Source organism: Streptomyces sp. NPDC006516 (assembly GCF_040611875.1).
Taxonomy (GTDB): Bacteria; Actinomycetota; Actinomycetes; order Streptomycetales; family Streptomycetaceae; genus Streptomyces.
This window is the reverse complement of record NZ_JBEXPD010000007.1, coordinates 1-346,234: the sequence shown is the minus strand read 5'-3', so window position 1 is coordinate 346,234 and position 346,234 is coordinate 1. Positions and strand designations below refer to the sequence as shown.

Here is a 346,234-nt window from a genome sequence, read left to right as displayed (position 1 = left end):
ATCGACGGCCCTCCGCTGGTCGTGACCCAGGAGGGCGGAACCCTTACCGTCACCTACCCGGACCTCCCATGGCAGGGCTTTCTCGATCGGTGGCCGCACCCCTTGTCTGTCAGGCCCAGGTGATCAGGCGCTTCGGCTGCTCCAGGACCGCCGCGACGTCCGCGAGAACCTTGGATCCGAGCTCTCCGTCGACGAGCCGGTGGTCGAACGACAGCGCCAGCGTGGTGACCTGGCGGGGCTTCACCTTGCCCTTGTGCACCCACGGCTGGAGCTTGATCGCCCCGACGGCCAGGATCGCGGACTCCCCGGGGTTGAGGATCGGCGTACCCGTGTCGACGCCGAAGACGCCGACGTTGGTGATGGTCACCGTCCCGCCGGCCATGGCGGCCGGGGAGGTCCTGCCCTCACGCGCCGTGGAGACCAGCTCGCCCAGTGCCTCGCCCAGCTCGGGGAGGGTCTTGGCGTGCGCGTCCTTGATGTTCGGCACGATCAGACCGCGCGGGGTGGCGGCGGCGATGCCCAGGTTGACGTAGTGCTTCTGCACGATCTCCTGGTTGGCCTCGTCCCAGGCGGCGTTGATGCCCGGGTTCCGCCTGATCGCGACAAGGAGGGCCTTGGCGATGATCAGGAGCGGGTTGACCCGCACCCCCGCCATGTCCTTGTCCTCCTTGAGCTCCGCCACGAGCTTCATCGTGCGCGTCACGTCGACGGTGACGAACTCGGTGACGTGCGGAGCCGTGAAGGCACTGCCGACCATGGCCTGGGCGATGGCCTTGCGCACTCCCTTGACGGGGATGCGGGTCTCGCGCCCGTCCGTGCTCGCGGGCACGGCGACGGGCTCGGCGGTCGCGGCGGGCTGCGCCACGGCCTGCTCGCGGACCTCGGCGGGGGCCGGGGCCGCCGCCGCGTGGACGTCCTCACGGGTGATGACGCCGCCCTCGCCGGTCGGCGTGACCGTGGTGAGGTCGATGCCCAGGTCCTTGGCGAGCTTGCGCACCGGCGGCTTCGCGAGCGGACGGGCCTCCCGCGGAGCCGCGCTGTGGCCGTTCATCTCCGCCTGAATCGCCGCGGCGGCCGGGCCGGGGATCTCGACGCCCTTGCGGGCCCGGCGCTTGGTGGAGGCCTCGGCCACGCCGTAGCCCACCAGCACCGGCTGGCGGCCCTTGGGGGCCTCCGCCTCCGGCTCGGCTTCCGCCACGGGCTGCTGGACGGTCTCCGTAGTCGCGGCCGGAGCGTCACCGCTGCCGGGCGCCACGTCCACCGCGATGATCACCTGGCCCACGTCGACGGTGGTGCCCTCGGGGAAGCGCAGCTCGTGCACCACCCCGTCGAAGGGGATCGGCAGCTCCACGGCCGCCTTCGCGGTCTCGACCTCGCACACCACCTGACCGTCGGTGACGGTGTCGCCGGGCTGGACGAACCACTTGAGGATCTCCGCCTCGGTCAGTCCCTCGCCCACATCGGGCATCTTGAACTCGCGGAAACGAGCAGACGTCTCGGTCATCGTCGTCACGACCCCTCTCCTCAGAACGCCAGCGAGCGGTCGACGGCGTCGAGCACCCGGTCGAGACCCGGAAGGTACTCGTCCTCGAGCCGGGCGGGCGGGTAGGGGGCGTGATAGCCGCCGACCCTCAGCACCGGGGCTTCGAGGTGGTAGAAGCAGCGCTCGGTGATCCGGGCCGCGATCTCGGCGCCGGAGCCGTAGAACACCGGCGCCTCGTGGACCACGACGAGCCGGCCGGTCTTCTCCACCGAGGCCTGCACGGCGTCGAAGTCGATCGGGGACATCGACCGCAGGTCCAGGACCTCGATCGACTTGCCCTCCTCCTGCGCCGCGGCGGCGGCCTCCAGGCAGACCTTCACCATCGGGCCGTACGCGACGAGCGTGAGGTCGGTCCCCTCACGTGCGACGACGGCCTTGTGGAGCGGGAGGGGGATGGACTCGGTGTCCAGCTCCCCCTTGTCCCAGTACCGCCGCTTGGGCTCGAAGAAGATGATCGGATCGTCGCTCTGGACGGCCTGCTGCATCATCCAGTACGCGTCGCCCGCGTTGGACGGCGAGACGACCTTCAGGCCCGCCACGTGCGCGAACAGGGCCTCGGGCGACTCACTGTGGTGCTCGACGGCACCGATGCCACCGCCGTACGGGATGCGGATGACGACCGGCAGCTTGATCTTGCCGAGTGCGCGCGCGTGCATCTTCGCGAGCTGCGTGACGATCTGGTCGTACGCGGGGAAGACGAATCCGTCGAACTGGATCTCGACGACGGGCCGGTAGCCGCGCAGGGCCAGACCGATCGCCGTACCGACGATGCCGGACTCGGCCAGCGGGGTGTCGATGACCCGGCCTTCCCCGAAGTCCTTCTGGAGCCCGTCCGTGATGCGGAAGACCCCTCCGAGCTTGCCGACGTCCTCGCCCATGACGAGGACCTTCGGGTCGGTCTCCAGTGCCTTGCGGAGCGACTCGTTGAGCGCCTTCGCGATGGACATCTTCTCAACGGCCATGGCTAGTTGCCCTCCTCGGCGAACGATGCCTGGTAGGCGGCGAACTGGGCGCGCTCCTCGTCGACCAGCGGGTTGCCGTCGGCGTAGGCGTGGTCGAAGATCGCCAGCCGGTCCGGGTCGGGCATGGCCCGTACCGCTTCGCGTACCCGCTTGCCGAGGGCCTCGCTCTCCTCCTCCAGCTCGGTGAAGAAGGCCGCGTCGGCGAGGTCCTGCTTCTCCATGTACGCGCGCAGCCGCAGGATCGGGTCCTTGGCCTCCCAGGCCACCCGCTCCTCGTCCGCCCGGTACTTGGTCGGGTCGTCGGAGGTGGTGTGCGCACCCATGCGGTAGGTGAACGCCTCGACGAGGGTCGGCCCCTCACCACGGCGGGCACGCTCCAGCGCCGACCTGGTGACGGCCAGGCACGCCAGGACGTCGTTGCCGTCGACCCGGACGCCGGGGAAGCCGAAGCCCTGCGCACGCTGGTAGAGCGGCACGCGCATCTGCTTCTCGGTCGGTTCGGAGATCGCCCACTGGTTGTTCTGGCAGAAGAACACGACGGGCGCGTTGTAGACGGCGGAGAAGGTGAAGGCCTCCGCGACGTCGCCCTGGCTGGACGCGCCGTCACCGAAGTACGCGATCACGGCCGAGTCCGCGCCGTCCTTGGCGACGCCCATGGCGTAGCCGGCGGCGTGCAGGGTCTGCGAGCCGATGACGATCGTGTACAGGTGGAAGTTGTTGGTGTTCGGGTCCCAGCCGCCGTGGTTCACGCCGCGGAACATGCCGAGCAGATTGGTCGGGTCGACGCCCCGGCACCAGGCCACGCCGTGCTCCCGGTAGGTCGGGAAGACGTAGTCGTCGTCGCGCAGAGCACGGCCGGAGCCGATCTGCGCGGCCTCCTGGCCGAGCAGGGAAGCCCACAGGCCGAGCTCACCCTGCCGCTGCAACGCGGTCGCCTCGGCGTCGAAGCGCCGGGTCAGGACCATGTCCCGGTAGAGACCGCGGAGCTCGTCCGCGCTCAGGTCGATCTCGTAGTCCGGGTGCTCGACGCGGTCGCCCTCCGGCGTCAGCAGCTGCACCAGCTGGGGGTCAGAACCCTCCGTCGTCTTCGCGGGCGTCTTCGCGGCGCTGGTCCGCTTGCTGCTGCGTCGCGGTTTGCGCGCGGCAGTGCTCTCCACGGTCACGTGCGTGCTCCTCCGTCGGTCCGGCCCCCGGGATGGCCGGGAACCAGTGCGGCTCGCCTGTGTCCGGACCCGTGCACGGGGTGGGTGCCGCTCGGCCGGGAACAGGCGTGACAGGTGCCCCGGCGAGCGTCCTGCCATAAGCACGTTACCCAGTGCATCGCATAACTGCGAAACACCTTGTGACCTGCGATTTTGCTTGGATTTCCAAGTAAATCGCAAAATTCGTGAACTCCTGCTGGTCACAGCACTGGCAACGGCCTGGCAGGCGGCCGGAACAACGGCACGTTATCCCGGCCGACAGCCCCAGGGAAGGGCGGACGACAAGCGAGTGTGTGAGACTGCGAATGTGCGCGAAGAAGGAAAAATCACGGTATTCCTGCTCGATGATCACGAAGTCGTCCGGCGTGGCGTCCACGAGCTGCTCTCCGTCGAGGAGGACATCGAGGTCGTGGGCGAGGCTGGCACGGCGGCGGACGCGCTCGCGCGCATTCCCGCGACCCGGCCCGACGTCGCCGTCCTCGACGTACGCCTGCCGGACGGCAGCGGGGTGGAGGTCTGCCGCGAGGTGCGCTCGCGGGACGAGAACATCAAGTGCCTGATGCTCACCTCGTACGCCGACGACGAGGCCCTTTTCGACGCGATCATGGCCGGGGCCTCGGGATACGTCCTGAAGGCGATCCGCGGCAACGAACTGCTCAGTGCCGTACGGGACGTGGCGGCGGGAAAGTCCCTGCTGGACCCCGCGGCCACCGCCCGCGTACTGGAGCGGCTGCGTGAGGGCAAGGACGGCAAGGGCGACGAGCGGCTCGCCGGTCTGACCGACCAGGAGCGCAGGATCCTCGATCTGATCGGTGAGGGTCTGACGAACCGCGTGATCGGCGAGCGGCTGCATCTCGCGGAGAAGACCATCAAGAACTACGTCTCCAGTCTGCTCGCCAAGCTGGGCATGGAGCGGCGCTCGCAGGCGGCGGCGTACGTGGCGAGGCTTCAGGCCGAGAAGCGCTGACGGCACGGGCTCCGTCCGGGACCTTGGTCCCGGCCCGTCCGGGGCGGCGGACTCTTACTCGGCCCCTACACGTCGCCGAAAGTGGGAAGCATGCCTTCCTCCCGCCCCTCCTGCACCTCGGGCCGCACCGCCACCTCCGACACCGCGGGCACCGCCGCCGAGGCCGGTCCCGGTGTGTCAGGTGGTTCCCTCGGCGCCGGACCCGGCGTGTCGGGCCGCTCCCGCCACACGGGCCCCTCCGCGACCTCCAGCTCGGACACCTCCCGTGCCATGGAGCTGCTCGGGAGCGTCCGCTACGGCCGGCTGGCGATGAGCATGCGTGCCCTGCCGTTCCTGGCGGTGGCCCGGCACCTGGTGATCGAGGGCCGCGTCGTCCTGCGGATGCACCGGGGGCTCGGCTTCCACGAGTCCTGCGACGGAAGCGTCATCGCCTACGGGGCGGACAACTTCAACTCCCCGGCCTCCGGCGTCCAGGACCTCTGGTCGGTGCAGTTCACGGGGCCCGCCGAGATCGTCCGTCCCGCCGCCGACCAGCGCGAACGCTTCGGGACCGGCCCCGCCGACGTGAACGGGGAGCACTTCGATCCCGTGTACCTCAGGCTCGACCCGCACGTCGCGCACATGCACACTCTGGCCTTCGACGCAACTCCGTCAGGGCGGACACACAGCGTCACCTAACATGTGGCGAGTGCTGCGCTCATCTGTGACCCTCCCACCTGTTCCTCCGGTCGGCGAGGTCATGCGCCGCTACCCGGACGCCGGTGAACCCCTGGCCTGCGAGCCCCTCACCAAGGGCCTGCTCAACCACGGTTACCGCGTGTCCACCACCCGCGGGTCGTACTTCCTCAAGCACCACCTCGACAAGCACCACCTCGACGACGCCAGCGGCGACCACGCCACGATCGTCCGGCAGCACCGGGCCACCCAGCAGCTGCACTCCCTCGGCGTGCCGGTCGCCCCGCCCCTCGCGGACACACAGGGTCACACGGTGACGGTCATCGACGGGCAGCGCTATGCCCTGCACCGGTGGGTGGACGGCCTCCACCGGGACGGCACGCAGCTCACGACCGCCCAGTCGCGCCGGCTCGGGGCGCTCCTCGGGGCCGTACACATGGGCCTGGAACAGGTCATGGAGGCGGACTCGCCGCCTCCGGTACGGCGGGGGCAGAGCACCAGCCCCGACCCCGCCGAGACGTTCACGCTGATCGACGAACTGCTGACGGCAGCGCGGGGCATGGGGCCGCGGGACGCGTTCGACGAGCTCGCCGTGCACCGTCTCGTCGAGCGGCGCGCCCTGCTGGAGCGGCACGCGCACCGGCGCCCGCCCACACCGGGCGGGGCGGCCAGGGGCTGGGTGCACGGCGACTTCCACCCGCTCAATCTGCTCTACCGGGGCGCCGACCCCGTCGCGATCGTGGACTGGGACCGGCTCGACGTGCAGCCGCGCGCGGAGGAGGCCGTACGCGCCGCGGCCATCTTCTTCGTCCGGCCGGACGGGAAGCTGGCGCTGGAGAAAGTGCGGGCGTACGCCCGCGCGTACCGACGCTCCGCCGGCGCGGGCGCGGCGGAGATGGCGGCCGCCGTGCACCGGGTGTGGTGGGAACGCCTCAACGACTTCTGGATACTGAGCTGGCGCTACCGCTTCCACGACCGCAGGGCCGACCCGCAGTTCCCTGCGGTGTCGGCCCTGGCGGTGTGGTGGACGCGTGAGTACGAGGCGGTGGGCGAGGCCTTCACCGGGTGAGGGGCCCGGGTGAAAGGCGCCGGGTGCGAAGCGCCGGGTGCGAAGGGCGCCGGAGTGAGGGCGCCCTCGGTTCCCGGGGGTGGCCTCCCTCAGCCCGCGGTGGTGCCGGCAGCCCCGGCGGCGGATCCCGCCGCGGCTCCGGCCGAGGTACCGGTCGTGGTGCCCTCGGTCGTCGTGCCTCCCGTGTCGTCACCGGTGCCGCCGTCGTCGCCACCACCCTCGGTGGTCCCGCCGTCGTCGCCGGTTCCGCCGTCCGTCGTCGTGCCACCGTCGCTCGTGCCCGGGTCGGGCGACGTGGGAGTCTCCGACGGCTTCTCCGTGGGCTCGGTCGGCTGGTGCGTCGGCGTCCACGTCGGATCGCTGGTGGGCCACGTCTGGCCCCCCGTGGAACTGTCCGGCTCCTCGGTCTCCTCCGTCTCCTCGTCCGTCGGCTCCGCCGACGAAGGGGTCGGCGAGGGGCTCACCGAGGTGGAGGGCGCGGTCGGGGTCTTCTTTTTGCCGCCGTCGTCGTTCGCCGCCTGGACGGCGAACGCCACACCCGCGCCGATCGCGATCAGCGCCAGGAGCACGAACAGCCACATCTTGCCGCGGCCGCCCCCGTTGTGGTGACCGCCGGCGTACGCCCCGTCGTCGGGGTTCATGGGCGGCAGGATCGGCCCCTGCGAGGTGTCCCCGTGCATCGGGCGCCCCATGGCCGCCGTACCGCCGCCGATGTTCATCGCGGCCGTGCGGTCGCCGCCGTGCGTCTCGACCGGGCCGGTGTTCCACGTGCCCGTGTGGCCGCCCTGTACCTGGAGCATCTGCAGGCTGTACTGGACGAGCCCGCGCATCTCCTCCGCGCTCTGGAACCGGTCGTCCGGGTCCTTCGCGAGAGACCGCATGACCAGGCCGTCCAGCTCCGGCGGGACGGACCCCGCGACGTCCGAGGGCGGGACCGGCATGTCCTGGACGTGCTGATACACCACCGAGAGCGGGGTCTCACCGGTGAACGGGGGCCGCAGGGCGAGCAGTTCGTAGAGCAGGCAGCCGGTGGCGTACAGGTCGGAGCGGTGGTCGACCGCCTTGCCGAGGGCCTGCTCGGGGGAGAGGTACTGCGGCGTGCCCATGACCATGCCGGTCTGCGTCATCGTCGACTGCGCGCCGTGCAGGGCGCGGGCGATGCCGAAGTCCATCACCTTGACCGCGCCGGAGTGCGTGATGATCACGTTCGCCGGCTTGATGTCACGGTGCACGATGCCGTGCTGGTGGGAGTACGCCAGGGCTTCCAGGACGCCCGAGACGATGATCAGAGCCTGCTCGGGCGGCGGGGCCTCGGCCTCGAGGAGGAGGTCCCGGATGGTGTTGCCCTCGACGAGCTCCATCACGATGTAGGGCACGGTCGCCCCGCCGACGACGTCCTCGCCGGAGTCGTACACGGCGACGATCGCATGGTGGTTGAGCCCCGCGACCGACTGCGCCTCACGCGTGAAGCGCGCCTTGGAGACCGGGTCCTCGGCGAGATCGGAACGGAGCAGCTTCACCGCGACCGTGCGGCCCAGACGGACGTCCTCCGCGGCGTAGACCTCGGCCATGCCGCCGCGGCCGAGCCGGTGCGTCATGCGGTACCGGCCGTCCCCGACCACACCTCCGACGCCCCAGGAGTCGGTGCCATCCGAAACTCCGCCGCCGTTTGCTTCGGATTCGGGTGCCATCAGTCCTCGCCGTCGTTTCTGTCCGCGCGTCCGCGGGTTCTCACGGTGCCTTGCTGCATTGCCACGTCACGCTACAGCCTCCGTGCGACGCGCCGGTTCACAGAGTGACGGGCCATCCAATCGGCTCGCGCGCCGCTCGCGCAAATTCCATGCGGTTCCTGTAACGCTTCCGAGACGCTTCTTGTGCGTAGGGTCACGGAACGGGCACCTGGCTTGACGTGTCGTACCCCTCGGGCAGACTTGGCCCGTAATAAGGATGATCGCGTCCGTCGGGCGCCGAGGGGGAGCAAGTCATGAGCCACGACGGCGCACACGGCGCACAGGGGCGCTACGCGGGCGGTTCCGTGGCCGGCGGCCGCTACCAGCTGCGCGACCTGCTCGGCGAAGGCGGGATGGCATCCGTCTACCTCGCCTACGACACGGCCCTCGACCGCCAGGTCGCCATCAAGACGCTGCACACGGAGCTGGGGCGCGAGCAGTCCTTCCGCGAGCGGTTCCGGCGCGAGGCGCAGGCCGTCGCCAAGCTCCAGCACACCAACATCGTCTCGGTGTTCGACACGGGCGAGGACGAGCTCGGCGGCGCGCTGATGCCGTACATCGTCATGGAGTACGTCGAGGGGCAGCCGCTCGGCTCCGTGCTCCAGTCGGACATCCAGCAGTACGGCGCGATGCCCGCCGACAAGGCGCTCAAGGTGACGGCCGATGTGCTGGCCGCCCTGGAGACCAGCCACGAGATGGGCCTGGTCCACCGCGACATCAAGCCCGGCAACGTGATGATGACCAAGCGCGGCGTCGTCAAGGTGATGGACTTCGGCATCGCCCGCGCCATGCAGTCGGGCGTCACGTCGATGACCCAGACCGGCATGGTCGTCGGGACCCCGCAGTACCTCTCCCCCGAGCAGGCGCTCGGCCGCGGTGTCGACGCGCGCTCCGACCTGTACTCGGTCGGCATCATGCTCTTCCAGCTGCTCACGGGACGCATCCCGTTCGACGCGGACTCGCCTCTCGCCATCGCGTACGCGCATGTGCAGGAGGAGCCGGTCGCCCCGTCCAGCATCAACCGTTCGATCACTCCCGCGATGGACGCCCTCGTCGCCCGCGCGCTCAAAAAGAACCCGAACGAGCGCTTCCCCAGCGCCGCGGCGATGCAGGACGAGATCGCACGCGTGCTGAACGCGAGCGGCTCCACGGGCGCACCGGCGATCATCGGTGGCGGCAGCCCGGCGAACAGCGGGGCGGGTGTCGGCTCCGCCGTCTTCCCGCCCGTCGACCAGGGCACGCCAGCGCCGCAGAGCGTGCAGACGCCGTACGCGCCCCACCCCCACCAGCAGCACCAGCCGGGTCCGTACGGCGCGCCCACTCCGGCACCCACGCCGGGCTACGGCTACCCGCAGGCGCCCCAGCCGTACGGAACGCAGGGGCCCCTGGGGCACCAGACGCCGCCTCCGTACACGATGTCCCCCCAGACCACGGGCGGTGCGGGCAGCGGCGGCTCCAAGCGGAACATGCCGGTCCTGGTCGGTGCGATCGTCGTCGCCCTGCTCGCGATCGGCGGTCTGGTCACCTTCCTGAACATGGACGACGACCCGTCCGGCAAGAAGGACGACCCGAGCTCCGGCGAGACCACGGTGGCCGGCGAGCACAAGGCCCCCGAGCGGAACCGGACGATGGAGACGGAGGACTGCACCGACGCCACGGAGGACACGGACGACCCGGCGAAGGTCCAGGCGCCGAGCTTCCTCTACAAGGACATCCTCTCGGTGAAGGAGTGTGCCCTGGCCGCCGGTTGGACGATCAAGGAAGTCGAGGAGCCCGGAAACACGTACGCGGAGGGACAGGTCGTGGACCAGTTCCCGTCCTCCGGCACGGCGGTTTCCGAGGATGGCGCCCACTTCGAGCTGAGGGTCTCCACCGGCGATCCGGCCTGATCGGCAGGTCGGTTCGGGCGACGATCCGGCTTGACCGACGATCCCGTCCGACCGGCAGGCGGACGTGAGCGACGCCCCGGTCCGACCGGCGATCCCGTCTGACCGGCAGCGCGGCTCGGCAGGCAGCGCGGCTTCGGCAGGCAGTGCCGCTTCGGGCTGTGCGGCTTCGGCCGGCCGCTCCGGCCCCGCCGGTGATCCCGTCCGGAGCCGGCTCACCAGTCCGCTTGGTTCAGGACGGGGCGACCGGGCCCTGCGTGCCGCCTCGAAGCTGCTCGACGTCCAACGGTCGGCCGCACCCAGGATGCCGGACAAATTCGGGCATGTGACGCTGATCCCATGCCTCCAGGACTCCTGGCTTCACGGTCGTCACGGTGCGTGATCTGCCTGGTGACGGTGGCCGGAGTCGCGTTCGGCCCCGCCGCCTGGGCGCACGGCGAGGGCGCCAGGGCCGCCTCCCCGCATTCGGCACTGCCGGTGTCCACGCCACATGCCGGCTCACCCTCCCCCGACGCCAGCCCCTCCGCCGCAGGGAGCCCCTCCGCCGGGGAGCCGTCCATGGCCGGCCGACAGGCCGGGGAGGGCCGGGCACGGCCGGGCCGCTCACTGTCACCGCTGGAGCTCGCGCAGTCCGAGGCCGCGGCCGACGAGGTGCCCCCCGAGGCGGATCCCGGTGCGGTACCCCCCTTCACGCCCCCGCCGGGCGCCTTCCCCGAGCCGGGCGAGACCGCTCGGCAGCGGCAGGCACTGGACGAGCCCGCCGTACGACAGGTGCGCGACGTGTCGCTGGGTACCGGAATCACCTTGGTCGGCCTGGGGCTGGCGTTCCTCGCGTTCCGCGTGCGCCGCGCCGACTGACCCCGCGAGAGGGCCCGTAGCCGTTCACGGCCCGGGCCGGCGGAGCTTGCGTCCAACAACATACTGGGTATACATACTCAGTATGTCGATCCGCCACGGGCTGCTGGCCCTCCTGGAGCGAGGGCCTCGGTACGGCTCCCAGCTCCGTACCGAATTCGAGTCCCGCACCGGCTCCACCTGGCCTCTGAACGTCGGGCAGGTCTACACGACGCTCAGTCGCCTGGAACGCGACGGGCTGGTCGCCCAGGACGGCGAGGACGACGCCGGACACGCGCTCTACTCGATCACCGACGGCGGCCGCGACGAGCTGCGCAGCTGGTTCGAGACGCCCGTCGACCGCACCAGCCCTCCACGTGACGAGCTGGCGATCAAGCTCGCGATGGCGGTCGGGGCTCCCGGCGTCGACATCCGGGCCGTCATCCAGGCCCAGCGGAGTCACACACTGAAGGCGATGCAGGACTACACCCGGCTGAAGGCCCAGGCCCTGGCCGACGTACCCACCGACCGCGACGAGGTCGCCTGGCTGCTCGTAGTGGAACAGCTGATCTTCCAGGCCGAGGCCGAGGCCCGCTGGCTGGACCACTGCGAGTCCCGCCTCGTCCGCCTGGCCGCAGCCGCCGCCACCGAGCCGTCGTCCGGATCGGGGCCGGGCGCCGGGCCGGGCGACGGATCGAGCACGGCCTCCGGTCCGGGCGCCGGTCGCGGTGCCTCCCGTACCGGCCGGAGCCGGTCCCGGCTCCGGCGCTGACTCTCCTGGCCGCCCACAGGCTCCGCCTCTCTTCTGCCTCTGCCTCCGCCTCCCGTACGCCATGTCCCGCTCGCCGCCCGTCGTTCCTAGGGGGAACACGCCGCCATGCCCTCGTCCGTCTCCTCCCCGCCCGTCGCCGTGCCCGGGGGCACGCCCGTCCTGGAACTACGGGCGCTCACGCGCACCCACGGCTCCGGCATCGCCGAGGTGCACGCCCTGCGCGGCGTCAGCCTCTCCGTGCGCGCCGGGGAACTCGTGGCCGTCATGGGTCCGTCCGGATCCGGCAAGTCCACCCTCCTGACCCTGGCCGGCGGTCTCGACACCGCGAGCAGCGGCCAGGTCGTCATCGAGGGCCAGGACATCTCCGCGCTCGGCCACAAGGACGTCGCGGCCCTGCGCCGCCGCAGCGTCGGCTATGTGTTCCAGGACTACAACCTGATCCCGGCCCTCACCGCCGCGGAGAACATCGCCCTGCCGCGCGAGCTCGACGGCGTACCCGTGCGCAAGGCCCGCAAGGAGGCCCTCGCAGCGCTGGAGGAGATGCGGCTCTCCGAGATCGCCGACCGTTTCCCCGACGAGATGTCCGGCGGCCAGCAGCAGCGCGTCGCCATCGCACGCGCCCTCATCGGTGACCGGCGTCTGGTCCTGGCCGACGAGCCGACCGGCGCGCTCGACTCCGAGACCGGCGAGGCCGTCCTCGCCCTGCTTCGTGACCGCTGCGACCGGGGCGCGGCCGGAGTCATGGTGACCCACGAACCCCGGTACGCCGCATGGGCCGACCGGGTCGTCTTCCTCAGGGACGGCTCCATCGTCGACCAGACGCTGTCGTCGGGCGCCGACGCGCTGCTGACCGCCGAGGGTGCCCAGTGAGCGTCCTGACGGGGTGGCGGGCCGCCCTCCGGATCGCCCGGCGTGACGCCCTGCGCGCCAAGGGCCGCAGCGCGCTCGTCGTCGCGATGATCGCCCTGCCCGTGCTCGGGGTGACCGCGGCGGACGTCACGTACCGCAGCTCCACGTCCACGACCGCCGAGAAGCTGACGGCGGAGATGGGGGCGGCGGACGCGGTGTTCAGCGCTGCGGGGGCCGGGCGCGTACCGGTGGAGCAGCTGCCGGACCGCACGCTCTGGGAGACCGCGCCCGGGGGGCCGACGCCGCCGGACGGCACCCCGGAGCCTGTCAACATTCGGGGCGCGCTGCCCAAGGGCTCCACGTACCTCACCGAGCAGTCCGTGCCCGCCGCCGTCACCACCCGGCACGGCATCACCGACACCGAGATCGTCGAGCTGCGCACCTCCGACCCCGCCGTGCGCGGCAAGGTCGACCTGGTCGACGGCGCCTACCCGGCCCGCGACGACGAGGTCGTCGCCACCGAGCCCTTCCTGGCGTCCACGGGACTCCACATCGGATCGCGTACGACCCTGCGGGGTCCGGGTCTGACGTACACGATCACCGGCAGCGTGGAGCTGCCCGCCGATCTCGGCAAGAAGGCCCTCTACGCCGATCCGGGCACCGTCGTCGCGCCGTGGAAGAAGGCGGCCCAAGGTGACCCGGGGATCGCACCACCCCGCCCGGGCGAACCGAAGTGGCTGGTCGACGGGCCGGCCGGGTCCGGTATCCGCTGGTCGGAGGTCCTCGTGGCCAACCGGACGGGCCTCCTCGTGCTGTCCCGTCAGGTGGTCCTCGACCCGCCGCCGGACTCCGAGGTCCCCTACGCCACTCACTCCGCCCCGGCCTACGGCGACGGTTCGGCGGAACTCGGCGCCGCGGTCGTGACGGTCGTCGCCATGGCCGTCCTGGAGATCGTGCTGCTGGCCGGCCCGGCCTTCGCCGTCGGCGCCCGGCGCTCGCGTCGGCAACTCGGCCTCCTGGGGGTCTGCGGAGGCGACCGGAGCCAGGTACGCGCGGTGGTCCTGGCCGGAGGCGTGGTGCTCGGGGCCGCGGGTGCGGTGGCCGGTGTGGCCGCGGGCCTCGTGCTCACGGTCCTGTTCCGTCCGCTGATCGAGGGCTGGACCGGAAGCCGGTTCGGGGAGCTGGAGATCAGGCCGTGGGAGGTGCTGGCGATCGCCGTGATCGGCCTCGTCACGGGTGTCCTCGCGGCGCTGGCCCCGGCGGTCGTGGCCGGGCGCCAGTCCGTCCTGGAGTCGCTGACCGGCCGGCGGGGGACGCGGCGGAGCTCCCGTGTCCTGCCGGTCGTGGGCTGTGTGGTCATGGCGGGCGGGGTGGCCGTCGCCGTGTTCGGCGGCACCCAGGGCGATACCACGCTGGTCGCCGGTGGCTCGGTCGTAGCCGAGCTGGGGGTGCTCGCCTGCATCCCGGTCATCGTCGGCTTCCTCGGCCGGCTCGGGGCGCGGCTGCCGCTCTCCCCGCGAATGGCGCTGCGTGACGCCGCCCGCAACCGGGGGCGCACGGCGCCGGCCGTCGCCGCCGTGATGGCGGCGGTCGCGGGCACCGTCGCCATCGCGACGTACACGAGCAGCGTGATGGCTGAGCACACCTACGACCACATCCCCACGCTCACCCCCGGCACCGCCGCGCTCGTGGCCGGCAGTCCGGCGGCCGTCGACCAGCTGGCCCACGCGAGGGCGGCAGCACGACAGCACCTGCCGGTGAGCGGCGGGCGCGCCGATATCGCACGGGTCTGGGCCGGCTCCGACTGCGGGGTCTACTACGAGGAGGAGAACGGCTGCGGCACGCTCACCCTGGTCAAGCCCACCGGCGAGGGCCACAGCTGCCCGCTCCAGGGCACGGGCGCCGGAAGGCTCGCCGAAACGCTCTCCGCCGAGGCGCACCAGAAGCTGATGCGCACCCCCGCCTGCATCGACGAGTACATCAGCGCCGCGGCCTTCTACACGAGCGAGAGTCACATCGTCGTCGGCGACGCCTCATTGCTCGGTTCGTACGTGAAGCTCGACGATCCCTCGGCCGCCGAGGCGCTGGCAGCCGGGACTCCCGTGCTGCTCAACTCCGCCTACGCGCAGAACGGCCAGGTCACCCTGAAGGCCGTGCACAGATACAACCCCCGGGACAAGGAGAACCGGGAGCTGCACCCGGGCAAGGCCAGGACCACGACGGACCGGCTGAAGGTGTACGTCGCACCGGCGGAGTACGCCGCCACACCCGGGATCCGCATGATCCTTCCGCGGAGTACGGCGAAGCGCCTGGGCCTGCACACGGAGGACTACGGCAGCGTCTTCCCCGTGTCGCACACGCCCACGGAAGCGGAGCAGCAGGCGATGTCGGCCGCGTTCGCCCAGGCCGGGGACGGGGTGCACCTCCAGACAGCGGAAGGGCCCCGGTCACGGGACGAGGATGTGATCCTGCTGATCCTCGCCCTGTTCGCGGGAGTGGTGACGGTGGGTGCCGCCGCCATCACCACCGGGCTCGCCAAGGCCGACGCCGAGGCCGACCTCACCACGCTCAGCGCGGTGGGCGCGCCCCCGGGGGTGCGGCGCTCGCTCTCCGGATTCCAGTGCGTGGTGGTGGCGCTCACGGGCGTGCTGCTCGGCACGGCGGCCGGAATCGTACCCGCGGTGGCGCTGCGCCTGGTCGATCTGCGCGAGGCGATGGCTGCCATGCGGGAACAGCCCATGGATTCCGCGTACACCCCTGTCGTGCTGCCCTGGGAGACGATCGGGCTGCTGGCGGTGGTCGTCCCCCTCGTCGCCGGGTTGCTGGCCGCGGCGTTCGCCGGGTCGCGGCAGGCCCTGGCGCGGCGCACGGGGTGACCGGCTGCGGCTGATGGGGCAGCCTGGTCCCCCCGGTAAGGGGTGATCACCCCTTACCGGGGGCACCACCATGTGGTGAGGCCCGTGTGCGAGACAATGGCCTCATGGAGATGCCGAGGAATGAACGGTCGCAGGAGCACCCCCAAGTCCTCGTAGTGGGGCAGGACGGAATGGCTATCGGCGGCGGTGGCGGTGACGACGACTCGCGCGAGGTCCCGGTGACGGAGATGGTCGAACAGCCCGCGAAGGTCATGCGCATCGGCAGCATGATCAAGCAGCTTCTCGAGGAGGTCAGGGCGGCACCTCTCGACGAGGCGAGCCGCGTCCGCCTCAAGGAGATCCACGCGAGTTCGGTGAAGGAGCTGGAGGACGGCCTGGCTCCCGAGCTCGTGCAGGAGCTGGAGCGGCTCTCGCTGCCGTTCACCGAGGAGTCCGTACCCTCCGAGGCCGAGCTGAGGATCGCTCAGGCCCAGTTGGTCGGATGGCTGGAGGGGCTCTTCCACGGAATCCAGACGGCTCTCTTCGCCCAGCAGATGGCGGCCCGCGCACAGCTGGAGCAGATGCGCCGGGCCCTCCCTCCGGGCGTCGGCCATGAGGACGAGGAAGGTGCGGTGGATCCGCACGGACCGGCTCGCTCCGGCCCCTACCTGTAGGGCCTGAGCCACCGACCGCCGTCTCACCACAGGAGCCCGGCACACATCGCGTGTGCCGGGCCCCTGTGCGGTCGTGGGGACGGTCAGGCCTCGGCCGGGCGGGCGGGCTGCCCCTGCTGCTTCCGCCGCTCGGGCCACTCTGTTGCAAGCCTTCGGTGCCAGGCCGCCGGGTGTCAGGCCTTCGGGCGTCAGGCTTTTGTCAGGCCTCGGGCGTCAGGCCTTCGGCGCGATGAGGAGGATCTTGCCGATGTGGCTGCTGGACTCCATCACCCGGTGAGCTTCGCCCGCCTCCGCCATCGGCATCGTGCGGTCCACGATCGGCCGGACGACGCCACCGGCGATCAGCGGCCAGACGTGCTCCCGTACCGCTGCGATGATCGCGGTCTTCTCCGCGAGCGGGCGGGCGCGCAGCGACGTGGCCATGACCGCAGCGCGCTTGCTGAGCAGGGCGCTCAGATTCAGTTCGCCCTTCACTCCGCCCTGGAGTCCGATGATCGCCAGCCGGCCGTTCACGGCCAGGGCCCGCACGTTCCGGTCCAGATACTTGGCTCCGACGATGTCGAGGATGACGTCCGCACCGGCGCCGTCCGTCGCCTGGCGCAGCTCCTCCACGAAGTCCTGCTCGCGGTAGTCGATGAGGATGTCCGCGCCGAGTTCCTGGCAGCGCGCCAGCTTCTCCGGGCCACCCGCCGTCACCGCGACGCGGGCTCCGACGGCCTTGGCGAGCTGGATCGCCATCGTGCCGATGCCACTGGAACCGCCGTGGATGAGGACGGTCTCACCGGGGCGCAGATGGGCCACCATGAAGACGTTCGACCAGACCGTCGCCGCCACCTCGGGCAGCGCGGCGGCGTCCGCCAGATCCACACCCTCGGGTACGGGCAGGAGCTGGCCGGCCGGTACGGCGACCTTCTCCGCGTAGCCGCCACCTGCCAGCAGCCCGCACACCTCGTCGCCCACCGACCACCCGGTCACCCCGGGGCCGAGCCCGGTGATCCGGCCCGCGCACTCCAGACCCGGGTAGGGCGAGGCGCCGGGCGGCGGGTTGTAGAAGCCCTGCCGCTGGAGGACGTCGGCACGGTTGACCGCGCTGGACACGACCTCGACGAGGACTTCGCCCTCGCCTGGTACGGGATCGGGGACCTCGGCCCATACGAGCGCTTCGGGTCCGCCTGGTTCGGGGATCGTGATCGCATACATGGCCGCGAGGCTACTCCGTGCGGGCTCCAGGACGAGGGCGGACCTGCCCGCGCCACCGCTTCGCCCCTGAACCAGGGGCGCCGAAGGACCTGCACACGCCGCCGCCCGTCGCGGAACCGGGGCGCGAGACCCTAGTGGCGCTGATTGGGGCCCTGAGGGAGCCCTGTCGGCGACGGGTGGAACGGTGAGGCACGCACGATCGTGATCACCCGGTCCGTCAGCTGCAGGGGGCTGGCCGCCGGATCGTCGTAACCGAGCAGCCGGTGGCCACGCAACACGCTGACCACGAGATCGTCGGTCTCCCGGACGTTCTTGCCCACCTCGGCCTTTATGACCGGCCGTTCGACGAGGTCGAGCCCACTGCCCTGCTGGATCAGATCCTCCATCACCGTGCCCGCGCTCGGGCTGAGGACGGAGAGACCCAGGAGTCGGCCCGCCGCACTCGCACTGGTGATGACGGCGTCCGCTCCGGACTGCCGCAGCAGGGGCGCGTTCTCCTCCTCGCGTACGGCCGCCACGATCTTGGCGCCCTTGTTGAGCTGCCGCGCGGTCAGTGCCACCAGTACGGCGGTGTCGTCGCGTTGGGTGGCGATGATGATCTGACGGGCCTTCTGTACCTCGGCGCGCAACAGCACGTCACTGCGCGTCGCATCTCCCAGTACACCCACGAAGCCTTCGGCATTGGCTGCTTCGATCACTTTGCCGGCCGGATCGACGATGACGATCTGTTCCTTCTTCAGACCCGTCGCGCAGAGCGTCTGAATCGCCGAACGGCCCTTCGTGCCGAAGCCGACGACAACGGTGTGTTCACGCAAGTTGGTTCTCCAACGGTTCAGCCGGAAGTCCTCCCGGGTCCGTTCCGTCAGGACCTCGAGGGTGGTGCCGACCAGGATGATCAGGAAGAGCACGCGCAGTGGCGTCACCAGCACCACGTTGACGAGCCGGGCCGCGTCACTCTGCGGGACGATGTCGCCGTAACCGGTCGTCGAAAGGGTCACCGTCGCGTAGTAGACGGCGTCGAGGAAGTCGACCTTCTCGTCGGCGTTGTCGTGGTACCCGTCCCGGTCGGCCCAGACGATGAAGACCGTGGCGGCCAGCACCGTGAGAGCCATGACAAGTCGCTTGGCCACCTGGCGCAACGGTCTGTCGACCACCCTGCGCGGCAGCAGCACCCGGGTGGGTACGACGTTCTCGTCTGCGCGCCTGGCCATCGCATCGTGGCCGGGAAGTTTCACGTGAAACACCCTTCCGTCCACGGCGTCGCCGAGGCCCACGGTAGATCGAGGATCTCCACCTCGGTGCCGGACCGTACCCCGCCGGGCGGCACAACGGCCAGCCCGTCGGCGGCGGCGATCCCACGAAGCATTGCGGGGCCGTTGTAATGCAAGGGCACAACCTTGTCGTCTCGGTGGACTACAGGGACGAGTCGCGTGTCGTGCGGATGTCCGTGCACCTCTTCATGGACGGGCGTGCGATACGGGTTCTGGGCAGCCCGGCCTGCGAGCCCTCTGAGCAGAGGTTCCGCCAGCGTGAGCAGCCCGGAGACCGCGGCCAGCGGATTACCCGGCAGGCCCACCAGACAGGGGCCGCCCCCGGCGAGCCTGGCCAGGAGCATCGGGTGGCCGGGGCGTACGGCCACGCCGTCGACCAGCAGCTCGGCTCCGATCCTCGCCAGAACCGGGTGGACATGGTCCACCGGGCCGGCGGCGGTCCCGCCCGTGGTGAGGATGAGGTCGGCGTCGGAAGAGACCAGGGCGTCGTGGAGCGCACCGGCATCATCTCCGAGGCGCCTGGGTTCGGCGACCTCCGCACCCAGGGCCTGAAGCCAGGGGCCGAGCATGGGGCCGAGCGCATCGCGGATCAGCCCTTCGCGCGGCAGCCCCGCCGTGAGCAGCTCGTCCCCGAGAACGAAAATGTCCACGCGGGGGCGCGGGACGACGACGAGCCCGTCGTATCCCGCGGCAGCCGCCAGCCCGAGCACGGGCGGGGTCACCACCGTCCCGACGGGCAGCAACTCGTCACCGGAACGGCACTCCTGGGCCCGGGGTCGGATGTCCTGCCCCGGGAACACCTCACGCGTCGCGTGCAGCAACCCTCTGATCTCGTCGAAGTGCGCGTGCTCGCTGCGGAGCACGGCGGTCGCCTCCGCCGGGATGCGGGCACCCGTGGCGATCCGCAGCGCTTCCCCGTCCGGCAGCGGTTCCACGGCGCCACGCCCGGCGAGCAGGCCTTCGGCTTGCGCTACGGTCCATGGCCCCGGCCCGGCGACGACCCAGCCGTCCATGGCCGAGGTGTCGAAAGAGGGAAGGTCGGTGAGAGCTACGACCGCCTCAGCCAGCACATGCCCGAGGGAACGGTTCAGGGGAAGCCGATGGGCTGCGAGGGGCGCCTCGCGGCCGATGGCACCAGCCAGGACGCGCGCGCGGGCCCAGGGCGTGGCCGCGGTGCGATGGGAGTGCGTGGAGGAGGCAGAACCACCGGCCGGCGACGGCGGCTCGGGGGTGCGGTGGGCACGAGCGGGGCGGTGGGTACGGCGATTGTCGGGGGTGCCGGAGGTACCGAGCATGCCGGGATCACCGGGAGTGAGGGTGGGAGTGCCGGGGGCGCCGGGAGTGGGAGTGCCGGGGGCGCCGGAGGCCTCGCAGCCGTGAGCAGCAGGCTCAGGAGTCGCCGAGCCCTGGGGCGCAGAACCGGAAGCCCCGGGATCGGAAGACGCGGGGCTGGTCGGCGCGGGGCGTGAGGTCACGGGAGGACCCTGGGTTGCCGGGCCGGAGTAGTCGGGGCCAGGAGACGCGGGACCTGGTGTCCCCGCACCGGAGGACACGGGGCCTGGGGGAGTGCTCATGCGCACGCCCGAGTCCCGTGGCGTGGGCGAAGAGGCCGGACTTGCCGTTCCAGGCCGGTCCGGCATGGAACGAGCGGTCTGCGGCTGGCGCCCGACCAGAGCCAATGCCTGTTCGACTGCGCGCTCCTCCTCAGCCGCCCGCTCCGCCTCGGTGGCACGCCGAACCTCGGCCGCAGCTGCCGCTGCCTGGGCCTCGCCTCCGTGAGCCGTCATGGCGTTCCGGGTCCGCTGCCCGCCCCCGTTTCCTCCTCCCACCGGAGTGCGAGGGCCGTGGCCTTGCGAGAGGCGTCCGCCACTGCCTCGGCTGCGGCCTCCGGGCTCAGGCCGCTGCTTGCCTTCGCCGCGGCGTACCCCACCAGGAAAGTGGTCAGCGGCGCGGCAGGCCTGGCGACACCGTGGGCGGCATCACGGGCGAGGTCGAGCAGGACGCCGGTGTCGACGTCGAGTTCGATGCCCAGTTCGGTCTTGACTGCGGTGATCCATTCGTCCAGCACGGTCCCATGCTCCCTGATCCGCGCCCTGGCGGCACCAATGTCTTCCCAGGTGTCGCAGTCGAACGAAGCAAGTGGCCCCGCCTCGACCCGGGCCAGGTCCAGTTCGGCCGTGAGCAATCGCAGCGGAAGGCCGGCCAGGCTGCCGTGCTCGGTGGCCAGAAGGGCCAGCTCGCGGCGCAGCGGCTCGGCTCGGTACGCCGCCACCAGCGGTTGGTCCCGACCGTCCGGATCTACGCACAGGGCGCCTTCACGGCCTTCGGCCCGGCTCGCCTCCAGCAACGAGCGGACGGTCGCCTCGCCGAGGAACGGCAGATCCGCGGACAGCACCAGCACGCTCTCCGCACGCGTGTGCCGGACCCCGGCCCCGAGAGCGGCCAACGGGCCACCGCCCTGCGGCACTTCTCGCGTCCAGGAGACCGGCCGCGCCGTGGGTCTGCGCCCACCGACCACCACGGTGGATCCGGCGTCGGCACACACGGCGAGCACCCGGTCGAGCAGCGCCCGGCCACCCACCCGGAGCCCTGGCTTGTCGGCTCCCCCGAGGCGTTTCGCGGCCCCACCGGCCAGAACGATGGCGTCATACGCGGTCATGCCCCGAGTATGCGGGCCTTCCGCTCACGACGGTCCCCTGGGGACCGAAGTCACGGACCGGGCCCGTGCCCGTTCTGACCGGACGGAACTGCCGCCCGGGCCCCTGCCCGAGGCCGAGGGAACGGCCCTGCCCCGCATCCTTCGCCGCAGCGTTGCCCCCCGCGCCGGTCTCATTGGCCGTCGCCGCCCCGTGCCCAACGCCGACCCGCCTCCGTCACAGGGAGCGCAACAACACCGCCGGTTGCTCCACGCAGTCGGCCACGTACCGCAGGAAGCCACCCGCCGTGCCGCCGTCACAGACCCGGTGATCGAAGGTGAGCGAGAGCTGGACGACCTGGCGGACCGCCAGCTCGCCCTCGTGCACCCATGGCTTGGCCACGATCCGCCCGACGCCGAGCATGGCCGCCTCCGGGTGGTTGATGATCGGCGTCGAACCGTCCACGCCGAACACCCCGTAGTTGTTCAGCGTGAACGTCCCGCCCGTGAGCTGCGCCGGGGTCAGCTTCCCCTCGCGCGCCGCCTCGGTCAGCCGGGCGATCTCCGCACCGATCGACTCCGTACTGCGCGTATGCGCGTCCCTGACGACCGGGACGACCAGGCCTCGGTCCGTCTGCGCGGCAAATCCCAGATGCACCCCGGACAGCCGCACGATCTCCCGGGCCTCGGTGTCCACCCGGGAGTTGAGCTCGGGGAAGCGGGCGAGAGCGGCCGTGCAGATACGGGCCAGCAGGGCCAGCACCGACACCTTCGGCTCTGTGACCTTGCCGCCGACGGCGTTCATCGCGGCTCGTGCCGCCATCAGTTCGGTTGCGTCGGCGTCCACCCAGCAGGTGGCGTCCGGAATCTCCCGCCGGCTGCGCGCCAGCTTCTCCGCGACAGCCCCCCGCACCCCGCGCAGCGGGATGCGCTCCTCCGTCATGTCCCGCACCTGCCCGGCCACCGGTACCGCTTCGGCCGGTGCCGCCCCGGCCGTACGCTCCTCGTCCGTGGCACTGATCGCGGACTCCACGTCGGTACGCAGAATCAGCCCGTCCCGTCCCGTGCCGACGATCTGCCGGAGGTCGAGACCGTGTTGACGTGCCAGCTTCCGCACCAGCGGGGAGATGACGGCGACCGGACCCGGCGTCACCGCCGTGCCGGGAGCCGAGGCTTGCTCGGGAGCCGCAGTGGGGGCCGTCCTGCCGGACGGCGCGTCCGACGACGTCCCGCCCGGAGACGTCGCTTCACGGGAAGCCGTGCCCGGTGTCGACATCGGCGCGGGCCGTACCCGTCGGCGCCGGGCGACCGGCGCGCCCGTGCCGTACCCGACCAGCACGTTGCCGGACGTCCCGCTGCTCGTATCCGCGTCAGCGCGCGCTCCTGCGACCGTGTCCGCGTCAGAGCGCGCTCGGGTCTCCGGGTCTCCCCTCACCGGCTCGACCGACCCGACCGCCACCGTCAGCAGCGGTGCACCGACCGGCAGCTCCGTGCCCTCCGCCCCGAATCTGGCCGTCACCACGCCCCCGTACGGGCACGGCACCTCGACCATGGCCTTGGCCGTCTCCACCTCGACGACCGGCTGGTCGATCGCCACGACATCGCCGACCTCCACCAGCCAGCGCACGATCTCGGCCTCGGTCAGCCCTTCACCGAGGTCCGGCAGCTTGAATTCGAGCACCTGCGCCATCAGCTCTCGGCCTCCCACTGAAGACGGGCGACCGCGTCGAGCACCCGGTCCACACCCGGCAGATGGTGCCGCTCCTGCATGGGCGGCGGGTAAGGGATGTCGAATCCCGCGACGCGCAGGACCGGCGCCTCCAGATGGTGGAAGCACCGCTCGGTGACCCGTGCCGCGATCTCGCCGCCAGGGCCGCCGAATCCGGACGACTCGTGGACGACCACCGCGCGTCCTGTGCGCCGGACCGAGGCGGTCACTGTCTCGTCGTCGAAGGGCACCAGCGAACGCAGATCGATCACCTCGAGGTCCCAGCCCTCGGCCGTGGCCGCCTCGGCGGCTTCCAGGCACACCGGGAGGGAGGGACCGTAGGTGATGAGGGTCGCGCTGCGGCCGGCACGCCGGACCACGGCCCGTCCGATCGGCTCGACCGCGACCGGCGCGTCCGGCGACCAGTCGGCCTTGGACCAGTAGAGCCGCTTCGGCTCCAGGAAGACCACCGGATCGTCGGAGGCGATCGACTCCCTCAACAGACCGTAGGCGTCCTCGACCGTGGCCGGCATGACGACGTGCAGACCGGGAGTCGCCATGTAGTAGGCCTCCGAGGAGTCGCTGTGGTGCTCGACCCCGCCGATACCGCCGCCGTAGGGCACCCGCACCGTGATCGGCAACGGCATGGCGCCTCCGGTGCGGTTCCGCATCTTGGCGACATGACTGACCAGCTGCTCGAACGCCGGATAGGCGAAGGCGTCGAACTGCATCTCCACGACCGGCCGCAGGCCGTACATCGCCATGCCGACGGCCGCACCGAGGATCCCCGCCTCGGCCAGCGGGGTGTCCGTGCAGCGCTCGTCGCCGAACTCCTTCGCCAGCCCGTCGGTGACACGGAAGACTCCGCCGAGCGTGCCCACGTCCTCGCCGAGGACATGCACCGACGGGTCCTGCGCCATCGCGTCGCGCAAGGCGCGGCCGAGAGCCTGCGCCATCGTGGCGGGCCTGGCGCGGTCCGCCCGACTGCCGGGCGCCGCCGCAACCGTGCTCATCGGCCGCCCTCCGCACCGGTCTCGTCGTGCCCGGCAGCTTCCGCGTCGAGCTCCGTGCGCAGCCGCGCGGCCTGCTCACGAAGCTGCTCGGTCTGCTCTCCGTAGACATGGGTGAACAGGTCCATCGGGTCGAGTACCGGATCCGCGTTCATCTGCTCACGCAGGCCCGCCGCCATCCGCTCCGCCGCTTCCCGCACCTTCTCCACACCGTCCTCGTCCAGCAGCCCTCGCTCGGTCAGTTCCCGTTCGAGAAGGCCGATCGGGTCGTGGGCGCGCCACGTCTCCACCTCGCTGTCGACTCGGTACCGCGTGGCGTCGTCGGCGTTCGTATGGGCGTCCATGCGGTATGTGACCGCTTCGACGAGCGTTGGTCCTTCACCACGCCTGGCCCGCGCCACCGCCTCGCTCAGCACCTGGTGCGTCGCCGCCGCGTCGTTGCCGTCGACCAGCCGTCCCGGCATCCCGTACCCCACGGCCTTGTGCGCGAGGGACGGCGCAGCCGTCTGCTTGGCCAGCGGGACGGAGATCGCGAAGCCGTTGTTCTGCACGAGGAAGACGACCGGCGCCTTCCACACGGCCGCGAAATTCAGTGCTTCGTGGAAGTCGCCCTCACTGGTGCCGCCGTCACCGACCATCGCGAGTGCGACCACGTCGTCGCCCTTGATGCGAGCCGCGTGCGCCAGTCCCACGGCGTGCGGCAGCTGTGTGGCCAGCGGCGTGCAGAGCGGGGCGATGCGGTGTTCACGCGGGTCGTACCCGGTGTGCCGGTCCCCCCGCAGCAAGGTCAGCGCCTGGACCGGGTCCAGACCACGCGCCACCGCGGCAAGGGTGTCGCGATAGCTGGGGAAGAGCCAGTCACGGTCCTCCAGGACGAGCGCCGCCGCGATCTCGCACGCCTCCTGACCGGTGCTGGAGGGGTACACCGCGAGCCTGCCCTGCTTGGTCAGGGCGGTGGCCTGCGCGTTGTACCGTCGGCCGCGCACCAGCTCCGCGTAGAGCCGCAGAAGCAGCTCGGGATCGGCGTCGGCCGCGGCGTCCGTACCGAGCACGCGGTACGGCTCGGGGTCCGGGAGCAGCGGCGCGGGGTCGGTGAGCGGCTTCCAGGCCGGGGGCGGCGTGGGCCGGTAGGCGGCTGCGCCGGGCAGCTCTTGGACCGTCATGACAAGCACCTCCTGGCATCGGGTCGGAACGAGGGGTGTCGATATCTGCGGGGATGTCCGGACGTGGGCGGGCACCGGTGTGGCGTGCCTCACCTACCGATTGTTCGGTCGCGGGCGCAATTTGGCTACAGGCACCTTCAGCCTGTGGACAAACGGTTGTCCACAGCCTGAGATAGAGGCAGGTCGTCCACAACAGGGAGGCGCGGGCAGATGGCAGCTGAACAAATGGCTGACCGTGGCGGGGATCCGGTCCGCACTCCGCCTCCACGCCCGCTGGACTCCACCGACCGCGCGATCCTGCGCATCCTCCAGACGGATGGCCGGGCCTCGATACGGGCGGTCGCCGAACGCGTCCACGTGTCGAGGGCCAACGCCTACTCCAGGATCAACCGCCTCGTCGAGGACGGCGTCATCCGTGGTTTCAGCGCGCGCGTGAACCACGAACGGGCGGGGCAGGCCGCCTCCGCCTACATCACGCTCAAGATCGTCCAGAACTCCTGGCGCACCGTGCGCGAAGAGCTCCAGGCACTGCCGGGCGCCACCCACATCGCGCTGGTCAGCGGCGACTTCGACGTCCTGCTCCTTGTGCACACCCCTGACAACCAGGCGCTGCGCGAGCTGGTCCTGACCCGGATCCAGGCCATACCTGAAGTGCTCTCCACCCGCACCCTGCTGGTGTTCGAGGAGACCGACCTGGGCCCGCGCCCGGACCGCCCCTCCGAGCTCGCCTGAGGCGCCGGGATCAGCCGGCTCGCATGCCCTCGAAGGCGAGCTGCACGACCGTGTCGGCGAGCTGATCCGCCTCCGCGGACCCGCCTGGCTGCGGCCGGTACCACTCGACCAGGGAATTCACCATGCCGAAGAGCAGCCTGGTCGCCAGACGTATGTCCACATCAGCGCGAAGGTCCCCCTCCGCCACCGCCGCCTTGAGCAGATCGGACACCCTCTGGTCGAACTCACGCCGCCGTTCCAGGGCCCAGCGCTCCGTCTTCGTGTTGCCGCGTACGCGCAGCAGCAGCGTGACGTAGGGCAGCTCGTCCATGAGCACCTCGACCGTGCGGCGCGTGACGTACTCGACCCGGGCGATCGCCCGTCCCTGTATCGCCCCCGCCTCGTCGAGGATGCCGAACAGACCGTCGATGGCCCGGCTCACCGCACGCCTGAGCAGCTCCTCCTTGCCCGCCACGTGGTGGTAGATGGAGGACTTGGAGATGCCCGCCGCCTTGGAGAGGTGCTCCATGGACGTGCCGTCGTAACCGCGCTCGTTGAAGACACGGACGGCAACGCCGAGGAGTGTCTCCGGGGTGTACGTGTCCCGCTTGGCCGTGGTCATGAACGCGATCCTCCCCCATGAGTTGTCCACAGGTTCCTTGGGGCCCCTTGTCCCGACCGATCGTTCGGTTACTCTAACTCCGTCCGCACATCCCTGCCCAGCTCGACGAGGAGTTGGTCCGTCATGGCCGCCGCGCTTTCCCCAGAGAAGCTGTCCGACATCCATCGCCCGACGCTCGACCAAGCCCTCGACGCGATCCGCACACGCGCCTACTGGTCCCCCCATCCCGAGCACCCGAAGGCCTACGGCGAGGGCGGGCTGGCCGGCAGCCTCGGAGCCGCGGAGGGCAAGGCCGCGTTCGAGGCCGTCCTCGGAACCCGGCTGGATCTCGGCCAGCCCGGGACCGACGGCTGGACCGGCGGAGAGGTCTCGCCGTACGGGCCGGAGCTCGGCGTCGAGTATCCGCACTGCGATCCGGACGTCCTGCTGCCCGCGATGAGCGCCGGAATGGCGTCCTGGCGCGCGGCGGGGCCCGAGACGAGGGCGCTCGTCTGTCTGGAGATCCTCGCCCGGATCAGCGCCCGTACGCACGAGCTGGCCCACGCCGTGATGCACACGAGCGGGCAGGCGTTCGTCATGGCGTTCCAGGCGGGCGGCCCGCACGCCCAGGACCGTGGCCTGGAAGCGGTGGCGTACGCCTACCAGGAGCAGACCCGCACCCCGCAGTCCGCCGACTGGTCGAAGCCGCAGGGCAAGCGCGATCCACTCCAGCTGCGTAAGTCGTTCACGGCGGCAGGGCGGGGCATCTCGCTCCTGATCGGCTGCAACACCTTCCCCACGTGGAACGGCTACCCGGGGCTCTTCGCCTCGCTCGCGACCGGCAACCCCGTGCTGGTCAAGCCGCATCCCCGGGCGGTCCTGCCGCTGGCGCTCACCGTCCGGCTGGCCCGCGAGGTCCTCTCCGAGGCGGGCTTCGACCCGAATCTGGTCGCGCTGGCGGCCGAACAGCCCGGCGAGGGCATCGCCAAGACCCTTGCGGTACGGCCCGAGGTCAAGATCATCGACTACACGGGTTCCACCGCCTTCGGTGAGTGGCTGGAGGCCAACGCCCGCCAGGCCCAGGTCTACACGGAGAAGGCCGGCGTCAACACAGTCGTCCTCGACTCCACCGACGACTACCGGGGCATGCTCTCCAACCTGGCCTTCTCGCTCTCGCTCTACAGCGGCCAGATGTGCACGACCCCGCAGAACCTGCTCATCCCGCGCGACGGCATCACGACCGACGCGGGGCCCAGGTCCTACGAGGACGTGGTGACGGACATCGCGGAGGCGGTGAACGGCCTCCTCGGCGACGACGCCCGGGCCAACGGCCTGCTGGGTGCCCTGGTCAACCCGGACGTCAAGGCGCGCCTGGACGGGGCCGCGGCCCTCGGTGATGTCGCCCTCGCTTCACGCCCGGTGACGAACCCCGACTTTCCCGACGCCGTCGTGCGCACACCTGTCCTCGTCAAACTGGACGGCTCCAAGCCCGACGACGGCGCTCCCTACCTCTCGGAGTGCTTCGGCCCGGTCGCGTTCGCGGTCGCCGTCGACTCGACCGCCGACGCCCTCGGTCTGCTGCGCCGTACGGTCCGCGAGAAGGGCGCGATGACCGTCGGCGCGTACACCACATCCCCCGAGGTGGAACGCGCGGTCGAGGACGTCTGCTTCGACGAGTCGGCCCAGCTCTCGCTGAACCTCACCGGCGGCGTCTACGTCAACCAGACTGCGGCCTTCTCCGACTTCCACGGGTCCGGCGGCAACCCGGCGGCCAACGCCGCGCTCTGCGACGGGGCGTTCGTCTCCAACCGCTTCCGCGTGGTGGAGGTGCGCCGCCAGGCCTGAGGCGAAGGCTGCCGGCGGGCGGGGACAGACCCGGTGGAGCGGACTTCCGCTCCACCGGTGACCACGCCCGGGCTCCGTCGATCATCGTGCCCGGAGCCTCCGGTCACCGTGCCCGTCGGTCCCCGCCCGTCACGGTGTCCGGGGATCCGGGATGTCCGCGTACCGCTGCACCCAGGCATGCATCGCGATGGCGGCAGCCGCTCCCGCGTTGATCGACCGCGTCGAGCCGAACTGCGCGATCGAGCAAACCACGGCAGCGTGCTTGCGGGCTTCCTCCGTCAGCCCCGGCCCCTCCTGTCCGAACAGGAGCACACACCGGCGCGGCAGTTCCGTGCGCTCCAGAGGTACGGCACCGGGAAGGTTGTCGATCCCGATGATCGGCAGTCCCTCCGCTTCCGCCCAGGCCGTCAGATCAGCCGTGTCGGGGTGGTGACGCACATGCTGGTAGCGGTCGGTGACCATCGCACCGCGGCGGTTCCAGCGGCGGCGCCCCACGATGTGGATCTCCTTCGCGAGAAAGGCGTTGGCTGTGCGCACCACCGAGCCGATGTTGAAGTCGTGGCCCCAGTTCTCGACCGCCACGTGGAAGTCGTGCCGTCGCAGATCGAGGTCGGCGACGATGGCCTCCCGCGTCCAGTACCGGTAGGCGTCACCCACGTTGCGCCGGTCACCCGCCGCGAGGAGCTCGGGGTCGTAGCGCTCCCCCTCGGGCCAGGGCAGCGGGTGCGGCCCCACTCCGACCGGTTCGCCGTATCCGTCGTCGTACTGGACGGGTTCCGCGGACGGATCGGATGCCGCTGTCGCCCTGCGCTCTTCTGTACTGCCGGTCTCGCTGCTCACCTGACGAGCGTATGGCCACGGCCGTCACCGCTGCGCGGGGCCTCCTCCTCGCCGGCCTCCGCCCGCCGCCGGCCCGGGACACGCACCTTGCCCGCCGCACCCGGAAAAAGCCGCTGACGGCCGAGGGTCACCCTCCGTCCGAGCCACACCAGGAAGACCGTCGGCAGGAAGATGGCGTCCGCGGCGATCATCGCCATCGAGAAGAAGGGAAGCCCCAGCAGAACGGCGATCCCGGCGTGCTCACCGATCATGAGGACCAGCAGGACGTTCTTGACCCGCCGGTTGAACAGCGTGAACGGGAAGGCGACCTGCACGATCACCGTGGCATACGTCAGCACCAGGACCGCCAGCGCGCTGGACGCGAGAATGCCGGAGAGCTCAGGCCACGGCGTGAAGTAGTCCAGCTTGAGCGGGTAGTAGAGAGCTGTCCCGTCCTGCCAGCGGGAGCCCTGGATCTTGTACCAGCCGGCGGTCGCGTAGATCAGACAGACCTCGGCCATGATCACGAGCAGTGCGGCGTTGTGGGCGAGGTTGGCCACCACGTCGAAGAGCGCCCGCAGCTCACGGTCCGGCGCGTACCTGTTCACCGCCCACCAGGCTCCGTTCCCCATCCACAGGGCCCACAGGAGGGACGGCAGCCACCAGGTGCCGCCAAGGCCTCCCATCAGCGTGGCGGGCAGGAGGAACGCCCCGAGCACCACCCACAGGACCGGCCCCACGACGTCCCGGGGGCGTCCGACGCCCACGTCCCGGGGGCGTCCGACGCCGTCCGTGTGCCACGCGGCGTTCCGTGCGGCACGACGCGCGTCCAGGGACCACACGCGCGCGCAGCGCGTCAGCATCAGGTAGATCGCCATCAGGTGGATGACGTTGTCGCCACCGTCGCCCATGAAGATGCTGCGGTTCTGCAGGGAGAGCACACCGGCCATGAACAGCACGGAGGTCGCGCGGGTCCGCCAGCCGACCATCAGGAGCGCGGCCGAGATCAGCGTCAGCGCGTAGACGGTCTCGAACCAGATCGTGCTGTCCGACCACATGAGGGCGGTGAAGGCGTCGTTGTTGCTGATGAGCCGACGGGCCATGTCCCAGCGCCACGGGCTGTCGGGGCCGTACAACTCGTGCCGGTGCGGCAGCTCGCGCAGTAGGAACAGCAGATACGTGGCGGAGACACCGATCCGCACCACGGCGCTCTGGTGGGCACCGAGCGGCGAGGCGGTGATGTGCTGGACGGCCTCGGCGAGCGAGCGGCGGCGGGCTCCGGCCCTGTTCCGGAACTGTGTGGATGCGCTCATTTCCCGGCCGGCCCGTCCTGTGACGCGGCTGCTCGATCCGCGCCGGGCGTATCCGGGAGATCGGAGGGCGTGACGGTCCACCACGGGAGTACCCGGTAGTCCGGCCGGGTGCTGATCTTCTCGTCGCTCCACGCAGGAGCCCCGACGGACCGGACGGCGGACCGCACCTGGATGCGCTCGACCGTGCCGCCGTGATCGCCTTCGAGGAGGCGCAGCATCACGATGCGGCGGATGTAGCGCTCGGACAGCTCTCCGCGCAGGCCGTTGGGACGGTTCTCTCCGTCGTGCGAGCCCGTGTAGAAGTCCCAGGCGCGTCGGAGTGCGTTCTGGTCCACATGGCTGGGGAGCAGGTTCCCGCGTATCGCCTCGCCGTCCTGCTGCGACAGATTGATCCATCGAGTGGTGGTGCGACCCTCGGCCCCCCACACCTCGGCGCGGGCGTGGACGGCGATGTTCTGCTGAAGCGGATTGGGAGCGAAGAGCTTCCAGTTCTGCTCGAACTCGGGGTAGACCCAGTCGTCCACCACCTCGCCGTGCTGCTTCGTCAGCGTGTTGGACGGCGCGACGTGCAGAAAGATCACGGCCAGATGGCCTACGGCCAGGAGCCCTATGACGGACAGCGCCAGCGCCGCGACCACCTGGTACGGAAGCGACAGAGCCGCCATGCCGCCACCCGGGAGGAAGGCCGGGCCGTGCCCTTCCGCGGTGCCCGGCGGCGTCTCGGCGGCCGGAGGGCCCGGAGCGTCGGTCCGGGCATTCGGTATGCCTGCGGGCGCGGCCCTCCCGTCCTGATCGGCGTACGGGCTGCTCGTCACGCTTGGCCAGGCGGTTTTCTCGTTTTCGGTGCGCCCACCGCGGTCCGCGTCCATCCCGCCCCGATCGCCTTCGATCACCGCTCAGTTATCCACAGGGTTGACACCCTACGGGCCTGCGACCCACCATTGAAGTCAAGGAACCGAACGATCGGTCGGTAGGGAGCCCGGGATGGCGGCAGTGGCTGCGGACCAGACGACGCAGAGGACGGCAGGCACCGCGGATGCGGCGGATGCGGCGGATGCGGCACGCCTGGCGGTGTTCGACGCCGCGGTCGCCGCCGACGACCGGATCGAGCCACGGGACTGGATGCCCGACGCCTACAGGGCCTCACTGGTCCGCCAGATGGCGCAGCACGCCCATTCCGAGATCATCGGCATGCAGCCCGAAGCCAACTGGATCACGCGGGCGCCCTCGCTCCGCCGCAAGGCGATCCTGATGGCGAAGGTCCAGGACGAAGCGGGACACGGGCTGTATCTGTACAGCGCGGCGGAAACGCTGGGGACCAGCCGCGAGGAGATGCTCGACAAACTGCACGCCGGCCGCCAGCGCTACTCCTCGATCTTCAACTATCCGACGCTGACCTGGGCGGACGTCGGAGCGATCGGCTGGCTGGTGGACGGCGCCGCGATCACCAACCAGGTGCCGCTCTGCCGCTGCTCCTACGGCCCGTACGCCCGCGCGATGGTCCGGATCTGCAAGGAGGAGTCCTTCCACCAGCGCCAGGGGTACGAGCTGCTTCTCGCCCTCAGCCGGGGCACGCCCGCCCAGCACGAGATGGCACAGGACGCGGTGAACCGCTGGTGGTGGCCGTCGCTGATGATGTTCGGCCCGCCCGACGACGCGTCGGCGCACTCGGCGCAGTCGATGGCCTGGAAGATCAAGCGGCATTCCAACGACGAGCTGCGCCGTCGCTTCGTCGACATCTGCGTCCCCCAGGCACAGGCACTGGGACTCACGCTCCCCGATCCGGACATCCGGTGGAACGAGGAGCTCGGGCAGCACGACTACGGCGCGATCGACTGGACGGAGTTCCAGGAGGTCCTCAAGGGCAACGGCCCCTGCAACGAACAGCGGCTCGCCCAGCGACGCACGGCTCACGAAGAGGGCGCCTGGGTCCGCGAGGCGGCAGCGGCATACGCGGACAAGCACGCGGCACGGCCCGGCACAGCCGGACCGGCCGCCCAGCCAGTGGAGGCCACCGCATGACCAGCTCGACCGACTGGCCCCTGTGGGAGGTGTTCGTGCGCTCCCGGCGCGGTCTGTCCCACACCCACGCCGGCAGCCTGCACGCGCCGGATGCCGAGATGGCCCTGCGCAACGCACGCGACCTGTACACCCGGCGCTCGGAAGGTGTCTCCATCTGGGTGGTTCCCTCGACGGAGATCACCGCTTCCTCGCCCGACGAGAAGGACTCGTTCTTCGAGCCCGCCGGCGACAAGCCCTATCGCCACCCCACCTTCTACGAGATCCCGGAAGGGGTGAAGCACCTGTGAGCGCCGCCCTCGCCCTCGGCGACGACGCACTGGTGCTCTCGCACCGCCTGGGGGAGTGGGCCGGTCACGCTCCCGTCCTGGAGGAGGAGGTGGCTCTGGCCAACATCGCCCTGGATCTCCTTGGACAGGCCCGGATGCTGTTCTCGTTCGTGGGGGACGAGGACGAGCTGGCCTACCTGCGCGAGGAGCGCGCCTTCCGCAACGTGCAGTTGGTGGAGCAGCCGAACGGCGACTTCGCTCACACCATCGTCCGCCAGCTCTACTTCTCCGTGTACCAGCACCTGCTGTACGAGCGGTTGGCGGCCGGGGAGGGCGAGTTCGCGGACCTCGCGGCGAAGGCCGTCAAGGAAGTGGCCTACCACCGCGACCACGCGGAACAGTGGGTCCTGCGACTCGGTGACGGGACCGCGGAGAGCCATGAGCGCACACAGCGCGCTCTGGACGCACTCTGGAAGTTCACCGGCGAGCTGTTCGAGCCTGTAGAGGGCATCGACGTCGATCATCGCTCCCTGCGTGACGGTTGGCTGGCCGGGGTGACCTCCGTGGTGGAGCAGGCCACCCTGACCGTCCCGTCGGGTCCGCAGGCAGGCGCCTGGACAGCCGGAGCGGGGCGGCAGGGCCTGCACACGGAGCCGTTCGGGCGCATGCTCGCCGAGATGCAGCACCTGCACCGCAGCCACCCGGGGGCGTCATGGTGACCGAGACCCCACTTGAGGCGGAGCTCCACCGGCTGGCGGGATCCGTGCCCGATCCCGAGCTCCCGGTAATCACCCTCGACGAGCTCGGCGTGCTCCGTGGAGTGCGGGCGGACGGGCCGGACAGGGTCACTGTGCGGCTCACCCCCACCTACACCGGCTGCCCCGCCATCGAAGCCATGTCCAGCGACATCGAGCGTGTCCTGCGCGCCCACGGTGTCGAAGAGGTGTCCGTGGTCACCGTGCTCGCCCCGGCATGGTCGACGGACGACATCAGTGACGAAGGACGCCGCAAGCTGGCGGAGTTCGGGATAGCGCCGCCACGGCCCGGAGGCCGAGCGGGCGGGCCGGTTCCGCTCACGCTCTCGGTCCGCTGTCCCCACTGCGGCTCCACGGACACGGAGTTGCTGAGCCGCTTCTCCTCGACGGCGTGCAAGGCGCTGCGCCGCTGCGTGGCCTGCCGCGAACCCTTCGATCACTTCAAGGAGTTGTAGATGTTCCATCCGCTCCGGGTCAGCGCGATCGAACGGATCACGGACGACGCGGTGGCTGTCACCTTCGCCGTGCCCCCAGAGTTGCGCGAGACTTTCCGGCACAGGCCCGGCCAGCACCTGAATGTGCGATACCGGATCGATGGCGAGGAGATCCGGCGGTCGTACTCGATCTGTGCACCAGCCACGCGACAACCGGCCGATCCCACCCTGCGAGTGGGCATCCGCATGGTCGACGGTGGAGCGTTCTCCACTTATGCCCTCAAGGAGCTGGCCGTCGGAGACCAGGTGGAGGCGATGGCCCCGATGGGCCGATTCATCCTCGACCCACGTCCTGGGCACTTTGCCGCGATTGTCGGCGGCAGCGGAATCACACCGGTGCTGTCGATCGCGTCGACGCTTCTGGCGCGGGAGCCTCGGGCGCGCTTCTGCCTGATCCGCAGCGACCGTACGGCGGCCTCGACGATGTTCCTCGACGAGGTGGCAGAGCTCAAGGACCGGTATCCGGATCGGTTCCAGTTGGTCACCGCACTGTCCCGGGAGGAGCAGGCAGCCGGGCTCCCCTCCGGTCGGCTGGACCGCGGACGGCTCACCGGGTTGTTGCCCGCACTGCTGTCCGTGCCCGACGTGGACGGCTGGTTCCTGTGCGGGCCACTCGGTCTCGTCAAGGGGGCCGAGGGCGCGCTCCGTGAACTCGGCGCCGACCGGTCGCGCATCCACCAGGAGATCTTCCACGTCGCCGACGAGGGTGCGGCAGGGCCGCCTGCCGCCCGGGGGGACGCTCCGGCGGAGAGCACGCTGACGGCGACTCTCGACGGACGGTCGGGGAGCTGGCCGGTGGTGGCAGGCGAATCACTGCTGGACACCGTGCTGAGAAGCCGCGCGGACGCTCCGTACGCCTGCAAGGGGGGAGTGTGCGGAACCTGCCGGGCTTTCCTGGTCGCGGGCGAAGTCAGGATGGACCGCAATTTCGCGCTGGAACCGGAGGAGACGGGAGCCGGCTTCGTGCTCGCCTGCCAGTCGCACCCCGTCACACCGGAAGTGGAGATCGACTTCGACCGCTGACGGCTTCGCCCCCGCCGACCTTCACGGGCGGGGGCCCGGGCATGGCCCGTGCCTCACCGGCGGGGCCGGGGCATCGCCCGCGAGGCAGGCCTGGCAAGGACGAACCTCGCTGGCGGGCACGCCCTCCGACGCCCGAGACGCGGCCCGGGCGTCGGGGCCGCAGGACCGGCCTCGGCCCCGGCGTCGCGCGCCTGCGGCCGTCTCTGGTGTGCCTGCCGTCGGCGTCAGGAGGGCACCATCCACCCTCCTGACCGCCCGCCCATCGGTCCGTCAGAGCGGGTTCGTCCGGCCTTGGGCGTCTGGCCTTGAGCGTCTGGCCTTGAGCGTCTGGCCTTGAGCGTCTGGCCTTGAGCGTCTGGCCCCCCGTCAGAGGACGAAAGCCGAGTTCCCGGTGTCCGTGACCATGGGGCGGCCTGCACCGTCCCAGGCCAACATGCCGCCGTCGATGTTGACGGCATCGATGCCCTGCTGCACCAGATACTGGGTGACCTGTGCGGACCGACCCCCGACCCGGCACATCACGTGCACACGCCGACCGTCGTCGGCCGCCTCGGTCAGCTCGCCGAAGCGGTTCACGAAGTCGCTCATAGGAATGTGCAGCGCGCCCTCGACATGCCCGGCCGCCCACTCGTCGTTCTCCCGGACATCCAGCACGAAGCCGTCCGACGGAACCGCCGCGGCATCAACCGAGGGCAGCGGAGCGAAATTCATGGGTCATGCCTTCTCTCGTAGATACACGCCAGGACTGTCGCGGATACGCGCCAGAGCTGTCGGAAACGCTACTGCACCAGGCCCGCGAGCTCCGCCTCACGCTCGGCCACCGTCGCCAGAAGCTGCTCGCCGATGTCGTCCAGCAGCCGGTCGGGATCCTCAGGCGCCATCCGCAGCATCGAACCGATCGCACTCCCCTCCAGCTCCTGCGCCAGGACGGTGAGCAGTTCCTTACGCCGGGTGAGCCACTCCAGCCGCGCGTAGAGCTCCTCGCTCTCGCTCAACCTCAGCTCCGGCGCCACCGGCCCTGCCTCCCACTCGGCGGACAGTTCCTTCAGCAGGGCCACGTCGCCACGCCCGTAAGCCGCGTTGACACGAGCGATGAACTCGTCCCGCCGTGTCCGCTCCTTCTCGTCCGGCGCCAGGTCCGGATGGGCCTGGCGGGCCAGCTCCCGATAGAGCTTGCGCGCCTCCTCGCTCGGCCTGACCCTCTTCGGCGGCCGGACGGGCTGTTCGGTGAGCATGGCCGATGCCTCGGGCGAGAGCCCGTCCGAGTCCATCCAGTCGTGGAAGAGCTCGTCGACGCCCGGCATCGGCATCACGATCGCGCGCGCCTCCTGAGCCTTGCGCAGATCCTCCGGATCACCGGTCCTCGCGGCCCGCGCCTCGGCGATCTGCGCATCGAGCTCGTCCAGGCGGGCGTACATCGGGCCGAGCTTCTGGTGGTGCAGCCGGGAGAAGTTCTCCACCTCCACCCGGAAGGTCTCCACCGCGATCTCGAACTCGATCAGTGCCTGCTCGGCCACGCGGACAGCTTTCGCGAGCCGCTCCTCCGGCCGGGGCGCGCCCGCCTCACCCGTCGGCGCGCCACCACTCCCCGCCTCGCCGGCTGCGTCCGACTCCGGCTCGTCGGCCCCGTCACCCGCGGCAGGCCCTGCCCGCAGATCACCCTGGGGCGCCTCGGGCGCCTCCTGCGCGTGCTGCGGCTGTTCCTGCCGGTCCTGGTCCTGCCGGTCTTCGTCGTTCCGGGTGGTCGGCACCCCGGCGGCTTCGTGGGTCACCCGTCCAGCGTATGGCCATGCCCCGACCTGTGAGGACACGCGGCGGACGCGAAAACGCTCAGACGCCGAGCTCGGCGGCTATTCGTCCGTTTCGGACGGCCCGGACGAGCTCGGCATGGTCCGCCTCGGTCCTGTCCGCGTACGTCACGGCGAAATCGGCCACCGCTGAATCCAGCTCCGCGTTCTTCCCGCAGTAGCCGGCCAGCAGCCGGGGGTCGGCACTGTGCGCATGGGCCCGGGCCAGCAACGCCCCGGTCATCCGCCCGTAGTCGTCGACCTGGTCGGCCGAGAGTGCGGCCGGATCCACGCTCCCCTTGCGATTCCTGAACTGGCGCACCTGATACGGCCTGCCGTCGACCTCGGCCCAGCCGAGCAACATGTCACTGACGACCTGCATCCGCTTCTGCCCGAGCACCACCCGGCGCCCTTCGTGCACGACGTCGGGAACGTCGAAGCCGACCTGCGGAAGGTAGGGCGCCAAGGCTGAAGGACGGGCTTCCTTCACCTGCAGGACCAGCGGCTCGCCGCGGTGATCCAGGAGCAGCACCACATACGACCGGGTCCCCACGCTTCCCGTGCCGACCACCCGGAATGCGACGTCGTGGATCGCGTAGCGGGCCAGCAGCGGAACCCTGTCCTCCGAGATCGTCCCGAGGTAGCCCTCGAGTCCTGCCGCGACCGCTGCGGCCTCCGCGTCGGGCACCCTGCGCAGTACGGGCACCGCGTCCACGAAGCGACGGCCGCCGTCCTCGCAGAGCTCCGTCGACCTGGCCGCGAATCGGGCGCTCGTGTTGTTGCGCGCCTTGGCCGAGACCCGCTCCAGAGTCCCCAGCAGGTCACGCGCGTCCGTGTGTGAGACGAGTTCCTCGTCGGCGATCGCGTTCCAGGCGTCAAGCGCCGACAGCCCGGCCAGAAGACGCATCGTGCGCCTGTACGCGCCGACGGTGTCGTAGGCACCCTGCCGACACGTCGCCTCGTCCGCCCCCACCCCACGGCCCGCGAGGACCAGCGAGGTGGCGAGCCGCTTGAGGTCCCACTCCCATGGGCCGAAGACGGTTTCGTCGAAGTCGTTGAGATCGATGACCAGGCTGCCGCGCGCGTCGCCGTACAGACCGAAGTTGGCCGCGTGCGCGTCGCCGCAGAGCTGGGCACCGACGCCCGTGACCGGCGTGCCCACCAGGTCATGGGCCATCAGCCCGGCCGCTCCGCGCAGGAACGCGAACGGCGTCGCCGCCATGCGCCCCACCCGGATGGGTGTCAGACCGGGCACCCGGCCCCGGTTCGACTCCTCGACGGCCTGCACCGCGTCCGGCCGGCCGGCGGGCAGGACCAGTGAACTGTGGGAAGACCTGGGGACCTTACGCCGCAGGGCCTTGCCGGCTTCCTTGGGGGAGACCGGAACGGGTCCTGGCTGCCGCACCCCTGCGGGCACCCGCGGCGCGAAGCCCGGCACGACCGGGATGCGCCCGTCCCCCGCCGCCCTCTGTCCCGGCACCGTCGTCCTGACTTCGCCCATGGAGCGCCGCCTCCCCCGCCCTTGTCCAGCCGTTCCGTCCGACCGACATCAACTTCGGACGACCGTACAACTGTCCTGCCACAGCCGTCTTCCCCTGTGGACAACTACGGAGGCAGCCTGTGGACAACCAGGTGGAGCGACAGGAAGACCCTCGCGACCTGCGCCGCCCGGCGGGTCACACGCCGACTGTCTCCCTGCTGCGGTACGAGGCGGCCAACGAATGAATCCGGCCCTCGCCAGGGCCGTTCACCCACCGCGCGGTCATCCGGCCGCCGCTTGTCTGTCGCGACCGATCAGCAGCCGCCGCCCGGGTCCCTCAGGTACGAGTTCGCCCACTTGCCGAGCTCGGCGAGGGCGGGCCCCATGGCGGTACCGGCCTCGGTGAGGCTGTAGGACACACGCAGCGGGGGCCCTTCGTCCACCTCACGCAGCACGAGGCCTGCCGCACCCAGCTCGGTGAGACGGTCCGACAGCATGCGTTCGCTGATGCCTGGAATCGCCCGGCGCAGATCCGCGAAGTGGACGGGCTGCTGCATGAGCACCGACACGATCGGGCCGGTCCAGCGCTTCCCGAACAGCTCGAAGACGCGGGTGATGCCCACGTCGACCCGCCGACAGGCCTGCTCGCTGTGATCCGCCATGGCACCAGGGTACTGCGTCACAGTGAGGGGCTTATTTTTAGTAAGCTACTGTGTTATTAATAGCTACATACGAAAACCTGGCAGCCCATGCCACCTCTGACGGTTCCTGCGATCCGCTCCGGGCCGACAGTCCGATTCATCTGGAGATCACCATGGCCACGCTCCTTCACCTCGACTCCGCCGTATTTCCCCAGGGCTCCGCTTCCCGTGAGGTCACCGCCGCGTTCGTGGAGGCATGGCGCGAGCAGCACCCGGAGGGCCGTGTCGTGTATCGCGACCTCGCCGCCGATCCTCTGCCCCACCTGGACGCCTCCGCCGTGGCCGCCGGCGCCGACGACGCGCTGCGCGGGGAACTGGCCGCCGAGCTGACCGAGGCGGACGCAGTGCTCATCGGCGCACCGATGTACAACTTCTCGATCCCGTCCACCCTGAAGGCATGGCTGGATCAGGTGATCATCGTCGGCCACAACTCCGGCCCTGACGGCCCCGTCGCCGGCACGCCTGTCACGGTCGTGGCCAGCCGAGGCGGTTCGTACGCGCCTGGCACCCCGCGGGAGGACTTCGAGTTCGTCCAGAACTATCTGGAGAAGGTCCTGACGGGCATGCTGGGAGCCGAAGTCGACTTCATCGTGCCGGAGTTGACTCTGGCCCATTCGAAGCCCGAGATGGCCGAACTCATTCCGCTCGCAGACGCCTCCCGCGCCAAGGCGTTCAACGACGCGACGGAGAAGGCCAAGGCACTGGCCGCCCGCTTCGCCGCCTGACAGCTCCCCACACCGGCCGCGGGTACACCTGGGCACCCGGCAGCTCTCCCCGGCGCCCGAAGGGAGCATCCCGCGCCACCCGACAGCGGGGCAGCTCACTCCGCCGCCACGCCAGGCGCGCCGAGCGGCCCGCTGGGCCGAAGCGCCCCCTGGAACCCGCCATTCGCATCCGACGTTTCACGTGAAACAGAGGCAGCAGCTACCGCGGCCGGGCCCCCTCATCAAAGGACGCCCCCACCACGACCCGCCTCACAGCCACCCCCTCATGCACGCTCCCCCGGACGCAGGGCCGCGCAGGCCCGACGGCACCCGTCGGGCCTGCGGTGCTCCAGATTCACAGCACCCGGCCGGCCACGCGCCGACCTGGCGAATCCCCCAGGGACACGAGCCACGCCGACCGCACAGAGGACGCACAGACAAATGCACACAACGAAGAACCCCCGCACCGGATGAGATCCGGTGCGGGGGTTCTGTCGAACCAACCCGGCAGTTGCAGTCAACTGCCCGTTGTGCGCGAGGGGGGATTTGAACCCCCACGTCCCTAAGGACACTGGCACCTGAAGCCAGCGCGTCTGCCGTTCCGCCACTCGCGCAAGAGTGGTGCTTTCAAGCTCTCCCACCGTGTGGTGCGAGCGCCTGGCGACAAACGGAAGATTAGCACGCTGGACAGGGTGGATTCACATCCGTTGTTTCACGGGAACCACGGAGGGAACCGGGAACGCGGGAAGCCCGGCCCCACTCCTCCTGAGTGCACCCGGAGTGCGGGACACTGTCAGGAGGCCACCTCTACGATCCGTGTGAGAGGTGACACTCATCCACTGTGCAGACAAGGGGAACCAGCCGATTTCCCGACGCGTGGATACGATCAGTAAGCAGTACAGGGATGACGACACCGGAGGAGGTGCCCCATGGGAGTCATGAAGCGTTTCGAGCAGCGTCTCGAAGGTCTGGTCAACGGCACCTTCGCCAAGGTCTTCAAGTCCGAGGTGCAGCCGGTCGAGATCGCCGGAGCTCTCCAGCGCGAGTGCGACAACAACGCGACGATCTGGAACCGCGAGCGGACCGTGGTGCCGAACGACTTCATCGTCGAGCTCAGTACCCCCGACTTCGAGCGCCTCAGCCCGTACTCCGGACAGCTGGGCGATGAGCTGGCCGGCCTCGTACGCGACTACGCCAAGCAGCAGCGCTACACCTTCATGGGCCCTATCAAGGTCCACCTGGAGAAGGCGGACGACCTGGACACGGGTCTCTACCGTGTGCGCAGCCGGACCTTGGCGTCGAGTTCGTCACAGCAGCAGGGGCGCCCGAGCGGCCCCGCTCCTCACCCCCAGCCGAACCGGCCCGGCCCTCAGGGGCAGGGCGGGTACGGCTACCCCCCGACCTCCGCTCCTCCCATGCCCGCGGCACCGCCGCCGGGATCCGGGCGCCCCGGAGGCCCCTCCAGCGACTGGCGCCAGCCGGCCGCGTCCGGCCCCGTGCCGGACACACAGGTACGGCGCTGGATCGAGATCAACGGCACCCGCCATCAGATCTCCCGCCCGACGTTGGTGATGGGACGAAGCACCGACGCCGACGTGCGGATCGACGACCCCGGTGTATCCCGCCGGCACTGTGAGATCCGGACCGGAACGCCCTCGACGATCCAGGATCTCGGGTCCACCAACGGCATCGTGGTGGACGGGCAGCACACCACCCGCGCTACGCTCCGCGACGGCTCGCGGATCGTCGTGGGCAGCACCACCATCGTTTACCGGCAAGCCGAAGGGTGAAGCGGGGGCAATGTCAGAGCTGACCCTGACGGTCATGCGGCTAGGTTTCCTGGCTGTTCTGTGGCTATTCGTAATCGTGGCCGTCCAGGTCATCAGAAGCGACCTGTTCGGTACGCGTGTCACGCAGCGCGGCTCTCGCCGCACTGCCGGTGACGCCCGCCCGCAGCAGGCGCGCCAGCAGCAGGCGGCGCCGCCTCAGCAGCGCCAGCAGTCCGGGCGCCAGCGGCGCGGGGCGCCCACCAAGCTGGTCGTCTCCGAGGGCACACTCACGGGCACCACCGTCACGCTCCAGGGACAGACCATCACCCTGGGCCGGGCGCACGATTCAACGATCGTGCTGGATGACGACTACGCGTCCAGCAGGCATGCCAGGATCTACCCGGACCGTGACGGCCAGTGGATCGTCGAGGATCTCGGGTCCACCAACGGCACCTATCTCGACCGGACCCGGCTCACCACCCCGACACCTGTTCCGCTGGGAGCGCCGATCCGCATCGGCAAGACCGTCATCGAGCTGCGGAAGTAGTACGACAATGAGCGAGCGGAGCGAGCGAGCCTCGGCGGCCCTGACGAAGGACCCCGCCCGGCTCCCGACCGGAGGGTGGGCAGTGTGGCTCGAGACCGGCTGTACCCCGAACCGACGGGCGAGGTGCGCATGAGCTTGTCCCTGCGCTTCGCCGCCGGATCGCACAAGGGCATGATCCGGGAAGGCAACGAGGACTCCGGTTACGCCGGCCCCCGGCTTCTCGCCATCGCCGACGGCATGGGCGGCCAGGCGGCCGGCGAGGTCGCCAGCTCCGAGGTGATCTCCACCCTCGTCCAGCTCGACGACGACGTACCTGGCTCCGACATCCTCACCTCGCTCGGTACGGCGGTCCAGCGGGCCAACGACCAGCTGCGCGTCATGGTCGAGGAGGACCCCCAGCTGGAGGGCATGGGCACGACGCTCACCGCCCTGCTCTGGACCGGTCAGCGTCTCGGGCTCGTCCACGTCGGTGACTCCCGCGCCTACCTGCTGCGCGACGGCGTCCTGACGCAGATCACCCAGGACCACACCTGGGTCCAGCGCCTCGTCGACGAGGGCAGGATCACGGAGGAAGAGGCCACCACACACCCCCAGCGCTCCCTGCTGATGCGGGCCCTGGGCAGCGGTGACCACGTGGAGCCCGATCTCTCCATCCGCGAGGTCCGGGCCGGCGACCGCTACCTGATCTGCTCCGACGGCCTCTCGGGCGTGGTCTCCCACCAGACGATGGAAGAGACCCTGGCCAGCTACCAGGGCCCGCAGGAGACCATCCAGGACCTCATCCAGCTCGCCCTGCGCGGCGGCGGTCCCGACAACATCACCTGCATCGTCGCCGACGTCCTCGACGTCGACAGCAACGACACCCTGGCCGGGCAGCTCAACGACACCCCCGTCGTCGTCGGGGCGGTCGCCGAGAACCAGGCGGCTCAGGCGAACGACGGCCGAGCCATGGAGACCCCGGCGGGACGCGCGGCCGGCCTCGGCCGCCCCGTGCCTCCTCCGGCCGGAGGCTTCGGTCCTCCCGGCAGCGGTGACGACGTGGGTTACGGCTCAGGTCCGGACGGCGCCTTCAACTCGTACAGCGACGACGACTTCGTGAAGCCCCGCAACGGGCGTAAGTGGCTGAAGCGCTCGTTCTACATCGTGCTGGCGCTCGCCGTCATCGGCGGCGGCGTCTACGGCGGCTACCGCTGGACCCAGACGCAGTTCTACGTGGGCACGAAGGACGACAACGTCGCGCTGTTCCGTGGCATCAGCCAGGACCTCGCCTGGGTGTCTCTCTCGAAGGTCGAGGAGAACACCGAGATCGAACTCAAGTACCTCCCGCCTTACCAGCGGAAGAAGGTCGAAGCGACCATCGCCGAGGGCAACATCACCGACGCGCGCAAGAAGATCGGCGAGCTCGAAGCCCAGGCCTCCGCCTGCAAGAAGGACGCGCAGCGCCGCGCCGCCGAGGCGGACGCCGCCAAGGACCAGAACGAGACGGCCGACAGCAATTCCGCCAAGTCCCCTGCCGAGGGGACCAAGACGAACGCGACTCCCACTCCCGGCCCCAGCCTCTCGGAGGAAGAGAAGAAGCTGGCCCTGCAGTGCGGTAAGCAGTAAGCCGTAGGGGGCCTTCAGCACATGAGCGTTGTCACCAACACGACCACCATCGGCGCGATCGACGCACCGAGCCGCCGCAACACGGAACTGGCGCTGGTCGCCTTCGCCGTCCTCATCTCGGTGTTCGCGTACGCCAACGTGGGCCTCGCCATCAACGGGGAGCTGCCCTCCGGCATGCTCGGCTACGGGCTCGGCCTCGCCTTGCTCGGTGGCGTCGCGCACCTCGCCATCCGCAGATTCGCGCCGTACGCGGATCCGCTGCTGCTTCCGCTGGCCACCCTGCTGAACGGGCTCGGCCTGGCGATCATCTGGCGTCTGGACCAGTCCGTGCGCTTCCAGCAGACCGACAACTTCGTGGCAGCGGCCTCCAAGCAGCTGCTGTTCTCGGCGGCCGGTGTGGCCCTGCTGGTCGTGGTCCTGCTGGTCCTGAAGGACCACCGCATTCTCCAGCGCTACACCTACATCTCCATGCTGGTCGCGCTGTTCCTGCTGATCCTCCCGATGTTCTTCCCCGCCGTGAACGGCGCCAAGATCTGGATCAAGATCCCCGGAGTCGGCACGATCCAGCCGGGAGAGTTCGCGAAGATCATCATCGCGGTCTTCTTCGCCGGGTACCTCATGGTCAAGCGTGACGCACTGGCCCTGGCCAGCCGCCGCTTCATGGGGCTCTACCTGCCCCGTGGCCGTGACCTGGGACCGATCCTGATGGTCTGGGCCTTCTCGATCCTCATCCTCGTCTTCGAGACCGACCTCGGCTCCTCGCTGCTGTTCTTCGGCATGTTCGTCGTCATGCTGTACGTCGCCACCGAGCGCACCAGCTGGATCGTCTTCGGTCTGCTGATGTCCGCCGCGGGCGCCGTCGGCGTGGCCATGTTCGAGCCGCACGTCCAGCAGCGCGTCACCGCCTGGCTGGACCCCTTCGCAGGATGGGGCGAGCTGGCGGCCAGCGAGCAGATGGCCAAGTCCCTGATGGCGTTCGGCTCCGGCGGCACCCTCGGCACCGGCCTCGGGCAGGGCAACTCCGACCTCATCGGCTTCGCGGCCAACTCCGACTTCATCCTCGCCACCGTCGGCGAGGAGCTCGGACTGGCGGGAATGATGGCGGTCCTCCTCGCCTACGGCCTGATCGTCGAGCGCGGCGTCCGCACGGCGCTCGCCGCCCGCGACCCCTTCGGCAAGCTCCTGGCGATCGGGCTCTCCGGCTCCTTCGCCATCCAGGTGTTCGTCGTCGCCGGCGGCGTCATGGGGCTCATCCCGCTGACCGGTATGACCATGCCGTTCCTCGCGGCCGGTGGTTCCTCCGTCATCGCCAACTGGGCCCTCATCGGCATCCTGATCAGAATCAGCGACACCGCCCGCCGTCCCGCCCCGGCCCCCGCACCGTCCCCGGACGCCGAGATGACCCAGGTGGTCCGACCGTGAACAAGCCGCTCCGCAGGATCGCGATCTTCTGCGGGATCCTGGTCCTGGCCCTGCTGATCCGCACCAACTACATCCAGTACGTCCGCGCCGACGAGCTCAACTCGAACGAGCACAACCGCCGCGTCCAGATCGAGCGCTACGCCCACGAGCGCGGCAACATCATCGTCGACGGCGAACCCGTCACGGGCTCCGTGGAGACGACGGACAGCGACTTCAAGTACAAGCGGGTCTGGAAGAACGGGCCCATGTGGGCGCCGGTCACGGGCTACTCCTCGCAGGCCTTCGACTCCTCCCAGCTGGAGAGCATCGAGGACGGCATCCTCACCGGCAACAGCGACCAGCTGTTCTTCGACCGCACCCTGTCGATGTTCACCGGCGAGAAGAAGACCGGCGGGAACATCGTCACCACCCTCGACGGTGAGGCCCAGAAGGCCGCCTTCAAGGGCCTGGGCGACAAGAAGGGCGCCGTCGCCGCGCTCGACCCGCAGACCGGTGCGATCCTCGCGCTGGCCAGCACCCCCTCGTACGACCCCTCCGTCTTCGCGGGCAACTCCATGAAGGACTCCGACGCGCGGCAGAAGCTCCTGAAGGACGAGGACAAGCCGATGCTGAACCGGGCCCTGCGGGAGACCTACCCGCCCGGCTCGACGTTCAAGGTCGTCACGGCCGCGGCGGCTCTGGAGAACGGCCTCTACACCGACATCGACGCGAAGACGAACTCCCCGCTGCCCTGGAAGCTCCCGCAGTCGACCAACCTGCTGCAGAACGAGGGCAACATCCCCTGCAAGGACGCCTCGCTCCGCGAAGCTCTGCGCTGGTCCTGCAACACCGTCTTCGGCAAGATGAGCGACGACCTCGGTAACAAGAAGATGATCGAACAGGCCGACAAGTTCGGCTTCAACGAGGAAGTCTTCACTCCGGTCAGGGCCGACGCCAGCGTCTACCCCGAGGACAACCGCCCGCAGAACGCCATGGCGGGCATCGGGCAGGCCTCCAACCGCGCCACTCCGCTCCAGATGGCCATGGTGGCGTCCGCCATCGCCAACGACGGCAAGCTCATGCAGCCGTACATGGTCGCCGAGCGCCAGGCACCCAACCTGGACGTCATCTACACGCACGAGAAGGAGCAGCTCAGCCAGCCGCTCTCGGCGGAGAACGCCCAGAAGGTGCAGCAGATGATGGAGACCGTCGTCGCCGACGGCACGGGAACCAACGCGCAGATCGACGGCGTCACCGTGGGTGGCAAGACCGGCACCGCACAGCACGGCCTCAACAACAGCGAGAAGCCCTACGCGTGGTTCATCTCGTACGCCAAGACCGACAGCGGCTCCCCGGTCGCCGTGGCCGTGGTGGTCGAGGACGGGAACGCCAACCGGGACGACATCTCCGGCGGCGGTCTGGCGGCACCGATTGCCAAGAGCGTGATGAAGGCGGTACTCGACGGAAAGAAGTGACAACCGTCACAACTTCTGTCCACACCAGCACATTGGGATACCGGTCGGATATCAGCTGAAGGGTGCGGGCCGATCACGCCGGGCGTGCCCGGTAGCGTATGCGCGAACAGCGCACCGCCGGACCACACACGGGTGCGGTCGGGACTGACGGAGAGGGCTGGATCAGTTATGGAAGAGCCGCGTCGCCTCGGCGGCCGGTACGAGCTGGGCTCGGTGCTCGGCCGTGGTGGCATGGCCGAGGTCTACCTCGCGCACGACACCCGGCTCGGCCGCACCGTAGCTGTGAAGACGCTGCGGGCCGATCTCGCCCGTGACCCGTCCTTCCAGGCACGGTTCCGCCGTGAGGCCCAGTCCGCCGCCTCGCTCAACCACCCCGCGATCGTCGCCGTCTACGACACCGGCGAGGACTACGTCGACGGGGTCTCCATCCCGTACATCGTGATGGAGTACGTCGACGGGTCGACCCTCAGAGAGCTGCTGCACTCCGGCCGCAAGCTCCTGCCGGAGCGGACCCTCGAGATGACGGTCGGGATCCTCCAGGCGCTGGAGTACTCGCACAGAGCCCAGATCGTCCACCGCGACATCAAGCCGGCGAACGTCATGCTGACGCGCACCGGGCAGGTCAAGGTCATGGACTTCGGCATCGCCCGGGCCATGGGTGACTCCGGCATGACGATGACCCAGACCGCCGCCGTCATCGGCACCGCCCAGTACCTCTCCCCGGAGCAGGCCAAGGGCGAACAGGTGGACGCGCGCTCCGACCTGTACTCCACCGGTTGCCTGCTCTACGAACTGCTGGCCGTCCGGCCTCCGTTCGTCGGTGACTCTCCCGTCGCGGTCGCCTACCAGCACGTACGCGAGGAGCCGCAGCCTCCGAGCAACTTCGATCCCGAGATCACGCCCGAGATGGACGCGATCGTGTTGAAGGCGCTGACCAAGGACCCCGACTACCGCTACCAGTCGGCCGACGAGATGCGGGCCGACATCGAGGCCTGCCTCGACGGCCAGCCGGTCGCGGCCACGGCGGCGATGGGTGCGGTCGGCTACGGCGGCTACGACGGCTACAACAACGACCAGCCCACCACCGCTCTGCGGGCGGCCGACCCGGGTGGCGCGCAGACGTCCATGCTGCCCCCGGTCAACCCCGACGACGGCAGTTACGGCTACGACGACCGTCCGGACCGCCGGCGCCAGAAGAAGAGCAACACCTCGACGATCCTCCTCGTCGTCGCCGGCGTCCTGGTGCTGATCGGCGCGATCCTGATCGGCCGCGCGGTGTTCAGCGAGACGGACAGCGGCGGCGGCAAGTTCGACGTGCCGAACATGATCGGCTCCACGGTCGAAGAGGCCCAGAGGCTCGCGAAGAATTCCGACATCGTCCTGAAGGTCGGCCCCAGCGAGCCCTGCGAGACCCAGGAGAAGGACTCGATCTGCAGCCAGAGCCCGTCCCCGGACGAGCAGATGGAGGCGGGCGAGACCGTGACGGTCGTCGTCTCCTCCGGTGCCCCCAAGGTCGAGGTCCCGGACGTCCTGGAGAAGTCCGAGGACAGTGCCCGTAAGGCGCTGGAGGACAAGGGCTTCACGGTGAACGTGAAGACGGCCGAGTCCGACAAGACCCCGGACACCGTCATCGCGCAGGACCCCGAGGGCGGCTCGGAGGTGGAGAAGGACTCCGAGATCACGATCACGGTGGCCAAGGAAGCCACCCAGAACGTACCGGGCGTGGTCGGCCGGTCCTACGCGGACGCCGAGGCCCAGCTCAAGGGCGTCGGCTTCGCCAACGTCTCCAGGACCGACGTCGAGTCGGACCAGCCGGTGGACACGGTGATCGAGCAGACCCCCGAGGCGAACAGCAAGCAGGCCAAGGACGTCCAGATCGTTCTCAAGGTCTCGAAGGGGCCCGCTCAGCCGGAGCAGGTCACCATCCCGGGCGACATCCTCGGCAAGCGGTACCAGGACGCGAAGGCCGCGCTCGAAGGCCTGGGCCTTGTCGTGGCACTCGCCCCCAACTCGCCCGACAAGCCGAACGCCCTGGTGATGAAGGCCGAGCCGGGAGGCAACTCCCAGGTACCGAAGGGAAGTACCGTCACGCTCACCACGGTCGGGGGCGGGGACGCGAACCTCTTCGGTGGAGCGTCAGGCGACTGACCGCACGGCGTCGTACGGACGTGAACGCACTGGGCCCCGGTCACCGACGGTGACCGGGGCCCTTGCGTGCGTCCGTGGCTACCGCAGCTCCGCCGGCTTCGTGCGGTCCCTGTCCACCTTCTCGGTGCGGACCAGCTCGCCCCACACGATGTAGCGGTACTTCGACGTGTAGACGGGCGTGCACGTGGTCAGCGTGATGTAGCGGCCGGGCTTCTTGACTCCCGACTCCTTGGGCACGGCGGCGATCGCGTCGACGTTGAACTTGGAGGTCTCCGGCAGCTTCGCGTAGACCTTGTAGACGTACCAGGTGTCCTTGGTCTCGAAGACGACCGCGTCACCCTTCTTCAGCTTGTCGATGTTGTGGAACTTCGCGCCGTGGCCGTCCCGGTGGGCGGCGAGCGAGAAGTTTCCCTGCTCGTCCGAGGGAAGGGCCGACTTCACGGGATCCGTGTAGTAGCCGGCGATGCCGTTGTTGAGGGTCGTGGTGTCGGTGCCCTTCTTGACCAGCACCTCGCCGTTCTTCATCGCCGGGACGTGGAGGAAGCCGATACCGTCCCTGGTGTCCAGGTCGCCCGGCCCGCCGGCCCAACGGTCGCGGACGGTGTTGCCCTCCTTGTCGGCCGCGCGGTCGGCGAGGACGTTGGTCCACCACAGCGAATAGACGACGAAGAGCCCCAGCACCACACCGGCCGTGATCAACAGCTCACCGAAGAGACTCACCACGGTCGCCACGGGATGGCGCTTCTTGTACCTCGCCGGGGGTGCCGACTCGTCGACGCGCTCTTCGTGCTCGGTCCTCGCTGCCACCGCACCCGTCCCTGTCGTGATGATGTTCAGCCGACGAGCGCGTCGGGCTTCCCCTTGCTCCGCGGGCGTTCGTCGACCATTTTGCCCCACACGATCATTCGGTACGTACTCGTGAATTCCGGGGTGCAGGTGGTCAGCGTGATGTACCTGCCCGGCCCCGTGAAGCCCGAGCCCGGGGGCACTTCGTCGATCACGGCCACATTGGACGGCGACGTCTGCGGAAGGATGCTGGCCATCTCGTACGTGTAGTAGGCGTCCTGCGTCTCCACGACGATCGGGTCGCCCGGCTTCAGCTTGTTGATGTAGCGGAAGGGCTCACCGTGGGTGTTGCGGTGGCCCGCCACCGCGAAATTGCCCTGCTCCGCCGAAGGCATCGCCGTCTTCAGCTTGCCCTCGGCGTAGTGCCCGATCATGCCGCGGTCGAGGACCTTCTCCTTGCTGATGCCCTCGGCGATCGGCGCGACCACGTCCAGCTTCGGGATGTGCATGATGGCGAATCCCTGGCCGGGCTCGAAGGCTCCCGGGGAGCGTTCGCCGTTCGCCCAGTCGTCCTGGATCTTGTTCGTCTCTCGGCCGGCTATCTGATCGGCACGGACGTTGGTCCACCACAGCTGGTACGTGACGAAGAGGAGCATCAGCACACCGAAGGTGATGAACACTTCGCCGACGACGCGGCTTGCCACGACCGCGGGGCTGTCCTTGGCCGCGCGGGCCGCGCGCCGGGCCTCGAGCCGTGTCATCGGCACCGCAGCCTCCGCCGACTCCGACGCGTCCGTGGCCGGCCGCGGTTCCGGCCGCCGTCGTCCGCGCCCCTTGGCCGCCCGCCTGCGTTCCGCCCGGCCGCCCGTGGGCGAGGGCTCCGGCACGGGCTCCGGGACATCGGGGGTGGCCTGCCGCGAGGCCTCCCGGGCGTCGGCCGACCGCAGTGCGACCGTCTCGTCGTGCCGGACCGTCGGGGCACCGGGCACGGACCGTGCGTGGGCGGGATCGGATCCTTCGGGAACGGAGACGGGCATGACGGCCGTGACGTCAGGCGTGGGCACGGGCATCCCGGGCGGGTTCCCGGGCCGTGACGCCGGTTCGCGCACGGCCTCCGGACGCCGGGGCGCCGCCTGCGGGCCGGGCATCGTCGCCGTGCCCTGGACCGTGTTCGCCGTAGGGGCCTCTCCGGGCCCCTGCTGCCCGTACCAGTCCCGTTGATACCCCTCGGGGTCGTACCACTCGCCCGGGGGCTCCGCAGGGCCCTGAGCCGCCGGACGGGGCATCTGCTCGGCCCCGCCGTCGGCCGGAGCGCCCTCCGCCCGGAACCACGGCGAGGCATGCTGCCCCGGCAGCGGGTCGTTCAACGGGTCCGCGAGCCGCTCCACCGCCGCCGCGAACGTGCCGTCGGGCTCGTACGCACCCTGCGCGTACGGGCCTTCCTGCCCGGCGCCGGGGCGGAGTGAGGTCACGCCGCGGCCTTGCCCACCACCGGGGCGAGCCCCGCCGATCTCGCGACAGCGCCCGCGTCACCGCACTGCTCCAGCCAGTTGGCGAGCATCAAGTGACCGTGCTCCGTGAGCACCGACTCGGGGTGGAACTGCACGCCCTCCACAGCGTGTTCACGGTGCCGCAGCCCCATGATGATGCCGTCGGCGGTACGCGCGGTGACCTCGAGCTCGGGCGGGACCGTCGCAGGTTCCGCGGCGAGCGAGTGGTAGCGGGTCGCGGTGAACGGGGACGGCAGACCGGCGAACACGCCCTTGCTCTCGTGCAGGACGGGTGAGGTCTTTCCGTGCAGCAGCTCCGGCGCCCGGTCCACGACACCGCCGTAGGCGACCGCCATCGACTGCATGCCCAGGCAGACACCGAAGACCGGAACGCCACCGCGCGCGCAGTGGTGCACCATCTCGATGCAGACGCCCGCCTGTTCGGGGGTGCCGGGGCCGGGGGACAGCAGGACTCCGTCGAAACCGTCGTCGGCGTGGGCCGTGGTCACCTCGTCGTTGCGCACCACTTCGCACTCGGCGCCGAGCTGGTAGAGGTACTGGACGAGGTTGAAGACGAAGCTGTCGTAGTTGTCGACGACGAGAATGCGTGCGCTCACTGACCGGACCCCGCTCCGCTGGTGCTCTCGCCGTCCACCGTCACATCACCGAACGGGAGCAACGGCTCCGCCCAGGGGAAGACGTACTGGAAGAGCGCGTAGACAACGGCCAGGACCAGCACGAGCGAGATGAAGCCCCGCACCCATGCGTTGCCCGGCAGATGCCGCCAGATCCAGCCGTACATGCTGTTGCCTCCATTCGGTACGGCACCAGACTAAACGGCCGGGGCACGGGCGTGGGTCAGCTGTGGAAAGCCGCCGGGACGCGTCCCTCACGGAGCGGCGGACCTGTCGAAGCCACCGGTGTCGGCGTCCCGCGGACTACTCCACAGGCTGTGCGTAGTGAAGGTCGACGGTGCCCGAGTAGCCGGGGAGCGTCGTCCTGTCGTCCTCCTCGACCTTCCAGCCCAGGCCGTACGCCTTCACGTACAGCTGGTAGTTCTGGATCGCTGAGGATTCGTCGAGGGCCTGCCGCAGCTTCCCCTGGTCGCCGACGGCGGTGATCCTGTACGGAGGCGAGTAGACGCGCCCCTGGAGGATCAGGGTGTTTCCGACACAGCGCACAGCGCTGGTGGAGATCAGCCGCTGATCCATCACCTTGATGCCCTCCGCCCCGCCCTCCCAGAGGGCGTTGACGACGGCCTGCAGGTCCTGTTGGTGAATGACCAGGTCGTTGGGCTGCGGCTCGGGGTATCCGGGGTTCGCGGTGGCGTCCGGCGGGGCGTCGTTCAGCGTGACCGAGAGGGCCTCCCCGGTGACCGGCGTCGTGCCCGCGGCCTTCTCCAGCGCTTCGAGCTCGGCGTCCTCGGCGCGGGTGCTCCCGTCGTCCCGCCGGGCCAGGGTGTCGATGTCCGCTCGCACGGAAGCGGTCGACTCGTCCAGCTCCGCGTTCTTCTCGCTGCGCTGCTGGATGAGATCGGAGAGCTTGAGCAGCGAGGAGTCCGTGCGGATGTCGGTCCCTTTGGCCGTGTTCGCGCTGGTGACGAAGATCAGTCCGGCAAGGGCGAAAACGGCAGCGGTGAGGCTTTGGACCGGCCACCGGGACATGCGCCGGCCCGGACCTCGAGGAGAGTCGGCAGAATTGCTCAACGTACCCTTATCTCCTTAGGCGCCACGGAAGCACTACGCTAACGGACGCCCCGGGGAGGCAGCATTCCCCCTCGCGCCCCGGCGCCAGCCACAGATCCCTGCGCGGTCACGCAGCGCATCGACAGGAGAGTCCCTCGTGCCGAAGTCACGTATCCGCAAGAAGGCAGATTTCACGCCTCCGCCGGCCAAGCAGGCGACGAGCATAAAGCTGACCAACCGCAGTTGGGTGGCGCCGGTGATGCTGGCGCTCTTCCTGATCGGTCTGGCCTGGATCGTGGTCTTCTACGTCACCGAGGGCGACCTGCCGGTCAGCGCACTGGGCAACTGGAACATCGTCGTGGGCTTCGGCTTCATCGCGGGCGGCTTCGGCGTCTCCACACAGTGGAAGTAGCTCTGCCCTGAAGTTACCCACAGAGTTATCCACAGGTAGGGGAAAAGGTCAGACGATCTGTGGATAACTTCCCTCGATGTTGACGCCGGTGTGACTACACACTTGCGCATCGCGGGAGCCTACGCCCCTTGTCCTGGCTGGGAAAACCCGGTTCAGCGACAAGGGGCACACCTGTTCCACACGTCATGCACAAGATCCGGCACGCTCTGTGGACAACCACACCTCTGGAGCAACGCCTTCCGCTCAGGTGAGCGCCGCGCTCCTGGCGACGACGATGGCCACGACCACCACCAGGACCAGCGCGCACGCGCCGTACTGCACGAGCTTCCGGCGCTCCCGCGGGGCGTGGACCATGGCGATCGCGATCAGGGCGCCGGCGACCAGCCCGCCCACGTGAGCCTGCCAGGCGATCGCACCCCAGGGGTTGAAGGTGAAGATCAGGTTCACCACGAGGAGCGCGATCACCGGCCGCATGTCGTAGTTCATCCGGCGCATCAGTACGGCTGTCGCACCCAGCAGTCCGAAGACGGCGCCGGACGCTCCGAGCGATCCCTGCGCGGGGTCGGAGATCCAGTAGGTGAGTGCGCTGCCCGCGAGGCCCGAGAGCAGGTAGAGCGCGAGATAGCGGGCACGGCCCAGGGCGGCCTCCAACGGGCCGCCGAGCCACCACAGCCCGAGCATGTTGAACGCGATGTGCCACACCTCCTGGTGCAGGAACATCGAGGTGACCAGGCGGTACCACTGTCCCTCGGCCACCCCTTGCGCTCCGGCCGTGGGATCGCCCGTGTAGGCCCGGCCGAACAGCAGCAGATCATCGACGAGTGGCCGCCCTGCCACCGAGACCGCGATGAAGACGGCGATGTTGATGACCAGCAGGATCTTGGTGATCAGCCTCGGATCCTCCGCGACGCTGCCGCCCGTCAGGGTGCGCGGCCAGCTCGCCGCCGGGTGATGACCCGTGCCGGACCCCTCTCGCACGCATTCCGGGCACTGGAAGCCCACCGAAGCCTCGATCATGCAGTCCGTGCAGATCGGCCGTTCGCACCGCACGCAGCGGATCCCCGTCTCCCTGCCCGGATGCCGGTAGCACGTGGGAGGAACGCCCGCGGCCGCGGACCCGTCCTGGTCGTTCGGCGGCTGCTGCTCCATCGGTCACGGCCCCTTCGGTCCTCGTCCGTGGCGGTGGCACACATGCGTCCGCCCCGCACGCCCGTTATGTAACAGTACGGACGAGCAGGGCGGTTGGTTCCCCGCGCCGGTGACGCGCCTCTTCGGGTGGTGGCCGCACCCCTGTCCGGCGAGGGGTCAGCGGGTCTCGATGACGACCGACTCGAGCACCACGTCCTGCAACGGGCGGTTGGTGCGCGGGTTCGTGGGAGCCGCCGCGATGGCGTCCACGACCTTCCTGCTCGCGTCGCCGGCGACTTCCCCGAAGATCGTGTGCTTACCGGTCAGCCACGCGGTCGGCGACACAGTCACGAAGAACTGCGAGCCGTTGGTCCCCGGTCCCGCGTTGGCCATCGCCAGCAGGTACGGCCTGTCGAACGCGAGGTCCGGGTGGAACTCGTCCCCGAACTCGTAGCCGGGACCGCCCGTCCCGTTGCCCAACGGGTCGCCGCCCTGGATCATGAAGCCACCGATGACGCGGTGGAAGACCGTGCCGTCGTACAGCTTGTCCGAGGACTTCCTGCCGGTCTCGGGGTTGGTCCACTCGCGCTCACCCGTGGCGAGCTCGACGAAGTTCTTGACCGTCCTGGGAGCGTGGTTCGGCAGCAGCCGGATCTCGATGTCACCCCGGCTGGTCCTCAAAGTGGCGTAAAGCTCCTCGGCCACGGTCTGCCTTCCGTAAGTCCTCGCTGGTGGCCCCCGATCCTCGCACGGAGCACCTCTCGGACAGCCCGGTCGCAGCCCGGGACATGAGGCACTCACCTCGTTGCCCGCTTTCCTGCACCTTTCCCACACTTCCTGCGGGACGGATACGGCCAAGTGCCCGACGATGCGAAGCGCCCCGACACGAACCGTGGCATCGTCTGCGGCACGCTCCCCTTGCACTGTTATGCCCGAGAATGACGTTTATGACCCGGATGCCCGTCCCGCATGGCGCCCGATGCCTCAGCGGGCATGATTTTCAAATGGGTGGATAGGCGGAGTACCTACCCGCCACCAAGGAGGAGGATCCCGTGACCCGCATCGACAGCGTGCGCGCCGCAACCTACTCGGCGAAGGACAGTGCGCAGCACGCCGCGGAAGTGGTGGCGCCTTACGCCGACACGGCCAAGGAACAGGCCGCGCACTACGCGCAGGAGGCTCGTGCACTGCTCGCGCCCAAGGTGTCGAAGGCAGCCGCCCAGGCCCGCGTCCAGTACAGCGCGCATCTCGCACCGCGCATCGAACAGGCACTGACCCACGTACCCCCCAAGGTCGACCAGGCCGCGCACAAGGCCGCGACGCGGACGCGCAGCGCTGCCCGTACCGCGGCCGACTACACCGTGCCGCGCGTCGAGTACGCGGTGGCGGCGAGCCGGCCCATGGCAGAAGAGGCGACGGCCCGCAGCGCTGCCGCACTGGCCGCACTCCGTGGTCAGGTGACGGCCAAGGAGATCCAGAAGCTCGTCAGGAAGCACGAGCGACGGGCCAGGGCGGGCAAGCTGGCCAAGGGCATCATCGTCCTGGGAGCCCTGGCGGGCGGAGCCTTCGCCGCCTGGAAGTGGTGGGACAAGCAGGCCAACCCGGACTGGCTGGTCGAGCCGCCCGCCCCCACCGAGGTGGGCGACGACCGCTCTCCGCTGACTTCGGTCGACGGCAGCGGCCAGCCCGTGCTCGACCCGGAGGTCCGGGCCAAGCAGGACGATGCCGAGGCCGGGTCCGACCAGACAGACGGCGACGGGCGCGACGACCGCCACTAGGAACATCCACTGCCTTCTCGGGCAGGGCGTCTCGGAGGGGCGCCGGAGGACCTCACGGTCTCCGGCGCCCCTCCGTCGTTCCACGTGAAACAGAGGGCCCGGCAGAGGGGCCTCCGTGTTTCACGTGAAACGGGGACACCCGCACCCCGTGAGACCGGACATCACCGGGCCCCAGACACACGAAGAGCCCCCCGCACCCGCGCTGAAGCGGGTACGGGGGGCTCTCGGGCTGTGGAGCCTAGGAGATTCGAACTCCTGACATCTGCCTTGCAAAGGCAGCGCTCTACCAACTGAGCTAAGGCCCCGAAATGCGGACACCACGGGACACATTCATGCCGCGACATCCGTCGCAGAACAGAGTACCGGGTGACCCCCTGAATCCTCCAAAACGATTGGGACTCCCCGTCCGCAACGGCTCTCCGTAAGATGCACGACGAGGTTCGCAGCAGCGAAGCCGCAGCGAAGGGGAGACGCAATGGACGCAGCGCAGCAAGAGGCCACGGCTAGAGCCAGAGAGCTCCAGCGCAGCTGGTACGGGGAGCCGCTGGGGGCGCTCTTCCGCAGGCTGATCGACGACCTCGGCCTCAACCAGGCGCGCCTCGCCGCCGTGCTCGGGCTGTCCGCTCCCATGCTCTCCCAGCTGATGAGCGGCCAGCGGGCCAAGATCGGCAATCCTGCGGTCGTCCAGCGGGTCCAGGCCCTCCAGGAACTCGCCGGCCAGGTGGCGGACGGCAGCATCAGCGCGGGAGAGGCCACCGACCGGATGGAAGAGATCAAGAAGTCCCAGGGCGGGTCGGTCCTCACCAACACCGGTCAGACCACGACCACCGGCGGAGCCCCCACCGTGCGGCGTGTGGTCCGGGAGATCCAGTCCTTGCTGCGCTCGGTCGCCGCGGCCGGGGACATCATCGATGCCGCCGACTCCCTCGCCCCGGCCCACCCCGAACTGGCAGAGTTCCTCAGGGTCTACGGAGCGGGGCGCACCGCCGACGCGGTCGCACACTACGAGGGCCACCAGAGCTAGAGCAGAACCCGAGGCCGGGAGCCGCCCCGAGGCGGGGCGGCCGAGGCAGTATCCCGACAGCCGGGGCACGAACCGATACGTGAACGGAAGCGGGCGCAGCGCAATGGGTGAGGTCTTCGCTGGTCGGTACGAGCTGGTGGATCCCATCGGACGGGGTGGGGTCGGCGCCGTATGGCGTGCATGGGACCACAGACGCCGCAGGTATGTGGCGGCGAAGGTCCTCCAGCAGAGCGACGCGCACACGCTGCTGCGCTTCGTCCGCGAGCAGGCGCTGCGCATCGAGCATCCGCACGTTCTCGCACCGGCCAGTTGGGCGGCCGACGACGACAAGGTCCTCTTCACGATGGATCTGGTCAGCGGGGGATCGCTGGCCCATGTCATCGGCGACTACGGCCCGCTGCCCCCACGCTTCGTGTGCCTGCTGCTCGATCAGTTGCTCTCCGGGCTGTCCACCGTGCACGCCGAGGGGGTGGTGCACCGGGACATCAAGCCGGCCAACATCCTCATGGAGGCCACCGGCACGGGCCGGCCTCACCTGCGGCTCTCCGACTTCGGCATCTCGATGCGCAAGGGCGAGCCCCGGCTCACCGAGACCAACTACGTGGTCGGCACGCCGGGTTACTTCGCACCTGAGCAGATGATGGGTGCGGAGCCCGACTTCCCGGCGGACCTCTTCGCCGTGGGCCTCGTCGCGCTCTATCTGCTCCAGGGGCAGAAGCCCGACTCCCAGGCGCTGATCGAGTACTTCGCCGCGCACGGCACTCCCGGCGCCCCGCAGGGTGTGCCGGAGCCGCTGTGGCAAGTCCTCGCGGGTCTGCTGCAGCCGGACCCGCACGCCCGCTTCCGTACGGCCAACGGCGCGCGCAAGGCCCTGACCGCGGCAGTCGAGATGCTGCCGGAGGCGAGCGCTGAGGACGAACCGGTAGAGGTCTTCGATCAGATCGGCCCGCTGCCCGCCGGTTTCGGCCCCGAGGGCCCCGAGAATCCGGCGGGCCCTGCCGGCCCCGTCGGCTCGCTGAGCGGCCCTCAGACGCCCGCTCAGGCGGTCGGCCGCACACCAGTGCCCCAGCCATCGCCACAGCCGTCACAGCAGCCCCAAGACGCGGGACAGCAGCCGTACGCGCCGCATCCCGCGATGTCGGAGACGGGCAGCTTCCATCTCGCACCGCCCCCGCAACCGCAGGGGCCCCGGGGGGCGCCAGGGACGCAGCAACCTCCGCCGCCCGTTCCGCTCCAGGGTTCCCCCTACGCCGAGGCCCCTCCGGCGGATCTCGCCCACGCCGCCACGGCAGCCGTGCCGTACGGCTCGGCACCCACCCGGGCCTACACCGCTCAGCACCCCCAGGCTCCCCGGACGGTCGCGCCTCCCACGCCCCTCGCGCAGACGTCGAGGGTAAAGCGGCCGGGACCGCCCCCGAAGGTGGCGATCCCGGTTCTGCTGGTGGCTCTGATCTGCTTCGCGGTGGGCATCTGGGCTCTCACCCAGACCTGACCGGCTACCAGGCCTGCGGGGGCGGCCCTCCGAGCGGCTGGTGCCCACCACCCGTACCGGACGGCATGGCGGACGCCCTGCGCCTGGCCAGCAGCGTCCACACCCCGAGTCCGAGCACCAGCACGGAACCCGTGCCGATTCCGGCGGCGGCCACCAACTTCATGGTGGCGCTCTCACCGGCCTCGGGTGCGCTCTGACCGCTCTTGGCCATGTCCCTGTCGTCGTCGGTGACGCCGAAGATGCCGGCATCTCCCTGGTAGGGCGAGGGTTTGCTGTCGTTGACGACATTGACCTTGAGCGTCAGGCCGATGGGGTCCTGCCCGTAGCGCTCGGCAACCTTGGGGGAGAGCGTCACCGACAGGTAGTACCAACCGGCAAAACGCATCGCGCTCACGTCCGACGCCACGTCGTACCGGTTCTCGTACGCGACAGGAGGCAGCGGGCTCAGCGCCACCGAGGTCGGAGCCCCGGAGTACGACAGTGTCGCGTCCTCCACGTGACCCCGGACGGGATTGTCCAGCGCCACCGCAAGGGCGTTACCGAGGAACTCGGTCGACTTGCCGCTGTTGCTCAGCGCGGCCGTGGCGAAGATCTGCTGGCCCCAGTCCACGGGCACCCGGTAGAAGCGGGTCTGGCCGGGCGCGACGGCGTCCACCCACTCGCCGGCCTCGAGACTGGTCGCGTCGTAGTAACTGCTGCCGCCGGCCCGCTTCTGCTTCCCCGCGGCGGGAGCCGGTGACGAGGAGGGCCAGTTCTCCGGCGCCTCGGTCGGTGGCGTCTCACCTTCCTTCAGAGCGGGTTCGGTCTCGAAGCGCAACTCGAGGTCCCATGCGCCGGGCGACGAAGTCGCCTTGCTCGCACGCTCGATGAGGACGTTGTACGTACCGCCCGCCTTGCAGATGGTGCTGTCCTTCCGCACCGTCCGGTGGGCGTACGCGGCGATCGGGCGCGGGAACTCGGCCGACTCGAAGGCCGCGTCCCCGGAACTGCACCGGTTGTCGTCGAGGTCCCTGAGGCTGATCGTGATGCCGTCCCCGTAAGCGACCTTTCCGCCGGTCTTCGGTACGACCACCGCGGAGACGTACGCGTCGGTGGCGGCGTCGAGCTCCAGCCGGTAGTACAGCTTCTGGCCCGCCTGGATGGAGCTCTTGTAGACCGATCCCGGCTCCAGCTCCGCAGCCTCGGCGTTCGACTCCGCGCCCTGGACCGATGCCGCCGCCGGATCGAAGGTGTACGCCGCGGGGCCGTCGGCCGCGTGCGCCTGGCCCGGCAGCGCCACCACCGCGCACATCGCCGCGAGCGATGCCAGCGTCACCCGGCCCCTGTTGCGCTGCCTGTTCACGCGCTTCCCCTCGTCGTCTGCGTGCCTGCCTGCGCCGGCCGCGTACGAGCCCGGCGGCCGGGTGCGGCCCCGGCGCCCGCGCCGACAGCGGTCACGATGCCGGTCCATCCTGCACCGCCCGTACCACCGATGTCTGCCGCCGCCCCCGTTTTGCCGTCGCCGCCCGCGCCGAGAGTCAACGGGCTCTGCCGAAACCCTGTTTGGCCTTCCGCTCGACGGAGCCGAAGACCCGGCCGTCGGTACCGTCCCCATCAGGGCGGACAGGCCTGGTCCGCCACACTCGACGCACGGCGTCACTCCGCCCCACCCGTGCCGCCGCCGAGTCCCCCCTCGGCCCCGGCTCACCACGCAGCTTCGCTAAAGCAAGTCGATAATTTGCCGATGGGAACTCAAGGGCGCGGGGGCCATGGGCGCGCCACAGCCAACCCCGAGCAGCACAAAGCCCCGGCCGCTCAGCGACCGGGGCCTTTAGCAGACTGTTCCGTCTCACACACCCGAACCTGCGGGCACGGAGTCGGTCGCCTCCGTCCACAGATCCTGCTCGGCGCGATCCGCCTGGATCTGGCGGTACACGAGGAGCCCGCCGATGGCGGCCAGTGCGACCAGGAGAAGCTTCTTCACCGCGCGACCTCGTCTTTCCTTGACGTAAGGGACTTCTGCCGCCCGACTATACACACCGGCCGATACCGTTCGGTGACCTGCCCGGAAGCCTGTGGCCCCTTGTTCCCGGCCCCCTTCCGGACCCCCCACGACGCCTCGGAAGCAGTTTTTCGGGCCGGTTGAACCATACGAGTGGTGTTCATCAGAAGATCGGCGCACCGGGGGCGTCGGTCCAGGATTCCCCGGCCCGGATCCACATCATCGGAAAGGTAAGCAAACCGGACCACCTGAAAGCGAGGGGCCATGAGCACCTTCAGGGTCAAGAACATCTGGACCGCCTTCATCACCGCCTTCTTCGCGCTTCTCGCCTCCCTGGGCCTGGCCACCGCGCAGGCCACGGCCGCGGAGCCGGCGACCACGACCCACGAGCACACGGGTGCGACCGCGGCAACCGCGACCACCCCGTCCGTGCGATGGACCCTTCCGCGTGACAGGGCGCTGCCACCGACCATGAAGCAGCGCATCCGCGCCGAGGCTCACGGATCCTCCCCCGCCACGCGCCAGCTGTCCCCGGACGCCACGGACACCGCGCACGCGACGAACAGCACCCGCTCCACCCACGGCGCCGCCCCTGCCGGGGACTCGTCCCCGCTGCCACCCTGAGCGCGCCGCACACTCGCCCAGGCCCCTGGTCCGGTTCACACCGGCGGGGGCCTTTTCCGTGCGCCCGTACGGCGTGCGCCCGTACGGCGTGCGCCCCTACGGCGCCCTTGAACCGAGCCGGGGCCCACCCGGCCCGGCCTCGGCGCACCCCACCCACGCCCCCAGCAGGCGGACGAACCGCTCCCGACGACCGGGCAGCGCCGAGGCCACCGACCGGCAGCGCGGGTGAACTGGCTCACACCACGCTGTCCACAGCCGGTGAACAGCACCCACGGGCGGTGGGCCCTCGCAAGCAGACCTGGATACGCGAGAACCCCCCACCGTGATCGGTGAGGGGTTCTCGTGTCTGGTGGGGCTAACAGGATTTGAACCTGTGGCCTCATCCTTATCAGGGATGCGCTCTAACCAACTGAGCTATAGCCCCGCCGCGCTGCTGCGCTGACTTCTGAAGATTAGCGCACGTCGGGGCCAGTCCCAAAATCGATACCCGGTGGCCTACTCGTCCTCGGCGAGAGTGAGCTCCACGCCACCCACGAAGCCGGCCGACAGGTTGTAGATGAACGCGCCCAGCGTCGCCAGCGCGGTGGCCAGCACCACGTCGATCACCGCGATGACCGAGGTGAAGATGAGGACGCGCGGCAGCGAAAGGAACGACTGGAGATCGAAGCCGTTGCTCTCGTTCGAACCGGTGGCCTCGCTGATCGTGCCGCCCACGGTGGAGAAGACGCCCATGGCGTCCATCACCATCCACAGGACCGCGGCAGCGACCACCGTGCAGATGCCGAGCGCGATGGAGAGCAGGAAGCTGACCTTCATCACCGACCACGGATCGGCCTTGGCCACCCGCAGCCGCGCCTTACGCGTACGCGGAGTGGTCCGCGCGCCCGTCCGGGGCAGCCTGGTCGCCTGTACGCCGCCCACGCCCTGCGCTCCGCCCTGTGTGCCGCCGCCCTGCGTACCGCCCGCCGGGGACGGGTACGCCTGCGGCGGGTGGTAGGGCCCCGCCTGGCCCGGTGCGGGCTCACGCTCGCCGGGCAGCGGCCCGGTCGCGTACCCCTCGTACTGCGGCTGCGGTCCCCGAGTGTCCGTCACAGTGCCCCCTTGGGAGTCCGTGGCAGGACCACGGACGCCGTTCGCGCCTGCTCCGGAAGCGGCCGAACCGGCGCCCGTGGCTCCACTCACGCTCTACTCCTCGTGCTCCCCGGCCGAAGGCGCCGTGCCCTCGACTGTGCCCTCGACCACGTTCTCGGCATGGGCCTCGACCGTGGCGCCTTCGGCCTCATCGGTCCCGTCGACCTCTTCGGCCTCGCGACCGGCCTCGGCGTTGCGCGCGATGCCGACGACGGCATCACGCTTGCCCAGATTGATCAGTTGGACGCCCATGGTGTCACGGCCCGTCTCCCTGACTTCATTGACTCGCGTACGAATCACACCACCGCCGAGCGTGATGGCGAGGATCTCGTCCGCTTCCTCCACCACCAGCGCTCCGACCAGCGAACCCCGGTCCTCGACGATCTTGGCGGCCTTGATGCCCAGACCGCCACGGCCCTGGACGCGGTACTCGTCGACCGCGGTGCGCTTCGCGTACCCGCCGTCGGTGGCAGTGAACACGAACGTACCGGGCCGGACAACATTCATCGAGAGCAGTTCGTCGCCCTCACGGAAACTCATGCCCTTCACGCCCGACGTGGCACGGCCCATGGGCCGCAGCGCATCGTCCGTCGCGGTGAACCTGATCGACTGGGCCTTCTTGCTGATGAGCAGCAGGTCGTCCTCGGCGGAGACCAGCTCCGCACCGATCAGCTCGTCGTCGCTGCCGTCCTGCGTCTCGCGCAGGTTGATGGCGATGACACCGCCGGAGCGCGGGGAGTCGTAGTCCTTGAGCGCCGTCTTCTTCACCAGGCCACCCTTGGTGGCCAGGATCAGGTACGGCGCCGCCTCGTAGTCACGGATCGCCAGGATCTGCGCGATCTGCTCGTCCGGCTGGAACGCCAGCAGGTTCGCGACGTGCTGGCCACGCGCGTCCCGGCCGGCGTCCGGCAGTTCGTAGGCCTTGGCCCGGTAGACCCGGCCCTTGTTCGTGAAGAACAGCAGCCAGTGGTGCGTGGTGGACACGAAGAAGTGGTCGACGATGTCGTCTTCCCTGAGCTTCGTGCCGCGGACGCCCTTGCCGCCGCGCTTCTGCGAGCGGTAGTCGTCCGTCTTGGTGCGCTTGACGTAACCGCCGCGGGAGATCGTGACGACGATGTCCTCCTCGGCGATCAGGTCCTCGATGGACATGTCGCCGTCGAAGGGTACGAGCTTGGAGCGCCGGTCGTCGCCGAACTTGTCGACGATCGCGGCCAGTTCCTCGCTCACGATCTGCCGCTGCCTCGCGGGCGAGGCCAGGATCTCGTTGTACTCGTTGATCTTCGCCTGGAGTTCGTCGTGCTCCGCGGTGATCTTCTGGTGCTCCAGCGCGGCCAGGCGGCGCAGCTGCATCTCCAGGATCGCGTTCGCCTGGATCTCGTCGATCTCCAGGAGGCCCATCAGGCCCTCCCGCGCGATCTCCACGGTGTTGCTGCGGCGGATGAGCGCGATGACCTCTTCGATCGCGTTCAGCGCCTTGAGCAGGCCGCGCAGGATGTGCGCCCGCTCCTCGGCCTTGCGCAGGCGGAACTTCGTGCGCCGGACGATGACCTCGATCTGGTGCGTCACCCAGTGGCGGATGAACGCGTCGATGGAGAGCGTGCGCGGCACCCCGTCGACGAGCGCCAGCATGTTCGCGCCGAAGTTCGTCTGCAGATCGGTGTGCTTGTAGAGGTTGTTCAGCACGACCTTGGCGACCGCGTCACGCTTCAGCACGACGACCAGCCGCTGGCCCGTGCGCGAGGACGTCTCGTCACGGACGTCCGCGATGCCGCCGATCTTGCCGTCCTTCACCAGGTCGGCGATCTTCTGCGCGAGGTTGTCGGGGTTGGTCTGGTACGGGAGCTCCGTGACGACCAGGCACTGCCTGTTCTGGATCTCCTCGACCGCGACGACCGCCCGCATGGTGATCGAGCCACGGCCCGTGCGGTAGGCCTCCTCGATGCCCTTGCGGCCCACGACCAGCGCGCCGGTCGGGAAGTCCGGGCCCTTGATCCGCTCGATGAGGGCGTCCAGGAGCTCCTCGTGCGAGGCCTCCGGGTGCTCCAGGTACCACTGCGCGCCGGCGGCCACCTCACGGAGGTTGTGCGGCGGGATGTTGGTCGCCATACCGACCGCGATGCCCGCGGAACCGTTCACCAGGAGGTTCGGGAAGCGCGCCGGCAGAACCGTCGGCTCCTGGTTGCGGCCGTCGTAGTTGTCCTGGAAGTCGACGGTCTCCTCGTCGATGTCCCGGACCATCTCCATGGACAGCGGCATCATCTTGCACTCGGTGTACCGCATGGCCGCGGCCGGGTCGTTGCCCGGAGAACCGAAGTTGCCGTTGGAGTCCACCAGCGGCATGCGCATCGACCAGTGCTGCGCCAGTCGCACGAGCGCGTCGTAGATCGAGGAGTCGCCGTGCGGGTGGTACGTACCCATGACGTCGCCGACGACGCGGGCGCACTTGTAGAAGCCCTTCTCGGGCCGGTAGCCGCCGTCGTACATCGCGTACAGCACGCGGCGGTGGACGGGCTTGAGACCGTCCCGTACGTCGGGCAGCGCACGCGACACGATGACGGACATCGCGTAGTCGAGGTAGGAGCGCTGCATCTCCGTCTCGAGCCCCACGGGCTCGACACGCATGCCCACGCCCGGGACAACGGGCTCCTCTTCGGGCATCACAGGGGTGTTCTCGTCGGCCATTGCTGGTCAAAGTCCTTTCGCACTGCGGCTTGCTTGTACGGCCGACTCAGATGTCGAGGAAGCGGACGTCCTTGGCGTTGCGCTGGATGAACGAGCGCCGCGCCTCGACGTCCTCGCCCATCAGCACCGAGAACAGGTCGTCGGCCTGCGCCGCGTCGTCCAGCGTGACCTGGCCCAGCACACGGTGGTCGACGTCCATCGTGGTGACGCGCAGCTCCTCGGCGTTCATCTCACCGAGACCCTTGAAGCGCTGGATCGAGTCTTCCCTGATCCGCTTGCCGTTCTGCTTGCCGAGCTCCACCAGGGCGTCGCGCTCACGGTCCGAGTAGGCGTACTCGAAGTCGTCGCGGCCCCACTTGATCTTGTAGAGCGGGGGGCGCGAGAGATACACGTGCCCGGACTCCACCAGCGGCCGCATGAAGCGGAACAGGAACGTCAGCAGCAGGGTGTTGATGTGCTGGCCGTCGACGTCGGCGTCCGCCATGAGGATGATCTTGTGATAGCGGAGCTTCTCGATGTCGAAGTCCTCGTGGACCCCGGTACCGAAGGCCGAGATCAGCGCCTGCACCTCGGTGTTCTGCAGGATCTTGTCGATACGGGCCTTCTCGACGTTCAGGATCTTGCCGCGGATGGGCAGGATGGCCTGGTACATCGGGTTACGGCCGGACTTCGCCGAACCACCGGCGGAGTCACCCTCGACGATGAAGATCTCGCACTTCGTCGGGTCGTTGGACTGGCAGTCGCTCAGCTTGCCGGGCAGCGAGGCGCTCTCCAGCAGCCCCTTGCGCCGGGTGAGGTCCCGGGCCTTGCGGGCCGCGACACGGGCGGTGGAGGCCGCGATGCCCTTGCGGATGATGTCGGCGGCCTCGTTGGGGTTCCGGTCGAACCAGTCCGTCAGCTGCTCGTGGACGACCTTCTGGACAAAGGTCTTCGCCTCGGTGTTTCCCAGCTTCGTCTTCGTCTGGCCCTCGAACTGGGGCTCGCCCAGCTTCACCGAGATGATCGCCGTCAGGCCCTCGCGGACGTCCTCACCGGTGAGGTTGTCGTCCTTCTCGCGCAGCAGCTTCTTGTCGCGCGCGTAGCGGTTGACCAGCGAGGTCAGCGCCGCGCGGAAGCCCTCCTCGTGCGTGCCGCCCTCGTGCGTGTGGATCGCGTTGGCGAAGGAGTAGACACCCTCGGTGTACTGCGTGTTCCACTGCATGGCGATCTCGGCCGAGAGGAGTCGGTCCTTGTCCTCGGCCTCGATGTCGATCACCGACTGGTGAATGAGGTCGCCCTTGCGGGAGTTCAGGTACTTGACGAAGTCGACGATGCCGTTCTCGTAGTGGTACGTGACCGTCCGGTTCGGCTCCTCCTCGGAGACCTCGACCGCCTCGGCGCTGTCGGCGCCCGCCGTGGCCTTGGCCGACTCGCGCTCGTCGGTGAGCTTGAGGGTGAGCCCCTTGTTGAGGAACGCCATCTCCTGGAAGCGGCGCGAGAGCGTCTCGAAGGAGTAGTCGGTGGTCTCGAAGACGTCTCCGTCGGCCCAGAAGGTGACGCTCGTCCCCGTCTCCTCGGTGGCCTCGTGCTTGGCCAGCGGGGCGGTCGGGACACCGAGCTTGTAGTCCTGGGTCCAGCGGTAGCCGTCCGTCTTGACCTCGACGGAGACCCGGGTGGACAGGGCGTTGACGACGGAGACGCCGACGCCGTGCAGACCGCCGGAGACGGCGTAACCGCCGCCGCCGAACTTGCCGCCGGCGTGCAGGACTGTGAGGACGACCTCGACGGCCGGCTTGCCTTCGGACGGCACGATGCCGACGGGGATACCGCGACCGTTGTCGATCACGCGCACCCCGCCGTCGGCGAGGATCGTGACGTCGATGGTGTCCGCGTGCCCGGCCATGGCCTCGTCGACCGAGTTGTCGACAACCTCTTGCACGAGGTGGTGGAGACCGCGCTCACCGGTGGACCCGATGTACATACCGGGTCGCTTGCGGACCGCGTCCAGGCCTTCGAGCACGGTGATCGCGCTCGCGTCGTACGACGCGGTGACCTCGCCGGACTCACCGGCTGTGGACGGAATGTTCTCGTTGGGGTTGCCGGAATCGGCCACGAAGCGCCCTTTCTGGCACAGCACAGGCCGTTCTCCGGCAGGCGGGAGCGGCTGCGTCGTTCGGCTTGTATCGACGACTCCCGCGAGGAAGCGGGATTGTCCACCAGTCTACCGGTAGCGCCGACATGAATGGGGGTTTGCCGGTGCCTGAGTACGCATGTGCCGCCCTGAATGAGGCGCTGACGACTCCCCATATTCAGGAAGGGGCCCGGGGAGGCTCACGAGGGCTTTGTGCGCTTCGGGCTGTCAACCTCCCGCTACGGTGAGGGACACCTCGCGCTCCCCGTACGGAGCAGAAGCAGACATAGTCATACAGAACGGAATCACCGAGTCGTCGGCAAACCCGGACACAAGCAGACAGGCCGGCCGCCGGGATGCCCCGGACACGTACTGGGGCCCGGACCGGAGAGGCCGGAGCTCGGACCGCATCCCGACGGCCGCGGAGGGCCAAAAGGCCTGCTCAGCCGTAGGTGTCCCCGGGACCCTTGCTCCCAGGAGCGCGAAGAGGGCCGAAATTGCGCTGCGGGCCCCCGGGGCCGAGCACCTTGATCATCCGCACCGTCCCGTGCCCGAGATCCGTGTTCAGCCTCGCGACGAGCTGCGGTGCCAGCAGCCGCAGCTGCGTCGCCCACGCCGTCGAGTCGCACTGCACCGTCAGAACCCGCTCGGCCGGATCCTCGTCGTACCGCACGGGCACGCAGTGATTGGCCAGATCCTCACCGACGATCTGGGGCCACCGCCCCATCACGCCACCCACCGCGGCAGGCGTCTCCCACCCGCGCTCGGTGATCAGGCGGTTGATCGCCGATCCCAGCGGCAGCGGATCACGGCCGTCGGAGCGTGCTCCCGAACGGAGCCCGCCACCGCGTCTGGCCTGCTTCTTCTGCTGTGCCGCGGCGCCCCGCGCCCGGGCCTGCTCCTTCGCCGCCCGCAGCGCCACGCGCGCCAGGTCGACGCCCGACACCTCCGGCTGCTTCGCCGGACCCGGTGTGGCCTCGCCCTGTTCGCCGGAGCCGCTCACAGCCGCTCCACCACCCCGGCGGACACCGCGTAGCGTGCTCCCGCCAGTACTCCCGGGACGTCGTCGTCCACAGCCGCCGTCACCAGGACCTGTTCGCCCGGGGCCACCAGTTCCGCCAGCCGCTCACGGCGGCGTGCGTCGAGCTCCGCGAACACGTCGTCGAGCACCAGCACCGGCTCGTTCCCCTCGGTGCGCAGCAGGTCATAGGAGGCCAGCCGCAGCGCCAGGGCGTACGACCAGGACTCCCCATGGCTCGCGTACCCCTTGGCGGGCATGCCGCGCAGGCCGAGCACCAGGTCGTCCCGGTGGGGACCCACCAGCGTCACGCCCCGCTCGATCTCCTGCTTGCGGGCCTGGACCAGCGCCGCCATCACCTGTTCGTACAGCTCCTCGCGGGTGCGCGCGGGCTCGACATCGGCCCCGACGGAACTGCGGTACTCCAGGGTCACGGGACCCCCGCCGGGAGCGACGTCGGCGTACGCCTTGTCCGCGAGCGGCTGCAGGGTCGCGATCAGGTCCAGCCGCTGCGCCAGCAGCTCGGCGCCGACACGTCCCAGATGCTGGTCCCACACGTCCAGGGTGGACAGATCCATCGACCGGCCGCCGTGTCTGCGGGCCATGGCCGCGGACTTCAGCAGGGTGTTGCGCTGCTTGAGCACCCGTTCGTAGTCGGAGCGGACGCCCGCCATGCGCGGGGACCGGGCCGTGATCAGCTCGTCCAGGAAGCGACGGCGCTCACCGGGGTCGCCCTTCACCAGGGCAAGGTCCTCGGGGGCGAAGAGCACCGTCCTGACGATCCCCAGGACATCACGCGGTCTGACCTGCGACGACCTGTTGATACGTGCGCGATTGGCCCGGCCGGGGTTGAGTTCGAGCTCGATCAGCTGGGACCGCTCGCCCTGGGTGACCGCGGCGCGCACCACGGCGCGCTCGGCGCCCATCCGCACCAGTGGGGCATCCGACGACACCCGGTGGCTGCCGAGCGTCGCGAGATAGCCGACGGCCTCGACCAGATTGGTCTTGCCCTGTCCGTTGGCGCCCACGAACGCGGTGACGCCCGGGTCGAGAGGAACCTCGACCCGGGCGTACGAGCGGAAGTCGGCCAGCGAAAGATGCGTGACGTGCATGGTCGCCGACCCTTCCGACTGCGTGCTCTGCTGTGTGCTGCTGTGCCCGACGCCTTTCGGCGTCCGGCCTACTTCTTGTTCTCGACCGCGTGGCCGCCGAACTGGTTGCGCAGCGCGGCGATCATCTTCATCTGCGGCGAGTCGTCCTGCCGCGAGGCGAAGCGGGCGAACAGGGACGCGGTGATCGCGGGCAGCGGCACGGCGTTGTCGATGGCGGCCTCGACCGTCCACCGGCCCTCACCCGAGTCCGCGGCGAAGCCACGGAGCTGGTCGAGGTGCTCGTCGTCGTCCAGCGCGTTGACCGCCAGGTCGAGCAGCCAGGAACGGATGACCGTGCCCTCCTGCCAGGAGCGGAAGACCTCACGCACGTCCGTGACGGAGTCGACCTTCTCCAGGAGTTCCCAGCCCTCGGCGTACGCCTGCATCATGGCGTACTCGATGCCGTTGTGGACCATCTTGGCGAAGTGGCCGGCGCCGACCTTGCCCGCGTGGACCGAACCGAAGTCACCTTCCGGCTTCAGGGCGTCGAAGATCGGCTGGACCTTCTCGACGTTCGCGGTCTCGCCGCCGTACATCAGGGCGTAGCCGTTCTCCAGGCCCCAGACGCCGCCGGAGACGCCGCAGTCGACGAAGCCGATGCCCTTGATGCCCAGCTCGACGGCGTGCTTCTCGTCGTCGGTCCAGCGGGAGTTACCGCCGTCGACGACCACGTCGCCCGGGGAGAGCAGCTCGGCCAGCTCGTCGATGGTGGACTGCGTCGCGGCGCCCGCCGGGACCATCACCCACACGACGCGCGGGCCCTTGAGCTTGCCCACAAGCTCTTCGAGGCTGTGGACATCGGCGACGTCCGGGTTGCGGTCGTAACCGATGACCGTGTGCCCCGCGCGGCGGATGCGCTCGCGCATGTTGCCGCCCATCTTGCCGAGACCGACGAGACCGAGCTCCATCAGAGATTCCTTTAGCGTTGTGCCGATTCGTACCTGGGACCGAGCCTACGCCCGGTCGGCACGCACGGCGGGGTGCAGCCCGGCGGGCTCGCTCGGCGCTGAGCCTGTCCACCGGAAGCTGCCATGACAGGGACGACGGCCGGATCAGCCCGAGAGGCGGACCGGCATGATCAGGTACTTGTACGCGTCGTTCGCCTCGGCGTCGACGGCGGGACGGCCGCTGAGCAGGGCCGGCTTCGTCGACGTCGTGAAGGAGAGCTGGGCGACCGGGGAGTCGATCGCGCTCAGGCCGTCCAGCAGGAAGGTCGGGTTGAAGGCGATCGAGATGTCATCGCCTTCGAGCACGGCGTCGACCCGCTCCACAGCCTGTGCGTCGTCGCTGGAACCGGCCTCCAGGATCAGCACACCCTGCTCGAAGCTGAGACGCACCGGCGTGTTGCGCTCGGCGACGAGGGCGACGCGCTTGACGGCCTCGACGAACGGGGCGGTCTCGATGACGGCGACCGAGTTGAACTCGGTGGGGAACAGGGTGCGGTACTTCGGCAGGTCGCCCTCGAGGAGCCGCGTGGTCGTACGGCGGCCCGCGCCCTCGAAGCCGATGAGCCCCTCGCCGGCGCCGGACCCGGAGAGCGCCAGGGTCACCGTGTCACCGCTCGTGAGTGCCTTGGCGGTGTCCAGGAGCGTCTTGGCGGGCACCAGGGCCACGGCGGAGGCGTCGGGGTTCTCCGGCTTCCACAGGAACTCGCGGACCGCGAAGCGGTAGCGGTCGGTGGACGCGAGGGTGACGGTGTCGCCCTCGATCTCGATCCGCACGCCGGTCAGGACGGGCAGAGTGTCGTCGCGTCCGGCGGCGATCGCGACCTGGGCCGCCGCGGAGGCGAAGACCTCACCGGGAACGGTGCCCGTGGCGGTCGGCATCTGCGGCAGTGCCGGGTACTCCTCCACAGGAAGGGTGTGGAGTGTGAACCGCGAGGAACCGCAGACCACCGTGGCTCGTACACCGTCTGTGGAAATCTCCACCGGACGGTTGGGGAGAGCGCGGCAGATGTCGGCGAGGAGCCGGCCGGAGACGAGCACCGTGCCGTCCTCCTCGACCTCGGCGTCCACGGAGACCTTGGCCGAGACCTCGTAGTCGAAGCTCGAGAAGCTGAGGGCGCCGTCCTCAGCCTTCAGCAGAAGGCCCGCGAGAACGGGCGCCGGCGGACGGGCCGGGAGGCTGCGGGCCACCCAGGCCACCGCCTCCGCGAGTACATCGCGCTCCACCCGGATCTTCACCGGAACCGCCTCCTGCTGTTGCTCGCTCGCCCTGCTGGCCTTCGTCGTCTGACCGGGGCTCCCTGCCGAAGGGCTGGGGAGGCCGCCGGGGTCCAGTCTGACGTACGGCACCGACACTCGTTGCTGCTCGGGGTCAAGTCGCGCCAAGAGGTTCGCCGAGCTCGCCGCTCGAGTTGTGCACAGGTCCCACTTCGAAGCTGATTCCTGGCTAACTCTGAGTGGTAGTAGTAGTAGGCCCTGTGGAAACCGTGGATAACGTCATCTGCGCAGGTCAGAACCGGTTTTTTGTCCACCGGACCTGTGGGTGGCACCGGTGGACAACCAGGCGCTTCTGTGGACACGCGAAAGTTCTGCACACCCGATGCACAGGGCTGGGTGACTTCTCCCCAGGGCTGTCCCCAGCTTTACCCACGTTCCCCACAGCTCAACCGAGGCCCCTGGTGTGACGCCTTTCACTCTCGGCAGTGAAAGGCGGTGTCGCGTTGCCGAACAGTGGACAGGGGTGTGGAGAAGCTGGGGACAACGAGCCGCTGCCTGTGGGCTGCCGGTGGACAACATCGAAGAGGCCCTGTGGACGAAATTTCTGTCCACAGGCTGTGGATCACCGTTGACCACAAATCCCCAGGCGTGTGACCTGGTCTGATGGAGTATCGACAGCGGGCTCTGTGGACGCAATCTGAACAACTTCACAGTCCCCAGGCTGTGGACGCCAGATTTCCGCTTCATCTGTGGAGAAGGGCCGTATCCGCGCCCGTATTCGAACACTCCCTGTCGGCGAGGCCGTGCCAGGGGCGGTCCACCGGGAGCGGATCGGGTGCGCCACGCTGTATCCGGAGCTGTTCCCCGGCACGGGGCCGGTCATTCCTGGGTCCGCTCCCGGAGCTTGCCGAGCCTGGCGCCAGGGCCTCCACGCCAGGCTCCTGAGCCGCGCCTCTGGGCACAGCGCCAGGGCTGGTGCGAGCTTCAGCCCCGTACCGGGGACGGCGAAGGGCGCCTCGCGAGGACGTCGTACGGTCCTTGCGAGGCGCCCCGGGGCGCGGTCCGGCCGGTCAGCCGTTCTTGATGCGGTTGGTGAGCTCGGTGACCTGGTTGTAGATGGAGCGGCGCTCCGCCATCAGCGCGCGGATCTTCCGGTCGGCGTGCATCACCGTGGTGTGGTCCCGCCCTCCGAACTGGGCGCCGATCTTGGGTAGGGAGAGATCCGTCAGTTCGCGGCACAGGTACATCGCGATCTGGCGTGCCGTCACCAGGACACGGCTGCGCGACGATCCACAGAGGTCCTCGACCGTCAGACCGAAGTAGTCCGCAGTCGCCGCCATGATGGCCGGCGCGGTGATCTCAGGAGCGGAGTCCTCGCCGCCCGGGATCAGGTCCTTGAGCACGATCTCGGTCAGACCGAGATCGACGGGCTGCCGGTTGAGGCTCGCGAATGCGGTCACGCGGATGAGCGCGCCCTCCAGCTCGCGGATGTTGCGCGAGATGCGGGAGGCGATGAACTCGAGTACCTCCGGCGGGGCGTTGAGCTGCTCCTGCACCGCCTTCTTGCGGAGGATCGCGATACGCGTCTCCAGCTCGGGCGGCTGGACATCTGTGGTGAGGCCCCACTCGAAGCGGTTGCGCAGCCGGTCCTCGAGCGTCACCAACTGCTTGGGAGGACGGTCCGAGGACAGCACGATCTGCTTGTTCGCGTTGTGCAGCGTGTTGAAGGTGTGGAAGAACTCCTCCTGCGTCGACTCCTTGCTCGCCAGGAACTGGATGTCGTCGACGAGAAGGATGTCCACGTCGCGGTAACGCTTGCGGAAGGTGTCGCCCTTGCCGTCGCGAATCGAGTTGATGAACTCGTTGGTGAACTCCTCCGAGCTCACGTACCGCACGCGGGTGCCCGGGTAGAGACTCCGCGCGTAGTGCCCGATGGCGTGCAGCAGGTGGGTCTTGCCGAGCCCCGACTCCCCGTAGATGAAGAGGGGGTTGTACGCCTTCGCGGGGGCCTCGGCCACGGCGACCGCCGCCGCGTGCGCGAAGCGGTTGGACGCGCCGATGACGAAGGTGTCGAAGAGGTACTTCGGGTTCAGCCGCGCGTGCGGCTCGTTCGTGCCGGGCGGAGGCGCGGACTGGGTGCCCATGGGGCCGGCGCCGGTTCGCCCGGGTCCGGGCTGGCGGTGCTGCGGCTGCTGGTCCTGGAGATCATGACGGTCGCGGCCGTCACGCTGCTGTTCGTAGCCCTGGTGCTCGGGCTGCTGCGGCCGGTAGTCGTGCTGCGGCTGCTGCTGACGCGGACTCGCGTAGGGGTCGCGGTCCTGGTACCCGCCGTGCCGCGGCTGCCAGGACAGGTCCTCCTGGACCCGGGGCCAGGCTCCGGGCTCGGGGCGGTGCTGCTGGTAGTCCGGGTAGGCGGGCCGGGCCGTCGGCATGCCGTCGTCGGAAGACCTCGGGCCGTAGGCGTCGTAGCCGTCGATGTGCGGAGAGTCGTCGCGCTGTGGCCCCTGGTAGCGGTGGGACTGCTGGCCCTGGTGCGACGAATGCATGGGGGGTGCGGGAGGAGCGGGAGGCTCGTTCGCGGAGTCGTCGACGGTGATCGCGATCCGGATCGGGCGCCCGCACTCGCGGGTCAGCGTCTCGCTGATGAGCGGAGCGAGCCGGCCCTCCAGGACACGCTTGCCCCACTCGTTGGGTACGGCCAGCAGCGCTGTGTCCGCCACGAGAGCCAGAGGCTGGCAGCGTTCGATCCACTGCTTGTCCTTCGGCTCGATGCCCTGCTGGCCCTCCCCGAGGAGTTGTTCCAGCACTCGTGGCCACACTGCGGCAAGATCGGCAGGTACGTCAGCCACAAGGCACGCTCTCTCGCATGTCCCACGAATGTGTGCTTCTCGGGACGGGATGGGTCGGGTCGGGTGAGGCCCGGCAGTCAGGAAGGAAAAGAACCGGAGTTCAGCCACGGTAGTCAGGCCGACCCGCGTGGTTCAAGTTGTTGTCCACAGGCTGTGTACAGCACGGCCCCCTGAGGAGCCGGTTTGACCGGATGGCGTAGCCGCGCGTACCGTGACCAGGTCGAGTTGTCGATGGCTGCTGCCGCCTGCCTCCGATGGGCAAAGATCACGATCTGTGATTGTGAAGCGGTGCACTAAGGCGTTTACGCGAGTTCCTCGTGGGCGCACGGTGACAGCCAGGCGATGTCCCGCCAACACACGAATCATTTCTGGAGCCCCCGAGTGAGCAAGCGCACCTTCCAGCCGAACAATCGTCGTCGCGCCAAGACCCACGGCTTCCGGCTGCGTATGCGTACCCGTGCCGGCCGCGCGATTCTCGCGAACCGCCGTGGCAAGGGTCGCGCCAACCTGTCCGCCTGATCGCGGCCAGGTCATGACGTGCTGCCTTCCGAGAATCGGCTGAGGCGGCGCGAGGACTTCGCAGCCGCTGTACGTCGGGGACGTCGGGCCGGACGCCCGCTACTCGTCGTGCATCTACGCAGCGGTGTTACGGACCCGCACGTGACAGGGGAGAGTGCTCCCCCGCCGCGTGCGGGTTTCGTTGTCAGCAAAGCAGTGGGTGGAGCGGTCGTCCGGACCGCGGTGAAGCGCCGCCTTCGCCACCTGGTGCGCGAACGGCTGGCTCAGCTGCCCCCCGGTAGCCTTGTTGTCGTACGAGCGTTGCCCGGATCGGGTGACGCCGACCATGCACAGCTGGCCCGAGACCTGGATGCCGCACTTCAGCGGCTGCTGGGAGGGGGCGCGCGATGAAGTACCCGCTGCTGGCCCTTATCAAGCTGTATCAGTGGACGATCAGCCCGCTCCTCGGGCCTGTCTGCCGTTACTACCCGTCGTGTTCCCACTATGGATATACGGCGATCGACCGGCACGGTGCGATCAAGGGAACTGCGCTGACCGCTTGGCGCATCCTGCGGTGCAATCCGTGGTCACCCGGCGGCGTGGATCACGTACCGCCACGCAAACGTCCGCGTTGGCACGAACTGCTGCGCAACTGTGTGCGTGGCGGCAAGGGCGGAGACTCCGCCGCCGATGTGCCTTCCGGGGGGTCGGTCTCCGAACCCCTGAGCCCGGCCACAGAGACTTCGCCCAATGCTCAAGGAGCCTGATTAGTGGACACGATTGCCAGTCTGTTCAGCTTTATCACCACACCTGTCTCGTGGGTCATTGTCCAGTTCCACAAGCTGTACGGAGCCCTCTTCGGCGATGACACGGGCTGGGCCTGGGGCCTGTCCATCGTGTCCCTGGTGGTCCTGATCCGGATCTGCCTGATCCCGCTTTTCGTGAAGCAGATCAAGTCGACCAGGAACATGCAGGTGCTCCAGCCGAAGATGAAGGCGATCCAGGAGCGCTACAAGAACGACAAGCAGCGTCAGTCCGAAGAGATGATGAAGCTGTACAAGGAGACGGGTACCAACCCGCTCTCCTCGTGCCTTCCGATTCTGGCGCAGTCCCCGTTCTTCTTCGCCCTGTATCACGTGCTGTCGTCCATCGCTTCGGGCAAGACCATCGGCGTGATCGACCAGCCGCTGCTCGACAGCGCCCGCCAGGCGCACATCTTCGGCGCCCCGCTGGCCGCCAAGTTCATGGACAGCGAAGAGAAGGTCGCGGCGCTCGGCGCCTCGCTGACCGATGTCCGCGTGGTCACGGCGATCATGATCGTGATGATGTCGGCCTCGCAGTTCTTCACGCAGCGCCAGCTGATGACGAAGAACGTCGACCTGACGGTGAAGACGCCGTACATGCAGCAGCAGAAGATGCTGATGTACATCTTCCCCGTGATCTTCGCCGTCATGGGTATCAACTTCCCTGTCGGTGTCCTCGTGTACTGGCTGACCACCAACGTCTGGACCATGGGTCAGCAGATGTACGTGATCAACCAGAACCCGACTCCGGGCAGCAAGGCGCAGGACCAGTACCTGGGCCGTGTGCTGAAGAGCGTGACCTCTCACGGTCAGGTGCGGGGCAGGACGCGGCGTAACACCGTGAAGCGGATCGTGGCCAAGGGTCCGGACCGCAACGACATCGAGCGCAAGTTCATCACCGGTCTGGGCAAGCTGGGCCTCGCCGCCCAGGAGGACGGGACGGTGGCGAAGAGCGAAGCAGCCGTCGTCGAGGCCGAGGGTGGGGCCGCGCACAAGCGGCAGCAGCCCAAGCGTCAGACCAAGGCGAAGCGTCAGACTGCCGCCACGCACCCCGGCGCGGCGAAGGACTCCGACTCCACCGGCTCGGAGTCCAAGACCTCGCTGCAGAAGCAGGACGCATCGCAGGACGACAAGCCGACCACGGCGGGCAAGCCCACCGCGTCCGGCTCCTCACGCCAAGCCAAGTCCGGACCGCGCAAGGGCCCGCAGCGGCCCAAGCACCCGTCCAAGAAGTAAGAAGGAGTCCATCCGTGACGGAAGGCACCATCACCACGGCCGCTGAGGGCAGCGACACCCTGACCCGCCTCGAGCAGGAGGGGGAGATCGCGGCCGACTACCTCGAAGGCCTGCTCGACATCGCCGACCTCGACGGCGACATCGACATGGATGTGGAGGCGGACCGGGCTGCGGTCTCGATCATCAGCGAATCGGCGCGTGACCTGCAGAAGCTCGTGGGCCGCGACGGCGAGGTGCTGGAGGCGCTCCAGGAGCTGACGCGCCTGGCCGTGCACCGCGAGACCGGGGACCGAAGCCGCCTGATGCTGGACATCGCCGGCTTCCGGGCCAAGAAGCGCGAGGTCCTCGCCGCACTGGGTGCCAAGGCTGCGGACGAGGTGAAGAGCTCGGGCGAGCCGGTGAAGCTGGAGCCGATGACGCCGTTCGAGCGCAAGGTCGTGCACGACGCCGTAGCGGCAGCAGGTCTGCGCAGCGAGTCCGAGGGCGAGGAGCCGCAGCGCTTCGTCGTCGTCCTGCCGGCCTGACCGGATCCTTGTACTGTCGGCCCCGTCTGTTCGCAGGCGGGGCCGATCTTTGTCAGCCTGATAGTCAGCCACCCACAGTGCGCTAGTGCGGTACGGAAGGACGGTCCCCGTGACGGAGGCAGCAGCAGAGCTCCCTCAGGCGCCCAAGGAGGCGCAGGCGGTATTCGGTGAGTTCTTTCCAGAGGCTGTCAGGTACGCGGAGCTGTTGGCGGACGCGGGGGTCAAACGAGGACTCATCGGTCCTCGGGAGGTGCCGCGCCTCTGGGAGCGTCATCTGCTGAACTGTGCGGTTCTCTCCGAGGTGGTACCCGAGGGTGTCACGGTGTGCGACGTGGGTTCGGGGGCCGGGCTTCCTGGTATCCCGCTCGCGCTGGTGCGTCCCGACCTGAAGATCACTCTGCTCGAGCCGCTGCTGCGGCGCACGAATTTCCTTCAGGAAGTCGTCGAGCTGCTGGGCCTGGACCACGTGACGGTGGTCCGGGGCCGCGCTGAAGAGGTGCTCGGGACCCTGCAGCCGGTACATGTGGTGACCGCACGGGCCGTGGCTCCGCTCGACCGGCTCGCAGGATGGGGCGTACCCCTGCTCCGCCCGTACGGAGAGATGCTGGCCCTCAAGGGGGGTACCGCCGAAGAAGAGATCCAGGGCGCCCGCGCTGCCCTGAGCAAGCTGGGCGTGGTGGAGACAGAGGTGCTCCACGTCGGCGAAGGGCTGGTGGATCCGGCCTCGACGGTGGTGCGTGTGGTGGTCGGGGAGAGCCCGGGTGGTGTGAGGTTCGCCGCAAAGCGCGCCAAGGCTGCCAGGGTCGGCCGGACGCGTCGGCGCCGTTGAGAGCGGGTCGCCCTCGTTGATCAAGAGGGCGTTCAGTCCTATTCATGCAGTTGAAGCCTCTTTGCGCTGATGCTCCATGCAAGCAGCCATATGCGCTGGCTGCGGAGTGTCGGGAGCCCGCCGCTGGACGGCAGAGGCATCGTGTTTCACGTGAAACGTCGCTCTCTGCTGCAGGGAATCATCGGCCGCGGTCGTGCGGCTGCCGCGCCGCGCGACCGCAAGCCCGTAAGGGCTACAGAGTTGTCCACAGAAGCGGATTCATCCACAGAACAGTCGGCCTCGCTGGTTCGCAACCCCGAAAGCATGGCAGGCTCTGTTCATTGCGAGCCTGAAGTCGAGGAGAGTGAATCCTTGCGGTCCGACGCCAACATCGCGGGACCGATGACCGATCCGGTCCCCGGTCCCCGTACCGAGTCCCTGGGGGACGGTGTTTCACGTGAAACACCGCCACCGATGGACGACACACCCATTGGTCGTGCGGCTCAGCTGGCGGTCGAGGCCCTTGGCCGCGCCGGCGAGGGTCTGCCCCGACCAGACCGGACACGCGTCATGGTGGTTGCCAACCAGAAGGGCGGTGTCGGCAAGACGACCTCAACGGTCAACCTTGCCGCCTCGCTCGCGCTGCACGGGGCGCGCGTCCTGGTGGTGGACCTCGACCCGCAGGGGAATGCCTCCACGGCTCTGGGGATCGATCACCACGCGGAGGTCCCCTCCATCTACGACGTTCTTGTGGAGAGCATGCCGCTCTCCGAGGTGGTTCAGCCCGTTCCGGACGTCGAGGGCCTCTTCTGTGCTCCGGCCACCATCGATCTCGCCGGTGCGGAGATCGAGCTGGTCTCGCTGGTCGCGCGGGAGAGCAGACTCCAGCGGGCGATCCAGGCGTACGACCAGCCGCTGGACTACATCCTCATCGACTGCCCGCCCTCGCTCGGCCTACTCACGGTCAACGCTCTCGTGGCCGGTGCCGAAGTGCTCATCCCGATTCAGTGCGAGTACTACGCACTGGAGGGTCTCGGACAGTTGCTGCGCAACGTCGACCTGGTCCGGGGGCACCTGAACCCCGACCTTCATGTCTCCACCATCCTGCTCACCATGTATGACGGCAGGACCCGACTTGCGTCTCAGGTGGCGGAGGAGGTGCGCAGCCACTTCGGCAAGGAGGTGCTGAGGACCAGTATTCCGCGATCCGTGCGCATCTCGGAGGCACCGAGCTACGGGCAGACCGTTCTCACCTACGATCCGGGCTCCAGTGGCTCCCTCTCCTACCTCGAGGCCGCCCGCGAAATCGCCCTGCGGGGCGTGGGTGTGCACTACGAGGCCCAGCACGCCCCAGCGGGTGAGCCTGCCCACACGGGCATTCAGAACAGTCAGCAGAGCAACCCGGAGGGCATGCAGTGAGTGAACGTCGTAGAGGGCTGGGGCGTGGACTCGGTGCACTGATCCCCGCAGCTCCGCAGGAAAAGCAGGTCACGAGTCCCGCGACCGGTGGGAACGCGTCGGGCACGTCGCCCGTGCTTACCGCCGAGCGGGGAGTGGCCGCCGCAAAACTGGCAGGGCTTCCGTCCGGGGCAGTGGTCCCGGAACCGAGTTCGCCCGTCGCGGACCTGGAATCCGTTCCGGAGCAGACCGATTCCGCCGGTGCGTATTTTGCTGAGCTGCCCTTGGCCTCGATCACACCGAACCCCCGGCAGCCGCGTGAGGTCTTCGACGAGGACGCCCTGGCAGAGCTCGTCACCTCCATCAAGGAGGTCGGTCTCCTCCAGCCGGTGGTCGTCCGCAAGGTTGCCGACGACCGCTACGAGCTCATCATGGGTGAGCGCCGGTGGAGGGCTTGCGGCGAGGCAGGTCTGGAGCGTATTCCGGCCATCGTCCGGGCGACGGACGACGAGAAGCTGCTCCTCGACGCGCTCCTGGAGAACCTGCACCGGGCGCAGCTGAATCCCCTTGAAGAGGCGGCGGCGTACGACCAGCTGCTGAAGGACTTCAAGTGCACTCACGATCAGCTGGCGGACCGGATCGGCCGGTCCCGGCCGCAGGTGTCCAACACTCTCCGTCTGCTGCGACTTTCCGCGCCCGTACAGCGCCGGGTCGCCGCCGGTGTTCTTTCGGCCGGTCATGCAAGGGCGCTCCTGTCGGTGGACGACTCGGAGGAGCAGGACCGGCTTGCCCACCGCATCGTGGCTGAGGGGCTGTCGGTTCGCGCGGTGGAGGAGATCGTGAATCTTCTCGGCTCCGAGCCCGCGAGCTCTGCGAAACCTCGGGGCCCCCGGGCCGGTGGGAGGGTCTCACCGGCCCTCACCGACCTCGCTTCGCGTCTCTCGGACCGCTTCGAGACGCGGGTGAAGGTCGACCTGGGGCAGAAGAAGGGAAAGATCGTCGTCGAGTTCGCCTCGATGGAGGATCTGGACCGCATTCTCGGCAGCCTCGCTCCGGGTGAGGGTCGCGTGCTGGAGCGGACTGCCGAGGAAGAGCAGGCAGAGGGCGACGAGGCCTGAGTCCGTAGCTGAAGGGCGGCGGGGAGTCCTAGCCGAAGGGCGGGCCTAGTTCCGGGAAGTTCTCCGGAACTAGGCCCGCCCTTTGCTCTCTCTCGGTATCCCCATCACCTCTGGGTGGATACGATGCGTTCTGGTATGGCGTATCCACCACCGTGATCCACCTCAGAGGAGGCGGCGGCCGTGCGATCAGTGAATCGCAGCCACCTGGTGTCAGTCGGGTTGGGGCTTGGAGCTGTCGGGGGGTTCGTCGGCAGCCTGTTCCGAGAACGGAGTGCGCTGGCAGCCGCACGTGATGCGGCGGGCGAAGGAAGTGAGGAACCGCCTTCATGGGGCGTCGGCTCGTACCGCTCACATTGGACAACCTTCCGGATCTCCCCAGGCGCTGCCGCTCGTGTGTCTTCTGGGAACTTGATCCGGTCAGCGGAGAAGCTGCGGTAAAGGCGGGCCGGCCCGAGCTCGAGAAGGAGGCCTGGATCTCTGCCGTGCTCCTCGAATGGGGTTCGTGCGGGCGGGTCGTCTATGTGGATGATGTGGCGGCAGGCTTCGTTCTCTACGCGCCGCCCGCGTACGTTCCGCGCTCCACCGCGTTTCCCACCAGCCCCGTCTCCCCCGATGCCGTGCAGCTGATGACCGCGTTGATCACACCAGGTTTTCAAGGTCAGGGACTGGGCCGCGTGATGGTGCAGACGGTGGCCAAGGACTTGCTGCGACGAGGCTTCAAGGCGATCGAGGCCTTCGGTGACGCCCGGTGGAAGGAACCGGCGTGTGTACTGCCGGCCGACCATCTGCTGGCCGTCGGCTTCAAGACCGTGCGCCCCCATCCTGTTAACCCGCGGCTTCGGCTCGAACTGCGTACGACGCTCTCCTGGAAGGAAGACGTGGAGCTGGCCTTGGACCGGCTGCTCGGCGCTGTACAGAAGGAGCCGGCGCTGAGACCTCTGTGAGGGGTCGCGCATGACAGGCACGGAAAACGCGGAACGGGCCCACCCCGGGGGGTGGGCCCGTTTCACGTGAAACAGCGGTCGTTACTACTCGCCGATGAAGCTCTCCAGGTCGCGAAGAATCGCGGCCTTCGGCTTGGCGCCGACGATGGTCTTGGCGACCTCGCCGCCCTGGTACACGTTGAGCGTCGGGATCGACATCACGCCGTACTTGGCTGCGGTGGCCGGGTTCTCGTCGATGTTGAGCTTGACGATCTCGATCTGGTCACCGTGCTCTGCTGCGATGGCCTCCAGCGAAGGCGCGATCTGGCGGCACGGGCCGCACCAAGCGGCCCAGAAGTCCACGAGCACGGGCTTGTCGTTCTTCAGGACGTCCTCATCGAATGAGTCGTCGGTCACGTTCTTCAGGGCGCCGGCCACGGCGGCCTCCTTAACTTCGCGGGGGTGTGGGTCGAGGGGGATGCAGTCAGACTGCCGGGGTCTTCTCCGGCTCGGCGAGCTTCTCGTCGGAGAGTGCGGCCAGGAAGCGCTCGGCGTCGAGAGCTGCCGAGCAACCGGTACCGGCTGCGGTGATGGCCTGTCGGTAGGTGTGGTCGACGACGTCGCCCGCGCCGAACACACCCTTCAGGTTGGTACGCGTCGAGGGCGCCTGAACCTTGAGGTAACCCTCGTCGTCGAGGTCGAGCTGGCCCTTGAAGAGCTCCGTGCGCGGGTCGTGGCCGACGGCGATGAACAGGCCGGTCACCGGAAGCTCAGAGGTCTCACCGGTCTTGGTGTTGCGCAGGGTGAGGCTGGAGAGCTTCTGGTCCCCGTGGACCGTGGCGACCTCGCTGTCCCAGGCGAACTTGATCTTCGGGTCGGCGAAGGCACGCTCCTGCATGGCCTTGGAGGCCCGCAGCGAGTCACGACGGTGGACGATGGTGACGGACTTGGCGAACCTGGAGAGGAACGTCGCCTCCTCCATCGCGGTGTCGCCGCCGCCGACGACGGCGATGTCCTGGTCCTTGAAGAAGAAGCCGTCGCAGGTGGCACACCAGGAGACGCCGCGTCCGGAGAGGGCGTCCTCGTTGGGCAGGCCCAGCTTGCGGTGCTGGGAGCCCGTGGTGACGATGACAGCCTTGGCGCGGTGCACCGTGCCGGCGGTGTCCGTGACCGTCTTCACGTCTCCGGAGAGGTCGACGGAGACGACATCGTCAGGGATGAGCTCGGCGCCGAAACGCTCGGCCTGGGCCCGCATGTTGTCCATGAGCTCAGGACCCATGATTCCGTCCTGGAAACCCGGGAAGTTCTCCACGTCGGTGGTGTTCATCAGCGCACCACCGGCGGTCACGGCGCCCTCGAACACCAGCGGCTTCAGCGACGCGCGAGCGGTGTACAGGGCGGCGGTGTAACCTGCCGGCCCGGAACCGATGATGATCACATTACGGACGTCGCTCACGGGTCATTCCTCGTCTCTGCAGACTGCCTACTGCCTACTGGGGTCGGTTCCACGACTCTCACCCCACCCAACGGATCCTACGGGGCATGCATTCCCGAAGTCCCGGACCGGCTCTCGGCTCCGTCCTCAGGGGCGCGCGTAGGACTGGGTGAGCAGCAGCTGTCCCTTTGTCGCGGGGGTGGAGGTCACGCACGAGGCATCGACGACGTAGGCCTGCACACGGCTGGAGTCCGTGGAGTGGGGCAGTACGACAAGGAAGGCCTCAGTGCCCTGGTAGTGGCCCTCTTCGACTGCCAACGCGGGTGCGGTCCGGCCGGTGCCCTGCTGTACGCACGGGGGGACGTTCACGACCGGCGAGCGGAGAGGGGTGCGGGGCGATGCGGTGCCGGGGGGCAGGTGCTCGGGGGAGGACTTGGTGTCCATGGAAGGCTTGTCCAGGGCCTCAGGGAACTCGGATACCGCCATCCCGGCCAGGAGAGTGCGGACCTGGCCCTCCAGCGTGCGCTCCGAGAAGTCTCCTCCGCTCTTCTGGGCCGAGCTGGCTCCCTGATCAGCCATCGTGCCCGCTGAATCCTCCGAGAGCTGCGTCGACTGCAGAAGGAAGACGCTCATGCCGACGGCTGCCGCACCGAAGGCGGTTCCCAGGAGCACGGTGCGTCGACGACGCCGGGTGGAAGTCCTGCCGGGACCGGTGGTACCCCTGGGCCGCCCAGCGGGCCGGAGTACGGACGGGCCCTCCGCGGACGGCGTCTCGGATGTTTCACGTGAAACACGTGCGTCGGAGGCCGGCCCCTCGGAGGCCGAGGCCGCTTCCACGGCCAAGGCGACGTCGATCCGGTCGGCGACATCTTCGGGCATGGCTTCATGGACCGAGAGGGACCCGACGAGCGAGCGGATCTCCTCCAGCGAGGCGTGGAGCTCGGCGCACTGCTCACAGGTATCGAGGTGGCGGCGGAGTTCGGCCTCGCGCGCCGGCGGGAGGAGGCCCTCGGTGAGGTCCGAGATCTCCGAGACGTCTGGATGCTGAGCTGTGTCGGCTGTGGATGTCATGCGAGCCCACCTCCACCTTTCACAGCCGCAGGGTTGCCGTCGCCTGCATCTCTTGGTCCTGCCGCGGGTGGGACGGATGTCCCCCGTGTGCGGTTCCTTTCCATGGTGCCGTCCTCCCTGTCCCCTCTATCGACGCGTAGATGGGTGAGCAGGGGGAGCAGTCTGGCCCGGCCCCGAGCGCAGCGGCTCTTCACCGTCCCCGTGGGTACGTCGAGGATGCGTGCCGCCTCGGCGACGGGATACGCCTGCATGTCCACGAGGACGAGGGCGGCGCGCTGCTCGGCGGGCAGGGTGGCGAGTGCCGCCAGGAGTTCTCGGTGCAGATCCTGCCGTTCGGCGGGTGCCTCGGCGGACTCGTGCGGCTCCATGAGCTGGTCCAGGCGTTCGGCGTCATCGACCGGCGCGGTCTTGCGTGAGGCCGACTTGCGGGCGCGGTCGAGACAGGCGTTGACGGTGATCCTGTGAAGCCACGTGGTGACGGCGGACTGCCCCCGGAAGGTGTGGGCCGCTCTGAACGCGGATACGAGAGCGTCCTGCACCGCGTCGGCCGCTTCTTCGCGGTCTCCGAGCGTCCGCAAGGCCACGGCCCAGAGGCGATCACGATGCCGCCGAACGAGCTCACCGAACGCGTCGGGTTCGCCTGCGACGTGCTGAGCCAGGAGATCCTGGTCGCTGGTGTCGGCGAATCTGGCGTCGTCCAACGGTGAGCCCCCTCCCCTGGTGCGGTCAGCTGGTGACCTTGATGTCCGAGATCTTTCCTCGGTAGTTCCCGTCGTCACTCGGCGGGAGTTTGGTCAGCCAGACCAGAAGGTATCGCGCCTTCACCTGCTTGTCGGGCTTGAGGTGGACCTTTGTTCCAGATCCTTGGGCGACCTTGGTGAAGCCCTCGGGCATCTGCGGGACGGACGAGTCCTCGGTGGTCCGCAGCTCGACGGAGGTGGTGCCCCCGAGGAATGACACGTCGACCGTGCCCACCTGCTGGACTTCGCCGAGGTCGAGGACGACCCCGACGCCTTCCTTGAGCCTGCCGAAGTCGGCGCTGTAGTAGCCGTCGGTGTTCCAGTAGGAGCCCTTGTCCCCGTCGTAGACGTTCCTTATGGTGGCCGGCTTCTCCGACCCGTCAGCGCCCAGTGGATCGTAGTCCTGGGCTCCCACGACGGTGAGGGGCTTGCTCGGCGCGACGGCGTTGTTGTCGTCGCCTCCGTCGTCGTCGGTGGTCTGTGTGGGGGTCGGCTCTCCGGAGTCGTTGCCCCGGTCGAGGACGGTCTCCGCCAGCTGCCAGCTGCCGAGGCCCAGAGCGGCGATGAGCAGTGCGGAGACGGCCCACTTGAGTGCCTTCCCGGTGCGGCTCTGGAGAGGAGGCGGAGGAACCGCGATGACCGGTTGAGTGGCAGACGGCGGACGCGCCGAGGGACGTCCGTAGGTGCCCTGCTGATACGTCGTGCGCTGGTACTCGGGCGGTGCGGTGAAGGTCGGCTCCGGCGGCAGGATGCGCGGCATGGCCGCGACGGCCTTGGCCAGTTCGTCAGGCGTGGTGCACGGCTGCTCCTGGCGCGACGCGGTGGCGCCGTCGTTGGCGAGCGCACGCATGGCGAGCTCGGAGAGGCCGCGGTGCACGCCTGCCCTCACCTGGTCCGGAGGGATCAGGCCCAGGTCCTTGGGGAGCCCGGAAAGGCCGTACGCGTCGCTCTCGTAGGGCCAGCGCCGGGTCAGGGCGGCGTAGAGGAGTGCGCCGATGGCCTCGGTGTCCGTACGCAGAGGCTGGTCAGCGGTGATGCCACGCAACGCGGCGTTCACCGCGAGGCCGCGAATGCGGTACTGCCCGGTCGAGCTGCGCAGCACGGCACCGGGGGTGAGACGCAGATGCGCGAGCCCTTCGCGGTGGGCGGCGGCCATGGCTTGGGAGATCTGGCTCACGAGCTGGTAGGCGTCATGGGCTTCCATCGGCCCGGCCGCCAGCAGCGCGGTGAGCTCTGTGGCGTCGGGGAGCCATTCGTGGACGACGTAGACGAGATCGTCCTCCTCCACGGCGTCCAGGACCTGGACGAAGCGCGGGTCGCCGAGCAGCGCGGAGGAACGGGCTGCGGCCAGCACCGAGCGTGCGCGCGGATGGTCGGCGGGCAGAAGATGTACGCCGACCGCCCGGCGCAGCTTCTCGTCCACGGCCCGCCAGCTGCTGAAACCGTCCAGCCGGGTGACGCACTCTTCGAGGCGGTAACGCCTGGCCAGCTTGTGGCCGCTGTGCAGATCGGGCGACGCCGGCACGGCGGCCGAGCCGTCACGGCCGCTCTCCGCGTCCGTCGAGCTCGCGCCCTCTGCGTCCTGGGTTTGTGCCGTCCCGTCGGTCGTGGCCGCGTCCGCCTTGGCGGTCAGCGGCTCGTCGCCGCTGTTGTCGGCCACGTCGACAGCAGCCGTGCTACGTTCCGCCACCGTCGTTCCTGCCTCCCCATCCGTTGCGCGATGCCAGCCAGCTCTGCACAGTCACGCCAATTGTGCCCACACTCCGGCGCTATGCACGACACGCGGTGTCCAGCGATGGTTGTGCGCGGCCCGGAGTCCGTTCAGCGTCCGAGCCGTCCCCGGACCATGCCGACCATGCCGTTGAGCTCTTCGATCCGCATCTTCTTCGCCGCGACGAAGAAGATGCCCAGGAGTACGACGGTGCCGCAGACGAGGGCCACGACCGAGCCTCCCGCCCCCTCACCGAGCGTCCGGAGAAGGGCGAAGCCCACGCCGCCGCCCACGACTGCCGCAGGGACCGCCGCCAGGCAGAGACGGGCGTAGGTACGCACCACGCGGGCCCCGTCGAGGTCGCCGCCGAGCCGGTTGCTCAGCCGGCGCCATGCGATGCCCACGCCTACCGCGTAGGCCAGCCCGTAGGAGGCCGCCATTCCCACGACTGCCCACTGGGCCGGAAGAATCACGTAGCAGAGGGCGGAGGCCGCTGCGTTGACCGCTGCGACGATGACCGTGTTGTAGAACGGGGTCCGGGTGTCCTCGTACGCGTAGAAGCCGCGCAGGACGACGTACTGCACGGAGTACGGGATGAGGCCGAGGCCGAACGCCATGAGGATGAAGCCCATGGAGCGCGCCGCTTCGGTGCCGCTGGACGCGTAGAGCAGCGTGCACATCGGCAGACCGAGCGCCAGGAACGTGAAGGCGACCGGCACGATGGCCACCGCGGAGTTGCGCAGCCCTTGCGAGATGTCGTCGCGGACGGCACCGGGGTCGTTGTCATGGGCCGCACGGGAGATGCGCGGCAGCAGGGCCGCCATGACCGAGACGGTGATGATGGCCTGCGGCATGCCCCAGATCAGCTGCGCGTTGGAGTAGGCGAGGAAGCCCGAACCGTCCTTGTCCGCGAGCTTGCCCGCGGACGTGGCGAGCTGCGTGACGACCAGTACGCCCGCCTGGTTGGCCAGGACGAACAGAACCGTCCACTTCGCGAGCCTTATCGTCTTCCCGAGCCCGTGGCCCCGCCAGTCGAAGCGAGGGCGGAAACGGAATCCTGCTTCGCGGAGATACGGGATCATCGCCAGGGCCTGGACGACGAGACCGAGCAGCGTGCCGATGCCCAGAAGGCGGACGCCTTCCGCCGGGATCGTCTCCACGCCCATCCTGGACTCGGCCGAGGTGCCGTAGACCCAGATGAACAGGCCGAAGGTGAAGATCATGACGATGTTGTTCAGGACCGGGGTCCACATCATCGCGCCGAATCGTCCGCGGGCGTTGAGGATCTGGCCCATCACCACGTGGACGCCCATGAAGAAGATGGTCGGCAGGCAGTAGCGGGCGAAGGTGACGGCGACGGTGTCCGCGGCCGGCTCGTTCGCGATCGTGCTCGACATGAGGTGGACGAGCCACGGAGCGGCGAAGACCGCGATCGCGACGATCACGGCGAGGGCGACCATGACGAGTGTCAGCAACCGGTTGGCGTAGGCCTCGCCGCCGTCCTCGTCGTCCTTCATGGAGCGGACGAGCTGGGGGACGAAGACGGAGTTCAGCCCGCCGCCCACGGTGAGGATGTAGATCATCGTGGGCAGGGTGTACGCGATGGTGAAGCTGTCACCGAGCAGCGCCGCGCCCAGCGCCGCGGTGATCACCAGGCTCCGGATGAACCCGGTGAGGCGGGACACGAGGGTGCCGGCCGCCATCAGGGCGCTCGACTTCAGTATCCCCGCGGCCCGGCCCCCGGACTTCGACGGCACGGGGGCGGGAGCGGCCTGAGGCTCGGCAGGGGGGCCTGGAGGTCTGCCCGAGCCTTCCTGGTCGCGGAAGAGGTGGGCGAAGGCGTCCTGGTCCCCGCGGCCGTCGGACGCCTGGGTCACGAGGTCGTCGACCCCCACGTACTGCGTGGTGGCGGCATTGTCCCCGTAGGGAAGGTGGCGGGAAGGGCCTGCGGGCTCCGGTGGAGGCGTCTGCGCCCAGATGCGGGGGTCGGGGGCGTGCTGGGCGGCGGGAGGCTGCTGATAGAGCGCCTGTGGCTCCTGATAGGTGCCTGGCGGCGGCGGGGGGTGGGAGGCGCGGTCGTAGAGCGCCTCGGCCACCGGGTCCTGAGCGGCGAGGTCCTGAGCGCGGTACGGATCGTGGTCGTACGCGTGCTGGAGGTACGGGTCCGGCGTCTCTCCGGGCTGGAGGTACGGGTCGGGCTCTCCGGGCCGGCCGCCGCCCGGTGGCACCGGCGGACCGCCGGAAGATCCAGCTCCGCCCGCGCCCTGGCCGCGGTCACCGTCGTACGGCGCGTTCATCGAAACCCCACCTCATTGTCCCCGGCCGACCGGCCCCGACAGACATCGCTCAACGGTCCACTTTCTCACCCGGGCCCGACGGGGCCTCGCTCACCGGACCGGTGTCCGGGGTCGGGTCACTCGGCTGCTCGGGTTCACCGCCGTTGTTTCCGCCCGTGTCGCCTGTCCCGCCCGCGGCGGCGCGCTTGCGGTGGGTGTACATCCTGATTCCTGCCAGCACCAGCAGCAGCAGCCCGCCGGCGATGACCAGAAGCACCGTCGGTGTGACCTCCGAGACCTTCACCGTGAAGGTCATCTCCTCGCCGTACGGCGCCCCGTCCTCGGTGAAGAGCCGCGCGGTGACCTGCGCCTGTCCGTTCGCGTTGGCGGCGGCGTCGAACTTCACCGACTGGCTGTGGCCGCCCGCGATCGCGACCGGCTGCTCGGCGACGGCACCGCCGCCGTTGAGCTTGAGGCGGGTGGCGTTGCCCGACGTCAGCCGGAGCACGAGGTTGTCCACACCCTGGACCAGCTTGTTCTGCACGGTCACGGGGATCGTCGCGCTGCGCCCGGACAGGGTGACGTCCGACTTCGCGATCAGCTGGACCTCGTTGGTGAGGCCCTGCAGGTAGGTTCGGACCGCGTCGCGGTACTGCTGCGCCTCCAGCTGCCTGCCACGCCACGACGTGGACACGGAGCGGTTGATGGCGTTCCCGAAGGGGGTCACCACCCGGTCCGGCTGGGTGAGGATGACCTGGAAGCTGTCGAGCGAGTCCTGCGTGGTCCGGATGTCCTGGAACGCCTGGGTGGGCAGCTCCTGGCTGCGCAGCTTCTTCGGGTACTGGGATGCGCGCGGCACCTTGGTGGTCGCCTTCGTGTCCGGCTTCTGGTCGGCCGCCGCCGTCAGGTCGAGGGGCTGTGTCCAGCGCTCGCCGTCGAGGGCCCGGAGGGCTCGCGCCATGCTCTGTGCCTGCGCGGCCGTAGGCGTACGCTGCGGCGCCACGACGATGCTGCGCTCGTTGTCCGGGTCCTGTTCCGTCAGTGCCAGGGTCTGGGCGAGGAACCTCTGGACAGCGAGTGTGGAGTTGCCGGCCTTGGCCATCTCGCCCGTGAACGCCGTGGAGAGCCGGTAGTCGGAGACGACCGCGGTGGTGCCGCCACCGATCGGCCGGGCCGCGGTCGGCGTGTAGGGCAGCCCGCCGGTCTCCTCGAGGCTGTCGCTGCGTGCGATCACCTTGTGGGCGCCGGCCGAAGTCGCGACATCGACCACGGAGGGATCGATCGCGCCGTTCACCGGCCAGGCGAAGTCGGTCGACGGCTTCACGTGCAGGACGGTCTCCACCGTTGTGCTCGCCACCTCGGTGGCCGTCTGCAGGTGGCTGAGGGTCCCTGAGACGTTCTTCCCGCGATGGGCGATGGAGGCCAGATCGGGGTCGGCGAACGGCAGGGCCACCACCTTGCCGTCCTTGACGGCCGCTTCCAGAGCCGTGAGCCACTTCTTGGCGATGGCCTGGTTCGTCCCGGCGACGGTGGTGTCACCGACGCGGACGCGGTAGTTCTTCGTCATCGCGTCGACGGAGGCGAGCAGGTCCGGGTCGATCACCCAGGTCACCGGGAGCTGACGACCGAGCGCCACCAGCTGTTCCAGCCGGCCGCCGGGCGCGAGTTCGAGGGCGAGGTCGTCGCTGGCGAAGACGGGGGTCTGCTGTTCGTCGGACCCCGTCTCGGCGGTGACGTGTGCCGAGGCGATCAGCGGCCAGAGGAAGGTCAGCTTGGTCTTGGTCGCTGTGTCCTCGGGCTGCCAGGGAAGGAAGGTCCGCTGGATCCCGAGGACCTGGTCGTAGGCGTAGTCGGTGGTCCTGCCGGTGATCGAGACCCCGAGCTGGTAGACGCCCTCGTCGTCCAGACCCAGCTTGTCCACCGGGACGGCGAGCGTGAAGTCCTGGCTGACCCCTGAGGCGAGCTTGGCGATCTTCACCGTGTAGGAGCCGCCGAGCTTGGCCGGGTCACTGCCGGGCTGGTAGCCGGTGCGTCCGGCCGCCTCGTCGATCGCGGCCCTTCCGGACAGCCTCGGCCCGACGCGCAGGTCGACCTCGGCGTCCGTGACCGTCTTCCTGCCCTTGTTGGTCAGGGTCCCGGAGACGCTCAGGGTGTCGCCCTCGACGGGTGCGCTGGGGGAGAGCGTGTCCAGGGACACAGCGACGGTGCGCGAGCCGGTCGGGGCCTTCGCGGCCGCCTCGGCATGTGCGGAGGGAGCGGCGGGCCCTGCCAGGAGGCCGGCGAGCAGCGGCGCACCGACGATCAAGGAGGCTGTGCGCCGGAGCCACCGGCGGGCAGGGGAGGGAGTCATCCCCTGGAAGTCTGCCGCCTCGGCCACGCGTATCCGTCCCTCGTCGTCGTCAGCTGGTATCGGTCTTGCCGGTCTCTGCGTCCCCGCATGGTAACGATGTGCCTGAGTGCTGAGTGCCGGGGTCCGCGTCACATGATCGGGAGAGTCTCGCAGGGCGGCGAGAAACGATGACGCCCGGGCCGGTCCGTGCACGTACCCTTTTCTGTTGTGCCGAACGCCAACGAAGACAGCCCCCGCGCACTGAGCCAGGTGCAGCACCGCGCAGTCAGCGAACTGCTGCGGGTGTCCCCGGTCGCCGACGACCTCGCCCGCCGATTCCAGGAGGCCGGGTTCGGCCTCGCCCTGGTCGGTGGGTCGGTCCGCGATGCGTTGCTCGGCAGGCTCGGAAACGACCTCGACTTCACGACCGACGCCCGCCCGGAGGACGTTCTCAAGATCGTCCGCCCCTGGGCCGACTCGGTCTGGGAGGTCGGAATCGCCTTCGGCACCGTCGGTTCGCAGAAGGACGGCTACCAGATCGAGGTCACCACCTACCGGTCGGAGGCGTACGACAGAACCTCGCGCAAACCCGAGGTGTCCTACGGCGACTCGATCGAGGAAGACCTCGTACGCCGTGACTTCACGGTCAACGCCATGGCCGTCGCGCTGCCGCACAAGGAGTTCATCGACCCGCACGGTGGCCTCGACGACCTGGCGCAGCGTGTACTGCGCACTCCGGGCACGCCTGAGGAGTCCTTCTCCGACGACCCGCTGCGCATGCTGCGCGCGGCCCGCTTCGCCGCGCAGCTGGACTTCGAGGTCGCCCCGGACGTCGTCAAGGCGATGACGGACATGGCGGGACGCATCGAGATCGTCTCCGCCGAACGCGTCCGGGAGGAGCTCAACAAGCTGCTGCTCTCCGCGCACCCCCGCAAGGGTCTTGGGTTGCTCGTGGACACGGGCCTGGCCGATCAGGTGCTGCCGGAGCTTCCCGCGCTACGCCTGGAGAGTGACGAGCATCACCGTCACAAGGACGTCTACGAGCACTCCCTGACCGTCCTGGAGCAGGCCATCGACCTGGAGGAGGAAGGCCCGGACCTCGTGCTGCGCCTGGCCGCCCTGCTCCACGACATCGGGAAGCCCAGGACGCGTCGGTTCGAGAAGGACGGCCGCGTCTCCTTCCATCACCACGAAGTCGTGGGGGCGAAGATGGCCAAGAAGCGGATGACGGAGCTCAAGTACTCCAACGACATGGTCAAGGACGTCTCCAAGCTGGTGGAGCTCCATCTGCGCTTCCACGGATACGGTGACGGTGAATGGACCGACTCCGCCGTGCGCAGGTATGTGCGGGACGCGGGGCCGCTGCTGGAACGACTGCACAAGCTGACGCGCTCGGACTGCACGACGCGGAACAAGCGCAAGGCGAACGCCCTGTCGCGCACCTATGACGGGCTCGAGGAGCGCATCGCGCAGTTGCAGGAGCAGGAGGAACTGGACGCGATCCGGCCCGACCTGGACGGCAACGAGATCATGCGGATCCTCGGCGTGACACCGGGGCCTGTGATCGGTAGGGCCTACTCCTTCTTGCTGGAGCTGCGACTGGAGAACGGGCCCATGGAGCACGACGCCGCGGTGGCGGCCCTCAAGGAGTGGTGGGCCGCTCAGGACTGAGGCCGAACCGGTCGGCGGTCCGATCCAGGCGGTAGGCCCTGGCTCGCATGTTTCACGTGAAACATGGGGTGCGCTTCGGGGCTGGGAGCCGGACGGGCAGTGAGGGGCGTTGTTTCACGTGAAACGACGCCCCTCACTCATTCTTCGGTGCGGGCGTCCTGGAGCGTGGCACGCACCCGACGCCAACGGAGCAGGGCCACCGAGACGGCAGCGTAGAGAGTGGCCACGGCGAGGACGACGGCGGTGGACCGGCCGTCAGACGGAAGGACGAAAGCGGACATGGCTGCCGCCGCGACGAAGGCGACGTTGAACAGCACGTCATAGAGCGAGAAGACCCGGCCGCGGTAGGCGTCGTCCACGGAGGTCTGCACCTCGGTGTCTGTCGCGATCTTCGCTCCCTGGGTGACGAGCCCGAGGACGAACGCGGCCGCCAGCATCGGTACCGGCGCGAACGGCAGGCCCAGCGCCGGTTCCAGGACGGCAGCCGATCCGGCGCAGCCCGCCATCCAGCCGTAGCGCCCGAAGCGGCTCACGGCCCAGGGGGTGATCAGGGCGGCGACGAAATACCCGGCGGCCGAGGTGCCGAGCGCCAGGCCGAGCAGGGCCAGCCCGTCGGACTCGCTGTCGGACCAGGCGTAACGGCACAGCATCAGGACCATGACGGTGAGTGCCCCGTAGCAGAAGCGCATCACCGTCATGGCGGCCAGCGCATGGGCGGCGTCCCGGCGCTCGGCCAGATGGCTCAACCCCGCGACCAGCCCGCGCGCGGTCATGGCCAGCGCTTCTCGTAGGCGCACATGGTGCTCGCTCAGGTCGGGGCCCAGGAGCGTGCGCGGCAGAGACAGCGAGGCCAGCGCCGAGAGCAGGTAGAGGGCCGCTCCCAGCATGACCACGGCGGCATCTGATCCATCGGTCAGCAGCCGGATGCCCAGGGCCAGCCCTCCACCGGCCGTGGCCGCCAGCGTCCCGGCGGTCGGGGAGAGAGAGTTGGCGAGGACGAGCCGGTCGGCGTCGACCACGCGAGGGAGGGCGGCGGACAGTCCGGCCAGCACGAAGCGGTTCACGGCGGTGACGCAGAGGGCGGAGGCGTAGAAGAGCCAGTCCGGGACGGAGCTCAGGAGCAGCAGAGCCGTGCAGCAGGCCAGGGCGGCACGCAACAGGTTTCCGTACAGGAAGACCTGACGGCGCGGCCAGCGGTCGAGCAGGACTCCGGCGAACGGGCCGATCAGCGAATACGGGAGCAGCAGCACGGCCATGGCCGAGGCGATGGCCGCCGGCGTCGCCTGCTTCTCCGGGGAGAAGACGACGTAGGTGGCGAGCGCGACCTGGTAGACACCGTCGGCCGACTGGGAGAGAAGTCGTACGGCGAGCAGGCGACGGAAGTTCCGAAGGCGCAGGAGTACGCCCAGATCACGCACGACAGGCATGTGGGCAAGGGTCACACATGTGGGGGGTCCCGCGGCGCATTGCCCCGGGACCCCCCAGATGAAGAAGCGGTGAGCGGCTGGATCAGCGCTCGACGTCGCCGCTGATGAACTTCTCGACGTTCTCGCGGGCCTCGTCGTCGAAGTACTGGACCGGCGGGGACTTCATGAAGTACGAGGAAGCCGAGAGGATCGGGCCACCGATGCCGCGGTCCTTGGCGATCTTCGCGGCGCGCACGGCGTCGATGATGACACCGGCGGAGTTCGGGGAGTCCCAGACCTCGAGCTTGTACTCGAGGTTCAGCGGAACGTCACCGAAGGCGCGGCCCTCGAGGCGCACATACGCCCACTTACGGTCGTCCAGCCAGGCCACGTAGTCCGAGGGACCGATGTGGACGTTGTCCGCACCGAGCTCGCGGTCACGGATCTGCGAGGTGACGGCCTGCGTCTTCGAGATCTTCTTGGACTCCAGGCGCTCACGCTCGAGCATGTTCTTGAAGTCCATGTTGCCGCCGACGTTCAGCTGCATCGTGCGGTCCAGGATGACGCCCCGGTCCTCGAAGAGCTTCGCCATCACGCGGTGCGTGATGGTGGCGCCCACCTGGGACTTGATGTCGTCGCCGACGATCGGGACACCGGCCTCGGTGAACTTGTCCGCCCACTCCTTGGTGCCGGCGATGAATACCGGGAGGGCGTTGACGAAAGCGACCTTGGCGTCGATGGCGCACTGCGCGTAGAACTTCGCAGCGACCTCGGAACCGACGGGCAGGTAGCAGACGAGGACGTCGACCTGCTTGTCCTTGAGGACCTGGACGATGTCGACGGGGGTCTCGGCGGACTCCTCGATCGTCTCGCGGTAGTACTTGCCCAGGCCGTCGTGGGTGTGGCCGCGCTGAACGGTCACGCCCGTGTTCGGCACGTCGGCGATCTTGATGGTGTTGTTCTCGCTGGCGCCGATGGCGTCCGCGAGGTCGAGGCCGACCTTCTTCGCGTCGACGTCGAAGGCGGCGACGAACTCGACGTCGCTCACGTGGTATTCGCCGAACTGCACGTGCATCAGACCGGGCACCTTGCCGGCCGGATCGGCGTCCTTGTAGTACTCGACGCCCTGCACCAGTGAGGCGGCGCAGTTGCCCACGCCGACGATGGCTACGCGAACCGAACCCATGCCGATTGCTCCCTGTGTGTTCTCGGTGTTCCCCGATGACGCCTTGCGGGTCTGCGGGGGTTTCACTTGGTGTCGTCGGACGGATCCGGCCGGGTGTTGTCCCGGTGCCGGGGCAGGCCGCCCGTCTCTCCTGTTGTGTCTTCTTGAGAGGAGCTCTCGGGTGAGGATCGTCGCTGATCCCGCCCCGAACGCTCACTCTCGATGAGCTCGTTCAGCCAGCGCACTTCGCGCTCCACGGACTCCATGCCGTGTCGCTGCAGCTCAAGCGTGTAGTCGTCGAGTCGTTCACGGGTCCGGGCGAGAGAGGCGCGCATCTTCTCGAGGCGCTCCTCCAGCCTGCTGCGGCGGCCTTCGAGGACTCGCATCCGCACGTCGCGCTCCGTCTGGCCGAAGAAGGCGAAGCGAGCGGCGAAGTGCTCGTCCTCCCAGGCATCCGGGCCGGTGTGCGAGAGCAACTCCTCGAAGTGCTCCTTACCTTCCGCCGTCAGCCGGTAGACGATCTTGGCGCGTCGCCCGGCCAGCGAGGACGCGGGGGCGACCCCACGGCCCGCGGCGGGCGGCGATGCAGGAACGCTCCCCGGTTCCTCGATCAACCAGCCGCTGGCCACCAGCGTCTTGAGGCAGGGATAGAGAGTGCCGTAGCTGAAGGCGCGGAAGATCCCCAGCGAGGTGTTGAGGCGCTTGCGCAGCTCGTACCCGTGCATCGGGGACTCGCGGAGCAGGCCGAGTACGGCGAATTCGAGGATGCCGGAGCGTCTGCTCACCTTCGCTTCCTCCTTCGCCTGGCGCTTCCACGGGTCCGCTGGGTCGACCTTATGCCGTGCTGATGTATCGACTCGATACATCAGCACGATAGATCGGCTCGTGATGTTCGACAAGGGGCCGGTTCGTGAGCGGCGTCACATCAAGGATTCATAGGGAGTGACTTGCGTAATTTGGGGTGAAGTTCGGTCCCCGGAGGTTTTTGACCGTGCGTAGTCTGTGCGGCATGCAGACCACCGGGAACCGCGAGACGCCGCCGAGCGTCAGTCATCGCGGACTGCCGGATGTACTGCGGGTGAGCCTTCCGCAGGGCTTGTCCGTAATTCGGGGGGACCGGATCTCAACTGCCGCTTCCAGGCGCTCTCGCCTGCCCGAGGAGTAGTCGTTCCATGAGCGAGCACCGTCGCAAAGCGCCGCAACCGCAAGGTGGCGGGCGTGCAGCGGCCAGACGAGCCGCCCAACAGCCTGCTGGACGTCGCACCGACTCGTCACGCAGAGCAACATCTGCATCACCTTCCGAAGCGCACGGCGAGGAGCCGGCGTACGGAGGCCGTGCCGAGGCCCGCCGCGCCGCGCAGCGCGGCGGAGGCAGGCGGCGGGGGGCCGGGGACAGCACCGGTCACGAAGGCCGCGGCCGGGGCCGCGCAGACTCCGGCAAGAAGCGCTTCATCGACTACCCGAGAGCCGGAAAGTACGGCTTCCGGCGCTGGGTGCCCTCGTGGAGGCTGGTCTCCGGACTGTGCCTGGGCTTTCTGGGTCTCATGATGGGTGCGGCCGGCATCGCGTACGCGCTGGTGGTTCCGCCCGAGATCAACGACCTCGCCAAGGCCCAGAACAACGTCTACTACTGGGCCGACAACACCGAGATGGTCGCCACGGGCGGGTCCGTCAACCGCCAGGCGATCGAGTACGCCCAGATCCCCGAAGCGATGCGGAACGCCGTCATCTCGGCCGAGAACAAGACGTTCGAGACCGACCGGGGCATCGACCCCATGGGTATCGCCCGCGCGGTCTGGAACATGGCCAAGGGCGGTGAGACCCAGGGCGGTTCGACGATCACCCAGCAGTACGTGAAGAACTCGCGCCTGACCCAGGACCAGACCCTGAGCCGGAAGGTCAAGGAGCTCTTCATCACGCTCAAGGTCGGCGAGACGGTGGGCAAGAAGGAGGTCATGGAGGGATACCTCAACGTCTCCTACTACGGCCGGGGCGCTTCCGGACTTCAGGCCGCGGCGCGTACGTACTACAACAAGGACGCCCAGGACCTGGACGCGAGCGAGTGCGCCTTCCTGGCGACGCTGCTCAAGGGCGCGAGCTACTACGACCCCGCGGGTGCTCCCGATGTCGACCCGGTGCAGGCCACGAAGGAGAAGAACACCGCGCGGGCGAAGGCACGCTGGAAGTGGATCCTCGACGAGGAGGTCAAGGACGGCCGGCTGAGCGCCGCGGAGCGCGCCAAGTTCAAGACCTTCCCGATGCCCCAGCCCAAGAAGGCGGACGCCAAGCTGGGCGGCCAGACCGGTTACCTGGTCGACCTCGCCACGAAGTACTTCCTGGCGCACAACGACCAGAACGTCACCGAGAAGGAACTGGCCCTCGGCGGCTACGAGATCCACACGACCTTCGACAAGAACAAGGTCGAGCAGCTCGAGAAGTCGGTCGAGCGGGTGTACAAGGAGAAGATCGACGAGGAGAAGCGCCCCGACCTGGACTCGCACGTCGAGTTCGGCGGCGCGTCGGTGGACACCGAGACGGGCGCCATCGTCGCCACGTACGGCGGCCAGGACGCGACGGAGCACTACACCAACAACGCCGACGCGACCGGTGCGCAGGTCGGTTCGACCTTCAAGCCGTTCGTGCTGGCGGCCGCGATGCAGTACGGGAAGCGCAACCCCGCCGGCGGCGAGACGCAGAGTGAGTCGGAGCGCAAGATCGTCTCGCCGAAGAGTGTCTACAACGGCGACAACAAGCTGCAGATCAAGAAGTACAACGGCGAGGTCTGGCGCGACAAGGACCAGAACGACTGGCGCCAGACCAACGACGGAGACCACGACTACGGGCCGATCACCCTGCGGTACGCCATGCAGGAGTCCGCGAACTCCCCGTACGTCCAGCTCGGCATGGACGTCGGCACCGACAAGGTGAAGCAGGCCGCCCTCGACGCGGGACTGCGCGACGACCAGTACCTGGCGGACTCGAACTACCCCTCGTTCTCCATCGGCACCTCCTCGCCGAGTGCCATCCGGATGGCGGGCGCGTACGCCACCTTCGCCACCAGCGGCAAGCAGCGCGAGCCCTTCTCGGTCACCGAGGTGAAGCATGAGGGCACGGTCATCTACCAGCACAAGACGAAGACCGAGCCCGCGTTCTCGAGCGCGATCGCGGACAACGTCACCGACGTGCTGAAGAACGTCGTGGAGAACGGGACCGGTACGCCTGCCCAGCTGGAGGGGCGCGACGTAGCCGGGAAGACCGGCACCACCGACGGCAACAAGTCGGCGTGGTTCGTCGGCTACACCCCCCAGCTGTCCACGGCCGTCAGCATGTTCCGGCTGGACGACGACGAGACGAAGAAGAACCGCGAGTTCCTGGAGATGTTCGGGACGGGCGGCGAGGAGAAGATCCACGGTGCCTCGTTCCCCGCGCAGATCTGGCACGACTACATGGCCGAAGCGGTGAAGGGCACCAAGGTCGAGACCTTCCCGAAGCCGGAGCCCATCGGCGACCTGGTCTACGGAGGCGGCGCGGCCAGCCCCAGCCCGACGCCCAGCCCGACTCCTTCGCCCTCGGCGTCCAGCGAGATGCCCGAGAGCCCCTCGCCCACCCCGACCTCTCCGTCCCCCTCGCCGAGCGAGACGTGTGCGCCGCTCGACTGGGAGTGCAAGAACAACCAGAACGGCGGGACCACAGACGGATCCTCGGACGGCGGGACCTCGGACGGTGGTACCACTGACGGCGGTACCACCGACGGCGGGACCACCGACGGTGGTACCACGGACGGCGGGACCACCGAAGGCACGACGGAAGGCACGTCGAACGGCAACGGCAACGGCAACGGCGGGTTCCTCGGAGGCGGCGGATAGCGGTACGGAGGGCGGCGGCCGGCGCCACCGCCCTCCGGGACCCCGCTGAGGGCCCCGCACGCGCACGACGAGGGCCGTCGGCACCAGCCAGGTGCCGACGGCCCTCGTGTGTCCCGCACGCGGCCCACGCCCGTACACAGCGCCGTACGGCAGGATGTGCGGCATGCCAAGCGCAGAAGACACGAGCGTGCACCAGGAGCTGTCCGTCGTACCGCCCACGCGGCAGGACGAGATCGCCGCGGCGGGGAGCGAGCTGATCGGCGGGCCCGCGGGCCGCTGGGCGCGGTTCGGGACGGGGCCGCTCACGCCGGTGCGCGTCATCGTGCTCGTGATGATCGGGATGTTCGCACTCGGCATGGTGCAGAAGATCCCCTGCTACGACTGGGCGTGGTTCCGCGGCACCAGTTCGCAGTACACGCACGCCTGCTACTCCGACATCCCCCACCTCTTCGTCGGGCGCGGCTTCGCCGACGGCCTCGTGCCGTACGCCGACCGGCTCAGCGGCGACATGGCGTACCTGGAGTACCCGGTCCTGACCGGCCTCTTCATGCAGATCGCGTCCTGGCTGACGCTGACGTCCTCGTCGGATCCCGTCCAGCAGCGGGAGCAGATGTACTGGATGGTCAACGCGGGCCTGCTGATGATCTGCGCGGTGATCCTCGTCGTCTGTGTCGCCCGCACCCACCGGCGCCGGCCGTGGGACGCCCTGCTGGTCGCTCTCGCTCCGGCTCTCGCGCTCACCGCGACGATCAACTGGGACCTGCTGGCCGTCGCCCTGACGGCCGCCGCGATGCTCATGTGGTCCCGGGGCAGGAACCTCGCCTTCGGCATCCTCATCGGACTGGCGACCGCCGCGAAGCTCTACCCCGTGCTGCTCCTCGGCCCTCTGCTGGTCCTGTGCTGGCGGGCGGGGAAGTGGCGGGCGTACGGGGCCGCGCTCTTCGGGGCGGCGGCGGCCTGGCTGCTGGTGAACCTTCCTGTCATGGTCTACGCCCCCGAGGGGTGGAAGAAGTTCTACACGTTCAGCCAGGAGCGGCAGATCGACTACGGCTCGTTCTGGCTGGTCATCACCCAGCGCACCGGCAGGCCCATCGACATCGGCACGGTGAACACGGCTTCCGTCCTGCTGATGATCGTGCTCTGCGCGGGGATCGCCGGCCTCGCCCTCACGGCCCGGCACCGGCCGCGCTTCGCGCAGCTCGCGTTCCTGGTGGTGGCGGCCTTCATCCTGACGAACAAGGTCTACTCGCCGCAGTACGTGCTGTGGCTGATCCCGCTGGCAGCGCTGGCCAGGCCCCGCTGGCGGGACTTCCTCGTCTGGCAGGCCTGCGAGGTCATGTACTTCCTGGGGATCTGGTTCTACCTCGCGTACACGACCAGCGGCGACAAGCACCAGGGGCTGCCGCAGGAGGGCTACCAGGTCGCCGTCGCCCTGCACCTGCTGGGAACGCTCTACCTCTGCGCCCTCGTCGTCAGGGACATCCTGATGCCGGAGAAGGACCCGGTGCGGCGCGACGGGTCCGACGATCCGTCGGGCGGGGTGCTCGACGGCGCGCCGGACCGGGTCGCCCTGGCACAGGTGCACACCCACCCGGCCCCGCACGCCGAACCCGCGGTCGAAGGACCGCGGGTCGAGTGGGGGGCCTCCGGCCGGGAGGACTCCCGGTAGGGACCGTCTACCGGTCCACGAGGCGGTCGAACTGGGTGGTCGTGTGCCGCAGATGGGCCACCAGTTCGTCGCCGACCCTCGGCTCCTGCGCGTCCGAAGGCACGAAGAGGATGGACACCTGCATGTGCGGCGGCTCGGCGAACCAGCGCTGCTTGCCCGCCCAGACGAACGGGGACAGGTTGCGGTTGACCGTGGCCAGCCCGGCGCGCGCGACACCCTTGGCACGCGGCATCACGCCGTGCAGGGCCTTCGGGGCCTCCAGGCCGACGCCGTGGGAGGTCCCCCCGGCGACGACCACCAGCCAGCCGTCCGACGCCGCCTTCTGCTGGCGGTAGCCGAACCGGTCCCCCTTGACGACGCGCGTCACGTCGAGCACCGCGCCCCGGTACTCGGTCGCCTCGTGGTCACCGAGCCAGAGCCGTGTGCCGATGCGCGCGCGGAAGCGGGTCTGCGGGAACTGCTGCTGGAGCCTGGCCAGTTCCTCGGCCCGCAGATGGCTGACGAACATCGTGTGCAGCGGCAGCCGGGCGGCACGCAGCCGGTCCATCCACGTGATGACCTCCTCGACCGCGTCCGAACCGTCCGTGCGGTCGAGCGGCAGGTGCAGCGCGAAGCCTTCGAGGCGTACGTCCTCTATGGCGGCGTGCAGCTGGCCCAGTTCCTCCTCCTTCACGCCGTGCCGCTTCATCGAGCTCATGCACTCGATGACCACCCGCGCGCCCACCAGGGCGTGCACGCCGTCCACGGAGGAGACGGAGCGGATGACACGGTCGGGCAGCGGCACCGGCTCCTCGCCCCGGCGGAAGGGCGTGAGCACCAGGAGGTCGCCGCTGAACCAGTCCTTGATGCGGGCGGCCTCGTAGGTGGTCCCGACGGCCAGCGTGTCGGATCCGAAGCGGATCGCCTCGTCGGCCAGCCGTTCGTGTCCGAAGCCGTATCCGTTGCCCTTGCAGACCGGCACGAGCCCGGGGAACTGGTCGAGCACGGACTTCTGGTGCGCCCGCCAGCGCGCGGTGTCGACGTAGAGGGAGAGCGCCATGGCCGGCCCGGAACCTTTCTGGTGGCTGCGGTGTGAGAGAGAGGGGGAACTGATGGACGGGGGGTCGGGACGCGGTCAGCGTCGCGACATGTACATGTCGAGCGCCTTGTGCAGCAGCTTGTTCAGGGGGAAGTCCCACTCGCCGACGTACTCGACGGCTTCCCCGCCGGTGCCGACCTTGAACTGGATCAGACCGAAGAGATGGTCCGTCTCGTCCAGGGAGTCGCTGATCCCACGGAGGTCGTAGACGGTGGCGCCCATCGCGTACGAGTCGCGGAGCATGCGCCACTGCATGGCGTTGGAGGGGCGGACCTCGCGGCCGATGTTGTCCGACGCGCCGTACGAGTACCAGACGTGCCCCCCGACGACCAGCATCGTGGCGGCCGAGAGGTTCACGCCGTTGTGCCGCGCGAAGTACAGCCGCATGCGGTTGGGGTCCTCGGAGTTGAGTACCGTCCACATGCGCTGGAAGTACGAGAGCGGGCGCGGCCGGAAGTGGTCGCGCACGGCGGTGATCTCGTACAGCCGCTGCCACTCGGCGAGGTCCTCGTAACCGCCCTGGACGACCTCGACGCCGGCCTTGTCGGCCTTCTTGATGTTGCGGCGCCAGAGCTGGTTGAAGCCCTTGAGCACGTCCTCGAGCGAGCGGTTGGCCAGCGGGACCTGGAAGACGTAGCGGGGCTGTACGTCGCCGAATCCGGCGCCGCCGTCCTCGCCCTGCTGCCAGCCCATCTTCCGCAGCCGGTCCGAGACCTCGAAGGCACGGGGCTCGATGTGGCTGGCCTCGACGTCACGCAGGCGCTTCACGTCGGGATCCTGGATGCCCGACTTGATGGCGGCCGAGTCCCAGCGGCGGATGACCACGGGCGGGCCCATCTTCACCGAGAAGGCGCCCTGCTGCTTCAGGTGGGCGAGCATCGGCTGGAGCCACTCGTCCAGATTCGGGGCGTACCAGTTGATGACCGGGCCCTCGGGAAGATAGGCGAGGTAACGCTTGATCTTGGGCAACTGGCGGTAGAGCACCAGGCCGGCGCCGACCATCTCGCCGTTCTTGTCGAACCAGCCGAGGTTCTCCGAACGCCACTCGGTTTTCACGTCAGCCCACGCCGGGACCTGGCAGTGACTGGCCGAGGGCAGACTCTGGATGTAGGCCAGATGCTGTTCTCGGCTGATGGTCCTCAGGGTCAGGCTCATGCGGGGCGCTCCTCGGCAGGTGTGTCCCCATCGGTCAGGGGCTCCGGCTCTCGCGCCGAAGCCTACTGTGACCGACGGGCGCCCGGTCTGGCCCGTCTGGACCGGATCGGGCGCCACTCCCGCGGGACCGCCCCGTTGTGCGCTGCGTGGGGCGGTCGGCCTCGCCTGGTGCGGCTGTGCCGGTCAGGTGACGACGCCGCCGAAAAGGCCGCCGTGTGCCATGCCGAGATAGAAGCCGACCGCGGACGATCCGATCCCCATGATCAGACCGAACCGCTCCCAGGTGGTCCTGGAGATGTACTGCCCGTAGACACCGGTCAGGATGCCGATCAGCCCGGCCCACGAGCTGATCAGGTGCAGGCTGTGGAACATCGCCGTGACGAACGCGAGGATCCCGAGGACCCCGGTCACCACCATCAGCGTTTCCTGGAGCGGATGCGGCTTGCCATCCGTCGCGAAGAGCGATCCGGTGGCCGGACGGGTCGCCCGGCGAGGGACAGGGCTGCCGGCGGGTCGGAGTGTCTGTGCCATGGAGCACCTCCTGGCGGGAAGGGCGGTGCAATGTAGCGCCTCTCACACCGCATCTGTCTCGATTGTGCGCCCTGAACACCGGATTTCAACCGGAAGCCTGTCTGCGGGTACTCTGTACGGTCTGCACCGGTGTCTGCCCTGAGCCAGCACTGCGGCCCCCCTCGACTCTCGAAGACGGGCGTTGTCAGTGGCGGCTGTTTTACTCGGAGACACTGATGCTCACGCATCACGACCCTCCTGCCACGGAACGACCGTGGCCGCTGAGTCCAAAGGAGGTGGGTTCCACATGCGTCACTACGAAGTGATGGTCATCCTCGACCCCGATCTCGAGGAGCGAGCAGTCTCCCCGCTGATCGAGAACTTCCTCTCCGTCGTCCGTGAGGGCAACGGAAAGGTCGAGAAGGTCGACACCTGGGGCCGTCGTCGTCTCTCTTACGAGATCAAGAAGAAGCCTGAGGGCATCTACTCGGTCATCGACCTGCAGGCCGAGCCTGCGGTCGTCAAGGAGCTCGACCGACAGATGAACCTGAACGAGTCGGTCCTCCGGACCAAGGTCCTCCGTCCCGAGACCCACTGAGCATCTAGCTCAGCGGTCATCGGGTTCGAGTAGCAAGCAGCCAGAAGCAATCCCGCCGAGAGGTTCACCATGGCAGGCGAGACCGTCATCACGGTCGTCGGCAATCTCGTCGACGACCCCGAGCTGCGCTTCACCCCGTCCGGTGCGGCGGTCGCGAAGTTCCGTGTCGCGTCCACTCCCCGCATCTTCGACCGGCAGACCAACGAGTGGAAGGACGGCGAAGGCCTGTTCCTCACCTGCTCGGTCTGGCGTCAGGCGGCGGAGAACGTCGCGGAGTCGCTCCAGCGAGGCATGCGCGTCGTCGTGCAGGGCCGGCTGAAGCAGCGGTCCTACGAGGACCGTGAGGGCGTCAAGCGCACGGTCTACGAGCTGGACGTCGAGGAAGTCGGCCCCAGCCTGAAGAACGCCACGGCCAAGGTCACCAAGACCACCGGTCGAGGTGGCCAGGGCGGCGGCCAGGGTGGATACGGCGGCGGCCAGCAGGGCGGCGGCAACTGGGGCGGCGGTCCCGGTGGCGGCGCCCCGCAGGGCGGCGGCGGTGCTCCCGCTGACGACCCGTGGGCCACCGGCGCTCCGGCCGGCGGCCAGGGCGCGGGCCAGCAGGGCGGCGGGGGTGGCTGGGGCGGAAGCTCCGGCGGCTCCGGCGGTTCCGGCGGCGGCTACTCGGACGAGCCTCCCTTCTAGGGCTGCTCGTACCCCACTTCTTGATCACACAGGAGAAACACCATGGCGAAGCCGCCTGTGCGCAAGCCTAAGAAGAAGGTCTGCGCTTTCTGCAAGGACAAGACCCAGTACGTGGACTACAAGGACACGAACATGCTGCGGAAGTTCATTTCCGACCGTGGCAAGATCCGTGCCCGCCGCGTCACCGGCAACTGCACGCAGCACCAGCGTGACGTCGCCACGGCAGTCAAGAACAGCCGTGAGATGGCGCTGCTGCCCTACACGTCCACCGCGCGATAAGGGAAGGGTGACCGAATCATGAAGATCATCCTCACCCACGAGGTCACTGGCCTCGGTGCCGCCGGCGACGTCGTGGACGTCAAGGACGGGTACGCCCGTAACTACCTGGTTCCGCGTGGCTTCGCCATCCGCTGGACCAAGGGTGGCGAGAAGGACGTGGCGCAGATCCGCCGCGCCCGCAAGATCCACGAGATCGCGACGATCGAGCAGGCCAACGAGATCAAGGCCAAGCTCGAGGCCGTCAAGGTTCGTCTGGCTGTTCGCTCCGGCGACGCCGGCCGCCTCTTCGGCTCCGTCACCCCGGCCGACATCGCCTCGGCGATCAAGTCTGCCGGTGGTCCGGACGTCGACAAGCGTCGCGTCGAGCTCGGTTCGCCGATCAAGACGCTCGGTGGGCACCAGGTGTCCGTCCGTCTGCACCCCGAGGTTGCCGCGAAGCTCGGTATCGAGGTCGTTGCTGCCTAAGGGCACAGCTCAGCAGAGCTAGGTGAAGGGCCGCACCCTCTGGGTGCGGCCCTTCGTCGTGCTGCTCGTCGGGTTGTCCCGCGCTTCGGGGGCGTCGTTGCCTGAGGGCGCCTCGTTTCACGTGAAACGAGGCGCCGGGCGCCCGGGCGCCTACCGGAGACCGGCTGTCGAGGAGCGGCGGAGGGGCGATCAGCGGGTGGCGCCGGTCACGATCCAGCGCCCTGACCGCATGCGCAGCCAGAGCGTCAGCAGGCGGACCGCCATCATGAGGGCCATCGCCCACCACAGTGCGGTGAGGCCCCCTCCGAGGCTGGGGATGAGCAGAGCGACCGGGGCGAAGACCGCCAGAGTCAGGATCATGGCCCACGCGAGATACCGGCCGTCACCTGCCCCCATCAGCACTCCGTCCAGGACGAAGACCACCCCGGCGACTGGCTGGGAAAGGGCCACCACGAGCAGGGCGGGCAGCAGGGTGTCCCGTACGGAGGCATCGGCGGTGAACAGCGGGATGAACAGAGGTCTGGCGAGCACGATCAACAGCCCGAGGACCACACCGGAGGCGATGCCCCACTGGACCATGCGGCGACACGCCTCACGCGCCCCCTTGGCGTCTCCCGCCCCCAGGTAGCGGCCGATGATTGCCTGTCCCGCGATGGCGATCGCGTCCAACGCGAAGGCGGCGAGGCTCCAGAGCGACAGGATGATCTGGTGAGCGGCGATGTCCGTGTCGCCGAGCCGAGCGGCGACAGCGGTGGCGATCATCAGCACCGCGCGCAGAGAGAGCGTACGGATGAGCAGGGGGGCGCCGGCCTGGGCGCTGGCCCTGATACCCGCGACGTCGGGCCGCAGGGAGGCTCCGTGCCGACGTGCTCCCCGCACCACGACGATCAGATAGGCGACGGCCATGCCTGCCTGGGCGATGACCGTGCCCCACGCGGAGCCGGCGATGCCCAGCCCGGCGCCGTAGACGAGTACGGCGTTGAGAGCTCCGTTGGCGGCGAATCCGCCGATGGCGACGTACAGCGGTGTACGGGTGTCCTGAAGTCCACGCAGGACCCCGGTCGCCGCCAGCACCACGAGCATCGCGGGAATGCCGAGACTGGAGATCCGTAGATAAGTGATGGCATACGGGGCCGCGGTGTCGGACGCGCCGAAGACCTCGACCAGCCAGGGAGCCAGGGGAAGCGTGGCCGCGACGACGACGGCGCCGATCAGGAGCGCGAGCCAGATGCCGTCCATGCCCTGACGAATGGCGGATGCCAGATCTCCCGCCCCGACACGGCGGGCGACGGCGGCCGTCGTGGCGTACGCGAGAAACACGAAGATGCTCACGGCCGTGGTCAACAGGGCTGCGGCGACCCCGAGGCCGGCCAGTTGTGGAGTGCCGAGGTGGCCGATGATGGCGCTGTCCACGATGACGAAGAGCGGCTCCGCGACGAGCGCGCCGAAGGCCGGGACGGCGAGTGCGATGATCTCGCGGTCGTGTCGTCGGCGGGAGGGCGGCTGCGCTGTGGAGGCCTTGGTCATGGGTGTCAATCTAATCTTCCACAGGTAAGAGATGCAATGTGTCTGTGGCCCTTACTTCTGCCCGGGTTTCGGGTTCGGCCGGTGGTCGGTTCCGGTGATCTTGTGCCGGGGCCAAAAGTTTTTCTCCCCCACAGCCGGTGGACGGAGAAAGCCCAGGTCAAGCTGGTTATGGCCAGCCGCGTATGACTTTGTCCACAGTGCTGTCCCCCGGTCCGTGCACAGGATCGCGTGGGTTCTCCACAGCATCTGGTCCGTCGTCCACATGCCCTGTGGATAACCAGATTGGCTGACGGTGGAGACCGGCCTACCGTGGTGCGGCGCCCGCACTCCGTTCCGGCTTGGAAACCAGCAGAACTTGACGCGCCGGAACCGGAGTCGGGCGTCTTGTTTGTCGGTGCCGTGCCGTAAGAAAGAGTGGCACGGCTAGGTCCGCGAAGCGGACGGGAGGAGGTGGCCCGGTGAGCATTCCCGAGCCTTTGGACGATCCCTGGGCCGATGTCGGTCCCAGTGACCGTCTGCCCGTCTCCCGTCAGCGCCGCGGAGAGGGCAAGGGCCGCGACGAGCAGCACGAGCGAGGCCGGGAGAGCGGCTGGGACGGCGGTTCGTCCGGCTTCGAGCGAGTGCCTCCGCAGGATCTCGACGCCGAGCAGTCCGTCCTCGGCGGCATGCTGCTCTCCAAGGACGCCATCGCCGACGTCGTGGAGATCATCAAGGGCCACGACTTCTACCGCCCGGCACACGAGACGGTCTATACGGCGATCCTCGACCTGTACGCCAAGGGGGAGCCCGCCGACCCGATCACCGTGGCGGCCGAGCTGGTCAAGCGCGGCGAGATCACCAAGGTCGGCGGGGCGCCGTATCTGCACACGCTCGTGCAGTCGGTGCCGACCGCGGCCAACGCCTCGTACTACGCCGAGATCGTCCATGAGCGGGCCGTCCTGCGGCGCCTCGTGGAGGCCGGCACGAAGATCACCCAGATGGGATACGCGGCCGACGGTGACGTCGACGAGATCGTGAACTCGGCGCAGGCCGAGATCTACGCCGTCACCGAGCAGCGCACCAGCGAGGACTATCTGCCGCTCGGCGACATCATGGAGGGTGCTCTCGACGAGATCGAGGCCATCGGGTCCCGCAGCGGTGAGATGACCGGTGTGCCGACCGGCTTCACCGACCTCGACGCCCTCACCAACGGCCTGCACCCCGGCCAGATGATCGTCATCGCGGCCCGTCCCGCCATGGGTAAGTCGACCCTCGCCCTGGACTTCGCCCGAGCGTGCTCGATCAAGAGCAACCTCCCGAGCGTCATCTTCTCCCTGGAAATGGGGCGCAACGAGATCGCGATGCGCCTCCTGTCCGCCGAGGCCCGGGTCGCCCTGCACCACATGCGCTCCGGCACGATGACCGACGAGGACTGGACGAGGCTCGCCCGGCGCATGCCGGATGTATCGGCCGCTCCGCTCTACATCGACGACTCGCCGAACCTCTCCATGATGGAGATCAGGGCGAAATGCCGACGCCTCAAGCAGCGCAACGAGCTCAAGCTGGTGGTCATCGACTATCTGCAGCTGATGCAGTCGGGTGGTGCCAAGAGAGCCGAGAGCCGTCAGCAGGAAGTCTCGGACATGTCGCGAAACCTCAAGCTGCTCGCCAAGGAGCTGGAGCTTCCCGTCATCGCCCTCTCGCAGCTGAACCGTGGTCCCGAACAGCGCACGGACAAGAAGCCGATGGTCTCCGACCTGCGTGAGTCGGGTTCGATCGAGCAGGACGCCGACATGGTGATCCTGCTGCACCGGGAGGACGCGTACGAGAAGGAGTCCCCCCGCGCCGGCGAGGCGGACCTGATCGTGGCCAAGCACCGTAACGGCCCGACGGCGACGATCACGGTGGCGTTCCAGGGCCACTACTCCCGCTTCGTGGACATGGCCCAGACCTGAGTTTTCCGCTGCGGAGTCTCCGCATTCGTGGCCAGATCTCACGACCGATGGCCGAGCGACGGCATATCGGACACGAATCTGAGACCGGCAGGTCAAGCTGTCCACTCGTAGAGGTGACCGGGCTCCGAGCTGGTGCCTGCCCGGCGTCCGCCGCTCCGCTCAGGTGACCCAGATCCGCGGGAAGCTCTCACCGCCTTGTCTCGTATCTGGTCAGGACCACCCCGTCGGGAAACGTCCGCGTCTCCACCAGGTTCAGGTTCACCCAGCTGTCCAGCACGGTGAAGAACGGCGTGCCGCCGCCCACCAGGACCGGCGCGGTGGCCAGCACGTACTCGTCGATCAGTCCGGCCCGCATGGCCGCCCCGGCGAGTGTTGCGCCGCCGATGTCCATCGGGCCGCCGTCCTCGGCCTTGAGCCGGGCGATCTCGGCGACCGCGTCTCCGGTGACCAGGCGGGTGTTCCAGTCGGTCCTGTCGATCGTCGAGGAGAACACCACTTTGGACGTGTCCCGCCAGCGGCGGGCGAACTCGATCTCCGCCGGGGTGGCGTCGGGCTGCTGGTCACCGGTCGGCCAGTACGAGCTCATCGTCTGCCACAGCTTGCGCCCGTACAGCGTCAGGTCGGTCGCCCGCAACTGGTCGGACCAGAACTGGAACAGCTCGTCGCTCGGCACGCTCCAGCCGATGTCGTCGCCGGGTGCGGCGACGTAGCCGTCCAGACTCAAGTTCATGCCGTAACTCAATTTCCGCATGACGCCAGCCTTCCGTGAGTCGGTCTCACGCGTACAGACCGACACGGCGCGGGAAACTCATCGGAGATCGGCATGCCATCGGCTCATAGGCGGGGAGACCCTACGTCGGCGGCTCCGGGAAGCCGTGTGACCCCGGCCGCGGCCGTGGTGTCAGGACGACGGCGGCCTGACACCACCGCGCACGCCCTTACGGCATGCACTCCGCGAGCAGGGCGACGACGTCGTTCCAGGCCCGTCGAGCGTGCTGCGGGTGGTGGCCGACGCCGGGGAGCACGGTCTGCTCGACCGGCGGGTGGTGGAAGGCGTGCAGGGCGCCGCCGTAGACCATGAGGCGCCAGTCGACGCCCGCGGCCTGCATCTCGGCGGCGAACGCGTCGCGTTGTTCCGCCGGCATGATCGGGTCCTCGGATCCGACCCCGGCCCACACCGGGCAGCGGATGCGGGCGGCATCGCCGGGAGGGCCCGTCGTCAGTGCGTTGATCGTCGCGATGAGACGCAGGTCGACACCGTCGCGCCCGAGTTCCAGGGCGATCGCGCCTCCGGTGCCGTAGCCGACAGCGGCGATCCTGCGGGGGTCGGTCCGTGGTTCGGCGCGCAGCACGTCCAGAGCCGCGTGGCCGATGTTCCGCATCCTGCGGGGATCGGCCAGGAGCGGGTTCACACGGGCCAGCATCTCCTGGGGGTCGGTGAACCAGCGCCCGCCGTGGATGTCGAAGGCCAGCGCCACATAGCCCAGTTCGGCGAGGGCGTCCGCGCGTCGGCGCTGGAAGTCGTTCAGGCCCGGCCCCTCGGGCCCGATCAGTACGGCCTGCCGTCGGCCGGTGCCGGCCGGGAGCGCCAGATGCCCGATCATCGTCATGCCGTCGGCCGGATACTCGACCGTGCGTGTCGTCACCGTAGTCATGGACCGGACGGTAGTGAGGACCGGGGCCGGTTGGGGCGGACTTGCCCATCAGCAGAAACGGGGTCGGGCTCGGCGCAGACTGGGCAGGCTCGGCGCAGAAGGGGCAGGCTCGGCACAGACGAGGGCGGGCTCGGCACAGACGGGGGCGGGGGAATCGCGCTCTCCTGGCGCCTTTCTCCGGAGCGCCTCTCGTTGCACGCGTGCCTTCCCGGTCGCCCTGAATCACCTCACTGAGCCCGAACACCGTGCCCTGCCGGGCACGGGGTGCGGCTGATGCCGGGAGCAGCCGGCGGCGCCCGCGAAATGAGTTCGTCAGGCGGTGAAGGCCCGGGTCATCCTTGAGCATGACCTCATCCGATTCACTGCTTCCCAGTACCTGCCGAGCCCTGTTGCACCGCATCGCCAGGGCGCAGGCCGAAGGCCGGGCACCGTCCCTCGTCGCCGCCGTCCAGCGCGAGGGGCAGGTCGCCTGGAGTGGTGCCCGGAGCTGTGTGGACGGCCATGAACCCGACGGCGACACGCAGTACAGGATCGGTTCCATCACCAAGACGTTCACCGCGGTTCTCGTGATGCGTCTGCGTGACGAGGGACTGCTCGATCTGGACGACCAGTTGGAGAAGCATCTGCCCGGTACGGGGGCAGGGCAGGCGACCATCTTCCAACTCCTGGGACACAGCGCCGGGCTGGCGGCCGAGACGCCGTCCCCCTGGTGGGAGCGGACGCCGGGGACCACCCGCCCTGAGCTGGCGGATGTGCTCGGTGAGAGGCCGGTGCTCCACCCGGGGGGGGCACGGGCACCATTACTCGAATCCCGGTCCGCACGCGTCGGCTCCGCATGCGGGAGGATGGGCGGTTCACCCATGGGCGGATGTCATGCTGCCCGAGCCGGCCGAGGACCTGGGACTGATGGCGCCCGCGGGGCAGCTCTGGTCGACCACCACCGATCTTCTCCGCTTCGCCTCTTTCCTGGCGCGGGGTGATGAACGTGTGCTGAGCGCGTCCTCGGTCGAGGAGATGCGTGCCCCCGCCGCCCCGCCCGAGGCCGGCGACTGGACAGGGGCCTATGGGCTCGGCCTCCAGTCGGTACGGCGGCAGAGCCGCACATTCCTCGGCCACTCGGGCTCGCTGCCGGGCTTCCTTGCCACCCTGTGGTTCAGCGTCGAGGACGACGTGGCTGCCGTGGTGCTCGCCAATGCCACCTCGGGTCCGCTCACGGGCACGGTCGCGGGGGACCTGGTGGAGATCGTCGCCGAGGCGGAGCCGAGGATCCCGGAACCCTGGCGCCCCATGCCTGAGGTCGACGACGAGCTGCTGGCGCTGACCGGCCCCTGGTACTGGGGGACCTATGTGTACGGCCTGAAGCTTCTGGCGGACCGTGGCCTGGAGCTCCTCCCGTTGCGAGGCCCCGGTCGTTCTGCCCGTTTCAGGGCGTGCCCGGACGGGACGTGGACGGGCCTCAACGGTTACTACGCGGGAGAGACGCTCCGGGCCGTGAGAGCCGCCGACGGCTCGGTGGACCATCTCGATCTGGGTTCGTTCGTCTTCACCCGGGAGCCGTACGACCGGAGCGCCGCTGTCCCTGGCGGTGTGGACGACGGTGGCTGGCGAGGCCTCCCCGTCTGAGCCCGGCCGTCGTTTCACGTGAAACGACGGACCAGCCGGGCCGGGTGTGAGCCCTTCGCTCCGTGAGGACGGCTCAGGCGGTCAGCTCGCGCTCCAGAGGCGTGCGGAAGCGGGGAGTGATCCGGGCGTCGCCCACCCAGGCGGACAGTCGGGAGGCCTCCGCCTCGATGAGCTGTGCGGCTTCCCTGCCCACGTCGGAGAGCAGCCGCCAGACCGGCTCGCCGTCTGCCCGCTGGGCCCAGCCGCCGACGATCTCGCCGTTCCACCAGACTGTGGGCCCGATGTTGCCGGCGCGGTCGAAGAGCGCGGGACGATGGGCGGCGGGCAGGTGGAATCCGCGGTCCGCCCATCCCATCGCGCTCGGGTCCAGGCCGGGCAGCAGCGCAGCCCAGGGCTCAGGAGGGGGCTCCGCGGCGTGATCGCCCGGGGCCACCCAACCGGACGCTCCGCTGTCGAGCAGAACCTCTTCGGCACCGGTGGCGGCCAGAGCCGCACGCGTCTGGCGGGTGCCCCAGCCCGTCCACCACTTGAGGTCGGCCTCCGTCGCGGGACCGTACGAGCGGAGCCAGCGGCCGGCGACGTCGGCCCGTGCCCGGTCGGGGTCGGTGGCGGGCCAGGGCTCGGAGGCCGTCCAGCGGAACTGGCTGGAGGTCCAGGAGCCGCGCGGCCGATCCCGCCGGATGCGCCCGTCGGCGGCCAGAACACGGATCACGCGGGAGGCCACGCCCTGCACGGTCTCCTGCCTGGTGCCGGGAAAGACGGTGATCTTCGTCCGCAGCGCCGGTACGGCGGCTGAGAGCTCGCTTCCCGTGGCCCGGCCGAGGGAGGCCAGAGCGGCGACGGTGTCCCGCTCGGTGTCGCCGAGCCACCGATCGTCCAGCCCCTGCCCGTCCTCCCGTAGATGCTTGAGAAGCCGTCGACGCTCGTCGGCTGCCACGGAGCGGGCATTGGACGCGTCGACGGCGGGCGCGACCTCCGTGGACACCGTGAAGAGGGTGTTGCGCATGGACAGCAGCCGCACCAGGGAGACGTCCTCGTAGAGCGCCCGCTCCACCGCTGCGACCGAGGGATCGGCCAGTCTCGCGCACGCCGAGAGGTACACGGTGGCGGCATCGGTCGCGTGGAGGGCCACCACGGCGTCGGCCACCGTGACCACGGAGGCCGCCCGCACGGAGGGAGCCAGCAGATGGCGTCGGCCGAGCCTGGCCCGGCGTTGTGCGTCGTCGATGCGGTGCACGTGCTTCCTTCCGCAGTGCTGAGAGCCGCCGCCCGGAGTCACAGGGTCAGAGTGCGAGTTTGAACCCCACATGGCTCGGGGTGAACCCGAGCCGTTCATAGAAGCGGTGGGCGTCGGTGCGGCTCGCATCCGACGTCAACTGCACCAGCTGGCAGCCTTGGCGCCTGGACTCGTCCAGCGCCCACTGGATGAGCTGGGTACCGAGGCCGCTGCCCCGCTCGTCGGCGTGGACCCGGACGCCCTCGATGACCGACCGGGTCGCGCCGCGCCTGGACAGCCCGGGCACGATCGTGAGCTGGAGGGTCCCCACCACGCGGGTGCCCCGCACCGCCACCACCAGGTGCTGATTGGGATCGTCTGCCAGCCGCCGGAAGGCGGCGTCGTACGGGGCGAGGTCGTCCGGGGACTCGCGCTGTGCGCCGATGGGGTCGTCGGCAAGCATGGCCACGCAGGCCGGGATGTCGGTGAGTGCCGCGGGGCGTATGTCGAGATCGCTCATGATCGGCAGACTACGCAAACCGTCCGGTTCAGGCGGGGACCTTGAGTGCCTCGACCGTACGGACCAGAGGGGCGAGCTCCGGATTCTCGGCGGCTTCGTCGAGTGCCGCGCGCAGCGCGGTGTCGTTGGTCGGCCTGGCCTGGCTCAGCAGCTCGAGCCCCGCTTCGGTGACGTCCGTGTAGATGCCTCGCCGGTCCGTGTCGCACAGATACCGGGTGAGTAGGCCCCGGTCCTCGAGTCGTGTGACCAGCCGGGTGGTGGCGCTCTGGCTCAGCACCACGGCGTCCGCGACCTGCTTCATCTGCAGGTGGCCGCCCGTGCCGCTGTGCTGGCGGCTCAGGACGTCGAGCAGTGAGAACTCGCGCGCGCTGAGGTCGTGGTGAGACTGCAGCGCCCGTTCGATGCGGGCCTCGATCTTGCCGTGGAGCAGGGAGAGGGCGCACCAGCTCTGGGCGAGGGCCGTCAGTGCGGGGTCGGTCGCTGTCATGGGTCTCTCCTCCGGGCGGGAGCTGCTTGCCTCCAGGATAGGGCACGTACGCAATAGCCCGCGTTTGCAATTAAAAGGCGTCTGCAATTATTGTGGACGCTCGTAAGGTGCACGCGCAATCTTCAGGGAAGGTGAACCCATGCCGCTCGCGCTCCTCGCCCTCGCCATCGGGGCTTTCGGTATCGGAACCACCGAGTTCGTGATCATGGGGTTGCTCCCCGATGTCGCGGCGGACTTCCAGGTCTCGATCCCGACCGCAGGGTTTCTGGTGACCGGCTATGCGCTCGGGGTCGTACTCGGCGCTCCGCTGATGACGTTCCTGGGCACTCGGGTGACCCGCAAACGCATGCTGATGGTCCTGATGGGCCTCTTCATCGTCGGCAACGTGGTCTCCGCGCTCGCCCCGGCGTTCGGGGTCATGCTCGCCGGCCGGGTCATCGCCTCACTCGCCCACGGAGCCTTCTTCGGCATCGGTTCGGTCGTGGCCGCGGATCTGGTCGCTCCGGCGAAGAAGGCCGGCGCCATCGCCATGATGTTCACCGGGCTCACCGTCGCCAACGTCGTCGGAGTCCCCTTGGGGACGTACGTCGGCCAGAACTTCGGCTGGCGCATCACGTTTCTCGTCGTCGCCGCACTCGGCGTCCTGGGGCTCCTCGGTGTGGCGAAGCTGATTCCCGAGCAGCCCAAGCCCGAAGGCGTGCGCATCCGACATGAACTGGCCGCATTCCGGAACGTCCAGGTGCTGCTCGCCATGGCGATGACCGTGCTGGGCTTCGGTGGCGTCTTCGCGGCGATCACCTACATCACGCCGATGATGACGGAGACTGCCGGCTACGCGACGTCTTCCGTCACCTGGCTGCTGGTGCTCTTCGGGCTCGGCATGGTCGGCGGGAATCTGCTCGGAGGGAAGTTCGCCGACCGCCGTCTGATGCCGATGCTGTACGTGTCACTCGGTGCGCTTGCCACGGTCCTGGCCCTGTTCACCCTGACCGCACACAACAAGGTCGCCGCCGCGATCACCATCGTCCTCATCGGGGGACTGGGGTTCGCGACCGTGCCTCCGCTCCAGAAGCGCGTGCTCGACCAGGCCGCGGGCGCGCCCACTCTGGCATCGGCAGTCAATATCGGGGCCTTCAACCTCGGCAACGCGCTCTCCGCCTGGCTCGGCGGGATCGTCATCGCGGCAGGTCTCGGATACACCGCGCCCAACTGGGTCGGCGCGGCTCTCGCTGCCTCGGCGCTGCTTCTGGCGCTGCTCTCCGGTGCGCTCGAGCGCCGCACGGTCACCTCAGGCCGGCTGGTCGCGACGCATTCTCCCGAGTCTGCCGCAGCCGTCGGCCCCGGCGAGTCGGTCCCCGCGGCTTCAGCACCGATATCGCGGTGACGAAGAGGTAGGTGGCCGTGGCCACCGAGGGCGCGATGACGAGGTCGATGTCAGCAGCGCCCCGGGCCGCGGCCTCGTCGATCCCTGGGCGTAGCGCGAAGACCGAGAGGCCCGCTGTGATCAGCGTCAGCCAGAATTTCGTCCAGACCCACCTATGCCTTGCCAGGCCCCACGAGGTGCCGAGTGCCAGGGCCAGGCCGCTGACCAGGGACAGCAGGGAGACCGGCACGACGAGCCAGTCACTGAAGACCTTCATGGCACGGGTGGCTGCCTCGGCCGTTACGGCGTCACGGGTGAGGAACGCGGTGAGGCCCAGAGCGAGCAGCCCCACAGCGAGGCCCAGCCAGCCCACGGAGACGGCCACATGGGCGACGAGCATGCTTCGGCGAGCCGGACGCTTGAGTGGTTTCACGTGAAACACAGTGACAAGCACGCAGCGAGAGGTCATCTGACAGCGGGAGTATCCGCGGCTACCGGCCTGGGCGTACAAGAATCGCCAGGCGCCCGGCCCGGCCTCGCCCGGGTGCCGGGTCGCGCGCATCAGCCCGGGGGCCGGGTTCCAGGATCAGCCCAGGTCCGGTGCGTGCATCGCTCGCACGCCTTCGATGTTGCCGTCCAGGTAGTGCCGCAGGGACAGTGGCACGAGATGGACGGCCGCGATACCGACGCGGCTGAAGGGCACGCGCACGACCTCGTACTCCCCACACGGTTCGTCGATCTCCGGGCCGTGCCGGAGCGACAGATCCATGGACGCCAGGCGGCAGACGAAGAAGTGCTGCACCTTCACGCCGGTGACGCCGTCACCAGCGATGTGTTCGACGGTGTCGACGAAGCAGGGAACGACGTCGACGACCTTGGCGCCGAGTTCCTCGTCGAGCTCGCGGTGCAGCGCGTCGACGACGGTGGCGTCCTCCGGCTCGACGCCCCCACCAGGCGTGAGCCAGTAGGGGTCGACTCCCGGCTTTGTCCGTTTGATGAGGATGAGGTCATCGCCGTCGAGCAGGACGGCCCGTGCCGTGCGCTTGACCACTGGACGTTCGGTCATGGCAAGAGAGTGGCCCAGGAAACCCCGTCTGAAACTCCCCTGAGCCGACCGGTCACCAGTCCACGGCAGCGCGTACCAGCCACTCGTGCGCCCGCGCGATGTGTGGGAGACCGAGTGTGCCGGTGCGCGCGACGAGGAAATACGTGCGGAGCGGCGGCACCGGCGGGTCGAGCAGTGCCACGACCTCTCCCCGCTCAAGTGCGGCGGCGCAGAGATAACGCGGCAGGACGGCGAGGCCGGCGCCCGCTGCCGCGCATTCCAGCACGCCTCGGAGGTCCGGCGCGATCGCGGCGGCGGAAGCGGCGGGGCGGCTGTCGAACACGGCTGCCCAGTAGCGGGCGACCAAGGGGAGACTCTCGTGCACCTCCACGACCGGAAGCTGTTCCAGGATGACGGGCCCCTTGTGCCGCAAGGCCCCCGGCCCCAGGCGGCCGGCCCAGCGGGGCGCCGCTACCAGCACGTGTTCCTCGTCGCAGAGCGTGGTGGAGGTCAGCAGCCCGCCGCGCGGACGGGCTGTGGTGATGGCCAGATCATGGTGTCCTGCGGCCAGGCCCTCCAGCGCCTCCTCGGAATTGGCGAGGAAGCTGCTGCGCAGCGCGAGTCCTTGGGCGACCAGCGGGGTCAGGGCGGGCAGCGCCCGCATGGACGTGAATTCCGGGGGCCCGGCCAGGTGCAGGGTCCGTACCCCGGACTCCTCGTCGAGCCCTGCCTCGACGATGTCGACCAGCGCGTCCAGGTGGGGCGCGGCCCGGTGCGCGAGCTCGTCGCCGACCGTGGTGGGGGTGACTCCGCGGGCCCTGCGCAGGAACAGAGGGCGCCCCAGTTGGCGCTCCAGCGTCCGTATCTGCGAGGTCACGGCCGGCTGGGAGAGCCCGAGCAGCGCGGCCGCCCGGGTGAAGGAACCGGCTCGGTGCACGGTGACGAACGTGCGCAGCAGGGCCAGGTCCATGGTTCTCCCCCTCCGACGCTGCGCCGACCCGCACCGTCCGTCACGATCGCCCAACCATAAATTTGTCGATAGGCCGCTGTCGCTACCGTGATTGGACACTGACGCACAGTCAACTAGCCTTGTCCAGACGGTTCTCGGCGCTGGAACCGGGGCGGTCCGAGCCATGAGGGGGGAGGCTCGGACCGCCCGTCCCGAGCGGGGCCGGCCCGGTGGGCGGGGACGCCCGTCCCGGACCGGCCCTGCCAGGACCGGCCGTGCGCGGGGGGAGCGTGTCGCTCAGAGCGCGGCCTCGTCGAGCGCGCGCACGACGTCCGCCAGCAGGTCCTCGGGGTCCTCCGCTCCCACCGAGAAGCGGATGAAGCCCTCCGGCACGGCGTCTCCGCCCCAGCGCGCCCGGCGCTCGGCGGTGGAACGCAGTCCGCCGAAGCTCGTCGCGTCGTCGACCAGTCGCAGTGCGGCCAGGAAACGCTCAGCGGTGTCCGCGTCGGCCAGCACGAAGGAGACCACGGAGCCGAAGCGCCGCATCTGCCGGACCGCGGTCGGATACGAGGGGTCGCCGGGCAGACCTGGGTAGCGCACCCCCGATACGTCCGCCCGCTCGGCCAGCACCTCGGCCAGGGAGAGCGCGGTCGCGCACTGACGGTCGACGCGCAGCTGGAGGGTGGCCAGCGAACGGTGTGCGAGCCAGGCCTCCATGGGGCCGGGGATCGCCCCGACCACCTTGCGCCAGCGGCGCACTCCCGCAGCGAGCTGTGGATCCCGGCAGGTCACATGGCCGAGCAGGATGTCCCCGTGGCCCGTCATGCCCTTGGTGTCGCTGGCCACGGAGAAGTCCGCGCCCAGTTCGAGGGGACGCTGGCCCAGCGGGGTGGCCAGGGTGTTGTCGACGGCGACGAGCACACCCGCCGCACGGGCCGCCTCGACGAGCCTGCGGACGTCACAGACGTCGAGCCCGGGGTTGGAGGGCGTCTCGATCCAGAGGAGCTTCGCACCCTCCAGGAGCTCCAGCTGGGCATCGCCGCCGGTGGGCGCGGTCCGCACCTCGACGCCGTACGCCTCCAGCTGTTCACGCACCAGAGGCAGAGCCTGGTAGCCGTCGTCCGGGAGGACCACGACGTCGCCCGCGCGTGCCTGGGACAGCAGCACGGCGGAGATGGCCGCCATCCCTGAGGCGAAGACCGTCGTCTCGACCTGCTCCCCCGGTGCCTCCAGCTCGCCGATGGCCCGCTCCAGATGGGTCCAGGTCGGGTTGGACTCGCGGCCGTAGGTGTAGGGGCCGACAGGTTCTCCGGACAGGTGGAAGTGTGCCGCGAAGACCGGACCGGGAAGCGTGGGTTCGTACTGTTCCGGCGCCGGGAGGCCCGCTCGTACCGCCAGTGTTCCGTCGCCCGTGGTGCTCATTCTTGATTCCTCATCTCTCCCCGGCGTTCACCGGACCGCTCTGCACTGTGTCATCAGGGGACGGATCAGTCCTCGTCGGGGAGCACGACATTGAGGGCCCAGGACACGACCGAGATGATCAGACCGCCCAGCACAGCCGTCCAGAAGCCCTCGACGTGGAAGTTCAGATCGACGACGTCGGCCAGCCAGGAGGTCAGCAGCAGCATCAGCGCGTTGACCACGAGTGTGATCAGGCCGAGCGTCAGGATGAACAAGGGGAGTGTGAGCAGCTGCACGACCGGCTTGACGACGAAATTCACCAGGCCGAAGAGGAGCGCCACCAGGGCCAGGGTGAGCACCTTGCGCCCGGTGTTGTCACCGGTGAGCGTGATGTCCTGGAGCAGCCAGATGGCCACGGCCAGCGCACCCGCGTTGGCGATCGTCTTGACTACGAAATTCTTCATGTGTCTGATCGTGGCAGACACGATCGGTGGCGGACACCGGCACAGCAGACCGGCACGGACGCGAGGGGCGGACGGACGATGAAGGCATTCAGACTCGACGAGCTGGAGGCGGAACGCGCCGCCAACGACGGTGCGTATCTGCAGTTCATCCGGGAACGCAACATGTCGGTCGGCCTGTACGCTCTCGACGCCGGCGAGCTCGACCCTCAGCAGCCGCACAAGCAGGACGAGGTGTACTTCGTCGTCAGTGGCCGCGCGTCGATCACGGTCGGCATGGAAACCACTCAGGTGGGGCGGGGGAGCGTCGTCTACGTGCCGGCGGGGACGGCCCACAAGTTCCACCACATCACCGAGGACCTCCGGGTGATGGTGGTCTTCTCGCCGCCGGAGGGCTGAGCGACCCCGAGGTCTCCCGGTGCCAGGCGTTCGCGGACCCGGGCGTTCCCTAGGGGATCGCTCAGGGGACTTCAAGGGCTCCCGGCACCCCGCGGGCCCCCCTCGCGCCTCTAGCATCGAAGCAGGTACTCACAGAGACGAGGTAGCGGCGATGGCGGTGCGGGAGATTTTCGCGGGGATGCCCTGGTGGGTGAAGTGGGTCGCGGTGCCCCTCATCGCGATCGTGGTGTTCGGCGGACTGATCGCCAGTGTGGTCGGCTTCGTCATCGGCCTGCTGTTCAAGGTGCTGGTCTTCGTCGTCCTGGTCGGCGGTCTGGTCTTCGTGGTGCGGAAGTTCCTGTCCTCCTCCGAGCGCAGCGACTGGTAACGGAGCCGGTACGCGCACGGTCGCGGCCGACGAATCGGGCGCACGAGCGCGGCCGGGCACGTCCAGGGCCAGGTTCACGCTCGGGCCGAGTCCGGACGGACCGGGCGCACGACCGGCGCAGGCGCACGCACGGGGGCATGCGCACGACCGGCGCAGGCTCGCGACCGGGGGCATGTGCGCAGGGCCGGGGCAGCGCGCGGGCGCAGGCGCACGCCGGAGCGCGCGGGGCCTGCGGTCCGGTTATGGGGCCGGTTATGGGGCCGCGCATTCGGCGATTAGCCCAGCAGAGCTAAGTCCAGGACGAAACCTCACCCGTGACTGACTGTGCCGATACAGTGACGTAACGCTGCCGCCAGCTGGGAAATGACGGCCCGTCACCATCCTGCCCAGTGGTTTGTGCGACCGTCCGGTCTCCGGACCCCAGGCTCGCGGCGGGCCCGTGGGGGCGGCCCCCGCGGGAGGGCTGAGAGCCCGTCACCATGCCTGGGGGTGACCTGTGACCACGGCATCGAGTACTGCTGTCCCGACGTTGATCGGTTCGGTTCAGCGTGCGTTGAGACTTATGGAGGCTGTGGGCACCCATCGGGACGGGGCTCCGGCGAAGCAGCTCGCCCGCGAGGCGGGACTTCCCCTTCCCACCGCCTATCACCTGCTGCGCACCCTGACGCACGAGGGCTACCTCCGCAGGGAGAACGGCGTCTTCCTCTTCGGGGACGCCGCGGAGCGTCTGGGTGGCGGTCCCGCGACCCCGCGGCCCGGCGTGATCGTCGACTCGCTCGCGCACTGGGCGGACGTCATCGGCGCCCCCGTCTACTGCGCCCTGTACCGGGACGGCGAGATCGAGATGGTCGCGGTCGCCGACACCCCCTCGCTGCCCGCGGTGCGTGAGTGGGCCTCGTTCCGTGAGACGGGTCATGCCCACGCCCTCGGCCAGTGTCTTCTGAGTCAGCTCGACGAGCGGGCGCGGGAGGATCATCTGGACCGGCACCCCGTCCGCCAGTTGACTCGTTACTCCGTAAGGGACCGTCAGACGTTCCTGGCCAGGCTGAGATCGATGAAACGTACGGAACCTGTCATCGAACGACAGGAGTACGTGATGGGAACGGTCTGTGCCGCCATTCCGATCACCGTCGGCTCCGCTTTGGCGGCCATGGCTGTTTCTCTCCCCTTGCACCAAGAAGAACGGTTGCTCCCCGCAGTCGAACAACTACGCTGCGAAGTGACCACCCTCTTGCGCTCGTTCGTGTTCTCTATCAGTATCTGAAAAATCACTCCTTGTGATCTGCTATCGCTTGCACCACGATGGCGTCAATAGGGCCACGGGGGATCATTCCTGGCCAGTTTCATCTACTGCGGGGTTGAACGATGCGCGAGTCGGTTCAAGCAGAGGTCATGATGAGCTTCCTCGTTTCCGAGGAGCTCTCCTTCCGTATTCCGGTGGAACTCCGGTACGAAGTCAGCGATCCGTATGCGATCCGGATGACCTTCCACCTGCCCGGTGACGCCCCCGTCACCTGGGCGTTCGGCCGTGAGCTGTTGCTCGACGGCCTCAACAGCCCCAGCGGTGACGGTGATGTGCACATCGCCCCCACCGAGCCAGAAGGGCTCTCCGATGTGCACATCCGCCTGCAGGTCGGTGCCGACCGTGCGCTCTTCCGGGCCGGAACAGCACCTCTTGTGGCTTTTCTCGACCGGACGGACAAACTGGTGCCACTGGGTCAGGAGCACACGCTGGGTGACTTCGACGGCAATCTCGAAGAGGCTCTGGGGCGCATCCTCGCCAAGGAACAGAACGCCGGCTGAACACGAAGGTCCGACTGAACATCGAACACCGGAGGCCCGGCTCCATGTCTCCGGCCTCGCGGCTCACGCCTTGCGGCGTCGGCCCCTCCCGGTCCGTGCGGGTGCAGGAGCTCCGGCTTCCGCGCCGAGCCCCGTGCGGTCCGCGGAGACCACCAGGGCCGCGAGCACCGTCGTCACCGGCACCGAGGCGACCAGCCCGATCGATCCGACCAGTGTCCGGACGATCTCCTCCGCGACCAGTTCACTGTTGGCGACGGTCCCCACGCTGCTCTGGGCGATGGAGAAGAGCAGCAGCAGGGGAAGGGCGGCGCCCGCGTAGGCCAGGACGAGGGTGTTGACGACCGAGGCGATGTGGTCGCGCCCGATCCTGATGCCCGCCCGGTAGAGCCGTCGCACGCCCATCGTCGGATCGGCCTGGTGCAGTTCCCAGACCGCCGACGTCTGGGTGACGGTCACATCGTCGAGCACGCCCAGCGAACCGATGATCACACCGGCCAGGAGCAGGCCGCTCATGTCGATGTCCGGGTAGAGCCCGTGGATGAGACCGGTGTTGTCGTCCGTGTTGCCGGACAGACTGGCCCAGTCGATGAACAGGGAGCCCAGCAGCCCGATCAGCAGCAGTGAGATGAGGGTGCCGATGACGGCCACGGATGTGCGGGCCGTCAGACCGTGGCAGGTGTAGAGGGCGATCAGCATGATGGCGCTCGCCCCGATCACCGCGACGACGAGCGGATTCGAGCCCTGCAGGATGGCCGGCAGGATGAACAGGGTCAGTACCCCGAAGGAGACGGCGAGCGCGATCAGGGCCATGAGCCCGCGCATCCTCCCGACCACGACGACCGCGAGGGCGAAGATCCCGGCCAGGATGGCCATCGGCAGCGCGCGGTCCACGTCCGTCACCGAATACTGCAGGTCACGGGGTGCGTCGGGCGCGTACGCCACCACCACGCCCTGACCCTCGCGGAGTTGCCGGGGGGCGTCGGGCTGGACGACCTCGACGAACGTACGGCCCTTGTCCTTGCCGGTGGTCACCTCCACCGTCGCTTTCTTGCACTGGCCCGACTGCGCGTTGACGGCCTCCTGCCCCGAGGCGGTAGACGTGTCGCCGGTCGGCGGGACCTGCGACGCGTTGACGTCCGCGCAGTCGACCGACACGACCTTCGTCACCCGGCCTTCCTGGGTCTGCCGGTCGAAGCCGACCCCCGTGCGCTCGTGGGCGGGGGCGCCGCCGGGCCAGAACGCCACGAGACCCACCAGTACTGCCGTGGCGAAGGGGATGACCACGGCCGCGATGACCTTGCGCAGATGCTTGGACACGGGCGCGGCGGGGCCATGGGTGTGGCTGTGGGCGTGCACATGACTCTGCGTACTGCCTGTTGCGGGGCCGTGGGGTTCGGGGGCGCTTCCGGGAGACGTCACGGGGCGATCATCCCAAGAACCAGGGAGGCCCTCTGGCCAGCACGCCAGACGGGAGGTTAGCGTTGAGGCACATTTTGTACACGCGGGAGCTCGGAGCACCGGGCTGAGAGGGCGCTGACCTCCGTACATCCGTACGGAACACGCTGCGCCGACCGCCGAACCTGTTACCGGGTAATGCCGGCGTAGGGAGTAGGTCTCATGACCACAGCGGACGCACGCACGCCTGCCTCGGGGCGGATTGCGCAGAATGCGCAGGACGACGAGGCCGGGAAGTCCATCGGCTGGCACAAGGGATACGTCCAGGGCTCACGCCCGGACCTCCGGGTGCCGGTCCGTCAGGTGCACCTCACCAACGGCAAGGACGTGACGCTGTACGACACGTCGGGGCCGTACACCGATCCCGCCACCGACACCGACGTACGCCGCGGCCTCGCGCCCCTCCGGGAGAGCTGGATCATCGCCCGAGGGGACACCGAGGAGTACGCGGGCCGCCCCGCGCGCCCCGAGGACGACGGTCTCAAGCACACGTCGCCCCGTGGCGGGCTGCGCAACCTCGACGCGGTCTTCCCCGGCCGCCCGCGCCAGCCCCGGCGCAGCAGGGACGGCCGCCCGGTGACCCAGCTCGCCTATGCCCGGCGCGGCGAGATCACTCCGGAGATGGAGTACGTGGCGATCCGGGAGAGCGTCGCACCCGAGGTGGTGCGCGAGGAGATCGCGGCGGGCCGGGCGGTACTGCCGGCGAACGTCAACCACCCGGAGATCGAGCCGATGATCATCGGCAAGCGTTTCCTGGTGAAGGTCAACGCCAACATCGGCAACTCCGCGGTCACCTCCTCCATCGAGGAGGAGGTGGACAAGATGACCTGGGCCACCCGGTGGGGCGCCGACACGGTCATGGACCTCTCCACCGGCCGCAACATCCACACCACCCGCGAGTGGGTCCTGCGCAACTCCCCGGTGCCCATCGGCACCGTGCCCCTCTACCAGGCACTGGAGAAGGTCGACGGCCGCGCCGAGGAGCTGACCTGGGAGATCTACAAGGACACGGTGATCGAGCAGGCGGAGCAGGGCGTCGACTACATGACGGTGCACGCCGGGGTCCGCCTGCCGTACGTCCCGCTGACGGCCCGCCGCAAGACCGGAATCGTCTCCCGCGGGGGATCGATCATGGCGGCGTGGTGCCTGGCGCACCACAAGGAGTCCTTCCTCTACGAGCATTTCGAGGAGCTCTGCGAGATCCTCGCCGCCTACGACGTGACGTATTCGCTGGGCGACGGGCTGCGTCCGGGCTCCATCGCCGACGCCAACGACGAGGCGCAGTTCGCCGAGCTCCGTACGCTCGGCGAGCTCAACACGGTCGCCAAGCGGTTCGGTGTCCAGACGATGATCGAGGGCCCGGGCCATGTCCCGATGCACAAGATCAAGGAGAACATCGATCTCCAGCAGGAGATCTGTGAGGAGGCCCCGTTCTACACGCTGGGCCCCCTGACCACCGACGTCGCTCCCGCGTACGACCACATCACCTCGGGCATCGGCGCGGCGATGATCGCGTGGTGGGGGACCGCGATGCTCTGTTACGTCACCCCCAAGGAACACCTGGGTCTGCCCAACCGCGACGACGTCAAGACCGGCGTCATCACGTACAAGATCGCGGCCCATGCGGCTGACCTCGCCAAGGGGCACCCCGGGGCGCAGGAGTGGGACGACGCGCTGTCGGACGCCCGCTTCGAATTCCGCTGGGAGGACCAGTTCAACCTGGCGCTCGACCCGGACACGGCAAGGGAGTTCCACGACGAGACGCTGCCGGCAGAGCCGGCGAAGACGGCGCACTTCTGCTCGATGTGCGGCCCGAAGTTCTGCTCGATGAAGATCTCCCACGACATCCGGCGGGAGCACGGGGACGAACAGGCGGACATCGAGGCGGGGATGGCCGAGAAGTCCAGGGAGTTCGCGGCAGCCGGTAACAGGGTCTACCTGCCGATCGCGGACTGAGGCAGGGCCGGTGTCCCCCGGTGTGACCGGGGGCGTGACGGGGGGGGGGCATGGCCGGAGTGCCTGCCGCTGCCGGTGAACTGCGCGAACTCCCACGCGCGCTCACGGGCCGTGGCGGTCACTCCGGCTGGTGCTCGGGTCCACCGAAGTCCGGGCTGGTGAAGTCGGGACTGGTGAAGGTCGGGCGCGGCCCGGCCGAGGGGCCGTCCTGCGGTCCGGTGAAGTCCGGCCTGCTGTAGCCGATCTTCGGGATGCGATTGGCCGAGCGGTGCGGTGTGCGTGAGGCGGGCCCGGCGGTCGGGTCGGCGAGCGCGTCCCGCAGGAAGGGCAGGATGCCGCGTTCCAGCAGCGCGTGCCGCCAGGCTTCCCGGGCGCGCGCCACGTCCTCCGGAAGTTCCTCCTCCTCGTCCACGGCGGGCAGCGCGGTGGCGCCGTTGTGCAGCGCGGTGAGGAGGAGACCCACCGCCGCGACGAGGATGGCCGCGGCGGCGACAGCCGCGAAGAACCATCCAGCGGTGACCATGGTGCCGGCGAAGGCCGGGGCCGGGCTGACCGCCTTCAGCACATAGCCGACCAGCAGGAATATCAAGGCGGCCGCGCCCGCGAGGACGGGAGCGAGCACGGTGATCATCGCCAGGGTGCCGGCGCCCTCGGCGTCCGGTTCCTCGGTGGCGGGTTCGAGGACGGAGTCGTGGTCCGCCGGATCGTCGGGCCCGCGCAGCTCGCCCCGGACCTTCACGTAGTGCTGGTACTCGGTGGTGGCCGCCGCGGTGATCAGCGGTGTGGCTTCCAGCGCCATGGTCCGCAGCTGTTCCGCATTGAGTCGGTCACCGATTCCGGCCAGATCCGGTCGTTCGTGAGCATGACGCAGCGCGTCGGCAAGGATCCGCTCGTATTCGGGGCGGTCCTCGGCCAGCAGGTGCGGAGCGCTATTCATGTGCATCCCCCGATGCTCCGTAAGGCCTGACCGACCGCGTAGGGCCGGGCGATCGGGCGGAAACGGAGGAGAGCCTGCTACTGATAGGCCGATGGTAGAGCGCCTACGGCACGGCGTGACAGGGGGTTTCCGGAAATAGGCCCGGCAGCCCACGGTGTCAGGCCGCGATGCGTCTTCCCTCGCGAACGTCAGTCATGCAGGGGGAGTTGGACGACCAGCAGCTTTCCGGCCATGGTCACTCCGCCGTCCATGGCGATGGCCAGCCCCTCCGCGTAGACGTGCGGGCCGTCCACCACGGGGCGTGCCGCCTCCTCGCCGTCCTCCGAACCGACCTCGCCCAGCAGGTACGGAATGGGGCTGTGACCGTGGACGACGCGCTGTCCGCCGTACGTCGACATCAGTTCGCGGACGGCCTGCGCCCCGCCCTCGTCGCGGAAGGCGAACCGCTTGGTGAGCTTGCGGAAGAGGTCCCAGCACTCGTCGGCGTCGTTCCGCGTGAGGATGCCGTGCACGGTGTCGTTGACGTCCTCGATGGTGGATCCGTAGTCGAGGTAGGCCGTCGTGTCGGAGTGCATCAGCAGATGCCCGTCCTCCTCGACCACCGCGTCGAGCCGCGCCATCCACTGGAGGTGGACGTCCTGAAGCCGCTCCATGTCCGTCTTCTGGCCGCCGTTGAGCAGCCAGGCGGCCTGGAAGGTCGCGGTGCCCGCACCGGAGTTCACCGGAGTGTCGCCGAACTTCTTGGCGCCGATCAGCAGCAGCTCGTGGTTGCCCATGAGCGCCTTGCAGTACCCGCCCGCCGCCGCGGCCTCCGCGGAGAGGCGCATGACGAGATCGATGACGCCGATGCCGTCCGGGCCTCGGTCGGTGAAGTCGCCGAGGAACCAGAGCCTGGCGTTGCCTGCCGCCCAGCTGCCGTCCGCGTCGACGAGGCCCTGCTCGCCCAGGGCGGCCAGGAGCTCGTCCAGATAGCCGTGGACGTCCCCCACGACGTACAGCGGCCCGCGGCCCCGGGCGTCGGCTGGCCGGGACTCCGGCACGGCCTGGACCTGGACGGTGTCACCGCGGTTGATCACCGGAAGATCGCGCTCCGTGGGGGTGTACCCCTCCGGCGGCTCGTCCCCCACCGCGGCGTTGCCGGGGTGCGGCACCGGCGGGGGCGGGGGCATCGGCGCCTGCGCATACGGCGGTACGCGGAAGTCACGCAACGTCGCTGTCCGCACTACGGGTTCCTGACCGGCCCCCTGAGTCATCGACCCCTCCACCACCGTCGCGCCGCCGTACACCTGACGGGCCCTGCCTGGTCGAGGTGGTCCGCGGTGTCGTGCGCCCATCATAGGAACGCGGATCGTGCTGTGTGACGCACCAGGGGTGGTGAATCCTCGCGCGCACCAGGTTCACCGACCCTTTGGTCCGGATTGGACCGATCAGTCCCCGGCGGGTGACCGCGGAGCGCTGACCGTGGTGCGTGGCGGACGCCGCTGGGAGGACGTCCGGACGATGAGCTCCGTCGGTATCACCTGCTCCACCGGACCGTCGTGTTCGACCCCTTCGATGGCGTCGATGAGGAGCTGGACGACTGCCGTGCCGATCCTGCGGGGCTTCAGCGAGAGCGTCGTGATGGGAGGCTCGGTCGACGCGTACACGGTGGACTCGCTGCAGCAGACCAGCAGGAGGTCGTCAGGGACCCGCAGACCGTAGCGGCGGGCGGCGGCGAGCAGATCGGTCCCGTTGGGGTCGAAGAGCCCGTAGACGGCGTCGGGGCGGTCGGGACGGGCGAGTAGACGGTCGGCGGCGACGGCTCCGGCGCAGGGGTCGTGGGCGGGGTAGGACTCGTAGACCGGGTCCTGACCGACGCGCTCGCACCAGTGGAGGTAGGCGGTGGTGGAGAGGCGGGTGTACGTGTCGGTGGTGGTGCCGGTCAGCAGGCCGATACGGCGTGCTCCCGCGGCCGCGAGGTGGTCCAGCAGGTCGAGCACCGCCGCCCGGTGATCGTTGTCGACCCAGGCCGTGACCGGAAGCGACCCGTCCGGGCGGCCGTCGGAGACCACGGGCAGCCCTTGGCGCACGAGTTCGGTGACCACGGGGTCCTGGTCGGAAGGGTCGATCACGACCGTTCCGTCGAGGGCGACGTTCGACCAGACGTCGTGTCGTGAGGTGGCGGGCAGGATCACGAGTGCGTAGCCACGGGCGAGAGCTGCCGAGGTCGCGGCCCTCGCCATCTCCGCGAAATACGCGAATTCGGTGAAGGTGAAAGGTTCATCCCCGTAGGTGGTCACGGTCAGGCCGATAAGTCCTGACTTGCCGGTACGGAGGGTTCGGGCCGCCGCGGACGGGCGGTAGCCCAGGCGTTCGGCGACCTCGCGGACATGTCGACGGGTGGCATCCGGGAGCCTGCCCTTGCCGTTGAGGGCGTCGGACACGGTCGTGATGGAGACCCCGGCCGCCGCGGCTACATCCCGGATGCCCGCCCGTCCTTGCCGGCCGCTGCGCCGGGGCGTATCTGTCCGGCTCACCTGGTGCTTCCCTGCTGCTGTCATAGCGAGCCGATAGTAGGGCTCCGACGCGGGGTTGGGACGGACGCATATGCACGCATCGACAGGCACGTTTCTGCATGGTCAGCAAGGTGTAAATGCCTTGTGAAGCAAGGGCGTTGAGGCCCTGGGGGTCGATGTGTCATGCATCGACGCGCATGGACCTGCTGAATGGCCCATGTCTCGAAGAGGTCTCAACTCACCTGTTCGGGGGATGCGCGCCACGGAGTGAGCGACCGGCGCGCGGCGGGATGCGCGACGCTCCCCCTCTCGCGGGGTCCCGGAGCCGCAGGGGTCCCGGAGCCGCGCGTGCCAGAGCGGCGCGTGCCCGAGCCGCGCGTGCCCCGGTGCCTCGTCGGCGGCGGACGATTTCGGATTCCGGCCATTCGCAGGAGAGCCCAATCCTCATAGGGTGAGCAGTATTGCTGTGAACGGACGGTCGAGGAGGACCTGCGGTGAGCGAGACGAGCCCCAAGCTGCGCGCCGAGCTGGACGGCGTCCCTGCGTATGTGCCGGGCAAGCCGGCGGGTGCCGAAGGAGCGGTTGCCTTCAAGCTGTCCTCCAACGAGAACCCCTATCCCCCGTTGCCCGGCGTCATGGAGTCGGCGCTCGCCGCTGCCTCCACCTTCAACAGGTACCCGGACATGGCCTGCACCGGTCTGATGAACGAGCTGGCGGACCGGTTCGGTGTGCCCGTATCCCATCTGGCCACCGGGACCGGCTCGGTCGGGGTCGCTCAGCAGCTGCTCCAGGCCACATCCGGGCCGGGGGACGAGGTCATCTACGCCTGGCGCTCGTTCGAGGCGTACCCGATCATCACCCAGGTCAGCGGCGCGACGTCGGTCAAGGTCCCGCTGACCGGCGGCGATGTGCACGATCTCGACGCGATGGCCGGAGCGGTCACCGACCGGACCCGGCTGATCTTCGTCTGCAACCCGAACAACCCGACCGGCACCGTGGTGCGCAGGGCGGAGCTGGAGCGCTTCCTGGACCGGGTGCCCGCCGACGTGCTGGTGGTGCTCGACGAGGCGTACAAGGAGTTCATCCGGGACGCCGACGTGCCGGACGGCATCGAGATCTACCGGGAGCGGCCGAACGTCGCCGTGCTCCGTACATTCTCCAAGGCCTACGGCCTCGCGGGGCTGCGGGTCGGCTTCGCGGTGGCGCACGAGCCCGTGGCCGCGGCCCTGCGCAAGACGGCCGTTCCCTTCGGCGTCAGCCAGGTCGCCCAGGACGCGGCCGTGGCGTCGCTGCGTGCCGAGGACGAGCTGCTGGGGCGGGTCGGCGCGCTGGTGGGTGAACGTGCCCGGGTGTACGACGGCCTCGTGCGCCAGGGCTGGACCGTTCCGGAGTCGCAGGCGAACTTCGTCTGGCTGAGGCTCGGTGACCGCACCCTCGATTTCGCGGGCGTCTGCGAGCGGGCGGGGGTGGTGGTGCGGCCGTTCGCCGGGGAGGGCGTGCGCGTCACGATCGGGGAGACCGAGGCCAACGACGTGTTCCTGAAGGTGGCGGAGGCCTACCGTCAGGAGCTGTGACGGCTCCTGCCGCCCAGGATTCCCGGTGGCCCCGGACCTCGCTCGTCGAGGTCCGGGGCCACCGTCGTCCCGCGGGGCCACCGTCGTCCCGCGGGGCCACCGTCGTCCCGCGGGGCCGCCGTCGTCCTGGCGGGCCGGTGTGTGCCCGTGTGCGCCCGCACCGCGCCGTGCCGTCCGGCCGCGCCCGTACGCGGCGATGTGTCCGGTCCGCAGGGCGCGCGCCGACCCGTCACGGTCACCGGGGGAGGCTGTCCGATATCCGGGTGTTCGGGGGAGGCGGCCGGAAAGCACCCCCCGGGGGATGGGCTCGATCAGGTGTGCGCCATAATTGCTTGTGAATGTGAACGCGTTCACAAGCGGGTCCCGTTTCTCCCGTGATCGTGGGAATTGATGGGGCAAGCCGCGGCTGTGATCACGGCGATGTAAGGAGAAGCGGCGTGGACCTGGCTCTGGCACCGGAGACGCTGGCGCGATGGCAGTTCGGCATCACCACCGTCTACCACTTCCTGTTCGTCCCTCTGACGATCTCGCTCGCCGCGCTCACGGCCGGCCTGGAGACCGCGTGGGTGCGGACGGGCAACGAGAAGTACCTCAGGGCCACCAAGTTCTGGGGCAAGCTGTTCCTGATCAACATAGCCATGGGCGTGGTCACCGGCATCGTGCAGGAGTTCCAGTTCGGCATGAACTGGTCCGACTACTCACGCTTCGTCGGCGACGTCTTCGGAGCTCCGCTCGCCTTCGAGGCGTTGATCGCGTTCTTCTTCGAGTCCACCTTCATCGGGCTGTGGATCTTCGGCTGGGACAAGCTGCCGAAGAAGATCCACCTCGCCTGCATCTGGATGGTCTCCCTCGGCACCATCCTCTCGACGTTCTTCATCCTGGCCGCCAACTCCTGGATGCAGCACCCCGTCGGCTACCGCATCAACGAGGAACGCGGCCGTGCCGAGCTCACGGACTTCTGGCACGTGCTCACGCAGAACACCGCGCTCGCCCAGTTCTTCCACACGATCACGGCGGCCTTCCTCGTGGGCGGGGCGTTCATGGTCGGCATCGCCGCCTTCCACCTGGCCCGCAAGAGGCACATCCGGGTGATGCGGACCTCGCTCCGGGTCGGCCTGGTCACGGTGGTGGTCGCCGGACTCCTCACCGCCGTCAGCGGGGACATCCTCGGCAAGGTGATGTTCAAGCAGCAGCCCATGAAGATGGCCGCGGCCGAGGCGCTGTGGGAGGGCGAGTCCGGGGCACCCTTCTCGCTCTTCGCGGTCGGTGACGTCGCCGAGGGCCACAACACCGTCGAGGTCTCGATCCCCGGAGTCCTGTCCTTCCTCGCGGACGACACCTTCACGTCGTACATCCCCGGCATCAACGACATCAACAAGGCGGAGCAGGAGAAGTACGGCCCCGGCGACTACCGGCCCAACATCCCGGTGGCTTTCTGGAGCTTCCGCTGGATGATCGGCTTCGGCATGGCCTCCCTCAGCCTCGGCCTTCTGGGGCTCTGGCTGACGCGGAAGAAGTTCATGCTGCCGGAGGCTTTGCGCACCGGTGAGGACGACGTACCGAATCTGGTGCTCTTCAAGAACAAGGCGCTCAGCCCGAAGCTCGCCGGGCTCTACTGGATCACGGCTCTGTGGACCATGCTTTTCCCGCTGATCGCCAACTCCTGGGGCTGGATCTTCACCGAGATGGGCCGCCAGCCCTGGGTGGTCTACGGCGTCTTCCAGACCCGTGACGCGGTCTCCCCCGGAGTGTCGCAGGGCGAGGTCCTCACCTCGATGATCGCCTTCACGGCCCTCTACGCGGTGCTCGCCGTCGTCGAGGTCAAGCTGCTCATGAAGTACATCAAGGCCGGTCCGCCCGAGCTCACCGAGGCCGACCTCAATCCGCCCACCCGGATCGGCGGCCATGACCAGGACGCCGACCGGCCGATGGCCTTCTCCTACTGAGAACAAGCGGAGCTGAGAGATGGAACTCCACGACGTCTGGTTCGTGCTCATCGCCGTTCTCTGGATCGGCTACTTCTTCCTGGAGGGTTTCGACTTCGGCATCGGGGTCCTCACCAAGCTGCTGGCCCGCGACCGCAAGGAACGCCGTGTCCTGATCAACACGATCGGCCCGGTCTGGGACGGCAACGAGGTGTGGCTGCTGAGTGCGGGCGGAGCGACCTTCGCCGCCTTCCCGGAGTGGTATGCCACCTTGTTCTCCGGCTTCTATCTGCCCTTGCTGATCATCCTGCTCTGCCTGATCGTGCGCGGGGTGGCCTTCGAGTACCGGGCGAAGCGGCCCGAGGAGCGCTGGCAGACCAACTGGGAGCACGCGATCTTCTGGACCTCGCTGATCCCCGCGGTGCTCTGGGGTGTGGCCTTCGGGAACATCGTCAGGGGCGTGAAGATCGACGCCGACATGGAGTACGTCGGCAACCTCTGGGATCTGCTGAACCCGTACGCCATCCTGGGCGGACTGGTCACGCTCTTCCTCTTCACCTTCCACGGGGCGGTCTTCGCCGCGCTCAAGACCGTCGGGGACATCCGGGCCAGGGCGCGCGGGACGGCCCTCAAGCTGGGCCTGGCCACCGCGGTGCTCGCGCTGCTCTTCCTCCTCTGGACCCAGGTGGAGAACGGGAACGGATGGAGCCTCGTCGCGATGGCGATCGCCGTGGTGGCGCTCGTCCTGGCCATCGGAACCATCGCCGCGGGACGTGAGGGCTGGTCCTTCGCCTTCTCCGGCGTGACCATCGCCGCGGCCGTCGCGATGCTCTTCCTGACGCTCTTCCCGAACGTCATGCCGTCCTCGCTGAACGAAGCCTGGAATCTGACGGTCAGCAACGCTTCGTCGAGCCCTTACACCCTCAAGATCATGACCTGGTGCGCCGGCATCGCCACTCCGGTGGTGCTGCTGTACCAGGGCTGGACGTACTGGGTGTTCCGCAAGCGCATCGGCACGCACCACATCGCCGACGCGCACTGAACCCACCGGCGCGCGCCCACCGCAGGGCGCGCGCCGACACCCGCTGACCCGAGGCGTGTGCGCCGACGCGCCAGACACGAGCTCACTGGGGAGCTGTTTCACGTGAAACCGATCGACCCGCGCCTGCTCCGGTACGCCCGCGCCACCCGTTTCTTCATGGCCGCGGTCGTGGCGCTCGGGCTGGTCGGAGCGGCTCTGGTCATCGCCCAGGCCATGCTCATCGCAGAGGTGGTGGTGGGCGGATTCGAGGACGGGCTGACCGCTGGCGGTCTCCGCACCCCGCTGCTCCTGCTGGCGGCGGTCGCGCTCGGGCGGGCCTTCGTTGCGTGGCTGACCGAACTGGCCGCGCACCGGGCGAGCTCCGCCGTCAAGTCCGAGCTGCGCGGACGGCTCATGGAACGCGCGGCGGACCTGGGCCCGGACTGGCTGAGCGGGCAGCGCACCGGATCCCTCGTCGCGCTGGCCACCCGTGGGGTCGACGCGCTGGACGACTACTTCTCCCGTTACCTGCCGCAGCTCGGCCTCGCGGTCGTGGTGCCGGTGGCGGTGCTCGCCAGGATCGTCACCGAGGACTGGGTGTCGGCGGCCATCATCGTGGTGACCCTGCCACTGATTCCGCTCTTCATGATCCTCATCGGGTGGGCGACCCAGTCCCGGATGGACCGTCAGTGGCGACTGCTGTCGAGGCTCTCGGGGCACTTCCTCGACGTGGTCGCCGGGCTGCCGACCCTGAAGGTCTTCGGTCGCGCCAAGGCGCAGGCCGAGTCGATCCGCACGATCACCTCGCAGTACCGCACGGCCACGCTGAAGACGCTCCGGATCGCCTTCCTGTCGTCCTTCGCCCTGGAGCTGCTCGCGACACTGTCCGTGGCCCTGGTCGCGGTGACGATCGGGATGCGGCTCGTCCACGGAGAGCTGGATCTCTACACAGGGCTGGTGGTGCTCATCCTGGCACCCGAGGCCTATCTGCCGATCCGCCAGGTCGGCGCGCAGTACCACGCGGCCGCAGAGGGGCTCTCGGCCGCGGAGGAGATCTTCACGGTGCTGGAGACCGAGACCGTGGCCGGCGGCACCCAGGAGGTGCCGCAGTCGCTGCGCCTGGAGCTGGCGGACGTGACGGTCCGGCACGAGGGCCGCGTGGACCCCTCGCTCGACCGCGCGTCCCTCGTGGTCGAGCCGGGAGAGACCGTCGCCCTTGTCGGCCCGAGCGGGGTCGGCAAGTCCACGCTCCTCGACGTGATTCTCGGATTCGCCGTGCCCGACGAAGGGCGGGTCACGGTCGGGGGGACCGAACTCGCCGCCCTCTCCCCCGAACGCTGGCGCGAGCAGATCGCGTGGGTCCCGCAGCGTCCGCATCTCTTCGCCGGGACGATCGCCGAGAATGTACGGCTCGCGCGTCCGGACGCCGATGACGAAGCGGTACTCGCCGCTCTGCGGGACGCGGGCGCGCACGACTTCGTGACCGCCCTGCCGGACGGCGTCAGGACACCTCTCGGTGAGGAGGGCGCCGGGCTGTCGGCGGGCCAGCGACAGCGGATCGCACTGGCCCGGGCGTTCCTCGCCGACCGGCCGCTGCTGCTGCTGGACGAGCCGACGGCGAGTCTGGACGGTGAGACGGAGGCCGGCATCGTCGACGCGGTACGGCGGCTGGCAGCCGGACGCACCGTGCTGCTGGTGGTCCACCGGCCCGCCTTGCTGTCGGTCGCGGACCGGGTGGTGGAGCTCGAACCGAAGGTCTCCGGCAGGCTGCCGGCGCGGGCGGCGACGGGGGTCGGTGAGGGCGCCGTCGGTCCTGTGACTTCCGCCGCGTTCTCCCGTGCGGGCCTTCGGGACGACGGAGAGCTGCCGGACGCGGGAGAGACCGGCCTGCTGAAGGACACCTCCCCGAGAGCGGGCGGCCGGGTGCTCGCACGGGTCCGTGAGGCCGCGGGTTCCCAGCACGGGAAGTTGGGCCTGGCACTGCTGTTGGGCAGCCTCGCCGTGGGATCGTCGGTCGGCCTCATGGCCGTCTCCGGATGGCTGATCTCGCGCGCCTCCGAGCAGCCCCCCGTGCTGTATCTGATGGTGGCCGTCACCGCGACCCGGGCCTTCGGGATCGGCCGGGCCGTCTTCCGCTACGCCGAGCGTCTGGTGTCGCACGACGCGGTGCTCCGGATGCTCGCCGAACTCAGGGTCGCCGTGTACCGGGGGCTGGAGGGCATCGCGCCCGCCGGTCTCCGCACGACCCGGCGGGGCGACCTGTTGTCCAGGCTGGTCTCCGACGTGGACGCCTTGCAGGACTACTGGCTGCGGTGGCTGCTGCCCGCCGGCACCGCGCTCGCGGTCGGGGCGGCGTCCGTCGGGTTCGTCGGCTGGATGCTGCCGGAAGCGGGCGCCGTCCTGGCGGCCGGACTGCTTCTCGCGGGTGTGGGGGTGCCGTGGCTCACCGGAGCCTGCGCCCGGCGGGCCGAACGCAGGCTGGCCCCGGCCCGGGCCGCGCTGGCCGTCCGGGTCGCCGACCTCCTCGGCGGGACGGCCGAGCTGACCGTCTCGGGCGCACTGGGCGCCCGTAAGGAGCAGGTGCGCGCCGCGGACCTGGTCCTCACGCGGATTTCCTCGCGGGCGGCGACCGCCACCGCGCTCGGCGGCGGGCTCTCCGCGCTGATCTGCGGGCTCACCGTGGTGGCGGCGGCGGTCGTCGCACTGCCCGCGGTGTTCGACGGGCGACTGGAGGGCGTCGAGCTCGCCGTCGTCGTCCTCACTCCGCTCGCGGCCTTCGAGGCGGTCACGGGGCTGCCGCTCGCCGTGCAGTACCGCCAGCGGGTGAAGAGGAGTGCGGAGCGGGTCTTCGAGGTCCTGGACGCACCCGTGCCGGTCAGGGAACCGGCCGAGCCCGTCGAGGCGCCGTCGTCGCCCTTCCCGCTCGACGTACGAGGGCTCTCGGCCCGGTACGAGGGCACGGAGCGCGACGCGCTGTGCTCGGTGGACCTGACGTTGCTCCCCGGCAGGAGGGTCGCGGTGGTGGGGCCGTCCGGGTCGGGCAAGACGACGCTCGCGCAGGTCCTCCTGCGCTTCCTGGACGCGCGGGAGGGGACGTACCGTCTCGGCGGTGTCGAGGCCTCCGCGCTGGACGGGGACACGGTCAGGAGCTTCGTCGGACTGTGCGCCCAGGACGCGCATGTCTTCGACAGCTCCATCCGCGAGAACCTGCGGCTCGCCCGCACCGACGCGTCGGACGGCCTGCTGCGGGACGCTCTCGCCGGGGCCCGGTTGCTGGACTGGGCCGAGTCGCTGCCGGACGGCCTCGACACGCTGGTGGGCGAGCACGGCGCCCGGCTCTCGGGCGGGCAGCGGCAGCGACTGGCGCTGGCCCGCGCGCTCCTCGCCGACTTCCCGGTACTCGTACTCGACGAGCCCGCGGAGCATCTCGATCTGGCCACGGCCGACGCCCTGACCGAGGATCTGCTGGCCGCCACCCGAGGGCGTACGACCGTGCTCATCACGCATCGGCTCGCGGGACTCGACGCGGTGGACGAGATCCTCGTGATGGACGAGGGCCGGGTGGTGCAGCGTGGCCCGTACGCCGCACTGGCCGACCAGGACGGGCCGCTGCGCCGGATGCTCGAACGCGAGCAGGAGCCCGTGCGGACGGAGGCGGATGGAATGCGGCCCGTGGAGGAGGCGTCCGTGCGGGCCTGAGCGCGGTGACCACTCCGGATCCGACTTTCCGGACCATTCCCCGCTTATTAGGCTCGGGGCATGCCGGAGCAGGAACCGAAGGATTCGACCGAGGCCTCGCGACCGACCGCCGCGAGGCTCCGGGGGCTCTCCGCCGAGCTGACCGCCCGTGTTCCCGCCCTGCTGGAAGCCACCAGGTCCGTCGGCACGGGACTCGGACTCCACTCCACCCTGGAGCGCATCTGCGAGACGGCGGCGGAGCTCGCCCGCGCCCGGTACGCGGCCATCGGGGTCGTGGAAAGCCCGGGGGGGAACCTCTGTGATTTCGTCACCTTCGGCGTTCCGGAGGGGACGGACCGGGCCGTCGGGCGTCCACCCGACGGCCACACCGGTCTCATCGGCGCACTGATCACGGAGGGCGTGCCCATCAGCCTGGAGGATCTGGGCGCCGACCCGCGCTTCTGCGGCTTCCCGCCCGGCCATCCGCGGATGCGGACGTTCCTCGGCGTTCCGATCCGGGTCCAGGGCAAGATCTTCGGCAATCTCTACGTGATGGAGAAGCAGGACGGTGGCGCGTTCGGCGAGGACGAACTGCAGATGCTGCGGGTGCTCGCCACGGAGGCCGGTATCGCCGTCGCCCACGCGCGGACGTACGAGGCCGCCCGACAGCGCGAACGGTGGATCAACGGTTCGGTGGCCGTCACCACCGCCCTCCTCTCGGGCGGGGACGCCGACGAGGCCCTGACCGTCGTCGCCGAGCAGGCCCGTCGCCTGGCCGACGCCGCCGCGGGCATCGTGATGCTCCCGGCCGAAGAAGGGGGCCTGGAGATCGTCGCCGTCGCCGGGGACAAGCCGGCCGCCTCGCTCGGGGTGATCATTCCGCCACGGAGTCCCGTGGTGGCGGCGCTCCTCAGGGGCGAGGAGGTCTTCCTGGACGATCCGGCCACCGACCCTCGCATGATCACCAGGGTGGCCGACCAGTTCGGCCCGCACATGCTGCTCCCCCTGCGCAGTGGCGGCCGTGTGCTGGGCGCGCTCGCCATTCCACGGGAGCGGGGCGGACGGCCGTTCACGCAGACGGAGCGGACGCTCGCGACGCACTTCGCCGCGCAGGCGGCACTCGCGCTGAAACTGGCCGAAGCCCAGCGGGACAGGGAGCGGCTCGCCGTCTACGAGGACCGGGACCGGATCGCCCGGGACCTCCACGACCTGGTGATCCAGCGCCTGTTCGCCACCGGGATCATGCTGGAGGGTGCCCAGCGGCGCTCGTCCGTCCCCGCGGTGCGGGAGGGGGTCGGGCGGGCGGTCGACGAACTGGACGTGACCATCCAGGAGATCCGCACCGCGATCTTCGCGCTGCAACAGGAGCCTGCCGAGGCGCCGTCCGGGCTGCGGACCCGGGTGCTACGGGAGATCAACATGGCGGCGGTGCCGCTGGGGTTCACGCCCTCGCACCGCTTCCTCGGGCCCGTGGACTCGCTCGTGGGGGAGCTCGCGGGCAAGAACCTCATCGCCGCGCTGCGCGAGGCGCTGTCCAACACCTTCCGGCACGCCAGGGCCTCCCGGGTCGAGGTGGGCGTGGACGCGACCGCCGTGCTGCCGGACGGCCGGGAGGCGGTACGGCTGTCGGTCACGGACGACGGGGTGGGCATCCCGGAAGGCGGACGGCGCAGCGGTCTGCGCAACCTTGCGAGGCGCGCGGAATCGCTGGGCGGCTCCAGCTGGTTCGGGCCGGGAGCGGGGGAGGACGGCGGCGGTACGACGGTGATCTGGCAGGTCCCGCTGTGACGGCGAGCTGAGCACCTCGCGGGGCATCTGCCTGTTGTGCGGGCCTGGGCACCTGCCCGGCGCGCACGCGCAGTTCAGACCTGCTGCCCTCCGGCCTGGCGCACACGCGCTGTTCCGGGGGCCCCGCGCTCGCGCCGTTCTGAGCGTAGGTGCCCCCCTGTTCTGTCGGCCCGGTACGCGGGCTCAGCGCGTGGAGAGGATGCGCTCGATGACGACCGCGACCCCGTCCTCGTTGTTCGTGAGCGTCACGCCGGACGCGGCGGCGACGGCGTCCGGGTGGGCGTTGCCCATGGCGAACGAGGTTCCCGCCCAGCTCAGCATCTCCACGTCGTTGGGCATGTCACCGAAGGCGACCACTTCCTCCGCGGCGATGCCGCGCTCCGCGCAGCACGCGGCGAGGGTGCCCGCCTTGGAGACTCCGAGGCCGCTGATCTCCAGCAGGGCGGTGGGGCTGGACCTGGTGAAGGACGCACGGTCCCCCGCGGTCTCGCGTGCCAGCGCCAGGAAGGCGTCCGGGGCGAGCTCGGGGTGGTGGGCGAGGGCCTTGAGGACCGGGGTTCCGCTGCCCGGGGTCTCCTCGTACAGCAGCTTCTCCGCGACGGCGACCGTGGCGCCCGGGTCCATGTGGAACGGCGGGTAGGCCGGTTCGTAGTGGATGCCGGTGGTCAGTTCGACGGCGAACGACACACCGGGGGCGGACGCGCGGAGGACCTCGACCACGTCCAGGGCGATTGCGCGGTCCAGCGGGAAGACCTCGAGGAGCCGGCCGTCGTGGAGATCGGCGACGGCGGCCCCGTTCGCGCAGATGGCCATGCCGTGGCCCTGGACGTGGGCGCTGACGACATCCATCCAGCGGGCGGGCCTGCCGGTGACGAAGAAGACCTCGATTCCCGCCGCTTCCGCCGCCGCCAGAGCGGCGACCGTGCGGTCCGACAGGGTCTTGTCGTCACGCAGCAGGGTGCCGTCCAGATCGGTGGCGATCAGACGGGTCACGGCAGGCAGGGGTGAGTCGGAGGCTGAGGTCACCCGGTCATTCTCCCGTACGACGTCGCACGGGCGTGCAGAGGGTCACACATTTGAGAGCACAAGCCCCTGAACTGGGGTACATGACCACGGTATATGCCAAGGGCCGACGGCCCCGCCGCTTGGGCCGAACACGCCCGGCCACCAGGCGGACGCCGCCCGAACCACCAGGCGGGAACGCCTGGCCACATAAGGCCCGAACGGCCGGACAGCGCCCGGCCTGAGCAGGGGCGATGCTCAGGCGAGCTGTGCAGTGCCTTCGGTGGCGATGCGTTCGAACACATCGAGGTCCGCTGCGAAGTCGGAGTCCGGTACGGGCCAGTGGACGACGATTTCGGTGAAGCCCAGCTCGAAGTGGGTCCCCGCGAAGTCCACGAACGCGTCGAAGGACTGGAGCGGACGGTCCGGAGTGAAACCGGTGAGCAGGATCTTGTCCAGCTCGCCGGCGTCCCGCCCGGCCTCGTCGCAGGCCGCGCCCAGCCGGCTGATCTGGCCGCGGATGGCGGCCACGGACTGTTCGGGGGTACCGGCCTCGAACAGCTTCGGGTCACCGGTGGTCACCCATGCCTGGCCGTATTGGGCGGCGAGCTTCAGCCCGCGCGGCCCGGTGGCGGCGACCGCGAAGGGAAGCCGCGGCCGCTGGACGCAGCCGGGGATGTTCCGTGCCTCGTTGGCAGCGTAGAACTCGCCCTCGTGCGTCACGGAGGGCTCCCGGAGCAGCCGGTCGAGCATCGGGACGAACTCGGCGAAGTGGTCGGCACGTTCCCTCGGCGTCCAAGGCTCCTCACCACTCCTGCGCAGGGTCGTGGCGTCGAAACCGTTGCCGCCGGCGCCGATACCGAGCGTGATCCGGCCGTTGGACACGTCGTCGAGGGTGATGAGGTCCTTGGCGAGCGTCACCGGGTGCCGGAAGTTGGGCGAGGTGACGAGTGTGCCCAGGCGCAGGCGCTCGGTGGCCGCGGCAGCGGCCGTCAGGGTCGGGACCGCGCCGAACCACGGCCCGTCACGGAAGGTGCGCCACGCCAGATGGTCGTAGGTGTACGCGGCGTGGAAGCCCAGGTCCTCGGCCCGCGCCCACAGGGCCCGGCCGCCGTCGTTCCAGCGGTGGATGGGCAGGATCACGGTGCTCAGTCGGCGGGTTGAGGTCATGACCACGACTCTACGGCGACGGCTGCGGGGCTTCGCGAGGCACCTCGGGGCTCGGGCAGGGGGCAGGAACGCCGGGCAGGGCGGGCGGCACTGGTTGCCGGGGCGGCGGGCCGGAGCGACGCTGGAGAGGAACCCGGCCGGTCCTGCCCGCGCAGGTGTGCACGGCGCCCGCCGGGGGTCGTCGGAAGGAATGGTCGCCATGAGGATGCTGCTCACCGCGCACATGGACACCGAGACCGCCAATCGTGCGGTGTCCGACGGAACCTTGCCGAAGGTCCTCGAGGAGGTCGTCGAGCACCTCAAGCCCGAAGCGGCGTACTTCACTCTCCAGAACGGTCAGCGCACCTGCCTGATGGTGTTCGACATGCAGGACTCCGCCCAGATGCCGCCGCTCCTGGAGCCCTTGTTCCATGCCAACTCCAGCCTCAGCCTGCAGCCTGCGATGAATCTGGAGGACCTGAAGGCGGGGCTGGGCGGCATGAAGCGCTGATCCCCCGGGGTATCGGCGGTACGCAGTCATTCGCGTGGACGCAGGAACTCGGGCGGTACCGAGTCGGTGAGCCACACCCCGTTGGCGCTGACGTGGAAGAGGTGGCCGGCCCGGTGCATGGCCCCCGAGTCCACGGAGAGGACGACCGGCACGCCCCGTCTCGCGCCGACGCGCACGGCCGTCGCGCGGTCGGGGGAGAGGTGGACGTGGTGCCGGTTCATGGGCCGCAGCCCTTGGGCCCGGATGTCGTCGAGAGCCCTGGCCACGGTGCCGTGGTAGAGGTACGCCGGCGGCACGGCTGCGGGCAGGTCGAGGTCCACGGTCACGGAGTGACCTTGGTTCGCCCGGATGCGGCCGGCGTCGACGGCGAAGCGTTGCTTGTCGTTGGCGGCGACCACGTGATCGAGCTCCTCCGGGGTGATCACGAATCCGTTGCGGGCGCACGCCCTCAGCAGCTCGTCCACGTCCACCCAGCCATGCGGATCGAGGCTGATTCCCAACCGCTCCGGCTGGTGCCGAAGGTGCTTCGACAAGTACTTGGACACCTTGACGGTGCGTTGTTCGTCCATGCCGTCAGCGTCCCGCGCCGGCGCCCCGTGGCGCACCCACATTTTCACTCGCCGTTTTGGGGTTTCATTACCGCTCGAAGGTTTGATCCACAGCCAACTCCGGTTATCCACAGGTAATTTGACGATTCTGTGGACAAGCGCCCCGCGCTTTGCGGCATTTGTGCAACTACTCTCCACTATGCCCGACTTGTTGCCCACAGGGCCGCTGAGCCCGCCGACGACGCGGTCCCAGAAGGAAGATGGGCAAGTCCAAGAACTGGTCGGTGAGTTGCGGGCCGCCCATGCCGGCGCCCTGAACAGTGCCCGTAGCAAAGCTGGTTCGGCGGATGAACCGCGAACTCCCATTTCGCTCAGAGCGGCGGTTTCAGTCGTGCCACCCTCCGCAGAGCCCGAGGGCTGTACCGGGACAGCAGGCGGGCCACCCGCGCTTCGGGTGTCACCGGTACCACGGCGCGGTTGTGCACCACCGCCTCCAGAATCGCTTGAGCGACCTTCTCGGCAGGGTAGTTACGCAGTCCGTAGAGCCGTCCGGCCCGTGCTCGCAGGCGCTCCTCCTCGGCCCTCTCCGTCCCGGCGAAGCGTGCCGTGGCGGTGATGGCGGTGCTGATGACACCGGGGCATACCGTACTGACGCCGATCGACTGCCCGGCCAGTTCGGCACGCAGGCACTCGCTGAGCATCAGCACCGCAGCCTTCGACGCGCTGTACGCGGGCAGCGCGCGCGACGGCTGATATGCGGCCGCCGAGGCGACGTTGACGATGTGACCGCCCTGGCCGCGCTGGCTCATCCTCCTGCCGAAGACCCTGCAGCCGTGGATGACTCCCCACAGATTGACGTCGAGAACGTTCCGCCAGTCCTCGGTGGTGGTGTCGAAGAAAGACCCCGACACTCCGATACCGGCATTGTTCACCAGGACGTCGACGACGCCGTGCTCCGAGGAGACCCTCTCGGCGAGCTCCTCCATCGCCTTCTCGTCCCCGACATCGGCCACTTCGCTCCACGCGCCGGGCGCACCGGCCTCCAGGGCCGCCTCCACGGTCCGGGCCACACCCTCCACGTCGACGTCCACCGCCACGAGCCGTGCGCCCGCCGTCGCGAAGGCCAGAGAGGTGGCGCGCCCGATCCCTGAGGCGGCTCCAGTCACCAGGACCAACTGGCCGCCGAATCGGTCCGCATGGGGGCCGGTCGCGCGCCTGGGCGCCGTCACGGGACGCGCGGAGATGACACGGCCAGGTCCCACAAACGCGTCGCGACCGGGATCCGCGCATCCGTCGGGGCCGGAGCCCTCGGACAGGACGAACTCCGACACCCAGGAAGCGATTTGGTCGGGCCTCGTGCGCGGAACCCAGTGCTTCGCCGGAAGGCTGCGGCGCACCAGACGGGGCACCCACTCGTCCAGCTCGTCGTAGAGCACCGGCGAGAGGAAGGCGTCGCCGGTGGGCGTGATCAGCTGGACCGGGACGTGGGCGTAGGCGTCGGGACGCGGGCGGCGCAGGCGGAAGCGGATGTTGTCGCGGTAGAGCCAGGCCCCGTTGGCCGCGTCCTGGGGGAGGGAGGACGTCGGGTATCCGTCCGCAGGAACCTTCTCCATCCGTTGCAGGATCCGTGGCCACTGCCTGCCGAGCGTCCCGTGCCAGGCCAGCTCGGGCAGCACCGGGGTGTGCAGCGCGTATACGTACCAGGACTTGGCTCCCTGGCCGAGCAGCTGTCCCAGGCGGCGTGGGTTCGGGTGCGACATCCTGCGCTTGATCCAGTGCCCGAAATGGTCCAGGCAAGGCCCGGACATCGAGGTGAAGGACGCGATCCGGCCTCTGGTCCGCTCCACCGTCGCGAACTCCCACGACTGTACGGAGCCCCAGTCGTGGCCGACCACATGCACCGGGGCGTCCGGGCTCACAGCGTCCGCGACGGCGAGGAAGTCGTAGGTCAGCTTCTCCAGGGTGAAGCCTCCGCGTAACGGCCGGGGAGCCGTCGATCTGCCGTGTCCCCGCACGTCGTAGAGCACCACGTGGAACCGGTCCGCCAGGCGTCCCGCGACCTCGGACCAGACCTCCTTGCTGTCCGGATAGCCGTGCACCAGCACGATCGTCGGCTGCGCCGGATCGCCCAACTCGGCGACGCACAGCTCGATTCCGCCCGTACGAACCCAGCGCTCACGCGCGTCTCGCAGATCCACGCCGTCTCCTCGTCCTGTCCCGGCGTCGCGGTACGCGTCCGTAACGTGACACCGACGAATGTGGCAACCGCCGGGTGGCCGCGTCAAGGGATGCCCCGAACCTGTGGACGACGCCCTGTGGAAACGCCCAAGGGGGACTCCCTGTGGAAACGCCCTGCGGACGCGCCGCTTGACCTGCCCTGCCGACGGGCCCCCGGAGTCGCGTCCACCTCCGTGGGGTCCCCCTACGGGTCCGTACACCTGGAGTCGGACGCCGATACAGCCGTCTGGTCTGACGACGCCCGTGGCGCGCGCCACTACCTTCATAGGCGTGACTGTGATCGCAATCGAAAGCCTGAGCAAGCGGTTCCCGAGGGTGACCGCGCTTGACCGGCTCTCCTTGGACATCGGACCGGGTGTGACCGGTCTGGTGGGTTCCAACGGGGCCGGCAAGTCCACACTGATCAAGATCCTTCTGGGTCTCTCCCCCGCCACCGAAGGCCGGGCCGCAGTGCTCGGGCTCGACGTCGCCACCGAAGGCGCCGCGATCCGGGAACGGGTGGGGTACATGCCTGAGCACGACTGTCTGCCGCCGGACGTGTCGGCGACCGAGTTCGTCGTGCACATGGCGCGGATGTCCGGGCTGCCGCCGACCGCGGCGCGTGAGCGCACGGCGGACACGCTGCGCCACGTCGGCCTCTACGAGGAGCGCTACCGGCCCATCGGGGGCTACTCGACCGGTATGAAGCAGCGGGTGAAGCTGGCGCAGGCGCTGGTCCACGACCCGAAGCTCGTCCTGCTCGACGAGCCGACCAACGGTCTCGACCCTGTCGGACGCGACGAGATGCTGGGTCTGATCCGCCGCGTGCACACCGACTTCGGGATCTCGGTGCTGGTCACCTCGCATCTCCTCGGGGAGCTGGAGCGGACCTGCGACCATGTCGTCGTCATCGACGGCGGCACCCTGCTGCGCTCCAGTTCCACGAGCGACTTCACCCAGACCACCACGACGCTGGCCGTCGAGGTCACCGACAGCGACGCCCACCCCGACGGGACGGACGCCCTGCGCGAGGCCCTCACGCGCGCCGGGATCAAGCTCGTCGGACACGACGGACTCGACGCCGAGGGCCTGCCGGGAGCCGGGCACATCCTCCTGGTGGAGGCCACGGGCGAGGAGACGTACGACCTGGTCCGCGACAGCGTCGCGGGGCTCGGACTGGGACTTGTCCGGATGGAACAGCGGCGCCACCGCATCGCCGAGGTCTTCCGCACCGAAGAGGCACCCCAGGCGGCCCTGGCCGCGGCGGCGGGTGCCGGACAGCAGAAGGGGAGCGGTCGCGATGAGCACTGAGACCGGGACCGTGGCCGGGAACGAGACCTCCCGGATCCACAACATCGGATACCGCTCCTACGACGGCGTCCGGCTGGGAAGGGCCTATGCCCGCCGTTCGCTCTACTCGCAGTCCCTGCGGGGCTCGTTCGGGCTGGGGAGGTCCGCCAAGTCCAAGGTGCTGCCGATGCTCCTGTGCGGGGTGATGTGCATGGTGGCGCTGATCCTCGTCGCGGTCGCCATGGCGACGCCCGGCATGACGAAGCTCCCCATCGAGTACACGGCCTTCGCGATCTACCTGCAGGCCGTGATCGGGCTCTTCATCGCCTCCCAGGCGCCCCAGTCCGTGTCCAGGGACCTGCGCTTCAAGAGCGTGCCGCTGTACTTCTCACGGCCGATCGAGCGTGTCGACTACGTGCTCGCCAAGTTCGCCGCGATGGCCTCGGCACTCCTCATCCTGACCGGGCTGCCGCTCGTCATCCTCTACGTGGGCGCGCTGCTCGCGAAGTTCGACTTCGCCGATCAGACCAAGGGCTTCGGACAGGGGATGGTCTCGGTGGCGCTGCTCTCCGTCCTGTTCGCTGGGCTCGGGCTGGTGGTCGCCGCGCTGACACCGCGCCGGGGCTTCGGCGTCGCCGCGGTGATCGCCGTCCTGACCATCACCTACGGCGCGGTCTCCACCGTCCAGGCGATCGCCTGGGAGACGGACTCCGCGAACGCCATCACCTGGCTCGGGCTGTTCTCCCCCATCACGCTGATCGACGGGGTGCAGACGGCCTTCCTCGGCGCCTCCTCCGCCTTCCCCGGGGGCGAGGGGCCCGGCGCCGCCGCCGGTGTCGTCTATCTGATCGTTGTCCTCGCGCTCGTCCTCGGCTCCTACGCCGTGCTGATGCGCCGTTACCGGAGGGTCGGGCTGTGACCACCATCGAGATCGATCACACCTCCCGCTGGTTCGGGAACGTGGTCGCCGTCAACGACGTGAGCATGACGGTGGGCCCCGGCGTCACCGGTCTGCTCGGCCCCAACGGAGCCGGCAAGTCCACGCTGATCAACATGATGGCCGGGTTCCTCGCGCCGTCGACCGGCACGGTGACGCTCGACGGTACGCAGATCTGGCGCAACGAGTCGGTCTACAAGGCCATCGGGATCGTTCCGGAGCGGGAGGCGATGTACGACTTCCTGACCGGCCGGGAGTTCGTCGTGGCCAATGCCGAGCTGCACGGACTCGGCGACGTGGCGGCGCACAAGGCGCTGGCCACCGTCGAGATGGAGTACGCGCAGGACCGCAGGATCTCGACGTACAGCAAGGGCATGCGCCAGCGCGTCAAGATGGCGTCCGCGCTGGTCCACGACCCTTCGGTGCTGCTGCTGGACGAACCGTTCAACGGCATGGACCCGCGCCAGCGGATGCAGCTGATGGACCTGCTGCGCCGTATGGGCGCGGAGGGCCGCACCGTGCTCTTCTCCTCGCACATCCTGGAGGAGGTCGAGCAACTCGCCTCGCACATCGAGGTCATCGTGGCGGGCCGCCATGCGGCGTCCGGTGACTTCCGGAAGATCCGACGGCTGATGACGGACCGGCCGCACCGCTACCTCGTACGCTCCAGCGACGACCGGGCCCTCGCCGCCGCGCTCATCGCCGATCCCTCGACGGCCGGGATCGAGGTCGACGTCACGGAACAGGCCCTGCGCATCCAGGCGGTCGACTTCGGCAGGTTCACCACGCTGCTGCCGAAAGTGGCACGCGAGCACGGGATCCGGCTGCTGACCGTCTCACCGTCCGACGAGTCCCTCGAATCGGTCTTTTCCTATCTCGTAGCGGCCTGAGTAGTGGCCTGAAAGGAGCTGTGAAGCGTCATGTACGACCCCACAGTCGCCCGGCTCACCTACCGGGCCCTGCTCGGCCGGCGCCGGGCCGCCATCCTGTTCGTCCTGCCCGTCCTCCTGATCGCCATCTCGGTGGCGGTACGGGCGTTCGCCGGCGCCGACGACGGTGTGGCCTCCGGCGTGCTGGGCGGATTCGCCCTGGCCACGATGGTGCCGCTGATCGGTGTCATCGCCGGGACGGGCGCCATCGGGCCCGAGATCGACGACGGTTCGATCGTCTATCTGCTGGCGAAGCCGGTGAAGCGCCCCACGATCATCCTGACCAAGCTGATCGTCGCGATCGCCGTCACGATGGTCTTCTCCGCGCTGCCGACCTTCGTCGCCGGCCTGATCCTCAACGGCAACGGCGGGCAGATCGCCGTCGCCTACACGATCGCGGCGCTGGTCGCCTCGATCGCGTACAGCGCGCTGTTCCTGCTGCTGGGCACGGTCAGCCGGCACGCGGTGGTCTTCGGTCTCGTGTACGCGCTGGTGTGGGAGGCCCTCTTCGGCAGCCTGGTGCCGGGCGCCCGGACGCTCAGCGTGCAGCAGTGGTCCCTCTCGCTCGCCGAGAAGGTCGCCGGGGACGGCCTGGTCACCGCTGACGTCGGTCTGCCGCTGGCGACGGTCCTGCTGGTCGCGGTGACGGTCGTGGCCACGTGGTACGCGGGCCAGAAGCTGCGGGCGCTCAAGCTCGCCGGCGAGGAGTGAGACCCGTCCCCCTCCCACACGCAGCCCTCGCCCTTTCCTTCGGGCGGGGGCTGTCCTGTGAGCGGACGGTGACGGAGTAACTGTACGGTTGTCGGCTCGTTGTACCGGGTGCGTGGAGGCAACCGGAATCTGTGGCGTCGAGCTTTCGTGAATTCGGGGAATGCCGGCAGCGGTGAGGCAGCGCCCACCGGCCGGTCATCGAGTGAGTGGCAACCGTGAGCGACCTCCGCCCTCTCGGCCCGGGGACAGGGCTCTCCTTGTCGTTCCCACGCACGAGAGGCACACCCATGCCCACAGAAGTAGCCCTGCTCGAATCCCAAGCCCTCCGGGTCGAGCAGATGGGGCGCGTCGAAGTCCTCGACAAGATCAAGAGCCTTGTCATGCTCCCGGATGGAATTCACGTCCGCACAGAGGAAGTGGCTCGCTACTTCGAAGTATCCACAACCTCGGTCAGGAGGCTGACGGACCGGCACCAGAAGGAGTTGGTCAGCAACGGCATGATGGTGCTGCGAGGCGCTGAGCTGCACTCCTTCCAGAGCGACATGGTGTCGCGATGGGAGGGCGAGGGCCCGGGAAGTTATCCACAGGCAGCCACGCAGCTCCGGCTCTACACCCGCAGGACCGTGCTCAACGTCGCCTTGCTCCTTCGCGACAGCGACATCGCGCGCAGTGTCCGGACCCACCTGCTCGACGCGGAGGAGGACCTCAGGGCCTCCTACGTCTCGCTCGACCGGCGCGTCACCCGCATCGAGGGCTGTCTCGCCGACGTGGGAAGTGCGCTCCAGGAGCTCGGCCCCGTGCTTGGCCGGATGTCGCAGCGGCTCGACTCGCTCGACCGGAAGCTCGATGTCACGCACCAGCTCGTCGGTGCGATCAGCATCCGGCTCACCGACGTATCGCACGACGTCATCCGCCTCGATGCCCGCATGGACGACCTCGCGCACCGGCTGAGGGATCTGGGCCGCCGTACGAGCGGCTGACGTACGTCCGGGGCCACCGGAAAATGGGTGGCCCCCCGACTCCGGTCTCCGGCACAGTGAGGGGGCGGGCGCCGGGGAGGCGCCGTTCATGAGGACCGGGAGAGGAGCGCGGCGATGACCAGGAGTCCGAGTCCGTCGTGTTCCCGACAGGGCGGTCCGCAGCCGGCGCCGCGGTAGCTTCATCAGCTGCCCGCGCAGTCGCCGCAGCAGGACACCCGGGGTGGCCCACCGCGCGCGACGCGTGGCCACCCTCCCGGAGGATTGGCCGAGTGGTAAGGCAGCGGCTTGCTAAGCCGTCGTCGGGGCGCGAGCCCCGCGCGCGTTCGATCCGCGCATCCTCCGCAGTGGCCCGGACACGCCAACTGCCCTCCGGGGCCACCCCGTGCAGCGGCGGCCCGGGAGCGTCAACTGCCCTCCGGACCCACCGCTCACGCGCGCGTAGCCGTCCGGAGCAGCTCCTCCAGCACCACCGCGATGCCGTCGTGCTCGTTCGACGCGGTGATCTCGTGCGCCACGGCCTTCAGTTCGTCGTGAGCGTTGGCCATCGCCACGCCGTGCTGTGCCCATCCGAACATGGGGATGTCGTTCGGCATGTCGCCGAACGCCAGGGTGTCCGCCGCCTTGAGACCCAGCCGGCGGGCGGCCAGGGAGAGACCGGTCGCCTTGCTCAGCCCCAGGGGCAGGATCTCGACGACCCCCGGGCCTGCCATGACCACGTTCACCAGGCTGCCGACGGCCTGCCGCGCCGCCTCGGTCAGGGCGTCGTCGTCGAGCTCCGGGTGCTGGATGTAGACCTTGTTCAGCGGAGCGGTCCACATCTCGGCCGGGTCATCCATGAGGTGGGTGGGCAGCGGTCCCTCCTGCACCCGGTAGCCGGGCCCGACGAGAACCTCACCCTGGAGTCCGTCACGGCTCGCGGCCAGCGCGAGCGGACCGACCTCCGCCTCGATCTTGGACAGCGCGAGTCCGGCGAGCTGCCGGTCCAGGGTCAGGGAGGTCAGCAGCTTGTGTTCGCCGGCGTGGTAGACCTGTGCGCCCTGGCCGCACACGGCCAGCCCTTCGTAGCCCAGGTCGTCCAGGATGTGCCGGGTCCAGGGCACTGCTCGTCCGGTGACGACGATGTGGGCCGCGCCGGCCGCGGTGACCGCGGCCAGCGCCTTTCGCGTGCGCTCGGAAACCGTGTGGTCGTCGCGCAGCAGGGTCCCGTCGAGATCCGTGGCGACGAGCTTGTAGGGGAAGGTCACTTGGAGACCGGCTCCAGCAGCTCGCGCCCGCCCAGGTAGGGACGGAGAATCTCCGGCACCCGCACCGAGCCGTCGGGCAGCTGGTGGTTCTCCAGGATGGCGACGATCGTGCGCGGTACGGCGCAGAGCGTGCCGTTCAGCGTGGCCAGCGGCTGGACCTTCTTGCCGTCGCGCATGCGGACGGAGAGCCGGCGGGCCTGGAACCCGTCGCAGTTCGAGGCGGAGGTCAGCTCGCGGTACTTGCCCTGGGTCGGGATCCACGCCTCGCAGTCGAACTTCCGCGACGCCGAGGCCCCCAGGTCGCCGGTGGCGACATCGATCACCTGGAACGGCAGCTCCAGGCCGGTGAGCCACTGCTTCTCCCAGTCCAGGAGCCTGCGGTGCTCGGCCTCGGCGTCCGCGGGGTCGACGTACGAGAACATCTCGACCTTGTCGAACTGGTGGACGCGGAAGATGCCCCGGGTGTCCTTGCCGTACGTACCCGCCTCGCGGCGGAAGCAGGGGGAGTAGCCGGCGTACCGCAGGGGCAGCTTGTCGGCGTCGATGATCTCGTCCATGTGGTACGCCGCGAGGGGCACCTCGGACGTGCCGACCAGGTAGTAGTCGTCCTTCTCCAGGTGGTACACGTTCTCCGCGGCCTGGCCGAGGAAGCCTGTGCCCTCCATGGCGCGCGGGCGCACCAGCGCGGGGGTCAGCATGGGCACGAAACCGGCCTCGGTGGCCTGGGCGATCGCCGCGTTGACCAGGGCCAGCTCCAGCAGGGCGCCGATGCCGGTCAGGTAGTAGAAGCGCGATCCGGAGACCTTGGCGCCGCGCTCCATGTCGATGGCGCCCAGTGCCTCGCCGAGCTCCAGGTGGTCCTTGGGTTCGAAGCCCTCCGCCCCGAAGTCACGGATGGTGCCGTGCGTCTCCAGGACGACGAAGTCCTCCTCGCCGCCGACCGGAACGTCTTCGTGGACGATGTTGCCGAGCTGCAGGAGCAGCCGCTTGGCCTCGGCGTCCGCCTCGTCCTGTGCGGCGTCGGCGGCCTTGACCTCGGCCTTGAGCTGATCGGCCTTCTTGAGGAGCTCGGCACGCTCCTCGGGGGTGGCCTTGGGGATCAGCTTGCCGAGCGACTTCTGCTCGGAGCGGAGTTCGTCGAAGCGGACGCCGGACGACCTGCGCAGCTCGTCGGCGGAGAGCAGGGCGTCGACGAGTGCGACGTCCTCTCCACGGGCGCGCTGGGAGGCGCGAACACGGTCGGGGTCCTCACGGAGCAGGCGAAGGTCAATCACCCCTCAAGGCTACCGGTGCGGCTGTCCGCTGCTCGAACCGATATCGACGAGCGTGGCGCTTTGCCCGAATTGCCGGAATCAATAAGCTTGACGGGAATCGAGGTGCCGACGGGGGTGGCGCTCGTCAATAAAAGGGTCCCATTGCCTCGAAAAGGGAACAAGCGCGCCCGTTGTTTGACGCATCGGCGGTGTGAGGGCCGGGAGTTGAGGGCCTGGGGGTGACCTGTTGTCCACAGGGGGTGCGTGATCCAATTAGTTATCCACAGGCTGTGAAGAAGATCTGTGGATGCCGGAGTGGATCGTTCCGAAACCGGCGAGACAGGGCAGAGATTCGCCGCTCAAACCTCTTCCGTGCACTCATTCGGGTGGGTATTCCTCGTTCCAAAGCGTTGATCTAGGGAATTGGAGTGACACGGGGGGAGCTGTGGGGCTGTGAGGGATCCAGGGCTCCTGGGAGATTTGTCGACCATGTCGCATTGCGGTGTCGACTTGTCCCCAGGCGGAGTGCCTGCCCTGTGGATAACTCTGTGTGAAACAGCGGTCTGAAGACAGGACCCGTGACCCGGCCCGTCAGCCGCTCCATCCCGCGCCCTCCGGGAGCGGCTTCGGACCTGAGCTCGGAGCTGGCTGAGGCGCAGTCCTGGGCGGAGATCGGCTCTGCCCGCTCAGACCCGGCCGTCCTGGCTGCGGGCCAGCCAGTCGGACGCCTCCGTGAAGTCCCTGTCCGACGTCCCGATCCGCAGGGCCCGCACCTCTTCCGGTGTCACTCCGGCACGGGGGTACGAGCCCAGGAAGCGCACATTGGGACAGATCCGCTTCAGCCCCATCAGCGCCTCACCGACCCTGCGGTCGGCGATGTGCCCTTCGGCATCCACGGCGAAGCAGTAGTTCCCGATGCCCTCACCCGTGGGCCGGGACTGGATCAGCATGAGGTTGACCCCGCGTACGGCGAACTCCTGGAGCAGTTCGAGCAGAGCACCGGGATGGTCGTCGCCGAGCCAGATGACCACGGACGTCTTGTCGGCCCCCGTGGGTGCGGACGGCCTGGCCGGGCGTCCTACCAGCACGAAACGCGTCTGAGCGTTCTCCGCGTCGTGGATCTCCGTCACCAGCGGTTCCAGCCCGTAGGTCGCCGCCGCGAACTCGCCGGCGAAGGCGGCGTCGTAGCGCCCCTCCTGGACCAGCCGGGCGCCGTCCGCGTTCGACGCCGCCGACTCCCACAGCGCGTTGGGCAGATGCGCCGCCATCCAGTTGCGCACCTGCGGTTGCGCGGCGGGGTGGGCCGTGACGGTCTTGATGTCCGACAGCTTCGTCCCGGGGCGCACCAGCAGCGCGAAGGTGATCGAGAGCAGCACCTCGCGGTAGATCATCAGCGGAGCGCCGGTGGTCAGCTCGTCGAGCGTGGCGCTGATCCCGCCCTCGACGGAGTTCTCGATGGGGACGAGTGCCGCCGCGGCCTCTCCGCCACGCACAGCGTCCAGCGCGGCCGGAACCGAGACCATCGGGACGAGTTCACGGGTCGCGGCTTCGGGGAGGGTGCGGAGGGCCACCTCGGTGAAGGTGCCTTCGGGACCGAGGTAGGCGTAACGCGTGGCTGACATGCGGTCAGCCTAAAGGGCTCCCGGACCGGCCCGCGCGCCTCGCGTCACGCGGCGGGGAAGCTCACGGGTCACGCGGTGGGGAAGCATCCGCTCATCAGGCCCCGGTTCGCCTCGGGGCCGCCCCGGGCAAGGCCCCGGCTCGCCACGGTTCCGCCCCGCATCACGCCTAGGCCCTCCCGGGTGCCGCCCCGCGCGCAGCAGCTCTCGGCTCCGGTGGGCACAAGCCGCCTCACGCCTCCAGCAAGCGCTGCCCCACGTACTCCCCGGCCGCAGCACCGCCCGGGACGGCGAAGAGGCCGCTCGCCTCGTGCCGGATGAACGGTGAGAGCGCGTCCCCCCGATCCAGTTTGCGCTGGACGGGGATGAAGCCCTTGAACGGATCCGCCTGCCAGCAGATGAAGAGCAGCCCGGCGTCCGGGGAGCCGTCGTCGGCGATGCCGTCGTGGTACGAGAACGGGCGGCGCAGCATCGCGGCGCCTCCGTTCTTCTCGGGGGAGGAGATCCGGGCATGGGCGTTGGCCGCGATCAGCAGCTTTCCGTCCGGACCTGTCTTGTCCAGGTCCATCTCGGTGTCCTCGGAACCGCCGCTCAGCGGGGCGCCGTCCGCCTTGCGACGGCCGATGACCTGCTCCTGGCGCTCGACCGTGAGTTCCTCCCAGTCGTCCAAGAGCATCCTGATCCGGCGGACCACGGCGTAGGAGCCGCCCGCCATCCAGGAGTTCTCCGATCCGCCGGACGGGACGAAGATCCGCTCGTCGAAGTCGCTCTCGGTCGGCTTCGGGTTGTTGGTGCCGTCGACCTGGCCCATGAGGTTGCGTGCGGTCATCGGGCGGGCAGTGGCGCCCGGTGTGCGGTTGAAGCCGTTCATCTGCCACCGCACCCTGGCCGTCGGGCCGGCCTCCTTCTGGAGGGCGCGCAGCGCGTGAAAGGCCACGAGCGCGTCGTCCGCGCCGATCTGCACCCAGAGATCGCCGTCGGACCGCTTGGAGTCGAGGTGGTCGGAGGAGAAGGCCGGCAGCGGGTCCAGGGCGGCCGGCCTGTGGCCGGTCAGGCCGGTACGGGCGAAGAAGGTCCGCCCGAATCCGAAGGTGACGGTGAGGGAGGACGGCCCCGCGTCCAGTGCCACACCGGTGTCGTGCCCCCGGCCGCCTTCTGCCGGTTCGCCGGCCATCAGCCGTTCGGCCACGGCAGACCAGCGCCGCATCAGGGCGGCGGCCTCCTTGCGACCCGCGTCGGCCGCCAGGTCGAACGCGACCAGGTGGCCGCGTGCCTGAAGGGGAGTGGTGATCCCCGGTTGATGTTTCCCGTGAAACACCGCCTCGGTCGAACCGACCGTGGTCAGGGCGGTCGGTTCGTCCCCCTGAGCCGCGGTGTGTCCGCCCACGCCGCCGGCCGCGCCCAGGACGAGCCCTGCCGCACCGGCCGCTCCCACGCTGCCGATCAGCTGTCGCCGGGAGACGACGCCCTCCCCGCGACCTGCGTCGTCGAGACGGCCGGCGCCGCTCGCGGTACCGACCTCTGCCCGGACATCCTTCTTCTTGCTCACCCTGCTCAGCCGATCTTCACGTTCTTGTCGATGGTTGTCTGGTCGATGTCCGAGGTGCGCACCGTCACGGCGACCTTCCAGTCACCCGCGATCGGGATCTGCACGTTGCTCGCCGTCCAGTGCCCCTCGGTGAGGCGGTCCGGAACGACCGGCAGCGGGCCGATGTCCTTGGCCTCCAGGGTGAAGGCGAGCTTCACCTCGGGTACGTCGAGCGGGCGGTTGCCGGGGCCGTCGACCCAGAGGTGCACGTTGTTGGAGCCCGTCCCGCCGGGGGAGATGTCCAGGCGGACGGTCCCCTTGCCGTTCTGGCCGCCGGTGTCGAACGGAAGGCTCAGACTCACCTGTCCACCGGTCACCGGTGTGGCGGCCGCCGGGGCGGCGCCGCGCGCGGCCTCCTCCTCGGTGCGGCCGGGCTCGGTGGACGTCAGGATCGTCGTGACGGCTAGAAGCACCACGGCGACAGCGGTCTCCACCAGCACCGAGCGTCGCAGCCCCGCTCGTTCCGGATCGGCGTCGCGGGCGCGCTTCTCCTTCGTCGCCGTCAGAGCGGCGCGCTGCCGGGCGAGCTGCGCCGCGCGCTCGGGGGCGACCTCCTCGCCGGATCCCGGCCCTTCCTCGGCGGACCGCGGCTCCTCCTCGGTCCCGTCCTGGGGCTCGGAGGAAACCGGAGCGGAGGAGACCGAAGCGGCGGAGGCCGGAGTGGAAGAGACCGAAGCGGCGGAGGCCGCGGACGCATCCGGACCGGCCGAGGGCCCGGAGAGGACCGGTTCCGCCGAAGCCTGGGCATCCGTCCGGTCCCCATCGGTGGGCTCGGCACCGCTTCGCTCGGTCAGCCGCGCCGTCCATCGCCGGGAGATCCAGGCGACCCCGACGAGCACGGCCACGAGCGCCACCTTGATGAGCAGCAGCTGCCCGTAGCGCGTACCGGTCAGCGCGGACCACGAACCGACCTGCCGCCAGGACTGGTAGAGCCCGGTCGCGGCGAGGACGAGAACACTGCCGAACGCCAGGCGCGAGAACCGCCGCACCGCGCCGGCGGTGATGTCCGGCGTGCGGTACAGGGCGACGAGCAGCGCGGTGAGCCCGCCCAGCCAGCCGGCGACGGCGAGCAGGTGGAGTACGTCGACAGGCATGGCGATGCCCGGCTGGATACCTGTGGAGGCGTGCTCCGCCAGCGCCCACGTACCGGCGATCCCCGTGGCGATGACCGCGCCGCCAGTCGCCAGTCCGAAGGTGAGGTCCTGCTTCTCCTTCTTGTCCTCCCGCTTGGCGTACGCCCCGAAGAGGACGGCGATGAAGAGCGCGGACGCTCCCAGGAGCAGCAGCCGGGAGACCAGCGCGGCCCCCGGCTTGGTGTCGAGCACGGCCTGCAGACCGTCGAGGTCGAAGGCGTCCGAGAGCTTGCCGGAGCCGGTGTACGGGCTGCGCAGGAGCAACATGACCAGGGTGGCCGCGGTGAGCGCGATCCAGCCGCGCACGACGAGACGCTGGAGGGGCCGCGCGCCGGCGCCACGCTGCCAGCAGGCGAGTACGAAGGCGGATCCGCCCGCGAGCAGGATGAAGCCGGCGTACGCGGTGTAGCGCGCGATGCCGTAGAGAGCTCCCACGAGACCGCCGCCCGCCTCGCCCGAGGGGAGCGCCACCGTCGTCTCCGAGGGTGCTCCGACCGAGAAGGTGAAGGCGCCGGAGACGGGGTGGCTGTCGGCGGAAACGGCCTGCCAGGCAACGGTGTACGTGCCGTCGGGCAGCCCGCTGTGGAGCTGGACGCCGTACCGTACGGCGCCGTTGTTCGTCAGGTCGCGGGGAGCGCCGGAGTCGGCGCGCTTCCCACTCGGGTCGAGGACCCGGATCGAGTCCTCGCCCATGGCGATCTGTTCGGAGAAGGTGAGGGTGACCTCTGCGGGGGCGGTGGCGACCACCGCCCCGTCCTGCGGGTCGCTCCCGGTGAGGGCGGCATGCGCGGACGCGGGACTCGCGCCTGCCAGCACCAGGCCGAACAGCAGGCTGATCAGTGCGGCGAAGGGCGCGACCGCGGCGAGCGGCCGTCGTATCGGGGAGGGCCCGGAGCGCGGGGCGGTGGCCGTCATGGGTGTCAGTACCTCACTGCTTCTTCGGGTCGTAGGTGGTCTCCTTCACGGGAATGTCGACCGTGATGGGGTCGGCCTTCTCGAAGTGCAGTTCCACGGAGACCGTCTCTCCTTGCTTGGGCTGCTTCTTGAGGTCGGTGAACATGATGTGGTTGCCGCCGCGTTCCAGGTCGAGCTCGCCCCCGGCGGGCACCTCGAAGGAGGAGACCATGCGCATCGTCCGGTTCGCCGTCTCGTGGATCGAGACGTGGTCCGAGAGAGCGCTGGTCACCGAGGTCAGCCGGTCGGTGGCGTCACCGCTGTTCTTCACGAGGAGGAAGCCGGCCGCCATGTCGCTGACGGGCTGCGGCATGAAGGCGCCGGACACCTCCAGCCGCGGTGTGCTGTCCGAGGAACACGCGGTCAGTGCCAGCCCGGTGGTGAGGGCCAGGGCGCCGGCGACGGCGGTGCGGCGGTTCACGGGGTCTCCCCCTCGACGAGCTTGGGGAGGTCCTTGGTGTAGTCCTCCGCCGTGGTGTCCTCGCTGTAGAGCACGTAACCCTTGTCGGTCTTCGGGGAGAACGCGATGACCTGGGCGCCGTGCATCGAGACGACCGTGCCGTCCTTCTCCTTCTTCGGCGGGTCGATGCCGATGCCGATCTGCCGCGCTCCCGCCTGGATGGTCGGGAAGTCGCCGGTGAGACCGGTGAATTCGGGATCCTGGGCCTTGAGCCAGCTGCCCAGTGACGCGGGGGTGTCCCGCTCGGGGTCCGTGGTGACGAAGACGACCTGGAGCTTGTCCTGGTCGGCCTGGGGCAGGGCCCGCTTGGCGAGCGCGATGTTGCTCATGGTCAGCGGGCACACGTCGGGGCAGTTGGTGTAGCCGAAGTAGATGAGCGTCGGCTTGCCCTTGGTCTGCTCGCGCAGGTCGTACTTCTTGCCGTGGGTGTCCGTGAGGACGAGGTCGGGCTTGGTGAACGGCTGGTCGAGCACGGTCGCGGGCTTGGAGCCGGTCGCGCCGGAGACCTCGGCGACGGACGTGTCCGACGGGTCGCCGCCGCTGCCGCAGGCGGAAAGGGTCAGTGCGGCCACGGCGGCGAGCGCCGCGGCCAGCACCTTCTTCTTGCTGTGCATGGAGAGCTGGTTCCTGGTCTGTGATGACGTGCGGGGCGGGATGGGTCAGGCGGCGCGGCGACGGCCGGCGAGGACGCCGAACGCGACGCCCGCGACGCCGATGACGATGCCGACGATGCCGAGCACACGGGCGGTGCTGTCGCTCGTCGAGGAGGCCGTGTCGTCCGAGGACGCCGTCGTCTCCTTCGCGTGTGCGGTCTCAGCGCTCTTGTCGTCGGCCGCCGCGCCGTGGGCGTCGGCCGTCCCTGCGGTCAGGGCGAGGACGGGGGCGGGGTGCTCGGGCTCCTCGCCGCCCTCGGGGGTCTCCTCGATCCAGCGGACGACTTCACCCTCGCTGTACGTCTGGAGGGCCTTGAAGACCAGCTGGTCGGAATCCTCGGGCAGCTGTCCGACCGAGAGCGGGAACTGTTCGAAGTAGCCGGGCTCGATGCCGTCGCCGTCCGCGGTCCAGGTGACCTTGGAGACGGCCTCGGTGATCTTCTTGCCGTGTACGTCGAGCGGCTCGGCCAGCTTGCTCTTGGTGACGGCGATCTTCCAGCCCGGCACCGGCTGCGGGCTCACGGACGCCAGGGGGTGGTCCGCCGGGAAGCTGACCTCGAGCTTGACGGTGGAGGCGTCGTCGCGCTCGTTGGGGACCTTGAAGTTGACGGTCGCGTAGCCGCCCTTGGCGGCCTCTCCCTGCGGCTGCACGCTGACGTGCGCGGAGGCGGGGCCTGCGAGCAGCAGGACGGTGGACGCGGCGACACCGGCGGCGATGGCGATACGGGAAACGTTCATGGCAGGGATCACTCCACAGGACACAGGAAAAGGTGGTCCGGCGCGCGGACGCGCGACGGCATCACGACCACCTCTTCACCGGAGTCCCCGGCGGAGGGGTCGCGTCAGGCTGCGTGTACGTATACGGGCGGAGGCCCGCGCCTGATCACCATGTGCAGCAGAGGGTCCCCGGAGGCGGGCGTGGGAGCGTCCACGGCCTCAAGGGGGCGGCGCGGCCCGGTCGTGGGCCGCCCCGGAAGACCCGCACGCAGCGCGCGTACGAGTGCCATGGCCGCCCGGAGCGCCCGCAGCCGGGCTCCGGCGGCGAGCTGCCGACCGCCCTGGGCGGAGAGCTTGGCCAGCCGGAAGAGCGCGATCTCGCCGCGGCGCAGCAGCCAGCCGGTGGCGAGGGCGGCGAGGAGGTGCCCGAGGAACATCGGCAGGCTGGGCAGGCAGGCCGTCACCGTGGCCAGCGCCCCCGGATCGGACGCACCGGCTGTCAGGTGGGTGTGGCCCTGGGCGACGGTGGTGGGGTCGATGCCAGCGGTGGTCACGATGCGGTGGGCTTCGCCGACGCTCAACTGCGCGGGGCCCGCCCCGCACACGAGTCCGGCGGCGAACCGGATCAGCGAATCGTCCCCGGATGCCGCGGCGGTGGCGGCCGTGTGACGCCCCGCTCCGAAGAGGACGTGCAGGGCGATCTGCCCGGCGGCCAGAGCGGCTGTGATGGAGAGCAGGGTCCGCTCACGTCCGGCGAGTGCCGCCGACACGGCGAAGACGCCGAGGAAACCGGCGAGCAGGGTCCAGCCGGACACACCCGAACCGCCCGCGATGCCGTGCCCCGCGGCGGCCAGCACGACGCAGACCGCGGTGAACACCGCGGTCCTCAGAAGCCGCATTCCGGCTCCGGCGCGTGCGACAGGCATAGACATGGCCGGGCCATCATCCCACTGGCCCCCCGGTTCCCGTACGGCAGGTCCGGAAGGTCGGCATCCGTCCCCATCGGGGTGTGAACGGGGGGTGTTGCTCCTGTTCAGGGGGGGCCTGATGCCGGATATGGACCAGGGCATACACCCGCGAACGGAATATTCGCATCCGCCGAATGAGCGCTGTCACAGCGGATCCGTGCTTACGAAGCGCCTCCCGAGGCAATACGTAACGGTATGTCGAGCCGCAGCCAGGAGGCTGGAGCATGAGCATGTGGTGGTCACTCCATTTGCGGCGCGAAGCTGCGAGCGTCCCGCTCGCCCGTCGTTTTCTGCTCGGGACCATGGAGACCGCGGGGGTGGATCCGGACATCTCCTACGACCTCTCGGTCGCGCTCAGCGAAGCCTGTGCGAACGCCGTCGAACACGGCGGCGACCGACAGGACGTGGGTGGTGCCCAGGATGCCGCGCCCGGTCCCTCGGATGACGAGCAGCCCGGGCGCGCCTGCGGGCAGTACCGGGTGACCGCTTATCTGGACGGCGAGAAATGCCGTATCGAAGTCGCCGACTCCGGGCCCGGGTTCCCCACCCGGCGCGCGCTTCGCACCGCCGCACAGCCGCACGCCGGGTATCCGGCGGACGAGTCCTCGCACGCGCGCGTGAACCCGCATCCACCGGCGACGGCGGAGAGCGGCCGAGGGCTCTGCCTGATCGAGGAGCTCGCCGATCACGTCCACTTCGGCAACGGTCCGGGGCGCGGCGCGGTGGTGAGCTTCGACAAGGTCCTGAAATGGCGGAAGGGCGCGCTGCTCATGGTGTCCTGAGCAGCGCGCCCTTCCGGCGCACGGGTCCGCCGTCCGCGGCCCCGTGAGTGGGCTCCGGTCGTCAGCCCTTGAGCCCGGCCATCCAGGCCTCGACCTCGTCGGCGCGGCGCGGCAGCACGGCCGACAGGTTCCGGTTGCCGTCCTCGGTGACGAGGATGTCGTCCTCGATGCGGACACCGATGCCCCGGTACTCCTCGGGCACGGTCAGGTCGTCGGCCTGGAAGTACAGGCCGGGCTCGACGGTCAGGCAGACCCCGGGCTCCAGGATGCCGTTGACGTACGACTCGGTGCGCGCGACGGCGCAGTCGTGAACGTCCATGCCGAGCATGTGGCCGGTGCCGTGCAGCGTCCAGCGGCGCTGCAGGCCCAGCTCCAGGACCTTCTCCACGGTCAGGTCGCCCAGCAGGCCCCACTCGACGAGCTTCTCGGTGAGGACCCGCTGAGCGGCGTCGTGGAAGTCGCGGAAGGCGGCACCGGGCTTCACCGCGGCGATGCCGGCCTCCTGGGCCTCGTACACCGCGTCGTAGATCTTGCGCTGCAGCGGGCTGAACGTGCCGTTGATGGGCAGCGTCCGCGTCACGTCGGCGGTGTAGAGCTCGGTGGTCTCGACGCCTGCGTCGAGCAGCAGGAGCTCGCCCGGGCGGACCGCGCCGTCGTTGCGGACCCAGTGCAGGGTGGTGGCGTGCGGGCCGGCGGCGCAGATCGAGCCGTAGCCGATGTCGTTGCCGTCGACGCGGGCGCGCAGGAAGAACGTGCCCTCGATGTAGCGCTCGCTCGTGGCCTCGGCCTTGTCGAGGACCTTCACGACGTCCTCGAAGCCGCGCGCGGTGGCGTCGCAGGCCTTCTGCAGCTCGGCGATCTCGAAGTCGTCCTTGACGAGGCGTGCCTCGGACAGGAAGACGCGCAGCTCCTCGTCGTGCTCCGCGGTGACCTTGTCGGTCAGGGCGGACTCGATGCCCGCGTCGTGGCCCCGGACGTTGCGCACCGGGCCGGTGGCCTCCGCCAGCGCGGCGGGGAGTTCGCGGACGTCCTTCGCCGGAATGCCCAGCAGCTGCTCGGCCTCGGTGAGGGAGTTGCGGCGGCCCACCCAGAGCTCGCCCTGGCCGTCGAGCCAGAACTCGCCGTTCCCGCGGTCGGAGCGGGGCAGCAGGTAGACGGTCGCCTCGTGGCCGTCACCGGCCGGCTCCAGCACCAGGACGCCGTCCTGCGTGAGGTCGCCGGTGAGGTAGGCGTACTCGGTCGAGGCGCGGAAGGCGTACTCGGTGTCATTGGAACGGGTTTTCAGGTTGCCCGCGGGAATGACCAGACGCTCGCCGGGGAAACGTGTGGAGAGCGCGGCGCGGCGGGCGGCGGTGTGCGCGGCCTGGGCGATCGGCTCCAGGCCGCGCAGCTCGGTGTCGGCCCAGCCGGACTTCATGTTCTCGGCGAGCTCATCGGAAATGCCCGGGTACAGGCCGTTCTTCCGCTGCTTGATCGGCTCTGCTTCAGCTTCTTCCGGGGTCTCCGGGATGAGCTCCTCAGACACGGTTTGTCCTCCTTGTACGACACTGGACCTTCTCCATCGTACGGGCGTACGGAAGGGGGCCCAGGGCCGGAAGACCTCTTACAGCTCCCGAGGCCCCGTCAGTCGAAGCGCGCGGCCAGGACGACCACGTCCTCGGTACCGTCGCTCCGGTCCGTGCCTTCGGGCAGGACGGTGTGCAGGATGTGGTCCGCGACGGCCCCCGGGTCCCGCCGTGCGGCCTTCGGTACCCCTGCCGCCGCCGCGTGCAGCCGCGCGAACGCCCGGTCCATGGAGTCGCCGGTGCGGCGCAGCAGCCCGTCGGTGTAGAGCAGCACCGTTTCTCCTGGGCGGGGCGTGAACTCCACACTGGGCGCCTCCCAGCACGACAGCATGCCCAGAGGTGCGGAGAGGGAGGTCTCCACGTACTCGGTGCGCCGGTCGCCGATCACCAGGGGCGGGGTGTGCCCGGCCCCCGCGAGCACGATCGAGCGCCGGTCGGGCTCGCAGTACGCGTAGAGGGCGGTCGCCGCGCGGGAGGGTTCGGTGAGCCTCAGCAGCAGTTCCAGGTCGGAGAGCACGGCGACGGGATCCTCGCCCTCCATCACGGCGTAGGCCCGCAGCCCGGCGCGGAGTCTGCCCATGGCCGCCAGAGCTGTCGGTCCGGAGCCGCCGACCGAGCCCACGGCCAGGCCGAGTGCGTCGTCCGGCAGAGGAAGCGCGTCGTACCAGTCGCCCCCGCCCCCGGGCGCGGCCCGGTGGCGGGCGGCGAGCCGCACTCCGGGAACCCGGGGCAGCCGGCTGGGGAAGAGTTCCTCGGCGATGACGGCGGCGTCCGCCCTGGCGCGCTCCAGTTCGAGCAGCCGGGCCAGGTGCTCCGCCGCGTAGCGGCCGTACACCCCGACGAGGTGGCACTGGCGCTCCAGGGGCTCCGCCGGTTCGTCGTAGAGCCAGACGGCCGCACCCAGGCGTCCGGCGGTCCCGGTGGCCAGGGGCAGTGAGTAGCTGGCGGCGTAACCGAGCCGGGCCGCGACCTCGCGGCAGCGGGGGTCCAGGCCGGTGTCGCCGAGGATGTCGGGACTGGCCAGGGGGGTGTCGGCACCCGCGTGTCCGTCGAGGAAACGGCCGTAGGGGGTGGCGCCGCGGGGCACCGTCTCGATGTGCCCCAGGTCGGCATGGGTGAGGCCGAGCCCGATCGTGCGGCACGGTCCGCCACCGTCAGCGGGTTCGAGGACGAGGAGTCCCCGGCCGGCTCCGACGAGGGCCGCTCCGGCGTTCAGGAGTTCGCTCAGGGCGCTGTCCAGCGTGCTCGTCGCGGCCAGCCGCTCGGTGAGTTCGTGCAGGGTGGTCAGGTCGGAGACCCAGCCCGCCAGCCGGTCCTGGATGAAGGCTCCCGGTGCGGAGAGCGCACCTTCCGGAGGCAGTGCAGTGTGCGTTGAAACGGGAACCATGGGATCGATTCCAGCCACTTTCGGAAGGTGGGGGGCGCTCATGGCAGTCGGCTTTCCGACCAGTGCGTTGTGTCGAATAGCATCGCAAACCCCCATGTCGTTCTGCGCCGCTATCGGTGCAACCACATGTACACGCACCCACATGTACACGCACAAGGAAGGGGATGTCCAGTATTGTCCTTACGATATTTATGGTGTCCGTGGGACAGGTAACTTGGCCAAAAAGTGCACCCCTGGGCGGCTATTTGCGGTCGACTGGGGGCGGCTCGACAGCGGGGACCCTCGGGGTGAAATGCCGGAGGGAGCGTCATCCCGGGCATGCTGGGTACGTAATCGTGGATGGCCAGGGGCAGTTGTGACTGCTCCAGGAACCCGACAGCGCGCCCGAACGTCCCTACCGATGACGGCCGCCCACCCACCCCGAGTGGCGGGGTTGCACCAGGGGCGGCACGCGCCGATGCGCACGCCGGCCGCGCGATGTTTTGACTGGACTCGGTTCGGTGCGACTCGGTTCGACTCGGCTCAGCTCCATTCTGTTCGGTTCCACTCTGCTCGGCTCAGCTCATGCTCGGCACGGCTACTCGTCCGCGCCGCAAGCCCGATGAGCAAGCACGCACAGCGAAGAGACACACACGTGGTGTAACGAGCACGTGGTGTGATGTGGACCTCGGCGTTCAACGGAAAGGAACGAGCGCTCATGCGCGAGATCCTCGGAAGGCGACGCAGGCACCGGCCCCGGCGCAAGGCAAGTTCCGCCCGGCTCGACGCGGCACTGACCTGCGCCACCGCCTGGGAATGGCCCGTCCTCCCCGGAGCGGGGCTGGCGACCACAGGCGTACGCGGCGAACGCGGCCGTGACTGCGCCTGTCCCGACCCCGAGTGCGCCGTGCCCGGCGCACACCCCTTCGACCCCGGTCTCCTCGCGGCGACCACCGACGCGCGGATGGTGCGCTGGTGGTGGACCAACCGGCCCGCCGCACCCGTCGTCCTCGCCACCGGCGGCCGGGCGCCCTGTGCGCTGAGCCTGCCGGCCGTGGCGGGCGCCAGAGCGCTGGCCGCGCTCGACGCGATGGGGCTGCGGCTCGGCCCTGTGGTGGCGACCCCCACCCGATGGTCACTGCTGGTCGCCCCGTACACCCTGGAGCGGCTCGGCGAGCTGCTGCATGCGCAGGACCGGGTGCCCAGCTCCCTGCGGTTCCACGGGGAGGGCGGCTATCTCGTCCTGCCCCCTTCCGAGATCGGCACGGGGCAGGTGCGCTGGGAGCGCGCTCCGGCGGCCGGGGACCGCGCGCCGTGGCTCCCGGACGTGGAATCCGTCCTGGACGCGCTGGTCGAGGCGAGCAACAGCGCGCCGGACGGCGGCAGCAGACTCACGTACTGACCGGGTCCGCCCGGATGCTGACCGAATTGGCTTGCGTACGGACCGAATCGGCTCGCGTGCTCGCGAAGCCGGTTCGGGTATCGCGCGAGTCCGGTCAAGCGCTGACCGGCCGAGGCTGTGCGCGCCTGCCGTCCACCCTCGGCCGTCCATGGATCGGCCGTCGGTGAATCGGTACGGAATCGGGCACGCGTAGACGCCGGTACGGGCGCAATTCATTCCGCACAAAGGCCCCTGACGGCAGGCCTTCTGATGGCCTTTCCGCAGATTGCGTGAGCGGTGCGCGGGGTGATGCGGGTGCGAATGTTTTCCGAGGTGCGGCTGTCGCATTCGGGAGGCCGGAAGCGCATCGCGGATTTCTGTCCGAAAGCGGACGGCTCCGGCGGTCGGCGCGCTCCGAGGGGTGCGCGCCCCTCTGGGGCGTCTGGCGGGGCGGGGCGCACGAAGGACCGTCGAGGCGTGGACCTGTGGCGCGGGAGGGGTGGGGGCGAGAGCGGGAGCCTGGCGCTCGCCGCGGCTCTGCGTCCGCTACGCGCTCCGGCGTGCGCCCTGGTCGTCCGACACCCGGAAACGAGAACGCCCGGCCGCTGGCGACGGGGGATGCACCAGCGACCGGGCTTCCAGAACCGTAACAAGAGATCTGCCGTTAGCAAATTCGATCTCGCCTATTCGGACAGGTATTTACCGGCGAGTATGAGGCGCTGTGACGGGAGTCACGACGGCAGGGCGGCTCTCGTCACTGTCAGCTGAGCGTCACTTGGCGGTTGGTGAGCCCGCCGCGCGCCCGGCGCTCCTCACCCGTGAGCGGAGCGTTCGACGCGAGGGCTTCGGCGAGCCGCTCGGCGAACTGCGCCGCGGGCTTCTCGCACTCCTCGGCACCCATTCCGGTCGGCAGGTCCCAGACGGGCACCATGAGGCCGTGTGCGCGGAACGAGCCCACCAGGCGGGTGCCTTCACCGAGTGAGGACGCTCCTGCCGCGTGCAGCCTGGCGAGGGCGTCGAGGAGCTGCTCCTCGGGGTGGGGCATGACCCAGCGCAGGTGGTTCTTCTCGGGCGTCTCGCACCAGTAGGCCGCGTCCACGCCGGAGAGCCGGGTGGTGGGGATGGCCGCCGCGTTGGCGCGTTCCAGGGAGGCGGACACCTCCGGCGTCGCGTTCTCCGCGTCCGGCACCCAGAACTCGAAGCCCGCGTGCACGACCGGCTCGAACGCCCCCTCGGGGTCGAGCAGATCCTGCAGGCGCGGGCCGTCGGCGGGTACCCGGCGCGCGGTCACGGGCGAACCCGGCTCCGCCTCCAGAGCGCGCTGCAGGGTGTCCGCGAGATCGCGGCTCAGGTCGCCGGAGGAGGTGTCGTTCTGCAGGGCGAGCAGGACGGAGCCGTCGTCGCGGCGCAGCGCAGGCCACGCCATGGGGAGCACGGTCGCGAGCGCCACGGAGGGAACACCCTCGGGCCGGCCGCCCTTGAGCGCCAGCTCGACGGTGGCGGCGGGCACCAGCTCGCGCAGGGCGATCCAGTCGCACTCTCCGGCGAGTCCCTCGAAAGGACGCTGGACCAGCTCGGTCACGGCCTGGGCCGCAGCACGGCCGTGACATGCCTTGTAGCGACGGCCCGAACCGCACGGACAGGGCTCACGAGCCCCTACGACCGGGATCTCACCATCCTTGAGCTGCGGCTTTCCGGCCTTGGACTGAGGGCGCTTCTTGGCCATGGTGGGCGTTCTCCCGATTGCGACAGTGCGGTCTCGGGCGCGAGCCTAGCCGTCCCCGTCGGCGGCGGGGCCCACGCGCCGTGGTGGCTCGCACTCCGCCCCTTCTCGCCGTGCCCTTTCCGCTCTCAGCCCGCGTCGTCGAAGGCGTCGAGGGCGTCCAGGGCCTCGGTGAGGTCCAGCCCGTCGAGTGAGCCGAAACCGATCGGTCCGCCCAGCCCGTCCAGCCCGGCCCGCCCACGGCTCACGGGTGTCACGCGCTCGGGTGACGTCGCCGGGAAGTCCCGGTGTCCGTGGGCCGCGGAGACCAGGGCCCAGACCGTGACCTCACCCGCGGTGTCGTCGCGCACGCCCCACTCCTGGGCCAGGGTGCTGATGATGTTGAGCCCCCGCCCGCCCCGCGCGGTCACCGACGGGGTGGCCGGAACCGGCCGGGTCGGTCCCCCGCCGTCCGTGACCTCGACGGTCAGATCGCCTCTTCCGTCCACGCGCCACGCGGCGCGGACATCGCCGTCACCCATGTCCGAGTGCTGTCCCAGCGGTCTGCCGTGCCGGCAGGCATTGCTGAGGAGCTCGGACAGGATCAGTACAGCGTCGTCGACCACGGTGTCCGAGACCCCGTTGCTGCGCAGCTGCTCGCGCATACGGTGCCGCGCCCGCCCCACGCCCGCAGGGCCATGGGGTACGGCCATGCTCGACGACGTCGGCACTTCCTGTGCCACCACAAACGCCACCCCCGAGACCTCCTTCGCCCCACGCCACGGATTGGATGCCCTCCTGGACTGCGCCGGAAACCGGCCACGGCACAGTCAGTGATGCACTCGTAACGATCGATTGCGGAGCGAATGCGCCGGTGCACCCCCCGTAACTGATGTTAAGAACGGCCAAGTTGTGACAGCACTTGTTTGGGGCGGTTCGTGATGATTGCCTCCACGCCCAGGGCGGCGCAGAGTTCCACGTCCTCCGGCTCGTTCACGGTCCAGACGTGCACACGATGGCCCGCGCGGTGCAGGCGCTCGATGTACGCGGGGTTGTTGCGTACGATCCGCATCCCCGGACCGGCGATCCTGGCGCCGGCGGGGAGCCGCCCGTCTCGCAGCCGCGGGGAGACGAACTGCATCAGGAAGACCGTGGGCAGGGTCGGGGCGGCCGCCCGGATGCGGTAGAGGGACCGTGCGGAGAAGCTCATCACACGCACCGGGGACGGCCCGTCGGCCGGTGGATCGTCCAGGCCGAACCGCTTCAGCAGATGGAGGAGGCGTTCCTCGACCTGGCCGGCCCAGCGGGTGGGGTGCTTCGTCTCGATGGCCAGCTGGAGGGGCCGCCCGCTCGCCCGGACGTCGTGCGCCAGCTCCAGGAGCCGCTCCAGGGTGAGTACGGAGGTGAGCTCGCCAGGAACCGGATCCCAGTCGGGAGACTCCTCGCGGTCCTTCCAGGAACCGAAGTCGAGGGCTGCCAGATCTGCCAGCTCCAGGGCGGAGACGGCGCCCCGGCCGTTCGACGTGCGGTTCACCCTGCGGTCGTGCACGCAGACGAGCTGCCCGTCGGCGGTGAGGCGCACATCGCACTCCAGGGCGTCCGCCCCGTCCTCGATGGCCTTCCGGTAGGCGGCCAGGGTGTGCTCGGGGGCGTCGTCCGAGGCCCCGCGGTGCGCGACGACCTGGATGCCGGGCTGTTCGGAGGGTAGGCGTGCGTGGGTCACTGCGACATGGTGTCACCGCGACGCGTCGGGTGCTGAGACCCTTGTTGCGTAGGACCGTTTTGCCTGATGTAAAGATTGGTGTGCGGATGCACAGGTCCTGCTTACAGTGGCCTGACGTGCTGTGGGAAAAGCTGACCGCAGACACGTGCACAGCGGATCTCTTGCCGAATGCCGAGTGGAACCGAGGAGTAAAGAGCTGTGAGCACCGAGAACGAGGGCCACGAGAACGACGCGGTTCCGTCCGTACCGTCTGTTCCGACCGCGCCTCCCGTGCCGGCTGCCGCTCCCGAGGGCTCCCCGCAGGGAAACCGGCCCGCCCCCGAGGTCCCGCCGGCCGCGCCCACGGACGCGCCGACGACGCAGGTCCCGGCCGCGACGTACCAGGAAGGCGCCGGGTCCTTCTCCCAGCACGAGCAGCCCTACGCGCCCCCCGCGCCGGAGCAGCCGCCGGCCGCTTCGGCCGCCTGGCCGCCGCCCCCGCCGGCCATCCCGTCGTACGCCGACGGCGGCAGCCCGCCGGCCTGGGGCGCCCCGGCGCACGCGGCGGAACCGGAGTCCCCGCGCAAGCGCCGCGCGGGAGGACTCGTCGCCGCCGTGGCGGTCGCGGCACTGGTCGCGGGTGGGGTGGGCGGAGCGCTCGGTTACTGGGCTGCCGACAGCAACGACAGCGACTCCTCCGGGTCCACCACGATCTCGGCCTCCGACAGTCCCAGGGAGTTCAAGCGCGCGGCCGGCACGGTCGCGGGCGTCGCGGCGAACGCGCTGCCCAGCGTGGTCACCATCGACGCGCAGTCCGGCGACGGCGAGGGCGGCACGGGTACCGGCTTCGTGTACGACAAGGAGGGCCACATCCTCACGAACAACCACGTGGTGGCCTCAGCGGCGGACAGCGGTCAGCTGACCGCGACCTTCTCCAACGGCAAGAAGTACGACGCCGAGGTGGTCGGACGGGCGCAGGGCTACGACGTGGCCGTGCTCAAGCTGAAGAGCGCCCCCGACGGGCTGACCCCGCTCGCACTGGGCAACTCGGACAAGGTCGCGGTGGGCGACTCCACCATCGCGATCGGCGCTCCGTTCGGTCTCTCCAACACGGTGACCACCGGCATCATCAGCGCGAAGGACCGCCCGGTGGCCTCGGGCGACGGTTCGAGCAACACGAACTCCTACATGAGCGCGCTCCAGACCGACGCCTCCATCAACCCGGGCAACTCCGGCGGGCCGCTCCTGGACGGGGGCGGCGCGGTCATCGGCATCAACTCGGCCATCCAGTCCACCAGCGGCAGCGGCGCGGGCCAGTCCCAGGCAGGCTCCATCGGCCTCGGCTTCGCGATTCCGATCAACCAGGCCAAGAACGTCGCCGAACAGCTGATCAAGACGGGCCAGCCGGTCTACCCGGTGATCGGTGCGACGGTGACGATGGAGGAGAAGACCGGCGGCGCCGTCATCTCGGACGAGGGCGCGGGCGGTACCCCGGCCGTCACCCCGAACGGCCCGGCGGCCGAGGCGGGCCTGAAGGCCGGCGACGTGATCACCAAGTTCAACGACACCGTGGTCGACAGCGGGCCGACCCTGATCGGTGAGATCTGGACGCACAAGCCGGGTGACAAGGTCACGCTCACCTACGAGCGCGACGGCAAGACCGCGACGGCCGAACTCACCCTGGGCGAGCGCAAGGGCGACAGCTGACCGGCTAGGCTGTTCCACGCATCACGCCGGACCGGTCACGGCCACGGCGCCGATGCGGGGTGGGTTGCCCGAGCGGCCTAAGGGAACGGTCTTGAAAACCGTCGTCGCAGCGATGTGACCGTGGGTTCAAATCCCACACCCACCGCAGGCGAGAGGCCCCCGACCAGTACGTATGGTCGGGGGCCTCTCCCATGCCCGCTCCCTTCCGGACACCGCTGTTCCCCCTGGTTTCCCGGTCTATCGGGCACGGATGGGGCACGCGGGGGGCACGGCTTTGGAGGTGCCGGGGCAGCTCGTCAGCGGCTGATCGGGATCTCGTAGACGATCTCGCAGTGGGCTGCGGGCACCACGATGTCCGCCGTCTCCACGGGACGGCCCTGGTTGCTGTAATACGTCCGCCGGATGTGCGTCACGAGCGCGGCTTTCTGGATGCCGAGTAGTGATGCCTCCGCGGCGGTTGCCTGCCGTGGCTCCGGCTGCTCCACGGCATGGCTGACGGTGATTCCGATCGCGGCCATGCGGTTCACGACACCTGCCCCGGCGTGCGGTCCTCCTTCGGGGAGGACGACGAGAGTGCCGGCGGTGAGGTCGTAGGGCTCCCAACTCGTCGACAGCTGCACGGGCCTGCTGTCTGCCAGGAACTCGTACGTCGTCCGCACGCACAACTCGCCTTCGGCGATCCCCAGCCGCGCGGCGATCTCCGCTGGAGCCAGCACCTTCGCCTCGGTCCGGCTCTCCCAGTCGCTCTGCCTGCCGAGGGCCTTCATGTCCTGGCGGAACGGTGAGCCGCTGGGCTGCTCGCGGGCGGTTGACCGGACGACTCTCACACGCTGCCGGGGCTCGGCGACGTAGGTGCCCGATCCGGCCCGGCCCTCCAGCACTCCCTGGGAGATCAGCAGCTCCTGTGCCCGGCGCACCACGTTCTCGCCGACGCCGCACTCCTGGCCGATCTGGGCGCGGGAGGGGAGGCGGTCACCTGGTTCCCAGACGTGCTCCGCGATGCGTTGCCGGAGTTCGTCGGCGATGCGGAGATACGGCGGTTGCTCAGACATATAGAAAATCTAGTCCACTAGCTCTAACCTAGTTAACTAGCTTCACTGAAAGTGATCGCTGGTGACGGAGGCTGCGCTGTGTCCGCTTCGGGAGTGACTGCGGCGGCTCTCGCTGCCCGCTTGTCTGCTGCTGGCCTCCGCCCGCGCGTGGAGGAGCACACCCGGTTCACGACGGTCGAAGCGGAAGTACCGGACACGCTCTCCGCCGAGTCATGGCGGGAGGTCCTGGACGCGGTGGCCGTGGCCGATCGATTCGGACTCCTGGCCACCAGCTTGAACGGCCGCACCTTATGGGCGGTCGTACGCAAAACGGTCCCCACGACAGGCGACGTCGGGGGACCGGGCTATCAGCGATAGGAGCTGAACAGCATGCTCAACCGTATCCGCCGTGCTGCCTCGCGCACCAGAGAGCGGTACTTCCCCAAGGGCCGGCACCGCAGCCCCTTAACGCCCTCCCGGCCGCTGGCCGCTCCCACTCGCCTCGCGCCCGCTGAAGCGTCGGGCACCGCCCTCGGCCGGGCTTCGGCCGGCGCGGTTCACCGTTACCCGCTGAGGGGCGAGGATGTCGCGCTTGTCCGTCCGTACCTGCTGGCGTGGGAAGAGCGTGTACGGACGCGCACGGTGCTCGTCGCTCCGCACCTGACGGCCGAGGCCTGGTCAGCCCTCGCGGGGGCCCACTGATGCCACCTCGCCGACAACCACACCCCACGGGCACAGCTCCCGTCCCCTACCGCTCGATCGCCTGCTGGATCGGAACGCACCACTCCTGCATCGAGCCCTCCCCGTCTCTGGCGCCGACTGACGTACCGGTGATCTACGAGGTGTGTGACTGCCCGTGCCACTCGACCCCAGACTCGTCGGTGCACGTGGAGGTGCCGGCGTGAGGGACCGAGCCCCCGTCGGTGCGCTGGCCTCCCCCGTCGAGGTCACCGCGGCAACCGTGCAGCGCGGCGACATCATCCAACTCGGCGGCCAGGCCTGCCGAGTGAGAGACCTCTTCCAGCTCCCCCAGGGGGCTAAGCAACTGGTCTTTGAATCAGGTGAACTGCTGGCCATACATGCGCGTACCCGGCTCATCGCCCTGCGTCTGCGGAGAAGGCGGTGACCGGCTCAGTGCCTCGACGCCATCACGACATCGCTGACGACCTACGCCACCAGATCATGACGGGCAGCATCAAGCCTGGCGACCGCCTCCCGTCCGAAGCCGGTCTTGCCGCCCGGTACAGGGTCAGCACGGTGACCCTGCGACGCGCTCTCGCCGTGCTCCAGGGGGAAGGACTCGTCGAGAAGATCCACGGCAAGGGCAACTACGTACGTCACCCCCGCCGCAAGATCATGTACGTCGGAGGTTGGGGCACGCTGGACCCCTGGACCGCCGCTGAGCCAACGCTGCGCATCACGGTTCGCAGCACCACGGTTCCGGCCTCCGTGCACCTGACGACGTTGCTGAAGGTGCCAACGGGCAGCCCTCTCGCGGAGTACACCTGTCTCAGCCGGGAACAGGGGTCGCCGCACGGCCTGGCCCGCATCTACATCCCGCGCGACCTGGCCCCGGCCGGAGTCCTCGACGACGACTCCGTGTGCCGGGAGGCCGCCACGAGATTCGCCGTCCTCGGCCCGTCGCCGGCCACCATCCGAGAGACGGTCTCCGCCCGCTCTCCCACACCGGACGAAGCCTCGGCCCTCCGGATCGGATCCACCACGGCCGTACTCGCGATCACCCGCATCGCCACCGACTCCACGGGCCGCGTCGTTGAAGCCGCGCTTCTGGCCTTTCCGGGAGACCGGGTCGATGCCGTCTTCACCGCCCACCACGTGCTCAAGGAGAGGCCAAACCAAGGATGACGACACCGAACGAGCTTCGGCTCCTCCCGTGGTCGGGCCCGGGGGACAAGCCCTGTTACCTGAGCACCGACGACCCGGACGGATACATGTCCCGCCTCGCGGACGGCATCGAAGCGATGCAACTCGGGACGGCGAGCGAACTGTTGGACGAAGCCTCAGAGGCTCTCGACAACCAGGAGATGTCACTCGATGACATGCGGTGCCTGGTCAAAGAGTTGACCGGGGCTCTACGGGACGTCTACCGCGTCGCAGCGAACCGCGGCCACCTCCGGGCAACGTGCGATCCGCATGAGTCCGCCCATTGATATGCGGCCCCGCCGACCTGCACGGCAAGAGAGGCTCATGGCTCTGACCGGATCAGATGCCATGGGCTTCTCACTTTGCCGGCTGGCTTACGTCGACCTTGGGCGTTCTGAGGACTGCTCCGCCCCGAAGCAACTTGGGTGGGGGCGGTGGCTTGGGCTGGTGTTGCTCTCGCCTGCGCTGAAGGTCCGCAACCGTACGCCCTCGTCCGCTGATGTTTGTCGGCGTTGTCACCCAGTTAGACACTCATGCTTCGATGGGCCCGTGGGCGGAAGACCACCACCGCACGGACACAGCATCGGCGCGGGGAGAGTGCTCCTGGGCTGCACCATGCTCCGCGCTTGCAATTTGGAGCGTTCGTGTCGTGGACGTTGCCGGCGAGAGCTGGAGGGCGGTCCGCGCCGAACACGCTGCCTCTTCTCCGGTGCTGCCTTCTGGCTTGCCGACTGAGTAGCACACGGCTCCGGAGGCCGCTTGGCTCTCAGGAGATGCTGCTGGTCAGGGCTAGGCGGGCAGCCAATCGGCTGAACTCAGTCCACAGGTAGTTCACGACACCTGGTCACCTTCCTTGGGAGCTCTCTCATCTGCCGAATGGGAAAGTTCGACTCTGGCGCGGCTCGCCGGGGCGGTCTCCGCGTGGTTCGAGGGGGCTACGTAAGGGCGTCGCGCAGGGCACTGGCTGCGGAGCTCGGAGGCTGCGACACCCGACGAAGCTGCCTGGAGGTCCAGGCGGCCGCGAAATTAAGCATCTGACCTGGGCGAACGCTGGAAGACCGCTACAGTAACCGTGTAGACGAGACTGGTTGGTTCGTCATGGGCCTGGAGGTAGAGAGGATCCGATGGGGATAAAGCGAGGTGTCACACGCCGCCGCAGTTCGTGGCCGGCGGAAGCGGTGTTGGACAAGCCTGAGCCCCTTGTTGATCAGTCACTCTTCAATCGCTCCGTGATCAGCCCTCTTAGATATCCGGGCGCCAAGCGTCAGTTGGTACCTGTCATCGAGGGCCTCATCGCCGCCAACATCCCTCCCCCACGCCTGCTCGTGGAGCCATTCTGCGGAGGCGCGACGACGACCTTGAGGCTACTCGGCGCAGGAGTGGCCGAGCACGGCATCTTGGCAGACGTCGACCCGCTGGTTGCCGCCTTCTGGAAAACAGCCGCCTTCGATGCGTCGTGGCTGATCTCTTCCATGCATGAGCTGACGATAACGGTCGAGGAGTGGGACCGTTGGCGTGCCGCCAGCCCTCGCAGCCGACGAGATCGTGCTCTTAAGTGCCTCTTCTTGAATCGCACGACCTTCTCGGGGATCCTCCACGGCCGGGCGGGACCCATCGGTGGGCGTGCTCAAGTATCGAAGTACACGATTGACTGCCGGTTCGGCCTGGAGGGCCTGACACGAAGGATCAATGGGGTAGCCGAACTGGCTGCGACAGGACGGTTGTTGGATGTCTGGCAGGCTGACTGGCGAACTACTCTACAGAGGGTCTCTGAACGCTTCAGGTTCCTCGAAGATCGCGAAGTGGTCGTCTATTTGGATCCACCGTACGTAGACAAGGCCCTGTGGTTGTACGAGTGGTCGTTTGACAGCGGGGAGCACGGGGCCCTCGCCTCGGCTCTGCTGGCAGACACTCATTATCGCTGGCTACTGTCTTACGACGACCATGGAGTGGTACGCGACCTCTACGGCGGTCAGCAGGGGCAGACGACGTTGCACGTCTCTCACAGGTACACCGCGGCGGGTTCCGAAAAGCGCACTGTCAAGGACGAGTTGCTCGTGACGAACCTCTCAACGATCCCGCCCTCGGACGACTACAGAGTCCTAGATCTAAAAGAGCCCGCCAGCTAGCGCGAGTTGGACTAACCTCAACCGGGACCCCACGGCGTTCGACGTGAAGACGTCGCAGTCACAGGGGCGCTATGCCGGCGTCAGGTCAAGACTGCGCAGGCGCGGTTCTGTCTGGCAGGCAGGCCGGACCTAGCTCTAGGGGAGGGCACATGACCAGGCTATCGGGTATTGCTGGAGCAGCCACAGCTGGCGGGAACCCGTTGACGGCGCTACTCGATGGCGCTAAGAGGCTGGGCGGGATCTACCACCTTGACTATGACAAGGCCATCGTCATCACCGACGACTTCGTAAAGAGGGAAGCGGGTGGTATCCCCCGCAACGGCTTCCTCTTGGCGGCAGCCACGGTGCCTACTAAAGAGACGAATGCCCCGCTAGACGAAGATGAAGTTATCTTGCTCCGCGTCCGGGGAACCGCTGCGCTGCCCAATGAGAGCGAATTGATCGCCACGCGGCTCGCGGCCATGCGCACCGCAGATGTTCGCGATCAGCGACCGGAAGCCGTGATCGATAACCTGACCTCAAGCCAGATCGAGATGTCCGCTTTTGACTGCGAGGTACTTGGGACCTTCTACTCGGATTTGGTTGCGCGTCAGCCGTATGTACAGTGGGGCGCCGATATTGACAACGTGTACTCGGGTGCCCGCTATTTTGTATACCTCCCCTCAGAGGAAGTGCTCTCTTTCATCGCCTCTTATCCTGACAGAACATCGGACGAGATCGAGAAAAGAGAAGAGCCTGACCTGATCGACATTGGCGTTGTCCGTTTCTCTTCCACGCGCCGCCGCGCGGTAGCTGCAAAGATGGACAACGTCCCCGTGAAGGTTCGCGTAACCGACTTCATTTCGCGAAAGACCGCGGTTCTAGGTATGACGCGTGTGGGTAAGTCGAATACCAATAAAACCCTTTGCACGGCCGTCTTCGAACATGCAGCACGTACTCGAAAGAACATCGGTCAGCTCATTTTTGATCCACAGGGTGAATACGCCAACGTAAACGAGCAGGACAAAACCGGCCTTCGGTTGCTGGGTATCGGCGGCGATCGCGTCCGGATCTACAAGATGAAGCCCGATCCCAACGATAGCCAGGAATTCCCCCTGGCTGTGAATTTTCATGACACGAATGAGTTTCCCATGGTATGGGAGATGCTGGGGGATTCACTTGCGGACATGAGCGCGTCGTATGCTAACGCGTTCAAGACAGCTCGGCTGCTGGAACCCGATCGTGACGACTATCCCGTCGGACCTGCTGGCGAGCGCGAATATTACGACAGCCTTTGCGATGTCCAAAGGGGCAAACTTGCATTCTATGCCCTGCTTGCCAAGGCGAGTTACTCAGGGTCTGCACCAGGTTTTACTCTTCGTTTCAAAATGGATAAGGCCACCCGGGCCGCGTTTGAAAAGGACCGACCGGGCATCCTTGAGTTGGTAAATTCCAACAATGGTCTCTGTGCTGTCCATTCCCCCGCGGAGGCCAAGACGGTTGTTACGTGGCTATCGGAACGCATAGCAGAGGTCGTGAACGACGATGTGCCGCCCCAATATAAGCAAGTGAATGCCGCCACGTGGCAAAACTGCGATCCTTTCATGGCGGTGCTGGCCGTATTCGACGCCAGGGTCGGAAGCGCGGTAATCAACCGAATTAGGACACTGGTTGACTTTCATGACCCCGCGAGTCGCGGTGACCTAGCTGACAAAGTTTGGGATGACCTGGTGGCAGGAAGGTTGGTAATTATTGACCTCTCCGTCGGGAGTGACCGAGTCATCACGATGCTTTCCGAGCGCCTGGTTTTCCGACTCATCGATCGCGCCAATCAGCGATTCAGGGCAAACTTGCCAAATGCGCCAATTCAGATCGTAGTTGAAGAGGCGCACAACCTCTTTGATCGAACTAAGGCGGGCAAGTCCACAGTAAAGGACGACCCCTGGGTGCGCCTCGCGAAAGAAGCCGCAAAGTACGAAATGGGCCTTGTGTACGCGACGCAAGAGGTAACGAGCATTGACAAGCGAATTCTGTCAAACACCTCGAACTGGGTGGTGGCACATCTGAACTCTGACAATGAGACGCGTGAACTGAGTCATTATTACGACTTTGCCGTCTTTGCCGATGGCCTGCGGAAGGTGGAGGATCGCGGCTACGCCAGAATGAAGACATTCTCAGGGAAGTACATCGTTCCGGTGCAGATCGCGAAGTTTGACCACGCCATGATCAACCGTGCGCGCGAGGCGGCTGGTCTTCCTCCTATCAATCCCTGAGGGTGATGAAATGCCTTACGAGCAAGAGCGGGCCTCACGGATTGGCCATGTACAAACTGCGCTCAGTCCCGCGATCAGCGAAGCGATGGAGCGCTGGCAAACCCCCGCCCTTGAGGTAGGTGATCCTGCTCATATCACAGAAAGGCTCACTTCACTCGAGAGTCTAAACAGAGATGACCGCCCCGATCCAACATTTGCCATTGCCTTTGACGGATCCAATCAGGAAGTTGAGGCTCGCCCAGGGTACCCGTCGGTCCGTGTTGGATATATCCAGATCGCCGGCGTCTACGTCGACATCTTGAAGTTTCTAGGGGCCAACAGCTCAGGACTTGTTAATGCGCGTCAGCTGGAACGTGCACAGATAACGCAGACGGTGAACAGCGTCCTCCCCGGCTCCAACGTTTTCCTCAAAGGGGTCACTGGGCGAGAATCCTGGCGCGCGGAGTTCGACAGGAGTTTCGCCGAGTCAGAGATCACTGATTTCGGTAATTCGTTCAGTCTTACCGATGCCCTCATGACCATCCACGGCAAACCCGGTGCTCCGGCTTCGTCTCTAACCCTGAGTAAATGCCCGTCCTGCGGGGCGTCAAACCAAAGAGTAACGGCCTCAGGCGGCGTATGTACGACTCCGGACTGCATGGAGAAGCTTTACCCAACAGATGTACTTCGCGGATACGAGGAGTTCACTGACGATGGGGAGAATGCACTCACTCTCACGCGAGCCATGAACATGGCTGAACGCCTGCTACTTATTTCCTACATTGACGGCTTCTATCGGGTGGAACCCCGGATGCTGTCACAAGGCATCTTTATTACTGACGGCCCATTGGCTGTCTACGGTCCTGCCGCACCCATGAAGTCCAAGTTCCTTGAGTATTGGACCCAACTCTGTGTTGCCATGGATCGGCGCGACATCGCGCCTCCTCTGTTGGTTGGAATTGAGAAGTCCGGCCGTTTCGCCGATCACGCACGTGTAATTGAGCGTCACATTCCAAACGGGCACGTCATGATGCTGGATACTCCTTATATCAATCGATATGTAACGAATCAAAAACCCGACCATCACTATGGGAAGGATGAGTTCTACGGTCGCCGCTTCATCTATAAGACGAGTACCGGCGAGTCACTTGTCGTGACGGTTCCGCGAGTTCCTGGGGGACATCCGTACGAGAAACCTCAACGGGATAGCGCCGGCGGCTTCATCCAGGTTCCATCCGAAAAATACGAGTCGTATCCAACGCTCAGAGCGACCCTTGAGGCATTGGATCTCATGCAAACCCAGTTGTATCCCAACGCCGTTATTCCTGTCGCCCTCGCCCATTCGGCTTCTTCGCTTCCCTTGGGAACTGGTCGCAGCGTCCTGACGCTGCTTGCTCAACGAAGCCTTGGAATGCCACAAGACAGCGTTGGCCTGAGTCGGTTCAAGCCGCCCAAATATAGGTAACAGGGATGGTAAAGGTAACACCTATCGGGTGTAGTTAATTCTGTGCGAAGTCCCCGTTCTCCTTGGCTAGTTTGATTAGCTGGGAAAATGCCGAATTTAAATTTTGTTCATGCCGCCGTTTACATACCATTGGCTATCAGCCAAGGCATTGCAGAGAGCGCCCTCCCACGTATTACCCGCAGTCGACCAATAACCCGCTGCGGCCTCCTGTAGGTGCAGGCGCAGCTCATCTGGCCCGGCACGTTTGAGTAGGCCGGAGTGCTGCATCCTGTCAGTCGCGAGTTTCCCTGCCGCGGCAAGGGCGTACTGTCGGCGCAGCTCAAAAAACGTAAAGTGTCGTACTACCCGATCGGTGAAAGTAGCGCTCCAGTCGCCACCCGGTCTAACAAAATACTCGGCACGAGCTGGAGAATCCTCGTGAATCCGTGCCTCCAGCCATTGACTCGTTCCAAGGCTGTCGAAGTAGGGATGTAGGAGTGTCTCGGTTTCATCTGCAGGATCTTTACTGGACTTCCTTTGGTTGCACTTGTTGCATGCCGGAACCAAGTTCGCTGGAGTGATCGCCAGAATTGGGTATTCACTCTTAGGTAGCTGGTGGTCGAGAGTTGTTGCGATCCCTCGCCCGCACAAAGGGCAACGCTCGTACGGTGCACCCTCCAGAATTTGATCATATATATCACGGCCGGCCTTGCTAGTTACCAAGCCGCCGTCGTACGCGAATTCTAGATACTCTCCGTCGCTCCCTGTTGCAGGAAGTTGTCTGCTGAGATCGTGCAACGTTCCGTCACGCCCGGCTGCGAGGTACAGCATCTCTGCCGTTTTCATGTCAGACGTTCTTGCGTCAATCCTATTGGAGTGTGGTTGACGTCGCATTCGTAGTGTCACCGCTGCCGCGGCTTCTGCGACCGTAACCTCAGGAATGTCAAGTTGCAGCATTAGCCCTCAAGTTCAGAGCGGCGCTCAGCGATCAGGGCGCGCAAAAGAGCACGTGCTTCGGTTCCAATTGAATGGAACCGGTCGATAATTTCCTCGTAGCTTGCCCCGGAGTCAACCATTTCAGCAAGCCGCCGGTAGTAACCAGTTGCGGTTACCTCAAGGTGGAAGACGGAACGAGTTAGATCACCCACATTCTCGCCCCACGTCTCGATCTCCGGGGGATCAGCCCGCAGCCTTCGGCCGTGCCGGCGGAGCACGAAAGTACACTTGCGAGGGATTTCCTGGAGAACCACAGGAGAGTGTGTCGCGAGCAGAGCCATGCCGTTTCTGTCCCGTAGAAGATCCGAGATGCTCTTAACCAATGCTGACAGTAGGGGCGGGTGAAGGTGTGTTTCCGGTTCGTCGATAAGGACGAGAGTCCGTTCCGTGACGCTTGCGACCAAATGGGTCATCGTCTGATAGACCATTCTGTGCCCTGAACTTAGCTCTTCTAGCAACTCCTCAGCTTCTGCGGCAACCTCATTGATCGGTTCGCCTTCACTGACTCGCAGCAGCAGATCCTCCCGACCCTCAAGGAATCCAGATCCTGCGTAGTTGAGGGTATGCATAGCTTGTAGCCACAGCTGCCGTCTCGTGCCGATCATGCAGATTTCAAAACTTTCTACAAATTCCCGCTTCTGATCTGCCTCTGGCTTTAGGAAAGTTCCCCTATTCCCGCTTGCGTGAAGCCCAACGTATTTAAACGGGAGCAGTGTCGAGGTGCGCGTGTCGCTGGCGAAGAGAGTGTCAAAGGCGCTGAATGATACGGCGACGACATTCATTGGCTCCGCGGTATCATCGCTCAAGTCCGAGATAATTGCCGCGCTCCTGGAAACTTTACCCGCTAGTTGATGCAGGATTCTAGTTTTCCCGGCGCCGTTGCGACCGATCAGCGCGTAAACATTTGATGGCGGATCGGAGTGAGGGTCCACCGCAAAGCGGAGATTAATGGAATTGGAGGCGCCAATTGGTTTGGCTTCAAATGTCCACTCATATTGAACTGTCCTGGCTCGCCCATAGGCGATCTTAGCTAGGCGATCGATTTCTGCCTCGCGGTTCTCAATTCCGCGCATGACGGATTGTTGCAAAACGCGCGTATCTCGAACCCGGCGCCAGAGATGAGTATTAAATGCAAGATCATTCAACCCGCGGAAAAGGTTGTGTCGGATTTCATTCGGCAGCTCGTTTAGATTGGAATAGTAGGAATCGTCGACGCCGAGACTAAAGTACCCTTGAGGTAGTCGATCGAATGTTTCGTCGAGTTGTTCGCGGGTTGAGAGGATGTCTGGCAGGTCATCGCTCTGCATTCCGGGGTGTGCAATTCGAAGGCGCCCTATTTTGGCAATTTGACCACCTTGAGTGATGCGTATCTTTAGTTCGAATAGTGTCTGAAATCCGAAATCATCCCATTGTTCCGGGAGCAAGTAGGCGCCTGGTGCTTCTCCGACCGCACTTTGCGGTTCAACTAGCTTGAACGTGAAGCTCATCCAGGTAACTCCTAGTTACGTCGGGCGAACCACGGACCGTATGGTGGTGGCAGGCCCGATCTCCACGTTCGGTCGAAGGCGCTGGCGCGTGCGAGTGCCCAACGCAGATTACCGCTCGGTCGTTTGAGCGGGCACGTTGCGGTTGCGGGCAGTGATACCCCAAGGTCGTCCCGAAGAAGTTTCGTTCTCTGGGAATGGCGTCGATGCCCTGCACCGACGCTCGCGGTCGGTGGAGCGGCTTTGGGCTGGAGCTGCTTTGGCGCGAGTGAGCATGGCCCCGTAAGCTTCCGGCGCATCGGGCAGTCTGTGGACCTGCCCGGTAAAGCACGACGTTGGGGCCATGATCTTCGAGGCTCGCGCCAAAGTGGCTGCCTAAAGCCGTGGAGCCGACCGCCCCAGCCACGACGTACCCCTTTTCTGCCGTCAGGCGGCTAATCCCTCTGAGCGGCACGGGCGCCGGCCGGGATGGAGCGAGGCGGAGACAGGAGCGCAGGCCCGGCCGGGGGTCGGGCCGCGCGCGGTGAGCGGAGCGAACCGCCTTGATGAAGTAGAGAAAGTTTTATCCCGCAGGGATGAGCTGCTTGCCGTCGTGGCTCCGCACGTGGGGGCCGTTGCCGTCCAGGGCGTCCAGGAGGCGGACCGCGTAGACCTCGGCCATGCGCTCGCTGACCTCGTCGGGTGTGAGCCAGGAGACGGCTGTCGACTCGCTTGATGTGCGCTCGGTGCCGCCGGAGGGCTTGCAGCGGAAGACCAGAGCGACGATGCCCCGGGTCGTGTTCTTGTAGACGCCGGTGAGCTGGTCCACCTCGACGTGGATGCCTGTCTCTTCCCAGACCTCGCGGGCAACGCCGGCCTCGGGCGTCTCGTTGAGTTCGAGGATGCCGCCGGGGAGCTCCCAGGTGCCGTTGTCGGCTCGGCGGATCGCCAGGAGGCGGCCGTCCTCGCGCACCACTACTCCGGCGACGGAGACGGAGTGCAGGGGGGTGGGTGCCGCTGCCTGTGGTTGACTCATGTAGAGGAGCATAGGAGGCAGGGAAGGACTATGGGAACTGCGGCGGGAGGGGCCGGTTCCGGTCCTCGGTATGTGCAGATCGCTGATGACCTTGTGCAGCAGATCCGGGCGGGGGTTCTCAAGGCCGGCGACATGGTGCCGAGCGAATCCGAGCTGGTGGATCGCTACGGCGTCTCCGGCGGGACGATTCGCAAGGCCATGGTCGAGGTGCGGGCGAGCGGGCTCGTCGAGACCCGGCATGGCAAGGGCTCGATCGTGAAGAATCGGCCCCCTGTACGGCACCGCTCCTCCGATCGGTTCCGGCGCTCGCTCCGGCAAGGTGGCCAGGCCGCCTACCTCGCGGAGTCTGCACAGTCCGGCGCTACCGCCAAAGTCAGCGTCCTCTACATCGGTCCCATGGACGCGCCCGAGGATGCCGCCGAGCGCCTGGGCGTTCCCGCCGGTACGCAGGTGTTGGCCCGTCGGCGCCTCTACTTCCGTAACGGCACTCCGGTGGAAACCGCCTCGTCGTACCTGGCCTGGGACGTGGTGAAGGAGATTCCCGAGCTGTTCGCCGAGAACCCCGGGGGCGGTGGCATCTACGCCCGACTCGAAGACCACGGGCATGAGTTCGCAGAGTTCGTCGAGACGCTGCAAGCGCGCCCGGCCTCGAAGTCGGAGGCGTCGGAACTGGCGCTTAGCCCTGGTGCGCCCGTGGTTCACCTGATCCGGGAGGCCCGTACGACTGCGGGTCGGGTGGTCGAGGTGTGCGACACGCTCATGGCCGCTGACCAGTTCGTTTTCGAGTATCGGATCCCTGCCGCCGACTGACGTCCGCTCAACTTCCCTCGACCCGTCGCGAGTTCTTCTTCGTGGCGGGTTGACTCATGTACAGGAGTCATGCACTCTTCTTCATGTCACTCATATACATGAGTGACGGAGTTCAGCATCTATAGAGGAGTGATCTGCTGTGCGTCAGATTCCCGTCGACACCTCCAGCGCTGTCGTGATGGTCGCCAAGACTCCGCAGGTCAAGGTCCGTGACCGCCGCACCGGTGAGATCGCCACCGACATGGAGACCGGTGCTCAGCTCATGACCGTGGACGTGATGTTCGCGGCGAACGAGGAGGTGGAGATCCTGTCCGTCACCGTTCCGGAGCCCGGGATCACCGGTGAGCTGTCCATGGGTACGCCGGTCGCGCTCACCGGCCTGGTCGCACGTCCGTGGGAGAACGACTTCAACGGTCAGCGGCGGCACGGCATCGCGTTCCGCGCGGTCGCGGTCACCTCGCTCGCCGATGTCGCCACCACAGGGTCGAAGGCGGCCTGATCATGACCGCCTTCACGGTCGCTCTGGTGCTGGTCGTCGCCGCTGCGGGTCTCCTGCGGTGGCGGCGGCCCGCCTGGTACTGGCTGGCCTTCGGGGTCACTCTGGCCGCGCTGCGGGTCTTGGTCCGGTACCGCTCGGTCATGGACGCGTGCGGGTTGACCGTTCCGCCGGCGCGTTGGCGATTATCTCTGGCTCGGGCCACCAACCGTCCGATTCCTGAGCCCCGCCCACCGCGTATCCGGCGACTGCGGCCGACTCGCACCGGCCTGGTCCTCCGACTCAAGCTCCGTCCCGGCCAAGACGTCTTCGACATCGCCGCGGCCTCGGACCGGCTTCGGCACTCGTTCTCGATGTTCGGCGTGACCTCGCGTGAGGTGCGGTCCGGTGTCGTCGAGGTGCGGATGACCGGATACGACGTGCTCAAGCGGGTGCAGATGCCTGCTGAGACGGAGACCCGGCCGATGCGGGTACCGGTCGCCCTTCGGGAGGACGGGTCGGTGCACTACCGCGACTACCGCGCGATTCCTCACGCCCTCACCCTCGGTGCCACGGAGTCCGGCAAGTCCGTCTACCAACGCAACCTGGTCGCCGGCCTTGCTCCTCTGGGCGTTGCCCTCGTCGGCATCGACTGCAAGCAGGGGGTCGAACTCTTCCCGCTGGCACGACGGTTCTCCGCGCTGGCCGACAGCCCGGACACCGCTGCCGAGCTCCTCGATGCACTCGTGGCGCGGATGGCGGACGTCTACCGCCTCATCCGTACCCAACAGCGCATCACCGTCAATGTGCCGGACGCGGAGATCGCCGCCGACATCTGGGACCTGCCTGATGAGCTCCGCCCGACCCCGGTCGTCGTCCTGGTCGACGAGGTGGCCGAACTCGCCCTGTACGCAACGAAGGAGGAGGAGAGGCGGCGGGACCGCATCATCACCGCCCTGGTCCGTCTCGCGCAGCTCGGCCGCGCCGCCGGTATCTACCTCGAAATCTGCGGACAGCGCTTCGGCTCCGAACTCGGCAAGGGCATCACCATGCTCCGCGCTCAACTCACCGGCCGCACCGCCCACCGTCTCAACGACGAGACCTCCGCCAACATGGCCTTCGGCGACATCGCCCCGGACGCGGTCCTCGCCGCCATCCAGATTCCCGCCGAACTGCGAGGCCTCGCCATCGCCGGAGACTCGTCCGGCGGTTGGCACCGCATCCGCGCTCCGCACACCTCGCTCCGCCAGGCCGTGAACCTCTGCAACCGGTACGCCGACAGGACCCCGGACCTGCCCGAGCTGGCCCCTTTCCGGCCCACCACCGGCACCGCCACCGAGCTTGTGCCATCGGCGAAGGCATCTCCGACCACCGCCTGATCTCTCCCCCTACTCGGTAGGCGTGACCGTCTTCGCGCCGAGTCCCTACCACTGCCATGCCCAGAGAAGGGAGTACCGCCATGTGCCCCGACTGCGAGGACTTCGCCCGGACCGTGCTTCTGCTCGGCCAACTCGCCCTGTACGCCGACATGGCCGGCGCCGACCTCGACTTCGTGGACGTCGTCAGCCCGTCCCTCGCCGTGTCGCTGCCGGAGCCGCCGCCGGGTACGTTCCCGGACGACTCCGACCCCGCTGAGGACTCCTGATGGGCGCCCGGCACGGTCTCCGGGTCGACGCGGTGTTGATCCAGGCGGTTATCGCCGGAGCTCTGTCCTTCGCCCACCTGCACGACCTCGCCGCCGCGGCCGGACAGGACGGCTGGAAGGCATGGGCCTATCCGGTCAGCGTCGACCTGCTCCTTGTAGCCGCCTGGCGTCGGCTGCGCAGCGATGGTCCGTCTCGGTTGGCCTGGTGCTGGTTCCTGATCGCCCTGTTCGCCTCGCTCGGCGCCAACGTCGCCACCGCCGGGTTCCTCGACCTGGCCGACCCGCCGGCCCCGCTCCGGCTCGGCATCGCCGGATGGCCCGCACTCGCCTTCCTCGGCGGCACTCTCCTCGCCCACTCGTCGGGGAAGCCGGAGCCAGCTCCGCCAGCCGCCGTCACGGAGACGAAGGACGTCGAGCCAGCGCGTGTGCCTGACGCCGCCCCGATCCCATCCCCGGCAGACGAACCCCCTGCGACAACGGCTCTGTCCTCGCCTCCGGCCCCGTCCCCGGATCCGCCCGTTCCCGCCGTGCTGATCGACCACGCCCGCAAGGTCGCCGACGAGTACCGCACCCGCACCGGATCACCGATCGACACCGACACCCTCCGCTCCCGCCTCGGCGTTCCGCCCCACCTCGCCGACGCCATCGCCGCCCGCCTCAGCTGAGCGCGAAGGAGAACTGAGATGACTCACGATCCCGCCGACCTGACCGTGGCCGACTACCTCGACGGAGCGCGTGAGATGGCCGCAGCCGGACGCCCCTTCCTCGCCCACCTGCTCGCCGAGGAAGCCGCACGGCGCGTCGACGACCCGGCCACCGCCCGCAGCATCCGCACCCAGTACACCGACCCGACGACCGACAGGGGCTGACCGGCATGCCCGCCCGCGACAGCTTCCACTCCGTGATGCGTATCGGCCCCGTGCAGATCGGCACCCACCGCGACCGCACCGGCCGCACCGCCCACGCCGCCGTCTGCACTGCCGACCGCTGCGGCTGGTCCGCCGACTACTCCAGCCGGACCGCCGCCCAGCTCGCCGCCCGTACCCACCGCTGCACCGCCCGTTAGGAGACAGCGTCCATGGACGTCCCCCTCTGGATCGCCCTGCTGGTCGTCGGCTACCTCGGCATCAAGCTCTTCCGTCCGCCGGTGTGGCTGATCTGCGTGCTCCTCCTCGGCGGCTACTTCCTCGCCGACAGCCTCTTCGCCTCTGTCATCGACACCGCCGTCAAGTAACCCGCGCCCGGGAGAGGAGAACCACCCATGTTCCAGCCCAAGATCCCGACCATGCCGCAGCCCTCGGGCCTGGTCACCCCGCCCGCCGTAGCCCAGCCGACCACCATCACGCCGGGCACGCCTGCCCCGGCACCCGCCGCCGCCCCTGAGCCGTCCCGTCCCGTCGTACAGCTGACCCCCGGCACTGCGGTCGCGCTCGTCGGTGCCGGTACTGCCGTCGTCCTGGTCGTCGGCACCGTCCTGGTCTCGCTGCTCCTGGCGGTCGCCGTCACCAGCGCATCGGTCGCCGTCTGCGCGGTCGTCCTGCGCTCCCTGATCGCGTCCGACGCCAAACGCCGCTGACCGGCCCCCGGGCGGCCTCGATACCGCCAAGCATCCGCCGCCCGGGAGCCGTGCCCACCGATCGATCTCGCAACCGGAAGGAACCCCTAGCATGGCCCACCGGCCCGCACCCTCGAAACAGAAGCGGTCCATGCCCGCCCCACGGCTCGACCCCGCCGTCCTCGGGGATGTCCTCCGGGTGGCCTCGGCCTCCGACTACACCCGCTGGGAAGACCAGATCCGCCGCACCGGCGGCTGTGCCGACCCCGTCCATCTGAGCGGCTGGGTAACCTACAAGGACAAGACCACCGGCGAGACCCTGCACCGCTACTCGACCGCGTACGAGCCGGGCGGGCGCCTTCGTATCGCCTGTGGCAACCGTCGCGCCTCCCGCTGCCCCTCCTGCGCCTGGACCTACGCGGGCGACACCTACCACCTGATCCGCGCCGGCCTCGCCGGAGACGACCGCCGAGACATCACCGCCGCCGTCCGCGACCACCCGCGCGTCTTCGCCACCCTCACCGCACCCTCCTTCGGCCCCGTCCACAACCGCCCCGACCGGGGCACCTGCCGTTGCGGCATCGCGCACGCCTCGGACTCCGGGGACCTGGGCTCCGCCCTTGATCCGGAGACCTACGACTACGCGGGCGCCGTGCTGTTCAACAACCACGCCGGGGAGCTCTGGCAGCGTTTCACCACCAGACTCCGCCGCGAACTCGCCATCCACGCGGGCATCCCACGCCGTGAGCTGGGCGACCATCTCCGCGTCTCCTTCGGCAAGGTTGCCGAATTCCAGAAGCGCGGAGCCCTCCACTTCCATGCCGTCGTACGTCTCGACGGCCCGGAGGGGCCTTGTACTCCGCCGCCCTCTTGGGCCACGGTCGATCTCCTCACCGACGCTATACGCGCCGCAGCCGCGCACTCGTACACGTCGGTCTCTGTCCCGGCTGCCGGTGAACAGTCGGCCCGGACCTTCCGGTGGGGCCGACAGCTCGACGTCCGCCCGGTCAAGGCCTTCGGCGACGGTTCAGATGTCACCGAACAGGCAGTCGCCTCGTACGTGGCCAAGTACGCCACCAAAGCCGCCGAGAACACCGGCACCCTGGACCGCCGTATCGGTGAGCTCGCCGAACTCGACCGCCACCGCGTTCCCGATCACACCCGTCGGCTCATCACCGCATGCCGTGAGCTCGACAGCCTCTATCCGGACCGGCGCCTCTGGGCCTGGGCCCACATGCTCGGCTTTCGCGGTCACTTCTCTTCGAAGTCGCGCACGTACTCCACGACCCTCGGCGCCCTCCGCCAGGAACGCGCCGACTACCGCGCCGCCCAGGAAGCGCCCGCCCTCGGCCTCGCCGACCGCGAACCGGACACGGTCCTCGTCCTGACCGACTGGCAGTACGTCGGCCACGGACACACCCCCGGCGAAGGAGCTCTCGCCGCCACCATCGCCCGCGACCTCCAGACCAACCGCGAGACTGCCCGCGACGCACTGAAGGGGCGCGCTGCCGACGAGGGGGAGTGGTGACCGTGGCGGACCGTCTGCTCACCGTGAATCAGGTCGCCGAACGCCTCGGCACCGGTCTTCGCTTCCCTCGCCGGCTCATCGAGGAACGCCGCATCACGTTCGTCAAGGTCGGCCGACACGTCCGCATCCCCGAGAGTGCCGTGGAGGAGTACGTCAGTGCCCACACGGTGGCGCCGATCGTCCTGCGGCCTGCCTCGGCGTACCCGTACCGGAGGGATGCCTGATGGCCGCGAAGCGTAAGTCCCGACGCGCCTTCGGTCGGATCCGGAAGCTGCCGTCCGGCCGGTTCCAGGCTCGGTACCCGGGGCCTGACGGTGTGCTGCGTGCCGCTGATCAGACGTTCGCGACAACGACGGACGCCGATCGCTGGCTGGCACGGAAGCGAATCGAGATGGAGGAGGGCCGCTGGCTCGACCCCGCCGAGGGGAAGACCACCGTCCGCGACTGGTCGGCACGATGGCTCACCGCAGTCTCCCCGCAGCTCAAGCACAAGACACAGGCGTCCTACCGATCGCTGATCAACTCACTGATCGTTCCGGCGCTCGGTGATCGTGAGCTGGCCAGCCTCCGGCCGATCACCATCGTGGAATGGGTCGGTGCGATGAAGACCCGTGGTCTCAGCGCATCGCGGATCAGGCAGGCCTACCGGGTGCTCTCGCAGATCATGCGGGCGGCCGTCGACAACGAGATGATCGGGCAGACCCCGTGCAGGGGCGTGAAGCTGCCTCGGATGCCGCAGACCGAGCCGCACATCCTCACCCCGCTGGAAGCCTCGCGGATCGTGCGGAACGCGGCGGCGCCGCACGACCTGCTGATCTCCCTGCTCGCGTATGCGGGCCTGCGGGTGGGTGAGGCATTCGCGCTGCGACGGACGGACATCGACGTACTTGGCGGCCTGGTCGTCGTTGATGAGAACCTGGCGGAAGCGAACGGCACCCTCGTCTTCGACACTCCCAAGTCTCATCAGAAACGAGTCCTGCGGATCGGCCCTTCGCTCGCGTCGCGGATTGGCCGGCACCTGGAGACGCTGTCGGGCGGGGAGGACGCTCTCCTCTTCGTCACGCCCGGCGGCAAGCCTCTGCGCTACAACCAGTGGCGTAAGGCGTACTTCGATCCCGCCGTGGCGGCGGCCGGGCTCACCGATGTCACTCCGCATGATCTCCGCGCTTCGCACGGCACGTGGGTGGCCGACCGGTACGGAGTGATGACCGCTGCGCACCGGCTCGGGCACTCGAACGCGAGCGTGACCACTCGGCACTACGCCCGGCCGGTTGCCGGTCGTGATGACCAGGTGGCCGAGGCAGCAGACTCATGGCTCAGCGGACACGATGACGGGTGAGAAGGAGGCTCAGGCCTCAGCAGATGTCTATCTGTTGTGAGGATGGCGTCGTCGCGAGCCTGAATCGTGCAGTTATGGGAGAAGCGTCCCCTGGCCAAGCCCTTGGTTGGGGGACGCGGGCTGAGCGGGGTTGCCGGCGTCGAGCGAGTATGGCGGTTGGGGCCGGCTCGCCAGGAACCTGGGGGTTCCTCGCTGGGTCATGATGGGTTATCAGGACAGTGGGTCGTCCGATGTGCTGGAATACCATTCGGCTGCAGTAGCTGCTGTAGATGATATTCGATTCGAATGGTGTGGATGTGCCGGGGCCTACGAAAGATGAACTTGACAAGGATCAGCTCGATCAGTTGCACGCGGCAACGGTGAAGGCTTCAGAAGCATGCCTCGAATTGAAAAAGCTTTGCGCGCTGATTCTTGTTCCTGTCGGAACCATCATCGCGTCATTCGGCGATAAAAAACCCGGGCCGTCTCTGTTTGTGGCCGGTCTGCTAGTTATTATCGGTTTTTGGATAGCGGACAGCTTCAGCTACTTCTATCAGAGGAAGTTGCGGGGAGCCATGATTCCGATTTGGCGGCGCCGGGCCAGCAACTGCGCTGAACCCTATCCATTCGTCCCAACTTCAGGTGCTGTTAAGCCTTGGCGGGCAGCCTTCAATGCGTCGATGGCCTACTATCTGATCCTCGCCGTACTGTTCAGTCTGGCAGTGGGTGCATACCTGGCTGGCTGGCTGGACGGGTAAGGTTCATCTCATGCGTTACTTTGTTAGCTATGCTAGGCGTGACAGCAGTATTGATCTGTTGTGCAAAGTCAGGGCGCTTCTCTGTGGTGATGAGTGTGACGTCTATATCGACGATCTGGAGGAGCATGGGTCTGGCGTTGACAGATTGCAGGTTGTGATTGATGCGCTGAATTCAGCAGATATTTTTGTGGCCCTCGAATCGCGGCACTACCTCACGACGGATTGGACCCGGTGGGAGTTTGAGACCGCGGTGCGTATGAAAACCGAGATGGTTGCATTTTCGTCAGACTTGGAATTGATGAGGCCGAATGACCCACGTTGGCCGTGGTCGGCCTACGTGTCGGTTGGAGATCGCGCGCCAGTCGCGAACTCGTCCGTGTACTCAGGAGCTAAGGCTCGCCGCTAGCTCCCGCCCTACTGACGTTCGCCCGTCGACTGTCGGAGCAGGAAGACTGCGGCCCAGAGGGCTAGCTTCAATGCTGGGGCACGTACCGGGCACGATGTTGATGAGGTGGGTCAAGATAGAGCGGTCGCGCCTGTCTGACCTGCGGCGGAGCGGTGATCTTTCCCGACTCCCGAAAGGTCTTGAAAACCGTCGTGGCGCGAGTCACCGTGGGTTCAAATCCCACACCCACCGCAGTGCGAGATGGCCCCTGACCAGGTGAATCGGTCGGGGGCCTTCGCCATGCCCGGTCCCCGCCGGGCACGGCTGTTTCCCCTGGTTCCCATCGGGCACGGAACGGCACGCGGGGGCACGGCTGGGCGCTGCCTTTGTGGTTGCGGGGTCGGCCGGTCAGCGGCTGATGGGGTCTCGTAGACGATCTCGCAGTGCGCTGGGGGCACCACGATGTCTGCTGTCCGGGCCGTCACTCGCGGCGCGGATCGGCCGGCATCTGGAGACGCTGCCAGGCGGGAAGGACCCGGCACATGGGTCGCCGACCGACCGAAAGTCGGCACCCGTGGGCCGCGCCGGACAGCTCCGCCTCGCCTGGGAACACGGTCGGCCGGTTCCTGTTCAGGGCATCGACGTCGGCAGATAGGGTCGCGGCCATGGGGGATGCGAAGGGGGATGCGAAGACTCGCAAGTGCGTTTGGTGCGAGAAGCGGTTCACGCGGCGTTCGCTGTGGCGGGCGAAGCGCTACTGCAAGCGGCGGCACCAATGGGCGCACTACGGCGCGATACTGGTCGGCTCCCTGTTCTCCTGAACGATCAGGCAGTGCACCGACCGGCCGAGCAACTCAGAGCGTGCCAGCGGGGCTCGCGCGATGCCCGTGGGGCACGTAGCGGCCCAGTGTTACGGCTCCCGGCCGGGATGTCCCAGGTGTCACCGCGCCTCTGGGCGGGGGTGCTGGAGCGCGCCGAGGATCATGGGGATGTGCTTCCGGTGGGTCACGACGAGTACATCCTCACCGTTGTCCTCGCACTCCAGGACCAGGGCGCGGCCCCCGTGGTCGGGGCGGCCGGCGGGGTCCGTCCGGTAGGGCGGGCGGACGCGGACCGGTGTCAGGGTGTGCGGGATCTCGCGGCGGTAGGCGGAACCGGTTGGGTCCGGGGTGGAGGCCAGATAGGCGGGGCCGGCCACGAGGAAGCCGCCGCCGCTGTCGGCGTAGGGGGTCCCGCCCATGACGCGGCCCGGGAACACCTTCTCCTTCAGGGGCGGGCACGGCGTCAGGGTGACGGTGTCGTCGCCGGCCTGACGTCGCCTCAGGAGAGGTGCGAGCGCCAGGGAGAGCAGCAGGACCACGATCGTGCCCAGTGCGACGAGCCGGAGCGCCGGTCCGATGCCGTCGGTGACGAAGGGGGCCGCCATCCCGAGCAGAGTGAGGGCGAGCCCTCCGCCGGCCGGCAACGCCGCCTGCCAGGGGTACGCCCGGAGAGAGGTCCAGGAGCGCCAGGACATCCAGTACGAGCCCCAGAGGGCGAGCGTCCCGTAGAAGGCGAGACCGAGACCGGAGGCGGAGACGAACCGGTAGTCGTCGCGTGGGTCGGCGTTCGTGTAGCGGCGCGTGGTCCCGAAGTCGACGAACCGGATCTGCCCTCGCCAGTACGTGACCTCGACATGTGCGCCCTTTCGGGCGCGTGGGGGCTCTTGCGGGCCGCCGTCGATGCGGGTGCGGGTGGACGGCCCGTCCACCTCGGTGACGTACAGCCAGTACATGGGTGTCTTGCGGCCGGACACGACGCGCGTCCGGTCGATCCGTGCGGGGGCGGTCCGCAGGCAATCGTCCCCCTGGTCGTTCGGAGCGCAGGTGGCCGCGGCCCTGAAGTCGTGTCCCTCGGCGAGTTCGTCGCGGGTCGTGATCAGCAGCAGCCATGCCGCCGCCAGCACGCACAGGGTGCCGATCACCGCGGCGGCACGTGTCGTTCCCGGGCTCCCGGGGCTGGGTGAACCGTTCTTCGCGAGTGTCACCGGCGCATTCTGCGCATGTGGCGGCAGGTGGGGGCAGGGGGGATGTGCGTACGTCCGGGGGCCCGCTCGCTGCCGGGACACGGCAACGGGCGGGCCCCGGGGTCAGGGGGTGCGAGGCGCGGTCAGGCGGGCGGCGGAGGCGATGGCGGCGCGTGCCTCCTGTTCCGTGAGGCCGGTGCTGCGCGCGGCGTCGGTGAGGGCGTCCGCGAGGGCGTCGCCGAAACCGTGCTCGTACGCGCGGCAGGCGGCCCAGAACAGGCGGGTGTTGCGCTGGCCCTCGTGGGCGGCGCGTACGAACTGCACCAGACCTTCGCCCTGCCGGGCGGGAGTGACCCGGCCTGCGGGACGGTTGGGGCGCGGTGGGGGCGTGAGCAGGCGCAAAAGGGCGCGCGGGCAGGGGGCCGGGGGCAGGTGGGCCGTACCGGGCGCGAGCCGGTATCTGCCGTGGGTGGTGACCGAGCCGGGGCCGACCAGGTAGCCGCCCGTTCCGCGGACGTCGATGCCCGGGGCGAGGCGGCTCGCCGAGTTGGACACGGAGACGCCGGACGGCCCTGTCAGCCAGAGGTGCCGGCCGCCGCTCGGGGTGAGGACGGTGACCGTGGCCGGGATGGTGAACAGGTGCTGGAGGGCCAGCTGCTGGAGCGCGGCCACGGAGTCGTTGCCATGGGCGGTGTCGACGTCGAGGTCGATGCCGATGAGGCGGTGCGGCGGGCGTCCGCAGGCGATGCCGTATCCGGTGGCCCTCGGGGCGGCGGCGAAGAGCGCGCGGACGGCGGCGGGGTCGGTGGTGGCGTCGTGGACGCCGTGGCCGGGCAGCCCGCAGGCGCCCCGGCAGTGCACGGGCGGGTCCTCGTCGTGGTGCGGCGAGCGCAGGGCGGGGAGCTTGGTGGCGGACAGGGGGAAGACGGGGAGCCCGCGCTCGGCGGCGGAGAGCGCGTGCGCCAGGGCCAGGGTGGCGGTCTGCCGGTCGGTGGTGGCCATGCGGTTATTTTCGTACACGCGTTCGAAGAAGGGAAGGGGCTTTACCGGGCGGCCCGGGGAACCTCGTCCCGGACCGCTTGCTCGGTCGCCACCGAGGCCCTGCCGCCCTGCTCCGGAGTCCGGCCCCGCCTCATCCCTCCGGGAGGTTTACCGGGCGGTCCTCATACGTGCGAGGGAATCGCGCGGTGCGGGCGGTTCGCCGGGGGCGCGGTGGGCAGTTCTGCTTCCGCGACGTCGTGACCAGCGCGAAGCGGTCGGCCGACCGCTTCGGAGACAGGCAGCCATATCCAAGACGTATCGAAGCCGTAGCAAGTCGCGTTCCCGGTTCCTGGAGGAAATTGACATGGCACGTATCCGCACCGCTCGCACCCTCGCCGCTGTCGCCGCCCTGCCTCTCGCCGCAGCCCTGTTCGGGGGCGTGGCGGTCGCCGACAACGGTGCGTTCGCGAACGACGGATCGAACGCGGGGGTGGCCACCATCGGATCCGGCGGCGTCGGAGGGGACAACTTCGGCAACTCGTCCACTTCGCAGCAGCAGGCCGTGGGGGACGGTGCCTCCAACCACAGCAACCTGGCCCAGGTGAGCGGTTCGTACTTCACGTGGATCGACCAGTCCACGCACATCGTCACGGTGAACTTCTCGCCGCTCTGGTGACCCGGCCGGGGCAGGCCCGTACGGCGGTTGCCACCGGCGCCGGCGTGCGGGCCCCTCCCGTGCGGTGGGGCGCCGGGCCTCGGGGTGGGGACCCTGAGGCGGATGAAGTGCTCCTCCACCTTCAGGAGGTGGGGACCGCCCCACCCCTACAACCTGAGGCGGACGTGGCTTCGGGACCTGGGGCCGATCCCCTCCCGCGCGCCCGCTCCTAGCGTGGAGACATGACCACGCCAGTCTGCACCGGCGCCTCCAGGGCGGTCGCTGCTTCCGCCGGACACCGCCGCTATCCGTCGTTCTCGTCGTACGTACGGGCACGGGGGCCCGTGCTGCTGCGCACCGCCCGTTCCCTCACCGCGAACCCGAGCGACGCCGAGGACCTGCTGCAGACCGCGCTCACCAAGACGTACGTCGCCTGGGAGCGGATCGAGGACCACGGGGCGCTCGACGGATACGTCCGCCGCGCCCTGGTGAACACGCGCACCTCGCAGTGGCGCAAGCGCAAGGTCGACGAGTTCGCCTGCGAGGAGCTGCCGGAGAAGGAGGCCGCGCCCGCTCCCGACCCCGCCGAGCAGCAGACGCTCCATGACGCGATGTGGCGGGCCGTGCTCAAGCTCCCGGACCGCCAGCGGGCCATGGTCGTCCTGAGGTACTACGAGGACCTCAGCGAGGCGCAGACGGCCGAGGTGCTGGGAGTCTCCGTCGGTACGGTGAAGAGCGCCGTCTCCCGGGCGCTGGGGAAGCTGCGCGAGGACCCGGAGCTCAGCCCGGTCAGGTGAGAGAGGCCCGGCGGAGCCGCCGCATGTCGCGAGGGGCCCGGCGGGGCCGCCGCAGGTCGTCAGGGGCCCGGTGTCCGGCGGCCGACACCGATTCGTACTCCCGGAAGTAGTGACATACCGCGTGGTATGTGAGCAGAATCAGCGCACCCTTACTGCCGCGTAGCGCCCACCGGGAGGACGCCGTGCTGAGCACCATGCAGGACGTACCGCTGACTGTGACCCGCATCCTGAACCACGGGATGACCATCCACGGGAAGTCGCAGGTGACGACCTGGACCGGCGAGCCGGAGCCGCACCGGCGAACCTTCGCCGACATCGGCAGGCGTGCCTCGCAGCTCGCGCACGCCCTGCGCGACGAGCTGGGAATCGACGGTGACCAGCGGGTCGCGACTCTCATGTGGAACAACTCCGAGCATGTCGAGGCATATCTGGCGATCCCGTCCATGGGTGCCGTACTGCACACGCTCAACCTCCGGCTGCCCGCCGAGCAGCTCGTCTGGATCGTCAACCACGCCGACGACAAGGTCGTCCTCGTCAACGGTTCGCTGCTGCCCCTGCTCGCGCCGCTGCTTCCCCATCTGCCCTCCGTCGAGCACGTGGTCGTCTCCGGCCCCGGCGACCGCTCCGTGCTCGAGGGCATCGCGCCCCGGGTGCACGAGTACGAGGAACTGATCGACGGCCGCTCCACCACCTACGACTGGCCGGAGCTGGACGAACGCCAGGCGGCGGCCATGTGCTACACCTCCGGGACCACCGGGGACCCCAAGGGCATCGTCTACTCCCACCGCTCGATCTATCTGCACTCCATGCAGGTCAACATGGCCGAGTCGATGGGGCTGACCGACAGGGACACGACCCTGGTCGTCGTGCCCCAGTTCCACGTGAACGCCTGGGGTCTGCCGCACGCGACGTTCATGACCGGCGTCAACATGCTCATGCCCGACCGCTTCCTCCAGCCGGCCCCGCTCGCCGACATGATCGAACGGGAACGGCCGTCGCACGCCGCCGCGGTGCCCACCATCTGGCAGGGGCTGCTGGCCGAGGTCACCGCCAAGCCGCGCGACCTCTCGTCCATGGCACGCGTCACGATCGGAGGCGCCGCCTGTCCGCCCTCCCTGATGGAGGCGTACGACAAGCTGGGCGTCCGGCTCTGCCACGCATGGGGCATGACGGAGACCTCGCCGCTCGGGACGATGTCCAACCCGCCCGCCGGACTGACCGCCGAGCAGGAATGGCCGTACCGCATCACCCAGGGCCGCTTCCCGGCCGGTGTGGAGGCGCGGCTGACCGGCCCCGGAGGCGAACACCTGCCGTGGGACGGCGAGTCCGCGGGTGAGCTGGAGGTCCGGGGGCCCTGGATCGCCGCCGCGTACTACGGCGGTGCGGACGGCGGGGAGCTGCGCCCCGAGGACAAGTTCAGCGAGGACGGCTGGCTGAAGACCGGCGACGTCGGCGTGATCAGTGACGAGGGCTTCCTCACGCTGACCGACCGTGCCAAGGATGTCATCAAGTCCGGCGGTGAGTGGATCTCCAGCGTCGACCTGGAGAACGCGATCATGGCCCACCCGGACGTGGCCGAGGCCGCGGTCGTGGCCGTACCCGACGACAAGTGGGGCGAGCGCCCCCTCGCGACCGTCGTCCTCAAGGAGGGCGCCACCGCGGACTACAGGGCGCTGCGGACCTTCCTCGCCCAGTCGGTCGCCAAGTGGCAGCTGCCCGAACGCTGGACGATCGTCCCGGCCGTGCCGAAGACCAGCGTGGGCAAGTTCGACAAGAAGGTGATCCGCAAGCAGTACGCGGACGGGGAGCTGGACGTCACGCAGCTCTGAGCGTGCGCCCCGGGCCGACCGCCGTGCGTGCGTCGGCCGTCCCCCGGGGCCGCTGCGAACGACGAGAGCGGTACGGGGTCTGCGAACGACGAGGGCGGCAGTACGGGGTCTTCGAAGGGACAAGGGCGGTACGGGGTCTTCCCGTACCGCCCTCCTCGTACGCCGCTGCCGCGCGTCACGCTGTGGCCGGGCGGCAGACCGTCAGTTCGTCCCTATCTTCGCGAGGAGGTCCACGATCCTGGACTGCACCTCGTCGCTCGTCGAGCGTTCGGCGAGGAAGAGCACCGTCTCGCCGGAGGCGAGCCGGTGAAGGTCTGCCTCCTCCATACCGGCTGACGTGTAGACGACGAGCGGCGTGTGGTTCAGCGCGCCGTTCGCGCGCAGCCAGTCGATGATCCCGGCCCGCCGGCGGCGTACCTGCATCAGGTCCATCACGACCAGGTTCGGCCGCATCCGGGTCGCGAGATCGACGGCCTCGCTGTCGCCCGAGGCCCGCGCGACCTGCATGCCGCGGCGTTCCAGCGTCTCCGTGAGGGCCAGCGCGATCTCCTCGTGCTCCTCGATCACGAGAACCCGCGGCGGGTGCTGGTCGCTGTCGCGCGGGGCGAGGGCCTTGAGGAGCACGGCCGGGTCGGCGCCGTACGCCGCCTCCCTGGTGGCCTGCCCCAGACCGGCCGTCACGAGCACAGGCACCTCCGCCGCCACGGCCGCCTGACGCAGTGACTGCAGGGCCGTACGGGTGATCGGCCCGGTCAGCGGGTCCACGAACAGCGCGGCGGGGAACGCGGCGATCTGGGCGTCGACCTCCTCGCGGGAGTGGACGATCACCGGACGGTAGCCACGGTCGCTGAGCGCCTGCTGGGTGGAGACGTCCGGCGCGGGCCAGACCAGCAGCCGACGTGGGTTGTCCAGCGGCTCCGGGGGCAGCTCGTCGTCGACGGGCTGCGGCTGGGGCCGGTTGGCGACCTCCACGGCGCCCCCGGGGCCGTCCAGCGGCTCCGGACCCTCCGCGCCCTCGTCGGGCGCTCCTATGGCGTACGCGCGCCCCTCGGACGCGGGCGCGGACAGCAGACTGCCCGACCCCGAGCCCTGCGCGGTGGCTCCCTGCGCGCCGACGGGCTGCGGAGGGACGGGCGCGGGAACCGGCTGCGGGGGCACGGGAGCCGTCGCGGCCGGTGCCTGGCGCTCGGGCTCCGGCGGGGCGGCGAGCTTGCGGCGCCGCCCGGCGCCTCCGAGCGTCTGGTTCTGCTGATGCGCGAGGTGCTGCGCGAAGGGCACGCCCTGCCCCAGCGTCCGGACGCTGAACGCCCGGCCCTGGGTCGAGTCCGAGGACGGCGGCATAGGCGCCTCGGCCGGCAGCGGCTGCCGCCGCGCGTCCGGCGCGGGGGTGCGTGCGCCGGCGTCGGCCGGACTGGGCTCAGGCGTGGCACCCGCGGGGGTGGCGGTACCCATGGTGTGCGTGGTGGTGCCAGGGGTGTGCGTGGTGCTGCCCGTGGTGCTGCCGGGGGTGTGCGTGGTGCTGCCCGTGGTGCTGCCGGGGGTGTGCGTGGTGGTTCCAGGGCTCGCCCACGGGGCGTCACCCGCGGAGGCCACGCCCTCCTCGTGGACCAGCGCGGCCAGCCCTTGGCCCGATGTGCCGCCCTGCGCCCAGTCGGGCTGCGGGGGGACGGCCGGCAGCGGCTGCCCCGGAACGGGGTGCCCGGGGCCGGCCGGCGGCTCGGGCGCCTCGGCGGGCCGCGCCCTCCGGCGGCCGGAGGGCAACGGGTGCGGCTGCGGCGGGGTGTGGTCCGCGTCGGGCGCGGTCCGTACGGCGTCGTGGCGCTCGGCCGGCGGCCCGTCGTCGGTCACGACGGGCTGAAGGCCGCCTGGAGCGGGCACGACGGGCTGCCCCGGCGCCTGCTGAGGGCTCGCCGCCACGGGCAGCGGCTCCGGACCGGCCTGCGGGAGCGGAGGCACGACGGGAGAGGCGGGCGGAGGCACGGCGGCAGCCGGGGCCACGACGGGGGAGCCGGGAGCCGTCGGAGGGATGCGGTCCGCGGTGGCGGGCGGCAGCGCGAAGGCGGTACGGGGCCCCGTGGGCTCGGCCGCGGCGGCCCGTTCCTGAGCCGCCGCGAGGGCCCGGCGGGCGCGCCGCCCACCGGGCTGCTGCTGTGCGGGCCGGTCGTGCCGGGCCTGCTCGCCAGGGGTCTCGGATGAGGCCAGGGCGGGCAGCGCGGGCTGGTTGCCCCCGGCCTGCCGCCCCATCCGCCCGGCGGCGTTCTGCGGCACGCCCTGGGGCGGCACGGTCTGCCCGCGCTGCGGACGTCCGCCGCCGCCCTGCGCGCCTTCGGCCGCGGTCACCACGGCCCCCTCCGAGGGAGCGGGCTCCGCAGCGACGGGGGTCTCCGCGGGAGCGCCTGCCGCGGGGAGCGCCAGTGCCTGGCGGGGCTGGTCCCCGGTCTCGGCGGGACTGGGCCTGCCGCGCCTGCGACCGGAGCCCTCACCGCGCTGAGGCGGGGTCAGCTCCTGTCCCTGAGGCTGTTCCTGCGGGGCCGCGGCCTCGCGGCGCGCCCTGCGCCGCCCGGTCGGCTCCGCCGCCGCGGTGTCACCGCTCGCCGCGGCCGGGTCCACGGCGCTGTCCAGGAACGCGTCCGTCGACGCCCTGCGCGCCCTGCGCCGGCCGCCCTGCGCGGGCTGGGGCACGGCTTCCGGCAGGACGGGTTCCTCGACGGCCGGCACCGGCGGCGGTGCGATCGTCCCGGCGCCCGTACCGATCGGCACCTCGAGGACGTACGCGCTCCCGCTCATGCCCGGCATCTCGTGCGTCTGGAGCACGCCGCCGTGCGCCCGTACGATCCCGCGCACGATCGGCACGTGCACCGGGTCGCCACCGGCGAACGGGCCGCGCACCTCGATCCGTACGACGTCACCGCGCTGGGCCGCCGCCACCACGACCGTCGAGTCGACGTAGCCGCCGCCCGGCACCAGCCGGGCCTTGCCGGTCGAGTCGACACCGGCCACATCGGCGACGAGGTGGGCGAGCGCCGTGATCAGCCGCCCCGCGTCGACCTCGGCCTCGATCGGCGGCGCGTGCACCGCGAACTGCGCCCGGCCGGGCCCGATGAGCTCGACGGCCCCGTCGATACCGGCGGTCACCACGGAGTCGAGCAGGACCGGCTGCTTCACGAGCTCCTCGGTGCCGCTGTCCAGGCGCTGGTAGCTCAGTACGTTGTCGACGAGCGTCGTCATACGCGCGTAGCCCGCGGCGAGGTGGTGCAGGATCTGGTTCGCCTCGGGCCAGAGCTGGCCGGCCGGGTCGGCGGCGAGGGCCGAGAGCTCGCCGCGCAGCTCCTCCAGCGGCCCGCGCAGGGACTCGCCGAGGACGGCGGTCAGCTGGGTGTGCCGCTCGCCGAGGTCGGTGAGGCGCTCGGTCTTCTCCTCCAGCTCGGAGGCGTACCGCTCGGTGCGGTCGGCGATCTCGGTTGCGTGCTTCTCGGCCAGCGCGGTGACTTCGGCGCGGTGGCTCTCGGTGAGTTCGGCGATCTCGGCCGCGTGCCGCTCGGTCAGTCCGGCGACCTCGCCCGTGTGCTGCTGGGTCAGCTCCTCGTAGGGCCTGCGGTCGGTGAACGTCATGACCGCGCCGACGAGCTGGTCCCCGTCGCGCACCGGGGCGGTCGTCAGGTCGACCGGTACCTGGGCGCCGCTCTTGGACCAGAGCACCTGACCCCGCACCCGGTGCTTGCGGCCGGACTTCAGGGTGTCCGCGAGCGGGGACTCCTCGTACGGGAAGGGCTCGCCCTCCGCGCGCGAGTGCAGGATCAGCGGGTGGAGTTCCTTGCCGCCGAGATCGCTGGCCCGGAAGCCGAGGATCTGTGCGGCGGCGGGGTTGACCAGGACGACGCGGCCGTCCATGTCCGTGCCGACGACGCCCTCGGAGGCCGCCCGCAGGATCATCTCGGTCTGCCGCTGCGAACGGGCCAGCTCGGCCTCGGTGTCGACGGTGCCGGAGAGATCCCGTACGACGAGCATGAGCAGCTCGTCGCCGGTGTAGCTGGAGTGGATGTCGTTGTACCCGGCCTGGCCGCTGTCCAGGGCAGCGCTGGTGACCTCGACGGGATACTCGGTCCCGTCGGTGCGGCGCGCGATCATGCGCGTCGGCTTGGTCCTGCCCTGCTCGTCCGCAGCGTCCGGCCTGCGCATCGACCCCGGGATCAGCCTGGAGTCGAACTCCGGAAGCAGATCGAGCAGTCCGCGCCCCACGAGCGCGGTGCCCGGGGTCTCGAACATTTCGAGGGCGATGGTGTTGGCGTTGACGACCGTGCCGTTGCAGTTGACGAGCAGGAGCCCGTCCGGGAGGGCGTCGAGTATGGCTGCGAGGCGAGCAGCGCCTCGGGATGGCCTGCTGCTCACGAGACGCTTCCTCCCTGAATACCGCACCTTGCCGACAGCGGGCCCCATCCTGCCCCTCGGGCCTCAGGCTGTCACTGGAGGAGTCTAAAGGCAGGAGGCGCCTGTCTGGCGGCGGATGAGGGGGAGCTCTCACCAAGGTTCTGTGCACACGGTGTACGCCGGTAGCTCGTCCCGCGACCCCGCGCGCCCCCTGTGACGTGCGGGGATACATGCCGATGTATGCCTGGAATCACCCGAACTGCGCCTGGAACGAGGCCGTCAGGAACGTGTTGCCGCTCCGCGAGCGCCCCCACGCACGCCGTCCGGCCCGGCCCAAGTCCCCGGCGTACGCCCCGCCGAACCGGGTACGTCAGGACCCGGAACCGGATACGTCGGGTGCGTCCAGGACCGGAACCGGCTGCACGGGGTACGTCAGGACCGGAACCGGCTGCACCGGGGGAAGCCACCTTGCGGGGGCCTGGAGGGCTGCCCCGCGGGGTCCGCACCGCTACCTTGCGGAGGGGAGCACCGGCACGAGCTTGTTCCAGCGCGAGATCTCGCAGCCGTTCGCCCGGCTGAACCGCGCGTCGACCTCCTCCCCCTGCCATGTGCCCTGGACCCGGGCGGCGGCGGGTCCGCCGGCCTGCTGGGTGCACATGGCGTTGCGGTCCGTCGCCACGAAGGGGTTGTCGCCCGATTCCGCGGCCGCGTCAAGCAGGTCGCAGGCCCGCTGCGCCTCGGGGTGGTTGCCGGCCGCCGGACCGCACTCCAGCTCGAAGGTCCCATTGGCGGCCGGGTTCCCCGACTCCGACACCGTCACGGTGAGCCGGGTCCGCTCGTCCGACTCCACCGGCCAGTCCCCCTGGAGCAGAGGCAGCGGGGGCAGCGGCACGAGGGGAGCGACGGCCGTGGCGGCGGGGGCTGCCGCGGACAGCGCGGCGAGGGAGGCGACGGCGGTGAGGGCGAGACGGCGAAGCATGCGGGGCTCCTGTTGTTCTGGCGCGCCCTGGGGGCACGCCGGCCTGCTCCGGTGTACGCGCCGGCTCGAAGCACGCGCACCGGACACACGAGATACGGACAGAGGGCGGAGCCCTCGCCTTCTCTAACGCTCCTCACGCCCACACGTTGCGCAACTCATGGGGGGCCGACCGGAACGCCGGGCCGTTCGTGGCCACCTTTGCCGTCCGCGTGGGCTTCCGCCGGTTCGCTCGCCCCTCGGCCGTTCGCGCGGCCCACCGCAGGGCCACGCTGCCACCCCGGCCGTTCGTGTGGCCTCTGCCGGGCCACGCGGCGCTCCCGCCGGCTGTTCGCGCGGCTCACTGCCGCAGGGCGCTTTGCCTCGCTGCCCACCTGCCTAGTACCGTGGGCGGCGATTGGTGACAGCGCGCTCGACTGTGTCATCATCTGCACGCACCACTCGCGCTCGCGCGGGGTGTGCTGGAGGCGTCGCCTAGTCCGGTCTATGGCGCCGCACTGCTAATGCGGTTTGGGTCTTAAAGCCCATCGAGGGTTCAAATCCCTCCGCCTCCGCAAGATCCCGAAGCCCCGTGCCCCTGGCACGGGGCTTCGGTCGTCCCTGGGCAGCTGAACCACGCTTCTGAAGGGCGTTTTCGCAGGTCAGAGGCCCTATGGGTAATGGATTTCGCGTCACGGCGCAGGTCATGTAATGTTGTTCTCGCAACGCCGACCGGGGAGAAAAACCCGGGGGGCGGGACCGAGGCTCAGGCCGAGGAACAAGCACTCGTAGCTTAACGGATAGAGCATCTGACTACGGATCAGAAGGTTGCAGGTTCGAATCCTGCCGAGTGCACAGCAGGCCAGAGGCCCTCAGGAGAGATCCTGAGGGCCTCTCGCGTTGCCCGGACGGCAGCGGGCGTGAGGCGGTGAGCCGGAGCCGTCGGTGGCCAGGCTTCGTCCATGACGTCACATCAGACGGATGCCGCGTAGATCCCCACGAGCACTGAGGGCCACCGCCGCCACCGGCCGGAGCGACGGTGGGATGAGCACGCTGTTCGTCAGCGCGTGTCCTGGACCACCCGGGTGCACCGCCGTGCACGCATACGTCTTCGTCGACGGCCTCGACGTGGTGGCCCGCAGTGACAGCAGGATGGCCGGCCTCGGCCCGGAGCGGCTGCTCCGCCCAGGAGGGCCCGCTCCGTCCGGCCGATACGCGGTGCACCTCGGACGTGGCGACCCAGGAGTGGCCCGAGCCGGGACCGGACAGGCTGACCGTCCGGGTCCGGCTCCGGGGCGCGACGGTCATCTGGTCCGGGCTGATGTATCCGGGTCCCGGCGGCGGGGTCGTCGAGGAGGTGCGCTTCCAGGTGGAGCAGTATCTGGGGGAGGTCGAGCGAGCGTACGAGGCGCTGAAGGGCACCCCGATCGCTGAAGGGGTGCCGTCGGCGGGGGCCTGGGGCCGGGTGGCCGCGGGCCCCCACCGGCTGAAGCTCGCCGCGTCAGGCAGACTCCTGGACGGCCTTGCCCGTCCGCGCCGGTTCCCGCAGGAGGCGGCGGCTGGTGGTCGGCATTCCGAGCAGGGGGTTGGCGACGCCCCAGGCCGCGCCCTTGCAGACCAGTTCCTTGTAGACGGCGGCGACTCGGCCGGTCAGGGCCGCCCGGACGGCACGGTCGTCGGCGGTGACGTACTGGATCAGGCCTTCCCTGCGGCCCAGCGAGATGCACTGGTTGAAGTAGCGCGGCTTCGTGGTCGGGAGCTTTCCGCCGGTCAGGCGTGCCGCGAGGGCGTCGGCGGCCTGCCACGCGGCGGGGGTGCCCGAGGCGCAGGACATCCGCAGGGGCTTGTCGCCGGGGCCCATGGCCATGGCCGCGTCGCCGACGGCGTACACGTCCGGGTGCGAGACCGAGCGCATGGTCGTGTCGACCACGATCTGGCCCGTGCCGGAGACCTCCAGGGTGGTGGCCTGGGCGATCGGGTGGACCGCGAAGCCGGTCGTCCAGACGGTGACCGCGGCCGGGACGGTCGTGCCGTCGGCGGTGGTGACGTGGTCGGCCTCCACTCCGGTGACGGAGGTGTGTTCGTGCACCGTGATGCCGAGCTTGCCGAAGACCTTGCGCAGGTGCCTGCGGCCCTTGGACGAGAGCCAGTCGCCGAGCTCGCCACGCGCGGCGAGGGCGATGTCGAGGTCGGGGCGGGCCTCGGCGATCTCGGTCGCTGCCTCCACGCCGGTGAGGCCGCCGCCCACCACGAGTACGGGCTGCCCGGCGTCCAGCCCGGCCAGGCGTTCGCGCAGGCGGAGCGCCCCGGGGCGGCCGGCGATCTGGTGGGCGTGCTCTGCGACCCCGGGAACGCCGTGGGTGTTCCAGTCGCTGCCGAGGGCGTACACGAGGCTGTCGTAGGCCAGTTCCTCGGCCCCGTTCGCGCCGGCGACGGCGACGGTCCGGCGGTCGACGTCGACAGCGGTGACCTTCGCGAGCTTCAGTTCGACGCCGGTGCCCGCGAACATCTCGCTCAAGGGCCGGGGGCGGAGGTCCTGGCCGACCGCCAGCTGGTGCATCCGGACCCGCTCGACGAAGTCGGGCTCGGCGTTGACGAGGGTGATGGCGACGTCGTCGCGGTGGAGCCGCTTGGCGAGGCGCCCGGCGGCGATGGCTCCGGTGTATCCGGCTCCGATGACGATGATGCGGTGCTGCATGTCCTGGCTCCTGTCTCGCGCGGGTTCGTCCCTTGAACCGGACAGCCCGCCGTTTCCTGACAGAACCATGATGTGAAGCAGCTCACAGTGCGGTCAGAAGGCGTGGAGCAGGGGTTCCCCGTGGTCGGTGGCCGCCCACTGCCGGGTCGCCCGTTCGAGCTTGTCGGGGTTGACCTGGTTGCGGAGCGCGGCGATGCCGTCGGCGGTGATCTCCAGGCACATGACGCCGATGACCCTGCCGTCGACGACCACCACGAGGGCGGGGGTGTTGTTGGCGGTCGACGCGTAGACCTCGGGAGAGCCGCCCGCGAGGGCGCGCTTTGCCGCGCTCGGCTTGAACAGGCCCCGGATGAACTTCGCGACCGCGAGAGCGCCCTCGAACGCCTTCGCGCGGGCCGGCACCTTTCCGCCGCCGTCGCCGATCGAGACGGCGTCCTCGGTGAGCAGCCGTACGAGGGGCTCGGTCCGGCCGCTGGTGGCGGCCGAGAGGAACTCCTCGACGATCCGGCGGGTCGCGGCTTCGTCGATCTCCGCGCGGGCCCTGCCCTCGGCGATGTGCTTCTTGGCGCGGTGGAAGATCTGCTGAGCGGACGCCTCGGTGATGTCGAGGATCTCCGCGATCTTCCGGTGCGGGTAGTCGAAGGCCTCCCGCAGCACGTACACCACCCGCTCGTTGGGGGAGAGGCGCTCCATGAGGGCGAGGACCGCGTACGAGACCGACTCGCGCTGTTCGGCGGTGTCGGCAGGGCCTAGCATCGGGTCCCCGGCGAGCAGTGGTTCGGGCAGCCACTGGCCCACGTAGGTCTCGCGCCGGGCGCGGGCCGAGGTGAGCTGGTTGAGACACAGGTTGGTGAGGACCTTCGTCAGCCAGGCCTCGGGAACCTCGATGCGCTCGACGTCGGCGGCCTGCCAGCGCAGGAAGGTGTCCTGCACGGCGTCCTCCGCATCGCTCGCGGAGCCGAGAAGGCGGTAGGCGATGGCCTCCAGGCGGGGCATGAAGGCCTCGAACCGGTCCACGTGGTTCACGGTCAGAGCCATGCCCGGATCCTAGCCTCCGTGGTGCGCGCCCGCCCCTGTGCCATGGCCACACCTCCCGACCCGGGCCTCGCCCGCTACCGTGGTCGCGCTGGGTGTCGTGGTGCTCGGAGCCGACGCCTTCCTCGGCCTGAACTTCTTCGTGTGCCTCGTCGAACTGCGGGCCGGGTGAGCGACGTTGATCCCAGCGAGCGTACGAGCCCAGGCCGACCAGGCAGTAGGCGTACTCGTCCAGGGTGGCCCCGTTGAGGGTCCGAGGGGCCGGAAATTCACTTCAGAAATGCCGCGGTCCTACGCTGGCCGAGTCACAGCGGCATCGTCCGCACGCCGGGCTGAGCGGGGAGCGGGGAGCGGACATGGGTGGCTGGCGGTGCACAGGGCTGAGCTGGCCGCACGACGGGCCCGTGCTCAGGTGGGCGCGGGACGAGGGGACCGGACGGGGGCGGTCGAGCGTACTGGCGTACGGGAAGGAGCTCGGGTTCCGCGCCGAGGGGGAGCGGCACTGTGTGGGGGCGCGCGGCAACGTGTGCCCGCTGGGGGCCGGGGTGCCGGTGCGGAGTACGGGAGCGCGCTGCGCGGAGTGCGCGCGTCTGGACCGGGCGCACTCGGTGGCCGCCGACACGATCGCCGACGACCCGCGCACCTACCGCGTCTATCTGGCCTGGTTCGGGCCGGGCATGGTCAAGGTCGGGATCACCGGGGAGGCGCGGGACGCGGCGCGCCTGCGGGAGCAGGGCGCCGTGGTGTTCAGCTGGCTGGGGCGCGGGCCGCTGATGGCCGCGCGGCGTACGGAGGAGGTGCTGCGCGCGGCGCTCGGGGTGCCCGACCGCATCCCGTACGCGCGTAAACGGGCGGTACGGGGTGAGCTGCCGGAGGCGGCGGAGAGGGCTGCCGAGATCGAGGAGCTGTACCGGCGGGCCGCCGCTCTGGAGGGTGCCGGCTGGCCGGAGGCTCTGGAGCGGCTGCCGTTCGAGGCGGTCGACCACGCCGGGGTGTTCGGGCTCGACGGCGCGCGTCCGGCGGCGCGGGTGGTGACCGGACTGGTGGACGGAGGCGTGGTGTCCGGGCGGCTGGTGGCGGCGGCCGGGCCCGATCTCCATCTGAAGACCGTGGACGGCGAGATCGTCGTCCTCGACACGCGGCTCATCACCGGCTGGGACCTCGTGGCAGCCGGGGCGCGGGAGGGGATGAGCGTGCCGCTCGTCGCCGTGGGGGGCGGTGGCGTGCAGGACGGGCTGTTCTGAGATCGTCGCCGGGAAGCTCTTCCGAGCTGTACGAGGCGCACGAGGCAGGTGGGGCGGATGAGCAGCAGCGACGACCGTGACCGTGATGACGTCGTGCGGTTCTGGCAGCGGCTCGGGCTGCCCGGGATCATCGACGTACACACGCACTTCATGCCGGAGCGGGTGCTCCGCAAGGTGTGGGCGTACTTCGACTCGGCGGGCCCGCTGACCGGTCTGGAGTGGCCCATCACCTACCGGCAGGACGAGGACGAACGCCTCGCGCTGCTGCGCTCGTTCGGCGTCCTCCGCTTCACCTCGATGCTCTACCCGCACAAGCCCGGCATGGCGGCGTGGCTGAACGGCTGGGCCGCCGGCTTCGCGGCCAGGGTGCCCGACTGCCTGCACACCGCGACCTTCTTCCCGGAGGAGGAGGCGCGGGTGTACGTGCGCGAGGCGGTCGAGGCGGGGGCGCGCGTCTTCAAGGCCCACCTGCAGGTGGGGGCGTACGACCCGAACGATCCGCTGCTGGATCCGGTGTGGGGGCTGCTCGCGGAGGCCGGGGTCCCGGTGGTCACGCACTGCGGTTCCGGTCCTGCGCCCGGCGCGTACACGGGGCCTGAGCCGATCGCCCGGCTGCTGGCCCGGCATCCGCGGCTGCGCCTGGTGGTCGCGCACATGGGGATGCCGGAGTACGCGGAGTTCCTGACGCTCGCGGCCGAGTATCCCGAGGTGCGGCTCGACACGACGATGGCGTTCACCGACTTCACCGAGGGCCTCACGCCCTTCCCCGCCGGGCAACGTGGGCGGCTCGCGGATCTGGGGGACCGTATCCTGCTGGGCACGGACTTTCCGAACATCCCGTACGCGTACGCCCACCAGCTGCGTTCCCTGGAGCGGCTGGGGATGGGCGACGCGTGGCTGCGGGCGGTCTGTCACGGGAACGCGAGCGAGCTGTTCCGGCTGGGGTGAAGCGCTGTACAAGTGGCTGTTCATGCTTGAGCTGAAGTGGGTGTTCCTGCTGGGCGGGACGCCGGAGACGGCCCTTTCTCAGGAAATTCACAGGTAGGCGAAAGGCCTCTCTCACGGCCGTCTCACAGGCTTGGGCCATGACGACGACCTCGCCCCAGGGGCGCACCGAACTCCTCAGGCCGGACCGCAACCCCGTACGCGTACTGGTGGTGGACGACGAGGCTCCGCTCGCCGAGCTCTTGTCCATGGCCCTGCGTTACGAGGGCTGGGACGTGCGCAGCGCGGGGGACGGTGCCGGCGCGCTCCGTACGGCACGCGACTTCCGCCCTGACGCGGTGGTGCTCGACGTGATGCTTCCCGACATGGACGGGCTCGCCGTGCTGGGCAGGCTCCGGCGCGAGCTGTCCGACGTGCCCGTGCTGTTCCTGACCGCGCGGGACTCCGTCGAGGACCGGATCGCCGGGCTCACGGCGGGGGGCGACGACTACGTCACCAAGCCGTTCAGCCTGGAGGAGGTCGTGGCACGGCTGCGCGGGCTGATCCGCCGCTCCGGAACGGCCGCGGTGCGCAGCGAGTCGACACTCGCCGTCGGTGACCTGGTGCTGGACGAGGACAGCCACGAGGTGAGCCGGGGGGACGACTCGATCCACCTCACGGCGACCGAGTTCGAGCTGCTGCGCTTCCTGATGCGCAATCCGCGCCGGGTGCTGAGCAAGGCACAGATTCTGGACCGGGTCTGGAACTACGACTTCGGGGGCCAGGCCAACGTCGTCGAGCTGTACATCTCGTATCTGCGCAAGAAGATCGACGCGGGGCGCTCCCCGATGATCCACACCCGGCGCGGGGCGGGGTATCTCATCAAGCCGGGTGAGTGACTCCGTGAGCGGGAAGAGCACGCGCCGCCCCTGGACGCTCCGCACCCGCCTCGTCGTGTACGCGGTGACGCTCATCGCGGTGGTCGCCGCCGTGATCGGTTCGGTCACCGCCATCGCCTTCCAGAGCTACATGGCCGGGAAGCTGGACGGCCAGTTGCGCGACATCGCGAGGGTGGCCCAGCAGCCCCCGCCGGGCAGCGGCAAGATCGCCCCGGGCGGTCCTGCGAGCGACGAGGAGCCGCTGGCCTTCATCGGCAGGGGCACGCCCGACACGTTCGGGGCCGTGGTCTCCGGCGGTTCCGTCACCGCCTCGAAGGTGATCAAGGGGCCGGACGCCCGGGAGAGCGCCGAGGAGCTGACCGGCGCACAACAGGACGCCCTCGAAGCCGCCGACGTGCCTCCGGACGGCGAAGCCCATGACGTCGAGCTTCCCGGCCTGGGCGGCTACCGCGTGCAGGTCGTCCCGAAGGACGCGGACACGTTCGTCCTTGTCGGCATCCCCACGGCCGAGGTGGACAAGGCCGTCAACACCCTGATCGTCGTCGAGGTCTGTGTGACGGCTGCCGGGCTCATCGCCGCCGGGATCGCCGGTGCCGCGATGGTCGGTGTGGCTCTGCGCCCGCTGCGCAGGGTGGCGGCCACCGCGACCCGGGTCTCCGAACTTCCGCTGCACAGCGGTGAGGTGGCCCTGCTGGTACGGGTTCCCGACACCGAGGCCGATCCGCGTACCGAGGTCGGTCAGGTCGGGGCGGCGCTCAACCGGATGCTGGGACACGTCGGTTCGGCGCTGGACGCGCGGCAGAAGAGCGAGATGCGGGTGCGGCAGTTCGTCGCGGACGCCAGCCATGAGCTGCGTACACCGCTCGCCTCGATCCGCGGATACGCCGAACTGACCCGGCGCGGACGGGAGAACGCCGGACCTGACACGCGGCACGCTCTGGGGCGGATCGAGTCCGAGGCGGAACGGATGACGGGCATGGTCGAGGACCTGCTCCTCCTCGCCCGGCTCGATGCCGGACGGCCGCTCTCGTACGAGAGCACCGATCTCTCACCGCTGGTCATCGACGCCGTGAGCGACGCGCGCGCCGCGGACCGGGCGGCCGACGGCGCCTCCGGTGCGACCCATCACTGGCGGCTTGAGCTGCCCGACGTGCCCACGACGGTACGGGCCGACGCGACCAGGATTCAGCAGGTGCTGGTGAATCTCCTGGCCAACGCCCGTACGCACACCCCGCCCGGGACGACCGTCACGGTCCGCGTGCGTCAGGCGGGCGGGGAGGTGCCCTGGGTGACCCTGGAGGTCCAGGACGACGGACCGGGAATCCCGTCCGAGCTCCAGCCCCGTGTCTTCGAGCGGTTCGCGCGCGGCGACGCCTCGCGCTCCCGTCACGCCGGGTCGACCGGGCTCGGCCTGGCCATCGTGCAGGCCGTGGTGGCCGCCCACGGCGGCCTGGTCGAGGTGCGGTCGGTGCCGGGGAACACGGTGTTCGCCGTCCACCTGCCCTGCCCAGCGGTACCGGCCAGGGCGGGGCAAGCTGGCGGAGCGTTGCCGATGTCACCGCTCTGACCTGGGAAAACAGTCTTGCCGCCAGATCTTCCGCGCACTCACAGGCGGACCACAGGCGCAGCACACGGATGTGACAGCGCGGTTGGCGAGTGTCTGTGTCATGCGAACCGACACTCCTTGGAGCACCCTGCCGGCCCGGGAACATCTCCTGGCCGCAGCGGTCGGCGCTCCCGTACTCGACGTCGTGGTCCCCGTCCACAACGAGGAGAAGGACCTCGAAACGTGTGTACTGCGCCTGCACGACCACCTGGCGCGGACGTTTCCCTACGGCTTCCGGATCACCGTCGCGGACAACGCGAGCACCGACCGTACGCCGCGGGTGGCGGACCGGCTCGCGGCCCTGATCCCGGAGGTCAGGTCGTACCGGCTGGAGGAGAAGGGCCGGGGCCGGGCCCTGCGGACGGTGTGGTCCCACTCGGACGCCCCGGTCCTGGCCTACATGGACGTCGACCTCTCGACCGACCTCAACGCCCTCCTGCCGCTGGTCGCCCCGTTGATCTCGGGCCACTCCGACCTGGCCATCGGCTCGCGCCTCGCCCGTAGTTCCCGCGTCGTGCGGGGATCGAAACGGGAGTTCATCTCGCGGGCGTACAACCTCATCCTGCGCTCCTCGCTGTCCGCCAGGTTCAGCGACGCCCAGTGCGGCTTCAAGGCCATACGGCGCGAGGTCGCGCAGCGGCTGCTGCCGATGGTCGAGGACACCGGCTGGTTCTTCGACACCGAGATGCTGGTGCTCGCCGAGCGGGCCGGGCTGCGCATCCACGAGGTGCCGGTCGACTGGGTGGACGACCCGGACTCCACCGTGCACATCGTGCAGACCGCCACCGAGGACCTGAAGGGCGTCTGGCGGGTCGGCCGGGCCCTGGCCACCGGCGCGCTGCCGCTCGACCGGCTGGCAAGGCCCTTCGGGGACGACCCGCGCGACCGCGCCGTGCCGGGGGTGCCGCGCGGGCTCGCCCGGCAGCTGGTCGGGTTCTGCGTCGTGGGCGTGCTCTCCACTCTGGTCTACCTCGCCCTGTACTCCCTCTTCCGGCTGGGCCTCGGCGCGCAGTTCGCCAACGCCGGGGCGCTCCTGGTCTCCGCCGTCGCCAACACCGCGGCGAACCGGAGGCTCACCTTCGGCGTGCGCGGCCGGGGCGGTGCGGTGCGCCACCAGGCTCAGGGGCTCGTCGTCTTCGCGATCGGGCTCGCCCTCACCAGCGGCTCGCTCGCCGCACTGGGCACGGCGTCCGGAGCGGCGTCGCACGGCACCGAACTCGCCGTGCTGATCGCGGCCAACCTCGCGGCAACGGTGCTGCGGTTCCTGCTCTTCCGTGCCTGGGTCTTCCCCGACCGGCGCCATGCCCACCAGGACGCCCGCAAGGGCTCCGCACATGAACTGAGGGACGCCCGATGACCGCCGCTACGCACTCCGACCATGGGCAGGCCCCACCCGGGACTCTGCCGGGCACCCCGCCCGGCACCCCGGTTCCGCACGCTCACGCCGCGGGCCGCAGGGAGCCGCTGTCGCGGCGCGTGCGCCGGGGCAGGCCCGAGGACCCGCGGTGGGTGCGGCCCGCCTTCCTCGGCCTGCTGCTGGTCATCGCGCTCGCGTACCTGTGGAATCTGAGCGCCTCCGGTTACGCCAACTCCTTCTACTCCGCGGCCGTGCAGGCAGGCAGCCAGAGCTGGAAGGCCTTCTTCTTCGGCTCGCTGGACTCCGCGAACGCGATCACCGTCGACAAGCCCCCGGCGACGCTGTGGCCGATGGCCCTGTCGGTGCGGATCTTCGGCCTGAGCTCCTGGGCGATCCTCGCGCCCCAGGTGCTGATGGGCGTCGCCACGGCGGGTGTCCTGTACGCGGCCGTGCGGCGCCGCTTCAGCGCCGCGGCCGGGCTGATCACGATGGTGGTCTTCGCCTCGACCCCGGTCGCCGCGCTGATGTTCCGCTTCAACAACCCCGACGCACTGCTCGCGCTGCTGATGACCGTCACGGTCTACTGCGTGCTCCGCGCCATGGAGGGCGGCCGGACGAAGTGGCTGGTCTGGGCGGGTGTCGCGGTGGGCCTCGCCTTCCTCTCGAAGACCTTGCAGGCGTTCCTGATCCTGCCGCCGCTGGCCGTGCTGTACGCGGTGTTCGCTCCGGTCTCCGTACGGAAGAGGTTCGGGCAGATCGGCCTGGCCGCGCTGGCGATGATCGTCTCCGGCGGCTGGTGGGTGGCGATCGTCGAGCTGTGGCCCGCCTCCTCGCGCCCGTACATCGGCGGTTCGCAGAACAACTCCTTCCTGGAACTCACCTTCGGCTACAACGGACTCGGCCGGATCAACGGCGAGGAGACCGGCAGCGTCGGAGGCGGCGGTGGCGGCGGCCAGGGCGGCGGCTGGGGCGAGACCGGCATCGGCCGGATGTTCAACTCCGAGATCGGCGGCCAGATCTCGTGGCTGCTGCCCGCCGCACTGATCCTGCTGGTCGCGGGCGTCTGGCTGACCTGGCGGGCCGGGCGGACGGACACGGCCCGTGCGGCGTTCCTCGCCTGGGGCGGTTCGCTGCTGATGACGGCTCTCGTCTTCAGCTTCATGGCCGGCATCTTCCACCAGTACTACACGGTGGCGCTGGCGCCCTACGTCGCCGCACTGACCGGCATGGGCGCCACGGTCCTCTGGGAGGAACGCGGCAAGTGGTGGGCGGGAGCCGCGCTCGGCGTGACCGTCGCGGTGACGGCCGTGTGGTCGTACGTCCTGCTGGGGCGCACGCCTGACCACGTCCCCTGGCTGCGCTGGGCGGTCCTGGCCGGCGGTCTCGTGGCCGCCGTCGGGCTGCTGCTCGCGGCCAGGCTCGGCCGGGCACTCACGCTGGGCGTGGCAGGGCTCGGCCTCGCGGCCTCGCTGGCCGGGCCGACCGCGTACACCGTCAGCACGCTGAACACCGGGCACCAGGGCTCGATCGTCACGGCGGGCCCGTCGGGTTCGAGCACGGGCGGTCCCGGGGGCGGCCGGGGCGGCGCCCCCGGTGGTGGCGACGGCGGCGGTCCCGGCGGCGGCATGCAGCCTCCCGGCCAGGGCACACAGCAGGGCGGAGGCTTCCCCGGCGGCGGAACGCCTCCCGGCCAGGGCCGGCCGTCCCAGCAGTCCCAGGACCAGGCTCGCGGCGCGATGCCCGGTGGCGGTACGGGTGAAGGCGGTGCGGGTGGCGGCGGCATGGGCGGTCTGCTCAACGGTGCTTCCGTCGACTCCGAGGCCAAGACCCTGTTGCAGCAGAACGCCGACGCCTACACCTGGACGGCCGCAGCCATCGGCTCGCAGAACGCCGCGAGTTACCAGCTCGCCACCGGCGACCCGGTGATGGCGATCGGCGGCTTCAACGGCAGCGACCCGTCCCCGACGCTCACGCAGTTCAAGAAGTACGTGGAGGACGGCGAGATCCACTACTTCGTCTCGGGAGGCATGGGCGGCGGCGCGGGCGGCGAGGGGACCTCGTCCCGGATCTCGTCGTGGGTGGAGGAGAACTTCGAGGAGGTGACGGTGGGCAGCGCGACCTTCTACGACCTCACCCGGCCGGTCGGCGCCGAGTAGGACCGAAGCCGAGCGGAAGCGGCGAGAGGGCGGTGGCGCCGGGTGAACCCCGGGCCACCGCCCTCTCTCGCGCTTCGGGCACCTTGCCGCACAACTGGGTTGTACGGCGTACAGGACTGCCATACGGTGTATGGGTAATCGTCCCGTACACCGTACAAGCGCACCGGAACCAGGAGCCCGCATGACGGCGACCGCCGCCGAGCAGAACGACCTCGCACCCCGCAACGGCCACGCGCGGCGCTGGCTGATCCTGGGTGTCATCTGCCTCGCCCAGCTCACGGTGCTGCTCGACAACACCGTCCTGAACGTCGCGATCCCCTCACTCACCACCGAACTCGACGCCTCCACCGCCGACGTGCAGTGGATGATCAACGCCTACGCCCTCGTCCAGTCGGGTCTGCTGATCACCGCGGGCAGCGCCTCGGACCGCTACGGACGCAAGAAGCTCCTGGTAGCGGGGCTCGTCGTCTTCGGGGCCGGTTCGCTGGCGGCCGGACTCGCGCAGTCCTCCGGGCAGCTGATCGCCGCCCGCGCGGGGATGGGCGTCGGAGGCGCGCTGCTGATGACGACCACCCTCTCCGTCGTCGTCCAGATCTTCGACGACACCGAGCGCGTCAAGGCGATCGGTATCTGGTCGACCGTCAACTCCCTGGGCTTCGCGGCCGGTCCGCTGCTCGGCGGGGCGATGCTGGCCCACTTCTGGTGGGGCGCGATCTTCCTGATCAACATCCCGGTGGCGGTCATCGGCCTGATCGCCGTCGTGCGGCTCGTCCCGGAGTCCAAGAACCCCAGCGGCGACCGCCCCGACCTGTTCGGCGCCCTGCTCTCCACGGTCGGCATGACGGCGGTCGTGTACGCGATCATCTCCGGCCCGGAACACGGCTGGGGCTCCGGCGAGGTCCTGCTGACCGCCTTCGCCGGGGTCGCGGTGCTCACCGGGTTCGTCCTCTGGGAGCTCCACATCCCCCACCCCATGCTGGACATGCACTTCTTCCGCAACCAGCGGTTCACCGGCGCGGTAGCGGGAGCGATCCTCGTCGCCTTCGGGATGACCGGCTCGCTCTTCCTGCTCACCCAGCATCTGCAGTTCGTCCTCGGTTACGAGCCGCTGGAGGCGGGCCTGCGCACCGCGCCGCTCGCCCTCACCGTCGTCGCGCTCAACCTCACGGGGATCGGCGCCCGGGTCGTCATGCGGACGGGGACGCCCGTCACCATCGCCGTGGGGATGGGCCTGCTCTCCGTGGGGCTCGGGGCCATCGCGCTGCTGGGCGGTCATGGATACGGCGGTCTGCTGCTCGGCCTGGTCGTGATGGGGGCGGGCATCGCGCTCGCCATGCCCGCGATGGCCAACGCGATCATGAGTTCCATCCCGCCGGAGAAGGCGGGGGTGGGCGCCGGGGTGAACGGGACGCTCGCCGAATTCGGCAACGGGCTCGGGGTCGCGGTGCTCGGCGCCGTACTCAACTCGCGCTTCTCCGCGCTCGTCCCGGGCGCCGTCGGTGCGGCCTCGCTGCCCGCGGTGCTCTCCGTGGCGGACGGGCCCTCCGAGCGGGAGCGCATCACCGACGCGTTCGCCTCTGGTCTGGGGACCAGCCAGCTCGTCGGCGCGTTCGCGGTCCTGGCCGGGGGACTCCTGGCCGCGGCCCTGCTGCGGAGGGCTGAGCGCGCGGACACGGACCGGGAGCCCCGGGGGCGGGCATAGCATCGGACGGGGGTACCGGTACACAGGAGTGCCGCCGTACGACGAGGAGCGTGTGTCATGGGTTCCGCCGCAGACCGTGTGAAGAACCCTTCGCGGGTCAGTGTGTGGCTGGACCGGCGGACACCGTCGCGCACGCGCAGGACGGACCAGCCGGCCGGTCTCGACCGGGAGCGGATCACGGCGGCGAGCGTGCGGCTGCTGGACGCCGAGGGCCTGGCCGGGTTCTCGATGCGGCGCCTCGCCGCCGAGCTGGACGTCACGGCGATGTCCCTCTACTGGTACGTCGACACCAAGGACGACCTGCTGGAACTCGCCCTGGACACCGTCTTCGGCGAGCTTCCGGCCACGCCGGAGGACGCCGACTGGCGGGACCGGCTGCGTGAACTGGCCTCCCACTACCGCAAGCTGCTGGTCCGCCACCCCTGGGTGTCGGCGCTCATCGGCAGCTTCCTGAACATCGGCCCCCACTCGATGCTCTTCTCGTACGCCGTCCAGGACGTCATCCGGGCCACCGGACTGTCCCCGGCGGCACGGACGGGGGCGATGGCGGCCGTCTTCCAGTTCGTCTACGGATTCGGCTCCACCGAGGGGCACTTCGTGCAGCGCACGGTGGCGGCGGGGCTCAGCCAGGACGAGTACTACCAGCGGGCCATGGGCACCATCCGCGCGGATCCGGAGCTCAAGAAGGCCATGGAGCCCTCGGAGGACCTGATGGACGCCCGCGGCGGGAACACGGTGGAGGAGATGCGCGAGCGGGACTTCGAGGTCGCGCTGGACCTCATGATCGCCGGCATCGAGGCGATGTGCGGCCGCCCTGTGCGACCGGGCGGTGCGCCCGGCGCTCAGTAGCCGCGCCGTGTGTCCACCGCCAGTGCCGGGATGCGCCGGTCCTTGACCGCCGCCCAGCAGGATGCGAAGTCGGCCACGACGTCCTCGTCGGCCGTGATGCCCGCCGAGTGCGAGGTGATCACCGTGCGCGGCAGGCGCCACACGGGGTCCCCGGAGGCGGCGGGTTCGTCGGGCAGCACGTCCAGGACCGCCCCGCGCACCGTCCCGGCGTGGAGCGCGGTCTCCAGCGCGGCCATGTCGACGGTCGCGCCCCGGCCCACGTTGATGAACGTCGCTCCCTCCATCGCCGTGAACCGGCCGCTGCCGTAGAAGCGTTCCGTGGCCGCGGTCGAGGGGAGGGTGGACACCACCCACCGGGCCTCAGCCAGCGCCGCGGCCTCCTCGTCGGAACCGGCCGTCACCACCAGATCGAATCCGGGAGCCGTCCCGCGCGCCATGCGGCCGACGCCCACGGTGCGCAGGCCGCACGCGCGCAGCAGCCCGCCGACCGCGGAGCCGATGCGACCGGTGCCGTGGACGACGGCGGTGCGGCCCGCGGCGAGTTCGGACGGGAGGCGGCGCCACTCGGCCCGGGCGTGCTGGGCGGCGTGGAGCGGGACGGCCTGGCACTCGGCGAGCACCCAGCCCAGCACGTACTGGGCGATCCGCTCGCCCATCCGCCCCACCGTCCGTGTCAGCAGGGCCCCTTCGGGCCAGGCCCCGGCGGAGAGCAGCGCGTCCGTACCGGCGTTGACGCTGTGGAACCACAGCAGCGACGGCGTCCGGTGCGCCTCGGGCAGCGAGTCCCCGACGTACACGTAAGGCCCGTCGGGCACCGCCGCGTGCGCGGGCAGGGCGGGCCGGCCGGTGATCCGTTCCAGCTCACGGATCACGGTCGGGCTCACGGACGGAGAGGTCAGCAGCCGGGCCAGTGCGAGCGGACCCGGGTGGGGCGGTTCCATCTTTACGCTCAGCCGCCGTCCGCGAGGCGGGCCGGGAAACCGCCGGTGGCGACGGGGCCCCAGCGCTCCGGGGTGATCCGGATGATGGACTTCCCCTGCTTGACCATCGCCGCCCGGTACTCGTCCCAGTCCGGGTGTTCGCCGGAGATGTTGCGGAAGTACTCGACGAGGGGCTCGACCGACTCCGGCGAGTCGATCACCTCGGCCGAACCGTCGATCTGGACCCAGGGGCCGTTCCACTCGTCCGAGAGGACGATGACGCTCACCCGCTCGTCCCGCTTCGCGTTGCGGGTCTTGGCCCGTTCGGGGTAGGTCGACACGACGATCCGGCCGGCGTCGTCGACGCCGCAGGTGAGCGGCGACCCCTGGGGGCGGCCGTCGGACCGGGTGGTCAGCAGGATCGCCCTGTGCCTCGGCCGCACGAAGTCCAGCAGTTCTGCGAGCTCCACGGCGGTGTTGGTCGCGATGTCGGTTGCCATGCGTCCAACCCTAGGCCCTGGTCCCGGCCCTGGACCGTCTACCGGGCCTGGGCCGAGTCGCCCTGAACGGCCTGGATGTCGAGCTCCACGCGCAGGGTGGTGCCGATCGCGGAGATCCCCGCCTGCACGACCTGGTTGTAGTTCATGGCGAAGTCGTCGCGTCGCAGTTCGGCGCTGGCGTGGAAGGCGGCCCGCACCCCGCCCCACGGGTCGGGCCCGGTGCCCAGGTAGCTGAGATCCAGGTCCACGTCGCGGGCGACGCCGTGCATCGTGAGCACGCCGTGCACGGTCCACCGGTCGGGGCCGGCGGGGGTCAGCGCCCGCGAGCGGTAGGTGATCTCCGGGAACCTCTCCACGTCGAGGAAGTCCGCCGAGCGCAGGTGCTTGTCCCGCATGGCGTTGCCGGTGTCGATGCTGGTGGACGCGATGAAGGCGTCCACGCGGGAGCGCTGGACGTCCTCGGCGATCTCGATCCGGCCACCGAAGTCGGTGAACCTGCCGTGCACGCTGGAGATCCCCAGGTGCTGCGCGACCGCTGCCACGGACGAGTGCACCGGATCGAGCGACCAGGTGCCCGGAGGCGGCAGTTCCACACCGCCCTGTCGGGCCAGCACCACGGTGCCGGCCTCGACCCGGCCGCTTGCCGTGACGAGCGCGGTGGACGCGGCGGGGGCGTAACCGACCGCCGTGACGATCACCGTGTACGCGCCGGCCTGCAGGAGGTCGTCGGTGCGGACGGTCCCGTTCTCGTCGGCGGCGGCCCGGAGCACCTGGGTGCCCGTCATGTCGGTCACCGTCACGATCGCGTGCTGGACCGCCCAGCCGTCCCGCGTGCGTACCTGTGCGCGAAGTCCCATCCCGTGTTCTCTCCTTGCTCGATCACTCATGAAGCACGACTCGATGAGTCGGGCCCCGGGCGGGATCGGCAGGCCGTCCCCTGCCTGCCGATCCCGCCACGGGGCCCATTTCCGCCGGCGGCCACAGCCTCTCCGCTCGAAGCGCTGTTCCGCCAGTGGTCTTTGTGGATCTCTCCTACTCGCCCGGGTGGGCGAGCTCGATGTCGTGACCGTCGACTCCGCTGCCGGTCACGCTCAGGGCGGCGGCCACCGGCGGGTAGCCGGTCGCGATCACGGAGTACTCACCGGCGTCCAGGTCGGTGAAGGCGTACGCCCCGTCCTCCCCGGTCGTCGAGGTGGCCACCACGTTGCCGGCCGCGTCGATCAGCGTGACGCGGGCATCGTTCAGCGGCGCCCGGCCGGAACCGGCCCTGACGACACCCCGCACCAGCGCACCGGCCCGCAGGGCCACGTCGACCCGGGTGACACCCTGGCCGCCGACCTCCACCGGCAGGGCCAGCGGACGGTAACCCGCGGCTGTCACGGCGACGGTCACCGAGCCGGGGACGAGCTCACCGAAGGTGAACTCACCCGCGTCGCCCGAGACCCCGGTGGCCAGCACATCGCCGCGCACATCGGTCACGACGACCATCGCGCCGTCGACCGGAGCACCGCCCTCGGCGGACCGCACGGCTCCGGAGAGACCGCTCGTGCCGGCGAGCAGGATGTCGTAGGCCAGCGGCTCGTCGCCGACGACCACGGTCGACGCCTGCGGCTGGAAGCCGTCGGCCGACGCGATCAGGACGTAACTGCCGGCTCCCGGCGCGTCCAGTACGTATCCGCCCTCGGCCTGGGCGACGGAGCGCCCCAGCTGCCGGCCGCCCAGCGAGATCAGCGTGACGGCGGCCCGGGCGACGGGTGCGCCCTCGGCGCCGCGCACCACGCCGCGTACGGGGGTGCCCTGGACGGTGAGCTCGCTCGTGACCGCCGGCTCCTCGGTCGCCGTGACCGAGGTGATCCCGGACGCCGCCTCGGCGACCGGCGCGGTGCCGGTGGTGGCCTCGACGGACTCCGTGGCCGATGTGGCCGCAGTGGCGTCGGAGGGATCGGTGTCGTTGCCTGCCCTCGTCTTCAGGGCGACCTCCTTGATGAACAGCGTCAGGACGAACGCCACCAGCGCGGCGGGCGCGGCGTACAGGAAGACGTCGCCGACACCGTGGCCGTAGGCGACCTCCATGACCGTGCGGAAGGGAGCGGGGAGCGTGTCCAGGTCGGGGATGCCCCCGCCGCCCGTGCCGCCGTGGCCCAGCGCGGCGCCCTCGGGGCCGAGGTCGGCGAGGCCGTCCTTGACGTAGTGGGTGACGCGGTTGCCCAGGACGGCGCCCAGCGCGGAGACGCCGATCGCACCACCGAGGGAGCGGAAGAACGTCACGACGGAGCTGGCCGCGCCGAGGTCGGAGGGCGCCACCTGGTTCTGCGTGGCGAGCACCAGGTTCTGCATCATCATGCCGATGCCGAGGCCCATGACGAACATGAAGATCGCGATGTGCCAGTACTCGGTGTCGTACCTGATGGTGCCGAGCAGGCCGAGGCCCGCGGTGACCAGGAAGCCACCGGTGACCAGCCAGGCCTTCCAGCGGCCCGTCTTGGTGATGATCTGGCCCGAGATCGTCGACGACAGGAAGAGACCGGCGATCATCGGGATGGTCATGACGCCGGACATCGTCGGCGACTTGTCCCGCGCCAACTGGAAGTACTGGCTGAAGAAGACGGTGCCCGCGAACATCGCGATACCGACGAACAGCGAGGCAGCGGAGGCCAGCGTGATGGTGCGGTTGCGGAAGAGGCGCAGCGGGATGATCGGCTCGCTGGCCTTGGACTCGATCAGCAGGAACAGCGCGATGAGCACGACGGTTCCGCCGAGCATCGTCCAGGTCTGCCAGGAGATCCAGTCGTACTTGTCGCCGGCGAAGGTCACCCAGAGCAGCAGCAGGGAGACCGCGGCGCTGATGAAGAACGCGCCGGACCAGTCGACCTTGACGTCGCGCTTGACCACGGGAAGCTTCAGGGTCTTCTGGAGCACGATCAGGGCGATGACCGCGAACGGCACACCCACGTAGAAGCACCAGCGCCAGCCCATCCAGCTGGTGTCGGTGATGACGCCGCCGAGCAGCGGGCCGCCGACGGTGGCGACGGCGAAGACGGCGCCGAGGTAACCGCTGTAGCGCCCGCGCTCACGCGGGGAGATCATCGCGGCCATCACGATCTGGGCGAGTGCGGAGAGACCGCCGACGCCGATGCCCTGCACCACACGGCAGACGATGAGCATGCCGCTGCTGGTCGACAGGCCGGCGACTATCGAACCGCCGACGTAGATGACCAGGGAGATCTGCACCAGCAGCTTCTTGCTGAACAGGTCCGCGAGCTTGCCCCACAGCGGGGTGGTGGCGGTCATGGCCAGCAGCGAGGCCGTCACGACCCAGGTGTAGGCGCTCTGGCCGCCGCCGAGGTCGGAAATGATCTCCGGCAGGGCGTTGGAGACGACCGTCGACGACAGAATCGCGACGAACATGCCGAGCAGCAGCCCGGTCAGCGCTTCCATGATCTGCCGGTGTGTCATCGGCGCGCCTGCGGGGGCCTCTGCGGCCCCGTGCTTGGCGTGGCCGCCCCGCACACCGGGTGGTGTGGTCGTAGCCATGAAATTCCTTGTCTTTGCTTCTGTTACACGGGTGTACGGGTGTGCGAATGGTCGGAGAGCCCCGAGCGGCAGTCGCCGCTGTGCCTTCCGGGGGTGCACCCTCCGGTGCCACGACAGGAGAAGCTGTCGCGCAGCCGGGACAACAAAGTGTTGAGCTGACCGACTTCCTCGTCGGTCCAGTCGTTGAGGTTGTGCGCGAACATCTCGGTCGTCCGCAAGGTCAGCTCGTCGAGCAGCTCGTCACCGGCGGGGGTCAGCCGCAGGATGCGGGACCTCTTGTCCGCCGGGTCAGGAGACCGTTCGATCCAGCCGTTCTCCACGGCGTGAGCCACATGACGGCTGGTCACCGACATGTTCACGGCCAGGAGCTCGGCGAGCCTGGTGATCCGCATCTCCCCGTACTTGGCCAGCAGCGTCAGCACGGTGGCCGAGCCACCGGGACACTCGGCGGGCAGGATGCGGGCGAGCCCCCGTTTGACGGCTCCGACGGCACTGAGCTGCCGGGCCAGTTCTTCGTACTGGCTCCGTGCTGCCACCGGACCTCCAGCCATCTCACGGGGTCATCTTGTTGCTTAGGGCAACGATAGAAGCGGTTGGTTGCCGCAGGCAAACGAAACGGCGCTTGCAGAAGTAAAGGAACGCAAAAGCCTGCGTAGGCGGCGGGTCAAGCGTGCAGCGCACAGGGGGTGGGCCGCTCCGGATGTGTTCCTCGCCACAGGCGCGGTGGCGGGGAGAAGGCCCGTGGAGGCGGTGCGGAGCACTCCGGCGGACGGTGAAGAGGGCGTGTACGGGCAGCAGGGGCATCGCCCCTCGTGGGCCCGGGGGTTGGGCGGGAGGCCAGCGTTCGCTAGGGTCCTGGACCATGGCACACAACCCCCACGCCCCGCAGCCGGGCCCCGAGGGCACTCACGACCCGGCGGGCAGCACGCAGATGTTCCGCGCGTTTGTCGACGAGGGCGAGCCGCAGCGCGGGCCGCGGCCCGCCGCGACGTCGTCCGGTTCGAAGACCGGCGTGATCGTCGCCGTCGTCGCGGTGATCGTCGTCCTCGGCGCGGTCGCCTGGCTCGCGCTCGGCTGACCGTCCGCCCTCATCCGTCTCGGCCGGCCCCGCCCCTCCTCGGGGCGCGCGGACCGGCGGGCGTCCGCGCACGCGCGTGGCGCCGTCCTCGCGGCCGCTCCCGCACCGACTCGTCGGTGCGGGAGCGGCCGCGTTCTCGTTCCGGTCCGTCTGCTCCCCCCGGGACGCTGCCCGCGGTCCGGACGGTGGTCCGGACGCGGGGAGGCCGCCGGGGCAGCGGTCAGGATGCCCCGGCGGCCGGGTCTCGGTGCACCGGGCAGGTCAGTCGGCGATGAGCCCTTCCCTGAGCTGGGTCAGGGTCCGGGTCAGCAGCCGGGAGACGTGCATCTGGGAGATGCCGACCTCCTCGCCGATCTGCGACTGCGTCATGTTGGCGAAGAAGCGCAGCATGATGATCTGCCGCTCGCGCGGTGCGAGCTTGGCCAGCAGCGGCTTCAGGGACTCGCGGTACTCGACGCCTTCCAGCGCCGCGTCCTCGTACCCCAGGCGGTCCGCCAGTGAGCCCTCGCCGCCGTCGTCCTCGGGGGACGGCGAGTCCAGCGAGGAGGCCGTGTAGGCGTTGCCCACGGCCAGGCCGTCGACCACGTCCTCCTCGGAGACCCCCAGCGCCTTGGCCAGCTCAGGCACCGTCGGCGAACGGTCGAGCTTCTGGGCGAGCTCGTCGCTGGTCTTGGTCAGGGCGAGCCGCAGCTCCTGGAGGCGGCGCGGCACCCGCACCGACCACGAGGTGTCGCGGAAGAAGCGCTTGATCTCTCCCACGACGGTCGGCATCGCGAACGTCGGGAACTCCACGCCCCGTTCGCAGTCGAAGCGGTCGATCGCCTTGATCAGGCCGATCGTGCCGACCTGGACGATGTCCTCCATCGGTTCGTTACGGCTCCGGAACCGCGCCGCCGCGTACCGCACGAGCGGGAGGTTGAGCTCGATGAGTGTGTCCCGCACATAGGCCCGCTCAGGGCTGTCCGTTCCGTCGGGGCCCGGAGCGGGACCCAGCGCGGCGAGCCGCAGGAACAGGGAGCGGGACAGGGTGCGGGTGTCGATGGCTTCCGGCGAGCTGGTGAGCACGGCAGGTGCCGGCACGCTCTTCGTGAGCGTGAGCACCTTCGAGCTGCCCTGTTCTGCGGACATGCCACCCCCTTGAGGTCGCGGACGGTCGCGGTGGCCACGACCATCGGAGGAACGCAGCCTCCACCTGAATACCGGCGGTGGGGCTGCGGCAAACGCGGTTCCAGCAGAATGTCACATGTCGGCAACACGCTGTAGTGACAAGTCGACAAGTCAGCGCTGAAACTGCGCAGGAAACAGGGGGTGTGCGGCATTTACGCCCCCGGAACAGGCCCGTTGAGGGTCTACCCGTTCCGGTTACGCCTCGATCCTGTTTGCGGATCGCAATCGGGCGAAACTTCTGGCCAGAAGCCTTGACACGTGCATCTGGGAGACGCCCAGTTCCGCGCTGATCTGAGACTGGGTCAGGTTGTTGTAGTAGCGCAGCAGCAGGATCCGTTGCTCGCGCTCGGGCAGCTGGACGAGCAGATGCCGTACGAGATCCCGGTGTTCGACCCCGGCGAGCGCCGGGTCCTCGTAGCCGAGCCGGTCGAGCAGGCCGGGCAGCCCGTCACCCTCCTGTGCCGCTTCGAGCGAGGTCGCGTGGTACGAGCGTCCCGCCTCGATGCAGGCGAGGACCTCCTCCTCGGAGATCTTGAGCCGCTCGGCGATCTCGGCGGTGGTCGGTGAACGCCCGTGGGCGGTCGTCAGGTCCTCGGTCGCGCCGGTGACCTGGACCCAGAGCTCGTGCAGCCGGCGCGGGACGTGCACGGTCCGTACGTTGTCCCGGAAGTAGCGCTTGATCTCGCCGACCACGGTGGGCATGGCGAACGTCGGGAACTGGACGCCGCGTTCCGGGTCGAAGCGGTCGATGGCGTTGATCAGGCCGATGGTGCCGACCTGGACGACGTCCTCCATCGGCTCGTTGCGGCTGCGGAAGCGGGCCGCCGCGTACCGCACGAGCGGCAGGTTGGCCTCGATCAGCGCCGTACGCACCCGGTGGTGCTCAGGTGATCCCGGTTCGAGGTCCTTGAGCCGCCCGAACAGCACCTGGGTGAGCGCCCGGGTGTCCGCCCCCCTGGTCCTGGCGGGTGTCGTGGGGTCGGGTGTCTCGGTCTGGATGTCGTCCGTCTGGACGTTCTGGGGCGGGACTTGAGGCGCTGTACTGGCCGGCACGGTGTCGCCACCCCTTTGCGGTCAACTACGGTCAACTCATCCGTCAAAAGCGGTCATAGCATCACAAGACAGGTCCACTGTGTGCAAGCACCGCATAGAGTCGTGTTGGGCATGTTTTGGTTTAAACATGCTGAAAAGCCCCTCTCCTGAAAGGGAGGGGCCTGTGGGACCGGATGTCCGAAAGAAATCAGAAGGGGTAGTCGGCGATCACCCAAGTGGCGAACGCGCGCCACTGCCCGGCGGCGGCCTGGTGGTCCGGGTGCTCCACGTACCGCTTGAGCGCGTCCTCGTCGGCGACGGCGGAGTTGATGGCGAAGTCGTAGGCGATCGGCCGGTCGGTGATGTTCCAGGCGCACTCCCAGAACTCCAGCTCGGGGATCTTCCCGCCGAGTTCCTGGAACGCTCGCACGCCCGCCACGACCCGTGGATCGTCCCGCTCGACACCGTCGTTCAGCTTGAACAGGACCAGGTGGCGGATCATGGGGCTCTCTCCTACTTCACCAACTCGGACATGAAGTCTCCGACGCCCTCGGCGGCGCTGGAAATACCTTCGAAGCCTACTTGGACGAGATCGGCGGCCCGCTCGGGAGAGGTGATGATCGTGTACAGCACGAAGACCACAACCATGTAGAGCGCGATCTTCTTCGCTTGCGCCACAGCCCTTCTCTCCCTCTCGATCACCTGTGCAGTCGCGTGATTCTAGCCGCACGTATGGCCGTATCCGCTGGCTGTTTCCGATCACTGATGACGCTTTTAGGGCCGAAGGACCCGGCGATTCAGGCCCTTTGCCCACGGGTGCGGCTTACGCCAAGGAGGAGGATGGGAGACGGGCCCGCAGCACGGCAGGATTGCGCGGGCCGAGGAACGGGACCTCCACGAGGTCCGCACCGCGTGATTCCCCCCTGACCGCGGCGAGGACCCAGGTCCCCGTTCTCCCCGGGGGAAGCGGCTTGTCCCCCCGATGCCGCTTCCCCCGACCTGACGCACGAAGGGCCCGGCGCGACGCCGGGCCCTTCGTCGTACGTACGGGTGCGGGTCAGTCCTTGCGCAGACCCACCGTGCCGGTGTCCTGGACGCCGGAGTCGTCACCGCTGCGGGGGGCCGGCACGACGACGGCCTCGGCCACCGCCGCGTCCTCGGCGGCGAGACGCTCCATGCCGCTGGTCGTCTTGAGGGGCTTCTCCTTGACGAAGAGGACCGCGAGCAGCGCGAGGAAGGCGAACGGCGTGGCGATGAGGAAGAGGTCGCCGGTCGCGACTCCGTACGCGTGCTCGACGATCTGCTTCATCGGCTCGGGCAGCGTCGTCATGTCGGGCACGGCGCTGCCGTGACCGCCGCCGGCGACCGGGATCCCGCTCTCCGCGAGGCCCTTGCTCATCTCGCTGGCCACCCGGTTGGCGAGGATCGCACCGAGCACGCTCGTGCCGATGGTGCCGCCGAGGCTGCGGAAGAACGACAGCACGGAGGTCGCGGCGCCCAGCTCGTGCGCGGGCACGTCGTTCTGCGCGGCGAGCACGAGGTTCTGCATCAGCATGCCGACGCCGATACCCATGAAGGCCATATAGACGCTGAGCAGCCCGAAGTGGGTCTCGGCGTCGATGGTCGAGAGGAAACCGAGGCCCGCCGTCATGATGACGGCACCCGCGATGAGGTAGGCCTTCCACTTGCCGGTCGCGGAGATGAGCTGCCCGGCGACCGTCGAGGAGACCAGCAGGCCACCGATCATCGGAAGGCTCATGAGCCCGGCGACGGTCGGGGACTTGCCCAGCGAGATCTGGAAGTACTGGGACAGGAACACCGTCCCGGCGAACATCGCGATACCGACGAAGAAGCTCGCCAGGGTCGTGAGCGTCACCGTGCGGTTGCGGAAGATGTCCAGCGGGATGATCGGTTCCGCGGCCCTGGACTCGACGAACACGGCGGCGGTGAGCAGCACGACGCCGGTGGCGACCAGTGCCGCCGTCTGCCAGGACGCCCAGTCGAAGCTGTTGCCGGCGAGGGACGTCCAGATCAGCAGCGCGCAGACGCCCGCCACGATCAGGAAGGCGCCCAGCCAGTCGATCCGGACCTGACGGCGCACGGTGGGCAGCTTCAGGGTGCGCTGGAGCAGCACGATGCCGGCCAGAGCGAACGGCACGCCGATGAAGAAGCACCAGCGCCATCCGAGCCAGGAGGTGTCCACCAGGACACCCCCGATCAGAGGTCCGGCGACGGTACCGACGGCGAAGACCGCGCCGAAGATCCCCGCGTACTTGCCGAGCCGGCGCGGCGGGATGATGGCCGCCATCACGATCTGGGCCAGCGCCGTGAGACCACCGGCGCCGATGCCCTGGATGACCCGGCTGACGATCAGGGTGACGACGTCCTGGGAGAAGCCGGCCACCAGCGAACCGACTACGAACAGGCCGAGCGAGAGCTGGAGCAGCAGCTTCTGGTTGAACAGGTCCGCGAGCTTGCCCCAGAGCGGCACGGTGGCCGTCATGGCGAGGAGCTCGGAGGTCACCACCCAGGTGTACGAGGACTGGCTGGCACCGAGGTCGGCGATGATCCGCGGCAGGGCGTTGGCGACGACGGTACCGGCGAGGATGGCGACGAACATCCCGGCCATCAGGCCGGACATCGCCTGGAGTATCTGCCGGTTGGACATGGAGGTGGGCGCCTGTCCTGGCGCCTCGGTTGCGGTCACGGAGTCCTTCTTCGGTGCTTGAGCAGAACGGGGCAGGGGGTGTGGGGCGTGGTCACCGGCGTCGGCCGGGTCACTCCGTCGGCCGCTGGAGGCCGTGGGCCAGGTGGACGAAGGCTGCCTGGAAGGCCTCCGAGAGCACGGATCCGCCGGGCCGGTCGCAGCAGTGCTCGAAGGCGACCCGCAGGGCGGTGTGGCTGACGGCGGCCAGCAGCCGGGGGTAGATCCCGGCGTCCTGGGTCTCTCCGGAGGCCGGCCGGGTGGCGTCGAGCCACTCGGTGACGGCGACGGCCAGGGCCCGCTCGTCCGCCACATGGGCGTTGAGGCCACGCTGGATGAGGTGCGGTGACCGCTGGAAGACCTTGGACTGCAGGGCCCACAGCTCCTGGCGGTCCTCGAAGCCGTCCAGTTCGGCCACGAACGCCTCGCGGACGGCGTCGAGCGGTGCCAGCCCGGCGGGGGCGCGGCGCACGGATTCCCTGATCCGCTCGCCCACCTCGTCGTCGATCAGGACGAACGCGTCGTCGTGGCTCGGGAAGTAGTTGAAGAACGTCCTGGGCGAGACACCGGCCGCCTCACTGATGGCCTCGACCGTCACGTTCTCCACGCCGTGCTCGGCGGCGAGCCGTACGGCAGCCTCCGCGATGGCGTTCCGGGTCGCCTGCTTCTTGCGCTCCCTGAGCCCGGGTACGGATGCCGTCGTCTTCGCCACATCGTGCATGGTAGGCAAAGATGCACATCCTGCAAAATTATTTACGTCCGGTTCGACGTGCTTCGGCCCACCCCTGTCCTGGCCGTGAGCCCCGCGAACGGACCCCCGCCCGCCCCGGGCGGAGTGCCTTCGTCTCCCCGGTACCCGCTCCCCCGGGCCGGCTTCCTGCCGTGTTCGTCACGTCCGCGCGTGCGGCGCAGGAGCGGCGATCGCCCGCAGTCCCCTCCGTTGCGCGATGGCCGTTCATGTCCTCATATGGCGAATATGCCGCTACGTAGAGCCACCGCATGCGTGTGCTCCGTGACGGTCGGGCGTCAGGCGCAGCCGATCGCCCTCGACCACTTGGAAGGAGTGGGTGTGAGCACTCGCTTTGGCACGACTCGGTGGAAGGCCCTCGCGGCCACAGCAGTTGCCGCGATCATCGCCTCGGCACTTGCCGGGCCGGTGTCCGCCGCCGCGGACGGTGACGGCGGAGACCAGGGGCGCGCTGCGGACCACTGGGGCGTGATCACCCGTAACACGATCGGCTCTCCCGTCGCCGATCTGCGGAACGGTCCGTTTGGCTCGTTCGGCGTGACAGGCCCCTCCGCCAGGCCGCCCTACGGACGGGGCAGCCTCGGTATCGAGGTGGCGGACGCCTCCACCTCGCTGACCCCTCCGAGCGAGAAGGTCGACTTCGGGAACGAGGTGGACTTCTTCGGAGACCCCGTGCGAGGCCTGAGGAGGGTCGGGTTCCACGTCTTCCAGACAGGGGAGAACGTGACCTACGGGGGCGACGAGAACATGCCGAACATCAGGTTCGAGATCGACCCGAACCTGACCACGTCGAGCAGCAACTACTCCACGCTGGTGTGGGTGCCGGACGCCGCCCCGGTGACGAACCGCTGGAGCGGCTTCATCGACGCCACCTCGACGGGCTACTGGTTCCTCACGGGCAACGTGGCCCCGGCGGCCTGCAACCAGGCCGCCCAGTGCTCGTTCGAGCAGGTGCAGGCCGCACTCGACGACGGCGGGGCGGGGGCGACCGTCTACACGGCCGCGGTGGGCAAGGGCCGCGACCACATGTGGATCGGGGCGGTCGACGGTCTCCGCATCAACCGGAACGTCTACGACTTCGAGCCCGGCGGCGTCAGGACCCTCAGGGCGGGCTGAGGCGCGAACTGAGACGGAACGCAGAGAAGGGACCGGCCCAAGTGGGTCGGTCCCTTCATCCATCTGCGGTAGCGGAGGGATTTGAACCCTCGGTGAGTTTCCCCACACTCGCTTTCGAGGCGAGCTCCTTCGGCCGCTCGGACACGCTACCGAGAGAGAGCTTAGACCATGCCGGGCCTGGTTCGAAATCCGATTCCCGGCGCCCCGCCCGAAGCCCGTCCGGAAGGGTTCAGCGTTCCCGGAAGAACGCGGTCAACAGGTCGGCGCAGACGTCCTCCAGGACGCCGTGGATCACCTCCGGGCGGTGGTTGAGCCTGCGGTCGCGTACGACGTCCCAGAGCGAACCCGCGGCTCCGGCCTTCTCGTCCCGTGCCCCGTAGACCACGCGGCCGACCCGGGACTGGACCAGCGCGCCCGCGCACATGGTGCAGGGCTCCAGGGTGACCACCAGCGTGCAGCCGGTCAGCCGCCAGGTGCCCAGAGCCGCGGCGGCGCGGCGCAGGGCGAGCACCTCGGCGTGCGCCGTCGGATCGCCGGTGATCTCGCGCTCGTTGTGGCCGGTGGCCAGGAGTGCGCCGTCCGCGCCGAGGACGACGGCGCCGACCGGCACATCGCCGGCCGACGCCGCCAGCGCCGCCTCGTCCAGGGCGCGGCGCATGGTCGCCCGCCACGGGTCCCGTACGGGATCGGGGGGAGGCGGTGAGGTGGGTGTGGGTGGTGGTGCGTTCACCCGCGGACCCTAACGGACGGCCTCCAGGACCTCGGCCGCTCCCAGCGCGTCCGCGATCTCCACCAGCGCGTCGGTGCGCAGGGTGAGCAGATCCTTCTCGGACAGCCCGAGGTCGGCCAGGACCCCGAGATCGCCGAGCGGCCCCGCCGGTACGGCGTCGGGGTCGTCATCCAGATCGGTGTCGGTGACAGCGGCGCCCGGGCGGCCGTCGTCGCTGTCGTCTTCGTCAGGCTCGCCGTCCTCCGAACCGTCGAGGTCGACGAGCTCCTCCAGTGCGGCGATCTCGTCCTCGGCCCCCGGTTCGCGGCCGAGCAGTTCATCGGTGAGCAGGATCTCCCCGTACGAGGAGCGGGCGGCGGCGGACGCGTCCGAGATGTAGATACGGGGGTCCTCCTCACCGTCCACCCGGACGACGCCGAACCAGGCGTCCTCCTGCTCGATGTAGATGAGGACCGTGTCCTCGTCCACCGAGGCCTCACGGGCAAGATCCGTCAGGTCGGACAGGGTTTCCACATCGTCGAGCTCTGTATCGCTCGCTTCCCACCCGTCTTCGGTGCGCGCGAGCAGTGCGGCGAAGTACACCGTGACTCTCCCACTGGTCATAGGTGAATCGGTCCGACGGGAGGGCAGACGGTCATCCGGCTGCTCTGGGCCCCGCCCAATCGGCATCGTGGCAGAAACGAGCGCGATGCGAGACCTCTTCGACCGTTGCGTCGGCCATCTGTTGTCCGGGCGTCCGCCGGTGGACGGAATCCGACCGCGCCTCCTGGAGGCCGTCCGGCGGCCCCGGAGGGAGCCTTCACCAGCGGAACGTACGCATCCGCATCTGTTGGCGCATACGGGCCGCACGGGCGCGGCGCGGCTGGACGCGGTCGCGGAGCTGCTTCGCCTCGTGGAGTTCACGGAGGAACTGGGCGCGGCGCCTCCGGCGTGCCGCGTCACTCTCCTGCGCGTCCGTCACGTTCTCCTGCGCGTCGGGCAGGTCGCGCGCGTCGCGTCGGGCCTGCCGCTCTCCTGCCTGCTCCGCGTCGGGCAATCGTCACACCACCCCGTGCCTGGGTCCGTATGCCCCCACCTTCCCCCCGAACAGGTGCTTGATGCCAGTGCGGACCGGCGAGAGGCCGTCGCGGGCCCGGTTACTGTTGACGGCATGCGGATCCACGTCGTCGACCACCCGCTGGTCGCGCACAAACTCACCACGCTGCGCGACAAGCGCACCGACTCCCCGACCTTCCGGCGGCTCGCCGACGAGCTGGTCACCCTTCTCGCCTACGAGGCCACCAGGGATGTGCGGACCGAGCAGGTCGACATCGAGACCCCGGTGACGCCCACGACCGGTGTGAAGCTGTCCCACCCGCGTCCGCTGGTCGTGCCGATCCTGCGCGCCGGGCTCGGCATGCTGGACGGCATGGTGCGGCTGCTCCCGACCGCCGAGGTCGGCTTCCTGGGCATGATCCGCAATGAGGAGACGCTCCAGGCGGAGACCTACGCGACGCGGATGCCGGAGGACCTCTCGGGCCGTCAGGTCTACGTCCTGGACCCGATGCTGGCCACCGGCGGCACGCTCGTCGCGGCCATCCGGGAGCTGATCAAGCGCGGGGCGGACGACGTCACCGCGGTCGTGCTGCTCGCCGCGCCCGAGGGCGTCGAGGTGATGGAGCGCGAGCTGGCCGGCACGCCGGTCACGGTGGTCACCGCCTCGGTCGACGAGCGGCTCAACGAGAACGGCTACATCGTCCCGGGACTCGGCGACGCGGGCGACCGGATGTACGGCACCGTCGACTGACCCGGCCGCTCCGGCCGGATCCCGCCCGGTGCCCGCCGGTCAGCAGACCGACGGGGCCGGGGCCGGCTTCGCCAGGGCCGTCAGCGCCGATGCCGCCGCCGCGGGGGTGCTGAACGCCTTGAACTTCGTGCCGATGATCAGATCGACGTCCGCCGTGCGGCGGGCGTCGGTCTTCTGCGTGGCCCCGGGCAACTGGGTGGAGAGCACCGGGAACGAGCCGTTCATGGCCGCCGGGCCGCCGAGCAGCATGCCGGCGCCGGGCACCTTCTTGTCGTACGCGGCCGGAGCGTTGTCCACCTTGCCGATGACGAAGCCGCGCTTCTTGAGCTCGTCCGCGGCGGCCTTGGCCAGCCCGCTGCGGGGCGTCGCGTTGTAGATGTTGACCTTGATCGCGGCCGGCTTCGGCAGCACCTTCGCGGGTACCGAGGCGCTCGGCGAGGGGCAGGCCTTCGGGTGGCCAGCCGCGTTGGCCGTCTCGTCGCCACCGGTGAACACGTCGATGAGCTGGAGGGTGCCCCAACCGGCCAGCCCGAGGGCCACCACGGCGGCGGTGGCCGAGAGGACCAGCTTGCGGCGATGACGGGGGCGGCGCATGCGCGGGTAGGTGTTGCCCGTGATGCGGTACTTTCCGCCCATGCCGGGAGGGGTCAGCATGCTCATGGGCGCAGCGTAGTGCGACCTGGGAGTGATGCCTACTAAACGATCAACCTATGGCACCCATATGAGCATAAAAGCACTCGAAAGGCCCGAAATGCTCCATGGGTGGGAGTGGCGGCGTCAGCCCAGTTCGAGCACGCGTGCGTGCAGTACCTGCCGCTGCTGGAGGGCGGCGCGTACGGCCCGGTGCAGCCCGTCCTCGAGGTACAGGTCGCCCTGCCACTTCACGACGTGGGCGAACAGGTCGCCGTAGAACGTGGAGTCCTCGGCGAGGAGGGTCTCGAGGTCCAGCTGGCCCTTGGTGGTCACCAGCTGGTCCAGGCGGACCGGACGCGGCGCCACATCCGCCCACTGTCGGGTGCTTTCCCGGCCGTGGTCGGGATATGGCCGCCCATTTCCGATGCGCTTGAAGATCACACGGAAAGCCTACCGGGCAAGGCCCCTCGGGCGCAGCCAGGGAACTGGACCGTAATGCGGGGCAAATCTGGAGCAAACGAATGAAAGCTCCGGGCTGCCCGTCCCGTGACCGGTGGGGCCGATGTGCCGTTCCGCTGGCCGTGAGGGGGCTCACGGCCAGCGGAACGCCGGGTGCGGCTCTCCGGGCCGCTCCGGTCCCCCTACCGGGTGAGGCCGTGCGCGTGGCCTTCACGAAGGGTGCCCTCGGCCTGGGGCGTCGCGGCGGCCGGGACCGGGCGGGTCAGGGAGCTCAGGTCGTAGGCGTAGGTGCCCACCGCGTGCGCGATCACATCGATGTTGGTGTCGAAGTGCCCCATGTCGATGTTGTCCAGGTCGTCGCAGGCCGCGTGGTAGCAGGGGTCGTAGGCGACGCCGGCCGTCCCGCCGTACGTCTCGGCCTCGGCGGCGGTCTTGATGCCCTCGGCGCCCGTGTCCGTGCCTCCGGAGGGGATGCCGACCTCGATGAACGGCCCGTAGTCGGAGCGGCCGGTGAAGTCCGTGCCGGTGTGCGGCTTGCCCGTGCTGTCCAGGAACGCGTTGATGTCGCGCTCCAGTTGGGCGGAACCCTCGGGCCCCGGGCCTTCGCCCTCGCCGTCGGAGTTGTCGCCGTCGAAGACGAACTGCGCGCCGTTCGGCGAGGCGATCATGTCGAAGTTCAGGTAGAGCGCGACGTTCGCCCGCTGCGCCTCGGAGAGCTTCGCGACGTACGCCTCCGAGCCCAGCAGCCCGTTCTCCTCGGCCGACCACCAGGCGAAACGCACCTTGTTGGCGGGAGTCCGGTGCGACGCGGCCAGTTCCAGGGCGACTTCGAGGAGGCCGGCCGATCCGGACGCGTTGTCGTTGATGCCGGGGCCGTCGGTGACCGAGTCGAGGTGCGCGCCGAGCATGACCGTCTTCGAGGCCTTCCCGCCCCGCGTCTCGGCGACGACGTTGCGCGTGGTGCGCTCCTCCTGCAACTCGCGGATCTCGAAGGAGACCTTCACCTCGCCCTCGGCCAGGTCCGCCACGAGCTTCTCCCCTTCGCCCTGGGTGAGTCCGCCGGTGGGGATCTTCCCCGACGCCACGTCGCCCAGCGTGCCGGAGAGGACGCCTTCGGTGTTGTTGTAGATCACCGCGCCCACCGCGCCCGCCACCGAGGCGGCCGCCTGCTTCTCCGCGAACGAGCAGCCGCCCCGCTTGATCAGGGCGATTCGTCCGGTGAAGTCCGAGGAGGCGTAGTCGGCCGCCTCGCACCCGGTGGTGTCGTCGGTGGGAACGGCGGTGAGGGACGCGGTGAGACCGCCCTCCGGGGTGGAGGGGGTGTACGTCATCGCCTTGATCGTGACGTCCCGGGGCGTGGGGGAGACCACGGCGAGCTTCTCCGCGAGGGTCTCGGTGTAGATGAAGTCGAACGCCTGGTAGCCCACTCGGTACCCGGCCTTCTGGAGCAGTCGGTACACGTAGGCGGCGGAGGCGTCGTGTCCGAGCGAGCCTGCCGCTCGGTGGCCGTCCGCCGAGTCGGCTATCGCCTGGAACTTCTCCAGGTGCCGGTACGCGTCCTTTGCCGACGAGCGCTCGACCAGCTTCCGCGCCAGCTTGGTCGCTTCCTTGGCCGGGTCGTGCGGCGCGTGTCCCACGTGCGGGGAGGCGCCGAGAAGGAGCGGTGTGGCCAGGGCGGTGGCGGCCACGACAGCCATGGCTCTGCGACGAGTTGCGTGCACAGGAGTCCTTCCGGTGTGAACGGATGTGGGGGAAAGCTAGCGAGTCGGCTGTCGTCTGTGAACAGTGCGAGACGGATTCTGATCGCGTTGCCGGGGCGTTCTCATCAAGGCCGTGGCCCGGGCTTCGTGGGATCCACTGCGGGCGGCACGCTCACCGGGACCGTGCTCACCGGGACCGGGACGCCGCCCTTGCCGCCGCCTTCGCCTGCTGCTTGTACGCCCGCACCTCGGCCAGTGACTCGGGTCCGGTGATGTCGGCCACCGACCGGTGCGAGCCCTCCTCGCCGTACGCCCCGGCCGCCTCGCGCCAGCCCGCCGGACGCACGCCGAACTGCTTGCCCAACAGGGCCAGGAAGATCTGCGCCTTCTGGGTGCCGAAGCCGGGCAGCGCGTTGAGCCGTTCCAGGAGATCGGCGCCCGTGCCGGCGTCTGCCCAGACCGCTTCGGCCTGCCCGTCGTACTCGGCCACCAGGTACTGGCACAGCTGCTGCACCCGCTTGGCCATGGAGCCCGGATAGCGGTGCAGGGCGGGTTTCTCGGTGAACAGCGCGGTGAACGCCTCGGGGTCGTACGCGGCGATCGCGCGTGCGTCCAGGTCGTCCGACCCCATGCGCCGGGCCAGCGTGTACGGGCCGCTGAAGGCCCACTCCATCGGCACCTGCTGGTCCAGCAGCATGCCGGTGAGGGCGGCCAGGGGGCTGCGGCCCAGCAGTTCGTCCGCGTCCGGCTGCTGGGCGATCCGCACGGTGCGGGCCTTGCCGTCGTCGCTCTTGGTCATGCCTTCGATGATCGCGAGGTGTGCGGGGTTCGGCGACTCGGTGTCACGCCCCGCCGCCGCCTGCCGGAGGCGGCGGGACCGGGCCGCCAGCGCCCGCCGGGCCCCGCGGCGAGAGTGGGCCGGGCGTGTGGCCCGCCCTCCGGCACGGGGCGGGTGAGGCGTGCGAGGCCTGCGGTCCGGCCCCCGAGGTGCGACGGCCCGGCTCTCAGGCGGTGGCGGCGGCGAGCTCGCTGCCGTCGTCCATGACCGGCCGGATCAGCACCGGGTGGACGGGCGCATCCGCCGGTTGTGGGCACTGCGCGATGCGCGCGGCGATCTCGGTGACCCTCTCCAGGCTCGCGCAGTCGAGCACCCAGTACCCGGCGATCCGCACCTCGTCCCTGTCGCCCGGGCCGTCCGAGACGACCGGGCGTCCGTCCTTGCCCGGCGGCAGCACCGCGCGGGTCCTGGCGGGCTCGGCCAGGCCCTGGCCGTCGAGCAGCTCGCCGGACTCGACGAGCTCGTTGTTGAGCCCTTCCATGAAGGCGAACATCGCCTGTACGTCCTGCTCGTTCCACGCGGGACTGCTGTCCGACGGCTTGCCCGCCATGGCGTCGTAGTCGGCCTGCGAGCCCTGAACCATCACGAAGTACTTCACGGTGCCGCTCCTCGGCTTCGTCGGTCGCCGCCCCGTGCGAGCGGCCCACCCAGGGGACGCCGGAGCCCGTGGCCGGTGCCTCGCACCACGCGGGACACCCGTCGAAATCACTCCGCCGCGCGGGCCCGGACGCGGCCCCCGTAGAGTTCGGCTGCGTCGTCCCGCCAACCCCGAGGTACCGGTCGTGTCCCCCGCTTCGCCCCCGCCCGCCGTCCCGGCTCCCGCGTCCGCCGTGAGCGTCGTGGGCATCGGCGCCGACGGCTGGGCGGGTCTGCCCGGGACGGCACGCGCAGTGCTCCTGGACGCGGAAGTCCTGATCGGCGGTGAACGCCAGCTTCGGCTGCTCCCACCGGAGTGCGCGGGCCGGCGGGTGTCCTGGCCGTCCCCCCTGCGGCCCGCCGTGCGGGGCCTGCTCGCCGCGCACACCGGGCTCAGGACCGCCGTGCTGGCCAGCGGCGATCCCATGTTCTACGGAATCGGCCGCGCCCTCACCGAGGAGCTGGGGGCGGGCGCACTCAGGGTGCTGCCACACCCGTCCTCGGTCTCGTATGCCTGCGCCAGGCTGGGCTGGCCTGTGGAGGACACCGAGACGGTCACCCTCGTCGGCCGCCCCACGGCCCGGCTGGCCGCGGCGCTGTACGACGGGCGGCGGCTGCTGGTCCTGTCGGCGGACGCGGCCACGCCCGCCGCCGTGGCGGCGCTGCTGCGGGACCGCGGCTTCGGACCCAGCCGGATGCGGGTGCTGGAACAGCTCGGCGGTACGGCCGAGGACTGCCTGGACGGCACGGCGGACACCTGGGAGCACCCTCCGGGCGATCCCCTCAACGTTGTCGCGGTGGACTGCCGGAGCGACCGGGACACCCTCCGTCTCGGCTCCGTGCCTGGGCTGCCCGACGAGGCGTACGAGCACGACGGCCAGCTCACCAAACGCCATGTGCGGGCGGCGACGCTCGCGGTGCTGGCGCCCGCTCCCGGTGAGCTCCTGTGGGACATCGGAGGCGGCTCCGGCTCGATCGCGGCGGAGTGGATGCGGGCCCATCCGTCCTGCCGCGCGGTCACCGTCGAACGCGACCCGGTACGCGCCCGGCGCATCGCCCGTAACGCGGACCGGCTCGGCGTACCCGGGCTGCGCGTGGTCACCGGCAGGGCGCCGGACGTTCTGGCCGGGCTGCCCGTGCCCGATGCCGTGTTCATCGGTGGCGGGCTCACCGCGCCCGGTCTGCTCGACGCCTGCTGGGACGCGCTGCCCCCAGGCGGCCGGCTGGTCGCCAACACCGTGACGCTGGAGTCGGAGGCGCTGCTCGCCGACCGTTACCGGCGGCTCGGTGGAGACCTTGTCCGCCTCGCCGTGGCCCACGCGGTGCCCGTCGGCGGGTTCACGGGCTGGCGTCAGGCGATGCCCGTCACCCAGTGGTCCGTACGGAAACCCGCTGCCGAGCCGCCGGACACCTCACCGGCGGGTTCTTCGCCCGCCCCCGCTTCCACGCACGATCCAGGAGACGACAACAGATGACCGTGTACTTCATCGGCGCGGGACCCGGTGCCGCCGACCTGATCACGGTGCGCGGTGCCCGGATCCTCGCCGCCAGCCCGGTCTGCCTGTACGCGGGCAGCCTCGTGCCGCGTGAGCTGCTCGCCGAATGCCCGCCGGACGCCCGGCTGGTGGACACGGCTCTGCTCGACATCGACCAGATCACCGCCGAGCTGGTGCGGGCCCACCAGGAGGGCCATGACGTCGCCAGGCTGCACTCGGGCGACCCGTCCGTCTTCAGCGCCGTGAACGAGCAGATGCGGCGGCTCGACGAGGCGGGCGTGCCCTACGAGGTCGTGCCCGGGGTGCCCGCGTTCGCCGCCGCTGCGGCGGCGCTGAAGCGGGAACTGACCGTGCCCACGGTCGGCCAGACCGTGATCCTCACGCGCATCGCCCAGCAGGCGACCGCGATGCCCGAGGGCGAGGACCTGGCCACGCTGGGCCGCAGTGGCGCGCTCATCGTGCTGCACCTCGCGGCGCGGTACGTGGACCGCGTGGTCGACGAGCTGCGGCCGCACTACGGGGCGGACTGCCCCGCCGCCGTGGTCGCCATGGCCTCGCGCCCCGACGAGATCGTGCTGCGCGGAACGCTGGACGACATCGCGGAGCAGGTGAAGTCGGCCGGAGTCGTCCGCACAGCGGTGATCATGGTCGGCAGGACGCTGGGCGCGGAACAGTTCCGGGACAGCCACCTCTACTCCCCGGCGCGCGACCGCCACACCTGCTGACGGGGCCGTACGCGCCGGGCTGCGGGGCGCCCGTACGTGCGCCGTCAGCGGACCCCGCTGCGCCCCACGACCGCCCCCGCGCGGTCGATGCAGATCACGTCCACGGCCACCGGCGCGCCCCGCAGCACCGAAAGCGCCTGGTCCCGGGCCGCCACCGCCACCAGGTCGCCCAGTGGCACACCGGCCGCCATGCACAGCTGGAGCGCGGCGAGGCCGGTGTTGGCGGACTCGATCTCCGCCGCCAGTGCCTCGCTCGCCCCGCCCTGCCGCGCCAGCCCCGCCAGGAACGGCTTGTCGACCTGGGAACGGCCCGAGTGCAGGTCCAGGTGCCCGGCGGCCAGCTTGGACAGCTTGGCGAAGCCGCCGCAGACCGTCAGCCGCTCCACCGGATGTCTGCGCACGTACTTCAGCACCGCACCCGCGAAGTCACCCATGTCCAGCAGAGCGATCTCGGGCAGCCCGTACTCGGCCACCACCGTCTTCTCCGAGGTCGAGCCCGTGCACCCCGCGACATGCCGGTGACCGGCCGCGCGTGCCACGTCCACACCGCGGCGGATGGAGTCGATCCAGGCCGAGCAGGAGTAGGGCACGACGATGCCCGTCGTGCCCAGGATCGAGATCCCGCCCAGGATGCCCAGGCGAATGTTCCACGTGAAACGTGCGATCTCCTCGCCGTCGTCCACGGAGACCGTGATCTCGACGTCGCCGGTACCGCCGTGCTCCGCGGCCGCCCTCTCGATGTGCTCACGCATCATCCGGCGGGGCACGGGGTTGATGGCCGGCTCTCCCACCTCGAGCGGCAGCCCGGGCAGCGTCACCGTTCCCACGCCAGGGCCGGCCCGGAACACCACGCCCGAACCTGCGGGGAGCAGACGCACGGTCGACCGCACCAGCGCACCGTGCGTGACGTCCGGGTCGTCGCCCGCGTCCTTGACCACCCCTGCCGTGGCCTGCCCGTCGGCCAGCTCCTCGACCGCGAGTGCGAAGGCGGGCGTCTGGCCCTTGGGCAGCGAGATGGTGACCGGGTCGGGGAACTCGCCGGTCAGCAGGGCCGTGTACGCCGCGGTGGTCGCAGCCGTCGCACAGGCACCGGTGGTCCATCCCGGACGCAGACCGGTGTGCTTGAGTTGGGCGGCGCGCCCGCCCTGCGCCTCACTGCTCATGGATGGACCGATCGATGCCCTTGCACGTACTCGTCCTCGGCGGCACGACGGAGGCCCGTCGGCTCGCGGAGGACCTGGTGGCCGTGGACGGGATCAGGGTCACGAGCTCGCTCGCGGGCCGTGTGGCCCGGCCGAAGCTCCCGCCCGGAGAGGTCCGCGTCGGCGGCTTCGGCGGCGCGGACGGCATGGCCGAATGGCTTCGCGCACACCATGTGGACGCGGTCATCGACGCCACCCATCCCTTCGCCGGCACGATCAGTTTCAACGCGGCCTCGGCCGCCACCGCTGTCCATGTTCCCCTGCTCGCTCTGCGCCGGCCCGGCTGGGTGCCCGTCGAGGGCGACCGGTGGCATGTCGTCGAGTCTCTCGCGGCGGCGGCGCGGCTGCTGCCGGAGCTGGGGCGGCGCGTCTTCCTGACCACCGGCCGGATGGGCCTGGCCGCCTTCGCCGGGCTGGACTCGCTCTGGTTCCTGATGCGCTCGGTGGACGCCCCGGAGGCCCCGTATCCGTCGCGGATGGAGGTCCTGCTGGAACGGGGCCCGTTCTCTCTCGAGGGTGAGCGCGAGCTGATACGGCGGCACCGTGTCGACGTCCTCGTCACGAAGGACAGCGGCGGCGAGGCCACGGCCCCCAAGCTCACCGCCGCGCGCGAGGCGGGAATCCCGGTGGTCGTGGTCGGGCGGCCACCGGTCCCGCCGGGTGTGCCTGTGGCGGCGACGCCGAAGGAAGCTCTGGACCTGCTGCGGGGGCTCCTGCCGTGACGCGATGACCGGCGGCGGGGCCCGGGGAGACCGAGGGCACTCCGCCCGCCGGAGGGACTGGCCGTCGTGACTCCGTTCCGTGCGGTGTCACGACGGCCTGGCCGGTCAGTCCTCCGGGTAGCGGCGGGGCGTCCAGACGATCTGCCGGCCGTCGCCCCGCTGCACCCATCGGGTCTGCGAGGACCCCACGATGAGGATCGTCCGCATGTCGACCTCCATCGGGTCCAGGTCGGCCAGCCGCACCGTGCGCACACTCTCCGACGGGCCCCCGACGTCACGGCCGAGCACCACGGGCGTGTCCGGGGAGCGGTGCTCCAGCAGCAGGTCGCGGGCCTTGCCGACCTGCCAGGTCCGGCTGCGGGAGCCGGGGTTGTACAGCGCCATCACCAGGTCGGCCGAGGCTGCCGCGCGCAGCCGTGCGGCGATGACCTCCCACGGCTTCAGCCGGTCGGAGAGCGAGATGGTGGCGTAGTCGTGGCCCAGCGGCGCACCCGCCTTGGCGGCGGCGGCGTTCGCGGCGGTCACTCCCGGCAGCACACGCACCGCGATGTCCGCGTACGCGTCCTGCGAGGCCACCTCGAGTACGGCCGTCGCCATGGCGAAGACTCCTGGGTCGCCCCCGGAGACCACGGCCACGCGACGGCCGCGGCGTGCCAGGTCCAGCGCGAACTCGGCGCGCTCCGACTCGACCTTGTTGTCGGAGCCGTGGCGCCGCTGGCCCGGCCGGACCGGCACCCGGTCCAGGTACGTCGTGTAGCCGACCAGGTCGTCGGCGGCGGCCAGCGCCCCGCGTGTCTCGGGCGTCAGCCAGAGCGGGCCGGCCGGGCCCGTACCGACGACGACCACCTCGCCGCCGCCGGGGCCCGCCGCCGGTGCGGGGCGGGGTGCGTCGATCCGGCTGGGCAGGACCGCCACGGCGAAGTACGGCACGGAGTCCGCATCGGTGTTCGCGAGGTCACCCGTGCGCTCCCCGGCCATCGTGGCGCGCTCGACGTACCGCGCCTCGGACAGCCGCCCGGACGCCTCGAACGCCCGGCGTACGGCGGGGAAGGTGCGGCCCAGCTTCATCACCACCGCGGAGTCCGTGGCCGCCAGACGTGCGGTCAGCTCCTCCTCCGGCAGGGTGCCGGGCAGGATCGTCAGCACCTCCTCGGCCTCGACGAGCGGGGTGCCGAGCCGGGCGGCGGCGGCGCTGACCGAGGTGACGCCCGGGATGACCTCGGTGTCGTAACGGTCCGCGAGGCGCTTGTGCATGTGCTGGTACGAGCCGTAGAAGAGCGGGTCGCCCTCGGCGAGCACGGCGACGGTCCGCCCGGCGTCGAGGTGCGCCGCGAGCCGGGCCGCGGCCTCGGTGTAGAAGTCGTCCAGCGCCCCCCGGTAACCGCCCGGATGGTCCGTGGTCTCCGTCGTGACGGGGTAGACCAGGGCCTCCTCGATGTGGTCGGCGCGGATGTGCTGTGCCGCGATCGAGCGGGCGATGGAGCGGCCGTGCCGGGCGGAGTGGTACGCGACGACATTGGCCTCGCCGATGATCTGCACGGCCCGCACCGTCATCAGGGCCGGGTCACCCGGGCCGAGCCCGACCCCGTACAGGCGCCCGGGGCCGGCGCCCGTGCCGTCGGTCCGCTGCTGCTCGGGCACGCTCACTCCTCCTCGCTGGCGATCGCGTTGAGCGCGGCGGCGGCGATGGCGCTGCCCCCGCGCCTGCCGCGCACGACGAGGTGCTCGAGCCCGGACGGGTGGGCGGCCAGGGCTTCCTTGGACTCGGCGGCGCCGATGAACCCGACGGGCACCCCGATGACGGCGGCGGGGCGCGGGGCACCCTCCTCGATCATCTCCAGCAGGCGGAAGAGCGCGGTGGGGGCGTTGCCGACGGCGACGACGGCGCCCTCCATCCGGTCCCGCCACAGCTCCAGCGCGGCGGCGCTGCGCGTGGTGCCGAGCTCGGCCGCCAGCCCGGGGACCGCGGGGTCGGACAGAGTGCAGATCACCTCGTTGCCGGCGGGCAGCCGCTTCCGGGTGACCCCGCTGGCGACCATGGCCACGTCGCACAGGATGGGCGCGCCGGACCGCAGGGCCGCGCGGGCGTCGGCCACGGCGTTCGGCGAGAAGGCGAGATCGCGTACGAGGTCGACCATGCCGCAGGCGTGGATCATGCGGACGGCGACCTGGCTCACATCGGCGGGCAGCCCTGCCAGATCCGCTTCCGCGCGGATGGTGGCGAAGGACTGGCGGTAGATCGCCGGTCCGTCCTTCTCGTACTGATGCACAGTGCTGTCGCTTTCTTCATCGAACAGGGGGGTCGTACCGGATGGTCAGGTGTGCGTGTCCCGGGCGGCCGCCACGGCGGCGGCGAGCGCGGCCGGGTCGTCCCGGACCGTTGCAGCCTCGGTGCTTCGGTCTCCCCGCACATGGGAGATCCGGTGTCCGCCGGGGGTGACGACCACGTCGATCCACTCCCCGTGCGGGTGGCCGCACCGGCGTTCGCACCCGGACCAGTACACAGGGAGCCGTCCAGCGGGTCCGACGGCGGCCCCCGCGTCGGCCCGTACGTCGGCCAGCGACTTCGCACAGCCGGGGCGGCCGATGCAGGCCCCGACACCGGTCCAGGGGGAGCCGGGGCCGGTGATCAGCCCGGCTCCGGAGAGTTCGGTCAGCAGCTCGTCCGCCCGCGCGGGCGGGATCCCGGTGAGGACGGCTCCGCGCCAGGGGGTGAGGCGCAGTTCACCGGCGCCGGACAGCAGCCGCCACTGCGCAGGGCCGAGCCGGCCCAGCGGTACCCCCACGGACAGAGCGGCCTCGTGCGGGGGGCCCGGGACGCGTCCGGGGGCCGGGGCCAGGGCTTCGGGCGGCCGGGGCCGGATCCCCGTCACGCAGGTGATGCCGGCCGGCCCGAACCGGCGTACGACATCGCCGGTCAGCGCGGTGACCGCTTCGGCACGCAGGTCCTTCGTCCGCCAGGCCCCGGTCTCCTCGGCCGCGTCCAGGAAGGCCTCGGCGGCGAGGAGCGCCGCGCGGGGGGCGGCGGCGCGGGGGACGCGGAGGACGGCCTCGCCGCCTCCGATGCGCAGGAGTGCGTCACCGGCGGCGTGGCCTATGAGTGTGAGATCCGCGCCGAGGGCGTCCACGTCGCCGCGGCCGTCGTCGAGTGCGAACAGGAAGCGTCCGGAGAGAGCCGTGGCCCGGTCGCTCGTGCAGAGGAGCCGGTCCAGTTCGGTCAGCCATGGTCTGACGTCGGCGGCTCCCAGGCCGTCCAGCCCCGAGAGCGGGGAGGCGACCACGTTGCGCACGCGCTCGTGCCGCTCGGAGGGCAGCAGCCCGGCCCGGCTCAGCAGACCGGCCAGCTCCGCACCGCAGTCCTCGGCGAGTCCGCGTACCTGCACGTTCCCCCGCGACGTGAGATGCAACTCACCGTCACCGAGCCGCTCGGCGGCCTGCCCCAGCGCCGCCGCCTGTCGGGGCGTCAGCACCCCGCCGGGTATGCGGATCCGCGCCAGCGCACCGTCGTCCGCCCGGTGCAGCCGCAGTGCGCCGGGGCACGCGTCACCGCTGCTCCGGGTGCACGCGGTGCCCGGAGACCGGGGCGTCAGGGGGGAGGCGGACATGGCGGCGAGCATACCGACCGTGACCGGGACGCACCCCTACGGTCACTGTGACCTACGGGACACCTCACCACGGGCCCGGCACCCACGCCGCCGGCCAGAACCCTGGGGCCCTGCCGGGCCTCGGGACGGTCCGGCCGGAGCACTTCGGGCCCGTCCGGGCCGGGGCCGTCTGGTCAGACCCCCCCACCCGACGCCTACTATGCCTAGCGGCGGTCCGTTCGGCCCGCCATCGCCAGACGGCGACATGGGAGGAAGCCCGGTGAGATTCCGGCGCGGTCCCGCCACTGTGAGCCCGGCCCCGCGAAGGCCGTGCGAGTCAGGAACTCCCGCCGTCCGACAAACCGCCCGGGGCGTGGACACCCCGAGGAAGGGCTGACGCCGCATGATCCTGCTCCTGTCGACGTCCGACACCGACCTGCTGAGCGCCCGTGCCTCCGGTGGTCCGGTCGGCTTCCGCTACGCGAACCCGTCCCGGCTCTCCGTCGAGGACCTGCCGCAGCTCCTGGACGGCACGGACCTCGTCGTCGTACGTCTCCTCGGTGGTGTCCGCGCCTGGCAGGAAGGGCTCGACCAGGTGCTGGCCACCGGCCGGCCCGTCGTCGTCCTCACCGGCGAACAGGCCCCCGACGCCCAGCTGATGGCCGCCTCCACCGTGCCGATCGGCATCGCGGCCGAGGCCCACGCCTACCTCGCGCACGGTGGCCCCGCCAACCTGGAGCAGCTGGCCCGCTTCCTCTCCGACACCGTGCTGCTCACCGGCCACGGGTTCGAGCCGCCCGCCCCGGCCCCCGCGTGGGGACCGCTGGAGCGGACCGCCCGGGACGTCGACGGCCCGACCGTGGCGGTGCTCTACTACCGGGCCCACCACATGAGCGGGAACACCGCGTTCGTCGAGGCGCTCTGCACCGCCGTGGAGGACGCGGGCGCCCGCCCCCTCCCGCTGTACGTCGCCTCGCTGCGCACCCCCGAACCCGAGCTCGTCGAGGAACTGCGGGCCGCCGACGCCATCGTGACGACCGTTCTCGCGGCCGGAGGCACCAAGCCCGCCACCGCGTCGGCGGGCGGGGACGACGAGTCCTGGGACGCGGGCGCCCTGACCGGCCTGGACGTCCCCGTCCTCCAGGCGCTCTGCCTCACCAGCCCGCGCGCCGCCTGGGAGGAGAACGACGAGGGCGTCTCCCCGCTCGACGCGGCCACCCAGATCGCCGTACCCGAATTCGACGGCCGCCTGATCACCGTCCCGTTCTCCTTCAAGGAGATCGACGAGGACGGCCTGCCCGCGTACGTCGCCGACCCCGAGCGCGCCTCCCGGGTCGCCGGGATCGCCGTACGGCACGCGCGACTCCGCCACATCCCCGCCGCCGAGAAGCGGATCGCGCTCGTCCTGTCCGCCTACCCGACCAAGCACTCGCGCATCGGCAACGCGGTCGGCCTCGACACCCCCGCCAGCGCCGTCGCCCTGCTCCGCAGGCTGCGCGCCGAGGGCTACGACTTCGGGCCGGAGGAAGAGATTCCGGGCCTGGTCTCGGGCGACGGCGACGAGCTGATCTACGCGCTCATCGACGCCGGCGGCCATGACCAGGAGTGGCTCACCGAGGAGCAGCTGGCCCGCAACCCGGTCCGCATCCCCGCCGCCGACTACCGCCGCTGGTTCGCCACCCTGCCCGCCGAACTCCGCGAGGCCGTCGAGCAGCACTGGGGCCCGGCACCCGGCGAGATGTTCGTCGACAGGTCCCGCAACCCCGAGGGCGACATCGTGCTCGCGGCCCTGCGCCGGGGCAACCTGCTGATCCTCATCCAGCCGCCGCGCGGCTTCGGCGAGAACCCGATCGCGATCTACCACGACCCCGATCTGCCGCCCTCGCACCACTACCTGGCCGCGTACCGCTGGATCGCCGCGTCCGCCGACGACAACGGCTTCGGCGCGGACGCGATGATCCACCTCGGCAAGCACGGCAACCTGGAGTGGCTGCCCGGCAAGAACGCTGGCCTCTCCGCCGCCTGCGGCCCCGACGCCGCGCTGGGCGACCTCCCCCTCGTCTATCCGTTCCTGGTCAACGACCCCGGTGAGGGCACCCAGGCCAAGCGCCGCGTGCACGCCACCCTCGTCGACCACCTCGTGCCGCCCATGGCACGCGCGGACAGCTACGGCGACATCGCCCGCCTCGAACAACTGCTGGACGAGCACGCCCAGATAGCCGCGATGGACCCGGCGAAGCTCCCCGCCGTCCGCGCCCAGATCTGGACGCTGATCCAGGCCGCGAAGCTCGACCACGACCTGGGCCTCGAGGACAGGCCCGAGGACGAGGGCTTCGACGAGTTCATCATGCATCTCGACGGCTGGCTCTGTGAGATCAAGGACGTCCAGATCCGCGACGGCCTGCACGTCCTGGGCGGTGCCCCCGCCGGCAAGGACCGCGTCAACCTGGTCCTCGCCGTCCTGCGCGCCCGCCAGATCTGGGGCGGCACGTCCTCGCTGCCCGGCCTGCGCGAGGCACTCGGCCTCGACGAGTCGGCGGCGACCCGTACCGCGGCCGACGAGACCGAGGAGAAGGCCCGCGCCCTCGTCCAGGCGATGGAGGACGCGGACTGGGATCCGGAAGCCGTCACCGCTGTGGCCCAGGGGCTCCCGCAGGCCGTCGCCGACATCCTCACCTTCGCCGCCACCGAGGTCGTGCCGCGTCTCGCCGCGACGACCGACGAGCTGGACCACGCGGTCCACGCGCTGAACGGCGGCTTCGTCCCCGCCGGTCCCTCCGGATCCCCGCTCCGCGGCCTGGTCAACGTGCTGCCGACAGGCCGAAACTTCTACTCGGTCGACCCGAAGGCGGTCCCGTCCCGCCTGGCGTGGGAGACCGGCCAGGCCCTCGCCGACTCGCTCCTGGAGCGCTACCGCGCCGACAACGGCGACTGGCCCACCTCCGTCGGACTGTCCCTGTGGGGCACCAGCGCGATGCGTACCGCGGGCGACGACATCGCGGAGGCGTTCGCCCTGCTCGGCGTCCGCCCCGTCTGGGACGACGCCTCGCGCAGGGTCACGGGCCTGGAAGCGATCCCGTACGAGGAACTCGGCCGGCCGCGCATCGACGTCACCCTGCGCATCTCCGGATTCTTCCGCGACGCCTTCCCGCACACGATCGGGCTGCTCGACGACGCCGTCCGCCTCGCCGCCTCGCTCGACGAGCCCGCCGAGCAGAACTTCGTACGCGCCCACACCCAGGCCGACCTGGCCGAACACGGCGACGAGCGGCGCGCGACCACCCGCATCTTCGGCTCCCGGCCGGGGACGTACGGCGCGGGGCTGCTCCAGCTCATCGACTCCCGCGACTGGCGCACGGACGCCGACCTGGCCGAGGTGTACACGGTGTGGGGCGGCTACGCGTACGGCCGTGAGCTGGACGGTCGTCCGGCGCGGGACGAGATGGAGACCGCGTACAAGCGGATCGCGGTGGCGGCCAAGAACACGGACACCCGCGAACACGACATCGCGGACTCGGACGACTACTTCCAGTACCACGGCGGCATGGTCGCGACCGTGCGCGCGCTGAAGGGCACCGCCCCGGAGGCGTACATCGGGGACTCGACCCGCCCCGAGACGGTCCGCACGCGCACGCTGGTCGAGGAGACGTCCCGGGTCTTCCGCGCCCGGGTGGTCAACCCGAAGTGGATCGAGGCGATGCGCCGCCACGGCTACAAGGGCGCCTTCGAGCTGGCCGCGACCGTCGACTACCTCTTCGGGTACGACGCGACGACCGGCGTGGTCGCTGACTGGATGTACGACAAGCTCACCGAGACGTACGTCCTGGACCCGGCGAACCGCGAGTTCCTCCAGCAGGCCAACCCCTGGGCACTCCACGGCATCGCCGAACGCCTCCTGGAGGCCGAGTCGCGCGGTATGTGGGCGAAGCCCGACCCGGCGGTGCTCGAAGCGCTGCGCCAGGTGTTCCTGGAGACGGAAGGCGAGCTGGAGGGCGAGGACTGAGCGGCGAGTGGGAGGCGCGCGGTGGGGCGCGCGGCCCTGCGTTGCCGCCTCCCCGCGGCCGGTCCACTCTGGTGGAATGGGTGATCAGCCGAGCCCCCCGCTCCGCACGTCCCTGCGGCGAGCGTCCCGCCTGATGGAGGCCGCGGGCGCCCACACGGGCGGCGCCCCCGCTGGGCAACTGGCGCGGGAGGCGGGACTCGCACCGGATTCCGCGAACCGCCTCCTGCACGTGCTCGCCGAGGACGGCTACCTGACCAGGCTGGAGGACGGCGGGTACGTGGTCGGCGGCATGCTCGACCGGCTGCGGACCGTGAGCCGGAGCGAGGGGGCGCTCGCCGGTGTCCGGCCCGCCCTCGCCGCACTGCGGGACGAGATGTCGGCCGCCGCGTATCTGACCTTCTACCAGGACGGTGAGATCCGGGTCGCCGAGATCGTCGACGGGCCCAAGGCCCCCAGTGTCGACCTCTGGGTGGGCTTCGAGGACGCCGGTCACGCCACCGCCCTCGGGAAATGCGTCCTGCGCGAGCTCGACGAGGGCGCGCGCGGCGAATACCTCTCCCGGCACCTCCTCGGTGACCTCACGCCACGTACGATCACCCGCCGTGAGGAGCTGGTCCGGCAGCTGGAGGCGCTGTCGACCCCGTCCGTCATGGACCGCGAGGAGTACACACTCGGCACGGTCTGCATCGCGGTGCCCGTGTACAACGGCGACACGCTCGGCGCGCTCGGTGTCTCCTTCCGCGCCGACCGGATGTACCGGACCACGCAGCTCCGCGAGTCGCTGCTCTCCTCGGCGGCCCGGGTGAGCCGGGGCCTGTCGTTCACCCTCTGAGAGCTCCGCCCGCCTGCCGCCCGCCCGCCTGCCCGCCCGCGCGCCCGCCCGTCCGGCTTCGGCCGAAGACCCTGGCCGGCAGGGACCCGTTCGCGCCGAACGCACCGGTGAGCACCGCTGACCGCCCACGCGGGGCACTGTGCTATTCCTCACAGTGAAATCACAGGCGGCGTAGGCAACTGCACCCATTCGTCTTTTCTGTCTCTCCCGGCGATGTGGTAACGGCCGGGGCGAGTGAAGAAAGAGTGACGACGGATCGTTGCACCGGCCATACGATCACCTCCGAGTCGCATCTGCGTGTCCCATTCCGCTGCGACCCCTTCTTCTTATCTTTCGCACCCCGAAGGGCACTTGTGAAGATTCGCCGGATTCTCGCCACCGCTGTAGCCGCAGCGGTGACCACGCCCGTCCTCCTGCTCTCCGTCACCCCCGCGATCGCCGATGCCAAGCCGGCGGCGCAGACGCAGGAGAAGCCGTCCATCGCGGACCTGGAGAAGGCCGCAGCCGCGGCGCAGACCGCGTACGACGCCGCCGTGGCGGCCGAGAGCGCTGCCGAGGCGGAGCTGGAAACCGTCCTTCTGGACACCAACCCCCTGGCCGTGGCCGCCGTGGCCGCCGCCGCCGCGGCGGCTGACGCCGCCACCGCGAAGACGGCCGCCGACCAGGCCGTCGTCGATGCCAAGGCGGAGCTGGCAGCCCTCCCGGAGACGGCCACCGACGCGGAGAAGACCGCCGCGGCGACGAAGGTCACCGAGGCGGAGGCAGCCGCCGTGGCCGCCGACGAGGCCAAGACCGAAGCCGACGCCGCGCTCGTGGAAGCCAATGACGCGCGTGACGACGAACGGGTCGCCGCCGTCCGGAAGCTGGACCAGGCCCAGAAGGCCACCGAGGCCGCGCTCGCCGAGAAGACCGCCGCCGACGAGGCGCTGGCCAAGGCGAAGGAGGAGGCGGCCGAGGAAGGCGAAGAGGACGGCGACTGCGTCCCCGAGTCCAAGCTCACCACCGTCGTGACCGGTCTGCCCTCCGTGGTCGTCGCCGGCACGAAGGTCGACTTCAAGCTCCGGGTGACCAACGGCACCGCCAAGACGATGGACGAGGTCTTCCCGTTCGCCTACGTCCACGCGACCGACGAGTCCGGCCTCAAGGACCTCGACGAGCTGGTGCGCCTGCAGTGGTCGAACGGCTCGAAGTGGAAGACCATCGACAACGAGCACTACATGGACGCCATCAGCCCGCTGAAGGCCGGTGCCCACGCCGACGTCAAGATGCGTCTCACGATCGACGCCTCCGCCCCCGCGGGCAACGGTGTCACCTTCGTCGCCGGTGACTACTGGAACGACAACGGCACCTGCGGCGGGACGCCCGACCTCGAGGGCTACGAGTTCCTGATCGCCGCCGCAGGTACGAAGCCCGGCAAGGTCGACGACGCGAAGCCCGGCAAGACCGAGCCGAACACCTCGAACCTCACCCCGCAGACCGGCACGTCCACCGCCCCGACGGGCAGCCTCGCCGCGACCGGCACGTCCTCCGCGACCACGCAGGCCGCCCTCGCCGCCGGCGCCGCCGTGGCGATCGGCGCGGGTGCCGTGTTCGTCGTACGCCGCCGCAAGGCCGGCTCGCACGCCTGACGCGTGAGGCGGGGTGCCGGCCAGGCATCCCGCCCCGCACGCCGACCTCCGGTGGGCCCGGCACGGGGTGCCGGGCCCACCGGCGTCGTGCGTGGGCGGATGCAGGACTCCGGCGTCGTGCGTGGGCGGGTGCAGGACTCCGGCGTCGTGCGTGGGCGGGTGCCAGACCCAATGCCGCCGTGTGTGGCAGTGGCCCGGCCGGACCGGTCAGGAATCGAGAAGCGCGCCCTGGCCGCCGCGCATAGCTTCGTCACATGGCTTCCATCGCATCCGTCACCCTCGAGGTGGCCGACCCCACCGCCGCCGAACGCTTCTACTCCGCCGCCTTCGGGCTGGGCCCCGAACTGCGCGTCCGGGCCTCGGAGGCGCCGACGACCGGCTTCCGCGGCTTCACGCTCTCGCTCACGGTCTCCGGCCCCGCCACCGTCGACGGCTTCGTCGAGGCCGCCCTCGACGCCGGTGCCTCGCCGGTGAAGCCCGCCACCAAGTCCTTCTGGGGCTACGGCGGCGTCGTACGCGCCCCGGACGGGGCCCTCTGGAAGATCGCCACCTCGGCGAAGCGGGACAAGAGCCCGGCCACCCGCGAGATCGACCAGTTCGTGCTCCTGCTGGGCGTCGACGACGTACTCGCGAGCAAGCGCTTCTACGTGGAGCAGGGGCTCACCGTCGGAAAGAGCTACGGCCGCAAGTACGTGGACTTCGACACGGCCTCGGGCCCCGTCAAGCTCGGGCTGTACGGCCGCCCCGCTCTCGCCAAGGACGCCGGGGTCTCTCCCGACGGCACCGGATCCCACCGGCTCGTGATCGGCACGGACACCGGGCCCTTCACCGACCCGGACGGGTTCGTCTGGGAGAAGGAGCAGTCCTGAATCCGGCTGCGCCTCCCTGCGGGGCATGGCACGATCACGCGGGTGACGAGCAGACCCGCCGGGACCCCGCAGCTGCGTGACCTCGCCCGGCTGCGGCGGGTTCGCGACCGGATCGACCGGGAGTACGCGCAGCCGCTGGACGTCGAGGCGCTGGCCCGGGGCGCGAACATGTCGGCGGGCCACCTCAGCCGCCAGTTCCGGCTCGCCTACGGGGAGTCCCCGTACAGCTATCTGATGACGCGGCGCATCGAGCGGGCGATGGCGCTGCTGCGCCGGGGGGACCTCAGCGTCACCGACATCTGCTTCGAGGTCGGCTGCTCCTCCCTGGGCACCTTCAGTACGCGCTTCACCGAACTGGTCGGCATGCCGCCCAGTGCCTACCGGCGCCAGGCGGAGAGCGGGGCGGAGGGGGTGCCGCCGTGCGTGGCGAAACAGGTGACGCGACCCGTCAGGAATCGAGAAGCCCGTACCCCCGAGCCGCCGCTAGCGTGACGGGCATGGACATCACCATTCACACCAGCGTCCTCCCGCACGACGACCCGGACGCCTCGCTGGCCTTCTACCGCGACACCCTCGGTTTCGAGGTCCGCAAGGACGTCGGGTCCGGCGCGATGCGCTGGATCACGGTCGGCCCCGCCGATCAGCCCGGCACCTCCATCCTGCTGGCCCCGCCGGCCGCCGACCCGGGCATCACCGAGGAGGAGCGGCGCACCGTCCTGGAGATGATGGCCAAGGGCACGTACGGCTGGATCCTCCTGGCCACCAAGGACCTCGACGCCACTTTCGAGCGGCTGCAGACGGGCGACGCCGAGGTCGTCCAGGAGCCGACCCAACAGCCCTACGGCACCCGCGACTGCGCCTTCCGTGACCCTGCGGGCAACCTCATCCGCATCCAGGAAGTGCGCTGAGCCGTCCGCACCCCGGCCCGCCCGGGAACCGCTGACGTCGGGGCCGCCCACCGCGAACGGTGCGCGTCCCCGGCGAGGCGGGACGGCTGCCGGGGAACTCCTCAGCCGGCGCTGGGCACGGTGGAGGGGGACGTCGTGGTCCGCTCGACGAGGCCGTTGTCCGTCTGGTCGCCCTGGGAGTTCATGGGCGTGGAGTACTGGCCGACGGCCCAGAACCGGCCGGAGTCCCCGGTCGGCGCCAGGTCGTAGAAGGTGTACGAGGGCCACCGGGTGTCGCCGTCAGGGGCCGTCGCTCCGGGCTCCTTGGTCCAGCTGGTGCCGTCGAAGTGCCAGAACACCGGGCTCGCGTCGGCGGGTTCGGTCTGGTCGTTGCCAGTGACCCACAGACCGCCGTGGCCGTCGGATGCGATGGCGTGGACGTAGAGGGCGGAGAGCTCGCCGGTGATGTCCTCCCAGGTGGAGCCGTTCCAGTGGGCGACGCCCGGCACGGGCTCGGTGATCTCGGGGTCGGTGGCCCACCCGGCGACGTAGACGCTGTCCGTGGACGCGGCGGCGATCTTGGCGGTGTCCGTGCCGGTGCGCACGGGAGGCGTCTCCATCAGCGTCCAGGTGGTGCCGTCCCAGTGGTAGGTCACCGGGTGCCCACCCTTCACGGGGTACTTCATCCCGGTGGCGTACGCGTCGTCTGCCGACAGGGCGTCGATGTCGCGGATGTCGACGAGGGCGGGGAGCGCGAAGGTGTTCCAGACGCCGTCGGAGTAGGTGTAGAGGGCGTTGCCCCCCTTGAAGAGGCGCCCGGGGACGGCGTCGATCGGCACCTCGGGCCAGCTCTGATCGGCGGCGCCGGCTGCCGTGACGGTGTTCCAGCGCGTGCCGTCGTAGTGCACGAGCACCTGGTCCCTGCCCACCGTCCCGTAGGCCCAGACGTCGTCGGCGGCTGCCGCGCTGACCGCCGACCACTGCCAGACCTCGGGCAGTCCCGGAGCGGTGTCCTTGCCCCACTTCGCCCCGTTCCAGCGCATGATGGCGCCCCGGCCGTCCTTGCTGCCGACCGCCCAGGCGAGGTCCTCGTCCACCGAGGAGACGGAGAGCAGGGAGCCGGCGGCGCTGGTGCCGGAGAGGGAGACCTCCCAGCCGGAGACTTCGGCGGCGCCGGCTCCACCGGCGTTGAGCAGGGTGGACGCGAGGGCCAGCGAGACGGCCGCGGTGCGCAGGAGGTGCCGTGCGAGCATCGGTGAGCGTTCCTTTGCGATGGGGAGGACTTCTCCGGAGTCCGAGTCGGGCGCACGCCCTTCTCGACCACGGGACGAGACTCGCGGGGTGCGCCGATGGTTGTAATGGGCACGGCATGTAACGCGTCCGAGTCGGGTGTCAGCCGTGCCCCGGCGGGTGCCTGGACGCCACCGCGATGGCCGAGATGTGAGGGGTGACGAAGGGCGGTTTGATCACAACAGGGTGACGGTATCCGAGATAAAGCCCAACTAAGCACACAGAACCTTCACTTGATGTCATGCTGCTCCGGCTGAAACCAGAACCAGCAGATGGAGCAGGGCACATGGCCGAAACTCAGCCCAACACCGCTACCAGCCAGGGCGCTTCCGCCGCGGCTGGAGGCGTAGTCGCGACCGGTGACGCCGGCGCCGTCCAGTTGTCAGGGGTGGCCATGAAGCGCCGCGGTCCCGTCGCCGTGTGGCTCGGCCTGACGCTCATCACCCTCGGGATCTACCAGCTGGTCTGGTACTTCAAGATCCACAAGGAGCTGCACGAGTTCGACCGCCGGCGGCCTCTGAACCCGGGTGGCAGCCTGATGGTCCTGCTCTTCCTGGGCTGGACCGTGATCGCTCCGCTGATCTCCTTCAAGAACACCGGCAAGGCGATAGCGAACGCCCAGCGCGCGGCCGGCCTGCCGGTGACGTGCAGCCCCGCCGCGAGCATGTGGCTGATGTTCGTCTTCGGCCTGAACGTCTGGTACATGCAGCGCCAGCTCAACCTGGTCGTCGAGGCCTACCCGGGCGCCGAGCCGGGCACGCAGGTCACTCTCGCGGCCTGAACCCGCTGCGGGGTCGCGCCCCCGGGCGGACCGTGCCGCGAATCCCGAAGGCGCCCACCGCACGCGGTGGGCGCTTCGCGTGTGCCTTCCGGCCTGAACGAACCGATACCGAGGCGGGGTCCCGATGGAACGGGTGGAAGCCGAACTGTTCACCGACGGTGGCAACGATGCCGTGGTGCGCCTTCAGGGCCGCCACTTCCCCGGCGTCCTGATCCAGGGGGACACCCTGGGCATTCTCCATGCGGATCTGACCGAAGTCGCCGAGCTGTGTGCGGCGGGAGACCTGGAGGAGGCCCGGCTTGCGGTGGGCGTGCTCCAGGCGGATCTGGGGGCGAAGCTCCGCCGCTACAGCGAAGCACTGGAAGCCCACGGGATCCGCCTGCCCTTCTGAGCGCGGTGCGGTGGGGTGGGGATGGACGGCGCTGGACGAGGGTGAATGAGACCAAGACTGAGACCGGAGAGCCAGGTCAAACCTTTTTGACGATGATCGACTCCGGGACCAGCTTCTCCAGGTCGTCCACGTCCGAGGTGAAGACGGTGACCTGACCCTTCTGCTGTCGCGCGATGACGGCGAGCACCGCGTCGATCGCGTACTTGTGGCCGCGCAGCTCGGTGTCCGCCAGGAGTCGGCGGGCCTGGCGGGCCTCGTCCTTTCCGATGTCGGCGACCTTGAGCAGGGAGAGCACCCAGTCCCAGCGCTGCTCCGTGGTTCTCCCGTCGTACGCTTCGACCAGCGTCATCGGGGACGTGACCACCTCGGCCTCACCCCGGGCCGCGAGGTCGAGCCAGGCGATCATCTGCCGGTCGCCGCGCACAACCAGGGACAGGGCTTCGCAGTCGAGCACGAAGACGCGCAATGGCCGCTGCTTGTGCTCAGTGGCACGCTTCTTCACGCGGCCTCTCCGGCGTCGTGCTTTCCAGCGGCGCGGCGGCGCTCGTGTTCGGAGTCGAGGTCCTCCAGTTCCTCGAACGCTGCTGTGCGCTCTTCCTCAGTGAGGGGGCCGTATTCCTCCTGCAGCCAGTCGGACAGTTCCCGCAGCCGGTCCCGGTCGCGCTTGAAGCGCAGCGCCTCGGCGACGTACGCCGAAATTCCCCGTTCTGCCGCCTCCGCGCGGATCTCGTCCAGGAGATCCTCGGGAATCGTCACAGTTACCTTCTTTGTGGCCATACAAGAGACCATACTCTTGGTATCACACCCCGTACCAGTGCGTTCGGGTGACCGCCAGGTCGGCGTTCAGGCGGTCGTGGCGTGACGCGGGCTGCCTCGGAAGACCTGGCTGGTGTGCCAGGAACGATGGGCGGCGGCGATGGGGCGGACGCCCGACCGGGGGTCGATGACCGGACGGCCGGCGAGCGTGATGACGTGCTCGCGGGCGGCTGTGCTGCGGCCGACGAAGCTCTGTGAGACCAGGATGCGGTGGCCCTCGCCACTGCCCTCGCCGAGACCGAGTACGCCTTTGTCGAACAGCTTGTGGTGCAGCGAGCACAGGCACAGCCCGTTTTCGAGGTCGTCCGGTCCGTCGAAACGCCCACCAGCGGACATGGGCGGCCTCAAGCCCGACCGAGCGCGACCGAGCCACGACGCGGATCCCGGCTACCCGGGCATGATGCCGTGGATGCGGGAGAGGGTGAAGACTCGTTCGTCGTCGCGCAGGTGGCACCAGGCGTACAAGTAGGGCGGGTCGAGCACGAGCTCGCTGAGGATACGTACGGTCCGGTTGCCCGAGGCGGCGACGTACTCGACCGTGATGGCTGTGCCGACGTCGACGGCATGGGCGAGCTGGCGGACATCGCTGTACGCCAGGTTCTTCGCGTACGCGGCGACGATCTCCTCGGTGTCCGTGCCGTAGGGGACCCCGGTGCCGAACGGGTCGGGAGCCGGGAGTGTCGGCGGGGCGGCCCGCAGCCTGGCGGCCAGCGTGCTCAGGTCGACGGTCACCGGAATCATCTGAGTCACCGTCGGCACGGACCGCTGCCGCTGGCCCGGGAATGGGGGGACCGGGACCGGGGCGGCGGCACGTCGGCGCCGGGTCTTCTCGACGCGTACGGTTCCATCGGCCCTCTCGGCGACGGGGGCGTAGCCGGCGGCCCGGAGCGCGGCGAGGGTCTTGTCGAGTGGGGTCCGGCTGACCAGCACGGTCGGTGCCAACACGCGCAGGCCGAGGGCGGCGAGCTTTCTGTGACTGACGAGTTCGGCGAGGAGGGCGGCTTCATCGCCATGGATCACACAGGCAGCGGGCGCGATGCGCACACGGCCGTGAGTGCGTGCGCAGTCGTTGATCAGGTACAACAGCGGCTGGGGGAGGGCGCCGACCGCGACGGCGCCCAGGTCGGCCGCGATGGCATCCGCCGTGCGGCCCGTGTCCAGGGCACGGCGAACGGTTGTGGGGCTGAACCGCCACACCGATGCCGTGCCACCGACTTCCTTGTCCGCGACGGTGTCCAGCAGTGTGGCGAGGCGGGCGGACGGTGTGCCGGTGACAACGGCGGTGAGGTCCGCGCCGAAACGGGCCGCCCTGGTGGCCGTCGGCAGCAGCCGCTCACAGGCAGCGGTGAGCGATTCGGCGGCTTCGGCGCCGTCGGTCCGCAGAGCGGCACCGATGGGGGACAGGCAGCCGCGGGCGACGACCCCGAGCAGTTCCGCTTCCCGGATTACGGTGGCGAAGGGCGTGGTGTCCTGGGGGAGTTGTTCGGCGAGCGGGCGGTGCCAGGCAACCATCGGCCCCAGTTCCGCGGGGCTGTGCACTCCCCGGTGCGCCGGGAACTCCGCTGCGGCGGCGAGGAGTCCCTCTCGGGCCTGTATACAGCCGCCGCAGGGCGGTGTTCCGGCGAGCGCGGGCAGTACCTTGCCGTCCTCGTCGCGGGCCTGGGCCGGAGTCAGCGGCAGCGTCCGCCAGGTTTGGAGAAGCGCGGTGAGCTGCTCTGCTGGTTCTCGTTCCGCCCAGGAGTCGTATCCGTCCGTTGCCGCGACCCGGTCGCCGTCCTGGGCCAGCAGCCCGGCGTCGTACGCCGTCTCCAGAACAAGGCGTACGACGATCTGGTCGCACTGCGCCGCCTTGCTGATCCGGGACAGCTCACGTGCTCCGACCCCGCCGGACTTCAGCAGGACCGGCGGAGCAGCGGAGCACGTCGCCAGAACCGACGCGGCATGTGCGGCGAACGCCGTGGCGGCTGCCGCCGCCTCCCGGCCCACTTCCGCCGAGGTGACGGACGCCGTCCGCACGACGGGCGGGACCGGCTCGAAGGGGGCGCGCCAGCCGACTCCGCGCAGTGCGAGCGCCACCTCGGCGGGCATGCGTGTGGATCCGTACCCGGAGTACCGGTCCTGGACCAGCAGTCCCCGCTCCAGTGCCCAGCGCGCACCCGGCTCGGAGTCGGCCGACGGGGCCCTGAACGTGATCAAACGCGCCGGTGATTGAGCCTGTTCGCCCTGGTGAGACGCTCGCCGCTCAAGCAGCTTCCGGGTGGACGCAGGTGCCGAAGTGATCACCGCGGCCACCCGCTCCGGATTGCGGTGGTGCTCCAGCAGGGCGGTCAGCCGATGCTTCTTGGTGGTGCCGGGCGACGGGATGCCCAGGGCCACCAGCATGCGGCGCAGTTCCTCGGAGTTCGTGTCTGCCAGTAGCCGGGTGAGCGGAGCGTCCAGCCCTAGCGGCGAGTCCCACGCCTGCCGCAACGGCGCCGCCATGCGCAACAGCCCTTCGCCGTCCGGCCAGACGAGTGCGCGGTCGGCCAGCGCCTCCAAGGCCGCGTCCAGCCCGCGAGCGTTCTCCGTTCCGGTCGCATCCAGCAGATCGGCCAGAGCGGCACATGGGACGGGCCCCAATGCTGCCAGTGCCTCGGCTACCTGCAGGTGTGGCAGCGCGAGTCCGGGCAGCACGGGGCCACCGACGCCGGGCGCTGAAGGCGGTCCGCGAGTTCGCCGAACGATCGTGGTTCCGGCGGGGACACGGCATCCGGGCGAGCTGCCAGGAGCCGCTCGAGCCGGCCGACTTCCAGATCACTCAGCCACGTGGCCAGAGTTGATCCGCCGGGCTTGCCGATGGAAACACCTCACAAGGACGAGTGCCGGTGGTCTCCGACCGGAATCGGTCCCTGCACAGACCCAGAATGGCGGATCGCGGGGGACGCCTGCGTCCTGAGTCGACAGAAACCCGCTTCTGAGTGAAGCGATGTCCTGTGACTACTGGGGCCGGCAACGTCGAAGGGCCCCGCAGCAAGCTGCGGGGCCCTTCGACGTATTGCCCGGTGAGAGCAATGGCGGAGGATACGAGATTCGAACTCGTGAGGGGTTGCCCCCAACACGCTTTCCAACTCTGCACGGTCACGTTCATCCTGGTTCGTGCGCGTCCACCCACCAGGTCACCGGTAGGTCTGCCGGGATGATGAACGACCGCGTACGGCTGCGAACGAGACTATGGATGAGACTGCTCCGGCGCCCCCTGTAGCTCCCGTGACAGCGGCTACCGCTTCTTGCGGATCTTGCGCTTCTTCGCCTCAGCCTCCTTCTCCTTGCGCTGTGCGACTCCGTAGGCCGACCAAGGGCCTTGGTGCTTCGCGCAACGAGAGGTACCGACTACCGCGAGGTTTCGGCACGCTGTGCCAGCTTTGGTGCGTGCGCCGCACCTGGACTGAGATGCCACTCCGTCCCCCTACTCAGAGGCCAAGGAACTCCAGACCTCACGAAGACTGCTTCGCAGCGCTTGCGGCAGGGAGGGCGTACACGCGACGCACGGAAGCACGACACCGGGCGACCCTGGCAGGTCGGAAATGCAGTCGCAACTCCGGAGGCGAGGGCCGGCCGAGGGCGTACGTCGAGACGGCCTCGGACACTGCGCCGCATAGGCGCGCCACGGACCCGTGACCCGGCCTTATAGCCTTCGCGGCCTTTGTCTGTCCGCCACGGCTCACAATTGTCAACAGGTGCTGAGCTTCGCACCTCCTGACAGCTAATGCCTAAACACCCCTACAGCGCTGCACGGCTCTTTTCGTCTGGATTCGATGGCTTCGCAGGTTCCAGGGAGGAAAGGACTAATGGTGACGCACGCACCTAAGTGGTCAGTGTTTTAGGGGTTGTGGCGAAGCATCGATTGCACCTCCTTCAATTGTTTGTATGATGCTCGGACATACTCTACGAATTCACCCCCAGGGTGACGTATAAGGACTTCTTCTTCCCCTTCGGGCGAGTTCCACTCCGTAAGTAGGACTTCCAGTGAGGAAACGTGTGAACAAAAATCGAGGACCACTCTGGGCATTTCGTCGCCGATTATCAGGTCTCCATGTTTCATGATGATGTCGCGCATCTGAAGCCCGGCGGGGGCGAAGACGGTGGATGTCCAGACTTTCCACCGTCTTTTTTCCTGATCCGTCATGGCTTCTGAACGTCGCCTCTGTGAGCTCTCGGGCAAGTATCGAATCTTGTACTCGTTCCATGCCGTCTCGTTGACATCGGTCAACACGAGCAAGGGGCCGTACAGGTCTCTAAGTTGCGAATTGACCCAATCGAGCTTGGCTTGGTGGGCCGTGCGTCGAATTTCTCCGCGGCTATTTAGCCAGTAGACTAGGACGGCAATCAAAATGCCGGAACCCGCTGTAACTGTGGCGGCGAGCAACTAATATACCCCCAGTAGGCGAAGTCTCTGTGACGGTCCAGTAGTGTTTCTCTGCGCTGCGGTCGGCGAGCTAAGGTTCGGCGTTCCGCCCGCCTAGAATGGCGGGAATACGATGCACTCGGAGCCGCAATAAACGTCTACGGCTATACCGTTCCTAGCTGCACAATCCTGAATCTTGGAGTGCAATGCTTGCACATGAGGAAGTTGATCGGCATCGCACTTAACCTTTAGGCCGTAGCGGCTACGACTCATGTCGATTATTTTTTCGGCACCGATTATTCTTCTTAGCATCATGGAAGTCGTGACGAGTCTTTGGCGTTCCTCCTTTTCGCTTAGATGTTCAGCGGATATTTTTACTTCATGTGGTTCATTTATCGTGTAGTGAGATACGGAGCCCTGTGTTTCGCGGACCAAGCTCTGCAGTGTGCCGATGCGATTGCTTTGCTCGCGCACCAGTCCCACAAGTTCATTGAGGATGTCAGGGGTGTCGCGTTCTGGTGGAACTCTCTCTTCTGCCCGCTTTGAGCGAATGGTGTGCAAATTTTGCGCGAGTTCCTCTCTGAATGCGTCGAAGGTTTTCCGCAGTCGGTCCTGATCTACTGGATTTTTGCACTTGTCGTTGATCGATTTAACCATCGACCAGACGTCACTCTCGTCCATGCTGTCTGTTGCCTGGAATTGGGACAGTGGGCCAGATAGATCTTTGATTGGCATATCGAGAAGGAATGGGATGAGTGAGCTTTCCCCTAGTTCACGGGAGAGGGCGCCAGCTTCAAAGTTGATCCACGGGGCAGACTGATTTTCTCGCGTAACGCATACGATTCCGAAGGAGCATTCTTGTAGTTGGTTCGCGATTGCCGCTAGCCCGCGTTCTCCTTTTGATATGTCCTGCGACGATACGAAGGGTGAGATCGCTTGGTTCGTTAGAGGCAGCCAGCTTCTGAGCGCTTCCGCGCATTCCTTTGAGGCTTCCCCTGACCAGCTGATAAAGATTTGCATCCTCTTGCCCCCTTGAGCGGTCCACTAGTCAGATATGATGCCTGGCCGTTCGCCTTTTGTCTGCTCTTTCTCGTACCTAGACGATCGACGGGTTTGCAGGGCAACCACACGACGAAACCCAAACTCATGCGGCGGTGGCACGGAAGGCGCCCGGCAGTCCGCTCTGCTACTTCTGACGGCTCGGCAGGGGCTGCTGGCGGTTACGAGGTGGCCGTACGGGTGCACCTCGTGCCGGGCGTCGGGGCTCACCGGTTGGACAAGCTGGAGCCCGAACACCTGGAGCGCTTCTACAGCCGGATGCTGGCCGACGGCAGCAAGCCCGCCACCCGCGCACCAGGCGCATCGGACGATCCGCACCGCGCTGAATCACGCGATGCGCCGCGGCCACGTCACACGGAATGTCGCCACACTCGCGGTCCCGCCGAGGATCGAGGAAGAGGAGGTGGAGCCGTACGACACCGAAGAGGTACAGCGCCTGCTCTCGGAGGCCGCCAAGCTCCGGAACAGCGCTCGCTGGTCCATCGCGCTCGCGCTGGGGCTCCGGCAGGGTGAATCGGGCTGAGGTGGGCGGACCTCGATACGAGCAGCGGAGTTCTGCGGGTCAGGAAGAACCGGCTGAGGCCGAAGTACCTGCACGGCTGTGGTGGCGACTGCGGCACGAAGCCGGGGTACTGCAAGAAGCGGGTCAGGAAGAACGAGGACACGGCCAACACGAAGTCGCGCGCCGGCCGACGCGTCATCGGTGTCCCTGACGAACTGGTGAGGCTGCTGGAGCTCCACCGCCGAGAGCAGGCACGCGAGCGGGCGATCGCGGGGGAGGACTGGCGAGAGTCCGGGTTCGTCTTCACCTCTCCCATAGGCGAGCCGCTGGTGCCGAGCACGGACTACGACGCCTGGAAGCGGCTGCTGACCGATGCGAAGGTCCGGGACGGGCGCCTGCACGATGCCCGGCACACCGCGGCGACGGTCCTGCTCATCCTCGGTGTCCCCGAACGGGTCGTGATGCAGATCATGGGGTGGTCGTCCACGGCGATGGCGGCCCGGTACCGGCACGTGACGGGCGGCATCCTGGCCGACGTCGCGCAGCGGGTCGGAGGACTCATCTGGGAAGTGGCCCACGACGCTGACGGCAGCGGCACGGAGGGCTCCGAAGAGTCCCGTCTGAGACTGCAGATGAGACTACGAACGTCGAAGGGCCCCACCGCAAGCGGTGGGGCCCTTCGACGTATTGCCCGGTGAGAGCAATGGCGGAGGATACGAGATTCGAACTCGTGAGGGGTTGCCCCCAACACGCTTTCCAAGCGTGCGCCCTAGGCCACTAGGCGAATCCTCCGCCGCAAACAATACAAGACGTTGGAGGGTGCTCGCGAACACGTTCCCCAGAGATCGTTCCGGACCGTCCTCAGGGAGGGCCTGGACCGGGAGCGGGTGGACGGCGGGGGGTCCGGATCGGCTAAGGTGGGCGTCAGCCCCTCACGTGGCGCTATCTGACTGAACTCCCCCAGGGCCGGAAGGCAGCAAGGGTAGGTTGGCTCTGGCGGGTGCGTGGGGGGCCCTTGCGTGTCCGGGGTGAGATGTCCCGCCGGGTGCCGCGTTCCGGGGCGGGACGGTTTGTCAGTCCGCCCCGATAACCTCGTAGGTGTGTCGTCCCTTGCGCTGTACCGCCGCTATCGCCCCGAGTCCTTCGCCGAGGTCATCGGGCAGGAGCATGTCACTGACCCGTTGCAGCAGGCCCTGCGGAACAACCGGGTCAACCACGCGTACCTGTTCAGCGGGCCGCGCGGCTGTGGAAAGACGACCAGCGCGCGCATCCTCGCCCGTTGCCTGAACTGCGAGCAGGGGCCCACACCGACCCCGTGCGGGGAGTGCCAGTCGTGCCGTGACCTGGCGCGCAACGGACCGGGTTCGATCGACGTCATCGAGATCGACGCCGCCTCGCACGGTGGCGTCGACGACGCTCGTGACCTGCGGGAGAAGGCGTTCTTCGGGCCCGCGTCGAGCCGGTACAAGATCTACATCATCGACGAGGCGCACATGGTCACCCCGGCAGGGTTCAACGCCCTGCTGAAGGTGGTCGAGGAGCCGCCGGAGCACCTCAAGTTCATCTTCGCGACCACCGAACCCGAGAAGGTCATCGGCACGATCAGGTCGCGCACGCACCACTACCCCTTCCGGCTGGTTCCGCCCGGGACGCTGCGCGGTTACCTCGCGGAGGTCTGCGACAAGGAGAACAGCTTCGTCGAGGACGGCGTGCTGCCGCTCGTGGTGCGGGCCGGCGCGGGTTCCGTGCGTGACTCGATGTCCGTCATGGACCAGCTGCTCGCCGGTGCGGGCGACGACGGTGTGACATACGCCATGGCGACCTCGCTCCTCGGTTATACGGACGGGTCCCTGCTGGACTCGATCGTGGACGCCTTCGCGGCGGGCGACGGGGCCGCGGCCTTCGAGGTCGTCGACCAGGTGATCGAGGGCGGCAACGACCCGCGGCGTTTCGTCGCCGACCTGCTGGAGCGCCTGCGTGACCTGGTGATCCTGGCCGCGGTGCCGGACGCGGGGGAGAAGGGGCTCATCGACGCCCCCGCCGATCTGGTCGAGCGGATGCAGGCCCAGGCCTCCGTCTTCGGCGCCGCGGAGCTCAGCCGCGCCGCCGACCTGGTCAACGAGGGGCTGACCGAGATGCGCGGGGCGACCTCTCCCCGGCTCCAGGTCGAGCTGATCTGTGCCCGGGTGCTGCTGCCCGCCGCCTTCGACGACGAGCGGTCGCTCCAGGCCCGTCTCGACCGGCTCGAGCGCGGCGCGTCCTTCGCGATGGCCGGGCCGGGCCCGGCCATGGGTTACGTACCCGGTCCTGAGGCCCAGGCCCATGGCGCGGGTGCGGGCCTGCCCACCGGAGGGCCCGCCGCCGCCCGTGCCGCGGCCCGGGGGGACGTGCCTCCGGCGGCGGCCCCCGTCGACGTACGTCCGGCAGCGCCGGAGGCCGCCGAGGCCGCCGCGCCGCCCGCCGCGCCTCAGGACGCGCCCCCGGCAGTTCAGCAGCCCGCGCCGGCCGGGCAGCGCCCCGGGGCGTGGCCGACGGCGGCCGGGGCGGGCAGCGGTGCGGAGCCCGCGCGGCGGCCCGGCGGCTGGCCGACCGCTTCCGCGCCCGGCAGCGCACCGCAGGCCCCCGCCCCCGCCCCGGCCTCCGTTCCCGCTGCTCCGGCCCCGGCCGCGCCGGCCCCCGCGCCAGGTGGGCAGAACATGGCCCAGGGCGCGGCCCAGGTGCGGAACATGTGGCCGGACATCCTGGAGGCCGTGAAGAACCGCCGCCGCTTCACCTGGATCCTGCTCAGCCAGAACGCACAGGTCACAGGCTTCGACGGCAGCACCCTGCAGCTCGGCTTCCTCAATGCCGGAGCCCGTGACACCTTCGCGAGCAGCGGCAGCGAAGAGGTCCTGAAGCAGGCTCTCGCCGAGCAGTTCAACGCCACCTGGCGGGTCGACGCGGTGGTGGACCCCTCGGGTGGTGGCGGACAGGCCCCGCAGACCGGTGGCGGCGGTGGCAGGCCCCCGGCCGCCCCGTATCAGCCCGCGCCGGCCGCGCAGGCCCCGTCGTACGAGTCCCGGCCCGCCCCCGCCCAGTCGGCTCCGCCGCCGGCGCAGCAGCAGAGCGCGCCGCACCAGGCCGCCCGGCCCGAGCAGTCCTCGTCCTCGTACGACAGAGCCGCACCGGAGCCGCCGCGGGCGGTCGCGCCCGAGGACGACACCGCCGAGGCCGACGACCCCGACCTGGTCGACTCCGCACTCTCCGGCCACGACCTGATCGTCCGCGAGCTGGGCGCGACGGTCGTCGAGGAGTTCACCAACGAGTAGCGACGGGTAGGCGCCGGCCCCCCGGGCCGGGTCGGCAGGCACCGGCCGTCACCCCCGGCCCTGTCCTCCAGCGGCCCGAAAGCTGCCTCCGGGGCACCGGCCCTGCCCTCCGGCAGCCTGTGAGCTGCCCAGGGCCTTCAACCCCTCCCCGAGGCACCCGGTGATCTGTCCGAGGACTCCCCGCCTCGCCGCCTCCAGCGGTCGGAGAGCTGTCCACGGAGCGGCGCCCGTCGAGGCTCCCGGCCCCCGGCGGCTAGGCTGCACCCCGTGAAGGTCCTCGTCATCGGCGGCGGCGCCCGCGAACACGCCCTGTGCCGCTCTCTCTCCCTCGACCCCGATGTCACCTCTCTGTACTGCGCCCCCGGCAACGCCGGAATCGCAGAGGTGGCCGAACTGCACCCGGTCGACGCGCTCGACGGTGACGCCGTCGCGCGCCTCGCCACCGAACTGGGCGCCGAGCTGGTGGTCGTCGGCCCGGAGGCGCCGCTCGTCGCCGGTGTCGCCGACGCCGTGCGCGCGGCCGGCATCCCCTGCTTCGGCCCCTCGCGCGAGGCGGCCCAGCTCGAGGGCTCCAAGGCGTTCGCCAAGGACGTCATGGCAGGTGCCAACGTCCCGACGGCCCGCAGCTACGTCTGCACGACGCCCGCCGAGATCGACGAGGCCCTCGACGCCTTCGGCGCCCCGTACGTCGTCAAGGACGACGGTCTCGCGGCCGGAAAGGGGGTCGTCGTCACGGACGACCTCGAAGCCGCCCGCGCCCACGCCCTGGCCTGTGACCGGGTGGTCATCGAGGAGTTCCTCGACGGCCCCGAGGTGAGCCTCTTCGCGATCACCGACGGAACCACGGTGCTGCCCCTCCAGCCCGCGCAGGACTTCAAGCGAGCCCTGGACGGCGACGAAGGGCCGAACACCGGCGGCATGGGCGCCTACTCCCCGCTGCCGTGGGCCGACCCGAAGCTGGTCGACGAGGTCATGCAGACCGTCCTCCAGCCCACCGTGGACGAGCTCCGGCGCCGGGGCACCCCGTTCTCCGGACTCCTGTACGCGGGCCTCGCGATCACCTCGCGCGGTGTACGGGTCATCGAGTTCAACGCCCGCTTCGGCGACCCCGAGACGCAGGTGGTCCTTGCCCGGCTGAAGACTCCGCTGGCCGGGGTACTGCTCGGCGCCGCCAACGGCACGCTGGACGTCGTACCGGCGCTGACCTGGCGTGACGACGCGGCCGTCACCGTGGTCATCGCCTCGCACAACTACCCGGGTACGCCCCGCACGGGAGACCCGATCGAGGGCCTGGCCGATGTGGCGGCCAAGGATGAACCCCACGCGTTCGTCCTGCACGCCGGCACCCGTCAGGACGGCGACGCCATCGTCAGTGCCGGAGGGCGCGTGCTCTCCGTCACGGCGACAGGCAAGGACCTCACGCAGGCCCGGGACCGCGCCTACACAGCGGTCGGCCGGATCCGGCTCGACGGTTCCCAGCACCGTACGGACATCGCCCGCAAGGCCGCCGAAGAGGCCTGAGGCCTCCGCCCGTCGCCGACCACCTGTGCCCGGCACCTCCCCCCGGAGGCGCCGGGCACAGGCATGTCCCCTCGGAGTGCCCGACACAGCAGGCATGCGGAAGTGCCCGGCACAGGCATGAATGGAGGGCCCGGGCGGACCCGTCGCGCAGGCGGCCGGAACGGCGCCGGTACCACCGAACCCCTGTACACCGGCGCGTCAGCAGCTTTACCCAAAGCCATTCCATCGGGTGACGACTCGGCCATCCGGATGACGCCCGCCGAGGCCCCAACTAGGGTGCGGCGCAGGCATTCCGGCACTTGGCCCACCGGCATTGCGATGTCGGTGGCGGGTGCCACAGTGGGGGAGTGACCAACACCGTCGCGGGGGCAGAGGGGGTGACGTCCAGCCGTGTCCGGTTCCGGTTCGGTTGAGGAGTTGGGTGCGCACGCAGCGCGGGCCAGAGCCATGGCTCTGCTGCGCATCCGCAGCAGAGCGACGGCCCTGGCGATCCTGCCGGCGGGCGCGGCGGTCGTGCTGCTCGTCGCGGTTGCCCAGGGACGTATCGGCGGTGACGCGTGGGCGACGGTGAGCTGGGTCGTGACGGCCTGCGCCGTCGCGGTCCTGCTGATCGCCGCCGCGGTGGCCCTCGCCGTGGCGCGGGCGAGGCCCGCCGTCAGCCCGACCGTGCCCCTCACGGAGGCAGCGGCCCCCGACCTCTACCGGCTGGTCCGTGACCTCGCCGACCGGCTCGACGTCCCGGCCCCCTCCGCCATAGAGCTGACCCCGGACTGCGACAGCTGGCTGGAGGACCGCACGCACCCCGCGGCACAGCCGAACGCGATGGGCCTCGCCAAGGATGCCAAGGGGCCGGCAGGCGCCCGGCGCGGCCGTCGGGTGCAGGCGGCTCCCGTTCTCGTCATCGGCTCTCCCTTCCTCTGGTGGATGAGGGTCGCCGAGCTGCGCGCGGTGCTCGCGCCCGTCGTCGCGGGCACCGGGCCGTCCGCGCACCCTGACATAGCCGCCGCCCGCCGCTTCGTCCGCGGGCTGGACGCCGCGGTCGCCGATGCCTCCCAGCCGGGCCGGGGACTCGTACGCCGGATGTACGCGGCCTTCGTCGGCTGGATCGCCCGGCTGATGCTGCGCGGCTGCCGCGGCCACGCGGCCGAGATGGAGCGCTGTGTCGCCGCCGCGGCCTCGGGGCGCGCCCAGGACGTGGATTACGGCCTGCGGATCGTCGCACAGGAGCAGGTCGGCCTGGCCTACGCCGGCTGGGACCGTCTGCTGACCCGGGTCGCCCTTCCCGCCTGGCGGATGGGCCGGTGGCCGTCCCAGCTCGACGCCGGAGTCGTCTCCGCGCTCACGGAGCTCTCCCGCCGCGACAGCCTCGCCGAGGGCTTCGCCTCACGGCTGGGTGAGCGCCCCGCCTGCGATCTGATCGAGGAACCGGGCGCGGCCGACGAGGCGGCCTCCCTGCTGGCCGCGCGGCTCTTCCACGGCGGTCCTGCGGAGACCGGCCCCGGCTGGTCCCCCGTCGACTGGCAGCAGTATCCGGAGGAGGTCGTGGACCGGAAGTGGCGTACGGAGGCCGCCCGCCTGCACCGGGTGCTCGACGCCCTGGGCGTGGCCACGAGCGTCTCCGTGGGCGGGCCGGGGGCGCGCGGCGCCGAGGGCTCGGCCGTGCCCACGCTGGCCCGCGTCATCGACCACCTCGCGACGCCGGGCGCCGACAGCGACGCGCTCGCGGCCGGGATCGGAGCCGCTGTCGCCCGCGACGAAGCGGAGGCGGAGCGGCCCCGGACCGACGGCGGCTCCGGTGCTCCGGAGACCGGCGCACCGGCCGGGGCGGACCCGGACCCCCTGGATCTCTGGGGCCCCGCCCCGCTCCCGCTCTTTCCTCTCCAGCCGCCGCGTACGGGCACCGAGCTGCTCACCGACCATGTCGTGGCGATGGTCTGCTGTGCCGCGGTGGACACGGCGGGGGCGGCCCCGGGGCTCGACTGGCTGGACGGTCCCGCGCTGCTGGTCGCCGGCGGCCGCAGATCGGACCTGGGCGCCCCCGTGCTCAGTCTCGTCGAGGACGGCGACGCGGAGCCGCTGCGCACGTGGCTCACCGCGGTCGGCGTACGGACCGACAAGCCCGTACGCCTGGGCTGAGGCAGACTTCGCGCCTGGCTGGAGCGCACATGCGTGCCTGGGTGAAGCACACGCCGCGCCTGCGCTGACGCGCACATCCCAGGAGTGGGGACGCATCACGCCGAGGCGCTCGGTTGAACGATCGTGCGTCCATGCAGATGCCCATATGTCCTGGATGTGCGTCCCATACCCGGAAGATTTCGCTCCGCTCACGTCGATTCGCGACGAACGGTGACGGAGTGCATGCGTTATGTGATGTGCTGTGAACGGCGTCGGTGTACGGCGTCCCACAGCTTTCGGGGGACGAGGGAGGGGTGCGGGATGGGGGCGGAGCAGATCCGGCGATGGGAATCGGGTGCCCTCGCGCATGCCGTGAGCGACCCTTTCGGGCAGGGCCCGCTGCCCTGGCTTCGCGGCAGCGAGACCTACTTCGACGACACCGGTCAGGTGGTTCCCTGGTACGCCGACCCGGCCCTCGGCCGCGGCGGAACCGGCGGCGGCACGCGCACCGCCGACGACGTGCGCCGGCAGATCAAGGGGTTCGCGTCCCCCGGAGCGGCGGCACCCGGCGAGGCGATCGACTTCCACATCACCGTGGACCCACCCCAGCAGTTCTCCGTCGATGTCTACCGCATCGGGCACTACGCCGGCGACGGCGCCGCCAAGATCACCACGAGTCCGCGTCTCTCCGGCATCGTCCAGCCGCCGCCACTGACCGCCGAGCGGACGGTGTCCTGCCACCACTGGTGGCTCTCCTGGCGGCTCCAGATCCCCAGCTACTGGTCGGTCGGCGCGTACGTCGCGGTCCTCACCACCGCCGACGGATACCGCTCGCACGTCCCCTTCACGGTCCGCGACAACCACCCCGCCGATCTCCTGCTCCTGCTCCCGGACATCACCTGGCAGGCGTACAACCTCTACCCCGAGGACGGCCGTACGGGCGCGAGCCTCTACCACGCCTGGGACGAACAGGGCCGGCTGCTGGGTGAGGAGGACGCCGCCGTCACCATCTCCTTCGACCGTCCGTACGCGGGTGCCGGTCTGCCCCTCCACGTCGGCCACGCCTACGACTTCATCCGCTGGGCCGAGCGCTACGGCTACGACCTCGCGTACGCCGACGCACGCGATCTGCACGCCGGCCGCGTGGACCCCAGCCGGTACCGCGGCCTGGTCTTCCCCGGTCATGACGAGTACTGGTCGCTGCCCATGCGCCGTACCGCCGAGCTCGCCCGGGACACCGGCACCTCACTCGTCTTCCTCTCGGCCAACACCATGTACTGGCAGGTCGGCCTCGGGCCGTCCCCCTCCGGTGTCCCCGACCGCCTGCTCACCTGCCGCAAGCGGCGCGGCCCCGGAAAGCCCGCCCTGTGGCGCGAGGTGGACCGGGCCGAACAGCAGCTGCTGGGCATCCAGTACGCGGGCCGGGTCCCCGAACCCCACCCTCTGGTCGTACGGAACGCCGGGCACTGGCTCTGGGAGGCCACCGGCGCGGGCGAGGGCGACGAGATCGACGGTCTGGTGGCCGGTGAGGCCGACCGCTACTTCCCGCGTACGTCGCTGCCGGAGCACGAGAACCGCATGCTGCTCGCGCACTCCCCGTACGCCGACAGCGAGGGGGCCACCCGGCACCAGGAGACCTCGCTGTACCGCGCTCCTTCGGGGGCGCTGGTCTTCGCCTCGGGCACCTTCGCCTGGTCCCCCGCACTGGACCGGCCCGGCCACGTCGACACGAGGATCCAGCGGGCCACGGCCAACCTGCTCGACCGGATCTGCAAGCGCGACTGAGACGCAGGCCCGGCCCGAAGGACCGCAACGCCTGGCCGGGGCACGGGAGCGCAACGCAGGAACCCGCGCGACCGGGACGCGGGGCCACGGCCCGGGACCGAGAAGCGGAACCGCGCCCTTCCTCGGCCCCCGCCCACGGCGTACGAGTGGTCAACCGCCCGCGCTCGCCTCCAGCAGCCCCGACCTGGTCCACCTGGCGACCCCTGTCGGCGCGCTCTCCTCGCATGCGGGACAATCGGAACGACTCCTGGATCAACCTACGCGGAGGCAGCGTGTCCGGTTTCGTAGAAAAGCCCGAGCCCGTGCAGGTACCGGGGCTCACCCATCTGCACACCGGCAAGGTGCGCGACCTGTACAGGAACGAGGCGGGCGACCTCGTCATGGTCGCCAGCGACCGTATCTCCGCGTACGACTGGGTCCTGCCCACCGAGATCCCGGACAAGGGCCGCGTGCTCACCCAGCTGTCGCTGTGGTGGTTCGACAAGCTCGCCGATCTCGTCCCCAACCACGTCCTGTCGACGGAGCTTCCCGCCGGGGCACCCGCCGACTGGGCGGGCCGCACGCTGGTCTGCCGTTCGCTGCGGATGGTCCAGGTCGAGTGCGTGGCGCGCGGCTATCTCACGGGCTCCGGCCTGACCGAGTACAACGCGAACCGCACGGTCTGCGGTCTCGGCCTTCCCGAGGGCCTCGTCGACGGCTCCGAGCTGCCCGGGCCCATCTTCACCCCGGCCACCAAGGCGGCGGTGGGTGATCACGACGAGAACGTGTCGTACGAGGAGGTCGCCCGCGAGGTGGGCGCCGAGACGGCGGCCCTGCTGCGCAGGAAGACGCTGGACGTCTACGGCCGGGCCCGGGACATCGCCCGTGAGCGCGGGATCATCCTGGCCGACACGAAGTTCGAGTTCGGCTTCGCTCCCACCGCGGACGGCGGCGAGGAGCTGATCCTCGCGGACGAGGTGCTGACCCCGGACTCCTCGCGCTTCTGGCCGGCCGAGAGCTGGGAGCCGGGCAAGGCGCAGCCCTCGTACGACAAGCAGTTCGTGCGTGACTGGCTGACCTCTCCGGCCTCCGGCTGGGACCGGCACGGCGAGCAGCCGCCGCCGGCGCTGCCGCAGGAGATCGTCGACGCGACGCGGGCCAAGTACCTTGAGGCGTACGAGCTTCTGACCGGTCTCAGCTGGCCGGCCCAGGGGATGTGACGGAAGAAGGCCCCGGTCCTGAGGACCGGGGCCTTCTTGTGTGGAGCGAACGACGAGGTTCGAACTCGCGACCTCAACCTTGGCAAGGTTGCGCTCTACCAGCTGAGCTACGTTCGCATGCGCCGCAGCGCGCTGCCTACTATACCCAACCTCTCTCCCGCGCGAGACGCACTGCCGCATGACGGTTCTCGGCCCCGAGTTTGGAGACCGCCGCCGACAGGTAGTTGCGCACCGTGCCCTGCGACAGCGACGCCCGTGTGGCGATCTCGGCGACCGACGCACCGTCGGCGGCGAACTCCAGCACCTCGGCCTCCCGGGCGGTCAGCGGGGAGTCCCCGGCGGAGATGGCGTCGGCCGCCAACTCCGGGTCCACATAACGGTTTCCGGCGTGCACGGTGCGGATGATCTCCGCGAGGCGCCGGGCGCTGACCGTCTTCGGCACGAACGCCCGGACCCCCGCGGCGAGGGCCCGCTTGAGATGGCCGGGTCTGCCGTGGCTCGTCACGATCATGGTCCGGCAGCCGGGCAGTCCGGTGCGCAGGGATGTGGCGACCTTCACACCGTCCGCGCCGGGCATCTCCAGGTCGAGGACCGCCACGTCCGGTCGGTGCGCCAGCGCCATGGCGAGCGCCTCGGGACCGGTGGCCGCCTCGGCGACCAGCACGATGTCGTCCTCCAGCGCGAGCAGTGCGGCGAGCGCGCCCCGGATCAGGTGCTCGTCGTCGGCGAGCAGGACCCGCACGGGCTGTTGTCCTGTGGTCATGCGGCGGCCTCGTCGTCGTCGGTGGGGCGGCCGGGGGCGTGATCCTGTTCCGGCAGGGGCACCCGTGCCGTGAGCCGGAAGAAGTCCCCGGACGGATCGGTGCCCGCTTCGAGCGTGCCGTCGTGCGCGGCCAGCCGCTCCCGCAGCCCGGCCAGCCCGGTTCCGGGTGCGGCGCGGGGGCCGGCCTTCCCGCCCGTGACCGGGGCGGCCGGCCCGGGCACGCCGTCGTTCTGCACCATGAGGACAACCTCTTCCTGCCGCGCGTTCCCGCGCTTCTTCCTTCCGCCGGACCGGTCGGCCGTGGAGATGCGGATGACGCAGTTGCGGGGGTCACCGTGCCGCAGGACGTTCGTCGTCGCCTCCCGCACCACCCACCCCAGCGCGGACTGGAGCTCGGCGGGAAGCGCCGTGTCCCCGTCGTCGAGGCCGTGGACCACGCAGTCGATCCCGGCGGCCTTCAGGACGCTGAGCGCGCCCTCCAGTTCGGTGCGCAGGCTCGCCTCCCGGTATCCGCGGACGATGTCGCGGATCTCGCGCTGCGACTCCTGCGCGATCCGCTGCACCTCGGCCATCTGCGAAACGGCCTCCGGCCGTCCCCGTTCGGCGAGTTGGACGGCGAGTTCGCTCTTCAGAGCCATGACCGCCAGATTGCGCCCCATCACGTCGTGCATGTCACGCCCGAACCGCAGCCTCTCCTCCGCCACCGCGACCCGGGTCTGGAGTTCGCGGGCGGCGTCCAGCTGCCGTACGACACCGGCCAGCCAGGCCGAGAAGACGTAGGTGACGACGAACAGCGCACCCGCGCAGGCGACGCCGACGAAGTCGAGCCAGGTCTGGTGCCATCCCATGCCCAGCGCCGCCGTCGCCACGGCGGTGGCCGTCGCCGCGCCGAGCACCAGCCACACCCGCTCGCGGGTCGTGCGCAGACCGACGGAGAGGGCTCCCAGGCCGAAGGCGGAGACCCCCATCAGCAGCATGCCGAAGTCGTCCTCCTTGCTGACCGTCCCGGTGTCGAGGAGCAGGACGAGCATGAGGAGTGAGGCACCCGTCGCGACGGCGGAGGCCACCGTCAGCCGGACCGGGCGTTCCCGGTGTCCGAGCCGCCAGTCGAGGGCCCTGCAGGACAGCACGGCGCACAGGGCGGAGTGGACGAGGAACAGAAGGCACAGCCAGGCGCCCGAAGGCTGCCGGTCGTGGAGGAGCAGCGGCACGCCGAGCGCCCCGAATTCGAGACCCGCCATCGCCTGGAAGGTGGCGCGCGTGTAAAGCTCGACCTTGGCGGTGTCGCTTTTGGCGGACCGCCCGCCCCCGAAGCTCATTGCCCGATCCCATCGGCGTGTCTTCCCGGGGCTGCTGCCCGTCATCACCTCTGCCACGGTGTTCCCCGTCCTCACTCGGGCCTCCGCCCGATGTCGTGATCCGGCTCCGCCGACCCTGGCAGCGCCGTGCTCCCGCAGGGAGCCCTCCCTCAGCGCCGCGGGTCCCACCGGAACCACCGCTGGACAGCAAACACGGCCAGCGCCGTCCAGGCCAGCGCCGACAGCGCCGCGCCCAGGACGTCGTCGCCGGCTCCGGCGCCCAGCCAGCCGGCCCGTACGAGCGTCATCACGCCGGTCAGGGGCAGGAGTTCGCACAGCGACGCGGCCAGGCCGGGGAAGATCTCCAGGGGCAGGAAGAGCCCGGAGCCCAGCAACGAGACCATGAACAGCGGCAGGGTGGTGAGCTGGGCGGTCTGCACCGAGCGGGTCAGCGCGGACGTGGCCGCCGCGAGCGCCGCCATCAGCACGGCTCCGAGCAGCAACCCCGCCAGCAGCAGGTCGAACCGCTCGGGCGCCCCCAGATCGAAGGCGAGCCCGCCGACAACGATCATCAGCGCTGACTGCGCGAACGCGAGCAGCACGGAGGGGAGCGCGGTCCCCGTGAGGATCTCGCGGTCGGAGACCTCTCCTGTGCGGAGCCGCTTGAGTACGAGTTCCTCGCGGCGGGCCACGTAGGAGGCCACCAGGTTCATGTAGACGACCTGGAGCAGGACGATGCCGAGTCCGCCCGTCAGCGCGAGTCCGGCGACGGAGAGCCCTGTACCGCCGAGGTCGACCTGCTCGAGGGAGGACTTCATCGCGACGATCATCAGCAGAGGCATCAGCAGCGCCACGAACACCGCTGTCCTGTTGCGTACGAGGAGGGTCAGCTCCGCCCGTCCGAGGGCGGTCAGCCTTCCCGAAGCCGTGGTGCCCGTCATGCCGTCCCCACCCTTTCCGACGTTGCCGGGGTCTGTGCGATGTCGAGGAACGCCTCTTCCAGCGAGGCGGAGCGGGCATCGAGCTTCCGCAGGTCCACCTGCGACTCCTTGGCCCAGCACAGCAGTTCGTGCAGCGATTCCTGGAGCCGGTGGGTGCGGATGTCGATCCGCCGGCCGTCGGCCGCCGCTTTCAGGGACAGCGGGAGGCGGCCGGGCGGCACCCCCTCGGGCAGGTCGAAGCGGATGCGCGCGGGCCGCGCCGCCGTGACGTCGGCGATCGTGCCCGAGGTGACGATGCGGCCCTGGTGCATGATCGCCAGCCGGTCGGCGAGCGCCTCGGCCTCCTCCAGGTAGTGCGTGGTCAGCAGGACGGTGGTGCCGCCGTCCCGCAGCTCCCGCACCAGCCGCCAGGTGTCGCGTCTTCCCTCGGCGTCCAGCCCCGTCGTCGGTTCGTCGAGGAAGAGGACCTCGGGCCGGCCGAGCAGGGCCAGCGCCAGGTCGAGCCGGCGGCGCTCACCGCCGGAGAGCTGCTTGACCCGGACCCGCGCCCTCGGTGTGAGCCCGACCATGTCGAGGGCCTCGCCGGGCGGCCTCGCCCCGCTCGTGCACCCCGCCCACATCCGCAGCGTCTCGGCGACGGTCAGATCGGACGGGAAGCCGCCCTCCTGGAGCATCACCCCGGTCCTGGGCCGGACGGCCGCCCGTTCGCGGTACGGATCACGGCCGAGGACGCGCACCGTCCCGCCGTCCGGACGCGCCAGGCCCTCCAGGAGCTCGACGGTGGAGGTCTTCCCAGCGCCGTTCGTGCCGAGCAGGGCGAAGAGCTCACCGCGTGCCACCGAGAATGAGATCCCTCTCACTGCCTCGAATCCGCCCGCGTACCGCCGCCGGGCGGATTCTGCCTCGATGGCGGCGTCGGGGTCACCGGTTTTCGTGATCGGAATGTCGTCGCTGGTCATACCCCCAGACTTCCGCCGGGGCGCGGCCTGGGGCAGTGCTTGCTGTCATCACTGCGCATGACAAACGTCATGACCGGCAGCGGGAAACGTCAAAGGCCCCGGTCGATATCGACCGGGGCCTCTGAATCAAGAGCGGACGACCAGGTTCGAACTGGCGACCTCAACCTTGGCAAGGTTGCGCTCTACCAACTGAGCTACGTCCGCATTGCTGCCACTCGGCTTTCACCGGTGGAGCGCTCACTACTCTACCTGATCCACTGAGTGGATCGGTAAGGCAGTGCAGAGCGGGTGACAGGAATTGCACACTGCGCCTTCCCCCTGGAAGGGGGATGTTCTACTACTGAACTACACCCGCACGCTGCGTCGGACCCGGCTTTTCGGCCTTGCCCTTCGGCGTGCTCCAGACTCTAGCCGACCTGCAGGGGTGTTGTGCAAGTCGGCTCTCCGGGGCGTTGCTCGGGGGGTCTGGCGGAGAGGGAACCGGAAGGGGGCATTCCGGGCGCTGCCCTCAACTCGCGGCCTGGAACGCCTCGTAGACCTTCTTGGGGATGCGGCCGCGGGCCGGCACCTCCATCCGGTGCGAGCGGGCCCAGGCGCGTACAGCCGCTGGGTCCGGTGCGAGGGAGGTGTGGTGGTACGAGACGGGGGGTCTGCCACGCTTGCCGGTATTTGTCTGCTTTCGGCCGGCGGCCACGTACGGGGCCAGCGTCTTGCGCAGTTTCTTTGCGTTGGCGGGATTGAGATCGATCTCGTACGACTTCCCGTCCAGGGCGAAGGTGACCGTTTCCGCCGCTTCTCCCCCGTCGATGTCGTCGGAGAGCGTGACCACTACGCGCTGAGCCACGGATATCGGTCCTTTCCTACGGCATCGTCGCGTCTGGCATGCGTTGATGCCGGCCTTCGGGCGGCTGGGCGGATACGGATCGACTGGTGTCGACTGTTCCGGGGCAATCGTGCTTTCCCCGGTATTCATTTGTACAGCGGCAGGAGCCGCATTGTGAAGCCCGGTCAATTACATCAGCGTGTTGCCTCCGCGTGCCCCTGCGCAATGCGGCCGAAGATTTTTTTCCTGAACTTTTCCTGTGCGTTGTCTGCGTCCGTTATCACGGCGTGATCGGGTCCGCCCGATATCTACCCGCGTAGAATTTCCGGCCAGGTACGCTGATAGGACCCGCGGGGATCTGGGGAACCCCTCGGAGACACAGCCGCACCACACCACCGGGAGTGCCAGTGGCACGCGTCGTAGTCGACGTCATGCTCAAGCCGGAGATCCTCGACCCGCAGGGACAGGCTGTGCAGCGCGCACTGCCCCGTCTCGGCTTCGACGGAATCGCGGACGTTCGTCAGGGAAAGCGTTTCGAGCTCGAGGTCGAGGGGCCGGTCGACGATGCCGCCCTCGCCCGTATTAACGAGATCGCCGAGACCTTCCTCGCCAACACCGTCATCGAGGACTTCACCGTCAAGGTGGAGGAGGAGAAGTGACCACCCGTATCGGCGTCGTCACTTTTCCCGGCACGCTCGACGACCAGGACAGCCTGAGGGCCGTACGGATCGCGGGCGCCGAGCCCGTATCCCTCTGGCACCGTGACAAGGACCTCCACCAGGTCGACGCGGTGATCCTGGCGGGCGGATTCAGTTACGGCGACTATCTGCGCGCCGGCGCCATCTCGCGTTTCTCGCCCGTGATGGAGACCGTCATCGAGCAGGCGAAGGCCGGTCTGCCGGTCCTCGGCATCTGCAACGGCTTCCAGATCCTGACCGAGGCACACCTGCTGCCCGGCGCGATGCTGCGCAACAACCACCTCCACTTCATCTGCCGCGACCAGAAGCTGCGGGTGGAGAACGCGGAGACGGCCTGGACCTCCGACTACTCGGCCGGCCAGGAGATCTCCGTACCGCTGAAGAACGTGGACGGCCGGTACACCGCCGACGAGCGCACGCTCGACGAGCTGGAGGCCGAGGGCCGCGTCGCCTTCCGTTACGCCGACGTCAACCCCAACGGCTCGCTGCGCGACATCGCCGGCATCACCAACGCCGCGGGCAACGTCGTCGGTCTGATGCCGCACCCGGAGCACGCCGTCGAGCCGCTGATCGGCACCGGTCGCACCGACGGCCTGGGTTTCTTCACCTCGATCATCAAGAAGCTGGTCAACGCATGAGCCTGGACACGGTCAAGCACGCGGCCGAGACCCCGGACGCCGCGCAGCCCTGGAAGGAGCTCGGCCTCAAGGAGGACGAGTACGCCAGGATCCGCGAGATCCTGGGCCGCCGCCCCACCGGCGCCGAGCTCGCCATGTACTCCGTGATGTGGTCCGAGCACTGCTCCTACAAGAGCAGCAAGGTCCACCTCAAGCAGTTCGGCGAGAAGGTCCCCGCCAACGACGCGATGCTCGTCGGCATCGGCGAGAACGCCGGTGTGGTCGACGTAGGCCAGGGTTACGCGGCCACCTTCAAGGTCGAGTCGCACAACCACCCCTCGTACATCGAGCCCTACCAGGGCGCGGCGACCGGCGTCGGCGGCATCGTCCGCGACATCCTCGCCATGGGTGCCCGTCCGGTCGCGGTCGTCGACCCGCTGCGCTTCGGTGCGGCCGACCACCCCGACACCCGGCGCGTCCTGCCCGGCGTCGTCGCGGGTATCGGTGGCTACGGCAACTGCCTCGGCCTGCCGAACATCGGCGGCGAGGTCGTCTTCGACGCCTGCTACCAGGGCAACCCGCTCGTCAACGCCGGCTGCATCGGCGTGATGAAGCACGAGGACATCCACCTCGCCCAGGCCTCCGGCCCCGGCAACAAGGTGATCCTTTACGGCGCCCGCACCGGCGGCGACGGCATCGGCGGTGTCTCGGTGCTGGCCTCGGAGACCTTCGAGTCGACCGGGCCCGCGAAGCGCCCGGCCGTCCAGGTCGGTGACCCTTTCCAGGAGAAGCTCCTCATCGAGTGCACCCTGGAGATCTTCAAGGAGAAGCTCGTCGCGGGCATTCAGGACCTCGGCGGCGCCGGGCTCTCCTGTGCCACGAGCGAGCTGGCCTCCGCGGGTTCCGGCGGCATGCGCGTCGAGCTGGACACCGTGCCGCTGCGCGACTCCTCCCTCTCGCCCGAGGAAATCCTCATGAGCGAGTCGCAGGAGCGCATGTGCGCGATCGTCGAGCCGCAGCACGTGGACCGCTTCCTGGAGATCTGCGAGAAGTGGGACGTCATCGCCACCGTCATCGGTGAGGTGACCGAGGGCTCGCAGCTGGAGATCTTCTGGCACGGCGAGCAGATCGTGGACGTACCCCCGCGGTCCGTCGCCCACGAGGGCCCGACGTACCACCGGCCGTTCGCCCGCCCGTCCTGGCAGGACGCGCTGCAGGCCGACGACGCCGGCAAGCTGGCCCGCCCGGCTGACGGCGCCGAGCTGCGCGAGCAGGTCCTCAAGCTGGTCAGCTCCCCGAACCAGGCCTCCAAGTCCTGGATCACCGACCAGTACGACCGCTTCGTGCAGGGCAACACCGTGCTCGCGATGCCCGAGGACGCCGGCATGGTCCGGATCGACGAGGAGTCGAACCTGGGCGTGGCGATGGCGACGGACGGCAACGGCCGGTACGCCAAGCTCGACCCGTACACGGGCGCGCAGCTGGCGCTCGCGGAGTCGTACCGCAACGTCGCCGCCTCCGGTGCCAAGCCGCTGGCGATCTCGGACTGCCTGAACTTCGGTTCGCCCGAGGACCCGGACGTCATGTGGCAGTTCGCCGAGGCCACGCGTGGCCTCGCGGACGGCTGCCTGGAGCTGGGCACCCCGGTCACCGGCGGCAACGTCTCGCTGTACAACCAGACCGGGGAGACGGCGATCCACCCGACGCCGGTCGTCGCGGTGCTCGGCGTGATCGACGACGTCACCCGGCGTACGCCGGTCGCCTTCGCCGAAGAGGGCCAGCTGCTCTACCTCCTGGGTGAGACCCGCGAGGAGTTCGGCGGCTCGGCATGGTCGGAGGTCATCCACCAGCACCTCGGCGGCATGCCGCCGAAGGTGGACCTGGGCCGCGAGAAGCTGCTCGGCGAGATCCTCATCTCGGCCTCGCGTGACGGCATGATCGACGCGGCGCACGACCTCTCCGACGGCGGCCTGATCCAGGCGGTCACCGAGTCCTGCCTGCGCGGCGGGAAGGGTGCCCGGCTGGTCGTGCCGGACGGTCTGGACGCGTTCACCTTCCTGTTCTCGGAGTCGGCGGGCCGCGCGGTCGTCTCGATCCCGCGCAGCGAGGAGCTCCGCTTCAACGACATGTGCGGGGCGCGGGGTCTGCCCGTGACCCGGATCGGTGTCGTGGACGGCGAGGAGATCGAGATCCAGGGCGAGTTCAGCATCCCGCTGAGCGAGCTGCACGAGGCGCACGAGGGGACCCTGAAGGGTCTGTTCGCCTGATTTCCGCCTTTCCGAAGCCCCCGTCCGGGTCGACCGGGCGGGGGCTTCGGCGTTCTCACCGAAAACCGTTGATGGATGTTACGTAATTACGTAAGGTTGTGTTCTGTGGAACTCGAGGAACGCGTCGCCGAGCTGGAACGCCGGCTGGCCGCGCTGGAGCGGGCGGCGGACGCCGGACCTCCGAGCCTGGGCGACGGTGACTTCTGGGCGCTGGACGGGCTGAAGGACCAGCTCGGACAGGTCGGGGAGGCCGCGGCCGACGGAGGCGTGCTGTTCACGGGCGCGGTGAGGCTGCCGGCCGGTGAGCGGTACGAGTGGCAGTACGGCGCGCTGACAGCGGGGCTCCTCGGCCAGGAGGGGGACCGCACCGACTGGTCGGAGGCCGCCGAGCCGCTCGCCGCGCTGGGGCACCCGGTCCGGCTGCGCCTGCTCCGCGAGATCCTCGGCGGCCGCCGCACGGCGGCCGAGCTGGCCGAGCTGGAGGAGACGGGCACGACCGGCCAGATCTACCACCATCTGCGCCTGCTGACCGCGGCGGGCTGGCTGCACACGACCGGGCGCGGACGCTACGAGGTGGCCGGCACCCGGGTGGTGCCCCTGCTGGTGGTCCTCACGGCCGCCCGGCCCTGAGGAGCCCGTCGGCCCTGCGGAGCCCGACCAGCACGAACGAGCCGACCGTCACGCGACCAACACCAACGACCCGACCAGCGCCCACGACCTGACCGAAACGAATGAGGGGGACGTCATGTCCGCACGCAAAGCCGCGATGGTCCTGTACCGCTGTTGCTGGATCGCCTTCGTCGCGCTGGTGGTCGTCACGTCCTTCACGGGGCCGCTGGACCCGTTCGCCCTGGTGTTCCTGCCGGCGGGTGCGGCCCTGGTCATCGGTCTCGTCGTGAGCCGTGCCGGCGGCCGGGCCGGGGCGCACCCCCGGCCCGCCGTGGAGGTCGGTCCGCCGGTGGCGGGCCGCTGGACCGCTCTCAACAGCCCCGCCGACAAAGTGCCCAGCCACGGCACGCACGCATACGGGCAGTCGTACGCGATCGACATCGTCGCCGAACCGGAGGGAGAGAGCCGCCCGCCGTTCCGGTGGCTGTGGCCCGTCGTCCGGCCCAACCGCGACTTCCCGGCCTTCGGCGCCCCGCTCCTCGCGGTGGCGGACGCCACCGTGGTGCACGCGAGCGACGGGCAGCGCGATCACCTCAGCCGGAACTCGGGTCCCGCGCTCGCCTATCTCATGCTGATCGAGGCGGCTGTCCGGGATCTGGCCGGTGCGAGCCGGATCTGCGGCAACCGTGTCGTGCTCGACCTCGGTGACGGGACGTACGCCGCGTACGCCCACGTCCGGCGCGGTTCGCTCCTCGTGCGGGCGGGGGACTCCGTGCGGGCCGGCCAGCAGATCGCGCGGTGCGGGAACTCGGGCAACTCCACCGAACCGCATGTGCACTTCCAGCTGATGGACCACCCGGACCTCGACACCGCACGGGGAATCCCCTTCACCTGGCGGGGCATCGGCGTACCCGCCGGAGGAGAGACGTTCACGGCCGATGAGGCTGTCAGTACCGGCTGTTAGCTTGGGACCGTTGCGTGCGGTGTGTACGGGGGGACGACGATGGATGATCTACGCGGTCCGCGACCGGCGGAGCCACCAGAGCTTTCGCCGGGGCGCGAACGATGGCGCGGAGCCGCGAACAAGCTGCTGTGCGTGCTCGCCGTGGCGGGCATCGGCCTGAGCCTCTGGGTCTTCGTGCAGGAGGTCATCGACCTCCGGGACCGGGCCGAGAGCCGTGAGCGCATCACCGAGGCGTGCGGTGGTCTCATCGACCCCGACCCGGTCCTCGGGCTGAACGGCGGCGGGATCGACCGGGTCAAGCTCTCCGACGAACACGAGGCCGACCTCGGCGAGCGCTCCAGCGGCTGTCTCGTCTACCGGGTCGGCGACCCGGGCACGACCTACGGGCACTTCTCCATGGCCGTGCTCCGGCGTTCGGCCGAGCCGGACGCCGAGGAGACCGCACAGGACCGGACCGAGATCGACGAGCAGAGCGACGAGCCGTTCCGCCGTCCTTACGGCGACGAGAAGAGCTCGCCCGGCCCCGTGGTGAGTCACGCCCTCCCGCACCCGCTCGGCGACGGCGCGCTGGGCGAGTACGACGAGTACAAGGTGACGGCACGGGCGGTCTGCGAGAAGGGCGGGAAGGTCTCCTCGATAGAGGTCTCCGCCGTCGCCCAGTACGACGAACCCGTCACGGCCGAGGACCGGCGCACGCTGGCCGGCCTGGCACGCCAGGGCGTGGACCGGGCCGCGGACCGCACCGGCTGCCGGGCGGACCTGCCCGGGCTTCCGGCCGAGCTCGCCGAGCCCGAGATGAAGTTCGGGGCGGCGGCGAGCACCGGCGGCACCTGCGACTGGTACCGGCGCTTCCTGGCCCGGGAGGAGCGTGGCCGGCTTCCGGACCGCGCGCTGGCCGCTCCGGCGGGGAAGGCGAGCGACCACGACGCCTGTGTGCTGGCGGTCGGGGAGAAGGAGACCCGCAGGATCTATCCCGGTTTCGTGAGGACCTCGGACTACCCGCAGTCGCTGGAGGACGTGCTGAGGTACCTCCCCTGGTGGGTGAAGACCGAGACGTACGTCGGCGACGGGACGCGAGGGCTGCGGACCGACCACTTCAAGCAGCCGACCGAGCTCACCCCGGGCACGGCGGGCACCGACTCCGACCAGACCTGGTGGGCGTCCTCCGTCTGCGGCGGCCGGCCGGCCGTGCATGTGCTGTGGGTGACCTATCCGTACGACCGCATAGCCGCCGGCCGGCTGGAATCGCTGTTCCGGGCGTACGTCGACGATGTGACCGAGCGCCGGGGCTGCACCGATGTCGTCCTCCCCGAGGCGAAGGACTTCGCCAGGAGCTGACCCCCGGACGGAGCGTCCGCACTGGCCGGGGGCGGCCGGGCTGTCGGAGGGACCGGTTAGTCTCGCCCCCATGCCACCGGCCAAGAAGCGCACCCGTTCGTACGACTTCTCCAGGACCCGGACCGCTGTCCTGGCCCAGTTCGCCCATGTACAGGACGCCGTCCGCGCCCTGACGCCCGAACAGCTCGCACTGCCGGGGCCGGGCGATTGGACGGTGCGGGAGCTCGCGGCACACCTGACGACGGTCCTGGAGCGGGTCAGCAGGTCGATGGAGCTCCCGGCTCCGGCCGGTGGGCCCAAGCCGGAGATCACCCTGCTCCAGTGGCCGTCCTCCACCGCCCGGAACGCCGCCGGGATCGCAGGCTTCACCCAGGCGCTCGCCGCTGACCGGCCCGACCTGGACGCCCTCTACGAGGAGACGGCTGCCCGGTTCGCGGAGCTGGTGCCTGCCGAGGGCTCCGAGCGGCTGGTGGCGACCAGCGCGGGGGCGATGCGGCTGGGCGACGTCCTGGTGACCCGCACCGTCGAGCTCGTCGTCCACACCGACGACCTCCACTGGGCGACCGGCCTCGACATCCCGTACGACCGTCAGGCACTCGCCGCCTGCACCCGGCTGCTCGCCGACGCGCTGGCGGACAAGGCGCCCGGCGGCTCGGTCGAAGTGCGCGTCCCGCCCTTCGCCGTCGTCCAGTGCATCGGCGGCCCCAAGCACACCCGTGGCACGCCGCCCAATGTCGTGGAGACCGACCCGCTCACCTGGATCCGGCTCGCCACCGGTCGTACGGGGTGGACACAGGCTCTCGAATCAGCGCAGGTCAGGGCGAGCGGTGAGCGGGCCGAACTCGCCCATCTGCTCCCGCTGATGGGCTGAGGGGAACCGGATCGACCGCTCGATCCGTCCCAGGGCCATGCGCGAACAACGTATGGCCGTCAGCGTCCTGGCCCTCCTCACCCTTGCCGCCTGCGGTACGGATCCGGGCTCCGGAGCAGGCTCAGGGGACTCCGGGGACGGCAGCGGCACCGTACGGAACGAGGCGTCGGTGACCGGTGTCCACTGGACCGTGTCCTCCCTGACCGTCGGCGGGAGGACGACTCCCGCTCCCGCCGCGGCCCACGTCTCGATCGACTCCGCGGGGAAGGCCACAGGCAACCTGGGCTGCAACCGCTTCACCGCCGACGTGAGTGTCGAGGGCGACCACGTCACCGTCGGGCCGGGCACGACCACCGAGATGGGCTGCGAGAAGGATGTGCAGCAGTTCGAAAAGGCGCTGGGGGCTGCCTTCAGCGGGAAGCTGAAGGCAGCCGTGGCGGGCAGCGGTGACGAGAGGACACTGACGCTGACCACGGCGCAGGGCGACTCCATCGCCCTCACCTCCGAGCCCCCGGCCCCGCTCACCGGCACGGCCTGGAAGGTCACCGGACTGACCTCGGCCGGCCTCGCCGCCTCCCTGCCCGCCGGTACGGAGGACAAGGCGCACCTCACCTTCGGCAAGGACGGCTCGGTCGAGGGCAGCCTCGGCTGCAACTCCTTCCACGCGAAGGCGGCGGTCGCCGGGTCCACCATCACCTTCGGCCCGCTCTCCTCCACCCGGAAGATGTGCCCGGGCCCGCGGATGAAGCTGGAGCGCGCGCTGATGGGCGTACTGGAGGGGAGGACGACGTACACGATCGCCCACCGCTCCCTCGCGCTCACCGCGCAGAGCGGCGAGGGCCTCCACGCGTCGGCCCCGGCGGCCGGGAGCTGACCGCCGGGAGCTGACCGCCGGGAGCGCGACGGCCGCGCCTCAGGAACCCGTCGGATAGGGGAGCAGACCGGCGTTCGTCCTCTCCCACGCGGCCTTCAGCTCGGCCAGCAGCTCCGGCTCGGCATCCGCCCGGTCCGCCTGCTCACGCTGATCATCGGCCAGCTGGAAGAGCTGGTCGGCGCCGTTCTTCCCCCTGTAGTACTTCCAGTCACCGCGGCGCAGCGCACGCTCACCGCGGATGCGCCAGAACAGGTCGCGCTCCTTCGGCTTCTCGTCCCGCAGCAGGTATCCGGCGAGGCTGACGCCGTCCAGCGGATAGGCCGGGTCCGGTCGCGCGCCTCCGAGCTCCAGCAGGGTCGCCGTCCAGTCGGGCGAGAACACGGGGAGGTCGCTGACCTGGTGGCCGTCGATGCGCGCCGGCCAGCGCAGCACCGAGGGGACCCGGATGCCGCCTTCCTGGAGCGAGCTCTTGTTGCCGGACAGCGGCCAGTTGTAGGAGAAGCGCTCACCGCCGTTGTCGCTGGCGAAGAAGACCAGGGTGTCCTCCTCCTGGCCCGAGCGCTTCAGTGCCTTCAGCACCTGACCGACCGAGCGGTCCAGGTCCTCGACCATCTCGGTGTACTTCTCGACCGAGCCGCCGTCGGAGTTCCAGAGCGCGGAGCGGTCGCCGGCCTTGATCCGGCGGACGATCTCGGCGGAGGCCTCCGTGTCCCCGTCGGCGATCCACGGCCAGTGCGGGGTGGTGAAGTTCAGATTGAGCAGCCAGGGCTTCTCGTGGTCACGCTGTACGTAGTCGCTCGCCCGTTCCGTCAGGACCCGGGTGTAGTAGCGGAGGTCCTTGTACTCGGCGTCGCCCTCGTACAGGTCGTACTCACCGCCGAGGCCGAGCTTCGAGTAGTACTCCAGCGCTCCGCCGAAGTTCCCGAAGAACTCGTCCCAGCCCGACTTGGTCGGGCTGTAGTCCGGCAGGTAGCCGCAGTGCCACTTGCCGATCAGCGCGGTCGAGTAGCCGGCGCCGCGCAGCAGGGAGGCCAGGGTCGGGTGGGTCGGCTCGAGTCCCACCGATCTGTCGGCGATGGGCTCGGCGAGCCCGCCCTTCGTACGGCCCGGGAAACGGCCGGTGTAGAGGCTGAAACGGGTGGGGGAGCAGGTCGCGGACCCCGAGTAGGCGTCGGTGAACCGAACCCCTTGGCGCGCGAGGGCGTCCAGGTTCGGTGTGCGGATGTGCGGGGCCCCGTACGAGGAGAGGTCCGCCCAGCCGAGGTCGTCGCCGAGGATGAACAGGATGTTGGGACGGCGCGCGTGCTTGCCGCGTGCGGCGCGGAACGGCTTCTCCCGGGCCGTGCTCCCGGACTCCGCCGCGGCTGCCGGGGCCGCGGCGGCCTGTATCCCTACGGCCGCGGTTGCGGCGGTCGCACCGACGGCGGTGGTGAAGGCACGGCGGCTCAGGGAGGCGCCGGAAGGCTCATCCGCACTGGTGCTCGAATTTGCAGAGGTCATGAGGTCTCCTGGGCAGGCCTCGTACGCCGGTCGGGCCGGCGTACGAGGAGGGGAACGAGACGGGAACCGCGACGGACGGCTACGCAGGGAGCAGCGGCCGGACGTCAGGGTGGAAAGAGCAGCAGCGGAGCTGAGGCCCTGACCCGGAAGAGGGAAGCTCTCGGGAGAAGAAGGCCCCGGAAGGCGGATCCCCGCGGAAGTCCGGCGGCAGTTCCGGGCGAGCCTCACGGCTGCTCGGTGGTGGAACGGGATGTCCGGCGGGGGCCCACGGACAGGGCCGAGGCGTCAGGGATGCGGCAGGCTCAGGCGTGGCGACAGATGGCGCTCGACACACGTCCCAGATCGACGTGGCGGCGCTCCACGAGCGTGACCGAATGATCACCGAGGGGCTGCATGGGGCAGGAGCCTGCCAAGAGCCCCTTGGCCTGTCAACGCCGGTCTCGAACTGCGGACAAGAGCCGTCCGGCGACAGAACGCCACCTTCCTTGCCTGAACCCGGTCCCTAAGCGGTCGGCGCTCCGAGGCATCCGGAACCGCTGGCCGTGGCGTCCTTCGAACCTTCGGCCCGTCCTCCCGCCCGGCTCCCGGGCCCGAACACCCGGGCCCCCGGGCTCGAACACCCCGGCTTCCGGAGTCTCGAAGCAGCCCGCAGAGCTTTTCCCGGAGATCCTTCGATGTGAGGCTCGCCACGAAACGAGCGTTCGGCCAGCACCCGGGCCGCGACGCGCCCCGGCTCACCGAGTGCCACGAGAGAGGCCCGCGTGGGCGCGATCCCGCCACCGGCCCGGACCCGCCGGTAACCGCCGTCCGTCCCGGCATCAACTGCCCTGTGAGGGTCCCCGGGCCCCGGAGGGGAGCCGGTCATGATCACCCGGAGTGACCGATCGACGCCACCTGGAACCGCTGCGGAAACCGCCCCGGCGGCCGGGTCCCACCGGCCGGTGCACCCCTGCGGGGCGGTCACCCAATTCGGACCGGTGGTCGATCTCGCCTACACTCGGTGCCGTGCCTCGTGGTGATGGACGACTCAACCACGACCTGCTCCCCGGAGAGAAAGGCCCCCAGGACGCTTGCGGCGTCTACGGTGTCTGGGCTCCGGGCGAAGAGGTCGCCAAGCTCACCTATTTCGGACTGTATGCCCTGCAGCACCGTGGACAGGAGTCCGCGGGCATCGCAGTGAGCAACGGGTCCCAGATCCTGGTCTTCAAGGACATGGGACTGGTCTCGCAGGTCTTCGACGAAACGTCTCTGGGATCGCTCCAGGGCCATATCGCGGTCGGTCATGCCCGCTACTCCACCACCGGTGCCTCGGTGTGGGAGAACGCGCAGCCGACGTTCCGTGCCACCGCGCACGGCTCGATCGCGCTGGGTCACAACGGCAACCTGGTCAACACGGCCCAGCTCGCCGAGATGGTCGCCGACCTCCCCCGCAAGGACGGCCGCGCCACCCAGGTCGCGGCGACCAACGACACCGATCTGGTGACCGCTCTGCTCGCCGGTCAGCGGGACGAGAACGACAAGCCGCTCACCATCGAGGAGGCCGCCGCAAAGGTGCTCCCCGAGGTCAAGGGCGCCTTCTCGCTCGTCTTCATGGATGAGCACACCCTCTACGCCGCCCGTGACCCGCAGGGCATCCGCCCGCTGGTCCTCGGCCGGCTGGAGCGTGGCTGGGTGGTGGCCTCCGAGTCCGCCGCCCTCGACATCTGCGGTGCCAGCTACGTCCGGGAGATCGAGCCCGGGGAGCTCGTCGCCATCGACGAGAACGGCCTGCGCACCTCTCGCTTCGCAGAAGCGAAGCCCAAGGGCTGCGTCTTCGAGTACGTCTACCTGGCCCGCCCCGACACCGACATCGCCGGGCGCAACGTCTACCTCTCCCGGGTGGAGATGGGCCGGAAGCTGGCGGCCGAGGCCCCCGTCGAGGCCGATCTGGTCATAGCGACGCCGGAATCGGGAACCCCCGCGGCCATCGGCTACGCCGAGGCGAGCGGAATTCCGTTCGGGGCCGGACTGGTCAAGAACGCCTACGTCGGCCGGACCTTCATCCAGCCCTCGCAGACCATCCGTCAGCTGGGCATCCGCCTCAAGCTGAATCCGCTCAAGGAAGTCATCAAGGGCAAGCGCCTGGTCGTGGTGGACGACTCGATCGTCCGCGGCAACACCCAGCGTGCCCTGGTGAGGATGCTCCGCGAGGCGGGCGCCGCCGAGATCCACATCCGGATCTCCTCCCCGCCGGTGAAGTGGCCCTGCTTCTTCGGGATCGACTTCGCGACGCGCGCCGAGCTGATCGCCAACGGCATGTCCGTCGACGAGATCTCCACGTCCATGGGTGCCGACTCGCTCGCGTACATCTCCCTCGACGCGATGGTCGAGGCGACGACGATCGCCAAGCCGAACCTGTGCCGTGCCTGCTTCGACGGCGAATACCCGATGGAGCTGCCGGACCCGGAGCTGCTCGGCAAGCAGCTGCTGGAGACCGAGCTGGCGGCCGGCCCCGCCGCCACCGCGGCGGCCGACGCGCTGCGTCGTCCGTGACCCGGACCGGCCGGCTTCCCCACCAGCCCCGTATTCCCACACGAAAGATCCCGGGCCATGTCTGAGACAACAGGTGCTTCCTACGCTGCGGCGGGCGTCGACATCGAAGCCGGTGACCGCGCCGTCGAGCTGATGAAGGAGTGGGTGAAGAAGACGCAGCGCCCCGAGGTCGCCGGCCTCGGTGGTCTCGGCGGGTTCGCCGGCCTCTTCGACGCCTCGGCGCTCAAGCGTTACGAGCGTCCGCTGCTCGCCTCCGCGACGGACGGCGTCGGCACCAAGGTCGACCTGGCCCGGCAGATGGGCGTGTACGACACGATCGGGCACGACCTGGTCGGCATGGTCGTCGACGACCTGGTCGTCTGCGGCGCGGAGCCGCTCTTCATGACCGACTACATCTGTGTCGGCAAGGTGCATCCCGAGCGTGTCGCGGCCATCGTGAAGGGCATCGCCGAGGGCTGTGTCCTGGCGGGCTGCGCTCTGGTCGGCGGCGAGACGGCCGAACACCCGGGCCTGCTGGGTCCGGACGACTTCGACGTCGCGGGCGCCGGTACGGGTGTGGTCGAGGCCGACCGCCTCCTGGGCCCGGACCGTATCCGTAAGGGTGACGCCGTGATCGCGATGGCGTCGTCCGGTCTTCACTCCAACGGGTACTCGCTCGTCCGCCACGTGGTCTTCGACCGCGCCGGCTGGACCCTGGACCGCCAGGTCGAGGAGTTCGGCAGGACGCTCGGCGAGGAGCTCCTGGAGCCCACCAGGATCTACTCCCTGGACTGCCTCGCGCTGACCCGCACGACCGAGGTGCACGGCTTCAGCCACGTCACCGGCGGCGGTCTGGCCAACAACCTGGCCCGGGTGATCCCGGACGGGCTGCACGCCACCGTCGACCGTGCCACCTGGACGCCCGGCGCCGTCTTCGACCTGGTCGGCAAGGCCGGACAGGTCGAGCAGCTGGAGCTCGAGAAGACGCTCAACATGGGCGTCGGCATGATCGCGATCGTTCCGGCCGACTCGGTGGACGCGGCACTGACCACGCTGGCCGACCGGGGTGTCGACTCCTGGGTCGCCGGCGAGATCACGGACCGCGGCGACCACGCCACGGGCGCCGCTCTGACCGGCAGCTACGCACGGTAGGACCCCGTCACGCCGGGCCCGGTGCACCACCGGTCCCGGCGGCGGCCCGGACGGCCGTACGGAGGTCAGGCGGGCCACGTACCGGCCGCTCCGCACCTGGACAGCACAGAACCCGGTCCGGGCAGGCCCGGACCGGGTTGATGTGTCAGCGCGAGGTCAAGCGCCGCGGCGCTGTGACGACGGACCGGACTGGTCGTCCTCGTCCGCGTCCTCGTCGTCGTTGTACAGATCCGCGTACTGTGCGTACGGGTCATCTTCCTCGTCGTCGTCCTCGAACGGCTCGGCGTTCGGTGGTTGACTCGAAGGCGATGCGCCCAGCTCATTGGCCAGACGCGACAGGTCAGTCCCGCCGCTGCTGTACTTCAGCTGGCGGGCGACCTTGGTCTGCTTGGCCTTTGCCCGGCCGCGCCCCATGGCTCGACCCCCTCGGTGACGGGGCTCGACGGCCCCAGAGTCTTGACACGCGTTCATGTTTCAGGACGGACTCTCGGCTGAGAGACCGCGCCCGTGGCTTTAACGGTACCTGCTTCCTCGGCCATACGGTACGCCGCCCGCATCACGCGCCTCCGTGCAGGACCGCAGAGGAGCCCGTCCTCGCTGGTCAAGCCCGATTTTAACCTCTTGTGGACGGCCGACCCGCCGACCGGAGTGAGTCTTGTCTCCCCCGGTCGGCGGGTCGGCCCCAGAGGTACGCCTCCCGGCCCCCACCGGGCCGGCCGGACCGGTTCGGCCCCTCAGCCCTGTGACGGTGCCCTGACGCCGCGTCACGCGTCAGGGGCGACGCGCTTCGGCCATCCGCTGCTCGGCGATGCGGTCGGCCGCCGCGGCGGGCGGAATTCCATCCGCCTTCGCACGTGCGAATATGGCCAGCGTGGTGTCGAAGATCTTCGCCGCCTTTGCTTTGCACCGGTCGAAGTCGAAGCCGGCGAGCTCATCGGCGACCTGGATCACGCCACCGGCGTTGACCACGTAGTCGGGCGCGTACAGGACCGAGCGGTCGGCAAGGTCCTTCTCCACACCCGGGTGCGCGAGCTGGTTGTTGGCCGCGCCGCACACCACCTTCGCGGTGAGCACGGCGACGCTCTCGTCGTTCAGCGCGCCGCCGAGTGCGCACGGGGCGTAGATGTCCAGGCCCTCCGTGCGGATCAGCGCGTCCGTGTCGGCGGCGACGGCGACCTCGGGGTGCAGCTCGGTGATCCGGCGTACGGACTCCTCGCGCACGTCCGTCACCACGACCTCGGCGCCGTCGCTCAGCAGGTGTTCGACCAGGTGGCGGCCCACCTTCCCGACGCCGGCGACGCCGACCTTGCGCCCGCGCAGTGTGGGGTCGCCCCAGAGGTGCTGGGCGGAGGCCCGCATGCCCTGGAAGACGCCGAACGCGGTCAGCACGGAGGAGTCGCCCGCGCCACCGTTCTCGGGGGAGCGGCCGGTCGTCCAGCGGCACTCCCGGGCGACGACGTCCATGTCGGCGACGTACGTGCCGACGTCACAGGCAGTCACATAACGCCCGCCGAGCGAGGCGACGAACCGGCCGTAGGCGAGGAGCAGTTCCTCGGACTTGATCCGCTCCGGATCGCCGATGATGACGGCCTTGCCGCCGCCGTGGTCGAGGCCGGCCATGGCGTTCTTGTACGACATGCCGCGCGACAGGTTCAGCGCGTCCGCGACGGCCTCGGCCTCGGAGGCGTACGGATAGAAGCGGGTGCCGCCGAGGGCCGGGCCCAGGGCGGTGGAGTGGATGGCGATGACGGCCTTGAGGCCGCTGGCGCGGTCCTGGCAGATCACGACCTGCTCGTGGCCGCCCTGATCCGAGTGGAACAAGGTGCGCAGGACGTCGACAGGGGCAGGCACGCCGGTCACATCGGTCACTGTGGTGACTCCCAAGTACGAAGCGGCGGATGACCCTCCTGAAGGTGGGGAGGGCCCCGGACCGACCGGCTCCGGCCGGTCCGACTGGGCAAGAGCGTAAGTCCTCGGGACACGTGGATCCGTCCACTCCCGGGGATCACCTCCCGGTGGCGTGGCGGCGTGACACGATTTGCCGCATGTCGGTGGTGTCTTCGGTGCTCGTTCCCTACACGTCCTATCTGCGGGTGTACGAGCCGCTGGCCGCCTTCAGGGAGCCCGAGCGGAGTCACTGGACGCGCTACGCGCAGCGCTCCGAGCTCCCCACGGCGCAGGACGAGCTGCGGCGCTCGCTGGCCGACCTGGTTCCCACGCCGCCGGTGCCGGTGCCGGTCCACGAGAGCGACGACGCGTTCGTCGCTGTGCTCGACGGGGTGGTCTGCGTCTGTCCGTGGCGGACCCGGATGCGGAGCTGGCTGGCGCTGAGTGAACTGGGGGGTCTGTTTCCGGCCACGGTGCTGGACGCCGTGCTGCCTCCGGTGGTGCGCGGTCAGGCGGCCGCGGACCACGAGCGCTGGGCCGAGAGGAACCCGGACGCCCGCCCCTGGATCCGGACCACGGTGTGGCACGTGCCGGTTCGCTGGTTCGTCCTGTTCGACGACGAGGAGCGGGAGTACGTCGCGGGGGGCGCCGACGGCGGCAGGCCGATGCTGCGCTACCGGACCCCGATGGTGCAGGCCCGGCGCCGGCTGGCGAGGGCGCTGCGGACCCTGCGGGAGACCGTGGACGAAGGGCCGCTCACCGAAGGGCTCGTGGAGGTGGGGCGCTGGCTGGAGGAGTTCCATCCGCGCGCCCTGGTCGAGCTGGACTACGGCGGCCTGGTGCACGCGCTCAGCGGTGAGCAGCTCGCGGCGGACCGGTCGGCCGCCGATGTGGCCGAGGGCATCGCGGCGTTGCGTTCCGGGGACAGCGACGCGGCGGGTGCGGCGTACGGGCGTCTCGCCGACCGCTGGCGGGCGGTACGCGACCTGCAGTCGTCCAACTAGGCTGAAGCTGTGTGAAATGGCATGCACCGCCGCATAGAGGTGCTATCAGCAGGGAAGGGACACCATGTGAGGTGTCCGACATCTGCGGGCGCCGAGGGAGTGCGGCGGAGGTGAACAGAGATGCCCCGAGGGGATCTGACGGCCCGTGAACCGACACCCGATGTGACGCGTGTGACAGCCGAGGCGTGAAGTGGCTCACGAGGCGCGGGACCTAGGTCCCGAACCGGGCCTTTGCCTCAAGGGTGACGGACAGCACTAACGGGGCCCTTGCGCCCTTCCCTACTCCTCATGCCAAAATAGGACAAGGAGTCCGGGGAGGACTCTGTCCGTCCAACTATGGGCGGAATGCTCAGCATTGCACGCTATGGGGGGTCTGACGACTTCTGGTGACTCCTGGTTGTCCTGTGACTGATCGTTACTGGGGCGTGACTGTCCGCTATGGCATGGTCCATCGGCTTCCGTCGCTGATGAACACCTGGGAGGGCAATTCCATCGGTTTGGCCGACGTGGCTGGACGGATGGTGTAGTTGTAGTGCCGAGGACAAGCCGTTCGTCCTATAACCGACTCGGCCCGCGTCCGCCATTTCGGGCAACGCGGGTCAAGGTGCAGAATTTAGAGGAAAGAACCGAGAAGGTTCGGTTCTCCCGAGGAGGCCGCTCATGACCGCTCGCACCCCTGATGCCGAGCCGCTGCTGACCCCGGCTGAGGTTGCCACGATGTTCCGCGTGGACCCGAAGACGGTCACCCGTTGGGCGAAGGCTGGCAAGCTCACGTCCATCCGCACGCTCGGTGGACATCGCCGGTACCGCGAGGCAGAGGTCCGCGCACTGCTTGCGGGTATTCCGCAGCAGCGCAGCGAGGCCTGACACACCCCTGTCGCCGCAGCCACAACAGGGCGCTGAAGGGTCCCCCAACCCCCGGTGTTCCTACTCATAGCTCCATACGACGGGCGCCTGCCCCAACGGGCGCCATACCTGTGACATGCGGGCACGTCGTCGATCGCGCTGGACTCCGCCGGGTCCAGCGCGATTTTTTTTTGTGCTCCATGAGGATGCTGTGCGGGGCACGAGATGGGGCGGGAAGCCGCCGGCGTGGCGTCGGGGACTGCCGGGCGCCGCGGTGCCCGAACGGTGCCCGAAGGGCCCAGGGGCTGCCCGAACCTGCCGACGGGTCGGTTTGCGGAGACTTCGCGTGCGACCGTGGGCGGACCTGTTCGGGCCTGTTCGCCCGGTTCCCTGGCGCCGTGGGCAGCTCGGGCGGAACGGTCCGGGATGTGCTGCGGGGAGGGTGCAATTGCACATATTAAATTCGTCAGTTGTAGGAAGTGCGTAAAGTACCCCCTGCCCAAAACTGATTCGGTGACTCCCGTCACACCGGCGGGGGCTTGCCAACTACAAGCCTGCCACTGTGCGGGGTGTGCCGGCTGCGGCAGTTGGTCATGCGGCGGGAGGGCTTTCGTCCTCCGGGCGGTCCCGGAGTATGCCCTCCGTGTGCTCCCTCGGCCGGTCCTTGGACGCCTCCCCGGTCTCCGCCGAGGGGTGGAGCGGGCCGTGGGCCGCCTCGGAGTGCTCTCCGGGGGCGCCGGCGGCCGTCTCCGGGTCCGGTGGCGCGCCGTCCGTCGCGCGGGGCTCCCGCGGCGGGTGCGGCGTCTGTGGGGCCGTCAGGGGCTCCATGGCGAGCCGCAGCAGGCGATGGCAGATCGGACAGTGCCGGGTGAGGTGGCGGTAGCCGGAGGCCGCTGCCAGATGGGCGCGCAGGAGCGCGCGGGTCTCGTGCCTTTCCGTGGACGCAGACATGCGTGCCTCCCGGTGGACCCGGCCGCCCCGCGTCGGGAGAACAGGGGCGGACTCCGTCCTACGGAGTTACTCGCGGCGGGCTCCGGCGTCAAGACGCACGAAAGCCCGGATCCAGGGAATCCGGGCTTTCGTCTACTGCGGTCCTGACGGGATTTGAACCCGCGGCCTCCACCTTGACAGGGTGGCGAGCACTCCAAACTGCTCCACAGGACCTTGCTTTCGCTGCCTGGCCTTGCGGCCTGCTGCGAAGCAAGACTGTACAGGAGGTCCGGCGGCCAGGTCGAACTCACTCTCAGTGCGGGTTCCGTCACGGTCCCAGGAGGAGCTGGTTCAGGGGGCGGCCGCGTCGATCGCCTTCACGATCCGCTTGTCCGAGACGGGCTGTGCGGTGCCCAGGGCGTGCGCGAAGTAGCTCACGCGGAGCTCCTCGATCATCCAGCGGATGTCCAGGACCTCCTGCGGCACGGGCCGCCCCTGCGGCAGCTGTTCGAGCAGCCAGGCGTACTCGTCCTGCATCTCGTGGACCTTCTCCATGCGCGTGGTGTCGCGCTGGACGTTGGTCGGCATCTGCTGCAGCCTGCGGTCCTCGGCGACGAGGTAGCGCATCAGGTCGGGCAGCCTGCGCAGCCCGGTCGAGGTGACGAAGCCGGGCGGCACGAGGCGGGCGAGGTGGTCGCGTACGTCCGTGACGTTGTTGATCAGGACCAGGCTGTTCGTGGCCTTCAGCCGGCGCTCGCATGCCTGCCAGGCGGCCAGGATCTGCTGCACCTGGCCCACCGTGCGGACCGTGAGGTCCACGAGATCCGCGCGCACCTTGTCGTACAGCTTCCGGAACGACGCCTCGTCCCAGGCCGGGCCGCCGTGCGCGGCGATCAGCCGGTCGGCCGCCGCCGTCGCGCAGTCGTCGAAGAGCGCCTGGACGGAGCCGTGCGGATTGCGCGACAGCGCCAGCTTCTGCTGGTTGGAGAGCTTGTCCGAGGCGAACTTCGCGGGGTTCACCGGGATGTTCAGCAGGATCAGCTTCCGGGTGCCGCGCCACATCGCCTGCTGCTGCTCGGCCTCGGTGTCGAAGAGCCGTACGGCGACGGTCTCGCCCTGGTCGACGAGGGCCGGATACGCCTTGACCGGCTGGCCGGCCCGGCGGGTCTCGAAGACCTTGTCCAGCGTGCCGATCGTCCAGTCCGTGAGGCCCGAACGCTCGATGGACTCCCCCGAGGGTCCCGCGGTGGCCGCGGCGGCCTTGGAGAGGGCCTGGCGGGCCTTGGGGCGCAGCTGGATCTTCAGCGCCTCCAGGTCCTTGTCCTCGGCGACCTTGCGCCGCCGCTCGTCGGTGATCCGGAAGGTGATCTTCAAGTGGTCCGGGATCCGCGTCAGATCGAAGTCGTCGGCCGTGACCGGTACGCCGACCATCCGCTGGAGCTCACGCGCCAGCGTCTGGGGCAGGGGCTCCTGGAGCGGGACGGCCCGGTCGAGGAACTTGTCCGCGTAGTTCGGCGCGGGGACGTAGTGCCGGCGGATGGGCTTGGGCAGCGAGCGGATCAGCTCGGTGACCACCTCTTCGCGCAGGCCCGGGATCTGCCAGTCGAAGCCCTCGGACGTGACCTGGTTCAGGACCTGGAGCGGGATGTGGACGGTCACGCCGTCGGCGTCCGCACCCGGTTCGAACTGGTAGGTCACCCGGAACTTGAGCCGTCCCTGGCGCCAGGAGTCCGGGTAGTCGTCCTTGGTGACCGCCCCGGCCTTCTCGTTGATGAGCATCGAACGCTCGAAGTCGAGAGCGTCGGGCTCGTCGCGCCGCTTGTGCTTCCACCAGGAGTCGAAGTGCGCGCCGGAGACGATGTGCTCGGGAATCCGCCGGTCGTAGAAGTCGAAGAGAGTCTCGTCGTCCACGAGGATGTCGCGGCGCCGGGCCCGGTGCTCCAACTCCTCGACCTCGCCCAGCAGTTTGCGGTTGTCATGGAAGAACTGGTGATGTGTGCGCCAGTCCCCCTCGACCAGGGCGTTCCGGATGAACAGATCGCGGGACGCCTCCTGGTCGATACGGCCGAAATTGACCTTGCGCTGGGCGATGATGGGCACTCCGTAGAGCGTCACCCGCTCGTACGCCATCACCGCCGCCTGGTCCTTCTCCCAGTGCGGCTCGCTGTAGGTGCGCTTCAGCAGATGCTGGGCGAGGGGCTCGATCCACTCCGGCTCGACCTTCGCGTTCACCCGCGCCCAGAGCCGGGACGTCTCGACGAGCTCCGCCGACATCACGAAGCGCGGCTGCTTCTTGAACAGCGCCGAGCCGGGGAAGATCGCGAACTTGGCGCTGCGGGCGCCCAGGTACTCGTTCTTCTCGGTGTCCTTCAGCCCGATGTGCGACAGGAGGCCCGCCAGCAGTGAGGTGTGCACCGCCTGTTCCGGGATGCCCTCGTCGCCCTTGGGCTCCTCGACGGTGATGCCCATCTGTTTGGCCACCGTGCGCAGCTGCGCGTAGATGTCCTGCCACTCGCGGATGCGCAGGAAGTTCAGGTACTCCTGCTTGCACATCCGTCGGAAGCTGGAGGAGCCGCGCTCCTTCTGCTGCTCCCTGACGTAGTTCCAGAGGTTCAGGAACGCCAGGAAGTCCGACGTCTCGTCCTTGAAGCGGGCGTGGTTCTGGTCGGCCTGGGTCTGCTTGTCCGAGGGGCGCTCGCGCGGGTCCTGGATGGAGAGCGCCGCCGCGATGACCATGACCTCGCGGGCGCAGCCGTTCCTGTCGGCCTCGATGACCATGCGGGCCAGGCGCGGGTCGACGGGCAGCTGGGAGAGCTTGCGGCCGAGCGGGGTCAGCCGCTTCTTCGGATCCTTCTCCGCCGGATCCAGCGCGCCGAGCTCCTGGAGCAGCTGGACGCCGTCGCGGATGTTGCGGTGGTCCGGGGGGTCGATGAAGGGGAACTTCTCGATGTCGCCGAGGCCGGCCGCGGTCATCTGGAGGATGACGGACGCGAGGTTGGTCCGCAGGATCTCGGGATCGGTGAACTCCGGGCGGGTGAGGAAGTCGTCCTCGGAGTACAGCCGGATGCAGATGCCGTCCGACGTACGGCCGCAGCGGCCCTTGCGCTGATTGGCACTGGCCTGGGAGATGCGCTCGATCGGCAGCCGCTGGACCTTGGTGCGATGGCTGTAGCGGGAGATGCGGGCGTTGCCGGGGTCGATGACGTACTTGATGCCGGGGACGGTCAGCGAGGTCTCCGCGACGTTCGTCGCCAGCACGATCCTGCGCCCCGTGTGGCGCTGGAACACGCGGTGCTGTTCGGCGTGCGAGAGGCGCGCGTAGAGGGGGAGCACCTCGGTGTGTCTGAGGTTGCGCTTGCTCAGGGCGTCCGCCGTGTCGCGGATCTCCCGTTCGCCCGAGAGGAAGACCAGGACGTCGCCCGGAGCCTCGCCCGACAGCTCGTCCACCGCGTCGCAGATCGCCGTGATCTGGTCCCGGTCGGAGTCCGCTGTGTCTTCGTCGGCCCCTTCCAGCAGTGGCCGGTAGCGGACCTCGACCGGATACGTCCTGCCGCTGACCTCCACGATCGGTGCCTCGCCGAAGTGCCTGGCGAAGCGCTCCGGGTCGATGGTCGCCGAGGTGATGACGACCTTCAGGTCCGGGCGCTTGGGCAGCAGCCGGGCCAGATAGCCCAGCAGGAAGTCGATGTTCAGCGACCGTTCGTGCGCCTCGTCGATGATGATCGTGTCGTACGCGAGGAGCTCGCGGTCCGTCTGGATCTCGGCCAGCAGGATGCCGTCCGTCATCAGCTTGACGAAGGTCGCGTCCGGATTCACCTGGTCGGTGAAGCGCACCTTCCAGCCGACGGCCTCGCCGAGCGGGGTCTTCAGCTCGTCCGCGACGCGCTCGGCGACCGTGCGCGCGGCGATCCGGCGCGGCTGGGTGTGCCCGATCATGCCCCGGACGCCGCGCCCCAGCTCCATGCAGATCTTGGGGATCTGGGTGGTCTTGCCCGAGCCGGTCTCGCCCGCGACGATCACGACCTGGTGGTCGCGTATCGCCTCCAGGATCTCGTCCTTCTTCTGGCTGACCGGAAGCTGCTCCGGGTACGACAGTGCGGGCATCCGCGCGGCGCGGCCGGCGAGCCGCTCGGACGCCTTTCCGGCCTCGGCGGAGATCTCGTCCAGCACGGACTGGCGGGCCTCGGGCTTACGGATGCGGCGGGCACCCTCGAGTCGACGGCCGAGCCGGTGTGCGTCGCGGAGCGAGAGCTGCCCGAGCTGGGACTGGAGATCGGCGAAGGAAGTAGACATACGGACCCCAGGATCTCACCCGGGCGCGAGGAGTGGCGAACGTATTTCACCCGGCCCCGTCACTTCTTCCGGCACCCCGCCACAGGGCCGGTCACCGAACGGGACGACGGGGTCACAGCACGTACTATTCCGGGCAGCTGATCACCCGTTCCCCACGCAAGGCGGTCCCATGCACCGGGGCATACCCGAAGCCGCCGAGCGCTCCGTGCCGAGGGCGCAGGCGGACCCCACGCCTCTCCCCGCTCGTCCCCACGCATCCGCACGGAGCGCCGCATGCCCGCACCCACCCGTTCCTCGTCCTCCGCGAAGAAGCCGGTCCTCGTCGGCCTGGCGGTCGTGACCGCCGCCGGGATCCTCGGCTACGTCTCCTACCGGGCGACCGCCCCCGACAGCCCGGCCTCCGAGACCCCCGTCACCGCCACCACCGCCGGTCCGGACTCCGGCCTCTACCGGGAACTGGCGGAGCTCGCCCGGCGCGACGCGGACGACAAGCTGGCCCAGGGCCGCACCGACGCCCCGGTCGTCCTCATCGAGTACGCCGACTTCCAGTGCGGCTACTGCGGGAAATTCGCGCGGGACACCGAGCCCGAGCTGATCAAGAGGTACGTCGACGACGGCACCCTGCGCATCGAATGGCGCAACTTCCCGATCTTCGGTGAGGGGTCCGAAGCAGCCGCGCGCGCCTCCTGGGCGGCCGGTCAGCAGGACCGCTTCTGGGCCTTCCACCGGGCCGCCTACGCCGAGGGCGCCAAGGAGAAGGGCTTCGGCAAGGCCCGGCTGAGGGCGCTCGCGCAGCAGGCAGGCGTGAAGGACCTCGACCGCTTCGCGCGGGACACCGACAGCACGGCGGCGGCGAACGCGGTCGGCGAGGACCGGGAGCAGGCGTACGGCATCGGTGCCAGCTCCACCCCGTCCTTCCTCGTCAACGGCCGTCCCCTCGCCGGTGCCCAGCCGACGGCCGTCTTCACCCAGGCCATCGAGGCAGCGGCAGCGGAGGCCGCGAACGTCGGAAGCGCCGGGGACCCCGCGAAGTGACCCCGGACATCGGCTACTTCGCCGCACTGCTCGGCGGTCTGCTCACCCTGGTCAGTCCGTGCAGCGCCCTGCTGCTCCCCGCCTTCTTCGCGTACTCGGTCGACTCCGCCTCACGGCTGCTGGCCCGTACGGGCGTCTTCTACGCCGGTCTCGCCACCACCCTCGTGCCGCTCGGCGCCGCGGGCTCGTACGCCGGGCGGCTCTTCCACGGTCACCGGGACGCACTCGTCCTCGGCGCGGGCTGGCTGATCGTCGCTCTCGGCCTCGGGCAGATCCTCGGCCTCGGCTTCGCCTCCCGCCGGCTCGCGGCCGTCGGCGGCCGGATCCGTCCCACGACCGCGCTCTCCGTGTACGCCCTCGGAGCGGTCTACGGACTGGCGGGCTTCTGCGCGGGCCCGATTCTCGGCAGCGTCCTCACGGTGGCGGCCGTCAGCGGCAGCCCCGTCTACGGAGGGCTGCTGCTCGCCGCCTACGCGCTGGGCATGGCGGTGCCGCTGTTCGTGCTCGCCCTGCTCTGGGAACGCTTCGACCTCGGCCACCGGGCATGGCTGCGCGGGCGGCCGTTGCGCGTGGGCCGCTTCGCACCGCACAGCACCTCGCTGCTGTCCGGCCTCTTCTTCATCGGCCTCGGCACGCTCTTCCTCGTTCACGACGGGACGACCGGCCTGCCCGGACTTCTGGACGTGGACGACTCGTTCGCCGCCGAGCAGTGGGTCCAGCGGCTGGGGGAGCGTGTGCCGGACGCGGCGGCGCTGACGGCCGCGGTGCTCGCGACGCTGCCGGTGCTGGTCCTGAAGGCTGTGCGGCGGCGCCGGCAGGCACGGGAGGAAGCGGGGTGAGCCGTCGTTCGGGAACGACGAAGGCCCCGTCCGTGGACGGGGCCTTCGGGTGGTGGCTGGGGCCGGGATCGAACCGGCGACCTATCGCTTTTCAGGCGATCGCTCGTACCAACTGAGCTACCCAGCCACGCAGCTCATACGGGCTGCAGCGGTCCTGACGGGATTTGAACCCGCGGCCTCCACCTTGACAGGGTGGCGAGCACTCCAAACTGCTCCACAGGACCAAGCTAATGTGCGAGACAAGTCTCGCACACGGTAAAGCGTGCCCCCAACGGGATTCGAACCCGTGCTACCGCCTTGAAAGGGCGGCGTCCTGGGCCACTAGACGATGAGGGCTAAGGGCCCACCTGCGCGCTTTCCAGCGCGTCGGGGACGTGAGAAGCATATGGGATGCGGGGAGGTATCGCCAAAACGGTTTGGGCCTCTCGTTCGGATCAGGCCGGGCTCGCGTGCCCTGGCACCGCACCTCGCGGCGTTGGCGTCGGTCTCCATGGCTCCGCCATGGCTCCCTCCTCCGCCTTGCGATGCACGGCACCAGACCCCGCTCCCTGACCCGGCCTGATCCGAACGAGAGGCCCTACGGCGAGGTCGTCGAGACGCTCGGGGAGGGCGACGGACTCTTCAGGTTCTCCTCCGGGAGATGGCGGCTGACCTCGGCTGTCGTGAGGCCGAGGCCGCCGAGGGTGATCTCGTCCCAGGCCTGGAGATGCCGGGTGGTGCGGTCCAGGTAGAGCACGGACGCACGCACCTTCTCGGGCTTCTCGTTCTGCACCGCGCGCAGTCCGCCACCGCCCGTGGAGCCCTCGACCTTCAGCCGCGTACCGAGCGGCATCAGTTCGTTGACCCGGTGGTGCACATGGCCGGCCAGGACGAGCGGCACCGTTCCGTCGGTCTCCCGCGCCGCGTTCGGGTCGTGCGCCACCGCGATGTCCACGGGCGTGCCCGCCCGCTTCTGGTCGCGCAGCGCGGAGGCGAGACGCATGCCCGCGAACTGCTCGGACGCCTTGCCGCCGGTGGGGCGTGAGCGGTCGGGCGTGAACTGGGGGTCCCCGGTGCCGGCGATCCGCAGCCCGGCCACGTCGACCGCGTCGCCCTCGTCGAGTACGTGCGCGTTCCTGGTCTTCTCCAGGTAGGCCTGGGTCTCCTTGGAGTCGTGGTTGCCCCGCACCCACACATAGGGCGCGCCCAGATCGCCCACGGGGTCCAGGAACCCGTTCTCCGCGGCCGTGCCGTGGTCCATGGTGTCGCCGGAGTCGATGATCACGTCGATCTCGTACTGCTCGACGAGCGAGCCGATGATGTGCCAGGCGGCCGGGTTGAGATGGATGTCGGAGACGTGCAGGACCCGGATGGTCGCAGGGTCCGGCTGGTAGACGGGGAGCGTGGACGTGGCGTCGTACAGCTTGGTGACGTTGGTGACGAGGCGGGCCAGTTCCTGTTGGTAGACGTCGAACTCCGTGACGATCGACCGGGCGTCGCCCACGACCGAGGGCGCGCTGGAGAGCAGGCCGGAGAACTTCGGTTCCAGGACGGACTTCGGGTTCCAGGTGGCGTACGCGCTGAGCCCCGAGGCCGCCAGCAGCGCCAGCGCGAGCCCTCCGGCGGCCAGGGCGCGGCGCGGCCGGCGGTAGACGACCAGGCCGAGGGCCGTGGCGCCCGAGACGACGGCCACGCAGGAGCGGACGGCCAGCTCGCGGGTGCCGGACGCGACGTCGCCGGTGACCTCGTCCTGGAGTCCGGAGAGACGTTCGGGGTGCTTGACCAGGGCCTGCGAGCGTTCCGGGTCCAGCTGGTCGACGTCCACGTCGAGGCGTACCGGGGCGTGGTGGGAGTCCAGCTCCAGGGCGCCGAGCGGCGACACGTTGATCTTGGTTCCGCCGCTGACCGAGGGGCGCAGGGTCATGGTGGTGTCCATGGGGCCCACGGGCGTGCGCACACTCCCGACGACCAGCAGCCCGAGCCACGCACCCAGGACGACCACGGCCAGCAGGCCGAACGCGCGCTTCCAGGGGTGCGCGGCGGGGACGAGCCCGCCGGCCGGTGCGGCGGAGCGTGAGCGGGAACGGCGGAGGCGGCGGAATCGGACGGCTGCGGCGTGGAACGGGCGTGCCATTGGGCGCGTATGCCCCGTTCGGACGGCAGGCATGCGGCCGGGGCGGCGGAGGTGGGCCGGGCGGGTGGCCACGGGGGCGGGTGCGGCCCGCCCGTCCGAGGCCTACGTACGTGACAATGGCGGAGTGCTGGAGATGACGCGCGAGGAGTTCGAAGAGCTGGTGAGCCTGGCTCTTGACCGTGTCCCGCCTGAGCTGATGCGGCTGATGGACAACGTCGCGGTGTTCGTGGAGGAGGAGCCGGAGGACCCGGAGGACCGGGAGCTCCTCGGTCTCTACGAGGGCACGCCGCTCACCGAGCGCGGTGAGTGGTACGCCGGGGTGCTGCCCGACCGGATCACCATCTACCGCGGGCCGACGCTGCGGATGTGCGAGACCCGGGAGGACGTGGTCGCCGAGACGGAGATCACCGTGGTCCACGAGATCGCCCACCACTTCGGCATCGACGACGAGCGGCTCCACGAGCTGGGGTACGGGTGAGCGGCCAGAGCCCTCCGGCGGGGCGGCCGGTCGTCGACCCGGACGTCGACCTGTCCGTACCCGAGCAGCGCGCCGAGATGCGCGGCGGCGGCAAGTGGCGGGTCCTGGCGGTGATCGCCGCGGGCGGAGCGGTGGGGGCCACGGCGCGCTACGCGGCGTCCCTGGCCTGGCCGGCCGCCGAGGGGGAGTTCCCGTGGGCGGTGTTCGCCGTCAACGTGGTGGGCTGCGCCCTCATCGGCGTACTGATGGTGCTGACCGTCGAGCGTGGAGTCGTCACCCATCCGCTGGTGCGGCCCTTTCTCGGGGTCGGGGTGCTCGGCGGGTTCACCACCTTCTCGACGTACGCCGCCGACGTGTCGCACCTGCTGGTGCGTCAGGAGGTGGTGACGGCCGTGGCGTACATGGCGGGGACGGCCGTGGTGGCTCTCGGCGCGGTCTGGGCAGCGGCTGCGCTGACCCGGGCCCTGGTGGACCGGGCGGGGCGGGCGGTGTGAACGAGGGCTCGGCGGACCGTTCCGGGAGAGCGGCGGGCGGCGGCTCGGCGGACCGTTCCGGGAGGGGCGGGTGAACTGGCTGCTGGTCGTCCTCGGCGGCGCGGCGGGGGCTCCGTTGCGCTATCTGACGGACCGCGCCGTCCAGGCGCGGCACGGGGCGGGGCTGCCGTACGTCTTCCCCTGGGGGACCTTCACCGTGAACGCGGCGGGCAGTCTGCTGCTCGGGCTGCTGACGGGAGCCACGGTGTCCACACCTGTGTACGCCCTGCTGGGTACCGGCCTCTGCGGGGCTCTGACGACGTACTCCACGTTCTCGTACGAGACGCTCCGGCTGGCCGAGGCGGGCAGGGGCTTCCTGGCGGGCGCCAACGTGCTGGCTTCGCTGCTGGTGGGGCTGGGGGCGGTGTTCCTGGGGGCCGAACTCGCGGGCGGTTCCGGGGGCTGAGAGGGGCGAGCCGACGGGCCGCGGGTGTGCGGGTGTTGTGTCCGGGCGTGTCCCCGACGGGGGCACGGGAGTTGAACACATCGCTCTCCCTCCCGCCGTCCCTCTCCGCCCCGGAGGTGCACCCCGTGCGCCAGTTGTCCGTCCGCGTCCGCTGGGCAGCCGTCACCGCCCTGACGATCGCCGCGTCCACAGGCTGTATGAGCGTCGGCGGTGACGGCGGGAAGCCGGCTCCCTCCCGCCCGGCGGGCGAGAAGGGGGTCTCGGCCGAACGCCCCGGCGGCGAGACGGTGTCCGGCACCGGCCGTTCCGGTGGCTCCCACGGCCGGGGTGCCGAGGCGCAGTCCGACCGGGGCGCCTCCCGCGACCCTGACTCCAAGGCCTCGGGAGCCGCGCCCTCGGCCGTCTCCGGCGCGGCCCGCCCGAAGCCCGTGGGCCCGGGCACCCCGGAGCCGACGCCGGGCGGCCATCTCCCGACCCCGGAACCCAGCGCGCCGGGCCCTGGTGAGCCTCCGCCCCCGGAGGCCAGCCCGGAGCCGCCGCCCTCGCCCGAACCGGAGCCCTCGGTGCCGCCGGAGCAGCCCTCGGCCTCGCCGGCCGCGCAGTTCCGTACCGACGCCATGGGCGCGCCGGGGCGGGTGGAGGTGTGGCCCACTCCGAGGGCATCGCCGCAGGTCGCGCCGGTGTGAGGGGGGTTTCGGCCGACCTGGTTTGCGCGAAGTGGGGGAGGGTGCGTATGGTAGTAGATCGTTTGATCCCATTGCCCGGCGCCGACACAGAAGAGCGCCGTGTGGCGCGTACTCTCCCTTGCCGTGGCTGGACCGCATTGAGGCGGTCGAAATTGCGAAAACACGGAGTTACGGGCGCGTGCCGAGACTCCGGAAGGTTTCGCATTTCGCATGTCAATTTCCAGTTCTGACCACACCGTCATGCCCGAGAACGTCGTGAACGACGTCGAGAACAACGTGGCGGTCGAGGCCGCCGAGGCCGTGGTCGCCCAGATCCCCGCCTCCGCCGAGGCCACCGTCACCGTCGCCGACGTGATCGAGGACGCGGTCCCCGCCGACGAGGTCTCCGACGCCGCTGTCTCCGAGGACGTGAAGGACGCCGAGCCGAGCATCACGTTCGCCGACCTCGGTCTGCCCGAGGGCATCGTCCGCAAGCTCGCCCAGAACGGCGTGACGGCGCCCTTCCCGATCCAGGCCGCGACCATCCCGGACGCCCTGGCCGGCAAGGACATCCTGGGCCGTGGCCGCACCGGCTCCGGCAAGACGCTCTCCTTCGGTCTGCCGACCCTGGCCGCGCTGGCCGGCGGTCACACCGAGAAGAAGAAGCCCCGCGCGATCATCCTCACGCCGACCCGTGAGCTCGCGATGCAGGTCGCGGACGCGCTGCAGCCCTACGGCGACGTGCTCGGCCTGAAGATGAAGGTCGTCTGCGGCGGTACGTCCATGGGCAACCAGATCTACGCGCTGGAGCGCGGTGTCGACGTCCTCGTCGCCACCCCGGGCCGACTGCGCGACATCATCAACCGTGGCGCCTGCTCCCTGGAGAACGTCCGGGTCGCGGTCCTCGACGAGGCCGACCAGATGTCGGACCTGGGCTTCCTGCCCGAGGTCACCGAGCTGCTCGACCAGATCCCCGGCGGCGGCCAGCGCATGCTCTTCTCCGCCACGATGGAGAACGAGATCGGCACGCTCGTCAAGCGCTACCTGAGCAACCCGGTCACCCACGAGGTCGACAGTGCCCAGGGCAACGTCTCGACCATGTCGCACCACGTCCTCGTCGTGAAGCCGAAGGACAAGGCGCCGGTCACGGCCGCGATCGCCGCCCGCAAGGGCCGCACGATCATCTTCGTCCGCACCCAGCTGGGCGCCGACCGCATCGCCGAGCAGCTCATCGAGTCCGGCGTGAAGGCCGACGCGCTGCACGGCGGCATGACGCAGGGTGCCCGTACCCGCGTCCTCGAGGACTTCAAGAAGGGCTACGTCAACGCCCTCGTCGCCACCGACGTCGCCGCCCGCGGCATCCACGTCGACGGCATCGACCTCGTGCTGAACGTGGACCCGGCCGGCGACCACAAGGACTACCTGCACCGCTCGGGCCGCACCGCCCGCGCCGGTAAGTCCGGTGTCGTCGTCTCGCTGGCGCTCCCGCACCAGCGCCGCCAGATCTTCCGCCTCATGGAGGACGCGGGCGTCGACGCCTCGCGCCACATCGTGCAGGGCGCGGGCGTCTTCGAGCCCGAGGTCGCCGAGATCACCGGTGCCCGTTCGCTGACCGAGGTGCAGGCCGACTCCGCGAACAACGCGGCCAAGCAGGCCGAGCGCGAGGCCGCCGACCTCACCAAGCAGCTGGAGCGCGTGCAGCGTCGCGCCGTGGAGCTGCGCGAGGAGGCCGACCGCCTGGTCGCCCGTGCCGCCCGCGAGCGGGGCGAGGACCCGGAGGCGGCGGTGGCCGAGGTCGCCGCCGAGGCCGAGGCCGCGCTCGTCGCAGCCGCGTCCGTCCCCGAGCAGCCGGCCGCCCGCGAGGACCGTCGCGACGACCGGGGCAACTTCAACCGCCGCGACGACCGCCGTGACGACCGTGGTGGCTACCGCGGTGGCAACGACCGTGTCGGCGAGCGCAGTGGCCGTCCGTCCGGTGGCTCCGGCTACCGCGGCAGCAACGACCGGCCGTCCTTCCGCGGCAGCAACGACCGTCCCTCCGGTGGCTTCCGCTCCGGCGGCGACCGCCGTGACGACCGTCGTGACGACCGTGGTGGCCGTTCTTTCGAGCGTCGTGACAACGACCGCCCGGCGTTCAACCGCGACCGTCGTGACGACCGCCCCTCGGGTGGCTTCCGTTCCGGTGGCGACCGACGTGACGACCGTGGTGGCCGTTCTTTCGAGCGTCGTGACAACGACCGCCCGGCGTTCAACCGCGACCGTCGTGACGACCGCCCCTCCGGTGGCTTCCGCTCCGGTGGCAGCGACCGCCCGTTCAACCGCGACCGTCGTGACGACCGCCCGGCGGGCGGCTTCCGCTCCGGCGGTGGCGACCGTCCGCACGGCCGCCGCGACGACCACCGTGGTGGCACCGGCACGGGTACCGGCACCGGCACCTTCGGCCGCCGTGACGACAAGCCGCGCTGGAAGCGCAACGGCTGACCGTCGCTGACCGACTGACGCGGGGCCCGTACAGCACTCAGGTGCTGTACGGGCCCCGCTGCCGTCGTGGGGTCTGCTGCCGTCGTGAGAGCCCGCTGCGGCGTTGAGGCCCGCTGCCTTGAACGGGTTCGAAACGGCATCCCCGTTCCTGTGCACGGCCTGTTAAGATCCGTCCACTCGTGTGGGGGTACGTGCCGGGGGGCAGGTACGGGCGGCCAAGTGCGCCCGACAGCGGCCCAGTTCCGATGACAGCCGCTTTTCGATGACAGCCGTTCGCCGGTCCTCCATGCCTGTGTACTCATCAGCCAGGGGAGGAACCCGAGTGGCCAACCGTGCCCTCAGATCCGGCGTCGTCGCCGCGTCGCTCGTGCTGTCCGTCACCGCGGGACTCGCGCCGGCGGCCGTCGCCGCGCCGCAGGCCGCTCCGGGCGCCGCACCGACCGCGACCGCCGCAGCGGCAGACCCCGTGGTCGTGCCCGCCGCGCTGAGCAGTTCCGTACAGCCCTTCACCCTCGTCTCCACGGGCGGCGCCCTGGAGGCGGACGCCGTGGGCGAGCAGGGTGTCTTCAGCCGCGTACCCGGCTCGTCCGCCTACCGCTGGACGCGTTTCTCCGACGGCGCCCACCTCCTCGCGGGGCCGACGGGCAGCGGCACCGTCACCCGGATGTACGGGACCGGAACCGACACGATCGCCTATCTGCGGGCGAACGAGGTCGAGCTGCGCGACATGGCGGCGGGCACCACGACGTTCGTGTCCATCCCTGAAGGGCTCACCTTCTCCGGTGTGTACGGGCACACGGTCGTCGCCGTGAAGCTGGTGACCTTCGAATCCGACGGGAAGACCAGCACGGCGGCCTCCGAGGCCCACCTCCTCGACGTACGGGAGGACGGGACGACCCGGGACCGTACGGTCGGCGGACTTCCCGAGGGAGCGAAGTACTGGCTGTCCCAGGCCGCCGCGGCGGGTGACGAGAACGGCATCCTGCTGCGCTACGTCCACGAAGGCGTCGCCCGGATGGCGCTGGTCGACGTGGAGACCGGTCAGATGTCCGCGAGTTCGGCCCACATCCGGGGAGCCGCGCCCGGATACCTCCTGACGCCCCGGCACGTCGTCTGGTACTCCTACGGCGCCGACTCGACGATCAGCGTGGTCCCCCGGTCCGACCTGGGGGCCACCCCGCGGGTGCTGACCGCACCCGCCCCCACCGAGCGCAACCAGTACCACCTGGCCGTCGTCGGCGACTGGCTGCTGCACAACAAGGGCGGGAGCGCCCTCATGGCCACCCCGCTGGACGGCGGCCCCGCCCGGCAGCTGCTCTCGAAGGCCGGGACGGCGGTCGCGGCGGCCCAGGACGGTTCCGCCGTGGTCGTCGGCGGAGCCACCGGCTACGCCGAGGACAGGACCTGGGGGGCGTACCGCGTCGTGGAAGGGCCGGACGGCGCGCCGCAGCTCACCCGCGTGGTCGACCTGTCCGCCCTGCCGCTGGACCTGGAGGGGATCGGGCTGTCGTCGGGCAGGCTGACCGTGGCGTCCAGCCGCCTGTCGGTGCGTCGGGGAGTGGAGAGGGAGCTCGCGGTCCGGGGGACCCCGTCCTACGGGCCCGCGTCCGACTCGTTCATCTCCTTCTCGACCGACTGCGGTCCGGAGGACCCGGACTGCCACGCGATCCACGGCACGCCCCGGGGAGCCCCCGTGGTCCTCAACCGGCAGCCTTCCGGAGCCGGGGACGAGATACGGATATCAGGCTGGGGCCAACTCCGCACCGGCCTGTCCGGGGGCACGATCACGGACACCGACGGCGCCTGGACGGTCTACACGCACGCCGCTTCCGGCCGGCAGATCGTCTACCGGGGCGCCGACCCGGAGAAGGTCCTGACCCGGGCCCCGGTGGCCTCCGCCGTGTGGGCGGGCACGCTGTGGAGCGCCGGGACGACTCCGGGCACGGTCACGTCGTACGACCTGGCCACGCGCCGGACCACGGCGACGCTCTCCCTCGGCTCGGGCTGCGCCCCCGACGAACTGCAGGCGCTCGGACGCTGGTTGTACTGGACGTGCGCGACTGACGGCCGGGCCGGGGTACTCGACCGTACGACGGGGAAGTCGCAGACCGTGCCCGTCGGCGAGGCGCTCCTGGGGGACGGATACCTCGTACGCCACGACAAGGCGGCCGGAAAGCTGGTGCTGACCGACCTGGTGTCCTCGGCGGCGACGGGAGCCGCGGCGAGCCGTGTGGTCGCGGACCTGCCGGCGACCGCGAACCCGCAGCGGCGGGTGGACTGGACGGTGGACAGGTACGGCGGGCACCTCGCCTACGTGGACGCCGGGCAGCGGGTGCACGTCGTGCCCACCGGGGTGCCGACCCAGCCGCTGTCGGCCCACGAGGAGTCCACGGTGGGTCAGCCCTGGACGTACACGGCCACGCTCTCCAAGCCCGCCGCCTCCTGGAAGGCCGTCCTCACCGACCTGCGGACGAAGAAGGTGGTCCGCACGGTCACGGGAGGCGAGGTGCGGGGACAGCTCTCCGCGGACTGGGACGGCCGCACCGACGGCGGCACACTCGCCGTCAACGGCCGCTACGGCTGGAAGCTGACCGTGCAGCCGGCCGACGGCCACGGCGCGGCTCTCGTCCGGAGCGGGGAGACCGCCCTGACCCAGGGTGCCGCCGCCTGGCGGGACTTCGGCCGGGACGGGCTCGGGGACCTGTTCGTCGTCGTGGACGAGGGCTCCCTCGGGCAGCGCCCGGGGAAGCTGCCCGGCACGGTCGGGCCGCTCACGGGCTGGTGGGGCCACGAGGACACGGCCGCGAAGCGGATCCTGCCGACGGGAGACCTGGCCGGCGACGGGTGCAACGACTACCTGGCCGCGAACGACTTCGGCACGCTGATCCGGCTGGACGGCGCCTGTGACGAAGGCAGCGGCCTGCCCAGGGACTACGTGAAGATCGGCACGGGCTGGAAGGCGTACGACATGTTCGCGCCGGGGGACATCAACGGTGACGGGGTCCCGGACCTGCTCGCGCGCCAGCAGTCCACCGGCTACCTCTTCCTGTACCCGGGCGACGGCAAGGGCAGGCTGAAGGCCCGCACGCAGATCGGCACCGGCTGGAAGGGGCTCACGGTCGTGGGCGCGGGAGACCTCACGGGCGACGGAGCCGGGGACCTGCTGGTCCGCGACGGCGCAGGGGTCCTGTGGCGCTACGCCGGGACGGGCAAAGGCAGGCTCGCGGCCAAGGTGCGGATCGGCACCGGCTGGCAGCAGTACAACGCGCTCGCCGCGGTCGGTGACATCACGGGCGACGGGAAGAACGACCTGCTCGCACGCGACAAGGCCGGGGTGCTCTGGCGCTACAACGGCACGGGCACGGGCACGTTCGCTGCGCGGTCCAAGATGGGGCCGGGCTGGCAGAAGTACCCCGCGTTGTTCTAGGCACGCGCGGGGGCTCTCCCGCGGGGCTCCGCCGCGATGCCCTCGCCGGGTTCCCGGTGGGCCTCGCGGGGCCTCCCGCGGGGCCTCTCGCGGGGCAACGGGTGGAGTGCGGGGCGCATGTCATGCCTCCGGCGAGGGCATCGCTGGGGGCATGACAAACGACGAAGCCGCCGTGGCGGTGCCACCACCCGACGCTCCCGCGGGCGAGCCCGCTCCCCAGTCCGACGAGGAGCGGCTTGCCGAACTCGGTTACACCCAGGTGCTCGCGCGCCGGATGTCCGCCTTCTCCAACTACGCCGTCTCGTTCACGATCATCTCGGTGCTCTCCGGCTGCCTGACCCTGTACCTGTTCGGCATGAACACGGGCGGGCCCGCCGTCATCACCTGGGGCTGGGTCGGCGTCGGGCTGATGACGCTGTTCGTCGGCCTGGCCATGGCCGAGATCTGTTCGGCGTATCCCACGTCCGCCGGCCTGTACTTCTGGGCGCACCGCCTGGCCCCGCGGCGCTCGGCCGCGGCGTGGGCCTGGTTCGCCGGCTGGTTCAACGTGCTCGGCCAGGTCGCCGTCACCGCGGGCATCGACTTCGGGGCGGCCTCCTTCCTCGGGGCCTATCTGAACCTCCAGTTCGGCTTCGAGGTCACACCCGGCCGCACGATCCTGCTCTTCGCGGCGATCCTGATCCTGCACGGCCTGCTGAACACCTTCGGTGTCGGCATCGTCGCCGTCCTCAACAACGTCAGCGTGTGGTGGCACGTGGTCGGGGTCGCCGTCATCGTCGGCGCCCTGACCTTCGTACCGGACTCGCACCAGTCGGCGTCGTACGTCTTCACCGAGTTCGTCAACAACACCGGCTGGGGGAGCGGCTTCTACGTCGTGATGATCGGCCTGCTGATGGCGCAGTACACCTTCACCGGTTACGACGCCTCGGCCCACATGACCGAGGAGACCCACGACGCGGCCGTGGCGGGCCCGCGCGGCATCGTGCGGTCCATCTGGACGTCCTGGATCGCCGGCTTCGTGCTCCTGCTGGGCTTCACCTTCGCCATCCAGTCCTACGACGGCGCCCTGAACTCCCCGACCGGGGCCCCGCCCGCCCAGATCCTCCTGGACGCGCTGGGCGCCACGACGGGCAAGCTCCTGCTGCTCGTGGTGATCGGGGCACAGCTGTTCTGCGGGATGGCCTCGGTGACCGCCAACAGCCGCATGATCTACGCCTTCTCGCGCGACGGGGCGCTGCCCTTCTCCCGCGTCTGGCACACGGTGAGCCCTCGTACCCGCACCCCCGTCGCGGCGGTCTGGCTGGCCGCGCTCGGCGCCCTGGCCCTCGGCCTCCCGTATCTGATCAACGTCACCGCGTACGCGGCGGTGACCTCCATCGCGGTCATCGGCCTCTACATCGCCTACGTCATCCCCACCCTGCTCCGGCTGCTGCGGGGCGACGACTTCGTGCGGGGCCCCTGGCACCTGGGCCGCTGGTCCCGGCCCATCGGCATCGTCGCGGTGAGCTGGGTCGCGGTGATCACGGTGCTGTTCATGCTGCCCCAGGTGTCCCCGGTCACCTGGGAGAGCTTCAACTACGCGCCGCTGGCGGTCCTGGTGGTGCTCGGCTTCGCCGCCGTGTGGTGGATGGTGTCGGCCCGTCACTGGTTCCTGAACCCGGCCGCGCCGGATCACAAGCGCACGATCACGGACGAAACCCCGGACTGACCCTGCCCGCCCCGGTACGACAGGGCCCGGCACCCGATACCCGATCGGCTGCCGGGCCCGGGGAAGCTATGCTCGGGGGGTGATCCATCACGGGCCGTTAGCTCAATTGGTCAGAGCAGCGGACTTTTAATCCGTTGGTTGTGGGTTCGAGTCCCACACGGCCTACCACTGGACCCCAGCTCAGAGCACATGTGAGCTGGGGTCGGCCCCTTTTCGGGGTGGGGCCAAAACTCCGGGAGCGGATCGCGAGGTCTGGCTACCCTCGCCGGGTGAGCTTCAACAACCATGCGCGGAAGGCCCGTGACATGACGCTGCCCCACGGTCTCCGCGTGGCGCAGCTCCGGTCCTGCGTGCAGTTGTACCGGCCGATCGGCTTTCACGCGACCCTGAGTTTCCTCGAAGCGCAGGCAGGTCCGTACGGCAGGGACGAGCGTGCCCTGCTCCGCGCGTTGGACGTGCTGGAGGCCAGCAGGGACGCGTGGCACGGGGAGCTTCGGGCGTTCGACGGCGTGCGAAGGCGCGCCAAGGGGCAGGGGGCACGTCAGCCGCGTCGGGCCGAGCGGAATCCGTATCGGGAGATGTGGTGGTCGGGAGCGCCGCGGGAGGGGGCTCTGCACGCCCTGTCGTTCCTGCGCGATCGGGGATGGATCCCCATGCCCGTCGGCGATCCGCTCGCCGCAGACCTGAACCGTTGTGTCGTCGCCTGCCTCGAGACCGGTGGGGCGCCGGGGCCCGAGGAGCGCCATCTGCTGTCGGAGTGTCTCCGCAGTCTGCGGAACCGACGGACCTCTGCCGCCCCGCAGGACGACATGACGGGCCGGTTCCGCACCCAGGATCTGCTCAGGGCCGCTCGTCACGTGGAGATCGCGACGACCGAACACGTGAGCCCGTGCCTGAGCGGATGACCCGCCGGCCCGGCGCCCCGGTCGGCCGACGCCGGCAGGGCGCCCCGCCGTTTCACCAGTGCACGGGTGGGGCGCTCGTCGTGCGAGAGCCCCCGTTCGTGCGGGCGGCTCAGGGGCGGGGCCAGGGCCTGCCGCCGAGGCGTTCCAGATCGGTGTTGAAGCGGCGCAGGTAGCCGGCGAAGGCGGAGATGTCCTCGTCGTCCCAGTCGGCCATGACCCGCTGCAGCGAGCTGACCATGCCCTCGCGTTCCGCGTCGAGGGTGCGGGTGCCCTCCTCGGTGATGCGGAACTTACGGGCCATGCCTCCGTCGGGATCGGGGATGCGCTCGACGAAGCCGGCGCGCATGACCGCGGCGGTCTGGCGGTTGAGGGTGGAGACGTCGAGGTCGAAGGCGTCGCTCAGCTCGCCCACCGACATCGGGCCCTGGACGCGGATGCGGCTGAGCAGGACGTACGCGCTGCGCTCCAGGAGACCGTCCTTGCGGCGGCCCTTCCTGTGGTTCAGCAGCCCGTGGCGGCTGAGCAGCATCTGCTCGTACTCGACCTCTTGCGTGGCCCTGTTCATGCGCGGGCGCCTCCTGCTTCCTGCCGGGCGAGGCCGGTGTGTCTTGGTGCGGCGGGGTGCGGCTCACTTCATCGTATGTTCACGAGGGCGTGCATAGGCCACATGATGTGCATGATGCAATAAGTGTGTACGATGCCAAACCTTCCATCGACAGATAGCCGAGGACACGACCTATGGACGCCCCCCAGCCCACGACCCGCGCGGGCGGTGTGATCACGACGCTGGCGCTCGCCGGTACCGTCGCCGCCGTCATGCAGACGCTGGTGACCCCGCTCATCGCCGAGCTGCCGCGGATCCTGGACACCTCGTCCGCCAACGCGGCCTGGGTGGTCACCGTCACCCTCCTGGTCGCCGGCGTGTGCGTGCCGGTCACCGGCCGTCTCGGTGACCTCCTGGGCAAGCGCCGGATGCTGCTGGCCTGCGCCGTTCCACTGGTGGCCGGTTCGGTGGTGTGCGCGCTCGCCTCCTCCGTGGTGCCCATGATCATCGGGCGCGGCCTCCAGGGCATGGGCATGGGCATGGTGCCGCTCGGCATAGCCCTGCTGCGTGACGTGGTGCCCGCGGAGAAGCTCAGCGGTTCGATCGCCCTCGTCAGCGCCTCCATGGGCATCGGCGGAGCCCTCGGTCTGCCGATCTCCGCCGCCGTCGCCGAATACACCAGCTGGCGCGTGCTGTTCTGGGGATCGGCGGCGCTCGCGCTCATGATCGCCGTGCTCATCTTCGCCTTCGTCCCCGATGTCCCGGCCGGTGCCAAGGGGCAGCGCTTCGACGCGCCCGGAGCGGTCGGGCTCGCGATCGGCCTGGTCTCCCTCCTGCTGGCCATCTCCAAGGGGGCCGACTGGGGCTGGGGTTCGGGCACGACGCTCGGCCTCTTCGCCGTCGCGGTGGTGTCCCTCGGCCTCTGGGGCTTCTACGAGCTGCGCACCCGTGACCCGCTGGTCGACCTGCGCACCACCGCCCGCCCGCGGGTGCTGCTGACCAACGTGTCGTCGATCCTCGTCGGCGTCGGCATGTACTCCTTCATGCTGATCGCCCCGCAGCTGCTGCAGTTCCCCGAGGCCACGGGATACGGCCTCGGCCAGTCGATGCTCGCCGCAGGCCTCTGGATGGCCCCCGGTGGCGTGATGATGATGATCGTCTCACCGCTCGGCGGAAAACTGATCAACGCGCGCGGCCCGAAGATCGCCCTGGTGCTCGGCGCCCTGGTGATCTCCCTCGGCTACGGGCTCTCGCTGTTCCTGATGGGCTCCGCCTGGGGTCTGATGCTCGTCGGTATCGTCATCAACAGTGGCGTCGGCCTCGCCTACGGCGCGATGCCCGCCCTGATCATGAGCTCGGTCCCGCTCTCGGAGACGGCGGCCGCCAACGGCTTCAACACCCTGATGCGGTCGCTGGGTACCACCATCGGCTCGGCTGTCATCGGTGTGGTGCTGGCCCAGATGACCATCGACCTCGGCGGCTTCTCGCTGGCCTCCGAGGACGGCTTCCGCGTGGGCCTGATGATCGGCTGCGGAGTGGCACTCGTGGCCGCCGCGGTCGCCTCGGCGATCCCCGGGCTCGTCCGCCCCGCCGGTGACGGCGAGAGGACGGGTCCGGCACCGGCCGGCAAGGTCTCCGTCGAGGCCTGACCCCGCGCGCTGTCCGGGGGGCGGCGCCTGGCCCGAGGGGTCTCCGCCGCCGTCCGACCGCAAGACCGGCAGCTCCCGCAGCCCCGAAGCACCCGCAAGACCCGCAGCGCCCCGACCGGTCCGCCGGTCGGGGCGCTGGCGCGTCCCTGCCGCACGGAACTTTCTCGTGCACGGGCATTGACCGTGGGTGTGGGCCGACTTACGTTCTTCGCGTTGTCCTTCGTATGTCATATATGAGACGCGATATGAGAGCCGAGAGCCGTATGCAGTCAGCACCGCGCCCTCTTCCCCGCCGTCCCCGGCGCCGCGGAAGACGCTGAGGAGCGCCTCCGCAGGGGAGAGTGCGCCGGACCCACGCCCCCTTTCGCGCCTCCTTCACGCCCCCGAAGAACACACCCGCACGGCTTCACCCCGTGGCGCCCTGCCGTCCCGCGCCCCGCCGGTGAGCACCCAGAGAGAGAGCCGACCATGAACAAGCCACGCAGCCGCCGCCTCGCCGCCGCCGTATCCCTCGTCTCCGCCCTTGCCCTCACCGCGACCGCCTGCGGTGACGGCGGCAGCGGCACGGCCGGCGCCAAGGGCGCCGAGGGCTCGGGCACCGGGAAGATCGTCTTCTGGGACGAGAACGGCGGGGTCCGCACGGCGATCTGGAAGGAGATCATCGCCGACTTCGAGAAGGCCAACCCGGACATCGACGTGCAGTACGTGGGCATCGCCTCCACCGAGGCGCAGTCCAAGTACGACACCGCCATCCAGGGCGGCGGGCTGCCGGACGTCGGCGGGGTGGGCGCCGCCATGGTCGCCGGGATCACCGCGCAGGACGCGCTGGAGCCGCTGGACGACCGGATCGAGGGCAGCTCGCTCAAGGGCAAGCTCAACGACGCGATGATCGAGAACGTGCGGAGCGCGGCCGGCCGGGACGAGGTGTACACGGTGCCGATCTCCGCCACCAACGGCGTCCTGTACTACCGCACCGACCTGTTCGAGAAGGCCGGGCTCGACGAGCCGAACACCTGGGACGAGTTCTACGCGGCGGCGGCGAAGCTGACGGACAGGAAGAAGAACCAGTTCGGCTACACCATCCGGGGCGGCCCGGGCTCCATCGCCCAGGCACTCGACGCGATGTACGGGCAGTCCGGCATCGACTCCTTCTGGGACGCCTCCGGGACGAAGACCACGGTGAACGACCCGAAGAACGTCGCGGCCCTGGAGAAGTACGTCGGGCTGTACAAGAAGGTCACCCCGGAAGCCGACCTGAACAACGACTTCACCAAGATGGTCGCCCAGTTCGACTCCGGCAGCATCGCCATGCTCAACCACAACCTGGGCTCCTACCAGGACCATGTGAGCTCGCTCGGCGTGGACAAGTTCCGGGGCATCCCGCAGCCGGAACTCGCCGACGGCACCCGGGTGATGGTCTCCAACCCGGTCTCCGGTCTCGGTCTGCTCAAGTCGTCCGAGAACAAGGCGGCGGCCTGGAAGTTCATCGAGTTCGCCGCGTCGCACGCCTCGAACTCCAAGTTCAGCGAGTCCGCGGGCCTCATCCCCGCCAACAAGGAGGCCGCCGAGGACCCCTGGCTCGACAAGGCCGAGACCACCAAGCTCGGTGCCGAGGCGCTGTTCTCCGGTGACACCAAGATCGTCCAGCTCCCGTACTACCTGCCCGACTGGAACACCCTGTCCAAGGCCGACAGCGAATCGGGCTTCCAGAAGGTGCTGCTCGGCAAGACCAGTGCCGAGGACTTCCTGAACACCTTCGCCGAGGACCTCGACGCGGCCCAGGCGGAGTGGAAGGAACAGCAGGGCTGAAAAAGAATTCTCGGCCTCCCTGTCACATTCCTCTCGCGCCGCGGGTCATAGCAGCAGAACCACCAAGAGGGCCGATGTGACCGGGAGGACCACTCCCGGCCGTCACGAGTCAGGGAGAGATCATGACGTCACCGATCCTGGTCACCGGAGGCACGGGAACGCTCGGGAGCCTCGTCGTCCCGCTGCTGCGGAGCGCGGGACGCGAGGTGCGGGTGCTCAGCCGGCACCCGCACGAGTCGACGGACTCCGGCCTCACGTATGTGAGCGGTGACCTGCTGAAGGACGAGGGCACCGCGCGCGCGGTGGAGGGGGCCGAGACCGTCCTGCACCTCGCGGGCGGGCCCAAGGGTGACGACGAGGCGACCCGGAACCTGGTGCGGGCCGCCTCGGCCGCCGGGGTTCGGCACTTCGTGCACATCTCGGTCATCGGCGCCGACCGGGTGCCGCTCGGTTACCTCAGGGCGCAGCTGGCCGCCGAGCGGGCCGTGACGGATTCCGGTCTGCCGTACACCGTGCTGCGGGCCGCGCAGTTCCACGACCTGACGCTGACCGTCGTACGGAAGATGGGGGCGCTGCCCGTGGTCCCCGCTCCCGGCATGCGGCTCCAGCCGGTCGACCCGCACGACGTGGCCGCGCGGCTGGTCGAGCTGGCCCTGGGGGACCCTGTGGGCCGGGTCGCCGACCTGACCGGGCCGACGGTGTACGAGCTGTCCGACCTGATCCGGGGTTACCTGAAGGCGAGCGGCAAGCGCCGTCCCGTGATGCCGGTCAGGATGCCCGGGAAGGCCGGGCGCGCCTACCGGGCGGGCGAGAACCTCTCCCTCGACGGCGCCGACACGGGCAGCCGGACCTGGGAGGACTTCCTCGCGGAACGCGTGCACGCCTGAGCGCGGCCGGGCCTTCAGTCCAGGCCCTCCTCCCGCAGGTCGTACATCAGGAGGAACGTCCGGTAGGTCTCCGCGGACACGTCCAGGCAGACGTCCGGCCGGTTGGTCCACGTCGACGTGTTGTCGAGGGCCCGCCGGCAGGCCGCCTCGGTCTCGGCCCGGGTCGGGATGTTCGAGAGGAACGCGGCGATCAGCAGGACCACTGCGAGGACCAGCACGCCGATACGGATGCGCATGGTCTCCCAACGACCGTACGGCCGGGCCGGTCACTGGACCGGTCGCGGCCGTACGGTCATTCCGGTTCGTCGGTGACCGGCGGCAGGTCGGGTTCGATGAACAGGCCCGCGTACTGCGGCGAGGGCAGCGGCGCCGGCGCGCCCGTCTCGGCAGTGGCGGTCGCGCCGTCGGGGTGCCGCTGGGTCGTGCGGACGGGCATGTCGGTCATCTCGGAGTCCTGTACGTAGGTGTGTGGTGAGAGCCCTGTGACCGTGCCGCTGGAGAATCAACCGGACTGGTCCCGACCGGTACGGCGAACGAGGTGCCGCTACCGGTGCCGCGCCGCTCCGGGGGCGTCCGGATCATGCGGTGCATGCAGACTGTAACCCTCCCGGCACGGCTTTCCCCCGGAATTGCGAGCCCGGCGTCAGGGTCAGTGTGGCGGTGCGGGCTCGATGTTCTGGTTTGCGTGGAAGAGGTTGTGCGGATCGTAGACCCGCTTGACCTCGGAGAGACGGTCGTAATGGCCGCGGTAGGTGGCCTTCACCCGGTCCTGGGACTCGCCCGCGCCGATGAAGTTCACGTAGGAGCCGCCCATGGAGTGCGGGTGGAGCGCCTCCCAGTAGCCGACGGCCCAGTCCCGCAGCGCGGTGGCGTTGGCCGGGTCGGGGTCGATGCCCGCGATGACGCCGGACCAGCGCGCGTCGCGGTAGGCCCACGCGGTCTCGTCGGGTCCGACGCGGCCCGCCGCGCCGTCGACGGGGTACAGGTGCATGGTCGACAGTCCGGTGGGGAGGTTCTCGGCGAAGTTGGCGTGCACATCGACGGCCGCGTCGGTGATGTCGTCGAAGAAGGCGCCGCGCCAGTACCACTGGAGCCCGGCGGGGAGCAGCTCGTCGAACATGCTCTGCAGGGCCGGGTAGGGCATCGGCGAGGTGAAGTGGAAGGCAGGGGGCCCCGGTTCCGCCACCACGGCGAGGGTCTCCCCCAGCGCGTCCGGATCCGCGGTCGAGGACCAGACGACGCCGCACATCTTCTGCCCGTGGATCTCCTCGGGGAAGGGCGGCCCGGGCGGGACGGTCAGCGACGCGAAGAAGCCGTACAGGTCGTCCGGCGCCTGCGGCAGGAACTCGCGGTACCAGCGCATCACGTCGTGGAAGCGGTCCAGCGGCCACAGGGTGATCCCCACGCCCACCGTGTCCACGGGATGCAGCTCGAAGTCGAACGAGGTGACGATGCCGAAGTTGCCGCCCCCGCCGCGCAGCGCCCAGAAGAGGTCCGCGTGCTCGTTCGCGTTCGCCGGGACGAAGGTGCCGTCGGCCAGGACCACGTCGGCGGAGACCAGATTGTCCGCCGTGAGGCCGTACTTGCGGGTGAGGTAGCCGTGGCCACCGCCGAGGGTGAGCCCGCCGACACCGGTCGTGGACATGATGCCCGCCGGGGTGGCGAGGCCGAACGCGTGGGTGGCGTGGTCGAGATCGCCGAGCTGCGCGCCACCGTCCGCCTGGGCGGTCTGCGTGGCGGGGTCGACGCGTACGCCGCGCATGGGTGACAGGTCGAGCGTGACGGCGTCGTCGGCGAGGCAGAGGCCCGGTCCGCTGTGCCCACCGCCGCGTACGGCGACGGTCAGGCCGTTCTCACGGACGAAGTCGACAGCCGCCATGACGTCCGCCGTGTCGTGGCACTTGACCACCGCGCCGGGCTTCTTGTCGATCATGGCGTTGTAGACCGTGCGGGCCTGGCCGTATTCCTGGTCGTCCGGACCGATGACGGGGCCGCGCAGCCGGCTTCTCATCGTCTCGAGGGTGGTGCCGTCCATGGTCGTCTCCTAGCGCGCGTGCGCCCGGCCTCCTCTGGGCTCCCGCATCGGGTGAGGCTGCTGGGCCGACGTCGGCACCTCAGGATGCCGCGCAGACGGGACCGAACACCGAAGGGCTGTCCCTCCAGCGTCCCGCCGTGGCCGAGGGCCCGCAATCGCGGGGCGCCGTGCCCCGGCCGGCAGCCGGGGCACGGCGCGGGATCACGCCTGCGGTGGGGCGGCCGCGCGCTCGCCCGGCACTGCCGCGGACGCCTCCGGCACCCCCGTGTCCTTACGCAGATGCACCATGAGCCCGATGAAGCCCGCCGCGAACCCGCTGAGCAGGCCCGATATCCCGTGGTTGAACGCGTTGACCGAGGCGCTGCCGGGCACGCCGACGACCAGGTAGTTGACGGCGGCGCTGATCACCGCGCCGAACGCGGCGCCGATCAGCCCGTTGACGAGACAGGTGCGTACGGGCGACTGCGCGGAACCGGGGATTCGGGCAGGTCTGTGCGGTGTGGACATGGCAGGAGGCCCTCCAGACAGGCGGGAAGCGAGTTCGGGGGGCGTGACAACCCCCTTGGGCACGGCACTATGCCTGCCAACTGTGCCTGGCGCACCCTCTGTTGGCGCGATGCGCCGGTGACGAGGGGTCCCGCCTCCGAGGTGGGCGAGGGCGGGGGTGGTCAGGACCGCGTCCCGGATGGCGTAGAGTTACAACCACAACGACGCGGGGTGGAGCAGCTCGGTAGCTCGCTGGGCTCATAACCCAGAGGTCGCAGGTTCAAATCCTGTCCCCGCTACTGAAGACAGAGGCCCGGATCCTTCCAAGGATCCGGGCCTCTGTCGTGTGCCCACCGCCGCACGCTTGACCTTGACGTTACGTAAAGATCTACCGTTTCCCGCATGGAGTGGTCCATCCAGGAAATCGCCCGGCAGGCCGGCACCACGAGCCGCACGCTCCGGCACTACGGGGAGCTCGGCCTCCTGACGCCGAGCCGCACGGGCGCCAACGGCTACCGCTATTACGACCAGGAGGCCCTGGTCAGGCTCCAGCGCATCCTGCTGCTGCGGGAGCTGGGACTCTCGCTGCCCGCGATCAAGGACGTACTGGAGGGGCAACGGGACACCTCGGCGGCGCTGCGGGCCCATCTGCGGCTGCTGGAGCAGGAGCGGGAGCGCATCGGGCGGCAGATCGCCTCGGTGCGGACCACTCTCCAAAAAACCGAGGAAGGGGAAGGGCTCATGGCCGAGGAAGTGTTCGACGGCTTCGATCACACGGTGTACGAACAGGAGGTCACCGAGCGCTGGGGCCGCGAGGCGTACGAGCGCGGCGACCGGTGGTGGAAAGGACTGGGCCCGGACGGGCGCGCGCGATTCCAGGAGGAGCACGAGCAGATCGCCCGGGACTACGGCGAGGCCAGGGCGGCCGGTCTCGACGCGGGCTCCGACGAGGTGCAGGACATCGCGCGCAGGCACTGCGAGTGGCTCGCGGTGACCATGGAACCCACCCGTTCGTATGTAACCGGCATCGCGGAGATGTACGTCGCCGATCCTCGCTTCGCGAGGAACTACGATCGGTACGGGGACGGAACAGCCGTCTTCGTACGGGATGCACTGACGATCTACGCGCGGCACCGGCTCACCGGCTGACCTCCGGGGGGCGGGCCCCGGCGCGCTCCTCCCTTCGGCCGATGACGGGTCGCCGTGCGGCGCGGCTCCGGCGAGCCTGGGTGGGGCGCGGTACCGTCCGCAGCCGTGGACGGACCGGGCAGGAGTGCACAGGTGGGGAAGCGGGACGGACGGCGAGTGAGTGCTGCCGGGAACTCCCGTGCCCGGCGCTTCGTGCGCGCGCTGCCCGCCCTGATGATCTGTGCCGGAGTGGTCTTCGACCTGCTGACGCCGACCGAGGTGTCCGCCGTACCGCTCTTCGCGGCGGCCCCGCTGATCGCCGCCCCGTTCTTCTCGCTGGCCTCGACCGTGCGCACCGCGGTGGTCGCCATCCTCGTCGTACTCGTCATCCGGATCTCGGACGGCGTCCTCTACAAGGTCGTACCGCTCACCGACCTGCTCACCCTGCTGACGGTGTCCGTACTCGCCCTCGTCATCAACGGCGTCGTGCGGCGCGGGAACGAGCAGCTTGCCTCGGCCCGGGTCATCGCGGAGACCGCGATGCGCGCGGTGCTTCCCACGCCCGAGTCACGGATCGGCGGGCTGCAGGTCGCGGCGCGCTACGAGCCGGCCCAGGCCGACGAGTTCGTCGGCGGTGATCTGTTCGCCGTGGCGGACACGCCCTACGGCGTGCGGCTGGTGCTCGGGGACGTACGGGGCAAGGGGCTGGACGCGGTGGCGGCGGTGGCCGTCGTGATCGGGGCGTTCCGGGAGGCCGCCGAGCAGGAGCGGTCGCTCGAAGGGGTGGTCCAGCGGCTGGAGCGGGCTCTGGCCCGGGAGGGCTCACGGCGCGGCGGGTTCGACTCCGTGGAGGGGTTCGTCACCGCCGTGCTCGCCGAGATCCCGGCGGGCTCGGAGACCTTGCGGGTCGTCAACCGCGGGCACCCCGAGCCGCTGGTCCTGCATCCGGACGGGGCGCTCGACGTGCTGACGCCGGCCGAACCGGCCCTGCCGCTGGGCATGGGGCTGGGTGCGTGGCCGGACCGTGCGGACGAGTGGCCGCTGCCGGCCGGGGCGACGTTCCTGGCGTTCACGGACGGCCTGTCGGAGGCGCGGGACGCGCACGGTGCGTTCTACGACCCGGAGGCACGGCTGCGTGGCCGGATCTTTCCGGGGCCGGAGGAGCTGCTGTCCGCGCTCACCGACGACGTACGTCTGCACACCGGGGGCCGGTCGACGGACGACCTGGCGCTCCTCGCGGTCGGGAGGCCGTCCCGGGGTCAGCCCGAGCGGCGGACGACCGTGAAGATTGTGGGGCGGGACAGTGAATGACGGGCGGCGACCGTCCGTAGTCACGAGGCACCTCTCCGATAACATTTGACACACCATCAGAAACTGACAGTGTGTCGCGCGTCGCGCAACTCGCCCGTTTGAGCCCGTTTGACCCCTGAAAGTCCAGGCCAGGGCCGTGAACGATCTGTCGGAACAGCTTGGAATCGGACCCAGGTGTCTATTAACGTTCGATAACGCAGCGCGGTTGTACCTGTCGTCGCAAGAGGCGGCACCGTGCGCGGCGCCGAATTCCGCAAGGGAACCGGGGAACCACCTACATGGGGTGAATCGGACACCTGTGTCTCGTGAGAGACGAAGGGGCCCGTAGGAGACCTTCCTGCTCCGAACCCGTCAGCTAACCCGGTAGGCGAGAAGGAAGGAAAGGAGTGCGCCCACGTGGCGTCGAATCAGCCTGCCCCCGAGGCCCCGTCACCCTTCAGGACCGACAGCCTCGGTACCGAGGACAGGACTTGGGAGGAATGGAACCCCACCGAGGAGTCCATCCGCCCCGTACGCGGTCGGCACCGTGTAGCCAAGCAGCGTGGTCTCGCCCGTAGCTCCACCGTCCTCGGCGTCGGCGTCATCGCGGCCGTCGGAGCGGGTGGCATGGCCACCGCGCAGAGCAAGCCGCCGGTCTCCATCTCCCTTCCCGATTCCATCGCGGACAATCTCCCCGACGCCAAGTCCCTGCCCGGCGTTGGCGCGTTCATGTCCGGCGACTCCGACGCGGACCAGCAGACGGTCGCCTCCTCCCCCCTCACCTCCGCGGGCATCACGGCCGCCGAGGCCGAGCAGGGAACCACCGACGCCGGCGAGGCGCTGCGCGCCCGCATCCTCCAGCAGGCCGAGCAGCAGCAGGCCGGAGCCGATGCCGAGGCCAGGGCCGCCGAGGAGACGGCGGCGGCCGAGGCAGCCGCGGCCCAGGCGGCGAAGCAGCAGACCGTGGCCGAGGCCGAGGCCGTCGCGAAGAAGAAGGCGGCGGAAGAGGCGGCGAAGAAGAAGGCGGAGGCCGAGCGCCTCGCCAAGCTCGCCGCCAGCTATGCCGTCCCGACCTCCTCGTACTACATCAGCTCGAGCTTCGGTCAGGCCGGTTCGATGTGGTCCTCCGGCTACCACACCGGGCTGGACTTCGCGGCCCCGACCGGTACGCCGGTCAAGGCGGTGCACAGCGGCACGGTGAAGTCGGCCGGCTACTCCGGTTCGTACGGCTACCGCACGGTCCTCGAGCTGGAGGACGGCACCGAGGTCTGGTACTGCCACCAGTCCTCGATGGACGTGACCGCAGGTCAGAAGGTCACCACCGGCCAGACCATCGGCCGCGTCGGAGCGACGGGCAATGTGACCGGCGCGCACCTGCACCTGGAGATCCACACCGCTGACGGCACGGGCATCGACCCGATGGCCTGGCTGCGCGGTAAGGGCCTCACGATCTGATCCCGCGCGCCGTCACGCGGCGCACCGAACCCCGGCGGCCCTGACGCACTACCCCCCGACGTCAGGGCCGCCGGTTCGTCGTGTCCTGGTGGTGTGTCCTGGTTCGTGCGTGCCGTCGGTTCATGCGTGTCGGTTCGTGGGTGCCTCCGACGAGCTCACGCTCGCCCGCCTGGCGGGCTCACGGAGGCGGGGGAGCGCGGTGGCGGGCACCGTCCTCCAGGTAGGGGTTGTAGCCCCCGTAGTGCCGGTGCGGTGCCGGTGGCTGCTGCGCCGCCACGCTCCCGTGGGAGAACTGACCGGGGAACGGCTGCGGGGCGGCCGGCCTGGGCGGCCGTACCCGGCCCGTCGCGTGGGCGGCGTACGTCAGGGCGGGGCCCGCGACCGCCCGGCGCTGCCACAGGTGGTGCAGCAGCTCCTGCTCGCGGAGTGCGAACTCCGGTCCCGCGCCGTCGTGGCGGGCCCTTCGGCGGAGCATGGCCAGGGACGTCGCGAACGACTCGTACTCGGCGACGGCACGGGCCGCGGCCCTGCCCCGGTTCCGGTCGGGGTAGCTGTGCCAGTGCCTCGCCATGTCGCGGGCCATACCCCGCGCCCGCATCGAGGCGAGCGCGAGCGGCTCGGCGGGGGCGAGCCAGCCGGCCGCCGCGTACACCGGCAGCTCGGTGGACAAGGTGCGCAGCTCCCGCTGGCGCGACCAGATCGCCAGCCACGTCACCAGAGCGAAGCACGGAACCATGAACGCGCCGTACACCGCGTAGAAGCCGTACGGGCCGAAGGCCGACGAGCCGTTCCACACGGCGTGCATGCCCATGGCGAGGACGAGTCCCAGCAGGGGCGAGACGATCCGGCGAATCCGGTGCCGCGCGCCTCCGAGGGCCGCGATGCCGAGTCCTATGCCGGAGAGCACCGTGAACAGAGGGTGGGCGAACGGCGACATCACCACGCGCACGAAGAACGTCCCCGCCGTCACGGAGGCGAGGCCCGTGGTGCCGAGCTGCTGATCCTCGCCGAAGGCGTTGCCCAGGTAGAGGATGTTCTCGGTGAAGGCGAACCCGGTCGCGGTGAAGCCCGCGACCACGATGCCGTCGACTATCCCGCCGAACTCCCGTCTGCGGAACAGGAAGATCAGCAGGACGGCCGCGGCCTTGGCGCTCTCCTCCACGACCGGGGCGATGACCGTCGCACCGAGGGTGTCGGCGCTTCCCGGATCAGCGGTGGCCGTCGCTATCCAGCGCGTCGCGAAGGAGTTGGCGATGATCGCCACCAAGGCGGCTGCGCACGCACCCCAGAAGAAGGCGAACAGCAGGTTGCGCCAGGGGCCCGGCTCGACCCGGTCGAGCCAGCGGAACGCGGACATCAGCAGGGGGACGGGCAGAACGGCCAGGCCCAGACCCACCAGAAAGCCCTCGGTGCCGGTCTGTTCACGGACCAGGGCCAGAATGACGAGACCGCAGAGCGCGAGGACGGTGATCACCGCACCGGCGCGGAAGGCCTTGCTGCGCCAGACCATGCCGACGCGGCGCGGCCGGTACCACTGGCCACGCTCCGGGACGGCGCCCAGGAACTCGTCGAGCCGCTGCTCCTCGAGAACCGGGACGGCCGGCTGCTGATGCTGCACGGACCCCTCGGACACCTGTCGACCCTAACGAGGGGGACTGACACCTGGCCACGGTGCGATGGCCGGTGAGCCGGCCGATGGCCGATCAGCGACGGGTGAACAGCACGTCGTGCACGACGTGGCCCTTGTCCAGGCCCTGACCCTCGAAGCGGGTCAGGGGCCGGAACGCCGGACGAGGGGCGTAGCCGCCGTCCGCCTGGGTGTTCTCGAACAGCGGGTGCGCCGTCAGCACCTCGAGCATCTGCTCGGCATACGGCTCCCAGTCGGTCGCGCAGTGCAGGACCGCGCCGGGCTTCATGCGCCCGGCCACCAGATCGAGGAACTCCGGCTGGATCAGCCGCCGCTTGTGATGCCGCTTCTTGGGCCACGGGTCGGGGAAGTACACCCGGAGCCCGTCCAGCGCCTCGGGCTCCAGCATCTCGCGGAGCAGGATGATCGCGTCACCGTTGGCGACCCGGACGTTGGTCAGTCCCGCCCGGTCGGCGAGTCCGAGCAGGTTGCCCTGGCCGGGGGTGTGCACGTCGACGGCGAGGATGCCGGTGCCGGGGTCGTCCGCCGCCATCTGTGCCGTCGCCTCGCCCATGCCGAAGCCGATCTCCAGGACCACCGGGAGTCCGTCGAAGAGCGTGGGCAGATCGAGGACGCCGCGGCCGTCGATGTCCAGACCCCACTTGGGCCACAGCCGCTGGAGGGCGTCCTCCTGGCCGGCGGTCACCCTGCTGCGGCGTGGCTGGAAGCTGCGGATGCGGCGCTCGTGGTGGGAGCCCGCCGGGTCGGCGGCGGGACCGCCGGGGAAGCGGGGCTCCTGGCGCAGCCTGCGCTGCCGCTCGAAGGAGGCGGCGCGCCGCGCCGCGGCGTCGGAATCGGCGTCGCCGGGCGTCACCGCCTCGGGGTGCGGCTCCGCGCTCGTCCCGTGGTGGGTCTCCGCGTCCGTCCCGGGGGCGGAGCCGGGCGTCTCTGGGGTGGGGTTCACAGGCTCAGACACAATGCCCCGATTCTACGGCGGGAGGAGTCCACCCCGTCGCGCGAGCCCGCAGCAGAGCCCGCCGCGCCACCTCCCTCCCGATGGGCAGCGACGCGGTGGCCGCGGGCGAGGGCGCGTTCAGCACATGCACGGTGTGCGGTGCGTCCCGGATCAGGAAGTCGTCGACCAGGGTGCCGTCACGCAGGACCGCCTGGGCCCTGACCCCGGGTGGTGAGGGACGCAGATCGTCCTCCGTCACCTCGGGCAGCATGCGGCGGACGGCCCGGGTGAACGCGCTCTTCGACAGGGACCGGTGCAGTTCGCCCGCCCCGTACCGCCAGTGCCGCCGGGCGATCCGCCAGGAGCCCGGCCAGGCCAGGGTGCCCGCCAGCTCGCCCGGGCGCACGACCGTGCGGCCGTACCCCTCTCGCGCCAGCGCCGGCACCGCGTTGGGCCCGACGTGGACCGTGCCGTCGACACCTCGGGTCAGATGTACCCCCAGGAAGGGGAAGGCAGGATCGGGCACCGGGTAGACGAGCCCGCGCACCAGTTCCGGCCTGGCCAGCTCGTAGTACTCCCCGCGGAACGGCACGATCCGGGCCCCGGGGTCGTCGCCGGCGAGCAGCGCCACCCGGTCGCTGTGCAGTCCGGCGCAGTTGACCAGCACCCGGGCTCTGACCACCCGGCCGTCGGCCGTGCGCACCGCGACGCCCCAGGGGCGCCGGTCGACAGCGACGACCTCCGCGCCGTAACGGACCTCTCCGCCCGACGCGCCCACCTCGGAGGCGAGGCGGCCGGCGACCGCGGCGAAGTCGCACACTCCCGTCGTGCCGACCCGGATCGCGGCGAGACCGCGCACCCGCGGCTCGTACTCCGCGATCTGGGCGGGGCCGAGCTCCCGGACCGGCAGCCCGTGCGCCCGCCCGCGCTGCACCAAGGCGTGCAGCCGCGGCAGCTCGGCGCTGTCCGTCGCCACGATCAGCTTGCCCGTGACCGCGTGGGCGATGCCGTGCTCCTCGCAGAAGCCGACCAGCTCGGTGGCGCCCCGCACCGCGTAGCGCGCCTTGAGCGAACCCGGCGCGTAGTAGATCCCGCTGTGGATCACCCCGCTGTTACGGCCCGTCTGGTGCCGGGCCGGACCCCACTCCTTCTCCAGCACCGTGACCCGCGTGCCGGGCGCGGTGCGCGTGAGCGCGTACGCGGTCGACAGACCGACGATTCCGCCACCGATCACCAGCACATCGCAGTCGTACGCCGCGTGCGTCATCATCACGCCACCTCCCACCCCGATAGTGCACTGACCCACTGACAACGGGCTCAAACCAGGGCGTGCCACGGGCGTGGCGCGCGGCGTGTCCCATGACGGGCCATACCGGGGCGTTCCGGCGTCGAACGGGGTGCGGGGCTTTCGGTGCTCCGGCGCCGGCGGGGCGCACGGCCTCCCGCGCTCCGGCGCCGACGGGGCGCGGGGGCCTTCGGACGGCTCGTGCGGACGGGCCGTGCGGGCAGGGCGTGCCCGGCCTCCGGAGCCGAGGCAGGCAGGCGGGGTCAGGCCGGCGCGACGAGCAGAGGCCGGGCGCGTTCCCTGAGCTCGGCCACGCGCGGCTCGTCCCCGTACGGCTCCAGGCGGTGGAGCAGGTCGCGTACGTACTCGGTGGTGCGTGCCGAGGAGATGCGGCCCGCCACCTCCACCGCCCGCGTCCCCGCGGCGCAGGCCGCGTCGAGGTTGCCCGACTCCAGTTCGGCGACCGCGGACACCACGAGCCGCAGTCCGTGCGAGCGCACGAACTCGTCCGTGGGTTTCGACAGGGCCTGCTCGGTGAAGCGGCGCACCTGGCGGGGCGCCTTGAGGTCGCGATAGCACTCCGCCGCGTCGGCGGCGAACCGGTCGTACGAGTAGAAGCCGAGCCAGGACGGGTCCGAGTCACCGGTCCGGGAACGCTCCAGCCAGCTCTCCGCCGCCCTGAGCGCGGCCCCCGCGGCCGGTGCGTCGCCGGCCTTGGCATGGGCGCGCGCCTCCACCAGCCGGAAGAAGCTCATGGTCCGGGCGGTGGCGAGCCCCCGGTTGCGCTCGACCGCGGCCTGCGCGAGGTCCACTCCCTCGTCGGCGAAGCCCCGGTAGGTCGCCTGGAGTGACATCGATGCCAGGACATAGCCCCCGAGCGGTACGTCGGCCGCGGCGCGGGCCAGACGCAGCGCCTGGATGTAGTAGCGCTGGGCGGCTTCCTGCTGGCCGGTGTCGAAGGCCATCCAGCCGGCGAGCCTGGTCAGCTCGGCGGAGGCGCCGAAGAGGGCGCGGCCCACCTCGTCGCTGTACGAGCCCAGCAGGAGAGGAGCGGCGTCGACGCGTAAGCACTCCGGGACCATGGAGGAACGCCAGTCCCCGCCGCCGTACTTGGAGTCCCAGCGGCGCGCGTCCTGGGCGGCCTCGCGCAGTTTGGTCACGTCGCTGTGCCCCACGCGCAGGAGCGAGCTGTCGGCGGCGGTGTCCGGGCCCGGCTGGACGGGCAGCGTCCCGGGGGAGCCGTCCGGGCCGAGGGCGGACGGCTGCGCGGCGGAAGGACCCCGGGCGACCGACGGATCGGCAGGGGTTATGAGCCAGCGGGACGCGGGGGTCGCGTAGGCGCTCACCGCGAAGGAACCGGCCAGCGACTGCCAGATCCCGCCGCCGCCCCTGCGGCCCGCGAGATCCAGCCGGTACAGATCGGTCGCCGATCGCACCGCCTCGCCGACGTCACGGGGAAAGGCGAGGCCGACCTCGGGGGCCGGATCGGCATCCGCGAGACCGATCTCGTGCAGCGGGACGGGTCGGCCGAGTTTGGCCCCTATCGCCGCCGCGATGAGATGGGGCGCGGCACCCTGCGGCACCATGCCCTTGGCGACCCACCGGGCCACCGACGTCTTGTCGTAACGAAGTGTCAGACCGCGCTGCGCTCCGAGGTCGTTGACCCGCCGGGCGAGCCCGGCGTTGCTGATTCCCGCGAGGGCGAGAACCGTGCCGAGCTTCTCGTTCGGCCCGCGTTGCTCCCTGGACATGCGCCACCCCTCGACACACAGACGGCCGCCGCGTCACCGTCAGGCGCGCGGCATTCGTACCGTGTCCTCCCCAGCTACGGCACCGGGCACTCCGGCCGCACACGCATTTGGCCGAGCCCCGTGGAATATGCCGCTCTGCTGAGAACATCGGTACACCCAGCGTAGTTCGCCGCATCCCCACCGTTAAGGGGCAGACCTCCGTATGGCGGGAATGTTGCCCGTGTGCCCCGCGGGTCCGGGCGCCGTGCTCCTGGTGTGTGGCCGTGCGCCCGGCCGTGCGCTCTGGTCCGGCCCGTGCGCAAGCGCTTCGATGGGTCCTGCGTGGGTCGGCCCGCCGAACTGGACACGGCGGGCTGGGGGAGACCGCCGCCCCAATCCCCGCGGGCGGCGAACCGGTCCGGGAGGTGACGAACACCTCCCGGACTGTGCGCCGTACGGGCAGTGCCACGGGGACGGACGTGCGGGCCGGCGCGCCGGGGGGATGCGCCGGCCCGCACGTCACCGCCGCCGCGGACTCCGGCGGCCCGGAGCTGCCGGGACCCGTCCGGAGGCTGTTCCCGCGGGGCGCACGGGGTCGGGTGAGGCCCTTCCGGAGGGCTCCTGAGGGCTCCGGAGGGCGAAACGCGCGGTTCCTTCACGATCGGAGAATGGCCGAATAGTGCCGGTCGGGCGGAGCGTCGGGAAGTGGTCCGACTATGGCCGGATTGCGACTGGTGCGCGAACCCGCCGAGGCGGACCCCGGTTTCGCGTCCGTCTCGCGCAACTCCCGGAAGACTTAATTCCGTTGCAGAGGGATCCTGGCGGCGTGGCCAGGCCTTTGCCAGGGGCGCATGCGCGTCCGGTGTGCGCCGTCCGTACCCCCTCCGTGCCGCCGTTGTCGTGGCAGCATGTCCCGCAGCGGCGTTCCCGTGTCCTGGTGCGCCGGTTCGTCCACAGCCTGTGGAGGCGGCGGTGCGTTGGTTGGTGGGGTGGAGCAGTGTCGCCGCGAGCTTCGGCACCGTGGGCGCGGTCGGCCGCCACGGGGAGGGGCGCACGGTCCAGCCCGTGGGGTCACAACTCCTTTGGGGTGACCCGGATCCGCTGTGGGCGGTGGGTGACTGGCGGCCCGACGAGATCCGCGTCATCACCGTCGCGACCCCCGAGGGCGCGCCCACGACCCGCCTCGCCGTCCTCGGCTGCTGCGGAGCGACCGACGAGCAGCTCAGGATCGGGCTGCTCGCCGCACGCGGAGGGGCGCTGCGCCATCTCACCGCCTGGCCGGGCAGTTACACGGCCGTCGTGCAGATCGGCCGCCGCATCACCATTGCCGGAGACCTCGCCGGAGCCCGCCCCGTCTTCCACACCCCCTGGGCCAACGGCACCGCCTACGCCACCGCGGCCCTCCCGCTCGCCGACCTCATCGAGGCGCAGCTGGACATCGGGCACCTGGCCGCGCTGCTGGCCTGCCCCGAGACGCCGGAGGCGCTGGGCGACGGCACACCGTACGCGGGGGTGAAGCGGATCCCGCCGGGGCACGCGCTGATCCTCCGCGAGGGCTCACGCGAGATCACGGGATACGAGGCGGTGGCCTCCCTCGCCGTGGCGGCCCCGCAGGCCGACCCGGTCAGCGCGGTCGAAGGGGTACGGGACGCGCTGGTCGAGGCCGTACGCGCCCGGCTCACCGCACCCAGGCACGCCCCGGAGACCATGCCGCCCGATCCGGGCCCGGTCCCGGGGATGGGCCCTGCCGAACGCCGCGCGGCGCGCGGCGCGCCCGTGCCCGGCATCGGCGCGGACCTCTCCGGCGGCAGCGCGTCCGCGACCCTCGCCCTGCTGGCGGCCGGGCTGCCCGGACTGCCGGGCACTGTGCTGGGCCATGGCACGGGTGCGGGCGAGCGGCTGCTCGCCGTCACCTTCAACGACCTCTCCACGCAGGGCCGCGAGGACGAGCTGGAGCGGGCCCGGGTCATCGCGGCAAACCCCCGGCTGCACCATGTGGTCGTAGCGGCGGGTGAGGAGGCCCTGCCCTACGCGTCCCTGGAGAGCGGCCCGCTCACCGACGAGCCGGCTCCCTCCCTCGTCGTCGCCGAACGCCACCGGCGCAGGCTGGCGGCGGGGAGCGCGGACCACTTCGTCGGCCACGGCGCACGTCAGGTCCTGGACGCGCACCCCGCACGGCTGGCCGACCTCCTCATGGACCGGCGCAGACGCCATATCCTGCGGCCCGTCGCGGCGCTCGCCCGGGCCGAAGGGCCCTCCCCCCACTCCCTGTTCGTCCCGCTGGCCGTCTACCGCGCAGCCCGCAGACTGGCCCGTACGTCGTACCGCACCGGGCTCGAGACGGCGGCGTCCCTGCTGCCGGACGCCAATCGCGACACCCCCGACCTCGACACCCCTGCGGACGCCTCGCTCGCCTCCCTCGCCTGGTCCCGGCCCGGTCCGGCCGCGCGGTGGCTCACCGGGGAGGCACTGGCGGAAGTATCGGTTCGCCTCCAGGAGGCGGCCATCCGGCCCGCTTCGGTCCAGCGTCCGGGAGACGCCCGCGCCCGTGCGGCGCTGGCCCGGCACGCTGCCGACCAGCGGATCCTGGAACAGGCCGCGGAGATCCGCAGCCAGCGACTGCACGCCCCCTTCCTGGACAACCAGGTCGTACGCGCCGCCCGCGCCCTCCCCGAATCGCTCCGGGTCCAGCCCGGCGCCCGGGCCGCGATCCTGCGCCGCGTGCTCGCGGGTGCCGGCATCCACGACCTGCCGCCCGGCTGGGGAACCCCGTCGCAGGCCACCTCGAACGCGGCCGGCCGCATCGGGCTGCGTACCGCTCTCCCCGAACTGATCGCGCTCTTCGACGCGCCGCTGCTCGCCGACGCCGGTCTGGTCGAGGCTCGCGTCGTACGCAAGGCACTGCGCGCCGCGGCCGAGGGCGAGCCCCTGCCCCTGGACGGCCTGGCCGAGCTGGCGTCCACGGAACTCTGGCTGCGCCGGCTGGTAACCCGCCGGGGCACGTGCTGGACGGGCACGGCTGCCCCGCGCCAGCGGGCGGTGGCGGGCGGCGTGGTCCCGGCCCGCCGCACGCTCCAGCCGTAGCGGGCGGGCACGGACCCGGCAATCTCCGGCCTTGGTGGGCGGGCACGGGCCCGGTTAGTGGGCGGGCCGGCGCTCTCCCCCTGGCGGGCTGCCCGGAACTTCCCCCTGGCGGGCCTGCCCGGCGCTCTCCGGCCGTGGCGGCCCGGCCCGAACAGGAAGCGCGCGCTCCGCCTCGCGGGTCCCGCCGTGCATCCGGTGCGGGAGCCCACCGCGACACAATGGCCCCGTGCGGTATCTGATCCTGGGCGTCACCGAGGCGCGAGACGAGCACGGCGGAGTGCTGCCCGTCGGCGGTACGCGCCTGCGCACCCTGCTCGCCGCTCTCGCCTTGCGCGCGGGCCGCCCCGCCCCCGTGCCCGCGCTGATCGACGACGTATGGGCCGACGAACCCCCGCAGGACGCCCCCGCCGCGCTGCAGGCACTCGTCGGCCGGCTGCGCCGCGCCCTGGGCAAGGAGGCGATCACCGGAACCCCCGGCGGTTACCGGCTCGCAGCCGGTCCCGAGGACATCGACCTGTACGTCTTCGAGCGGCTCGCCCGCCGGGGCGCCGCCGAGCTCGGCTCCGGAGACCCCGAGACCGCCGCGCGCACCCTGCGCGACGCGCTCGCCCTGTGGCGCGGGCCCGCGCTCGCCGACCTCCCAGGAGACGCACACGGACTCCAGGCCGAGGCCGGACGGCTGACCGCGCTCCAGCAGCGCATCGAGGCCGACCTCCGGCGCGGGGCCCTGGCGGGCCTCGTCCCGGAACTCGGAGAACTGACCGCGGCCCATCCGTACCACGAGCCCCTGCACGCCCAGCTGATCCGAGGTCTGCGGGCCGAAGGCCGGCAGGCGGACGCACTCGTCGCGTACGAGACGGCTCGGCGCGCCCTGGCGGACGGCCTGGGCACCGACCCCGGACCCGAACTCACCGCGCTCCACCGGGAACTCCTCACCGCCGGGGATCCCCGCACGGAGGACCCCGGGGATCCGTGGCCGACCGAGGGCAACATCCGCCCCCGGCTGACCTCCTTCGTGGGCCGCGAACCCGAGATCCGCCTCATCCGCTCCGACCTCTCCCGGGCACGCCTGGTCACCCTCACCGGCCCAGGCGGCTCCGGGAAGACCCGGCTGGCCGAGGAATCGGCGGCGGGCCAGGGCGCCTGGATCGCGGAACTCGCACCGGTCGACGATCCCTCCGCCGTCCCGGGAGCCGTGCTCTCCGCCCTCGGCCTCCGCGCGACGGCTCTCCTGCAGGGCGGCTCCCGCGACGGGCACGCCGTGCCCGCGGACCCCACCGCACAACTCGTCCACCACCTCTCCCACCGGTCACGGCACAACCCGTTCCTCCTCGTGCTCGACAACTGCGAGCACGTCATCGCCGCGGCGGCGACCCTTGCCGAGACACTCCTGACGCACTGCCCACGGCTGCGCATCCTCGCCACCAGCCGTGAACCCCTCGGCGTGCCCGGCGAAGCAGTCCGGCCCGTCCACCCCCTGCCGGCGGACCCGGCGCACCGCCTGTTCGCCGAGCGCGCCCGCGCCGTGCGGCCGGACTTCGACCCGGACGCCGTGTCGGCCGGCCACGCGGAAGCCGTCGCCGAGATCTGCCGCAGGCTCGACGGACTCCCGCTCGCCATCGAGCTCGCCGCCGCCCGCCTCCGGCTGCTCACCCCGCGCCAGATCGCGGGCCGCCTCGACGACCGCTTCCGGCTGCTCAGCAGCGGCAGCCGCACCGTGCTGCCCCGCCAGCAGACGCTCCGGGCGGTCGTGGACTGGTCCTGGGATCTGCTCTCCGAGGACGAGCAGACCGTGCTGCGGCAGGTCTCCGTCTTCGCGGGCGGCTGGGACCTGGCCGCCGCCGAGGCGGTGGCCGGCCCTGACGCCGCCGTGCTGCTCGGCGCGCTCGTCGACAAGTCACTCGTGGTCGCGACACCCACCGACGGCGCGGAGATGCGCTACCGCCTCCTGGAGACCATCCACGAGTACGCCATCGAGCGCGCCGCCGAGACCCCCGGCATCCTGGCGGGTGCCGCCGCAGCCCATCTCGCGCACTTCACCGCGCTGGCCGAGGAGGCCGACCCGCAGCTGCGCTCACGGGACCAGTTGGTCTGGATCCGGCGATTGGAGACGGACCTCGACAACATCCGCGCCGCCCTGCACCGCACGGTGTCCTCCCGCCCCTCCGAGCCGGACGCGCTGCGCCTGGTGCTCGCCATGGGATGGTTCTGGTGGCTGCGTAACTTCCGTGACGAGGGCCTGGGCTGGGCCGACCGCGCCGTCGCGCTGGGCGAGGACCCCGAGGCCCCTGACGACCCCCGCTACTGGCCGCGCATGCACGCGCACATGCTCCGGTTCTTCCTTGCCGTGGAGAGCCGTCCGGTCGAACACATCCATGGCGACGAGGAGTTCCAGGACCTGGTCAGCAAGGTGACCGAGGTCTTCAGTGCGGGCGGCCCGGAATCCGTCCGCTTCCCCGGCCTGCTCTGGCCGATGACCTCGTACATGCGCCGCGAGTACACCCCCGACGCGCACGCGACCTTCGACGCGGCCATCGCACACACCCGCGAGCACGGCGGCGACTGGGAGTACGGCGTCATGCTCATGGCTCGTACCCACATGCTGGTGGACACCCCTCGGGGCATGGACGGCATCGACGAGGACATCGCCGAGCTGCGTGCCCTGAGCAGACGGGTCGGCGACCGCTACCTGCGCGCCCAGGTGGCGAGTGCCGTGGCGGAGGCCGGGATGACGCGCGGGAGGTTCGACGAGTCGCGGGCGGCCTACCAGGAGGCGCTGGACCTCGCCCGGGAGGTCGGCGCGCACGCGGAGACGCCCTTCCTGCTGGGGCGCCTCGCCGAACTCTCCTACCGGAGCGGGGACCTGGAGGCCGCGCGCAAGGGACTCGACGAGGCGGAGGCGGAAGCGGAGCGCCGGCAGGTCCGGGACGCCCGTGCCTACGTGGACTACCTACGGGCCGCGATCGCACTCACGGCGGGCGAGATCCCACTGGCGCGCCGATACGCCGACGCGGCACTCGAAGGCCAGGCGTACGGAAGCAGGCCGCCGCAGTTCACGGCCGCGCTCCAGGGGGTGTCGGCGCGCATCAGCGTGTTCGAACCGTCGGGCGGACCCGCCGAGGGGCTGCGCGAGGTGACGGGTGCGCTGGACCTGGCCGTGGCGGCCGGCTGCGCGGAGGTCTTCACCGCCCATCTGGCGGAGGCGGCCGGGATCATGCTGATGAGGCTGGACCGGTTCGAGCAGGCGGCCCGGGTCCTGGCCGCGACCGAGGTGTGGAGGGTGAACGGCCCCCGCTCACCGGTCGAACAGGAAGAGGTCGCCGTGGCGACGGAGCGACTCCGGGACGCACTGGGCCCCCAACGGTACGAAGTGGAGTGCGCAGCGGGCAGCAGGCTGACGGCGGAGGACACGGTCGTCCTTCTGAAACGCATCGCCGGGGAGCTCGGCGGCAGCTGATCAGGCGGTCCGGGTACGGGGGTCCGCCCGGGTCAGCGGCAACTGATACGGGAGTCCGCCCAGTCGGCCAGCGCGACTCCGCCGAGCGTTCCCGAGGGTTCCACCACGAGCCGGATCGTCTCCTGGCCCTCGATACCGACGCTCAGCGGCACGGCCGGCTCACCGCCCCGCACCACGGGGGACTGCCACAGTCGGGATCCGCCGCCGTCGTACACCGAGAAGCGCACGGCGCCGAGGCCCAGGGTCATGTCGTCGACCCCCACCATGGCCTCGTACCGGGTGCACGAACGGTTCAGCTGGACGGTGACCGACGAGCGGGAGTGCGCGGTCACTCCGTGGGCGTACGTCGTGGAGGCGATCGACAGCCCGCTGCGCTGCCAGAACAGGCCCTTGCTCCGCCCGAGCAGGATCTCCGGCCCGCTGTGGTCGCCCAGGACCGAGTACGCGAGTTCGTTCACCTGGTAGACCTCCGGCGCGGGTGCCGGGGTCGGTGTGGGTTCGGGCGGGGTCGGCGAGGGCTTCGGCGTGGTGGGCTCGGGTGTGGGCTCCGGAGCTGGGGGCGTGGAGGCCGGTGCGGGCGGCGGTGTGGGCGTCGGCTCCGGCGCGGGGGGCGGTGCGGGCGCGGGTGTGGCCGCCGGGGTCGGCGTCGGCTCCGGGGGAGCGGACGGGGACGGGGTGACCGGGGCGGCCACCGGGGGCTTGGCCACCGGCTGCGGTTCGGGCGCCGGCCGGTCGTCGCCTGCCATGGCCCACACCAGGCCGGCCGCCGCGGCCATGGCGAGCGTCGCAGCGATACCGGCCTTCACAGGGGCGCCGAGACCTTCCGAGGCGGCGGCGCCACCAGCCGCCGCGCCGCCACCGGAGGACGCGCTGCCCGTGGCCGCGGCCGCGGCACCCGCCGCGGCTCCAGCACCGGCCACGCCGGCCGCACCGCCCGCGACGAGACCTGCCGCCTTGACCGTGTACCCCGCGGCGAACCAGCCGATGACCGCGATCGGCAGCAGCGCGGGAATGCCGGCGTTCACCCGCTCCAGCTCGCCTGCGGCGACCCTGCACTTCGCGCACTCGTCCAGATGCTTGCGCAGCCCGCGTTCGGCCCGGGTGCGCAAGCCGCCGCGGGCGTGGGCACCGAGCCGGTCGGCATAGCGCGCGCAGTCGCCGCCCGCTGTCAGCGACTGGCTCACGTGGGCCTGCAGATAGGCCTGCTTGAGTCCTTCGCGGGCCCGGACGGCCAGGACCGCTGTGGCGTTGGCCGTCAGGCCGAACAGCGGAGCCACCTCGCTCGGCGACTCCTCCTCCACGGTGGTGTGCCACAGCACGGCCTGCCAGCGCTCGGGCAGACTGCGGAAGGCCTGCATGGCCATCGACCGGTCCGCTTCGTGCATGGCCAGGACATCGGCGCCGAGTTCGAGGGTGTCGGCCTCGGACAGTTCGGCGGAGCGCGTGGCCTGCGCGGCGAACACCGCGAAGTCGTCGACCAGATGCTCGCGCTTCGAGCTCTTCGTCCACGCGGCGGCGACATGCCGTACGGCTGTCATGAGGTAGGCCCGGACGGCCTCCTGCGGCCCTTTGCCGCCCCGCACCGCCTGGAGGGTCCGCGCGAACACCTCGGCCGTCAGGTCCTCGGCGGTGTCCGCGTCGCGGCAGCAGGTGTGGGCGTAGCGGCGCACCGCTCCTGAGTGGCGCCGGAACAGCACCTCGTACGCCTGGTCGTCACCCGCTCGCATGCCCTCGATCAGCTGCGCGTCGGACGGTTCGAGGTCTGCGGATCCCACGCGGCCCTCGCGCTGCAGCGGGACGACGTACACGGAGTCGCTGACCCCTCCCGGTTCCCCCGCCGCGTCGACGGCCGGCGGCCAGGGGCCGGGGAGCACGGTGCCACCCTTGGCGCTGTCCTCCGCACGGTCAGGGCCGGAGGGGGTGGCCCGTGACCTCGGCTCCGGTGCCGGGCCCGTCGTGCGTGCGGCTCGGGTGCCTTCGGCCTCCACGCTCCCGCTGCCGCCGCCCGGGGTTTTCGCGACGCCTTCTGCCGGTTCTTCCTGTTGCGCGTCACCGCTCATCGCGGAAGCCCCCGTCATGCGTCCTCGGACCCGTAATACCGGGGCCAGAGTGCCACAGAGCCTTGCCACGGCGAACCCTGGGCGGGGAGGCAACCACTCGTCCGGGGTGTCTTGCCGGACCCGGAGGTGCGACGTCACTCGTATGGGGCAGGAGTAACGGCCCACATTCGCACCGGTGTCCGGGTGGACGGAGCCGCCACCTCTCAGGGCCGTGTACCTGAGCCGGCCCATGGATGCCGGGCCCGGATGCCAGGCACACCGCTACGCGAGCGGGCGAATCATGCGCCCCCGGGCAGCACTTGTCGCACCCGGGCGCATGCGGATGCGTCCGGGCGAGGCCGGCCGCCCCCAGGCGCATGCGAGCGCGTCCGGGGTCGAGACCTGTCGCGCCCGGGCGCAATCAGCCGTGCCTGCTGCCTGCTGCCTGCGCGGGAGTACTGCCGCAAGCGGGTCGACCCACCGACGCGCGCTCGGGCCCGCCCGCACCCGAGCGGCCCGCCCGCACCCGAGCTGGAGCCCGTACGCCGTGCTCGGCTGCTCGCGCCGGAACCGGCCCGCCCGCACCCGAGCGGGTGTTCTGCGCGCAGGGCCGGGCGGGCCGCCGGAGGCGTCGCCTACGCGGGGCGTGAGCGGAGGCCCTCCAGCAGGATGTCCAGCAGCCGCGAGGAAGCGGCGGCCTGGTGAGCGGGGTCCGGCAGGGCCGGCGCCGCCGTGGCGATGACCAGCAGCACATCGCCCACCGTCACATCACCCCGCAGCTCACCCGACTCACGTGCCCGGTCCACCAGCCGGCCCACGACCTCGAGGAGCTCGGTCGCCCCGGGGTCGTCCTGGAGGCCCTCCTCGGCATCGGAGCGCCGCCCCGCCGTCCGGAGCCCGGGCTGTTCCACGCCCTGCCGCTGATGCGGCACGCGGCTCTCACCCTCGGACGCGCCGGTCCCGGATATCGCTTCCTGCTCGTCCGGTCCGGCCCCGACCCGGAGCACCTGCGGCGGCAGCAGCCGCCCCGCACCCGATGCCACCGACGTCCGCAGGAAACGGGAGAGCGCGGACCACGGCTCCTCCTCCTGCCCGAGAGCCGAGCGCGCCTGGTCGGTCAGCCGTGACGTCTCCTCCTCGGCGATCCGGCGCACCAGCACGTCCTTGCTGGGGAAACGCCGGTAGACCGTGCCGACACCCACGCGTGCGCGGCGCGCCACGTCCTCCATCGGCGCCCCGTAACCCAGCTCCCCGAACACCTCGCGCGCGGCGCGAAGGACGTGTTCGAGATTGCGCTGTGCGTCCACGCGGAGCGGGACGGAACGGCTCGTGTCGCCCGACACCGCTGCGGCAGCGACCGTGCCGACAGACCCCAGCCGCGCGTGCCCCTCGGCAGAAGAGGTGACAGCGCTCGGCCCATGCAAATCCTGAATGTGCATAACTTCCCCCGGTTATGACGTCTCCCCCCGGAGACTTCCCCGCCTGTCGGCCGGCGTGTGGACCTTCGTCCGAATCCGACACCCCGACGAGACACGAACATAGTTGAGCCCGGCTCAATTCAGAAGGGGGTAGTTCCGCACGGTGCGCCCCCCGATCGGAGCAAGGAGCGTTCCGGCCCTGCTCCGGCCCCCGCAGGACCACCCTCCCGGCCCATCTGACCTGCGCAGCTCCGAAGTCGCGCGGCGGCCGGGTCCGTCCCGGTGATCGACGAGCTCCGGTCACACAATTTGCCGGGCCTGTGGACAAACTCAGGACTCCGTTGCGTCATGGGATGGTGATGGCACCAGATTCCCGGGGGACGTCCCCCGGCACCCGGCCAAGTGTGCGCATTCTCGTCGTCGGCGGCGGCTACGTGGGGATGTACACCGCCCTGCGGCTCCAGCGGAAGCTGCGGGAGAGACTGAAAAGCGGCGAGGCCGAGATCGTGGTGGTCACGCCCGAGCCCTACATGACGTATCAGCCGTTCCTGCCGGAGGCAGCCGCGGGGTCGATCTCGCCTCGCCACGTCGTCGTACCGCTGCGCAGGGTCCTCAAGCACTGCACGATCGTCATCGGCGAGGCGGAGCGCATCGACCACGCCAAGCGCACCGCCACGGTCACGACGCTCGCCACCGGCGAGGACGGCACAGGCGCTCTGGAGATTCCGTACGACGAGCTGGTCCTCGCTCCCGGCTCCGTCTCGCGCACCCTCCCCGTCCCCGGGCTGGCCGACTTCGGCATCGGCTTCAAGACCGTCGAGGAGGCCATCGGCCTGCGCAACCACGTCATCGAACAGATGGACATCGCCTCGGCCACCAGAGACCCCGCCATCCGCGACGCCGCCCTCACCTTCGTGTTCGTGGGCGGTGGCTACGCGGGCGTCGAGGCCCTCGCCGAACTGGAGGACATGGCGCGCTACACCTCGCGGTACTACCACAACATCAAGCCGGCGGACCTGCGGTGGATCCTGGTCGAGGCGACCGGACGCATCCTGCCCGAGGTCGGCGAGGCGATGGGCAAGTACGCGGTCAGGGAGCTGCGGGGCCGCAACATCGACGTGCGGCTCGACACCCGGCTCGACAGCTGTGAAGGGCGCGTCGCCGTGCTCAGCGACGGCTCGAGCTTCCCGACCCGGACCCTGGTCTGGACGGCCGGCGTGAAACCCGCCCCGATCCTCGCCGCCACCGACCTCCCGCTGACCGAGCGCGGCCGGATCCGCTGCACGGCCGCGCTGCGGGTCGAGGGGGTCGAGCACGCCTGGGCGGCCGGCGACGCGGCGGCCGTTCCCGATCTCACCTCGTCCGAGCCGGGCACGGAGACCGCACCGAACGCCCAGCACGCGGTACGCCAGGCCAAGGTCCTCGCGGACAACGTGGCCGCCGCACTCGCGGGCCGGCCCGCCGAGGACTACCGGCACTCCTACGCCGGGTCCGTCGCCTCGCTCGGTCTCCACAAGGGCGTCGCCCATGTCTACGGCCGCAAGATCAAGGGGTATCCGGCCTGGCTGATGCACCGCGTCTACCACCTCAGCCGCGTACCCACGTTCAACCGGAAGGCGCGGGTCCTTGCCGAGTGGACGCTCGCGGGACTGTTCAAACGCGAGATCGTCTCCCTCGGGTCACTCGAACACCCGCGCGCCGAATTCGCTCTCGCCGCCGGTGGACACGCGCAACCGAACCCTCCGGACGACCGCCGTCCGACGAAGGACGGCCCGCCGGGAACATCGGGCTGACGCCACGCCAGGCACCCCGGGTTCCCCTGGAGAACGGCCGTGATTCAGCGGTCGGACCCGCAGCCGTAGGGCAACTGTCAGTACGGTCGGTCACACTGGACGTGTGACCATAGGTGTGCCCACACCTGCGCAGAGTGACCCGGCGGGCAGTCACCTACAGTGACCGTCAGCGAGATCAACCGCGATGAAGGCCCGGCTGCGCATTCCGGGAGTCCGGCCCCGCCGCTTCTACCAGGGGAGAAGCAGCGGGACCCGGCACAGGACCGGCAGACGAAGCAGCTCGCCCGAGCGGACCAGACCGACACACGAGGCCAGAATTTCCGTGAACTTCACGCGCTGGAGTGCCCGCCTTCCCGGAACGCAGCGCCGAGCCGCCGCGCGGGACGAGCACGGTTCCGTACCCGCCGCCCGGGCCGAGGTGCCGTCCGCGGTCACGGCCCTGGACGCCCCCTCGGAACCCTCTGCCCCTGTGCCCGGCAGCTCTCTGGAGGGCCTGCCCGCCCGTGAGCTCCTCGGCCGGCTTCCCGCCCCCGTGGCACTGCTGCACGGCCCCGATCACCGCATCAGTTACGTCAACGCCGCCTACACCGCGGCCTTCGGCCCCCGGCCGTGCGGCGCACCCGCGGCCGAGGCGATGCCCGAGCTCAGCGAGCTCAGCCTGCTGCCGCTCCTGGACCAGGTCCTGCGCAGCGGCACCCCGCGTACGGTCAAGTCCCGCAAGGTCCTCGCCGGCAACTCGTACACCGTGACCTGCACCCCCGTGGCGACCGATGACCCGGACGGCGGAGCGGGCGTCCTCGTCTACGCCACCGATGTCACCGACCACGCCGAGGCTGCGGAGCGGCTGCGCGCCAGCGAACGCCGCCACCGCGAGACGGCCGTGACCCTCCAGCGCTCCCTGCTGCCGCAGGAACTCGAACAGCCGGACGACCTGCGGATCGCCGCCACGTACCAGCCGGGCGGAACCGACGCGGCGGTGGGCGGCGACTGGTACGACGTCATCACCCTGGGCGCCGGGCGTACGGCGCTCGTGATCGGGGACGTGATGGGACGCGGGGTGCGGGCCGCCGCCGTCATGGGCCAGCTGCGCACCGCGGTCCGCGCCTACGCCCGGCTCGACCTTCCGCCCCACGAGGTGCTCCAGCTCCTCGACGTCCTGGCCGCCGAGATCGACGCCAGCCAGATCGCCACCTGTGTGTACGCGGTGCACGATCCCAACGAGGGGCATCTCGTCTACGCCTCGGCGGGCCATCTCCCCATCCTCGTGTGCCACGAGGACGGCACGGTCCACCGGGCGGAGGACCCGACAGGACCACCCCTCGGCACGGGCGGCTGGCTCCACACCTCCGGATCGATCGCGCTGCCGCCCGGTTCCACCGCGGTGCTCTACACGGACGGGCTGGTCGAACGCCGCAGTGAGGACATCGACGAGGGCGTCGCCTCCCTGGAGCGGGCCCTGTCCGGTGCCAAGGGCTCACCGCAGGTGGTCTGCGACAGACTCATCCGCTCCCTGGGAGTGACCGCGGAACACGACGACGACGTCGCGGTGCTCGTCGTCCAGCACCCCGCCCGCACAGGCACGAGCGCCGAGCTCTTCCACAACGCCTCGCTCGAACTGCTCGGCGGTATCGAGGCGGCGCCCCGGGCCCGGGCTTTCGCCACGGGCGTGCTGGCGTCCTGGCGCTTCCCCGTGGAGCTCTGCGATCGAGGTGTCCTCGCCGCGAGCGAACTGGTGGCGAACTCCCTCCAGCACGGGACACCGCCCATGCGGCTCGGCCTGCGCCGCACGGACCGGAGGCTGATCATCGAGGTGACGGACGGGGACGACCACCTGCCCCGCAGGCGCCGCGCCGAACCCGCCGACGAGGCGGGACGCGGCATCTCCATCGTGGCGAGCATCGCCTCGTCCTGGGGCAGCCGCCGTACCCCCGGCGGGGGCAAGGCGGTCTGGTGCGAGTTCTCGCTGCCGGGCTGAGCCCTCTCAGCGCACGGCGGCGGAAGCGGCGGCGGACTCGCTCTCCGGGAGGGAGACGGCGACCACCCGGGACGGCGCCGCCGAGAGCGGCGCGTCCTGGACGGGAGTGAGCTGCCGACCGAGCTTCAGCGCCAGCACGGTGATGCCCAGGGAGAAGAGCACGAAGGTCACGATGTACGGCCCGTGCAGCGTCGCCCCCATGGGCCCGCCCACAGCGGGACCGACGGCCAGCGCCAGCTGCTTCACGAGGGCGAACGCCGAGTTGTACTGACCGACCATGGCCTCGGGCGCCAGATCGGCGACCAACGGGGCGACCGTCGGCGACAGCATCGACTCACCGAGGCCGAACAGGGCGTACGTCGAGATCATCGCCGCGGTGGCCATGGTCTGGCTGCCGTCACCGAGCCCCGCGTAACCCGCCACGATCCAGGCGAACGCCCAGATCAGCCCGACCCACGCGATGACCCGGCTACGGCGCCGGCGCTCCACGAGACGGAGCACGACGAACTGCGCGACGACGATGACCGCGGTGTTGGCGGCCAGCGCGACACCCAGGGTCGACGGGGCGATTCCGGCGGCCTCGGTGCCGTACGCGGCGAGGCCGGACTCGAACTGCCCGTAGCAGGCGAAGAAGATGACGAAGCCCAGCACGCACAGCTGCACCATCGCCCTGTGGGAGAGGAGTACCCGCAGCCCGCCCTTGGGGCCGGCACCCTCGACGGACGCGGTACCGGGGAGGGAAGGGGCGCGGGGCATGCGGACCGTCGCCGCGACGACGCCGAGCACCAGGAACATCGCCGCCTCGATCAGGAACAGCATGGTGAAGCTCGACGGGCTGCTGACGTCCACCAACTGACCGCCCACGAGACCACCGATGCCGAGGCCGAGGTTCTGAAGGAAGAACTGAGTGGCGAAGGCACGCGTACGCGTCGCGGCGGTGGAGCACCACACCAGCATGGTCGCGAGCGCCGGCTGCATCACGGCGGTACCGGCACCGAGGACGGCGGCGGAGAGCACCGCCGCGGTCACGCTGCTGGAGACCCCCAGGGCGCAGGCACCCACGGCGGCGGCACCGGCGGCGACGATCAGCACCGGCAAGGGGCCGCGCCGGTCGATGGCCCGTCCGGTGAACGGCAGCACGGCCAGCGCGGCCATGGCGAAGACAGCCAGCACGACGCCTGCCGTACCGGCACCAAGATCCCGCACCTGCGCCACGTAGACGTACAGATACGGGACGGTGAATCCGAGACCGAACGCGCTCAGCGCGCTGCCCAGCTGGATCCGCCGCAGCGCTGCACCCATCTCCCTGGTCACACTCACCTACCTCAGACATGAAGTTCGAACAACACAGACTCGTAGACTTTAACACTAAACTTAGATGCTGAACTCTTCAGGTCGAAGGACTTCGATGGCGATGAAGAGCGTGCGATACTCCCGCCATGTCTGACACCACCGAGCAGCCCGAGCTCCAGGAGCCGAGCCTCGACGAGCAGATCGCGGCCTACCAGCGCGAATTCCGGGACCTCGACCCGCAGGTCGAGCAGATCGTCTCCGCGCTGGGCCGGCTGAACCGGCGGATGAACGTCGCGTACGGCAGGCAGGTCGCGACCCTGGGCATCAGCAACGCGGAGTGGGAGGTGCTCAAGACCCTCGTTCTGTCGGGCACCCCGTACCGTCTGGGGCCCGGCGAACTCGCCAAGCGCCTCGGGCTGACCCCTGCGGCGATGACGCACCGCATCGACCGCATGGCGGGCGAAGGCCTGGTGACCCGGGACCGGGACGAGAACAACCGGGTGCGCGTCATCGTGGAGCTGACCGACGAGGGCCGTACGAAGTGGCTCGAGGCGATGCGGATGGCCACCACCTTCGAGGAGGACCTCCTCCAGGACCTCTCGGGCGACGAGCGCGGAGCACTCGGCGAGATACTGATCCGCCTTCTGCGGCGCGTGGAGCATGAGCAGCCGGACGCCGGCGGCAGGCTCACCGACCTTGACTGACGGGGGCTAGGGAGGGGTTGACACGACCTTCCCGTATCCGTAAGGTTCTTCGAGTTGTCACGGAGCCGGTACGGTCCGGCGGCAACCGATCCCGCCGCGAACGCGGCAACCAAACTCAGCACGATCTCCCATCGGGGAGAATTTCGGCATGCCCGGAATTCAATTCGAAGGCTCGATTATGAGCTGCCGGGAGAATCCGCTAGAGTTTGAGCGTCGGAACGGCCCAACAGCCGGGATGGCAAAACCCGCTGACTGGGAATCAGGCCCGAAAGGATCTGATAGAGTCGGACTCGCCGGAAAGGGAAACGCGAAAGCGAAGAACTGGAAAGCGAAACAAGCAGTAACCCGCTTCGACCGGGAATCGGACACGAAAGAGTCTGATAGAGTCGGA

The 346,234-nt window shown here is 69.9% G+C and carries 296 protein-coding genes, 18 tRNA genes, 1 other RNA gene, 3 pseudogenes and 3 riboswitches; of the genes and pseudogenes, 161 read left to right on the top strand and 157 right to left on the bottom strand.

From position 1 onward, the window contains the following. Positions 1-109 precede the first annotated feature (109 nt). From ABZY45_RS21555 to pdhA (ABZY45_RS21545), 3 genes are read right to left on the bottom strand one after another with little or no spacing between them, the layout of a single operon-like run. Entirely contained in the window at positions 110-1,513 is a 1,404-nt protein-coding gene (locus ABZY45_RS21555; protein WP_356742063.1) for a dihydrolipoamide acetyltransferase family protein, read from the bottom strand. 11 nt (positions 1,514-1,524) lie between these two features. Next, complete coding sequence (locus ABZY45_RS21550) at positions 1,525-2,505, bottom strand: alpha-ketoacid dehydrogenase subunit beta (protein WP_356742061.1); 981 nt, start codon at positions 2,503-2,505, stop codon at positions 1,525-1,527. Between the two features lie 2 nt (positions 2,506-2,507). Continuing rightward, positions 2,508-3,668, bottom strand: coding sequence for a pyruvate dehydrogenase (acetyl-transferring) E1 component subunit alpha (gene pdhA, locus ABZY45_RS21545; RefSeq protein ID WP_356742060.1), 1,161 nt, complete (start codon positions 3,666-3,668; stop codon positions 2,508-2,510). 346 nt (positions 3,669-4,014) lie between these two features. On the opposite strand from pdhA (ABZY45_RS21545), the gene ABZY45_RS21540 reads away from it, so the two are divergent. From ABZY45_RS21540 to ABZY45_RS21530, 3 genes are all read left to right on the top strand, one after another. Further along, complete coding sequence (locus tag ABZY45_RS21540; protein ID WP_356742058.1) at positions 4,015-4,674, top strand: response regulator transcription factor; 660 nt, start codon at positions 4,015-4,017, stop codon at positions 4,672-4,674. 90 nt (positions 4,675-4,764) lie between these two features. After that, positions 4,765-5,352: a pyridoxamine 5'-phosphate oxidase family protein gene (locus tag ABZY45_RS21535; RefSeq protein WP_356742056.1), complete on the top strand. Its 588-nt coding sequence runs from the start codon at positions 4,765-4,767 to the stop codon at positions 5,350-5,352. A 1-nt stretch (position 5,353) separates the two neighbouring features. Continuing rightward, a complete protein-coding gene (locus ABZY45_RS21530) occupies positions 5,354-6,418 on the top strand; it encodes a phosphotransferase (protein ID WP_356742054.1) in 1,065 nt (354 codons plus the stop codon). Positions 6,419-6,507: 89 nt separating this feature from the next. Here ABZY45_RS21530 and ABZY45_RS21525 read toward each other — a convergent pair whose 3' ends face one another. Next, positions 6,508-8,109, bottom strand: a complete 1,602-nt coding sequence (locus ABZY45_RS21525) for a protein kinase (RefSeq protein WP_356742052.1) — start codon at positions 8,107-8,109, stop codon at positions 6,508-6,510. Positions 8,110-8,402: 293 nt separating this feature from the next. Between ABZY45_RS21525 and ABZY45_RS21520 the strand changes: the two genes are divergently transcribed. The 6 genes from ABZY45_RS21520 (at position 8,403) to ABZY45_RS21495 (ending at position 16,018) form a co-directional block, all read left to right on the top strand. Next, complete coding sequence (locus ABZY45_RS21520) at positions 8,403-10,037, top strand: protein kinase (RefSeq protein WP_356742051.1); 1,635 nt, start codon at positions 8,403-8,405, stop codon at positions 10,035-10,037. A gap of 555 nt (positions 10,038-10,592) precedes the next feature. Next, positions 10,593-10,892, top strand: a complete 300-nt coding sequence (locus tag ABZY45_RS21515; protein ID WP_356742050.1) for a hypothetical protein — start codon at positions 10,593-10,595, stop codon at positions 10,890-10,892. 82 nt (positions 10,893-10,974) lie between these two features. Then, complete coding sequence (locus tag ABZY45_RS21510; RefSeq protein ID WP_356742049.1) at positions 10,975-11,640, top strand: PadR family transcriptional regulator; 666 nt, start codon at positions 10,975-10,977, stop codon at positions 11,638-11,640. 105 nt (positions 11,641-11,745) lie between these two features. Beyond that, positions 11,746-12,510, top strand: a complete 765-nt coding sequence (locus tag ABZY45_RS21505) for an ABC transporter ATP-binding protein (protein WP_356742047.1) — start codon at positions 11,746-11,748, stop codon at positions 12,508-12,510. Further along, positions 12,507-15,365 (top strand): FtsX-like permease family protein, encoded by a 2,859-nt coding sequence (locus ABZY45_RS21500; RefSeq protein WP_356742046.1) that lies wholly within the window; start codon positions 12,507-12,509, stop codon positions 15,363-15,365. The genes ABZY45_RS21505 and ABZY45_RS21500 overlap by 4 nt, the downstream gene beginning before the upstream one ends. Before the next feature lie 104 nt (positions 15,366-15,469). Continuing rightward, the gene (locus ABZY45_RS21495) at positions 15,470-16,018 is read left to right on the top strand and encodes a bacterial proteasome activator family protein (protein ID WP_356742044.1); all 549 of its coding nucleotides are present in this window, start codon (positions 15,470-15,472) and stop codon (positions 16,016-16,018) included. Between the two features lie 213 nt (positions 16,019-16,231). Here the strand turns inward: ABZY45_RS21495 and ABZY45_RS21490 are convergent, their stop codons facing one another. The 7 genes from ABZY45_RS21490 to pdhA (ABZY45_RS21460) form a co-directional block, all read right to left on the bottom strand. Then, positions 16,232-17,218, bottom strand: a complete 987-nt coding sequence (locus tag ABZY45_RS21490; protein WP_356742042.1) for an NAD(P)H-quinone oxidoreductase — start codon at positions 17,216-17,218, stop codon at positions 16,232-16,234. Positions 17,219-17,349: 131 nt separating this feature from the next. Further along, complete coding sequence (locus ABZY45_RS21485) at positions 17,350-18,492, bottom strand: potassium channel family protein (protein WP_356742040.1); 1,143 nt, start codon at positions 18,490-18,492, stop codon at positions 17,350-17,352. Next, entirely contained in the window at positions 18,450-20,063 is a 1,614-nt protein-coding gene (locus ABZY45_RS21480) for a molybdopterin-binding protein (RefSeq protein WP_356742038.1), read from the bottom strand. The genes ABZY45_RS21485 and ABZY45_RS21480 overlap by 43 nt, the downstream gene beginning before the upstream one ends. Before the next feature lie 209 nt (positions 20,064-20,272). Further along, positions 20,273-21,148: an NTP transferase domain-containing protein gene (locus ABZY45_RS21475; protein WP_356742036.1), complete on the bottom strand. Its 876-nt coding sequence runs from the start codon at positions 21,146-21,148 to the stop codon at positions 20,273-20,275. A 214-nt stretch (positions 21,149-21,362) separates the two neighbouring features. Continuing rightward, positions 21,363-22,814, bottom strand: coding sequence for a dihydrolipoamide acetyltransferase family protein (locus ABZY45_RS21470; RefSeq protein ID WP_356742035.1), 1,452 nt, complete (start codon positions 22,812-22,814; stop codon positions 21,363-21,365). After that, a complete protein-coding gene (locus tag ABZY45_RS21465) occupies positions 22,814-23,845 on the bottom strand; it encodes an alpha-ketoacid dehydrogenase subunit beta (RefSeq protein WP_356742034.1) in 1,032 nt (343 codons plus the stop codon). The genes ABZY45_RS21470 and ABZY45_RS21465 overlap by 1 nt, the downstream gene beginning before the upstream one ends. Further along, positions 23,842-25,005, bottom strand: a complete 1,164-nt coding sequence (gene pdhA / locus ABZY45_RS21460; RefSeq protein ID WP_356742033.1) for a pyruvate dehydrogenase (acetyl-transferring) E1 component subunit alpha — start codon at positions 25,003-25,005, stop codon at positions 23,842-23,844. The genes ABZY45_RS21465 and pdhA (ABZY45_RS21460) overlap by 4 nt, the downstream gene beginning before the upstream one ends. A 210-nt stretch (positions 25,006-25,215) precedes the next feature. Between pdhA (ABZY45_RS21460) and ABZY45_RS21455 the strand changes: the two genes are divergently transcribed. Then, positions 25,216-25,737 (top strand): Lrp/AsnC family transcriptional regulator, encoded by a 522-nt coding sequence (locus tag ABZY45_RS21455; RefSeq protein WP_356742031.1) that lies wholly within the window; start codon positions 25,216-25,218, stop codon positions 25,735-25,737. Positions 25,738-25,747: 10 nt separating this feature from the next. Here the strand turns inward: ABZY45_RS21455 and ABZY45_RS21450 are convergent, their stop codons facing one another. Continuing rightward, positions 25,748-26,338 carry a TetR/AcrR family transcriptional regulator gene (locus ABZY45_RS21450; RefSeq protein WP_356742030.1) on the bottom strand — a complete coding sequence of 197 codons (591 nt, stop codon included), beginning with the start codon at positions 26,336-26,338 and terminating at the stop codon, positions 25,748-25,750. A 123-nt stretch (positions 26,339-26,461) separates the two neighbouring features. Between ABZY45_RS21450 and paaN the strand changes: the two genes are divergently transcribed. Continuing rightward, entirely contained in the window at positions 26,462-28,162 is a 1,701-nt protein-coding gene (paaN, locus tag ABZY45_RS21445; RefSeq protein WP_356742029.1) for a phenylacetic acid degradation protein PaaN, read from the top strand. Between the two features lie 129 nt (positions 28,163-28,291). Here paaN and ABZY45_RS21440 read toward each other — a convergent pair whose 3' ends face one another. Genes ABZY45_RS21440 through ABZY45_RS21430 form a run of 3 tightly spaced genes read right to left on the bottom strand, consistent with a single transcriptional unit; the run spans position 28,292 to position 31,163 of the window. Beyond that, positions 28,292-29,002, bottom strand: coding sequence for a TrmH family RNA methyltransferase (locus tag ABZY45_RS21440; protein WP_356742027.1), 711 nt, complete (start codon positions 29,000-29,002; stop codon positions 28,292-28,294). After that, on the bottom strand, positions 28,999-30,294 hold the full coding sequence (locus tag ABZY45_RS21435; protein WP_356742026.1) for an HTTM domain-containing protein: 1,296 nt from the start codon (positions 30,292-30,294) through the stop codon (positions 28,999-29,001). The genes ABZY45_RS21440 and ABZY45_RS21435 overlap by 4 nt, the downstream gene beginning before the upstream one ends. Further along, positions 30,291-31,163 (bottom strand): DUF5819 family protein, encoded by an 873-nt coding sequence (locus ABZY45_RS21430; protein WP_356742024.1) that lies wholly within the window; start codon positions 31,161-31,163, stop codon positions 30,291-30,293. The genes ABZY45_RS21435 and ABZY45_RS21430 overlap by 4 nt, the downstream gene beginning before the upstream one ends. Before the next feature lie 115 nt (positions 31,164-31,278). Here ABZY45_RS21430 and paaA point away from each other — a divergent pair, with 115 nt between their 5' ends. From paaA to ABZY45_RS21405, 5 genes are read left to right on the top strand one after another with little or no spacing between them, the layout of a single operon-like run. Next, complete coding sequence (paaA, locus tag ABZY45_RS21425) at positions 31,279-32,316, top strand: 1,2-phenylacetyl-CoA epoxidase subunit PaaA (RefSeq protein WP_356742023.1); 1,038 nt, start codon at positions 31,279-31,281, stop codon at positions 32,314-32,316. Further along, positions 32,313-32,603 (top strand): 1,2-phenylacetyl-CoA epoxidase subunit PaaB, encoded by a 291-nt coding sequence (gene paaB, locus ABZY45_RS21420; protein ID WP_356742022.1) that lies wholly within the window; start codon positions 32,313-32,315, stop codon positions 32,601-32,603. Before paaA ends, paaB begins: the two co-directional genes overlap by 4 nt. After that, entirely contained in the window at positions 32,600-33,301 is a 702-nt protein-coding gene (gene paaC, locus ABZY45_RS21415; protein WP_356742021.1) for a 1,2-phenylacetyl-CoA epoxidase subunit PaaC, read from the top strand. Before paaB ends, paaC begins: the two co-directional genes overlap by 4 nt. Next, entirely contained in the window at positions 33,295-33,792 is a 498-nt protein-coding gene (gene paaD, locus ABZY45_RS21410; RefSeq protein ID WP_356742020.1) for a 1,2-phenylacetyl-CoA epoxidase subunit PaaD, read from the top strand. Before paaC ends, paaD begins: the two co-directional genes overlap by 7 nt. Then, on the top strand, positions 33,793-34,854 hold the full coding sequence (locus ABZY45_RS21405; RefSeq protein WP_356742019.1) for a 2Fe-2S iron-sulfur cluster-binding protein: 1,062 nt from the start codon (positions 33,793-33,795) through the stop codon (positions 34,852-34,854). It begins immediately after the preceding gene. Positions 34,855-35,220: 366 nt separating this feature from the next. Here ABZY45_RS21405 and ABZY45_RS21400 read toward each other — a convergent pair whose 3' ends face one another. The 4 genes from ABZY45_RS21400 to ABZY45_RS21385 form a co-directional block, all read right to left on the bottom strand. Next, positions 35,221-35,565 (bottom strand): rhodanese-like domain-containing protein, encoded by a 345-nt coding sequence (locus ABZY45_RS21400; RefSeq protein ID WP_356742017.1) that lies wholly within the window; start codon positions 35,563-35,565, stop codon positions 35,221-35,223. Positions 35,566-35,633: 68 nt separating this feature from the next. Next, the gene (locus ABZY45_RS21395) at positions 35,634-36,626 is read right to left on the bottom strand and encodes a J domain-containing protein (RefSeq protein WP_356742016.1); all 993 of its coding nucleotides are present in this window, start codon (positions 36,624-36,626) and stop codon (positions 35,634-35,636) included. Positions 36,627-36,684: 58 nt separating this feature from the next. Further along, positions 36,685-38,142, bottom strand: a complete 1,458-nt coding sequence (locus tag ABZY45_RS21390; protein ID WP_356742014.1) for a DUF2252 domain-containing protein — start codon at positions 38,140-38,142, stop codon at positions 36,685-36,687. Positions 38,143-38,435: 293 nt separating this feature from the next. Beyond that, entirely contained in the window at positions 38,436-38,783 is a 348-nt protein-coding gene (locus ABZY45_RS21385; RefSeq protein WP_356742013.1) for a helix-turn-helix domain-containing protein, read from the bottom strand. Between the two features lie 152 nt (positions 38,784-38,935). Between ABZY45_RS21385 and ABZY45_RS21380 the strand changes: the two genes are divergently transcribed. Next, positions 38,936-39,547, top strand: coding sequence for an NAD(P)H-dependent oxidoreductase (locus ABZY45_RS21380; RefSeq protein WP_356742012.1), 612 nt, complete (start codon positions 38,936-38,938; stop codon positions 39,545-39,547). Between the two features lie 510 nt (positions 39,548-40,057). On the opposite strand, the gene ABZY45_RS21375 is transcribed toward ABZY45_RS21380, so the two are convergent. Then, positions 40,058-40,140: transfer RNA gene (locus ABZY45_RS21375), tRNA-Leu, on the bottom strand. A 315-nt stretch (positions 40,141-40,455) separates the two neighbouring features. On the opposite strand from ABZY45_RS21375, the gene ABZY45_RS21370 reads away from it, so the two are divergent. From ABZY45_RS21370 to pknB, 6 genes are all read left to right on the top strand, one after another. Continuing rightward, entirely contained in the window at positions 40,456-41,316 is an 861-nt protein-coding gene (locus ABZY45_RS21370; RefSeq protein WP_356742010.1) for a DUF3662 and FHA domain-containing protein, read from the top strand. Positions 41,317-41,326: 10 nt separating this feature from the next. Next, positions 41,327-41,842 carry an FHA domain-containing protein gene (locus tag ABZY45_RS21365; protein WP_145808189.1) on the top strand — a complete coding sequence of 172 codons (516 nt, stop codon included), beginning with the start codon at positions 41,327-41,329 and terminating at the stop codon, positions 41,840-41,842. A 129-nt stretch (positions 41,843-41,971) separates the two neighbouring features. Continuing rightward, the gene (locus ABZY45_RS21360; protein WP_356742008.1) at positions 41,972-43,447 is read left to right on the top strand and encodes a Stp1/IreP family PP2C-type Ser/Thr phosphatase; all 1,476 of its coding nucleotides are present in this window, start codon (positions 41,972-41,974) and stop codon (positions 43,445-43,447) included. A 21-nt stretch (positions 43,448-43,468) separates the two neighbouring features. After that, positions 43,469-44,869 carry an FtsW/RodA/SpoVE family cell cycle protein gene (locus tag ABZY45_RS21355; protein WP_356742006.1) on the top strand — a complete coding sequence of 467 codons (1,401 nt, stop codon included), beginning with the start codon at positions 43,469-43,471 and terminating at the stop codon, positions 44,867-44,869. Next, positions 44,866-46,323 (top strand): penicillin-binding transpeptidase domain-containing protein, encoded by a 1,458-nt coding sequence (locus ABZY45_RS21350; RefSeq protein WP_356742004.1) that lies wholly within the window; start codon positions 44,866-44,868, stop codon positions 46,321-46,323. Before ABZY45_RS21355 ends, ABZY45_RS21350 begins: the two co-directional genes overlap by 4 nt. A 168-nt stretch (positions 46,324-46,491) precedes the next feature. Beyond that, positions 46,492-48,471: a Stk1 family PASTA domain-containing Ser/Thr kinase gene (gene pknB, locus ABZY45_RS21345; RefSeq protein ID WP_356742003.1), complete on the top strand. Its 1,980-nt coding sequence runs from the start codon at positions 46,492-46,494 to the stop codon at positions 48,469-48,471. A 78-nt stretch (positions 48,472-48,549) separates the two neighbouring features. On the opposite strand, the gene ABZY45_RS21340 is transcribed toward pknB, so the two are convergent. The 5 genes from ABZY45_RS21340 to ABZY45_RS21320 all read right to left on the bottom strand — a co-directional run bounded on the left by ABZY45_RS21340 (position 48,550) and on the right by ABZY45_RS21320 (position 52,411). Further along, a complete protein-coding gene (locus tag ABZY45_RS21340; protein ID WP_356742001.1) occupies positions 48,550-49,278 on the bottom strand; it encodes a class E sortase in 729 nt (242 codons plus the stop codon). Positions 49,279-49,304: 26 nt separating this feature from the next. After that, positions 49,305-50,729, bottom strand: coding sequence for a class E sortase (locus ABZY45_RS21335; RefSeq protein ID WP_356742000.1), 1,425 nt, complete (start codon positions 50,727-50,729; stop codon positions 49,305-49,307). After that, complete coding sequence (locus ABZY45_RS21330; RefSeq protein WP_356741998.1) at positions 50,726-51,364, bottom strand: aminodeoxychorismate/anthranilate synthase component II; 639 nt, start codon at positions 51,362-51,364, stop codon at positions 50,726-50,728. Before ABZY45_RS21330 ends, ABZY45_RS21335 begins: the two co-directional genes overlap by 4 nt. After that, the gene (locus tag ABZY45_RS21325) at positions 51,361-51,549 is read right to left on the bottom strand and encodes a hypothetical protein (RefSeq protein ID WP_073750646.1); all 189 of its coding nucleotides are present in this window, start codon (positions 51,547-51,549) and stop codon (positions 51,361-51,363) included. Before ABZY45_RS21325 ends, ABZY45_RS21330 begins: the two co-directional genes overlap by 4 nt. A 136-nt stretch (positions 51,550-51,685) precedes the next feature. Beyond that, on the bottom strand, positions 51,686-52,411 hold the full coding sequence (locus ABZY45_RS21320) for a DUF881 domain-containing protein (RefSeq protein ID WP_356741996.1): 726 nt from the start codon (positions 52,409-52,411) through the stop codon (positions 51,686-51,688). 178 nt (positions 52,412-52,589) lie between these two features. Between ABZY45_RS21320 and crgA the strand changes: the two genes are divergently transcribed. Next, entirely contained in the window at positions 52,590-52,844 is a 255-nt protein-coding gene (gene crgA, locus ABZY45_RS21315; RefSeq protein WP_356741994.1) for a cell division protein CrgA, read from the top strand. Between the two features lie 243 nt (positions 52,845-53,087). On the opposite strand, the gene ABZY45_RS21310 is transcribed toward crgA, so the two are convergent. After that, entirely contained in the window at positions 53,088-53,993 is a 906-nt protein-coding gene (locus ABZY45_RS21310) for a rhomboid family intramembrane serine protease (RefSeq protein ID WP_356741992.1), read from the bottom strand. Positions 53,994-54,149: 156 nt separating this feature from the next. Next, positions 54,150-54,677 (bottom strand): peptidylprolyl isomerase, encoded by a 528-nt coding sequence (locus ABZY45_RS21305; protein ID WP_356741990.1) that lies wholly within the window; start codon positions 54,675-54,677, stop codon positions 54,150-54,152. Positions 54,678-55,024: 347 nt separating this feature from the next. Here ABZY45_RS21305 and ABZY45_RS21300 point away from each other — a divergent pair, with 347 nt between their 5' ends. After that, complete coding sequence (locus ABZY45_RS21300; RefSeq protein WP_356741989.1) at positions 55,025-55,750, top strand: DUF5324 family protein; 726 nt, start codon at positions 55,025-55,027, stop codon at positions 55,748-55,750. Positions 55,751-55,982: 232 nt separating this feature from the next. On the opposite strand, the gene ABZY45_RS21295 is transcribed toward ABZY45_RS21300, so the two are convergent. Further along, a tRNA-Ala gene (locus ABZY45_RS21295) sits at positions 55,983-56,055 on the bottom strand. A gap of 170 nt (positions 56,056-56,225) precedes the next feature. Between ABZY45_RS21295 and ABZY45_RS21290 the strand changes: the two genes are divergently transcribed. Beyond that, complete coding sequence (locus tag ABZY45_RS21290; RefSeq protein ID WP_356741988.1) at positions 56,226-56,774, top strand: DNA-binding protein; 549 nt, start codon at positions 56,226-56,228, stop codon at positions 56,772-56,774. Between the two features lie 103 nt (positions 56,775-56,877). Continuing rightward, positions 56,878-58,266, top strand: a complete 1,389-nt coding sequence (locus ABZY45_RS21285) for a protein kinase (RefSeq protein WP_356742084.1) — start codon at positions 56,878-56,880, stop codon at positions 58,264-58,266. A gap of 4 nt (positions 58,267-58,270) precedes the next feature. Here ABZY45_RS21285 and ABZY45_RS21280 read toward each other — a convergent pair whose 3' ends face one another. Together ABZY45_RS21280 and ABZY45_RS21275 are read right to left on the bottom strand one after the other, a co-directional pair. Continuing rightward, positions 58,271-59,608, bottom strand: a complete 1,338-nt coding sequence (locus ABZY45_RS21280) for a hypothetical protein (protein WP_356741986.1) — start codon at positions 59,606-59,608, stop codon at positions 58,271-58,273. Positions 59,609-60,094: 486 nt separating this feature from the next. After that, complete coding sequence (locus tag ABZY45_RS21275; RefSeq protein WP_003958712.1) at positions 60,095-60,229, bottom strand: DLW-39 family protein; 135 nt, start codon at positions 60,227-60,229, stop codon at positions 60,095-60,097. 282 nt (positions 60,230-60,511) lie between these two features. On the opposite strand from ABZY45_RS21275, the gene ABZY45_RS21270 reads away from it, so the two are divergent. Then, positions 60,512-60,871 carry a DUF6344 domain-containing protein gene (locus ABZY45_RS21270; protein ID WP_356741985.1) on the top strand — a complete coding sequence of 120 codons (360 nt, stop codon included), beginning with the start codon at positions 60,512-60,514 and terminating at the stop codon, positions 60,869-60,871. A gap of 347 nt (positions 60,872-61,218) precedes the next feature. Here ABZY45_RS21270 and ABZY45_RS21265 read toward each other — a convergent pair. The 9 genes from ABZY45_RS21265 to dnaA form a co-directional block, all read right to left on the bottom strand. Continuing rightward, a tRNA-Ile gene (locus tag ABZY45_RS21265) sits at positions 61,219-61,295 on the bottom strand. Between the two features lie 71 nt (positions 61,296-61,366). Then, entirely contained in the window at positions 61,367-61,963 is a 597-nt protein-coding gene (locus ABZY45_RS21260) for a DUF3566 domain-containing protein (RefSeq protein ID WP_356741983.1), read from the bottom strand. Between the two features lie 93 nt (positions 61,964-62,056). Continuing rightward, positions 62,057-64,684 (bottom strand): DNA gyrase subunit A, encoded by a 2,628-nt coding sequence (gene gyrA, locus ABZY45_RS21255; protein WP_356741982.1) that lies wholly within the window; start codon positions 64,682-64,684, stop codon positions 62,057-62,059. Between the two features lie 46 nt (positions 64,685-64,730). Then, positions 64,731-66,800 carry a DNA topoisomerase (ATP-hydrolyzing) subunit B gene (gene gyrB / locus ABZY45_RS21250; protein ID WP_356741981.1) on the bottom strand — a complete coding sequence of 690 codons (2,070 nt, stop codon included), beginning with the start codon at positions 66,798-66,800 and terminating at the stop codon, positions 64,731-64,733. Positions 66,801-67,236: 436 nt separating this feature from the next. Further along, entirely contained in the window at positions 67,237-67,797 is a 561-nt protein-coding gene (locus ABZY45_RS21245) for a DciA family protein (RefSeq protein WP_356741980.1), read from the bottom strand. Then, positions 67,794-68,924, bottom strand: coding sequence for a DNA replication/repair protein RecF (recF, locus tag ABZY45_RS21240; RefSeq protein WP_356741978.1), 1,131 nt, complete (start codon positions 68,922-68,924; stop codon positions 67,794-67,796). The genes ABZY45_RS21245 and recF overlap by 4 nt, the downstream gene beginning before the upstream one ends. A 68-nt stretch (positions 68,925-68,992) precedes the next feature. Next, positions 68,993-69,871 (bottom strand): phosphogluconate dehydrogenase (NAD(+)-dependent, decarboxylating), encoded by an 879-nt coding sequence (gene gnd / locus ABZY45_RS21235; protein WP_145808025.1) that lies wholly within the window; start codon positions 69,869-69,871, stop codon positions 68,993-68,995. A 144-nt stretch (positions 69,872-70,015) separates the two neighbouring features. Beyond that, positions 70,016-71,146, bottom strand: coding sequence for a DNA polymerase III subunit beta (gene dnaN, locus ABZY45_RS21230; RefSeq protein ID WP_356742083.1), 1,131 nt, complete (start codon positions 71,144-71,146; stop codon positions 70,016-70,018). Positions 71,147-72,195: 1,049 nt separating this feature from the next. Continuing rightward, positions 72,196-73,974 carry a chromosomal replication initiator protein DnaA gene (gene dnaA, locus ABZY45_RS21225; RefSeq protein ID WP_356741976.1) on the bottom strand — a complete coding sequence of 593 codons (1,779 nt, stop codon included), beginning with the start codon at positions 73,972-73,974 and terminating at the stop codon, positions 72,196-72,198. A 381-nt stretch (positions 73,975-74,355) separates the two neighbouring features. On the opposite strand from dnaA, the gene rpmH reads away from it, so the two are divergent. The 9 genes from rpmH (at position 74,356) to ABZY45_RS21180 (ending at position 81,303) form a co-directional block, all read left to right on the top strand. Continuing rightward, a complete protein-coding gene (gene rpmH / locus ABZY45_RS21220; RefSeq protein ID WP_014047156.1) occupies positions 74,356-74,493 on the top strand; it encodes a 50S ribosomal protein L34 in 138 nt (45 codons plus the stop codon). A gap of 18 nt (positions 74,494-74,511) precedes the next feature. Then, entirely contained in the window at positions 74,512-74,883 is a 372-nt protein-coding gene (gene rnpA / locus ABZY45_RS21215; RefSeq protein ID WP_356741975.1) for a ribonuclease P protein component, read from the top strand. Beyond that, on the top strand, positions 74,880-75,239 hold the full coding sequence (gene yidD / locus ABZY45_RS21210) for a membrane protein insertion efficiency factor YidD (RefSeq protein ID WP_356741973.1): 360 nt from the start codon (positions 74,880-74,882) through the stop codon (positions 75,237-75,239). Before rnpA ends, yidD begins: the two co-directional genes overlap by 4 nt. 3 nt (positions 75,240-75,242) lie before the next feature. Continuing rightward, entirely contained in the window at positions 75,243-76,511 is a 1,269-nt protein-coding gene (gene yidC / locus ABZY45_RS21205) for a membrane protein insertase YidC (protein ID WP_356741971.1), read from the top strand. A gap of 14 nt (positions 76,512-76,525) precedes the next feature. Then, positions 76,526-77,035: a R3H domain-containing nucleic acid-binding protein gene (locus tag ABZY45_RS21200; RefSeq protein ID WP_356741970.1), complete on the top strand. Its 510-nt coding sequence runs from the start codon at positions 76,526-76,528 to the stop codon at positions 77,033-77,035. A gap of 109 nt (positions 77,036-77,144) precedes the next feature. After that, on the top strand, positions 77,145-77,864 hold the full coding sequence (gene rsmG, locus ABZY45_RS21195) for a 16S rRNA (guanine(527)-N(7))-methyltransferase RsmG (RefSeq protein ID WP_073750685.1): 720 nt from the start codon (positions 77,145-77,147) through the stop codon (positions 77,862-77,864). A gap of 303 nt (positions 77,865-78,167) precedes the next feature. Beyond that, on the top strand, positions 78,168-79,262 hold the full coding sequence (locus ABZY45_RS21190) for a ParA family protein (protein WP_356742081.1): 1,095 nt from the start codon (positions 78,168-78,170) through the stop codon (positions 79,260-79,262). Then, positions 79,259-80,359 carry a ParB/RepB/Spo0J family partition protein gene (locus ABZY45_RS21185; RefSeq protein WP_356741968.1) on the top strand — a complete coding sequence of 367 codons (1,101 nt, stop codon included), beginning with the start codon at positions 79,259-79,261 and terminating at the stop codon, positions 80,357-80,359. The genes ABZY45_RS21190 and ABZY45_RS21185 overlap by 4 nt, the downstream gene beginning before the upstream one ends. A 326-nt stretch (positions 80,360-80,685) precedes the next feature. Continuing rightward, a complete protein-coding gene (locus tag ABZY45_RS21180) occupies positions 80,686-81,303 on the top strand; it encodes a GNAT family N-acetyltransferase (RefSeq protein WP_356741966.1) in 618 nt (205 codons plus the stop codon). 84 nt (positions 81,304-81,387) lie between these two features. On the opposite strand, the gene trxA is transcribed toward ABZY45_RS21180, so the two are convergent. The 7 genes from trxA to ABZY45_RS21145 form a co-directional block, all read right to left on the bottom strand. Continuing rightward, the gene (trxA, locus tag ABZY45_RS21175) at positions 81,388-81,720 is read right to left on the bottom strand and encodes a thioredoxin (protein ID WP_356741964.1); all 333 of its coding nucleotides are present in this window, start codon (positions 81,718-81,720) and stop codon (positions 81,388-81,390) included. Positions 81,721-81,766: 46 nt separating this feature from the next. Continuing rightward, positions 81,767-82,738, bottom strand: a complete 972-nt coding sequence (trxB, locus tag ABZY45_RS21170; RefSeq protein ID WP_356741963.1) for a thioredoxin-disulfide reductase — start codon at positions 82,736-82,738, stop codon at positions 81,767-81,769. A 126-nt stretch (positions 82,739-82,864) separates the two neighbouring features. Continuing rightward, a complete protein-coding gene (locus ABZY45_RS21165; protein WP_356741961.1) occupies positions 82,865-83,788 on the bottom strand; it encodes a zf-HC2 domain-containing protein in 924 nt (307 codons plus the stop codon). After that, positions 83,785-84,489, bottom strand: coding sequence for an RNA polymerase sigma factor SigM (sigM, locus tag ABZY45_RS21160; RefSeq protein ID WP_356741959.1), 705 nt, complete (start codon positions 84,487-84,489; stop codon positions 83,785-83,787). Before sigM ends, ABZY45_RS21165 begins: the two co-directional genes overlap by 4 nt. A gap of 25 nt (positions 84,490-84,514) precedes the next feature. Then, the gene (locus ABZY45_RS21155; RefSeq protein WP_356741957.1) at positions 84,515-86,218 is read right to left on the bottom strand and encodes a serine/threonine protein kinase; all 1,704 of its coding nucleotides are present in this window, start codon (positions 86,216-86,218) and stop codon (positions 84,515-84,517) included. A gap of 131 nt (positions 86,219-86,349) precedes the next feature. After that, entirely contained in the window at positions 86,350-88,536 is a 2,187-nt protein-coding gene (gene murJ / locus ABZY45_RS21150; protein WP_356741955.1) for a murein biosynthesis integral membrane protein MurJ, read from the bottom strand. Positions 88,537-88,585: 49 nt separating this feature from the next. Then, on the bottom strand, positions 88,586-90,892 hold the full coding sequence (locus tag ABZY45_RS21145; protein ID WP_356741954.1) for a DUF6049 family protein: 2,307 nt from the start codon (positions 90,890-90,892) through the stop codon (positions 88,586-88,588). A 180-nt stretch (positions 90,893-91,072) separates the two neighbouring features. Here ABZY45_RS21145 and ABZY45_RS21140 point away from each other — a divergent pair, with 180 nt between their 5' ends. Further along, positions 91,073-92,515: a CCA tRNA nucleotidyltransferase gene (locus ABZY45_RS21140; protein WP_356741952.1), complete on the top strand. Its 1,443-nt coding sequence runs from the start codon at positions 91,073-91,075 to the stop codon at positions 92,513-92,515. A 137-nt stretch (positions 92,516-92,652) separates the two neighbouring features. Here ABZY45_RS21140 and ABZY45_RS21135 read toward each other — a convergent pair whose 3' ends face one another. The 3 genes from ABZY45_RS21135 to ABZY45_RS21125 all read right to left on the bottom strand — a co-directional run bounded on the left by ABZY45_RS21135 (position 92,653) and on the right by ABZY45_RS21125 (position 95,871). Further along, positions 92,653-93,942, bottom strand: coding sequence for an MFS transporter (locus ABZY45_RS21135; RefSeq protein WP_356741951.1), 1,290 nt, complete (start codon positions 93,940-93,942; stop codon positions 92,653-92,655). Between the two features lie 82 nt (positions 93,943-94,024). Further along, positions 94,025-95,107 (bottom strand): inositol-3-phosphate synthase, encoded by a 1,083-nt coding sequence (locus tag ABZY45_RS21130; RefSeq protein ID WP_356741950.1) that lies wholly within the window; start codon positions 95,105-95,107, stop codon positions 94,025-94,027. Between the two features lie 62 nt (positions 95,108-95,169). Next, on the bottom strand, positions 95,170-95,871 hold the full coding sequence (locus ABZY45_RS21125; protein WP_356741948.1) for a helix-turn-helix transcriptional regulator: 702 nt from the start codon (positions 95,869-95,871) through the stop codon (positions 95,170-95,172). Positions 95,872-96,258: 387 nt separating this feature from the next. Between ABZY45_RS21125 and ABZY45_RS21120 the strand changes: the two genes are divergently transcribed. Together ABZY45_RS21120 and ABZY45_RS21115 are read left to right on the top strand one after the other, a co-directional pair. Continuing rightward, positions 96,259-98,952 carry a transglycosylase domain-containing protein gene (locus ABZY45_RS21120; protein ID WP_356741946.1) on the top strand — a complete coding sequence of 898 codons (2,694 nt, stop codon included), beginning with the start codon at positions 96,259-96,261 and terminating at the stop codon, positions 98,950-98,952. Between the two features lie 163 nt (positions 98,953-99,115). Then, positions 99,116-100,621, top strand: a complete 1,506-nt coding sequence (locus tag ABZY45_RS21115; RefSeq protein ID WP_356741944.1) for a glycosyltransferase 87 family protein — start codon at positions 99,116-99,118, stop codon at positions 100,619-100,621. 7 nt (positions 100,622-100,628) lie between these two features. Here the strand turns inward: ABZY45_RS21115 and ABZY45_RS21110 are convergent, their stop codons facing one another. From ABZY45_RS21110 to ABZY45_RS21100, 3 genes are all read right to left on the bottom strand, one after another. Continuing rightward, positions 100,629-101,660 carry an alanine racemase gene (locus ABZY45_RS21110; RefSeq protein ID WP_356741943.1) on the bottom strand — a complete coding sequence of 344 codons (1,032 nt, stop codon included), beginning with the start codon at positions 101,658-101,660 and terminating at the stop codon, positions 100,629-100,631. A gap of 75 nt (positions 101,661-101,735) precedes the next feature. Further along, positions 101,736-102,854: a peptidoglycan bridge formation glycyltransferase FemA/FemB family protein gene (locus ABZY45_RS21105; protein ID WP_356741942.1), complete on the bottom strand. Its 1,119-nt coding sequence runs from the start codon at positions 102,852-102,854 to the stop codon at positions 101,736-101,738. A 183-nt stretch (positions 102,855-103,037) separates the two neighbouring features. Beyond that, positions 103,038-103,385: a hypothetical protein gene (locus ABZY45_RS21100; RefSeq protein ID WP_356741941.1), complete on the bottom strand. Its 348-nt coding sequence runs from the start codon at positions 103,383-103,385 to the stop codon at positions 103,038-103,040. A 286-nt stretch (positions 103,386-103,671) separates the two neighbouring features. On the opposite strand from ABZY45_RS21100, the gene rpsF reads away from it, so the two are divergent. The 4 genes from rpsF to rplI all read left to right on the top strand — a co-directional run bounded on the left by rpsF (position 103,672) and on the right by rplI (position 105,390). Continuing rightward, positions 103,672-103,962 carry a 30S ribosomal protein S6 gene (gene rpsF, locus ABZY45_RS21095; RefSeq protein WP_006604399.1) on the top strand — a complete coding sequence of 97 codons (291 nt, stop codon included), beginning with the start codon at positions 103,672-103,674 and terminating at the stop codon, positions 103,960-103,962. A 69-nt stretch (positions 103,963-104,031) separates the two neighbouring features. Then, positions 104,032-104,646, top strand: coding sequence for a single-stranded DNA-binding protein (locus tag ABZY45_RS21090; RefSeq protein WP_356741939.1), 615 nt, complete (start codon positions 104,032-104,034; stop codon positions 104,644-104,646). A gap of 42 nt (positions 104,647-104,688) precedes the next feature. After that, on the top strand, positions 104,689-104,925 hold the full coding sequence (rpsR, locus tag ABZY45_RS21085; RefSeq protein ID WP_003967857.1) for a 30S ribosomal protein S18: 237 nt from the start codon (positions 104,689-104,691) through the stop codon (positions 104,923-104,925). Positions 104,926-104,943: 18 nt separating this feature from the next. Next, on the top strand, positions 104,944-105,390 hold the full coding sequence (gene rplI / locus ABZY45_RS21080; RefSeq protein WP_014155197.1) for a 50S ribosomal protein L9: 447 nt from the start codon (positions 104,944-104,946) through the stop codon (positions 105,388-105,390). Between the two features lie 189 nt (positions 105,391-105,579). Here rplI and ABZY45_RS21075 read toward each other — a convergent pair whose 3' ends face one another. Then, positions 105,580-106,917, bottom strand: a complete 1,338-nt coding sequence (locus tag ABZY45_RS21075; protein ID WP_356741938.1) for an MATE family efflux transporter — start codon at positions 106,915-106,917, stop codon at positions 105,580-105,582. 476 nt (positions 106,918-107,393) lie between these two features. Between ABZY45_RS21075 and dnaB the strand changes: the two genes are divergently transcribed. Then, positions 107,394-108,851 (top strand): replicative DNA helicase, encoded by a 1,458-nt coding sequence (gene dnaB, locus ABZY45_RS21070; protein WP_356742080.1) that lies wholly within the window; start codon positions 107,394-107,396, stop codon positions 108,849-108,851. Positions 108,852-109,038: 187 nt separating this feature from the next. Here dnaB and ABZY45_RS21065 read toward each other — a convergent pair whose 3' ends face one another. Next, positions 109,039-109,602 (bottom strand): dihydrofolate reductase family protein, encoded by a 564-nt coding sequence (locus ABZY45_RS21065; RefSeq protein WP_356741937.1) that lies wholly within the window; start codon positions 109,600-109,602, stop codon positions 109,039-109,041. Between the two features lie 187 nt (positions 109,603-109,789). Beyond that, positions 109,790-110,506 (bottom strand): dienelactone hydrolase family protein, encoded by a 717-nt coding sequence (locus tag ABZY45_RS21060; protein ID WP_356741936.1) that lies wholly within the window; start codon positions 110,504-110,506, stop codon positions 109,790-109,792. A 344-nt stretch (positions 110,507-110,850) separates the two neighbouring features. Between ABZY45_RS21060 and ABZY45_RS21055 the strand changes: the two are divergent. Beyond that, positions 110,851-112,129 (top strand): annotated as a pseudogene (locus ABZY45_RS21055) (serine hydrolase domain-containing protein). Positions 112,130-112,202: 73 nt separating this feature from the next. On the opposite strand, the gene ABZY45_RS21050 reads toward ABZY45_RS21055, so the two are convergent. From ABZY45_RS21050 to ABZY45_RS21040, 3 genes are read right to left on the bottom strand one after another with little or no spacing between them, the layout of a single operon-like run. Beyond that, positions 112,203-113,366 carry a winged helix DNA-binding domain-containing protein gene (locus ABZY45_RS21050; protein ID WP_356741934.1) on the bottom strand — a complete coding sequence of 388 codons (1,164 nt, stop codon included), beginning with the start codon at positions 113,364-113,366 and terminating at the stop codon, positions 112,203-112,205. Positions 113,367-113,412: 46 nt separating this feature from the next. Further along, positions 113,413-113,865, bottom strand: coding sequence for a GNAT family N-acetyltransferase (locus ABZY45_RS21045; RefSeq protein WP_356741933.1), 453 nt, complete (start codon positions 113,863-113,865; stop codon positions 113,413-113,415). Between the two features lie 28 nt (positions 113,866-113,893). Continuing rightward, positions 113,894-114,352, bottom strand: coding sequence for a MarR family transcriptional regulator (locus tag ABZY45_RS21040; protein ID WP_356741931.1), 459 nt, complete (start codon positions 114,350-114,352; stop codon positions 113,894-113,896). Positions 114,353-114,491: 139 nt separating this feature from the next. Between ABZY45_RS21040 and ABZY45_RS21035 the strand changes: the two genes are divergently transcribed. Beyond that, positions 114,492-115,736 carry an MFS transporter gene (locus ABZY45_RS21035; protein ID WP_356741929.1) on the top strand — a complete coding sequence of 415 codons (1,245 nt, stop codon included), beginning with the start codon at positions 114,492-114,494 and terminating at the stop codon, positions 115,734-115,736. Here the strand turns inward: ABZY45_RS21035 and ABZY45_RS21030 are convergent. The 5 genes from ABZY45_RS21030 to ABZY45_RS21010 form a co-directional block, all read right to left on the bottom strand. After that, positions 115,636-116,148, bottom strand: coding sequence for a DUF2269 domain-containing protein (locus tag ABZY45_RS21030; protein ID WP_356741927.1), 513 nt, complete (start codon positions 116,146-116,148; stop codon positions 115,636-115,638). The genes ABZY45_RS21035 and ABZY45_RS21030 overlap by 101 nt on opposite strands. A gap of 153 nt (positions 116,149-116,301) precedes the next feature. Beyond that, positions 116,302-116,781 carry an NUDIX hydrolase gene (locus ABZY45_RS21025; RefSeq protein WP_356741926.1) on the bottom strand — a complete coding sequence of 160 codons (480 nt, stop codon included), beginning with the start codon at positions 116,779-116,781 and terminating at the stop codon, positions 116,302-116,304. Positions 116,782-116,833: 52 nt separating this feature from the next. Continuing rightward, on the bottom strand, positions 116,834-117,730 hold the full coding sequence (locus ABZY45_RS21020; RefSeq protein ID WP_356741924.1) for a LysR family transcriptional regulator: 897 nt from the start codon (positions 117,728-117,730) through the stop codon (positions 116,834-116,836). Positions 117,731-118,006: 276 nt separating this feature from the next. After that, entirely contained in the window at positions 118,007-119,131 is a 1,125-nt protein-coding gene (locus ABZY45_RS21015; protein WP_356741922.1) for a cystathionine gamma-lyase, read from the bottom strand. 65 nt (positions 119,132-119,196) lie between these two features. Beyond that, positions 119,197-119,574, bottom strand: a complete 378-nt coding sequence (locus ABZY45_RS21010; RefSeq protein ID WP_356741920.1) for a phage holin family protein — start codon at positions 119,572-119,574, stop codon at positions 119,197-119,199. A gap of 78 nt (positions 119,575-119,652) precedes the next feature. Here ABZY45_RS21010 and ABZY45_RS21005 point away from each other — a divergent pair, with 78 nt between their 5' ends. The 4 genes from ABZY45_RS21005 to ABZY45_RS20990 all read left to right on the top strand — a co-directional run bounded on the left by ABZY45_RS21005 (position 119,653) and on the right by ABZY45_RS20990 (position 122,140). Then, positions 119,653-119,970, top strand: a complete 318-nt coding sequence (locus ABZY45_RS21005) for a cupin domain-containing protein (RefSeq protein ID WP_326737448.1) — start codon at positions 119,653-119,655, stop codon at positions 119,968-119,970. Positions 119,971-120,127: 157 nt separating this feature from the next. Next, positions 120,128-120,337 (top strand): DUF5326 family protein, encoded by a 210-nt coding sequence (locus ABZY45_RS21000; protein WP_356742078.1) that lies wholly within the window; start codon positions 120,128-120,130, stop codon positions 120,335-120,337. Between the two features lie 496 nt (positions 120,338-120,833). After that, positions 120,834-121,601, top strand: coding sequence for a helix-turn-helix domain-containing protein (locus ABZY45_RS20995; RefSeq protein WP_356741917.1), 768 nt, complete (start codon positions 120,834-120,836; stop codon positions 121,599-121,601). 101 nt (positions 121,602-121,702) lie between these two features. Further along, positions 121,703-122,140: an SsgA family sporulation/cell division regulator gene (locus tag ABZY45_RS20990; protein WP_145807947.1), complete on the top strand. Its 438-nt coding sequence runs from the start codon at positions 121,703-121,705 to the stop codon at positions 122,138-122,140. Positions 122,141-122,203: 63 nt separating this feature from the next. Here the strand turns inward: ABZY45_RS20990 and ABZY45_RS20985 are convergent, their stop codons facing one another. After that, positions 122,204-123,559, bottom strand: a complete 1,356-nt coding sequence (locus ABZY45_RS20985; protein ID WP_356741915.1) for a YibE/F family protein — start codon at positions 123,557-123,559, stop codon at positions 122,204-122,206. Between the two features lie 72 nt (positions 123,560-123,631). Beyond that, positions 123,632-123,765, top strand: a riboswitch (TPP riboswitch). Here ABZY45_RS20985 and thiC point away from each other — a divergent pair. Continuing rightward, positions 123,758-125,551 (top strand): phosphomethylpyrimidine synthase ThiC, encoded by a 1,794-nt coding sequence (gene thiC, locus ABZY45_RS20980; RefSeq protein ID WP_356741913.1) that lies wholly within the window; start codon positions 123,758-123,760, stop codon positions 125,549-125,551. Its footprint overlaps the riboswitch before it by 8 nt. A 118-nt stretch (positions 125,552-125,669) precedes the next feature. On the opposite strand, the gene ABZY45_RS20975 is transcribed toward thiC, so the two are convergent. The 3 genes from ABZY45_RS20975 to ABZY45_RS20965 all read right to left on the bottom strand — a co-directional run bounded on the left by ABZY45_RS20975 (position 125,670) and on the right by ABZY45_RS20965 (position 129,028). Continuing rightward, a complete protein-coding gene (locus ABZY45_RS20975) occupies positions 125,670-126,494 on the bottom strand; it encodes a hypothetical protein (RefSeq protein ID WP_356741911.1) in 825 nt (274 codons plus the stop codon). Between the two features lie 182 nt (positions 126,495-126,676). Then, positions 126,677-127,741: a metallophosphoesterase gene (locus ABZY45_RS20970; RefSeq protein WP_356741910.1), complete on the bottom strand. Its 1,065-nt coding sequence runs from the start codon at positions 127,739-127,741 to the stop codon at positions 126,677-126,679. Between the two features lie 174 nt (positions 127,742-127,915). After that, positions 127,916-129,028, bottom strand: a complete 1,113-nt coding sequence (locus ABZY45_RS20965) for a LacI family DNA-binding transcriptional regulator (RefSeq protein WP_356741908.1) — start codon at positions 129,026-129,028, stop codon at positions 127,916-127,918. A gap of 449 nt (positions 129,029-129,477) precedes the next feature. Between ABZY45_RS20965 and hisC the strand changes: the two genes are divergently transcribed. From hisC to ABZY45_RS20940, 5 genes are all read left to right on the top strand, one after another. Continuing rightward, positions 129,478-130,557, top strand: a complete 1,080-nt coding sequence (gene hisC / locus ABZY45_RS20960; protein WP_356741906.1) for a histidinol-phosphate transaminase — start codon at positions 129,478-129,480, stop codon at positions 130,555-130,557. Positions 130,558-130,994: 437 nt separating this feature from the next. Beyond that, entirely contained in the window at positions 130,995-132,503 is a 1,509-nt protein-coding gene (locus ABZY45_RS20955; RefSeq protein WP_356741904.1) for a cytochrome ubiquinol oxidase subunit I, read from the top strand. Between the two features lie 19 nt (positions 132,504-132,522). Further along, positions 132,523-133,524, top strand: coding sequence for a cytochrome d ubiquinol oxidase subunit II (cydB, locus tag ABZY45_RS20950; RefSeq protein ID WP_356741903.1), 1,002 nt, complete (start codon positions 132,523-132,525; stop codon positions 133,522-133,524). A gap of 102 nt (positions 133,525-133,626) precedes the next feature. Then, the gene (cydD, locus tag ABZY45_RS20945; RefSeq protein WP_356741900.1) at positions 133,627-137,202 is read left to right on the top strand and encodes a thiol reductant ABC exporter subunit CydD; all 3,576 of its coding nucleotides are present in this window, start codon (positions 133,627-133,629) and stop codon (positions 137,200-137,202) included. A 60-nt stretch (positions 137,203-137,262) separates the two neighbouring features. After that, complete coding sequence (locus ABZY45_RS20940; protein ID WP_356741898.1) at positions 137,263-138,969, top strand: GAF domain-containing protein; 1,707 nt, start codon at positions 137,263-137,265, stop codon at positions 138,967-138,969. Positions 138,970-139,152: 183 nt separating this feature from the next. On the opposite strand, the gene ABZY45_RS20935 is transcribed toward ABZY45_RS20940, so the two are convergent. Then, positions 139,153-139,995 (bottom strand): Cof-type HAD-IIB family hydrolase, encoded by an 843-nt coding sequence (locus ABZY45_RS20935; protein ID WP_356741896.1) that lies wholly within the window; start codon positions 139,993-139,995, stop codon positions 139,153-139,155. Between the two features lie 234 nt (positions 139,996-140,229). Next, entirely contained in the window at positions 140,230-141,141 is a 912-nt protein-coding gene (locus ABZY45_RS20930; protein WP_356741894.1) for an LLM class flavin-dependent oxidoreductase, read from the bottom strand. Positions 141,142-141,340: 199 nt separating this feature from the next. Between ABZY45_RS20930 and ABZY45_RS20925 the strand changes: the two genes are divergently transcribed. Next, entirely contained in the window at positions 141,341-141,631 is a 291-nt protein-coding gene (locus tag ABZY45_RS20925; protein WP_356741892.1) for a hypothetical protein, read from the top strand. Positions 141,632-141,657: 26 nt separating this feature from the next. On the opposite strand, the gene ABZY45_RS20920 is transcribed toward ABZY45_RS20925, so the two are convergent. Beyond that, entirely contained in the window at positions 141,658-142,200 is a 543-nt protein-coding gene (locus ABZY45_RS20920; RefSeq protein WP_356741890.1) for an RNA 2'-phosphotransferase, read from the bottom strand. 350 nt (positions 142,201-142,550) lie between these two features. Further along, positions 142,551-144,377: an SDR family oxidoreductase gene (locus ABZY45_RS20915; RefSeq protein WP_356741889.1), complete on the bottom strand. Its 1,827-nt coding sequence runs from the start codon at positions 144,375-144,377 to the stop codon at positions 142,551-142,553. Positions 144,378-144,687: 310 nt separating this feature from the next. On the opposite strand from ABZY45_RS20915, the gene ABZY45_RS20910 reads away from it, so the two are divergent. From ABZY45_RS20910 to ABZY45_RS20885, 6 genes are all read left to right on the top strand, one after another. Further along, positions 144,688-145,707 carry an ABC transporter ATP-binding protein gene (locus tag ABZY45_RS20910; RefSeq protein WP_356741887.1) on the top strand — a complete coding sequence of 340 codons (1,020 nt, stop codon included), beginning with the start codon at positions 144,688-144,690 and terminating at the stop codon, positions 145,705-145,707. After that, positions 145,697-146,605: an ABC transporter permease gene (locus tag ABZY45_RS20905; RefSeq protein WP_356741885.1), complete on the top strand. Its 909-nt coding sequence runs from the start codon at positions 145,697-145,699 to the stop codon at positions 146,603-146,605. The genes ABZY45_RS20910 and ABZY45_RS20905 overlap by 11 nt, the downstream gene beginning before the upstream one ends. After that, complete coding sequence (locus ABZY45_RS20900; RefSeq protein ID WP_356741884.1) at positions 146,602-147,513, top strand: ABC transporter ATP-binding protein; 912 nt, start codon at positions 146,602-146,604, stop codon at positions 147,511-147,513. Before ABZY45_RS20905 ends, ABZY45_RS20900 begins: the two co-directional genes overlap by 4 nt. 30 nt (positions 147,514-147,543) lie before the next feature. After that, the gene (locus tag ABZY45_RS20895) at positions 147,544-148,263 is read left to right on the top strand and encodes an ABC transporter permease (protein ID WP_356741882.1); all 720 of its coding nucleotides are present in this window, start codon (positions 147,544-147,546) and stop codon (positions 148,261-148,263) included. A gap of 287 nt (positions 148,264-148,550) precedes the next feature. Then, on the top strand, positions 148,551-149,243 hold the full coding sequence (locus tag ABZY45_RS20890) for a hypothetical protein (protein ID WP_356741881.1): 693 nt from the start codon (positions 148,551-148,553) through the stop codon (positions 149,241-149,243). 255 nt (positions 149,244-149,498) lie between these two features. Beyond that, positions 149,499-149,585, top strand: a tRNA-Ser gene (locus ABZY45_RS20885). An 86-nt stretch (positions 149,586-149,671) separates the two neighbouring features. On the opposite strand, the gene ABZY45_RS20880 is transcribed toward ABZY45_RS20885, so the two are convergent. From ABZY45_RS20880 to ABZY45_RS20840, 9 genes are all read right to left on the bottom strand, one after another. Next, positions 149,672-150,487: an HAD family hydrolase gene (locus tag ABZY45_RS20880; RefSeq protein WP_356741880.1), complete on the bottom strand. Its 816-nt coding sequence runs from the start codon at positions 150,485-150,487 to the stop codon at positions 149,672-149,674. Further along, a complete protein-coding gene (gene serS / locus ABZY45_RS20875; protein WP_356741878.1) occupies positions 150,484-151,761 on the bottom strand; it encodes a serine--tRNA ligase in 1,278 nt (425 codons plus the stop codon). Before serS ends, ABZY45_RS20880 begins: the two co-directional genes overlap by 4 nt. Positions 151,762-152,426: 665 nt before the next feature. Next, positions 152,427-153,362 carry a prephenate dehydratase gene (gene pheA, locus ABZY45_RS20870; protein WP_356741877.1) on the bottom strand — a complete coding sequence of 312 codons (936 nt, stop codon included), beginning with the start codon at positions 153,360-153,362 and terminating at the stop codon, positions 152,427-152,429. Between the two features lie 229 nt (positions 153,363-153,591). Next, complete coding sequence (efeB, locus tag ABZY45_RS20865; RefSeq protein ID WP_356741876.1) at positions 153,592-154,908, bottom strand: iron uptake transporter deferrochelatase/peroxidase subunit; 1,317 nt, start codon at positions 154,906-154,908, stop codon at positions 153,592-153,594. 5 nt (positions 154,909-154,913) lie between these two features. After that, positions 154,914-156,995: a copper resistance protein CopC gene (locus ABZY45_RS20860; protein ID WP_356741875.1), complete on the bottom strand. Its 2,082-nt coding sequence runs from the start codon at positions 156,993-156,995 to the stop codon at positions 154,914-154,916. Positions 156,996-157,008: 13 nt separating this feature from the next. Further along, complete coding sequence (locus ABZY45_RS20855) at positions 157,009-157,455, bottom strand: copper chaperone PCu(A)C (RefSeq protein ID WP_356741874.1); 447 nt, start codon at positions 157,453-157,455, stop codon at positions 157,009-157,011. Then, positions 157,452-158,108 (bottom strand): SCO family protein, encoded by a 657-nt coding sequence (locus tag ABZY45_RS20850; protein WP_356741872.1) that lies wholly within the window; start codon positions 158,106-158,108, stop codon positions 157,452-157,454. The genes ABZY45_RS20855 and ABZY45_RS20850 overlap by 4 nt, the downstream gene beginning before the upstream one ends. A gap of 45 nt (positions 158,109-158,153) precedes the next feature. Beyond that, positions 158,154-158,885: a YcnI family protein gene (locus ABZY45_RS20845; RefSeq protein WP_356741871.1), complete on the bottom strand. Its 732-nt coding sequence runs from the start codon at positions 158,883-158,885 to the stop codon at positions 158,154-158,156. A gap of 104 nt (positions 158,886-158,989) precedes the next feature. Then, the gene (locus ABZY45_RS20840; RefSeq protein WP_356741869.1) at positions 158,990-159,796 is read right to left on the bottom strand and encodes a hypothetical protein; all 807 of its coding nucleotides are present in this window, start codon (positions 159,794-159,796) and stop codon (positions 158,990-158,992) included. A gap of 260 nt (positions 159,797-160,056) precedes the next feature. Here ABZY45_RS20840 and ABZY45_RS20835 point away from each other — a divergent pair, with 260 nt between their 5' ends. Then, positions 160,057-160,614 carry an ATP-binding protein gene (locus ABZY45_RS20835; protein WP_356741868.1) on the top strand — a complete coding sequence of 186 codons (558 nt, stop codon included), beginning with the start codon at positions 160,057-160,059 and terminating at the stop codon, positions 160,612-160,614. A 61-nt stretch (positions 160,615-160,675) separates the two neighbouring features. Here ABZY45_RS20835 and ABZY45_RS20830 read toward each other — a convergent pair whose 3' ends face one another. Continuing rightward, the gene (locus tag ABZY45_RS20830; RefSeq protein WP_356741867.1) at positions 160,676-162,139 is read right to left on the bottom strand and encodes an aminopeptidase P family protein; all 1,464 of its coding nucleotides are present in this window, start codon (positions 162,137-162,139) and stop codon (positions 160,676-160,678) included. Between the two features lie 98 nt (positions 162,140-162,237). After that, entirely contained in the window at positions 162,238-163,662 is a 1,425-nt protein-coding gene (locus ABZY45_RS20825; RefSeq protein WP_356742077.1) for a PP2C family protein-serine/threonine phosphatase, read from the bottom strand. Positions 163,663-164,263: 601 nt separating this feature from the next. Here ABZY45_RS20825 and ABZY45_RS20820 point away from each other — a divergent pair. Beyond that, complete coding sequence (locus ABZY45_RS20820; RefSeq protein WP_356741865.1) at positions 164,264-164,947, top strand: bifunctional DNA primase/polymerase; 684 nt, start codon at positions 164,264-164,266, stop codon at positions 164,945-164,947. 739 nt (positions 164,948-165,686) lie between these two features. Here ABZY45_RS20820 and ABZY45_RS20815 read toward each other — a convergent pair. The 3 genes from ABZY45_RS20815 to ABZY45_RS20805 all read right to left on the bottom strand — a co-directional run bounded on the left by ABZY45_RS20815 (position 165,687) and on the right by ABZY45_RS20805 (position 168,351). Further along, positions 165,687-166,652 carry a DUF5926 family protein gene (locus ABZY45_RS20815; protein ID WP_356741863.1) on the bottom strand — a complete coding sequence of 322 codons (966 nt, stop codon included), beginning with the start codon at positions 166,650-166,652 and terminating at the stop codon, positions 165,687-165,689. Between the two features lie 125 nt (positions 166,653-166,777). Continuing rightward, a complete protein-coding gene (locus ABZY45_RS20810) occupies positions 166,778-167,341 on the bottom strand; it encodes an ATP-binding protein (RefSeq protein ID WP_356741861.1) in 564 nt (187 codons plus the stop codon). 182 nt (positions 167,342-167,523) lie between these two features. Then, entirely contained in the window at positions 167,524-168,351 is an 828-nt protein-coding gene (locus ABZY45_RS20805) for a glycerophosphodiester phosphodiesterase (RefSeq protein ID WP_356741860.1), read from the bottom strand. Positions 168,352-168,549: 198 nt separating this feature from the next. Between ABZY45_RS20805 and ABZY45_RS20800 the strand changes: the two genes are divergently transcribed. Then, positions 168,550-170,037, top strand: coding sequence for a trypsin-like peptidase domain-containing protein (locus ABZY45_RS20800; RefSeq protein ID WP_356741858.1), 1,488 nt, complete (start codon positions 168,550-168,552; stop codon positions 170,035-170,037). A gap of 58 nt (positions 170,038-170,095) precedes the next feature. Beyond that, a tRNA-Ser gene (locus ABZY45_RS20795) sits at positions 170,096-170,182 on the top strand. A gap of 151 nt (positions 170,183-170,333) precedes the next feature. Here ABZY45_RS20795 and ABZY45_RS20790 read toward each other — a convergent pair. After that, complete coding sequence (locus ABZY45_RS20790; protein ID WP_356741856.1) at positions 170,334-171,089, bottom strand: GntR family transcriptional regulator; 756 nt, start codon at positions 171,087-171,089, stop codon at positions 170,334-170,336. Positions 171,090-171,167: 78 nt separating this feature from the next. On the opposite strand from ABZY45_RS20790, the gene ABZY45_RS20785 reads away from it, so the two are divergent. The 7 genes from ABZY45_RS20785 (at position 171,168) to ABZY45_RS20755 (ending at position 178,777) form a co-directional block, all read left to right on the top strand. Then, positions 171,168-171,446: a hypothetical protein gene (locus ABZY45_RS20785; RefSeq protein WP_356741855.1), complete on the top strand. Its 279-nt coding sequence runs from the start codon at positions 171,168-171,170 to the stop codon at positions 171,444-171,446. Between the two features lie 523 nt (positions 171,447-171,969). Further along, positions 171,970-172,194 (top strand): hypothetical protein, encoded by a 225-nt coding sequence (locus ABZY45_RS20780; protein ID WP_356741854.1) that lies wholly within the window; start codon positions 171,970-171,972, stop codon positions 172,192-172,194. Continuing rightward, on the top strand, positions 172,191-172,934 hold the full coding sequence (locus ABZY45_RS20775; RefSeq protein ID WP_356741851.1) for a GntR family transcriptional regulator: 744 nt from the start codon (positions 172,191-172,193) through the stop codon (positions 172,932-172,934). Before ABZY45_RS20780 ends, ABZY45_RS20775 begins: the two co-directional genes overlap by 4 nt. Beyond that, a complete protein-coding gene (locus tag ABZY45_RS20770; RefSeq protein WP_356741849.1) occupies positions 172,931-173,239 on the top strand; it encodes a hypothetical protein in 309 nt (102 codons plus the stop codon). Before ABZY45_RS20775 ends, ABZY45_RS20770 begins: the two co-directional genes overlap by 4 nt. 942 nt (positions 173,240-174,181) lie before the next feature. Next, complete coding sequence (locus ABZY45_RS20765) at positions 174,182-175,081, top strand: DNA adenine methylase (protein WP_356741847.1); 900 nt, start codon at positions 174,182-174,184, stop codon at positions 175,079-175,081. Positions 175,082-175,230: 149 nt separating this feature from the next. Beyond that, positions 175,231-177,333 carry a DUF87 domain-containing protein gene (locus ABZY45_RS20760; RefSeq protein ID WP_356741845.1) on the top strand — a complete coding sequence of 701 codons (2,103 nt, stop codon included), beginning with the start codon at positions 175,231-175,233 and terminating at the stop codon, positions 177,331-177,333. A 10-nt stretch (positions 177,334-177,343) separates the two neighbouring features. Next, positions 177,344-178,777: a hypothetical protein gene (locus tag ABZY45_RS20755; RefSeq protein ID WP_356741843.1), complete on the top strand. Its 1,434-nt coding sequence runs from the start codon at positions 177,344-177,346 to the stop codon at positions 178,775-178,777. 96 nt (positions 178,778-178,873) lie between these two features. On the opposite strand, the gene ABZY45_RS20750 is transcribed toward ABZY45_RS20755, so the two are convergent. The 3 genes from ABZY45_RS20750 to ABZY45_RS20740 all read right to left on the bottom strand — a co-directional run bounded on the left by ABZY45_RS20750 (position 178,874) and on the right by ABZY45_RS20740 (position 182,263). Continuing rightward, positions 178,874-179,602, bottom strand: coding sequence for an HNH endonuclease (locus tag ABZY45_RS20750; RefSeq protein ID WP_356741841.1), 729 nt, complete (start codon positions 179,600-179,602; stop codon positions 178,874-178,876). A 110-nt stretch (positions 179,603-179,712) separates the two neighbouring features. After that, on the bottom strand, positions 179,713-181,239 hold the full coding sequence (locus tag ABZY45_RS20745; protein ID WP_356741840.1) for an AAA family ATPase: 1,527 nt from the start codon (positions 181,237-181,239) through the stop codon (positions 179,713-179,715). A gap of 559 nt (positions 181,240-181,798) precedes the next feature. Continuing rightward, a complete protein-coding gene (locus ABZY45_RS20740; RefSeq protein ID WP_356741839.1) occupies positions 181,799-182,263 on the bottom strand; it encodes an NUDIX domain-containing protein in 465 nt (154 codons plus the stop codon). Positions 182,264-182,281: 18 nt separating this feature from the next. Here ABZY45_RS20740 and ABZY45_RS20735 point away from each other — a divergent pair, with 18 nt between their 5' ends. The 15 genes from ABZY45_RS20735 to ABZY45_RS20665 all read left to right on the top strand — a co-directional run bounded on the left by ABZY45_RS20735 (position 182,282) and on the right by ABZY45_RS20665 (position 191,546). After that, positions 182,282-183,061, top strand: coding sequence for a GntR family transcriptional regulator (locus ABZY45_RS20735; RefSeq protein ID WP_356741837.1), 780 nt, complete (start codon positions 182,282-182,284; stop codon positions 183,059-183,061). 139 nt (positions 183,062-183,200) lie between these two features. Continuing rightward, on the top strand, positions 183,201-183,560 hold the full coding sequence (locus tag ABZY45_RS20730) for a hypothetical protein (protein ID WP_098894956.1): 360 nt from the start codon (positions 183,201-183,203) through the stop codon (positions 183,558-183,560). A 2-nt stretch (positions 183,561-183,562) separates the two neighbouring features. After that, entirely contained in the window at positions 183,563-184,915 is a 1,353-nt protein-coding gene (locus ABZY45_RS20725; RefSeq protein WP_356741836.1) for an FtsK/SpoIIIE domain-containing protein, read from the top strand. Positions 184,916-184,995: 80 nt separating this feature from the next. Continuing rightward, positions 184,996-185,181 (top strand): hypothetical protein, encoded by a 186-nt coding sequence (locus ABZY45_RS20720; RefSeq protein ID WP_015577979.1) that lies wholly within the window; start codon positions 184,996-184,998, stop codon positions 185,179-185,181. Next, positions 185,181-185,846: a DUF2637 domain-containing protein gene (locus ABZY45_RS20715; RefSeq protein ID WP_356741834.1), complete on the top strand. Its 666-nt coding sequence runs from the start codon at positions 185,181-185,183 to the stop codon at positions 185,844-185,846. The genes ABZY45_RS20720 and ABZY45_RS20715 overlap by 1 nt, the downstream gene beginning before the upstream one ends. Positions 185,847-185,864: 18 nt before the next feature. After that, complete coding sequence (locus ABZY45_RS20710) at positions 185,865-186,050, top strand: hypothetical protein (protein ID WP_050359925.1); 186 nt, start codon at positions 185,865-185,867, stop codon at positions 186,048-186,050. Between the two features lie 5 nt (positions 186,051-186,055). After that, positions 186,056-186,247, top strand: a complete 192-nt coding sequence (locus tag ABZY45_RS20705) for a mobile element transfer protein (protein WP_056702241.1) — start codon at positions 186,056-186,058, stop codon at positions 186,245-186,247. Between the two features lie 12 nt (positions 186,248-186,259). Next, on the top strand, positions 186,260-186,415 hold the full coding sequence (locus ABZY45_RS20700; RefSeq protein ID WP_266922084.1) for a hypothetical protein: 156 nt from the start codon (positions 186,260-186,262) through the stop codon (positions 186,413-186,415). A 27-nt stretch (positions 186,416-186,442) separates the two neighbouring features. After that, a complete protein-coding gene (locus tag ABZY45_RS20695; RefSeq protein WP_356741831.1) occupies positions 186,443-186,757 on the top strand; it encodes a SpdD-like protein in 315 nt (104 codons plus the stop codon). Positions 186,758-186,848: 91 nt separating this feature from the next. Next, complete coding sequence (gene repSA, locus ABZY45_RS20690) at positions 186,849-188,264, top strand: replication initiator protein RepSA (protein WP_356741829.1); 1,416 nt, start codon at positions 186,849-186,851, stop codon at positions 188,262-188,264. Continuing rightward, on the top strand, positions 188,261-188,488 hold the full coding sequence (locus tag ABZY45_RS20685; protein ID WP_356741828.1) for a helix-turn-helix domain-containing protein: 228 nt from the start codon (positions 188,261-188,263) through the stop codon (positions 188,486-188,488). The genes repSA and ABZY45_RS20685 overlap by 4 nt, the downstream gene beginning before the upstream one ends. Next, a complete protein-coding gene (locus tag ABZY45_RS20680; protein WP_356741826.1) occupies positions 188,488-189,603 on the top strand; it encodes a site-specific integrase in 1,116 nt (371 codons plus the stop codon). The genes ABZY45_RS20685 and ABZY45_RS20680 overlap by 1 nt, the downstream gene beginning before the upstream one ends. A 269-nt stretch (positions 189,604-189,872) precedes the next feature. Continuing rightward, the gene (locus tag ABZY45_RS20675) at positions 189,873-190,340 is read left to right on the top strand and encodes a hypothetical protein (RefSeq protein WP_356741825.1); all 468 of its coding nucleotides are present in this window, start codon (positions 189,873-189,875) and stop codon (positions 190,338-190,340) included. 10 nt (positions 190,341-190,350) lie between these two features. Next, positions 190,351-190,746 (top strand): TIR domain-containing protein, encoded by a 396-nt coding sequence (locus ABZY45_RS20670; protein WP_356741824.1) that lies wholly within the window; start codon positions 190,351-190,353, stop codon positions 190,744-190,746. A gap of 644 nt (positions 190,747-191,390) precedes the next feature. Beyond that, positions 191,391-191,546: a hypothetical protein gene (locus tag ABZY45_RS20665; protein WP_356741822.1), complete on the top strand. Its 156-nt coding sequence runs from the start codon at positions 191,391-191,393 to the stop codon at positions 191,544-191,546. 119 nt (positions 191,547-191,665) lie between these two features. Here ABZY45_RS20665 and ABZY45_RS20660 read toward each other — a convergent pair whose 3' ends face one another. Continuing rightward, the gene (locus tag ABZY45_RS20660) at positions 191,666-192,751 is read right to left on the bottom strand and encodes a hypothetical protein (protein WP_356741820.1); all 1,086 of its coding nucleotides are present in this window, start codon (positions 192,749-192,751) and stop codon (positions 191,666-191,668) included. Positions 192,752-192,853: 102 nt separating this feature from the next. Continuing rightward, a complete protein-coding gene (locus tag ABZY45_RS20655) occupies positions 192,854-193,732 on the bottom strand; it encodes a bifunctional DNA primase/polymerase (RefSeq protein WP_356741818.1) in 879 nt (292 codons plus the stop codon). Between the two features lie 343 nt (positions 193,733-194,075). Between ABZY45_RS20655 and ABZY45_RS20650 the strand changes: the two genes are divergently transcribed. The 3 genes from ABZY45_RS20650 to ABZY45_RS20640 all read left to right on the top strand — a co-directional run bounded on the left by ABZY45_RS20650 (position 194,076) and on the right by ABZY45_RS20640 (position 196,992). Then, positions 194,076-194,387 (top strand): hypothetical protein, encoded by a 312-nt coding sequence (locus ABZY45_RS20650; RefSeq protein WP_356741816.1) that lies wholly within the window; start codon positions 194,076-194,078, stop codon positions 194,385-194,387. 221 nt (positions 194,388-194,608) lie between these two features. Continuing rightward, a complete protein-coding gene (locus tag ABZY45_RS20645; RefSeq protein ID WP_356741814.1) occupies positions 194,609-195,163 on the top strand; it encodes a SigE family RNA polymerase sigma factor in 555 nt (184 codons plus the stop codon). Between the two features lie 182 nt (positions 195,164-195,345). Beyond that, on the top strand, positions 195,346-196,992 hold the full coding sequence (locus ABZY45_RS20640) for a long-chain fatty acid--CoA ligase (RefSeq protein ID WP_356742076.1): 1,647 nt from the start codon (positions 195,346-195,348) through the stop codon (positions 196,990-196,992). 201 nt (positions 196,993-197,193) lie between these two features. Here ABZY45_RS20640 and ABZY45_RS20635 read toward each other — a convergent pair whose 3' ends face one another. Next, a complete protein-coding gene (locus ABZY45_RS20635; RefSeq protein ID WP_356741812.1) occupies positions 197,194-201,381 on the bottom strand; it encodes a PAS domain-containing protein in 4,188 nt (1,395 codons plus the stop codon). A 487-nt stretch (positions 201,382-201,868) separates the two neighbouring features. Continuing rightward, positions 201,869-202,339 (bottom strand): SSI family serine proteinase inhibitor, encoded by a 471-nt coding sequence (locus ABZY45_RS20630; RefSeq protein WP_356741810.1) that lies wholly within the window; start codon positions 202,337-202,339, stop codon positions 201,869-201,871. A 460-nt stretch (positions 202,340-202,799) separates the two neighbouring features. Here ABZY45_RS20630 and ABZY45_RS20625 point away from each other — a divergent pair. Both ABZY45_RS20625 and ABZY45_RS20620 read left to right on the top strand, forming a co-directional pair. Beyond that, a tRNA-Ser gene (locus tag ABZY45_RS20625) sits at positions 202,800-202,890 on the top strand. A gap of 207 nt (positions 202,891-203,097) precedes the next feature. Then, a tRNA-Arg gene (locus ABZY45_RS20620) sits at positions 203,098-203,170 on the top strand. Between the two features lie 646 nt (positions 203,171-203,816). Here the strand turns inward: ABZY45_RS20620 and ABZY45_RS20615 are convergent. Together ABZY45_RS20615 and sigJ are read right to left on the bottom strand one after the other, a co-directional pair. After that, complete coding sequence (locus ABZY45_RS20615) at positions 203,817-205,013, bottom strand: FAD-dependent oxidoreductase (RefSeq protein ID WP_356741808.1); 1,197 nt, start codon at positions 205,011-205,013, stop codon at positions 203,817-203,819. Positions 205,014-205,106: 93 nt separating this feature from the next. Then, a complete protein-coding gene (gene sigJ / locus ABZY45_RS20610) occupies positions 205,107-206,051 on the bottom strand; it encodes an RNA polymerase sigma factor SigJ (protein ID WP_356741806.1) in 945 nt (314 codons plus the stop codon). Between the two features lie 37 nt (positions 206,052-206,088). On the opposite strand from sigJ, the gene ABZY45_RS20605 reads away from it, so the two are divergent. The 9 genes from ABZY45_RS20605 (at position 206,089) to ABZY45_RS20565 (ending at position 216,785) form a co-directional block, all read left to right on the top strand. After that, a complete protein-coding gene (locus ABZY45_RS20605; protein WP_356741804.1) occupies positions 206,089-206,220 on the top strand; it encodes a hypothetical protein in 132 nt (43 codons plus the stop codon). A 184-nt stretch (positions 206,221-206,404) separates the two neighbouring features. After that, positions 206,405-207,292: a DUF2797 domain-containing protein gene (locus tag ABZY45_RS20600; protein ID WP_356741802.1), complete on the top strand. Its 888-nt coding sequence runs from the start codon at positions 206,405-206,407 to the stop codon at positions 207,290-207,292. Between the two features lie 57 nt (positions 207,293-207,349). Then, complete coding sequence (locus ABZY45_RS20595) at positions 207,350-208,240, top strand: amidohydrolase family protein (RefSeq protein ID WP_356741801.1); 891 nt, start codon at positions 207,350-207,352, stop codon at positions 208,238-208,240. A gap of 137 nt (positions 208,241-208,377) precedes the next feature. Continuing rightward, a complete protein-coding gene (locus ABZY45_RS20590) occupies positions 208,378-209,115 on the top strand; it encodes a response regulator transcription factor (protein ID WP_356741800.1) in 738 nt (245 codons plus the stop codon). A gap of 4 nt (positions 209,116-209,119) precedes the next feature. After that, positions 209,120-210,682, top strand: coding sequence for a HAMP domain-containing sensor histidine kinase (locus ABZY45_RS20585; protein WP_356741798.1), 1,563 nt, complete (start codon positions 209,120-209,122; stop codon positions 210,680-210,682). 100 nt (positions 210,683-210,782) lie between these two features. After that, a complete protein-coding gene (locus ABZY45_RS20580; RefSeq protein ID WP_356741797.1) occupies positions 210,783-212,078 on the top strand; it encodes a bifunctional glycosyltransferase family 2/GtrA family protein in 1,296 nt (431 codons plus the stop codon). After that, positions 212,075-214,234, top strand: a complete 2,160-nt coding sequence (locus tag ABZY45_RS20575; protein ID WP_356741795.1) for a glycosyltransferase family 39 protein — start codon at positions 212,075-212,077, stop codon at positions 214,232-214,234. The genes ABZY45_RS20580 and ABZY45_RS20575 overlap by 4 nt, the downstream gene beginning before the upstream one ends. 181 nt (positions 214,235-214,415) lie before the next feature. Next, a complete protein-coding gene (locus ABZY45_RS20570) occupies positions 214,416-215,936 on the top strand; it encodes an MFS transporter (protein ID WP_356741793.1) in 1,521 nt (506 codons plus the stop codon). 57 nt (positions 215,937-215,993) lie between these two features. After that, a complete protein-coding gene (locus ABZY45_RS20565) occupies positions 215,994-216,785 on the top strand; it encodes a TetR/AcrR family transcriptional regulator C-terminal domain-containing protein (protein ID WP_356741791.1) in 792 nt (263 codons plus the stop codon). On the opposite strand, the gene ABZY45_RS20560 is transcribed toward ABZY45_RS20565, so the two are convergent. The 5 genes from ABZY45_RS20560 to ABZY45_RS20540 form a co-directional block, all read right to left on the bottom strand. Beyond that, positions 216,779-217,726: an NAD(P)-dependent oxidoreductase gene (locus ABZY45_RS20560; RefSeq protein WP_356741789.1), complete on the bottom strand. Its 948-nt coding sequence runs from the start codon at positions 217,724-217,726 to the stop codon at positions 216,779-216,781. The genes ABZY45_RS20565 and ABZY45_RS20560 overlap by 7 nt on opposite strands. A gap of 8 nt (positions 217,727-217,734) precedes the next feature. Further along, a complete protein-coding gene (locus ABZY45_RS20555; protein WP_356741788.1) occupies positions 217,735-218,205 on the bottom strand; it encodes a PPOX class F420-dependent oxidoreductase in 471 nt (156 codons plus the stop codon). Positions 218,206-218,243: 38 nt separating this feature from the next. Then, positions 218,244-219,062: a YceI family protein gene (locus ABZY45_RS20550; RefSeq protein WP_356741786.1), complete on the bottom strand. Its 819-nt coding sequence runs from the start codon at positions 219,060-219,062 to the stop codon at positions 218,244-218,246. Between the two features lie 175 nt (positions 219,063-219,237). Beyond that, complete coding sequence (locus ABZY45_RS20545; RefSeq protein ID WP_356741784.1) at positions 219,238-221,739, bottom strand: MFS transporter; 2,502 nt, start codon at positions 221,737-221,739, stop codon at positions 219,238-219,240. 23 nt (positions 221,740-221,762) lie between these two features. Further along, a complete protein-coding gene (locus tag ABZY45_RS20540; RefSeq protein WP_356741783.1) occupies positions 221,763-222,275 on the bottom strand; it encodes a MarR family winged helix-turn-helix transcriptional regulator in 513 nt (170 codons plus the stop codon). 326 nt (positions 222,276-222,601) lie between these two features. Between ABZY45_RS20540 and ABZY45_RS20535 the strand changes: the two genes are divergently transcribed. Then, the gene (locus ABZY45_RS20535; RefSeq protein WP_356741782.1) at positions 222,602-222,817 is read left to right on the top strand and encodes a hypothetical protein; all 216 of its coding nucleotides are present in this window, start codon (positions 222,602-222,604) and stop codon (positions 222,815-222,817) included. A gap of 261 nt (positions 222,818-223,078) precedes the next feature. Here ABZY45_RS20535 and ABZY45_RS20530 read toward each other — a convergent pair whose 3' ends face one another. The 6 genes from ABZY45_RS20530 to ABZY45_RS20505 all read right to left on the bottom strand — a co-directional run bounded on the left by ABZY45_RS20530 (position 223,079) and on the right by ABZY45_RS20505 (position 228,441). After that, the gene (locus tag ABZY45_RS20530; RefSeq protein WP_104787558.1) at positions 223,079-223,945 is read right to left on the bottom strand and encodes an RNA polymerase sigma factor SigF; all 867 of its coding nucleotides are present in this window, start codon (positions 223,943-223,945) and stop codon (positions 223,079-223,081) included. A gap of 234 nt (positions 223,946-224,179) precedes the next feature. Further along, a complete protein-coding gene (locus tag ABZY45_RS20525; RefSeq protein ID WP_356741780.1) occupies positions 224,180-225,037 on the bottom strand; it encodes an RNA polymerase sigma factor SigF in 858 nt (285 codons plus the stop codon). Between the two features lie 187 nt (positions 225,038-225,224). Beyond that, on the bottom strand, positions 225,225-225,518 hold the full coding sequence (locus ABZY45_RS20520; protein WP_356741779.1) for a Dabb family protein: 294 nt from the start codon (positions 225,516-225,518) through the stop codon (positions 225,225-225,227). A gap of 11 nt (positions 225,519-225,529) precedes the next feature. Next, complete coding sequence (locus ABZY45_RS20515; RefSeq protein ID WP_167526209.1) at positions 225,530-225,694, bottom strand: hypothetical protein; 165 nt, start codon at positions 225,692-225,694, stop codon at positions 225,530-225,532. A 379-nt stretch (positions 225,695-226,073) separates the two neighbouring features. Then, the gene (locus tag ABZY45_RS20510; protein WP_356742074.1) at positions 226,074-227,684 is read right to left on the bottom strand and encodes an MDR family MFS transporter; all 1,611 of its coding nucleotides are present in this window, start codon (positions 227,682-227,684) and stop codon (positions 226,074-226,076) included. 109 nt (positions 227,685-227,793) lie between these two features. Next, positions 227,794-228,441 (bottom strand): TetR family transcriptional regulator, encoded by a 648-nt coding sequence (locus tag ABZY45_RS20505; RefSeq protein ID WP_356741777.1) that lies wholly within the window; start codon positions 228,439-228,441, stop codon positions 227,794-227,796. A 348-nt stretch (positions 228,442-228,789) separates the two neighbouring features. Between ABZY45_RS20505 and ABZY45_RS20500 the strand changes: the two genes are divergently transcribed. Next, positions 228,790-229,584, top strand: a complete 795-nt coding sequence (locus ABZY45_RS20500; RefSeq protein ID WP_356741775.1) for a hypothetical protein — start codon at positions 228,790-228,792, stop codon at positions 229,582-229,584. 66 nt (positions 229,585-229,650) lie between these two features. Here ABZY45_RS20500 and ABZY45_RS20495 read toward each other — a convergent pair. From ABZY45_RS20495 to ABZY45_RS20480, 4 genes are all read right to left on the bottom strand, one after another. Next, positions 229,651-229,735 (bottom strand) — tRNA-Ser (locus ABZY45_RS20495). A gap of 78 nt (positions 229,736-229,813) precedes the next feature. Beyond that, a complete protein-coding gene (gene tadA / locus ABZY45_RS20490; protein ID WP_356742073.1) occupies positions 229,814-230,242 on the bottom strand; it encodes a tRNA adenosine(34) deaminase TadA in 429 nt (142 codons plus the stop codon). Between the two features lie 81 nt (positions 230,243-230,323). Next, positions 230,324-230,896, bottom strand: coding sequence for a hypothetical protein (locus ABZY45_RS20485; RefSeq protein WP_356742072.1), 573 nt, complete (start codon positions 230,894-230,896; stop codon positions 230,324-230,326). Between the two features lie 217 nt (positions 230,897-231,113). Beyond that, positions 231,114-231,350 (bottom strand): hypothetical protein, encoded by a 237-nt coding sequence (locus ABZY45_RS20480; RefSeq protein WP_356741773.1) that lies wholly within the window; start codon positions 231,348-231,350, stop codon positions 231,114-231,116. Between the two features lie 114 nt (positions 231,351-231,464). Here ABZY45_RS20480 and upp point away from each other — a divergent pair, with 114 nt between their 5' ends. After that, positions 231,465-232,100: a uracil phosphoribosyltransferase gene (upp, locus tag ABZY45_RS20475; RefSeq protein WP_073750868.1), complete on the top strand. Its 636-nt coding sequence runs from the start codon at positions 231,465-231,467 to the stop codon at positions 232,098-232,100. Between the two features lie 39 nt (positions 232,101-232,139). Here the strand turns inward: upp and ABZY45_RS20470 are convergent, their stop codons facing one another. The 5 genes from ABZY45_RS20470 to ABZY45_RS20450 all read right to left on the bottom strand — a co-directional run bounded on the left by ABZY45_RS20470 (position 232,140) and on the right by ABZY45_RS20450 (position 236,328). Further along, positions 232,140-232,736, bottom strand: coding sequence for a LytR C-terminal domain-containing protein (locus ABZY45_RS20470; protein WP_356742070.1), 597 nt, complete (start codon positions 232,734-232,736; stop codon positions 232,140-232,142). A 141-nt stretch (positions 232,737-232,877) separates the two neighbouring features. Continuing rightward, positions 232,878-233,174, bottom strand: coding sequence for a type II toxin-antitoxin system VapB family antitoxin (locus tag ABZY45_RS20465; protein ID WP_003955420.1), 297 nt, complete (start codon positions 233,172-233,174; stop codon positions 232,878-232,880). A gap of 200 nt (positions 233,175-233,374) precedes the next feature. Then, complete coding sequence (locus tag ABZY45_RS20460) at positions 233,375-234,889, bottom strand: M20/M25/M40 family metallo-hydrolase (protein WP_356742069.1); 1,515 nt, start codon at positions 234,887-234,889, stop codon at positions 233,375-233,377. Between the two features lie 190 nt (positions 234,890-235,079). Next, complete coding sequence (locus tag ABZY45_RS20455; protein ID WP_356741771.1) at positions 235,080-235,691, bottom strand: HhH-GPD-type base excision DNA repair protein; 612 nt, start codon at positions 235,689-235,691, stop codon at positions 235,080-235,082. A 205-nt stretch (positions 235,692-235,896) separates the two neighbouring features. After that, the gene (locus ABZY45_RS20450) at positions 235,897-236,328 is read right to left on the bottom strand and encodes a hypothetical protein (protein ID WP_356741769.1); all 432 of its coding nucleotides are present in this window, start codon (positions 236,326-236,328) and stop codon (positions 235,897-235,899) included. A gap of 184 nt (positions 236,329-236,512) precedes the next feature. On the opposite strand from ABZY45_RS20450, the gene cbiE reads away from it, so the two are divergent. Together cbiE and cobM are read left to right on the top strand one after the other, a co-directional pair. Then, on the top strand, positions 236,513-237,841 hold the full coding sequence (gene cbiE / locus ABZY45_RS20445; RefSeq protein ID WP_356741768.1) for a precorrin-6y C5,15-methyltransferase (decarboxylating) subunit CbiE: 1,329 nt from the start codon (positions 236,513-236,515) through the stop codon (positions 237,839-237,841). Next, a complete protein-coding gene (gene cobM, locus ABZY45_RS20440; RefSeq protein WP_356741766.1) occupies positions 237,838-238,587 on the top strand; it encodes a precorrin-4 C(11)-methyltransferase in 750 nt (249 codons plus the stop codon). The genes cbiE and cobM overlap by 4 nt, the downstream gene beginning before the upstream one ends. Positions 238,588-238,631: 44 nt before the next feature. On the opposite strand, the gene ABZY45_RS20435 is transcribed toward cobM, so the two are convergent. Next, positions 238,632-239,750 carry a cobalt-precorrin-5B (C(1))-methyltransferase gene (locus tag ABZY45_RS20435; protein WP_356741764.1) on the bottom strand — a complete coding sequence of 373 codons (1,119 nt, stop codon included), beginning with the start codon at positions 239,748-239,750 and terminating at the stop codon, positions 238,632-238,634. A gap of 14 nt (positions 239,751-239,764) precedes the next feature. Here ABZY45_RS20435 and ABZY45_RS20430 point away from each other — a divergent pair, with 14 nt between their 5' ends. Continuing rightward, positions 239,765-240,511: a cobalt-precorrin-6A reductase gene (locus ABZY45_RS20430; protein ID WP_356741762.1), complete on the top strand. Its 747-nt coding sequence runs from the start codon at positions 239,765-239,767 to the stop codon at positions 240,509-240,511. Between the two features lie 105 nt (positions 240,512-240,616). Here ABZY45_RS20430 and cobJ read toward each other — a convergent pair whose 3' ends face one another. The 3 genes from cobJ to cobG are packed head-to-tail and all read right to left on the bottom strand — an operon-like array spanning position 240,617 to position 244,128. After that, complete coding sequence (cobJ, locus tag ABZY45_RS20425) at positions 240,617-242,152, bottom strand: precorrin-3B C(17)-methyltransferase (protein WP_356741760.1); 1,536 nt, start codon at positions 242,150-242,152, stop codon at positions 240,617-240,619. A gap of 2 nt (positions 242,153-242,154) precedes the next feature. Further along, the gene (locus ABZY45_RS20420; protein WP_099173151.1) at positions 242,155-242,781 is read right to left on the bottom strand and encodes a precorrin-8X methylmutase; all 627 of its coding nucleotides are present in this window, start codon (positions 242,779-242,781) and stop codon (positions 242,155-242,157) included. Between the two features lie 45 nt (positions 242,782-242,826). Next, positions 242,827-244,128 (bottom strand): precorrin-3B synthase, encoded by a 1,302-nt coding sequence (gene cobG, locus ABZY45_RS20415; RefSeq protein ID WP_356741758.1) that lies wholly within the window; start codon positions 244,126-244,128, stop codon positions 242,827-242,829. A gap of 181 nt (positions 244,129-244,309) precedes the next feature. Then, positions 244,310-244,465: riboswitch (cobalamin riboswitch) on the top strand. 33 nt (positions 244,466-244,498) lie between these two features. Here cobG and cobN point away from each other — a divergent pair. The 6 genes from cobN to ABZY45_RS20385 all read left to right on the top strand — a co-directional run bounded on the left by cobN (position 244,499) and on the right by ABZY45_RS20385 (position 252,335). Further along, positions 244,499-248,098 (top strand): cobaltochelatase subunit CobN, encoded by a 3,600-nt coding sequence (cobN, locus tag ABZY45_RS20410; protein ID WP_356741757.1) that lies wholly within the window; start codon positions 244,499-244,501, stop codon positions 248,096-248,098. Between the two features lie 76 nt (positions 248,099-248,174). Further along, entirely contained in the window at positions 248,175-248,930 is a 756-nt protein-coding gene (locus tag ABZY45_RS20405; RefSeq protein ID WP_356741755.1) for an IclR family transcriptional regulator C-terminal domain-containing protein, read from the top strand. A gap of 353 nt (positions 248,931-249,283) precedes the next feature. Continuing rightward, positions 249,284-250,558 carry a peptidase gene (locus tag ABZY45_RS20400; RefSeq protein ID WP_356741754.1) on the top strand — a complete coding sequence of 425 codons (1,275 nt, stop codon included), beginning with the start codon at positions 249,284-249,286 and terminating at the stop codon, positions 250,556-250,558. Between the two features lie 254 nt (positions 250,559-250,812). Next, the gene (locus ABZY45_RS20395) at positions 250,813-251,427 is read left to right on the top strand and encodes a glyoxalase (RefSeq protein ID WP_356741752.1); all 615 of its coding nucleotides are present in this window, start codon (positions 250,813-250,815) and stop codon (positions 251,425-251,427) included. 42 nt (positions 251,428-251,469) lie between these two features. Continuing rightward, positions 251,470-251,919, top strand: a complete 450-nt coding sequence (locus tag ABZY45_RS20390) for a helix-turn-helix transcriptional regulator (RefSeq protein ID WP_356741750.1) — start codon at positions 251,470-251,472, stop codon at positions 251,917-251,919. Positions 251,920-251,924: 5 nt separating this feature from the next. After that, complete coding sequence (locus tag ABZY45_RS20385; RefSeq protein ID WP_356741749.1) at positions 251,925-252,335, top strand: VOC family protein; 411 nt, start codon at positions 251,925-251,927, stop codon at positions 252,333-252,335. Positions 252,336-252,436: 101 nt separating this feature from the next. On the opposite strand, the gene ABZY45_RS20380 is transcribed toward ABZY45_RS20385, so the two are convergent. Further along, entirely contained in the window at positions 252,437-253,567 is a 1,131-nt protein-coding gene (locus ABZY45_RS20380) for a hypothetical protein (RefSeq protein ID WP_356741747.1), read from the bottom strand. 323 nt (positions 253,568-253,890) lie between these two features. Between ABZY45_RS20380 and ABZY45_RS20375 the strand changes: the two genes are divergently transcribed. Next, positions 253,891-254,385, top strand: a complete 495-nt coding sequence (locus ABZY45_RS20375) for a DUF4234 domain-containing protein (protein ID WP_356741745.1) — start codon at positions 253,891-253,893, stop codon at positions 254,383-254,385. Between the two features lie 124 nt (positions 254,386-254,509). After that, on the top strand, positions 254,510-254,776 hold the full coding sequence (locus ABZY45_RS20370) for a hypothetical protein (RefSeq protein WP_356741743.1): 267 nt from the start codon (positions 254,510-254,512) through the stop codon (positions 254,774-254,776). 76 nt (positions 254,777-254,852) lie between these two features. On the opposite strand, the gene ABZY45_RS20365 is transcribed toward ABZY45_RS20370, so the two are convergent. The 5 genes and pseudogenes from ABZY45_RS20365 to ABZY45_RS20345 all read right to left on the bottom strand — a co-directional run bounded on the left by ABZY45_RS20365 (position 254,853) and on the right by ABZY45_RS20345 (position 260,996). Next, positions 254,853-255,278, bottom strand: a complete 426-nt coding sequence (locus ABZY45_RS20365; RefSeq protein WP_356741741.1) for a PIN domain-containing protein — start codon at positions 255,276-255,278, stop codon at positions 254,853-254,855. Beyond that, the gene (locus ABZY45_RS20360; protein ID WP_356741739.1) at positions 255,275-255,553 is read right to left on the bottom strand and encodes a CopG family transcriptional regulator; all 279 of its coding nucleotides are present in this window, start codon (positions 255,551-255,553) and stop codon (positions 255,275-255,277) included. Before ABZY45_RS20360 ends, ABZY45_RS20365 begins: the two co-directional genes overlap by 4 nt. A gap of 66 nt (positions 255,554-255,619) precedes the next feature. Next, positions 255,620-255,947 (bottom strand): annotated as a pseudogene (locus tag ABZY45_RS20355) (HNH endonuclease); the annotation flags it as partial. A gap of 32 nt (positions 255,948-255,979) precedes the next feature. Beyond that, positions 255,980-258,265: a helicase-associated domain-containing protein gene (locus tag ABZY45_RS20350; RefSeq protein WP_356741738.1), complete on the bottom strand. Its 2,286-nt coding sequence runs from the start codon at positions 258,263-258,265 to the stop codon at positions 255,980-255,982. 1,825 nt (positions 258,266-260,090) lie between these two features. Then, entirely contained in the window at positions 260,091-260,996 is a 906-nt protein-coding gene (locus ABZY45_RS20345) for a toll/interleukin-1 receptor domain-containing protein (protein WP_356741737.1), read from the bottom strand. Between the two features lie 198 nt (positions 260,997-261,194). Here ABZY45_RS20345 and ABZY45_RS20340 point away from each other — a divergent pair. After that, positions 261,195-262,106 (top strand): annotated as a pseudogene (locus ABZY45_RS20340) (site-specific integrase); the annotation flags it as partial. 135 nt (positions 262,107-262,241) lie between these two features. Here the strand turns inward: ABZY45_RS20340 and ABZY45_RS20335 are convergent. Next, positions 262,242-262,329: transfer RNA gene (locus tag ABZY45_RS20335), tRNA-Ser, on the bottom strand. A 131-nt stretch (positions 262,330-262,460) separates the two neighbouring features. Here ABZY45_RS20335 and ffs point away from each other — a divergent pair. From ffs to ABZY45_RS20305, 6 genes are all read left to right on the top strand, one after another. After that, positions 262,461-262,557, top strand: an RNA gene (gene ffs / locus ABZY45_RS20330) — signal recognition particle sRNA small type. An 80-nt stretch (positions 262,558-262,637) separates the two neighbouring features. Further along, on the top strand, positions 262,638-264,845 hold the full coding sequence (locus ABZY45_RS20325) for a DNA polymerase III subunit gamma and tau (RefSeq protein WP_356741735.1): 2,208 nt from the start codon (positions 262,638-262,640) through the stop codon (positions 264,843-264,845). 267 nt (positions 264,846-265,112) lie between these two features. Beyond that, on the top strand, positions 265,113-266,366 hold the full coding sequence (purD, locus tag ABZY45_RS20320) for a phosphoribosylamine--glycine ligase (protein ID WP_356741734.1): 1,254 nt from the start codon (positions 265,113-265,115) through the stop codon (positions 266,364-266,366). A 390-nt stretch (positions 266,367-266,756) separates the two neighbouring features. Beyond that, positions 266,757-268,502: a hypothetical protein gene (locus ABZY45_RS20315; RefSeq protein WP_356741733.1), complete on the top strand. Its 1,746-nt coding sequence runs from the start codon at positions 266,757-266,759 to the stop codon at positions 268,500-268,502. Positions 268,503-268,802: 300 nt separating this feature from the next. Then, complete coding sequence (locus tag ABZY45_RS20310; RefSeq protein WP_356741731.1) at positions 268,803-270,266, top strand: N,N-dimethylformamidase beta subunit family domain-containing protein; 1,464 nt, start codon at positions 268,803-268,805, stop codon at positions 270,264-270,266. Positions 270,267-270,538: 272 nt separating this feature from the next. Beyond that, a complete protein-coding gene (locus ABZY45_RS20305) occupies positions 270,539-271,465 on the top strand; it encodes a phosphoribosylaminoimidazolesuccinocarboxamide synthase (protein ID WP_356741729.1) in 927 nt (308 codons plus the stop codon). Between the two features lie 41 nt (positions 271,466-271,506). On the opposite strand, the gene ABZY45_RS20300 is transcribed toward ABZY45_RS20305, so the two are convergent. From ABZY45_RS20300 to ABZY45_RS20265, 8 genes are all read right to left on the bottom strand, one after another. After that, positions 271,507-271,582: transfer RNA gene (locus ABZY45_RS20300), tRNA-Gly, on the bottom strand. A 22-nt stretch (positions 271,583-271,604) separates the two neighbouring features. Further along, entirely contained in the window at positions 271,605-272,228 is a 624-nt protein-coding gene (locus tag ABZY45_RS20295) for a response regulator transcription factor (RefSeq protein WP_356741727.1), read from the bottom strand. Further along, positions 272,225-273,547 carry a histidine kinase gene (locus ABZY45_RS20290; RefSeq protein WP_356741725.1) on the bottom strand — a complete coding sequence of 441 codons (1,323 nt, stop codon included), beginning with the start codon at positions 273,545-273,547 and terminating at the stop codon, positions 272,225-272,227. The genes ABZY45_RS20295 and ABZY45_RS20290 overlap by 4 nt, the downstream gene beginning before the upstream one ends. 149 nt (positions 273,548-273,696) lie before the next feature. Then, a complete protein-coding gene (locus ABZY45_RS20285; RefSeq protein WP_356741724.1) occupies positions 273,697-274,467 on the bottom strand; it encodes an ABC transporter permease in 771 nt (256 codons plus the stop codon). After that, complete coding sequence (locus ABZY45_RS20280; RefSeq protein ID WP_356741722.1) at positions 274,464-275,426, bottom strand: ABC transporter ATP-binding protein; 963 nt, start codon at positions 275,424-275,426, stop codon at positions 274,464-274,466. The genes ABZY45_RS20285 and ABZY45_RS20280 overlap by 4 nt, the downstream gene beginning before the upstream one ends. A 131-nt stretch (positions 275,427-275,557) precedes the next feature. Next, a tRNA-Gly gene (locus ABZY45_RS20275) sits at positions 275,558-275,630 on the bottom strand. 79 nt (positions 275,631-275,709) lie between these two features. Continuing rightward, positions 275,710-275,781, bottom strand: a tRNA-Gly gene (locus ABZY45_RS20270). Positions 275,782-275,934: 153 nt separating this feature from the next. After that, positions 275,935-276,270, bottom strand: coding sequence for an Lsr2 family protein (locus ABZY45_RS20265; RefSeq protein ID WP_356741720.1), 336 nt, complete (start codon positions 276,268-276,270; stop codon positions 275,935-275,937). 386 nt (positions 276,271-276,656) lie between these two features. Between ABZY45_RS20265 and purS the strand changes: the two genes are divergently transcribed. The 8 genes from purS (at position 276,657) to ABZY45_RS20225 (ending at position 284,487) form a co-directional block, all read left to right on the top strand. Next, the gene (gene purS, locus ABZY45_RS20260) at positions 276,657-276,908 is read left to right on the top strand and encodes a phosphoribosylformylglycinamidine synthase subunit PurS (RefSeq protein WP_099173088.1); all 252 of its coding nucleotides are present in this window, start codon (positions 276,657-276,659) and stop codon (positions 276,906-276,908) included. Then, positions 276,905-277,585, top strand: coding sequence for a phosphoribosylformylglycinamidine synthase subunit PurQ (purQ, locus tag ABZY45_RS20255; protein ID WP_356741719.1), 681 nt, complete (start codon positions 276,905-276,907; stop codon positions 277,583-277,585). The genes purS and purQ overlap by 4 nt, the downstream gene beginning before the upstream one ends. Beyond that, positions 277,582-279,831 carry a phosphoribosylformylglycinamidine synthase subunit PurL gene (purL, locus tag ABZY45_RS20250; RefSeq protein WP_356741718.1) on the top strand — a complete coding sequence of 750 codons (2,250 nt, stop codon included), beginning with the start codon at positions 277,582-277,584 and terminating at the stop codon, positions 279,829-279,831. The genes purQ and purL overlap by 4 nt, the downstream gene beginning before the upstream one ends. A 105-nt stretch (positions 279,832-279,936) precedes the next feature. After that, a complete protein-coding gene (locus ABZY45_RS20245) occupies positions 279,937-280,461 on the top strand; it encodes a helix-turn-helix domain-containing protein (RefSeq protein ID WP_356741717.1) in 525 nt (174 codons plus the stop codon). Between the two features lie 115 nt (positions 280,462-280,576). Then, entirely contained in the window at positions 280,577-281,404 is an 828-nt protein-coding gene (locus ABZY45_RS20240) for a M23 family metallopeptidase (RefSeq protein ID WP_356741715.1), read from the top strand. 132 nt (positions 281,405-281,536) lie between these two features. Beyond that, entirely contained in the window at positions 281,537-282,742 is a 1,206-nt protein-coding gene (locus ABZY45_RS20235; RefSeq protein ID WP_356741714.1) for a hypothetical protein, read from the top strand. A 70-nt stretch (positions 282,743-282,812) separates the two neighbouring features. Next, positions 282,813-283,613 carry a sterol carrier family protein gene (locus tag ABZY45_RS20230; RefSeq protein ID WP_356741712.1) on the top strand — a complete coding sequence of 267 codons (801 nt, stop codon included), beginning with the start codon at positions 282,813-282,815 and terminating at the stop codon, positions 283,611-283,613. Between the two features lie 37 nt (positions 283,614-283,650). Beyond that, complete coding sequence (locus ABZY45_RS20225; protein ID WP_356741710.1) at positions 283,651-284,487, top strand: META domain-containing protein; 837 nt, start codon at positions 283,651-283,653, stop codon at positions 284,485-284,487. 39 nt (positions 284,488-284,526) lie between these two features. Here the strand turns inward: ABZY45_RS20225 and ABZY45_RS20220 are convergent, their stop codons facing one another. Then, positions 284,527-285,987: a sulfatase-like hydrolase/transferase gene (locus tag ABZY45_RS20220; protein WP_356741708.1), complete on the bottom strand. Its 1,461-nt coding sequence runs from the start codon at positions 285,985-285,987 to the stop codon at positions 284,527-284,529. A 302-nt stretch (positions 285,988-286,289) separates the two neighbouring features. Continuing rightward, on the bottom strand, positions 286,290-286,382 hold the full coding sequence (locus ABZY45_RS20215) for a putative leader peptide (protein WP_356741706.1): 93 nt from the start codon (positions 286,380-286,382) through the stop codon (positions 286,290-286,292). A gap of 610 nt (positions 286,383-286,992) precedes the next feature. On the opposite strand from ABZY45_RS20215, the gene purF reads away from it, so the two are divergent. Both purF and purM read left to right on the top strand, forming a co-directional pair. Further along, positions 286,993-288,519, top strand: coding sequence for an amidophosphoribosyltransferase (gene purF, locus ABZY45_RS20210; RefSeq protein ID WP_356741704.1), 1,527 nt, complete (start codon positions 286,993-286,995; stop codon positions 288,517-288,519). A gap of 57 nt (positions 288,520-288,576) precedes the next feature. After that, positions 288,577-289,650 (top strand): phosphoribosylformylglycinamidine cyclo-ligase, encoded by a 1,074-nt coding sequence (gene purM, locus ABZY45_RS20205; RefSeq protein WP_356741702.1) that lies wholly within the window; start codon positions 288,577-288,579, stop codon positions 289,648-289,650. Between the two features lie 156 nt (positions 289,651-289,806). Here purM and ABZY45_RS20200 read toward each other — a convergent pair whose 3' ends face one another. Together ABZY45_RS20200 and ABZY45_RS20195 are read right to left on the bottom strand one after the other, a co-directional pair. Then, positions 289,807-290,064 (bottom strand): DUF3073 domain-containing protein, encoded by a 258-nt coding sequence (locus tag ABZY45_RS20200; RefSeq protein ID WP_014155056.1) that lies wholly within the window; start codon positions 290,062-290,064, stop codon positions 289,807-289,809. Positions 290,065-290,421: 357 nt separating this feature from the next. After that, the gene (locus tag ABZY45_RS20195; RefSeq protein WP_356741700.1) at positions 290,422-291,519 is read right to left on the bottom strand and encodes a Glu/Leu/Phe/Val dehydrogenase dimerization domain-containing protein; all 1,098 of its coding nucleotides are present in this window, start codon (positions 291,517-291,519) and stop codon (positions 290,422-290,424) included. Positions 291,520-291,695: 176 nt separating this feature from the next. On the opposite strand from ABZY45_RS20195, the gene ABZY45_RS20190 reads away from it, so the two are divergent. After that, the gene (locus tag ABZY45_RS20190) at positions 291,696-292,541 is read left to right on the top strand and encodes a hypothetical protein (protein WP_356741698.1); all 846 of its coding nucleotides are present in this window, start codon (positions 291,696-291,698) and stop codon (positions 292,539-292,541) included. A gap of 660 nt (positions 292,542-293,201) precedes the next feature. Further along, positions 293,202-293,408, top strand: coding sequence for a developmental transcriptional regulator BldC (bldC, locus tag ABZY45_RS20185; RefSeq protein ID WP_003949541.1), 207 nt, complete (start codon positions 293,202-293,204; stop codon positions 293,406-293,408). A gap of 570 nt (positions 293,409-293,978) precedes the next feature. Here the strand turns inward: bldC and ABZY45_RS20180 are convergent. The 3 genes from ABZY45_RS20180 to hrpA form a co-directional block, all read right to left on the bottom strand. Next, positions 293,979-294,338 (bottom strand): DUF6274 family protein, encoded by a 360-nt coding sequence (locus tag ABZY45_RS20180; protein ID WP_356741696.1) that lies wholly within the window; start codon positions 294,336-294,338, stop codon positions 293,979-293,981. Between the two features lie 138 nt (positions 294,339-294,476). Next, a tRNA-Asp gene (locus ABZY45_RS20175) sits at positions 294,477-294,551 on the bottom strand. A 117-nt stretch (positions 294,552-294,668) separates the two neighbouring features. Further along, positions 294,669-298,610, bottom strand: coding sequence for an ATP-dependent RNA helicase HrpA (gene hrpA, locus ABZY45_RS20170; protein ID WP_356741694.1), 3,942 nt, complete (start codon positions 298,608-298,610; stop codon positions 294,669-294,671). Between the two features lie 273 nt (positions 298,611-298,883). Here hrpA and ABZY45_RS20165 point away from each other — a divergent pair, with 273 nt between their 5' ends. Both ABZY45_RS20165 and ABZY45_RS20160 read left to right on the top strand, forming a co-directional pair. Then, positions 298,884-299,645 carry a thioredoxin domain-containing protein gene (locus ABZY45_RS20165; RefSeq protein WP_356741692.1) on the top strand — a complete coding sequence of 254 codons (762 nt, stop codon included), beginning with the start codon at positions 298,884-298,886 and terminating at the stop codon, positions 299,643-299,645. Further along, positions 299,642-300,484, top strand: a complete 843-nt coding sequence (locus ABZY45_RS20160) for a cytochrome c biogenesis CcdA family protein (protein ID WP_356741690.1) — start codon at positions 299,642-299,644, stop codon at positions 300,482-300,484. The genes ABZY45_RS20165 and ABZY45_RS20160 overlap by 4 nt, the downstream gene beginning before the upstream one ends. Positions 300,485-300,534: 50 nt before the next feature. On the opposite strand, the gene ABZY45_RS20155 is transcribed toward ABZY45_RS20160, so the two are convergent. From ABZY45_RS20155 to ABZY45_RS20140, 4 genes are all read right to left on the bottom strand, one after another. Next, positions 300,535-300,611, bottom strand: a tRNA-Phe gene (locus ABZY45_RS20155). A 22-nt stretch (positions 300,612-300,633) separates the two neighbouring features. Further along, positions 300,634-300,708 (bottom strand) — tRNA-Asp (locus ABZY45_RS20150). Positions 300,709-300,747: 39 nt separating this feature from the next. Next, positions 300,748-300,820: transfer RNA gene (locus ABZY45_RS20145), tRNA-Glu, on the bottom strand. A gap of 241 nt (positions 300,821-301,061) precedes the next feature. After that, on the bottom strand, positions 301,062-302,597 hold the full coding sequence (locus ABZY45_RS20140; RefSeq protein ID WP_356741688.1) for a metallophosphoesterase: 1,536 nt from the start codon (positions 302,595-302,597) through the stop codon (positions 301,062-301,064). 124 nt (positions 302,598-302,721) lie between these two features. On the opposite strand from ABZY45_RS20140, the gene ABZY45_RS20135 reads away from it, so the two are divergent. The 9 genes from ABZY45_RS20135 to ABZY45_RS20095 all read left to right on the top strand — a co-directional run bounded on the left by ABZY45_RS20135 (position 302,722) and on the right by ABZY45_RS20095 (position 313,200). Next, complete coding sequence (locus ABZY45_RS20135; RefSeq protein ID WP_015578045.1) at positions 302,722-303,075, top strand: metallopeptidase family protein; 354 nt, start codon at positions 302,722-302,724, stop codon at positions 303,073-303,075. A gap of 77 nt (positions 303,076-303,152) precedes the next feature. Further along, positions 303,153-303,569 carry a fluoride efflux transporter CrcB gene (gene crcB / locus ABZY45_RS20130; protein WP_356742068.1) on the top strand — a complete coding sequence of 139 codons (417 nt, stop codon included), beginning with the start codon at positions 303,153-303,155 and terminating at the stop codon, positions 303,567-303,569. Between the two features lie 70 nt (positions 303,570-303,639). Beyond that, complete coding sequence (locus tag ABZY45_RS20125; protein WP_356741686.1) at positions 303,640-304,014, top strand: CrcB family protein; 375 nt, start codon at positions 303,640-303,642, stop codon at positions 304,012-304,014. A 125-nt stretch (positions 304,015-304,139) separates the two neighbouring features. Then, positions 304,140-304,700, top strand: coding sequence for a hypothetical protein (locus ABZY45_RS20120; protein WP_356741685.1), 561 nt, complete (start codon positions 304,140-304,142; stop codon positions 304,698-304,700). Between the two features lie 210 nt (positions 304,701-304,910). Beyond that, a complete protein-coding gene (locus ABZY45_RS20115; RefSeq protein WP_356741683.1) occupies positions 304,911-307,160 on the top strand; it encodes a DEAD/DEAH box helicase in 2,250 nt (749 codons plus the stop codon). A gap of 322 nt (positions 307,161-307,482) precedes the next feature. Beyond that, a complete protein-coding gene (locus tag ABZY45_RS20110; protein WP_356741681.1) occupies positions 307,483-310,587 on the top strand; it encodes an FG-GAP-like repeat-containing protein in 3,105 nt (1,034 codons plus the stop codon). Positions 310,588-310,738: 151 nt separating this feature from the next. Next, positions 310,739-312,295, top strand: a complete 1,557-nt coding sequence (locus tag ABZY45_RS20105; protein WP_356741679.1) for an amino acid permease — start codon at positions 310,739-310,741, stop codon at positions 312,293-312,295. A gap of 91 nt (positions 312,296-312,386) precedes the next feature. Then, a tRNA-Lys gene (locus ABZY45_RS20100) sits at positions 312,387-312,463 on the top strand. 101 nt (positions 312,464-312,564) lie between these two features. Next, a complete protein-coding gene (locus tag ABZY45_RS20095; protein ID WP_356741678.1) occupies positions 312,565-313,200 on the top strand; it encodes a hypothetical protein in 636 nt (211 codons plus the stop codon). Positions 313,201-313,309: 109 nt separating this feature from the next. On the opposite strand, the gene ABZY45_RS20090 is transcribed toward ABZY45_RS20095, so the two are convergent. Continuing rightward, a complete protein-coding gene (locus ABZY45_RS20090) occupies positions 313,310-313,765 on the bottom strand; it encodes a MarR family transcriptional regulator (RefSeq protein ID WP_356741676.1) in 456 nt (151 codons plus the stop codon). Positions 313,766-313,938: 173 nt separating this feature from the next. On the opposite strand from ABZY45_RS20090, the gene ABZY45_RS20085 reads away from it, so the two are divergent. The 3 genes from ABZY45_RS20085 to ABZY45_RS20075 all read left to right on the top strand — a co-directional run bounded on the left by ABZY45_RS20085 (position 313,939) and on the right by ABZY45_RS20075 (position 318,089). Further along, positions 313,939-315,393 (top strand): MFS transporter, encoded by a 1,455-nt coding sequence (locus ABZY45_RS20085; protein WP_356741675.1) that lies wholly within the window; start codon positions 313,939-313,941, stop codon positions 315,391-315,393. Positions 315,394-315,861: 468 nt separating this feature from the next. Next, a complete protein-coding gene (locus tag ABZY45_RS20080) occupies positions 315,862-317,202 on the top strand; it encodes a sugar ABC transporter substrate-binding protein (protein ID WP_356741673.1) in 1,341 nt (446 codons plus the stop codon). Positions 317,203-317,324: 122 nt separating this feature from the next. Beyond that, a complete protein-coding gene (locus ABZY45_RS20075) occupies positions 317,325-318,089 on the top strand; it encodes an NAD(P)H-binding protein (RefSeq protein WP_356741672.1) in 765 nt (254 codons plus the stop codon). Between the two features lie 14 nt (positions 318,090-318,103). Here ABZY45_RS20075 and ABZY45_RS20070 read toward each other — a convergent pair whose 3' ends face one another. The 4 genes from ABZY45_RS20070 to ABZY45_RS20055 all read right to left on the bottom strand — a co-directional run bounded on the left by ABZY45_RS20070 (position 318,104) and on the right by ABZY45_RS20055 (position 320,631). Further along, positions 318,104-318,325, bottom strand: coding sequence for a hypothetical protein (locus ABZY45_RS20070; RefSeq protein WP_145807650.1), 222 nt, complete (start codon positions 318,323-318,325; stop codon positions 318,104-318,106). A 56-nt stretch (positions 318,326-318,381) separates the two neighbouring features. Further along, positions 318,382-318,534: a hypothetical protein gene (locus ABZY45_RS20065; protein ID WP_356741670.1), complete on the bottom strand. Its 153-nt coding sequence runs from the start codon at positions 318,532-318,534 to the stop codon at positions 318,382-318,384. A 204-nt stretch (positions 318,535-318,738) separates the two neighbouring features. Further along, a complete protein-coding gene (locus ABZY45_RS20060; protein ID WP_356741669.1) occupies positions 318,739-320,124 on the bottom strand; it encodes an FAD-binding oxidoreductase in 1,386 nt (461 codons plus the stop codon). Positions 320,125-320,325: 201 nt separating this feature from the next. Beyond that, positions 320,326-320,631: a hypothetical protein gene (locus ABZY45_RS20055; RefSeq protein WP_356741668.1), complete on the bottom strand. Its 306-nt coding sequence runs from the start codon at positions 320,629-320,631 to the stop codon at positions 320,326-320,328. Positions 320,632-320,835: 204 nt separating this feature from the next. On the opposite strand from ABZY45_RS20055, the gene ABZY45_RS20050 reads away from it, so the two are divergent. From ABZY45_RS20050 to ABZY45_RS20035, 4 genes are all read left to right on the top strand, one after another. Beyond that, positions 320,836-320,909 (top strand) — tRNA-Met (locus ABZY45_RS20050). A 103-nt stretch (positions 320,910-321,012) separates the two neighbouring features. After that, on the top strand, positions 321,013-321,759 hold the full coding sequence (locus ABZY45_RS20045; protein ID WP_356741666.1) for a MerR family transcriptional regulator: 747 nt from the start codon (positions 321,013-321,015) through the stop codon (positions 321,757-321,759). Between the two features lie 132 nt (positions 321,760-321,891). Then, entirely contained in the window at positions 321,892-323,049 is a 1,158-nt protein-coding gene (locus ABZY45_RS20040; protein ID WP_356741664.1) for a PP2C family protein-serine/threonine phosphatase, read from the top strand. 232 nt (positions 323,050-323,281) lie between these two features. After that, a riboswitch (cyclic di-AMP (ydaO/yuaA leader) is annotated at positions 323,282-323,434 on the top strand. A gap of 11 nt (positions 323,435-323,445) precedes the next feature. Further along, entirely contained in the window at positions 323,446-324,483 is a 1,038-nt protein-coding gene (locus tag ABZY45_RS20035) for a M23 family metallopeptidase (RefSeq protein ID WP_356741663.1), read from the top strand. A gap of 178 nt (positions 324,484-324,661) precedes the next feature. Here the strand turns inward: ABZY45_RS20035 and ABZY45_RS20030 are convergent, their stop codons facing one another. The 4 genes from ABZY45_RS20030 to ABZY45_RS20015 form a co-directional block, all read right to left on the bottom strand. Continuing rightward, a complete protein-coding gene (locus tag ABZY45_RS20030; RefSeq protein WP_356741661.1) occupies positions 324,662-326,116 on the bottom strand; it encodes a PrsW family intramembrane metalloprotease in 1,455 nt (484 codons plus the stop codon). 70 nt (positions 326,117-326,186) lie between these two features. Continuing rightward, on the bottom strand, positions 326,187-326,984 hold the full coding sequence (trmB, locus tag ABZY45_RS20025) for a tRNA (guanosine(46)-N7)-methyltransferase TrmB (protein WP_356742067.1): 798 nt from the start codon (positions 326,982-326,984) through the stop codon (positions 326,187-326,189). 94 nt (positions 326,985-327,078) lie between these two features. Further along, positions 327,079-328,335, bottom strand: a complete 1,257-nt coding sequence (gene lhgO, locus ABZY45_RS20020; RefSeq protein ID WP_356741659.1) for an L-2-hydroxyglutarate oxidase — start codon at positions 328,333-328,335, stop codon at positions 327,079-327,081. A 278-nt stretch (positions 328,336-328,613) separates the two neighbouring features. After that, a complete protein-coding gene (locus tag ABZY45_RS20015; protein ID WP_356741657.1) occupies positions 328,614-330,101 on the bottom strand; it encodes a sporulation protein in 1,488 nt (495 codons plus the stop codon). Positions 330,102-331,052: 951 nt separating this feature from the next. Between ABZY45_RS20015 and ABZY45_RS20010 the strand changes: the two genes are divergently transcribed. Both ABZY45_RS20010 and ABZY45_RS20005 read left to right on the top strand, forming a co-directional pair. After that, the gene (locus ABZY45_RS20010) at positions 331,053-333,164 is read left to right on the top strand and encodes an asparagine synthase-related protein (RefSeq protein WP_356741655.1); all 2,112 of its coding nucleotides are present in this window, start codon (positions 331,053-331,055) and stop codon (positions 333,162-333,164) included. A 226-nt stretch (positions 333,165-333,390) separates the two neighbouring features. After that, the gene (locus tag ABZY45_RS20005; protein WP_356741653.1) at positions 333,391-336,621 is read left to right on the top strand and encodes a BTAD domain-containing putative transcriptional regulator; all 3,231 of its coding nucleotides are present in this window, start codon (positions 333,391-333,393) and stop codon (positions 336,619-336,621) included. A gap of 32 nt (positions 336,622-336,653) precedes the next feature. Here ABZY45_RS20005 and ABZY45_RS20000 read toward each other — a convergent pair whose 3' ends face one another. Beyond that, entirely contained in the window at positions 336,654-338,681 is a 2,028-nt protein-coding gene (locus ABZY45_RS20000; RefSeq protein WP_356742065.1) for a sigma-70 family RNA polymerase sigma factor, read from the bottom strand. A 614-nt stretch (positions 338,682-339,295) separates the two neighbouring features. Then, on the bottom strand, positions 339,296-340,099 hold the full coding sequence (locus ABZY45_RS19995; protein WP_356741651.1) for a helix-turn-helix domain-containing protein: 804 nt from the start codon (positions 340,097-340,099) through the stop codon (positions 339,296-339,298). 338 nt (positions 340,100-340,437) lie between these two features. On the opposite strand from ABZY45_RS19995, the gene ABZY45_RS19990 reads away from it, so the two are divergent. Together ABZY45_RS19990 and ABZY45_RS19985 are read left to right on the top strand one after the other, a co-directional pair. Next, entirely contained in the window at positions 340,438-341,871 is a 1,434-nt protein-coding gene (locus tag ABZY45_RS19990; RefSeq protein ID WP_356741649.1) for an NAD(P)/FAD-dependent oxidoreductase, read from the top strand. 322 nt (positions 341,872-342,193) lie between these two features. Next, the gene (locus tag ABZY45_RS19985) at positions 342,194-343,846 is read left to right on the top strand and encodes a SpoIIE family protein phosphatase (RefSeq protein WP_356741648.1); all 1,653 of its coding nucleotides are present in this window, start codon (positions 342,194-342,196) and stop codon (positions 343,844-343,846) included. Positions 343,847-343,852: 6 nt separating this feature from the next. Here the strand turns inward: ABZY45_RS19985 and ABZY45_RS19980 are convergent, their stop codons facing one another. Continuing rightward, positions 343,853-345,148, bottom strand: coding sequence for an MFS transporter (locus ABZY45_RS19980; protein ID WP_356742064.1), 1,296 nt, complete (start codon positions 345,146-345,148; stop codon positions 343,853-343,855). Positions 345,149-345,285: 137 nt separating this feature from the next. Here ABZY45_RS19980 and ABZY45_RS19975 point away from each other — a divergent pair, with 137 nt between their 5' ends. Next, positions 345,286-345,843, top strand: coding sequence for a MarR family transcriptional regulator (locus ABZY45_RS19975; protein WP_356741647.1), 558 nt, complete (start codon positions 345,286-345,288; stop codon positions 345,841-345,843). Positions 345,844-345,991: 148 nt separating this feature from the next. Then, a partial coding sequence (locus tag ABZY45_RS19970; RefSeq protein WP_356741646.1) for a hypothetical protein occupies positions 345,992-346,234 on the top strand: 243 nt, incomplete at its 3' end.

What these genes read in the sequence shown, in the direction of transcription:
- ABZY45_RS20740 (WP_356741839.1), bottom strand. Translation starts at nt 182,263, where the DNA reads ATGCTCCTCTACATGAGTCAACCACAGGCAGCGGCACCCACCCCCCTG.
- gnd (WP_145808025.1), bottom strand. Translation starts at nt 69,871, where the DNA reads ATGGAGCTCGGTCTCGTCGGTCTCGGCAAGATGGGCGGCAACATGCGC.
- ABZY45_RS20090 (WP_356741676.1), bottom strand. Translation starts at nt 313,765, where the DNA reads ATGAACAGGGCCACGCAAGAGGTCGAGTACGAGCAGATGCTGCTCAGC.
- ABZY45_RS20360 (WP_356741739.1), bottom strand. Translation starts at nt 255,553, where the DNA reads ATGGCCACAAAGAAGGTAACTGTGACGATTCCCGAGGATCTCCTGGAC.
- ABZY45_RS20080 (WP_356741673.1), top strand. Translation starts at nt 315,862, where the DNA reads ATGAACAAGCCACGCAGCCGCCGCCTCGCCGCCGCCGTATCCCTCGTC.
- ABZY45_RS20405 (WP_356741755.1), top strand. Translation starts at nt 248,175, where the DNA reads ATGGGTGATCAGCCGAGCCCCCCGCTCCGCACGTCCCTGCGGCGAGCG.
- ABZY45_RS20720 (WP_015577979.1), top strand. Translation starts at nt 184,996, where the DNA reads ATGTGCCCCGACTGCGAGGACTTCGCCCGGACCGTGCTTCTGCTCGGC.
- lhgO (WP_356741659.1), bottom strand. Translation starts at nt 328,335, where the DNA reads ATGATGACGCACGCGGCGTACGACTGCGATGTGCTGGTGATCGGTGGC.
- ABZY45_RS20075 (WP_356741672.1), top strand. Translation starts at nt 317,325, where the DNA reads ATGACGTCACCGATCCTGGTCACCGGAGGCACGGGAACGCTCGGGAGC.
- ABZY45_RS20165 (WP_356741692.1), top strand. Translation starts at nt 298,884, where the DNA reads ATGCCCGCACCCACCCGTTCCTCGTCCTCCGCGAAGAAGCCGGTCCTC.
- ABZY45_RS20280 (WP_356741722.1), bottom strand. Translation starts at nt 275,426, where the DNA reads ATGACCAGCGACGACATTCCGATCACGAAAACCGGTGACCCCGACGCC.
- ABZY45_RS20810 (WP_356741861.1), bottom strand. Translation starts at nt 167,341, where the DNA reads ATGGCCGTACCCCATGGCCCTGCGGGCGTGGGGCGGGCGCGGCACCGT.
- ABZY45_RS21110 (WP_356741943.1), bottom strand. Translation starts at nt 101,660, where the DNA reads ATGGCGCTCTCCCTCTACGTCGACACCGCGCGCTGGCGGGCGCACCAG.
- ABZY45_RS20535 (WP_356741782.1), top strand. Translation starts at nt 222,602, where the DNA reads ATGGCACACAACCCCCACGCCCCGCAGCCGGGCCCCGAGGGCACTCAC.
- ABZY45_RS20735 (WP_356741837.1), top strand. Translation starts at nt 182,282, where the DNA reads ATGGGAACTGCGGCGGGAGGGGCCGGTTCCGGTCCTCGGTATGTGCAG.
- ABZY45_RS20965 (WP_356741908.1), bottom strand. Translation starts at nt 129,028, where the DNA reads ATGACAGCAGCAGGGAAGCACCAGGTGAGCCGGACAGATACGCCCCGG.
- ABZY45_RS20550 (WP_356741786.1), bottom strand. Translation starts at nt 219,062, where the DNA reads ATGGGACTTCGCGCACAGGTACGCACGCGGGACGGCTGGGCGGTCCAG.
- ABZY45_RS21120 (WP_356741946.1), top strand. Translation starts at nt 96,259, where the DNA reads ATGAGCGAGCACCGTCGCAAAGCGCCGCAACCGCAAGGTGGCGGGCGT.
- ABZY45_RS20085 (WP_356741675.1), top strand. Translation starts at nt 313,939, where the DNA reads ATGGACGCCCCCCAGCCCACGACCCGCGCGGGCGGTGTGATCACGACG.
- ABZY45_RS20115 (WP_356741683.1), top strand. Translation starts at nt 304,911, where the DNA reads ATGTCAATTTCCAGTTCTGACCACACCGTCATGCCCGAGAACGTCGTG.
- ABZY45_RS20895 (WP_356741882.1), top strand. Translation starts at nt 147,544, where the DNA reads ATGTACGACCCCACAGTCGCCCGGCTCACCTACCGGGCCCTGCTCGGC.
- repSA (WP_356741829.1), top strand. Translation starts at nt 186,849, where the DNA reads ATGGCCCACCGGCCCGCACCCTCGAAACAGAAGCGGTCCATGCCCGCC.
- ABZY45_RS20200 (WP_014155056.1), bottom strand. Translation starts at nt 290,064, where the DNA reads ATGGGGCGCGGCCGGGCAAAGGCCAAGCAGACCAAGGTCGCCCGCCAG.
- ABZY45_RS20565 (WP_356741791.1), top strand. Translation starts at nt 215,994, where the DNA reads ATGGGTTCCGCCGCAGACCGTGTGAAGAACCCTTCGCGGGTCAGTGTG.
- bldC (WP_003949541.1), top strand. Translation starts at nt 293,202, where the DNA reads ATGACCGCTCGCACCCCTGATGCCGAGCCGCTGCTGACCCCGGCTGAG.
- ABZY45_RS21470 (WP_356742035.1), bottom strand. Translation starts at nt 22,814, where the DNA reads ATGGCGCAGGTGCTCGAATTCAAGCTGCCGGACCTCGGTGAAGGGCTG.
- ABZY45_RS20920 (WP_356741890.1), bottom strand. Translation starts at nt 142,200, where the DNA reads ATGGACGAACAACGCACCGTCAAGGTGTCCAAGTACTTGTCGAAGCAC.
- ABZY45_RS20530 (WP_104787558.1), bottom strand. Translation starts at nt 223,945, where the DNA reads ATGTCCGCAGAACAGGGCAGCTCGAAGGTGCTCACGCTCACGAAGAGC.
- tadA (WP_356742073.1), bottom strand. Translation starts at nt 230,242, where the DNA reads ATGCGCCGCGCCCTGGACGAGGCGGCGCTGGCGGCGTCGGCCGGCGAT.
- ABZY45_RS21165 (WP_356741961.1), bottom strand. Translation starts at nt 83,788, where the DNA reads ATGACATCCACAGCCGACACAGCTCAGCATCCAGACGTCTCGGAGATC.
- ABZY45_RS21010 (WP_356741920.1), bottom strand. Translation starts at nt 119,574, where the DNA reads ATGAAGAATTTCGTAGTCAAGACGATCGCCAACGCGGGTGCGCTGGCC.
- ABZY45_RS20595 (WP_356741801.1), top strand. Translation starts at nt 207,350, where the DNA reads ATGAGCAGCAGCGACGACCGTGACCGTGATGACGTCGTGCGGTTCTGG.
- ABZY45_RS21180 (WP_356741966.1), top strand. Translation starts at nt 80,686, where the DNA reads ATGGGGCGTCGGCTCGTACCGCTCACATTGGACAACCTTCCGGATCTC.
- ABZY45_RS20650 (WP_356741816.1), top strand. Translation starts at nt 194,076, where the DNA reads ATGGCACGTATCCGCACCGCTCGCACCCTCGCCGCTGTCGCCGCCCTG.
- rplI (WP_014155197.1), top strand. Translation starts at nt 104,944, where the DNA reads ATGAAGATCATCCTCACCCACGAGGTCACTGGCCTCGGTGCCGCCGGC.
- ABZY45_RS20505 (WP_356741777.1), bottom strand. Translation starts at nt 228,441, where the DNA reads ATGCACGATGTGGCGAAGACGACGGCATCCGTACCCGGGCTCAGGGAG.
- ABZY45_RS20385 (WP_356741749.1), top strand. Translation starts at nt 251,925, where the DNA reads ATGGACATCACCATTCACACCAGCGTCCTCCCGCACGACGACCCGGAC.
- crcB (WP_356742068.1), top strand. Translation starts at nt 303,153, where the DNA reads ATGCGCGGCGGCGGCAAGTGGCGGGTCCTGGCGGTGATCGCCGCGGGC.
- ABZY45_RS20890 (WP_356741881.1), top strand. Translation starts at nt 148,551, where the DNA reads ATGCCCACAGAAGTAGCCCTGCTCGAATCCCAAGCCCTCCGGGTCGAG.
- ABZY45_RS21105 (WP_356741942.1), bottom strand. Translation starts at nt 102,854, where the DNA reads ATGAGCCTGACCCTGAGGACCATCAGCCGAGAACAGCATCTGGCCTAC.
- murJ (WP_356741955.1), bottom strand. Translation starts at nt 88,536, where the DNA reads ATGAACGCGCCGTACGACGGTGACCGCGGCCAGGGCGCGGGCGGAGCT.
- ABZY45_RS21535 (WP_356742056.1), top strand. Translation starts at nt 4,765, where the DNA reads ATGCCTTCCTCCCGCCCCTCCTGCACCTCGGGCCGCACCGCCACCTCC.
- ABZY45_RS21075 (WP_356741938.1), bottom strand. Translation starts at nt 106,917, where the DNA reads ATGACCAAGGCCTCCACAGCGCAGCCGCCCTCCCGCCGACGACACGAC.
- ABZY45_RS20930 (WP_356741894.1), bottom strand. Translation starts at nt 141,141, where the DNA reads ATGACCTCAACCCGCCGACTGAGCACCGTGATCCTGCCCATCCACCGC.
- ABZY45_RS20140 (WP_356741688.1), bottom strand. Translation starts at nt 302,597, where the DNA reads ATGGCACGCCCGTTCCACGCCGCAGCCGTCCGATTCCGCCGCCTCCGC.
- rpsF (WP_006604399.1), top strand. Translation starts at nt 103,672, where the DNA reads ATGCGTCACTACGAAGTGATGGTCATCCTCGACCCCGATCTCGAGGAG.
- ABZY45_RS20710 (WP_050359925.1), top strand. Translation starts at nt 185,865, where the DNA reads ATGACTCACGATCCCGCCGACCTGACCGTGGCCGACTACCTCGACGGA.
- ABZY45_RS20705 (WP_056702241.1), top strand. Translation starts at nt 186,056, where the DNA reads ATGCCCGCCCGCGACAGCTTCCACTCCGTGATGCGTATCGGCCCCGTG.
- thiC (WP_356741913.1), top strand. Translation starts at nt 123,758, where the DNA reads ATGACCACAGCGGACGCACGCACGCCTGCCTCGGGGCGGATTGCGCAG.
- ABZY45_RS21270 (WP_356741985.1), top strand. Translation starts at nt 60,512, where the DNA reads ATGAGCACCTTCAGGGTCAAGAACATCTGGACCGCCTTCATCACCGCC.
- ABZY45_RS20840 (WP_356741869.1), bottom strand. Translation starts at nt 159,796, where the DNA reads ATGTCTATGCCTGTCGCACGCGCCGGAGCCGGAATGCGGCTTCTGAGG.
- ABZY45_RS20570 (WP_356741793.1), top strand. Translation starts at nt 214,416, where the DNA reads ATGACGGCGACCGCCGCCGAGCAGAACGACCTCGCACCCCGCAACGGC.
- paaA (WP_356742023.1), top strand. Translation starts at nt 31,279, where the DNA reads ATGGCGGCAGTGGCTGCGGACCAGACGACGCAGAGGACGGCAGGCACC.
- ABZY45_RS20215 (WP_356741706.1), bottom strand. Translation starts at nt 286,382, where the DNA reads ATGCAGCCCCTCGGTGATCATTCGGTCACGCTCGTGGAGCGCCGCCAC.
- ABZY45_RS21400 (WP_356742017.1), bottom strand. Translation starts at nt 35,565, where the DNA reads ATGAATTTCGCTCCGCTGCCCTCGGTTGATGCCGCGGCGGTTCCGTCG.
- ABZY45_RS20070 (WP_145807650.1), bottom strand. Translation starts at nt 318,325, where the DNA reads ATGCGCATCCGTATCGGCGTGCTGGTCCTCGCAGTGGTCCTGCTGATC.
- ABZY45_RS20230 (WP_356741712.1), top strand. Translation starts at nt 282,813, where the DNA reads ATGCCACCGGCCAAGAAGCGCACCCGTTCGTACGACTTCTCCAGGACC.
- ABZY45_RS20700 (WP_266922084.1), top strand. Translation starts at nt 186,260, where the DNA reads ATGGACGTCCCCCTCTGGATCGCCCTGCTGGTCGTCGGCTACCTCGGC.
- ABZY45_RS20600 (WP_356741802.1), top strand. Translation starts at nt 206,405, where the DNA reads ATGGGTGGCTGGCGGTGCACAGGGCTGAGCTGGCCGCACGACGGGCCC.
- ABZY45_RS20860 (WP_356741875.1), bottom strand. Translation starts at nt 156,995, where the DNA reads ATGACGGCCACCGCCCCGCGCTCCGGGCCCTCCCCGATACGACGGCCG.
- ABZY45_RS20470 (WP_356742070.1), bottom strand. Translation starts at nt 232,736, where the DNA reads ATGGGCGGAAAGTACCGCATCACGGGCAACACCTACCCGCGCATGCGC.
- ABZY45_RS20850 (WP_356741872.1), bottom strand. Translation starts at nt 158,108, where the DNA reads ATGCACAGCAAGAAGAAGGTGCTGGCCGCGGCGCTCGCCGCCGTGGCC.
- ABZY45_RS21135 (WP_356741951.1), bottom strand. Translation starts at nt 93,942, where the DNA reads ATGCCTGTCGTGCGTGATCTGGGCGTACTCCTGCGCCTTCGGAACTTC.
- ABZY45_RS21455 (WP_356742031.1), top strand. Translation starts at nt 25,216, where the DNA reads ATGGCAGCTGAACAAATGGCTGACCGTGGCGGGGATCCGGTCCGCACT.
- ABZY45_RS21355 (WP_356742006.1), top strand. Translation starts at nt 43,469, where the DNA reads ATGAGCGTTGTCACCAACACGACCACCATCGGCGCGATCGACGCACCG.
- ABZY45_RS20015 (WP_356741657.1), bottom strand. Translation starts at nt 330,101, where the DNA reads ATGTCCAGGGAGCAACGCGGGCCGAACGAGAAGCTCGGCACGGTTCTC.
- ABZY45_RS20790 (WP_356741856.1), bottom strand. Translation starts at nt 171,089, where the DNA reads ATGTCTGAGCAACCGCCGTATCTCCGCATCGCCGACGAACTCCGGCAA.
- ABZY45_RS20725 (WP_356741836.1), top strand. Translation starts at nt 183,563, where the DNA reads ATGACCGCCTTCACGGTCGCTCTGGTGCTGGTCGTCGCCGCTGCGGGT.
- recF (WP_356741978.1), bottom strand. Translation starts at nt 68,924, where the DNA reads ATGCACGTCACGCATCTTTCGCTGGCCGACTTCCGCTCGTACGCCCGG.
- ABZY45_RS20755 (WP_356741843.1), top strand. Translation starts at nt 177,344, where the DNA reads ATGCCTTACGAGCAAGAGCGGGCCTCACGGATTGGCCATGTACAAACT.
- ABZY45_RS20630 (WP_356741810.1), bottom strand. Translation starts at nt 202,339, where the DNA reads ATGCTTCGCCGTCTCGCCCTCACCGCCGTCGCCTCCCTCGCCGCGCTG.
- ABZY45_RS20615 (WP_356741808.1), bottom strand. Translation starts at nt 205,013, where the DNA reads ATGCAGCACCGCATCATCGTCATCGGAGCCGGATACACCGGAGCCATC.
- ABZY45_RS20745 (WP_356741840.1), bottom strand. Translation starts at nt 181,239, where the DNA reads ATGAGCTTCACGTTCAAGCTAGTTGAACCGCAAAGTGCGGTCGGAGAA.
- ABZY45_RS21325 (WP_073750646.1), bottom strand. Translation starts at nt 51,549, where the DNA reads ATGTACGGCTGGATCTGGCGGCATCTGCCGGGCAACGCATGGGTGCGG.
- ABZY45_RS21065 (WP_356741937.1), bottom strand. Translation starts at nt 109,602, where the DNA reads ATGCGGAAATTGAGTTACGGCATGAACTTGAGTCTGGACGGCTACGTC.
- ABZY45_RS20295 (WP_356741727.1), bottom strand. Translation starts at nt 272,228, where the DNA reads ATGACCACAGGACAACAGCCCGTGCGGGTCCTGCTCGCCGACGACGAG.
- ABZY45_RS19995 (WP_356741651.1), bottom strand. Translation starts at nt 340,099, where the DNA reads ATGCACATTCAGGATTTGCATGGGCCGAGCGCTGTCACCTCTTCTGCC.
- gyrA (WP_356741982.1), bottom strand. Translation starts at nt 64,684, where the DNA reads ATGGCCGACGAGAACACCCCTGTGATGCCCGAAGAGGAGCCCGTTGTC.
- ABZY45_RS20970 (WP_356741910.1), bottom strand. Translation starts at nt 127,741, where the DNA reads ATGACTCAGGGGGCCGGTCAGGAACCCGTAGTGCGGACAGCGACGTTG.
- ABZY45_RS21100 (WP_356741941.1), bottom strand. Translation starts at nt 103,385, where the DNA reads ATGGCACAGACACTCCGACCCGCCGGCAGCCCTGTCCCTCGCCGGGCG.
- ABZY45_RS21430 (WP_356742024.1), bottom strand. Translation starts at nt 31,163, where the DNA reads ATGGACGCGGACCGCGGTGGGCGCACCGAAAACGAGAAAACCGCCTGG.
- ABZY45_RS21525 (WP_356742052.1), bottom strand. Translation starts at nt 8,109, where the DNA reads ATGGCACCCGAATCCGAAGCAAACGGCGGCGGAGTTTCGGATGGCACC.
- sigJ (WP_356741806.1), bottom strand. Translation starts at nt 206,051, where the DNA reads ATGGCTCTGACCGTGAACCACGTGGACCGGTTCGAGGCCTTCATGCCC.
- ABZY45_RS20285 (WP_356741724.1), bottom strand. Translation starts at nt 274,467, where the DNA reads ATGACGGGCACCACGGCTTCGGGAAGGCTGACCGCCCTCGGACGGGCG.
- ABZY45_RS20575 (WP_356741795.1), top strand. Translation starts at nt 212,075, where the DNA reads ATGACCGCCGCTACGCACTCCGACCATGGGCAGGCCCCACCCGGGACT.
- ABZY45_RS20695 (WP_356741831.1), top strand. Translation starts at nt 186,443, where the DNA reads ATGTTCCAGCCCAAGATCCCGACCATGCCGCAGCCCTCGGGCCTGGTC.
- ABZY45_RS21380 (WP_356742012.1), top strand. Translation starts at nt 38,936, where the DNA reads ATGGCCACGCTCCTTCACCTCGACTCCGCCGTATTTCCCCAGGGCTCC.
- ABZY45_RS20940 (WP_356741898.1), top strand. Translation starts at nt 137,263, where the DNA reads ATGCCGGAGCAGGAACCGAAGGATTCGACCGAGGCCTCGCGACCGACC.
- ABZY45_RS20770 (WP_356741849.1), top strand. Translation starts at nt 172,931, where the DNA reads ATGACGACACCGAACGAGCTTCGGCTCCTCCCGTGGTCGGGCCCGGGG.
- ABZY45_RS21465 (WP_356742034.1), bottom strand. Translation starts at nt 23,845, where the DNA reads ATGAGCACGGTTGCGGCGGCGCCCGGCAGTCGGGCGGACCGCGCCAGG.
- ABZY45_RS21005 (WP_326737448.1), top strand. Translation starts at nt 119,653, where the DNA reads ATGAAGGCATTCAGACTCGACGAGCTGGAGGCGGAACGCGCCGCCAAC.
- ABZY45_RS19980 (WP_356742064.1), bottom strand. Translation starts at nt 345,148, where the DNA reads ATGGGTGCAGCGCTGCGGCGGATCCAGCTGGGCAGCGCGCTGAGCGCG.
- ABZY45_RS20380 (WP_356741747.1), bottom strand. Translation starts at nt 253,567, where the DNA reads ATGCTCGCACGGCACCTCCTGCGCACCGCGGCCGTCTCGCTGGCCCTC.
- ABZY45_RS20820 (WP_356741865.1), top strand. Translation starts at nt 164,264, where the DNA reads ATGCGCGAGATCCTCGGAAGGCGACGCAGGCACCGGCCCCGGCGCAAG.
- ABZY45_RS20645 (WP_356741814.1), top strand. Translation starts at nt 194,609, where the DNA reads ATGACCACGCCAGTCTGCACCGGCGCCTCCAGGGCGGTCGCTGCTTCC.
- ABZY45_RS19990 (WP_356741649.1), top strand. Translation starts at nt 340,438, where the DNA reads ATGGCACCAGATTCCCGGGGGACGTCCCCCGGCACCCGGCCAAGTGTG.
- ABZY45_RS20290 (WP_356741725.1), bottom strand. Translation starts at nt 273,547, where the DNA reads ATGAGCTTCGGGGGCGGGCGGTCCGCCAAAAGCGACACCGCCAAGGTC.
- ABZY45_RS20905 (WP_356741885.1), top strand. Translation starts at nt 145,697, where the DNA reads ATGAGCACTGAGACCGGGACCGTGGCCGGGAACGAGACCTCCCGGATC.
- ABZY45_RS20180 (WP_356741696.1), bottom strand. Translation starts at nt 294,338, where the DNA reads ATGTCTGCGTCCACGGAAAGGCACGAGACCCGCGCGCTCCTGCGCGCC.
- ABZY45_RS20825 (WP_356742077.1), bottom strand. Translation starts at nt 163,662, where the DNA reads ATGGGGGTTTGCGATGCTATTCGACACAACGCACTGGTCGGAAAGCCG.
- ABZY45_RS21190 (WP_356742081.1), top strand. Translation starts at nt 78,168, where the DNA reads ATGGCAGGCTCTGTTCATTGCGAGCCTGAAGTCGAGGAGAGTGAATCC.
- ABZY45_RS20370 (WP_356741743.1), top strand. Translation starts at nt 254,510, where the DNA reads ATGGAACGGGTGGAAGCCGAACTGTTCACCGACGGTGGCAACGATGCC.
- ABZY45_RS21020 (WP_356741924.1), bottom strand. Translation starts at nt 117,730, where the DNA reads ATGGACCTGGCCCTGCTGCGCACGTTCGTCACCGTGCACCGAGCCGGT.
- ABZY45_RS20925 (WP_356741892.1), top strand. Translation starts at nt 141,341, where the DNA reads ATGAGGATGCTGCTCACCGCGCACATGGACACCGAGACCGCCAATCGT.
- ABZY45_RS20190 (WP_356741698.1), top strand. Translation starts at nt 291,696, where the DNA reads ATGTCGGTGGTGTCTTCGGTGCTCGTTCCCTACACGTCCTATCTGCGG.
- upp (WP_073750868.1), top strand. Translation starts at nt 231,465, where the DNA reads ATGCGGATCCACGTCGTCGACCACCCGCTGGTCGCGCACAAACTCACC.
- purL (WP_356741718.1), top strand. Translation starts at nt 277,582, where the DNA reads ATGAGCCTGGACACGGTCAAGCACGCGGCCGAGACCCCGGACGCCGCG.
- ABZY45_RS20105 (WP_356741679.1), top strand. Translation starts at nt 310,739, where the DNA reads ATGACAAACGACGAAGCCGCCGTGGCGGTGCCACCACCCGACGCTCCC.
- ABZY45_RS21480 (WP_356742038.1), bottom strand. Translation starts at nt 20,063, where the DNA reads ATGAGCACTCCCCCAGGCCCCGTGTCCTCCGGTGCGGGGACACCAGGT.
- ABZY45_RS20560 (WP_356741789.1), bottom strand. Translation starts at nt 217,726, where the DNA reads ATGGAACCGCCCCACCCGGGTCCGCTCGCACTGGCCCGGCTGCTGACC.
- pknB (WP_356742003.1), top strand. Translation starts at nt 46,492, where the DNA reads ATGGAAGAGCCGCGTCGCCTCGGCGGCCGGTACGAGCTGGGCTCGGTG.
- ABZY45_RS20760 (WP_356741845.1), top strand. Translation starts at nt 175,231, where the DNA reads ATGACCAGGCTATCGGGTATTGCTGGAGCAGCCACAGCTGGCGGGAAC.
- ABZY45_RS21360 (WP_356742008.1), top strand. Translation starts at nt 41,972, where the DNA reads ATGAGCTTGTCCCTGCGCTTCGCCGCCGGATCGCACAAGGGCATGATC.
- ABZY45_RS20975 (WP_356741911.1), bottom strand. Translation starts at nt 126,494, where the DNA reads ATGCACATGAATAGCGCTCCGCACCTGCTGGCCGAGGACCGCCCCGAA.
- ABZY45_RS20220 (WP_356741708.1), bottom strand. Translation starts at nt 285,987, where the DNA reads ATGACCTCTGCAAATTCGAGCACCAGTGCGGATGAGCCTTCCGGCGCC.
- ABZY45_RS20345 (WP_356741737.1), bottom strand. Translation starts at nt 260,996, where the DNA reads ATGCAAATCTTTATCAGCTGGTCAGGGGAAGCCTCAAAGGAATGCGCG.
- ABZY45_RS21130 (WP_356741950.1), bottom strand. Translation starts at nt 95,107, where the DNA reads ATGGGTTCGGTTCGCGTAGCCATCGTCGGCGTGGGCAACTGCGCCGCC.
- ABZY45_RS21060 (WP_356741936.1), bottom strand. Translation starts at nt 110,506, where the DNA reads ATGACTACGGTGACGACACGCACGGTCGAGTATCCGGCCGACGGCATG.
- ABZY45_RS20845 (WP_356741871.1), bottom strand. Translation starts at nt 158,885, where the DNA reads ATGAACGTTTCCCGTATCGCCATCGCCGCCGGTGTCGCCGCGTCCACC.
- ABZY45_RS20815 (WP_356741863.1), bottom strand. Translation starts at nt 166,652, where the DNA reads ATGGCCAAGAAGCGCCCTCAGTCCAAGGCCGGAAAGCCGCAGCTCAAG.
- cobM (WP_356741766.1), top strand. Translation starts at nt 237,838, where the DNA reads ATGACCGTGTACTTCATCGGCGCGGGACCCGGTGCCGCCGACCTGATC.
- ABZY45_RS21115 (WP_356741944.1), top strand. Translation starts at nt 99,116, where the DNA reads ATGCCAAGCGCAGAAGACACGAGCGTGCACCAGGAGCTGTCCGTCGTA.
- ABZY45_RS21285 (WP_356742084.1), top strand. Translation starts at nt 56,878, where the DNA reads ATGGGTGAGGTCTTCGCTGGTCGGTACGAGCTGGTGGATCCCATCGGA.
- ABZY45_RS20310 (WP_356741731.1), top strand. Translation starts at nt 268,803, where the DNA reads ATGGGGGCGGAGCAGATCCGGCGATGGGAATCGGGTGCCCTCGCGCAT.
- ABZY45_RS20225 (WP_356741710.1), top strand. Translation starts at nt 283,651, where the DNA reads ATGCGCGAACAACGTATGGCCGTCAGCGTCCTGGCCCTCCTCACCCTT.
- ABZY45_RS20835 (WP_356741868.1), top strand. Translation starts at nt 160,057, where the DNA reads ATGAGCATGTGGTGGTCACTCCATTTGCGGCGCGAAGCTGCGAGCGTC.
- yidD (WP_356741973.1), top strand. Translation starts at nt 74,880, where the DNA reads ATGAAGTACCCGCTGCTGGCCCTTATCAAGCTGTATCAGTGGACGATC.
- ABZY45_RS21390 (WP_356742014.1), bottom strand. Translation starts at nt 38,142, where the DNA reads ATGGGCGAAGTCAGGACGACGGTGCCGGGACAGAGGGCGGCGGGGGAC.
- ABZY45_RS21320 (WP_356741996.1), bottom strand. Translation starts at nt 52,411, where the DNA reads ATGTCCCGGTGGCCGGTCCAAAGCCTCACCGCTGCCGTTTTCGCCCTT.
- purM (WP_356741702.1), top strand. Translation starts at nt 288,577, where the DNA reads ATGTCTGAGACAACAGGTGCTTCCTACGCTGCGGCGGGCGTCGACATC.
- ABZY45_RS21505 (WP_356742047.1), top strand. Translation starts at nt 11,746, where the DNA reads ATGCCCTCGTCCGTCTCCTCCCCGCCCGTCGCCGTGCCCGGGGGCACG.
- ABZY45_RS20990 (WP_145807947.1), top strand. Translation starts at nt 121,703, where the DNA reads ATGCGCGAGTCGGTTCAAGCAGAGGTCATGATGAGCTTCCTCGTTTCC.
- ABZY45_RS21520 (WP_356742051.1), top strand. Translation starts at nt 8,403, where the DNA reads ATGAGCCACGACGGCGCACACGGCGCACAGGGGCGCTACGCGGGCGGT.
- cobG (WP_356741758.1), bottom strand. Translation starts at nt 244,128, where the DNA reads ATGCTCGCCGCCATGTCCGCCTCCCCCCTGACGCCCCGGTCTCCGGGC.
- ABZY45_RS21490 (WP_356742042.1), bottom strand. Translation starts at nt 17,218, where the DNA reads ATGTATGCGATCACGATCCCCGAACCAGGCGGACCCGAAGCGCTCGTA.
- ABZY45_RS20000 (WP_356742065.1), bottom strand. Translation starts at nt 338,681, where the DNA reads ATGAGCGGTGACGCGCAACAGGAAGAACCGGCAGAAGGCGTCGCGAAA.
- rpsR (WP_003967857.1), top strand. Translation starts at nt 104,689, where the DNA reads ATGGCGAAGCCGCCTGTGCGCAAGCCTAAGAAGAAGGTCTGCGCTTTC.
- paaB (WP_356742022.1), top strand. Translation starts at nt 32,313, where the DNA reads ATGACCAGCTCGACCGACTGGCCCCTGTGGGAGGTGTTCGTGCGCTCC.
- pheA (WP_356741877.1), bottom strand. Translation starts at nt 153,362, where the DNA reads ATGTCAGCCACGCGTTACGCCTACCTCGGTCCCGAAGGCACCTTCACC.
- ABZY45_RS20375 (WP_356741745.1), top strand. Translation starts at nt 253,891, where the DNA reads ATGGCCGAAACTCAGCCCAACACCGCTACCAGCCAGGGCGCTTCCGCC.
- ABZY45_RS20240 (WP_356741715.1), top strand. Translation starts at nt 280,577, where the DNA reads ATGTCCGCACGCAAAGCCGCGATGGTCCTGTACCGCTGTTGCTGGATC.
- ABZY45_RS20580 (WP_356741797.1), top strand. Translation starts at nt 210,783, where the DNA reads ATGCGAACCGACACTCCTTGGAGCACCCTGCCGGCCCGGGAACATCTC.
- ABZY45_RS21290 (WP_356741988.1), top strand. Translation starts at nt 56,226, where the DNA reads ATGGACGCAGCGCAGCAAGAGGCCACGGCTAGAGCCAGAGAGCTCCAG.
- ABZY45_RS21550 (WP_356742061.1), bottom strand. Translation starts at nt 2,505, where the DNA reads ATGGCCGTTGAGAAGATGTCCATCGCGAAGGCGCTCAACGAGTCGCTC.
- ABZY45_RS20460 (WP_356742069.1), bottom strand. Translation starts at nt 234,889, where the DNA reads ATGGCTGTCGTGGCCGCCACCGCCCTGGCCACACCGCTCCTTCTCGGC.
- ABZY45_RS21530 (WP_356742054.1), top strand. Translation starts at nt 5,354, where the DNA reads ATGTGGCGAGTGCTGCGCTCATCTGTGACCCTCCCACCTGTTCCTCCG.
- ABZY45_RS21045 (WP_356741933.1), bottom strand. Translation starts at nt 113,865, where the DNA reads ATGAGCGATCTCGACATACGCCCCGCGGCACTCACCGACATCCCGGCC.
- ABZY45_RS21435 (WP_356742026.1), bottom strand. Translation starts at nt 30,294, where the DNA reads ATGAGCGCATCCACACAGTTCCGGAACAGGGCCGGAGCCCGCCGCCGC.
- hrpA (WP_356741694.1), bottom strand. Translation starts at nt 298,610, where the DNA reads ATGTCTACTTCCTTCGCCGATCTCCAGTCCCAGCTCGGGCAGCTCTCG.
- ABZY45_RS20675 (WP_356741825.1), top strand. Translation starts at nt 189,873, where the DNA reads ATGATATTCGATTCGAATGGTGTGGATGTGCCGGGGCCTACGAAAGAT.
- ABZY45_RS21035 (WP_356741929.1), top strand. Translation starts at nt 114,492, where the DNA reads ATGCCGCTCGCGCTCCTCGCCCTCGCCATCGGGGCTTTCGGTATCGGA.
- ABZY45_RS21515 (WP_356742050.1), top strand. Translation starts at nt 10,593, where the DNA reads ATGGCCGGCCGACAGGCCGGGGAGGGCCGGGCACGGCCGGGCCGCTCA.
- paaD (WP_356742020.1), top strand. Translation starts at nt 33,295, where the DNA reads ATGGTGACCGAGACCCCACTTGAGGCGGAGCTCCACCGGCTGGCGGGA.
- ABZY45_RS21090 (WP_356741939.1), top strand. Translation starts at nt 104,032, where the DNA reads ATGGCAGGCGAGACCGTCATCACGGTCGTCGGCAATCTCGTCGACGAC.
- ABZY45_RS21510 (WP_356742049.1), top strand. Translation starts at nt 10,975, where the DNA reads ATGTCGATCCGCCACGGGCTGCTGGCCCTCCTGGAGCGAGGGCCTCGG.
- ABZY45_RS21385 (WP_356742013.1), bottom strand. Translation starts at nt 38,783, where the DNA reads ATGGCGGATCACAGCGAGCAGGCCTGTCGGCGGGTCGACGTGGGCATC.
- ABZY45_RS20395 (WP_356741752.1), top strand. Translation starts at nt 250,813, where the DNA reads ATGGCTTCCATCGCATCCGTCACCCTCGAGGTGGCCGACCCCACCGCC.
- ABZY45_RS21475 (WP_356742036.1), bottom strand. Translation starts at nt 21,148, where the DNA reads ATGACCGCGTATGACGCCATCGTTCTGGCCGGTGGGGCCGCGAAACGC.
- ABZY45_RS20430 (WP_356741762.1), top strand. Translation starts at nt 239,765, where the DNA reads ATGCCCTTGCACGTACTCGTCCTCGGCGGCACGACGGAGGCCCGTCGG.
- ABZY45_RS20065 (WP_356741670.1), bottom strand. Translation starts at nt 318,534, where the DNA reads ATGACCGACATGCCCGTCCGCACGACCCAGCGGCACCCCGACGGCGCG.
- ABZY45_RS20665 (WP_356741822.1), top strand. Translation starts at nt 191,391, where the DNA reads ATGGGGGATGCGAAGGGGGATGCGAAGACTCGCAAGTGCGTTTGGTGC.
- ABZY45_RS20545 (WP_356741784.1), bottom strand. Translation starts at nt 221,739, where the DNA reads ATGGCTACGACCACACCACCCGGTGTGCGGGGCGGCCACGCCAAGCAC.
- ABZY45_RS21450 (WP_356742030.1), bottom strand. Translation starts at nt 26,338, where the DNA reads ATGACCACGGCCAAGCGGGACACGTACACCCCGGAGACACTCCTCGGC.
- ABZY45_RS20670 (WP_356741824.1), top strand. Translation starts at nt 190,351, where the DNA reads ATGCGTTACTTTGTTAGCTATGCTAGGCGTGACAGCAGTATTGATCTG.
- ABZY45_RS20715 (WP_356741834.1), top strand. Translation starts at nt 185,181, where the DNA reads ATGGGCGCCCGGCACGGTCTCCGGGTCGACGCGGTGTTGATCCAGGCG.
- ABZY45_RS20055 (WP_356741668.1), bottom strand. Translation starts at nt 320,631, where the DNA reads ATGTCCACACCGCACAGACCTGCCCGAATCCCCGGTTCCGCGCAGTCG.
- ABZY45_RS20680 (WP_356741826.1), top strand. Translation starts at nt 188,488, where the DNA reads ATGGCCGCGAAGCGTAAGTCCCGACGCGCCTTCGGTCGGATCCGGAAG.
- ABZY45_RS20510 (WP_356742074.1), bottom strand. Translation starts at nt 227,684, where the DNA reads ATGTCCAACCGGCAGATACTCCAGGCGATGTCCGGCCTGATGGCCGGG.
- pdhA (WP_356742033.1), bottom strand. Translation starts at nt 25,005, where the DNA reads ATGACGGTCCAAGAGCTGCCCGGCGCAGCCGCCTACCGGCCCACGCCG.
- ABZY45_RS21370 (WP_356742010.1), top strand. Translation starts at nt 40,456, where the DNA reads ATGGGAGTCATGAAGCGTTTCGAGCAGCGTCTCGAAGGTCTGGTCAAC.
- ABZY45_RS20060 (WP_356741669.1), bottom strand. Translation starts at nt 320,124, where the DNA reads ATGGACGGCACCACCCTCGAGACGATGAGAAGCCGGCTGCGCGGCCCC.
- ABZY45_RS20655 (WP_356741818.1), bottom strand. Translation starts at nt 193,732, where the DNA reads ATGGCCACCACCGACCGGCAGACCGCCACCCTGGCCCTGGCGCACGCG.
- ABZY45_RS21015 (WP_356741922.1), bottom strand. Translation starts at nt 119,131, where the DNA reads ATGAGCACCACGGGCGACGGAACACTGGCGGTACGAGCGGGCCTCCCG.
- cydB (WP_356741903.1), top strand. Translation starts at nt 132,523, where the DNA reads ATGGAACTCCACGACGTCTGGTTCGTGCTCATCGCCGTTCTCTGGATC.
- ABZY45_RS21025 (WP_356741926.1), bottom strand. Translation starts at nt 116,781, where the DNA reads ATGACCGAACGTCCAGTGGTCAAGCGCACGGCACGGGCCGTCCTGCTC.
- ABZY45_RS21040 (WP_356741931.1), bottom strand. Translation starts at nt 114,352, where the DNA reads ATGACAGCGACCGACCCCGCACTGACGGCCCTCGCCCAGAGCTGGTGC.
- ABZY45_RS19975 (WP_356741647.1), top strand. Translation starts at nt 345,286, where the DNA reads ATGTCTGACACCACCGAGCAGCCCGAGCTCCAGGAGCCGAGCCTCGAC.
- ABZY45_RS20555 (WP_356741788.1), bottom strand. Translation starts at nt 218,205, where the DNA reads ATGGCAACCGACATCGCGACCAACACCGCCGTGGAGCTCGCAGAACTG.
- ABZY45_RS20750 (WP_356741841.1), bottom strand. Translation starts at nt 179,602, where the DNA reads ATGAAAACGGCAGAGATGCTGTACCTCGCAGCCGGGCGTGACGGAACG.
- ABZY45_RS21365 (WP_145808189.1), top strand. Translation starts at nt 41,327, where the DNA reads ATGTCAGAGCTGACCCTGACGGTCATGCGGCTAGGTTTCCTGGCTGTT.
- ABZY45_RS20590 (WP_356741800.1), top strand. Translation starts at nt 208,378, where the DNA reads ATGACGACGACCTCGCCCCAGGGGCGCACCGAACTCCTCAGGCCGGAC.
- ABZY45_RS20520 (WP_356741779.1), bottom strand. Translation starts at nt 225,518, where the DNA reads ATGATCCGCCACCTGGTCCTGTTCAAGCTGAACGACGGTGTCGAGCGG.
- ABZY45_RS20045 (WP_356741666.1), top strand. Translation starts at nt 321,013, where the DNA reads ATGGAGTGGTCCATCCAGGAAATCGCCCGGCAGGCCGGCACCACGAGC.
- ABZY45_RS21495 (WP_356742044.1), top strand. Translation starts at nt 15,470, where the DNA reads ATGGAGATGCCGAGGAATGAACGGTCGCAGGAGCACCCCCAAGTCCTC.
- ABZY45_RS21405 (WP_356742019.1), top strand. Translation starts at nt 33,793, where the DNA reads ATGTTCCATCCGCTCCGGGTCAGCGCGATCGAACGGATCACGGACGAC.
- ABZY45_RS20455 (WP_356741771.1), bottom strand. Translation starts at nt 235,691, where the DNA reads ATGACCAAGAGCGACGACGGCAAGGCCCGCACCGTGCGGATCGCCCAG.
- ABZY45_RS21310 (WP_356741992.1), bottom strand. Translation starts at nt 53,993, where the DNA reads ATGGAGCAGCAGCCGCCGAACGACCAGGACGGGTCCGCGGCCGCGGGC.
- ABZY45_RS20435 (WP_356741764.1), bottom strand. Translation starts at nt 239,750, where the DNA reads ATGAGCAGTGAGGCGCAGGGCGGGCGCGCCGCCCAACTCAAGCACACC.
- cobN (WP_356741757.1), top strand. Translation starts at nt 244,499, where the DNA reads ATGATCCTGCTCCTGTCGACGTCCGACACCGACCTGCTGAGCGCCCGT.
- paaN (WP_356742029.1), top strand. Translation starts at nt 26,462, where the DNA reads ATGGCCGCCGCGCTTTCCCCAGAGAAGCTGTCCGACATCCATCGCCCG.